The organism is Sphaerochaeta pleomorpha str. Grapes (genome assembly GCF_000236685.1).
GTDB classification, from domain to species: domain Bacteria; phylum Spirochaetota; class Spirochaetia; order Sphaerochaetales; family Sphaerochaetaceae; genus Sphaerochaeta; species Sphaerochaeta pleomorpha.
Genome location: NC_016633.1, coordinates 2,409,655 through 2,871,027 on the forward strand (window position 1 = coordinate 2,409,655; position 461,373 = coordinate 2,871,027).

Here is a 461,373-nt window from a genome sequence, read left to right on the forward strand (position 1 = left end):
TTTGGGAGGCTATTATGTTATTAGATGTTACTACCGTTGAACCGATTGAAGCCCTTTCTTGGCATTCGCTTCCTGATATCCAGGATGGCGTAATGAAAGATGAAATATGGAAGTGTGGGGATTTGGTTTGTTCCCTGTTGGATAATCCCCGATGCAAGAGTGGGGAGGATTTGGTTTCGATTCCCTATGCAATGAGCGTGAAGCGAGGGAAAGATCTTGTTTTGGTGATTTCACTTGAGCAGGATGACCTCAGGGCTCTTTCCTTGAAACTAGGTTGTTCCTTAAAGGAATTGCAGGAAGATTATCAGACAAAATCGAACTTTGGTCCTTTGCATGGGTTTGTGTATTCCCAGGAAAGGGAGGACTTGGGTGTCTATGACTACCCGATGGACCTACAGAGCCTCAGGGTTTTCTTTTTGGACACCATCTGCGATACCTTCGATATCGTAGAACCGCCTGTACAAATTAAGCTTTGAAGCTACAAGTACTATTTGTTTTCCCTCAGAATATGTAGGATACTTTTCTTGGAGGTACAGTATGATTCCAAACCAATGGTATGCAATATTACCCTCAAGGGAAGTAAAGAGAGGGGCTTTATATGCAGTTAAGCGTGTAAATCTGGACCTTGTCCTATTCAGGGATGCAGAGGGAAAACTTGGGTGTGTCGTTGACCAGTGCCCCCACCGGGGAGCTGCCCTCAGTGCGGGGAAACTGGCCGGGTCCCATGTTCGATGTCCATTTCATGGTCTTGAATTCGATACAGAAGGAAACTGCAGACGTATCCCAGCAAATGGGAATGCATCGAAGGAAGATATTTCCCGATATAATGTCAAACAGTATCCTGTGCAAGAATTGATGGGAATTATCTATCTCTGGTTCGGTGAAAGCGAAAAAGCGACTGCTTCGGTACCTTTCTTCCATGACCAGATTGACAATTCTTTTTCCTACAGTGAATTCCCTGATCACTGGAATGCCCATTACTCCCGATGTATCGAAAACCAGCTTGACGTCGTTCATGTCCCTATTGTCCATTACAACACAATAGGGAAAGGCAACAAAACCCTTGTGAACGGCCCTAAGGTTCTCTACGAGAATGGAATGTTGAAGACCAGTGCAAACAACGAGGTCGATACCGGGCAAACACCAAAAAAACCTGATGACTGTGAAATCCGGTCCTTATATCTGGGATTTCTGTTTCCCAATATCTGGATCAACCATATATCGGACAAGCTGATGGTCTTGATTTACTTTGCCCCTGTCGATGAGGAGAATACCATTCTCTATGTGCGTTTTTATTGCAAACTCACTCCATTCAGGTCTTTGAATGCTCTCATCGCTTTCTTTGGCAAATTTGCAAATAAAAGAATAGAGCGTCAGGACAAACGGGTTGTCGTCACCCAGAAACCAGCTGCCTCCACGCTGAAGTCGGGTGAAAAGCTTTTGACAGGCGATGGCCCGATTATCAAGTACCGGAAAATCAGGCAAGAATTGAAAGAATCTACATAATAAGAAAAAAACAGCTGGCCCTGGAAAGAGCCAGCCATATTTTTTCCTTGAGAGAAAAGAAGCCCTAGAATATGAAAGTGATCGAACCTTCCAGCTTCACTGATTTGTCAGAGAGATTGTCTTTAATGGCTTTTATCTGGTCACTGGAGAGGCCAACGGTCTTTATCAGATAGTTTTCCGAAACCTTTTTGAGTGTCTTGTCTGTAACTGCCTTTCCTCCGTTCAATTCGGCGAATATGTTTGTGATGATCTTGCTGATAACTGCATACCGTTCAGTACCTTTTTCTACCCCATAATAGTTCTGGTAGCTTGTCATATAGTCTGTGACTATTTCGTCAACCGAAGCCCCCATCAAACCTGAAAGCAATGCACTGACAAATCCTGCCCTGTCTTTCCCTTCGTTGCAGTGAATGAGGTACGGCCCTTTGTGTTCTGCCATAAAAGTCAGTCCAGTCTTGAGTTTTGCAATAAATTCAGGATCGGTGAAGGTGACGCCCATATCCAATGCGATTACCGAACCAGATTCGACCAGTCCCTTGTAGAAAGGGGCCTCGTCAAGATGGGCATAGAGACTTTGCTGGTCATCTGCCAGATTGATTACTGTCTTGATCCCTACCAGTTTTGCCAAAGCCTCCACATAGGGAGCCCTCGCATCCCCTAAAATGGGATTTGCCGAGCGGTAGAGCCTGTTGGGGGCAATGGTTCCGAACTGCACGCTGCGGAAATTTGCAAAAATGGCGTCTGATGCATAATCTTTTCGTTCCTCAGTCCTTACCAAATGCCTAAGCTCAAATTCCTGGAGATAGCCGCCTTTTTCGAGCAAATCAATGGAAACAGGCTCACCTTCCTCTGCTCCGCTTGTCTTGGTAAGATTTCCATAGTTGATTGCGAGGATTACCGAACCCTTGTTCAGGCGAATAAGGTAATTCCCCTTGTCGACATCGCTATAGGCCGTTCCAATGGGAGCCTCATAGGTGAAATCGCCAATGGAAATGGTTGTCCAGTCACCGACTGCATACCCGGCATCGATGAGTTCCTGCTCACTGAGGGCAAGGGTACAGTTTCCGTATTTATCAATGACAGCTACTGAAGACTGTAGGGTTGGAAGTGTAATGGTTTCTTTTATAGCTTCCTGTTGCGAGGTTACGCAGGATACGAACACCATGCTGATAGCTAACAAAACAATAAGGAAAGGTCGTCTGATTGATTTCATGATTCCTCCAAAATGCGGATGTACAGAACAAAAGACCTGCTGGTATACAAATCAGCCTAAAGAATTTCTCCTTAGTCCAAAGGATGACGGTTTTTCAGGGTGAATTCATTTTTTTTATAGTCTAGGAGACCTTCAGAACGCATTTTGCTCAATTCATTGGCCATGGCACTCCGTTCGACACAAAGGTAGTCCGCCAACTGCTGTCGGTCGAAAGGTATGCGAAATGAACGCGAATTGGCTTTAAGCGATTCCTCCGAAAGATACGAAAGCAGTTTTTCCCTTGTACTTCTTTTGGTTATATGACTCATTTTTTTCATGAGCCCTTGGTTTTTCCTTGCTAATATTGCAACCATATTCTCGATAATGGCGTTATGGAATACACAATTTTTGCTGCAGGAAGTAATGATCTTCCGTATGGCCAGAAACATTACCGTAGTCTCAGTCTCCGCGACAACACTGACCTGACTTTTTTCCCCTGTGCAAGCGATGGTTTCCGCAAACAAATCCCCTTCGGTAAACCGTGAGACAAGTGTCCTGTTTCCCCAGAAATCATTACGGACTATCTGTATGGCTCCACTGAGCAGTATTCCTAATTCTTTTGAGGTATCACCTTCATGAAGGATAACGGCATCCTTTGCGTACACCACGGTGCGGGGTTGCAGGCAGGTGAGGAGCAAGGGAAGATCCCGGAGCTCGATATCCTTGAACAATTGGCAAGAGGCAAGTATCTGAGAACTATCCATATATGCTTCTTTGTTGTAAAAACAACATAAATAAAATCGTCTTTATAATAGCATATGCATATATAACAGACAATGGAGGCTTATGTATGATTAGGCAGATGATAAAGATAGATACAATAAAGTGTAATGGATGCGGGCTGTGTGCTTCTGCTTGCGCCGAAGGTGCCATAGGCATGGTAAACGGAAAGGCAGTCCTTCTCCGTGAAGACTATTGTGACGGGCTTGGCAACTGTCTTCCCGTATGTCCCACAAGAGCCATTACGTTTGAAGACCGTGACGCTCCTGCTTTTGACCATGAAGCAGTTGCAGATAATGGACCTATCGGCTTCAGTTGCCCTGGTTCCCAGATGAAGGTGATGAAGGACAATGTGCGGAAAACCGAAGAAACCGTAGGACACCCGGTTTCCAGCCAGCTCGCCCAATGGCCTGTACAGATCAAATTGGTTTCCCCAAATGCCTCGTATCTGCGTGGATGCGATTTGCTCATAGCCGCAGACTGTACTGCCTATGCCTATGGCGATTTCCACAACAAATTTATCAAGAATCGAGTCACTCTCATCGGATGCCCGAAACTGGACAGTCCTTCCTATATTGAAAAATTTTCCGAGATATTCCAGCACAACGATATTCGAAGCGTCACCGTAGTTAAGATGGAAGTTCCGTGTTGCGGTGGTCTTGATTATGCAGTGAAGGAAGCCCTTGCATCCTGTGACAAGATCATCCCCTTGGCAGTCGTTACTATCTCTACCGAGGGAGAAATTCTCAAATAATTTTTACTATGACATTCTGTGTCATAGCTAAGGTGTTACAGTAAACTATACCCCAAGAAAAGCTGCCGTTGGCAGTGTACCTTGAAAACTGTTTTCTTTGATTTCCATTTTTTTATCTCCTTATGCAGAATCCCTAGGCCTCCAAAGCCTAGGGATTCTTGTCTCAAGAAGCAATAAAAATAAGTAGTGTTGCAAGAGTCAAGGAGAGGATGCAGCCTACACTGATTCGTTTTAGAAAATCCAGGAAGCCCCCGCTGCGATTGCTAGAGAAGAATGGAAGAGCTCTGTTGATTTCCAGCTGAACAAATCTCCTGCATCGCCTGTCTTTGCACTCACGTATCCTATAAGGGAGAACCCTTCGAACACATTCCAGCTTGTTGCAAAGGTGGTCATCGCCGATAAGTCAAATGGGGAGATGATTGATCGCAGGGAGAAAGCCAGGTTTGATCTGGGTGCATAGGTTATTTCAGGATAGATGAGCAACGGGCAGGAGGCATCGTTTGCTACCGGTCCCCAGTTCCACGTACCTAAGGGCCTTGCAAGGAACTCAAGCCTAAGCGTCAGGACTTTGTCATTTTCCAGATATTTGAGGTAGAACAGGCCACCGGTAATATTCCAATCAATATCCTCAGCCCCCTTGATTCCTACAGAGCTGGAAAGATTCCAGTCGGCCCCTACATTTCCCTGGAGACTGATATAGCCCTTGTGTATATTGGTTGCACTTTCTCGTACCCTGGCATACCCGCTTTCCAGTTTCAGCGAACCAAAAGTGGTATATATCCGGCCTCCCAGAGAAATATCAGATACGTTTTCCCCAGTTGAGGGCATTGTTACCACTTCTACAAACGAAAAGGAGTCGAGGGGGATGTTTGCAGAAACAAGCCATTTGGTATCACTTCTGAGTTCCGATTGCGTTAAGTCAACGGTTGTGCTGCTGCTCCCAAAAAGGATATCTGCGGCATTGAAGAGCGCCCCGTCCCCCCAGGACAGTCTGGTTTTTCCCATGGTTAAACGGAAGGAAGGGAACTTTGCTTTGAGATAGGCCTTCTTGATGTATGCATCGGCAACCTTTGTGGTTGGTGGGTACGTAAGGGCAATCTCACCCCGTACATTCCCTGCATTCTTGGATTTGAACGAAAGGGTGCCGGAAGAAACCAGAGCCTGGGTCCATGCTTCCGTTTGGGCATTATAGGAGACTGCAGGAAGGATATCGAGGCTGATAACCGGGTTTTCTGCAGAATGGAGGTTGGTAAGTACCATTGCAAAAAGAGAGAGTGTGATGATCAGTATCCGGTCAGTTCTCTTTACCATGTGAGATTCTCCAAAGAGAAAAGGTTTTTGTCCAAGGGAATGTCTACTTCAAGGGTATCAATTTTCATGATAGTCTCTGAGTCTTTCTTCATCTTGTCCGATATCCTCGATTCCGAGGCAAATACTTTTTCCCCCACCTGCATTGTATTGAGGGTCTCCATTTCCTTGAGCAACCTGCCATCTTTGGTGGAATACTCACCTTTCCAAACAAGGAAGGTCTCAGTGTCTACCCAGATTTTTTCGATCGGATATGCTACCGTACGCGTTTTTGCAGTAAGGGTAATCACGTAACAAGGTCTTCCTTTGAAAGTTTCTGTGCCATCGAGTGAAGCAGAGTATTGTTTCAGGGTATTTTTTTCTTCAGTCATATCCTCATAGGAGAGGTCTGAACCAAGCAAGGATTGCCTTAATGCTGAGCCTTGCATCCTGATCAATTGTTCTGCATCGGGATAGAACAGATAGAGACTGCCGCTGGTCCTCAAGATTTTCTGGCCTTGTTCCGCAACGCTGGTAAATTCTATCAGGGAATTGTCTTTTCCCTGGGACCAAGCCTTGAACGTGCTGGTTTTCAGCCCGAACCGGTCTTTGGTTTGAATGGATCCGACTGCATAGCTTGTAGAGAAAAGTTCGTTTGTATCCATATTCTGGATGATTTCATCTGCTGTCAGGGCAAAAAGTGAAACAGGCAGACAAAAAAACAGGATGACACCAATCAGTATAAGGGTTTTTGCTTGTTTGTATATCCTAGACATATCTGAGAGCCTCCACGGGTTGAATTTTCGAAGCACGGCGAGAAGGAATGAATGTTGCAGCCGAAGAGATGGCAACCGAATAGACATAAATCAGCAGGGCTTTTGGAATGCTGAGCGAAGGATAGAGAATCGAAGAGATTTCCATATCGATACCACTCATTGCATCAGTAAAATTCAGCCCAGTGATCCCTAGGTACTGTGTAATGGCCATTCCGAGGATAACCCCGACTCCCGCCCCGATGATGCTGATAAACAAGCCTTCCAGGAAAAAGAGTCTGGTAAGTTCTCTCCCTCTCATACCCAACGCAGAAAGGGTACCGATTTCGCGCATCCTCTCGAATATGACCATCATAGTCGTATTGATGATTACCGTGCTTCCCAAAAACAGGAAAAAGGCGCCAATGAAATAGTAAACTATGCTGGCTAATTCTATCATTCCATACAAAGTGTTCAAGTCTTTCCAGGCTTTGACCTCCAGCTCTTGACCTGTAGCAGATGCAATCTCATCCTTGATCTGGATAGCCGTTTCCTTTTCGTTGGTACCTTCAGAAACCCTGAGGATGATTTCCTGGGAAGTTCCGTCCATCCTAAGGAAATGCTGGACACGGTCGAGAGGAGCCCAGAGACTGCTTGCGTTCAAGGGTGCGACAGGAAATGACACAATTCCGACCAGTTGCAAGGTAATGGCATTGCTGCCTCTTACTGCCGTTGTCGAGAGCAGGGTGATCTTGTCCCCGAGTGAGAGCTTCAGCTCCTTTGCCAAGGCTGAGCCCATCAGCATCTCATTTTTACCGGGTTGTGGAAGCTTTCCTTCCTTTATAATGGAGGGAAAGTCTATAAATTCGGCTTCTTTGGAGAAGTCCACGCCAACTCCCATGACTGCATGGTTGTTTTCCCCTAGATACATGCTTGCAGGGAAATTAATCCGTGGGGCATAGGTTACTATTGAGGGGTTCCTCTTAAGAATAGGGGTAACGGTGGCAAGATCAACACTCAGATGCAGGGGATTGTATCGCTCAAATTTTTCAAAATCTGCATTGCGTATCCTGATTTCTCCCGTGTAGTAGGTCTTAAGGTTGTTTGCCATATCTTTTTCCATTCCCCCGATCAAGGCGAAGAGCAGTACGATGCTCATAGCCGAGACTGCTATGGCAGAGCCTGAGAGAATGGAGCGCCGAATATTCCTTGCTATATTCCTGTAGGCAATTCTTGTGAGTTTCATGGCCATTGGGGAACCTCCTATTGGTGTCTCAGGCATGAGGGAATATCCATTTTCAGGGCTCTTCTGGTGGGTAGCAGGGCTACCAGCATGGAGAGTATGATTCCCGAGAGAAATGCAACGATGATGGATTTGAAACTCCAGGTACCCCGAAGAATATTCTGGATCCTATAGCCGATATCGATATCCCTGAGCAACATACCGTAGTTTATTCCCACATTGACCAGATAGATATTGAACAAGATACCCAGTACTACCCCTATGATCGAACCTATGAGCCCGATGCCTCCCGCCTCGATGATAAACGACCAGCGTATTTGCCTGTCAGGCATGCCAAGGGCACGCATCATCCCCAATTCACGGGTTCTCTCATACATAGCCATGAGCATTGTATTGGATATGCCCACAGCTGCGATAATGAATACCAAAAACAGGATAGTGGAAGAACCACCGCGTTTAGCCTCTGCTATTGCAAGGTAGTCTTTGGCAAGGTCTTCCCAGCTGTAGACTTGCAAATCGTCGGAAATGGAAGCCAGGGTTTTCCCTATAGCCAGAACCTCTTTGTCCGTATTTTTGTCATCGGGAATGAACACATCGATTTCTGTGGCAGAGCCATCCATTGCCAGGTGCTCGGAGGCGGTGTCAAGATCCATCATGAGCAGTGTCCTGTTCACATTTGGGTTCGGGCAGTTGAGAATCCCAACAACCTGCATATCCATTGCCTCGTAGAAGCCTCCGTTTCCCCTGGTTACGAGCGTAACCCAATAGCCCACCTTGGCTCCGATGTCCTCTGCAAGCCAAGAACCCAAGAGAATTCCGTTTTCTTCGCCTTTTTCAAGGAACCTACCATCTTCAAGGGTGTCAGAATAGTGAAAGACTGCATTGTCTCTTTCCGGATCGATAGCCGTAACAAGGACCGGAAGATTCCCATCTTCGCCGAAATCATCACTATAGAGTATCATATCGGCAGAAAACATGGTTCTAGGTGTTCCTGTCCATCCATTGTCTTGCAGAAGGGAGAGTACTTTCTCAGTGTCCTGAATGGATCTGTCCAGAGGCAACTGCAGGCGTTCGTCCCAGTAGTCTTTCTGGTAAATCCTGGCTGAGGAGGTTTCATACCACTTGAGATTCCGTATCGACTCCTGCTCTGCTCCCATCAACACGGAGTCAACGATGATATACATCATCAGTCCCAAGGCGATGGCGCTGGCTGTGATGATGGTTCTCCGTTTGTACCTTGTCAGATTTTTCATTGCAAGTGAGAACAGGAATTTCATGCATGTTTCCTTTCATCGCTGATGATCTTTCCGTCGTGAAGCGAGACAAGGCGGTCTGCATAGTCCATAACCATCTTGTCATGGGTAGAGAAAATGAAGGTCGTATGGTACTTCTTATTCATTTCCTTCATGAGCTTGAGGATGTCTTCCCCTGTCTTCGAGTCAAGGTTTGCCGTGGGTTCATCTGCCAGGATAATCTGGGGATGTTTTACCAAAGCCCGAGCAATGGCAATCCTTTGCTGCTGGCCCCCTGAAAGCCGGCTAGGGCGTCTATCTTCCATGCCTTCCAGTCCGACTTCTTTGAGAATTGCATAGGTTCTTTCCCGTATTTCTGCTTCCGGGGTATTGAGAATGGACAGTACAAAGGCAACATTCTCATATGCGGAAAGGACAGGTATAAGGTTGTAGGTCTGGAAGATGAAGCCGAGATTGTTTCTCCTGAAGGCTGTTTTCTCGTCCTTTCCCATAGTAGTAACCTTTTGTCCGTTAATGATTATTTCCCCGTCGTCGATTGCGTCGATGCAACCGATCAGGTTGAGCAGCGTTGTTTTTCCGGAACCCGAGGGACCTGCAATCGAAAGGAATTCCCCATCCTCGACCTGTAGGGAGACCTGTTTCAATGCTTTTACAATAGTCTCTCCTGCTTTGTAATTTCTGGATACTTTTTCAACAGTAATCATGGGTTACTCCTTGGTTTTTTCAGCTTGTTTCGAGAGGGAGTCTTGTGTTTTCTGCAGTGCTGCAGTTCCGAGAACAGACCCGAGATCCATGTGGTCGAGAATCGAGGCAGGCATCAACATCATGGAATTGTTTTGCCTGATACCTTCATACACCATGTTCATTGCTCTCAGTTGCAAGGCTACAGGGTCATTTGCATATTCAGCAGAGGCTTCAGTGAATTTTTTGGCAATCTCTACCTCAGCCGCCCCCAGGATAATCCTTGACTGCTTTTCTCTCTCTGCCTGGGCTTGTTTGCTCATGGCATCTTCAAGTTCCTTGGGAATGATGATATCGGTGATTTCCACAGAAAGTATGGAAACCCCCCATGGGTTTATCTTTGCATCCAGGGCTGATTGGATTTCTTTGCCCAGTTCTTCCCTCTCGGAAAGCAAAGCAGATAATGGGTGTTTCCCGATAGAATCACGCAAAGCTGTCTGGGCTGAGAGAATTACCGCCTCGGTGTAGTCCTCTACCTCCAGAACTGCTTTCTTTGCATCCCAGATCATCCAAAAGGCAAGGGCATCGACATGAACAGGGACCGTATCCTTGGTAAGGGTTTTCTCGGCACTGAAGTCGGTAGCCCTGATACGCATATCGATGGACTCTGCGATCTTATCGGCAATCGGTACCAGGAAAAATAACCCCGACCCATGGACCTTACAGAATTTTCCCAAGCGAAGGACGATTACTTTGTCCCATTGGTACACCATCTGTAGGGAGGCCGAGAGAATCAGAGCCAGACTTGAGCAGAGTGCCAGAGGGTAGAGGGAAAGGCCAAGTACCCCGAACGTGTACAGCCAGAGGCAGACAATCATAAAAATGATAGTTGGCCACATTGGAAAGAGCGCAACTACCAAAGAGGCAGAGAGCAATCCGATTGCAAATTGGAGTATCGCTTGGATTGTAACATACGGGTTGACAAGAAATTGCAGCCAAACCCCCAAAGCGATAAAGACTGCGAGAGCCAGAAAGGATACAGCTCCAAATTTGAAATCTGTTTTTAGGGTAAACGCCTGCGAATTCTTGATACGGTCGATTTTTTTATGGTACAGGTTCATGGCATTCCTTCTTATATCTGTAAATCAGATCCAATTTCTTGGATATTTTTTAAAATTTCCTCAAGGGAAAACCCATAGGAAGCAGTTTTCGTGATATAGGCTTTCGTAAGCTGAGTAAGTATTTTTTCCCTTTCAATGGCATCCAGGCTGACTTCCCTTTCACTGATAAAAGTCCCTGAACCCTGTTGGGTTATCACGATATTCCTGATTTCCATCTCATTGTAGGCCCTTGCAACCGTATTGGGGTTGATGCTCAGATCGACGGCAAGGCTCCTTACGGTGGGGAGTTGTTCTCCTTTCTGCAACCTTCCATCGGCAATTGCCATCTCTACTTGAAAGATGATTTGCTTATAGAAAGGGACTCCGCTTTTAAAATCGAGACTGAATTCCAGTTTTTGTACAACTGCAGGTTTCACAGGCAATGTTCCTTTTGTACTATTGTATTATTGCATTAATACAAATGTCAAGATTTCTTTTTACTGATGATGCAGGCAAGAGGGTATATCCATGCGAAGAGCCCTTCTTACAGGTATCAAGGCAACAAGCATGGAAAGGACGATTCCCGAGAGAAAGGCAATACCCATCGATTTGATACTCCAGGCCCCGCGTAAAACACTTTGGATTCTGTAGCCGATATCTATATCCCGCATAACCCAGCTAAAATCTATTCCAGTATGTACCAGATAAAAGTTGCCTAGGATTCCAAGCAGTACACCGAGGACAGACCCGATCAAGCCGATACCTCCAGCCTCAAAGAGAAACAGGGCACGTATTTTCCGGTCACTCAGGCCGAGCGCGCGCATAGTCCCCAGTTCCCGTATCCTTTCTTGAATGGCCATCAGCATCGTATTTGAAACACCGACGGCAGCGATGATAAAAACCAAAAAAAGGATCAGGTTGGAGCTACCCTGGTCTGCAGCCAATGCTGCCAGGTAATCCTTTGCCATTTCTTTCCAGCTATAGAGTTCCAACTGTTCATATGCAGGGGCGAGTAAAGTACGTATTTTCTGCATTTCTTTATCTGTATTTGCGTTATCGCTCAACTTGACATCAATTTCTGTTGCCGAGCCTTCCATGTACAGATTCTGGGAAGCCGTGGAAAAGTCCATCATAAGCAGTGTACGGTTCACATTAGGGTTGGGGCAGTTGAGAATACCCACGATTTGCATGTCCATGGTTTCATAGAATCCGCCGTTTCCCCTTGTCACCAAGGTTACCCAATAACCGACCTTCGCCCCGATATCCTGGGCAAACCACGATCCTATCAAAATCCCGTTTTCCTCTCCCTTTTTTAGAAACCTTCCTTCGGCAAGTGTATCGGAAAAGTGGAAGACCCTATTGTCTCTTTCTGGGTCGATGGCCGTTACCTGAACAGGGAGGTTTCCATCTTCGCCAAAATCATCGCTGTAGAGTATCATCTCTGCAGAGAACATGATTCTTGCTGTACTTGTCCAACCCTTGCTTTCAAGGAGGGACAGTACTTGTCCCGGGTTTTTGATTGACTTGTCGAGGGGGAGTTGGAGCCGCTCAGCCCAATATCCTTGCTGATAAATTCTTGTCGAGGAAGTCTCATACCACTTCAGGTTGCGTACCGATTCCTCTTTTGTCCCGATGAACAAGGAGTCTACAAGTACATAGGACATTAAACCGAGCGCAATCGCCGCCGCAGTGATGAACGTGCGTCGTTTGTATCGCATTAGATTTTTCAAAGCAAGGATGAGGAGAAATTTCATCGGCTGTTTCCTTTTGACCATTGTACTATTGCATTAGTACAATGGTCAAGGAAATGTAGGTTGCTTATAACTTATCTGGCATGTTTGATAAATGTTCCCCGCTGTAATTCCTGTTGGGCAAGATCCAATTCCTCTTGGGTATTCATGACTATAGGGCCGCTCCAGGCAATAGGTTCGTGGAGGGGCTGTCCCCCGATGAGCAAAAACCGTACCCCTTGATCGCCCGATGTTGCCTGGATGGTATCGCCCTCACCGAAGAGAACGGCTCGATGGGAACCGATTTCCTCCCTGGGGCTTTCCCCAAACAGGGCAGAACCTTCTAGGATATAGCAGAATACTGTATTTGCGGGTGCAACGTTACACGACCAGAGCTTGTTTGCCTCAAGTCTTACATCCAGATAGGTTGTTTTTACATAATCACCCTGCAATGGTCCTGAAATTCCCTTATAGGTTCCAGAGAGTATTTTTACTTCGGCAATTTCATCCAAATGCACAGGAATTTGTTCCGAGCGGATATCACGGTAGGCCGGTTCTGTCATTTTGTCTTTTTGGGCAATATTTATCCAGAGTTGGGTCCCTAGCATTCTGGGGCAAGGTTTGGGCATCTCCTGATGAATAATGCCATTGCCTGCAGTCATCCATTGGCAACACCCGTCATTGATAGTCCCGGAGTTTTTCAGGCTGTCACCGTGCTCGATTTTCCCTGAAATGAGATAGGTTACCGTTTCAATGCCTCTGTGGGGATGCCAAGGAAATCCCTTTATATAATCGGCACTGTCGGTAGAATCAAAGGCATCCAACAGAAGGAAAGGGTCGAAGTCGGTAACGTCGTTATAGCCGAAGATCCTGACTAGTTTGACACCAGCCCCATCGTAACTTACTGAACCCCCTGTGATACGTTTTATTGGCCTTACCGTCATGGATACCTTCCTTTTTAATGGTTTTTTAAAAAATAAGAACCCGCTCCAGATGGCTGAAAGCGGGTTTTATCTTTAGTTACCTATATTACCAGTGATGGTGGAGTATACATTCTCGCCTTGAGTTCCTGGTCGAGCATGTACAATGACTTTGCATCCGAACCGTAGAGGTCAAACTTTAGGATGTTATCCTCGGAGTTTTTCTCCTCTTCTCCCTGTTCTTTTACAAACCAATCGAGGAATTGCAGGGTTCTGTAGTCTTTGACCTGCATTGCCGCATCATAGATTGTATTGATCGAGGCAGTGACAAACTGTTCGTGTTTCAACGATTCTACCAAGGGGTCTTTAAAATTTCCATATTTTTTGGTTGGGTCTGCAATGGCTCCCAATTCTACGGCATACCCGTTGTTCAGCAAATAGGTCTTGAACAAAAGTGCATGATCCATTTCTTCCTGCGCTTGAACTTTGAACCAGTTTTCATAACCTGATAATCCCTTGATTGCATAAAAGTTTGCAATGTCAAGATATAGATAGGAAGAAAATAACTCTTTGTTAATCTGTTCGTTAATTAGTTTCACTACGGCTTTGTCCAACATGGGATAGCCTCCTTGTATAGATTGTTATAGTTATCAATATACTACCGGATTCATATTCCGGCAAACAGTTGCGGATGAGGTTGCCAAAAAAGGGTGAGAGTTGCTGAAGTCAATCCCGTATGATAGAATCGGTGCCATCATGAAAATGGAACCAAAGAAATCAATATTACCGAACCAATACCTTATAATCGGTTTCTGTTCAATTATAACATTGGGTTCTTTCCTGCTCTTTCTTCCTATTTCCCAGCGATCGGGAATTCACATCCATTATCTGGATGCTCTGTTCACCTCTGCCAGTGCAGTATGTGTTACGGGGCTGGTAACCCTTGATGTCGCAGCTACTTTTAACTTGTTTGGTAGAACTGTAATAGCTCTGTTGATTCTCCTTGGAGGCCTGGGGTTTGCCTCGTTTGTCATGTCTTTCTCCATGTTGTTAGGATGGAATATCGGAATATCAAAGAGAAGTGTTGTCCGTGAGGCTTATAACCTAGGGTCGTTGAAGGGGACCCTTCAGGTCGTAAAGACTGTCACCTATGCCTCGCTTATCTTCGAGGTTGGGGGAACCCTTATCGAGTTTTTTATTTTCAGGAAAACCTATCCGCCCCTGCAGGCTCTGGGCCATGCAGCATTCAATGCCATTTCTGCATTTAATAATGCCGGATTCGACTTGATGGGAGGGTATAGGAGTTTGACTGGTTTCCGGGGGAATATCCTCATGAACCTTACGACAGCTCTGCTGATTATCATTGGCGGTACAGGTTTTTTTGTTCTTTCCGATATCGCAAGGAATCGCAGGTGGAAGAAACTCTCTATGCATAGCAGGATTGTCATACTTATGAATCTTGCCCTCATTGTAACTGGGACCCTTGGTATTATAATCCTTGAACATACTGATCTGCTTTCTTCTTTTTTCCAGAGTGTTACGGCACGTACCGCAGGGTTCAACACTATCGACATCGGCAAAATGTCTGAGCCGGGGCAGTTTTTGATGATGGTGCTCATGTTTATCGGGGCTTCTCCCGGTTCGACCGGTGGTGGTATCAAGACAACAACGACCTTTGCTATGATAATCAGTCTTGGCAGTATGATTTTCCGCAGGGAACCGGCTGTGTTTCAGCGGAGGATTTCCAACGAGAGTATTCTCAAGGCTTTCCAGGTCTTCTTGCTTGCCTTGCTTGTCGTCATTCTCGGAGTCTTTCTTATTGCAGTTTCCGAAGCTGGACGATTCTCTTTTTTGCAGATATCCTTTGAAGGGGTTTCTGCCTTTGCAACGGTAGGGTTGTCTACCGGGATTACTCCCTTTTTGGGTTCTTTTTCAAAAGTAGTTCTGATGATTATTATGTTTATTGGAAGGCTTGGTCCCTTTACGATTGCATCAAGCCTCCGTGCACGGGAATCTGTGTTGAAATATGTTGAAGAACAGGTGTTTATCGGCTGATTGAGGAGATGTGAAGATGAAATCCGGGTATAATTCAGATTCCTATGGAATTATCGGGTTGGGAAGGTTTGGTACCGCCCTTGCACTTGAACTTACCAAAGCGGGTAAAGAAGTTGTGGTGTTGGAAATTGAGACAGAAAAGCTCGATGCTATCAAAGACCAGATTGCAAATATTTATCCTGTAAAAAGCATTACCCGTGATGTCCTGAGGGAGTCGGGGATTTCCCACTGTGGTACGGTAATTGTATGTATAGGCAAAGATGTAGAGTCAAATATCCTGGTAACGATGGGAGTCCTCGAAATGGGGGTACCCCGGGTAATTGCAAAGGCTACCAGTATCGACCATGGCAAAGTCCTTGAAAAAATCGGTGCAGAGGCAGTATTCCCAGAAATCGAAATGGGGACACGGCTTGCCCACTCGCTGATATCGACAGGAACCTTGGACTTTTTGGAATTGTGTGAGGATTTTTCTATCGCAAACATCTCGCTTGCCGATAAATTCAATGCGCAGACTATTGCGGAATTGAATTTCCGAAAAAAATATCGCTTGAATATTATCGTTATCATTAGGGATGAGAAAGCAATATCCGATATAACCCCCGATATGACCTTGAGATCTGGTGATATTGCCGTAGTTGCCGGGTCAAACGAAGCTATCAAAGCATTCGAGAAAGCAAACCAAAACTAAAAAACGGTCACCTAGTATTCCTGTGCCATTGCATGCGCCATTTCTTGGTAATGGCGTGTGTTTTCATGCATATCTTCTATTTCTTTTTCAGTTAGGTCCCTTATTACTCTTGCAGGGTTTCCCAGTAGCAGTGTCTTTGGAGGAAAGGTTTTCCCTGGGGGCACCAAAGCTCCTGCCCCAACCATGGTATCTTCTTGCAGTACCGCTTCGTCAAGGATAATTGCTCCCATGCCAATGAGGCACCCTTCGCCGATGGTGCACGAATGGATGATCGCCCCATGTCCTATTGTTACATTTTTCCCTATACGGGTAGGGATTCCGTTTGAGACATGGACTACCACATTATCTTGGATATTTGTGCCTTCCCCGATGACAATGGGGGCTACATCGCCACGTAGCGTTGCATGAAACCAAACTGAGCTTTTCTTCCCCAGTGTCACATCCCCGATGATATCGGCTGATGGGGCGAGATATGTATTTTCTTCGATGGTAGCTTTTTTCCCCAGCAATGAGAGAACCATAGGTGAAGACCTCCTTGTCCAGTGACAGATAAATTCAACCATATGCAGACAAAGATGTAAATCGGGAAACACTTCCGGCCCTTCGATTCTTGTGTAAAAAAACAACTCGATTTGTTGTACTAGCGGCAATAAATGGGCAAAATAATAAAAATCTACTAAAATAATCAAAACCATTACGTTGCGATTTGTTGTATTTGCCCATACCATCAACAATGTTGCATATTGTTGCATCGAATAATCGGTCTGAAGGCCATGAGAAAAGAGGGTAGAGACATATGAATGACAAAACCGCAGATATCAGTATTGATAATATTTTTTGCCTGGATGGCCGTGTGCCGTTGGGGAAAGCAATCCCTTTTGGGCTTCAACATGTGCTTGCAATGTTTGTGGCAAACCTGGTCCCCATCATCATTGTAGCAGGAGCGGCCAATCTATCGGTTGAACAGCGGAGTATGTTGATTCAGAATGCAATGTTCATTGCCGGAATAGGAACCATGGTCCAGTTATACCCTGTATGGCGTATCGGATCGCGCCTTCCTATGGTCATGGGAGTAAGTTTCACTTTCGTCTCCATCCTTTGCTATGTAGGTGCTACCTATGGGTATGGTGCAGTAGTCGGATCTGTTATCGTTGGCGGCCTGTTTGAAGGAACCCTCGGGCTGTTTGCAAAATATTGGAGAAAAATCATTTCCCCTATCGTTGCTGCCAGTGTAGTGACTGCCATCGGGTTCTCTTTGTTTGTAGTTGGTGCAAATTCCTTTGGAGGCGGGGTCGGCAGTGCAGATTTTGGCTCCTCGCAAAACCTTATGGTCGCGACTGTTTCCTTGGTCAGTTGTCTGGCTTTCGGTTCCCTGGCAAAGGGGTTCTATAAGCAATTGTCCGTTCTTTTCGGTCTAGTGGTAGGATATGTACTTGCCATCATTCTGGGAATGGTAGACTTTTCACCCGTTTCCTCCAGCACCTTATTCTCTTTGCCCCATTTATTGCCCTTTAAGCCGGTTTTTAATATAAGTGCTATTCTCACGACAGGAGTAATTTTTTTGGTTTCAGCCACTGAAACTATCGGTGACACTACTGCTATGGTTGCAATGGGCCTCGACCGCGATCCCAATGACCGTGAGATTTCCGGTTCCTTGGCCTGTGACGGTTTCTGCAGCACGGTTTCAGGTCTTTTTGGTTGTACCCCGATTACTTCCTTCAGTCAGAACGTCGGGCTGGTAGCCATGACTAAGGTCGTCAACCGCTTTACGTTGGGCACTGGTGCCCTCTGCATGATTATCGCAGGTTTGTTTCCGCCCATAGGGGCCTTCTTTGCAACGCTTCCCGATGCTGTTCTCGGTGGATGTACCATTATGCTATTCGGGCAGATTGTAGTCAGTGGTATTCGAATGATCAGCAAATGCGGTTTTACCCAGCGAAATAATACCATTGTTGCCCTTTCTCTCTGCATCGGGCTTGGGTTTACCTCAGTTCCTGCTATTTTCTCGGTATTCCCGAAAATGGTGAGTGAAGTGTTGGCCAATAACAGTGTTGCCTTGGTCTTCGTCGTTTCCATTTTCCTCAATCTTGTATTGCCAAAGGACATGGAACAGGGCAACTAGCAGTTATCGTCACAATGACAGGTATCAAGGGACTCCCGGCAACTTACTGCTTGGGGTCCTTTGTCTTTGTATCCAACGGTCTTTTTCTGGTTTTTTGCAAACCACTTGCAAAAATTGGATTGCAATTGTATATTCAACTGCACCTTCCGTTTTCCCTGAGGAGGAACCATGAAAACCAAAACCCGTGTGGCCGTTACCTGTACCTTGGTACTTTTACTAACCCCACTTCTTTTTGCTTCTGGAAAAAATGAATCGAAATCGACTCTTAATAAACCTATCATAGCAGTCAGTATTCTCCCGCAGTCCTATTTTGTGCAGAGAATCGCAGGCCCTCTGGTTGATGTCGTCACGCTTGTTGGCCCAGGTCAGAGCCCCCATTCCTATGAACCAGCCCCCTTGCAGATGGCCCAACTTGCCCAGGCCAGTTGCTGGATTCTTTCAAAGACTGACTTCGAGGTTTCCTTGCAGCCAAAGATTGCTTCCCTGTATCCGAATCTGAAAATGGTCGATGGGACTTTGGGGGTGGTTTTCCGGTTCCTTGAGAACCATGAGGAAGAAGGAGACGTCCATGTTTCGGCTACAGGGCTTGAAATTGACCGTCATTCCTGGCTTGGCCATCAGAATGCCCTCATTCTTTGCAGGCAAATCCTGGATACCCTTTTGGTTTTGCTCCCTGATGAGCAGGCTACCCTTGAAAAGAACTATGAGGCGTTTGTCGACGAAATCAATACAACCTTTGCAGAACTGAAAATATCCCTTGCTCCTTTGCGGGGAAGTACCGTTTTCGTGTATCATCCTTCCTTCGGGTATTTCTTCGATGAGTTCGGCATTACGCAGGAAGCGGTGGAAACCGGAGGCAAAGAGCCTACAGCCAAGGCGTTGAGTGAACTTATCGCAAAGGCCAAGGCCGAACAGGTGACATCAATCTTCGTACAGGCCCAATTTCCTGTACGTGCCGCAGATACCGTTGCAAAAGCTGTCGGGGCACAGGTTCTGGCTCTCGACCCGCTTAGTGAAGACTGGTTGGCCAATATTCGCAGTATGGGTGATGCCTTGTTGACCGCTTCTCAGCTCAAGAGGTAAGGTATTCCTATGAGTGAAAACAATCCAATGCCTGATGTTTCTTTGCCTGGGAAACCCCCTGTAGTGCTTCGGTTCTCGCAGGTAGGGTTTTCCTATGGAAATCTTGCTGTGCTTGCAGGGGTCAATTTTCATATCCACGAAGGTGAGTTTATCGCCATGGTCGGTCCCAATGGTTCCGGTAAAACAACCCTGTTGAAATTACTTTTAGGCCTGGAGCAACCTGACAGTGGCAGTATCAAGCTACTGGACGAAAGTCCGAAACATGCCAGGAACCAAATAGGGTATGTTCCCCAGCATGTAACGTATGACCCTACCTTTCCGATTACCGTGCGAGAGGTAGTGTGCATGGGAAGGGTGCTCGCTACCTCCTATAAAAAGACAAAAGGTGATGATGAGGCAACGATGCAGGCCCTGGCCCAGGTAGATCTCGCAGATGTGGCTGATAGACCCTATAGCGAGCTTTCGGGAGGCCAGCGCAGAAGGGTTTTGGTTGCCCGCGCCCTTGTGGCAAAACCTAGGATGTTGATCCTTGATGAACCTACGGCAAATATGGACAGCGAGAGTGAGATTCGTCTGTTCAAAACCTTGGGGAAACTCAAAGGGAAAACCACTATTCTCATTGTTACCCATGATATGAGTATGGTCTCTTCGCTTACCGACAGGGTTTTTTGTATCGGGGGCCATCATCCTTCAGGTAAAGGCAGAACTGTGGTCCAACATGTATTGGAACCGGTTTCCCATACTCCTGAAGATATATACGGGGGGAAGGTGATGAGGGTACTGCATGATGTCGAGATTCCTTCCGACACCTGCGAAAATCCGATACAAGGAGCAGGTGATGAATAGTTTTCTCGGTTTCTTTTCTGCCTTGGTGAATCCTGATTTCCCGTTTTTGCGCAATGCCTTGGTTGCCGGGTTCTTGTCCTCAGTGCTTTTTGGGGTCTTGGGGTCCATTGTTACGGTCAAACGTATTGCCGGTCTTGCAGGTGCTATCTCGCATGCGGTACTCGGCGGCATCGGCATTGCACTCTATCTTTCGGCCACCGGTAAGGTTCCTGGTTTGCAGCCTATGGTGGGGGCAATTGTCTTTGCCGTTCTTGCCGCTGGGATTATCGGATTTGTTTCTTTGAAGGCAAAACAGCGTGAAGATACCGTTATCAATGCGATTTGGGCAATAGGAATGAGTATTGGGGTATTGTTTATGGCAAAAACTCCTGGATATACCGACCCTTCCAGTTATCTCTTTGGTAATATCCTCTTGATTTCCGAGCAAAATCTCATCATGTTGGCAGTTCTCGACTGCATTGTGGTCTTCCTCTCCTGGCGGTTTTACCCCCAGATAGAGGCCTCCTCTTTCGATGAGGAGTTTGCCCAGGTAAGGGGAATTCCTACCCAGGCAGTGTTTTTGCTCATCTTGAGCACAACGGCCATTGCCGTCGTCCTTTTACAGACCTTCGTTGGGATTGTCATGGTCATTGCCATGCTTACCCTGCCTGCAGGGACTGCAGGATATTCGGCACGGGATCTTTCAGGGATGATGATATTGGGGACCATTTATGCGAGTTTGTTCTCGCTGGGAGGGCTTGCAACCGGATGGGCCCTCGATTTGCCGGTAGGTGCAATGGTCGTTGTTATTGCAGGGGCAGTCTTTTTAGGGACTGCAGTGGGAAAGATGCTGGTACAGCACAGGAGAAAATCCTGAAGGGGGTCCTATGACCAAAGCAAGAATGGCTGTACTTGCCTTGCTTAGTGAGGCAACGAGACCGCTCTGTGCCTCAGAGATAGCAGGTCTGGTAGATAGCCAGTATGACTTGGCAACCATCTACCGCACGCTCCATTATCTGGAGGACCATGACTTTGCAGACTCCTTTATTCTCCATTGCAGTGTCCATGGTACCGAACGGTATTATTCATCGATAGAGAAGGCTGGTGCTTGCCATCACCATTGGTTTCACTGTGAGCAGTGCCACAGGTTTATTGACCTGGGAGGGTGCAACCTTGAAAACCTGCTACGAACCTACGAAAAGGAAAACGGAATTGTCATAACCGACCATACATTCTTTCTTACCGGGATATGCCCTGAGTGTAATGCATCGAAATTGGAAAGGATCACAGACATCTAAATCAATCGGCGTTCGACATAAAAAGAGGGTTGCATTCCACCATACGTGGAAGCAACCCTTTTTGGCAATCAACAACAAAAGGACGGGGAGACCCCGCCTTTTGCCTTTACCTTAGAGAGAGAATTTGCCGGGTTCAATTTCGTCGCCGAACTTTGCCTTGGCTTTCTCGATTGTTGCAATTTCTTTTTCCCAAGCTTCAAAGATCGTGGAAGGACAATTGGCGTCCATTTTCTTGAAGTAAGCAATTGACCTCTGGAGTTTCTCGATCCACTTGGTACAGCGGAACGTAAACTGGTAGGTGTATTCGCTAAGGGTATAATCCAAATCAAGGTACTTTTTGAACAGGACCTTCAAATCCTCATAGAGAGGGATTTTTCCGGTAGGTGTATCGAGAGCCTCATATTCACCGTGGATTCTTCCTTCAGCCCAGTGCAACCATACCTTCTTGGCAAGCTTGTCAGTGCAGAATTTACCTTCTTTGGTTCTCAAGAAGTAGTTGGTCGAGAAAACCTTGGGAGGATTTGCAACACTCTTTCCGAAGGCGATGTTGTTCATCGTATATTCGCCAAGAGGGTAGGATACGAAATCCATGTTTGCCATCGGGCTAGGATTCCTTACACCTTCCTTACCAAGGGTTGCAGAAGTGGTTTCTGATTCCAAGGTACAGGCCTTGATGAGGATACCGGCTTCCCAGGATGCTGACTCTTCAACAGGGACACAGGTGTCGCTATCGCGTCCGCCATAGAGGATACCGTCAACCTTAACACCCTTTTTAGCCTCGAAGCCTTCTTTGTCATAGTTTTCAAGGTAGTCGAGTCTCATGGTGTAACGGGAGTTTCCGTGTGCAACGGGAATCTTGTTCCCGGCAGCATCGGTCTTGCCCTCAAACCAGTCTGGACCGGAGTGGTTGTCACCCTTTTTGGGAGTGTCGAGTCCTGAGCCGAGCCAGTAGGGCTGGTTGTCCGGTCCACGAAGGACGTTGGAGAAGATCAGTTCCTGCTCGCGCATGAGGTTTGCAAAAATTACGGGGTCATCTTCAGCATTGACGTCTTTGATGATACCGAAAATACCCTGTTCAACATTAACACCACGGAATTCACCGTCGATGTTCCTGAAATAGGCAATGTCGTCACCGACAATCTGTTCGCCGGGGATCATGGCTGTGGAGGTTTTTCCACAGGCTGAGGGATAGGCACCTGCAAAGTAGGTCTTCCTTCCGGCTTCTTCATTCAGACAAGCCATGAGGAACATATGTTCGCAGAGCCAGCCTTCCTGTCCTGCCTTGTTGATAGCAAGACGCATGGAGTGCTTCTTCAGACCGACGGAGTTACCGGCATACTGGGCATTCATTGAATACACGATGTTATTCTGCTTGTCCATGTAGATCCTGCGCTTGTCAAGGTTCTTAGTACAACCGCGTTCATCGAGTTCCCCTGCGGAGTGGATGAACTTGAAGAAATTCTCGTCGTTGTCTTTCATTGACTTGAAATGTTCATAGGCAGGTCTGTAAAGAATAGCCTCAGAATGGGCAACATACCACGAATCGGTAAACTGAACGCACGGGATGGTGAATTCGGAGAAAGCAGGACCTTCGCAGAAGAATTTCACAACGGCAGGTTTGCCAGCCATGATATTCTTGGAGATTCCCATGATTTCTTCTTTTCCAGCTTCATATTCAACAGAATTGAGACTTTTCATCTTCTCGAGATTCTCTTTGTATACCATGTATTTCGTGTTTACTTTGTCACGAGCCTGGTCCCCGTAGCCATCCCAGTGGATAGTCTGTCCGTTCTTGGCAAGCTTGAACTCTTCACCGAGTTCCAGGGCCTGTGCCTTGATATACTCTTCATCTTCTTTACTGTCGTCACAGACATAGATACTGGCGGGATTGCAGTGCTCAGCAAAAAGACCAACAAAATCAACAATCTTGTCGTTCCTGAGTGCCGTAAGTTTTTCATAACTTTTAGCATTCATTTTGCTTTTGAGTAACTCTGAATACTTGGAATCCATATTTATCTCCTTTGATAAAAATCAAGTTTGTGCCAAAGTATACCCCCATTCAAAAGGTGTCGCAAGGGGGGTTGAATTCTTGGAAATCCCTATGCCGTAAAGGAAAGTATTTTTATCGGGCATCTGTTTTGCCCTTCTTGGCACAGCGAAGCCTGTAGGGAAAATCAGGAAGGGACGCTTGTCTTACCAGATGGGTATTTTTCAAAAAGTATAAAAAACATTCGATTTCTTAATCTCTGGCAAGGTTTTATGGAAAGAGGCTTTACCGGCCAATGTCTAAAATTGGGTAAAAAGGGAACCCTTCTTGCCGGTTGTTTTATGCATTTCCCTTAACAGTTGACCTCCCACTGTTTTGCAAATATAGTAAATCTCATCATCTCTGAGCGTAGCAAAAAGCTTCTTTTAATCTAAAAAAAATAGATAAAAAAGTAGCGATTTTGGTTTGGGTTGAACAATTTCCCCCTATAAACCCTGCATTTGCAGTAGAAAAATATGGCAACGTGCTTTTCCTATAACCGGGTACACCTACCTTACCTCCATAAAAGGAACGGAAAATTATAGAAATGGAATACATTAATCCCATCGGAGTAGAGAAAGTATCGAAATTGCTGGTAAAATTCTCCGTCCCCGCAATCGTGGGGATGATGGTGAATGCATTATACAATGTCGTTGACCGGATCTTCATCGGTAACAGCCCCGATCTGGGTTCATATGGTATAGCCGGAATTACCATAGGATTTCCCATCATGATCATCCTGCTCTCCATCGGGTTGCTTTTTGGAGTCGGCGGAGCGACACTCTTTTCTATCAGGCTGGGGCAAAAGAAATACGAAGAAGCCGAACAGGCTTTGGGCAATGCTTTTTCCCTGCTGGTGATCGCAGGTCTGTTTTTCATGGTCCTGGGGGAATTTTTTCTGGTTCCCATACTCTCCCTTTTCGGCGCAAGCGAACAGGTTCTGCCTTTTGCCCTCGAATATATGCGCTACATTTTTCTGGGTGCTGTTTTCCAGGTGGTAAGTATCGGCATGAACAATTTCATCAGGGCAGATGGGAATCCCAAAATTGCAATGTGCAGCATGTTTCTTGGCGCAGGGGTAAACACTCTGCTCGATCCCCTGTTCATCTTTGGCTTTAACATGGGAATGGGAGGGGCTGCCCTTGCTACGGTCCTTGCCCAGGCTATTTCCTCTATATGGGTTATTTCCTATTTTCTAGGGAAACGAAGCAGGCATAAACTGCGTTTGGTCAATATGAAGCCAAAGAAGATGGTTGTCAGTACCATTGTCAATCTGGGTATGCCTGGGTTTTTGATGCAGCTTGCAAACAGCCTGCTCAATGTTGTCCTCAATAAGTCCTTGCTATTCTATGGTGGTGATATGGCTATTTCTGCAATGGGAATTGTAAACAGTCTCCAGACCATTCTGGTTATGCCTGTAGTAGGGATCAACCAAGGGGTGCAGCCAATTATTAGCTATAATTTCGGGGCAAAGAAATTTTCCCGGGTCAAAGAGGCTGTGAAGCTTGCAATTCTGGCAGCAACGGCTATCGTCTTGACCGGATATCTGGGAACACGTTTAATTCCGCAACAACTGGTATCCCTTTTCAACCGCAATCCTGAACTATTGAGATTCGGAAGCTTTGCCTTAAGCCGCTGGCTGCTCCTTATGCCTCTGATCGGATTCCAGATCATCGGGGCACACTTTTTCCAGGCAATCGGACGCCCCCATTCAGCTATGCTTTTAACCCTGTCAAGACAGGTTATTTTCCTTATTCCTGCCTTGTTGGTTTTCCCCCGGCTATGGGGGCTGGAAGGTCTATTGTATGCAGCTCCGTTTGCAGATTTTCTCTCGACACTCCTTACTGCCTTGATGTTTGCTTTCGGGATTAAAAGTCTGGAAACGAAAAACCCGAAATTATAAGTAAGTTGCTTTTTCAACCATCTATTGCACTCCGTAAACGATAAAACCAAAAAAAAATATAAAATTAACACTGTGAGATGTGGCGGCAAAGTTGAGAAAAATGACAAAAAGCGGGAAAATAGATAAGTCATTTAGTACAAACTCCTTGTTACTTCTCACCATTTGCTTTGTTTTACCATCCCATTCAAGTTTTTAATTTTGACATAAGGCGCATAGTTTCAGAGAAACACCTTTTCGTCGCTGCCTTGTTGTTACCTACGACATACCTTAAAGAAAATGTACCGAAAGCTAGTTCCTGTATAGGATTGGCAGGTTTCTTGTAGCCAGTTGTGTCTTTTATCTGCTGGATTCTCTCCAAAAAACCTATAAAAACAAGGATGCTATGTCACAATCGAAAGGGCAAAAGTCATTTGAAATATGACATAAATGTATATATAATAAAAATTTAAAAAAAATTTGAGTTGACAGCTGATACGCTCCGTGTGAGAATCACCCTAGAGTTTTTTCTGGAGACAAAAATAAACGAAGGGGTGGAAAATGAAAACTATGGAGAAATATTATGGATAAAAACAATCTATCTGTTGGTATTGATCTCGGGACGTCGAACTTGCTTATCTATGTCGAAGGTCAAGGCACTCTCTTTAATGAGCCTTCGATTATTGCCATCGACAGGGCAACAAAGAAAGTCATCTGTGTAGGCAATGATGCTGCCAAGCTTGTGGGAAAAACCCATGATAAATTTGATGTAATCAGACCTCTCCAGGGGGGCGTGATTTCCGATATCAACCTGATTCAGGAAATACTTCTCTTTACACTCAACAGGATTTTTTCATCTGAAATCGGTGTAATAAAAAAACTCGTCATTTGTATCCCTTCAGAAATTACAAACACGGAAAAAGAAGCAATTGTCGAACTCGGGCATAACCTGGGAATTGAGAATACGATCATCGAGCAAGAGATCAAGGCCGCCGCCTTGGGTTCCGGGATCGATATTTTTGCCCCGAAGGGCTATATGATTGTGGATATCGGGGGTGGTACCACCGATTTCGGCATTCTTTCGCTAGGTGATGTGGTTTTATCCAAATCGATCAAAATTGCCGGCGATTATTTCGACAAACAGATTATAGACCATGTCAAACTGATCCATAAGCTGGAAATCGGTTTGCAGACCGCAGAAGAAACAAAAATCCTGCTTGCTTCCCTTACAGGTCCCTATCCTACAACCGAGGAGGGGGAAACCCTTTCCTATGAAGCAATGGGCCGGGATTTGATCACAGGGTTGCCCCGCAGTACGATCATCGGAGCAAAGGAAATCAGGGAAGTCTTGCTCAACTGTTTTGACCCCATCAAATCCGTGTTGCTTTCGACCCTCGAGGAAACTCCTCCTGAGCTTTCCGGAGATTTGGTAGATTCAGGGATTCTTCTTTCGGGAGGATGTTCCCAGATTCCTGGCTTGACAACGTATATCGAAGAAATTGCAAAAGTACCGGTTCGCCTCTCAGAGGTTCCTCTTACTGCAGTAGTCGATGGATGTAAGAAGTTGCTGAAAATGACAAGCAAATACTTCTATAGCGAAGTATAGGTCTAAGGAGATCGCAATGAAAACAAATACTTCCAATACTAAAGAGCGAATCGGACTTGGCATAGATCTGGGAACCGCAAATCTTTTGGTCTATCAAGAAAAGAAAGGAATCATATTCAACGAACCCTCTGTAATTGCTTTCGACCGAGAATCAGGGCAAGTTGTCGCCGCAGGAAACGATGCACATCGTATGTTAGGCAAGGTGCACTCAAAGATCGCCGTGATCAAACCGCTTCGAAACGGGGTTATCTCGGATATGAGGGCAGCCAAAGCCTTGCTCACCTATGTCCTTTCGAAAATCGACAATCTGACAGACAAGGATATGGAACGCACGACCTGTGTTATCTGTTGTCCTTCAGAGGTAACGAAGATTGAACGGGACGTCATGGTTGATCTTGCTGCAAAAATGAAGATTGAAGATGTTTTCATAGAAGAGGAGATCAAATCCGGTTTGCTCGGTGCCGGGATTGATATATTCATGTCCAAGGGGACTATGATTGTTGATATCGGAGGAGGAACCACTGATGTGGGAATACTTTCCTTTGGTGATATCGTTATCTCAAGGACGGTCAGGAAGGCAGGCAATTTCATGGATGATGAGATTACCAAGTATGTCAAGAAGACCAGGAACGTTGAAATAGGTGAGCTTACCGCTGAGCGGATCAAGCTGGAATTGGCTGATTTACACGAGAATGCCAAGTCAAATACGTTCAAATATGCTGGGCGTGACATGGTAAAGGGTATTCCCAAGTGGTTTGAACTCACTACCAGTGAAATGCAGGAGATCCTTTTCCCCATTTTTGACGAAATCGTAAAATTGGTTTCTGCCGTGTTGAAGGATACTCCTCCCGAGCTTTCCGCAGATATTTTCCGCAATGGTATTTTGCTCAGTGGTGGTTGTTCGCTCATCAAGGGAATCGAACAATATGTTGGAAAGCGAATTCAGGTGCCTGTTCATGTTGTCTCGAATCCCCTGACTTGTGTGGCTGAGGGAACAAAGTATCTCATAAAGAACCGGGGAGATTATCTCGTGAACCCGCTTCAAATGTAGGAGTAAGCAATCATGGCATTTTTGAAAAGTAAACAAGAGAAGAATACTGAATCCGAAAAACAGGAAAAGAAAGTAGTAAAGGCAAAGAGCATCGGGATTGACTTGGGGACAGCCAACCTATTGGTCTATGTAGAGGGAGAAGGGGTTGTTATCAATGAACCCTCGGTCATCGCCTTTGATTATGAAACCAATGAAGTAATCGCAGTCGGGCAGATGGCTGCCGATATGGTAGGCAAAGGTCACCAGGGAATCAGGATTGTAAGTCCTCTTACCCAAGGGGTGATCTCTGATATGGAAGCTACCAAGAAAATGATTGAGATTTCCCTGCATAAATCGGAAAATCTATCCCTGAATCTTTCGGAATCCACCCTGTTGCTCTGCTGTCCCTCGGAAGTGACTCAGCTTGAAAGGGATTCCTTCAAGGATTTGGGAAATCGGCTCAAAGTAAAGGATATTTTCATTGAACAGGAAGTGAAGGCAGGGGCTATAGGTTCCGGATTGGACATTTTCAGTAGCAATGGAAGTATGATTATCGATATTGGGGGAGGTTCTACCGATATTGGGGTCCTGTCTTTAGGTGATATTGTCGTTTCCGAATCCAACCGTGTCGCAGGGAATTATTTCGATAGCGAAATAATGAACTACATGCAATATACCCATGGGCTTCTTATCGGTAAAAGAACTGCCGAGCGGGTGAAGATGGAGATCGGTTCATTACGGGAAGTAATCGAGACCCCTCGGTTGACACATGTAAACGGAAGGGATGTTATGACAGGGCTTCCCAAGAAAATCACTATCGATGAGACTGAGATACGTGATGTACTTACAAAGCCTTTCGAGAGCATTTCCAATCTTATTCTGAAAGTCTTGCAGAATACCCCTGCAGAGCTTTCTGCCGATATCATTGTCAATGGGATTGTCGTCAGTGGTGGTGGAGCCCTAATCGATGGTATCGATGAATTTTTCCATAATCGTATCGGAATGGATTTCTATATTTCCAAACGCCCCCTGACCGCAGTCGTAGAAGGGACTAAACTCTTGCTCAAGAACAGGGGAAGCTATTTTGTGAAACCGGTTGAATGATAGGGGTCCAAGTACTTTGTTTTGCAATATAACAAGGGACACTTTCTTCAAAGCGTGTTTGCGGATAGTTCCCTTGTTTCCTTTACTTCTTAGAGCCGTTGTTTGCTTCTTTTGCAACCCAAGTAGCGGTAATCAAATTCTCGGTGGGGAATGGTTTTATGAATGAAAAGAAGCGTATATTTTTTGGGGGCACGGGTTTTTTTTCCTTTGGGCTCATACTGGGCGGATACTTGTTGGAAATTCCCCTGATTGCCATCGGCAGTTTGTTTCTTGCCGTAAGCCTTATAGGCCTTGTTGCTTGCCGGAAGACCAGAAAGCAATTCTTCCAAAACAATTCTTTTTCCAATCTATCGAAGCTTTGTGAAGAGCAGGTCAGTGGAATGTACTGTCTTTTCATTGAGACAATGCCCCTGCACTATTACCAGGAAGTTCTGCAATGCTCTGTCATGGAAAAATACCTGCATGCTGCCCATAAGAAATTATGTTCCTATTTTGGAGAAGAGAACGTCAGAAGATTGTCAGTGAACCAGTTCGTGGTCCTGAAGGACTTCAACTTTGATAAAATTACGGACTATGCATACCGAGACCGGTTTTTGGAAAAGATTACCAATTCCATATCATTGGAACTTTCCGTTCTCATCCCAAGCTCTGAAAGGGAACGAATGATGGTAAACAACCTGGTTGTCGGTGCTGCTGCCTCCGGCCTGCGATATCAGGTACGCAATGCCGATGAGTTGATAGAACTCGCATTCTTTACCATGAAATGCGCCCAGAAACAAAACAGGCGCTATCTCGTCTCGGACGAGAAAATCAGGGCAACCAAGTTGAACAATGACGAATGCAGGGAAGGTTTCCTCCAAAAAGACTGGATCCAGGAATTCAATCCCTTTTTCCAGCCGATTATCGACAGCGAGACTTTTCGGGTTGTGGGTTTTGAGAGCATGGCCCGCTGGCAATTAGGGGGGATGAGAATCCTCGAGGCAAAGGTCTTCAAAGATTTGGCGGAGGATATGGATTATATGCATATCATCGACCTAGCCATTATCAAAAAGAGTTTTCAGATGGCAGAAAAGCTCCATCTGGAGAATGTTGTTCCCCAGCGATTCCTTATTGTCATAAATATAAGTGAATCCTCTATACATACCCTTCCGGCCTCACAGTTGAAGTCGCTTGCAAAGGAATATGGCTTGGATCCCTCGGATATCGAGCTCGATATCAAGGACAGTGCCCTGTCCAACCCGATGCTTGCCATCAATATCCAGGAATTCCGCAAGCAGGGATTCCGCATAGCCTTGGATGTCTTCGACAAAGAAGCCTTTGATTTGAATGCCATGTTCCTCAACCATTTTGATACGATGAAACTGAATTATTCGCTCTATTCAGATACGTATACCGAACAGGGCTTTTTTGGGAGCAAGATATATTCTGCGCTTGTGGCCCTATCCTCATCACTTTCCATTAAGCCCCTTGCGAAGGGAATCGAGAATAAGGTTCAGATGCATGCGGCCAAGAACCATGGGGTCAGCTACCTGCAGGGGAATTATTTTTCCTCTCCTGTTTCACAATATTACTTTGAAATATTCGTTAAGAAATATCAGGATGGCCTGTTTTTGGAAGCATATTCCCTGGCCTAAGGGGTAGGATTTTCTTTTAGCAGGGAAAAAAGCTGGACCCTGTTTGATACGTTCAGTTTCCCATAGATATTCTTTACATGAGTCTTGACCGTGTTAGTGGAAATAAACAGCTTCTCGGCAATTTCCCTGTTTGTCTTTCCCTGGACCAAGAGTCTGATAATCTCTTCTTCCCTGATGGAAATCCCATGTGCTCTGAGGATATCTGCCTGGACAGTGAGTTGCTGGTAGGATACCTCATATTTCTGGAAGTATCTTCGACTGATAAAAAAATACAGATAGACCACGAAAATGGAAAAACTCAGGTAAGCCAGTTTAAATGCATGGTGTCTGAAAAAGATCAGATCAAGGGGAAAGGTAATCACCAAAGGCAGGAACGTAATGCTTATTCCCCGTAACAACTGCTCTTCTTCCCAGAGGGTGGCTTTTTTGCGGTAGATGAGAGAGGTGATGCCGAGGACTACCATGAGCATACTTCCGCTGAAGAAATGGTAGCGGAAAGTATAATCCATTGCGCTAGTCCAGTTTCCTTCACTCCGCAAAATGATAAAATAGAGGCTCAGCACCAGGTATAGCGTGATGATTGCAAGGACAAGACGATTTCCCAGATGCTTTTGCTTCTCTGTGGCTGGCAATAAATCGATAAGGTACCTGCTCATTACCAATAAAAGCGTAGTAGTCAGAAATATAGAGACTACAGTTAAGACAAGGCAGAAAGCCTCATAGGTTTCTCCGCTCAACTGGCTTGGGTCATAGACCCTGGGAATGTAGGTCATCAGTAACGTCAGGTTCATCTGTAGGCAGAGTGGAATCAAAACGGTCAGAAAACCTTTGGTATATGCATCCCGTGCCCGAACATGTAGCAGAATGCACAGGCATGTGATGGACAGAACCAAAGCGGTGGTAATGAATAACAGGATGTCCCCGATAATGAACACAGTGTGGCCCCTTTTTCTAGATTCTACCACACGCATTGAAGCTAGAACAGAAAGGAAATGCCTATACTCACCGAATCATTTTCATCCCAGGTTTTAAATATGTTTCCCTCATCCCCTGAAACATTGCCGAACAATCTTCCTTTTGCTGTGAAAACCAGACTGTCACTTATTTCCCATTGCAATGAAGGGAGGAAGGCATAACCTTTGGTTTCTATTTGGTATGTCCCTGCGAGTCTCAAGGATAGAGTGTCCCTGGCAAAAGGTATTTCAAGTGCTGCAGTGAGGGTATTCCCATATGCTTTCCCCCCATAGGCCTGATAGGCATCTACATCTCCCGCAAGCACATCGACCTGGTCAAAATGGTCGGTTCTGTGCCCGTTGTACATAAGCGAGCCATAGGTAGACGTCCCAAAGAGGAACATGCCTATTCCGGCTTCGTATACCCATTTGCTATTGTAAAGGGTGGGGTCTGTTCCTTCCTTGTCTTCACTTAGGTAGTAGCCCCCTTCGAACATAAGGGTATAGGGTCCAGCTACCACTGTCAGGGCAGTACCGAAAAGTTGGGCCTTGGTGTACTGTACCTCGACACTGGTTACATAGGGATGCAGGGGATCCGAAAAGTCAAAAACAAGATTCTTGTATCCAGGCTGGCTGTAATAACCGTTGAAATATATGAAAGAGATATCACTGGGGCCCCATACCGTAGAAAGTCTGGATCCGAATTGGGAGTAGGAAAGTTTTGAAGTCTGGCTGTCGGTTATGGTGGCCTTCGTCCCGTCCGGAGCGAAAAAGGTTGCAGGCAAAAGGGACCAGCGCCCTTCCATCGAGGTTTTCATCGGGGTGAAAATCGGTTTGTACAGTAGCTCCAAGGCAGTGTTTCCCCAGGAAGATGAAACGATGACCATTGGTTCCGGGACCTTCATGGCAAGTAAATCATCAGTTATACCATTGGTATAATCCAGTGCGTTGGGAACGTCGACCACATGGACCCCATCGCCCGATCCCCATTCCTTAGTCAAGAACCCAGCTTCGATGCGAACATTCTTTACAAAGGTGGTGAGAGAAAGGTCGGTAAGCAATTCATCCCATTGCAACGTATTTGAGAAAGAGAGCGATGCCGAGGTCTGTACCCTGCTGGTATTCCACTCCAGATCGAAGGAAATTGATTCTGCCGGGTCAAGCATTCCCCCCTTTGGAAACCCTTCCAAGGAGACTTCTGCTTTTCCTTTCCAGGAAAAATCTTTTGCACTGCTGTCTGTTTCCTCTGTTGCATCAGAGAAAATTGCATCAAAACCCGAAAAAGCTGCTGCCGAAGCAAGCGAATAGAATAACAAAAGACAAACTACAATGATTTTTTTCATAACAACCTCCCCGTTTCCATAAAGGGAATTGTAAAGAATCGGCTATCGATGGGAATATCGAATTTTGCCTGGAGAATCTCGATGCGGGTACTATGGTTTGTTGCCGCTGTGGTCATAGTCAGGGTTTTTGTAACCCACTTGGTTCCAATTTTTGTACTATCCTCACCGATGAGTGTTTTCACTACCGAAACGGAATCTTTTTCGTAGAACACTACTTTCAGTGGCAAATAGGTGACTTTGTCGACCCAGGTAACGGTTTTTCCATATTCTGAGGAAACCGTTGGTTTTGATTCCACGATAAAACAATTATTTCCATCAAGCATTTCCTCTCCGATAAGGATGTGTTCTGCCTGGTCATCGTCATACGTGGTGGAACCCATATCGGCATAGGTAAAGTCACTTCCCATGAAGGAGCCGCCTTCTTCCTGTGCTGCAATGCGCTTGACCCTGCCAAGGGAAGGCAGATATATCCATTGGTCGTTGCTCCCCTCTTGTTTTTCAATGGTAAGGAACCTCGTGTTTTTTACGCTGGATGGCGAGAGAAAAACCGTGAGGGTTTTTGTCAGACCGTTTTCCGTTAGGGTCAGGGTCTGTAACCGGCGTTCCCTCTCTGATCCGTTTGGGTCGATCAAGGTGAGTTTGATGTCTAGCGCAGAACTATCGGAAACCTGGACCTCCATCACCTCATGCATGATTGAGGCCCCTGTCTGCTGGGAAAAAGCGAAAGTCAGGGCCAGGCAGGAAAGTGCAAAGACCAAGGTAAATGACCTGACAACAGATATTTTTCTCATAATAGACTCCTTTTTTTGGGATTTGGCTCTCTGTTGGGGGTAGAGAGAAACTTTGGTTTCCATCGGTTGAGGATAGCGGGCAGCACTGTCAGGCTTGCAAGACTGGCAAATACCATGGAAATGCAGAACAGGATACCCATCTGTCTGATAGGGACAAAACGGCTGAACAGCAAACCGCAGAAGCCCAAGGTAACGGATGCCGCATTGATGAGGATGGCTCTGCCTGTAGTTCCCAGAACCAGCTGCAAGGTTTGCCCAGAGTCGTACGATCCGTTGAGCCGTTTGTAGGCGGATAGGAAATGGATTGCATAGTCCACCCCGATTCCGATGGCCAAGGCTGCCAGCAGGCTGGTTACAATATCCAGGTGTATGGAAAGAAGTGCCATGGATGCAAAGATTCCCATGAGGGCATAGGCTACAGGGATAAGGCCAAGTAATCCTGCAAGAGGGGACCTGAACATAAGGCTAACCAGTAAATAGACGATGATTATAGCACCCAGCAGAGAATATATCTGCGATCGGGTAACCAGTTCGGTCAAGGCAAGGCTCACGGCTTCCCCTCCCCCGGTTTCTACTTTCCAGCCATCTTTGAGGCGTCCTTCCCAGAAGGTCTGTATCTCTGAGAAAATATCTTTCAAAGTCTGTGTTTCACTCGGGTGGAGTTGGATTATGACCAAGGTGGCATCGGGTTCCAATGCATCATTGATGAACATTGAAAGATTTCCCGAATACAGCATCAGATACTGGGAGAGCAACGCCTTTAAGTCAGCATCGGTCTGGAGCCCATATTTCTCTGGGTCGACCGGAATTTCGTAGAAGGTGCCCTGAGTAGCTATCTGTTCGCTTTCCTTGGTTAGGGAAGGCAAGGGAGGGCCTTGGTTTTCCATCTCTCCAAAGAAATCAAAGGTCCCTTGGTCCAAGATTTCCCTTTGATACGGTACTGTATCTTGGTTCAAAAGTGCATTGATTCGTTTGAGGTAGGGGAGAATGGTCTGTACGTTCCCTACTTCAGGGTGTCTCTCAAGGGTGTTCTTGAATTCTTCCAGGGAGGTTAGAAACTGGGGGTCAAGGACTGAGGAAGGTGCATCGCCACTGATCATGACTGTAAGCACACCGCTACCGTTCATCTTTTCGTTGAAGAGTCTTGTATCCCGGACCAGTTTGCTATTGGGTTTGAAAAACCCGAGCATATCGGTACCTGTCTTGATGCGGGGGATAAGGAGTATGGTTGCGAACAGAAGAACGAAAAATCCAAAAAAGAGCAACTTCGTACCCTTGAAGGCTATTGTTTTGAAAAACCTGAAAAAGGAGAGGGAAGCCCTGGGATATCGTACTTTTCCGACACGTATGCCCCTATGGTAGGAGAGTCTCAATAGAGATGGGAGCAGATAGAGGGTAGACAGTTGTGATAGCAAGACACCGATAGCGCTCAGCAGCCCGAAGGTCCTGAAAGGAGCAAGGGGGCTTGTGAATTGTGCAATGAATCCTGCTGCAGTGGTTGCCCCGGCCATAATGATCGGGAGGCGGTTTCTCTGCAGTACTTCCTTGACAACCCCATTGGTTTCACTTGGCGTGAGTGTGTCGGAAAAGAGGGATACCTCTTCATAGAAATGGCTCATTACATGAATGGTGTAGGCAGACCCGACGATAAGCAACAGAACCGGAACAAGCATGGTCGCCATCGTGAAGGTTATCTGCAGCAGGGCCATAATCCCTATCACCAGACAAGCAGAGAGGAAAAGGCTCAAGAGGGGAAGGACGATTCCGACAATCCTGCGGAAAGACACAAATAAGACTATTATGATCAGAAGTCCCACAACTGGGGCAAGGATTGCCAGATCGCTTACCAGGCTCTTGTTGATCTGATTCTTGACCACGGGAAGGCCTACCGTAGAAAAGGTAAGTCCTGTAAAGGAACCGGAGGCGAGGGTTTCTCCAATTTCCTGCAACATTGTATCTTCAACAGATTCTGGTAGTCCCACCTTTGGCTGAATGATGATGGCTGCCAGGGTTTTGTCCTTGGATAGCAGATTTCCCTCGTACACTTCTTTCCATTCATCTAAGCGCAAGGCCAATTCTTTCAAACCTTCGGGTGATGTTCCCTGGAGCAAAGGAACTACTTCCAGTCCGTCACTTCCTGCTGTCAAATGTTCTGTATTGGTAAGCGATGTGACAGAATCGACACCATCCAAGGAAGAGAAAGCGAGCGTAAGGTCTTTTACTACCTGTAAGGAGTCAGGATTGAGAATCGATTTCCCGTCAGCCTGGGAGACACCGACTACTATTGCATCCATGGAAGAAAAAGTACCCTCAATCCTTTGGTTGATAGCGATAACCTCTGACTTTTGCGGAAGAAATACATCAGTAGAACTATCAATATGAAGATTCCTCGCTAAAAAAAGTGAGGCTACGGCTAAAAGGACTGCCCCGAGGGTTATTGCAATATCCAATTGAAAGCGTCGGTTCATAATCTTTCCCCTGTGCTTTCATCATAGGGGCATTTTTTCTGGTTCTCTATCGCTACAAGGGGCTATTTCTCTACCCAAAATGGAGTATTTTCTTTGTCACCTTAGTGGGTGAGCGCGGTCAGCAGGCCAGTATGAGCGTCTGGAAGGGTCCAAGCGTAATTTCAAGAAGCTGTCCTTTTTTCTGGAAGGAACAATCGAGGCCATAGAGATACCGATAGTCCTTCTCCGCCGAAAGAGTAAAGACCGACTGCTTATTCTCGGCATTGGTACATACAAGGATGCTTTCCTTCTCTGTTTCCCGCTTGAAAGCAAACTGATTGCTTGTAAGATATAGCTGTTCGTACTTGCCAAAGACCAGTGCTGCATGGGTCTTTCTTAGGGTAATCAAACCATGGATATGGCTCAACAGGTCCTGGTTTCCTTTTGCAATATCTTCGATCTGGACAGCAGGCCTTAGTTTGCTGTCATCAGGGCCTTCCTTTTTTCCCTCGATTCCCCACTCCGAGCCGTAATACACGCTGGGTATACCCCTGAGTGTAAAGAGCAAGGTGTATATATTGAACAGATGCCGTTTGTCCTCGAGTTTGCTTGCAAGCCGATCGACATCATGGTTATCCACGAAAGTATAGAGCGACAAGTCTCTGTAAAGCCCCTCAGGTCCGAATTCGCGGTTTGCACAGAATGCTAGCTCAAACAGGTTATGGTCGTTGTGGGAGGAGTAAAGCGCTTTGTGCAACTCGTAATTGGTAACGCTGTCGAGCATGGTTTTGTTATTTTGCCTGCGGTAATCTCCGTGGATCACTTCCCCGAGCAGAAAGAAATCGTTGTCCAGGGTTTTCATCCTTGTATGCAGTTCTTTTAGGAAACCCAAATCAAGGCTGTCGGCACAATCGAGCCGAATACCGTCAATATGGAAGGTTTCTTTCCAGAACTGGGCTACATCCAGCAAATAATCCCTGACTTCCTGTTTTGTCAGGTCAAGGACTGCCAGTTCCTCGCATCCCCTCCAGTTTTCGTAGGTAAATCCATTGCCGTTGACCTTGACGTTTCGGTACCAATGAAGGTAGGCAGATGCTTCCCCTTGTTTCTGGATGTCCTTAAACGCGAAGAACTCTCGTCCTGTATGGTTGAAGACCCCGTCCAAAATAACCTTGATGTCTTTTTGATGGCAGGCATGGACTAGGTTGACAAGTGATTGGTTGTCTCCAAGCCTTGAATCGACCCTATAGTAGTCTGAGGTGTCGTACCCATGGCTGAGACTGTCAAAGACCGGTCCAAGGTAGAGGGCTGTAAAGCCCATACCCTTGAGATGGTCCAGCCACAATTCAATATTCTGCAAACGGTAGGCCTGAAAATTGTCCTGCCGAAGCGGGGCGTTGCAGAAGGTGAGGGGGTTTATGTGATAGAAGCAGGCGTTTTCGTACCAAGTGGGTTTCATGTTTGACTTCCTTATACCAACCGGTCGGTATATAACCGGGGCGTTTATTGTTTTTTTTATTGCTATATCATTATTGGTTGATGTTTATGAATAGATACCGTGCATGAACTGATGAACTAGAAGGTTGCTATCCTTTTGCTCAAGGGTTTTTCCTTCCTGGAGGTTCGAAAAAACAAACTCAAATAGCATTCCAAGGTAGCTGCGAGCAAATTGTCGTTGCCTTCCGTGCATATTTCCCAGTTGCCATGCAGCAGATTCGAAAATACCGAAAATCAGGGCCTCCAGTCTGTCGAGGTAGGGTTTTGCTACCAGGTAGGCTTCGTCGCCTCTTCCGGAATAGAAGAGATGTATCATCAGACAATAGAACTTCGGGTTCTTCATGGCTAACTCGCAGAAAGAAATAGCCATGGTATTGAGCGTGAGGGGAATATCATCCTTTCTTTCGGTGGCTCTTACAAGCTGGGGAAGATCTGCGATCAGGTAGGTGTCGAACAACGCACTGAGTAAGCCGGCCTTGTTCTTGAAATAGTGGTAGAGAGTGGGTTTCCCTACCCCTACCTGGTCGGCGATTTGCTGGACTCCGACGGCATTGTAGCCTTTTTGGGAAAAACTGCTTAAAGCTGCTTCAAGCAGCGCGGTACGATTGGTTTCCATGGCTCGATACTATACCGAACGGTATAGTATGTCAAGGCTTTCCTTCCATTCCTTTGCAAGTGAACTTTACAACCCCTAGGTAAAGGTGGATGATAAAGGAAGTAAGGAGAAAACCTATGAGTGAACAAGGAACCTATACTAAGATCGTTGCAACTGTTGGTCCCGCCTCCAATACCTTCGAAATTATCAAAGCCATTATTGAGGAGGGTGCACGGGTAATCAGGTTGAATTTCAGCCATGGGTCGGCAGAAGAACAACAACTTCGTTATGATCTGGCTCGAAAAGCATCTGTTGAACTGGGCATTCCCATCGCCATCGTCCAGGATCTGCAGGGACCGAAAATTCGTGTCGGCACCTTGGAGGAACCTTCCTTTGAAATCAAGAAAGGGGAGAAACTCACCATCACTACAGACCAGTGTTCGGGAACCAAGGATAGGATTTCCATCGATTATCCCTATCTTCATGAGGAAGTACACAAGGGTTCCCAGATTCTTATCAATGATGGCCTTATTTCGCTTGTTGTTGAAAAAGTTGAAGGCAGGGACATACTCTGCACCATTGCGGAGGACGGTACCCTATTCCCAAGGAAAGGAGTAAACCTGCCTGGGATTCCGTTGCATCATCTCAGTTCCTTTACGGAGAAAGACGAGAAAGACCTCGCTTTTGCCTTTGCAAACAACATCGACTATGTCGCCTTGTCATTTGTACGAACAGGCGAGGATGTAGCCTCCTTGAGGGCATATATGCTCAAGACGTTTGGAAGGGAAATCCCTATAATTTCCAAAATTGAAAAACCCGAGGCTGTCTCTGATATCGATCGTATCATCAAGCAATCGAGCGCAATAATGATTGCCCGGGGTGATTTGGGTGTTGAGGTATTACCGGAAGAAGTCCCCCTGATCCAAAAATCGATAATTCGGAAATGCCTTTCAGCCGGAGTGCCTGTCATTACCGCTACCCAGATGCTGGAATCGATGATGCATAATCCCAGGCCTACCAGGGCAGAGACCAATGATGTGGCAAATGCAGTGCTCGACGGGACGAGCGCCGTGATGCTTTCAGGCGAGACTGCCGCAGGGGAATATCCTTTGCAGGCAGTGCGGACCATGAAGCGGATAGCCTCTTTGAGTGAGAGGAGTGTCGAGTTCAAACGATTGGTCTTGAACCAGATACATGCTCTGGAACAGGGGACACAACGCAAGAAACAGACGAAGACCGAAGCAGTGGGGCTTGCGACGAGAGAACTGGCATTGTCAATCCATGCCTCCTACATTGCATGCTTTACGCATTCTGGCAGCACTGCCCGCCTCATTGCAAAATTCCGCCCCAGTGTTCCGATTATTGCTTTTTCGCCAAAATTGGAGACCGTGCAACGATTGGCTCTTTCCTGGGGGGTGAACCCAATCCTGATTCAAGACTTGAATTCCGTAGATGAACTACTTGATTACGCTCCCCATTATTTGCAGGAAAAAGGTTTCGTGCAACCTGGGGATACCGTGGTGGTAACTGCCGGGGTCCCTGTGGGGAGTTCCGGACAAACCAACATGATCAAGGTCGTGGAAATAGAATAGGGACTGCAAGGTTTCTTATGCTTCCCTATGGATTTCCATGAAAATGCTATCCTTTGTTGAACGGATGGCGAAATCATGGTTTTCGCCGATTTTCAGGGTATCCAAGGGAAGCATCTGTTTCAATTGGCCTGCATAGCTTTGGACCTCGATCTCTCCTTGGATGACTACCAGCACAGTTTCGGAACCCTCATGGGAGGAAAATTCCCTGAAACTGTTCGCTGTCATTGCTACCCTTTTTGTACAGGTTTTAGGGCCATCGGCAACTTCTGTTGCATCGATTACTGTATATTCACCCCATAGTAGTTCTTCATGGCGAATTCGTAATTTCATAGGGTCGACATATTTCTTGAGTACCGGGCTTTTTGAGGGGGAGGAAACCAAGATGCCGTCAGGGCTTGCTGCAATGACAAGATTTCCTGTTCCCAGCGCTACGATTGGGATATCCAGTTCATTGATGATGAAGGTGTCACCTGAGGGTTCTGCTATCAGGCATTTTCCGATACAACCGGGGCCCAATTCCTTTGCCAGAATATCCCAAGTGCCTAAATCCTTCCATTTTCCTTTATAGGGTACCATGCTGATGGATGTGGCGTTTTCTACCACTTCATAGTCAAAACTGATTTTTTTTAAGGTTGTATAGGTTTCGTACAGCTGTTGGTACGTCGACACATCGGTATGTTTCTTGAGAATCTGCATCAGGTACCCAAGGCGAAAAGCAAATACACCACCATTCCAGCAGGCACCTTCTGCAATCAGGGTTTCAGCCTTTTCTTTTTCGGGTTTTTCAACAAAGCTCTTTACAATCTGGTTCCCCTCTATCTCTTCTCCCCTGATAATGTATCCATATTTTTCAGACGGATGGTCCGGAGTGATTCCCATCAGCACAAGGTCGGAAACATTTTTTTTGACAAGTTCTTCCATTTTCCCAAGGGTTTTGAAATATCCCAGATCTGCATATACATCGACAGGAAGTACTACCACTACCTCATCAGAGGGAACGTGCTTTTCCCAGGATAGGTAAGCCGAGGATAGGGCGATTGCCGGAAAGGTATCCCTTCGTTCTGGTTCCAAAACTATGGTAACGGCATCTCCGAGTTGACTTTTAAGGGCATCATGTTGGGCTTTTCCTGCTGCTATTGTGACATTGGACCCTAATCCGGCTTCTTGTATCTGCCGATAAACACGCTGCACCATCGATTCCTGTCTTCCCTCTTTCCCTTGCAGGATGGGGAGGAACTGTTTGGAGCGAACTTCATTGGATAGTGGCCATAATCGTTTTCCTGATCCGCCTGATAATAAAATGATATGCATGTTCTAGGCTACCTCTTTCTGTAAATTGAGACCTACACAGTATCATATGGAACGGGAATTATCACAACAAGAAAGGAAATACAATGTCCCTGCAAAAGGTTCTACCGTCTGGCAAGTATTGTGTGTTATGATTCGCAATGATATGAAATATGTGATTTTCACCCTGGCCCTTGTGCTTGGGGTTCCCGTAATTGCAGGGGCAACAGCATTTTCGAAACAACTCAAGAGACTTGCCTTCTCTGTTATGGTAGTCTCTTTTCTCTTTGGGTCTAAATTCAGTATCAATATTATGTCCATGGAGTTTTATCGAGGTCCGGTAAGGGGCTTTGAGGTGACTTTTGCTGATATCATTGCAATGGGGCTTGTTATTGGTATGTTGCTCAGGACAGGGAGCAAGATTATCTGGCACCCAAGGTTCCTCTTTCCGTTACTTGCTTTCTTTGTGTTTGCCATCATAAATGTACAGAAGTCCATGTATCAGGTTTACGGCTGGTTTGTTGTCTGGCAATTGTTCAGGATGGGGTTCATGTATTGGTGTGTACTCAATTTTTTTGCAACGGAAGACTTTGACCATGATGCAATTCTGGCTCTGATGCAGGGGTATATTGCTACAGGGTGGATTCTCGGGGCAATTTCTTTCAAACAAAAATATCTCGATGGTATATATCGGACGAATGCGTTTTTCGACCACTCCAATACCGTCCCCTCTTTTTGTCTCATCATTTTATGCGTTTTGCTCACTTGGGTTATCTTTGACAGCAATCTGTCAAAAGTTCGGTTTGTTTTGGGTTTTTTTGCATCACTGGGCCTTGTCTTTGCCATTTTCTCTACCGGTTCAAGGACAGGGATGGTTACTGCAGCAGGTTCTATGGTATGTGCAATAGTGATTGCAATCCATAAGACCCAGCGAACGGGACGCATGCGTTTTACCATTGCTTTTTTGATTGCCTGTATGGTGCTTGGTGGCCTTATGGTCATGGATACGGTCATCGACCGGTTTCTCAATGCACCTGAGTCGAGTGGGGAAGCGCGAAATGAATTTGAGATAGCTGCAATCATGATGGCCGATGACTTTGAAATCGGGGTTGGGTTGAACCAATACTCGCAAATATTGACTGACCTGAAAAAATATAGGGAACATTTCGAGGTAATGAAAAATGAAGAGGAAGGCGGGGTTGCCCACCATATCTATCTGCTAACCGCTGCGGAGATGGGCTATGGAGGTATGTACGCTTTTATTTCAATTGTTGTACTATTCGGCTTATCAATGGTAATCTATGGAATCTCATGGAAAAGCCTGGAGCAACGGTTGCTATTGGCTTTGGCCGTTGGTTTCTTTGTGTTGTTTCTGATAGGTTTCTATGAGTGGGTAATTCGGCAATCTACAGTTCTCTACCAGCTGGTTGTTGCGGTGGGTTTTGGACAGGCGCTTATCTATAGTGTGAAGTTGCAGAAAAGGAAACAATCACGCAGCCTTGGGGGAGACCAATAATGGAGAAGATGTCCCGGACCAGACAAGTTACTATCAATGCAGCAACCAACTATATTAGGTTCTTTTTTTCTATGATTGTCTCCTTTTGGCTCATTCCTTTTATTATCAGGAGCCTGGGACAGGATATGTACGGTCTCTGGACGCTTTCCTTTTCCCTGATAGGCTTCTTTTCCCTGCTCGATTTTGGGTTTGGCCTGGGTGTCGTCAAATGGACAGGGGAATCGAGGGTTACCGGCGAATATGAATACCGCAACCATATGCTCAGTACGGTTTTCTTTGTCTATGTCCTTGTTGCCCTGGTGGGAATGGTGCTGCTCGGTGGGTTCTCGTTTTTCTATGCAAAGATATTCTCCATTCCCAAACCTTTGCAGAGTACTGCGGTGGCTGTCCTTCTGATACTAGGTTTGCGTTCCCTTCTGATTCAGATTCCTCTCAGTCTTTTTAAAGGTATTTTGTTCGGGGAACAACGGATTTACCAGATAAATATTATCCAGACCATTGGAACCTTGCTGTATGCCGGTTCTGCCTTTGTTGTTCTCAGTCAAGGCAAAGGTGTGGTCTATCTTGCAATCGTCAACTGTGTTTCCTTTCTGCTGGAAAATCTCTTATACTTTCTATTTGCCTATAAAAAAGTTGCAATGCTCTCTATTTCTCCCAGGAAAATACAGAAAAAATATTTTCGAGAGGCCGTTTCCTTCAGCTTCTATTCATTTTTGACAACCATTGCTGGCTTGGTGTTGTTCCAAACAGATGTCATTATAATCCAGATAACCTTGAACCTTTCCCTGGTTGGCCTCTATTCTGTTGCAATCAAGATTTCCGAGTATGCCTTCCTTCTGACCAAGCAGCTGGTTAATGTCCTTACCCCGCTTATTTCCGAGCTCAAGGAAAAAAAGGAATACGATTCTATCCGTTTCCTCTTGCTTGATCTTTCGAAATACATAATGGCTACCGGGGTAATCCTTACTGCGACTATCTATGTCTTTGGCAAGGACCTTCTCCTGTTCTGGGTAGGTTCAGAATTTGCAGATGCAACCATCCCCCTGTTGCTGTTGATGACCTCGTTCATGATTTCCATACCGGAACTCGTAGCCTCGAATGTATTGACAATGACCGGTAACCAAAAATTCACGGCAAAGGTTTCCATTCTTTCCATTATTGTGAACATTGGGTCAAGTCTTTTGCTGGTAAGGCCCCTTGGCCTTGTAGGCATTGCCTTGGGGACGGTTATCTCCAGTTTTGTAAACAATGTACTTTTGACTCTGTCGAGAGCTGCAAAAGAGTATGAATTTCCAGCCCATTGGTACCTTACCAAGGTATTTTTGCCTACCTGTCTCCCTGGAATCGTACTGGTAGGTATCGGATTTGCAATTACGTATTTCTATCCGGTTAATTCTGTGTGGGATTTGATAATCAAAGCTATACCTGGTGGACTTGCCTATCTTATCATCTTCTGGTTTTTCTATACTGACAAGAAAATGAAAATGACGATTATCGGAAAATTCACGCACAAGCCCCCCGTAAAGGAGATGTAGTGTATGGCAGAGGAAATGGCTTTGAAACAAGAAGAGTTCAGGTTACCGTTGGAACTTAAAACGGTACTTAAGACGCTTCGCCAGAAATGGGTATGGATTCTCATCATCTGTATTCTCGCCCTTCCTGTGGGAGCCATCTCCGCCCTGCTTTTGGGGACCCAGAAATACGAAGCTACTACCGTGTTGTTTTATCAACCTATAGAATCCTATGTACCTGATACTTTCAAGATTTACCAGAGTGTAGGCGAGGGGACTGAGCTTTCCTACGAGCAGGGGGCAGGCTTGGTCAAGCAAGATGCTTCTGATACTTCGTTGTGGAACAAAGTCAACATGGTGAAGACGCTTCCCAATCTTGAGGAGCTACGGCGTGAGCTTTCTGTAGCAAAAACCCTTGACCAGCTAGGCTCCTCGATTAGTGTCGATGTTGCACGCGATACCAACCTGATGTTTATCTCTGCAACGTCCGAGGACCCTGAGCAGGCGAAACTTCTTGCAAATACCATCCGGGATATTTTTCTTTCCAACAACAATAGTATGATCAGCAATGAAATCCAAGACCGGCTGGTGACGTTGAAAATGCAATTTGCATCTGCCACCAACGAATTGGCAACGGCAAAGTCTGAATTCAAAAAATTCATCGAATTGCATAATATCAGGGATATAGCCACGGAATCCCCCAAGTATGCTTCGGAATTGGTGGACCTTGAGCTTTCCCTGGAGAAAAACAAGCAACAGGTCGAAATCTATAGGCAAAGGGTGGAAAAAATCCAGGAAGCTATCAAGACCGCCAATATGAGTGACATTGAAGAGCAAAAACGTCAGACCGAGGCAAAGTCCGTAGGTCTTACCTCTGATGAGGCAAATAACAAAATCCAGCAGATTTCCCAGAAAATCGATGAGATTAAGGCAAATAGCACCAATCCAATCGAAGAGGAACGATTACAAACACTCTATGAGATTGCCGAGAACGATTATGTACGTGGTTTGATTACCCGCTCGGAATATGAAACAGCTAAATATAACTATGAGTCATTCATGGCAAGCCATCAGTATTCGGCAGAAATTGAAACGTTGAAAGCTGAAACCGAGAAAGTCAGGTCCATGACTATCGTAGGCGGTGGCGATAGTGTCGCCTCATCCGAATATCTAAAACTTGTGCGGGTTATGCTGCTGGATAACCAACTCGAACTTATCAAGCTGGAAATGCAATATGAGGTTGACCAGAAACGCTATGACTTCTTGAGTAAGAACTATATCAACCTTCCGGAACTCAATCAAAATTATATTGTACTTACAGGAAGGGTAGCCTCCTTGGAAGCAGAGACCCGTGGGCTGGAAAAAGTACTCACCCAGTTCAAGATTGTAGCAGAGAAAGATCACTCTGATTTCTATGTCATCTCTAATGCCGAGGTACCTTTGTTGCCTCAGGATTCCAATCGGAAACTTATTGCAGTAGTCGCCGCATTTATGGTGTTTTTAATTGGCTTTTCAGCTTTGCTCATTCTCGTAATTACCGACCAGCGAATCAAATCGGCAGGGGATGCAAAGCAAAAACTGCAAAAACCGGTTATTGCCGTCTTCCCCTTTGAAAAGCACACTGAATTGCTGCTTCCCGATAAGACCAAAGAATCTGAACACATTGAACGGTATAGGATTCTTGCCAGGCCTCTTCGCTTGAAATATCCGAAGAGTGGTGCAACGTTCCTTATTACCAGTACTGCTGACGGGGAAGGGAAGAGTACCCTTGCAATCAACCTTGCAATGGTCTTTGGCCGTCAGGATGAACATGTCCTGGTTATCGATGCCCAGATACGAAAGACCGATTATGAATCTCCCTTCAAACCCTACAACCTGAATCTTGGCTCTGATTCTGTCGAAAAAAAGGCCGGGTTGGGGGAATATCTTTCTTTCAAGGTTGCAGATAGTGCCGACCTTATAACCCAGACAAGCCTTTCCGGGGTCGATATGATTATCCGTGAAGGGGAGGCCGTAGTACCTGATCTTTTGCAATCATCAAGAATGAGGGAACTCATGGAGGAGTTGAAACAACAGTATTCAATAATCATTATTGAGGGTCCTCCTGTAGGGGATACTGTTGATTCTGAGATTCTTGCCAATTATGCAGATGCGATACTCTATGTTACTGCCTGTGATATGTTGAAACCGAATCAGATTACCCAGTCGCTTTCTCGTCTGGGATCTACCCGAATTCCCTTGGAGGGAATTGTCCTTACAAAAGTAATGCCCGTATATGTAGATTGACGTTAGGGAGATAAGTGCATGACAAGAGAGGAAATTGACGGTATCAGTTATCGTATTCTGCTTTCCATCGGGGATTCCCTGGATTTGCGGAAGATGCTTGGAAAAAGCCTTGCTACCTATATGGAGGAACTTTGCTGCACCAGGGGGGCGGTAATCCTGATCGACAAGAAAGAAAGTCCCATGTCGCCTTTGTCCATCGCTTATTCGATTCCCCGGAACATTGAAAAGAATGCCTCCTTTATGCAACTCATGCAGAATCTTTTGCATTATACCATTGCAGATGATTCGATAACCCTCTCCATTGATGGGGACACAGGAACCTACCATCTCATGAGCATCTCTAGTGTGGGTATTCTCATACTCTATACCCGTTACCTACCCTTGGACCAAAAGATCCTACAGGCCCTACGTCAGCTTAACCATAAGTTGGGAACGGCGTGTGAAGCTTGTCTGCAAAACACGAAGTTGCAAAAGAGCAGCCAACAGTTTATGGAAATGGCAAACATGCTGCCCGGTTTGATTATTGAGCTGGACCAGGATTATAAGGTAACTTTTTTTAACCAGCGAACCCAGGAGATTTTCAAACAAATTGATTCCGATGATTTCCATCCCCAGAAAATATTCGATTTTTTCCCCAAAAATGAGATTGAGCATGTACGGCAACTTCTCAAGTTTGTTGAATCCGGGGAGCCGCTGACTTCAGCTGACATCTGGATGAAGAACAGCAGGGGACAGCTCTTTATGGTCAACCTGATCATTTCAGCTATACAGTATATGGGCAAGGTCACTGGGTTTCGCGGGATTGCCGTTGATATATCCAGCAGGGTAAAACTGGAACAGGACCTTACCTTACGAGATAAATTACTCAATTCGCTTGCACTTTCAACACAGGAATTACTGAAATCAAAAGACTTTAAACAAGCGATTTACCATACCTTTGAATTGTTTGGGAATGCAACGAATGTCGATAGGATTTGTTGCTATATAAATTGTCCTGATCAAGAACATAACGTTAAACATGTCAACAGGTATTCTGGGTGGGTTTCTGACAGATATCTGGGCGAGAGCGATATCTCGGCCCCTTTTACAATTCTTGGCAGTGCTATAAGTAATTTTATGGATATTCTTGGGTCTAAAAAAGCAGTCACTGCAATCATAAGTGCCCTAAAGCCTGGAATTACCAGGACTTTGTTGGAAAAAGAACAGATAAAATCAATTTTAATGCTTCCCCTTTTTGTAAAAGATACGTTTTATGGTTTCCTTTCCATCAGTGACTGTACCAGCGAACGGGTTTGGTCGGATATAGAGAAAGACATGTATGGCCTGTTTTCCATATCCATCTCGGAGGCTTTTGAAAGACACCAGGCTGAAAATGAGCTTCAGTTACTGTATCAGGATATCATGGAGGATCTCGATACCGCACAATCAATCCAGAATTACATCCTCCCCCCGTGGTTCAGACTTCAAAAAGACCTGTTGTTTTCTTCAAATTACCAACCTTGGGCAAAAATCGGCGGAGACCTTTTCGATTGTATCCAATTACAGGAGAACCGGTATGTAATCTACATTGCCGATATCTCGGGTCATGGGGTGCAGGCAGCCTTGACAATGACTGCAGTGAAATCAATTTTCAATATGGTAATCAGAAGTGAGCAGGATTTGAATTCTCCCTCTGCCGTAGTTACCCAGTTGAATGGTATTTTGAGCAAGCGCCTTTTTAACAATAACTATATGACTATGTGTTATTGCCTTGTTGACCTCAATGCAATGACCATTACCAGCCTGAATGCCGGTCATCCTCCCCTTATGGTTCTGAACCAAAAGACTTCATCGATTACCCTTCTTGATAAAAAGGGTGATATCCCGTTGGGTTGGATTGAGGACCATGTCTACGATGAGTCTTCAGTGCAGATTCTTCCTTTCTCCTATGATGATACTGTATGCCTTATCACCGACGGGGTGTTTGAGTGTTTCAATGCGAGAAACGAACAATTGGGTCTCAGCCGGTTCAATGAAATCCTCAAAGAGGAAATCCAGGTTTCCAATTGTATAATGGTTCCCCATGATTGTTTCAGAATAATCGATGAGGAAGGGTATACGACCCGCAATGATGATTTTACCTTTGTTTCCTTTCAGGCGTTACCCCAAAAAGAAGAGCAGAAACCTTTCTATTATGAACTTGTATCAAATTTACATGCGGTTGATGAGGCTTCTGCAGCTTGCGAGACGTATGTGTTGCATTCCGGGGGGAATGAGTTGCAGGCATTCAAGGTACGCTTGATTGTGAGTGAGTTCTTGAGCAATATTGTTCAGCATGGTTTGGAGGGGAAGTCAAACGAGATTATTTGCCTTGAAATTTCCTATGGTCAGGAAATAATCATTATCTTCAGGGATAATGCCATTGAATGGCCCCTTCCCCTGCAAGAGGATTCCATGGACAGCTTCTTCGACTTGCTGAATAATGATTCCAATACACATGGCAGGGGCATGCAGATTATCCATTCCTATACCAAAGAAGCGGTTAGACGACGGGCCCATTCCATCAACGAGACAAAGTTCGTCCTGAATTATGAGTAGGGGCAATTCATTATCTGGATGTCTCTTGTCTTGATTTTGTGAGCAGGGTCTCCAGTTCATCTACATAACGGTCGAAGGAGAATTGCGCAATCGCAGTCTCTTGGCCGGCTTTTGCAATGTTGCCAGACAAAACAGGGTCTGAAAGCAATCTTTTGATTTGTCTGGCAAGATCCTCTTCATTGCCCGGAAGAAAAGTCAGGGCATTGTTTTCATCAACAAGGAATTCCCCTTGACCACCGTTTGCGGTGCTTATAACAGGGAGTCCGCTTGCCATTGCCTCAAGATGGGTGAGCCCGAAGGGCTCTTCCCAGATGGAGGGAAATACAAAAAGGTCATGGTCTCGGTATACACAAGCCATCTGGTCATGGGGGACAAGTCCCTTGAAATCGACAGTGAGGGAATGTCCCTGTGCTGCCTTTTTCAGTTGCTCGGTATATTCCTCTGGGCCTTTCCCTACAATCGTGAGTGAGAAGGGAGGTAGCGATTTGTCTTTCTGGAGGATGGACAAGGCTGAGATTAGCGTATGGACCCCCTTGTAGGCATGCAGTTGTCCAGCATAGAGGATTTTCACCGGGGTATGTCTCTCGGAATCCTGTTTTGAAGGGAATTGCTCGAGAGGGATTCCTTGGTAGATGATTTGGGAATTCCGGATAGAAACCCCTTTTTTGATGAGGTTGCGTTTTACCACGTTGCTGATACAGGTTGTATTTCTGAATAGGAGGCCTTTGAGGGTAATCTCGGGGTTTATGAAGGTGTCGAGAAGCCAATGGGCGAACTGTTTTGGTAAAAGACCGAAACGGTGGTCCAAAAAACTGGAAATATTCTCATCGTTGAAGGTATAGACAACCGGGATACCCGATTTTTCGCTAACCTTAGCAGTCGAAGGGGTGAGACGAAGCAAACTCCAGATAAATATGACATCAGGTTTTACTGCTTCGATACACTGGGAGGTCACCAGTTTGTTATATCTGGCAGTCTTGATCCTGTCCTTTCGCTGATAGCCAGCTTGCTGGGCGAAGGGTTGGAAAAGATGAAGGCTTCTCTCAATGGTTCCTTCACGGCGGTTGCTCTGATGGTCGGAAGTTAAAATATGTATCTCATGGCCACGGTTCTTGAGGTATTCAACCACTTGGCCGCAAAGAATTTCATATCCGCCAAGAACATAAGGTGGATATAAATTCGTTATCACCAGTATTTTCATGTAAAGAGTGTAATCTATGTTATGATAAATACCAATAAATATTGTATAAAGGATTTCTCATAGAAACATATCCTCACAGGGAGGCGATAGAGAATGGAGTGTTTAGATTCTGACGACCTTGGTATCCAACTGAAAGGTGAGTTGGCTCCTTGGCCACTGCAAGACGATTTTCGTAAGGATTGGTCACTATTGTTGTCTGAGTTGCCTTATAAAACCCCTTTTTGTCGGCTGGAGTGGATTGAAATCGGCCTTTCTGTCTATGGTGAGGGAAATCACATGGTTCCTTGCCGATTTTACGACTCAGACGGGGTCCTCCAGGCAATAGGGTTGTTCAATAAATTGAGCGAGCCCGGAAGGATACTGCCACATTCTGTAGTTCGGACTGTTGAGTACAATTCCCAGCGAATCTATCCTCTCATTGCCAAAAATGCCTCCATCATGGCAGAGGCTATGAAAACATTTCGTGATTTTTTTGACTCTACTGTAGATTATTATGATTTCTATAAATTAGATCCAATGGGAAATGGTCTGGAAGAACTGACAAGCGAACTGGACCGTGCAGGTCTTTCCTATGATATCGAGACGTTTAATGAGCAACCCCATTTTGATTTGACCTTATCGTGGGATGATTATTTGAAGGAACGGACTCAGGGCCATCGGAAAAAAATCCGTCGCTATACCCGGTTGATTCAGGAAAAGTACCCCGATTACCAATTCATCCGCCTTAGGACACCAGAAGAGTTTGCAGCCTATGGGCTTGATACTGTCCTTGAAGAAATATTGGTTCTATTCCAAAAAAGCTGGCAGGCCGAATATCTATTGGAGCATGGTAATCTTGCGATGAAGCTCTGGGAGTTTTATTGCCAGGTTTCAAAGGTTTTTGCTCCACTTGGATTGCTGGATATCTGTTTACTGAAGGCTGACAATACCCTGCTTGCCTATGAGTTGAACTTGTATGAGGAAGGTAGCCTGTATATGCTTTTCGGAACGTATAACCAAGAATTTTCGCAGTGGTCTCCCGGAAATGCAATTCTTTCAGAAATTATTCAGGACAGTATTAAACGGGAATATTGCCGACTTGAATTTGGAGGAGAATACCTCGAATACAAGAAACTCTGGACAAAGCAATCTACCAATTCCTATCATCTCAGGTTATATGGGAAGACGCTTCGGTCAAATTTGAAATGCCTTGTTATGAAAAAAAAGAAGGTAAAAGCAAGAAATGATAACCAAGAAAGCTGAATTCGCGCCCAGATTGTCTTTGGTGGCTTTACGGAAATTGACAAGGCGCTTACATGTAGGAAATGGGCTGTTTGATTATTCGCAGACAGGACTTTTCCAGGTTCCTGTACAAGTTGCAGAAGTTTCTGTCAATGAATTCTATTCCGTTGTCCCCGGTACAATCGAAAACATCAAGGCAATGGCTAAATGTCGGAAAATGGAAGATGAGGCCCAGGGGGAAAAGCTCTTTGCCGGTCGGTTACAGAAAGGCGCATTATGTTTCGTGTTGCTTGATGTGTCAGGAAACCTTGTAGGCTATGGTTGGGTTATGACCTCGGTCAATCTCTTTGAGGATGATGAGAGATATACTTTGTGCTGTTCCCGTCAACAAGCATACATTTTCGATACTTTCATTCAGGCTGAAGAACGGGGAAAGCAGCTCTATAGGTTTTTGATCAGCGGAATCCAAGAGGCCCTCCAAAAGGAAGGAAGAACAGAATTCTTCGTTCTTATTGACAAGGCCAATACGATAAGTATTCGTGCCCATCGGAAATTAGGGGTCTTAGAATTGGAATGGTATCGGTATTTCTGTTTGTTTGGGGTGACTTTCCAGTCCTTGCATGCCAAACAAAGGACAAGAAGAAGGTTGGGGGTTTTTCACGGACCAAGGTTGTTTGAATCCTTTTCGCTTCCTTCTGCTGATATTTCGGATTTTTCCCTCTCCGTTACTGCTTTGGAAAGCGAAACTGATTGGGTTCCCCATTGTGATGCTATTTCCCAGCTTGAACTGGATTTGCATGGTACCCTTTCTCCTTTTCATTTGTTCTCTGCTGCCCATATCTGGTGGAAATCTGATATTCTTGGTCGTTATCCCCTTTTCCTGATAGAGATTGCGAAAGGTCCTGACCGAAAGCTTGTAGGATATGGGCTGTTTCGCTTAGTTACCGATACTACAAGATTTGGAAAACCAAAGGAACTGATTGCTTTTGATGACCTGTACTTCATGGATAACTGTTTTTTCGTTCATTCTTTGGATCTGTGCCACTATACCTTGCAGAAAATCCTGGAAGAACGCAGGAACTCTCAAAACATCCGGAAGATCACCGGGGCTGACCTGATATCTTGGCATCGTATGCCTCCTTCTGAATTGGTTTTGGAGACCTCTGCCATCTTTTCCCGATGGGCTGTTAAGAAAGAGGCAGATTACCCAATCGTGGAAATCCATGATGCTCAGGCATTCTTTTCTGGGGCAATTGCCATACATAACCTCCATGATATCAAGAAACAGGAAAAAAGAATACGTAACGCTTTTTCAGAGGTTCCAAAGTTGAATAGTATTGACCTTGGACTTCTTGATGAGGCTTCCTTTACAAGGGAATCGACCGAGTTTTTAGAGTTGCTTAGGAAGACCTGGCAATATAAATGGATGGAAGAAAGTCCAAAAGTAGATGTTGCTGTATATGAATCAAAATTAATTGACTATACGAAAGTATGGGCAGGCTCGCTCTTTCCAGTTTTATATTTTCTTGACCTAGGCGAGAAACACATTGCCTTTCTGTATGCCTTGCGGGCAAAAGATCGTTGTTGGTGCCTGATGATAGGCTATGACCCTGACTTCAAGACGTATAGTCCTGGGAAAACAGTGTTTCTGGGAATGCTTCGGAATATGAGCGAATCAGGAGTGAAACAGTTCCATCTTGGCGGTAATGTCGTGGGATGGAAGAACGATTGGCAATCGTATTGCTCGCAAGTCTATGTACAAGAGTATTTTTTCAATCCTAAAGGAATCCTTTTTAACGGCTTGAAAATATTACTGGGTAGATGACTTTCCTTCGGTTGGGGTGTTCAGAACCCCATACAGGCATATATTCCAGACCATGGTTTCCCATACCGTAAATTCGTTATTGTTGACCAGCGACCAGCCATCAGCCCAGCGTCTCTGCAATGGTAGCTTGTCCCAGCTGGGAAACAGTGTATTTGATACAATCATCTGGTATTCTGCTTTACTACGTTCCTCTGAAGGCCCATAGACTAAGATTCCTGGGACATTTCCAAGACCTTGCTCGTTTCTGGTGAACCAGGAGTCGAGATGAAGGGGGCTTTGCACTTGGTCTACGCCAAGCCCAGTGACAAAGCTTTTTCCCAGTGGATTGAGACCTAAATCATAATCGCCGAATTGACAGAGGATGTCGAATAGGCTTTGTTTTTTCTTTGCATCGGTTTCCATTCTATAGGCAAAGGCATATACATCTGCGTATCGCCCTTGGGCAGTGGCAGCTCCCCATCCGTAGGTTTTCGTGGCTCCTTGGGGATAGAAGGCTTTCTCCATATCGAAACCCATGTAGCCTCCCTTGTCCGCTTGGTCGAACACAAGCTTTTTCAGTGTCTCGGCTAGCATAAGGTCATGGGGTTTCTGTGTTAACAGATAACTGCTGAAATGCACCGTCTGAATCTGCGCATAGGCGTTTCCCGGCCTATATTGCTGGGGCCAATACCCATCTTCAACCAAGAGTTTTGTTGCCAGCGTTTCAAATAAAATTTGAAGCTTCTCTTGCAGGTGTTCCAGTTGGGGCTCAAAGAGAGGAAGGGCAAGGGAAAGTTGCAGTGAGGCATAGAGCATGGCCGATGTCTCGGTATTTTCTGTATAGAAGCCTTTGTCTGTCATTTTTGTGTCCAGGTAATTCCAGGCAAGCATTGCTCGGTCAAAGAGCTCCTGTGCCTTGGTCCTCCAAAGAGGGAAGGCGTAAAGCAACCTGGCAGCCTGGGCCATCATCCCCGCCCCGTAGGCGGTAACCTCTTCTGATACTGCCCATGTCCCATACACGAGTGAATCGGTAGCTGCATTGGTTTTCCCATATTCCGGGTGGCCGCTGGTTTCTGTCCCTGCCATAATCCCACCCCTCTGATGGTCCCTCTCATCCAGTATCTGGAGTTGTTCCCAGCTTGCTATTCCCCACAGTGCCTCATCAAGGAAGTCGGGTAAACCATTTCCCGATTCCGGGAGATTGTATTGGCTGTCTATGAAATGATCGGGGAAGGCCTCATAATAGCCTAACAGTAGGATTGGAATGATGGTATGGTAGGGGCGCCGGTCGAAATCCCCTGCGTCGTGGTAGCCCCCGTATATTGCCAGCATTGGACTGCGGGAATCTACTTCGATTTTACCGGAAGCAGACCAGGTATTGCGGGTAAGGCCGACTTCTGTATGGCAGGCATCCCTGGTGAATTCCGTATAAGGTTTTTGCAGGGCAATTCCACAGCGTTGGTGGTATAAGCCCCTGGTATAGGTGTAGGCAATATGTTCCACTGCTGTATAGGAAATTTCAAAGGGATAGGAAACCCCACATCCTTCAATCTGGATTACATAGGGGCCTCCCTCAGGGACAGCGGAAAGATCGAGCCTATACACATATTCACCTGAACTGACCAGATTCTTCTCTACTTTTGTATCATCTCCTCGAAACTCAGCCTTTCCCATAACTAGTACGTTCTGAGTTTTTGCATCGAGTACTTTGTATGCGGGGGTGGAGGGAAACAGGAGTGATCCCCCGTTTCCCAGGAAAATACCAAGGTTTGCATATCGGACGCTACTTTGGGGGTGGTAGCCTTCCTGATTTACTTTAATCGATTCACAGAACATGGTTTTATCGTCGAACAGGAAGGAAGTCGACCCAAAAGGGCCGGAGACCATATAGGATTCACCATTTTGAAATGATTCATCCAGAACCAGATATATTTTATATTCGGTCTCGATTGGATAGTCTCCCTTTTGGGTTTTTGGAAGTTCATCCCTGCTTCTGGCTGCTACATACACTGTCTGGGGATGCCTAGCATTGACCACCCAATCGGAAGAGGTGCTCTTTAGAGGATTCGAGACCAGGTTGTCCGGATTGAAAGAATCGGTAAAGGAAACAACCAGTACCTTTGGAGCTGCCATTGACACAGTGAGGCTAGGTTGCTCCACTTTTCCCCCGTTACAGGAAAGCAATACCACAGAGAGGTATGACAAGAGGAGGAAAAGTGTTCTTGTTTTTTTCAGTGTACCGACATTATGCATGCCTTACTATAAAACCGGTTGTCCCCCGATGCAATGCCTAAAATAGGGCAACTGCAAAGTGCCTGATGATTATTTCTCCAAAATTTGCTATAGGTATGGTATAAATATGAATATATGAAACATCTGTTTCGGAGGATTACCCATGATTGCAACGAAAGAAGCTGAAGCTATGGTCATCGAAGTCGAGTCTACAACTTTAACGGCAGCGAATGCCAAGGAGTTCAAGGCTGCTCTCGAACCGTATCTCGACGCTGAGATGAACATAGTCATCAACCTTAATAGAGTAACCTTTCTCGATAGTTCCGGGCTTGGTATTTTCCTTTTCTGCCTGAAAAAACTGAATCAGAAGGGTGGCGATGTGAAGCTTTGCAACGTTACCAAACCTGTTCGGGTTTTGTTTGAACTGGTCCGTCTCCACCAGATTATCGAGGTGTTCAACACGAAGGAAGAAGCTTTAGCCTCGTTCTCCCATACCTAGACAATCTGACGCTAGCATAAAAATAAAAGGAACTCAAAGATGCCTAAGGAAAAGAAGAAAAAGAATTCCCTGAGTCTTTGTATTTTCATCGATGCACTGGGCTGGGAAATTCTCAAGAACCATTCGTTTCTCGATGATGAACTTGTGCACAAGCAATCATTACAGACCATCTTTGGCTATAGCGCTACCTGCGATCCAACAATCCTGACTGGTTTGCTTCCCCGTTCCCACGGGCATTTTTCCTTTTATGCCTACGATCCTGTCGGATCGCCTTTCAAGGGATCTCCCTTTATCCAGATGATGCGCCTGGTTCCCAAGGCGTTGTCCAGTCGGAACAGGGTACGTTCCGTTGCAGGAAAAATCATCAGGAGACGGTTACAGTACACCGGCTATTTCAACATATATAACATGCCTTTTCGGATGTTGCACTATTTTGACTATACCGAAAAAAAAGACCTGTATCAGAAGGGTGGGATTAATAGTGGGAGTCCAACTATTATGGACTATGCCCGCGACAATAACATCGATTTCTTCCTTGCCGACTGGAAGGCTTGTGAGATGGAGAATCTGGAAAACCTTTCATCAGTAATTAAGGATGAGGCAAGAAACTGTTCCTTCGCCTATCTGTATATGGCTTCCATGGATGCAATCCTGCATCAATATGGAAAAGACCATACAGAAGTAGATAGAAAAATAGATTGGTATGAAGGGAAGATCCGGACACTCCTTGCAGATGCCCGCTCAAACTATGAGGAAGTAAGGCTTTTTATTTTCTCAGACCATGGAATGACGGACGTGCATACTGATTTTGACCTCAGGCAGGTTATTGACCGCATTGGTTTGCAGTTTGGCAAGGACTATGCAGTTGTCTATGATTCAACGATGGCTCGGTTCTGGTTCCTTACAGAAGGTGCCGAACAGAAAATAAGGGATGCTTTGCAAACCGTATCCCAAGGGACAATACTAACTGATTCTGTTCTGCATGAATGGGGTGTAGACTTCCCGGATAAACGGTACGGGGATCTTTTTTTCCTGATGAATGCCGGGGTCCTGATAGTTCCCAGCCATATGGGTGAACGTACTATTGCCGGCATGCATGGTTATTCCCCTGAGGATGCCGATTCGACTGCCTCTTTTTCTTCCAATGTGGAATTGGCTACCAATCCTGTCCGTCTGGATGATCTCTATAGGCTGATGAAGCAGGAAATAGACCGATGTCTGGAACAGCCAAGAAGGGAAACGTAAGCATGACACTTCCCATTCCTGTAGTAGTCAGGTCGCATAATGACAAGCAGCTTATAGAGCCTACCCTGCAAATGTTAGAAAAGCAGACCTTTGCGTGTGAGATACATGTTTTCGACAACGATTCTACCGATGGCACACTGGATATTCTTCCTTTGTACCCTGTATGTGTCCATAGAGTCCCTGAGGGGACTTATGTTCCAGGTTCTGTCCTCAATGAGGCGATGCAATCTATCCAGTCTTCCTATCCGTATGTAGTCTTTTTGAATTCCGACTGCACCCCTGTCGATGCCTATTGGCTGGAAAACTTGATTGCGGGCTTCAGTGATGATTCCGTTGCCGCAGTGTTTTCAAGGCAGATGCCCCGACCCGATTGCTTTCCCTTGTTTGCCAAGGACACCGAGGATACCTTTGGAGACGGGTCAAGGCAGAAATATTGGAAACATTGTTTTTCCATGGCTTCTTCTGCGATACGCAGAGAATGCTGGGAAACAATGCAGTTTAGTATAGATATACAGTATTCTGAAGACATCGACTGGACTTGGAGAGCTCGCCAGAAGGGATGGACCATAGCATATGCAGCGGAGTCGAAAGTATATCATTCCCATAACTATACATTTGCACAATTCAAGAAACGCCAAAAAGGCGAAGGGAAAGCCGATGCCCAGATTTTCAACTGGACTAGGTGGGAACGGTCGTTTCTCCGTTATTCCCTCCTTCCATATCTCCGTCAGGTAAAAAGTGATGCATCATATGTATGGAAACAGAAGAAGGCCGGGCTATTGCCCTATTCCCTTGCTTTGCGATTCTCCCAAATGGTTGGGCGAAGACAAGGCTTTACGGAAGGTCTGAGAAAGAAGGATACAAGCAATGGGTAAACTGCCAATGGTATATGCACGGGAAGGGTCGGTAGGATTCAATGAGTTTATAGGGAAAACCCTTAAGTCCCTTGCAAAGGACGTTCGCAATGCGATGCCTGCTGATTTTGTCGCTCTGGTTCTCGGGGGCGGATATGGCAGGGGGGATGGGGCCTGTGTCCTTCGTGAAGGAAAAGAGTCTCTCTACAATGATTTCGATTTGTTCCTGATTGTAGAAAAGAACATGGCTGTCCCCCCTGATGTGATTGCCGTTACCAAAAAATACGAACATATGCTCAACATCGAAGTCGATATTGGAAAGCCCCTCACCGTCAACGATATCAAGCATCTTCCCCTCCAGTTGATGTATCAGGACCTTCTGCAGGCCCACGTGGTCCTGCTCGGGGATGAGAAAATCCTTACGGAAAATGCCCCTTCCTATTTGCTTGAACCTATACCCCAGGTCGATGCCCTTCGCCTCCTTTTAAACAGGGGGTCGGGTCTTCTGCAGGCTATCAGAGAAGCCCAGGCGTTAACCCTTGACCCTGCCCACCAAATGCCTGATCCTGATTTCATTCGCAGAAACAGGGAAAAATGTACGCTTTCCTTTGGAGACAGCCTCTTGATACAGGCAGGAAATTATGTACCACCCTTGCATGAACGACTTAAAAGGGTAAAAGGAATCAAACCAACAATAGGTTTTCAAAACCTTGGAGAATTGAAAGGCCTGTATGAAGAGGCTGTGACTTTCAAGCTTCGGCCGGACAGCCTTCCTTTCCAGCAGAATACCCTTGAAGACCTTCGCTTGATTGCCGGTTATTGGGTTTCTGTACTCCTCTATGTGGAATCAAAACGAACTGGGAAATCATGGGCGTCGGCGAGTGCCTATGCTGATGATTCCTTCATTCGGGAAAACGAGCAGCATACGCATAAGAAAATCCCTAGGAACCTGGTGAAGAATTTCAAACGTGGAAAGGTATCCCTTCGCTATCCGCGCGAACAATTATACCGGCAACTGGCCGGGTTATTGGATAACGTGCAAGTGTCGAACCCCAAGTGGAACCGGGAAGCAGAGGCTTTCCTTTCTCTGTGGAAAATATACAACTAAGCTTGGTCATTTCTTCTGGAGAACAACAGCCTAAAATACCTTACAAGCAGCTTGGCATTGTAACCGGGGGTATCCATAACCCTATAATACATCTCTGAGGCAAAGAGCATTTCTTCGTTCGGATACCGAGAATAGAGAATATCGGCCTCTGCAATAATTCCCGGTTTCGACTGCAGGTACAGACCTTGCCAGTCCTTGGTGAGGTGTTCGTATTCCTCCGTAGTTTTCAACGGGGTGCCAAAAAACCTGGATTTTCCCCAGGCAATTGTCCAGAAACCCGGTATGAGATGCCAGAGCAAATGCTTAAACAGGATTCCTTGGGTTTCTGACCGATCTCTTAGGATTCTGATTTTCTTTGCATACGGTTTGAACAGATTTTCGGAACTCGTTTTCTGGGGAATGGGTATTATGGTTACCGAATGCAAGGGTTTCTTTCCTTCCACGGCTTGAATCACTATAAGTAGGGCGTATATTGGGCAGGTTGCAAGACCGAGTACCAATGCCAGCAACCTGGAAAGCAAGGGAGATTTGAAGGTGTTTTCCTTTGGAATACTTTTTTCTACCGAGGAAAACAATACGTCATCGGTAGCGGTATACACTGTGTCTAGCTCGGCTTTGAGAATTCTGTTTTGATTGACCAGACAGCCTTGGATGTAAAGATTCTTCCCTATGTAGCTTCCTGCAAGTACCGAGGAGTTGATCACACTGCTTTCTGTGTCAATGATGCAGCCGTTGCCTATTTCCGAATCCGGACCGACAATTGCCTGGGACCCAATATTTACCTGGGACCCAAGATAGACAGGGGCTACGATGGTTGCCGTGGGGGAAATCTTGGTACCGGGACCAGCCCAAACCCCTTCGCGGATTTCTTTTCCCATCATGATGAGGCCTTCACCCTTTCTTGCAAGGATTTTATGGAGGGAGTCAAGGTAGGCGTTTGCAGAGCGGACATCCAGCGAGAAGACCTTGGTTTCTTGCAGTTCTTGTTTTGCCCCTTCTGTGAGGTCGTTCTTGGTGCAAACTTTCCACAGGAGATCCCTTCCTGTTTTCTCATCGCTGAAACGCATCGGTTTAAGCAGGTGTTCTTTTAAAAAGAAGGGGAGCTGGAGGCTGTTGCAAAACAGAAACAATTCGTTTTCACCGATGGCCTCACTGGAAGCTACCCGGTCTGATACCTTGGCGCTTTTTTTAAGTAAGGAATAGGTTATTGTGATTCCCCATCGTTCCCCGTCTCCAATAAGCTGCTCTAATTCATCGGCATGCTGGGAGAGGAAAATCATTACTTCGTGAATACCTGACCGTTCGACATATTCAACGATATGCTGAACAAAGGCTTTCCCCAGCATTGGCAGAAAGCATGCAGGATACTCGAAGGATTGCCCATTGGTCTGAAATAATGGAATTTTGGTAAAGTCACAGATCGCTTTCATTGATTGTTAGCCTTCTTTCTGTTGCGTTTGATTTTGTTTATTCTGAGAAGGAATTCGGCATTACCGATAATATAGCGTTTCCACATACGTTTTGGTTCCATAAGTAAGCGCCAGACCCATTCTATCCCTGTCTTTCTCATCCAGGAAGGAGCCCTGGATATGGAACCGGAATAGAAATCGAACAACCCCCCGACTCCCATTGCCACCGGTACGGTAAGAAGGTTTTTCTGGGCATGGATCCAAAGCTCTTGACGGGGTACTCCCATGGCTAAGAGCAGGATATCGGCTTTCGAGGCATTGATGGCCTCTACTATTCCTTTTTCTTCATCCTTAGAGAAAAAACCGTCATGAAAACCTGCAATGATGTCTTTTTTTGCATGAGCGTTTGCCCAATGGGCGGCTTTTTCGGCTATTGAAGGTCCTGCCCCGAGCAGATAGATTGTTTTACCTTCCTGTGCACAACGTTCGCAGAGCAGAGGAAACATATCCGTTCCATTGACGTTGTCAATGATGGGATTTTTCAGTGCTTCGCCTGCTTTTCTGATTCCTGTACCGTCAGGAAAAATTGCCTCTGCGTTTTTTAGGATTGCAAGGTAGTCGTTCTGTTTTGCTGCCACGTTGATACAATGGGCATTTACAAAATGGATTTCCTTGGTTTCCTTTTGGTCGGTAAGGGACGAGAATAGTAAATCCAGTGCCTCAGCCATAGTGATGTTGAGAATAGGGATGCCTAAAAGAAAGAATATACCAGGATTGGTTTTATCCATATCAATACGCTCCCTTGCCTGTCAGAACAGCCGGGATGGTCTTGAATATGAGCTTCAGGTCGAGCCAGAAACCATGGCTTTCAATATACAGGACATCAAGTTCTACCTGTTGCTTGAATCCTATATCAGATCTTCCGCTTACCTGCCAGATTCCGGTAAGCCCAGGAGTAACTTCCAGGCGACGCCGATCTTCCTGGGTATAGAGGGCCACCTCCCTCGGTACTGGAGGCCGGGGCCCGACTATGGACATGTCTCCCTTGAGAACACACCAGATTTGAGGTAGCTCATCAATACTGAAACGCCTGATAAAGCGTCCTATCCAGGTAACCCGGGGATCTTTTTTCATTTTGAAAGTGACATCGCCTTTGCGTTCCGCTTGGTCGAGCAGGTTGTCTTTCATTTTGTCAGCGTTCATCACCATGGAGCGGAATTTAGGAAATGGGAAAGGTTTTCCTTGTTTTCCAATTCGCGTCTGGACATAAATAACCGATCCCCCATCAGTTAGTTTGATGCACAGCGATACTACAGCAAAGAGGGGAGAAAGAAGCAAGAGTGCAGAAAGGGAAACCACGATATCCACAGTCCGCTTGAAAACCAAGGTAGCCTTGATTACGTAGGTCCAGAGCCTCCTTTTAAGCTTTGCCTTTCTGGATTTGAAAATGGAGCCTTCCAGTTGCTTCTCCATTTGTTCAATCCTTTTTTTTCGCTCACTTTCGGAAAGTCGTTTCTGTACTTCTTTAGGGTCTGTCCTTTGGATATATCTCACGATACTGATAACGGCCTCTTCGGCCTCTTCGTCCGGTGCAATGACAATATCTGCATAGTGTTTAGAAGAGGCTACTTCGAATTCGATACGTTCCTGCTCGCTTTTCAGGATTTTCTCGATATCGGCAGAGAGCCCGGATTTCTTTTTTACACCCTTGGTTGCCTGGTTGGTTACTTTTTTGGAGTCCTGGAAATGTTGGAGAGCATCAGAGGTAAGGGCAAGGTCATCCACTTCAACGTACAATTTCAGGTTTGCAATCTGGCGGAAGGGTGCCCGAGAGAGGATATTGTCGCTATAGATAATCAAAAAGGGCTCGTTATGGCGTTGTGCTATCGTCTGCCTGAGGTATTCTTCCGAAAAGAGAAGGGATGCTTCTTCAGGGGTTTTCCCTAAAGGGAGGAAGGTATGGCAGTCTATTACAGCTGATTGGGGAAGCCTCTGTGACAATATCTTTGAGAATTCTTGTGCCCGGGGAATCGAAGGCCCCGCAACAATAATCACATATGCATCCATACTATTTGCCCTTTTTGTTCTGTTTTAGCGCATTATCAAAAATAACCATGGTTTGTTCAACCGTTTTCTCCCAGGAATATAAACCAGCCCAGGCAAGGCTTTGCGCAGAGAGCCATTCCCTGGTTTCTGTGTTTTCCAATACCTGCATCATTGCTTTTTTTATCTGCTCACAACTCGAAGGATCGAAATGGGGAGTATGGGGACCGCTTACTTCGGGAAGCGAGGCAGCATCAGAGGTAATAACAGGCGTGCCACAGGCCATGGCTTCCAGCACAGGCAACCCAAATCCTTCAAAGAAAGAGGGTAGGACAAACAATTCTGCACCCCTATACAGGTCGGCTACATCTGCATTGTCAATAAAACCCAAAAATTTGATATCCTGGGAAAAAGGGGAGGTTTGTGCGACAGCATGGATCTCGTCTGAGCGCTCACGGTCGGGGCCGGGGAGAACCAGTTGGTATGCAGTGGAAGTCTCTTCACGGAACAGATTAAAGGCCTTGATAAGGTTTACATGGTTTTTTCCTGGATGTTCAAGCCGGGAAATATAGAGGATGTAGGGTTTTGAGATAGAGAATTTTTCACGCATCCTGTCTTTGATAACCTTGCGGTCTTTTCCTGGAAAAAATCGATTGCTATCTGCTGCAAGGGGAATAACAGTTACCCGCTCTGGGGGAACCTGGGCAAATTTAATGATATCATCTTTGGAAAACTGGCTTACCGTTATGATGCTGTCCAGCCTTCTGGTAAGAAAGGGCAGCATATTTCTATTAAAGACTGCATGGGAAAAATCATATTTGTTCTTGAGGTGCAGGGTTGCAAGGTCGTGAACAGTCCCGATACTGGGGCAGGGCGCCCAGCCACAGATTCTTCTGTTTGCAGCAGGTAGGAACAAGAGGTCATAGCCCCTTTCCCTACAGATTTTTGGAAGCTTGAATTGATTCCAGAAGAAATTCTGCATGGGGGAATTGTCCGCATTTTCTACCTGGTACCAGGAAATGTTTTTCTTTCCCTCAAGATAATAGTCCCTGTCTTTTTTCGGTCCTATCAGCTCGAAGGAGTAGTTTTCTGCATAGGGTGTTTTTTCGAACCGATCAAGGAGTTCCCTGAAATAGCTTCCGATACCTGAACGTCCGCAATCAGTTCCGAAACTGGGACAGCCGATTTTAATCATAGGTTTCCCCCCATCAGTATAGTTTCAAGTCTCTCGCAATAGGTAGCAAAGGAGAAAGCTGTTTCAGCTTTCCTAAAACCCGCCATCCCAAATTCTCGGGCAAGTTTTTTGTCTTGGAGTAAAATCAACATCTTGTCGGCAAAGGCCTGGGCCTCTGTCGAGGGAGCCAGAAATCCTGTTTTACCATCTTCAAGCCAGTCGGGGATTCCCCCTACCTTACTCGCTACAACGGGGCGCTGGCGTAACATCGCCTCGACCCCGACCATGCCAAACGGTTCCGGCCAACGCGAAGGAACGACAACAATCGATGCATTGTCATAGAAAGAAACCAATTTATCGTGGGAAACCCAACCGATAAATTTCACAACCTCTGTCAGCCCCTCTTCCTGTACAAGTGTCTGGAGATTTTCCAAATCGTTGCCAGTCCCGAGAATTTCGAGGGTAACTGGAAAGGGATATCTGTTTTTCAAGAGAGCAAAGGCCTTGATGAGGGTGTCTACTCCTTTTCCCCTGATTAACTGCCCTACAAACAGTATCGTATTTTCTTTTGGAAATTCTTTTGGGGGCTCTGCAAAAGGAGCGATGCACGGTGGGAGCAGGGCAATCTGGCCATCGGAGAATCCATTGCGGAGCAACTCACCTTTCATGTAGTTGCTTCCTACGATCAACGTATGCAGTTTACGGTTTTCATTCAAGTCATTGAGTTTGTTCCTGATAGAAGTAAACGCAATTCCTTTAGGGCCTCTCTCGAGAAAAGCCAAATCGAGATAACACCCAATTCCAGCTTTCTTGGTACATATTTTATGGGATAGGGCATAATATTTGTGCCTGCGGGGGCAATAAAGGTCATGGTCATGGATCATTCGGACAATGGGGATGTTTTTAGATACTCGCCTTACACTTTCTATATCGTCGAATTTATGTACATAGATTACCTCAGGTTTCGTCTGTGCCAGTATCGAATCCAAGGGAACTGTGCCCAGGTTCCACGTCGATGTAAACAATGCATCGAAGCTTTGTTGTTCAACTGCTGAATTTTTCTGGCATGCAAAAAAGCAGATATGACCCCTTTCTGTGAGCCCCTTGGTTGCCAATGCAATGTTTTGTTCGACTCCCCCGAAGTAACCCCCTGTCGTATTAAGAAACAGAATTTTCATTGATACTCCTATAGATTGTCTCAAGACGACTCGTGATGCTATCCCAGCTATAGGATTCCTTTGCAGTCTTTAGACCCTCTTCCCCAAGTTTCTTTCTTAGTTCAGGGTTTGCTGCGAGATTGCCTAGCACGGATGAAATACTTGATGCATTGTCCTCTGGTGCCTCAGGGTCAAAGAACATTCCATCCTTGCCCTCCGAGACCAAGGAGGTCAAACCTCCCCGCTGGGAAACTGCAACGGGTTTTTCACTGGCCCAGGCTTCAAGGACTACCATTCCGAACGGTTCATGCAGGGAGGGTAATACGAAACAGTCAGCACTGTGGTAGGCATCGACTAATTCGGTGCTACTGTAAGGAATTCCCCCGATAAGGGTGATTCTATCCTCTACGCCCAAGGCTTTTGCCTCAGAAGTAAGGGTAGCGACATATTCCTTGCTGGTTATATGGCCGAGAAAAACCAGATGTGCATTGGGAATTTTTTTTACCATGGAGGGGAGTTGCCTGACCAAACCCAGCTGGTTCTTCTGCACATCCAGTCTTGCAACTGTCAAAAACACGAACCTATCTTTGCCGATACCATGGAGAGATCGAAAAGAAGGTCCATTGCCGTATGCAAATCGGTCGATATCGACACCGTTGGGCAGATACTCGACTTGTTTGTCAGGGAATTTCTTTGACATAGCCTCGTATTCATCTTTTCCGACACAGATGATGGCCGCAGCATCATTCAGAACGCGCCGGGACCCTACCCATAAACCAAGGAGTTTTCCCCATTCCAAGGTCCCTTTGGTAGGTTCGGTCCAGGTTTCCTGTTCTTCCTTGGGGACGGCAAGGTTTCCCCCGTGCAGGGAAATGACATACGGGATATGCTTTTTCAGTGCGCAATACCTTACAATTCCGCCAAGGCGTTTGCCTGTGTCCAGATGGATTACATCGACATCCTTGGTTTTCTGCAGGGCGTGCATCAGTGAAAAAGAAAAAAGGTTCCCGGCTTTTTTATCAAGCATTGCCCTTGATTTCTTTGATAGCCCAATATACGGGTAGCTATACGAAAACCGTCTTATTGGAATGCCCCTATATAACTCAAACCCTGTAGTATCGAGTGCCTTGGATGTAAAGATTTCCATCTGGTAGCCTTTTTTTTCAAGGCGATAGGAGGTTTCGGCTATGAAAGTCTCAGAGCCTCCCCATTCATCGGTTACGAAACGGCGTGGAACATGGATAATACGCATTTTTTTGTCCATTTGAGTCGATTATATATGATGTATACAGCATTTGCTAGAAATGTATTCCCAATGATACCTAAAAAAGTACGTATATTTAGAAGTGAATTCCCTATTCTCTTACATATTTAATTGACAGACCTACCTTTGAACAGGAATAATAAACCCTGAAAAGGTGAGTATATACATGATTGATTCTATGCGTATTATAGTGATAGCGGAAAAAACTGGGGTAAAACAATCGGTTGTTGAAATCCTTGGGCAAACAGTCAGTACGATTACCTGCGTTGATGCCATGGCTGATGGTTTATTGGCTGTCAAGCGTAACCATTATGATGCAGCTATCTTATCCAATGATATGAAGGATTACTATTCAACAGAGAGTATGGTTAAAAGCCTGCAGGAAGTAGGTTCAATACAATATATTGTTTTGATTTCAGAATTGGAGAAACCTGTTATCGCTGGTGATAATAAACACCTTCAGTCTATGCTGATAGAATCACCCAACGCTGCAGCTACAGAGATTACCCAGGTCCTTGAGGCATTGAGTACCGTAATGGAGCGGGGTGTACCCTTGCAGAAGGATTCTTTCCCCACCGGATCCGAGGAACAGGGAGAGGTTGCCCTTTTTGATAGCGTTCCCACCGGTTTGTATCGTATTGACCTTGAAGGGAATTTCATAGATCTGAATAAAACCTTTGTGGCCATGTTCAGGGCTTTGAACCCTGATGTCCTTCTTTCCGATAATTATTTCTCTATGTTCAACGATCCGGATGAAAAACATACCTGGCTGGATATTATCAAGAGAGATAATATTATCCATGGTTTGATTTATGAAATCGAACGATATGATGGACAGGTAATCTGGGTTAGGGATACGGTACGTGCTGTGCTTGATTCCAGCGGGAAGCAGAAGTATTACGATGGTTCCGTAGAAGACATCACCTTCCAGAAAAAGCTTGATGATAAGCTCTCATTTCTAGCAACCCAGGATATTTTGACTGGTTTGCCCAACAGGAACTTCTTCCAGGACCAGGCAAAACTTACCATCTCCCAAGCTCGGTACAACGAAGACTTGGTAGCGTTCTTGGTTTTGGATCTGGATCATTTTTCCGTAATCAACGAGACCTATGGATATAAAACCGGTGACCGGATTCTTCAGATTGTGGCAAGCCGAACAAAAATCCAACTGAGAAAGAGTGATTTGGTTTCACGTCTTGGTAGTGATAAATTCATTGCCTTGCTCAGCGGCATACGAAACAGAAGAGATGTGCTGGCAATTGCCAAAAAGATAAACCAAGTATTTTCCATGCCTTTTTCTGTGCTTGACAATGAGATTTCGATTTCGGCAAGTATCGGAATTTCCTTGTTCCCTGAACATGGTGATGATATAAACACCTTGATCAAGCGTGCTGAGATTGCAACCTTTGCAGTCAAAGAACGGGAACGTGGTGGATATATGATTTATACTGATGTCATCCATACCTCATATGACGATGAGAAATAGGAGGAAGGCAATTGATTGATTCCAGAACTGGAAAATATAGTATTCTTCTCATGGTTCTGGTCTTTCTTTGCAGCGGTGTCGTCTTTTCACAGTCTGCTGAGTATCTTGTCGGGCAACCTGGACCTTCCGGTGGATTGGTGTTTTATGATAAAGGAGAGAAGACAGATGGATGGCGCTATCTGGAAGTTTCTCCTTTTTCCGTGCAGGTAATGCTCCCCTGGGGGGTAGTACCGCTAGATACCCCCACCAATTCGAACATTGGCTCAGGAAAGTCCAATACAGAGCATATAGCGGCTATGCAAGCGAACAGCCAGGAACCTCCTACCGCAGCCGGTTATTGTGCAAACTTGGTTTTCAATGGCTATTCGGATTGGTTTCTTCCTTCAAAAGAGGAACTACAGCTATTGTACCTGCAATATTCCACCAATCAACTTGGGGAATTCATGGCTCTAGGCTATGGGTATTGGACCTCTACCCAATATGATCAAAAGAAGGCTTGGGCCCAGGGGTTCTATGCAGGGGTGCAAGGAAGGATAGGGAAAACCGAATTGTTTCTCGTACGACCCATTCGCTCTTTCTAGAGTGAAGTTGGGAGAATCTTCTTATGGAAATACCGGTTTTGGATTGTGATTCTAGCAATTGCCAGGTAAAGAATCTTTTTGATATAGATGTAGAGGATGGCTGGAAGGGTTTCTCTAATGTCGGGATTTTATCAAAGATTTCCTACACCTAGCATTCTATTTCAATGCCTGAGAAAGACAAAGGTGCTTTTAGATGAAACAGAGGCAAGAAACCTCGATAGAAATGACTTCCCTGGAAGTCTGTGATACTGTTGGGACGTGCTTACAAGAGAGCCGAGAAGGTGACCTTACCGTTTCTTTCAAACATTTTTATCAGGCTTGTTTCAGTGATGCCGATTTATCGGGACTTTCTTTTTCCCAGGTAGTATTCCAAAACTGCACGTTTGAGCAAACCCAGTTTGAAAATGCTTCCTTTATCGATGTACGGTTCGATACCTGTGATTTCTCAAACAGGAATTTCTCAGACAGCCTGTTCCGTCGTTGTGAATGGATTGATTCAAAGGGAGTAGGTGCCAATTTCACCGATTGCAGGTTTCTGCAGGTTTCCCTTTGTGGATGTAATTTACGGCTTTCAAATTTCTCCTCTGCCAGACTCGAACAGTGTTCGATGGATTCCTGTGACTTCACCGAGTCTTTTTTCAATGCTTGCCAATGCAAGAACCTTGCTCTTGAAGCATCAAATTTCACTGGGTCGGACTTTTCTTATGCTGCACTGAAAGGTCTGGACTTTTCCAATTGTGAATTCTCTGCTATCCATGTCTCGCAACATGCCACAGAATTAAAGGGTGTCATCGTAAACACCTACCAGGCTGCCGATCTTGCAAGGTTGTTGGGGATAGTCATAAAAGATGCCAGTTTGCTATAGTTTTAAGCGATAATAAGATCAGGCTACGCATCGTTTTGATACATAGCCCGATACTCTTGCTAGGTGATGGAAGCCTCATAGATTGATTGCACAGAGGCCTGGAGTATTTCATTGAAGTCTTTCTCTGATTGCAACGAAGTCAAGCCTTGGGCCAAGGCACGGGAGAAGCTTGCAATAAGGCCTTGGTTTTTTGCCAATAGTCTGTTTGCTTCTGCCTGGCTATAGCCTCCCGATAATGCAACCACCCGAATGACATGTGGGTCTTTCATTAAATCCGAGTAGAATCCTTCAACGGTGGGTATGGAAAGTTTGCACATGATCAAGGTATCTAGGGGAAGTGTCGAAAGGTGCCTGATTATTTCCGCTTTCAGTATTTTCTCTGAGGCTTCTTTGTCTTTGCTGGTTATATCTACTTCCGGCTCAATAATGGGGACAAGGCCTTTTTCGGCAATCTGTTTTGCAAGGGTGAATTGTTGGTCGACGATTGCTTTTATTCCCTTTTCATTGGCTTCTTTGATCATGGAGCGCATTTTGGTTCCGAAAATATGTTTTTCAACTGCTTTATCTAAAAGCCTGTCCAGTTTTGGAATCGGATTCATCAATTGCACCCCGTCTTTCAACTCGGCCAATCCCTTGTCGATCTTCAAGAAAGGGACGATTCCTTTTTTGTCCCAGAGATAATCTGCAGTGAAAAGACCATCGATGGTACGATCCATCGTATTCTCGAAGAGTATCGCCCCTAAGATGTATTTGGAGGAAAATGCAGGGCTTGTGATGATTCTTGTCCGCATCTTATGCACGAGGGTAAACATTTGTTCATCATTTGCATAGGAATCCTCGGGAATGCCGTACTGGAGCAAGGCTTTTGGTGTACTTCCTCCGCTCTGGTCCAATGCTGCGATAAATCCCTTGCCGGTCTGCATACGACTCAACTGTTCTTTGTTCACATGGTCCTCCCTTCTGGTTCTGATATAAATGTACTCGCGTCTTTGGTATAAATCCAGTAGATACCTGATGTTCTTATTTATATAACAGTAAGGGATGGGAAAAAGAGGTACATCCTTGTAGCAAATTATCTTTGCACAATGGCAATTGCACTGGCTTGTTTCATTCTGTTTTTACAGATATACATCGAAGAATCTGCCTTGTGGATGATGTTTGAGAATTTTTCCTTCTTCTTTGGAATGAAAATCGAATAGCCGACAGCTACACTGGAGCCATTTGCAAACTTTGTATTCTCTATCTCATTTGCAAGTTTTTGCAAATGGTCTTCAGTTGTTTTGGTAATGAGACATACGAATTCATCGCCCCCGATTCTATAGATTTCTGATCTGCTCGGGGCTAATTTTTCTATTTTATGGGAGAAGTCCTTGAGAATTCTATCACCTTCCAAATGTCCGAGGGTGTCATTGATTTCCTTGAGGTTGTTGATATCCATTAATAATACACCAATTACCTCTGCATTTGTTTTAGTATCCATGATGGTCTGTATTCGTTTTTCATATGCACTACGATTGTTCAGACCGGTAAGGGAATCGGTATAGGCCATTTCAAGGAGCATTTGCTCTTTGAATTTACTGAGGCTCCCTTCTTTGATTATGCGAGCGCTATGCCAGAAGAGAATGACTCCACTGAGGGTCATGCCAAAATGGAGTATCACTGCATTGCGCAAAATGATTCCCAGAAACAGCAATAATTCCTCGGCGCCAACAGAGATAATCAAGATAAGTATAGCAACCAGAAATGAGCCCAATGCTTTGTTGCCTTTGCAATAATCGATAAAGGAAACCATAAAAAAGGCTAAAAGATAAAGTCCTAAAGCCAACCCGGCATAGAGAAGCATATCTGTATACTGTACCAGTCCCAATATCTGGAGGATTCCACCCACTACATACCCAATGGGGAAAATAATGGATACGTTGCACAGCTTCTTTTCCCAAGGTCCTACAAAATAGGAGATGCATACGAATTTCGATAAGAAAAAGGGGAGCAGATATAGTGCGGCCATACTGAGATTCATAGGAACTGCAGGGTTTCTTATAATGAACAGTTTACTACAACTTTGGGTAAACACCCAGGAACCCAGGGCAATTTCAATCCATCCGAAATAGAAAAGGTTGTCCCGTTCCTTGCCTTTTTTAAGACCGAGGGAAACCAGGAAACAGATTAGCCCTAACAGGATAAAGGAATACCCGAAAACAAGTGAAGGCCATTCCTTTTGTTGTTCCAGGAGGACAGATGCTTTGCTTCCCAGTTCTGGAATCCGTATATTTCCTGCAAACGAATTGTTGGAAGAAAATTCCATCTTAAGGGTAATTTCTTTTCCCCTTGTCCAGTTGGGTAAACGAACGAAATGGGAAAAGCCCCCCCCGTAAACAGGTACTTTCCAGGGAGATCCAGTGGCATCGAAACGATAGAGACTTTGGCCCTCTACCAGTAATTCAAGGGAACACATTCCTGTCTCGATTGCAAAGCAGGTGTTGTTGTTGGGATATTCCAAAGGCAGCGTACGTGTTGCCAGGGAGGTTTTCCCTTTTACATCCTCCTTGATCGAGTATGGCAAGGTAATGTTTTCGGCAACTATGGTTCCATCGACAGAAATTGTCCAGCCTGAATCAATTGCAATATTTTTTTCATTTTGCAATGGTTCTGTCTGGAGAAAAGAGTCAAATAGTATGCAAATCGAAAAAACAATAATTACCAATCCGATAATCACCATTTGAAAAGAACGTTGGGTAGGTTCTGGCTTTTTAATTGGCACTGATACTAATCTCCCCATATAAAACACCAATAGCATAGCATATAATTACTTAATTAAAAACATTAAAAAAATTGGGCAACTTCTAAGTGGATATGGACTGCTGTATTACCAGTGTATAAATTGGGAGAATCGGTTGTTTTAGCTCTTTTTTAAGCTATCAGAAGATTTTCCTGTTACGCTGGAATAGGGCCCTAAGATCTTTGGCTGCAGAAAAAACATCTGATTCCGATACAAGGGCAGAGACCACGGCAACCCCTGCAATGCCTATACTGGCGCAAGAAGGAATCATTCTGCGATGCAGCTTCCTGGATTGTGGTAAGTGTATTACAGGAAATCTTTTCAGAACTCAGGCAAGCTTTCGAAAGACATTGGTTCTTGGGTGACCGGGTGGATAAAGGAAATCCTATATGCATGGAGCAGCATGCGCTGTCCCTGTTCCCGTTTCCCATAGAGACGATCTCCGATAATGGGATGAGCCAGTCCCTTCTCATGGGCACTGTGGACCCTTAGCTGGTGGGTCCTTCCTGTCTTAGGTGAAAAGAGGATTCTGGTTGCCAAGCGTTTTTCCTGAAAATACTCAACGCCCAGTTTTTCCCATTGGGTTATTCCCCATTTTCCTCGGTTTTCGTCATAGATCTGGCGGGGTCTGTTTTCTGTATCAAGGCGGAAAGGTAGCTCGATTAGTCCCGATTGTGAACGTATGAGTCCTTCAAGCAGGGCAATGTACTGCTTTTCGACCTTCCCATCCATGAATTGGATAGAAAGATTCCTGTGGGCCCTCGCTTCCAGGCAAAGTACGAGTAACCCAGAGGTGTCCATGTCGAGGCGATGGACTGCCGGTTGGTTGATGCAGTCAGGAAAAAGCCTTTTTATTCGGGTCTCCACGCAATCCTGCATATCTTCTCCCCGGCCAGGGACAGAAAGCATGCCTTCTTTTTTATTCACGACAAGAAGATTTTCATCGCAGTAGACAATATCGAGTCCCAGCATATGTTTTAACAAGGGTTTGCATTTGTCGTCGCAAGGTCCGTAGAACTGTTTGTGCTCCTTGGTAAGCGAACGATTGGCCTTTCCATAATAGAACTCAGCCATACTTACAGGTTGGAGATGATGCGAAAAAGCATAATGCAGGAGTTTGGGGGCACAGCAATCCCCTGTACCTGTCGGAGGCAGTTTTTCCCCGAATACTTCTTCAAGGGTAAGGATACTCTTGTCTATGCAACAGAATCTGTAGGAATCATAGATTTCTTGAAGGCAGGCTTGGGAAAGACCCTTACGCTTTTCTTGCAGGGAAAAAGCCTCTTTTCCTGTTTCAGCTAATAGTTTTTGGGATAATGCATGAATCTGGCTATCATATTTTGAGACAATGGCTGTGAACTGAGAAACCTCGCAGACAGGTGGAACCCATCCGGGGATAACCCACTTGCCATCATATTGACCTGAAAACGCCTTGAGAATGACCTCGTTCCCCTGGTTGTCCTGACAGACAAGAACCCCAAACATTTGGCCTCTTGCAGGGCCGAAGAGGTATTGTGTAGATATAAGTCTTTCGCTTTCGAAGTCAAGGCAACCAAAGGTGTCAAGGTTGTCTTGCAGGGCCTTGCAGAATTTTTCGGCTTGCTTGGCTGGAAATGGGTTGTTCATGAATATTCTATCCTTGCCTGTAATTAAAGCAGACCTAGTGCTCCGAGTCTGGTTTCCAATGATTCGAGCGTTTTGGCCAATAATTCCTGCCCAAAGCCCGGACTACTATCTCGGGGATCTTCCCCCCTTACCCCGAGCGGCCATTCGGTTTTTTCCTGTGGCAAGCGGTCAAGGTCTACCAGGTCGGGGCGAAGGGCAAGCATAAGGGAGGTTTCGTTCTTTCCTGCATGGTCTGCCTGGGTTAGCCAGGTTCCAGCTTCGAAATCACGTAAGGGGGAAACGAGAAGCAAATCAAATTGTTTCTCCCAGGTATCAGCCATCTCACTCCAAACCTTGCGTGAAGGTCCATGGCCATCTGCAACGATACAACGGAAACCGGCACGCTTTGCCATTTTCAGTATCGATTCCACAACCAAGATAAACAGTCCCTTCGAGACATAGTAACAACTTCCGCTCAGCTGTCGGTTGGGTTGGGTTTCCTTTGCTTTATCCATTCCCATCAAAGGATAGGCTGTACCGTCACCGGTTATGCTGTCGGGACCTATGAAGAGCGGGGGGAATACGATTCCCCCGCATTCCCTGGCAGCAATTTGGAAGAGGCCCTTAGCCTGTATGAGATCAGCTCCCAGGGCATTGTGTGGCCCATGCCATTCCAGAGTCCCAAGGGGAAGGTATCCTATGGGATGTTCTTTTAGCCTTTCAGCAAATTCATGGGGAAGCAATTCCTCGTACATTACCGAATTATTCATGGTACTGTATAGTTTCTCATTCAACGGGGAAATCTGCAAGAGGGTGTCAGGCTCTCGCCTCGGCTTCCTTTACAACTACTTCTCTCATAGGGGTTTTGATGGTGAGGGCAAACAGCGTATTTATCAGTCCCAGAATTCCCGAAAGGGTAAAAAGCATCTCGATTCCTACTTGCTGCCAGATATAGCCTCCCAGCAAAGCGACCATGACACTGATTAGGTGGTTTACCGAGATTCCCGTGGTGATGGTTGCCGTCATTTCTTCCTGGGTTGCTGCGATATCCTGGACATAGACTTTGGAAGCCATACTTGCCATCGAGATGATGGAATCGAGGACAAAGTTAACACAGACAACGATAAAGGCAACGTCTGGACTGAATAATCTGTGGGCATACCCATAGAAGAAACAGACTACCATGAGTAAAAGCGTATCGGTTACCATGATGAACTTATACCCGAGACGGTCGATCAGTTTTCCGATGACCGGGGCCAAAAGCATCCCAAACCCTGCACAGATTGCAAGCAAGAGGGCAACGAGAGATGTATCGGCACCATAGAAAAGAATGAGTACATAGGGAGCGAATGTAAGGAATATTTGTTTTCTTGCCCCATAGAAGATTTCCAACATATAGTATTTGGAGAATTTTTTGCTGAAATAAATCTTACTCCGCTTTACCGGTTTTCCCTGGTCTTTGATGGCAAGGGCTATGATGGCTGAGCAGACGAGCAATAACGTAGCAATAAAAAATACTGTCTTGAAGCCAACGATTGAGTCGTCTGGGATTCCCATCTTGCCAAGGACAGCAAAAATTACCGTTACTACCAAAAAACCGATAATATTCCCACCATTGCTGATACTGGACATGAGGCCGAGCGAAGCCCCTCCCTTTCCTTGCTTTGCCATATCGAGCGACATGGAACTCTTGATGGGCATGGTAATATGTTCGCCGGTGCTGAAAATGACCATGAACAGAATGACAACGGCTTTGGATGTACCGATCAAGAGTAATCCCAAGGTTCCCAGGAGCATGATTGCCGTGCCGATCTTAAATACCTTTGACTCAGAAAAACGATACATGGCAGCGAGTATGAAAACAAGGAACAATCCTGGGAGTTCCCTGAAGAATTCTACGATTCCCCGTTCGAATTTGGAAATCTGGATTATCTGGGCAAGATAGTTGTCTTGAACGCCCCGATAGAAGCCATAGGCAAGTCCTGAGAAAAGAATGACCAAGAGAAATTTATTTCGCCTGGAATCGCTTTTGTAAATGGAGTTCAATCTTTCACGTATAATCATACGAATGAATATGGTTCAATAGGTGTTATATTGTCAATTGAACGGAGCGCCTATAGTGGATATTTGGCCAATTCTAAGAAAAAAGTAGGATACCAGACAAATTGAAAAACGCTCAAGCCCTAGTTCGGCACGTATCCTGTTTGTGCAGGAACCACTTTCTGGGAAAACCCAAAGATAGGCAACATCGTTCGAAAAATAAGATGTTGCCTGGGCAATCAGATGTTCAGAGTATCTCAAACGAAATTCTCCAAGGACCTTCAGGCCCTTTGTAGAGATACTTGTCATGCACCGGGGCTCCCCAGGAGTCATCACCCCCGACGCCTGTCTGGCCGTCAAGGATCCTGACATAGAAACAGTCATTGGTGGGCAGCTCACTCTTCTTTGTTGCATTTTCCAATTCATGGCAGCTATAGGGAAGAACGGAACCCTCGAAGGGTTTTTCTCCCCGTATTCTCATTCCGTGTCCCTGGTCATCGGTCAATTCCAGATATCTCAAATCGGTAAGGTTTCCGCATTCCTGTGGGTCATTATGATTTGTATAGAAGGAGGAAGCATCCTCCTGTGCAATTCCCAGCAGATTGCCGCACAGGCGGTCCTGATACGTATCGATTACAGTATTTCCGAACCATTTTACATTGTGATAGCGCTTGTCTATGGCAAAGCTTATCCCAAAGCAGGGCAATGAGGTGGGGAAGCTTGGGGCAAGTACGGTAAGTGTTGTGGTATTGCCATGGCAGGTATACCTGCATTCCGCCTCGAAGGATGGGGTGGCGATAACCGTAGACAATACGTTTTCAGCAAGATGATACTTTGTACACCTCTGGTACAGGCTGGCCAGTTTGTAAGGTGCCCATAGCAATGTGTTTCCGTTTCCCTTGTCATTGTTGGTTGGTGCTCTCCAGGTTTCAAGCTTGACCGGACGGGAAAGCAGGTTACCCTGATTGGTGAGCATTGCTTCCCATTGGCCAAGGAAGAGGGAATACAGGAATACACCCTTTTCACAACGATAGCCAATATTGCAGCTTCCCTTTATGAAAGGTTCGATTTCTTGAGGTAAGGAGACTTCACCTACTGTATTTGCGAGGAAGGAATGCTTTGCAATAACAAATCCTTTCTCAGCCCATTTGGTTGCAACATCCAATCTGATTTCACCTGTTACGGAATAAGTCTCAGTAGTATCTGGGAGGGGATCGAAAAGCGTAAAGGTTTTTGTTTCACCGGCTCCCAGATCGGTTTTGAAGGAACCGCTTGAAACCGCAACGCCTTCTTTGAGTAATGTCCAGGCAATCAGGAAAGACGAGGCATCGATAAAAAGGTTCCTGTTGGTTATGGTAAGCTTGTTTCCTTCCCCTGCCATCGGGAAAGGGGAGTAGGCATACTTTACTTCCTTCATCTTTGCAGTTGTTTTCCTGTCTCCGGTCAGCAACCCGTTGGTACAGAAATATCCATCGGTCGGCATATCGAATCCGAATCCTCCGCTAAGGTTGTCAGGGTTTTTATCATCGAGTTGGAAAGCCTGGTCGACGAAGTCCCAGATGAAACCGCCATGGTAGACTGGGTGGCTTTGTTCGAGCGCAACATATTCTTCCAGGTTCCCCGTTGAATTACCCATGGAATGGCTGTATTCACACAGGATGAACGGTTTGGTTGCATGTTTGGAATATTCCTGTATTTCGGGAATCTTAGCATACATACGGCTTTCCACATCACTCGTCCTTGGATACCTGCGGTCATGGAAAATTCCTTCATAGTGAATCAAGCGGTTGTCGTTAAGTGACCTGAAGTAATCGGATTCGCTATCGAGGACTGACCCTCCATAGCTTTCATTGCCGCAGGACCAGAAAATGATGGAGGGGTGGTTCTTGTCCCGCATGGCCATGGAGGAAGCCCTGTCCAATACAGCCTCTTTCCATTCTTCCTTGCAATTGGGAATGGTATGTTCATCCGGAACAACCCGGCCGAATACCATCCAGGTACCGTGGGTTTCCAAATTTGTCTCATCGACAACATATAGCCCCAATACATCACAGAAATCATAGAAGCAACTCTGGTTCGGATAATGGGAGGTCCTTACCGCATTGATATTGTTTCGTTTCATTTCCACCAGGTCCGCATAAATATCTTCTTTGGAAATCGCCCTCCCTTTTTTGCAATGGAACTCATGGCGGTTTACCCCGTGGATCAACAGCCTTTTTCCATTGAGAAGTATAGTAGTCCCCTCAATATGGATATCCCTAAATCCGAACGGGATAGTGGTTTTGTCCAGAATGGTTTTTTCATCCTTCAGGACAATCGTGGCATGGTAGAGAAAGGGATTCTCTGCACTCCACAGCAAAGGATTCTCCAAGGTACAGGAAAGGGAGTCTCCTGCTTTGCATTCTGCAAGCAATTTGTCCCCTACAAAAAGGGAAACCGTTTGATCGGCTGTGGCCTCTGCAACCTGTACTTTTGCAAGCAAAGCCCCCAGGGAGAAATCCTGGTTCAAAATCGGTTTGAGGAAAACATCCTCGATATGGGTTTTTTCCAGAATGAGGAGGTGTACACTCCTGAAAATACCAGACAGTCGCCAGAAATCCTGGTCTTCCAGCCAGCTACCGCTGCAAAAGCGGGTAACCATGACCGAAATCAGATTATCTCCCTCTTTGAGTTGGTTGGTGATGCAGAATTCGCTTGGAGTGAAACTATCTTCGCTATAGCCGACAAATATACCGTTGACATACAGAATTACATTGCTTTCGGACCCCTCGAAACGTATCCTGATTTCCTTTTCAAGCTGGGAACGGGAAATCTGTATTGTTCTCGCATAACAACCGGTGAGATTCTGGTGAGTGGGAATCTGCGGAGGGACAATATTCTCTTTTCCGTCCCAGGAGTACATGGTATTCGTGTATTGAAGCAATCCATGCCCCTGAAGCTGAAGATGTCCGGGAACTTCAATGGTTCCCATCGTATCGAGTTTTGCAGGGTCGAGGAATGTGGTATCTGCCTCTTCCGGACGGAAAAAGGAAAGGAAATGCCAGGTCCCGTCCAAAGATATTGATTTGCAAGCTTCACTTACAAAATCGGCATGGGCGGGTACCCTGTTGATTTGAAACACTTCTGGGTCGCTGAGATAGGAAAGGTTGAACATCGAAGAATCCTCACTGTTTTACTGATCCGACCATCCCCTGGACGAATTGTTTCTGGAAGGCAAAGAATACGATAATTACCGGAAGGGTAGCCACTGCGATACCTGTCATGATAACCCCGTAGTCAGGGTTGTAGGCCGAAGAGAGAGAAGAGATAAGCAGGGTTGCTGTTCGCTTATCATTTGTCTGCAGGACGATCAAAGGCCAAATGTAGGCATTCCAGCTGTTCATAAACGAATAGATGGCTGCCGCTGCATAGGTTGACTTCATCGAAGGTATGAAAATGGTCACAAAGATCCTGAATTCATTCGCCCCATCGACCCTTGCAGCCTGTAGTATTTCGGTCGGGTAGTTCATGAAGCTCTGACGGAAGAAGAAAATCATGAATACGGAAGCTGAGGTTACCAAAATGATTGCACTCAGAGAATTGAGCATCCTCAGCAGTACGATAATCTGGAAGAGTGGAATCATAAGCGAGGCAAAGGGAACCATCATAGTCAGAAGGAAGAACGAATAGGTATTCTCCTTGTGTCTTGTCTTGTACATCTGAAACCCATAGGCAGCCATGGAAGTTGTCGTCAACGTGAGCAATACGGTAAAGAAGGCAATCCTGGCAGAGTTCCCAAGGGCTATTCCCATATTTACAGAACCGAAAAGGTTTTTGAAATTGGTTGCCAGCTGATTGCCGAAGGTCAGCTTGCCGGTAACGATTGCATGTGCATCATTGGTGCTGCCGATAATAATCCACAGGAAGGGAGAAATCGAGAATATTGCAGAAATGGTTAGAAAGATATACACAAAAATCATGGTAAACGAAGTTTTCTTTGTTTTTTTCATTTGTTCTCCCCCTGTGACAAAATTGCATTCCTTGTTCTCACTTTGCGCAAGAGAGTGGTATTGGTGTCGGAACTTACCCTGAACTGAATGTAGGTTAGGATAGCAATGATGATAAGGATTGCATAGGAAACAGTAGCCGCATATCCAAAGTTCGGGGTGTATTTAAAGCATATATTATAGATATAGACACTCAAGGTTAGAAAACAGTTGTTTGGTCCGACCGTCGAAGCGGTAACGCCTCCTTGTGCAAGATTCATCGGTTCATCAAACAATTGCAAGGTTCCAATCGTGGACATTACGGTGGTGAACAATATCATCGGTTTGAGAAGCGGTAAGGTAATCGTAAAGAAACTCATGGTAGGGGATGCCCCGTCGATCGAAGCTGCCTCATACAAGTCCCCGGATATATTCTGCATGGCTGAGAGATAGAAAATCATATTGTAGCCGGTCCATCGCCAGATCATGGCGACAATGAGTACAAACAGGGCAAGGGAAGGGGTACCCAGCCAATCGAGGGGTTTTTGGACTAGGTTGAGAAACATGAGCAGATGGTTTACCAGCCCATCATAGGCAAAGAGCATCTTGAACAGGATGGTATAGGCAATAAGGGAGGTTACCGAGGGGAGAAACAGGGCTGTTCTGAAAAAACCTTTGAACTTGAGTTTCCTGTTATTCAACAACGAGGCAAAAACCAGTGCAAGGCAGAGCATGATAGGCACCTGCAAGAGAAGAATCTTGAAGGTGTTTTTCAAAGCAAGGTAGAACATGGGGTCACCAAAGAGCCTGGTATAATTTTTGAACCCAACAAAATTGGAGACGATACCCTTAGTTGACGTAAAGGAAAGATAGAAAGAATAGAAAATAGGATATACGAGAAAAACTGCTAGCAGCAGTCCCACAGGGAGGATGAAAAACCACCCGATTTTGTTGAGTCTTCGTTCCGTAGCCATGATGACCTCCGATTAAAACAACGGCAGAGGTATTTGACCCCTGCCGTTGTCTGTTGTGTAGAAATTACTGAATGGAATTCTTCAGCTGGGCCTCCGCTGCCTGCAAGGTCTGGTCAAGGGTTGCTTTTCCAGCATAGTAGGCTTCCATATTGGCCATGATAGCTGCATCGGCTTCGTAGGTATACTGGCCAATGTTTACCATCGGGATCATCTCTGCCCATTTGCTGAGGTCTGCATAAATGGGGTAGTTGCCGAAGAAGGCATCCTTTTTGGCGAAAGCATCGCCTTCGAAAGCAGGGGTATAGGACCCGATGGCTCCGTTGTTGAGGAGGATGGTCTGGTAGAATTCCTTGTCAGCGCCGTAGATTTCATTCATGAAGGCAATGGCTGCAGCTCTTTTAGGTCCGTTCTGGAGAATATACCAGGAAGAACCGCCGAGGTTCGAGGCATTGACCGAGGAAGTACCGGAGAGACGGGGAATGGGAGCAACTGCCCAAAGCCCACTTTGGTCTTTTCCTGCTTTGATCGAACCGACGATCCATACGCCGGAGGAAATGGAAGCAGCGTCACTGGTGTACAGGGCGCCAACCCAGTCATTCCATCCATTGGTAGGATAGGCAAGGTCTTCGTCAATGAATCTCTTGTAAAGCTGTACAGCCTCACGGATAGCTGCATTGTTGACAAGGTTCGGCTTTCCGTCTTTGTCGAAGTACCACTGGCCGGCACTCTGGAGCATGACTCTCATCAGGCCTCCGTCACTCTTTCCGTTTGCAAAGAGATACCTGCCGGTTTTCTTGTGGTAGTCGGCTGCGATTTCACAGAAACGGCTCCAGGTGATGTTAGTCAGGTCGGCTGCACTGTATCCTGCTTTGGATAAAAGGTCGGTTCTATAGAAAAAGCCGGTTACACCAGAGTCAAAGGGGACACTATAATTCTTGCCGCCGACAACACCAATATCTGTCTTGGACTTGATGAACTTGGAATAATCGAAGCTTTTGGTCAGGTCTGCGAACTGCCCGGGGTAGGAGGTAAGGTATTTCTGTGCATTGTAATCTTCAATAAGGACAATGTCAGGAAGACCTGTTTTTGTTTTTGCTGCAAGTGTGGTATGCAGTTTCTGCTCAAGGTCTGCCTTGGCAATTTCGACAATCTGGAATTTTGCATCCGGATGTGTAGCCTGATAGCGGCTGATTGCTTCCTGCATAATGGAAATGTTGAAATTTGGGTCCCAAGCCCAGATGGTAATTGGGGTTTCATCGCTGGTTGCTGTTTCAGTTGCCCCACCGGCAAACAGACAGGTCGCCATAACAAGGACCAGAAGCAGAGACAGTGCCTTTTTTTTCATAGAAAGCTCCTTTTTTGCTCATAGTGAATAACATGTGTAAATAGTTTCCACATGAAAGTAATTATAGCGTAAAGCCGAAAAGGGTATCTGTCAATGACTAATTTACTAAAATTTACTACATGTTATTTACAAATACATTACTAAATATAGTAAACTATGGGTAAAGAAAGAGAAATAGACTGTTTGTTATGGGTTTTCTTGCATTCACTATTTCATTTCACTATACTGGTAGGTAAAAATTGGTAAAAGTTAGGTTTGAGAAATGGCAACAATAAAAGATATCTCCAAACTTTCTGGGGTTTCTCCCTCCGCGGTCTCCCGAATTCTTAATCATGATTCTTCATTGAGCGTAAGCAATGAAACCAAAATAAAGGTCTTGGCTGCTGCCGAGGAACTGGAATATGTCACGATCAAAGAAAGGAAGAGGAATTCAGTCAAGGAAAAGCGTCTGACTATTGCCATTGTCGAGTGGTATTCGGAATCTGCTTTGATCGAAGACCCCTACTACCTGTACCTGGAGAAAATGGTAGAAAAGAAACTTGCCCAGGAGGATATCGATACCTTCAAGATTGTAAACATTGATGGAACCTATACTTCGGCAGTAAATGCCCAGGTAGACGGTCTGATTGCAATTGGCAGGTTCTCCCCGTCCCAGGTAACCCAGCTGACCTCGTTCTCTCCCTACATTGTATTCTTGGATTCCTCTCCTGACCCATCTCTGTATGATTCCTTGCTGATCAATACCGAACAGGGGATCACGTTGGCCATGAAACATCTTTTTGAGCTGGGCCACACAAAGATAGGTTTTGTCTGTGGACATGTAATCGATGATAACGGAGGGGAAGGCTTTGACCTGAGAAAGAAAGCCTACTATGCTTTCATGAAGGAGAACAACCTCTTTTCCCCCTCCCTCATTTTTGAAGGTGATCGGCTTTCCTATGAACAGGGTAGAATCCTTACAAAAAGGATTCTGGATGAGAAGGAAAGACCAACTGCTCTAGTTGTTGCCAATGATACGATGGCAACCGGAGTATTGTCCCTCCTGCAGGAATCGGGACTTTCCGTTCCTTCAGATATGAGCCTGGTTGGGTTCAATGATTTGCCATCGGTAAAATTCCTTGACCCACCCCTGACCAGTGTCCAGATTCCCATGCAACTGCTGGCTATGACTGCCGTAGACCTCCTTCGCCAGAGAATTACCGGTGATTATCCAGTCCCCCTGAAGATTTTCCTTCCGACGATGTTGAAGGTGAGAAAAAGCACTGCGATACCCCATAAATGACTTTTGATATATATTATTATAGGTAATTGTGAGAAAAGAGCTATCAAACAGCCTTGTATTGGCTTTTTGGATAGCTCTTTTTATTTTTCGCTGAATGTATTGATTATCATCCCGATATTGCCGTTGGCAATCTGGTCTTCGAGCGAATTGGAATTATTGAATTTGCCAATCCCCATACAATATTACTTGGCAATCATTGGCCCAGATTATGTAGAATGAACTTGGGTTTTCTTTTCCGAATGACGGCACATTGAAAGTTTTTTGCAACAGAGGAAAAAGATCCTTTTCTTTTCATTTGTAAGCATTGACAGCACATATGGGACTAATATTTTCCATTCGAGTGAAGACCTAACTTTGCAGAAGGGCTACCTGCAAAGTCTTGGATGGGTACCTCAGTGAAACCCAGGGAGAAAAGGAATATTTTTTAAAGTGTGTCAAATTGTACTTTACTGCCACAAGAATGTCCTCGTTGCAAAAAAAGGAGCGGACTTCACTTTTTGAAAGTTGAAATGGTCGAGAGTAACCGATTTTCCTAGTTGGTTGCCTGGTGCTTTTCATCCTTGTAATATTTCTGATAATCAGTGGGGGTGATTTTCACCTGATCCTTAAACAATCTGCAAAAATGATTGTAATCCTTGAACCCCAGTTTAAGCGCCACCTCTTTGGGGTGCTGCCCAGTTTCCAAGAGTAACTTTTCACTCTGCTCTATCCTGATTACGTTTACATACTCCCTGAAATTCTTTGCATTGGTTGCTTCAATTAGATTATACAGGCTTGTTTTTGAAATATTGCAGGAGGTAAGCACTTGTTCAACCAAAATCTTTTCGTTTGCATTTTCTGCAATGAAGGTCCTGATTTTGGCCTCTTCCTCAATACCGGCTTTTAGGTCTTTTACCGGGTTTTTTGCATTTTTTACTATCTCGGCAATATATTCTGCAAGTAATTCAAGTGAATACTGCACCTCGGGCACTTCGATTGTCGCTGGCCTGACAAATTGCTCATATAAGAACTTCGCCGTGAGTTTTCTCTGTTCTGGGGCCCCTTGCAACCAACTTTCCCGTTTCTCAATCCCTTTGTTGCCCCCAAGCGCAAAATGGGAGACGTTGATGGATCCGAAAACCTGGGCTTTGTTTGCAATCGGAATGACCAGTTCACATATCCCTGCGGGGCAATATCCCACAAAGGGTTTTCTGGCCTTACATCGTTCATAGAGCGGTTTGTTTTGGGCTAGGCAACGCTGATAGCCTTCACGGGTTTCTTTAATGAACATGCAGTATGGACTGGAGTGGGCGAGATAGGGCCGGAGAACTCTCTCGAGATTTTCATCAGTATAGATGAACCCTGAATAGTCCTTGATAGTAACATCAAGTGAATAGGTTGTCTTGAGGTGTTCGATGTAGGAGGTTATTTTTCTGTAACTTGACATGCTGTTTCCTTTAGGAGAATCGTCGTCGAAATTCAGCTGGAGGTATCCCGAGCAGGGAGGAAAATACCCTGCTATAATAGGATAAATCCTCAAAACCTACAATTTCTGAAATCTCGGCAATGGTCTTGTCCGAGGTAAGCAAATACGTTTTTGATACCTCGATTCTCAATTTGTTTATATAAGTGCTGATATTCATTCCCACTGCCTTGTTGAAATTCCTAGAGACGTAGGAAGTGCTGAAATTACAATACTGGGCAATATCCTCAATTCGAATTTTTTCGGTAAGGTGCATCTTGATATACGCCAAGGCATTCTGGAGGAATTGGTCTTCAATCTTGCTTTTGGGTTGGGAAATCAATTTTGCAGTATTTTCGGTTACGGTATATTGATTGCCAAGGTTTGCGAGGTAACAGGCAATGAATTCAAGGGAAAGCAAAATAGGTTCCATCTCAATATCTAATGGGATCTGCGGTTCGTTTTTGTATAAAACGGCAAGTTTCTCAAAATCCAATTCATTATATTTTTTACAAATCGCATGGAAATTTTTATTCCCGGGTGTGGATTCTGATGCATAGCAACCAAAGGTAATTGCACCGAGGACATTGTCTTTATCAATAATCGGAACGATATATTCAAACATTCCTGCATGGCAGAATCCCGAGAAAGTCTGCCGGGTCTCAGTACATTTTGCAAGCATTTTTGGTATCATATCTAGGCAGTCCCTCTGGCATTGTCTATTGCTTTTTACGTAGACGCAGTAGGGGGCATTGTGATTGGAAAAGAGACTGAGTGCGTTGAAGACTTCTTTGTTTTGACGAAAGAATCCTGTAAAGTCTTTTATGCAAATTGTTGCACTGTATCTATTAGACAATTCTGTGAGATAACATTGCAGGCTTTGCAGGGTAGTCAATTATTCAGCCTCCTCTTTATTTGGGAGCCTACCATGGCTTTCTTTGATTGTCAAACAAGATCTACTGGTAAAGAGGCAGAATGGTTATGTACTTCCAATAGACTGGTTAGCTGATTGCAATGAAAAACTGAACATATCTACAATTATATTTTTTTTCGCAATCTTCTTGTGCAATTGAATTATGAGCATTTATTTTAAAATAGTCTGCAAAATTTTCCATTGTTTTCTGCTGATTCCTACCGTACAGTTTCCACATAATGAAAAAAGAAACGGATTACGAGAAACATATCGTTGCAGATATAACCATAGTCGGGGGTGGACTATCAGGGGTTTGTGCCGCAATAGCGGCCGCCCGGAAGGGATGTACAGTCTCACTGGTCCATTCCCGTTCGGTTTTAGGTGGAAACAGCTCTAGCGAGATACGGGTATGGACCAGAGGGGCCACCGGGGGAGGAAACCTTTTTGCCGAGGAAATGGGCATACTGGGGGAACTTAAGCTTACCAACCAATATAGAAACCCCGAGGGAAACCCTATCCTTTGGGATGATATTCTTCTGGACGCAGTACTTACTGAAAAAAATATTTCACTGTTCCTCAACTCTTTTGTTTTCCAGGTAGAAAGCAAGGAAGGTCATGTTGCGTCGGTACATGCCCTCGAAATAAACTCGGAACGAGCATTTTGTTTCACGTCAGATTTTTTTATTGATGCTACTGGGGATGGTTTTATAGCTGCCTCGGCCGGCATGCCTTTCGTTGTTGGAAAAGAAAGCAAGGAAACCTATAATGAGGGTAAGGCCCCCGAAAAATTTGATCCAACAACCCAAGGCTGTACGATACTGATGAACATCCTTAAAAGAGATCACCCAGTTCCCTTTGTCGCACCGTCGTTTGCTTATTCTCTTTCAAAAATCGAACAGCTTCTCAATAATGGTGGACGTATCATATCTGAGAAATCAAACGGTTGTGATTTTTGGTGGGTCGAGTTCGGAGGCCAGCTCGATACAATCCAGGATATCGCTACAATTTCCCTTGAGTTGAAAAGGCTTTCCTATGGAATCTACAACTATATAAAGAATTCTGGGAAGTATGAGGCAGAAAATCTTGATTTAATTTGGATGGGTAACCTGCCGGGGAAACGGGAATCAAGAAGGTTTGTTACCGATTATGTGCTTACGGGTAACGATATCCTTGCAGGGACAAAATTTGAAGATGTTGCTTTCTATGGTGGGTGGTATATGGATTTCCATCCCTCCGAGGGTATCTACAGCAAGTCAGATTTCTGCACCCAGATACCGGTTCCTTTGTATGGCATACCTTTGCGTGTATTGTACGCTTCCTCTTTTGATAATCTCATGCTCTGCGGCCGAATCATCGGAGCTTCCCATACAGCTTTTTCGAGTACTCGCATCATGGATACCTGCGCCTTGTCAGGGCAATCTGCTGGGACGGCAGCTTCCGTACTTGTTTCCCGAAAGCTGAAAACCTGTAATCTGAGGAATTCCTCGGTGTATGGTGAGGTACAGGCTATCCTGGATGCCAATGATCTGTTGTTGCCAGGATATACCTCAAAGCCAATCGGCAATATTGCAGAATGCATACCTAGCAGTGTTGTTTCCTCTTGTCAGGGAAAAGAAAAGAATAAATTGGAACTTGCCGATGATTTTTTTCTGGCAATTCCCGTTACCCTGGCGAAGGAATCTTCAATTTTCGTCGAAGCCAGTGAGAGTGCAAAACTTTCTGTCGAAATCAGCTTCTCAATGCTTCCGAGCAGGAATTGCCAACCAGGGAGAATAACAATCGGGCAGCTATCCCTCAATTCTGGTAGGAACAAGGTTTCTCTGAAACCCTTTAGTGACGGTGAAGGATATCTGTTGTTGGTTATCCGCAGAACCTTGGGTGTTTCGGTTGTTACCTGTGACCAGGAGTTGCCTGGGGTACTCTGTGGCTATACCCAGCTGGCAACATATCAATTCCCTTTGCTAGAGATTGCTTCGTTTGAGACCTATGGAGCTTTAAACCTTTCCAATGGATATACCAGACCCTATGGGGGAGCAAATATCTGGCTGTCCGACCAAGAGGAAAAACCAAGTGTCAAACTGATTCTCACCTCAATGCAAACCGTATCTGCAGTGGAATTCTTTTTCGATTGTTCGCTAAGCCAGGAAATGGTAAGCAGCAGGGTTATGGATGTTGATGCACATCATAATATTCATCTCCGCAATGGGGTTAGTCCCTCTCTAGTCAGGGATTTTGAAATCTTTGCTGTGATTGGTGAATGCAATGTACTGCTTGGCCAAGTGCATGATAATTTTCAGCGTCATATTAAAGTGTCATTTGATCCAGTGATTACCCAATGTGTTTTCGTTCGGTTCTTGAGGACTTTCGGTGCTAAAAACACTGGTGTCTATGAAATACGAGTTCATTAAAAAGGAGTAGGACAATGAAAAAGTTTGTTGTCGTGTTGTCAATTTTGGCAATGGTGGTTTCTTCGGCCTTTGCAGCTGGTTCTTCAGAGAAAACAGTTGAGCAGGACGGAATGGTTTTTTCCAACTGGTCAGGTTCGGAAAAAGCATCTTCAGAGATTTTTACCTGGATGATAGATTCTTTCAATCAGAAAAGTGCACCAGAAAATAAAATCGAACAAATTAACTGGCCTTGGGGCGAGACAGAGTCTCAGCTTGCTATTCGTGCACAGGGAAATGAACCCTATGATGTTGCCCAGATAGATATCAGGATGCTTCCCGCTTTGGCTGAAGCCGGCGTGCTTGCCGACCTTACCAAGGTGTTCGGATCTTCATATTTTACGGACAATTTCTCAGAAGGTTCGATTTCTGTCGGAAATTACAAAGGAACCCAGTACGGAGTACCTTGGACTGTTGCACCTATGGCGTTGATTTCCAATCCCAAGATTCTTTCAGATTCCGGGGTTGATTTCGAAATTGTTACGATTGCTGATTTCGAGAAAGCTTGTGCCATGGTAAAGGAAAACCATCCTGCAAACAAAGATGCCGATTTGTCGAATGATATTATTCCTTATGCCGCAATGACAAAGGATTCTGGAACTGCTGCCCCTGATTTGATGGTCTGGCTTTGGACCTTTGGTGCCAATGTTTATGACAGTGATGGAAATTGTACCCTAAATAGTGAAAAAGCAGTTTCTGCACTCACTTGGTTCGAGAATCTGATGGAAAAAGGGTATATTCAGAAAGCCGTTTCCCGCGGCGATGCCAGGACTCTTTTTAAGGAAGGCCGTGTAGCGTTCTATGATGATGCCTTGATGAGCAAAGGTGCCATTACCAATGATGCTTTTGGTGATATCTCAACCTATGCCTTTCCAAAGGTCCATCCGGTCCTGAACAAAGGGGACAAGCCACAGGCCAGTGGGTGGGGCCATTTGCTGGTCATTATCGACCGCAGTCCAAAAAAGGCTGAGGCCAAGGCTTTCATTGAACACCTGATAAGCGAAGAAGTTGCACTCAAGTATTTTAAGGAGAATGGGATGCTTCCTTCCAGAAAAGCAGTCCTTTCCAATACTGCGGTTACTTCAGACTACTGGTCAAATGCCTGGACACCTGTCCTTGCAGGTGGAAGACTGGCAGAGACTGCAGGTCCCCAGTATGCAGCGGCTAATGGAGTAATATTGGAGGAACTGCAATCAATGCTTTCCGGGACAAAGACTCCGAAACAGGCTGCCGATGCTATGTGTTCCAGAATTACCAGTCTATAATATGTAGGAAGTCCTGCCTTCTACGAGAAGGCAGGGCCCCTTTCAGAATAAAGGAAATACCATGAACCGATCGTCAAGAGACCAAGCATTAATGGGATGGGTGTTAATTCTCCCTGCTTTGGCTATCTTTCTGCTTATGATTTTCTATCCCTTCGTAAATTCGATCCTCATTAGTTTTACCAATAGGAACCTCATCTACCCGAACTATAAGTTCATTGGACTTGAAAATTATCGGAAACTATTTTCCGATCCAAATACCCTGCAGTTGATTCTGACTACTGTCACGTTTGTCTTCTTCTCGACCCTTGCTCCTTTTTGCATTGGTCTGGTCTGGGCTTTGCTGATGAACCAGAAATTCAAAGGCTCTGAGTTTCTTCGCGGTTTTGCATTAGTCAACTGGATTATCCCCGGAATTGCCATCGGTTTCTTATGGAGCTGGATATTCAATGGGGATTATGGAATATTGAATGCCTTGTTGGCAAAGCTTGGCATAATTGAAAAAAATGTAATCTGGCTAGGGGGGAAGCAAACCTCCATGCTTGCCGTTGTGCTGGCTAGGACCTGGCAGATGTTTCCCTGGTACATGGCCTTTATTATGGGAGGCTTGCAGGGGGTTTCAAAAGAACAATGTGAAGCTTCCCGGATAGATGGTGCCAATAATCTCCAGATGTTCGTACACGTAATCATCCCTGCGATTAAACCGGTACTGACCCTCATTCTTATTTTGGGAACTATCGGCAATCTGCAGCACTTTGATTTGATCAATGTCATGACAGGTGGCGGCCCGGAACGGGCAACCTCAACGTTTGCAACCGAGGTGTACAAGAAAGCGTTCAAGGAGTACAGCCTAGGGCGTGCGGCATCTCTCGGGGTTGTCTGGGCTGTGGCTTTGAGTATATTCAGCGGTTTTTATCTTAAACGCATCAAGGAGGACTAGGATGTTTCAGAAAACAGTTGGTTTTAAAATATTTTTCTGGGTCTTTCTTGTGATGATTGGATTTTTTGCCTTTTTCCCTCAATTGTGGATGATATCGACATCACTTAAACCAGAGAGCGAAATGTTTACCTTTTCTTTTTTCAGATACTTTGATACTGGCAATATCCTCAGGGTTTTATCTGATACTACTTTTCTGCGGTATCTGAGAAACGGCATCGTGGTTGCCGTAGCTTCCTCGTTCTGTTCTACCGTAGTGTCTGTTTTTGCAGGGTATAGCTTCTCCAAGTTTAGGTACAAGGGGCGAAAATCAGTCATGGCCTTGATTATGATAAGCCAGGCTTTTCCCCAGGGATTGTTATTGCTCAGCCTATATCCAATGATGCAGAAAATCGGAATGTTGGATAAACTCCCTGCGATCATCTTAGCCTATGTAGCATTGACTCTCCCTGTTGGAACCTGGACGCTGAAAGCCTATTTCGACCAAGTGCCTGCCTCGCTTTTGGAGGCTGCCCGGGTAGATGGGTCCTCAGAGTGGAGGACAATGTTTCAGATAATCATTCCATTAGCAATCCCAGGTATGATGACTATTGCCATTTATAGTTTTGTCTGGGCTTGGAATGACTTGCTCTATGCGCTCACCCTAATTTCCTCCACCGCAAACCGTACATTGGCCAGTGGAATGATTTTTACCTTCACAGGTGAAGGAGGGAACGATTGGATAGGTATGATGGCAGCTTCGGTTGTAGCCTCGATTCCCGTTGCGGTTATGTTCGTGTTTCTTCAGCGATATTTTATCGCCGGTCTGACAGCAGGGGCTGTAAAAGGTTGATATGAAAAACAATTCTGTGCTTGTTCCCGTTGGAAGTTTTGAAGAATATGGGGGCTGGGTTCTCGATACACAGTTTGTTCAGATCATGGGGTGTCCCTATCTGTTGGCACATGGTCTGGGAAAACCTGTTGAGGATGCCCGTACAATTGTGCATTTTCCCCAAAACGGGACATTCTACTTGAAGGTCTATACATCGAATTGGGTATCCCCTTGGAAAAAGGAACATCATCCCGGAACTTTTTGTGTCGGGATTGGCAATAGGGTAGTCCCAAGGGAATTCGGGACACATGAGGGGCTTTGGGACTGGGAAGACGGGGGAAGCATCGCGATTAACCATAATACTGTCGAGATATCCCTGCATGACCTTACAGGATTTGAAGGTCGGTGTGGCTTCCTGTTCTTCTCAACTGATTCTGAATTCGTTCCTCCTAGGGAACCAAAGGAATTGTTTGCATTCTATCAAGATATGATGGGACTCAAACAGGAATCTGTCATTGCGAACTATGATATGGTTGTTGTCGGTGGCGGTATCGCGGGTATGTGTGCCGCACTTTCCTCTGCCCGCCAAGGCTTGAAGACTGCCCTTGTACAGGACCGGAAGGTGTATGGGGGGAACAATAGCTCCGAGGTTAGGGTCTGGCTCGGAGGTCTGACCAATCTGGAACCATTTTTCGGGGTGGGTAATATAGTTGGTGAGTTCGAACAGGAACGAATTGGCCATTATGGGGATGAAAACCAACCGGAGCTATATGAAGATGAAAAAAAACGGGCAATTTTGGAACGGGAGGAAAACCTTTCCCTCTTCTCCGCTACGATTCTGATGGACAGCCTGGTCAAAGAACATTGTATCAAGTCGATTGTCCTTTGGGATTATACAATAGATAGTGTATTTGTCTTGGAATCTAAGCTTTTCTGCGATTGTACAGGCGACGGAAATCTTGGGGCTGGGAGCGGAGCCGACTTTGAGGTGAGCACCAACGGCCATATGGGCATGACCAATATCTGGTATGTTGAGAAAACACAGAGCGAAGAAGCCTTTCCTCCCTGTCCCTGGGCAGTCGACCTTTCCAAGGTGGATTTCCCTGGTCGATCTGATGTCAAAGATGTCTATGACAATACTCGGGAAATGTCTCTCGGCTGTTGGTTCTGGGAGAGCGGATGCGAACATGACCCTATAGCATATGCAGAATATGCCAGGGACATGAATTTTAGGGCGATGTATGGGGCTTGGGATTGTTTGAGAAACCATGACCGGGATTATGGTGGTTACAGGTTGGGTTTTTCTGCCTATATCGGGGGCAAACGGGAATCGAGGCGATTGCTCGGCGATGTTATCCTTACGAAAGCAGAAGTCATTGCCCAGAGGGGCTATGATGATGGCTGTGTTCCGTCTACCTGGAATTTTGATGTCCATTATCCAGATCGTAGGTTTTATGCAGCATTCCATGAAGGCGATGGGTTCCTGACAAAAGATTATCGGGATCGGTATAAAATCCCCTTTTTCATTCCCTACCGATGCCTGTATTCCAGGAATATTGAGAACCTTTTCATGGCAGGGCGAAATATTTCGGTTACCCACGATGCCTTGGGTGCTGCAAGGGTGATGAGAACCTGCGGTATGATGGGCGAAGTAGTTGGGTTTGCTGCCAAAATCTGTAAAGAACAGGAAACTGTACCGCGTGGTGTCTATGAAAGGTATCTTAACATATTGCTTTCCCGTTTACAGTCATTGGAAAATCATGAGACACCCAAACCTAGCCTTGAGAAGCAAATGCATAACGACCAGTGAAAGTTGGTGTTGAAACAGAATCAATTTTTTCCCGGGTACATGAAATTACCTTACCTATAGTATAGGATACTATCGTTTAGGGAATTTCTAGATGTATGCAATCGATAGGGGGCTAATCTGGTAATTTGTTGCTAAAGAAGAAGTCTTAACGCAATACTTCTTCGGGAAGCGGACAAAAAGAACTTTCTTATGAATAATTATCTTCGCCGCAGATTCTTGTTTCTCCCTGTATTCATTCGCTTTTTCTGCTATTTAATAAATACGGCCTCATTCCCAAAAGAAAAGTTTCCTTCTGCTGCCAGCGCAAAGTGCAATTTGGCAATCCCCAGATCGATAGGATCAGTAGTCCTAGTTCCTGGAACCGAGGCTGTTACCCCGGTCTCGGAGTAATGGAAACGGACACGCTGGCTATTTATTGCCGAGGGGGCTTTCTGTACAGCCTTCATCCCTGAAATGAACCATTGAGGCACCTCACTCTCGGCTGTATATAGCTTTTCCAGGGGAATGGATTTTCTTCTTATGGTACGGTACACGAATTTTTCCTTCAGGGTCTGTTCTGGCGGAACATTGCCTATGGAAAGTATAGAAACTAGCTCTTCATCGTTTTCAAGGGGGAAAAGGTCGCTTTTCTTATCGTAGGTTCCTGCAATCCAGCAGGACCCCAATTCCAAGGCAGTTGCTTCCAGTACCAAAAGCTCCCCATAATACCCGATACGCTCGAACAAATCAGAAGTTGAGCGTGAGCCTTTCAATATAATTATCGATTCGACATTTTTAAACATACCGTAGCTTTTCAAAGCAGTAAAGGCCTTGCCTCCATTCTCGAGCCAGGCCAACGACAAACCACCTTCCATGTTGAATTTCTGGATTTTTTTCTGAAGATATGCAATTTTTGCGGGAGCGATCGGTTCTGTCGTGTAGGAGCGTCTCGATTTACGGGTTTCGATTGCAGAAAGAAAGTCTGTTTGGTTGTTCATGAAATTCCTTTGTGCCCGGTGTTCGAAAAAAACCGGAATATCACTTTGTTACACTTGCTTATTCTTTGCTGTCTAAAGCAATAGAATGTATATTTTCTTCTGGACCCTTACAGTTATTGTACGGTAGTTCCAGATTCTGTCAATCTAGAGACCGGTAGTTTCTCTTCCTTGGCTCTGGGACTTCCTTCCTTGAGCAATCTAGGTCCGAAAAAACGTATGCCAAAAAGACCCAAAGGGGCTGTCATTAGGATGGAGACCACTGCAATTGCCAGAATTTGTTGTCCCTCTGCTAGACCATAGCTGAGGGCAACCCCTCCAAGGGCTGCCTGTACCGTTGCTTTGGGGATATAGGCTATCATGCAGAAGAGCCGTTGTTTCCAATTCAAGGTGGAAAAGCTTGTAGCGAGCAGTACCCCAAGGGACCTGAAAACCAATCCCAATAAAATGACAGCGGCACTTTTCAACCCCGCCTGAGACACCGTGGTGATATCAACAGAATATCCGATAATGACAAAGAGCGTGATTTCTGCAAAGATCCATATCTTTGAAAGCTTTGCTGACAATTCATGGGCAGCCGGCTCAAATTTCTCAAGCAAGATAAAACCTATGGTCATCAAACCCACTAAGGCTGCAAAGTGGAAGGTGTCGCCAACCTGTACGAGAAAAGATCCGCAAACCAACAAGATAAGGGTTTTTTCAGTTGCCCTGATATCCGTATAGTGTTTTTTGAACAACAGTGTCAAAAGCAAACCAATGGCTATCCCGGCAGTAATCCCTATGGCTATGGAAATGGGTATGGAGAGAATCGATTTGATAATATGTACACTGCCACTACGTGCAAGTCCGAGAAACACCGAAAACAGCGTAATGGCGAAAACATCATCAACCGAAGCTCCTGCGAGGATAATGGTTGGGACTATCTGTTGCTCTTCCGATATTTTGCTTTGTATATCAAGCATGGAGGGAACCACCACTGCAGGGGAAACCGCGGCAAGCATAAAACCTGTCAGGCCAGAGACTTGCCAGGAAAAACCAAAAAAGAAATGGAATAGGAAAAGCAAGGATGCCCCTTCGGTAAGGCAGGGGATGAAAGACATGGCGATCGCGGTCTTTCCCACCTTTTTAAGCGTGCTTTTTTTTAGACCGAGACCTGCACGGAGCAGTATGACAATGAGGGCAAAGGATTTTAGGAAAGGGGTAATGTCCCAGAGGACAGACGGAGTATAGGGGGTAAGGAAGAAAGAACAGGCAATCCCGAAAAGGACCATGCCCAGGATGGAAGGGAATTTCATTTTGGAAAACAATTTTCCCGATAGATACCCACCGGCGATAATGATGATAAATAGCTGGGAAAGTTGCAACATGCTATGGCTCCTTGCTTCAAACAGGGACACCTCGCCTGTATGAAGATTAGCAATCTTATACAGGAGTCATTGGCTGTGACAACAGCGGTTAACGGCGAACTCCACCACCAGTGACTATGATGTACTTGAAATTGCAATATTAGTCAATTCACAGCGCTGCTTGTTTTCTTTTAACTGCTTTGGTAAAAAGAATACAAAGATTCCACTTCCCTGGCTTTTTCTTCATCAACAAAGGTTCCAGGGTATTGTACCAGAATGTTCCGATAGGATGCTTTATTGGGATTTCCTGCGAGGTAATAGAGCATCGGAAAACAGGGGCTATTTTTCTAGGTCTCTTGTATGGGGAAGAAGAACTCCAGGGCTTTTTCCAAAGCTTGGTTGAAAAAGATCCAGTTATGTTCCCCTGTTCTTTCTTCGAAAGTACAGGGAGATCCCATTGTATGTAGAACATTGTTGAATCGTCTGTTTTCTTCCAGAAAAGAATCTTCAGTTCCACAAGATAGATAGAGGGAAGGGCTTTCCCCTTTTAGAAATGCCCTTTGTGCAAGCTCTGTGAGCTCGAATTCTGGTTTAGAGCAAAAATCCTGGCCAAAGATTGCCTGGAAATCTTGTACCAACTGTTTCCCGAACAATTGGTTGTTTTGTTCGGAAGTATTGTTTTCCATAATTCCAAGCCCTTCCTTGAGAAATAGGCATGCAGGGGAAAAAGCTGCACAGCCGCCATACTCGCCAGGATTCGAAAAGGCTAATTTCAAGGCTCCGTAACCTCCCATTGAGGCTCCAATTGCAAAAGTGTCTTCACGTTTTGCGCTTATATTGAAAACATTCTTTACTACTTGAGGGAGTTCCTTTGCATAATAGGAAAAATACTTTTGTCCATACTGCATATCAGTATAAAAACTTCTGCCTACTTCGCCCATGATGAATATTGCATCATAGCGCTCAGCGAATACAGGAAGCATGGTATAGTTCAGCCAGTCTGCATTATTGCCACATAATCCATGCAGTAGATATATTACTTTATGCGCCTGGGAACCAAGGGCTTTGTTGGGTAAATAGATTGAAAGCCCTGTTTCCATTTCAAGATAGGTTGAAAAAAAAGAACCCTGCAAAATCATTCTCAAGCACTCCTCGAAAAGTATTCTAGGATTTGAGAGAATCCAAGTCAAGGCAGGAGAATTCCCTGCCTTGACTTGGATATCAGAAATTGCAGGGTTGCCGGGCTTTTGTTTTCTCTGGCAATTTTTCAATATCGAAAGGGGTTTCCTGATACACGAAATAGTTCAACCAGTTACTGAACAAGAGATTGGCATGTGATCGCCAACAAACCGTAGGGGCTCGGGAACTATCATTGTCTGGATAATAGTTACGGGGCAGGGAAGGGTTTTTCCCCGCTTCAAGATCCCTGCGGTACTCATTGTCCAAAGTCAGGTCATCATATTCGCTATGACCGGTTACAAATACCTTCCGACCATCCTTGCTTGCTGCCAGATATAACCCAGCCTCTTTTGAAACGCTCAACACCTCAAGGTCTTCGATGGCATGGACATCTTCGGTGAAGACAGTGGTATGCCTGCTATGGGGTGCAAAGAAAGTGTCATCGAATCCCCGCACCAGTTTATTCTTTGGTTGGAGAACCGAATGGGGGAATATGCCGAAGAGTTTCTTTTTCAAAGGATGTTTTTCCAATCCATAGTATGTATGGAGGGCTGCCTGGGCCCCCCAGCAGATAAAAAGAGAGGCATAGACATTGGTTTCCGCCCACGCAAGGATTTTAGTAAGTTCCTCCCAATACTGGACCTCGGCAAATTCTTTGGTCTCTACCGGGGCACCGGTTACTAGCAACCCATCGAACTGCTGGGATTGTACATCGGCAAAGGTCTGGTAGAACGTTTTGAGGTAGGAAAGCTGCGTGTTTTGGCTCTGGTAGGTTGCTGTGCAGAGGAACGTTGTCTCTACCTGCAAAGGGGTGTTCCCAATCAGTCGGAGGAGCTGGGTCTCTGTTGCAACCTTGGTGGGCATGAGATTCAAGATGGCAATTCTCAGCGGTCGGATGTCCTGGGAAACAGCCCGTTCACTGGTCATGACAAAGATATTTTCCTCAGTTAATGTTTGGACGGCAGGAAGGCCTCCGCATGTTTTTACTGGCATAGCTGACTCCTTGTTAGATTGCCGCGAAAGCCTGGTCAAGATCAGAAATGATATCATCAACATGTTCAATCCCGATTGAGAACCTGATCGTATTGCCTTGGATTCCCTGTTGTTGCAATTCTTCCTGGTTTAATTGAGCATGCGTGGTACTGGCCGGATGGATTACCAATGATTTTGCATCTGCAACATTCGCCAGAAGCGAAAATATCTGAAGGTGGTCTATAAATGCCTTGGCTTCTTTCTCCCCTCCTTTCACCGTGAAGGTGAAAATTGAAATTCCCCCCTTGGGAAAGTACTCGTTATAAAGTTTGTGGTGCCTGTTTCCGGGTAAACAAGGATGTTTAACTGACTCAACTTTTGGATGCTCGCAGAGGTAGGCAACCACCTTGAGTGCATTCTCTACATGTCTTTCCACCCGTAGGGAAAGGGTTTCCAGACCTTGGAGGAACAAAAAAGCATGCAACGGGGCAATGGTTGCTCCGGTGTCTCTGAGCAATACCGCCCTTGCTTTCGTAATCCAGGCAGCTGCGCCGGCAGTCTTGGTGAAACAGAACCCATGGTAGCTGGGATTTGGTTTCGTAAGGGACTCGAATTTGCCACTCGACTCCCAGTCGAATTTCCCGCTGTCGATGATGACACCCCCGATTGCAGTCCCATGCCCCCCGATGAATTTTGTTGCCGAGTGGACTACGATATCTGCACCGAATGCAATAGGTCGAACAAGGTACGGTGTGGCAAAGGTATTATCGACTACCAAGGGAATATTGTGCCGGTGGGCAACAGCTGCAACTGCTGCTATATCGATGAGGGTGGCATTTGGATTTCCGATGGTCTCGATGAAGAGAGCTTTTGTGTTTGGCCTGATTGCCCTCTCAAAACTGCCTTGTTCATCTGCATCGACGAAGGTCGTGGTTATGCCGAATTCGGGAAGAGTATGGGCTAAAAGGTTGTACGTTCCGCCGTAAATGGTTTTTGCTGAAACAAAATGATCACCGTTTTGGGCAAGATTGAGAAATGTATAATAAACAGCAGCTGCCCCAGAAGCCACAGCAAGCGCTGCAATCCCTCCTTCGAGGGCGGCGATACGTTTCTCGAAAACTTCCTGGGTGCTGTTTGTCAATCTCCCATAGATGTTTCCCGAATCGGAGAGGTTGAATCGCGCCTCGGCGTGTGCGCAGTCTCTGAACACATAGGAAGTGGTCTGGTAAATGGGTACGGCACGGGAATCGGTGGCACTATCGGCCTGTTCCTGTCCGACGTGGACCTGAAGTGTCTCGAAATGGAGATTTTTACTATTGCTCATGGTAGGGTTCCTTGTTTTTCAATCATGGAGATACAGCTATTGCTCTGCTGTAACGGCTCTGAAGGGAAAATTATAGGTTGCCTGCCATACGGTCTTTGACCGAACCGCATCTTGGAAAGATTGCTTGTTTCATAAAACACCTTGTGTAGGAATAGGAACCCCGGTCATTGCTAGGGTCACGATTCTCAGTTCATTGATTTGATTGCTTGCAAAGGTTGTTGTATGTTATGCGCAGCGGCACATCATACCATCTGGTGAATCAGTCATAGACATTGACTTCATGGTGCCGCCTCCAAGAAAAGGATATCCTACCAAAATGGTTGGAATTTCGGATAGCATACAGAACTTGCTTCCTTTTAGTCAAGTAGGGATTGCCTATTTTCTATAATTGAAACAGGGCAAAAGAATTGTTTTTATACGGTTGTTTTTCGAGTTTCAAGACAACCGAAAAGTTAGGGTAATCTGCAGGGTCTGTTTTCTATAGATGTCTAGAATTGTAAACCAGAAACAATCCTATAGATTGAGGTCAAGCTTGACAGTTTCTTATAACCTATGGTAAAAGTAACATATGTTATAAATATAAGGAGTATCAGATGGTTCCAATAGGAAATGCAATCCTGGGGGTTTTGAGCTGGAAACCTTGTACAGGTTATGAACTGAAAAAGCTATTTGAAACCTCGTCATTCATGTATTGGTCTGGAAATAATAACCAGATCTATAAGACTTTGTTATTGCTCAAGAAAGAAGGACTTGTAGAGAATGAGGTAATCCACCAGGAAAGCTCACCCTTGAAAAAACGATATTTTATTACAGGGGCCGGTACAGATGCCTTGAGAAAATGGTTGAAATCTTCTCCTCAGGCTCCTGAATATCGAAAATCCTTCCTTGTGCAGGTAGCCTGGTCTGATTCTTTGTCTGACCAAGAGTTGGACCTGATGCTGTCAGCCTATGAAGAGGAATTGACCTTGCATTCAGTCATGGAACAGGAAAAAATGAAACGTGGCCTAAACAATCCCCGAAGAAATTCCCGTGAAGAGTATATCTGGGAAGCTATAGCCCAGAATATCCTCGATTCTTACAAGAAGGATTTGGATTGGGTGAGAGAGGTGAGGCAACAACTTCGTGAAATTCCTCCCGCTGTCGAGGAATCCCTTATTCACTATGTCTTCGGGGAAGCCGATGCAAAGCCGTATCTGGAAGTCTTTTCGGCTTCTCCCCCGATGGGGACAACAGAAGATATCATTAGGTTGCTTGGTCTCTGCAGCGAACGTAAAACCCATCTGCTTTTGTTGCATGAATCAGCGTTGGCAGAGACGTTTTTCCATCTCTCTTCCAAGGTAGCTGGCAATATGCTACAGAAACTTGCCAACTATACTATGAAAACGGCATTGATTGTTTCTTCTTCAGACCGTTACCAAGGCAAGTTCTGGGAAATGGCGTTAGAGGCAAACCGTAGCGGTCAATTCAGGATTTTTGAGCAGAAAGAAGATGCCATAACCTGGCTTACTTCTCCTAGATGAGTTCTTTCTTCATGCAGATACTGCTCTCTATTTGCCTATAGGGGCCATAATTGGGTATTACCCTGTAGTTCCTATGGGCATAGAGACCTCTGGCTGAGTGCAAGTGTTTTCCCGTCTCCAAGACGGCGAAAGAATATCCCTCTTCTTTTCCAATCCGTTCGAGTTCTGCAAGCAGGAGCTTGGACAGCCCTAGGCCTCGATATTCCTCTTTTACGAAAACCCGTTTGATTTCCACAGTATTGGAATCGAATTGCTTGAAAGCTCCACAGGCAACAGGGATTTTCTCCTGATAGATAAGTACCACTACCAGAATTGCATCCAATTGGTTGTATTGCTCGCAAAGTTGATGGGCTTGCTGGCAGGACTTATCAAGTTCCCTATCCAAAAGGGTGACCAGATACAGGAAATCAGGATCTGCTGTATCGACAATCTTACTATGAAATTCTTTTTCCATCGGGTTTCCTCATCTGCCTTACTCCAAGGCAATCCCTTGTTTCTGTATGGTATAGGGCTTGAAGGCCCACAGGTAGGCGACACAGAGAAGTGTTGCAAGAATTGCCATGAGCAGGAAAGCAAGCTGCAGGGACCAATGGTCACCGATAGCCCCTGCAATGGGAAATATAAGGATCATAAAAAAACTGAAAGCCATACTCTGCAGTGACAATATCGTTGCCCTCTGGGCACTGGGGATAAGCCGATTCAGATAGGTCCCGATGGAGGCAATGAGAATTCCCTCGATACAGCCGGTAAGGACATAAAAGAATTCCTGGTAGGTACCTAGCGCGACCCCCCAGAGGCATATGATCAGAAGCAGAGGCATGGAGGTCAGAACGCCCCTTTCTCCTATCTTCCGCTCAATTTTACCCGCAAAGAGGGCCGTAAGGCCTGCTACGAGTGCGTTGGCAGCAAACACGATTCCTATCTGGAATTCTGTTTTCCCGCCGGACACCCAGAAATTCTGCAGATAAAAGAACAAGACAGTAAGGAAACAGAATAACGATTCGGAAAACACAATAAAAAAAGCAATCCGTTTACGGCTTTTGAGAAGCAGGAAACTTTCTTTCATTTGGCTCTGCATCGACAACCCGATTTTTTTCGAAAGGCTTGCTTCGAGATTTTTTGTCGTAACCCTTTCAATTTCCGGTTCGATGAACAACAGGGCAAGGCAGGCTCCAAGGACATAGAAACCCATGGTCAGGGAGAAAACCCACTTGTAGGAGTGGACGGCAAGGTATCCTCCCAGAAGAAAACTGGCAATAGCGGCTATCTGGTAGCATAATTCCTGCTTACCGGCTACCTGGATATAGATATCCTGCTTCTCATCGAGTAGCAAGGAATCATAGACCAGGGCGTCTCCTGCTCCCGACTCCAGGTTGTTGCCTAGGGCTGTCAGGATGAAACCCAAGGCTTGCAAGAGAAAACCAGAAGAGAAAAACATGATAGCGACACTCAGTACTGCTGCAATCCTTCCCAGTATCCGACTTAGTTTTCTTCCCCAGAGGTCTGCAATGACTCCTGTTGGGACTTCCATAAGAAAGCTGGTAACATGGTAAATTCCTTCCAGTATTCCGAGCTCGACCAAAGAGAAACCTTTGAGTGCAAGGTAAATCATCCATATCCCATGGGTCAGGTTCAAGGTAGACAATGCGGTAAACAGATAATTCAATCCAATGTTTCGCCCATAGCGGTTCATGTATGACTCCCCTTCCAAACCCATAGATTGTACCCATAGTGGAACTTGTTTGTCCAGCTAATTATAAAGAAGGGAGGAAAAGGAGACATAAGGCTTTAAGCAAGAGAAATATTTTCTTACAGAATAATTCTCATGCCTCTTTGTTATATTCTTTGATTGCCTGCAAAAAGTATGAACCGTAGGCTTCCAGTTTCTTCTCCCCGACACCAGAGACGGAGAGGAACTGGGAAGAGGTTTCTGGCTTGAGGCCTGCCATTTCAGTCAGGGTTTTGTCCGAGAAAATGATATACGGCGGTACCTTATGCTCCTGGGCCAGTTCAGAGCGAACGTGCTTCAACTTTTTTAACAGGACTTCGTCAGTAAAACCAAGGAAGTCGCTGCCATGGTTTTTCCCAGGTATTTCTTTCTTGGTTGCTACCGTTGCCTCGCTGACGTAGAAAAGCTCTTGACCCAACAACACTTTTCTGCCTGAGGCAGTCATGCGAAGTATATTGAAGCGTTCGCTGTCCTGATACACTATCTGCTGTCCGATCATTTCCTCTACGATACCCCGCCACCACTTCTTTGGTTTGTCCTTTCCTACAGAAAAGGTCTTGAGTGCCTGATGGTTATTGCTTCGAACCTTTTCCGTGTCTGCACCCCAGACGATATCAATGATGTGTCCTGCCCCGAATCCTTCATTGGTTCTTGCCATTGCCGAAAGTATCATGCGGGCATCCTGGGTAGCCTCGACTTTTTTCGATACATTGTTGCAGACATCACAGCTTTTACAGTTTCCCTCATGGGCCTCCCCGAAATACTCAAGAATTTGTTTTCGTCGACAGACCTGCACGGTTGCAAACCGAACAATACGATTGAGGCTTGCTTTTGCTTTTTCCTGTTCTGCAGGGTCCTCGATCTGCTCAATGAAGTATTGTTGTCTGGCAACATCCCCTGCTCCGAAGAACATAATGCAATCGGAGGCAAGCCCATCACGGCCGGCCCTGCCAGTTTCCTGATAATACCCCTCCATGTTTTTCGAAAGATCACCATGGATGACATAGCGGATATTGCTTTTGTCTATACCCATGCCAAAGGCTATCGTGGCTACGATGACATCGGCTTTGTCATTGTTGAACAAGTCTTGGTTCTTTGCCCGTTCTTCCCTGCTAAGGCCTGCATGGTAGTAGAGCGCCTTTATCCCTTGGGTTTTTAGATATGCTGCGGTTTTCTCTACATCTTTTCTGCTGATTCTGTACACGATGCCCGATTCTTCACTATGGAGTTTGATGAAATCTGCTATCTGTGACAATATTTCGGTTTTCTGGCGAACTTCGTAATACAACTCCTTACGGTTGAAAGAAGCCCTGACTGTCAAAGGGTCCCGCATCTTGAGGATACGGATGATATCATCCTGTACCTGCTGGGTGGCGGTTGCCGTAAAACCTGCCAGCGGAACCGTTGGGAAGGCATCACGAATTTGAGCCAAAGATAAATAGTCAGGCCGGAAATCGTGTCCCCATTCACTGAGGCAATGGGCTTCGTCGATGGCAAAGAAGGAGATATTGAGCGTTTGCAGCCATTGCAGGTATCCATCGATTGCCAATCGCTCGGGGGAGATGTATAGCAGTTTGATTTCATTTCGGTGGAGCCGGGCATAAATCTCAGTTATCTCTTTGCTTTCAAGACTGCTGTTCAAGAAAGATGCGGCAATGCCCTTGGAGACGGCATCATCGACCTGGTCCTTCATTAAGGCAATCAATGGGCTGATGACGACTGTCAGCCCCTCGAACATCACAGCGGGTATCTGGTAGCACAGGCTTTTTCCACCCCCTGTGGGCATGGACGTAAACACATCACGCCCTGAAAGGATGGCAGATATGACCTCTTTTTGGTTATCCCGAAAAGAATCATAGCCAAAGACTGTCTTGAGAATCTTCTTGGCCCGAACGATAGAAAGAGAATTTCCTGGCAATTGAATGCACCCCCGCAAACGGAATGGCCATACCATCCCAGAACTGTTGCACCAGTATACCCTAGAGCAAAAGGGACAGGGAAGGATAAAGCCAAAGGTTTGTAAAAGCACAGCCCAATGTTTGCTCCTTCAGGTAGACTATAATTTGTTCTTCATCCAGCCGGAGGTGAAATAATAGGTGAGGAAGAGTATCGAACTCAAAGTCCAGGTGATTGGGTAGGCCCAGAAGACAATTCTGATGTCCATCAGGATTGTAAGCCCAATCTTGATGTATAGCATCCGTATAATGCACCAGCAGGATAACATGACAGACATGGGAACGATGGATTTTCCTGCGCCTCGAAACAGACCCGCCATGGTATGGGAAAGGGCAACTGCGAAGAGGAACGTGGAAGCAATCCGTGCCTTTTGTATCCCTATGGCGATGACTTCACTGTCCCTGCTGAAAAGGGAAAGCAGGGGTCCTGCATAGAGATAGAGCAGTAGGCCGATACTTTCGGCAAGGATCATGGAGAAAATGATACCAAACCTTGCCCCTTTTTTTACCCTGTCCAATTCCCCCGCTCCCAGATTCTGGCTGGTGTACGTCGTTAAGGCAAGGGCAAAACTGGTTACAGGGATCAAGGCAAAACCCTGAATCCTGAGAAAGGCCCCGTTGCCAGCCATTGCCGTAGCGCCGAATAGGTTGATACTTGCCTGAACGAAAACGTTAGCCAAGGAAGTCACAGAGTTCTGAATCCCCGAAGGAATCCCTATTTTCAAGATTTTGGGCAACATCGAGTCATGGAATCGAATCTGCCGTAATTCTATTTTATAGATTTCTTTTGAGGTGAAGAGCAGACGGAAAGAGAAAAAGACACTGACCGTCTGGCTGATAATCGTTGCATAGGCTGTGCCTGCGATGCCCAAATGGAACACAGCAACAAAGAGAATGTCCAGCACGATATTCAGTATCGAGGCTATGATCAAAAAATACAGCGGATGCCGGCTATCTCCTACGGCCCGTAGGATACCTGCCGCCGTGTTGTATAAAATAAGGGAACCGATTCCTAGAAAATATATCTGGATGTACGTATTTGCATCCTGGAATACTGAGTCAGGGGTTCCCATCCAGCGGAGGAGGTGTGGGGACCCTAAATATCCGAGAAGTGTGAGCACAAGGCTGCTGGCAAGGCCAAACGCTACGGCAGTATGGATGGCTTTGCGAACCGATGGTAAATTCCCTGAACCGAAAAAATTGGATATTACCACTCCGGCACCAACGAAAATACCCTGGAATAGACCGACCAGAAGGAAGATCATAGGTGCGCAGGAGGTAATGGCTGCAAGGGCTTCCTTGCCTACATAATTGCCGACTACCAATGAGTCAGTCGTGTTGTACAGCTGTTGAAACAAGCTTCCGATGAATATCGGCAGGGCAAAGGAGATGATATTTTTCTGAATCGATCCTGTTGTCATCAACCTTGTATTTGTTTTCATACTATTGAGCAATGTACCCCAGTTGGAAAGGGCTTTGCAAGCAAATAAGCAAAGAAATAATCTCTGGGTAAAACATAAAATTCTTGCCCATTGGTATGATTCCTTTCCTTCTTTTTCCTAGCAGGTAACAAAAAAAAGCTGTCCCACATTTCTTGTTTGGGACAGCCCTTTTAGTAAGTGTAAAAAACTAGAGGGAGATTTCGCAATCGCAGCAACTGGTTCTGATGAACTGGGAGAGACTGCTCAGCCCACAGGCTACCATGTCATCTACTGCCTGGTCGGTGTAGAAAGCCATATGTCCCGTTGCCACTACATTGTCAAGCGACTTGAGAATGGCTATGTGGTCATTGGCGATGCCACAAAGACGATTGTCGGTATGATAGATCCCAAGCTCGCCTTCCAGGACATCAAGGCCAGCGCCGGCAACATGTTTGGCTTTCAGACTGTCGATCAAAGCCTGAGTGTCTACCAGTTCCCCCCGTGCGGTGTTGATAATCTTTACGCCCTGCTTTGTCTTTGCAAGCGTTTCCTTGTTGATTATATGGTAGGTCTCATCGTTCAAGGGCATATGCAGGCTTATGATGTCAGATTCACTTAGTAAAGTATCGAGGTCGACATAGGTGGCACGCTCCTTGACAGCATCATTTTGGTAAGTGTCGTAGGCCAGGATCTTGCAGCCGAACCCGCTATAATTGTCTATGACGGTTTTCCCGATTCTTCCGGTACCCATGACCCCGATGGTCATATTTTTCATTTCCTGCCCCTGTATGCCAGGCAGGGAATAGTCATTACCGACATTTCGCTTGAGGGCTACCATGACCCTGCGGTTGACCATCAGTGCAAGCATGAGGGCAAAATCGGCAACACAATTCGGCGAGTACCGTGCATTGCTGACCCTGATTCCCAGGCGTTTGGCTGCAACCAGGTCAATATTATTGAACCCGGCACTCCTACTGGCAACGAATTTCACACCCATTGCGGCAAGAGCTTCCAAAACTGGTTCTGATGCATCGCAATTGCCCAGGATGGTTACCCCTTGGCTCCCGCTAGCTTCTTCTGCGGTTTCAAAAGAAAGGTTTCCCTTGACATATTTTATATCTAGGTCCAATTGTTTGCCAAGTCGGATGAAACTTGCTTGTTCGTCCGGCCTGCTCGCATATGCTGTTACTTTGACTGTATCCATTTTATTAATCCTTACTTAGATTTCGATAGCGTAGTCTTCGGCCTTTACGATTTTCAAACCTTTGAAGAAGAGTACTTTGAAAACAAACCCCAGGACAATGGGGAGAATCAGAAAGACCAAAAGGGTGATCATCCAGTTGGTAAACGAATAGCCGACGATTCCCAGGTGGTTTAAAGGTCCGATCAGACCGCTGATACCGAATCCTGCACTCATGGGGGTTCCTACAATTCCCAATATTCCTGCAAGGATACCCAGTACCAAAGCGTTGCAGAGCAAGGGGAGGCTCATTTTCGGATTTTTCAAGAAATTTGCCATATGCAGTTTTGGTGATCCAAGGACTGATGCTAAGGAAGTTCCCCATCCGTTTTTCTCAAAGCCTGCAATGGCAAGGCCGAACCCTGCTGCACAGATTCCGAGGTTTGCTGCTCCAGAGCTAATCCCTGAAAGGGAGACTGCCAAGGCAATTGCAACAGTGGAAATGGGTGAGATGATGATAATGCAGAAACTCATTGAAATGAGTGCACCCATCAATATTGGCTGCAAGGTTGTGCACCAAGCGATGAAATGTCCGACTTCCCCGGTGATCATGGAGACATAGGGCAAGGTAAACAGGCCGATGATCCCACTGATGGCTATGGTCAAGGTCGGTACCAGGATCATGGTGTAACTCTTGAAACGGTCACCGAACCACAGCAATAGCAAAGTAGCAATGATTGCGGTGATACCTGCATTGATGATGTCGCCCATCCCAGCAAGTACCAAGGCACCGTTTATCTGCTTGATCGCCCCACTTCCGAGCAGAGTGGAGATGGCGAGAGCCACTGAATGGATTGGTTTCATTTTGAATTGGCCGGCAATACACAACCCCATGGCTACGACTGCAAGCCGTGCAGCTATAGTGGTTAAGAGCACGAGAGTGGTCAAACCCAATGCCTTGCTGAGTTCGCCGAGGATGGCACTGGGAACCAGAGCAGCAACGATGCCGATGCTCATGCCATTGAGAATTTTGTTCATGAATTCTTTAGAGGACATAGTACTTTTTTCTCCCTTGAGGATAAATTTTTATCTAAAAGGATAATAAAATATACTATACAAATAAGTCAAGTAAATCATAAAAATTTATGATAATTCATGAAAATATTGTGTAAAAATGCTAAATAAAATGCACGAAAGAATATTAATAATATAAATATGGTGTTAGATGCTATATATATAATTTTATTATTATTTTAATTAATTAAATAATAATAATGGATTATGAACATAGAGGGGGTAAAAAGCGAAAAATTAGGAAAATGAAGGCTCGCTATGGATGACTACTCTTCTTGTCGCCCTAGCTGCTTCAGGTATTTGTATAGTGTAGGCGGAGCGATATCCAGAAGTTCACATACCTTGGGAATAGCTTGCTTTACTTTGAAAACACCCCTGTTATCCAAACGGGAAATGACATCCAGTTTGGCTTGTTTTCCCTCGAACTGGTACACATCCAGGTGTTTGACTTCCTCAAGGATGATATTGGTCATGATATCCTCGATATCAGTGCCTTCCTCGCGTTCTGTTTTAACCGGAGTTGACGAAGTGGAAAGCATATGGTCAAGGATTCCCTGGATATTGGAAAATCCCGTGATATCCTGATTTACACAGATAACATACCGCAGTTTGTCATTTTCCCTGATCATCAGGTTGCTGGTTCGCAGCAAGGTGTCTGCCTCTGATCGATTCAAGTTGCCTACCAGACGGTCGGTATGCTCTTTTTTGCACCGTGAGTCCAAGAGGGTCAATATGGAGGTAGTTGTAACGTCCCCCTCGCGCCTTTTTGAAATGGCTTTATCATTGATCCAGAGAATGGAACCCGATTGGGCATCATGAAGCAGTACCTCGGAGCTAGGCCCAAGGATTTCGCTGATGAATCTGCAGATGGAAATGAGAAGGTCCTGTGAAATCATGCTAGCTATTATAGGGCGCAAAAGAAGCAAAGGCAAGCGAGCTGTATTTAGGGAGCAGAGCTTACCATTGGTATCGCCAAGGCCGAATGCGGAGGAACTCGAGAAAAGGACAATGGTGGAAATGCAATCAAGGGGCTATACTACAGATTCAGGAGAAACGCATGAAATTATTCGATTCCTTTTTCCTTAAGCACCTTGAACTTCGCAATCGCCTGGTCATGCCCCCTATGTGCACCTATCAGGCACAAGCCTGTGATGGGAAGGTGACGCCATTTCATCAGGCCCATTACCTTGCTCCTGCCATTGGAGGAGTAGGCCTTGTCATTGTAGAGGCAACCGCGGTAGCACCTGAAGGCCGCATATCGGACTATGACCTCGGGCTTTGGTGCGATGGCCAAATTTCCGGCCTTCGGTCACTTGTCGAGGGTGTCCATGCAACGGGGGCAAAGATTGCTATCCAGCTGGGACATGCTGGACGCAAATGCGAGGCAACCAATGGGGTCTCTTCCATTTTGGGCCCTTCCCCTTTGGCTTATGACGATTCATATCGTATACCGGAAGAAATGGACGAAAAAACTATCAATCGAGTCATTGATGAGTTCAAACAAGCTGCCCGGCGTGCAGAGGAGGCTGGTTTTGACGCGATAGAAATCCATGCGGCCCATGGATATCTCATCAACCAGTTTATCAGTCCTGCGACAAACAAGCGTTCCGACCAGTATAAGGAACCCTCTTTGTTCCTTTCCCAGGTTCTGCAAGCCGTGCATGCAACCTGGCCTGTGGAAAAGCCTCTCTGGGTACGGGTCAGTGCTACCGATTACAGCCCAGACGGGTATGATGTCACCTATTGTAGCAAGGTACTTGCAGCAATAAAGCCGATGATCGATGCCGTACATGTGTCTTCCGGTGGGGTTGTCCCCATCGTTCCCCCTGTGTATCCAGGGTATCAAATCGCATTTGCCCGGACGATTGGTGAGGCTGTAGACCTCCCTGTCATTGCCGTCGGGATGCTTTCCAGCCCTGATTTGGCAGAATATGCATTGCAGAGCGGTTTTGCAGATCTTGTGGCTGTAGGCCGCGGTTTGCTTCGTAATCCGAATTGGCTTTTGGAAATTGCGTGTCAGCATCAGAAAGACTTTCTGTTGCAGCAGCCCATGTACTTGCAACGGGGATTTCCTCTTCACTAGGGTTTGTGGGGATACTTCTCTTCTTTTCTTCTCTCTGGCCAAAGAGCTTTTCTTTGACTTGAAAGCAATGGTCCCCTACCGATAGGTGGAAGGGTTTTGGTTTCTTTGCTTTTTTTTTGCGAATGCGGTTGTACCTTATTGGCAATACACATATATTACCGAATATACGGTAACATAATGGCAAAAAATACGAAACAGCAGATAATCGACGCAACATTGGGTTTGCTTGCAGTTCACCCGCTCGAACCCCTCACCATGGATGAGATAGCCAGGAAAGTAGGGATTTGCAAACCGGCCATTTACCGGCATTTTGCCAGTAAGCAGGAATTGTTGGAAACCATAGACAAAACTGTCACCAATGACTTTGGCGCTTTGTTTGCTCATATCGACCCTGCAAAGGCAAATGACATACGGTATCTTCTGACAACCTTTACCGAGTCCTTTTTACTGCAAAGGAATCATTTTGCCTTCATCGTTCACCTGATGATTGCCAGACATATTGATGTTTCTCATTTCTTGAAACGGTTGTTTGTCTATCCGGGATGTGACGATTCCGATTTTGGATTGCTCTATCGCTCCTCTTTGTATTCATATATTGCATCAAGTGATATCCGCAACGACAAGTTGTTTGCAAAGGATGTCCAGCTGTTCGTCGAAAAAATCCTTGGCTGGTATTCCCACGGTCTGGGAATTTTTTCGGAGATTGAGGACCCTGTCTGGCAAGAGGCATTGGTAGGAAAAGAAGAAATCGAAGAAGACAGGTTTTTGGTTTCCATGGACAAGGTAGCCAATACATATGGGTTGGATGGGTTGACCATGCAGAGAATTGCAAAGGAACTGCATCTTGCAAGCAGTTCAATCTATTACAGTTTTCCGACAAAGGAAGCCTTGGTCAGTGAGACTGCCTGCAAAGAACAGCTCCAGTTTTTGACTATTCTCGATCGCAAACTCTTAAATGCAAAGGATATAAGACAGGCTCTACAGATTCTGTTCAGCGCCTCGGGTTCCTATATATCCAAGCGTCCGCGCCTGGCAGTTCAGTTTATTGTGCTGTCCTGTTTTCATGACAAAGGTATTCCCTCCCAATTCCTACAGCTTCGTTATTGGAGCGATCAACTTTCCCTTCTGCAGGAGAATGCCGGAAATCTGTGTCTGTTTATGGCAATAGCCCCCCAGTTCAAATATTTCTGCAAGTCAGCCGATCCTCTCGATTGGATGAATGATACTAAAAAAATGTACCGCTATTTTACGAGCGGATGTGTAACGGAGGAATCATGAGAAAATTTTCGATGGCCTTGACCCTTGTTTTATGCATGTGCCTGGGATCAGTCTATTCCCTCGATATGACAGTCGATGAAGCTGTCAACAGGGCTTTGGCAAGCAATCAGAGCTTGCAAAGTTCTGCTTTGGATGTACAGATGGCCAAGGATGCCAGCGAAGTGAGCTGGAATGGGTTTTTACCGACTGTCCAGGCTTCGAGCACCTTGTCTAGAAGCAATGAGGTATCGAGCATTGCAAAAATGTTTGACCCAACCGCATCTGTAACCACCGCCTTTGTTGGAAACCTTTCCTTTTCCTTCAATTTCAACCCTGCTTTGATAACCAATATGGAACTTTCCAGGCAAAAATACCTTGCCGGCCAGATAACGTACGAGCAGGCAAAGGCAGAGACGGTGCTTAATGTGAAAAAACTGTTCTATGCCATTTTGCTCCAGCAGCAGAGCTTGGCCCTGCAACAGGAAACACTGGCGAATACGGAAGCCCGGATGGAGCAAGCCCAGAATTTGTATGCACAGGGCTATGCCACTGAACTTACGGTTTTGCAGGCTCAGGTTGGGTACGAGAACCTAAAGGCAATGACTCTCAAAAGCGAGCAGGCTGTGGCCCAACAACTTGCCAATTTTGCCTTTCTTTTACATCTTGATGGAGAGGAACCCTTGCATCTGGTGGGTGAAATCGAACCGGAATTCAAGACTGTTGACCTGCAACAGTGCCTTGCCAGAATCGGGGCACGGTATGACATTGCAGGCTTACTCAAACAGAAAGACATTCTCTTGGTACAAAGGGAAGCAATCGACCGGCAAATCTGGATTCCTTCGGTTTCCATCGGGTTTTCTCTGCAACCTGTTCATTCCAATATTACTGATTCCTGGTTCGACAGTAACAATTGGTCAGACAGTGGCTCTTCCAGCATGACCGTAGCTTGGAATCTCACCAATCTGCTTCCTTGGTCCGCGGGAAGGCAAAATGCAAAGGTACTTGAGAATAACGTCAAGAAAATGGATCTCCAGCTCTCGATGCTCAAGGAAAGTGCCCAGTTGCAGATTAAGAACCTCATAATCTCCCTTGCCCAGGCAGAACAAGCAATTGAAAGCAGCGAACGGTCTATTTCGCTTGCAAAGAAATCCTATGAGATGACCGTTAGTGCCTATGGCTCTGGTGTCAGGGAACTCTTGGATGTGCGCGACAGTGAGAGTCAGCTCAATCAGGCGCGGCTGGGCAAACTCAGTGAGCAGTACAATTACCTCACAGCCTTGTTGGATTTGGAATATGCTACACAAATTATATTCTAGTAGAAAGGAACCAAACATGAAAAAATACATTCTGGCAGTGACCTGCCTGTTTCTCTTGCTCTCGCTTAGCGGCTGTTCGAAAATCAAAAGTATCATTTCCCCTGCACAGGAGCCTGTAGCAACAGAGGTAAAGGTCGAAGAGCCCAAGGCAACTGCTGTACAGACCTATATAGTGGGGACCTCTGCTTTGGTCTCTTCACATAATTTCGGGGGGGATGTCTATCCTGTCGAATCTTTGGATGTCTATAGTGAAACGACCGGTAAGATTGTCAGCGTTTCCGTAAGTGAAGGGGACTTTGTCGAGAAAGACCAGGTAATTGCTGAAATTGACCAGTCGAAACCGGGGTTGAATTACAACATCAGTACCGTTAAGGCACCGATGTCCGGGGTCCTTGTCTCCTTATCCGCACAGAAAGGTGGCATTGCCACTCCCAATATTCCGGTTGGCAAGGTTATCTCAGCTGATAATCTCGAAATTCGATTCTCAGTCGTGGAACGGTATCTGTCCTTGGTGAATCTTGGACAGAAGGCCTTGGTTACTTTTGATGCATATCCTACCTTGGTGTTCCCTGCTACCATTACCAGGCTCAGTCCTGTACTGGACAGGGCAAGCCGGACGAGGACTATTTATTGCACCTTGAATGAAAAGGATAGCCGTGTCATTGCCGGTATGTATGCCAAGATCAAGGTTATTACCGAAGAGAAAGACAACTGTATTGTCGTTCCCCGGGCAACTGTCCTTACGGAAAACGAGCAATCCTATGTCTATGTCGTCGAGAATTCTATTGCCCGTAAGGTGAAGGTCACCATCGGCATTGAGAGTGAAGGGCTTCTTGAGATTACCAGCGGGTTGAAAGCGGGTATGCAAATCGTTGATAAAGGACAGAATCTTATCAGTGATGGAACAAAGGTTCTCATTTCTTCCACAGTGGAGGGTTCGAACTGATGTCCCCATCGAAAAGCGCAGTAAAACATCCAACGACGGTCTTGATTATTTTTGTGCTCTTGACCGCCTTGGGAATTTATTCCATTCAGAAATTACCGATTGACTTGTTTCCAGATATGGATATTCCCTACATTCTGGTCCAGACTACGTACACGAATGCTTCACCCTCAGAAGTGGAGGATAAGCTTACCCGTACCCTGGAGAACGCCCTTTCTGGCGTTTCGGGGCTGAAGAAACTCAGCAGTACTTCTTCAGAGGGGTCGAGTACCATTATTTTGGAATTCAATATGGGAACGGATCTGAGTGAAGCGGCCAATACGATCCGAGACCGCTTTGATCTGGTACGAAACTATCTTCCCAGCGAGGCTTTCTCACCGATGATTCTCAAGCTTGACCCTACCATGATGCCTATCATGACTTTGGCCTTGACGAGTGATTCGCTTTCACCCGAGGAGCTGCGAAAGATTGCCGATTCTACGGTGCAACCTCGATTGGAGCAGATTGATGGCGTAGCCTCAACTACGTTGTCCGGCGGCAGGGAAAGGGCCATCAGGGTAGAAATCCAGAAAGACAAACTAAAATCGTATAACCTGACCATAAGCCAGGTCAGCCAGATGATCGCCATACAGAATCTCCAGACCTCAGTCGGACAGATTGATGAGGATGGACTTGACTGGTCCATAGCTGCAAATGGCGAGTATACCTCCCTTGATGATCTGCGCAATACGGTCATTTCCTACAAAGTTGGCAGTGATGCCGAAGCCAAGCGTATTCTTCTTGGAGACATTGCCTTGGTATCTGATAGCTATAAGGACGTAGCTAGCTATGCCTATTTTGATGGGGTTCCAAGTGTAACCATTTCCATCCAGAAGCAGACAGGAAAGAATACGGTTACTACTGCCAATGCCGTGCGCAAACAGATGGCAACGATTCAGAATGTGCTGCCAGCGCATACAAAGCTTTCCGAAGCTTTCAATACCAGTGATGTTGTCGAGCAGGCGGTCGACCAGGTCGTAAACAGTGCTTTGCAAGGGGCGCTTTTGGCAGTGCTGGTTCTTTTAATCTTCTTGAGAAGTTTCAAGAGTACCTTGATTGTCGGGCTATCCATTCCCATTTCTTTGGCCATTACCTTGGGAGTGATGTATTTCTCTGGTTTTTCCCTTAACCTGATGACGCTTGCGGGGTTGGCTCTGGGGGTAGGGATGCTGGTGGATAATTCCATTGTTATTCTTGAAAATATATATAGTTACCGAGAAAATGGTACGAAGCCGACCGTCGCTGCTATTTTGGGTTCCCAGGAAATGCTTACCGCTATTGTCAGCAGTACGCTGACTACCATCTGTGTTTTCCTCCCTATGATTATGTACAAGAAGCAATTGGGCATGGCTGGGCAGGTATTCAACAGTTTGGCTTTTACCGTAGTTATTTCCTTGCTTTGTTCGCTTTTTGTAGCAGTTACGCTGGTTCCTGTCCTTGCTTCCAAGTATCTCAAGCTCGGGAACATCCAGAAGCGAAATTCCAAAGGAATTCAGAAAAAGATTTCAAGTGTGTTCGAGGCCCTGGACAATAGCTATGCCAAAATGGTGCGCTTCGTTCTCCACCACAAGGTCTTTACCTTGCTTTTCATCGTGGCTTTGCTTGGCGTGTCAATTATGCAGATTACCCGAGTCGGATTCATTTATATGCCTGAAAATGAACAGAATAGCGTTTCGGTGAACATAGAGTTGCCCCAAGGTACCAATCTGGATGTCACAAACGATGTTTTGCAGCAATTCAATGCATTGGCTCTCGAGAGTCTTGAAGGTGTAAAAATGAGCGTTAGCTCCAGTGGCGGGGGAAGTAATCCTATGGCTTCCTCTGGCGGTGCCAACACAGCATCAGCCCGTTATACGCTCTACTCGAGCAATGAACGACAGGAAGGGTGGGATAATGATGCGTCTGCACGAAAGAAGCTTGAACAGTTGTTCAATCTCTTTCCCGAGGCGAAATTTACCATTGAAAGTAGTTCCCTTACCAGTAGCCTTGGAGGCGGTGGCCTCGATATCTCAATCAAGAGCAATGACTTGGAACTCTGTAGGGAAACTTCACTTGCAATCAAGCAGTTGCTTACCAATGAGGCAGGCTCCTTGGTAAAGGATGTGGAAAGTTCACTCAACGATGGCCTTCCGCAGTTGACCATAGTGTATGACAGGGAAAGGATGTATGCCCTGGGGCTTAATATTGCATCGGTCAATAGCGAATTGCAATCTGCAATTAAGGGGGCAACGGTCACCCGGTATCGTGAGAACGGTGATGAGGTCGACGTAATTGTAGGTTTGCGGGCAGAGGATAAGAGCCAGATAGCAGATCTGGATGAGATTACTGTGTCAAATTCCAGCGGGATGAAGATTTCGCTTTCCAATTTTGCACACTATGAGCGGAGTAAGGCCCCTGTTTCCATAACAAGGGAGGACCAGAGCCGTATCGTCCATGTAACGGCGAAACTCCAGGAAGGGCAGACCGTCGACAAGGTACAGAAGGAAGTCGAAAAGATGGTAGCTGCCAATATTCCTTCTGACAATGATTTGATACTTAGCTATGGTGGTGATTACCAGCAATTAATGGAAGGCCTGCGCACGTTTGCGGAGATTATCATCATTGCAATACTTTTGGTATTTGCAGTCATGGCAAGTCAATTCGAATCGTTCCTCAAGCCTTTTATCATTATCTTCTCCATACCGCTCTCGATTATCGGTATCGTTGCAATCTACATGATTACCGGCCAGACCTTCAGTTTGATCACTGCTGTCGGGTTGTTGATACTGGTAGGCATCATCGTTAACAATGGCATTGTGTTGGTCAGTTATACGGATTTGCTGCAGAAACGGGGATTCTCGTTGGAAGAAGCCTGCGTACAGGCTGCAAAGAGCAGACTTCGCCCGATTCTGATGACTACGCTTACCACTATTCTTGCCCTGGTTCCCATGGCCTTTTTCCCTGGCGAAGGTTCGGAGATGGTCCAGCCTATAGGCCAGACTGTTCTTGGAGGCCTGGGGTTCGGAACCTTGATGACTCTCTTCCTTATGCCGACTCTCTACTATGTGTTCAACAGGGGTAGTGAAAAGAGAATGCACAAGAAGATGGAGAAAGAAGTTGAGCGATTGTCTGATTCGCAACAGTTATAAGAAGGAAAAGAGATGAAAAAACTTGAGATTATCGTTAGTCAGGCGATCGACGAGGACTTTCTGCATGATTGCAAGGTTCTGAGGGTAGCCCAGCATTATACCAAGGCTGTAGGCGTGCTTGGCTCAGGCCATAGTGTACCCAAGATGGGGGATGAGATTTGGCCACAGCTGAACAACCATTACATGATTGTCGTTGAGGATGAGGAAATGGAGGCGATTAAACGAATCGTAGACAATCTGAGAAAGACCTATCCCAACGAAGGTATTGCGTGTTTTGTTTCCAGCGTGGAGGCCTTATAATCGTTGGGTTTCCCAGATAGTGCAAACTCAAAAGAGAAAAGCCGGGGCATGGAAGTGTATGTACTGCATGCCCCGATTAAAAAAGAACAATCCCCTGCAAGACTTTACAATCTGCAGGGGTTCTTTATTTTTCTCACTCCCAAGGCTCTGAGCCAAGATGCAAAGCTCTTGCCGTTATCGCAATACTCTGCGTATACTCAAAGCTAGATTGTCCTGATAGAAAATAGCTTCTAACCTATGCTTCGATCGAAGCTTGGAAGGTTGGAGTGATTGCTGGGTTTGTCTTGGTAGTATTCTTGAAAAAAGGTGTACTGTATAGGAATCAATACAATACAAATAGATTCAGTTTCAGGGAGAAAGGCTTTTGGGTAAAACGGGGGTTTACCCTGACCAAGGAGAGCCTGGAAAGAACCGAAAATAGGCTAGTTTTTATACTACGTATTGGATAATGCAATTTCTGATGAGAAGGAATGTACTATGTTGCTGGTATCGCCTCCCTTGCTTGGAGTCTATATTTCACCAAATACCCCTGGGTCAAAAGTTCCGAGTCACGGAACATCCTGCTTTGGCGAAGAGTATGCAATAGATTTTGTGATGATCCCGGAGTCTGGTAAAAGCAAAAAACCCTATAGAAAAAGTTTTTTTAGCTATGTATGCAAAGGGCTTCCCCTGGATGATTTTTATGGATGGGGCCAAAGAGTATATTCTCCGGTAAACGGCAGAGTCATTGAAGTTGAAAACACCATACGCGAGCGTAATCCAGTCAATATTTTTAAAGACTATAAAAATACAATTACTGTAACCCATGAATTTATGAAGAATTATGCGTCTTCAAAGATGATCACGGGTAACTATGTAATGATTGAAATGGCAAAGGATGCATATGCATTGCTAGTACACTTGAAGCAAGGGTCTGTATGTGTACAAGTAGGCCAAGAAATAACTACACATGACGTCCTGGGGGAATTAGGGCATTCGGGAAATTCAACAATGCCTCATCTGCATATGCAATTTATGGATAGCAGGGATTTTTCAATTGCCAAAGGACTTCCGTTTATATTTGATACGTACAAAATCAAAAATACTACAAACTGGGTTACGATAAGAAATGCAGTACCCAAAGTGGAAGATATCATAAAATTTGAAATGGAATAGGGGAAGGGCGACGGCAACTGATGCAAACCAATTCGTTTGTTGGCAACAAATCAAAGGGAACCCCTGCACAAAAAGGTTGAAACGGGAATAAATTTCGGGTTTTTCAGCGAACATTCCCTCGTATACCCCCAGTTTCTTCCAGAATTCCTGCATCAGGGAAAACACTCTTTTTACAGCTTAGCATTGCCTCTTTCCCTTCGCCTCGTAACAAGGTTTCAGTTTGGCAATAGCATTGGGGAGAAGCCCTATGTTTTCGTAGCTCTTATCCATGTAATACCTTAGGTTTCTTCTTCTGGCAGTGTTATACTGATTGAGTCAGCAGGTTTACACTGAACGATGACCTGGTGAGATCGAGCTTTTATAGGGGGTCTTTACAATGAAACTGGTATTGTTACGACACGGGCAGAGCCTGTGGAATTTGGAAAACCGCTTTACGGGTTGGACAGATGTTCCCCTGAGTGAAGCCGGTAGGCTGGAAGCATCTGAAGCTGGACGACTCCTGAAAGAAGAGGGTTTTGACTTTGACTGTTGCTATACTTCGTATCTGAAGAGGGCAATCCAAACCCTCGACCTTGTCTTGGAGCAAATGGACCGGCAGTGGTTGCCTGTCGTGAAAAGCTGGAAACTCAATGAACGGCACTATGGGGCCCTGCAGGGGTTGAACAAGGCTGAAACGGCTGTGAAATATGGTAATGAGCAGGTTCTGCTCTGGAGACGGTCCTTTTCGGTGCAGCCCCCATCGCTTTCAATAAACGATGAGAGAAATCCTGCCTTACAGAACCAATACCGAGGCATCGATAAGAATGTACTACCTTTTACCGAAAGCCTGAAAGATACCATAGCGCGAACCATCCCCTATTTTGAAGAGGAAATCAAACCCCGTATGCTTAAGGGAGAACGGATTTTGATTGTTGCCCATGGCAATTCATTGCGTGCGCTGGTGATGTATTTTGAACATCTCAGCGAAGATGAGATTATGCAGGTAAATATCCCTACAGGAATTCCTCTTATCTATACGTTCTCCAAGGATTTTTCAGTGAAGAAAAAATACTATCTGGGGGACAGTGGGGAGATTGCCGAGAAGATGCGGCAAGTGAGTGACCAAGGGAAGGCGACCAAAGCCTAGGCAGAGGGTAGGGGGTATCCCAATAAAATCACTGATAAGCAAGTTCTTCTGGCCAAAAAGCCGGGATGTCGATTCTGCAGGCTGCCATTGGGATTATGTACATCCATTGGTCTGTGAAGGTGGTTGGAATGAATGTTTCTGATGATAGGAAGGACCGAATCCTCTTGGAAAAAATTGCACATCAGGCAATGCTTGACCGTGGGCTTGCCCCAGATTTCTCCAAATCGGTTCTTGCCGAACTTGAGGCGATCAAGGGTCCTGCAACATATGATTCTGTACCGGAAATGATTGATTTACGTGACAGGCTCTGGTGCTCCCTCGATAATGATGATTCTAAAGACCTTGATCAGTTGACTGCGGTTGAAACCTCTGACAAGGGGTTTGCCAAGATTTTGATAGCGATAGCAGATGTCGATGCGGTGGTAAAAAAACAGTCAGCTATCGATTTGCATGCACAGCAGAATACTACCTCAGTCTATACGGTACCACAGGTATTCCCTATGCTACCCGAGAAGTTATCTACAGATATTACCTCACTCAATTTTGACAGAGACCGTCTTTCGCTTGTCGTTGAAATAGACCTTGCCGATGATGGCACTGTGCTCAGTTCTTCAATCTATAGGGCTATGGTACGCAACAAGGCAAGGCTTTCTTATACTAGTGTCGCAGCCTGGCTGGATGGGACAGGAGCTATGCCAGTAGAAATTGCCTCAGTCAAAGGGATGGAGGAGAGTCTGCGTTTGCAGGATAGTATTGCCCAGAAAATGAAATTGCTCCGTCATCAACACGGGGCCCTCGTCCTTGAGACGATCGAGGCCAAACCGGTTTTCTCTGGTGATACCCTGATGAATCTGGTACCTGATACACGGAATCGTGCAAAAGAAATTGTCGAGGATTTTATGATTGCGGCAAACGGGGTTACTTCACGATTCCTTACCGCTAAAAAGTTCCCTTCGATCAGGCGGATAGTTACAGAACCCAAAAGATGGGACAGGATTGTAAAAATTGCCGCTGACAAAGGTACTGTCCTGCCTAAGAAACCAGATTCTTTGGCTCTGGAGAATTTCCTCATTGCATCCCAGAGGGCGGAACCCCTACGGTTTCCTGATTTGTCTCTCAGTGTAATAAAGTTACTGGGTTCCGGAGAGTATATCGTCCAGATGCCTGATCAAACGGGAAAGGGGCATTTTGGACTGGCAGTAAAGAATTATACCCATTCGACTGCACCCAATCGTCGTTTTCCTGACTTGATCACCCAGCGTCTGTTAAAATCTGCAATTGCTGGCATTCCCTCTCCCTATTCGGTTGAAGAGCTTACTTCTCTTGCCCAACATTGTAACGAGGCCGAGAATGCCGCAAATAAAGTAGAGCGGCAGGTTGTAAAATCTGCTGCGGCAATTCTCCTTGAATCAAGGATAGGAGAGCAGTTCGATGCTATCGTAACAGGAGCGGCCGCCAAGGGTACGTGGGTGCGTATTTTTGATCCTCCGCTGGAAGGACGCCTCGAAAGTGGTTTTGAAGGCTTGGATATTGGTGACAGACTTCGTGTTCAGCTGGTGAGTACCGATGTGAACCGGGGATTTATCGATTTCAAGCGGGTGAGATAAAGCCCGGCATTATTGAAAACACCTTCCAGATACTAATTTTGGAAGGTGTTTTCCGGTCTTATGCGTGTGACTCATTTTGTAATACAGCAAACATATGTTGCAAGTCTGGTTGTAAGGATTCTGTCCTACTTGCTCCAACCTGAAGCTTGGTCAAATGACATCGAAACAGGAAGCACCATAAGATTGAGGATATCTTCTTTTTTCAGGGGAATCCCACCTGCTTCCAGGTTCTGGAGCAACTCCTTGGCATCATCTGGGGAATCGATGGGCGCCATGATAATCAATCTCTCTCCCTCTTTGTCGGTCCTACTTTGTAAAAAACCCGTAAAGAGACTGAATTCGCTCTCTAGGCTGCTGTTTAGGTTCTTTGCATCAAAAGCAGAGGCTTTTGTTATTCCTATACTCTGGAGAGCCAGAAATACGTCTTCTTTATAGTCTAATTGTGATAATTCAATAACCAGTAAATTCATGGCGTTCTCCTTTTATTGGGAATCCGAACTCTTGTTCGTTTCTCCTGCTTTCTTCAATGCAAAGCGGGTTAATAATGGTCCTATGATTTCAGTGATAATAGTGGTAAACAGCAGTACGTTGATGATGGTACTCGCAAGGTTTATCCCATTTTCCCCAAATTGAGGCATTGTGAATTTCTTATTTATGGCCAAAGCCAAGGCCAAAGCGACACCGACTTGGGGCAGGAGTGCGAAACCGACAAGGTTCCTTGTCTGTTTGGGAGCCTTTCCGATGATAGCCCCGAGTGTTGCCCCACCCATTTTGCCAATGCCTCTTGCAAAGAAGTAAAAGAGACCGAGAATCCCAATTTTCCCAATCAAGGAAACATCCAAATGGGCTCCTCCGAGAATAAAGAAAGCGACCAGAAAGATTGGTGAGAAGTTCGCAACAATGTTCTCGCTTTTTTTGCTCAACGTAGGTGAACTGTTTACGATTACCATGCCGAAAGCCATGATTGAGAGCAGTTCCGAAATTCCGAGCAATTCGCAGATCCCGAGGAGGGCAAAAAGGAAGGTTGCCAGCAAAAGGGCAATCCAATCGTTGTTTTTGACCTTTCGTAGAATAAGGCTATACATGATAGCTGCTACGACGCCGATACCCAAGGCCATGAGGATGGAAAGCAGTGCAGAAGCAAACATGGAAGAAATGGCCACTGAGTCCCCTAGGAGACTGGAACTGACAAAACCTTCTACGAATACATAGATAATAAGTGCAAAAGCATCATCCAAGCCTACAACTGCAAGGATTGTAGAAGTCAGAGGTCCCTTCGCCTTATATTGCTTGATTACCGCTACGGTGGCTGCAGGGGCAGTAGCTGAAGCAACGGCTCCCAATAGCAGGGATGTATTCAGGTCTGCCTTGTAAATATATTGAAGAACAAGAAATACAACGGTAAAGGCACCGAGGCTTTCAAACGTTACAATTGCCAGGATACTTTTTCCCAGGCGTCTGATTACGTCCAGTTTCAATTCAATACCGATGGTGAAAGCAATCATACCCAAGGCTATGGTGGATAGGGGGCTGAGCGCATTCAAGACCTCGGTGGTCAAAAGTTTGACAAGTGAGGTTCCCAAAATTACACCGAGTAATACATACCCGGTGACCTCGGGAATCTTAATTGCATTGGTTATCAATTTAATACAGTATCCTGCACCAAAGATGGCGGCAAGATATAAAAACAAATGAAATTCCATGTATTCTGTTTCCTTGACCCTAGAGCTCTGCGAATGCAGCCAGAACAGCTTTTGCATCTTTAGCGGCCATCAGGGCTTTTCTCCTGGCAGGGTTCTTGATGACAAGCGTGATTTTTGAGAGGATTTTGAGGTAATCGGTTTGACTATCGCTAGGACCGCCAATCATAAAGACAAGGCGAACAGGCCGTTTGTCGATGGCATCCCAGTTGGAATCCTGAGACAAAATAGCAGGAATAACAAAGAATTCCTGAATTTCCGGTAATTTTGCGTGGGGAATAGCTACCTGCAAGCCCATACCGGTACTCATGATGGCTTCTCTTTCAAAGATTGCATGTTTGAATGAATTTTCATCTGGTATTAGACCAGATGAGGCCGCATGTGCCACCATTGCAGCTAGCACTTCATTTTTGTCACTGTTGTTCAAAAACAATACTGATGATTCCGAAAGATAATCGAGTATCCGCATGAGCTTCTCCCTTCCAGCGCAAAGCATAGAATTTTGGCCTTGCTTTGTAAAGGTTGTAGGAGAATATATTCGCTTCGATGCTATTTCTCTTTCAGGAATATAAAAACCTTTCTATTGACTAAGAAGGAATGGTCGGTTCTTCAGAAAAAGAGAGGAGAGAGGTTTTATAGCCTCTCTCCCTGAAAACAGTATGTCCTTGTATGAAAATCCTAAAGACTGCCGCCTACAGCCACATCTTGGGTGGTGGTTGATTCAGATTCCACCACTATATCGCGATAGGTAGTTGAATCTATTACTGTATACGAACCGTCATCCGCAACTCCGGCAATTATCAAATCATAGGTGCCTGCTGATAGGAATGGAAGTACATACCCGTTTGAGATAGGGTCAGCTACAGCACTGCTGATAGCATTTTCAAAGGGTATGAAGGTATCATCCGGGTCTTCGGTTCCTGAAGGGGCCTCAGTGTCTGTATAGCTACCGTTGGCATAGGCAAAGATGGTGTATGCATTGTAGGTGGACAGGTTTGTCGTGAAATTGCCAGCTATAGTTCCTGCTTGGTGGTTTACAACCAGACGGAGGGTAGGCTTGAGGATGTACTCGTCAAGTCCACCTCTTTTTACAACTGACTTCCGTACATCAAAGTCTGCGGTGATTTCAACTTCTCCGTTTCTTGGAATGGTGAAATTACCCACTGCCTTGTATCCTGTTTGGCTCCCGCTTGGTACAAAAAGCTCGTGTTTTACATCATCATCGTAATTGCCGTCAGCCTCGCTGTTGGGGTCAATCAAGATATAGTTGTTTGGATTTGCTTTTTGTGCAGCTCCCTTTTCTTGCACATCCAGCATGAATCGAATCTGGGTAACCTCTCCTGCACGTATGACGGTGTTGGACAGAGGTGCTACAGTACCCCCGGTGAGTTCCAGCAGGTTGAATACTTGTGGACCTATAAAATCAGGATCTTTAATCCATGCCCCATTCAAGTTGTATTCAACTGATTGGATGGTAATGAATACCCCTTCGACATTCTGTGCATCGACAATCGGTGCATCGGTAAGACTTAACTTGATTGTCCCCGATCCATCTGCTGCAAATGAACAGCCCAGTAGCAAAAAGGTGACCAGAAAAGCTCCCAAAAAAACTTTGACAAAGCGATGCAATTTCTTTTGCATACGTTTACGACCTCCCGTGAGATTATGCTCTCATGTATAGCTTCGAAATCTGTAGCAACATGTGTTTCCCTCACATCTTCCTAACAGATTGCCCTAAGAATGAACCTCTGGCTGGAATGGAAATTCCCACACACCAAACGTACAAGCTTCTATGTAAACAACAATAAAGTACCATGATAGTTACATCGTTGGAGGGTATTGCCTTTGTGGATGTCTTTTTGCTTTCGTTGGCTGTCTAGGTATTTTCAGCAGTAGGGTTTGTGATGCCATGGGTTTGCAGCTGCTTTTCTATTCGCTCAATGTAATCCTGCATCGTGAACTTCCGTTCCAGTCCCTTGTCATTCATATAGCGTACATTGCCGAAAATGGCACGTTCTGCCCAAGGACGGTCATGCTTGCCGAAACACCATGCGATCCCGGCAAACCCATTGGGGTCTCGTCCATCCATTTGGTACTTGTTGTTCAGGTAGAGTGCGGTAGCGAATGCTTCTTGTGGCGTTTCGCTCCATTCAAGGATTTTTTTCCCCCAATACATGCGCATATACCCATGCATGGTCCCTAACCCGACAAGTTCTCTTTGGGCGGTATTCCAATACCTATCATGGGTCTCTGCCCTTTCGAGCTGTTCTTTGGTGTAGATGCTAGTTCGTTTGTCTGCCTGATGCTTTTGCATTGAGGCACGGGCCCATGCAGGCAGACCCTCATATGCATCATAGAGAGGGTTGTAATAGACAAAATTCATTGCCAGTTCCCTTCGGATTACCAATTCTTCCAAGAATGGTGCAACGTCAGGAAGACCTGTCTTCATTACCTCTTGATAGATGGTCACGGGACTGATCATGCCGAAATGCAAATAAGGGCTGAGATGGGATACATGGGGAATTGCAGGGTCATTACTCTTACTGCCATAACCCTCTAGATTTTCCTGGATAAAGGTCTTTAGGATTGCTGAGGCATTTGCTTGCCCTCCATGCATCCAAGGGCACTGGCTTGCCTCCTCGGCAATACCCAGGTGTTCCATCAAAGCTGGGATTTGGGAAAGGTCGGCAGAGGCATACGGGGTATCTAGATTGAGGGAGGGAACCGAAAGCGCAAGGACAGGAAGCTCTTGGATGCATTCGCCAATCATTGGGGTAATCTTGCGGCGTAAGGTTGCAGCTGAATATTCCTCCTTGGTGGAAGCACATTCGACGGGAACTATTACGTTTGATTCGACCATTATCATTGCACAGGGCGTTTCTTGGGCAACCTGTGCACGCCAGGCGCGTTCATGGCGAGTATAGCCACGGTCTACCACCAAATATGCCATATGACTGTAAAGCGGTTTCAGCCCTTCGATGATGCCATAGGGATGGACAAGCAAAGGAATGCCCAGCTCTTTCAAATCCTTTTCTGTTTCTTCCATGCCTTCCAGCATAAACCGGTAATGGCGTCTATTTGCTTGTGGGAAATTCGCAGTTATCCCAAAGTAGACAAGCAACGGCTTATGCATAGCATTTGCCGTTTGGATGGCATACGACAACGCGTCATTCTGGATGGTTCTTTGTGAGGCTTGCATCCAATAGACTACATAGTCTCCGTTGGTATTGGGTGCTTTGTCATTGAGAATCTTGAGGCGGTAATCGCTATTCATATAAGAAAGCTTAACACACAAAAGCGGACATCGGTTGGAATTATCGGTCTGCGTTAGCATCTCTTTGTAGTGTATATGATAGCCTATCAAAGTCCTCTGATGGGTGAGGCGGTGCCAACAGAGGCTTTCCATGCTTTTCCCAAGAGCAAAAAAAAAGCCGCTGATTACCAGCGACTTGCTAAGTGGAGGTAAGGGGAATCGAACCCCTGACCTTTTGAATGCCATTCAAACGCTCTAGCCAACTGAGCTACACCCCCGAAGCGACAACAGAGTGAATAATAAAGATTGGAATAATTAAAGTCAAGTAGGTTCAAGGCTTTGTCCCGTAAATATCCTTTATGATTCCTCTTGTGGAAAACCCCGGTTTTATTGTCCGTTTATCTCTTGTCTGATATACTAACGGTCTCGCAACTATTTTCCCGAAAAATAATGGTATCAGGAGGGAATGCATGGAGCTGCTCCGTAAGCTGAAGGAAGTTTCCATTTCCATTATCCCCATATGTATATTGGTCACTCTTTTACACTTTACGATATCCCCTCTAGTAGAGTCCCAGCTTGTTTCTTTTTATCTGGGATCTGTTTTTGTCATTGTGGGGCTCGCCTTGTTCTTGGTAGGCACTGAGATAGGGCTTCTTCCCATCGGAGAAAAGATAGGCTCCGTGGTGACAGGTAAAAGGAACCTTCCCTTACTGATCTTCGTAGGCGTCATTATTGGATTTGTCATCACCTTTGCAGAACCGGATATTTCTGTGCTTGCCAGCCAAGTGCAGAAGGTAAATCCATCCCTATCTCCCATATTGCTCATCACACTTATAGCCTTGGGGGTAGGGTTGTTCGTAACATTGGGTATGCTGCGGGTTCTTTTTGCCCTTTCCCTCAAAAAACTTTTGGTCTTGTTTTATGTCCTTATCTTTATCCTTGCCTTTTTTTCCGACCCTTCTCTGGTCGCCGTTGCCTTTGACAGCGGGGGAGCGACAACCGGACCCATGGCTGTTCCCTTTATCATGGCGCTTGGATTGGGCATTGCCCGCATCCAGAAACGCCAGAATGAAGCAGACACCTTTGGGTTCATTGCCCTCGCTTCCATTGGCCCCATCCTTGGGGTCTTGGTGCTGGGACTCTTGAAAACCAATGCAGATATGGTTTCGGTATCACAAAGCATGCCCGCTTATGAAACCAACGGTTTTCTCCACCTGTTTCCCGAGATGGCCAGAGACGTTGCCAAGGCTCTGGCTCCCTTGGTATCAATCTGTGCACTCTTTCAAATTACCCTGATCAAGATGCCTGTGAGGCAAGTATTCAAGATGATCATGGGCATCCTGTATTCCTATATTGGCTTGGTTGTCTTTTTTGTCGGTGCCCAGGGAGGGTTCATGCCGGTAGGCTATACCATGGGCAGTACACTTTCTGCAATATCGCCTTCCTTGCTTATAGGTATGGGTTTTATCCTGGGGGCAATAACTGTCATTGCCGAACCTGCCGTATGGGTGTTGGTGGATCAGGTAGAAACCATTAGCAATGGACATATACGAAAGAAAGTAATGCTCGTTGCCATGGCAGTAGGGGTATCGCTGGCAATCGGTCTATCCCTATTGCGTATAGTTACAGGCCTTTCCCTCTGGTATTTCTTGCTTCCCGGGTATGGCCTTGCCCTGCTTTTGATGGCCTGGTGTCCCCCCTTGTTCTCGGCAATGGCCTTTGATAGCGGAGGAGTGGCCTCAGGTCCTTTGAGCTCCACCTTCATCCTTTCCTTTGCCATTGGTGCCTCAACGGGTTTGGGTGGCAATCCTGCTACCGATGCCTTCGGGGTGATAGCCTTCGTTGCCATGACTCCCCTAGTGACCATCCAGCTATTGGGCTTGCTCTATAAACGAAAACAAGCAAAAATGAAGAGCAAAGGAGAAATCAGAACATGATATATCACCGACTGGTATGCATTGTAGAGAAAAATGAAGCAGAAAATCTGATGACTCTTGCAAAAGCTGCAGGAAGTACCGGGGGAACAATTTTTTCGGCCCGGGGAACTGCCAGTAGCAATTTCCTTTCTTTTCTCTGCCTTGGCGACTCACGTAAGGAAATGTTGATAACTGTAGTGGATGACCAGCATTTTTCCTCAGTTTTCAAAGCCCTCACGGAAGGCAGATACACAAAGAAGGGGCTCTGTCTTTCCCTTCCCTGTATTAGGGCCTATATAAACCAAACGACCAATCCTTTACAAGGAGCTAAAAACATGCAGAATAAATGGGAAATGATTCAAGTAATCTGTAGTAGTGGCTATGCAGACGATATAATGGCTACGGCTCGCAAGGCCGGTGCCGGTGGAGGTACCATCGTAGATGGTCGAGGAACGAGCAAACCCGACGATGTGACTTTTTTCGGAGCCAGTCTGGTACCTGAAAAAGAGATGCTGATGATTTTGGTCGAACAAGAAAAGGCCGAGGATGTATTTTCTGCCATAGTCAGTCTTCCCTGCTTGCAGCAACCAGGAAGTGGTATTGCCTATTCCTTGCCAGTGGAGAAATTTGCAAACCTCGGGCACAGTCAAGAGTGATATACAACTATCAAAAAAGAGGATATGCTTTGTATCAAATTGACCCAGTCTACAGAAAATCGTTCACTATGATGAATTTATGTGTTAATATAATAACAATTTGTTAAAATAAATCATATTTTGTTAGAAGTGCCTTGAAAAAGTTTTCCAAACAAGGTAACGTACTATCACTTTAGGTATTTGAACGGTGTAACCTAACCGTTCGGGAGAAACTCAAATGGATAAGAAATTCAAAGTTGCCGTAATGGGCGCAACTGGCGCTGTTGGCCAGGTATTTATGTGGATGCTCGCCGATCACCCTTGGTTTGAGGTCAGTTATGCCACAGCTTCAGCTTCCCGTGTTGGACTTCAATACGCATCGACCGTCCACTGGGTTCTCCCCATGGAAATGCCAGAACAGATAAAAACCATTGAAATACAGGAATTCAACTTTGAGGCAATGAAGGAAGCCGGTGTACAGATTGTATTCTCTGCCCTTCCTGCAGAAGTTGCCCGTGAGGCAGAGCCTCAGCTGAGAGCCAATGGATTCTATGTTTTCTCCAATGCCGCAGCAATGCGTTATGACAGTAACGTACCAATCCTCATTCCAGAGACAAACCTTGAAAAACTGGATTTGATCAAGGATCAAGGTTATCCTGAAAGCGGGTTTGTCGTTACCAATGCAAACTGTGTTACGACCGGTCTTGCAATGGCACTTGCCCCGCTTCGTAAATTCGGTATCAAGACCATCATGATGAACAGTTATCAGAGTGTAAGCGGTGCCGGTTACCCAGGACTCTCTTCTTTCGATATTACAGACAACTGTATTCCTTTCATCAAGGGCGAAGAAGAGAAGATTGAAAAAGAAGTAAAGAAGATTCTCTCCATTTCCCCTGAAGTCTATGCCTATACTGTTCGTGTTCCCGTCATGTTCGGCCACCTCGAGTCAGTATGGCTCGACCTTGAGCAGGACGTGGAAATTGAGGACGTTATCAAGGCCTGGGCTGACTTCAAGGAAGTTGCAGAGCTTCCCTCTACCCCTAAACAGCCTGTAGAATACGGTTCAGACAACACCTTCCCCCAGCCAAAGTATGCTTTCTGGGGAAACCCGAAGGGCATGGTCGTCTATACCGGGCGCCTGAAAAAGAAGAACGGGAAGATTGGATTCCTGTTGCTGGTTAACAATATCGTCAAGGGTGCTGCCGGTGGTTCAATCCAGAATGCAGAAGCCTTTGTCGAAAGGTTTGGCCTCCGTAAGTAAGTCTTGTCTTCTCTATGCAGTTTGCTACAGATGGGCTTTTGCAGATAGTATTTGCAAGAGCCCATTTTTGCGTTTATTGGCGATGGCTCTCCACGATATGCTTGTGTTGGAGAATGTACATCTCGGGAATTTTCTTATGCGCTTCACGCCGAAAGAACTTGAAAGAGAAGGGAATTCCCATAAGGATATTGAACATCTGGTTTCCTACCTTGCGCTGGGGAAAGTCATAGAGCTTGTTTTTCCTATAGAATCGATGGTCATCTTTGGCAAATCCACGCATCCCATAGATTAAGTCACGAAAGATTTTCTGCCCGCCAAGACCGAGAAAGGTTTTGCTTTTTTGGTAATTTTCCAGGATTGAAAGGTCGAGTCGTCTGGCCAAGTCAGTGATGAGTGATTCCAGATAGGCTGAGTCTTCATATTCATCACTGACAATCCCCACTGAATTTTCCTTTCCCACTTGGTCTTTACCCTCAAGGAATTCCCTCACATTGGGAAGATTTCTCAGCTGACCTGAAATCAAGTAGCCGGTATGTTTGCCCATCATGCTTGTCCTATGTCCATTGGCGAACGTCCGATCCAGAAAAAGCTTCCATATTGGCTTGAGATACCTTTTTTCAAGATTCATGGCATACACGATGGCATCGCAACTGTTGACCAGATCGATATAGAAGCTCTGGAATCCGTCCTTTCGTGCACAATCACCTACAAATTCGCATTGCAGACATCCCTTACACCCTGATTCAAAGGGGAACTCATTGATATCGATAACCTGTACCTGATAGGGATATGCTTCCAGGAAGACTTCGATCATCCCTGAGAGGTTACCCTTTTTCTGATATTCGTCGGTCAATAGGACCGTCTTGAAAGAATCGTCTTTCTTTGTTTTCCCTTGTCTGGGAGAAGGGGAGAATCGTGGGATTGGTGTGTCAGGCAGGGGCGCGAATTTTCGTTCTACCGGTGCTTTGTTTCTACAGGAGTCAAGGAAACTGTGCATAAAGAAACGCATGTCCTTCCTTTCCCTCGATTTCAGCATATCTGCATTGTCGGCAGTCCTCCCTTCGATGTAGTGCATCCCAAGGTCTTCGCAGGTTGCCCTGATCCAAGCTTCTGCAAGGTGATCGTAATAATGGAAACAGGTGAGCATCCCCGTTGCCCATTTGTCCTTGAAGATTTTATCTTCCCCCATAGCATTGATAAGGGAGAAAAGGCGCATCAGTTGCCAGGGTACGAGCATCGTATAAACAGGGGTTGTAAAAACAATAGCATCACACCAACGGATATCTGCCATGGTCTTTTGTAACCATTCCTTATCGAATTCTCTATCGGAAAGTACTTCGCCCACCTGGGCTACTCGATAGTCGATGGATGGTTCCTGGCCAAGCATATATAACGAATGTTGGAGCGAAAGGCTCAAATCTCCCTTGGGGCTCCCGTTAACTATGAGTACCTTGCTATTCTCTTCCATAGTTGACTCCTTTTGAACTTGTATTCTAAGTCCATATTCCTGTAAAAAAAATAGGGAAAGATGATTGTCTTGGCAAAATTTTTATCGGGAAAGGTATTCTAGGAATGGGAATACAATGCTATGCTAGCTGCATATCCAAAAAGGTGAAGGTGTGGAAACTGATGGAATACTGGGACCTTTATGATGCAGACAGAAAGAGCCTTGGACGCGTGCATCAGCGTGGATTTGCCCTTCCGCAAGGGACCTACCACCTCGTAGTATCAATCTGGACGGTGAATGCAAACAATGAAATCCTGCTGACTCTCCGTTCTCCTGCCAAGGATTTGTTTCCCAATTACTGGGAGACTACTGCAGGGGCAGTCCTTGCCGGAGAAACAAGCAAACAGGGCGCTGCTAGGGAATTGTTTGAGGAAACGGGGATTGTTGTTAGCGAAGACGAATTGGTTTTTTTGGAAACCAATGAAAAGAAAAATGCATTTGTCGATTTGTTCATAGCGCAGAAAGATATCAAATGTACTGATATTGTATTGCAGGAAGGTGAAACCGTTGATGCCAAATGGGTCTCGGTTCATGAATTGGAGAGAATAATCAAACGTGGGGAATTGGCCTTCCCCGTTGCGCAAAGGTTTGAACAGGTAAGGATCCAATTCGAAGCGTTCCTGAAAAATAGGTCTCAGCATAATTCGTAGGATTCAACGTCCGGAAAGTTTCAACATATTCTGAGTGAATACATCGGTACTATAGTTCTCAACATTGAAACCACCGATTTGCATCAGGTCCAGGGAACTGAGTAGGGTTGCGACAGGCCGGGAAGTCCTGATTACTGTAAAACCGACTTTTTTTGCAATATCGATTATTTCCTTATCCCCCGCACCGCTTCCGAACGGCAAAGCCAGGGCCTCTGTCGGATACCCCGTTTCCTGTTCGATAATTCGTTTTGACTCGGACAGTTCCCTCTGGATCTCTGAGGAGGTCAGGTCGCCCAAAGGCCTGTGGGTAAGCGAATGGGAACCGAAGAAAAACAAGCGTTTCCCGTTCACATCTCGGTAATTGGCCATCTCGCGGATTTGTTCCCAACTCATATAGCCAACCGTCCCAATAAAGTTGGGCACGAGGAAAAAGGTTGCCTTGGTTTTGTATTCCTTGAGCAGGGGGAACACGATGCCATACATGGAAAGATCCCCGTCATCGAAGGTAATGACAGCCTGGTCGGTCTTCAATGTCCCTTTGCCCATATTGTCGATCAATTCTGAAAAATCGGTAACCGAATAGTTTCTCTTCAGGACAATAAGGTCATGTTCGAAATTATAGAGGTCCCTATTGTAGATATTCCCTGTTCGCCCATACACGATATTATGGTACATGACGACAAGCAGTTTAGGATTTGCCCGGACAGGAGCTGTTGTCTGTAACTGGTTTGGGTCTATCGTACGCACCGAGATTTCGGAGTTGGTTGTGGGTTTCCAGTATCGGATACTGGAAATGGTTACAGGATTCAGCGCTGCAGGCTTTTCCTCTGCATAGGTGGAATTGGTTGCAAATGCTTTGAATGCTATCAATAAGCCTATAATTAAAAGAATACCTATCTTGTTTCTATGGCTGTGTATATAGGTCATTGTTTCATTTCCTTACGTATCTGATAGTAATAAATACTGTGCTTGATGGCAATGTTATACGTCTGTTTATTCGTATTGAAGGTAAGGGGCTATGGCTACAGACAAAAAAACAGCCACACCCGATTGTTTTTGCAACGAATGTGGCTGTCTTTTCCTAGGCTTTTACCACGGTGGTAATGCAATCATTTACCATGACATGATATCGGTGGTTCTGCTGTTTTACATACCAGGAACCCTTGTGTGGGCATTGGTCGCATTTGAGCATCAAGGAATCATGGCGGAAACAGCTCCTGCTTATAAACAGGGGAGGTGCATACAACGTTCCTACTCTGGAGGGCTCAAACGGCCATCGCTCAGATGCAAAGGAATCATTTTCCATCCAGAGATATCCTCCTGCCAGACTTGGATAAATCTGTAAAGCCATCTTGGCAGCCTCGCTGTTTGCAAGATAGAGGTAGGTGTCGAAAAAGCAGTGTACGTCCGGGTTTCTCTTTGCCCAGCGAATCTGGGCGATATTATTCAACCCGATAAGCGTTCTTTCCAGATAGTTTCCTTCTTTGAGCATACGTACGATTGTATCGAGGCTTTTGTAATACCGTTCTTCTTCGAACATCACAGGAGAGAGGGGCAGGTAGAAAAGATCATTTTCGAAAAACAGCAATCCTTCTATCTTTTTCCCGCTTTCCAGCATTGATGCAACCTGATAGATGTCGAGGTACGGCAACCCTTCCTTTGTACAGAGCTTTTCCCTGCTTGGTAGGGTTACCATATCGGCTTTTCTTTCAGATGCAGGGAAAACAACTTCACTTTCCAACCAATTGGCAAGTTTCTTGTCAAGGATTCCGTACCAGTCACGTCTGATCGATTTCAGAACGGAAAGGGGCAGAAATACCTCTTCGTCCTTCAATCCGGTCTCATTCGTATAGGATAGTGAACCCAAGGTACAGTAGGACGTATCACTCTGGGAAAAAATAGTCTCAAGGTGATGGGTCAAGTCCTGGCTTTTTTTGGCCACCGAAATATCGGCCGGGTAGTTCTGATTAATCTTTTCGCCCATGAAACTGGTTTGGAGGGAGATCCCTTCTTTTCCTATTCTTACTTCCAGGTCCAAGGGATATTTCACCGTCTGCACACTCTCATTGAGCAAGGCAGGGTTCTGGTCGTGGGCACTGATCAGATACAGGGTTTCCCCTGCATGGGGGATCGGACCGGAACGGGGTATTTCGATCTCTACTGTTTCGCCTTTGTATGCATAGGTGATACTATTTCCCTTGTTGTCATAGATTCCACTGAGGCTGAATTTGACCGTATCGATTGGCTGGTTGATGCCTTTTGTAAAAAACATGATGCCATCGCGGATAGCAAGGTTGCATTTGGTTGTCACCACTGCATAGTCGCCTTTGACAACGAGAACCTGTGCAGCCGGGATACCCCTGTGCCCAGGATAGCTCGTGCTGCCCAAGGTAGGTTTCTTTCTTGGTACGAACGATTGGCTGGTCCTTCCGTAGCCAGTGAGCCAGCCTCCGGTCTGTCTTCGGGCAAATACGACTGAAAGGCTCTCTTCGAGCGCTTGTTTTTCTTCTTCCGTTGCTGTTCCGTCGAGGACAGAACGATAATATTTGCTGGCAGCCTCGCTGTAGGCGGGTCCCTTCATGCGGCCTTCAACCTTCAGGCTTTCGATACCCATCTCATCAAGGGCCTTTGCTGCCTCGCCTCCCTTGAGGTCACTCATGGAAAAATACCATCCGGTTGTTTTTCCTTCGGGTACAGGGGAGAGAGCTTCAGAAACTTCCTTGTCCCCTTCGAGGGAGAACCAGGAACGGCAGATCTGTGCACAGGCCCCGCAGTTGGCGCTGCGGCCGCAAAGTTGCTGGCTTGCCGTACAGAGACCGGAAAATCCATAGCAAAGGGCCCCATGGATAAATACTTTCAACTCGATATCGGGACAGGCTTCCCGTATTACCTGGATTTCTTCAAGTGTCAATTCCCTAGAAAGGACGACACGTTCGAATCCCATATCCTGCATTTGTCTCACGCCTTCAATAGTATGGACAGCAAGCTGTGTGCTTCCATGCAGGCTCAGCGAGGGGAACTGGGTTTTGATGAGGTGGGCGATACCCAGGTCCTGGACAATGACTCCATCGCAACCGATGAAGGAAATCTGGCGTAGAAGTTTTACCGCATCACTAAGTTGTTCATCGGTAATGATTGTATTTACCGTTACATAGATTTTTTTCTGTTGCTCATTTGCTACCTGCTTGAGTTTTGCCAGGTCTTCAAAGTTGAAATTGGTAGCTTCTTTTCTTGCAGAGAACCTGTGCATGCCAAGATAAACGGCATCGGCACCTTCTTTGAAGGCTACCAGGGCTGCCTGGAGAGATCCTGCGGGCAGTGCTAATTCAGTCATGATACATCCTTTGGCCCATTCCGGTAGGAATGTCCATCATGACGATAGCCTCCCACCTCTTTTCTGTCAATCTGATAGCGGGACGGCAACTACACCCCGTTTATGCAATTCCACAACAATCTGGGCGTGCCGTTTCTCATTGAGAGGGTAAAAGGCTATGGGAATAATTCCCAGAATGCTTGAGAAAAATGGGATAAAAGCAGTGAGGGAATGTATGCCTGACAGAACCTGCTGGGATTGGGGTGCATTGGGAATGTACCCTAAAGCGGACAGTGAGGCGGCTATCATAACTGAGGTAACTGCTGCAGTGAGTTTTGCAAGGAAGGTTTGGCTTGAAAAAATAGTTCCCTCGGTCCTTTTCCCGGTTTGTAATTCCCCATACTCGATGGTGTCTGCAATCATGGCAGTCTGGATGACTTGCGGACTTGCCATCCCAAGGCTGCTGATGCAGTTGAATGCCAGCAAGAGGCCGAAGTTGTTCCATCCGACAAAATAAAATCCCAACGAGCCAAGGGCGTAGATTGCATAGTATCCTATGCAGGCAGCCTTTTTCCCAAAACGCCTGCAAAAGTAGGGAACAGTCGCGATACCGATGAGAATGAAAGGAATGTTTGCCCCTGCGAAAAGGGTGAACATCATTTCGTTGCCCAGATTGTATTTCGCATAGTAGATAAGCATTGAGAGTTTTGCTGTCTGGCCTATGCCTGTAAAAAACCCGCTGACAATTACCAGCATCAGGGGCTTGTTACTGGTGAATGTTTTGATAATATCCTTGAAAGACGCTTTTTCCTTGTTGCTTGGCTGGACCCGTTCTCTCACAAAGAAGAATGTCAGGGCAAAGCAGGCAACGGTAAGGATGCTGTAACAGAGGGCAGTCAACTGATAACCCCTTGCCGGGCTCTTTGGGGAAGAAAAGAGCTTGATAAGGGGCTGGGTGCACAAGGTGGCAATGGCAATGGCAATTGTCGCAATGAAACGTGGATAGACTACAACGCTGTTTCTCTCGTTTGTATCCTCGGTGATGGCACTGCTTAAGGCCCAGAAAGGAACATCGCTTGCGGTGTAGATCATACCAAAGCAAATATAGGTAACGGCAGCCCAGGCTATTTTCCCCGTCATTGACAAAGAGGGGGTGCTGAAGGAGGCGACAGCAAAGGGGACAAAGAGAATCGGGGTAAAGATAAGGTAGGGTCTGAATTTTCCCCAGCGGGTGCGTGTTTTATCGGCAAACATACCCATCATCGGATCGTTGATTGCATCCCAGAGCTTTGCCAATAGGAGGATTGTTCCTGCAACGGAGGGGAGTATCCCAAAGATATCCGTATAGAAAAAAAGCAAGAAGTTTGCCATGAGGCTGTAAATCATATTTTGGCCGAAACAACCAAAACCATAGGCAAGTTTCTCAGTTGTCTTGATAGGGTTTGTATTATTCATAATATAAGGAAAAGTGTATCACATTGGCTCCGGCTTGCAAGATGAAAGAACCGTATCTTGAATTATATGACTTCTGCGGAGTATAATTACGTACAAATACGGATAAGGAGGTTACCTATGCAGAAAAAAACAGATGCTGGAAACTTGATAGTCGAGGTAGTCAAGGATACGGTCATTTACGAGCAGGGTGCCCCCTGTTCTACTATGTTCCTGCTTCGAAGCGGTACTGTTGGGTTGTTTCTCAACTACAGGACACCCGAGCAATTTGAGCTGGTAGAGATTTCCCTTTCCGGTTCCAGCCTCGGAGAAATGGGATTGTTTACAAAAGAGCCCAGGAATGCAACAGCGGTTGCCATGACCGATTGTGTGTTGGTAGAGATTTCCAAGGAAAAGTTCCCGGCCTTTATTGAAGCCCATCCCCAAGAGACCCAACAGATTATCCTTGATTTGAGCCAACGATTCAAAATGGCAGTAGAGGAAGTCAAGAATGAGCAGCTTATCATACAGGAGTGCTTCGAGGCACTCAAAGAGGCCCAGCTTACCAAGAAAGACACCTTAAAGGAGAGGATAAAAAGGATTTCTGATTTCCTTCTGGATATCCCCAAGGATGTTCCTCCCGATTTGTATCTGAGTTTCAATTCCCGGTTTCATGGTTCCATGTTATAGAGTTTCTATTATACGAAGTTAATTTCAGGTTTCTTTTCCCCCTGTATACAATTTCTATTGATAAACAATTCAAAAAATTGTAAATTCAGTAAACAATTCTAAACTTTGTTTAGAGTTGCGTTAAGAAAATGAAATACTAATTGAAGGAGTAGTCCATGAACGTAAATGAAATCAAGCATGATGGGCTAAAAAAATGGCTTGCGGATTTTATATCCCTTACCACCCCCGATGCAGTTATCGTAGCAGACGGTAGTTCAGCCCAATATGATGAACTTATCGATGCTCAGGTCGCAAGCGGTCTTGCTACAAGACTTAACCCCGAAAAAAAACCAGGTAGTGTTCTGTATCTCTCAGATCCTTCCGACGTAGCCCGTGTTGAAAAACGTACCTACATCTCTTCTATCACCGAAGAGGCAGCAGGCCCTACCAACAACTGGATGGATCCCGCTGTTTTGAAGAAGGAAATGACTGAACTGTATCGTGGATGCATGAAAGGCCGCACGATGTACGTGATTCCTTTCTCCATGGGTCCCATTGGCTCTCCTATTTCCAAAATCGGCGTTGAACTCACTGACAGTGCCTATGTTGTCTGCAATATGATGATCATGACCCGTGTAGGTGAAAAAGTTCTCGAGCAGCTTGGTACCGACGGATATTTTGTTCCTTGTTACCACTCTGTCGGCAAACCCCTCGCTGAAGGTGAGTCTGACAATGGCATCTGGCCTTGTGCCCCGATGGACAAGAAGTATATCTCACACTTCCCTGAGACCCGTGAGATCTGGTCCTATGGTTCAGGCTACGGCGGGAACGCTTTGCTTGGCAAGAAGTGTCTTGCCCTTCGCATCGCTTCTGTCCTCGCCCGTGATGAAGGCTGGCTCGCAGAGCACATGTTGATCCTCAAGATTACCAGCCCTGAAGGAAAGAGCCGTTTTGTAACCGGTGCATTCCCCTCAGCCTGCGGAAAGACCAACCTCGCTATGTTGGTTCCGACCATTCCCGGCTGGAAAGTCGAGACTGTCGGTGACGACATTGCCTGGATGAAATACGGTTCTGACGGACAGCTCTATGCTATCAACCCAGAAGCCGGTTTCTTCGGTGTAGCCCCTGGTACCTCTGACGAATCCAACCACAATGCACTCGTTGCAGCTTCTTCCAATACCATCTTCACCAACGTCGCCTTGACCGAGGACAATGATGTATGGTGGGAAGGGATCGGCTACGATGCTCCTGGCAAGTTGATCGACTGGAACGGTAACGAATGGATACAGAACAAGGCTGACAAGAGCCAGAAACCTGCTGCCCACCCGAATGCCCGTTTTACAGCACCTGCAAAACAATGCCCGAGCATTGCCTCCGAATGGGAAGACCCAAGGGGTGTTCCTATCAGTGCAATCCTCTTTGGCGGACGCCGCCCGAAGACCATTCCTTTGGTACACAGAAGCCATGACTGGAACCACGGTGTCTTCCTTGGTTCAATCGTCGGTTCCGAAGTTACCGCAGCTGCCCTCGACGTCAAGGCCGGAACCATCCGCCGCGACCCGTTTGCCATGCTGCCGTTCTGCGGATACAACATGGGCGATTACTTCCAGCATTGGTTGGATGTAGGCCATGCTGCCCCTGACCAGGACAAGCTTCCCAAGATTTTCTACGTCAACTGGTTCCGCAAAACTGCCGAAGGCAAGTGGTTGTGGCCTGGTTACGGCGAGAACAGCCGTGTCCTCAAGTGGGTATTCGAGAGCTGCGAAGGCACTGCAAAGTCTGTTGATACCCCCATTGGTATCATGCCGACCATCGATGCCATTGATCGCCCTGAAGGGGTAACCGAAGAAGATATGAAAGAGCTTTTGGCTGTTGATATCGACGGTTGGCTCAATGAAGTCGCAGATATCCGTGCGAACCACTACCCGAAGTTTGGCAAGCACCTCCCCGGCGAGCTTGCAACCTTCCTTGACACCCTTGAGTCAAACCTCAAAGCTGCCAAGTAACTGTTTCGCTTTCCTTTGATTTAGCTAATCAAGACGGTCTTTCCTGAGGGAGAGGCCGTCTTTTACATGAGGGCCATCTCCTTCTGTTGGTTTTCTCTGGATTGTTTTCAGAAATTCACCCTTTCAATATTTTTTTTTTTGATGTTCTCAGCTATAATGCGTTTTATACTCTTGCTATGAGCAAAATCGAACGAGTCTTTTACATCAACAAAAAAATCCTTGAAGAAGGAAAAGTAACGACCCAGCAGGTAGCAGAAAAATATGAGATTTCCACCCGGCAGGTAATGAGGGATTTCGATTACCTGCGTGATAATTTGAAAGCACCCATCGCCTATGACCATAATCAGAAAGGGTATATCTATACCGAGCATTTTTCCCTGCTTTCCAACACAAACGAACGTATGCTGGTGCTCAATGCAATATTTAGGAGTCTGGCAGAGTCCCAAGGGGTCATGTCAGTCGTTACCGAGATGATAACCCAGGGCATTGATAGTGGGGTAGACCAGGATTACAAGGCCCTTACCGATAAAATTGTTTTCATTACCCCCATCCAGGATTGGCCTGACTATTCGATTTTCAACAAAGTATGTTCCGCAATGAAAAGCAGCGAACGCATGACCATGCATTACCACAATGGACAGGGAGAAGCTACCGTACGGCATATCGAACCCTTGCGGTTGGTCAACTATAGTGGTCGATGGTATTTGCTTGCCTTTGATTTGAAGCACCGCGAGTTGAGAATTTTCCACCTTTCGAGGATTGAGGATATCAATGCCATCGTCGGGGATTTTTTTCATTCCTCCTTCACCGAGGATCAGCTCAATACCTTTATTCATGGTGGATACGGAATTTTTATGGGGAGTGAGAGTATCAACGTTACCTTCCGGATCTTCGGGAGTGCCGTACATACTGTCGCTACCCAGACCTGGCATAAAGAGCAGAAAGTCAAACACCTGCAGGTAGAGGGGAAAGAAGTTCTGGAAGTAACCCTCCCTGTTGCGAATATGCAGGAAATCTTGTCGAAAGTGCTTTCCTTTGGTTCTGCTGCAAGGCCTGTATCGCCTCCCTCCTTTGTTGATGCATGGAAAGCGACAGTGCTCAAGATGCAGAGTCTGGCAGAAGAACTGTAAAAATTGGGAAAATAGCATTTTTTTATTGTCTATGACATTCTATGTCATACCTAAAGGATTATCCTTTGACCATACAGCAAAGGAGAATCTATGAGCCTACAATCAAACAATTCTACCGGTTTTTCTACCAAGGAGCAGGAACAGTATCCCCACTGGCTTGATACTCTGACCAATTCGGGATTAGATCTGGTTGCCTTGGTAATCCTTGCTACGGTTTTTTCACCGGTTCTTGTTGTGTTCGGAGCTTTTTCTCCTATTTTTCGGAGGTAGCACGATGGGAAAAAAGGAATTGGAAAAAACGCGTCCCGGAAGAAAACTGGGAGCAGAGAAACGTCGTTTGGCACGGACCTATCTTCGTGAGTTCTATGAAACAGAATCGTTTTTGCAGATACCGCAGAAATATCGACTTGCTATCCTGGAACTTTGCCCGGTCAAAGAAAGCCACACAACACTATTGCATGCAGAAGTCAATTGCTGGGAAAATCCAGCAAGGCCCAATCGTGAAAAACAGAATTCACTGCTCTTAGCCTAATTCAGAGGGGATAAAATTGATGTTTAGCAAAATTATTGAATATTTATGCAATGACACTCTTCCCCTCCTGTAAGGTTTCTGGGTAGGATGGAGAGACTTCCTAGAAAGTCTACATCTTACCCCCAGTCTGCACGTAATTTTTTTGTGCGGTTCTTTTTTTGTGCAGGCCGAAGGAGCTATTCTATGGGCAATAAGCCATCATCCAAAAAGTTGTATGGACCAGCGGATAAACCGCCACTTGGTCAGTGGATACCTTTGAGTATCCAGCATGTGTTTGCAATGTTCGGTGCAACGATTCTGGTTCCGATTCTTACCGGCCTTAGCCCTAGTACGGCCCTCTTTACCGCAGGAACAGGTACTTTACTGTATATCCTTATTACCCAGGCAAAAGTCCCGGCGTTCCTGGGATCTTCCTTTGCCTTTATCCCGGCCTTGATAGGCGTTTCCAGCGTGTATGGCCTTCCCTATGCAATGGGCGGTGCTTTTGCCAGTGGTGTTTTCTACTGCATCGTAGCTTGGATTATCAAAAAATCCGGTTACAACTGGTTGGGAAAAGTACTTCCCCCTGTGGTCATCGGCTCAGTCATTGTGGTAATCGGGTTGAATCTGGCTCCCACTGCGATGGGTATGGCAATGAATGATTCCAATGGTAATTACAGCCTGTTCTGCCTGATGATTGCGGTTGTCACCTTGGCTGTCACCATAATAGCCAATATCTTCTCGAAAGGATTTTTCAGTATTATCCCGCTGCTTATCGGATTGTTCTCCGGTTATCTCTTTGCTTTGGTGATGGGTATGGCATTCCCTGCCTATGCACTCATTGATTTCCAAGGGGTCAAAGAGGCACTCTGGTTCGGACTCCCCACCTTTGCCTTCCCGAAATTCAATATTGTACCAATGCTGACCTTTATCATTGTTTCCCTGGCGACTATCTGCGAGCACCTTGGAGATACTTTGACAATTTCAAAAGTCGTCGGAAAGAATTTCTATGAGGAACCAGGCTTGCACAGGACGCTTGCCGGTGACGGTATCGCAACCCTTTGGGCTTCATTCTGGGGTGGCCCACCCAATACCACCTATGGTGAAAACATTGGTGTATTGGCCCTTACCCGGGTCTATAGTGTCTGGGTCACCGGTGGAGCTGCCGTGTTCGCCGTTTTCCTTTCTTTCTTCCCCAAATTCGGTGCTTTGATCCAGACCATTCCAGGACCTGTCCTTGGAGGCATTTCCATGTTGCTGTTCGGGACTATTGCCTCGAGCGGTCTTCGTACCCTTGTAGATAGTGGCGTTGACTACGAGGACAAGAGAAACCTTACCATAAGTAGTGTTATCCTTGTCATCGGTATCGGTGGTGGGGTCATTACCTTTGCAATGGGTGATAGCATGCAGTTCTCCCTTGGTGGTGTTGCCCTTGCAACGCTGGTAGGTATTCTGCTCAATCTGGTTCTTCCTGTCGAAGAAGCAACAAACTAGCAAACGTTCTGATTTCTTACTGGTAAGCTTAAAAATAGCAACTAAAGGCCCCTTTTTAGGGGCCTTTAGCTTGTCTGACTAGAGAAATTCAATCCATTTTACGGGTTTGGAACCATTCACCTACCTGTATATCCTAAAATCACCAATCTGATGAAAGAATTACTGCCTTTTTGGTTTCTATGGTATATTTTATATGCCCTTCGATTGTCCGGGGTTGAAACAGCGCTGTGCAAAGCTATAGATACTACATGGTAACTCCTCCAACAATCTGGGAATTAGCAATTGATAAGGATGTGATGGATGTCAATTTCTTGCAGTCTATACCGGCTTACTATCGACCCTATCCTCAAATCCCTGCGAAAAGAAGTAGCCGCTCTTCTGAGTGAAAACTGCACTGTTATTGAACTGGGGTCAGGTACTGGTGCACAAGCTTGTGCCTTGGCTGACCGGTGCAGCAGATATCTGGGCATAGATTTGAATCCTGGATCTGTTGCATGCGCCCAGGCAAGATGTAAGGAAAAAGGGTTCGAGCAATGCGAATTCAAGGTAGTCGATGGGAGCTCTTTACCTTTTCTCAAGGATAAGGAATTTGATGTAGGTACTTGCACCCTTGCCTTGCACGAAATGCAGGCAGACATGCGCCTGATGGTTCTCAAAGAGTTGCAGAGGGTGTCCAAAAAGCTCATTGTTATTGACTATGCTTCTCCTCTCCCGCATTCTTTTGCGGGAAAAGGAGCCTGGTTCATTGAAAAACTGGCAGGTGGCGACCATTACGCCGGATTTATGGAGTATCAACACCTTGGCGGTGTGCTTCCCCTGCTCAAAATAGCAGGATGTAGCATACTTTCACAGCAAAAATCCCTCTGGGGAATTGTTTCAATTGTAATCAGCCAGGACTGAGGGGTTATTCCCTTTATCAGGCTGGAGCGCTTATTGCAGAATACATCCCCCGCAGATCCATGGAATGGCTCATTTACTACACGGGCCTTCTGTTTGCAAACAGAGTGAATTCTGCTACGATGACAACATGTACACCTATTTGGTAATTGAATCGGATTTGCAACTTGATGAAATGGTTGCGCAATGGAAGGCACAGGGGACCAACGTCCTTGCCATGGACTTTGAAGGAGAATTCAACCTTCATATATATGGGGAACATCTTTGCCTTATCCAACTGTATGACGGTACTTCATTTTACCTCATTGACCCATTTAAAGTTCAGCCCTCTTCTCTGAAGGCGTTTCTACAAGATGCAGAGATAGAGAAAATTATGTTTGACTGTGCCAGTGACTCTGCCCTAGTCCGTAAGGAATTCGGGATCCTTATGCAAAACATCTACGATATCAGGGTTCCTGCCCTTGCCTTGGGCTATACGGGAAATCTTTCAGGGTTGGTGAGCCTCTACCTTGGAGAACAAGAAGAAAAGACAAACGGGAGCAAAAAGAAAAACCAGATGACAAACTGGTTGGCAAGGCCTCTGAAGAATGATCAGGTCCAATATGCTTTATCGGATGTAGCCCATTTGTTTTCCCTCAAGGATATTCTCCAGGCGAAAATTGCCGAGAAAGGTCTTTCTGCCCAGGTCAATGCAACCATGCTGAATATTGCCAAGCCGAAAGGCCCGGACAAACCGGGGTGGACCAAATTTGCCTGTTGGAAATTTCTCAACCGGGAAGAGAAAGCTTATCTCAAGCATTTCTTCATTGCCCGAGATACGTTGGCGAAAAAATATAATGTCCCTGCAGTAAGAATCCTCGATAAACATGTCCTGGTAGATATGGCCAAGAACCTACCTGCCGACGCCAATTCCTTTCACTCTTTTTGTTATCGGTGCGGTATGCACTGTGAACAGGAATTGGTCGAATTGCTTCTTGTGGGGAAATCTGCGGCCCTTGCAGAGATCAAAGGTGCCTGAACCGGGCTTGTTCGCAGCCTTCTACCAATAGGGAGAGGGTTTCACAGACAGGGGTAGGGATGTTGTGTCTCTGCCCTAGGTCTACTACCGTACCGCAGAACCATTGGTTTTCTGTTTTTCTCCCGGCTTCCATATCCTGGAACATCGAGGTTTTTCCTTCTGTTCCAAGGGAAGTGATCGTCTTGTAGTTAGCCTCGATCATTGCATCGGTAAGGATGATTCCCTCGGCCTTTGCTACCGCTTGTACTTCCTTGCTGGCTTTCCAGGCCAAGGTTCTCAGGCTTTCTGCCTTGAAATCGCCATAGGTGGCCAAACAGATTGAGGAAAGCGTATTGAAAGCAGTGTTGAGCATGAATTTTTTCCAGAGTTCAAGACGTATATCCTCAGGTACCAGATACTTGATATGTGATTGTTCAAACAGATTGACAATCGATCGGATACGTTCGCTTTTGCTGTTATCTTTTTCTCCAAAGACAATCTTGCCTTCCTCGGTAAAGTCTATGTGGTTCCTCTCGTGCCTTGAACTGAGACCTACGGCAAAGGCATAGAGAACAGGTTTTGGCCCATAAGCATGTTCGAGCAAGGTTTCGCTTTCGGTACCATTCAAAAGACTCATGATAGCTGTGTCTTTTCCGACTGCGTTTTCAATAGCCTTGATGGCCTCTTTCAATTGGTGGTTCTTGGTAGCGATAATGACAAGGTCGGTCGGCTTTGCTTGGCCAGGGGTTACTATCGGGAAGAAAACCTGCTCCCCGTTGAGAAAGAATCCTTCTTGCTCATAGCGCTTTTTCCGTTCACCCTCTGCAAGGACTTGTATCTGATCCATTCCCAAGCCCTGGGCAAGACGCCATCCGTATAAAGCTCCAACCGCTCCCGTTCCGATAAGTGTTACTGTTTTCATGTCCTCACCTTGTTGCTAATGCAAAGACAAGCTTTTCAAGCCTGTCTATCTGTTCAATGGAAATTTCCTCATGTACCGTATGGGCGTGCTCATAGCCACAACAACAGACAACGGTGGTCAGTCCCTTCGTGTTGAAGACATTGGCATCGCTGCCACCGAGAGTTGGCTGTTCATGGTAGGGTAGAGCCAGTGCTTCGCAGGTTTCCCTCAAATAGCGGAAAGCCGGACATGCGGTATCGAGTGTATAGCTGCCGTACATGTGGTCAACGGTGATTTCTACTGTACCTCCCCGTTTTCTGGCTGCTTCTTGTAGGCAGGAAACCATATGACCTGTCTGCTTTTCAAGCTTTTGCTTGTCTAAACTTCGTGATTCAAAAGTCAGAATAGCTTTGGGGTTGACTATATTGTTGTTCCCGGGGGCCAGAAACGAGCCTACGTTGGCCGTCGTTTCCTCGTCGATTTTAAGCAGTTGCATGGAAGCGATTGCCTCAGATCCCATTTGGATTGCACTGATGCCCGTCTCGGGGGAAAAACCAGCATGGGAGGCTCTGCCGTGAAAAGTTGCCTCGATTCGGTCGTAGCCTGGAGCTGCGGTGATGCAGGTTCCTACGGGGCCGGAAGCATCAAAGGTGTAGCCATAGGAAACGGAAGCCAGTTTTTCCCTAGCAACCAGAGAAGCTCCCTGAAGCCCGATTTCTTCACTGGTAGTGAAGAGAATCATGAGGCTGTGGTGTTCGACCTTTTGGGTAATCAATCTCTCCAGGACAGAAAGAATGGCGGCAAGGGCAGCTTTATCGTCTGCTCCCAAAGCTGTTGTGTGGTCAGTTTTGATTATTCCGTTTTCGATTACAACCTTTGCATTCTCGGCCGGGGGGACTGTATCCATGTGGGCATTGAACAGGATTGTCTCTTTCTGGCCTTTTACAAAGGCAAACAGGTTTCCTGCCTCGTCCTTTTCCGTTTCGATGCCAAGCCTCTGCAGACGCCTTGCGAGGTCTTCTCCGATTGTTTTCTCGTTTCTCGAGACAGAATTGATAGCTACCAAATCAAGGAATGTGTTCACTGTAGAATTCATTGTAGGAGTATAGCATGAAGAAACCCTGACGGAAAAGCTTTGAAGTTGTACTCTTATCGTTGTATTATCACTGTATGAGCTATACACCAGAAAATAACAGATATGAAGAGATGAAGTACCGGTATGCTGGACATAGCGGTTTGCAGTTGCCTGAGCTCTCCCTGGGGCTTTGGCATAATTTCGGAACGGATGCTGATGATAAAGTGACGTCTGACATAATCTGCAAAGCCTTTGACAAGGGTATTACCCATTTTGACCTTGCAAACAATTATGGTCCTGAACCGGGAAGTGCAGAAAAAAGATTCGGGAAAATAGTGAAACACCTGCTTTCTTCCTATCGGGACGAGATGCTGGTCTCTACCAAAGCCGGCTATCTGATGTGGCCGGGTCCTTATGGTGATTTTGGTTCGCGCAAATATATTATTTCCAGTTGCGACCAGAGTTTGAAACGTTTGGGCCTTGATTATGTGGATATTTTCTACCATCACCGACCCGACCCAAAGACTCCCCTTGAGGAGACAATGGGAGCCTTGGCCCAGTTGGTAAGGCAGGGAAAAGCTTTATATGTGGGGATCAGCAACTACCATGCAGCGGATGCACTCAGGGCAAAAAAAATCCTTGATGAACTTGGTTGCCCCTGTATCCTTAACCAGGTTCGGTATTCGATACTCGACCGGTGGACAGAGGATGACCACCTGCTCGATGCAATGGATAACCAGATTGGCATGATTTGCTTTTCCCCGCTTGCCCAGGGTCTCTTGACCAGCCGGTATCTCGATGGCACGATTCCCTCTGGATCCCGCGCCAGCCAGAACCGTTTTCTCAAATCGGACAAGATTACCCCTGAAATGGTCGTGATGTTGAACCAACTGAACGCTATTGCCAGAAAACGGGGGCAGACTCTTTCGGAGATGGCCATATCTTGGTTGCTCAAGGATGCAAGGGTTACCTCAGTCTTGATCGGGGCGAGCTCAGTCGCACAGCTTGAAGATAATTTGCAGGCTGTGGGCAATTCCCGTCCGTTTACCAAAGACGAGCTGGCAGAGATCGATAGATTGACAAAATAAAGCAGTCCTGTAGGGAGAGAAGGGATATTGGCTGGAGAGTCGGTATCCCTTTCCTGTTCCTACCAAGATTACTTTGGCAGGCAATCAAACAGCGATTAGTAAAGGAGGGAACATGGAAAGATTCGATACCAGGGTGGATGCGTACATCTCTACATTCCCTCCGGCTGTACAATTACTGTTACTGCAATTGCGTGCAATAATCCACGAAGAGGCTCCCGATGTTGTGGAGACCATCAGTTGGGGCATGCCGACCTTCAAATATAAAGGAACGCTTGTATTTTTTGCTGGCTTTAAGAAGCATATCGGATTCTATCCGCTTCCTAGCGGCATAGAGGCTTTCGCGCATGAGCTTGCGGGATATCATACTTCAAAGGGGACCATTCAGTTTCCCCTGGGTGCAAAACTCCCCGAGGATCTCATACGGAAACTATTGCGGTATAGGATTGCCGAGAATGAGGAAAAAGCCAAGGAAAGCAGGCACTAACCAAGGATTACTCTGTTTCGTCCGGAACCCTTGGCCTCGTAGAGTGCGGTATCGGCACGGGAAATCAAATCTGAACTTAATTCACCCTCCCGGTACTGGGCAATCCCTATGCTTATCGTGCTCATTATATCGGGTGAGAACGGATTATCCCTGATATGAACCAATAGGTCTTTTGCGATGTCCAAAGCTTGCTGTGCACTATGGGAAGGAAGCAAAACCAGAAGTTCATCTCCCCCCCACCTGGAGAGCGTCCCAAGGGGTCCCAGGCTTTGCTGCAGTACCCTGACAATATGAATTAACACCTCATCACCCGTCTGGTGACCAAAATTGTCATTTACCAACTTAAAATGGTCAATATCAATAATCATGATACAGCAAAAGGTAGGCTCTTTGCTTCGGTTGTCAATTTGCTCAGCTAGCAAGGAATTGATTTTTCTCCGGTTTATCAAACCGGTAAGGCTATCCAGGGTACTTAGTTTCTCCAGTTCCGCTGTCCGGCTTTTAACTTTTTCAGAAAGCTCATCCATCATGACCTGCTGTACCTGTTCCTGTTCGATTACCTGCTTTCCCAGGAGGGTGATGACCGTCAAAGAAATAATGATGAACAGGAAAAGAACGGACATGCTGATAACCAATGCATTGTCATATGAAGCCATTGCCTTGTCTATAAATGTTTCCATACCTAGGCTTAAGGGAAAATTTCCCAGTTTGACCGTGGTCAACAGGGAATTTTCGAAACGTACGGTTTTGATTCCGGCATTGATTGTTTGATCTTGGGTATTCAGTATGTTTGAATCGGAGAACGAAGGAATCAGGTGAATGTTTTCCTCTAGGTGTATTGTCTCTTTACCCAAGGCATCCTTTTGGTTCCAGGTTGCGATGGTCTTTCCTGCAGTATCGAAAAGGATGGCTCTTTCGAGTCCTGGGATTTCCGTTACGGAAAGTAGATCAAAAAACGAATGGGTTTCTATGAGAAGACCAACTATTGCAACAAGGTCTCCACTCTGGTCAAAGAGACTCCGGCTTAGGACAAGATGCCAGGCTTTATTGTCAATGAAGGAAAACAGGGAGAACGAGATGTCTTGCCTCGTATGGGTCGTTATCATTCTTTGCTGGTTTTCAAGCAGGTTTTCTGTAATTATGTGGAAGCTTGAATAGATTTTTGAACCATCAGGGGAGAGGATGCACAGCCCCTCAAGGTCATCTTGCAAATACAATTGGGATTTTACCAGGGAAATAAGTCTCTCGCGGTCTGTCTCATTATCCAGATCCATGGAGCGGGCGCTTTGGTTAATCATGGAAAGAACCAATTCCAGGGAATTCAACTTACCCGCAATTTTCTCCGAGAGGAGACTGGTCTGGAGCTGGGAGCGGTTTTCAAGGTCTACAAGCTCCCCTTTGCGTTGGTTGAGCAAGACAAATACAACCGAAATAGCCAAAATGAGACAGAGAATAGTAGGGATTAGAAAGAAGCGTATATATTGTTTGTTTTTAATGGTCATAAGGTATTTATTCATGGTGCCTTTCTGATCTAGAGAGTCTCTTGTTCAAGAAAGAATTGCTTGAGGAGGGCATATGTTTCAGTAGGAATACCCAGTTTGGTGGCAGTTTCCTTCTCTGTCAATAATAATCGGTCCCTTGTTTCCTGTATTTCTTTTTCTGGGGGAACCTTGATTGCAATATTCTTTGCACGGATTTTTTCTTTTGCAATTGCCTGGGCGTACTTGGCATCAAACCGTTCCTGATCGACAATTGAATCCCAGGTAGTAAGAAGTGTTTGCTGTACCTCTTTGGGTAAACGAGACCAAAAAGGCGCCGAGATAATTGGGACATACTGGGCAAAATACTGGTTGTCTTCATATACCTGTTTTATCCCGTATTCCCATAGACGGGCACTTGCAACCGATTCGTAGGAAGTGAGGATACCGTCAACCTTTGAGCGGGAAAGCGCAAGAGGTAAATCTGTCCAGGCGATTGATACTGCTTTTGCCCCAAGGGTTTCCAGCCTGAAAACATTCCCTTTTCCCCCGGCAACCCTGATGAGCTTTCCTATATAGTCTTTCTGGTTGCGTATTGGCTTTTCAGTGCTAAATACCTGGATGTAGCCGAGGTCAATCCATCTTCCGAGGATTTTTACGTCCATCGAGTTCTCAATTGCGGTAATGATCTTTTCTCCCAAGGGACTTTGCATAAGGTTGTAGGTGGTTATAGCTTTTTTCCCATAGAGCGAAGGGAGCAGAAACAAACCGACCTCTGGGATATAGCGGTCAAACTGCCAGGTTCCCGGGACTGCTATCTCGACTTTTCCCTGGCTGAGTGCTCCGAATATATCTGAGTCTTTGAAGAGTGAAGCTGCAGGAAAGAACTGGATCTCATATGTTCCTGCAAGGTTTTGCTGCAAAGCCTTTGCAAATTTTTCAACAGCCTGGGTCTGTACATGGGATGCTGTGTTTTCTACCGAAATCCTAATAATTGGTAATTCTGCAGAAAAGAGGCTTGTTAGGGGTAGCAAAAGACATGTCGCTACAAGAAAGCTGTATTTGAAGAGAGTCTTTCGAATATGGGGGGAACTAGACTTTTGAGAACAGCTACTTTTAAGCATGACAAAACTATACCATAGGTGTTATAGATTTTCCTAGGTCAAATAGTTTTCCCTAGCAATTAATTGCTTCTCCGTTTGGCCTTGAGTAACTGTAATCTTTGATAATTCGCTTAAAACAGAGTGGTTCGTGTAGTGAAATCCTTCTTGCTTTTTTGTAGTATGCAATAGCTTTCTTTTTGATTTAAAATGCAGAAGCGCATAGTTTGCAGGGATATATACAGGGAAATGCGTGCCTGGTTTTTCAAATCCTCCCCCTCTATTTTCGCCTATAATAGATAGGCAACCATTTCTGATACTGCCTATTTCTTTCTGGACAATACAAATTTGCCACCGTATAGTAATTTAAAGACCCTTTGCATGCATACCATGAGGAGAATTGATGAAAAGTGAAAGAACTATAGCAAAAAGGGTTATTCCTTGGCTGAAACTACAGCTCGGATTGATACCTGTTGATAAAAGGGTCCTGATTACCATCAATGATTCCAATTTCAACAGGTTGCCTGTCATTACCCTTATGGGAAGCCTGATAACGTTCTCCCATGTCTTGTTATTCCATTTTTTTACAGAAACCGCATCAGCTGGGGAGGAGTACTGGAGAAGGGGAATTGAAATGACCCATATCACCTTGACTTCGATCATGCTCGTAATAGCCCTACTCAGTTGGTTGCAGAAAAAGAGAAGAACCGGTGAGCGAACTATCTATGAAATGGTTCTCCAATTCATTGTAATTGGGGCGACCTTTATCGGATGTATTTACCTGGTGACGTTGGATCAGATTGTGACGGCAAGTATAACCCCCTTTCTGGTTGCCTGCATCATCATTTCGCTTATGTTCCAGTTGCGGCCTATCCTGGCAATTGCCATTTTTTCGTTTGGCTATTTACTTTTTTCCTCACTGATAGGAATTTACCAACTAAATCCTTCAGTGGTCCTTTCTAATCGGGTCAACGCGCTAACGGCAGTCGGTATTGGAAGTCTGCTTTCCTTTATGGTTTGGAAGAATGCCGTGAGAAACAATACCCAAATGAACTATATTTTCCAGCAACAGGAAGAGCTCGGGCGAATCAACAAGAGACTGGCAATTCTTGCTTCCTCCGATGGCCTGACAGGATTGCAGAACAGACGGATGCTCGATAATCGTCTGGGTGAGGTGCTTTTATCGTGTGCGGAATCAAAAACCCCTTTTTCCATCGTTATTTTTGATTTGGATAGATTCAAGGAATATAACGATCTCTACGGCCATGTCCAGGGTGATGATTGTCTTAAAATGGTGGCCTCGATGCTATTGGGATCGATGAACTTCGATGCAGATACCGTATTTCGGTATGGTGGGGAAGAGTTTGTCCTATTGCTTCCAAACTATAACGCAGCAGAGGCTTTCTATACTGCCGAGATGGTGAGAACCGGAATCGTTGACTTGCATATCGTCCATGCGGGAAACCCTTCGGTTCCGTTTGTCAGTGCAAGCTTTGGCGTCTTGACCCTTGATACTGTTACCGGATTTACCGATGCAGATATCCTTGGCCGGGTCGATTCCCTCCTCTATCAGGCAAAGAGTCAAGGTAGAAACTGTTCAGTACAGGGCATCGAATAACACAAAAAAGCAGCTTTACAGCAAGGTTTCGTTTGCCTCGGCAATTTTTTTATTTGGTTGCACCTCATTGTAGAGCGTGAATCCCAAAATGAGTAATCCTCCCATAACCTGGAAAGTGGTAATGCCTTCTTTCAGGATTAACACTGATGTCAGAATTGCGACCAGAGGGTCCGTATAGCTAAGGATGGCCACTTGTTGGCCGGAAACCTCCGTGAGGGAAGAAAAAAAGAGGCAATAGCAGATTGCCGTATGGAAGATTCCCAGAATAAGCAGGTTAGCCAATCCTGTCATGCCCAGTTGTCCCAGATGGAACCCCCTGCTTACGGCAATGTAGGGAATAAGTGTCATGATGGCAGAAAGGAACTGCATGAGGGTTCTGTCTATACCGCTGACATTTTTGATTCCTTTGTTAAGCAGTATTACCGTTGCATAGAGCACTGCGGCTCCAAGGCCCAGTCCTGCTCCGAGCAGATGATTGGCGGACGCCTCAGTCCCCTTTGTCCCGAGTATGAGGATGAGTCCCGCAGTCGACATGAAAAAACAGAAAACCTGTTTTTTGGTAAGCCTTTCTTTGAAGAGAAACGTTGAAACAATCATGACAATGACCGGTGCAAAGTAATAGGCAAGGGTAGCTATTGCAATAGTAGTGTGCCGGTAAGCCTCAAAGAGAAAAATCCAGTTGAATCCCATGGCACAGCCGGAGAGTAACAGAAGGAGACTGTCTTTTTTTGCCTTGGCAAGATTAAGGCGATTTCCCCTGAAAGACTGGTAGAGGAAAATGGAAACGGCAGCGATGACAGCACGGTACAAGGCTATCTCAGCAGAAGGGAGAGGAATGTTTTTTACAAATAGGGCAATGGTACCAAAAGCGGTCATGGCGATTAAAAGTCGGGTTTTTGCATGCATTATCTTGAATTTTCTCCGTAGGTTGTACTGTCTTGTCCGTAATGGCAAGGATTGGAAAGGGGATGGGTTATTCGAATTCGGTAATTTTCGAGACAGCTATATGGGTTCTGAACCAAGTTTGCAAATCCACTTCCTCTTGTTTTAGGTTTTGGTCGAAGAAGGTGAGTGCATAGCTTTGCTGGATCTCTGCGTTTTTTAAAGGATCCAGACTGCCGGTCGCTCCCAAAATTCTGGTTATCGGTAAGTACATGTACAACATGGAAAAATCCTGATGGTTGCCACCTTGGACCTGGTAGATGCTTGGTTTAACTGTTGTGTTTTCAAAGAGCTGCTTGAGAAATGCATTGTTTGGTCCTGTTTCCCATTGCTCACTTCTAAGAAAAGCATTGGGAATTTGCAGTCCTTTTTCCAAGATATTTGTATCGATTGGTTCAACCCACGCATCGAAACCCAGCACAGCCTTGATCCTAGAGTCGGTTATTGCAAAGCTGACAGCTCCTCCACCACCGGTGGAATGACCCATTGCCCCGATTCTTTGTTTGTCTATCCTGTCGGAAAAAAAAGGATTGGTTTCCATAAAATCGAGTACGGCACGATCATCGTTGGCGAACGTACTGACCAAGGCGTGGGAATAGACATCGAAGTTACTAACCGATGCTCTGTCAGGAAGCGCTTTTGGATCTACATATACCACTTCTCCGTTTTCGAAAACACTTACAGCGGCCCCATAGGTATGATTGATACTTACCGCTATGTAACCATGGCTTGCAAACATCTCGCCGAGATCGGAATGGAGGCTGGAAAAACCTGTCCATCCGTGAGAGATGATTACAAGAGGGTAGGTCTGTTCCTTGTTGCTTATCGGAAGTCCTTTATAACTATGGGATTTTACCAGCGCTGTGTGGTCGAGAAGGAAATCGGGAAGCTTGTACATCACAGGGATCCCTGAGGCAACTTTTCTGCCATCAACGAGCCACTTAGTCAGCTTTCCTCCCTTTTTTGTGTCTGCTGGGTACCAGACCTGGAATCTGATATGCCTGTCCAGATGGGGTTCTTGGCCATAGAGCTCTTTTCTTCCCGATTCTGTCAACTCATAGCTATCAGTTCCCACCGTGTAGGGTCCAGTGGGTTTTGGCATCGTGTTAACCGGGAATAGATACAGGGAAAGAAGGGTCCCCAGCAGACAGAGCAACGAGAGGGAAATAACGCTTATTTGTTTTTTCCTGCTTATCTTTTTCTTGCTAAATAGAAATATAAGCCAAAGGATTGGCAGGGCAAGGTAGACACAACCCATTTGGAGACGCAAACCTTCAACAACCCCATGGGCAAAAAAAACAATGCTGGAAAGAACGAGCAGGAAGGCCTGCCTCCTTTTGTTTTTCTTATTGAAGGCAAAGGATCCGATAACTGAACCAAATACCAGGGCGAGTAATGTGAATTCAATGGTTCTCATATTCTGTCATCCCTTGGAAGAAATAAAATGGTTGTCTTGGTTTACTATATTGGAATTTCGCTGACAATCCAAACCAAAGTAGCGGGTTTTTTCACTACTTATAGGGTATTCCCTGTAATTTTTAATAATGCTTTATCTTTTTCACATTACGAGAATCCCGATAGTCTTGCAAAAAGCCTGAAATATACAGTGGATTGATTTTTTTTTGCATCTGCTTGGTTTTAGGTATATTGTCAAGGTAGGTTGCATGAAAAGGAGAATGACATGAAACTCGATACACGAAAGGGCCAGGTCGTATATTTTTCCCATGGGGGAGGGCCTTTGCCTTTGCTTGGCGATAAAAGTCACCAAGCTATGGTTGCGTTTCTGAAAGATCTGCCTGCCCATTTGCACAGGCCAGAGGCAATCGTAGTAGTCAGTGCCCACTGGGAGGAAGCAGAAGCAACCGTTATCTCCAGCAAGAAAGCTCCCCTGCTCTATGATTATTACGGTTTTCCCAAGGAGGCTTACAACATTACGTATCCAGCCTTGGGAAATCCTGTTTTGGCAGAGAAGCTGGTTGTCTTACTCGAGCAGGCAGGCATTCATGCCCAGCTTGACCAAAAAAGAGGGTATGACCACGGGGTTTTTGTTCCCTTGAAACTGATGTATCCCCAAGCCGATATCCCGGTAATTCAGCTGTCTCTTCTCCATAGCCTGGATAGCAAACAACACCTTGTGTTAGGTAAAGCGCTTTCTCCCTTGCTCGAAGAAAACATCCTATGGATCGGTTCGGGCTTCTCTTTCCATAATATGCATGCATTCTCCTGGGAAGGTGGCCAGAAGAACGATAGCCAAAATGATGCATTCCAGAACTATCTTATCGATGCCTGCTCAGAAAAGCACACCCAATTTGAGCGGGAAGAATTGCTTTTGAACTGGGAGTAAGCACCGTTTGCCAGGTATTGCCATCCACGGGAAGAGCACCTTCTGCCCCTGCATGTTTGTCTTTCTTTGGCACAGAGTCCTGCAAGGGTTGTTTTCGACGATTATATACTGGGAAAACGAGCCTTGGGTTTCCTATGGCGTAACTAGAGCGAAGTTCCCTGCCTGGTGGTTACAAGGGCAAGCAGGTTGTCTGTTGCCCTGAGTCTCCTGCTTATTTCCCTGGCAAGGTTCAAGATAATCATGGTATAGGTCATGAGATGACCTTTTGAAAGCGTGTACAGGTCTTTGTTGCTCAGGGTAATTACCGTGGTGTCTGTAAGGCATACGACTGAGGCGGCGCAACTTTGGATGTCAATCAATTCCATCTCTCCAAATGAGTCGCCTGTATGGAGAACAGTAATCTCACGGTCATTTTTGTCATCTGAAAGGCAATGTTTTCGAATTGAAACAGATCCTTCCAAGATGAAGTAGACACTATTGTTTGGCTCCCCTTGCCGTAGGATGAGTGAACCTTTTGCATAGTGTTTTTCGTCAAGAAGTTTGTGGATAACCTCCAGCTCTTCCTCGGTTAAACCTCCAAACATACTGTGCTTCGAAAGAAATGCATTGGTAGCGGTACATTCAGTCATACTATATGGTACGGTAGGAAATTCCAAAACGCAAGTGTCTCAGCTGATGATAAAGACTTCAGAGTACTGGACAGTCTTTGCAATAATGCAAATACTTGGGGTATCGAGTGGAAAAAGGTGCAAAAGGAAAATGGAAATATCACAGAGAGACGCAGATGAGATTGTCAAGGAATTGTCCAACCTTACCAAGCTTAAGCTAAATATTGTGAATAGCGATGCAATCATCATTGCGAATTCCGATCCCCAGAGGGTCGGCGATTTCCATGAGGCAACTAAGAAGATCATCGATGAGAAGCTTGATGAGCTGGTTGTCATGGATACTGCCCAGTATAAAGGCACTTGTGCAGGAACCAACCTTCCTATTGTCATCGACCACCAGATAGTAGGGGTCGTGGGTATCACGGGTCCATATAAAGAAGCTGTTTCCTACGGCAAGATCATCAAGAAAATGACTGAGATTCTCATTCAGGGTAAAGAACGGGAGAATGAGAAGACCAGAAACAAGATTGCCCGGACTCGATTCCAGATTGAATGGATATGCAATGCACAGACTGAGGTTTCAGAGGCCTTGAAGGAACGTGGGAGGGATTTTGGCATCGATATAACAGTGCATCGTAGGATTATGGTCATATCTTTGAACGAGATCAAGGGAGAATCTTCACCGTATTCAAAACTGATCAATCTTGACAGTATTGAGGATTCCATAGAACGTGAGATTCTTCTGCTGCATGCTTCCAACACTGCTTTCAAAACCTCCAATGTCCTGGTGGCTACCCTCATTGCCCCTTCCGATGCAAAACTACTCTCTGTTGCCGAAAATCTCCTGAAAAAATTCTCCAACCCCCATATTGCGATATCTATCGGTATCGATGAGGCCTGTGAAGATTATTTGAAAATCCACGAACAGTATTCCAAGGCCCTCAAAGCCCAGATTTCCGCCAGACAACGGGGAAGCAACGCTATTACCTTCTATTCGGACCTTGACCTGGAACTCCTGCTTTCTGATATTTCCGAGAAAACCAGGCAGTCATTCATGAACAAGGTGTTCTCAGGATTTTCAGAGGAGGAAATACTCCAGTCGATGAAGACCATCCAGGTTCTATATGAAGAGAACGGGTCAATTTATAGGGCTGCCGATAGGTTGAATGAACATCCCAATACGCTTCAATATAAATTACGGAAGATTGAGAGAGATACCGGCTATGACCCGCGAAAGCTGGGCGATGCAGCTGTTTTCAACCTTGCCTTGTTGTTCCGGGGTGAGTATACCAGTACAAAGGACAAGCGGAATTAAGCTTTGTCTTTGGTGCAATTTTCTGTGCGGCATTCCCTTGTAGCATTAAAATCCAAGTGTTTTGTTTTGTAAAACAGAGAAATGTACATATATTTGTTTCCAATGATAATTTTAAACTGATTGTATCTTTGCTATACTATGGCAAAATACAGGTAGTTCCATAAGAAATAAATGCCGAGACAAGGAAAAAATCCTGGGTATTTCGGAAAGAGAGTAGAACTATTTTTATTGGCATTGTATACAATATACCATAATGGAATTTTCTGGGTAGGACGTAGAAATTTTTAATTTTTAGAAATAGAGGAGTGATAGGTATGGATTATAAGAAAAAAGCGTATGAGTTGTTGAAATCCTGGAAAGGTGACAACTATGTGTTTGGCATGGGAGTCCTCGACCAAGTTGGCAAGCTTGCAGCCGGATACGGAAAAACTGCTTTGGTTGTCAGCAACCAGACCTATATGAAGCCGGTCTGTGACAAGGTTGTAGGGTATTTGCAAGCTGAGGGGGTTACCTTGGCTGGAGGTTCCGTCGCCCCTGATGCAAAACCGAATGCACCCCGTGAAGACGTCTATCGTTTGGTAACCTATATTCTGCAGTTCAAGCCCGATTGCATAGTTGCTATCGGGGGTGGTTCCACCATCGATGCTTGTAAATGTGCCAGTGCCTTGGCTGCCCTTGGTTCTGAGGTTACCCCAGAGGTTGACCACTATTTCGGGACTGGTGTTGTTACCGAGGATTTGAAAAGGACCAAAAAGAAACTGGTTCCCCAGATTGCCGTACAGACTTCTGCCTCCAGCGGGGCACACCTTACCAAATACTCAAACATCACCGACCCTGTAGTAGGGCAGAAGAAACTCATCGTCGATGAGGCTGTCATTCCCGCTACCAGTGTATTCGACTATGAGGTAACGGTTTCGATGCCCATCAGTGTTACGATTGACGGAGCCCTCGATGCCATTGCCCATACCTTTGAGGTCTATTGTGGGGCAAAGGGCGAGAAACAGGCTCTTTGTGGAGAACTGGCCGCAACGGCTATCAGCCTCTGCGCTGAAAATGCAAAGATCCTTGTCAAGGATCCCAAGAACCTTGAAGCAAGGGAAGCTATCGGCCTGGCAACGGACCTTGGCGGGTATGCCATCATGGTCGGAGGGACCAGTGGTGCCCACCTTACCAGCTTCTCTTTGGTCGACCTTGTGGGCCATGGCACTGCTTGCGGTATCATGAACCCGTACTATGCGGTATTCTATTCCAAGGCGATCCAGCCCCAGCTTAAGGTTGTCGGAAAGATTTTCAAGGATTTCGGATATACCGATGCCGATATCGAGAATCTGAACGGGAGGCCTTTGGCTTTGGCGGTAGCTGAGGCTATGGTTGCCTATGGCAAGAGCATCAATGCCCCGACTACCCTCGGGGAACTCAAGGGCTTTGGCGATACGTATATCGAAAGGGCTCTGAATGCGGCCAAAGATCCCCAGTTGAAGATGAAACTCCAGAATATGCCTGTTCCCATGACTATTGACGATGTCGATACCTACATGGAACCGATTCTCCGCGCAGCTGTTTCAGGTGATTTCTCCTTGATCAAGGAAATGTAATACATTTCAGTCCAATTTCTGGGCAATGTAGAGAGTCCTGCTTTTCCTTGCGGAGGGTAGGACTCTTTTATTTTCCTTCCCTGCATAGAGAGCAGTCAATTGCCAGGGAACCCTGTAGCCAAGTATCTTTTACCGCCATATAGTTAAGGGGAAGTACCATAGTAAAGGAGTTTACCATGTCTGAAGTACATACCTATCATACTGCAGTCCAATGGAGTGAAGAGAGGAAAGGAATGCTTTCTTCGGAAGGCCTTTCTTCAATTGAGGTAGCTACCCCTCCCCAGTTTCCTGGCGGCCATGCAGGGATCTGGTCTCCTGAACATCTGTTTGTCGCCTCTGCTGAAGTTTGCCTGATGACCACGTTCCTATCCCTTGCCGAGAAAGCAAGACTGGAATTCCAAGGCTATCATTCAGAGGCCAGGGGGACCCTTGAAAAAACGGAGGCAGGTTTCTGGATGACTCAGATTGTCATTACCCCGACACTGGTCATTGCCGATGAAGAACTAAGAGAGAAAGCCCTCAACCTTTTTTCGAAGGCTGAAAAATACTGCTTGATCTCCAATTCAATGAAGACGGAAGTCAGAATCGAGCCGATTGTTGAAGTCATCTGAAATGCAATACAGTTAAGAACCAAAGTTGAGGGTGTGCCGATTCTTCCGTAGCGATGACAAGGTAGAGGGTTGGGTCAGAAATCCTTGGCCAAAACGTATCTTAAAGCAACGATTCCACACGGAAAGGATGTTGCCTTTTTAATCCAGAGTGTCTGGTTTGCTTCCAGCTCAAGACAAATTGACTGTCCCCTGCCGATTAAGGTGGGATTGATGAACAAGTTGAACTCATCTATGAGAGAGTGCCTTACCAATGCTGAGACAAAGGATACTCCCCCATAGGCAATGAGGTCCCTTCCTGTTTGATTTTTCAGCCTGGTTATTTCCTCTTCCAGATCACCGGTTGCCAAAATGGTATTGGCCCATTCTGATGCTACCAGAGTCTTGGTAAAGACGACTTTCTGCGTCTCGTTCATTTTCTTGATGCCCAAGGCATCTTCTCCCTTTGGGGAGGATGCCCAGTAGGGGATGAACTTTTCGGCAAGTTTTCGCCCCAAGACTATGCAGTCAACAGAATCGGTGATTTTTTGAACATAGCTCTTCAATTGGTCGTCCCAGGGCAGTGTCATCCAATCCATTTCGCCATAGAGTCCACACATAAAGCCATCGAGGGTCAGTTGTACCTGTAATTTGAGTTTTCTCATAGCGGTATATCCTTTCCTGTCAACGAGGAGTGTCCCCCTATGTACCAGTATCGGGGATTTTTTTGGAAAGTAAATATGCCGATTGGATTCCCCCCCCTAGGCAAAGGGGCCTAGAGTCTCCCGAAAAGAAATAAAGAAAGAAGAAAACAAAGGGAAGAAGAAACATACGGGGTGAAATGAAGAAAGAATACCCAATTCTTCGCTGTTGCTGATAGCGAGCTATCGCATACCGGGCTATTACCCGCTTGCAGCTCAAAGGAAACGTATACTGGCAGTTATTCGACCTGTGTGGAGTACTTGAGCAGCTTCATGCCCTCTCAGGCGGTAGGTCTGTCTCTCCCGAGGCAGAACCGTACGGCTTTTTCTATTATGGCTTCAGCAAAAGGGGAGATTTTTTGCCTTGGCTCTGCAAAGACCGTGGAGGAATCGGGAGTCGAATGGTTCAAGTGAGAAGCGTATACGTTATGGTGCGGGAGTATTGTTGGCAAGGATAGGTAGGCTCTTGGTTTATGACTTGTTGCGGTTCCAATGCAAAGGCACAGCTGGGGTGGGCAAAAGACCCGTTTGCCAATTGGGTTTCTTTTCCCAGGAACCCCCCGCTATAGAACCAGAGGTCAGGGGCATCGGATTCAACGACAAGTGAAGCGGTATTTCCAGATACCTCTGCCCTGTCTGTGCAGAATCCATGGTTTATACCTTTTGCATTTGCAATCTGTTCTTTGGGAGAGCAAAAAGCGAGGGAATCCAAAAAACTTCTAGGTTCAGTGAAATCAAAGGATGTCCCCTTCACCGGGGCTTTTTCCAGGGGAAGGAAATCGCCGTCATTCAGGAAATAGTGGGAAGCAGGAAAATGAAATACATGGGCATGTATGTCCGTGGAGAAATCTGAATTCAGGTTCCAATAGGCATGATTGGTAATATTGAAGAAAGTGGGTTTGTCCGTAAAAGCGCGAAGGGTAATGACAATTGAATGGTCACAGAGGGTGTACATACAGTGAACTCTCCTGTTCCCTGGGTATCCATCGGTACCGTCAGGAAGGAAAACCTGCATCTGAACTGAAGCTCCTGACTGATTTTCTATCTCCCAATGAAAATGGGAAAGAGAATGGGTCCCCCCATGCAGGTGATTGCCCTTTTCATTCTGGGTAAGTTGATATACCTTTTTCCCAATCGTTATGGTTCCTTGTCTTGTACGACCGCACAAAGGGCCTATGGTGTACCCACTGTAAGACTTTGGGAGGTTGCCCTCAGAAAGTGGCAAGAGGCTCATCAATGGCGAAGCTAGGCCCTTTACGCTGAGTTGTTGCATTGAACACCCTTGTTTTGAGAGAACCAAGGATAGTTGCTTGTTTTTTATTTCAATTTGCTCCTGCATTAAAAACCACCTTTGATGGATATAGTATGACCTAAAATCTGATATAATTTAGAGCAATTTTTTATAATATTATCGCAATATTAGCTAATTCGTTATAAAAAAAGTCATGGTAGAGTTTATGAGAAAAGTAGAGAACGATAGAGAATGAGGAGATAGAAAAGTGGAATATTCTGTTGAATTCCAGCATATAACAAAATACTTCCCAGGGGTCAGGGCTCTTGATGATGTAAGCTTCACCGCAAAAGGAGGGGAAGTTGTTGCCTTTCTGGGAGAGAATGGTGCTGGCAAATCGACTTTACTTAAAATCTTGAATGGTGATTACCAGCCAAGCGAAGGCAATTATCTGCTAAATGGCAACCATGTCCATTTCAGCAATCCTCACCAGGCAATAGAATCAGGGGTAAGTATCATCTACCAGGAACGGCAGATCCTGCCGGAATTGACAGTCACTGAAAATGTTTTTCTCGGAAACATGCCGGTCAACAGATTTGGTGTTATCGATATTGCAAAAGGGAATGCGCTGGCTGCAAAAATAATACATGATTTCGGCCTCCAGCAAATCAAACCTACTGATAAAGTCAAGGATTTATCAATTGCCTACCAGCAGATGATTGAAATCATGAAGGCCTACAGCAGGAAAAACCTTACCTGTATCTGTTTCGATGAACCAACCGCTTCACTCAGTGATTCAGAGATAGATATTCTCTTCAATATCATCGAGAAATTGAAAAGTGAAGGGAAAGTAATCATTTACGTTTCCCATAGAATGAGCGAGATAAAGCGGATAGCTGACCGGGTTGTCATATTCAAAGACGGAAAATTCGTAACACTCCTGGATGCCAAGACCACAGACGAGAAAACAATGATAAAACTGATGGTTGGTCGGGATTTGCGTGACGGTTTTTCAAAACTTGCCCGCAATGAGAATGTCGGGGAAGTCTATTTTGAAGTGAAAGACATAACAAGTGAATATGTTGAACCGGTTTCCTTTTCTCTTCGGCGAGGGGAAGTTTTAGGGTTTTCCGGACTTGTCGGGGCTGGCCGTACGGAAGTGATGAGGGCCATTATCGGTGCTGATACCCTCAAAGGGGGGAAAATCATCCTGGATGGGAAAGAGATTCAAAATAGGAATCCCCATGAAGCGATCCTGAACGGGATAGTCTTGGTTCCAGAAGACAGGAAGTATCAGGGAATACTGGAAAATCTTAATGTCGCGGAGAACATCGCAATCGGTGCCATGGACCAGAATTCAAATAAACTAGGGGTTCTCGACAGGGAAGCAGAGGCTAAACTGGTTAGTGATGGGATAGAGGCCTTTAAAATAAAGACCCCGAATGCCAAAAAGATGATTTCTGAACTGTCTGGCGGAAACCAACAGAAATGTATCGTTGCAAGATGGATGGCTACAAAACCGAAAGTCTTGATCCTGGATGAACCTACCAAAGGTATCGATGTGGGAGCAAAGAACGAATTCTACAATCTGATCGGTGAGTTTGCCCGCCAAGGCCTTGGGGTGATTTTGATTTCGAGTGAATTGCCCGAGGTCATTGGCTTGTCAGATAGAATCATAGTAATGAAAAACAAAAGAATCAGTGGCGTTGTCGAGAGAAAAGATGCAACTGAAAGCAGTTTGCTGGCCTTGGCTATGACTGAGAAAATTCATTGATCCAGAGGGGAGATGTGTATACATGCTGAATAAGAAGTTTAAATTCGAGAAAATGGATGGGGGAAAAATTATCCTCATCATTGCAATCGTGGGTGTGACGGTTCTTTTTACGATTCTGAATCCGAATTATCTGTCTTCGACAAATATGGTTAATATATTGGTTGCAGCTTCTCTTGCAGGGTTGATAGCGATTGGTGAAACCTATTTGATCATTGCAGCACAGGTAGACCTGTCACCTGGTTCCGTGGTTGCTTTTTCCGGGGTTTTCGCGGCGTTGCTGGTATCACACGGGGTGAACTTCTATATTGTGGTTCCCCTTACCTTGCTTTCCGGTGCCCTGATCGGGCTGTTCAATGCTTTCATGGTCAATGAAATTAATTTGCAGCCCTTTATCGCAACCTTGGTTTCCCAGTCCATTATCAGGGGGGCCGCCTATATTATCTGCGGTGGAAAACCGGTGGCAATCAATAATCCTTCTTATATCGCATTGGGGAAAATCCGTTTCCTTGGCATTCCCGCCTCCGTCTGGATCATGCTTGTGATGATGATAATCTTTGGATTCATACTTGCCAGGACCCGTTTCGGCAGAAGCATCTATGCAATAGGTGGAAATAAATCTGCCGCACGGCTTGCTGGGCTCAATCCAAAACGGATTGTCATCTGGATGTTCTTGATCATGGGTGTCCTCAGTGCAGTTGGTGGCATTGTATTCTCTGCAAGAATGCATTCAGGGCAACCTGCGGCAAATATCAACTTGGAATTCGATGCCATTACCGGAGCTGTCCTGGGCGGTATCTCCTTTGCCGGTGGTGTCGGGGATATGGGAGGAGCTTTCTTGGGCATCCTGCTCATCCAGGCTTTCAATACTGGCCTCACCATGGTAAACGTTCCGTCCTTCTGGCAATACGTAGCACGTGGCGCTTTGCTTCTGATTGCGCTAAGCAGTGACTTTATCAGAAAACAGAACAGGGAGAAGGCGCTTCTTGAGGCAAGTAAAAAAGCCGCCGCGAATGCATAGCAGCCTGATTGGAATAATCAGCTCAGGGTGTTGCCAAGGCTGTTTTTCCTGGCATTGAACTATTGAAAACGATGGAGCTTGGCTCCATAAAAATAAGGAGTGGACCATGAAGAGAAAAATGGGTGTGCTGTTGCTATTAGTGCTTTGTAGTGTTGGCATGTTGTTTGCCAATGGATCGAAGGAAGCTACTGCTAAATCAGGAAAACCGGTTATCTATGGCATCTATAAAGCTGGGGATCAGACTTGGTTTATAGACGAAGGTGCTTCAGCAAAGGTTGCCGCAGAGGCTGCCGGGTATGACTTTATCTATGTTGATGCAAAAATGAGTCCTGAAGAATATCTGCGGGCTCTTGATAATGCAATTGCAAACAAGGCTGCAGGTATCGTAACCTGTACCCCTGACCAGACCATGAGCAGTGCTATCATGGATAAGATGAACGACGCAGGAATTCCTGTTGTTGCCGCTGATGATGCCCTCGAAACAGATGGCAAGAAGATTGCACCCTGGGTAGGTATCAATGCCTATGTTATCGGTGAAGCAAACGGTGCATGGCTTGCAAACTATGCAAAGGAAAACAATCTTGTTACCAATCCTGAGGTAGGTCTTCTGCTCATGACCATGGATACCGTATCCTCTTGCGTCCCAAGGGCAAAAGGCGAATATGCAAAGTTCGTTGCAGCCAGTCCCGAGTTCCCCAAAGACCGTATCTTCTATGCCGACTACGATGGCACCACGGATAAGGGAAACCAAGTTTCCTCAGCAGTGTTTACTGCACACCCCGAGATTAAGACTTGGCTGGTTACCGGAGCAAATGAGGAAGGTACCATTGGAGCAGTCCGTGCTCTTGAAAGTGCAGGACTGGACAAGACAAGCTGCGTAGTCGGTCTTGGTGCCTATATGGCCAAAGACGAATTCAAGGCACCAGGTGGATCAGCGATGAAGGCAGCCGCATACTTCTCATCCGAAAGTGTAGGGGCAGGGTCTGTAAAGGTACTTCTTGATGTAATCAATGGTAAAACCGTTCCCATGGAAACTGCAGTCGATGCAGTAGTTGTCACTCCCCAGAATTATCGGGAAGTAATGGGCAAGTATGCCGACTAATTTGTCTTGAAGAAGTGAATTGTGATTGAGGGCAGGGTAACCTGCCCTTTTTCACAATGTATTAGATAGTTTCAGTTTCCCTGTATTGTAGCGGGGTGAACCCAGTCAACCTCTTGAACGTATTGGAAAACGAACTCTCATTGGAGAAACCGCAAGAATAGACAATATCTTTCAGGGAAGCCTTGGTGGTTTTTAAATAGAATTTAGCGGCGTTTACCCTTGTGTTGATGATGTACTCATGGGGAGTATAGCCAATTTTAGTCTTGAAAGTCCTGATAAAGTAATAGGGGGAAAGACAAGCTTTCCTGGCGAGGGTGTCAACGTCTATTTTCTCAAATAGGTGCTCATTGATATATCCGAGGATATCGTCCAGAGATCCCTTTTCCCCAGGTTCTTCTTCATTTGGAATCAAAAATTCACTCAACAGGTTTATGATTAGCTTATTGGTGAAGGCTTCGTTTGCCCCTCCGTTTCTCTGGAACATGCCGATCAGTTTTTCGAGATTAAGCACGAAAGGGTTAGGGTTGAGTAATTGAATTACGCAAGAAGATGTTTCTTTGATTGTATGGAACCAATCGTTAGCCTGTGCACTGTTGAAATGGCACCAGAGAATCTTCCAGCCTGTGTCTGTCCCATATTCATGGGGGTTGTAGCAATCGACAAGGGCTAGGGACCCTGTCTGCAGGGGTTCCTTTTTTCCATCCCTGAGCAGATACCCAGAACCTTTTACTACGAGTATCAAAAGGTAGCTGTGGTAGCTGGTTCGTTTCACCTTGTAGTGAAGGTCGCAATCATAATTCCCGCAACACAGTATATGGAAGAAAATTGTCTGGGCAGTCTTACTTGCCGTGTGGAAGTAGACCTCTGATGCAGGTAGCACCCCTTTTTCCTGGACTTTCAATGCAGTTTCCTCCCTTTCGGGTTTTTGATGTTTGGTTCGTTGGTTTCTGACAGTATTGCATCATGCAGGGGGGAAAAGCAATAAATTGAATTTGTGATATGGCAATTTTTTATAACAACAGAGCAAATATAGTTAATTACACAGCCATTTTGCCATGATAGATTTATGCATGAGTCAAAGGAGTGGTTTCGATGGAAAAAGCAAGAGTGTGGCAAGAGACTGTTACAATTCCGACCTATGGAATTGGCAAACCAAACAAGAATCCTATGTTTCTGGAAAAAAGAGTTTACCAGGGATCTAGCGGAAAGGTGTATCCATACCCAGTCATTGATTCCCTGGTTGATGAGAAGAAAGATATGCCCTATATCGGCTTGTACCTTGAAAATGCATATATCAAAGTCCTTGTCCTGCCTGAAATAGGTGGGAAGATACACCGTGCGGTCGATAAGACGAACGGGTATGATTTTGTCTACCATAACGAGGTTATAAAACCCGCTTTGGTAGGGCTCCTTGGCCCTTGGGTATCTGGTGGTATTGAATTCAACTGGCCTCAGCACCACAGGCCGACAACCTTCATGCATACTGATTTCATGTACGGGAATAAGGATGGGGATGCCTTTATAAGAATCTTTGACCATGACAGGATACATGGAACAAATGTCGTTACGACATTCACGTTGCATGAGGATACAAGCTACATCGAAATCGGGGCAAGTCTTTTCAATCCTACCAGCCAGGCACAGACGTTTCTCTGGTGGGCCAATCCGGCGGTAGCAGTAAATGACAACACCCAGTCAATTTTCCCTCCCGATGTCAATGCGGTTTTTGATCACGGGAAGAGAGCTGTCTCGAAATTCCCCATAGCGACTGGGGAATACTATAAGCATGATTACAGTATGGGCGTCGATATTTCCCGGTATAAGAACCTTCCAGTCCCTACTTCCTATATGGCTTATAAAAGCAAATATGATTTTGTCGGGGGGTACGACTATGCCCAGCAGGCAGGAATCCTCCATGTGGCCGACCATCATATTTCCCCTGGCAAAAAACAATGGACCTGGGGTTGCGGGGATTTTGGGCAGGCCTGGGACCGAAACCTTACCGATGAAAACGGTCCGTATATTGAGTTGATGACTGGTGTCTTTACCGATAACCAACCAGACTTTTCCTGGCTCCAGAGTCATGAGGAAAAGCATTTTACGCAGTATTTCATGCCATATAAACAGCTTGGGGCAGTAAAGAATGCCAGCATAGATGTGTTGCTGAATTGCGAGGTTGCTAACGGAATTGCCGTTGTGTCGGTCTATACTACAAGCAAGAGAGAAGTAAGGATAACACTTTCGGGTGACAAGACCTACCTTGATGAAATCGCAGAAGTATCACCCTGTGAAGTGTTTTCCAGGGAAATTAATACTATAGCCTGCCCTGACACGGCTTTGGTCCTTTCGGTCTTCGATCAAGGGGGCATACTTCTTTTGCGGTATCAGAAGGAAGAGGAGACTATCAAACCGATGCCTGAACCGGCTAGCGCTGCAAAGGATCCCAAGGATATTTTGACCTGTGAGGAACTGTATCTAACAGCCCAGCATATCGAGCAATACCGCCACGCTACCTATCTGCCTGAACCCTATTATCTGGAAGGTTTGAAAAGGGATGAGGGGGATATTCGCCTGAACAATTCCTATGGTGTGCTACTTATGCGCAAAGGGCTTTTCAAAGAGGCTGAAAGTCATTTTGCCAAAGCGTTGGAGAGGCTGACCAGTATGCATCCCAATCCCTACGATAGCGAAGCCTATACGAATCTCGGATTTGTCTTGGAATACCAAGGATGTGATGAGGCTGCGTTCGATGCCTTCTATAAGGCTACCTGGGCACAGTCGCAGGCAGGGGTTGCAAATTACAAACTTGCCTCTCTGGCCTGCAAAGCTGGCAGATATGTACAGGCACTCGATTTTGTAGAGCGTGCCCTGCAATATAACAGCAGAAATATCAGTGCACTGGATTTGAAGGTCCTGCTCTTGTTGATGCTCAACAGAAAAGAAGAAGGGTTTGCCTGTGCAAGACAAAATATAGAACTGGATCCCTTCGATTATATTGCTGCATTCCTGCTTGCCAGAGAAGGGCAAAGCCTTTCTTTCGATTTTTGCCAACGGATGGGCGAAAGGGAAGAGACCTATCTGGAGGGTGGTTTCCTGCTTTCTTCTTTCGGACAATACCAGATGGCCCTCGATTTTTGCAATCTCTATCAAGGGACTCACGTACTGGTTGAGTACCATAAGGCATTCTATGCAGGCAAACTTGGCCTTGGGGACAATAAATATCTGCAAAAGGCTAAATGTGCAGACCTAGCCTGTAGGTTTGCAAATACGCTTTTTGACCAGATTGTCTTGGAGTATGCGATAGGGAGGGATTCCAAAGACTGGGTGGCCCTCTATCTGCTCGGGAATCTTTTCTATGACAAGAGAAGGTACGATGAGGCCCTCAGCTGTTGGCTCAGGAGCAGAGACTGCAATACTTTGTTTCCGACTGTGCATAGGAATCTGGCAATTGCTTTCTTTAATAAGCGTAATGATAAAAAGGCTGCCCAGACAGAGCTTGAACAGGCTTTCCGTCTCGACCCCACAGACGCCCGGGTGTTTCTGGAACTTGACCAGTTATACCGGAAACTTGGATTTTCCAATGAACAGCGTCTGCAAAACTATGAAAGATATTCAGATCTGTTTATTGTGCGTGATGACCTGAAGACAGAGTATGTTACCCTGCTCAATCTTACCGGCGAATATCACAGAGCCTATGACTTCTTGAAGGCGAACACCTTCCACCCTTGGGAAGGTGGGGAAGGTAGGGTATCCTCACAATATGTCTTTGCTTTGCGGGAGCTTGCAAGAGGTTGTATGGGAACTGGCGACTATGCAGGGGCCGTCAAGTTGCTCAATGCTTCCTTGTCCTATCCCCATAATCTTGGAGAGGGGAAGCTTGAGGGTAGAAAAGACAATGATATCCATTACTATCTAGGGCTTTGCTATGAAGAACTAGGGGATAAGGATGCCTCTATACTGCATTTCAAACAAGCGAGCGTGGGTTCCTTGGAGCCTGCAGGCATGATGTTCTACAATGACCAGCCTGCAGATATGATTCTCTACCAAGCCCTTGCCTGCAGGAAACTGGGAGATGACCATGGGGCCCAGGTCAGGTTGAACAAATTGGTTGACTACGGCGAGCAGCATTTCTTTGATGCGGTCAAGATAGATTATTTTGCTGTCTCCCTCCCAGACCTGCAACTTTTCAATGAGGATCTGGACCAGAAGAACAAGATTCATTGCAATTACCTTATGGCACTTGGCTGCTATGGAAAAGGTGAGAAGGAGAAGGCAACGCATCTGCTAGAAGAGATTCTCGCTGTTGATTGCACCCATATGGGGGCAAGACTGTTGCTGGGAATGAAATAAAAATTGGTTTCAATTATTCTGGGGGAGGGTGTTATCTACTTTGAGTCTATTGGTGTTCATAGTGCATGGATTTTCCGTACCTAAAATCTATTAGCTATGCTATGCTGGAGCATGAAAAGAATGATATTTGGAGGAACTTGTTGTGAAGAACACTTTATTGCGTAGATCTGTTGCTATTCTTGTCATGATCACCATTGTTACCATAGGGCTATTTGCAGAAACAACCTCTGCGGGGAATGTGAAGTTTATTACCGCTGGACCGAACGTTGAAGCCAAGCTCGAAGCCGGCTATAGCCTGAAGATTCCCATGATGCAGGGCGACGGACCCCTATTCAGTGGAAACAACCTGAAGGTCAAGGGTCTGGTGGGAGTATCTCCCGTTGCAGCTACCGTTTCATTAGATGCTATCCTTACCCCGATTGCGGTCATTGAATTGAACCTTGGGGCTAGTTTCGGTACCGGCTGGGATTTTGGTTTGCTCGACCTTGAGGGTCTGAGACTTTCAACGGGAGGAATCGGTACTGCGCTCTCTTCCGATCAACTGGGTGGTATGTATTATAAGGTGAAGGCTGGAGCTGCTTTCCAGTTCGATACTGCAGCTATCTTTCCTGGGGATTGGACGAGCGTGGTTCTGAGAACCTATCATGAGCTGAACTATCAGGGATATACCAATGCTGACAAAAACATTGCCTGGGAATATGAGACAAGTGGGGCAATGGAAAATGGTTTCAATTATAAGGGCGAATATCTGGTAGGGTATCAGATGCCTATCAAGCTCAATATGGTAGCCGTGCTTTTAGAGACCTATGCCTTTGATATGTTCCCTGTCACTGCCCATCCGTTCCTCTATGACCTTGGTTTGGTAATGAACTATGCCTTTACCGATTCTCTGAACCTGACGGTCATCCCACAGGTTACCACGGTACAAAAAGATGCCGTTACTCGAGAGATTAGTTACAAAGACCTATCTTTCAAGCGTGTAGCCCTTATGTTGAACTACTCGTTCTAATAGCTTTTTTAGTAAAAGAGGCATCCTTACTTAATCGGGGGGGATGCCTTTTCTCATCTCTTTGGTACTTATGGGTTTGGTGACATTAGTATAAAAGCTGTTACTTGGCTACCCGGGAAAGTGACAATCGATTAAGACCTGTCAAATCTTTCTGATGGCCTTTGCAGAGGTTGAAGGAGGTGGCAGAGGCCACCCCTCCCTATGATGTCTTCGTACCGATTGAAATACAATTTTTCTCAATCGAGGACTGTTTTCCACAGGGTCCTGGCAGAGATGGTGACCTCAGGTCCACTCAATTCTCCTTTGCCAATACCGAGCGTGTACTCGTTTTCTACGAAACGCCAACCGCCGCGAAGGGCAATCCGTACATGTTTTGAAAAGTTCATCTCCACACCGGTCGATAAGCTTGCATAGAAATACCGGTTGTCATTTGCCCGGTCATATCCTTCTTCACCATCCAAGTCCTCGAGGTATCCTACATTGACTCCCCCCAGGGCTATTCGTACGATTGAGTGAAGCCATCTTTCTGACCGGGGGGTAAAGAGGATTTCTGTACCACTCATCAGAGCATAGGAAGCTTCCCTGTTGGCAAGGTCTAGGTCAAAGTTGGCATCTGCAAAATTGGAGAGGGGATTCCCTGCACAGAAAACCCCTGCTGCAATCCAAGGTGCAATCTGGAATCCTGAGGAAATTTCAGCCATGGGTGGCTTTTTGCCGCCAATAAAGGAATTTCCACCGCCCAAAGAACCATAGGACACAAAGGAGAAATACGGTTTTTCACTATTGCTGGTTACACCTGTTTCCGTATACTTGGTTTTTACTTCGTCGGCAAACCCTGTCGTCGTAATGAACAGTATTGCAACGGCCAAAAGAAGAAAACGATTCATTTTTTTCATAGCATCAAACTCCTTGAAAATCAATTGATACTATCGAGGGCAAGAAACAGTGTTCCTTGCTGACTTAACATTACCGATTATTCTCGAGGCACACTATCAAACGTATCTATGAAAAAGGGATAATGGTACTACGAACAATGTATTAGTTTTCCTATTTGTAAGAGAGATGCAGGGGAAAAAGTGCACTCTTGGTTCCTTGCCTTCACTGTAAGGACCTAAGCATGGCAGCGAATATGACCTCTTTGGGGGGGACGGTAATTTCTACTGGAAATATTGCGTCTTTCTCAGCAATGTCCAAGATATACTTGATAAGTGCCTGAAAGCAGTAGTCATTACCTGGAAATCCCATTCCCTCTTTGCAGTTACTAAAACAAGGTTCAAGAGGAATGATAAAAATGAACAGGACAATTGAAGACCGGGGCCAAGGTTGCTTTGTTGCGCAACTTACCGATGACTCCCAGATGTCTTGGCCTTGGCAAGATTTTTACTCCAGGCGCATACAGGAAAGAACGAAGTGCAAGCATATTGTTTGCGTAATTGATGCGCAAGGGGACATCGGCTTTTGGGAGCTGCCAGAGGGCAGGATTTCCTTGAACGGATTGCATTGTTTAGAGCAGGCAAACAGTGTTACACTCCCACTAGGAAAGGATACATGAGCAATTGTAATTTTTGTGCCATAGATTTCGAAACAGCGTGTTACCAACGGGCAAGTGCCTGTGCCGTAGGATTAGTCAAAGTACGGGAAGGGCAGATTAGCGAAACCTTCTATACATTGATCAAGCCACCTGAGGGAATGGATATCATTCCCTCCTTCACCCGGATTCACGGGATTAGAAACAAGGATGTAACAAATGCACCCAGTTTCGAACAGGTCTGGCCTAAGATGAAAGAATTCATCGGCGATGATTTTCTGGTTGCCCATAATAGCAGCTTTGATCGAAGCGTGCTGCGATATTGCCTTGGTTATTATGGAATTGACTGTACTGTTCCTGATTTTGTCTGTACAGTCCAATGTGCGCGGCGCAAATGGCCACAGCTCTGTAACCATAAACTCGATACCGTCAGTGAATATCTACATATTGAACTGACACACCACGAAGCACTCAGTGACTCGATTGCCTGTGCGAAGATTTACCTGGAAGCACTGGCGTAACCTTCCTTGAGTCTTCCAGGTTTTATCTCTTTTATACCTACGCCAGCACATACAGATAGAGCGGCAATACGGCAAGGAATACGAGATTGCTCAAGGCTACGGCTCGGGTTGCAAATATACCATCACCTTTGCATTCGATAGTCAGAATCGAACTTTGTGTCATTACGCATGCGGCAATCTGGATGATCAAGACATCAGCTGTTACATCCGAGATAACACCTCCGGATTTGCGCATCAAACCAATGGAAACATACATCAATACGGGAGCTAGCAGAAATCGGATGAAAAAGACTGCGATGGTATCTTTGTCAGGTACCATCTCCTTCCAATGCATAGTTGCAAGGAACATCCCGGTATAGATCATAGAAAGCGGGGTGACCATGCTTCCTATATACGCTAGGGTGTTTCCGATTGAAGAAGGAAGCTCGATATCCAGCAAGGATAAGGTGACTCCGACTAGCAGGCCAAGGATCGGAGGATTGAGCAGGAAATTTTTGCTGCGTTTCCAAAAACCTGGTTTCTCTAGGGAAATTCCGGAAAAGATTTTCCCGTCTTTCATCAAGCCTGAAATCCCCAATGTCCAGCAGACAAGTGTCGATGATAAAAAAGTAAGCATTACAGCTGGAAGGCTTGCTTCCCCAAACAATATCATGCTGATCGGCAGTCCGATGAACAGCGTGTTGCTGATAGCCCCCATCATGGCAAAAGTCCATCTCCTTCCTTTGCGCACTTTCAGCAACAGAGCTATGAGATAGGACAGATAGTAAAGGCATACTTGCATGATGAGAGGCATAGGTAACAAAGGAATCAAGTCCAATAGCTGCTCATGGGTAAACATGGACGTCAGACTGGTTACCAACATGGCCGGAACGGAAACGAACACAATGAATTTACTCAAGAAGGCCATTGTCTCGTTGGTAACCCATTTCTTCTTGTAGAGAACGAATCCACAAAGAAACAAAAGCATGATGGTCATAATAGCTTCAAAGGCTTTGCCCATAGGTCTCTCCCCAACACAAAAAAGCTTGCACCAGCATACATGATTGGCAAGTGTTTTTAAACTACCAGATATAGGGGGAACGGTTGCCAGCATCCTACTGGTTTCCCTGGGAAGACGATTCTACAATGCAAATTGTTCTATCAAGAGCAATCCATAAAGCAAGGGACGTAACCTGTGGCATTGTGCTTTTCCTTAGTATAGAATGGGGGTATGGAAAACCTTTATATTGGATCCTGTTCCTGGAAATACCCTTCCTGGGAAAAGCTTGTCTACTCAAGCAGGGAGCCAACTGATTTTCTCGCAGAATATGCACAGAAATACCGTAGTGTTGAGATTGACCAATGGTTCTGGTCTTTGGGTAAGTCTAGCTATGGTCTTCCCGACCGTGCTACGGTCGCCCAATACAATGCTTCAACCCCCTCTGATTTCCGATTTACCATTAAATGTCCAAATACGCTCACTGTCCCGTATGCTTATAAATCTGGGACCGAACCCAATCCTTGGTTTCTTGACCGTGAAGTGTTTTCCCGCTTTCTGGACACCTTGGAAGGGCTACTTCCAAAGATAGGGCTATTTATATTCCAGTTCGAATACTTGAACAAGGAGAAGATGGAGTCAAGGGAAAAATTCCTTGCCGAGTTGGATGCTTTTTTTAACTCGTTGCCCCCCTCTCTTCCCTATGGCTGTGAAATCCGTAATCCCCGCTGGTTGGATGCTTTTTGGTTTGATTTCCTCCGTTCGCACCACATAGGGCCGGTATTGCTCCAAGGCTACTGGATGGATGATATTTCCCAAGTGCTGCAAAGGTATGCAAACCGAATCGGGCCGGTAGCCTGTATTCGATTGCATGGTGATGATCGAAAGGGAATCGAACAGGAGACAGGAGGGGATTGGAGCAAAATTGTCACTCCCCGGGATGAAGAACTTGAGAGGATAGCTGCTTATGTGTCAAAACTTGCAGAGACCGCGACCGCTTTGTATATCAACGTAAACAGCCATTATGAGGGCTCTGCACCCCTTACCATTGCAAAGCTTCAATTACTTCTGGAACAGCAGCAATAGGTGTATCTATGTAGATTTGGGCCCTGAGGGTAATCTATCCATGTAGTAGATGTCGGAGGCCTTTTCCCTCTTGAAAATACTCAGCGATTTGTCAAAAGAAACGTATCCATATTCTTTCAAACAAGGTCCAATTTATTTTTCTTGAGAATTTTTCCAACCGTGGTATGGGATATAGCATCGATATAACCCAATTCGACGGCTTTGTCTGCAATAAGCCTAAGTGACCATCTCCTGCATCCGGCAGGAGGATCATCAATACAGATTGAAACTATATGTGATTCGATTTCACTGGTTATCCTGGCAGGGACAGGTGGGGTCTTTCGTTTTTTCCTTCGGATTGCAGACTCGCCTTCGGGGGCGTTGAGAAAATCTTTCTTTACCCGACAGACTGTCTGGACCGTAGTCTTTTCCCTGTTTGCCACGATGGTATCTTTGACTCGTATCCGATTTTCTGATTCATCGACTGCAAGCAGGATGGAAGCCCTCTTCTTTTCATTTTCGTTCCTGTCTTTTTTAACAATATCTTCAAAAAATTTACGTTCAGCTTTGGTCAGTGTGATGGATAATGACTGGTATTTCATGACATATTCCAAAATACCACTATTTTTGAAACACTGCAAATGAATAAAAAAAATTAACAAATTAATGTTTACAGATTGCAGGTAGTGTAACGATTAAATGTATAGGTTAATCGTTTAAATGAGCTTTTATTTTATACTAAAAAACGCAATAAAATTGATCGAAAAAGTTCTTGTAAAAATCACCTAATTTCTTTCCCTGTCTTTTTTTGTTGACAATTCACTAGCCTAGGTTTATGCTATTTTCAATAGAGTAAACCCTTTAATAATTTTCAGTTTTTATGGAGGGGAAGTTGTCAGTCTCAATCAAAGAAGTAGCCAAACTAGCGGGTGTGTCAGTTGCCACGGTATCCAATGTTCTTAACAATACCAAGAATGTTCGACCTGAAACAAAAGCAAAAGTCGAGACAGCAGTAAGTCAGCTGAATTACCAGATCAACCCCTTGGCTAGAAATTTCAGGAAAGGTCAGAGCAAGGTTATTGGTTTTGTGGTTTCGGACCTCTCAAACTACTTTTTCCAAAATGTTGCAATCGGCCTTGAGCGGAGTCTGTCAGAGTACGGTTATCATGTTGCACTCATGGATTGCAAAGAATCCAAGGCCCTTGAGATTGAAAATGTCAGGAACCTTCTAGCTTCTTCTGTCGACGGACTGGTTATCGCAACAACCGGAGAGGACTGTTGTTATCTGCAGCTTATTTTAGAGAACCATGATGTTCCTGTTGTCTTTGTTGACCGTAAACCCTTTGGCTTTACCAGTGACATGGTACTCTCCACAAATAATGAAGGGGCATACCTCGGAATCAAATACCTGATTAGCAAAGGTCATGAGAAAATCGGGTTTATTACCAGTCGTAATGACTCGACAATGAAAGAACGTATTGAAGGCTATCGCCAAGCTTACCAGGAGGCTGGGCTGAAAGTGAATGAGAATTACATCATGACCGGTAACAATGATATATCGATATCGCAGAATCAACTTCTCCATGGTATTGCCTACACCCAAGCAAAACAATTGATTGAAGCAGGTGAGGTTACCGCTCTGTTCACGGGAAACAACCTTTCATCGATTGGCGCCTATAATTATCTTCGGGAAGTGAATATCCCGGTGCCTGATAAGATGGCCTTCATGACCTTTGATGATTCCTTCTGGCTTTCGATGACCACGCCAAGCATTTCGGCGGTAAGACAGGATCCTGACATGATAGGTTCTGTTTCGGGACAGTTAATATATGAACGTATATCAAATAAGGTTTCTGAACAACCAAACAGGATTGTGCGTATCCCTACACGTTTGGTCTTACGTTATAGCGTGTAAGAAGAGTGTACAGTCGACTAACATTTTACCTAACTATTTTTCTTTAATTTTCAAAAGGAGGAAATTATGAAAAAGTTTGTGAAATTGGTGACAGTGCTTTCTCTGGTATTGTTGATTGGAACATCAGCAATTTTCGCCCAAGGGGGAACAGAAGGAACGAAGGCAGCTTCTGGTCCTGTTACCGTTAATGTTGCTTTGGCTAATAACCCCTTATCTCAGGCACTGGCAAAGTATGCCCAGCAGTCATACAAAGCTGATGGTGTAAACGTCAATATCTCGGTTCTTCCCGAGAATGATTTGCGTCAGAAATTGACGACAGGAGCTGCAACAAAGGACAGTACCTACGATATCATTTATATCGGACCGTACGAGGCTCAGACTTGGGCAAAGAACGGATGGTTAGAGAATCTGAAACCATATTTTGACAAGATGACCCCAGAGCAGAAACAGTGGTACGATTACGATGATCTTATCAAAGGCATGCTGGATTCTGTTTCCCTTGATGGTATTCCCTATGGTATCCCGTTCTATGGAGAGACTTCCTTTCTTATGTACAACAAGGATTTGTTTGCAAAAGCGGGACTAACAATGCCTGAAGAACCGACTTGGGACCAGGTATATGCTTTTGCCAAGAAAATCAATGATCCTGCCAATGGGATTGTAGGAATGACCATGCGTGGAGCTCCTGGTTGGGGAATGAGCGGAGCACCGTTCACTACGATGATCAATGCATTTGGAGCCCAGTTTTATGATATGAATTGGAATGCTACCATTGATACCCCCGCGATGCGTAATGCGTGGATGATGTATAAGAAAATTCTTACCGAAGCTGGCCAGAAAGACATCCTTAGTTACACCTACAATGAGTGTATAGCCCTCATGTCGAGTGGTAAGTGCGGTATGTATTATGATGCCACATCTCTTGCTCCTCCTTTGGAAGCTTCTGATAGTGCTGTAAGAGGTCATATCGGGTATGTGATGGCACCCCATGATCAGCTGAAGAAGAACACTGCCTGGTTGTGGAACTGGACCATGTGCATAAACCCGAATATTACCGCTGAAAGAAAACAGGCAGCCTTCGATTTTATACTGTGGGCAACCAGCAAGGATTATGTAGCTTTGACACTTAAAGAGGATCCTTCCTGTGGAACGACTCCCAGTGCAAACCGTTACAGCACGTACAAATTGAGTGCCTATGCAAAGGCTCCGTATGCTGCAATCACATTGAAGACGCTCCAGAATCTTGATTTTACAAAACCGACACTCAATCCAGCTCCTTATGTTGGTTTACAGTACATGGCTATTCCTGAATTTGCAGATATCGGTACAGCCATGACTGAATATCTGGCTGACTATGTGGTTAACAAAACCAGCCTTGATGAGGCTATCAGAAAAACTCAGGCTGTATTCGAACAGGCTGCAAAGGATGGAAATTATAAAAAATGATAGGTTTTAACCTTTGATAAAGTTCAATCAGTTTTCTGTCCGGTGGGTTTCTCCACCGGACGTATTTGTTCTTTCTTGTCGAGCTAGGGGCTCTATCGAGGGGGATCTAATCAATCATAGGGATGCATATGGAAAAGCAAAATTCGATCCAGGCGAAACAGAAAAAAATCCTAGCGACCAATTTATTCACAAAAAAACGGTCTCGAGAACAAACGGATTACCGTTATTTAATTCCTGGTATAGTGGTTGTTGCTGTGATGACCCAAGTTCCCTTTCTCATCACCATAATTTTTTCGTTTATTAAATGGAATCTCTCCCGCCCTGATATTCCGAAAGTGTTTGCAGGATTTTCGAATTACTGGTTTTTTATAAAAAGTAGCGAGTTTTGGCAAATACTGTGGCAGACCATTGAGATTACCGGGGTTTCATTGGGGCTCTGCACGGTTTTTGGCTTTTTGATGGCTCTTTTACTTGATAATGAGGTTCCTTTTATCAACATTGCAAGGACCCTGATACTTGGTCCGTTTTTTGTAATGTCAACTGCCAGTGGCGTTATCTGGAAGACTACAATTTTCAATACAATTTTCGGTTGGTATGGAATTCTTGCTCAGAAACTCAATTTTACACCGGTTGACTGGATAAGCTACCATCCTGTCGGTGTAATCATTTTATTATTCGTCTGGCAATGGATGCCCTTTTTTGTCTTGATTCTTTTGGCTGGACTTCAGGGGATTTCGAAAGATTTGATAGATTGTATGCACCTGGATGGGGTCAACTGGCTTCAAGGGACCTTTTTGATTAAGTTGCCTTTGATTTCGAATCAGGTCCGGGTGGCTATCATGCTTGGGTTAGTCTTCCTGATAAAGGAATTTGGCTTAATCTTAGTCACTACTAACGGAGGCCCAGGGAAAAGCAGTTATACCTTGCCTTTCTACGTTTACTACCAGACAGTGTATTCAAATCAGGTTGGCCGGGCAGGTGCTCTTGCGGTGATTACTGTTGCCCTAACTTTGGTTTTGATCAGGATCCTGTACAAACAGATTAAAAAAAGGAGTGTCTGATGATGAATGAAGCAAGGACTATTACACAGATTCAGCGCTCCATGCGCCTTAAGAAAATTATCAAGAAAATATTCTTGGCCCTCATAATCTATAGTATCGCGCTTACGTACTTTTTTCCGATTCTCTACATGTTTCTCTCTGGTTTTAAGACAGAACAACAGGCAGTAAATCCTTCACTCAGGTTCAGCCCGACGCTTGAAACCTATAGGAAAGTGTTGTCAGACCCAACGATGATCCAATATCTGAAGAACTCAGTGTTTCAAGTATTTCTTGGTACCGGAATCAGTCTTCTGTTGGGGATTCCGGTGGCTTTTGCCTTGGTGTTTGGCAAACTGAAGACAAAGGATAGCGCAGGAAAAATCTACCTCTGGTTTATTACCACCATTTTATTGCCACCTGTAGCTGTGTTGATTCCCCTGTTCATCAGTTACCAGAGAATCAACCTGAAAAACAATCCACTGGGCTTGCTGCTTGCTTATGTTGGATTCAATATCCCTTTGGCTGTTTGGTTGGTTCATTCGTTTTTCAGTGATTTGCCAAAAGATATTTTCGAGGCGGCCCGCATCGACGGATGTACCCGCTGGCAACAGATGGTTTTGATGGCGATTCCTTTGGCTCGTACCGGTATCATCAGTGCGGGACTGATTATCGCCGTACAGATTTGGAATGAATTCTTTCTTTCCTTCAATCTGACAGGGAATCCCTCAGCTACGTTACCTGTATATATGTCCAGGTTCCGTGAACAGCAAGGATTATTTGTTGCCCAGCTGTCCGCGTCCTCGACCATTTCCATTCTTCCTGCGTTGATTCTCGGTTGGATGAGTCAGAAGGCTCTGGTAAAAGGTTTGACGATGGGAGCTGTAAAGGAATGACTGGTCAGATTCTGGTGTACGACATTGGAACCACCAGCGTTAAGACAATCTTATTTGGTACCGATGGAAGGGAAACGGAAAGCATTTCCATTCCATATAAGACTTCCTATCGCCAGCAATGTGTCGAACAGGATCCCGAGGATTTTTGGAAGGCTGCAATTATTGGAACTCAGAATTTATCGGAAATAAGTAAGTCCATGGTCTTGGGAATCGGAATCAGTGGCCATATGAATGGAGCACTCTGCATTGGTAAACAAGGACAGAGCATTAGGCCTGAACTCATTCATAGCGATACCCGGAGTACCGAGGAATGTAATCTTCTCAGAAAAATCCAGCCTAAAATATACCAGATCAATGGAAATCGAGTGGATGAACACTTGTCTTTGCCGAAGATCTATTGGATTTACCGCCATGAAAAAGAGACCTATGAAAGAACGGCCTTTTTTGTTAATGCGAAAGATTATGTGAGGACTCAGTTAACTGGAATTGTCGGGGAAACTGATTTCAGCGATGCTTCCCTTTCTTGTTGTTTGGACATGCATACAAGAGAGTGGGATAGTGATCTGCTGACAAGCTTAGGGCTCGATCCAAACCGTTTCCCAACGCTGAAAAAAAGTACTGAACTTGGTGGTTACCTTACAAAAGAAGCTTCAGCCTTACTGGGGTTGCAACAGGGTATTCCTGTAGCAATGGGTGCTGGGGATGCTGCCTGTGCAACTAGAGGTGCAGGGATAAAGGATACCGATCGAGCCTATGCCTGCATTGGCAGCAGTGCCTGGATCAGTACCCTTGGTACACAGATACTTGCTGACAAAGAAATGCGGTTGCAGCATTTTTTTGACCTTGATGGTTTGCATATCAATGTCTGTGGGACAGTTCAGTGTACAGGTATCGCATTCGACTGGATACTGAAAACCCTTGGGTTGGAACGACAGAAGGTTGAAAGGCATCTTAGCAATGCAAGGCCTGGAAGCGAGGGTATTCTATTTGCCCCGTATTTGCTTGGAGATCGATCTCCGTTTTGGGACAGCAAAGCCCGAGGTTCCTTCGTTGGTCTCTCACTATCCCAGAGTCCCCTGGATATTGCCCAAAGCGTATATGAGGGTGTGTCTTTTGCTTTGAAAAATGTGTTGGATGTCTATGCAGAATTGGGTTTTACCTATGAATCCCTAACAGTAACAGGAGGTGTGGCCCGTAGTCTTTCTTATGTGCAAATGCTAGCCAATGTCTTGGGAAAAACTTTGAAAACCCAACAACATCCAACCCAAGGTTCAGGTTTTGGTGCGGCAATCGCTGCAATGGTAGCTGTAGGTTTTTACCATGACCTGGATGAAGCTATCGACCAAATGATCGTAAAAGAAAATTGTATTACTCCTGAAAGCTTGAAAGCCAGCCAATATGATGAGCTATATCCAATTTTTAGAAAATTATACAAGAGCGAAAAACCGATTAACGATGCACTGTATCGGATTTGGAACAAGGACGGTGACAGATGAGAGCAATAGTGATTGAAAAACCCGGTATGATTTCTGTAAGGGAGGTACCTATTCCTGTTGTCAACGAAGATGAGGTACTTATAAAAGTAATGTCCAGTGGGATATGCGGAACAGATGTGCATATTTTCCATGGGGAATATCTTGGCTCTTACCCGATCATCCCAGGTCATGAGTTTAGTGGAATCGTGGAAAAAGTCGGCAAACAGGTAAAACGGATAAAAGTAGGTGACCATGTGGCTGTAGAACCAAATATCGCCTGCGATAATTGTGAAAACTGCCTTGAAAACCGACAGAATTTTTGTGCTAACTGGCAAGGGGTAGGGGTTTCGATGCCAGGAGGAATGGCTGAATATGTTAAAGCTCCTGAAAAAGCAGTGTTTTCGATTGGAAAACTGCCCTTTGACGAGGGGGCATTCTGTGAACCCTTGTCCTGTGTTTTGCATGGGATAGAGCAAGTTCCCCTAAAACTGGGTGATAGGGTTTTGGTACTTGGAGCTGGACCTATAGGGATGTTGCTTGCTCAAACAGCCAAAATTCGTGGAGCTTGCACAATTACCCAAGTGGATAAAAATGAAAGCAGACTTGAAATGGCAAAGGCGTATGCAGCTGATGTGGTCTGTAATGATCTCGAATCCCTTAAAGGTCAGGTATTTGACGTTGTAATTGAAGCTTCTGGGTCGAAGTATTTGTTGGAAAATAGTGTGCACTATGCCCGGGGTGGTGGCTCAGTTTTGTTTTTTGGCGTACCGAAGAACGACCTTATGATCCTTCTGAGCCCTTTTGAAATTTTTTCAAAGAGCCTGAGAATTATGGGGACCTATACGTCTGTAAGAAACTCAATGCAAGCGATTCGTCTTATGGAAAGTCATCAGATTGATGTTAGGCCTCTTATTAATCCTGTGTTGCCTCTTACCTCTTTTAATCAGGGGGTGCAGTCCTTGGTTGAGGGAAAGGCAGGGGTTATGAAAGTGATGATCAAACCTCAGCAATAATTTGTAACATAATACAGGGTATACTAATGAAGGGAATTGGAGGTTCGTTATGGTTGATAAGATTCTGGATAGGTTCAGTTTAAAAGGGAAAACCGCATTGGTGACAGGTGGTGGTCAGGGTATTGGACGCGGATATGCTTTTGCGCTGGGAGAAGCCGGGGCCAAGGTAGCCATTGTTGATATCAATGGAGAAACTGCTGAAGCGACAGCCAAGGACCTGCAAGCAGCGGGGATTGCATCAATGTCCTATGTCTGTGATGTAACTAATCCCGATCAGGTGATGGCAATGGTGAAACATATTGTCAAAGAATGGGGGACTTTGACTATAGGGGTTAACAACGCTGGCATGGGAATCTGGAGCGATGCAGTAACCATGCCCTATGAGATGTGGAGAAAGACCATGGCTTTAAACATGGATGGGATTTTTCTTTGTGCCAGGGAGGAGGCAAAGTATATGATACGCGAGGGGTATGGGAAAATTATCAATACTGCTTCGATGAGCGCCCATATATCGAATACCCCACAGAATCAAGTAGCTTACAATGCATCCAAGGCGGGGGTTCTCCACATGACCAGATCTTTGGCCGCAGAATGGGCTCCCTATGGCGTGAGGGTGAACTCCATCAGTCCCGGATATACAAGGACAGAGCTGGTCGAAAAGCTGCTTGCAACTCCAGAGGGGAAAAAAATGGAATCAGACTGGTTGCAACTGATTCCCCAAAAAAAGATGGCTACCGTCGAGGATTTGCAAGGCGCTTGCTTGTACCTTGCCTGCAGGGCTTCGGATTACACAACAGGTAGCGATATTCTCATAGATGGTGGGTATTGCTGTTGGTAGGGTAGTTTTTAAAATAGAGCTTTGCACGTATGACATGGGTAATCTGCTCTATTAGCCTATATAGGTGCAACAAGGAGCTAGGTAATGAAAGCATTGGTGTTGGAGAAAAAGCAAAGCTTGAGTTTGCGTGATTTTCCCATTGAAGAAACTGTCGGTCCTGATGAGGTAAGAATTCAGATAAAAGCTTGTGGTATCTGCGGTTCGGATATTCACTATTATACGCATGGGGCTATAGGTGACTTTGTAGTGCGCGAACCCATGATTTTAGGCCATGAGGCAGCTGGAGTAATTACTGAGCTCGGCTCAAATGTCGAAGGTTTCAAACTTGGCGACCGGGTCTGCATGGAACCAGGGATTCCTGATCTTAAAAGCAAGGAAACGTTACGTGGAAACTATAATATTGATCCAAAAGTAAGATTTTGGGCAACCCCCCCAATCCAGGGTTGTCTGCGTGAGAGTGTGGTCCATCCTGCAATGTTTTGTATTAAACTGTTAGATAATATGAGTTTTGCTGAAGGGGCCATGATGGAACCTTTGGCAATTGGCATGGAAGCTGCCAAGAAGGCTCGAATCGAGCCAGGAGACACTGCACTGGTTGTAGGCTGTGGGACTATTGGAATCATGGTAGCCCTCAGTGCTTTGGCTGCCGGTTGTTCTACAGTGTTCATCAGTGATGTGAAACAGCCAAAATTAGACATTGCAGCAGGCTATCCGAATCTTATTCCTATTAATACTATACAAGAGAATCTGGTAAAGGCCATTTCTCAGTATACCGGGGGATATGGGGTCGATCGTATTTTTGAGGCCAGTGGGTATGCTCCTGTCTATCCGGATTTCTTGCGATGTGCTCGTCCAGGCTGCAAGGTTGTGCTGGTGGGAATTCCAGGAGAGCCTGTATTGATCGATGTGTCTTTCCTGCAAGGCAGAGGAATCAGTATTGAGACAATATTCCGCTATGTGAATGAATTCGATAAAGCGGTTGCATTGGTAAGTGCAGGAAAGATCGATGTGAAACGACTGATCAGCAAGTCATTTCCATTCGATAAATCAATTGAAGCATATCAATTTGCAGCCGCAAACCATCCAGATGTGGTGAAAGTGATGATTGAACTGTAAAAGAATTTCCTTTAGAGGGGCTTTTAGCTGCCAGCAAGAGCCCTTCTTTTTTGATACATTTATACCTATATATCACTAAAAGGTATCTTTAGTGAAAGAAAATGCTTGTTTTCTACTGGTGCATCACATTATCATGGGCAAGTTAGCTCATATGTCACAGCATGTTGGGTGAGTATCGTTTTTTCCCAACGCTTATGAATCTTCCAGTAGTGTAATTTCTCAGGGGACTCAAGGGAATTGAAAAATTCCTTTGCCCAATAGCATGGTATCTAACTGTGCCTGTTTTAATGAGTAAAGGGGTAACTCATAAGCATCATATAGCTTTTTATAGCATACCTATCACACAAAAAAGAGGGTTTAGACACTATGCAAACTGAGGAATTTGATGAAGGAATCAGTATCCAAGAATTATTCCAAAGTATTTTTAGCAGGTTGTATATACTCCTTTTGATTGTTTTTATTTCTGTTATGGGAGCTTTTGTATATCTGCATTATGCAGTGAAGGAATATCAGACTACCGTAACAATGATAGTCGAGCCGATTGCAAGGTCTTCTACTATAGGAAAGATACTTTCTTCGGATTTCTTCAATTCTGACAAGGACATTTCTACCGAAATCCATTTGATTACCAATATTATCGATTTGGAGGCTGCTGTCCGCAGACTGGACCTTTCAACCTAAAAGAACAGTAAGGGTATCTCCTATGCAAACCCCTCGGCCCTCGGGAGTCTGCAGAGCAAAGCGTCCATACATACTTTCAAGGACACAAACATCGTTGAGCTGACCATAACGGATGAAAATCCTCAATTTGCAGCTGATTTTGCAAATGCTTTAGCCAGTAATTTCAATGAAATGCTTTCTATGTATGGGAAAGAGTCAAAGATAGCACAAATCCAGTTCTTGCAGGAGCAAATACCAGCTACCGAAAAGCAACTGGATGAAGCTAACGACAGGCTGTTTGATTACAAGGCACATACAGGAATCGATTTCCTCTCAAATAATACAGCCTCACTGGTGAATCACATCTCCTACCTACAAATGAGGAAAAAGCCCTTACAGCTTCAAATCGTCAAGAGCGAGGCTCTTTTGAAGGGTTTCCAGGAGGCTTACCTCTATCAGTTGCCATTCCTCGAAGTCTATGGGAAAGATGATGCCATACAAGAGATTGTCAAAATTTATGGGATGGCGTTCGATGAATTGATTCAATATGATGTTGTTTCAAACAATGATTATCGTAACACCACCTCCCTTTCGGTTATAAACAGCAATATCAATGAAAGTGTCAATGATCGAATTACGACGCTGAATCGCCAGATGTCTGAGTCGAGAAAACAACTTACAAAAAGGGTGAATACGCTTGTTCTGGACACAGGGATAATCGGTACTGATAGGTATACTGATTATTATCATACCCTTGATAACTATTGTTTTACGGTAGTTGATACAATCTGCAATGACGTGGATATAGTCAACATCACAAAAACCATTGAAGTATTTCAAGAGGAATTCAATAAACTGCCGATATTGGAAAAAGAGCTATCAAAACTGCAAAGTGATGTTGATTCCTTTGAATCCATCAGAAAAGAATTGAATTCCCTCTTGCAGCAGATAACCCTTTCTGCAGCTGCACAGAACAACAATGTTAAACTTGTGACCCCTGCTAAGATTCCTCTCCATCCGGTAAGTCCCAATTCGCTTTTAATTGTGGCAGTAAGTATCTTGCTCGGAGGGGCACTAGGGGTATTGCTCTGTCTGTTCCTCGAGATGAAAGACGATTGCCTGCATTCGCTTGAAGAGATTAGAAAAATAGCGGGCCCTAGCATCCCTCTGCTTGGATGGACCCCCCTGATCGAAATCAAAAAGAATTCAGCCAATAAAATCTCTATGAATACACACTATAAGAACCAAGGGAGCTATATTGCAGAACGCTATAAAACGATTACCTCTAATTTGCTCTACGGAAAAAATAGTGATAAAAAAGTGTTCTTGATAACAAGCAGTACTATTAACGAAGGGAAAAGCAATCTTACCTGCAATGTCTCCCTCTATCTTGCTCATTTGGGGTATCGGGTTTTACTAGTCGATGGAGATTTAAAGACTCATTCGATTGGTAAATTCTTTGGTTTGGAAAAAGATACGATAGGGTATGTCGAGCAAATCCAGAAAGGAGGGTCCTTGGAGGCTATCTGTATCAGTCCAGTGAAGGAACTGGATTCGCTTCATGTCTTGATTCCTGGAAAGACTCCTTTGATTCCTTCAGTATTTTATTCGCAGACCAACTATGCGACAATTTTCGAAGCCTTGGATACGAGCTACGATTATATCTTTATTGACGCTCCTCCCCTAGCATATGCTTCAGGCCTCATGGGGCTGCTCGAACAAGTTGATGGAATTCTACTGTGTGTAAGGCTGAGCATCTGTTCGAAAGCAAATCTAACCTTTCTCATTCAGCAATTGGAAGAGAAAACGACTAAAATCGCGGGAATCATTGCCACTGGCTGTGCCCTTGCAAAAATAGAGTCCTATACCAATACCTATGATTATTATCACCAGGGGAAACATGATAAAGATTCCCCGGATTTTGAGTATATAAAATCAGAGAGAAAAGCAATCAAGATGTTTAAAAAAGATTTGAAGGAAAAGCGCTATGCTGGCGAATGAGGGCTCAAAAACCCCCAAAAAGAAAAACAATCATCTTGATAAAAAAAGAGTGGGCCATATCCAATAGCCCACATTTCCTTCATTGAAGCAGTTTCCTGCCCGATCAAAGCAGGAAAATTTCTTTGTCTATGAAAAGGTTTACCAAGTCAGGGTCGAACTGGCTACCCGAGCAGAGCTTAAGCTCCTCTAGGGCAATTTCCGTAGGCAAGGCTGAGCGGTAGGCCCTGCTGCTGGTCATTGCATCATAGGCATCAGCTAAAGTGACTATACGTACCTCAAGGGGAATCTGGTCTCCTTTGAGTCCGTCAGGGTAGCCCTTCCCGTCGATTCTCTCATGGTGGCTTCTGATAATCGGTCTGTATGGCTGGAAGAGTTCTATATGGTTGATAATCCGATCGCCGAAAACAGGGTGCATCTTGATGATTTCATACTCTTCCTTTGTGAGGGACGTGGTTTTATTTAGGATTTCCTCTGATATGCCTATCTTACCAATGTCATGAAGCAGTGAACCGCCTTCGAGGGTCAAGATATTCTCATGAGAAAAATTAAGAGCTTTGCCCATCGCCACGGAAATATTCCTAACCCGGTTGCAATGACCTTTGGTATATGCATCTTTCTGCTCAATGGTCTCGGAAAAGGCTTCCAAGGTTGCCAATGTTGTGTTTTTCAAAGTAAGCAGGGCTGATCTCAATTGCTCCTGGAGATCTCTCTGGTTGGCCAGGGAATTGTTTTTCTGGTCAAACTCCAGTTTTTGCACGGTAGACTTATCGATTACCCGTTCTACACAGGAAATCAAAGCTTCCCGCAGAACCGGCTTGGCTAGGTAGTCGGAAGCGCCTAGACGCATTGCTTTCATACCGGTATCGAGGTCGCTGAAAGCTGTAAGCATAACGACCGGTATGCTTGGATACCGGTGGCGAATGGATTCCAGTACCTCGAATCCGGATGGCCCGGGCATTTTTATATCCAGGAGAATGAGGTCAATACTCTCTGATTCGGTTTTGAGCAAGTCAAGCAACTCATTCCCATTCGTACAGAGGGTGACTTGGTACCCTTCTTTCTTTAAGAGTATTTGCAGGATTTTTCGGATTGCAGGATCATCATCAGTTGTTACAATATGTTTAGCCATTTCTCGCTTCTCCGGTAGTGTACCTAGTACAGTTATATAAAAAAGTGTGTTTCTTTCTTGTATTCTTCATATTCAGAGAACATTCTTGGGAAAAAAATCAAATCCTCTATCAGTATCAGTAGCAGATTGCAGGCCGTGAAACCGATACAGAGCAAGGTTATCTTAAAATTCCAGAAATATACACCTATCAATAAATTAATCATTGTAAACCAAATAAAACCCGGGTGTCTAGAAATACTATAGGTTCCACCTCGATAGAGTTTTCCTGTTTTTTCTGCTTTTAGGGGAATTTCGAGAAGAACAGAATAGACTAATAGTATTGAAAAAACACCTATAAGAATGATTGTTGCCCAGATGGCAATCAATGAGAGCGGTGATTCGTGGGTAAAGAATAGTATCGGGTAGGGGATGGGGGTGATGAAAAAACCTAGATAAAAGACCCTTTTCAATACAGGTTTTTTATATACGATTGCCAAATCGTAAAGCCCTGCGAGGAAATATCCTATAGCACCTAGAAAAAATAGTTTGATTAATTCCATGATTTGTCCAATAATAATACAGATAGCTATCATTTGAAAGTAAAAAAGGATTTTCCATGATCATTGATATCTCTACCATTATTCCTGCAGTCGCTTTCATCTTATATGTTTCTTTTTTTATCTTTGGATTTTTACAGTATAAGAAAGATAGATTTTATTGGTCGTTCCAGCTCTACATGCTTTTTGTATCCATCTGGAGTTTTGGTTCCATGATGATGCATCTCAACAGTGTATATATGACACCGTTGTTCTGGAACAAGGTTATGCTCGTCGGTTTACTTTCGGTTCCGTTTGGATTGGTCAACTTTATCGTCGACATCCTTGAATTGCATAAAAAGCCAATCAGGATATTCACTACTGCAAGTTATCTTTTCCTCATTCCCCTCATGATCTTCAACTTTTCCGGAAATATCGTCAATGATGCCGGCTTCACTTCCGACGGCGCTTTCTTTTACCAGCTTGCCCCTGGCGCTGCGTATGCCTATTCCATAAGTTATGTCTATCTGATTCTCACTCTAGTAATCCTGTTGCTTGGTTCAAAATCCAGTTCCCCGGAAAAATATAAAAACAATGTGATCTTGCCGCTTATCGGAATGGTCATTATGCTCATCGGTATTTTTATGAATATCTACCCGAGACTCGGGAAATACCCTATCGATATATTTTCGGCCACCATCAATGCGATGTTGCTTTTCTATACCATCTAGAAATACAGGCTTATCAACTACTCTCGTATTGGTCTGAGCATAATCTTTTCTACTATCCTTGCAATCGTTGCCTCCTTCTCTTATTACGTTATCATTACGTTTATCCAGAGCTTTAACAGTGATTTTGCACCGGGCAATGTGTCCCAGCTGGCAACGATTCTGGGAATCGTAACTGTCATCATTATCCATCCCATGAGAAATATGCTTGCCTTCTTCGTTGATACTATCATTATACCCAAGAGGCATCCTTATCAGGCAACTATCAAGAATCTCAGCCAAAAGCTGACAACTATCGTAGACCTCAAGGAACTTGGCGAAGAAGTCGTCAAAAACCTTAGCTCTGGGCTTAAAACCGAATGGGTAGTTTTTGCTGTCAAGCAAATTAATGATAATGACCGGTTTTTGATGATCGCAAACAGTAAATGCCCTACAAAACTCAAAGTAGATGATCCGATAACTTTTTCATTCCCCCAATATGTGGACGAGAAGTTGCAGCGACTTAGAAGGGAAAACGTTTCCTCTATTCTCAATGTCAGTCCTGACGAGCAAAAGATGCAGGTGAGTGCCCAACTTCCCCCCGCCGATGTGCTCATCCCGCTTGTTTTCAGGAAACAGATTGCCGGCTATATCCTGATCGGATATGACTACACCAAATCCCTGATAACAGAGATTGAAGTGGAAGCTTTAGAGATTTTGGCTGCGCAGAGTTCGCTTTCCCTTGAAAACGCCCTTTCGTTCGAGAAGTTGAGAATCCAGGGTAACGAACTGACGATGAGCAAGAATAAACTGGAGGCAATCTTCAACGGCATTGCTTCTCCCGTTTGCCTAATCGATATTGATTATACGATACAAGAGGCAAATTCGGCAGCCGTAACGTTCTTTGGCAATAACAAAAAGGATTTGATCGGCAATAAGTGCTATAGGGCTTTCTTCCACCGTACCAGACCCTGTCCTTTCTGTAAGGCCCTTGACTGCCATCACAGTGGAGTAGTCCAAGAGACAGAAGCCGATGTTTCAGACAAAATCTATTCTTTTCAATATCATAACGTACTGGTTCCCGAGAATTCCAAGAGTGTTTTCATTGAAATCATCAACGATATTACTGAACAGAAACACCTCCAGGAAGAACTTGTGCGCACCGAGAAGATGGCAGGCATCGGGACTTTGGCTGCCGGTATCGCCCATGAACTTAACAACCCCCTTGCCGGGATCTCGGGTACGGCAGAGATAATGCTGTCAGAGGTTCCCCAAGACAGTGAACATCATGAATACCTTGAGGATATCCTTTCCTATTCGAAGACGGCTGCCGATGTAATCAAGGAGCTTTCAATATATTCGCGTAAAGAGGTCAGAGAAATCCAGGAAGTTGAAATTGTCAAAATCCTGGAGTTCTCCCTTCGCCTTGCAACCAGGGGCATCGATTCCCAGAATATTACTATCAAGCGGAATTACCATGCCCTCCCGTTCATCGAGGCAAACGAAGGGGAAATGCAACAACTTTTCCTTAATCTTATTGTAAATGCTATTCAAGCAATGGAAGGAAATGGGACTCTGACCCTTACTTGCATGGAGAAAGATGGTTTTGTATTTATAAAGGTGGCTGACACAGGGTGTGGTATCGCGGAAGAGAATCTCAACCAAATATTTACGCCTTTTTTCACCACGAAAGCCCCAGGTACCGGTACAGGTCTTGGACTTTCTAACTGTTACGGTATAGTAGAAAAAATGGGGGGTAGAATCAGAGTGAAAAGCGAAGAACACGTTGGATCAGAATTTACGACAATTTTCCCACTGAGTGAAGCGGGAAGAGATGCTATTCATTTCTCCTTGGTCACGGACCAAGCAGGATTGAATGATGTTTTCTTTATCCAGAGGAAAGTCTTGGTTGGGGAAAAAGGCTATATGGAAGAGACTATCCATAGGCCTGAAGACGAGAAAGCCACGCACATCCTTGCCTTCAAGGGATTGCAGCCGGTAGGGACTGTTTCTTTGATGACCTCAGAAGTTTTTTGGCCATTGCCAATATCCAAATACTTTGATATTGAGTCATGTCTGCATTCGCGCAACTGCTCGGAGATTATCCGTCTGGCTGTTTTGCCTGAGATGCGCAACACGACAGCCTCCATTGGTCTTTTGATCCTGATCTTTTTGCTGGCCCGCAGCAAAGGGGTGGAGAATTTGATCATCGATGTGTTTGCCGACGATGAAAAGACAATCAAGCTCTATAAGAAATTTGGCTTTATCGAGGTGGGAACCTACAATTCACCGGATGCTGTCACTGTCTTGGCTCTGCAGAACAAGTCCACCCTGGAAACCGACCAGAGTCAGCTCAGACATTTTGTAAAGCCGCTTTTCAAGAGACTGCGTACGATGTTCGACTTTGGCGATTACACTCAGCTTGTACTTGAGGAAATGGACAGAATCCTCAGTGAAGATGTTGAAATCGAGAAAGACGAGATGTCTGTGTAATATGTCCTGACAGGTTTTGCCATGGTCACTTCAGGATACCACTACCTGGAGGTTTCTCATATTTGAAAAAAGCTCCCCCCTTCCTATCCAAGGAAGGGGAGGTTCCTAGCCACTCTATTGGTATTGCAGGACAGCCCTGTTCAGGGCAGATTGTTTTACAGAACTGCCACAGACATAATAACCTTGGCGTGCACGATACGTTATTAGATTTTGTCCACGCCTGGCTTTTTATAGGTTTGTATAACCTTAATAATCTTCCCGTACTCCGAATTCTGCATTTTCTACCCAGGACTCAGGACGACTGAGCATTTTGATGAGTTCCTCCAGCATCGAATAATGGCGTTTTTCTTCGTTTAGGATTTCTTCTACATTCTTGCGCATTTCTTCGGTTTCAAGATTCCCCATCTGGGCTTCATAGAATTCAATGCTCATTTTTTCAACATTCAAAGCCCGCTCATATACTTGCATCTGGGCTTTTTCCTTTTCGAAGTCTTCTTTTTTGAAGCCTCTGATTATGGACATAGCTTTATCTGCGACCTTGGTTGGTACCATCACTGATTCTGACTTGTTTTTGAGTTTCGTGAACACTTCCTGGTGTTTTTCCTCGTCTTCTGCCAACATCTTGAAGATGGTTTTGAAGCCCTTGGTAGGGGCTTTATCAGCGAGGTCATAATAAAACACAGCACCTTCTTTCTCCATCTGGATTGCAATTTCAAATATATCCATGCTGATTCCTCCTGTTAAGGTTTCTAGGCTTTTATAGTATACCCTTTCTATTGTCGTACTGGCAAGGAAATATGGGTTTGTATGCTTGAGCCATAGGAATAGGGTTTTCGGATAAATCCCCCCCCTCATCCTCAACTGGTGAAAATCTGCATTAAAAATAAGCTCAAGTGAGTAGGCCCAGAAGCAGTAGTTGTGCTTAAGGTTCCATCCGAAACAGGAACCCAAAAGGTGAGGATTGTAATATTTCACCAGATATCTGCTACCATCGATTATACTAGTGACGCAAAAAAAGCCCAGTGGATCTGCTATGTCCCTTTTGTTGATTCTGGTAGGAACTTTGCTTACCGGGATCCCTGTACATTTCTGGATAGCCTTTTACATCCAGAGATTCTTAGCTTCTGAGAGTTCAATGCCAGAATGGGTCCCGGTTTCCTGGAATACAAGGGTGTGGTCCTTGTCTCTGACACTGACCGTTATCGTGCCCAGGATACTTTCCAAAATGGTTCTTTCCATTTTTCCCTGCCGGGGTGCTGCAAGTTTCGAGGTAGGACCAAGCTCTGCAATGAATTCAATGTACTGTTGCTTCGTCTGAATCTGTATGCGGGCATGGGTTTCGTCACTTTCGAGTTTGGTGATTTTTGCACCTGTGTAGGTCCCGAACCTGATCAATTCTCCCCCGATTTGTACAAATCCCAAAAATCCTGGGAATATCTTTCCCAAAAAAGGTATTTTTGCCACTGAAAGCATACAGGAAACGTTTTTTGAGGGAAAACAATTCGATTGCAGCCACACCCAGGCTTCGGGAAAAGAAGTTCCCCAGTCTTTCTCTATATATCCCGAGCCTCCTGTGAAGTCTGTTTCAACACCGTTTAAAGAAAGCGAGCCTGAAAGCGTATGTTGGGTCGAAACCACGCCATGGAAGCACTCCATGAATGGTATATAGGCATACCATCCCATGATTCCTGGCGATTTGAACGTTACGGGGAAGGGGTGCAACCCAAGGTTTCTTGCAGTTCCATTTAATTGCAGGCCATCAGAGGCAAGATCCAAGGTTATTTCTTCGGGGGTAAAACGGTTACCTTCAATTTCGACTAACAATCTTTTTTTATCGGCTTTGAAGGAATCAAAGGGGAATTGTATATTCCAGCTTCGATGCTCAGCGCTGCTTATGACCTGGATGAAAGCATGTCGATCTTCTTTGTTTTTTCCAAAAGCTACACCTGGAATGACTGCGAGTACCTCAGAAGGTTTTGCCATTTTAAAATACCATCCTTCGAAGTAGTCATTTTCTTTATGTCTGCCTTGAAAGGTTTCAGGATGGAACAGAGAATGTATGCTCATGGATATAACCTCAATGAGAATGGATGCGTTTTTTGATTCTACCCTATAGGTGATTGATTTCAAAATAAAATAACCATGAAGCGATGGAGCATCGTAATAACCCCGCTTTTGAGGGAGTACTGTTTGGTATCTCCCACAAGGTTGTATGCCCTGCATTGCAGGGATTTGAACCAAAACCAATGAAACCCTTTACAATGCTCTAGGCAATGATAGACTACGGTAAGATCCTTGGCAGAAAAAAGAGTAGCAGACGCCGCTAGAGCAAGTCTAACATGAGGGTGAAACAGAAGGGATCGAAGCGTATCACCCTTTGATTGCCTTGTCCGTGGATGAACTGTTTTCCGGAAAAATGGAAATCTTCACACATATTTGCAGGGGGAGAAAACCTATGAGAACCTTGGGCATTTATTATGGTTTCTGGACGCATGACTGGGATGTTGATTTCTTACCGTTTGTTTCCAAAGTAAAAGAACTCGGATTTGATCAATTGGAGGTAAACGGAGGTACCTTGGTCTCATGGAAAGAGGCTGACCGTTTGACCCTGGTCGAAGAGGCCCGTAAGGAAGGGATTCTCCTGTCCTACGGTTTGGGAATGACAGCTGAGCATGATGTATCCTCTCCCTGTGAAGAGATTCGTCAGAATGGTATCCGGTTTATGAAAGACATGATCAAGATGGTAGGGAGAATGGGCGGAGGCATGATCGGTGGATCGACCTATTGCTCCTGGCCTAAACAGCTTCCCAAGGGGGACAGCAAGAAGGAATATCAAGACCAGAGCCTGAAGAGTATGAAGGAGCTGGTAAAGGTGGCGGAGGACAACGAGGTCATCCTCAACCTCGAGGTTCTCAATCGCTTCGAACAGTTTCTCTTCAATACCTGTGAGGAAATCCTTCCTTTCGTTGAAGAGATTGGAAGCCCGAACTGTGGTATCCTGCTCGACACTTTCCACATGAACATCGAGGAAGATTCCTTACCTGTTGCCATACAGCTTGCAGGTTCCCATCTCAAGGCCTTGCATATCGGTGAAACAAACCGCAAACCGGTCGGACTGGGACGTCAGCCCTGGAAAGAGATCAGATCTGCCCTGGATGCTATCGGCTTTGACGGTCCTTTGGTGGAGGAACCTTTCGTTCTTCCCGGGGGACAGGTTGGTCAAGATATATCTGTGTGGCGCAATTTGTTTGATAATCCCGACTTGGATAAGCTTGCAGCTGATTCCGCGGCCTTTGCACGTCGCACCTTGATACTCTGATGACCGCTCTCTTGGGTATCGATCTGGGGACTTCAAGCGTAAGATCCCTGGTGATGGACGAAGAAGGCCATCTTTTGGCGCTGGCCAGTCAAGAGTATCAATTCGATATGCCCCATCTCAATTGGGCAGAGCAAGATCCTGAGACTTGGTGGAATGCCACAGTCAAGACCTTGAAAGAGGTTTTGTCCAAGGTTGATCCCTCACAAGTAAAAGGTATCGGATTCTCTGGCCAGATGCATGGGCTCGTCCCGCTGGACAAACAGGGGAGACCGGTGCGCAAGGCCATCATATGGTGTGACAAGAGGACTAGCCTGCAGGTAGCTGAGGCGAAAGCCTTGGTGGAAAAGCAACACCTAGCCTCGCTTGTCCATAATCCGATTGGGACCGGCTTTTTGGTTCCTTCTTTGCTGTGGTTGAAAGAACATGAGCCAAAGTCCTATGAAAATACTGCCTACCTCATTCTACCCAAGGATTACATTAGGTGTAGGCTCACCGGGAATATCGGAACCGATAGTACCGATGCTTCAGCCACTTTGGCTTTCGATATGCCAAAAGGCTGCTGGTCAGACGAACTTATTGGCTGCTTTGGTTTTTCACGCTCCCTTTTTCCCGACCCGATCGGATACCCTTCGGATATTGCCGGGGAAGTTACAAAAAAGGCTGCAAGCGAGACTGGGTTGAAAGCTGGCACCAAGGTTGTATTTGGCGGTGCTGACCAAGTGATGCAGGCTATTGGAAACGGATTGCTTTGCCCAGGTGAAGTGTCAGTTACTATCGGCACCGGAGGACAGGTGCTTTCCCCGCTGGACAGGCCGCTGAGTGACCCTGCCCAGGTTTCCCATGTGTTCTCCTTTTACAAACCGAGGTCTTGGTATTATCTCGGTGCAACGTTGAGCGGAGGTCTCTCTCTTCGTTGGTTGCGTTCCCTGATCAATACCGATGAGAGCTATAAGGCGATTGATGCTGCTACCTCAAAACTCCCGATCGGGTCTGAAAACCTACTCTTTCTTCCTTACCTCTCCGGTGAGCGAACTCCCTATATGGACAGTAATGCCTGCGGAATGTTCTTTGGGCTGGCGTTGCATCACACGCCTTACCATTTGTTTCGTGCGGTAATGGAAGGGGTGACTTTCTCCATGAAGGATTGCCTCTCTGTCTATGAGCAGAACTTCGGCGGAACATATGCAAGTGTAATTGCTTCAGGCGGAGCTTCCCAGAGCCCTTTGTGGCTTCAGATGCAAGCTGATGTCTTTAATGTCCCTGTCTATAAAGTGGAGATGAAAGAACAGGCAAGCACAGGTGCCGCAATAACAGCCGGGGTAGGGGTCGGAATATATTCTTCTTATCAAGAAGCTTGCTCACGCATTGTAAAGCGGAGCAAAGAGCCGGTGGTACCCAATGGTGAAGCGAATAAAAGGTATGCTGAGCATTACGAGATATATCGCGATCTCTATCAGGCTAACAAAGCTATAATGGCTAGGTTGTCGAATCTTGCCCTGTGAGACATCCCGATGGTAAGCAGGTACTGATTTGTTGGGCTTTTCTTGTCTTTTCGGTCCAGCTTTGTTTTTCTGTTTCAATACTTTTCTTTTCGTTGCAATTTCTTTTGGTGCACTGTGCCAGATAGGCCTCCTGCAAAGCCTCGGCACAGGAATAGCTATTGTTTTGTCCTGCTGCTTCCAGACTGAGAGCTACTGCAATTTCGTCATCGTTGAACGATAGAGGCTGAAGTGGCTGTTTCTGACACAGCGATGGGATCGTACATCGGAAAAATCAAAATATTCCCTAGAGAAGAAATGATGTAAGTTGCAAGTCAGTCCCCTGGAGTCTCTGCAGACTTGCCGCCCATTTTAGGCGATAAACAGCTTGCTCTGTGAACTCTTATATCTTTCACGGAGCTCCTTCAGGGGTTTCAAGAGAAAGGCCGCAATGCTACCTCTGGTAGTTTTTATAAGATACTCTACATGGCAATACCCTGCAAATGTAAAAAATACTATACAATATGTAATACATATATTACAATATGTCTATAAAAACATATACTAATATGCAAGAATCGAGGAGAAAACTGTATGTCATACCAAGAAAAAAGAACCCTTACGAACATGTTTTCGGGGATTGCCGTTCTCGTAGCCTATTATCTATACGCATTTGGGAAATACCAGAGGGGCTTGGTTGAGGCAAGTGATTTGAAATTCTGGGCGGGGACCATGTTGATTTTCATAGGAATCGGGGTTGTCGCTTCCATCCTCATCATGATTCTCTTTCATATACTGTATGCCATCGCACTTGCAGTGAAACAAGGCAATTGTGACGAAAAAAAAATAAACCAGACGCTCGAATCTTCAATGGTCGAAGACGAGATGGATAAACTGATTGAGTTGAAATCATTGCGGATTGGGTTCTTGTTTGCAGGGATTGGATTTGTTGGAGCGTTGGTTTCCCTTATGTTTGAACAACCTCCTATGGTCATGCTTAATCTCCTTTTCTTCTCCTTCAGCGTTGGATCACTATTCGAAGGAGGCCTAAGCCTCTACTACTATAGGAAGGGGCTCTGAAATGGCGAAGAAAATCGAAATCACCAACAATATCAGGACTTTGCGTTTCTTTGCCAAAGAAATGACTCAACAGGAACTGGCAGAGAAAGCTGGAGTCTCCCGGCAGACCATCATAGCGGTAGAGGCAGGGAAATACTCACCTTCCTTGGAGTTGGCTTTTCGCATTGCAAAGGTATTCGGCGTTCAAATCAGTGAGGTTTTCAGCTATGAAGCCAAAGGGGATAGCCAATGAAAGCGGTCATATTCGAGAAATCCAGATCGGCGGCGGCGCTTGTTCTCCGTGATATTGAAAAACCTATCCCCCGCAACCGGGAAGTATTGGTGCGCATCCACGCCTCATCCCTTAATGCACTTGATTATCGAAGCATGCAAATGGGTATCGGTAGCCCGAAAAGCGGAATTTTCGGGGCCGACATTGTGGGCTTGGTGGAGGCGGTAGGACTGGGAGTCACACGGTTCAAACCAGGCGATAGTGTACTTGGTGACATCTCGGATTGTGGGAGCGGCGGTTTTTCCGAATACGTCTCAGTGGTAGAGGATGTGTTGGTCCTGAAACCGGCAGGAGTTCCAGATGAGATTGCTGCTGCGGTTCCGGTAGCTGCCGTAACGGCCTTGCAGGCGGTGCGTGACAAGGGGGCTATGCAACCGGGGTTAAGGGTGCTCATCTATGGGACAAGCGGTGGTGTAGGCACGTATGCTGTCCAATTGGCTGCTTTTTTTGGAGCGCAGGTGACTGCTGTGTGCAGTGCGCGGAACGTAGCTCAGGCCCATAGCCTTGGTGCAAGTGAAGTCATTGATTATGCCCTTGAGGATGTAACTGCGAGCGATAGAAGCTTTGACAGGATAATCGTAATCAACGGCAACCATCTTTTGTCAGCTTACAAGCGAATACTTGCTCCCCACGGAATCTGTGTCATGGTGGGTGGCTCCCTGCGTCAGATTTTTAAAACAATGCTATTTGGGCCTTTTCTGTCAATTGGCAGCAGAAAAATACGGATGTTAGCTGCAAAGTCGAATGTGAAGGATTTGGAATTCGTAATTGGACTGGTTGCAGCCGGCAAGGTCAGACCTGTCATCGATCGGCAATATTCGTTGGAACAGACCTCAGAAGCAATGCAGTACGTGAGTGAAGGGCATGCTCAAGGCAAAGTGATCATCACTATTTGATCGGTGCCTCTGAGAATTCGAGGGGTTTGCCTCGATATTGCTGAAATGTACAAACAGGGCTGGATGGAACCTACCCCAGATTTTGCTTGAAGCGGGTGTATTGGTAACAGGTACCGCTGAAAGGAAAGGATGGACACAATCTCCCTGAGGTCATTCCAGCTGGGAATAAAAAATTGGGACCAGTACAGACTGATCCCAATAAAAATACCGTCAGGGAATTCCCTCTGGTAACGAACGTTTAGAGCAATCCGATTTCCCTGTAGTAGCGAGCCGCTCCCTCGTGGATAGGCAGACCAGCAAGGTCTTTGACTGCGTCTTTCGGGTTTACTTTCTTCAAAGGTGCCTGGGTGGCTTTCAGTTCCTCGAAATTCTCCCAGAAGGACTTGGTCAGCTCATAGATGACATCATCATCAACCCTGGCATCGGTGCAGATGGTGAGTTTGATAGCAGAGGTAAGCACATCGCTGTCCTGTCCGGGATAGGTTCCGGCAGGAATCGTATAGGCACCATACCAAGGATATTTTTCCTGTAGTTTCCCAATGAGGCTTTCATCGAGATTGAGCAGTTTGCCACCTGCAGTGGAGAGCATCTCGGTTACTGCGGCATTCGGAATTCCTGCCATAATCCAGGCTCCGTCGAGTTGTTTGTTACGCATGAGGTCGATGGCTTCCGTGAAGCCGACATACTGCACTCTCAAATCATCTGGATAGCGTATGCCACTGGTATTGAGATGGATGCTGGTTTCAACTTCGGTAGTCGATCCCGGGGCTCCCGAGGCAAAGCGTTTGCCTGCCAGGTCTGCAAGCGAATCGATACCGCTGTTGTCGGTTACCACCACCTGGTTGGGATTGGAGTAGAGGCCGATCATAACGCGCAGGTTGGGGTTTGGCCTTCCCTCAAAGGATCCTATTCCATTGAAGGATTCATACATGATGGAGGTAACCGCCACACCCAGCTGGGCTTCGCCATCAGCGAGCATGTTGAGGTTTGCAATTCCCCCGGCGCTGGCCTGTGCACTTGCACGTACATTGGGAAGCTTGGTGTTCCACAGGTTGCACATGGCTGCACCGAGAGGGTACACAGCCCCCGTGGTAGCCGCGGTCGGGAAGTTGATAACCGTTTTCTGTGCCTTTGCCCCGGTTTCCTGCGCCCCGGCTGCAAACACCATTGAGCTGGCCAAGAGAGCGACGACTGCGAGCATTACCAGTACTCTGGATTTCTTCATGTTAATTCTCCTTATTGCGTGATTTTTTCTGTATGTATTGGATGACAATGATAGTTCCCAAAAGCAGCAAAGCAATGATATCGGTGAAGAGGTTTGTCTCGATGAACAACAAGCCCGCAATAACAAGCAAGGCTCTTTCGATGATGTTGAGTCTCGAGAATAGATACCCTTGTAATCCTGCCGATAAGACAATGACCCCGATTGATGACGTTAGGATTGCCCTGATAGTGAGTAAGAGCGGGGTGTTTGCAACGGTACCTAGCAAAAGGATGGGGTTGTTAAGGAAAAAGAAGGGCAGGATGAACCCAGTCAATCCAAGTTTGACAGCTATGAGGCTTGTCTTTGTCTGGTCCGAGTCAGCTATCCCGCTGGCAACGTAGCTGCTCATCGCTACCGGGGGAGTGATGTTTGAAAGGCAGGCATAGATCAGGCAGAACATGTGGGCCGCCATGGGAATTGCCCCGGCCTGTATCAAGACGGGTACAGATACGGTGGACACGATGACATACGCAGCCACCCCGGGAACACCCATGCCCAAAACGATGCTCATGAGCATGACCATGAAGCCCCCGAGATAGAGTTGTCCCTCCCCGACCACTCGCAAAATGATATAGCCGAAATTCAAGCCCAGACCTGTGAGGGAAACCGTACCGATTATTACTCCGATGATCGCACAACTCATCCCTACGGAAATGGCTGACCGGGAACCTTCGACAGTAGCCTGGACAATGATTGACCAGGTCATTCTCGTTTCTTTGCGAAGCCAGGAGGCAAGTATCGTGGCAAAGATGGAGACAACTGCGGCAAAGAGGGGGGTAAAGCCAAAGCTGAGCAGGGCGATGAGGACGACCAAAGGAAGGACCAGATGCCCTTGTTTCTTGATTACTTCCAACGCTACGGGGATGTTTTCCTTGCTCAGTCCTGAAAGGCCCAGGCGTTTGGCCTCGAAATGTACTGCAAAGAGGAGCGTAAGGTAGTAGAGGAAAGCAGGGATACAGGCTGCAAGCAACACCGTTGTGTAGCTCACCCCCATGAACTCGGCCATTACAAAGCCCACAGCCCCCATGATCGGAGGTGCAAATTGCCCGCCTGTTGAGGCAACTGCCTCTACTGCCGCGGCGAATTCTTTCTTGTACCCGGTTTTCTTCATCATCGGAATCGTGATAGTCCCTGTCGTCGCGACATTGGCAATTGCCGACCCGTTGATCATACCCAGCAGGGCACTGGCAAGAACGGCAACCTTTGCCGGTCCACCTGCAGTTCTTCCCACCAGGGTAAGAGCGATATCATTGATGAATTGACTGAATCCACTGTATTTAAGATAGGAACCGAAGAGGACAAAGAGGAAGATATAGGTTGCACTGACCCCGATACCTACCCCGAATATTCCTTGGCTGCCCCAGATCATATGGTTGAGGACCCGTTTGAGGCTGAACCCGACATGGCCCAGCTCGCCTGGGATGAACCTTCCTAAAAAGTTATAGAGGAAGAATACCAGACCAAGTATGGCCAGGTTCTTGCAGGCACGCCGGCCGCCCTCAAAGATGAGGAGAAGCGCGATTGCTGCAATTACCAAATCGAGTGTCAGCATATAGCCGCCGCGTTTGGCTATGACCGTGTAGTTTTTCAACAAATAGGCAAAGGTAAAGATGGTCAATGCCAGAAGAGCCAAGTCCCAGACAGGGGGCAGGGCTCGCGAGCGGTTTTCCTTTGCATAGGTTGGGAATAACAGGAAAGTAAACCCTAAAAGGAAGAAAAGATGCCAGGTGCGTAAGGCCATCACATCAATGGTTCCAAGGGTGTTTGCATAGACTTGAAAAACTGCCCATACCAAAAAGAGGATGGTGGTAATCTGTCCAAGCGGACCTGTATAGGTACGTAATTTGCTATCGGGTTCTTTTTCCCCTAAGAGTTCTTGAGCCTTGACCTCTTCTTTGGTCAGCGAGGCTTGCGTATGTTGTTCCATGAATACTACCCCAAAAGTATTCTTCAATCTATTGGGTGTTAAGCCTTTTGTCAATTTGGATATACAGTATTTTGTATATTTATGTGATTATTATGCTAGGTAAGCTGTTGAGGTCCTATACTTCACTACAAGATGAGCATTCTTGCCTAAGAGAGCCCAGCTGACATTCCTACCGGTTTATACAGGGGAAAGAAAAATCCATGGTATTTTATTGGTTATACTCTTTACGTTCGATACTCTATGCTCCCTCTTTGCCAAATAGGGCCCTGGCTTGGGTAAGGTATGAAAACCAAGCAGATTACCAAGGCTATAGGACTTGGGGTTTTTCTGTTTGTCCGGATAACGAACCTCTTGGTTTTTCTGCTCCCCAAAGAGACGGAAGCTTGGTAGTGATGCCATAAGAGCTTCTTCGACTTCAAGGTTCCCTGCGATAAGCAGGCGAGTAAACAGATTGAGGCATGGACGTATACACCTTTACACTTACTGTATCCATTACTTTTCTTAGGTATTCGCTACTACTGGGTTGTTTTTGCTATATATGATATACTAAGTAATTAGAAAATCTTTTTAGCGCTTTTCAAAGGAAAAATATGAAAAAAACTCTCGTAGTCGTTATTCTCATCATGGCTAGTCTCTTCAGTATATCAGCAGCAAAATATGATAGAGCTGATGGTTTTGGAATTGGGCTTAGCGCAGGATACCCAGTAGCCGGGGCAGCCTTCAAATATGGTATGGGTGATTTTCGAATCGTGGGAACCCTCGGTTACAGTTTTAATGACAATGTTGCCCTTGAAGCCGGAGTCCAATATGACTGGGATCGTTTCACTATCGATAGGCTTCCCTTTTACCTGAATATCGGAATCACGGGAGCAGCCAATTTTAATCCCGCTTTCGATGGTTTTTCCATCAATTTCCCTGTTGGCATCTCCTATTTCTTGATTGAAGTCCCTGTTGAATTCTTTTTCAAACTTACACCTGGTCTCAGGGTTCGCTCGAATGCAGTAGTCCCTGATCTCGGGGCTGCACTTGGGGTGTTGTTCTACGTCAACAGATAGGAAACTGGCACCTTCCAGAAGGCAATGCCGATTCTATATGCATCAGATACAGAGGCTTTCACCTGTTGCTATCCTCTGGATCTGATCACCGAGCCGATTCTATATGCATCAGATACAGAGGCTTTCACCTGTTGCTATCCTCTGGATCTGATCACCGAGCTTGCTTTGCAGGTACCTGATATTTTCAATTCCGGTGCAATGTCCGGTATAGAGATTGATCCCTGATTCTTGTATATACCGGACGAATGCATCGAGGTTTTCTTTGCTTTCATTAGCATTTCTCAAGGGATCATGAAAATGGAAGCCTCCGACATATGCTCGGATTTTCTGGTTCTTGTATTGTTGCCTTACGCTTTCTATCGAATTGCAAACACCAGTATGGGAACAGGAATTGAATAGTACCAGTTCTCCCTCGTCTTCGATTACCAAAATTCCTTCATGACTGAAATTATCTGAAACAAGCCCGTCTTTTTCCTTTTTATACAAATTTACATTGAGCTGGGGCTTACTATAGGCAGTGCAGGTATTTTTTATAAAACAGGCATTTGCATGTATGGAATGATTGTCGTGTAAGGTAGTTATTCTTTTTGCTACTGCCCTGGGGGCTTTTAAACTTACATTGAAAGGTAGAAAGCCAAGTACTTTTACATAATACCTGCTGTCAGGATTATCAAACAGGAATATATCTGCTGTAGGATTGATCTGAGCAAAGGTAGATAGACCCCCTGTATGATCGACATGGGAGTGGGAGAGTACCAGTGTGTCAATTTTTCTGAGGTCATACTGCATCTGTAGTGCATTTTTTGCAAACAAGGCATTAGGGCCTACATCGAGCAAGATATGGCTATCTTTGGCATCAATAGCAATTGACAGCCCATGCTTTGCTTTTGTCGAGACAAGTTTCGTCGTATTTTCAAGCAGTACGGAAATGGTAATCATCGGTAGGTTCCTCTTTTCCCAAAGGCGTTTCGCCTCTACTCTTTTTTATCTGGTTTTCCATCAGGGAGAATCACATTCGTTTTTAACTATACCACAGTTTCTATTGCCCAACAGAGCAACGTAGCTCTTGTTCTCCTGCTCATAAAAGGGCAAGGATGCTTCTTCGATGCGGTACGCAGAACCCCATACTCCCCATCGGGACGAACGTACGCTGCGTTGGATAATCCTTGTCTTTCCACGCTTTATAGGGAGAAACACATACTAAAGACCTTGGGTTTTACTTTCACTGCAATCAATTGTGGCAAGCAGAAGCACTTTTTTGCGGACAGCTGATAGCTACCCTTTCTGACAGGAAAAGGGTGTCCCGGAATCCAGGAGACCCTTTTTCAGTACGTACGGAGGGTTCAGGTAAAAAATAGCTCTATTTTTAAAATATGCTTTCAATCTACGCTTATAAACAAGTATGTAATACTATAAGCCATGATATAATGCTGTTGGCTTTGGGAAAGGTTTGCAATTAAGAGAAACCTAGATTGCTCTGCAATATTGGAGTCTGAAGGTGTGGTCCTAACCTAAGAAGTGTATCGTGCAGTACTTTTATGGAGACGAAAAACCCTATGAAGCTGAAGAGTTGCTTGCCCTCAATGACGGGTGCCTGTGTGCAATGATTGCAGCAAAAAAAGGCAGGTGGGGTATGTTTCCGTTGACTTCAGTGCAAGGAATGGGGAGCGGAACATATGGGGGATCGACAGAATATCCGTTTGTCTATGATGAGTATGAGTACCTTTCCCAATGGAATGCAAATGTGGGGTATCTGTTGCTTCGAAGCGATAAGATCTGGTTGGTTGTAAGGATCAAAGAGGGGAATAAAAAACCTTATTCCTATAAGACCCTTGGGGAAAAGCTGAAAAGCAGGCAGCAGGCCTTGGAACTGGCGCTCAAAGACGCTATGGAAATCCTTATGGCGTTTGCAAAGGATGATTTTGAAAAATCCTTGGCGATTATCGGAAAATTCGATGACTGAGAGGTCTAGCCTCCTGGCAGGATAACCAGGAATGATCGAATCTCTACAGGAGCATTGCAATGGCGACGAGAAATGAGTGGCGCAAAGACCAAAATGCATTGACCAGGGATATATTGGAACGGGTAGATAGTATTGCCTTCTCGTTTGATCTGTCTGGACGAAACAAGGGGTGTACGCTCAACCATCTTGACGGGAGCTATGGGTACATTACCCTCCAGGATGCCCTTAGCGGGGACTGGAGAGTGTTCGACTATACAACTGATGAGGTGCTTGCTACTTACAATTCAATCTCTGCTGTCATCAAGGGTGGATGGAAGGTAAGCACGTGAGCACAGCATCAGACTTCAAAGATGCATACAGGAGGTTAGCTATTGAAAATTCCTTACCATGGAGCCGGGGTGCTTCTCTGGGCTAAAGATGAAGACGATAAGATGGTAATACTTCTCGGCAAGCGTTCGATTAATCCCGAAAAGGGCAAATGGTCTATTCCGGGAGGGGGGTGGGACCTGAGGAAAGATTCGTTTGACGACAAAGGCCATCCAAATTACCTCAAAACAGCTATTAAGGAAACCAACGAGGAACTGCATTTCCTCATAGAAGACGTTACCTCAATTGTCCCTATCTGGAGAATCCATATACCTGCCTTTCACTTTGCAGTGTATTCCTTTCAATTGCCCAGCCAACGTATATTTCATCATAATTATGAGTTTTTCGAGACAAAGTGGTTCCCTGCAGAAGCTTTGCCTCCATCCTGCGTGATGTTTGTGGAATCCCAGGTTGCAGCTGCAATGAGAAAGAAGTCCAAATAAGCATAGCGGAGAATGGGGCTGTAATTCCCCTAAACCGGTAAATTCCCTTGAAAACCAAAGGAAAGGCACTTTTACCTGTACGCAGGACGAAGCTACCAGAAAATGACCAAGTTACTATAATGCCTTTGCTATCGCTTGGGCCAACCCTTGGGGATTCTCCCAAGCCATTGAATGCCCTGCATCCCTGACAACCTGAATTTCTATTCCCTGGGAAGAAAGTTCTTGGTACTCAGGCGTAGGGAGGGTTCTTTCACCAAAGATGAAGGTTTTTTTACAAGGAAGGGTATACAATATTTCTCTCCAAGAAGGAGTGACTCCTTCTGCTGCAGATTTTGCAATGAGATAGGTTGCTTTTGGTGACCAGTGTGATAGAGTCGCTGCCCACATGGTATTTCCCGTACTCCTGCTCTCTTCGATCAACTGGAGGAATCCTTTTGCAAGGAAGGATTCCTGCGATTGGTCCGCGATGAATTTGCTGGTAGAACCTTCTGGGCTTGCATCGAGATTTGCTTCACTCAGGATAATGGAAGAAACCTTTTTCCTATCCAGATTGGCAAGCGACAGGGCAATTGCGCCTCCCAGGCTATGTCCAAAAACAGTATAGGTATCCCAGTGGAGATGCGAAACCAATTGTTGGAGACTGCTGGCATGTTCTTCGACTGAATAGCCAAAATTTTCAGGTTGATCACTATATCCTGATCCGAATATATCCACGGCAACACAATGGGCATGTTTCAATTCGGATTGTGCCAGTACCTGTGGATAATCAAAGGATCCGGCGCATCCAAGACCATGGATGAAAAGGATGGGAACTCCCTCTCCGGGGAAATCATTATAGCGAAGTATGCCAGGTACGGTAGGAACAAGAAATTCTTTCATTGTTGGCAATCCTCTATTTATGCAAAAGGGCCTCAGGTTGAACACTTTATAATGAATCGTATATTGAAGTTTTCTGTATGTCAAACACTAGTGTCCGTACTAACGGTTCTGTCGGTACAGGGAAAAACTTCCACATTTTCAAAATCTACAGCAATCATGATGCCCCTAGGGAAAACCGATGGTTGCCAATGCACAACTACACCCAAGGTTGTGGATTCTATGGGTTTCAAGTATGGATATTGGCTCCTTCTTTTCCTATAAAATCCTGTTAGCAATGCTCTGTTTCAACGATTTCTGTGAAAATATGGATGTTATAACTGGTACTGGCATGCGATTTGATTATGAATCCTGTCCGTATCGTTGCATGGATAGTGAAACACAAAAGGTTGCATTAGGGGTCTATGTATTGGATACGTGTCACTGATTTCTTTAAGAATCAATAACACACCCTTACATAACGGACTAACGCCCCTTTGCTGACTGTGCATCGATCTACAATGGTAAAGCCTGCAGCAGTTATATCGTCGTCCATATCTGAGCAGGTAATTATTACTAGTTTTTTGGTTATGCCCCTGGAAGAATTAATGATATCCTTCTGTTGTATATAAGTAACATGGGAGAATAATCCATAGGGTAAATCAATAATTGAAACATCATACCTTTCGGTTATCTCATTCATATCAGCTTTTACAATACAATTATCATATCCAAAGTAAGAAACATTCTGCTTGGCTTGTTCTGAAATGATCCAGCTAATCTCATACCCGACCACAGGAATTGCCAAGGACAAAGCTTCAAGCACTACCGTTCCAATTCCGCAACAAGGATCCACTAATCTAGCTTGTAGCTGCTGTCCAATAGCAATATTGACAATAGTCCGAGCTATACGTGTTTCTAAGGAATTACTATTTGTGTAAGGTTTCAGATTGTGCTTTTCCCAAGGATTCTCATTCTTTTCGTATATACCAAAAATCCAAAAGCCATCAATGAGTGTAGTACCAAATTGTGTAGAAGGGTTTTTCATATCCACTTCACCCTGAATAACTTTCCCTAAAGCTGTAACACTTTGTATCCAGGTTGCATAACCGAGCTCTCCTTCCTCAATTCTAAATCTTGCAAATTTAAAATTGTTACAGGTCAGTTTCTCATCAATTAGAAGCTGTACTAATTCTTCCAAGGTGGAAGCCGTAAAAAGAATAGAAACTCTTAATTTTATAAAGGGACTACGCGATGGGTCGATGTTTTGAGAAGAAAAAAAATATTTTTTGGTTGGGGCCTTTCCAAAAAGGCTTTTCATTTCCAAAAGACATAAATCCTTCTCAATTAAGGGATAATTAATAACATAAAAATAGTTTTGCTCACTAGGGTTGCTCAATAGTATACCTTTCTTTCCTTATGAAAACTTCTCGTCTATGGTAAGCCCATGAGCCACAGGACAGGTTCAAGGCAACAAATCCGCTCACTTTTCTACACGTTCGACAAATCGAAACTCTTGCAAGCCCTTCTTGGAACTCTTTACTTCATCTTCCTTTCAATCACCTTGAAATGAGTCTTCATGGAAAAGTTGCCAAAAGCAATAGCTTCGCCACTATTTTCTGTACGGCCTGTTCTTCCTATCCTGTGGATAAAAAAGTTAGGAGAACGAGGCAGTTCATAGTTTATTACAGAAGGAAGGATATCGATAGCAATGCCTCTGTAGAGAGGATTGGTAGGAACCAACCCTCTCAATGTTCCCTCCTGAAAGATTGTAAGGAGATCTGCCTTGGCCTCGATATCATTTTTTTGTAATGTTTCTACAACCTTTCTACCTTTGCTTTACGGGCTCCCTTGGATCTGCTTTTTCATCTATCCCAATACCTAGGATATCCCTGTTTCCCAGGATTGCTTCTGTTTGAATAGGAGAGGGGGTTGTTAGGTTTGCCTGCCCTAACGTAGTTGCAAGAGACGGCGAGATTCCCAAAGAACTAAATGAACTATGGACTTAATCCTTTTTCACTACTTATTTAACTTTATCTATCCATTGGGAATCATACGCTATTGCCTCTTGCTAGTACATAGGTGTTTTGATCATTGCAAGGTATGGGAAAAATCTTCTTGTAACTACCAGGGAAGTTTTATCCCGGCTGAGTCAAGTCTTTGGAATCTGGAATTCCTGAACAAAAACAAATAAACAAGGCCATAGACTGTGGACTCTGCGAGTTTCAAAATTGGCACCCAATTTCTTCAAATGCTGTCAGTAATGCCCTTTTTTCACTGGTATTTCATACTAATATACAAGGCCTTCTCTCCATCGATATTCTGATAATAGGTAGCATATAAGAGCATAAATATTACTATAAAAAGAATTAGGAAAGGAAAAGATTCTTGTTGACAAATGAAAAAATGGTGATACTATGAATTAAAAATTGTATCCAATGTCCAGTATCCACTGGATAAAAATTGGGGAAAAAAGGAGAACACATGAAAAAGAAGGGTTTTGCTGTTCTGGTTCTTTTGCTTTGTGCGCTAGCACTATTTGCAAATGGATCATCTGAAACCGGTGGAGAGGGAAAGAAGAAGATTACCTTGAGAATAGGTTCTGGTCACTCAACTTCAAATCCTTGGATCACTGCCTTGGAAGATTACTTCGTGAAAAATGTTTCTGAACGTGTTAAAAACGAAACAAACTATGAAATCAACTGGGTAAAGAACTATGGTGGTTCTGTAATAACCCTTGGAAATGAATTGCAAGGCGTGCAAGATGGACTGGTTGACATCGGATGCACAATCCTCGTCTTTGAAGCCTCGCGGTTGCCTTTGGTTGACATGGTATATAGTATGCCGTTCTCATGTTCCGATCCTCTTATCGTTGCTGACGTAGTAAAGGCTATGTATAAAGAATACCCTGAGTTCACCACCGTATATGAAGAGAAGTTCAATCAGCATTATCTTGGTATTGGTGTATCTGATCCGTATGGATTCTTTTCCACCAAAGAAGTCAAATCTCTTGATGATGTTGCAGGAATGAAGATTGGTGCCGCAGGCATAAATCTTGCCTGGATTGAAGGTTCCGGTGCTGCAGGAGTTCAGACTTCATTAAATGATACGTACCAGAATTTGCAGACGAACGTTTGTCAGGCAACAATCCAGCCCACCCATTCTTGTATCAATTTGAAGGTTCCTGAAGTTGCTCCTTATTATTTGGATGCCAATTTCAATGTTGTTCCGTTCAACTCCGTTACCGTAAATAAGCAAACGTGGGATTCCCTTCCAAAGGAAGTTCAAACAATCTTGACCGAAGTTGGTGATGGATATCTTGATTATGAAGCAAAGTATATTAATTCAGTTCATGAAAAAGATCTGAGTGATGTCGTAAAGATGGGTGGGAAAGTAATTACTCTTTCAAGAGCAGAGCAAGTGAGATGGGCAGCATCTCTTCCCGATATTGTAAATGACTTGGTAAAGCGGTTGAATAATGCCGGATTCAGAGGTTCTGAGATAGTTGAACGCTATTATCAGCTACTTGAAGAAAGAGGTGTTGAGCGTATCCGCAACTGGAACACTGCAAATACAAAATAAAGATGTGAAGTGGCTTTGTTCACTAAGGATGAAGCCACTTCTATATCCTTTGACTGAAGGAATGCAAGGTGTTTACTCATTGATTGGAGGGCAGTGTATGGATGTGATACGGAAAATAAGTAAGGGATTTGAAAAGTTTCTATCATGGATGGATGGTATTGCATCAATCTCGATTGCTGTAATTATGGTGTTGATCACTGCTGATGTGCTTAGCAGATTGCTGTTTAACAAACCTTTTGTTGGAACTGCCGAGATAGTGAGTAGCATTATCATCATTGTCTGTTTTTTGGAGATTCCCTACGTCTCGATGAGAAAAGGGCATGTCAGGACAACTGTCCTGTATGACATGGTAGGAAGAAAAGGGAAGGATATTATCGATATTGTTGCTTGTCTTCTTGGGATAGTTGCTTATGGATTAATAATTAAAGCAAGCTTTCCCGGTTTCTTGAATGCAATTGATATCAATGAGGCTGAAATTGCAGGATCTTTCCGAATTACAACGGTTCCAGGGAGATTTGCCATCATTTTCGGATCCGTATTGATGATATTGGAATTCCTGAATCAGATAATCAAGTACTCCTATGACCTTGTTACGGGAAAATCCAGTGAAGGTGAAGGAGGATCTAAATGAGTCCAATTGTTATTGCGGTTTTCTCGTTGGCTTTGCTGTTGATCCTAATTTTCAGCGGAGTACATTTGAATATCTCCTTGATGATTACCAGCTTTGCAACTGTTCTACTGTTTACCGGCAGGATTAATGTTGCAATGAATGTATTGTCCCAGTCTGCATGGGGTTCCGTTCGACAATACATGTTTGGAGTAATCCCTCTGTTCGTTTTGATGGGGATGCTTGCAAATCTGTCAGGGGCCAGTAGTGATTTGTATGATGCAGCAGCGCTTATGCTGAAAAAAGTACGTGGCGGTGTAGGTATTGCTACCGTCATTGCGAATGCTATCTTTGCAGCCATTACCGGGGTTACCGTTGCTTCTGCTGCAATCTTTACAAAAATTGCACTTCCTCAAATGAATAGATTGAAATATGAAAAGAAGTTCTCTTTGGGAACGATTGCAGGTTCTGCAATTTTGGGAATGTTGATTCCTCCCAGCTTGTTGATGATTGTATATGGATCTCAAGCTGATGTTTCCATTGGAAAGCTCTTCGTTGCGGCTATTGTTCCTGGGCTTATTATGACCTTTGCATTTATTTTGGTTATAGCGGTCGTAGGAAAAGTAAAGCCTGAATATATTCCTGTGGTAGAAGAACTCTCTGAGTTTGAAAAAGAAAATTATTGGAAAATTGTACTGAAACCTTGGCCGATTATTATGTTGATTCTTGTTACCCTGGGAGGTATTTGGGGAGGCTTTTTTACTCCGACGGAGGCTGGCGGTATTGGTGCATTTGGTGCTTTTGTTTTGGTACTCTTTAAGAAGGGATTCAATAGAGAAGAGATTTGGGAGACTCTCTTATCAGCAGGAGCTACCTCAGGGAGTGTTTTAATCCTTCTCATTTCGGCTTCCACCTACTCAAAAACACTTTCAATGTGCGGAATTATTAATTCGATAAGCTTCTTTGTTGAAGGTCTTACCATTCCTCCTCTTGGTATCATCCTGATTTTCATGTTCATACTCATGGTTCTTGGATGTATTCTTGACTCCACTTCAATCCTATTACTGACCACGCCACTGATGTGTCCCATCGTTCAGGATTTGGGCTATGACATGGTTTGGTTTGGAATCATCATGATTATTGCAATTGAGACTGGAATGGTTACTCCGCCGTTTGGCATGAATGTATTTACGGTTAAGTCCTCACTACAGGGAATTGAAGGGTATGAGGGTACTACGGTGAATGATATCTTCAAAGGATCGACATGGTATCTGATTGCAATTATTGCTGTTGATTTACTGCTGGTTCTTGTGCCAGTTCTTGTTACCTATTTGCCAAACAATATGTAAATAAAATTAATTCGTGAAAGGAGAAAAGTAAAATGAGCGAAATTAGGATCCCGATGGAAAAAACTGCAATTGTGTTGATTGAACCCCAGAATGATTTTTTGTCACACGGTGGAACGATGTTTGCACACATAAAAGAACAACTGGAGGAGAGAAACGTGATCGCCAATCTTCAGGATTTGCTTGCAAGTGCAAGAGGGAAGGTGGCAAAGATTTTCTACTGTCCGTTTCATCCGTTTGATGCTGGGTTCCCAGAGTTGAAGAAAGGTGGCCCTGCTTATGAAGGCCTTCGTGGAATAGAGATCGACATGGAAGCTGACTGGGGTACGGGTGCTTGGCTTCGGGGAACACCTGGTCCGGAAATCATCAAGGAGTTGACCCCACAGCAAGGCGATGTTGTGGTGGAAGGAAAGAAAACACTAGATGCATTCCATTCAACCGGCTTGGACTACTATCTGAGAGCCAATGAGATCGAGTATGTGGCGTTCACTGGTTTTCACACAGATTGGTGTGTTGAATCAACGGCAAGATCGGCCTATGACAAAGGATATCGGGTTATCGTTATTGGCGATTGTACTGCCACTGATACACAAGAGGAACAGGATTTCTGTGAGAAATGGATATTCCCTAAGATTGGTAAAGTCATGAATTACAAGGAATTTTTAAAGGCCTTGGTATAATTTTCATGCTCTGCTCGTAAATTTCTCGTATTGGTAGATCAAGGGTTAGGTCAATGGAACATTTTATACGGATGCTATCGTACCAACCCTTGATTTACATACATAGTTTACAGGTAACTATGGTTCCAAAAAACTGAGATCACACAAATATATTGGGACAACTTGGGAGAAGGTAAGTGAATAATGTAAGAATTAGGCCGATGAACACAGGCTTTGTAACAATGATTCCTAGCTTGTATCTGTATCATCATTCCGCCATCAAGTATTATCCGAATGCATCAAATAAAGAGGAAGATTTTCCAGTTTTCACCTATCTGATTGAGGGTGGCGAAAAGTTGGTCCTTGTTGACACCGGTATGGCTGACACAAAACGAGCAGATACATACCATCATCCAGGCTCATATCAACCAAAAGGAATGTCCATCGTAGAGCAGCTCGATACAATTGGATATAAACCCACTGATATTGATATAGTTGTATTTACGCATCTTCATTGGGATCATTGCTTCTATATGGAAAAATTTACCAATGCACAATTTATCGTGCATAAAAAAGAATATGAATTTGCCATGAACCCAATTCCTCTCTATTACAAATCATATGAGGCACCTGAATTGGGAATCGTCAGACCTTTTGAAGGTATTCAGATGACTTTGGTAGAAGGTGAGACAGAGATAATCCCGAACGTTCGGGTTTTTGAAACCCCAGGTCATTCAGTTGGCCATCAAGCAGTTGAGGTAGATACCAATACGGGTACCTATATCATCTGTGGTGATGCCATCTTTATCCTGGATAACCTGAAACCGATTCCGCAGATTCATTACAACATTACGCCTCCTAATAGATATGCAGATATCGTTGAAACCTGGCATAGCATTGAGAAGATCAAAAATCGGGCACAGAGTGAAGATAGAATCTTGACGTGTCATGACAGATCAATGCTGGAACGTGTGAAAGATACACCTGTGCTTGGTTGATTGCATAATAAGGAGGTTGTTTGTGACCATTATTGCTGTCATTGCTAGTTTTGATACAAAATATCATGAAGTAGCATATGTCCAACAACAAATTGAAGAACTTGGATGTACACCATTCCTAATAGACATTAGTACTGGGCCGAACCCTCCGTTGATTGCGATTACCGCAGATATCCCGAGAGATGATGTTCTCAGGATGGGAGGATCTTCTTGGGAGACCATCAAAAAATTGGATAAAGGCAATGCAATCAAATCTATGTCTGATTGTGTTTCCAAAGTGATATATACCTTGCATAGCGAGCGAAAGATTGATGGTGTCTTGGGTATGGGCGGATTGCAGAACACTATTATATGTTCAGCGGCTTTACGCCAGCTTCCCCTTGGGTTTCCAAAATTCATTTGTTCGACTATTGCTAGTGGTAACCGATATTTTGATACTGTTGTTGGAGATAAGGATATTACGGTAATGCCTTCCATTGTCGATTTCGCCGGCATTAATCCGATCAGTGAAGTCGTCTTGGCAAATTCTGTGGCAAGTGTAGTAGGAATGGTAAAATATGGAAAGCACGAAATTGATACGCATGGAAAGCACTATATAGGTGCAACTTTGATGGGCATCACAAATGATACAGTTATGCGTGCAATAAACAATTTGACTGTAAAAGGGGAAAATGTTATCAGCTTCCATTCCACCGGTATAGGGGGAAGGGTACTTGATTCACAGATTCGAGATGGCAACATTGCGGCAGTAATGGATCTATGCTTGCATGAAATGACAGCGGAATATTTTGGAGGCCTTGGATACAGCAAAGGAGCTAACAATCGTTTGCTTGCTGCTGCAGAGATGGGAATCCCCAGTCTCATTTGCCCAGGGGGAATAGACTTTGCCTGTCTGAGCAAAGAAGATTTTTTTGACGATGAAGACAAACGGGGTTTTGTATGGCATTCCAAGGATTATCTAACGCATACAAGGCTTTGGGAAAGTGAAATCCTCGATATCACAAGAACAATTATTCAAAGAGTCAATTGCGCAAAAGGGATAACAGAGATTGTGTTGCCTCTTGGTGGACTGAGAACGATGAGCAGACCAGGGGAGTTTTTCTTCAAACCAGATACTATCAAGAAAATGAAAGTGATTTTCGATGAAGAATTAAAACCTGAAATAGTGTGTAAAGCTTTTGATTTGAATTTTGATGATCCGGATTTTGCAGATATTTGTGCTAACGAAATGCTGGCTCTTCTAGAAAAGGGGGGACTACGATGATGGAAATCATCTCTCAGTATGCCGACCTTGTTGATTCTCTTATCCTTGCGGCAAGAAAAATGTATTCGTTCCGTTATGAAATGAGTGATGGCGGTAATCTGAGTATGCGAGTACCTGGGAAAGATTGGATGATCGTGAAAGGTACAAATGTTGCTTTCGATGAAATAGCCATTTCATCATTGGTAGTCACCGATTTTGAAGGGAATGTCATTGAAGGTAGCTGCAAGCCATCAAAAGAGTCTTTGCTTCATGGGGTACTATACAGTGCTTTGCCGCATGTCAATGCAATTATGCATTGTCACTCACCCTATGCCACAGCATGGGCATCTGATCATGATTCCCTTGCATTTTCAACGCATCATGCGCGGGAGAAATTGAACTTTTGCCCTGTGGTCGATACCCACTCATATGTTGTTCCCCGAGAATATTTCACGACGATTGTAAATCTGTTTCAAGAGAACGAAAACCTGAAATCTTTTATTCTGAGGGGTCATGGCCAAGTGACGGTAGGAAAGACGATGAGAGAGGCAGTGTATCTTGCAGAATTAGTAGAAGAGACGGCACAGATATCGGTGCTCTCCCAAGCTATGAAATATCACGATGAGAAAGGTTTTTAGTAATTTATAAAGATGCGTCCTTTGTGGTTGTTTTGCTGAAACTTCTTTACATATTTAAAGTTATGCAGATTTACAGTATGTAAGTGACTTGTTATAATACCTCTATGTTTCTGATGGCTTTTTATCAGTAGTGAATGTATTCTCTGCAGGTTATTCTGAGGAATTAAGACATTGATTATTTGGAGAAAACTATATTGGATACGAGATGTAGAAAATTGTTTTCTGATTGTTAGAGCTGAAGAGATATATCTTTCATGAAATACGGAGTATGAATATTGAGTATGAACCATCAAAAGATCCAACCCACGACAGTTGCTGATTCTGTCTACCTTCGGATAAAAAATGCAATCATAATTGGTGAATTGAAAGCAGGAGAACATCTTGTCCAGGAGGAGTTCACGAAGGATCTTGGCGTGAGCCGTACTCCCGTAAGGGATGCTTTCAGAAGACTCGAGTCAGAGGGGCTTGTGGTAAATAGACCATATTATGGTGCTACGGTATTTATGCCATCAAAAGAACAAGTCCTTGAGATATATGAAATCAGAATACTCATTGAACAATATTGTGCTTCGAGAACCAGTAAAGTAGCTACTGATGACGAACTGAAAACTCTAAAAAGTATTAACGACAGGATGGCGGAGGTTTCCCCTTCATCAAAAGAGTACATGCAACTTGATTTTGAGTTTCACAAGCATATCGGTGAGCTTTCCGGTTGTACAAAATCGACATTGGAAATTCTGGAAGGCCTCCTGAATAAAAGTAGCAGTTTCAAATCAATATACTATTCTATGGTCGGTGGATCGCAAGCAACCATCGCCATGCATTCTGATATCGTTGAGGCTTTATTCAATCGGGATGAAGAAGCAGTGAAAAAGGCCATAGCCGATCATCTAAACCATGTTCTCAATAGGGTCATTTCATCAAATATTCTCGTGTGAATTTGAATAGTCAATAGCATTGTTTTTTGGGGTTGGCAATTAGATATTATACTTTGCTAACCCCAATTCTATTTTTAAGCGTCCAATGGTCATTTTTACTAACGAACGCCTCTAACGATACAGGGTTCGATTCTTGCTGTCTCTGCCCTTCACTCAGCTCATTTTCCCCGAGGGGTTTGCTTTCCAGAAGAAGTGCAACCTCTTCTGGATACAGCTGGGATACCATCGATTCCCTTGAAACCTGTTAGGTGCTTTTATCTCTGCGCTGCAGTAGTTTCCGAACAAAGAATCCTCTTGAAGAGTTTAAGTTCGACTCAACTGGTTTTGCAACAGATGTCTATGCTGGGGTTGAGCAATGCGAGGGAGAATTACCTGGAAGCATTACGCTTCGTACTGGATACCCCGGAATACGAGGAAGTGAAGAGCAATCCGGAGATCTTGGCGATGTTGCCGGAAGCTCTGGGGGAGTAAATCCCGAGAATGTTCTTTTCCAGAAAGCCTCTGACCTAGATTCAGAGCATTCGCTTTATCAATATCTTTAATTAGGATGTATCAATAAAAGCTAAAGCGCTTTTTCTCCACCGTCCGCATGCAGTTCATGCCATTGGTCTGGGGAAACACGGCTTTCACAGCATCAAGAAACCAGTCAGACTGTCAATGCTTGCTATACATAGGTCCTTGACGCTGCGGTTTTAAAATATTCCAATTAATAACCATATTTCGAACAGAAATATAACCAAGTCTACGCTATCTGAGCATATTGAATAGCCATTAATACTTGGAATATGTCCTTCTCATCCTTGAGGAATAAAGTATACTTGTTATCATTATTTGTGAGGAATGCATGACAATGTTATTTGTCTCGGGCCTACGGGAGATTCCTGAATAAAGCAGACTACTCAGGACCAAGTATTGCAAGAAAGTTGCCAGGTTTTCCTACTGCTTTATAAATCTGAGGAGTTTTTCATGAATTATTTTGAAGCCACTTTACTTTCTATGGTGCTTATGTTGGCCATTCTAGTCGATGTTTTACGATTCCCGTTACTTAAAAAAGATCGGGGAAGTCTTTTTTTCGCCGAGTTGGCGATTGCCTACTCGATATTCCTTGTCATCACAATCCTAATTTGCCTTGGTAGAGAAAATATCATTTCGTATCCAATAGGAATAGGTAGAATTCTTTGGGCATTGCATTTTCTTTCTTTCCCTGTTTTATTGGGAATGTGGATGCATTTCAATGCAATAAATGTAATTGACAATGAAAAGCTTGTTAATTTGCTTTCTCTCGTCCATGCTATTCCTCTCGTGGTGCTTATTATAATTACTCTCATCGATATACCACAACAACGCTTTTACCCGTTCAATCCTGGATATGAGCATATGGCTCCGGTCATCGGCACCTACTACATGGTATCTCTATGCTTTTTTTTCTGTCTGGCAATGTTCCTTTCAACATTGGGGCATCGGAAAGAACTGCAAGGTTCCTTTCTGTTTATCTCAATGCTTTTGCCAATTGCTTTTACCATATCGTTCATGACCTTCTATGCCACACATATTCATGTCATGTTTGTCATGGTGAACTCCTTCATGATGGTGCTCTACTATCTTATTGGGCAGCGGGATTCAATTAGAGTTGATTCTTTGACAGGATTGCCTTCCTATACGCTCTTGAAGCGTAAACTTATCAGAATTTTTCGATTAAGATCTTCCTATGCAGTAATTTTCCTTGACATTGAAAATTTCAGATATTTTAACTCCCGATATGGCCAATTCCTTGGAGACCAAATGCTTGCGAAACTAGCAGAGTTTCTTAAGACTATAGGGAGGGCTAATGAGGTTTATAGGGTTTCTGACGATCAATTTTGCATTTGTCTTCCATCCGGTGCAGACGAAACTGCAAAAATTGTAACCGACCAAATAAAAGAAAGAATGAATCAACCCTGGGACCTTAACGGGAGGACTGTTTTCATTCAAGTCAACATGGCTGTAATCAACATACCTCAGCAAGCAGAAACTATGGAAGAGTTCAAACAGGCCACTAGCCGATTACTGCTTGAGATAAAAATGCTACGCAATAAATCGCTCATTATTTATACCCGTGAAAGTACAGTTGACCATGAACGGAAAATGAATATCATATCTGCACTACGTGAGTCCATCAAATTTACCGAACAGATATTGGTATATTATCAACCAATCTATGATGCAAAGACTGAACAACTCGTATCTGCCGAAGCTTTGATAAGAATAGATGATTTACACCTAGGATTCCTTAAGCCAGACGAGTTTATAACTCTTGCAGAGCAGACCGGATTGATTATGCAACTCACACAAATCATGCTTGCCAAGGTTTGTAGATTCATCAAACAAATTCCTGAAGAAAATTCCCCATTGAGCCATATCGCCATGAATCTCTCTAGCGAGGACTTCGAATCGAAGGTCATTGGAAAAACTTTGCTAGATATTATTGAACAGGAAGGTGTCAAACCAAAACGGATTGGGTTTGAAATTACTGAATCGGTGGTGTTGCAATCGTATGAAACGGTATCTGAAGTCATGGTCGAATTATCACTGAAAAAAATTGCCTTTGCTTTGGACGATTTCGGGACAGGTTATTCAAATCTTCGAGCTTTGATAGATCTACCCTATGATTATGTAAAGTTGGATAAAAGCGTAATTCATGCAGCCATGGCAAAGCCTTCCATGCTCTTACTATTGACAGAGATGCTTCAAAAAATGGGTAAATGTGTGATAGCAGAAGGCGTAGAAACCAAAGAACAGCTATCCATGGTAAGAAGTGCTGGTATTGAGAGGGTGCAAGGGTATTATTTTTCGAAGCCATTGGAAGAGGAAGTCTTCCGTGATTTGATTTTGCAAGCGAAATAATACTGATTGTATTACTATATTTTGATATTTCTCAGACCGTTTAGCATTGACTTTTTCCCCTTGTGCGATTGATTCGTACGAGTTAATGGGTGCGTTTCAATTCCTTCATTTTTCAGACTGCTGGCCAATATTTCAACTAGACACATGGTTATGGTGGGCTTTGTGAGCAAAACAGTTTCCCAAGGCGGATACGGTAGACTTACCTACAAGGAGCGGGAGTTTACATCAGAGGTGCCCCTTGCGCATGCCGGGGTGATGGTAATTCTTTCCGGACTTCCTGTTTGGACGGACTTTATCGACTTTGAAAGCATCACAAGTGATGCAAGGCTTCTGGAAACCTATGGGGAGGTACTGGTAACCGGGCAGGGAATATGGTTTTTCCCTCGGATATGACAAAATAAGTGGTTGATCCATTCTGAACACTTCATCCTTTCTAACGCAGATGATCAAATCGACTGCTGAGAAAGGGGGTAAAGTGTCTATACTCTGGGAGGTTCTGCGGATATCGAGGGGCAGGATAGGGGAAGTGAAATAATTCTTTTCCCTCAACCTATACAACATGCCAAGAAGAAGTGGTTTTGTTTTGTATTGAAAGGAACAATGTAACAATGAAGGTTTTTGGAAAATGTTCCCAATTCTCTGGGCCATCCAGTATCAAGTACTTTATTGTGTTGACTTTACCCTTAGGGCAAGGTGTACGTTAAGGATAGGTGCCAGAGGATTGGCCAAGAGGAGTATAATCCATGTTGTCTATCGGAGAATTTTCAAATATCTGTAGGGTTTCCACAAAGACGCTTCGCTATTATGCGGAGATAGGGCTGATTCTGCCTGATAAAGTCAACCCTGAAAATGGTTATAGATATTACTCTATTGGGCAATTGGAAACGATGCTATATATCAATCGGCTGAAAACGTACAATTTTTCTTTGGAAGAAATCAAGACCATACTTGAATCAGAAGAACTCCAGGACGAAAAACTCTGCTTGGCACTTACCAGAAAGAAAAATGAAATTGAGAAAAAAGAACAAGAAATTTCAAGAACGTTAGACCAATTGAGTAATGATATTTCAAGTTTGAAACAAGGCAAATCAATTATGTCCTATCTAAAAGGCATTGATATCCAACTTGTGGAAGTCTCAAGGATGTACCTTCTCTCTATGCGAAAAATGATTCAGGAATATGGTTTTTCTGAAGAATACAGCAATTGTTTTGGTGCCTTATTCAGAAAAATTGCAGATGACAATCTAACTGTAGCCGCTCCTCCAATGGTGCTTTTTCACAGTGCGGAATTTAGTCCACTTGGTTTGGATACTGAATTTGCCATTCCCGTAAAAGAGTATGTTACCGGTACAAGGGATTTTTCTCCGGGGCTATGCTTGAAGACAGTTCTCGTTGGTTCTTATTCTGGCCTCTCTTCCGTATACACCAAACAACGCGAATGGGCAGAAGGGGAAGGCTATGAATCCAGCAATGCCCTGTATGAAGTGTACGTAACTGACCCTTCCCAAGTTACCAAGGAAAGTGAGCTTATAACAGAGATTTATTATCCAGTCAAAAAGAAAGCATCAAATAGTTAGGCCAGAAAATATGATCACACAACTTTTATATAGTCATAGGAACCAAGAAAAAATGCTTGGGTGGAAAGGCATTCTGTGATAAAGGGAAAAGCATATGAATCAAGAACAATTTGTAGCGTTGGAAAAGGTAATAAACAAGGATTATAGCAATATTGCAGGCATAGTTGTGCTGAAAGACGGCCAGACGCTCTATGAGCATTACTTTAATGGATGCTCAGATACTAGCCGGATCCATGTCTATTCAGTGACAAAAAGTATTGTTTCCCTATTGATCGGGATTGCCCTGGATAAGGGATGTATCAAAAGTCTCGACCAGAAAGTATTGTCTTTTTTCCCGGATTACCTAGTTAAAAAGGGAGAAAGAACAATACAGAAGATTACTCTTGAGAATCTGATGACAATGACAGCTCCGTATAAATATAAACACGTTGTTCCTTACGTAAAGTATTTCACAAGTGATGACTCGGTAACGTTTACGCTTGATTTACTGGGAGGTAGGGGACAGATAGGGAAATTTAGATACACCCCCCTCATAGGGCCTGATATTTTGTCAGGTATTCTTGTAAAGAGTACCGGGCAATCCGTATTTGATTTCGCGACAGAAAATGTCTTCTCGCCACTGGGAATTACTGTTAAGAGTAATGTGACTTTTCATAGTAAAGAGGAACAATTTGCATTCAATAAAGCCAAGGATATCAGCGGTTGGGTTGCTGACTCGACTGGCGTGAATACAGGAGGATGGGGGCTTACTCTCTCTGCTATGGATATGGCAAAGATAGGCCAGTTATACTTGGATGGCGGAATGTGGAATGGAAAACAAATTGTTTCAGTGAAATGGATCAACGAGAGTATAAAAGAACATAGCCGATGGGAAAAACTCAATCTGTCCTATGGTTACTTGTGGTGGCTTATCGATGAGAAAGAGCATGCTTGTGCAGCTATGGGAGATGGAGGGAATGTGATTTATTTCAATACACAGAAAAAAATAATAATTTCCATTGCTTCTACGTTTGTAAAAAATGCAAAAGATAGATTGGAACTTATAAAGGAACATATTGAACCAATATTTGAGGATTGAAGAGTATGGCAAGCTCCCAAAGCCAAGGCAATTCTTGACAGTAGGTGAGAGGGTGGGACTTCTTTCTGTTCCCTTCGGTTTTTCCCTTGTCCCAACGGTGAGGCCGAACTCGTTTGGTATGGGCAGGCTGACCTTTAGATATCTTGAAGGGATGGCATTTCCCAAAAGTTTTTGAGGGTAGGTAAAATGTGAAGGATTAAAGTGTTGCGTGTGAGAGGCTGTCGTTAATCTTCCTGTTTTTACCTTTTTGGAGAAAAGAACTGCATAAATCCAAGTAACCTAGAGGGTTTTCTTACAATATATGCTTGGTCTTTTTTCTGGTGGTTTCCCCTTCTTCGGTGTATCATCTTCCCTTGAGGAGCTGTTCTCTACATGAATGCAATCAAGGATACTCCGCCCTTTTTGGAACTCAGGGATGTCAGCAAAACCTATTATCTTACGAAAAGCCATACAGTGCAGGCTGTAGACTCTGTCTCTTTCTGTATAGGACAGGGTGAATTCGTTACCCTCATAGGACCCTCGGGGTGTGGCAAAAGTACGACGCTGCGCATGATCGCAGGATTTCTCAAACCCACCCAAGGGGATATTCTGCTTGAGGGAAAATCTATCACTTCCCTTGGCCCTGAGCAACGAAACATCCCCATGGTCTTTCAAAACTATGCACTTTTCCCCCATCTGAACGTTTTTGAGAACATAGCGTATGGTTTGAAGGCGAGAAAGTACTCAGAAGATGCCATCGTTCACGATGTAGCCATGATGTGCCAGATGCTGAATCTTGTGGGTATGGAGACTCGGTTTCCTGATGAGCTATCCGATGGGCAACAACAACGAGTGTCCCTTGCCAGGGCTTTGGTCATAAAACCCAAGATACTTCTTTTTGATGAACCTCTGTCCAACCTTGACGCACGGCTAAGAATCCAGACGCGGGCGGAAATCAAACGCATGCAACAGATTCTTAAGATTACCGTGCTGTATGTAACACACGACCAACAGGAAGCCCTCAGCATTCCCGATAGGGTAGTGGTCATGCACAAAGGAAAAATCATCCAGCAAGGAAGACCGAGAGAAATCTACAACAACCCCAAAACCCCCTTTGTTGCTGATTTTATCGGAAATGCCAACTTTTACGAGGCTTGTGTCGTTTCCGTTGAACCATCCTCCGTCTTGGTTGCCCTGTATGATGAAACTTTCAGTGTTCCCCTGACGCAATGTGACCACCTGCCCATCAAGGGCGAAAGGATACTGCTTTCCATCAACCCAATCACCATTGCACTTTCCGACTCTCGTGAGGCCTTAGGGGAAAATGGGTATACCGCCATTGTTGAACAGTGCCTGTTCAACGGCCAATCCTTCGAGTATACAACTACGTTTGGCGATACCAGTCTCAGGGTCCTGCACCCGAATATTCGAGGTGATGCCCTGGAATATGCTACCGGTACCCCAGTGATACTGACCTTTCATCCCGAGACGTTCCATGTATATAAAATCAAGGAGTAGTCTATGAATAATCGAAAATCCTTGGTTTCCGGCCTTTTGATGCTTGAGTTGGTAGGTGAGCATGTTGTAGTCATTTTGCTAACCCAAATCGTTTCCGACGCAACGTTCGCTTTGTCTTTCCAACTCATTTATATGACTGTACGCTATACGTACAGCAATCGACCCCTTTTGTTTAATCTGACAACCTGGTTGGCCGGCCCTTTTCTGTTTGCCTTGTTTTCATCACTGCCCTTGCCAGGGGCACTGCCGATTCTCTTGCTTGGCTCAAGTACGGCCTTTTTGGCAAGATATCGCTATCCTGTCGCCCGGTTCTTTCATTTGCTTCCTAAAAAGAAAACTCTGCCCACCAAGGAAGCCCATGAACTGATGCTTGCCACACTTGCCCATGAGATACGTACCCCCCTTACCATTATGCAGACGACTGAAAATGTGCTTCTTGAGGAAATCCCAGGGCCCTTGAATGCACGGCAGAAGAAATTCATGGATTCAATCTTTATCAATACCCAGCGTCTGATTGCCTTCTCTGAGAACATGTTGACCCTTCTTAAACTGGAGCGTGATTGGCAACCGGATCTGTCAAAGACCATCGATTTGAGAAACCTGATCAGGCAAGTTGTTGAGATCATGGAGCCAATGCTTGCAAGTAAGACCCAATATATCAAGTGCTCCTTTCCTTCGCTGCTTTCCCATCCGAAAGCAGATGAGGCCTGGATTCGACAAGTGCTGATCAATCTTGTGCACAATGCTTCCAAACATACCGATGGGCAAGGATCTATACTCATATCGGTAACACAGGATGAATCACAGGTTGTTGTAACGGTAACCGATAACGGTCATGGTCTGCTTGGCAGACAACGGGAAACCTTATTTAAGGAATTCTATCAGGAAAAACAGGATATGAAGGAGTATCAGGATGGTTTTGGCCTTGGTCTTACCATCGTGAGGATGATTATTGAACGCCATCATGGGCAGGTGTATATAACCAGTTCAAGGCAGCAGGGGACCATGGTCTCATTCAGCCTACCGGCAAAGGAGATGCAGTGAAAGGAAGAATTCTGATTGTAGACGATGAACGTGACATTCTGGATGTCCTTGGTTTTGTGCTGGAGGATGCTGGATACGAAACAAGAACTACTGATCGGGGGGATGAGGTGCTTGGTCTGGTTACGCAATGGAGACCTGATCTTGTAATCCTCGATATCGGACTACCTGGCCTAAGTGGTTTGGAAGTATGTCCTTGTCTGGTGTCCATGGACATTCCAGTCTTGGTACTCAGCTCCCATGACAGGGATGACCAGATTGTGGAAGGGCTGGAGGTCGGAGCCGAAGACTATGTGTCCAAGCCTTTCAATCTGAAAGAGCTCTTACTCCGCATCGAAAAAATCCTCAGAAGAACCAAACTGAACGAATGTACAGAGCATGCGATTGCAATAGGTTCTTTGGCTATCGATTTTCGCACCCAGACAGTATGGGTTGAGGGGGAGATAGTAAACCTCACCCCCACCGAATACAAAATTGTGGAACTGCTTGCAAAGCATGCCCATACCCCGGTGACAAGCGAGGTTTTGCTCAAGCAGGTATGGAACAGCGAAGACTGGATCCAAGGCGCAGAGATGGTAAAAGTGAACATCAGCCGGGTTCGCAAGAAACTTGAGAAGGACCCGACAAACCCTAGATATCTGCTAAACCGTTGGGGGTATGGGTATCTGTTGACAGACATTGCAGCCACCGGCAAGTGAGATTGTTACGGTTTTGTAACTTGCACATATCCTAATAATAGCGTGAAACTGAATGCGTACGCTGGGAAAAACCAATTTCCCAGTCTGTCGTTACGGTTCTTAAAAGGGAGGAACGTTATGAAGAAACTGCAAAAGATTGTGTCTGTGCTTGTCCTGATTGCGCTCTGTGTGGTACCTCTGTTTGCCGCTGGTGTACAAGAACAAGCGAAAGCAGGTGGAACGCTGAATGTGTATTCCATCATGCCTGAAAAGTATGCCACCAAGGTTTTCGACGAATTCACCAAGGATACAGGTATTAGTGTGAATTTCGTACGACTGTCTTCAGGTGAAGCTCTTGCCAGAATCATCGCCGAGAAGGCAAACCCCCAAGTCGATGCACTGTGGGGAGGTCCGGCTGATACCTATGAAGCTGGTGTACTTGAGGGTGTCTTCGATACCTATGTGCCTGCTGAAGCCGGCAAGATTCCAACTCAGTTCAAGTCCGCGAAAGGCTATTGGACTGGTATCGGGGTAATTCCCCTTGCCTTCATGAGTAATGTAACCTTCCTTAAGGACAAGGGTCTCGAGGCACCGACCAGCTGGAATGATCTGTTGAATCCAGCTTATAAAAATAGTCTGCAGATGGCCGATGCCCGTACCAGCGGAACGGCAACCGAACGCATCTATTCCTTAGTCAAGGTAATGGGTGAGGACGAAGCTTTTGCTTACCAGAAGAAGTTGCATCAGAACATCCAGCTGTACACCAAAGGTGGTGCCGGCGGAGCAATGCCAGTGGCAACAGGTCAGGCAGGGGCCGGAATCTTTTACATCGTCGATGCCCTGGATATTCAGCAGCAGGGGTATGACTTGGTGCTTTCTTATCCGAAGGAAGGCGTGACCTATGGCGTAGAAGCCTCAGGCATAATCAAGGGTGCAAAAAACCTCGACTCAGCAAAAGCCCTCATGGATTGGGCTTCCTCAAAGAGATTGGGCGAGGTTATGGTTGCCAACCAGATCAACTACATTCCCACTCGTCCCGATGTAACGGTTACCAATCCTGCATTGGATATGTCTCAGGTAAAATTGATCGAAGCGGATATTGCCTGGAAAGGTGAGAACCGGACTCGGCTTGTCGAACGTTGGGTAGCTGACGTTATCCAACAGTAAAACCTGCAATGGATGGATCGCCACCGGCTTCGGCTCTCTGGCGATCCTTTTCCAAACGCTACGGTACAAAGGAACTTGTCATGTTTGATACGAATGGCTACAAGTCAAAACGGGCATCCTTGATGAAAACAGACCCGGCACTTTTTTCTGCTTTGGTGGCGGTTTGGCTTTCGTTCGCAATTTTTATCTTTCTGCCTCTGCTGCGACTTCTTGCAACTACCTTTATGGTGAATGGATCCTTCTCTCTTGCCAATCTGCAGAAGGTGTTTTCCACCAGCTACAATATGAAGGCTTTGTATGGAAGTCTGATTCTTGCCACCTCGGTGAGTATTTCCGGCACTTTTCTAGGATATTTGTTTGCGCTTGCGGTAACACGCACCTCGCTTCCCAAGCCCTTGAAGGTCTTGCTTGGGGGGATTACCATGCTGCCGTTGATCTCGCCGCCTTTTACCAGCAGTATTTCCCTGACGTTGGTGCTTGGTCCGAACGGTATGCTGCTCAAAGCACTGGGAATAGGTGATTTTTCCATCTATGGGTTCCTTGGGACCTGGATATCGGAGACTCTGACATACTTTCCGGTGGCTTTCATGGTTATAAGCGCAATTCTTAATACGATGAGTGCAACCTTGGATGATGCCGCACTCTCGTTAGGTGCCTCGCGTTGGAGAATGTTTGGTACGATTACCATCCCTCTCTCGCTGCCCGGTATCGGGAATTCAATCCTGCTGCTCTTCGGTGCGAGCCTAGCCGACTTTGCCACCCCTTTGATTCTAGGCGGTCATTCGTTCCCGGTATTGCCTACCGAGGCCTATCTCTTGATTACCGGTATGTTCGATTTGAAGGGAGGTGCAACCCTGTCCTTTTTGCTGCTTGCCCCTGCTTTGCTCGTATTCTTTTTGCAGAGAATGTTACTAGGTAAGAAAAGCTATGTGTCGGTGACCGGAAAGAACGGCGCAAGAACGGAGTTTGCAAAGCTTCCTCAGGGTTTGAGCATCTTTATTACAGCGGTTTGCACCCTACTGGTGGTCTTTATTCTCTATTTATATGCAATTATCCTCTGGGGTTCCTTTGTGAAAGTCTGGAGTGTCAATAATACCTTTACGCTCGAACATTATGTGTATGTGTTCAAACATGGGAAGAAAGCAATCACCGATACCCTCTTGATCGCTGTGCTTTCTACGGTCATTGGTTCCACACTTGCGGTCATCATCGGGTATGTGGTCCAACGCAAGCAATTCTTTGGCAAACGGTTCTTTGAGTTCAGCAGTATGCTTAACTATGCACTGCCCGGAACGGTGGTAGGTATTGCATATATCATTGCCTTCAACCAAAAACCGATTCTGTTGACAGGAACCTTGTCCATTCTTGTTGCTGCCTATGTCTTTCGGTACTATGCGACAGGAATTCGTTCAGTCATCGCTTCCTTGGAACAGATTGACCCTGCCCTGGAGGAAGCTTCGCTCAGTCTGGGGGCTGGTTCGGTGCATACATTTACTCATGTTACCATTCCTTTGATCATCCCGGCTGTTCTGGCAGGGATGCGCTATTTGTTCATTCACTGTATGACGGCCATAAGTGCAACCATCTTTCTGGTTTCCGTCCATTGGATGTTACTTACGACCAGGATTCTGGAAAGTATGACTGAGCTACAGTTTTCCCAGGCTTCTGCCTTCTCCATTGTTTTGATCGTCATCGTCTTTCTGGTAGATGCCTTGATGATTTTCCTGCTTCGTCTTTCCACCTCCAAATTCCATAGAACCCAGGAGATTTCCTATGATAAAATCGGCGCTTGAACTTCGTGATGTAACAAAGATATTCCAGAAGGGACGTGAACCTGTCAAAGCGGTGGATTCGGTGAATCTCACGGTCGAAGAGGGTGAGCTGGTTACGTTTCTCGGGCCCTCTGGCTGTGGTAAGACTACTACGCTGCGCATGGTGGCCGGGTTTGAGCTTCCCAGTTCCGGATCGATAACCATCAAGGGCAAAGATATTACCAACACCCCGGTAAATAAGCGTGAAATCGGGTTTGTTTTCCAGAACTATGCCTTGTTTCCCCATATGAGCGTCTACAATAATGTGGCCTACGGCTTGAAAGCCCGGGGTGAGAAGGACGACGAAATCCGGCCAAAGGTTGTCTCTGCCCTTCAACTGGTCGGGCTGGAGAATACTGAGAACCGTTACCCGAGCCAGCTGTCCGGTGGAGAGCAGCAACGTGTGGCCTTAGCCAGGGTCATCGTAATGGAACCGACTCTTTTGTTGATGGACGAGCCGCTTTCGAACCTTGATGCCAAGTTGCGCTTGCATATGCGAACCGAGATTCGCAAACTGCAGAAGAAGCTGGGAATTACCTGTCTCTATGTTACCCATGACCAGAGTGAGGCCCTTACCATGGCCGATCGGATCGTGGTCATGCATAAGGGAAAGGTGGAACAGATTGGTACGCCGTTCGAAATCTATAGCAACCCACAATCGTTGTTTGTGGCCGATTTCATTGGACAGGCGAATATCATCACCTTGGAAGTGACAGCCATCGGGGATGAGAATCTAACGGCAGCTATTCCTGGGGGAGGTTCCTTTACAGCCAGAGCCTTGCGCCCGGATAAGTATAGCCCAATTGATGTGCTCTACAAGGTAGGCAAACCTGCTTCTTTGATTGTCAGGCCGGAAAGCATTGTCGTGACCAATTTGAGTAACGAGGATGGTCAATTCCCTGCCCAGGTAGTATCGTCCATATTCGTAGGTAGTCATATTGAATATGAATTGCTCCTGCAGAACGACGCAATCGTCAAAGCCTCGATTCCCTTTACCACCGGTATGCAGATGTTTAGTGAAGGATCATCAGTATCTCTTGTCTGTGATGTGTCGAATTCAGCTTTCCTGCCTGCTTGAGAGATAAAAAAAGGGTAGCAAACGAAAGCTTAAGGACTCACAGAATAGTTACATATACCAAGAACTCCTTGCGCGATTGCAGGGAGTTCTTGGTGCTATTGGGTAATCAGTATTAGAAAAAATTGCTACACTGAAAACGCAACAAGGTAAAGAGGTAAATTTGTTCAATGTGACAACAAGTCTACAACAGTTTGATTCAGAAATCACCAGAATCAATATTGACGCCGTGGCTACTAAAAGGATTATCGACAAATTAGAAAAAGAAAGAAAGTTGCTAGAACAGCAAGTTATAGAAAGCGTAAAGCTGGATAATCCACTTATTGAGGAGCTTCATCAATTGATATCGTCATATTCCGTAAGGCTTGGATTGGATGAAAAACATGTAAGTGCAGGGAAACATTACATTTTTACCAACGACTTAAAGTCATTGTCAGGAGCAATACTCCATAAAGTCGTTTTTGTGTTCAAGATTTCATATGTTAAGCTGATTCAGCATCATACAGGCATTTATTTGCCGATAATTCTGGGCTCTCCAAGTGGACGTGAAGTGAGTATGGAAAATATAGACGAAATGATGGATATTCTTGCAAAGGATTTTAAAGATTATCAAATTATCATCGCTTCCATTTATAAAAGCTACGTTTTTCCAAACAAGAACATTATTGAGTTGACTGACAGACTTCTTCCATTCTAAAACATGAATTTATAGGGGATTGTATGGACTATACATTCATGGTTTCTATAAGACAACTAATTTGTTTAGAGTAGAAAATAAATTCATTTATGGTTTAAGGTTGGTATTAATTTATATATAAAAGGATTAACATGATATCTTAATCAAATATTTACAATGCTAGGTAATGAATGTATGTTTAACGACGAAGAAGTTGCAAAAGCAATGCTCTGAAGAGCGAGAGATGATTAAGGCTTTCGGCCAGAAAATGAGTGCTAAAATACAGCGACGTCTCATGGAATTGCGTGCAGCTGATTCCCTTGCTGATGTTTCTCATGTACCCCTGTTCGTTGTCATGAATTGGAAAATCGGAGGGGCGTTTTTTCGGTTGATTTAGAATACCCCAACCGTCTGCTCTTCATTAGTGCAAATGAACCTATCTATGAATATTCTCCTGACTACGCAGTTGCCCCAGGCGAGACCTTAGGTGAGGTGATAGAAAGCCTTTCTATGACGCAAAAGGAACTTGCCAAGAGAACTGGTCTGACAGAGCAAACGATAATTCGTATCCTCAAAGGTATTCAGCCGATAACTTTTGAAACTGCGAACAAGCTGGAGATGGTAACGGGTGTCCCTGCCCGGATGTGGAATAATCTGGAGATGCAGTATAGGGAGCAATTGAGTAAAATCAAGCAAATCAAGGAGCTTGAACAGGGGATTGATTGGTTGCATGGAATTCCGACCAATGAACTGATATCACGGGGAAAAATACCAAGTGAAAACAGCAAAGCAAGCTTGGTTCAAGAAACCCTTAAATTCTATGGAGTTTCGAGTGTAGAGGCTTGGAATGACATTTGGTGTGACCCGAAAGTAGCAGCCCGACGCTCTGATTGTTTTGAGACCCAAAGTGGTCCGGCCTCTGCATGGATTCGCCTGGGAGAGTTGCAATCCCAGCAAATTGAGTGTTTGCCGTTCAGCGAAGAACATTTTAAAAAGGCATTACAGGTAATCCGCACTTTGACAGCAAAGGATCCTGAGGTCTTTATCGGTGAGATGCGCAAAATATGTGCTGAATCTGGGGTTGCCCTGGCATTGGTCCGTGAGCTCAAGAAGGTTCCCTGGAATGGAGCTTCCAAGTGGCTTTCTTTGAATAAGGCAATGATTTTGCTGAACTTGAGAGGGAAAGGCGAGGATATATTCTGGTTCTCGTTTTTCCATGAGGCCTATCATATACTCCATGGAGAGAAAAAAAGGCTGTATATAGCCGAGAAGAATGGTATTGATGAGGAAGAGCAGAAAGCCGACCGTTTTGCTGCGGATATCTTGATTCCTGAGAAATACAATACCCAGATTGTTGGTTTTACTACAAAGAAAGAAATACTTGCTTTGGCAAAGAGTCTTGATATCAGCCCCGGTATCGTAGCAGGTAGATATCGGCATTTGACAGGAAAGTGGACGTTTTTTAAAGATGTAACGAGAACCTTTGACTGGGCTGAAGATAAATAAAGCTCTAAATGACCCCTTTAACGGTTCTCTTGGAATATAGGGAAGTCCTTCCTGGAATCGATGATACTCACCTATGAACTATATTACTGAAACGCATAGAAAACCTTGTTATCTCCTGGCTTTTGAGAACTGAAGGGCTGATATTAAGAGCATTCACTGTATTGCTGTGCGGTTCAATGCAGATGAAACCATCTCCATTGAAAAGAACCCAGTCAGAGAAATTGTCAGAGACAGAAAAAAGGAAGTCATCAATCCTGCACTCAGTACCGTTGCTTTCATATGCCCCTGAAATGATTAAGGATTTAGGATTGCAACCATAGGCAAAGGACTTCTCTGTTTCCGTAAGCGCCATCATTCTTCCAGTTGGCAGGTACCTGTCATTCCTTTCATAGGAACGGCCTAACTGCACCGAGAAGAAGTCTGGATTGTCAAAGGTCGTATGGAAGGCCAAGGCGAACGGCATGGGATGGTCCGAAGTGTTCTTGAGCAGGATTGTATCAGTCAATCCGTTTTCATCCAGTGAAAACAACCGCTCAATCCTGAAGTCGAAAGGGTAAGGGCCCCCCTCGTTTTCGAAGGCAAGTCTTGCAGACCTGTCCGTAACCTCAACAACTGAGAAGGGAACATCATAGAGAACCCCATGAAGATTCACATTGAATCGTTTTTCATTCACAGGAAGATGGTATTCTCTCCCTTCAAAGGCGAAGACACCATCCTCTGTCCTGTTCGGAGGAAAGAGAATAGGGCTTCCATTGATGAAAGGACTATTTTCAAGGGCATGCCTGTTCTCCGGTTCCAAAAGTATTCTGTGACCATCATACCTCAAGGATACCAGGTCTGCCCCGAAGGTCTCATCTATTTTTGCACTCCACTTTGAACATTTCAACTCCAACATGCAAGGGCCTCTTTCTCTGTTGTTACCCTTGTGCATGCATCCTTGCCTAATGCAAGGTATCTCCCAACTCCCCGGATTGCAGCATCACTTATATTTGCAGCCCTTGATACTGGGATCTCCAGCCCAATGTAGGGAGCCATCAGGTCAAATGCCTTGGATATCTGACCACCCATTACAAGGAAGTCGTAGGCCTTTTTCGGTATGTAGCTGCTTATTACCTCTCCGATGGATTCTCCCACATCCCTGAATACGGCAAGGGCATTCTTGTCCCCTCCGGTCGCCAGAGCTGCTATTTCCCTTACATCGGGCATTGAAAAATCCCCTGAAAGCTTTGCATAGCGTTCACGTATAGCCTTTCTTGAAATAGTATCCTCAACTATCCCGTCTCTGAATTTCTTGTTCCAAAGGCTGAAGCAGGGTCTCTGCTCCTGATTGATGAGAATCCTCCCGCCGTGTGACATGGTAAAACCGAAACCAGTGCCGAGCATTATTCCACAGGGTCTGTCAAATCCCCTAGCTGCACCTTCTGCTATCTCTCCGAGAAGAAACGCGGTGGAATCATGGAGATATTTGACCTCAAGGCCTTCTGCGCTGAAGACAGGACTAAGGCTCATTCCCCTGACCGAGGTGAATTTCTGGGTCATATTGAAGATTCCGTTCTCGTAGTCGAACGGACCGGGAATACAGATTCCCACTTCCGTAAATGATGCCAGTGAACGGTTCCTTTCAAGTATTGACTTGAAAGAATCGAGGATCTCCTCTGGTTTGCCGTTACTATTTGTCGGGCTTTCCCCCAAGGTGCTCTCAATTATCATCCCTTCTGTATCAACAAGTGCGGATTTGATGAAAGTTCCTCCGACATCAAGGGCTAGTTTGTATTGCATCGTTTTCCCTCCAAGGGTAAAACTATTTTCTTAAGGGGTATTATACAATAAAACTAGTATTGTACAATCATAATGATGCATGGTATCTTTTGGTTATTGCCAATATCGATTGGGGGTGCCCATGGGTCTTGTATCACGTCTTGAAAATGTTTTTCCATCTCTGTCTCCGATTGAAAAGCGGATCACTAGTTATTTTATGAGCCATGAAGCAGAACTCGTAGGAAAGCCAATCCTGGATATTGCTCAGGCCTGTGATACCAGTAAAAGTGCGGTCGTGAGGCTGTGCAAACGCATCGGATACAATGGTTACAAAGAACTGCAGACTGACCTGAGTGCAGAGAGGGCTTTAAGACAGAGGGACAAAGTCTACGAAAGAAGTGACATTTATCCTCAGAGCAGTACAGCCAGTATCTGTACCCTTATCACCCATAACAGCATCAGGGTTCTTGAAAGCACGCTTCAAAATCTAGATTTATCCAGTATGGACAAAGCTGTGGATGCCCTATGTTCTGCTAGGAGAGTTGACCTTTATGGTGTTGGTAACAGTGGAATAGTCGCTGAGGATGCAAATATTAAGCTTAGAAGACTGGATTTTTTTACCACCTGTTGTACCGATATCCATATGGCGTTGGTCTCTTCATCGACTCTTAATGCGGATGATGTAGCGGTATTCTTTTCCCACTCTGGCACTACAAGTGATATTCTGCATATCCTTGAAGTCGTCAAAGCACAGGGAGCCCTCACGGTTGCGGTGACCTGCAGAGGAGGAAATACTCTTAGCAAGAATGCAGACATTGTTCTTGAGACAGCCAGTTCCGAGAATCTCTCACGTTCAGGTGCCATGGCGAGCAGGATTGCTATGCTTGAGATTGTGGATATGCTCTTCTCCATTATTGCAAGCCGGAACTACAAGGATGTGAAGGATATTCTGGACCATACAGCAGACCTGTTCCAGAAAGAGCATGTATAGGGCTTTTTGATTTCAAACTAGTTTTAAATTTTTTTTAAAAATTTAAAATTAGTATTTGACTTATGTGAACCATCAACCTAAACTGAACACAGGATTTTGCAATCCAATTCATTTAGGAAGGTATCTAGAAAATGAGTTTCATGTTTCACCCGTATCCGTATGCTGATCCAAATGCTGTGAACCCCATTGATGCGGATTCTGGGATCAAGGATTCCCTTGTTATCGGTTCGCTCAATTGTGGGAAGAGCCTTAAGAAATTACTTGCAGGCAAGAAGCATATCGTTGCAATAGATGGATATTCTGGCGTTCAATTTGATGTGATAAAAAGGACTTTCGAACAGTTCCTTGATGCTGTCTGGATAGATGTTTCTTGCGTGTATAGGGACGACTATCATGACCTTATCGCCCCTAGTCTGCCTATTGACAGGGAAATGGACCCAGCCCTCCTCTATGGAGTACGTTTCACTGATGGGTATGAGGCACTTCAGGACAATGTGAAGTGCGATGCCCTTAGGGATTTGTGCAGAAAAGAATCCAAGACAGTAATAGTCTATGGAAGAGGCTGCCTTTCCTCCTTATTAAGAGGTGTCTTTGATGTAAAGATTTGGGTAGACACCACTCCGCGTCAGACTGCATTGAATTTTAAGTATGGAAAAGTCCTCAACGTCAACAGTACCTCAGCTAAGCCTTTTGGCGAAACAATGAGAAGGAACTATTATGTTGACTTCGAGAATGCATTGGCCTTGCGCTGGGACCTCATACGGAGGGATGCCATTGACTTCTATATCAGTGCAGACAATCCCGACAATATGCAGATGATTCCCTATTCTGAATTGAAAAAAGTGTTTCACCTTGCAGGGCAGAAACCCCTTCACTGTCGTCCTGTCTATCTTGAGGGGGTCTGGGGTGGTTTCTATTTTAAGAACCTGAGAAACCTTCCAAAGGAAATGAAGAACTGCGCCTGGGTGTTTGATATGATTCCGATGGAGGTATCCCTTGCACTTATCATAGAGGGAAGGGAGCTTGAGGTTCCGTTTTTTACATATGTCCAACAACAGGGAGAAAATCTTCTTGGAGCTGAGGCCTTTGCACGCTTCGGAGGGTACTTCCCGGTCAGATTCAACTATGATGACACCTATCATTCCAATGGCAATATGTCCATCCAGTGTCATCCAGATGCCGAGTATGTGGTAAACAACCATGGTGAGCTTGGACGCCAAGATGAAAGCTACTACGTGTGTGTAACAGGGCAACAAGCCTGTACCTACCTTGGTTTCAGGGATGAGGATAGCTGTAGTGCGTTCTTCAAAGCTGCACGGCAGGCTGAGAAGACACACGAGCTCATCGATTACCAGAAGTATGTAAACCCTGTACAATCCGTTCCAGGCTGTCAGGTGATGATTCCCGCTGGGACTATCCATGCCTCTGGAAGAAACCAGGTCGTACTGGAGATAGGGTCGCTTACGGTTGGCTCGTATACGTATAAGCTTTATGACTATCAGCGAATCGATCCTCAGAGTGGACTACCCAGACCCATCCACCTCAATGCAGGGGAGAAGGTCATACATGGGGAAAGGACTGCAGACTGGGTCAAAAAGAACATTGTTGACCATGGTTATGTCGTGAGACAGGGCGATACCTGGATGGAAAAGGTAGTTGGCGAACACGACCTTCTCTATTTCTCCCTGAGAAATCTTATATTCGAAGACGAAATCGAGGATGATACCAAAGGCACATTCCATGTCCTTGCCCTTGTGGATGGGGATAGGGTACGTGTCCAGTCACTGGCAGACCCTTCGAAGTACTTTGTTGCCAATAACTTGGATATCCTTGTGGTCCCCGCTTCGTTCGGAAAATACAGGATCATAAATGAGGGGATTGGAGTTGTCACCGTGCACAAGACAATACTCAAAGAAAACTGAAGATGTATACGCTTGAAGGAAGAAATATCCTCTATAGGATAAACGAAAAAGGCAACGTGACCTCCTTCCTCTACAAGAAGACAGGAAATGATTACGTGAAATCGGAAGGCCGGTTATGGAAGATGATTCTTGCAGGCAAGGGCAGGGAAGTTGAGATCCCCGTATCCTCTATCGATCAGGAATTTACTGCGTCCTGCAATGATAAGAATCTGACACTTGTATACGGTTCGATTAAGGTTAGGGGAATTCCTCGTCCAATTTCCGTAATCATTCACATTCAATTGGAGAACGACAGTCTAAAAGTCTGGAGTTCGATTGAAAATAATGATGAAGAGCTTTCCGTCATGGAAATCTTTATCAGTGCTGCAAGCGGTGTGCGTAGCATCGCAGGCAACTCAGCTGATGATGCTCTTGCTTGGCCGTATCTTATGGGAATGAAAATCAAAAACCCTGCTTTCAGTGATCTTTCCGTGTACAGCGGGTTCAGGAAATATGAACGTCATGATCAGTTCCATACTGACCTTGACAGTACCTATCCATCCCGGTTAAGCATGAAGTGGTTTGACCTGTATTGTCCGACTGAGGGGCTCTATATAGCCTCGCATGGACTTACCGCAAATACTATATGCATGCACGTTGAGAGGGATGTAAAGGCTAATCTTCTTTCTCTGGGGGTCTGCAGATATCCGTTCCTTGGTTATGGGGAACGTCAGGAAAGTGAAGTAACAGTCTACCAGCCTCATGAAGGTGACTGGCATGCAGGGGCAAGGATGTACAGAAAATTCATGACATCCACTGGCCAGTGGAAGAAGGATGAAAGTCCTTCCTGGGCCAGGGATTTCACTGGGTGGCTCAGGATTATCTTCCAGCCCCAGCATTGTGAGCCGAACTTTACTTTCCATGATATTCCACGCCTTTACGACCAGGCTGAAAGCTGTGGGATCAAGACCCTGTTCATAATGGGATGGGAACAGGAGGGGTTTGCCAGACAATGGCCTGATTATGTCGTGAGCAGTGACCTTGGGGGTGAGGATTATTTAAGAAAGGGCATTGAGTACATCCATTCCAAGGGCGGAAAGGTCATCATGTTTTTAAGCTATTCGCTCATTGACCACAAGAGTGATTTTTATATCAACGGTCCGGGAAAGACCTGTACCATAAAGAATGCTTGGGGAGAGGAGATTCCCTTTGCCGAGACCTATTGCGGGGAGGGAACCTATCGTAAGATTACGAACCCTCCTATGCCCATGTACCTTGCCTGTCCTGGAAGCGATGAATGGCAAAGGAAAATGCTTGCCAGTGCCGATGCATGTCTCAAATTCGGATGTGACGGAGTCCTTTATGACCTTGGAGGACTTCCTGCCTATTTCTGTTTTGACAAACATCACGATCATAGAATTCCCAGTGAAGCCTATGAGTCCAAGGCAGATAGGTATAGGGAACTGCATGCCCATATCCATGACAGTGGACCAGACAGGATAATTCTGATGGAACATTGCGTTGATATCTTCAATCAGCATATGGATGTTGTGCACGGGACGAACCACCTGAAGTCAGAAAATGAGTTCATTGAACTCTACAGGTACACATTCCCGGAAGTCGTTATGACCAACAGAGAAAGCGGAGAGGACGATTCGGATTACAGGAATAACTGTAACAAGACGTTCCTGTATGGACTCAGGTTCGATATGACAATCTTCCGTTGTTGTGGGACTTTTGATGATATCCCCCTTTACCGTGCCTACCTGAAGCAACTGAATGAAATAAGGCTTGCCCATAGGGATACTCTGCTCGATGGTTGCTTTGTAGACGAATTTGGCTTTGAGATTAATGATGTAATGGCAGATGGTGCACCTGTATCCTATGATGAAGGGAAACTGAAGGCCAAGTCCTATATGTCGACCTCTGGAAAGCTCACTGTTGTCCTCTGGAACAGGACAGACCTTGCCATGGATATTTCCTTGACATTCATTGGAAGTGGATGCAGAGCATCTGTTCATATTTCTGCACAGAGTATAGCAGTCTGTGAGAATTAGGGAGTTTATATGTTGAATCTATATGAAAAACAGAAAATGGGGCTACTTTTAATTGGTGCTGAACGCTTCAGGCCGCTCGGAAGCAATACCAAACGGGGTTCGTATCTTGAAAGAAAGACAGCAGAAGCAGATTCTATGGTATCCGATTGCGGGAAATTTGCTGAAGTTGTATTCCCTGGGATAGTCTTTACACGCGAGGATGCCGTAAGCGCGATCAAGACCTTTACAAAAGAAGATGTCGACTATGTTCTCTGTGTTTTTCTGTCTTGGGCAGAGGATTTCGCATGGAACCGTTTCTTGCGGGACATGCCCCCTATCCCGATTCTGTATGCCCACAATGTCAAAGATCAGGTCAATCTTGGAAATACGAGCGATGACGACGAGTTTACCGAATACCTGTGCTATGGCGGTCTGGTCGGATCCTTGGAGGCTAGTGGAGACAATATCAGATACAACCGTCCGATGTTTGAGACTGTTTTGGGAACTTGGAGTGAGGTTCTCAAGAGGTCTTATGTTTTTGGAAAAGCTGCCCATGCGAGGGCACTGCTTAGAAAGAGCAGTATGGGACTTCTTGCCTGTTTTAATGAAGCCATGTGGTCAACCTATGTAGACCCCTATGATATTTTCATGAAAGTAGGGCCTGAACTCCATTTCCTGTCCGTTGCAGAACTCAGGGATACGATTGAGGCAATTCCTGATGGAGAGGTTGCCTCAGTGATGGAAGACCTGAAGCGAACCTATGTGATGGAGGAGGATGTTGACTTGCACAAGTTCTTTGCGTCTGTCAGAGCCTCAATGGGAATGGAACGCTTGGCTACCCATTATGATCTTGACCTTTTGGTCTTGAATGACATAGACACGGTGCTCTTTCAGCAGGTTGGACTCCGCCCGGGGTTCTGGCCTACAGCCAATGAAGTAAAGACCCTTGTCGTCCCGGAGGGGGATATTGGCGGAGGCCTTGCGGCATACCTGCTGAAACTTGTTTCCCAAAAGCGTGTGAATTTCATAGAGCCTTTCCATCTGGATCTTCCAAACGACAACTTTGCAGCGGGCCATGCGGGCCCTAATGACTACAGGGAGGAAGGAGGTAAGACGCTTATTGCGAGGGATGTACGTTTTGCAAAGACAAAATGGAAATATGCAGGGGCCCCTTTTGCCTGGCATACCTTCAGTCCCGGAATAAAGACCATGGTGCACTGTTCAGAAAGAAATGGGTCTTTCATTCTTGTTGCTACGAAGGTTGAATGCCTTCCTACGGAGCATTTTCTAGCAACCTATTCCCATGGTCTTTTCAGGGCCATAGGGCAAACAAATGAGCAGCTGTTTGAAAAACTCCTCAAAATAGGGGTGACCCAGCATTACTCAATTGTGAGTGGAGACTATGTTGAGATTCTCAAAGATCTCGCCTCCCTCCTGGGCTTTGAGTTCTTCAGTCTATGACCTGTATCCTGCAGTTCATCGCTTCAATGGAGGTTTGTTTTGGATACCTATATATCTGAATCACTTGAGACAGTACAGAAATCCTATCACGATGTCGTAATCGTAGGTGCCGGTGTCTCAGGAATCGCAGCAGCTGTAGCAGCAAGAAGACAGGGCTTATCTGTATTGCTCGTCGAGAAGTCAATAACCTTTGGGGGTCTTGCGACAGCGGGTCTCATCGGATGGTATGAGCCACTGTGTGACGGAAAGGGTAACAGGCTCTCCAGTTCGCTTTCTCGGGATTTGTTTGAACTTGCCATTTCCCATAGCTACAGTTGTCTTCCGAAGGAATGGGAAGGCTTTCCCGTCCAGGTCGATACAAGCCGGCGCTGTGCCACTTTCTTCTCTCCCTCAATTTTCTCAATGGAACTTGATGACTATCTTCAGAAAGAAGGTGTTGAGGTTCTCCTTGACACTCTGTTTGTAAGGCCTATTATTTCTGATGGGACGGTCTCAGCGATAATCGTTGAAGGAAAGAGTGGACGTAGCGCGCTCGCAGCGAGGGTTTTTGTCGATTGTTCAGGAGATGCGGATCTCATGGATAGAAGCGGTGTCCCTTGTGAACTGGGTAGAAACTGGTTGACGTATATTGCTTATTTGTCCGACCTGTCAAACGCCCAGAAGGCAATAGAAAACAAATCCATGCTCTATGCGAGATCTTGGAGGAACAGCGGAGCCGACCTTCTTGGAAATAACCATCCCAAGGACTTTCCGAAGTATAGCGGAACTACAGAGGAAGAGGTAACAGCCTTTGTCCGCAACGGTCGCCAGAATCTTTTCAATGAGATAAAGGATATGCAAGCAAATAAGCGTGATATTGTATCTACACCTTCAATGGCGCAGTTCAGGACTACAAGAAGAATCATCGGGGCAAGGACCCTTACAGAATCGGATGAAGGAACGTTCCAGCCTGATTCAATAGCGGCTTGTGCAGACTTCATGCATGTGGGTAAGCGGTATGAGGTTCCCTATGGGACACTATACAATCGCGATTTTGGAAACCTGCTTTGTGCCGGTAGGATAATATCCTCAACCGGCTGGGGCTGGGAAGTGACCCGGGTCATACCGGTGGCAGTAGCGACTGGGCAGGCAGCAGGGACCGCCGCATCCTTGGCAGTTCGTAAAGACTGCAGGGTTTCGGAAGTACCGATAGCTGCACTGCAGGCAAATCTAGAGAATCAAGGAGTACATCTTCATATATGAGGAACAGATTGCAGAAGAAGGTACCGCTAGTTGCAAGCTTGGTGATGCCAATAAGACTAAAAGTCACCTTGACCTCAGTGCTCATCGCCACCGTAGTCGCAGTTGTAGCTTCTATTACCTTCTTCTATGCAATAAAGAATATAACACAAAAGACCTTTACGACGAATCTTGAAGCTCTGCAGACCGAGATTGAACAGATTTTGGTCTCTGATATGGTGTCTATAGACAATACCGCGAGGCATATAATCCAGAGTGCGAGTGTATTTAACTATCTTTCTAACGGTTCTCTACCGTCAGAGTATGACGAGTATGAGCTCTTCTCACTCAAAAGTGCCATGGGAAAGGATATATCGCGTCAGCTTTTCTTTAACCCTGCGTTTGAAAGTGGTCTTATACAGATTGTCAGGCTGTTCTTGGAAAAAGACATAATAATCACCCAGACAAAGAAAGCGACTGAGCAGAATCTGAATGTTTCAAGCGATATCAGCACTTATCAGTATCTACAAGAATCCGGGAATACCGGCAGGCAGGTCTTTGTGAACGAAGGGAGACTTTCCTTTGCCTATCCAATATCCAGTCTTTCAGGTGTTCGCAAGCCCACGGCATTGATAATAGGATGCAATGTGGATCAGTTCAAACACCGATATGACGCCCTGGTCGAAAGTTTTTCTTCTGCCGTATATGCAGTCTATGACCAGAACGGTCTCATGCTGTTCTCCTACGGTGACTTGGGAAGCATCTCCCAGAACTATAAGGTTAAGACAAACAAGCTTTCAAACGGGTTCATTTCAACTATTGCTGTCAGCAATAAGGAACTCACCGGAAAAGTCTCGGATATTACCTTCAAGTATCTCTTATTCTTCTTGGCTTTGATGCCTATACCTCTGCTTGCGGCTTTCTTTATGACAAGGCGGATGCGTTTCTTTGCAGAAAATTTTATCAAGCACATCAAAAGGGTAGGAGAGGGGGATTTCGCTGTTACTCTTCCCGTGTATGGGGATGATGAACTAGATGAAATCGGTAAGGCTTTCAACACCATGACCGGCAAGATTAACAGTCTGGTAGAAGAAGTCTACAAGAAACAATTTCTCATCCAGCAGATGAAAATCCAGCTTCTTCAGAATCAAATGAATCCTCATTTTCTGTTCAACGTGCTTTTCTCCATGAGTACCAGAGCGAAAATGAACAGGGATGAGACGCTATATCAGATGACTGTACTCTTGTCGAAATTTCTAAGGACAAATATTGCATCCAATGATTCCATGATGGTTCCGATCAAAAGTGAGATGGATTATGTGGATACCTATTTGAATATCCAGGCCATGCGCTTCGGGGATAGGCTTGCCTATGAATGGCAGATTCCACGCGAACTCATGGATTGCTATTGCCCAAGGCTTTCCATTCAGCCGCTTGTCGAAAATTCTGTCATGCATGGAATCGAACCGCTGACTAGGACTGGACACATCGTGATATCTGTTTCTGATGAAAAGGATTTCATCATTGTCACTGTTGAGGATGATGGGGTGGGGTTTGATATGTCGCTATCTGAAGATAGAAAAGATGGCAGGGGAAATCATATCGCACTGGATAATCTGCGTCAGAGGTTGAGGCTTCTCTATGGGGATGAGTGCACCCTCAGAATGGAAAGTGCGGTGGGTATGGGATGTACTGCAAGTTTTAGGATTCCCAAACAGAGGGAGGAGCAAAAAGATGTCATACCGAATATTATTGGCTGAAGACGAACAGATTGTCAGGGAAGGATTTGATTTTCTCCTGGACTGGGATAGACTCGGATGCAAGATTGTGAAGAAGGTAAAGGATGGTAATGAGGCAATAGAATTCCTTCGCAGTAATCCTGACAAGATTGATATTGTGATAACCGATATCAATATGCCCATTCTCCTTGATGGCAATGACCTCCCGGGAGGACTGGCAGTAGCCAAGTATATCAAAGATACTCTTCCGCGGGTCCAGACAGTGATTCTCACCGCTTATGACAATTTTTCTTTCGCCCAGAATGCGATTCGGTTTGACGTAGTGGATTTTGTTCTGAAAAGCGATATTGATATATTTCTTCCAAAAGCCATTGAGAAGGCAATTAGTGAAATCGAAAGCAGGAACAAGGATGTTTTGGAGCTTGAGAAAGCCGCAATGGCAGTCAAAAAGAAAAAGCAAGAAAACCAGTATCTTTTGTGCATGCGTTCAGAAGCGCTTGGGGTTGTATCCGATAGCATCACATCCGAGGATGGCCGGTTTCTTGTCCTCGCTCTTGAGGTCAATGACAGCGAATCCGGATCCGGGGACTGTAATTGTATACGCGGTGATGTCCAGGAAACATTCAGGTCAGATACGACAATAATAACCTTTCTCAGCCCAAGATCCTGCTGTATTCTTTTCTTTGGCAGTTTCAAATTCGCTGATATTCGAAAACAGGTCATAGCTCTGAGAGAGAATCTTTTTTCAAAGGCAATGTTGCTTTTATGCGCTTCAAGTCATGAGGTGAAGAATTCCGATAAGATTTCTGAGGCCACAAGGAGCGCGCTGGATAGGCTTCACACTATCAGGCAGGATGCAAATTGGTTTTTGACCAATCCCCTGCCTCTGCTGAAGGCTCGTACAAAGACCATTGCGGAACTGACCAAAGCAAGGGACTATATAGAGTTCAAGGACCTGATTGATGAATACCTGGCCTACGATATAGGCTTTCCAACCCTGCGTCTTGATATGGTGAAGCTTGTCAGTGCACTTTCAGACCGATACCCTTCTGTGCAAGGAAAGACAGATGACCAGTTCATCAGCGATATTCAGTATTCCCAGACGCGCTATCGTCTCAGGCACATTGTCTGCGAATATGCCTACAACCATTTCCGGATAGCAGCACCTGTAGTGAGTACCGACAACCTTTTGGTAAAGGAGGCTTTGGCTTATATAAAGCATAACTATACAAAGCCTATCAATCTCAGTATGGTGGCAAACCAACTGAATGTAAGTGATTCCTATCTCGGAAGAACCTTCAAGAATGAAATTGGAGAGTCCCTTCTTCATGTCCTTAACGAGCTTCGTATACAGTTTGCCTTGCTGTTGTTGAAAAACCCTAGCGTCAAGATATTTGAAGTTTCTTCAAAAAGCGGTTTTAGTGACCCAAATTATTTTGCACACGTGTTTTACAGACATACAGGTATGAGCCCGAAGGAATACCAAAAGAAGAACACTTTGTAGAAAACACGACAGTTTTTCACCCGAAAAGACAAATAATTCGTCTATTTTTCCATTTTTTCAGTCCCTATACTGAACATACAAAAGGTATATTTTCAGTGCCAAGGAGGATGTATGAAAAAATTTTTGACGATTCTAGCTATCTTCGCTCTAGCCATGTGTACGGTATTTGCACAAGGAAGTCGTGATTCTGCCAGTGCAGTTGATGACGGTACAATTGTAATCAACTATCCGACCTACAGGGTAGGGACAAACGTGACTGCCGGCTATACGAAGGTTCTTATCGACAGTTTCAATGAGCATTTCGAAGGCAAGTACAAGGTTGTCATTGAGGAATTGCCAAGTGACGTTGCCTATCAGGAAAAGATGGCAATTCTTGCAACAACCAATGATCTTCCGGATATTGTCGAAGGAAAAGGACCAGTCATTGACTTAGCAATCAGGAATGGCCAGGCAGTGGACCTCACCCCATTCTTCGAGAAAGACCCTGGATTCCGTGCAGAAGTTGGTATGCCTGCAATTGAAAGTAATACCATCAATGGAAAGATTTACGGAGTACCTCCTGAGAATCAGGCTTTCGGATACTTCTACAACAAGGAGATGTTCAAGAAGGCTGGTATCAAACCTGCTGAGACCTGGGGGGAATGGATGGACAACCTGGAGAAACTGAAGCGGGCTGGCTACATCCCTCTTACATTCTTCACAGGTGAGAACTCATGGACTACCCAGAATGTCCTCGTTTCGATTGTCGGAACTCAGAATGCAGAGTCCAATGCCATGATGAATTCCCAGGTAAAGATTGTTGAATGGGATACTCCTGAGATGGTCTATGGTCTTTCGCTTATCCAGAAGATGTTCCAGAACTACTGTTCTGAAGATGCTGTCGGTGGTGTCTATGCAAACGTAGCCAACTACTTCCTTCAGGAAAAGGCTGCAATCATGCCTAACGGTTCGTGGATGATTCCTGACTTTTCAAATCCTGACAAGGCTACACAAGCTTTCTTTGACAAGGTTGGTGTTTCAATGTTCCCGAACAGCGGAATGATTGCAAACTACGATTACGGCTACATGATCTGTACAAAGGATCCTAAGAAGCTTGAAGCCTGCTGGGAATTCATAAAGTGGTTCAACAATGCTGAAGCCCAGAGAATCAAGCTTGAAGTCGGTGGGTCATTTCCAATCGGACCTAAGGTAGAGATTACCGACGATTTTAAGGCAAAGAATCCTCTTCTTGCAGATCTTGTTGCGCTCATGGGACAGGTGAAATACACCTATAAAACGATGAACAAGCTTGCCTATCCAAACCTCGTATATGATGGATTCCAGACAATCTATCCAGAACTCATCTACAACAAGATTACTCCGCAAGAGATGGTCTTGAAGATGACAGAGATCTCTAAGAAGAACTAAGTCTGCATAAGGAGTCCTTGTCGTGAAGAGAAATGTCAATTTTGCACTGTATATTCTGCCGACCTTGATTCTGTTTCTCATCGTCTATGCTGTTCCCCTTGTTGTGCTTTTTGGGACTTCGTTCGGCGATTGGAGGACAGGTGGATCGATCAGCTTTGCAGGAATAAAGAATTATGTACAGTTGATACTGCACGATGAGACCTTTCAGGAAGGGTTCAAGAACAACGTGTTGTGGATTCTTTTGCAAGGGACGGTCAATGTGGCAATCGGTACGGTATTTGCCCTTATCCTTGCCCGTCGTCCCTTCTTCTGGAAGTTTGCAAGAACTGTCTATATGCTTCCGTCCATTATTTCAAGCGCTGCAATGGGAATGCTTTTTGTATGCGTTTTCAATCCACAGTTCGGTATGGTCAATAGCATAATTAGACTTTTCAATCCAAGCTTCAGCCACAACTGGTTCATGGCATACGACACTGCCTTTGCTACGGTAACCTTCACCTGGTTGCCGTATGCAGGCATGGTCATGCTGCTTATACTCACTGAGGTTTCATCAATGGATCACTCCATAATTGAGGCGGCAATAGTTGATGGTGCTGACCAGCTACAAATGGATCTTAGGATAATACTTCCTAATCTTAAGAACATAATTGGAACTTGTGTGATCCTTGAGACAACCCAGATGCTCAAGAAACTTGATATTATCATGCTTACCACCAGAGGAGGTCCTGGGTCAACAACCATGAACCTGCCTATGTTCATATACAAGACATCCATGGTTGAGAACAATTTTGGTCTGGCCAACGCAGCGGGTGTACTGTTGACGTTACTGGGATGCCTTACTGTGTTGATCATTAACAATCTGTTCAGGATCGGGGAGGAGAAATGAACTATATAGCCGATGACAGAAAAGATCCTGCCTACACAATGCTGCTTGTAGTGCTCAAGATCCTTGAAATACTCTTTGTTCTTTTCATCTTCGTGGTAGCTTTGGGGCCGCTTCTCTGGGTGTTTCTGTCTTCTTTCAAGTCAAATACCCAAATTCTTTCAAATGCGCTGTCATTGCCTGAGAGTCTCTCGTTTAAAAACTATAGCATGGCATTCAAGCTGGCTCCCATCACAAAGTTCTATGGAAACAGTGTGATTGTTGCAGTCTGTGCGACATTGCTCAATGTCGTTGCAGTATCTATGAGCTCGTATGTCCTTGCACGGTTCAAGTTCAGGATGAGAAACTTCTTGAAAATCCTTTTCGGTCTGGCGTTGCTCATCCCTGCTGCAGCCATAATGCAGCCGCTTTATCTTAATATGAAGGCATTAGGATTCTATGATACGCTTACCGGGCTTATCATCTGTTATGCTGCATTCAGTATACCTGTTTCCATGTATGTCATGATGAGTTACTACCTTACGATACCCCGCGAACTTGAGGAGGCTGCGGTCATCGATGGGGCAGGTTTCAACACAACCTTCTGGAAGATAATCTTTCCGCTTGCCAATCCTGCGATGGCCACCTGTGGAGTGCTTGCATTCATTGGTGCCTGGAATGAGTTCCAGATTGCAATGATTCTTACATCCAGAACAAGTAAAAGAACGCTTCCGATTGCTCTTTTGTATTTCAAGAGCCAGTTTGCAAGTGACTACGGCGCAATGTTTGCAGCCACGATGGTTGTCGTAATTCCATCGATAGTCGTATTTATCCTACTTCAGAAGCAAGTTGTCTCCGGCCTCGTAGCTGGAGCAGTAAAGGGCTGATTATGAAACACACGATCGATTTTTGCTTTGCTCCGGACATCAACCAGACCTGTATAGGCCTTGTTGATGACAAATATAAGACAATCGTCCGTGAGGACGGAAGTCTGAATTATTTGTGGGAAAGCGATAAGAACGAAATTGTAGACGGTACCATACCGCCTTTCAGAAAGCGGATCTTGGATAACCAGGAAGGGAATATGGCCTTTAAGTACCGCTTTCTTCCACGTTTTTCGCATAGGGATTCCTTTGTGGAGAGAACACAGGACTTCGGAGATCCTTCCATGGCCATTGTTACCACTGTGGAACGTTTTACGGATACTGTTTTCTCTTGGAAGACCTTCGCCTATGAGAATTCCGATGGTCTTAGGATGGATATTATCCTTTATCGTCTGGAGACCAGCGTTGATTTCGGACATGCTTTGACGACTGTCTATCTCCAGGAACTTGGAGACCATTGTGACAGTCCCTCAGCCCAACGCTTTCAAAGCGGTGCCTATACACTACCTGTCGGTGTTGCCAGGATTCCTGCCCCGATTGCATATGCTACAGAAGGTGGAAGTGGAATTATAGCTGCCTCAGAGGTGTGGGAGGGTGCTTTTGGGATACTGTATGCAGGTAATCTCAAAGAGGATGAGTTTACACTGGAGTTCGCTAAGAATGCACTAGCCTGGTGCAAGGGGTATTGGAATAGTGTGAAGCCCTTTCTCAAGGCTTTCAGGGTTCCTGATCAGAGTGTCCAGAATATGCTTCTATCCTGTGGGCGGAATATTCTTCAGGCACAGGAGCTTGTCGATACGGTCAAAGAGTTTCATGTTGGTCCTACAATCTACAGGGGTCTTTGGGTTGTGGATGGATATTACTTTGCGGAATGTGCATATATGATGGGAAGGGAAGACGAGGCATTCTCGCTTCTTCTAGGGATTCTGAGAAACCAGAAGCCTGATGGTTCGATCCGGATTCTTCCAGACCATCATAAGGAGACGGCAGTTGCAATATCCAATATCGTGCGCCAGTGTGAACTGCACAATGACGATGAGAGGCTTCGCGAGCTCTGGCCAACGATTATGCGGGGAATGCTTCATCTGAGATCAATGAGAGACGATTCTCTGAAACTTGGGTCCGATTACCCGGCTTGCGGTATGTTCCCTCCTTCATTCGGTGATGGGGGAATATATGGCCCGGAACCAGAGTATACGACTCCGATGAATGTCATTCTAGGGATGCAGGATGCCTATCGTGCTGGTTTCAGGCTAGGCCTTGAGGGTGCTCAAGAAATCAAGGACTTCTCGGACGAATTGATGGATGTCATGATGAAGGCAATTTCCCGCGATACAACAAAGACTGCAGAAGGAATACCTTATCTGCCTTTAAGTATGGATAAGACTAGGGATTATAAGCCACAAGCGGGAATCCAGACCATCGCCAGGGTCGCATTCCATGAGGAATTCGCTACTGACAGTGAAATTGTACGGAATCTTTTCACCCTTATAGACAGCATAGATGATGAGGAAGGTATTCCGTATGGTACGGGTTGGCGCCCTGACCAGAGCTTATACACGTATAGCAGTGTGCGTTTCGCACAGTTAATGGTTGCCTGCGGGATGCCGGATAAAGCTGTGGACTATCTGTATGCTTTTGCCAACCATGCTTCTGCCAGTAGGGTATGGAGGGAGGAGCAGCCGCTTAAGAGCAAACACTCCTCGGAGGTCTGTGGTGATATGCCTCACAACTGGGCATCCGTTGAGTTCATTAGACTTGTGAGGAATATGGTGCTCCTAGAAAGGAATGAGGGAATACATCTGCTTCCTGTACTTCCCGATGAATGGCTTCCCACCTATGAACATGACCTGATGTTTGAGAAGACTCCTACGAAATTCGGTGAGATTGACCTGCATCTTGAGTACGAAGGTCCTGGTTCCTACCTGCTTGAATTCCGACGTGGTAAGGGTAATCAGAAACCATCATTTGTGAATCTTACCTGGAAGGGTGAAATCGGAAATATGCCTGAAGGGTTTGAGAAGATAGGTGATCATGCTTGGGCAATAGATCCTGAATTGTATAGTTTCTCTTGTATCCTTTACATGCCTGGATGTTGAGTCAACAAAAGTACAGAGCTGCTTGCTTATCCCGGCAATTTACGATAAGGATGTAAGCAATGGGGGATTTCTTGTGTGATACAAGTAATCCCCCTTGCTGTTATGTTCCATAAGCTGGTCCTAGGTTTGTTTGGGTCAGCAAAGTAATGCAATATCTTTGCTGCACAGTCATGATAGCAATTCAATTTCTGAAGACGAAGGGAAATTCTTAAAAGACATTGTAGAAGCGATGGGTATGGTGGTTGCGAAGCTGCAATGTAAAAAGCGCCCTTCCATTGGATACCAATGCAGCTACAATGGAATGCAGTGCTACAAAGATTGCCAGGAAAGAATACGGACTATTTGTTTTACAGATACTAATGCCCGATTTCACCATTTTCTGTGGAAAATGTGGAAGTCCTTCCCAGAACCGATGATATGGTAGCAATTTTCTGAAATGTGTCTCCATAAGGAGACTGAGATACTAAGAAAGTGTCTCAAAATGGCTGCTTGTCATGTGAAAGTGTAAACTTAGATGACATTGTATTGTATATTTTGCTTGTTCTGAATAATAATATATGCATATTTAAATCACTATATGGCAAAGAATAATTCATATTCTGCAATTCTGCTTTTTCTGATTGCAAGGAAAATATGAAGCGAATATAATGGAAGGGAAAAAAGGCAATGCAACAAAGCTGGGCATTTTTGGGTCTCTACATGAAAGAAGGATCGCATGAGGAAGAAGATAATCAAGACAGTCATGGCCTTAATGACCATGTGTGTGTTGGTACTTACAGGTGGGTGTTACTTGGGTGGATACGATCAGGGCATGGGGGCTTCGTCGATCACCCGGGCTGAACTGAATCAGATGATTGAGAACGGTGACGATGTGACGGGCGTGAACACTTCCCAGATTACGGACATGTCCTATCTGTTCTACTGCAAATCCAAGTTCAATCAAGATATCTCCGGCTGGGATGTGCACAACGTAACGAACATGTCCGGTATGTTCTTTCATGCATCGGCCTTCAATCAGGATCTCTCAGATTGGGATGTGGGCAACGTCGCGTACATGTCCGAGATGTTCAATGGTGCAGTATCCTTCAATCAGGATATCTCAAGTTGGGACGTGGGCAACGTCACGACCATGTCCGATATGTTCTGGAATGCATCGGCCTTCAGTCAAGAGCTTACAGGCTGGGATGTGCACAACGTAACGAACATGTCCGGTATGTTCTTTCATGCATCGGCCTTCAATCAGGATATCTCAGATTGGAACGTGGGCAACGTCACGGACATGTCCTATATGTTCTATAGTGCAGTAGCCTTCGATCAGGATATCTCAGGCTGGGACGTAGGCAACGTCACGGACATGACAGCTATGTTCAACGGTGCAGCAGCCTTCAATCAGGAGACCTCAGGTTGGGATGTAGGCAACGTTACGAATATGACTGTTATGTTCGAGAATGCATCTGCTTTCAACCAAGATATCTCAGGTTGGGACGTGAGCAACGTCACGAACATGTCCGGCATGTTTGAAAATGCAGTAGCCTTCAACCATGATATCTCTCTCTGGGATGTGGGTAATGTAACGGACATGACCGGTATGTTCTACGATGCATCAACCTTCTGCAAGAACCTCTCGGGGTGGAATGTCAGTAATGTCACCAAACATAGTAACTTCACAGGTGGAGGATGTCCACTCAGTTCAGATTTACTTCCTGTCTGGATCTATTGATTGGTATTTCCATCAAAAAAGGATGTTCACAGAGCATGGTGAATATGGCAATGGAGTCGAGCTGTGCGAATCTGAATCCCCTTCGAATTCGAGGACAATTGGTCCAGGTAAGTCGTCTTTGCTACACCTTTTGGTACAGCTGCGATGTGAAATATCAACGGAATTAGAAATCATATTAGGTTGATTCCCCAATTATGAGCTCAAAGTTTGAGAGTATCTGGCTTGGGGGCTTAGATGGATTTTTTAAGCGGTCAAACATATCTATGACTGCAAGGGCAGCTAATTCCTCACATGGCTGGTTAATTGTTGTAAGCCTAGGAGTATGTTCTGATGCAATGTAAGATCCATCGAACCCAGCAATTCTAAAATCTTCTGGAAAAGAAAATGATTTGCCTTGTATGATTTTCATAATCTTTACTGCGAGAAAATCATTGGATGTGATGATATTTTTCGATCCCATGGATTTCAGTTTTACTTCCAAATTATCTTCTTCGGTTATCAAGTGTACCCAATCTTTTTGCGGATATATTCCTGCATCGATAAGTGCACTCTGTACGCCCATAAGTCGCATACGTACTGTACGTCCTACATTCGGCATAGTAAAAAAGTCAATTCTATTTGATCCATTTGATAACATATGCTGGGCTAATGTGTATCCTGCCCTATAATTATCAATAGATATTATATCATGTCCAATGTTTTCAGGAAATTCAGTGACTCCTGCATCAATTAATATCGTTTGTATACCTGCTCTCTCAAGCTTGTTCAGTAGAAATGTATTAATATCATACCGATCATTTGTTAATTCAACTGGGGACATAAATATTCCATCAACTTTCTGTTCAATATATAAATCGGTTAGTTTGGATAAACTATTGAAATCAATAGAACCCTGGAAGAAACTACCTCCCCAAAGGATATTGTAATTATACTTTTCTGATAAACTTGCAATAGAAACTGCTAATCGGCTAAAGAAGCCCTCCATTCGCAGTAGAGGGAATATCAAACCGAATATTTTGTTTTCTGAGGCTTCTTTTTTTGGTTTTTTAATTAACCGGCTACCCTGTCCCGCTCTACTTTTTATTAGACCATCGTCTTGAAGTTGTTTAAGAGCTTTGTGAATTGTGGGGCGAGAAACTGAGTAAAGGCTTGCAAGTTCTACAGCTGTAGGAATTTCATCTCCGACCTTATAGATTGGACTTTTTAATTGCTCCAAAAGGTCTAGATAGATATTCAAGTAAAGATTTGTTTTCGACAAAGGCTCCCCCCTTAATTACTACGCGCAATCTGCATTATATGTTATTGCAAATGATATCGCTACAAGTATACAAATAAAATGTAAAACAATATATACTAAATGTAAAGTTAAAGGTTTCTTATAAAGTAAAATGACCACTTAATTGCTCCTTGGCTTTCTTCATCAGCAGGCCTCCAGCAGTTTGACGGTGACATTCCCCAACCCGAATTCTTTCTTCAAACATTGGAACGGTGTAAAGCTGTTGAGGATTTTTCTCAGGTAGGTATTCATCCAGTGCTGGATTTCCTTTATCTACTTGTCCTTTCTAGGCGAAACAAAGGTTCCCTTGGGGAGGAATCTCCTGTTGAATATCTCATGAAGTTTTGCCCTCCTAGTGGTGAAAACTATCATGACAGCTAGTGTCCCCCTCTCCGAGGAACAGTAGGGATGGGTGAAATGCAACGCTGTCCTTTTCCCTTTTGTCAGATCGAGTTCTCCAAGCCTAACACATCGGCGAATTCAACTCCGTTGTCGAGAGGCATCGAGAGAAGTAGCATGTGGAAAAGACGGTTCCCCAGCTGATGCTCTGTGCCTGCTTCACGGATTTTACGGTCCTGTCCAGTATAATGACCATCAGCTCTATCCTTATTTTCCGTTCCGCAAGCGTCAGCAGGTATTCGCGTGGACCGTCCTTGGTGTTGTAGAACGTGTTCCCCCCATCTCGTGACCGGACTTTAGGCACTTGAGTACTGCATTGGGACAGTTGCCTATGGGCCGGGCCGCAAATTCCCCGTTCGAATGCTTTCTCTTGTTCCCGTTGCCTTTTTTCCTCTTCATAAGGCCTTTCCTCGACTGGTTCCCGATGGTTACGCCGGGCATGTCCCCGGCTTCTATCCCGTTGTACAGGGTTTTCTCACAGATTGTTAGCTCCTGTGTCCATGATGCCTCCTGCCCATCCAGCTTCTTTAAAATAGCATAGGAACTGTACTTGTGCTCCAAAATCAGATCGGATATTTTTTGCATCAATACATAAGGTCTCCCTGACTTGGGCAACGGTCCCTTGTACTTCATTTTCTCCTCTGCATCAATCTGGTGATGGCCTGTATTGTATTCCGTCCTGGAAAACGGGATTCTCAGAGCGCATGCTCTTCCGTTCCTCTCTGCAGTTTCCTGCTGATCGTTTTGGCACTCTTCCAGAAGATTTTTCCCTGTATGATAGCGCTTCGCTTTTTCCTGTACCCGTTGCTTCCTGCCCATTAATATTACAATTTCAGCCTCTCAGCCAAAGTAAGATGTCTTCCCCTGTGGTACTTTTCCAGTGTAAACTGCCTGCGTCCAATGGTATCTTCGTGTTTGTTTTGATTTATTGCTAAACCAATGATAACACGGTTTCCATGGGACTCTTTTTTGTCTTGGTTCTTTCCTTTTTAAATGGATATTTCATATTGCTATTTACGTAAATGTAAAGTTAAAAATCATAAATGTAAAATATATGTTGACATATAGATTTTCTGATGTAAAAATAGGCTTACAGTTAGTGTTCTTCTAATTGTTTCAAAATTAATCTTATCTTGATGTTTACTTAAAACTTGAAGATAAGAAATAAAAGGAGCTTCTATGAAAAAGGTAAAAGGGGTTATGTTGTTTCTCGTTTTAATGACGATGAGTGTTGGTATGCTTTTTGCCAACGGACAGTCAGATAAAAATGATGCAGCAAATGCAATGTCTGTAAATGGTATTTCAATCGGTGTGTCTATTGCTGATCAGTCCAATGTCTTCTACATAGATATTTTGGATGGTATGCAGGGAGCTATGAAGGATGGCGATCGGCTTATTGCAATGGATGCTGGCTTTGATGTTGCAAAACAGATTTCAGATATCGAAGATATGATTCAGCAAGGTGTGAAAGTAATGCTTGTCGACCCGGTCGATTCAAAGGCTATTAAGGCATCTCTTGATGCATGTGCTAAAGCTGGAATTCCTGTTATTGCATATAATTCTCCTGTTGATGATGCGAGTGCTGTTACGTCCACTGTAGCCTCAGATAACTATATGGCTGGTCAGCTGATCGGTGAAGAACTTGCTTCTGTACTTGGCAATCAAGGAGAGATTGCAATGTTGACATACAATGTTGCTACAGTATGTCTTGATCGTGCAAATGGTTTTATTGATGCTATTTCAAAATACAATAAAATGAAAATTGTTGAATCGCAAGAAATTCAACCTGGGGTAGATACAGCTTTACCTGTAATGGAAAATATTCTTCAAGCATATCCAAATCTGACCGGAGTTTTTGCATTGAATGATCCTTCTGCTATTGGAAGTGCTGCGGCTGTCCAGAGTGCTGGATTACTTGATCAGATCAAGATTGTTGGCGTTGATGGATCCGCTGATGGAAAAGCCGCTATTCGTGACGGTAAGATGTTGGCTTCTGCTGCTCAGCACCCAGTAGATATTGGGAAAATCAGTGTTGAGACGGCCTATAAAATTATTGCAGGCGAGAATGTACAAGCAAATATTAAAGTGCCTGTTGAGCTGGTTACCAAAGCGAATGCACAGTAAAATTAACTAGAGCGAGAATTTGTACTAACACAATATTGGCACGACCTCTCTATAAAACTCGAGTGTGTCGTGCTATTTAAGAACATTAATAAATCAAAGTTTTGATTTTTATGGATGCAGTCAATGGAAAGTGAAATAGTAAATACATATTTTCTGGAAATGATAAATATCAACAAAACATTTCCTGGTGCAAGGGTTCTTAAAGACGTCAATCTGAAAATAAGAAGTGGTGAAGTCAGGGCGTTGATTGGCGAGAATGGAGCCGGGAAATCAACTTTAATAAAAATTCTTGGTGGAATCTATTCTAAAGACGAAGGCGGAGAAATTAGAATAAATGGAAACGTCGTAGAAATTAACAATGTTCATGATGCAAAGAATTATGGAATAAGCATTATTCACCAGGAAATTTGTTTAGCTGATAATATGACAGTTGCAGATAATTTATTCATGGGAGATGAAATATCTGGGAAAATTGCATGCTTTCTTGATGATAATGAAATGATCAGGCAAGCTCAAGAAATACTGGATGAGTTAGGCCTTGATATCGATGCTCGATCAAAGGTTGGCAAACTTAGTCTAGCAAAGCAACAGCTTGTTGAAATATGTCGTGCAATACATACTGATAAGAAGCTTGTTGTTATGGATGAGCCGACATCATCTCTGACCAAAACAGAAATTGATCAGCTTTTTTTACAGTTAGAGAAAATGAAAAAAGCGAATATTGCAATTATTTATATCTCACACAGGATGGAAGAAATTTTCAAAGTTTCTGATTCGATTACTGTTTTAAGAGATGGTAACCTGGTACATACAGATGTTGCTGAGAATCTTGATCAGGATAAAATAATTGCAATGATGGTAGGGCGAGAGCTTACCGAAATATATAATCCAATAACAAACCAGGCTCGGGATGAAGAGTGTCTTGTTGTAAAGAACTTTAAAAATAAAAAGCTTAAGGACGTAAGTTTTTCTTTGAGAAAAGGAGAAATACTAGGTTTTTCCGGTCTTGTTGGTGCAGGACGTACAGAGTTGGCGCGTGCAATATTTGGTATAGATAAAGTTGATTCGGGTGATATTTTTCTGAATGGTGAAAAAATTCAGATTACCAACGTATGGCAGGCAATTGGCTATGGCTTGGCTTATGTCCCGGAAAGTCGCAGAACAGAAGGATTGTTTCTGATGCATTCCATTAAATTTAATGCGACTATTTCAATTTTAGAAAAGTTTATCAATTTCATAGGGCTAAGTAAGAAGAAAGAAAACATGATTGTTGATGACTATATAAACACATTGGCAATTAAAATGACATCAAGCGATCAACAAGTGAAATTTCTATCAGGTGGGAATCAGCAGAAGGTTGTCATCACTAAATGGTTGGCTACCAAACCCAGCATCCTGATACTTGATGAGCCAACACGTGGGATAGATATAGGGGCAAAGGTTGAAATATATCAATTGATAAATAGGCTTGCCCAGGAGGGTGTATCCATAATCCTCATTTCTTCTGAAATAGAGGAAGTTATCAATTTGTGTAATCGAATAATAGTAATGTATGAAGGTAGAATTTCAGGTCAATTATATAACGAAGATTCACATAGAATTTCCCAAGAACAAGTGATGAGGTATGCATCTGGAGGTAATAACAATGCGCATAAATAGAGGTGTGAAATCGGTTGAAGAAAATAGACTTTATGGATATCTTAGGAAGAATACCCTAACACAGTTTATTAGAAATAATATGGGTATCTTGATAGGATTGTTTGTTTTATCAGTTATCTTAACAATCTTTACGGAAACCTTTCTGAACAGTAAAAACCTCCTAACCGTCTTGAGACAGATATGCACGAATTCATTGTTGGCATTCGGTATGACATTCGTTCTCATTATAGGTGAGATTGATCTTACCGTAGGGTCTGTAGTTGGGGCGAGCGGCGTTGCTGTGGTTATGCTGATAGAGTCAGGGGTTCCCCTTGTTCTCGCATTTCTTATAGCACTTTTGCTAGGGGCTCTTGTTGGACTCATAAATGGCTTAATAATTGCATTTATAGGGATGCCTTCCTTTATCGTCACTCTGTCAATGATGGGAACGATTCGAGGTGTAGCTTATTACATCACTGATGGAAGATCAGTCGCCTGCACAAATTCAGTATTTAATTCAATTGGAAACGGCTATATTTTGGGTGTCCCTATTCCTATTTACGTAGTTGCCCTCGTAATGATTATTATATCAGTCATACTGTATAGAACTAAATTTGGAAGAAGGATGTATGCGGTAGGAGGTAATGTTACAGCTGCTAAGTATACAGGTATTAGGATTAAGAGCATGAAGATTAAAGTATATATGATATCTTCGACACTAGCTGCTCTAGCTGGAATTATGCTGGCTTCGCGTATGTATTCAGGGCAACCGACAGCTGGTCAAAACTATGAAGCAGATGCAATTGCGGCAGCGGTTTTGGGAGGTACTAGTTTTACGGGTGGTATTGGCACAATAGGAGGAACCCTTATTGGTGCTTTGGTCATAGGCATCCTGAGCAATGGACTTAATCTACTGCATATATCATCCTATATTCAAATGGTTATTAAGGGGATCGTAATCATACTTGCTGTGGCTTTTGACTTCTTAAAAAACCGCAAAGGAAATGTGTAATCATCGGGAAATTGTACTGAAAAAATAAAGAGGGATCTATTATTTTAACTACGTTAGTGATTCACATATTTTGGTTCATTAAAAAAATGCAATTCCACACTTATGTGATTCACTTAATTGAAATTGGATAATCAAGGAGAAATTAATGAGTATTTTTGACAAATTTTCACTGAAAGGAAAGGTTGCAGTTATCACAGGTGGCAACAGAGGTATTGGGCGTGCCATTGCCAATGGTTTTGCTGATGCTGGAGCTACAGTTGTTATTGCAGCGAGGAATGAGGCAAAAAGTGCTGAAGCTGTTGCTGAAATCAATGCAACCGGAGGACATGCAATCGCGATGAAGATCAATGTTTCGGATCGTGCGCAGATAGAGGAAATGGTACAGACTGTTGAAACTGAGATAGGTCCTATTGATGTGCTTGTCAATAACGCCGGTATTGGGTTTCATGCTGATGCTCTCAAGTTGGAGGATTCAGAATGGAAACGCTTGTTTGATATTAATCTTGAAGGTGTGTGGAAGATGTGCCAGATTGTGGGCCGGGGAATGACAGAAAGGAAAAGTGGTTCGATAATAAACATTGGGTCTATGTCCGGTTTGATTGTTAATCGACCACAATGGCATTCTCCATATGGTATTTCGAAGGCAGCTGTACATCATTTAACTCGGTCTCTTGCTGCGGAGTGGTCACAGTATGGAGTACGAGTAAACGCAATAGCCCCTGGTTATATCAAGACTGAAATTGCCTCCACAGAATATGAAGATTATCGGCATTATTGGAAGGATGAAGTTCCGATGAAACGATATGGGTCTACTGATGAGATCGCCCCTGCGGCACTATATCTCGCAAGTGATGCTTCTTCGTTTATGACCGGCGAAGTTATGGTTATTGATGGTGGATATACGTTGTACTAAATCGTACTGTCTCGTAGTTAGGAAGTCAGGTTACCTGCCAGTATCAATAATTGCAATTGGTAAAGTTGTGGATTGGATATCAACGTTTACGCCTGATGAGATTTTCATTAAATATAGGTAAATTAACCTTTGAGCTTGTAGTTAAAATTATAGTTAAATTACAAGCCAGCTTTGAATTAAAAGGAGTTATCCATGGATAAGCGAAACCTCCAGAAAGCAGCCCTTGCTTCAAGACTATTATCTATAGATGCAATACAAAAAGCTAATTCTGGGCATCCTGGACTGCCACTTGGCGCAGCAGAATTAGGTGCGTATTTATATGGACACGCGATGAATTATTATCCTGATGATCCTAAATGGATTAATCGTGATAGATTCGTTCTTTCTGCCGGGCATGGCTCAATGTTCTTATATTCTTATTTGCACCTTGCTGGGTATGATATCAGTTTGGATGATATTAAGCACTTTCGTAAGTATGGTAGTAAGTGCCCTGGCCACCCAGAATATGGAGTAACTCCAGGGGTTGAAGCAACAACCGGCCCACTTGGGCAAGGGGTAGCAATGGCTGTCGGGATGGCGATTGCGGAGACTATGGCTGGAGAAAAGTATAACACCCGAGAACATAGTATTATTGATCATTATACTTATGTTTTAGCTGGGGATGGAGATCTTTCTGAAGGCGTGTCAGCAGAAGCTTCCTCTCTTGCCGGACATTTAAAGCTCGGTAAGTTGATATTATTCTATGATTCAAACAACATCACCATTGATGGAAACACTGATCTTAGTTTTACTGAGGATGTCGAGGCACGATATGTTTCGTATGGCTGGCAGGTTCTGAAAGGCTCTATGTATGATTTGGACGAACTTGATAACCTGACCAGGCAGGCTAAGAACAACACCGATAAGCCAACAATGATTATTCTGAAAAGTATAATAGGAAAAGGATCTCCTAATAAACAAGGGACTTCTGGAGTTCATGGAGCAGCTCTCGGTGAGGAGGAGGTAGCAGAGACGAAGTTGTTTCTTAATGCCAATCCTTTAGAAAAGTTTGTCGTAGATTCTGATGTGTATACGTTCTTTGAAGGACGAAAATCTGACCTTTATTCAGGTTACTCTAAATGGCAGAAGACTTATCTGAAATTGAAAGAGGAGAATCCCAATCTTGCTGTAGATTTCTCTGCAGAAAATAATTCTGAAGATTTGAATACTGTTCTTACTTCAATCGGATATAAAATTGGAGATGCTCCGGCAACAAGAGAGGCTTCTTCAAAAGCAATTAACTATTATGCAGAAAAATACGGAAATCTAGTCGGTGGGTCTGCTGATCTTAGTGGTCCAAACCGGACGGGAATGGCCCATGCTAGTATTTATTCCTCTATGAATAGAAATGGTCGATATATCCATTACGGAGTGCGAGAATTCGCCATGGCTGCTATAGCAAATGGAATGGCTCTGTATGGTGGTTTCAAACCTTTTGTTGGTACATTCTTGGTCTTTTCCGATTATTTAAGGCCTGCATTACGTCTATCAGCACTTATGAAACTTGGGGTTATTTATGTTTTATCCCATGATTCAATTTACGTTGGTGAAGACGGTCCTACACATCAACCGATAGAACAGCTTGCAGCGTTGCGTGCAATTCCAAATGTATCGGTTCAGAGGCCTGCTGATGCTGAGGAGACCATAGCTGTATGGGATATTGCTTTAAAAAATTCCGAGACTCCTACTGTAATTGCGCTTACAAGACAAGGCTTACCTGTCTTTGAAAAGGACGATAAAGACTGGATGAATAATATAAGGAAAGGTGCTTATATTGCTCGAGAAGCTAAAGGAGAGATAAAACGAGTTGTTGTAGCGACTGGATCTGAAGTAACATTGGTATTGCGTGCAATTTCGGAGTGTGAAGACAACGCGTTGTCTTTCGATGACGTACGTGTTATCTCCATGCCAGATAGAGAAAAGTTCTATACACAGCCATTGGAATATATATCGCATTTAATCCCTGATGATGCCTCTGTAATGGTTGTTGAGGCAGGCATTGCAATGGGATGGGACCGTATAGCAGCTCGGAAGAATATCCTATCTATTGAAGACTTTGGGGAGTCAGCTCCGGCAGAAGATGTTGCGAGTGCTTTTGGCTTCACAGAAGCAAAAATTATTCAGATGTTGGGTCGTCTCTGATTTTGTAGGAATTGTCAATTTTTTATAGATTGAGGCAATCTCTGGTTGCTAAAACGTTAGTCGAATTTGTATTGAACCTTCGCCATTTTAGAAAAAAAATCAGGTGATTACTGAGACCATGTAAGGGGTTTGTCTAATGCATACGTGAAGCAATGGATCAATGCTATGTAGGGGATGTCAAGAAACATCATGTGTTATGCAAATTCAAGTGCGGCTGGATAATGGGATATTATTAAATGAGAGTAAATTATGATTGAGAAAATATTAGCTGGTATTGACTTTGGCACTGACTCTGTTCGTGTACTTTTGTGTGATGCTGTGAGTGGTAAAGAACTGTCTCACGGTGTTGCTGAATATGCGCGATGGAAAATAAAAGAGTTCTGCAATCTAAATGAAAACCAATACAGACAGCATGCTTTGGATTACTTGGAAGGTATCGTGGAGGCATTTCAGAAGGCATTGTCCAAATTACCAGGTAATACAGGGAAAAAAATTGTTGCTTTATCTGTAGATACTACTGGCTCTACTCCATGTCCAGTTGATATGCATGGAAGGCCGCTGTGCCTTTTACCTGGGTTTGAGAACAATCCTGATGCAATGTTCCATTTATGGAAGGATCATACTGCTGCTAAAGAAGCCATTGAGATAAATGACATACTATGTAATGGTGATATAGATTATACTAAGTTTCAGGGGGTTTATTCTTCAGAATGGTTCTGGGCAAAAATTTTACATACTGTTCGAAAATCGCAAGAAGTGAAAAAGAATGCATATACTTGGATTGAACATTCGGATTGGATGTTAGGAATTTTAACTGGGATCCCCTTGGTGGATGATTTTCCTCGTGGATCTTGTGCTGCTGGCCACAAAGCCCTCTGGAATAGTGAATTCCATGGTCTTCCTTCCAGGGCTGTTTTTTCATCTCTTGATCCTTACTTGGGGTTGATTTACGATAGATATCCTTTAAAAACATATCCAGCAGGAACACCCATTGGTAGAATTTCCGCCTATTGGGCGGATACCTTAGGAATTAATCCTATGGCCATGATTGTTGTAGGCTCGTTAGATGCTCATGCAGGAGGAGTAGGGGCTGGAATTGCAAAGAAGACAATGGTGAAGGTTATTGGTACCTCAACAGTCGATTTGGTAATTGAAAATGCTGACGTCTTGAAGAATAAGGATTTACGAGAAATATGTGGTCAAGCAGAGGACTCAATAGTTCCTGGGTATACGGGCATAGAAATGGGTCAACCTTCATTTGGAGACTCTTATTTATGGGTTAAGAATTTATCATTATGGCCTTTGTTGAATTTGAAAGCCTTTCCTGAATTTATGTCAGAAGAATATATGCAAAAACTTATAGACCATATAGATAAGAATTTTTTAAGAGAACTCGAGATGAAAGCCGGGGAGCATATCTATGATCAGGAAGTGAGTCTCGATTGGTTTAATGGTCGCAGGTATCCATCGTTAAATGAACATGTGAAATCGATGATTTCACAGATATCGCTTGGTACAGATTTACCGGCTCTTTTCTGTGCAGTGGCAAAAGGAACAGTTTTTGGAAGCAGAAGAATATTTGATTCGTTAAAGGAGAAGGGTATTCTGATTGATAAGGTTGTTGCTGTGGGCGGAATAGCTGAGAAATCTGAGTTCATCATGCAAATGCTTGCTGATGTTATGAATATACCGATTGCCATATGTAGCGATTTCCAAGTATGTGCAAAAGGTTCTGTTATTTACGCAAGCGTAGGAGCTGGGATATTTTCTTCTATTCCAGAAGCTCAAAAAAGATATTGTACGTTTGACTCTAAATTATATAAACCTAATGCATCACTAAAAGATTTGTATGAATCACAATATAGGCAGTATCTCGAGATGGGAAAATTGAGTGAGACTTTTGCAAATATCAATATCGGTTAGTCTTAATTAGTTGATTAGAATTTTAAAATTTCTATTTTTAAAAACCAGGCGTTAGCGTTCTGGTCTTGGAGACGAGTACATGAGACTAGTGTTAAGGTTAGCTATAAAATTAATATTTCCTTAGAAGAGACACAGATATGATGTGACCAGTGTCAATAAAAAAACAAAAAACTGATGGGAGGAAAGACTAGCAGTTATTCGGCATTTGACCACTCATAAAGTAGCAGTTTCAAATCAATATACTATTCTATGGTAGGTGGATCGCAAGCAACCATCTCCATACATTCTGATATCACTGAGGCTTTGTTAAATCGGGATGAAGTAGCAGTGAAAAAGGCAATAGCCGATTATTTATACCATGTTCTTAATAGAGTCATTTCATCAGTTATTCTCGTGTGAATAGGGATGGTCAATAGCACTGTATTTTGGGTTGGTATATATATGATATACGTTGCTGACCCCAGTTCGGTAATAGTTTTATTGATTGGGGTAGCTTTGCATGCAAGGATACTGACAGTGTTGTAGTAGGTGGTTAATTTGCTGAATACGGTATTAAGTTCAGGTTATTATGTATTCGCACTTATTATTGCCGTCTTGTGGTTTTCCTGTCTCAGTATGAGTGCCATCCCCTTTTAGGGATTGCAAAATATACTCATTTTGTGGATTGCCTCGTCAGAGAATGCTTCTGTAATAGAAATACTTGCTGAAATAAAAGGTCACTACAAACAAGTAAGCCTTCTCCCTTTCATTGGCTAGAGGCTTGTACAGGAATAGGCTCTTGCTCCAGCGGTCCAGTTCAATGGCTTTCCTGGACCGAAAATGCCATAAGACCATTTTGCCAAGGAAAAATGAATTGGCTGTTTTCTGTCTCGATTAAAGGGAGGCTTCCTTCCTCTATTACAGTCTCATAGAGACGGCAAAGGCGAACGGCATCTCGGTTATCAGGAATGGATGATCGATCTTTCTAATTACTCTCGTAAAGGGGGGCATTATAAAATATCAAAAGTATTCTGGATTCAACAGTAGAGCAAAGGACTGAAAATCCTTATATACTCGGTTCAATTCCGAGAGATGTCAGGCTTTTTTTTACAGCAGTGTAATAGGTTTTTTATTTTGGTTTGATGACCAAAATGGATATAAAAAAAGGAGTATCCCTTTTTGAAATACTCCCGTTATTTTTAGGAAATTTGTTATTTTAAATTTAATAAATTGGAATTTTACAGTTTTAATCTGTGCTGATAATATCCCGATGCATTAAGCTTTTCTAATCGGGTGACGTATGACCGTTTTCCATTTTGAAGGCTCGATCCTTCGGGGATCAGAAAGATAGATTTCGTGGTGCAGACGGGTATCAGTTATATCATTCACATATCCTTTTTCTTTCAAATATTTATCCATGATGGCAACGGTGGCAGGCTCATCATCAAACGGACCTGTATGCATGATTTGTACACATAAGCCCTCAACGACTGTTAGAAACTCAGCTGAAGAACAATCCAGCTTTTTCTTTCTAGTCGCTTCAATTACTGCCCAATCAAAATCACTTTTTACCACAAAGTCCGGCAGGCGGATAACTGAAATCCAGTTAAACAAGTCCTTATTCCCATAGTCTACACCCTCAACGCCATGCTGCCACCAGAAGCCTTCCAGCGGAGGTACTACATAGTCAAAAAAGTCTTCGATCTTATGCGAACCTTTATAGCTCATTTTGATTGTATACGCAATCGCATAAAGAATTCCGACAGCTTGCTGATATGTACCGCCTTCCTTGTTTGGGTTTCCTTTTCCCCTTACAGCGATATAATTTACAGCCGGAATTTGTACTATCTCTGGTATATTCTTAGGCATATAAAACTCTTTGTATTCTTTTTTAAAATCAAAAGCCATAGGTTTACCTCCATGGTACATGTATCATCAGTGAGATTTTTTAAGGAAATGTTATCTTCCCAAAAGAACAAACCCATCCGTCAAGATGTCCATTACTTCTGTGAACATACCAGGCAGTTCGTCCGTCTTGTCGTTTTCCCCAGTGAGATAGGTCACAATGATATTCGTGATTTTAGATATGATAATGGCTCCTTCTTCAAAGCGACAGGAGGCTTCAAGCCACGCCTCATTCTCATATTCTCTCCCGGTATCATTTAGAATACGGCTCATTTTATCAAAGCCACCGCAAAAACTCACTTCGTCCAGTTCTTTGCTTCCCTTCAAAGCGTTCGGGACAGTTGGCACTGTACCGAAAAACGTCACCATGTTGGCAAGTATCTTATCGTAATCATCTTTAGTGAGTTCGCTTTTTAGTTTGGGCAACTCATGTATAAATTTCTGAAATCCCTTTCTGCCCAAAAAGCTTACCGGTGAATTCAGAAACAGCTCACTTTTTTTCGCCAGTGCTTCCTTTGCAATCTGGTATTTATTCTTTGTTGCCTTCATTCTGACTGCGCAGATAGTGTTTGGCTTTGACAAGCCCGGATAGCTGCAATTCCATGCGTGATGCAGTTCCTCGTAGGTAAGTGTTTGCACTTCTTTGCGTCCGCAGTCAAGAATATAGATACACTGTACATTGTCGTCGTAGCCAACCATCAAAACATAGTGAAACGGGATATGTTCGCGATGATATAACTTTGAAAAGTACGGCAGATAGTACATATCCAGAGCGCCTAAAACAGGCGGATACCCGGCATCAATTTCCGCCTTAGCCTTTTTGATTGCCTGTTCAAATGTTTTATACTCGTAATGCTTATACTCAAATCCTGCAATGGGAGAAAGAAATTCATACATCTGTTTTGTTCGCCCGTCCCCTATTGCAACCGTTCGTTTCAAGTCTGACTTCGGTGTTTTCATGTAGCAAAACGAGCCGAATGAGGAAAGGCTGAAAAAGAAGCTCGGCGGAAGGTTCTCTCCGGTATCTTGTATATACAAATCTTCTATTCCGTTCCACATGCACTCGTAGTCATCTACATGGTGCTTTAACTTAATTATTTCCTTACACATAAATTAAGATCTCCTGTCAAATAATACATTTCTTATAGCAGGAGCATAAACCCTCGCATTGTGCGAGGGTCAAGAATTGTTTTTAATTGGGTAACAGATTTCGGTGACAAAGTTCTCCGGGTTTTGTTCATTTTCAGGAGATATATAATATATATTGAACGCCTTGCCTGATATCCTGTAACCATTTTCAATAATCCAATGATACATATATCTATTGATATCACCTAACCGGCTGTATTTACCCTGAAACGCAACGACGGCTGCTTCAGTTTCAGGCATTTTTGAAAATCTCAGTCCTACAATGTCAGGCCCTACTTGATCGACGACTCTGAAGACCTCAGTGTCAATTGCTTTATTTTTATAATCCACACTGTGCGTCATTGCCATACAATATTGCACATCCGCAAGCCTGATTCCATTTGCCCTGCATGACATGTCAAGGCGTTCCCACAACAGTCCTTCTTCGGTAAACTCCCTTATGATGTCACGCAGGCTGACAACACTGTGTGAGGAAAGCTGCTTAACGCTGACAGACAAAGTGTATTCATTCTGCATATCGAGTTCATTAAGCGCCTGATGCATTTGTGCAATTTGTCTTTCTGTTATGGAAAAGCTTTCTTCTTTTTCTTTTATTTTGGTTTCCAAAAAAGTTTTGATTCTGTCGTTCGTCGTGCCATCCTTCAGGATTTCGGATATTTCAGTTAGACCAAAGCCAAGGCTTTTTAATACCTGAATATGATTTGCACGGACAATCTGCTTTTCACCGTAAAACCGGTAATTATTCATACAGTCTATTTGTTCAGGCTTGAGCAGTCCTATCTTGTCATAATTTCGCAGCATATGGATGCTTATTCCAGTCAGAGTTGAGAACTCTCCGATTTTTAGCATGGTTTACCTCTTACTCTTTTCCTGTATTATATAAACCTACCAGAAATTCAATCAACTTAATAGTTTATAAGATTCACAGGCTGTGCCTGTGGTTTGGCAGAGGGTCTGTCAAAGAATTGGCAGCGGATTATCGAACAGGAACTTGACCAACAGGATGAGGATTTGTAAGCGGTATGATGATTTTACTCAATTTTCCTCAAATACAGTCAACAATGCCCTATTCCATCGGTTTCTGTGGAAAATTGGGAAGTCCTTATTGGAGTCGATAACATGTCCGATGCATCATGGCAATCGAGGCAGGACTGAGCATCCACCGGACTTCCCTAAAGTTCCACTATCACTCAGCGGAGAAAATCCTACCAGGTTGTGAATACTGTGTATCTCCTACCTGATACCTCAAACCTTCAAATAAAGCTCTGAATGACCCCTTTTAGCGGTTTTCTTGGTAAATGTGGGAGTTCTTCCCGGAACCGATAATATGGAAAGGGAATCCCTTTGTCATACATCCGTGACTTTCTGGGTCATTCCAGCATAGACGACTTCCGTGTATGTAGATGCAAACTCGGAGATGATAACAAAAGCTCTGAAGATAAGCGCCAAGCCAATTGCAGCAATCTTAAAAGCGAAAGCAAGACGAGAATGGAAGGAGGATGATAAGACCTTGGCAAAACTCTGTGGCCTGCGATGAAAGTATTATCCTCAAATTTATACCTGTAATTTTTTATCAGTCACAAATTACTCATGTAGTTATGGATATGAACAAATGAGGATAATCTTGAAGGAGCCTAACTACTTCATTTGCTTTATTCCTCCTTCGTGCGTAACGTAACATCGTAACCTGGTCGATCCGGTACTTGGAAAACATCAGTTCAATTGCAAAGGGATAATCAGCTTTGGAAAGCATCAGATTTTTGTTGGCAAACAGATCTACAATCAGCTTTTCCAAGGGAACCTGATATTTCGCACTATCCGATCGGGGAGCCTCTGTCACCAAACGGGTGATGATGATTCCATCATCAGTACCATATAGCATCATCTCCTTGACGGTTGCTTTCAGCAGCACCTTGCCTGGGAATTTCTCTGTAAGAGCGGAGAATACAAAATCACAACCATCTTTCTCAACTTCCAGGAAGATGTGATTGTGTGCTATGAGGTGATTGAAGAATTCATTGAGCCATGAGAGTTCCCAAACCCTGTAGGAAAGCAAAGGAAAATGCTCTTTCATGTACCCAATCACATGGAGAGCTGTATCTGAATATGCCCCGGTAAAAATGCTTTTATTTGGCTCCTTCTCTGCTTTCTTATATTGGTTTCGCCCAATCCTTACTATCAATTTTGAATTACGAAGGGTCCCAATCAAGTACCTGAGTTGGGTATCCTTGAAGGAGGGCTCGACAGACTGTGCCGCATGGAGGATCTGTTGCCTTGAAAAAATGCCATCAGGCAGTTTCTGGATGATTTCCTGTTTTTTCATATCTGCTACCTTATTCAGCCGTTTTGGCAATATTCTGATTATTTGCCGTTTTGGCTGTTTTTAGTATAGCAACCATCACCTTCAAAGTCATTAGCCACATCGACAAATTAAAATATTTTGTCGATATGGCTTTTATGTGTAACTGAAATAGGGATTACCATGGCCATTTGGGAGATAGTACACATTTCCTTATCTGATTTCATATCAGAGAAGATTTCTTTTAGATTCTTTCTTTCGCGATACCTTATTTATTTGCATTCGACCTGTTGGACTAGAATAGTCTGTGTTTTACAGCAAATGTCTGATATGATTTGTATTCAGGAAGGGTGGTAATTCCTGATGAAGAAACGTTGAGGCTTGAAAAATGCGGGTTTCGACTAAACCGCAACGGGGGTCACTCAGCTCGAACAATAATGGTTGAGGAGTTGGAGCTCCTTTTTACATATCGGTAATCCCAATGCTTCGAAACAATCATGCTTGGATGCAATTGTTACGGAGAATTGCTTGGGAATGTGACCGTTACGTGCGGGGAAAGAGGCCTTCTGATAATGAGTTGAGGGTTAAGAAACATAGGGATATCGCAACTGCGTTATGCGGGCGCAACTATGAGGCACTCGTCAAGAGTCTTGTATTCCCTTTTACCTATACGTACAAACCCGATTCTCTTGATATGGAGCAGTAGCAGATGGTTCATTATGAGAGTAACTATGCAATAACCCATGCCTTGGCCTATACGGATGAGGTCCTGCTACCTGATGTCACCATAGCGGTGGAGCAGGGGATCATCACGTATGTTGGCAAGCATGATCAAAAGAGGGTGCAGCATCTCGATCAGTATGATGCCAAGGGCAACCTTGTGGGCCCTGGTCTGGTCGATATGCACATCCATGGCTGTGGTGGCTTTGATTCAACCAGAGGCAATGTACAGGAAAACCTTGAAGGTATGGCCCTGTTTCTTGCAGGGAAGGGTATCACTAGTTTCCAACTTGCAGTTGTCATGGATTTGGATCTCTTGGGTCAGATCAAAAAAGCAATGGATACGAGTGCTTTTCTCTCATCCTATCTGCTTGGGGTCTATGTGGAAGGCCCCTTTATCGCACCTGAAAAAAGGGTGGCATTCTATCTTCAGGTATTAGGGCCTTTGATAGGGGGTATCTGGAAAGCATTCTTTCTATCAAGTGTGGAAAGAAGCCACTTGTCACCTCTATGACCATAGCTCCTGAACTGCAAGGCAGTGAAGAGCTCTCGAGTGTCTTGGAACAGAACAACATTGTTGTGGCCTATGGCCATAGTGATTGTCCCTTGGAGGCATTGAAACCTAGGGATAAGAATCATCTTACCCATCTTTTCAATGCGATGAGCGGCATAGATCACAAACGCCCAGGCTTGGCAGCCATGCCATTTGTCCGTGACTACAGTCATGCAACGTATGAACTCATTTGTGATGGAGTGCATGTGCATCCGTCAGTGATAGACTTGACGATCAATTCACTTGGTACTGAAAGGCTTTGTCTGATTTCTGATGCTATGAGTTTGGCGGGCATGGGTACCGGTGAAGGCCTCTATTTGGGCAAGCAAATCTATTCGAATGGAAAGGCCTGCTATTACAGTGATAGTGACATACTGATAGGTTCTGCTATGCTGATCAGCGAATCAGCAAAGAACCTTGTTCACAAAAGCTTATTGGACAAGCGATCCTTCTTTCAGGTTGCGTGCGAGAACCCCTTACGGGTGCTTTCGCAAACAGATCGAGGCAGGATCAAACCCGGATACAAGGCTGACTTGGTGATGCTTTCCTCTGACACGGAAATCCAAGAGGTTTTCAAGGCAGAATAAGAAAGCACTGCTATATCTAATTAATGGTTTGTATAGAATGATGTGAGATAGGTGATGATTTATAGTCAAAGTAATTGAATGCAATGAAATATATTAGTGTATCTTTGGCGATGACTAGTAATTCTGTTGGTGTCCACTAGAATTGTCTAATTGGCCAAATCGTTGGTTCAGCCCGAGTTTATCAAATTTTCCATGCAACATTTACCCTAACGGTTCTTGCAAACTTCACCTTAGGATAAAGTGCGGTTCAACAATCAACCAATTTAACAGACAGTTGCTGCTTTCATTAGAAGAGGGTAAGGCCTTTACTGTTCTGATTCACATCCCTTTGTAGAGGTGAATAAGTAGGTGGTATGGATAGGAAAAATGAATGGGAAAGCGAAAGACGATGTTGGTGTCGATGGTTGCAAACCACAACGAAGGCAGTCGAGGATAACGTGTTTCCAGAGTGCACGTTGTCACTGCAAAAAGAGTACCCTGATCAGTGAGTGATGGTTATCATAGGATTACAGATAACAACAATTGTTGGACTAGCTACCCCTTATGTAATCACCACCCCTATCTTGGTCGTTCTTTATCATTGAGATAGTGGTTGTAGATGGTGCCCTCAGTCTCATAGTCGTGTTCTGCATCCATTGTAAGATCTGATTGAGTAGTACATCACTCTCCTTAAATGGGCCTTGGAAGAGAGCAGAGACTACTTTTTGAGTAGGTATCGAATGACAGGTTACCTGTGTATGCTCAAGCGATATCTTCTTGGCAACTGGGAACCCCATCTCAACATCCCACTGCTCTATATCAGTATTGTAGTAACAGACAAAAGGATGAGAAGCGGGGGAGTACCTGCTTCTCTTTCATAACTCTCTTGAGTCATGGCGGGAAAATCCTCAAACCGTAACACCGTACGGATATTTGCCACCTGCTGTTCACGCACCTCATAAAACCCAATCCCTGACACTACACTCATCGTACTCTTACCCGCTTGATCGGTCGTCTCAGGGCAACCAGCTGTTTCACATCCTCAAGCACCTCTGGGCTCCCAACTTCAATCATCAACCACTTTTGCTGCAGCCCTGTCTTTGCATCGGCAAATACCTGCTGTACATACTCAGTAAGGAAAGATAGGAGTATCTCAGCCTCAGCCATCTCCCGATATCCAATGACAATAAGAGCGAGGAATGAACCCTCCTGAGGATAGAGCGTGCAGAGGCTTCTTCCCCCCTTCTTGTATTTTACATTCCAGCCATACTGCATTGTGCATTTACTGAACTCAACCACCGGTTTAACCTGATAGGTCTCCTCCAGATAAGAGCACAAGCTGTCAAACAGCGGGTTCTGGACCTGCTTCGCAATAGCGTTGAAGGACATACCCACATCTTCTGTCCTGATCGGGAGCCAGAGTTCCATTGAGTTTGTGCTGTGGTACAACTCAGCTGAGAACGTCCCGCATTTTACCTTATGCTGCTTCATCCATCTCCTCATGTAGGTCATTGCTTTGTGGATTGCGCTGCCGATAAGCAGGTCAAAACTCTCAGCTTCTATACTGCATACCGCATAGTCACCCTTGAGAAGGGTGAAGTGAGCAAGACCTTCTTGATCAACTCCCTCTGCTCCTACAAAGTAAGTGGCTAAAGCATCACCTTTCCGCTTTGTGTACAGTACCCCTATGCTTACAGTGTCTACTGGCTGTGTTTGATGAAACGTATCCCATAGGCTGGCTGCAGCAGACACTCCGGTTTCTCTCCCACCAGAGAGGTCAGTATCGGGGAGGAGCCTCTCAATACCTGAGAAGAAACGAGGGGCTTCCAGCTTCCTTCGGGTTACTTCAACTACCATATCATCGGTAATGAGTGGAACACCTTCTTCGATATCTGCATACAGAATGGAAACATCGGCTTTGAGACAATGGTTGAGATGCACAGGATGCTGGCGGTACTCATCCGGAGTGAGGCCGTAGGCATCACGGAAGGCCCGGGTGTAATTGGCATGGTCGGAGAAACCAAACTCCAAGGCAATATCAAGAATACGCTTCTGAGTATTGGTAAGTGCTTCACATGACCTTGCCAACCTTCTCAGTCTTACATACTCTCCCACAGGCATCCCTACCAAACGGTTAAAAAGCCGCTGAAAGTAGAACGGTGACAAGGAGGCTACTGTAGCCAGCTCTCCAATAGATAAATCTTTTGTCTCAATGACATCCACCACACGTTGGATCGATTCCCATGCTTGCATGTAAATACGATAGCACAACAACAGCTCCTGCGCTTGTCAGAGAATGCCCTCTTTGGGGAAAATAGTATCGGAACTAGGAAGAACAATCACAAAATCCACAGCATCGAGAGTCATCACTGGATGGCATTCTAAGCAAATCTTGTCTCCCAACACAACAAAACCTCCCTGTATTGCCAGGAGGTTTTATATTGTTTGCCAAGCATGGGCAATAACTAAGTGCTAGCTTCCTGTTTCAACATACTGTTGAAAATGTTGTACAGTTTGGCAGGGTTGAGGACAGTCACCTCCGCCTCTGTGTTCTCGACTAGGAACCTTGCCAAGGAGAAGGAGGAAGTCCCCGCTTCCATAAGAACCAGATCCCCCTTGCAAAGCCTGCCTGCAAGCTTGGCCTTGCCCTTGGGGCCCATCTTCCCGGTAAAAAAATGACGGTTTCCCAGATCAGGCCCGTCTAGGATGCACCCGTGGAATGTCTTTTTTGACAAATCCAACCCATAGGCCCGTTCGTACTGCATGTTCATTGCCATGGCAGCACCCCCTAAGAAGAGTTTTGGAGCTGGAAGGCTGTATGGACACGGATTGTAATCCACCATTTTTATTTACAGGGTCATATCGGGAGGCAAAAGCCTCCACGACATGACCGACGATAGACTTCGATGACCGGCTTGAAGTATTTTTTTAAGCCAAGGTATCGGATTACTCCAATCCTTACAACCAGGGACACTCGGCCACCGGCTTCCTAACTCCGTCAGTTAAGAATATCATCGAAACTCCAGCTGTAAAGACTAGATCTACTTTCTTGTCCTTACAGCAGTCATTCTATTTTTTAACACTCAGACCAGAAAATGGGGTTTCAAGCACATCAAAGGTTGATCAGCCTCAGCACATCACCAAAGGATTTGCCTTTCCTGTCCATGGCCTCCAGGAGCTTCTGGGCTTGCAGAAGCCTTTGCTACTCGCGGAGGTTCTTCAATTCCGAAAGAGCCTCGTCATATTCTTCCTTCAGCCTTGCGACGCGGGTCTCGACGTCTATTACCTTCTTCTCGATTGTCTCGCTCTTCCTTGGCCTGCCCATGTCATGCCTCCTTGGTCTCGGCAGTGGAGTCATCCCGTACATCGGGATCCGGCTTGCCCCCGCCTTTCGCATTCCTGTTGTCTATCACCGACAGGATGTCCTTCTGCCTTGCCGTGATTGCATGGTCGAGATGGTAGGCACCGTCGCCGATCCGTATCGGCTCTATCTTCTCCAGCTCGCCCAGAGCGGATACGACATTCATGTAGTTGGGCCTTCTCCCCGTCGCCAGGATATGGCTGTTGATGGCGAAATACAGGCGGCTTCGCAGGATCAGGGCGATGAACTCGATGAATATCTTCGACCTCAGGGCCTCTACGCTCAGGATCCTCTCGGCGTTGCTTCCCGTGAATGTCTTGTCGGCGCTGAACAGCTTATCGGAGCAATCGCTAGACTTGTAGAGCAGGAGGGCTTCTCTTGCTGTCATCTTCTCGGAGCTGATCAGGCAGTAGTAACCGCAGTATCTTATGTATTCGTCGATCGCCCCGTAGTTCTTGGAATACATCAGCAGGACCATGTCCTTGTCGTCGGAAAGCGTGAGGTCGAAGAACCTGCTGTTAGCCTTGAGGTTGAGCCTGTCGCATTTCCTGCCCAGCATCCTGTCCAGCGTCCCCTCCATCTTCTTGCCGCAGGTCTCGAGGGAGCTCCTCTTGGCAACATATTTCCCCGCCGAATAGTAGATTTGGAAGTACCGCTTCTTCTTGTCCTCGCCGTATAGCTTCGCCTCGACCGTTGTGCCATTGGCGGCATACTCCCAGATTGTGTTTGCGCTTTTGTCCTCGAAGGTGCCCTTGACACCCAGCACCAGTGACGAGACAAGGCTCTTGCGACCCTTGACCATGATCAGGAAACTATATTTCCTACCTGGTATCTCAAACCTTCAAATAAAGCTTTGAATGCCTCATTTAAGCGATTTTCTTGGAAAATGATGTAATCTTGGTTTTCTCAATCGAGTAGGCTTGGCAGCCAACTACATCCATACTGTGGGAAAAAAGCTGGATGAGTAAGATGCTCAGAATAACCAACACGCCATCCGGTAAAAAGGGAGGGGTGTGGGTTTTCTCTTCCTTAACCACAAAGCAAAGAAAGAATAAACGCTCAATTGAAATTGGTCCTATTGGATCTTGGTTGCGGGTTTTAGCTTATCTACATTTAGCAAAATCTCTCCAGCTGGAATAACCTGACCTTTTAATTAGATTAGTGCACTACCGGTTTACACATCATGATGCGACAATGGACGGGAAAAGCAAATCCAAGGCATATGCATGTTTCGACAGTTCCCTGTTCAATACAATCGAATTGGGGACGCTAAAGGGATGCAGCTAATTCATGGGTATTAGTTCTGTGGCTTGTATGATTTTTCAGGACTCATCAGAACACATACTATTGAAATGATGGTTTTCAATTCGCAGTGGCAATGGTTTTGTCGGAAACATTGTATAGGATCGACACAATGCCTGAACGTACTTTTAAAGAAATTGAACACGAACATGCGTAAATGAAAAGTGCCACAGCCTCCCAGCCCAAGTCCGGGGTGGCGGTGCTTCTCCCTTTATGATTGTGATCATCCTCGGGAATCTTCATTCCCGAGGTATGTGCTATTGCTTGGCATCCTTCCCGGAAAGAGCGAGCGCAATCACCGAGGTTCTTCCTCCGGCGTAGACAGGATGGCATCTACATGCTTCTCTCTACAGACATCCTGCATTGCATATCACGGATATATGCCCTGCCCGATGAGGGTAGCAGTTCGATTTGAATATCGACTATTTCTCATGGTCAGCGAGCAATTGGGTCTTGAGATCGCGCAAACTGCCGTCCACCTGGTATTGATAGATATCAACCGCAGTGGAAGAAGGCCCGGTGGTCACTACTGCGAACGTCCTGCTGAGGAGGCTGCCATCCTTCTCCTTGTAATTGGTGTTGTGGTCAATCCACGTACCGGTATTCACATAATAGTGGCCATTGTCATAGTCGTAGAAAACTGGGACGTGGGTGTGTCCGAAGAGCACGACGCTGGTATCGCTTTGGGGGTTGTCAACATCAAACTGCGCTCGTGCCTGGCTTTCGAAATAGGTGCTGTCAAGTGCCCCCAAGGATGCAACCGCGAAGCTGGAATGCACGTTCACCCCATTGGCCTTCTGACGTTCTTTCCAAGTCCGTTGATAGTTCGGAAAGAGCACGGGAGCAGAAATTTCTCCCTGTTCGTTGCGTACCGGATACAAATCCTGGATCGAATAGGTATCGTTGTAACCATCGATGCGCATATCCAAAAGCTTGTTCCCAAATCCATCGGTCGGGGTAATGTTTTTGAACACTTTTTCCATGGTCCGATAGTAAGCATAGGCTCCGAATTGGTCAGGGTCGTTTACATGGTCTGGAACAGTCTTGATCACCGGGAGATCGGCCTTGTATTCAGGTTTTCCCTTAAGTACCCAGTCTGCCGCGAAACGAGCATAGAAGTATCCTGGAGGAAACATGGTAGGGCTGTTGGTGAGATGTGCATTGGATATGGTGTCCGGAGCTGAAAATACATCATACCGGTGTCCATGCTCGATAACAATCTCGTTGCAATCTCCGGTTCGGTACAATCCGACTCCGAGGTGTTGCGAACAGACTTTCATGCCAGGGATCGCCTCTTCGATGTATTGTACATTGACTGACATGTCATGGTTACCCACGACATATACCAGTTCGATGCCTGCATCCATAACTTCATTGAATGCGTCGACCAAATCCTTGTTGTTTTCGATGTTCTTCCGGTAGAATTCGCCTCTGTCGGTTTCGACAAACGAGAGCGGTAGGAACCATTCATCAAAGATGTCACCGTTGAGTACAACTTCCCGGACATCCGAAGTCATAGCGACGCGTTGCATGAATTCGATGAGATATGGTCGATTCTCCAGAATCTCAGCATAGGTATCTTCAAAGCCAGTGTGAAGGTCGCTGAGCACGATGATTTTGTCTCGAGTGTCTCCCGCAACCCAGAGCGGTTGTACACCATCCGATGCTACAGTCTCCTGTTTTGACAAGGACGTGCATCCAACGAAGGTCATGACCAATAAAGCTACGGCAAAGTAAGAAAGTATACGTTTTACCATGGATTTCCTCCTACAGACTGATGGTGTGGTACCCATCAATCTTTTATGTGACTCAGCCTCAGTGAGAAGTATCATGGATATCCTTGTACTCCTCTGTGAATCCCCGTAATTTTATTTGCATTATATCCTGTATTTCCCTGGGCATTGATTTTTTTCTTATTAGTGTCGTTTTTCTACTTTCTTGGGTGTGAAGTCCCTGTTCAGGGCCATCTGAACATCCTGTGGCAAATGTGATATTTGTACTTGATACCGATGATTTGTTGATGCAAAAGAACATAGGATAAAGAAAGACTGGGCCCGCAAGATCAAGAGGCTTGTTAATGAGTATTATCCCGACGAGGTTGTCCGTTTGGTAATGGGCTATCTCAACACGCATGAGATTGGACTACTGTACAATGCATTCCCTCCAGAGGAGGCTTTTCGTATTGCATCCAAATTACAAAGACAAACAGGGCGAAAATGGTTATGGGTTCTATGGATTTCCTACTCGGTACCTCACTCCTTCAGATAAGGCCCTGAATGCACTATTTCAGCAGTTTCTCTGGAAAATGTGGAAGTCCTTCCCGGAACCGATAATACATCTTTCACCTCCATGAATGAGGTTAGATGTTTTTGTTATGAAATCAAATGGCGATTTATAGTCCGCTTACAAATGTGGAAGTTCTCCCAGAATCGATAACAATGGCAAGGAAAGATGAACTTGTTGCCAAGGATTTATTGGACGCTTTCTAAAAAAGTGTCCTATGATGCTGTCATAAGGTTCTTGAAAGAAGGCTCAATAAAGTGAAAAACTGCTCTCTTTTTAAATTGAGTGGGAAAACCTTGGGAAGTTAAGATACATAATTACCACCTAATCTAATTGAATGGCCCTTCATTTCGAGGCAAGGAAACCCTCGTGAAGGTCATAGCTTGAACCTGATTTTCTTCATTCTAGCGACAGACAGATGTCTTCTGTTGTGATATAGTTTCTCATTGGATAAGTATTGTCCGTTTGTTTCAAGAACATTGTCCTCGATTTCCAGTATTCCCTGTCCTCATCAGCGAGAATAAGCATGAGTACAGGAAATTGATTATCTTAAATGAAATTGTAGATTGGGTTTATAGTCATACGCATTGAATTGAAGAGAGTAACATTATATGAGTAAGAAGTCTCTTTTGTTAGGTTTAATAACTTTTTGGTTTGCATCACCTATTTTGATAATTGCATTTATATTTCTAATATTACCACTTTTTATTATTACCGGCAGTCTAAAGCTTGCTATATTCATATATGTCGGATTAATAGCGATCATCCTAATCGGATACATATATAAAAGTGAAATAAAATTATGCTTTATAAGTTTGTGCCAAAGAGGAATCATTAACTTTTTTTCTTTCATCCTGATACCTTTAATTGCTATTGTTCTGATTATCTGCATTATAGGACAAAATAAAATGGATTATTATGGATTGCATGGCCAGTTACACATCGTAAAAGAGATCAACTCTTATAAAGGTTTTAATTTGTTTAAAGATCCATATACTGAAAGCAAGATGGAAGTATCGCACTACTTTGTTTATATTTATGATTCAGATTGGAATTTACTCAGAAGAATACAATATGATAGAAATAATAAAAAAGTTGCTTCAATAGAATTTAGCTTTAATGGAGATGAACCACAGCTAACTACAACAAAGTATGTTGATAATGTTCCCTTTAGATATAGCCCTCTGAGTTACAGAAGAAATCCTATCGAAAATGACATATTTGTTTTTGACAAAAGCCATATATCCTCTGCAGGAACAATTGAAAATCAATCATATCAGACTTACAATGAAGTCCCGTTCAGAGTTATGACAATTTCTAATAATTCAGATGGAAGTCCAGACAAAATAACTATAAGTGATGCAAAGTCTATATACGCTGGCATAGCAAGAGTTGATGAGGAAATTTATTATAAATACAGTGGGGAGTCTTTCTCCATATCCTATTATGACAATCATCTTATGCAAAACAGATTTGAACTGATTGAAAAGACCAATATTGAAATATCCCATGTGACTGTAAAGTGATTTCAAATTATCAACTTATTAGAAGGTTTTTTTGGTTGAATATATTATCCTGAACTTCCTGAAAAAATATGACTCAAACTGGAAAATATCATGAAATCTCTCTTGCAGAGCTTGATCAAGTGCATGATTTTGTCAAATGATTTTCCGCTTTTATCTATATCCTGAAGCAATTGTTCCACATTGAGACTTTTCTTTTCTTCAAGTAGACCTCTTGAGGTTCTGGGTTCGGTTGCTTCCTCATACTCGGCTTTTACATCAAAAATACATTTTGTGAATATCAAGGGAATTTTTTAATTTCAGCCTTAGAAATCTTTGCATCCAGGCAACCCATCTTCTTCATTCTTGCCATGGTTCACTCAGCTACCATTCCTACATAAAGAAGGCCATGGAAGACAACGACCTGTTCAGGAATTACACGATGCAGGGGTTGCTGGACGAGCTCGATATCATCGAACGTTTCCAGTACCCTGGTGCTTTTAATCAAGTAGAATTCCCCACTTGGAGGTGAAGACATTTTCTTGGACTCTTTAAGGAGAAGGGAATGTATTCATATGAAGAGAGGAAGAAAGCCGTTGAACTTTACATAAAGTTTGATAAGAGTGCTTGTGCCGTTGTAAGGGAGCTAGGGTATCCAGATACCAAGATGCTCAAGGCATGGCACCGGGAGTATCTTGAGAAAGGAGATCTGCACAAAAAGAATCGATTGGGATATACATCGGAGCAAAGAGCTGCAGCCGTGCAATACTATCTGGAACATGGTAGAAGCCTTGCTCGTACGGTTAGGGCTCTTGGGTATCCTTGCCGCCCGCTTCTTGGGGAATGGGTCCATGAGGACCTTCCCTCTGACTGCCATCCTTTGAAAAGGGGTAAGTCTGTTGTAGAATACACGGACAAGCAAAAGATGGACGCTGTCGTATCCGTGGCATCAGGAGAAAAAACTGCAAAACAGCTCCAAGAAGAGATTGGGGTAACCCGTAGCGCGGTCTATCAGTGGAAACGTCAATTGCTTGGGGAGGTAAGCAACCCCGAGATGAGAAAAAAATCCCAGAAAGAATCCGAGAAGGCTTCATCAGAACAGGAGATTCAGCTGAGGGCTGAATGCGACGAGCTGAAAGATGAACGGGACAGACTGCAGGAACAGGTACAGAAGCTCCAGATGGAGAAGGAAATACTTGAGAAGGCGGCGGAAATACTAAAAAAAGATGAGGGCATCGGTATCGATACACTCTCCAACAGGGAGAAAGCCATGATTATCGATGCCCTTACAGGCAGGTACACCATAAGTCAGCTGCTGCCCTCCCTGCATATGGCGAAAAGCAGTTACTTCTACCAAATCCAAGCCATGAAGAAAGATAAGTATGAGCTTGTCAGGAAAGACCTGAGGAATGTGTTCTCTGAGAATCGGCAGTGTTACGGCTATCGCCGGCTGCATGCAGTCATGACATCCAATGGAAGCACCATTTCAGAGAAGGTGATTCTTCGTCTCATGCATGAGGAAAACCTTGTCGTTCCTTCCGTGAAGAGGAAGAGGTACAGCTCATACAAGGGTGAGCTCAGCCCTGAGGTCGAGAACATCATCAAGCGTGACTTCCATGCCGAGAACCCCAATGAGAAATGGCTGAGCGACATCACGGAATTCAGCATTCCCGCCGGCAAAGTATATCTTTCTCCAATGGTTGATTGTTTTGATGGCTACGTCACCTCCTGGACCCGTGGCACGAGCCCCAATGCTGAGATGGTGAACTCGATGCTGGATGAGGCTGTGGGCACACTGAAAGCTGGAGAGCACCCATTGGTCCATACCGATCGGGGGAGTCATTACCGTTGGCCCGGCTGGATTGAGAGAATGAATCGTGCCGGGTTGGTTCGGTCGATGTCGAAGAAAGGCTGCTCACCCGACAATTCGGCATGCGAGGGCTTTTTCGGCCGATTGAAGAATGAGATGTTCCATTCCCGCTCATGGTTTGGGGAATCAATCGAAGAGTTTTGTGCACTGCTTGATGATTACATCTATTGGTACAACGAGAAACGAATCAAAATGTCTTTGGGAGCGAGGAGCCCCCTTGAGTATCGCAGGAGTCTTGGATTAGCATCATAGAAAAGTCCAACTTTTTGTCCGCACCCCCCTTTACGCTGAGGAATTCCCCAGTTTGATCAAATTCCCCAGAATCCGTATCCAGGGTATTCTCTAATTTGTCCTTCTTACCTCCGTTACCTGATCTTTCATCAAGGAATGCTCCAACCTCCAATCCTTCGTCCCTGTATCTATCAAGTGGCCATAATGAACCACCCGGTCAATGATTGCTGCTGCAAGCTGTTCATCAGTGACTACCTGCCCCCAATCCTTGAAAGGCAGGTTTGTTGTGATGATGAGGCTTTTATGCTCATAGGAATCGGCAATCACCTGAAACAGCATCCTGGAGCCTTCCAGGTCGATGGGAACATAGCCCCATTCATCCAGGATGAGGCAGTCCAGTTTCTTCAAATCGTTCAGGTACCGTTCCAGCCGGTCCTCCTGCTTGGCTTCAACCAGCCTCAGCACCATTTGGGAAACTGTTGTAAACTTCACCTTATAGCCTTGCATGCATGCATCAATGCCCAGGCAGGTTGCAAGCATAGTTTTGCCGGTTCCGCAGGCACCAAAGAAAACCAAGGTCTTCTTTTCTGGTATGAACCTCAGGGAGAGCAAATCCTCCCTAGGTAGTAATTTGGGGAACCTTACATGGGTGAAATCATAGTCTCGGATGTCTTTGGGGATGGGGAAACCCGCCTGTTTCACCAGCCTTGCCTTGCTTACATCCTGCCTATGGTAAAGCTCCTCGGATAACGTCTCCTCCAACCATTTCAACTGTCCTTTTGTCCCGGTATCCAGAATACGGTTAACCCCCTCTTTGGATACATAAAACTTACGGAGGTGAGAGCTCAGCAACAATTCAATCTGTGCTTTCCACGCTGCCTGGGAGGGTTTGGAGCTGTCTTTTGGAGGTCTGCTCATCTGTTGCCTCCTTGGGCCATCAATGCATTGAAGGGCTCAAGGCTTACACCGGTAGTATTGGAGGACATACCGATCGGGAACGAGACAAGCCTCCTTGCATAGGTTTTTACATCAGCCGCTGAGTTTTCCCTTTCACCATGCCAGGTGTTGTCCATTGCAAGGGCGGCGACATTGAAACCGAATTCCTGTGCCGTCTCGTTCAAAAGGTACAACCCGCGTTTCCTTGCATTTGCATCTGCATGGTCCATATAGTTCCTGAAGGCCCCAGGTTCCATTGCTTCCCGGACTTGACTGTTCATCCAGGCATTGGGCTTGTATTTCAATGCGTCAAGACTGATGAGCATGTCAACGCTTTCTGTGGTGGAACCGCCGAACTGCCTTGGGTATTCATGGATGAATCCACCCTCGGGAGTGTAGAACTTGATGTCCCAGGCCCCAAAGCCACAAAGTATCGTGCGGTTTGCATATCTGGGTCCCAAGAGATAGCTGTGTGTCGCCGAATTGGTTTTCACCATTCCGTAGCTGTCGGTGGTAAAGGTGTCATACCTGACCACCACGAAGGGGGTGTGGGGCAATGGCAGCAAGGCCTTCCTGTCCGTCTCGAAAAGATTCTTGACCAGTTCCCCCTTCTGGTAGTGTTCCACCTCCATCCTCAGGTTTCCGCTCTTTTCCATCAATGGGTAGGCATTGAAACGGACAATTCCGCCAGCCGGGATGCATACAGTAGGGACGAACAGGTGGGAACGAACGTATTTCACGGCGGCTTCCACGTTTCCCTTCTCATTTCCGCTCTGTGGATTGCAAAACCTGACCTGGAAGCGATGATGGAGCTGGAACCTGGCAAACATTTGGCATTGCCGTACCTTATCCCCGATCCTCCGGCCTACGCCGGTGGCGTTATCGAAGATAATGAGAACAGGGATTCCCCCTATGTAATTGAAGATTGCCAGCAGACCCTCGCAGACACATTCTGCAGTTTCCCCTTTGAAAAGCTGGCAGAAGACCCTGTTGCTGAAGGGGAAGGAGAGCACCAGGAAGTAGAGTTTTTCCAGCTTTCCCTCGATTAAGAAATGGGCTTCCCCGAAGTCACACTGGGCCTCCCCAGGATGCCAGACAAGCTTGAGCGCGCCTTTCTCATGGTTGCTTCGCAACTCTTGCTGGTGCTTGGCTTTCATGTATCTTCTGATGGTATGGTAGGCATGCTCCAATTCCACATGGCAGCAGTCCACGAAAAGGAATTCCCACATGCGCGTAGCCGTGAAACGCTGCTTGCGGTTGAGTTTCTTTTGTTCGTCAATCAACTCGTCAATCTGTTGGATGTAAGGCTCCAGCAAACCTCCAGGACATCCCTTCTTTGTTGGCATTTCCTGATTGAAATCCGTTTTGTCCAGGATTTTCCTGACCGTCTTCCGATCGTGTCCTGTAGCTTCCGCTATGGCACTGATGGTATTCCCCTGACGGTCCATGTCCTGTATCATCTGTATCTGGGACATTTTTAACATAACTCCTATGAATCCTCCCTAAGCCTTTTGGTCGAGACTTGGGAAGATTAGATTCTGGGACTTCTTGTTGCAAGTGTCCCTTTTTCCGTTTGATCAAACTGGGGAATTCCTATGATCAAACGGGGGTGCGGACAAAAAGTTGGACTTTTCTATGATGCTAATCCAAGACTCCTGCGATACTCAAGGGGGCTCCTCGCTCCCAAAGACATTTTGATTCGTTTCTCGTTGTACCAATAGATGTAATCATCAAGCAGTGCACAAAACTCTTCGATTGATTCCCCAAACCATGAGCGGGAATGGAACATCTCATTCTTCAATCGGCCGAAAAAGCCCTCGCATGCCGAATTGTCGGGTGAGCAGCCTTTCTTCGACATCGACCGAACCAACCCGGCACGATTCATTCTCTCAATCCAGCCGGGCCAACGGTAATGACTCCCCCGATCGGTATGGACCAATGGGTGCTCTCCAGCTTTCAGTGTGCCCACAGCCTCATCCAGCATCGAGTTCACCATCTCAGCATTGGGGCTCGTGCCACGGGTCCAGGAGGTGACGTAGCCATCAAAACAATCAACCATTGGAGAAAGATATACTTTGCCGGCGGGAATGCTGAATTCCGTGATGTCGCTCAGCCATTTCTCATTGGGGTTCTCGGCATGGAAGTCACGCTTGATGATGTTCTCGACCTCAGGGCTGAGCTCACCCTTGTATGAGCTGTACCTCTTCCTCTTCACGGAAGGAACGACAAGGTTTTCCTCATGCATGAGACGAAGAATCACCTTCTCTGAAATGGTGCTTCCATTGGATGTCATGACTGCATGCAGCCGGCGATAGCCGTAACACTGCCGATTCTCAGAGAACACATTCCTCAGGTCTTTCCTGACAAGCTCATACTTATCTTTCTTCATGGCTTGGATTTGGTAGAAGTAACTGCTTTTCGCCATATGCAGGGAGGGCAGCAGCTGACTTATGGTGTACCTGCCTGTAAGGGCATCGATAATCATGGCTTTCTCCCTGTTGGAGAGTGTATCGATACCGATGCCCTCATCTTTTTTTAGTATTTCCGCCGCCTTCTCAAGTATTTCCTTCTCCATCTGGAGCTTCTGTACCTGTTCCTGCAGTCTGTCCCGTTCATCTTTCAGCTCGTCGCATTCAGCCCTCAGCTGAATCTCCTGTTCTGATGAAGCCTTCTCGGATTCTTTCTGGGATTTTTTTCTCATCTCGGGGTTGCTTACCTCCCCAAGCAATTGACGTTTCCACTGATAGACCGCGCTACGGGTTACCCCAATCTCTTCTTGGAGCTGTTTTGCAGTTTTTTCTCCTGATGCCACGGATACGACAGCGTCCATCTTTTGCTTGTCCGTGTATTCTACAACAGACTTACCCCTTTTCAAAGGATGGCAGTCAGAGGGAAGGTCCTCATGGACCCATTCCCCAAGAAGCGGGCGGCAAGGATACCCAAGAGCCCTAACCGTACGAGCAAGGCTTCTACCATGTTCCAGATAGTATTGCACGGCTGCAGCTCTTTGCTCCGATGTATATCCCAATCGATTCTTTTTGTGCAGATCTCCTTTCTCAAGATACTCCCGGTGCCATGCCTTGAGCATCTTGGTATCTGGATACCCTAGCTCCCTTACAACGGCACAAGCACTCTTATCAAACTTTATGTAAAGTTCAACGGCTTTCTTCCTCTCTTCATATGAATACATTCCCTTCTCCTTAAAGAGTCCAAGAAAATGTCTTCACCTCCAACGGGGGAGTTCTAGAATATCAAAAGCAACCCTGGAAAGAGGGCGACGACAGGCGAGATGACAACCAAGCAGAAGAAGCTTTATGAAGCCTTCGGTTTCCCAATGCCTTCCTAGATATAAAAAGGAGGGACTTCAGGCTATAAGACCTCAGTGAATGTCAGGGAAGTTTTTCATTTCGAGAAAATTATCATACTGCGCACATGCCTATGTTGGTCGGCGGATCTCTAGGTGAGGGAAATAATCGATGGATTCAAGGAAGGTCATGCTGTTTAATCATAATTCAAAGTCCCTCACCTCAAGGGTCTTCCCGAGACCGCATCAAATAACAATATTTTCGTATGCTTGGTCGGGAATTATATCAACTATAAATAAAGGGTCAATTCGGCAGTGTATATTATCTCAAAGATAATGACCGGTTTAGTTTAAGAGTACGACACATGGAATTAAAATGTAATATTTGATGATTTATATTAGTTGCGGTATTAATAAACTCTCCAATACTAATATTATAAGCTTTGCAGTAGTTTTCAAGCGTTGAAAGAGTAGGAAGATTACAATAACGATTGCTTTCTCGAAAACTTATTGAGCTAATTTGAAAACCAGTAATTTGTGCTAATTGATTCTCTGATAATTCTTTTTTAAATCTATAATACCTTAGCGTATCAGAAATATCTTCAGGATAAATTGTATGATTTCCAATTGCCCCTTGAAAAGTGTCTCCAGCATATCTAAGGAATATTGCGGTATCGGTTGCTGTTAAATCTGAAATTTTGAGGATTGTTTTCAAACAAGGATTCCATTCGTCATTTTTTAGGATTATTTCTATCCACCTTTTGTTTACTTCAAGTTGTTTTGCAAGAACAGAAATAGAAATTTGCTTTTCATTGATAATAAAATCAAGTGCTTTTCGATAGTTCATAGACATCTCCAAAATTGTTTATTTTAAGAGATGCAAAAGTCATCAAGTTGCTTCAATTCTAAGATTTTGCAATTTATACGCGGAGTCGCGATACTATACAGAACTGATGCTTAATTGGAAGCCTTGCTTTTCTACAAAAGCAACCTCAAAACTAAAAATAATCTGCAGTAGGCTTTTTTTATCAAGCCCGACAGGAGAAGATAACCCACCGATTTCATCGGTTCCACTGGACTGAGCCATCGGTCAATATTCCCTTGAGAGAAGTCCAAAGGGTCGGGTTTTAAACTCATTTCGACTCTTGGTCCAAAAGTAACGATAATCTTATTAATAATATATTATTCTTGAAAAACTGTATAATTAATAGCGTAAAAGCTTGTGGGAATATGATTTCATAGAGATAGGTAATAGCAAAATTTCACTTTTTCCAGAGATGAATTTTAGAAGTTAGGTTTTGTTTATGATTTTATTTATCAATATTTTTATAGTTTGCTGCAATAATTCGCTAATGCAAATAAAATCCTAGCCATTGGTGATAAAATTGTGATATATTACTTAAATAAGGGAATATATTGATTTATGCGAATTGGAATTGTTGACGCAGACCTTGTTGGAAGGAAAAAACACAGGTTTCCAAACCTTGCCTGCGAGAAGATATCAGCTTATTGGAAAGAAAAGGGCGCTGAGGTTTCCTTATTATTGAACTATAACGATGTGAATGAATTTGAAGAAGTGTTTATATCAAAGGTTTTCACTGATACAATTGTTCCTGATAGTATATGTGATTCTCAGGTAGTGCATATTGGGGGGACAGGATTCTATTTTGATAGAGCACCGAACCTTCCTGAGGAGATTGAGCATCATATGCCTGATTATCATTTATATGATGATTGGATTAACAATGAAATTAACAATGTAAAGTTGGAATATGAGCAACTTGGTAAAAGTCTAAGCATGTCATCGTACATGCAACAGTTTAAAGAATATCAAGGTTATGCAATAGGGTTTCTTACCAGAGGATGTTTTAGAAAATGCAAGTTTTGTGTTAATCAGAAGTATGACCATGTATTTGCTCATAGCCCTTTGTCTGAATTTTATTCAGGAGAGGAAAAGAAAATCTGTCTTCTTGACGACAATTTTTTAGGATGTCCTAGTTGGCGGCCAATGCTTGAAGAACTAACGGACACTGGAAAACCTTTTAAGTTTAAGCAGGGTCTTGATGAAAGACTACTTACCGAAGAAAAATGTAAATTACTCTTTTCTGCAAACTACGACGGTGACTATACATTTGCTTTTGATAACATTGCAGACTATGAATTAATCCATTCAAAGTTACAACTAATCAGAAAATACGCCAGAGAGAAAGAAAGTATAAAATTTTATGTTCTAGTTGGTTTTGAGAGTACCGATGGTCAAGATATAGAAAATGCGTTCAAACGCATTTCTTTGTTAATGAAGTATAAATGTTTGCCTTACATAATGCGCTACCAAGATAAAAATTATTCTCCTTGGAAACAATCAAGGTTTAGAGGAATGTATATTGCTATTGCTAGATGGGCAAACCAGCCAAGTATTATAAAAAAAATGAGTTTCCGGCAGTTTTGTGACGCAAATCAAGCTTTGTGTAAAACACCTGGAAAAGTTTGCGCTACCATGATGTCAATGATTGAGTTTGAGAAGGAATATCCAGCAATAGCAAAACAGTATTTCAATCAACGTTTTGAAGACTAGAGGAATAGAAAATGGCTAAATCAAATTACATGGAACTTAGTATCAATGAAGTAGAGTTGGATATTACAAACCCACGTATCAAGATGTATTTGGAAAACTATTCTGAGATTACTTCAGAAGGGATTGCACTAGCTTTAAATGGTGCTGCGAGTGATGGGGCTTTTCTGGCTCTTCGCGAGTCAATTAGAGCAAACGGAGGAGTCATCAATCCCATCCTTGTGAATCATAACGAAGATGATAAATATATTGTTATAGAAGGAAACACAAGGCTTCAGATTTATAAGGATTTTCTTGTCACTAACCCAAGTGGGCCATGGAGAACTATTCGCGCTATTGTTTATGAAAACATGACCGAGGAAGAAATACACTCAATCCGATTACAAACTCATCTAGTGGGGCCGAGAGATTGGGATCCATATTCAAAAGCTAAGTATTTGGATTATCTTATGAATGATAAGCGTTTGCCTCTCAATGCAATAATTTCCTATTGTGGGGGGAAAAAGACAGAAATTCTCAAGTTGGTTGCTGCATATCAAGATATGCAACGATATTATGTAACAAAAACAAAGGAGCTGGAATTTGACCTTGATTACAAAGACTTTTCAAAATTTTCTGAACTTCAAAACAAAGGAATAATAGATGCTTTAAGGCTAAATAACTTTACAAAGATAGATTTTTCAACCTGGGTCTTAAATAGAAATATTGATACTGCTCAAAATGTAAGACTGCTCCCAACTATCCTTAAGGATAAAGATGCTAAAGCTGAGTTTTTACGAACAAATATCTCTGAGGCGTATAAAAGAGTAAATCTTCCGATTACAGCGATTGACCTTTCAAGTATTGATTATTTTAGTCTCTGTCAAGCTTTGACTGCAAAATTGGATAAGATTTGTTACAAGGAAGCAAAATATCTTCAATCAGATAAAGGAGAAGAAAAACGTGCTGCACTTTTGCTATTGAGTCAAAGTATTGAATTTATCCTTGATGAGGGATCAGAGGAAGAATAATGGCTGAATCTTCAGAACATATGAAGTATGTTGATATATTATTTTCCTTTGTGGAAACCCTGATTCCAAAAGAAATGGGTTCGTTAATATTAGTGGATAAACCAAGTTGCAGAGAAAAGCCACCACGTACATCCGGAAATTTTACTCCAGACATAATCTATAAGAATCAAGAAGTACTGATTATTGGCGAAGCAAAAACAGAAGATGATGTAGAGAGGCGACACAGTCTATCCCAATACGAGAATTACTATTTAGATGCCATAAATTTTGAAGGGAAATCGATTGTTATTCTTTCAGTTCCATGGTTTATGAAGAATACTATTAAAAATGTTATGCGTCGAATTAAGCAAAGGTATATAAGAAAAATTCCTGTTTTTGTTATTACCGAGCTTGGTGGAGCGGAAGAAATATGAGTAATATTAATTTTTCCCATTCGATCAACTTTGAAACCAAAAGAAAGGCTTTTCCTTACCAAAAAGAAGCATTTGATGCAATAAAAGACTTAGATTATTCTGCAATATTTCACGAGCAGGGACTAGGGAAAACCAAGATAGCAATTGATTTGATACTGTATTGGCTAGAAAAGCGTTCAATCGATACAGTTCTTATTGTAACAAAAAAACAACTTGTGTCTAATTGGCAAAAAGAATTCCATAGTCATACTTTTATTTCTGCAAAAGTCTTGGATTCTGATAAAAGAAATAATTATTTTATTTTGAATAGTACTGCAAGGGTAGTTTTGACAAACTTCGAGACTATTTCTTCTGAAAAGGAACGGCTTCGTCTTTATCTAAAAACAAGGAGTGTCGCTTTGGTTATTGATGAATCTACAAAAATTAAGAATCCAGATTCAAAGCTAACTAAAGATTTTTTTGCGTTATCAAATCTTTTCACGATCAGAACTATTATGACAGGAACCCCTGTCGCAAATAGACCATACGATATATGGTCTCAGATTTTCTTTCTGGATTCAGGAAAAAGCTTAGGTAACAATTTTCCAGAATTTAAACAACATACTAATCTAAGAAACGATTTCATTGAGAATATTGAGAAACGAGAAGAATTTGAACAGTGTGTTTCTGAAATCTATTCGAAAATCTCATCGTTTACTGTTCGTGAAACAAAGAGTAGTGGAATAATTCAATTACCTAAAAAGATATATCATGATATCTACTGCAATTTTGAACCTACTCAATTGCATATGTATAAGGAAATTCAGAATGAACTTTCTATTCTGGTTCAAAAAGAAAACGAGACGTTGCTAGATGACAATGAAGCGTCTCTTAAAAGACTAATACGACTTCTTCAAGTATCATCAAATCCTAGGTTGATAGATGATTATTATGGTTATGATTCTGCTAAAGAAGTTGAACTTAAAAAGATTCTTGGAGAAATATTAAATCGGTCAGAAAAAGCAATAGTGTGGAGTTGTTATATAGAGAATATAAATTACTTTTGGCAATTTTTTAATGAATATCAACCTGCCAGGATTCATGGAAAATTGTCTATCGAAGACAGAAACAAGTCTGTAGAAAGATTTTTAGAAGACCCAAAATGTAAGATTTTATTTGCTACGCCACAATCAGCGAAAGAAGGACTAACATTAACTGTAGCTAACAATGTAATATTTTATGATCGAGGGTTTAATTTGGATGATTATCTTCAAGCTCAAGACCGTATTCATCGCATTTCACAAGTTAAAGACTGCAACATTTACAATCTAATGGTAAGAAACAGTATTGATGAATGGGTTTCTGTTTTATTACAGGCCAAACAGAATGCGGCGTTTTTGGCTCAAGGTGATTATCAATTAGTAAAATATTGTGAGGCTATGGATTATTCTTATGGGGATTTAATCAAAGAAATATTAAGCCAGGAGGTGGAGTAAATGGATATTGATGATTTTTTATTGGGGAAAATGATGATTGGGAAAAGAGAATATGAAGTAAAAAACTGTGACCTTAGGCAATCTGACCTAGCTTTCTATGTTGATAACCCAAGAGTATATAGTTCTCTCCGAAATATTGATGATTCTGTGCCTACTCAAGAAGAAATAGAAAAACATATGTGTGATATGGAGAGTGTGAAACAATTGCGTTTGTCGATTAAAGAAAACGGAGGACTAATTGACCCACTTATAGTACGGGAGAGAGACTTTGTCGTATTGGAAGGAAATAGTCGTCTAGCTGCTTATCGCCTTCTATGCAAGACAGACCCAGTGAAGTGGGGAAAAGTAAAATGTACAGTTCTTCCCGCTGATATTGATGAAGCTGCAATCTTTACTTTGCTTGGACAATACCACATTGTTGGTAGAAAAGATTGGAGTCCCTATGAACAAGCAGGATATTTATATAGGAGAAAAAAAAATACAAAGATTCCTATCTCAGATATTGCGAGAGAATTGGGTATTGCAGAATCACAAGCAAAGAACTATATTCGAGTTTTTGAATATATGATTACTATAGATGACCTTGTGCAATCAAGATGGAGCTATTACGAAGAACTTTTAAAGAACAAAAGTATTCAAAAAGCAATAGATATTAATCCAACTTATGAAAAAGTTATTGTGGCTCAGATTAAGACTGGGCAAATTGAAGCTGCTGCTGATATAAGAAAAATAGGAAAGATAGCGTCATTAAAGACTAAAAAAGGAAAAAAAATTTTTCAGGAGGTAGCTAATGGTGATAAAGATGTATATTTAGCTTACTCTGAACTACAAAACGCTGGAAGTTTCGATAAAGTATTTGAAAAGGTCACATCTTTTAGGAATTATATCATTGAACCGTCGTTGAAGCAGAGTATTGTTTCTAGTGCAAAGAAGGATGACATTGTGTTTTGCATCAAAAAAATTATTAGTCGACTTAAAGATGTACAGAAAGAGATAGAAAATGAGTAATTCTGAACTATTGCTTTTTTTTAGTGGTACATACGAGAAAAGTTTAAATGGTAAAATGTTATATAGAAACTACAAGTTACCAGAAGATGAAGTGATCTCTTACATAGACAGAATCTCGAATTATCCATTCTTAGACTTTCTTGATATCATTAATGGCTATAATGATGTTTCATATTTGACTTATGATGATGTTTTTCAGTTTAGTAGTTTTGAAGATGCTACTTGTAATATCTGTAAAGTAATTAAAAACGCTGGAGATGAAGGATATTCATGTATTGAGATCGGGAAGATGCTTGAAAATGATGGCAAACAAAGAAAGGATGGTGCCTACACAAAATACGGTGAAAATCATGCAAAAACAGCATGTCAGTTAGGGCTTCTTCATTCTATGAGCAATGTATATTTTTTGACTTGTATTGGTGCTTGTGTCAATGATTTACCCATAGATATAAGTGAAAAGTTCATCTCTAGAATTTGCCTTAGAAACAACCTAATAAAAAAAATTATTCGAAGGATTCATACTGCCGGACAAGCAAGCTATTTTTCAGAAGTGGATTTTCTTTGTCAGTCGACGGCTGAAAGGAGATCTAGTAATGTAAAAACTGTAATTAGATATATTGCAACTCATGCTGATACTGAAGGATTCTTTGAAGCATTATCATTCCAAAAATGATGATTTAAAAACTAACAGATTAGAAAACAATCATTTGATGTGATGACGTTTTTGCTTAGGCTATTTAAAGAACAGGTAGTCATTTGGGGAATTTTTTAAAAATCATCCACATAGGATTGTTGGCAGAATTCACACTAAGACTTCACTTGGTTGAACAAGAGATTTGTTTACTAACCCGATTTGGCATACATTGACCAAAAGAACTTCCTATGTTCCATCTCGTGCCACACTGAGAAAGAGGTGAGTCTATAAAACAAGAAGAACTCCCCGCATCTAGCAAGGAGTTCTGATTTTTGGGCCCAGAAGGACTTGAACCTTCGACCCACGGATTATGAGTCCGATGCTCTAACCAACTGAGCTATAGGCCCGAGAAAACCGTACTTAATCTAAAAGATTTTGCCAAGAATGTAAAGCGGATAGGGCCCTGTTGATGAAAAAACCTCTTAGGTGTTTTCTGATTGCATTGTCCTGCATGTTTTGGCATGGTATTATTCTATCCATACTGTAGGAGATTTTCCATGCGAAAGAAACTGACTATCTTTCTAGTCCTCTTGCTTGGCATCTCAAGCTTGTCCTTTGCTTCCGATTGGAGGTATGTCTTTGGCGATGTGTCCCAACACCCTGAAATTCTGGGAGGGTTACTGCCTACCTACACAATAATGGGAGCTGGCTATGATGGCATCTCGCTTATCGAGGGCAACCGGACAGAATTGCAATTGCTTGTAGGGGTAGGCTACAGCCAGCGGAAAATCTGGCAAAACCCTGTCGATGGCTCATTCATAACCGAAAACCCCTTGATTTACGATTTGTTCCATACCAATTCGCTTGTCCGATTTTCCCAAGGCTTCCTGCAATCTTCAGTACCAGATAAAGACCTTTGGACCGCCTATGCAGGATTTGAAGGGAGCTTTGAAATCTACAAAGACTCCATGGTAGTCGGAAAAGACCGCCAGAATGGAACTACTACCTACACCGTTTCCTCGATTGCCGATTGGTTTACCTCCTACGGGGTTTCTCCTTCCGACAATGCCTATTATCCGGATTTTGGAGCCAACGGTGATGCAATGCTCAGCACAACCCTCTTTGCCGGTATCAAACTGGACATGATGGACGACCAGATGGTCGCCCAAGACGGCTTTGAAAGTGACTTCTCCTTAAGGATAGGTCCCTCCTTTTTGAATAGCCTCCTTGCAGGGACAGCTTCCTTTTATAGTTTTACATCCAATACAATAGCGGCAATAACCCTTTATAGCCTTAAAGATGAGAAAGACATCAACATGTTCTCCCTTGTAGCCTTGGACCGATTCAATATCAACTGGACCAATGGGAATGCAGTTCCCCTGTATGAGCAGGAAACCGTTTCCCTTGGCCGCAAAGTAAGAGGCTACTCCAATTGGACGTTCAACACCCAGTTTTCCGTCGTCAACAATTTCGATCTTCGCATCAGCGGGCCTGAACCCATTTCCGATGGACTCTTTCCCCGGGTAACCCTATTTTTCGACGTTGGTTTTGGTGCAGGCAACTACTTCAATACCTCCCTTTTTGAAACCAACTTCTTGGCTAGCACAGGGGTGCAAGGCACTGTCTCCCTCTTTGATTTTATGGACCTCGGGTACCAGGTTGCCTATCTTTTTACCAACAACAACTATATGTGGTATGGAAACCGCGTAGTCGGCTCTGTAACCTTCTTTTTGGATTTCTGATAAGTAGGTCTCTAAAAAATGAGGAGGTAGCCGTTTGTTTAGGCAACCTCCTCTTTCTTGATATAGTTTTAGTTCTTTGCGCCGTTTCCTTTTTATCTGGCTTCTTCACGCCATTCTTTCTTTGCCTTGATCTCACCAAGCAGGAAACGAGCCCCCAGATTGTCCATCGGACAAACACTGAGTAGTTTTTCGCAGACCTTTTCGGCATCTTTGAAATTACCCATTTTCCAATAGACAAGGCATAATCCATGCAAAGCGCGCAGATACGGACGGTTATTCAGATAGAGCCAAGGGAAGACCATTTTGCTGTCTTTTGGTAGCGCCTGTTCGGCTATGAACACGGCTGCCTCATAGCAGTTTCGTGCATTCCAGAACATTTTTCGATTTCCCAGGTACAGGGAACCGATATGATTCAAGGCATCGATGCACTGGGGGTAATCCTCCCACAGCTTCGTCAAAAGTGCATACCGTTCAGCAAAGGTATCCAACTCAGTTGACTCAAATACCGGGTCGGAATTTTCGCCATAGAAACCAAACCCCGTATAATCCTTGAACTCGCATTCGTTGCCGGGCAAAATCTCGAATTCCAAAGGAGGCACTGCCAGATTTTCCGTACGGAAAACATGGTTGACAATTTCCCCTGATACGTACTTGGTTATACCGAATTTCCATTCTTTGGCGACTTCCACCGTAATGGTGTCAAGTTCGACAACTGCCCAGGTCTCTCGTTCCAAATCCCAGCGTACCTTGGTTTTTATAGACACAACCTGTCCGCTATCAAGTTCCCTTGAGCGAAAGCCGGAGTCCAGCAACTTGATGACAAGATAGTCTTTTTGCATGGTAAGCCCTTCATTCCTTTTCTTTTCGTGTTCCGATTACCTGGAATTCTCTTAAAAGCTCTTAATCCTTGCCTCTGGCTTAGAGCTTCACAGCTTTGAAACTGTCAGTCAGTTGATACGATTCCTTAACCAGCTTAGACCTTTCTTCCCCTACAGGGGTGGTCTTCAGTTGAGTCTCAATTTCAATATATCTTTGCAACACTTTTTGAAATGGTTCTGATTTGTATTTCTCGCCAATCCACAGACGGTCTTCCTCGGTAATCGCAGCAATGACTTCCTCAGGGGCGGAATCGAGATATTCGCTTTCCTCAAAGGTAATCGCATGCCATTCATCACGGGCAGTGGACGTTGGTTGCCCTAAAAGCCGGGGGATCAGATGTATATTGGAAAGCATGGTCCTTGCTAAAAGCCTGTCCGGTTCCAATCCCATCCTATGGACTATCAATGTCCAGCAAAGCAACTGAAAGGGTTCCCCCATATCATTGGGAAATTTCTTTTCATACCATCGTATATATTCGGCGGAACTCTGGTTGTCATTCAGGATAAAATACAAATAGAAGAGATAATAGCGGTCGCCGCTGCTGTCATCGATCGACCCATGTTCCATCTCAAAGTCACTGAGCTTGGCCCTGATCCTGTTAATCTGGTTTTTCAAACCTCTGGGAGTCTTTGGAATCTTCATCGCATTGCTCTCCTTTTACGTGGTCCGTTGTACCTATATTGTCGTCCATGCTGTCGCTGTTTGCAAGTAACTGGCAGACCCCCTTTTTTTAGATTATGCTACGGCAACAAATGCTTTTTTCTCCTTGGATTTTCGGTTGCAGAATCCTCGGTAGTCACCTTTTTCATAACCTAGCCAAAGTGGAAGAAGGGGAGCTCGCTGACAAAGACTTTGATGCAGCATTGCTTGCTGCCTTCAAAACCAAATTCCCTACTTGCAAGATGCAATGCAAGACCTGCATCGGGCCCCCTAAACCTCTTTTCGCGGAAAACAGAACGCAAAAATCCAGATCCCTGTCCCTGTGGAAACGGAAAGAAATATAAGGAATGCTGTATGGGGAACGCATGATCTCTCTTATTTATAGGGGTTCGCTTCGCTCTTTTTAAGGATATCCTTTTCCTCGAAACCCAAAGCAGAGAGGGCCAACACCGTCTTGTTCAACTGGTAGGCAGGAATCCATCGCACGGTAAGCCGTACGGTATTGGTCTCCGTAATCTCGGCAAAGGGCCTGAGCCCAGCATTGAGCAATCTGTCATACTGGCTGTAGGCAGTGAGTACCGAGCTGTAGGAACCGACCTGTATCTGGTACCAGCCGGTGTCACCGGCACGGTTGTATTTCGATTCCGGGACCTCGGGTTCGAAGATCAGGGTAAGGGAAACCTTTGCAATTCCACTTTTTACCATATCGATCTGTTTGGCAGCCTCAGGGGTAAGGTCAATGATCCTTCCGTCCACAAATGGGCCGCGGTCATTCACCCGTACATCGACACTCTTGCCATTGTCCAGGTTCGTTACTCGCACAACCGTTCCGAATTTAAGGCTCTTGTGGGCAGCCGATAGCGAATCGGAATTGAAGATATCCCCGTTTGCCGTAAGGCTTTCTGACTTGTCGCTTGTGTACCAGGAAGCTATCCCTGTCTCGATGACGGTTCCCGGTTCTGTCTTGGCAACCTTGGCTTCCTCTGCAAAAAGGGGAAGCAGTAACAAAAGGCTAATGGCAAAGATGATGGCTCTTTTCATGCTATGAGTATACGCTCTCTCCTTTTGTTTTGGCAATATGGAGTTGTGGGCAGTTGAACTCATGGGTAAGTTTCACTATAATCTCGGGCTATGAGCGAACAGAACGTATCTACACATTGGGCGGATATATACGCCGACAAGATCATTCGGGAGAAGGGCGAAAAGGAGTGCTACACATGCGCTTCCGGCATCACCCCTTCTGGCACTGTACATATCGGGAACTTCAGGGAAATCATCTCCGTCGACCTGGTGGTGAAAGCCTTGCGGGCCAAAGGCAAAAACGTACGGTTCATCTACAGCTGGGATGATTATGACGTTTTCAGGAAAGTACCCAAGAACATGCCCCAGCCTGAATTGCTGGCAACCTATCTGCGCAAGCCCATTACCTTGGTCCCTGACACCACCGGCCGTGCAGAGAATTACGCCCGGGCTAATGAACTTGATGTAGAGAAAATTCTCCCGACTGTCGGGGTCGAGCCAGAGTTCCTCTACCAAGCCGAGCGTTACCGCAGCAGCCTCTATGCAGAAGGTATGCGCACTGCCCTTGAGAAAAAGGACGAGATCAAGGCAATCCTTGACGAATACCGCACAGAGCCCCTTGGTTCTGACTGGTGGCCTATCTCCGTGTTCTCCTCGTTCACGGACAAAGACAACACCACGATCCTCGGCTGGGACGGAGAGTGGGGGGTAACCTACCGCGATGACGAGAACGGCAAGACCGAAACCCTCGATCTGAGGACAACCAGCTATGCAAAACTCCCTTGGAGAATTGACTGGCCGATGCGTTGGGCCCGTGAAGGCGTTGACTTCGAACCCGCTGGCAAAGACCACCACAGTGAAGGCGGTTCGTTTGACACCTCCAAGAAGATTGTCACCGTATTCGGTGCTGAACCACCGGTTTCCTTCCAGTATGACTTTATCAGCATCAAGGGAAGGGGAGGGAAGATTTCCTCTTCCAGCGGAGAGGTTGTCTCTCTCTATGATGTACTGGAAGTCTATACCCCGGAAATTACACGGTACATGTTTGCAGGGACCAGACCCAATACTGAGTTCTCCATTTCCTTCGATCTCGATGTCTTGAAAATCTATGAGGACTATGACAACTGCGAACGAATCTATTTCGGTCTGCTTCCTGTAAACGAGAAGCGCAAGGCCAAGGAACAGAGAGTCTATGAACTGAGCCAGGTCGGGGAAATTCCCACTGAGGCCTGTTACCAGATTCCTTTCCGCCATCTGTGCAACCTGCTTCAGATTCATGGTGGCAATATCGACGAAGTACTGTCCACCCTCGATTCCATGACCAAGAGCCAGGAAGAGAGACTTCGTACCCGTTGTGCCTGTGCCTGGAACTGGATCACACAGTTCGCTCCCGAGGAATTCAAGTTCAAGCTGGCCTCTTTGGAAGATGAGAAAGTATCCCTTAGCGGTAATCTGCTGAAGGCTGTCCAGGCTCTGTCCACCGTGGTTTCCCAGATGGACACGCTCGACGAGAAGGCTTTTGTGACCATGCTTTACGCTGCTGCCACAGACAATGGGGTGGAAACCTCAGACTTCTTCACTGCTGTCTACCAGGTGCTTATCGGCAAAGAAAAAGGACCAAAGCTGGCTCCTTTTATCCAAGCTTGCGGGAAAGACAAGGTCTTGCCCATTCTTGCAAGATACTAGACTATCGGGTTTCGTTGAAAAGGGGGAGGGCATTTGCCCTCCCTGATTTTTAGGTGTATCCTAAAGCCTGCAAGGAGAATTACATGAAAGTATTGATGATTAACGGAAGTCCCCATAAAAAAGGATGTACCTATACTGCCTTGAACGAAGTAGCCTTGGCCTTGGAGAAAGAAGGGGTGGAATATGAAATCCTGCATATTGGCACCAGCACAACCCGTGGATGTATTGCCTGTGGAAAATGCAGGGAAACCGGGGAGTGTACCTTCAATGATGATTTGGTAAATACCGCAATCGAAAAGGCAAAAGCCTGTGACGCCCTGGTCCTTGGGTCGCCTGTTCACTATGCTTCTGCTGCAGGGGCTTTCACGGCTTTCCTTGATAGGATGTTTTACGCCGGTAGCAGCAACTTTGCCCTCAAGCCGGGCTGTGCCGTAGTTTCCTGCAGAAGGGGCGGCTCAAGTGCTACCTTCGACCAGCTGAATAAATATTTTACTATCAGCCAGATGCCGATTGTTTCCTCCACCTACTGGAACAGTGTGCACGGGCAGACCCCTGAGCAAGTCAAACAGGACCTGGAAGGCCTGCAGGTTATGAGAAACCTCGGTGCAAACCTAGCCTGGTTGCTGAAATGCATCGAGGCAGGCAAAGATACAGTTGCCAAACCGGTGGCTGAGAAACAGGCACGGACTAATTTCATCCGCTGATAGTGGCATGGGAATCTTGAGTCGCAAACATATTTTAGGATACCTTGCCAAAACGAAAGCAATTTACAGTCTTTGTATATTCCTCATACAAATTGATTGTTTGGTTGGAATCGAATTCGATTCGTGAAAGAACCTGCCAGCAATGAAAAACGGACAATCTTGGTTGTCCGTTTTTAGTATACGTATGAATTTGGAAATCCTTGCAAGCCTTCTTGGCTCAGAGTTATCTCAATATCTTGTCTAGTACAATGCCGTTGTTACGCCATTTGTCCTTGGCCTTTACCTGCAGGTCGAGACGGAGTTTCTTACCTGGGAAGATCAACCGAATTTCCTTTTCGGAGCCTTGGCGGATCTTCTTGATATTCTCTCCGCCCTTTCCCACGACAATGCCTTTTTGGCTGTCGCGCTCTACATTGATGAAGGCACGGATCCAGACAGTGTTTTCTGCTTCCTTGTATTCGATATCGGGGATTTCGACGAAAATGGAATGGGGAAGCTCATCGGTAACCAGGTTGATGGCTTTTTCCCTGATGATTTCACTTACCCTGAATTCAACCGGCTGGTCGGTATAGGAATCGACCGGGTAGAGCAATTCGCCCTCGGGGGCAAGCTTGAACAGCTCAATGAGAATCTCGTCCACGCCTTCGTCCTTTTTTGCAGAGGCGATGAGGACGGTCGAATCGGGAAGATGGTCGTGCAGGAACTGCTTCCCTTCTTCTATTTCGTTTTCTTTGAGAATATCACTCTTGTTCAGGCAACAAACCACCGGGGTCTTTGTTTTCGAAAGAATTGCTGCAATGGCAAGTTCTTCTTCCCCTGCGGGGCGTTTTGCATCGAGCATATAGAGGATGACATCGCATTCCTCCAAGCTTTTGACTGCCGTCTCCTGCAGGCGTTTGTTCATCTCCTTGTCACTGAGGTGGTAGCCCGGGGTGTCGGTAAAGATTAATTGGCCGCGCTCGTCGGTATAGATGCCCCTGATAGCGTTTCGCGTAGTCTGCGGGGTCCTTGCCGTAATCGAGACTTTCATTTCACAGATTGTATTGAGAAGGGTACTTTTGCCGGATGACGGCCTCCCTATAATTGCAACCGTAGCACATTTCATGGATGATTCCTCCGTTTGTGAGTATAGCCTATCGGCAAGGCAATGCCTACAGTCCCGTAGTAGGCTGCCTTGAGGCTTTGTTTCTTTTGTTGAATCCCTTTTCAATTGAACAGTAATCCCGTATACTCAACAAGAGCATTTATTTGCTCAAATCCATTAGGTAAGTGAGGCTTTCCATGCCACAGGAAGAAGAAAAGAAACCTGCAATCCAAGATCCGCAGATAACCGATAAATTGCTCAAAACCCGTTCCATTATGTTGAGCGGTGAAATTAACAAAGAGAGTGCAGAACAGGTAATCAAGCAATTGTTGGTTCTGGAAGGCGAGAGCCATGACCCCGTACGCATTTTTATCAACAGCCCCGGCGGCGACGTCGATGCCGGCTATGCGATCTTTGATATGGTCAGGTTCGTGACCTGCCCTGTATTTATGATCGGTATGGGCCTGGTTGCAAGTGCCGCTGCTCTGGTTTTGCTTGCAGTCCCCAAGGAATGCAGGGTAGCCCTTCCCAATTCCACCTATCTCATCCACCAGCCCATGAGCGGGATGAAGGGTGTCGCCACCGATATCGAGATCCATGCAAGGCAGATTGAAAAACTGAGAAGCAAGCTCGATGGCCTCATTGCCCAAGAGACCGGAAACACCCTCGAGAGGGTTAATGCAGATACCGAGCGCGACCACTGGCTTTCCAGTGAGGAAGCCATGGCCTATGGTTTGGTAAGCAAGATTGTAACTACTCGGAGTGAACTCTAGGAAATCTGATGCCTAAGACAAAATATTTGAGCGAAGCTGAGAAACAGTTTGGCAGACATTGTATGTACGTTGAAGAGATGTACAACGGGATGGGCTACAGCCTTCTTGCTGACACCATTGTCTACCTGCTGGCGCTCAGCTTCGGAGCAAACAACCTTGCCTTGGGTTACATAGCCTCTGCAAGCTATATCGCGGGGGTCGTCCTCCCGTTTGTCCCCCGCCTGTTCCAAGGGAAAAACCAGATAAAAGTACAGTCGACCGTCTGGTATCTGCGAGGCTTCGTATGCCTTGGATACCTTGGTCTTTTCTTTTTGGATGGCAGCGGGGCAGTTTTGCTTCTATTGGGCATCTATACCGTCTTTTGCATCTTCCGCATGATCGGGATTGCCCTCAATGATTTCACCATTAAAAGTATTAGCAGCGTAGCGAACCGGGGAAAAATCGTAGCTAACGTCAATGTTGCCTATCAGGGTTCCTCGATGGTTGTGCGGTGCCTTATGGCACTGGTGCTCGGGTTTCAACAATTCTCTGGGCTTTTCGGTATGGTCTTGTTACAGATGCTAGGGGTTGTCGGCAACACTCTTGCTTCGGCAAAGATTCGTCAGATTCCCTGTCGAAGCGTAGTAACGTACAAAAAGGGCCGCAACGTCGTTGTTTTGTTCAAGGAAGCGATGGCCCAGCATTCCTTCCGTCGCCGTCTTTTCTTGCGGTGGCTGTCCACGTGCGTAACCGTCATCTTTGGGATGACCGTGCCCTTTTTGCGTGTTGAGTTGCACCTGTCCGGCAGCGTAGTTGTCTTGTATTCGGTAATCCTTGGACTGGCTGTCGTCTTTGCCAGTTTTTTCAGCAAACAGTTTGCAGACCGGCTTGGGTCGAGGCCTTTGGTAGTGTTTTCCTCCCTGTTCTCCCTTTTCTTTCTGGTCGTTTGGACCCTGTTGCGGTCGACAACCTCCCCCTTATGGTTCTTTGTCCTGGGCTTCTTTACCAATTTCTTCATTTCCATGATTAACATCCTGGTAGTAAGGCTGGTTGCCCAGGTAATGCCTGATGACGAGGCAATCTCATTCAATTCCATGGTTAATTTTGTCATTGCAATCATTGCCTTGGCAGTTGGTCTTGTCAGTGGCTATCTTGCCGATAAAGGGGAGCTTGCCAGCACTCTCTTTACCTTGGAAGGGAGCGCTGCAGGCAATGGGTATAGCCTGGTTTTCCTCTTTGCCATTGCCCTTACGGTGGTGGAGACCTTGGTGGCTACCCGTCTACTGGAGGTAGGTTCCTATTCTTCCCAGGCCGCGGCAGCGGTCATATTCTCCGTACACGGGCTGCAGGCGGTGTCGATGATCGAGAGACTTGAACATACCACCGACCCGAGTAAACGCCGTGCCTTGATGTTGGCTCTGGGGAACAACCTCAACAACGTGGCTACCAGCGAAATGCGCAGCATCCTGGCCTCCCCGTTTTCAACGGACAAACTTGAGGCTATCAGGGCATTGGGTGACCGGCCCCGGCCTTCTCTGCTTGACGATCTGATACGGGTTGCCCAGGACAACGATTCCTACCTCCAGCTCGATGCCATTGCGGCGTTGGGCTCCTATAGCAAAGATGCCAGGGCAAAGGCCGCCTTGGCCGAACTTTTGCATGAAGGCCGTTGGTCTTCTGTACGGTCGATGGCCAGCAAATCACTTGCAAGGATAACCGAGAGTACCGAGTATCTTCCCATCGTCAATGACCTTTCGCTCAAGGCGAAGCATATAGATGAGGAAATAGACTTTCTCATTGCAAAGCGTTTCATGGACAAGCAAGGTTCGTTTTACCAGGATTTCTTCCTGTCCGTGGAACAAAGGCGGTCGGCTACTTATCGCCAGACTAGGTATGCGGTCCTTGCTTCCTTTTTGAAATTCGGTTCTCCCCGGCTTGCCCATCTGTTTGAGCTTATGAACAACGGTGATGTCAAGGATTTCCTGTCAGGCTTCCTTACCGAAGCCAGGGACCTTCCGCAGATTGACGAACGCTACGATGAAATCCTTCAGGCCTTCGAGAAACAGGACTGGGAATTTGTCAGTACCTTCTGCATGGGGGTTCTCGATACGTGTGATGTATCCCAGGATTCCTGTTTCGAAAACCTGCGGCTGGGGATGCTCAAGGCAAAGGATATGGATATCAGGCAATTCGATATCCAGGACTTCCTTGCAGAACTGTATTTCAGCTATTCCTTGGGGAAAAACTCAAGGGTTTGAAGCAGTATTACCGATTTTTTACCTCCCTTATAGGAGGTAGCCATGAAAATCCCTGTCATCCTGCTTGTTATACTGACTTTCTGTGGTTGTTCGTTGGATGCAAACGCCAAGGAAGATACCACCTTCAAGATCCTGACCTACAATGTCCAGAATTTGATGGATGATAAGCTGGATGGCACCGAATATGAGGAATATAAACCTTCTGCAAGCTGGAATACCGATGCCTATTACCAACGTTTGAAAAAGGTAGCGCAGGTTTTGTCCTATAGGGATATCGGCCTTTGTGATGTTTTGGTATTGCAGGAAGTGGAGAATGCAACAGTTGTTGAAGATTTGTTGCGAAGGCACCTTGCCAGAAAAGGCTACATCTGGTTTGCCACGGCCAGGGAAAAGGGCGGTGCGATCAGCACTGCCCTGATAAGCAGGCAAAAGCCTGAGCGTGTCCTTGTCCATCAAGTTCCCTCTGCTCGTCCCGTTATCGAGGCAGTCTTTGCCACCGAGGAAGGATATGTTTCCGTGTTTGCAGTCCATGCAAAAAGCCAGATTGGGGATCCTGGGGAAACCGAGGCGTTACGCCTGGAAATGGCCCGTACGGTTACCGGGGCAGCTGGCAAGGACAATGATCATCTTATTGTAGTCTGTGGGGATTTCAATGAAGACCCTGATGCCTTCACCCAGGGGTCGGGAAACCAGACGGCCCTTATCCAGACAACTTCCAGTGAGGCCCGCCCTTTTATGGCTACCGGTTCGTTTGGCATAACGGGAATGCAAGAAGAGGTGTTTGCCGATGCCTGGTACAGCCCTTTTTTGGATGAGGAAAATCATTTTACCCTAGCAGGAAGTTGTTATTTTTCCGGCCAGTGGCATAGGTATGACCAGTTTTTGGGAAATGGGATGCTATTTGACAGGAAGGGCTGGGAATATGGATCTTGCAAAGTCATTGCCCCCTCCTTCTGCTCGAACGCAGACCAGACGCCCCTTGGATGGAGAGTGGAAAGTAAAAGTGGGGTCAGCGACCATTATCCTGTGTTGCTGACCCTTGTGAAAACATTATGACTTTGCGGTTTTTGAATCGGTCTTGGGGAATTTCAATTCATAGAAAATCTGCTCAAGTTCGAGTGCAATGTTGATGTTATGGATAACAGGCATGACGCCGTCGCTCTGGAGCTGTGGCTTGAGTGTTATGGGGCTGAAGTTCAGAATGCCCATGACTCCTGCTTTTACAAGCCGTTCGTAGCTGTCAGCAGCTGCCTGTTCCGGAACCGTAATGATTCCTGCAGTAACCTCGAGAGCCTCAACCACTTCATCGATTCTGCTGATAGGATAGATGGGGACCGGGTGGGATGCATCGCTGTATACCAAGGGGTCGCTGTCGAATCCTGCAACAATTCTAATACCATCGGGTTCAAATCCGTTGTAATGCATCAACGCACGGCCAATTCTTCCGCAACCAATGATAATACAGTTCTGCGGATCGCCTTTGCCAAGGATGGTTCCGAGCGAAGAAAGCAGGTCATAGATCTCATATCCGCCTCTTTTTTGCCCGTGTATGCCCAATTGCGAAAAATCTTTCCGTACAATCGCAGCGGAAACACCAGCAGCGTCAGCTAAGTTATGTGCAAACACTTTCTCGAGTCCGATAGTCTTGAGACGATTAAGTGATCTGTAGTACCGTGTGATTCGTATAAGTTGGTCGTTGTTCATATTCGGCTCTCCTGTTAATGTGATTTAGTGTAGATTAAAAACAAAAATTGGTCAATATAAAAAAACGTAAAGCAATTCCGAGACACAAAATACAACATAAACTGTGCTCTAATAATATACATGTCCAGTATAAAAATGCTATTATACCCCAAAACATTATTCTGGGTATTGGAGGTTACATGTCGGTAAATAGCGAATTCAAGTTCTCTCCCGAATTGATAGCATTCATCAAGGAGTGGAAGGGCAAACCGGGGAACCTTATCATGGTTCTCCATAAAGTGCAGGAAGAACAGAGCTATATCTCACGTGAGGCAGCAGACCAGGTTTCCAACCTTCTCGACGTTCCCCTTGCAACAATTTGGGGTGTTGTTTCTTTCTATCATTTTTTCAAGCTTACCAAACCTGGCAAGCATAACATCCAGGTCTGTCTGGGTACCGCCTGTTATCTGAAAGGTGGCCAGATACTGGTCGATGAATTGGGGAAACAACTCAACCTTGAGCTCGGCGGAGTTTCAACGGATGGCGAATTCTCCCTTGAGGCTGTCCGTTGTGTCGGTTGCTGTGGGCTTGCCCCGGTCATGACCGTTGGCGGTGAGGTTTTCGGAAAAGTCACAAAAGACCAGATTTCCGGAATTATCGAGAAATTCAAATAAGGAAAGCGATACAGGGCAATGCATATCTTTATCTGTGATTTTTTGCTGGATATTGTCCAGAACTCGTATGAAGCAGGAAGTACCCAGGTAATTCTTGACATACAGGAGACCGGTACCAGAATGCAGTTTCTGGTTCACGATAACGGCAAGGGAATGGATAAGGCTTTGCAGGAAAAGGTGTTGGACCCTTTTTATACGAATGGGGTCAAACATATAAAACGGAAGGTCGGATTGGGATTGCCGTTTCTTGTCCAGGCGGTTGAAGCCGGTGGTGGAAACTTTTCCCTTAGTTCCGAACCAGGTGTAGGGACGGATGTTGGTTTTGGTTTCGACCTTGGCAATATCGACACCCCGCCATTGGGCGATCTCCCTTCAACACTGATGCTTCTGATGAGTCATCCGCTTGCGGTTGAATTTATTGTCAGACGATCGCTCTCGACCGAGAAAGGCCGAGGAGACTATGCGGTTTCAAAATCGGAGTTGGAGGATGTTCTGGGACCCTTGACACAGTGCGGTGCAATGACCTTGCTGTTGGAGTTTCTCCAGTCCCAGGAAGATGACCTGAAGCAGTTTTATGTGGAGCACACACCTTCTGTAGTGTAGCTCTGTTTCGCAGAATATTGAGGAGACGTGAACAATGGGTAAAATGACTCTTGAGGAATTGAGAAAACTGAGGGAAACCAAGCAGAGTGCCTTGCAGAAGCGCGATATCGAAGGCAAGGATTGTCAGGTTGTCGTCGGAATGGGTACTTGTGGTATCGCCGCAGGGGCCAAGGTCGTGCTGGATGCTTTCCTGCAGATTCTTGATGAACACAAAATCACTAACGTATCCGTCACCCAGACCGGATGCATGGGCCTTTGCTATGTGGAACCGACCATTGAGGTTTTGGTCCCCGGTATGCCCGATGTTATTTATGGTAAGGTAGATGCCGCAACGGTCAAAAAGATTGTTGAGCAGCACATCATCGCTAAGCAACTGGTTACTGATCATCTCTTTGATCGTCCGGCTGCCGATATCATGAAGAAGGACGGGGGTAGATAATGGCTTTCAGAAACTACATCTTGGTCTGTGGAGGTACGGCCTGTGAATCAAGCCGTTCAGACCAGATTTACCAGAACCTTGTGGAAGAATGTAAGGCACAGGGCTTGGCAGAAGAGGTTCAGGTTGTAAAAACCGGATGTTTCGGTTTTTGTGAACAGGGACCAATCGTAAAGATCCTTCCCGAGGATTCCTTTTATGTAAAGGTAAAACCCGAGGATGCCAAGGAAATTGTCGCAGAACATATCGTAAAGGGCCGTGTAGTTACCCGTCTTCTCTATAATAAGGAAGCGAGCCAGAAACATGCGAAGGTCGAGGATATCCAGTTCTACCAGAAACAGTTCCGTATCGTTTTGAGAAACTGTGGTTTTATCGATCCCGAGAACATTGACGAATATATTGCCCGTGAAGGGTATGCAGCCCTCGAGAAGGCTCTTTTCGAAATGACCAGCGATGATATCATTGACGAATTGAAGACATCTGGTTTGCGTGGTCGCGGTGGTGCCGGATTCCCTACCTGGATGAAGTGGAACTTCTCCAAGCAGGCCGAGAACGAAGTAAAGTATGTTGTCTGTAATGCCGATGAAGGCGACCCGGGTGCATACATGGACCGTTCTACCCTTGAAGGGGACCCGCATTCAGTCCTTGAGGCAATGACCATCTGTGGTAAGGCAATCGGGGCTAAACAGGGCTTTATCTACATCCGCGCAGAATATCCCTTGGCTATCCATCGTCTGGAAGTAGCCATGAAGCAGTCACGTGAATATGGCTTGCTCGGAGAGAATATCCTTGGCAGCGGTTTTGATTTCGATATTGAGATCAGGCTCGGTGCAGGCGCATTCGTCTGTGGTGAGGAAACCGCTTTGTTGCAGTCGATCGAAGGACACCGTGGTATGCCACAGCCTCGTCCACCGTTCCCTGCCGTCAAGGGCCTCTGGGGAAAACCGACTGTAATCAACAACGTTGAGACCTGGGCAAATATTCCTGTCATCATTACCAAGGGTGGAAACTGGTTCAATAAAATCGGTACTGCCGACAGTAAGGGAACCAAAGTCTTTGCCTTGACCGGTAAGATCAGCAACTCAGGCCTTGTCGAGGTTCCGATGGGCACTACCTTGAGGGAAATCGTATTTGATATCGGCGGCGGTATTGCCCATGGAAAGAAATTCAAGGCAGTACAGACCGGTGGTCCCAGCGGTGGCGTTATTACCGAGGCAAACCTCGATACCCCGATTGACTTCGGTTCTTTGGTACGCATCGGTTCCATGATGGGAAGCGGTGGAATGATTGTAATGGATGAAGACGATTGTATCGTCGACGTTGCAAAATTCTATCTGAACTTCACCGTTGATGAATCCTGTGGAAAATGTGCTCCCTGCCGTATCGGTGGAAGATCTCTTTGCAATATCCTTGAAAAGATAACCGCGGGGAACGGGACGCTCCAGGACCTGGAGACCTTGAAGACCATCGGCGCAGCTATGAAGAAAGGTTCACTCTGTGCCCTTGGACAGACGGCTCCAAACCCGGTTCTTTCTTCCATGAAATTCTTCCCAGAGGAATACATGGCGCATATCATCGATAAGAAATGTCCAAGCGGTACTTGTAAGAAGTTGGTTACCTATTCCATTAATCCGGAAAAGTGTATTGGCTGTACGGCTTGCGCCCGCAAGTGCCCAGTCGGTGCCATTACCGGGGAAAGGAAGCAGGTCCACTCCATCAACTCCAGCATTTGTATCAAGTGCGGTGTGTGTAAGGAGACTTGCAAATTTGGAGCAGTCGAGGTCCATTAGGACCCCCAAGAGGAGGAATCAATTGAGTATCGTACATGTAAAGATAAATGGTATCCCCGTTGAAGTCGCAGAGGGTACCAGCGTATTGAATGCAGCAAAGGCTGCCGGGGTCCGTATTCCGACCCTTTGTTATCACGAAGACCTTAAGCCCTTCGGTTCCTGTGGCCTGTGCATTGTAAAGCAGGAAGGAAACGCAAAGATCCTTCGTGCCTGTGCTTCCCCCGTCAACGAGGGTTTGAGTGTCATTACCAACGACCCGGAGTTGTTCTCCGTTCGTAAGACCATCCTTGAATTGATGCTGAGCACTCATCCGTCTTCCTGTTTGACCTGTATTCGCAATGGCGAATGCGAGTTGCAGGACCTTGCCGCCGAGTTCGGTATCAGGGAACAGCCGTTTGAAGTCAGGCTCAATGAAAAACCGATCGACAAGTCCACCGCTTCCATCGTCCTTGATCCTGTTAAGTGTATCAAGTGCGGTCGTTGCGTACAGGTCTGCCAGGACCTCCAGGGTGTATTCGCCCTTGAGTTCATCGGCCGTGGTGATGGTACCTGCATGGCTCCTGCTGCAATGCTCTCCCTTGATGACAGCCCGTGTGTAAAGTGTGGCCAGTGTGCTGCCCATTGCCCCGTCGGTGCCATCTACGAAAGGGATGAGACTGATATTTTCCGTTCTGCAGTCGCGGATCCGGAAAAGAAGGTTGTCGTACAGATTGCCCCGTCGATTCGTGTCGGCCTGAGCGAATCCTTCGGGCTTCCCTCCGGTACCGTTACGACCAAGAAAATTTACACTGCCCTGCGCAAAATCGGTGCAGATGTAATCCACGATACCAACTTCAGTGCTGACTTGACCATCATGGAAGAAGGTAGTGAGCTGGTGAACCGTTTGACCACCGGAGGCGTCTTGCCTCAGCTGACAAGCTGTTGCCCGGCTTGGATCGACTATGTCGAGAAGTATTATCCAGACTTGTTGGATAATGTTTCCAGTGCCAAAAGCCCTATGATGATGCAGGGAGCCATTACCAAGACCTACTATGCCCAGAAGGCTGGCATAGATCCTGCAAAGATTTTCTCTGTCGCCATCATGCCCTGTACTGCCAAAAAGTACGAGATTATCCGTGATGACAACATGCAGGCCTCAGGGTATCCTGATGTTGATTTGGTACTGACAACACGTGAACTTGCCCGCCTTATCAAGAGCTCTGGCATGGACTTCCTCAAGCTTGAGGAAGAGGAAGCTGATAGCCCGATCGGTGAGTATTCCGGTGCAGGTACCATCTTCGGTGCCACCGGTGGTGTCATGGAAGCAGCAGTAAGGACCGCTTACCATCTCGTTACCAAGAAGGAAATGGAGAAGGTAGAGGTTGAAGCTGTCCGTGGTCTGGACAATATCAAGAAGGGAACCGTTGATTTTGATGGTACCCCTGTAAGGGTAGCTGTTGTCCATGGTCTTTCAAACGTCAAAGTCTTGATGGATGAGATTCGAGCGGCCAAAGCCGAAGGCAGAACTGCCCCGTACGAGTTCATCGAAATCATGGCTTGCCGTGGCGGTTGTATTGCAGGCGGTGGCCAGCCTTACGGTGCCGACGACGAGTTGCGCAAGGAAAGAAGTGAAGGTCTGTACCAGGATGACAAGGACAGCAAGGTCAGGTGCTCGCACCAGAACCCGTCCATCCTCAAGATCTACGAGGATTTCCTTACCGAGCCAATGAGCCATGAGGCCCATCACTTGTTGCACACCAAGTATCACGAGATTCCTGTCTACAAGGCGTAATCTTGCATACAGTTAGTTGATTTGCTGCCCGGCTTCGAAAAGAGGTCGGGCTTACTTTTGCCGGTATGCAAGGGCCTTTTTGCATGGAGGTACTCTACAATCTCCTGTCAGTTACAAAGGAAAAGTGGTTCGGTTAAACTGCAAACCCTAGGGTTTTCGTTTGAGCTCCCGGTTTTTCGAGAAATGTATCTGGATTGAATTGGAAAAATGTGGTATATTCATTTGGCTTAATGATATAAAAGGGAATGGTTGTGAACTCATCAAAAAGGATTGAGCCTTACATCCTTCAATGGTTCTTTGTAAACCCTTTGTTATGGGAGAAGCGGGTCCTGCATGATTTTATCTCAAACTCCGCCTGGTTTGTTACACCTCCTGCCTGGTTTTCTCATAACCGGGAGATGTTTTATCGTATATTTTCTAGCCTGGACCTACGGTGCAATTGTGTTAATTGTAAATTTGGGTTATTTACGAAAGAGGAAAGGACGTATGTATGTATTTTATTGATAAAAAAATACCTAGGGAAAAGAATATAACCAAGAGACAGGAATGGCTTTGTCACCTGATCGTACTTTCAGGTTATTTTTGCATACTGATAAATTTTGTTACACTGGTGGGGGTCTGGATTTGGATAGTCCGTCCTGCACATCTGCCCTATTCGACGTATTACTATTGGGTCCACTATATACTATCCCCCTCCCTCATATTACTGGCTGTGGTGGGTGCGGTCGATCTGTTTGTGAAAAACAAAAAGGTGACTCTTACGGTAAAACAATACAGTGTCATTTTGCTTTTGGTGTTCTGCCTTGCATTCACGATTGTGGTGCACAAGATTGCTTTGGTGCTGTTAGCTTCTTTTGCCATTCCTGTTTTTGTTTCATCTATTTTTTCAAAACCCAAAATGACAAGGAATATATATCTCATCTGTTTTGTAATGACCATCGCGTGTACCTTATGCATTATTCCTGATATTCCCCAGCGTATCGAGGCTGGATATATCTGGGTCGAACTGGTTTCGGCGTTGGCAATTCTGAGCATCTCCTTTGTATTCTCGAAAATACTGATACGCAATACCATGGAAAATCTGGCAGAATTGAAAATTTCCTATGAAACACAGTCAAAAATGCATTCTCTCATGCAGTTCGATCGCTTCACTGGACTGAACAATCGCTCTACTTTTGATGAAGTCTTTGTCACTTGTATCAATGAGAGTTCCCGGACCAAAGAACCGTTATCGCTTGTACTCATCGATCTGGATCACTTCAAATCTGTAAACGATTCATTCGGGCATGCAAAAGGTGACGAGGTCTTGCTGTATTTCTCGCAACTTTTAAAGGGTCTGGAAGGCCAGGACGTATATGCTTTCCGTTTTGGAGGAGATGAGTTTGCCTTGCTTTGCAAGTATAGGGACTCTTTTTCATTACTGACAGAATGTGAAAAACTGCGCCTGAAATATTTTCAGGAATCTCCTAAGGCCTTGGGGCTTTCCATTACCTTCAGTTGCGGCATAGCTTCTTTCAATGAACGTTTCAAAGATGCAAGCTCTCTCTTTAATGCAGCAGACCAGGCCCTTTATATGGCCAAACAACAGGGTAGAAACCAGACTGTGCTTGCAGAAAATGTCTTGCATGGCAACTAAATGAGATAGCTGATTGTTATAAGGCCTTCTGAGCAGATTCTTTTGCTTCAGGCAAATCGCCTGAGTTGATACGCTTGTTTCTCTGGTTTCTATTCCTCTTTCTGTTTATTGCAAGGCGTGAGTCTTTGCACTGTCCCCCTGTCTTGAATTGTTGTATATTTTTTCTATGGAAACATTATACTTGGAGCGGCTTGAGGATCTTTCCCTTCTCGTACATGACGACCTGATTGAGTATGCACTGATAAGTGATGGTTTGCTACATGTTGGGATTCCCGGAGGCAGGAGTGCAAAGCCCTTGGTTCAGGGAATACTTTCCTGTCCACCAGAAATCCTTTCACGATTGTGCATCTATCTGGTTGATGAACGTCTCAGCGGCGAGACCAATTTTAGTACTTTGCTCGATGTCGGCCTAAAAGAGGCCTTTGCAAGCGGGCTTCTCAAACCTGAACAACTGGTAGTCCCCCAAAGGGAAAAGCCTCTTATGGGGAATGACGGCAAATTGTCTTTGCTTTATCTGGGCGTCGGGGAAGATGGCCATATAGCCTCGTTGTTTCCCTCTTCATATCCTCTTTTGGATGAGCAGGGCAAAGAGGGGATTGCCCTTGTGGACAATAGCCCCAAACCCCCTGCCCAGCGGATTACCGTAACCTATCGTGGTTTTCGAACCTGGGCAAAGCAAGCAAAAATCCGGTTGTTGTTTCTTGGTGAGAGCAAAAGGGAAGCCTTGCTCCGTTTTCTTTTGGGCAAGGAAGGGGCATCTTCACTCCCTTGCAGGTTTTTCGTTCTTGAGGGTTTTACCGTGACCGTTGTTACCGATTTGAAAGGAATACCGAAATGAAAAGAATAATTATCCAATTTGGGGGAACAGGCGATCTGGTACGTACTAAATTATACCCGGCATATGACAACCTCATTCGCAAAGGGTTCGATTTTACTACGCTTGCCTTGGGAAGAAGGTTTTCTGACCGTGGCGATTTTTTGGCCTCCATGGTAGATTCCAGCGTATCAGATGCTTTTCTCGAACGACTCGATTACCTTTCCTATGATATGGCCGATCCGAATGCAACGGATTTATTGCATGACCGCCTGCAACAGATAATCGCTGATAATACGGAGATTGAGCTCATCTATTACCTTGCCTTGCAGCCTTCCTTGTATGAAGAGGTAATCAACCAGATACAGAAAGTAGATTCCCAGGTTTCCTGCGCCTGCCGGATTTCAAAGAAAATCGTGGTGGAAAAACCTTTCGGGTTCGATTTGGAGAGTGCCGAACGATATAATGAAATCCTGCTGAAGGGCTTTTCCGACAAAGAGATATACCGGGTAGACCACTATCTTGGCAAGGAATTCATGCAGAATCTTTTGATCCTTCGGTTCCATAATGATATTATCCGGAAAATCTGGGATAACAATTCTATTGAGAACATCCAGATTATCTTTGACGAAACCCATGGGGTTGACCAGAGGTTGGGTTTCTATGAGAAAATCGGGGTGGTAAGGGATACCATCCAGAATCATATCATGCAGATTGTCACCTACCTTACCATGAATGAACCTGTAGCACTTACCCCTGAAGATATCTCGATGGAAAAAGTGAAAGTCCTGCGGTCGATTGCCCCTATCACAGACTTTCATATGGGGAAATACGATACCTTGGGCGCGAGTAGCAACCATGAGGTCAACACCCCCACCTATGCAGCCTTCAAACTCTCTGTGAATACCTATGATTTTACAGGCATCCCCATCTATGTACGAACAGGTAAAATGCAGAAAGAGCCTAAATCACTCATCTATATAAAGTTCAGGAACACCACGAAAAAAGCGATGCACGATGAGACAATTGCAGAGAACGGTGTAATCATAACCATTCACCCGGAACTATCCATCGATATCTGCATGAATCTCAAGCAACCGAACACTTCCTGGAAATCGAAACCGGTGAGGTTTCGGTTCAATCAAGCAGAGACCTTCGGTGCAAATACCCCAGAGGCCTATGAACAGATTGTACGGAAGATACTTGAAGGCGATAAGAGCCTTTTTCCCACAATGCAGGAAATCAAGGAGTCCTGGAGGATCGTCGTCCCTATGCTGGAGGAAGACATTCCCTTGGAGGTATATCCTTCCAGAGCGCTTCCCTCCTTTGTTGCCGGGCTTTCCGAGCATGATGGTTTTACCTGGTTTGCCTAGGCAAGGTGAAGCCAAAGGCAAAAAAAAGGACGCAGGTTGTGAGCCTGTGTCCAGATAGGGGTTATTTGCATAACGCTGTCTTTTTGACCTCAGTCCTCCTACTGGGGAATCCTGAAAAGTAGGATTTTATTTGCGGTTTTTGAAAACACAATCAGAAATTCCCTGTCAGGGGAAAGTGCTGCCCCCGAGGGCTGGAAGATTCCCAGGCTTGCCGCCCCAAGATAGGAGAGCTCACTTGTGGAGCTATCTACTGCGAAACAGTGTATGTTTTTACTGTCTTGGCAGATGGCATAGAGCACAGTCCTGGATGGATTGACTATGAGTTGCTCTATTCCCAGCATACTGTCTATCCCGTTCTGTCCGGAAAGCCAGATATCGGCTTGTTCCCAGTTCAGTGCCGATGTGTTTGTAAACCTGTTCAATGCATTCCCAGTCCCGCAGACTACGTTCGAATCATTGAGGAATGCAACTGAACGAATCCCGCTCAGATAGGGAGTTCCATTTGTTTCTGAACTGAAATTCTTGTCATTCGCGATCAGTTTGTTTGAGTTGTCCCTTGTACAAAGCTTAAGTAACCCATCAGGTTCGCTGAACAGTGCAGCCTTGTTGTTTCCCGGCGCAATTGCCATGCCTGAGAATTCCTGTAATGAGGAGAATAGGAAATAGGTATAGGAATTCGTCTGGAAATCTTCGGCATTCGACGCATACATATTGCTCATAGGTAGGTCGGTAGAGCCTGGAACCGTACAGTAGAGCGTTCCGTTTGACCCATCAAGAGAAAGCATATCGATATCAGAAAAAGTCAGGGTAGAACCATCGGATTTTGTATATTTGACGTTGTTCCGGTAAAAAAGCTTTGTCAATGTTGCATCTGAGGCATCGTACTGGTAAAGCGCAATCCCAGGCGTTGTTGCATCGGCAATGGCAACCCGGTAGGAATTCGGGTCGACAAGCATATCGGTAATGCCAACGGTGTTGAAATCGTCAGAGGTCGAATAGGACCGGATGACTTCCATAGTATCTCGGACGATCCTGCATACTTGCAGGGAATTGTGGGTTGCACTAGCCAGTAATACTTTTCCGTCGGGAAGGAATGCTACTTTCGTATCCCCAGCGACATACAGGCCCTCGGTACCGTCCGCTACCTCGGTCATGAGAACTGGAATATCCGGTGTCCCCCCGACCGTTGCCTGAAAAGTAAAACTGGCTGACCCGGAACTGGCCAGTAAGGCTCCCGTTGCTATGACATCAAGGCGATGGGTCCCGCTGGAAGGAACAAACGTACAATCAAGCCCAGTTGCAATCTGTTGTCCATCAAGGAACCAGGAAATCTCCAAACTCCCATTGTCAGAGATATTCATAGTTGCTATCTCAGCAGTTACGTTTTGCATTGCAATCATAGTTGAAGACAACCCGCTGATTGAACATTCAATCGGGGTTCCGGCCTTGTTTATCAAGGTTAGCGAGCTGGGGATTTCTGCAAATTTATCCAGATCCAGGGTAATGGTTCCCTCTGTAATCTTGTTTCCTACAACCCGGACAGCCTCTGCGCAACCGGCAACGGCGATGCTGCCGCTATACAGTCGTGCTTGGACCGTATAGGAACCGGCAGGGTAAAACGCGCTATAGGTCACTGAACCGTTGGCATAATTGTTAATCGTCGGTGCTACCGCAGTCTTTACCCCCTCTTGATTGGTTACCGATAGTTCGATGGACGCATTGGAAATCTTTTCCATATCCCATTGGAAATTGATGGTCATGGTTCCCGTTCCCTTGAGGGTGTTTAGCTGCACGGTTACATTCTTGGGTTCCGTGGTCAAAAGGAAAGAATTGGAGCCCTCGACAAGGTCGACGTCGGAACTGTTTTGCCCGATTGCATATAAATCCCAGTTTCCGATGAGCAAACCCTCGATTTCCAGGCTGGAGTTCGAAGATTCCATGGAGAACGTGTTTCCCTGGGGGCCCGTGCCCTGGACCACATATTTTGTTACTTCAAGTGGAATCCCTGTAGGGACCAAGGATCTTTCCGTGGGATTCTGTACATTTTGCAAAGTCAGGCGCAAGGTAGACCTTGCAGGGTCTTCTTTGCAGCCTGCCAGATTGAGTGATGCCATGACCAGAAGGAGAATTGCAAACCAACTGGGGATGGATACGTGTTTTTTCATAAGTGCCTCCAAACGGAAAGGAGGTTTTCTTAGGGTATTGCTTCACGAATATTGCTTTTTCTCTGGAAAACATAATACTGGAGGCATCATGAAACTGAAAAACATTTTATCAGAGAAACTTGTACGGTACCCTCTCAAAGCCAACTCAAAACGAGAGGTGATTTCTGAACTGTTAGGAATCCTTGTAGCTGAGGGAAAAGTCATTGACCCTGCTCAGGCTCTCTCTGATATCCTGGAAAGGGAGAAAAAAATGACGACGGGGATACAGAATGGCGTTGCCATTCCCCATGCCAAGACCAGGGCTGTTGAAAAACTCACTGCTTGCATTGGCATTAAACCTGAAGGCCTGGATTTCCAATCCTTGGACGGAAAGCCCTCCCAGATTTTCATCCTTACCCTGTCACCTTACGATGAAATGAGCGTGCATGTGCAGTTTATGGCGGAAATAAGCATGGTTATTAAATCAGAAGCAATCCGCAATACGATGATCAAGGCCACGAGCAAAGGTGAAATTCTCTCTGTCTTTGGACTATAGTACTTTATTTTTGTCTTGTATGAGATTACATTCAGAGTATGAAAACAATCATCAAAGCCTGCTTGTTGGCATTAACTCTTGTTATTGTCTTTTTTTCACCGGCAAAGATCGGTGTCGTCCTGTATTATTCCCTGTTTCCCCTCTTATTTGTACTGGTTTACCTTTTTTACCTCATCTCCTATGGGGTATCGGAAAAAGACGTACAAAAGGTTAGGAACGAACCCTATACCCTTTCTTTCTTCTGTGGAATGGTACCGCCTTTAGGTGAAGGGGATTTGATCAGGGGGAGACTGGTCATAGATCACAAGCAATTGGTGCTTTACAAACGCTCTGACACTGCCTGGTCAAAAGATGTTCCTTGCAAGCCTGTATGGAATCTGGATGTCTCTGAATTGAGTAGTATAGGGGTAGGTCCCGTTTTGTCTGTGCGTAAGGGGCTTGTTTTCTATGTAGGGGAAAATTCTTTCCGCTTTGTCTATGCCAAAGCCAAGAAACAGAAGAGTAAGATTGTAGAGGCTCTGGGATGGAGTGAAAATCCGCAGGTCCCCCAAGGGGTTGAGGTTTTCTCAGAGGCGGCCAATGCCCCCTCTTTTCCAAAGGCTGTCGAGACCAAGGAACCGGAAAAGGAAAAAGACTAGAATCTGAACCCGACTCCCAGTTGCAAAGGCTGTATGACCCAATGATTTTCAAAGGAAGGAATTTCCAATTGGTAGGTAATCCCTGTCGAGGCAAAAAGACTGAAAGAATCAGTAAGCATGTAACGGATCCCTGCCATTGCCTCTGCTGTAATTCCCCAGGTAAACGAGCTGTTTTGGTCGTAGAAAAGCGTCGGCCCTAGGGCAATGGAGAGAGGGAAGGTCACATTTCCCTTTCCTAGTGTCCAAATTGCCTTGCCGAGCAAGCTTGCATATATCCTGTTCGGAGTCTCATAGATCATTCCCAATTCGAGGGATCCTCCCCATACGAAGGAATCGACAGTCCCTGTCAAATCAAGGCTTGCCTTTATCCCATTGGAAAAGGGGTCAAGCTGTTTATCGAAGAAAGAAATCGAAAGCACCATCTCAGGACTGTTTTCTTTTGCTATCTCTGGGATATCAGCATCAGGAGCAGGTTGGACAGCTTCTGTTACCGCTACCTTTGGGTTCTGTGGGTTTCCCGCAACTAGGGGTTCTACGGTAACCTCGGCAACCATGGGGGTTTCTGAATTCTTATTTTGCAGTACTTCCTCGCTCGTTTCAGGGAGTATTGTTTTTTCCGGGATATCTGCCGTTATCAATTGTCCACGGATTCCCAGGGCACTTGAAGGCATGGTCAAGGGAGCTGCAGTTGCCAGGGTTTTTCCATCCCTGACTTTTAAAAGATTTGCCAGTATCGGGTCTTCCGGCCTCGGCATTTCTTCAATCTCTGGCACAGAGGCTAGGGGTACAGGCTCTTCTAACATGGTAGAAATAGCAATGGGCTCCTGTAAGGAAACCACTGGTTCAGCCTCTGTTACTTCTTGTTTGGTTTCTGGTATTTCTTTGATTGCTACAGGTTGGGTTATCGCTTTTTCTTTTGCAACCTGAGGTTCCTGCCTAAGGGGCTCTGCACTTTGTACTGTCGCGGTCTCTACTTCTGCCTTCCCTGGTCTGAAAAGCCAGTATGTAACACCAAGGACTGAGAGACTGGAGATTATGAGTAACAGTATTACAAGGTTTCTTCTCACGACAGGGCTCCTTATGCATAAGTATACTGAATATTTTAAGACTTTCCCTGGGTTTCTGCTACTATTTTTTATGAAACTCTATGTTTCTCCCAAATAGTTCCTTGCTAACTGCTAAAAAATACACATAACAGCGCATGCACAATTGAAAAGAAGCCCTATTGGTTCTTTTTATAGTTTTGAATACTAAATCCTATGTAGTTAATATGAAGGATATTTTCCTTTTGTTCCCCATGCTAGGGTGATTCACGCAGGGGAAATACAATGAAAAAAGCAATTGTTACGGTACTGTTGGTGCTCATCCTTTCTTGTCTGTATGCTGAAAAGAGTGCTGTACCGTATGTCTCTCTGGATGGTTCCTCCATCGATTTCCTCTGGAATGATTGTCTGCAAACCAGAATTGATCTGGGAGTCAATTTCTCTTCAGGTTTTGGGATCAGCTTTCCATTGACGCTTCTATCAGATACTACCTATAGCGACGTAACGTTGCTTGACTTTGGTCTCTTCTTGAATTATCGCCCCTTCTCTGATGGTTTCTTTGTTTCTGTTTCCCTTTTCCAGATGGGAATGTATTTCGGATTGGATAAACCTGCACAGGGAAACCCCTATCTCAATGAGGTTGCCTTTGGATACACCTGGCATGTCTCGTCGCACCTTTTCTTGGAGCCCAAATTACTAATCAGGGACCCCAGTGGTGTATTCCAAAACGAATATGACATCATTTCGGGAGTATTTCCCGATTATGCCCCGGTTCGTTTCTCTGTCTCTCTGGGTTGGGATTTTCTTGCCGCTCCTGTGCCCGAGACAGGAGGCGAAGAATCTATGCGGCAGGAAGGAGAGACTGTACAGTGAACAAATCTTTGCAGAAGATTGTAACGTGGGTTGTCGTGGGGGTGCTGGTCCTTCAGTTTTCAGGGTGCTCCCTCGGTTGGGAGGCCAGTTCGAGGGCTAAAGTGACCGACGAGCAATTGTTTCCTACGGTAGCAAGGTTGATCGAGGAACAAAAGGATGTGGTTTGGGCTTATCTGGATGAAGATGTGGCCAAGACCCTCAAGGGGGAACTTCCCCAAGGGCTTGAGATTGTCGAGAATACCCTAGCTGAAGACCATGGCCGTGACTACCTTGAGTTTTGCTATGCTGTGAGCCAAGGCAATGATGAGAATCAGGTTGAAACCGTCGTAGAATTTGCCAAAGACCTTATCAGTGCCGAGGAAATGGTAAACCTGGAGAGTAAACTGCAGGAAACCAGATCCATCATGATGCAAAACGGAGAGAACCTTGCCAAAGGTCTGGCTCCCTCCCAGCGGGCGGCTTTCTGGAAAGACATGCAGAAAATGGTCACAAGGACCCTGGTCCTGTTTGCTGCCGGTATTGTCTATGCCTTTATCCCGAATGTTGTATTCTGGGGAAAGGTTACCGCAGCCTCTGCCGTTGCCCTCGCAGCAGGTGTAGTTGCAAGCTCAATCATGTCGCTCTGGCGATATTACCAGTTCGGGGGAAACCTTGACGAGTCATTCAATGAATGGCTCATGACCGTTACAACCGAACCCGAGGTTTCGTTCGCAATGGCTTCAAGTATGCTTGCGGTGGGAAAAACACTCAAGAGAGGCCCTGTGGTAACCGGAATAGTCATTTGCGTGTTTGCCCTTTACAATATTATAGACATGGTGAAGCCTATGCTGAAGGAGTATAATTTCACCGTTTAGAAATGTTTTTGCCGGAGTACTTCATCGGTACCCGGCATATTTGCAGGTTGCTCTCCCCCTTGGTTTGTGAAATAATGATTCCATTGGAAATAAAGGTTTCTAAGGAGATACTTCAATGGAAAACATGTTATCTAAAGACATTCTTGAAAGGTTTTTGCGATACGCAGTAATTGATACAATGAGCAATGAGAGTCTTGCATCCGAGAGACATCCTTCTACCGATATTCAGTGGGATCTTCTGCATTTGATCGAATCGGAATTGGCGGGGTTTGGCATCAAGGACATTGTGGAGGATGAGAACGGGGTGGTTGTCGCCCATATACCTTCAAATCTCGACCATGTTGTCCCCACCATAGGATTTATGGCCCATGTAGATACTGCCGACGATGTCATGGGAAATGGGGTTAAGCCCCGGGTCATCGAATCGTATGCGGGTGGTGACATCAAACTCAATGATGAATTCTCAATCCTTGCCGAAGAGAATAAGGAATTGGCAAACTATGTCGGGGAAAAGCTTATCGTAACCGATGGCACCACGTTGCTTGGTAGTGATGACAAAGCTGGAGTCGCCGAGATAATGGCAGTTGCCAACATTCTCTGTTCCGATCCGACAATCAAGCATGGTGAAATCGAGTTGATTTTTACCAGTGACGAGGAAACCGGTGCTGGCATGGATCATTTTCCCTATGACAAGATCCGCTGTGAATATTGCTATACCATCGATGGGGGCAAGCGCTACGAGATTGAGGCAGAATGTTTCAATGCCGCCACAGTCAAGGTGCATTTCTCGGGGGTCAGCTATCATCTTGGAGCTGCAAGGGGTCGGTTGGTAAACGCCCTTACCATGGCTTCTTTTTTTGTGAATGCCCTTCCCCAGGCAGAAAGTCCTGAAGCCACCGATGGTCGATATGGCTATTACTGTGCCCAGACAATAAACGGCAATGCCACCGAGATTGACCTCACCCTCTATCTCAGGGATTTTGAACTTCCTGTCCTGGACCGGAGAATCGATGCTTTAAAAGATTTGGCAAAAGCTACCGAGGCCCTGTATCCGAACGGGAAAGTAACCGTAAACGCAAAGCATATCTATTACAATATGATTTTCGCTGCCAAGGAAAAGCCCTTTGCCATGGAAGCACTCTATAAGGCCGGGGAACGACTGGGGATGAAGCTTGACGAACAGTTGATCCGCGGAGGCACGGATGGGGCAAGAATGGCAAACGAGAGGAAAATACCTTGCCCGAATATTTTCACCGGTGGCCATAACCTGCACTCAAGGTTTGAGTGGGCAGCTCTCCCTGCCATGACCGATAGTGCTTTGTTGGTATTGGAACTGGTAAAAATCGGTGCCGAGGCATGAAAAAATTCTCTTCCTTGTTGCTAGTCTTCGTTGCCTGCCTCCCGCTCTTCAGTGCCGAGGCAAGGATTTTTACACGGCTTTCACCGGCAGATTCCCAGACAACAATCGGGGTTCTCGTGGGAGAAGCAGTGCAACTAGCAACAGAAGAGAGTTTTTTGCCACGTCTTCCCTATCCTCTGGAGGACGACCTTGTCGTTACAATCGGTCCGCTCTCGGTAACCGAGAGCTTTGAAGTCAGCTGTTCCTTGGAATTCTCGTTTCAGGGAAAAATCCTGGAACAAAGGCTTCATGGGCTGGGTAAGGATGCGGCTTCTTTGAAAAAGAATCTGCAACAAGCCCTGTTTGAACAGCTTCGTTATGATGCGTTGACCCTCCTTCCCCCCCCTGATGGTTTGAAACTGGATTATTGCTATCGGTCAAGCTACTCTTCCTTTCTTCCCTCTTCACAGGATTTGCACAGGGGGGATTATGTTGCCGTAGTCGATACGCACGGGACAAAAACAGGGGTTCTGGTAGCTGACAATCTCATCGAAGGGGAGAAACCTTTAGTAAGGTTTCTTCCTTTGTATGGGAAAACCCTGCTCCCTGGGATGAAGCTGGAGAAACTGGCAGGAAAGACTCTTGCCTTGGCTTTGCCGGTTTCCTATCGTGACAATCTGTTTGGTCTTGGAATCGAGGGGGTCTATTCCCAGGATGTTGGGCTCCATCCTTTTCTCTTTTCCCTGAAAGGCTCTGCTTTTTATCGGTTCGATGATTCTTTGGCCTTTATGGCTCTCGCTGGTTTTGAAGTCCACCTGCCTTTGTCCCTGGTATTCGGGGCAACGGGTAGAATGCTCTCTGGCAGTGCCCTGGTGGCCTCTTGTAGGGTAGGGTTGGGTTTTTCCACTACCGAGGCGGATCTATTGTTCGGGAGTGAAGCCGAATTGGCGTACCGCTATCACCTAAGCTCGGCTTGGGCCTTGCAACTGGGAATCTTGAGTAAAAACTGGTCATTATCGGAAGCGAAATATGATGCGGGACTTTCCCTAATTCTCACAACGGCGTACACTTGGTGATACCTATGAAACAGACACATGCTGAAAAGAAAGCAAAGGGAAGAAACGTATTTCTGGCACTTGCCATGGTTTTCCTCCTCTTGGTGCTCGCTTCCTGCTCCTCAATCTCAAACCTCGTACGCTCTTCTGTCGAAGGGGTCCCCTCCTGGGTGTACCAGCCGGAGGCGAAAGTAAACCAGATTGTTTTTGTCGGAAAGGGAAATGCGAATGTTATGTTCAACGCGCGGCTCATTGCCTACGAAGACATACTCAACCAGCTTTCCACGTTTGTAGGGGAAGATGTACTTGAAGCCTATTACCGTGAATTGACTACCACCGATTCTATTGTCGACCTTGGCTTGAAAATTACACATGAATATGAAAAAGTAGACCAGAATGGGTCAAATGCCTATCTCATGGCTACCGCCGAAACAGCTAAAATCGTTTCGAAACGAACAGATGTTTTCAATGCAATGTTGGAACGCGATTCTGCCATAGCCGGTTTTATTGCGGATGCCGAGACTGCCTATCGATCAAACAAAGACGTCGAAGCTGTCAGACTCTATCTCCAGGCAGCTGCAGAATCTTCTACGGGCTTGGTCTCTGACAAGAAATACGAAGTGGATGCGTTGCTTGAGAAAGCGGAGTCGATTATTGCCTCGATGCGGTTTTCCATCGCAAAATCGGACAGTAGCAAGGCAACCTGTACTGTCTATCTGAGAAGAAAAAGCAGGTTGCTATCCCCCAAGGTGTCGAATGCCCCCATCAAGGCAAGCTTTTCGGCACGCAATAGCCTGGGGCGCAATTATACCGACAGTCTTTTATTCAATACTGCAGCCAACGGATATATTACCTTTCTTCCCTACAACAAAGGGATAGCAGGAAGTGGTACCATCATTTTCGGTATTGACCTTGATGACTCTCTCTCATTTCTGCAAGAGGTGCTGACTTCTGAACAGATGCAGAGACTCAAGGATGTGATTTTGGAGAATCGTGTCAGTTTTGCCTATTCCCTTGTTTCCCCGTTGCAGGCATCCGGAATCTTTGCCGATATCCATGAATACTCATCCCAGGGAGAGCTTCTCCCTTCCCATGTTGCAACTGAAGCAATGTGCAATGAATTTTCCATTGACTCAATCTATGTAGAACCTACCTATGTTGTTTCATCTGAGGGTAAAGAGTTGATTTCCGAGATTGGGAAACTTGGCAAGGATGCCAAATTTTTCATGTTGGGAAGGGTAGGGGTAGTCGACGAGCAGCTATTTGGCCAGAAAAACACCGTGGTTGTTTCTGGCACCGTGCAGCTATGGAATCTTGAATCGGGAAAAATCCTTGGGGATACCTTGGATATTGAGGCAGTGGCCTTCGATAATGATCTCTCAAAGGCCCGCGACGAGGCTTTTCGAAAATTCGGAATGATCTCCTCGTATCTTCTCTCCCAGTATCTTTTCTGAATCAACCTCTTTTATATTGTTTGACCAGATTAAGCAGGTCGCCAGGATTGTTGCTTATGATTCCCTCGACTCCGAGTTCCAATAGGGCTTTTGCCTCATCTTTTGAATTTATTGTCCAAGTACAAATCGGGTAGCCTTTCTTTTCGTGGAATTTATGCATGGTTTCTTTTGAAACCTGTTGTTTGTCTGGCTTAAGGTATGAGCAGCGGGCGATATGCCGTCCCCACCCATGGCGGAATACCTTGGGAACTCCTTTCCCCTCATCATAAATTACTGCAGAAGGCAAGGCATGGTGGGTCAATCGGTTGAACCTCAAAATTGAAAAAGGGTTGAACGAACTGATCATGCAATGCTTTTCCAGATTGTAGGCACAGATGGTGTCCCAGGTCTTCTGTTCAAGCCCGATATTCTTTGTATTGGAGGCCTTCAGTTCGATATCATAGTAGAGTTTGTCACCACAAATCTGGAACACCTCGGAAAGCAACGGTATTTGCTCACCTGCATACTCCATTCCTTTATGACTTCCCACATCGAGCTTACGCAATTCCTCAAAGGTCAGTTCCTCGACAATGACATCCTTTCCACTTACTCGTTTGAGGTTTGAGTCATGCACCACAACCAATTCTCCTGTTTTGCAGAGATGTACATCAAGCTCGACACCAGGAATGCCTTTCTCTACACACAGCGAAAATGCAGGCAACGTATTTTCCGGGGCAATCTCGGAATATCCTCGGTGACCGAATAACATCGGCTTGTTAGTTTTTTCAAAAAAAGGTCTCATGCAGGACTCCTTTAGGAATATGACTTCAATAACGCTATTTCACTCGCATAGCAGCTGCTATCGGGCGTTTCCAGAATAAGGGGGATGCCAGAAAAACGCGGGTCCTTGCAGATGAAGGAAAAACAATCCAATCCGATAGAGCCTTTTCCAAGGCTTGCATGCCTGTCCACATGGCTGCCGAGTGCTGATTTTGCATCGTTTAGATGCATCCCCATGAGCTTTTCGAAACCGATGGTTTTCGAAAAATTGTCCATCGTAGCCGAGAAGGTATCCAGTGTCCTGATATCATACCCTGCAGCAAAGATATGGCAGGTGTCGATGCACACCCCCAGCCGGTCCCTGTATTTGCAAAGATGCAGGATTTCTTCGATTTCCTCAAACGTTGAACCAACGCTGGTTCCTTGGCCTGCCGTTGTCTCAAGGACTGCGAATACCGAATCCACTTGCTGGAGGGCTTCGTCCAAGGACTTTGCAACAAGGCGAAGGCAAGTCTGGCGGTCACTTTTGTCTACTGCAGAGCCTGGATGGAAATTGAGTTTGTCCAGACCAAGCAGGACAACACGGTTCAACTCGTCAATAAAAGCATCGAGGCTTTGCTCTCGTTTGTACTGATCGGGGTTTCCCAGATTGATAAGGTAACTGTCATGCGGGAGAATCTGGTGTTTTGTATAGCCGAGTGAGGAGCAGGTTTCTTTGAATAGGGAAGCCTGTTCTTCTTCGATGGGCTTCGAGACCCATTGTCGTTGGTTCTTTGTAAACATCGCGAAAGCTGTCGCGTCAAGCTCTTTGGCCTGGAGTGCAGCCTGTTCCAACCCTCCGGCAATACTGGTGTGGGCACCTACATACAACATGCAAAAAAGGTAGCCTTTCAGACGAGGGTTGTCAATCACCGTAAGTCATGATACTGTTGCTTCTTACAATAGGAGCAACAGTAACATGGGTGCAACACAGTGGTCTTTGGGAAGCATAGTATCTGGGTTTGAACTGGTGGAAATTACTACACTGGAAGATTATAAGGCAACAGGATATCTTTTTCGGCATATTGCGACCAAAATGGAAGTATATCAAGTCGTAAACGATGATACCGAGTTGTTTTTTGGATATGTTTTCAGAACGACCCCCAGCAACGATTACGGGATTGCCCATATTCTTGAACACAGTGTTTTGGCCGGATCAAAAAAATATCCGGTACGCGATCCTTTCATGACCCTTTTGAAGGGAAGTACCAACACATACATGAATGCGATGACCTATCCTGACAAGACACTCTATCCTGCTGCAAGTCCCTTGCGTGAAGATTTCGAGAACCTCTTCAGTGTCTATTCAGATGCAGTGTTTGCCCCCTTGCTTCGTGAGGAAACCTTCCAGCAGGAAGGGGTTCGACTTGTCTGCGACGAGGATAGCTGTCATTTTGAAGGAGTGGTCTACAATGAAATGCTTGGAGACGGCGGAGACCATGACAGCATTGTCGGAAGACAGAGTGTCAGGGCTCTTTTCCCCGATACGCTCTATAGCTATGAATCGGGAGGAATTCCTGAGGAAATCATCAAGCTCGACTACCAGCAATTCCTTTCATTCTACGGAAAATTCTATCATCCCTCCAATTGCAGGCTCTTTCTTTACGGGAAACTTGAAGTTGGGGAAAAGCTGGAGTATCTGGATAATGAATACCTGAGAACATCAGGAATGATAAAAGTCGATGAGATCCCTCCCTGTGCACAGAGTTGGTCTGCTCCAAGGAAATCTACGTTTACCAGTCCCGTTGAAGAAGGGGAAGGTGAGGAAAACTCCTCGGTTGTGCTTTCCTGGGCAACGTCCGAAATCAGCGACCCCTTGGAAATCGTTACCTTGTCAACGCTGGTTGATATCCTGCTTGGCAACCCAGGATCTCCCCTTTACAAAGCTTTGCTTGATACCAAGCTTGGCCTCGATGTCTCCCCCGAGAGCGGTATGAGTGCCGATTTTAGGCAAATGCCTTTTGTCGTCGGGTTCAAGGGGATCAAGCAGGAAAAGGCTGATGAAGCCGAAGCCTGTATCCTTGCCGAAATCAAGAAACTCGTAACTAAGGGCATCGACCGTGAGGTTATAGACGCCTGTATGAAACGAGCACGGTTCAAACTGCAGGAAATACCTGGCGGAGTCCCTTTGGGAATCCGTGCCCTATTACGTTCCCTCCGTGGTTGGATGATGGGCTTGAGCCCCTCTTCTTCAATCGGTATCTCAAAACCCCTCGAGGCTTTGGAGAACGCACTCAAAGAAGACAGCAGGTATTTCGAAAATTGGATGCAAATCCATTTGTTGGACAACCCTCACCGTTGTCTGGTCACCGTTGTCCCTGACAAGGAGCACCAGAAAAGGCAGTTGAGTGCCATTGCCAAATATGCCAAACAGCAGTATGACGCACTTGGCAAAAAAGGATTGAAAACCCTAGCCGAACAAAATGCACATTTTTTGCAATTCGAACAGGATGGTGATACGCCGGAAACGCTTGCAACCGTTCCCCGTCTGCATCTGGAAGACCTTCCCAAGGAAATCAAGACCAATACCTATGAGCATCTTATGCTATCTGGCAGGGATCTCTTTTTCCGTCCCCTGTTCTGCAACGGGATTGTCTATATCGATCTTGCAATCCAGCTTGAGGATTTGAGTGAGCGCGAGCTTATGCTTATGCCTCTGTATCTCAGGTTGGTCCAGATGACAGGCCTTGGAGACCTTACCTATCCGCAGGTAGCCAATATCCTGCGCCACCTTACCGGTGACTTTAGCATGTACCTTGAAAGCGGATCGTCCCTAGACGGTTCTTTTGACCGTATCATGGTACTTTCCCGTACCAAAACCTTGGTTGAGGATTTTCCCGAGGCGATGAAGTTTATCGGGAACTTGCTCCAGAATGCCAACGTCGGTGACCAGGAGCGTATCACGGCAGCCCTTTCTGATTTGAAAACAGATTATGTGGACAATGTCACCTACAATGCACATAGTTTTGCCGCTTTGGCTGCTGCCTCGGTAATGAATACCGTACAGCATGAAGGTGAAGTGCTTTCAGGACTTCACCAGTGGTTCTTCCTGCGGACTATTACCGACGACCAGATTCCCTCGCTCGCTGAGGAATTGCTCTCCTTGCAGAAAGTGCTTTCGAACCGGAATAGATATTCACTTCACTTGACCTGTGATGAGCAATATTATAAGAAGTTGACCAAAACCCTTGAAAAATTCCTGGAGAAATTCCCGGAAGGCGAAGTTCCTGTCCCACGCAAACGCACGTATGGGGATGTAGTAGAGAGCGAACCCCATTCGGTTGCCTTGTACCGGTTACCTTCCACGGTCAGTTATTGTGCCTATGTCATGAAAAGCAGTCCCTGTGGTTCTGCCCTTCAGGCAGCCCAGGTACTGCTAGGTCAGATTCTGAGCGGAAATGAATTATGGGAAGTTGTCCGCGGACAAGGTGGTGCCTACGGGGTGTCTGCCCATGCCGATGTAACAGAACAGTTGTTCCTGTTCACTTCCTACCGGGACCCCCGCATCGCTGGGACTTTGTCTGATTTCAAGAAAGTGCTGGAAACCTATACTGATAAGGAAATTGACTGGAAACATATTGAAAACGCCCTGATCTCTACCGTTGGTGAGGATTTGAAGCCGCTTTCTCCTTCCCAGGAAGCCATCCTGTCCTTTAGAAGGATTCTTTACAATATAACGGATGAGTTCCGGTCCAAGAGACGAACCCAGCTTCTTTCAATCACGGCACAGGATCTCAATGAAGGGGCAAAGGCCTTGATTGAAAATGCAGGGGAAAAGGATTCGTTTGTGGCTTTGGCAGGTGGGCAGCTTATTTCGACCGAGAAGGATAAAAACCCTATTCTCGATCGCCCTTCTGTACGGTTGCCCCTGTAGGGCGTTCACCCCAGATTTTGGCAAGCGAGTTCAGTTCCTTGGGGTCTTTGAGTTTGAGTACTACGCATTGGCGGATGCTTGCCTCGCTCTTTGCGATATCCTCGGCTAAAGCCTTGCAGGTCGGGGCCCCGCAGAGACCGCAGTCGATTCCAGGGAGAACTGCAAGGATTTGGCGAGCCTTTTCCATTTTATGGAGGGCTTTTGCCATATCCTTGTCGAGCTTCATTGTTGTCTTTGGTTTTGGCTGTTCCAGGTACAAATGAGGGCTTAAGCGTTCTGCTTGTCTCAAAATCCTCAACTCGAGTTCCTTCGGAAGTTTTTCCGGGAGACTCAGCGACCAATGCCGCAACCGCTCGATGGCAAGAAAACGATTCCTCACCGTTAAAATTCCCCCGGCACACCCCTGTGCACAGGCTTCGAGCTCGAGAAAGTCAAGGTTGTTGTCTTCTTCCTCCTCCAGTAATTCAAGGAACTCTATGACATTGTGCATCTCATCCACGGCAAGGGATCTGCCTTTGATCGAACTGCATTGCCCCTTTACCAGACACCAGATGGCGGCTTCTGCGCTGCAAAGCGGAAAGGAGAAGGTGGTTTCCGTATCCTGTGCATAGAGCTTCCTGTTTTTGGTCAGGAGGCTGCGTATCATATTATAGGCGGTATCGAAATTGATGACACCCTGGAATAGGGTGTTGTCTTCAGAGCCCAACGTTTTGATCTGTGCTATTTTTGCAGCACAGGGGGTTATATAGAAAATACCGTTTTTTTCGCCCGGCGATTCTGATTCAATTTCGGCTCTGGCAAACAATGCCACTATCTGGGCAGGGGTCCTTTTCCGGCTGAGGTTTTCCAATAGCAGCGGGTAACGAATCTGGATCAAGCGTTGCACTGAAGGGCAATAGTTGCTGATCAGCGGAAGTTCCTGGTTATTTTCCGTTGCCTCCATTAATTTTAGGATATCGACGCCTGTTTCGGCCAGATAGAGGTGAGTAAATCCACAGTCGTAGAAAGCACGGCAAATCTGTTGCTGCGAATAGATTTCAGGAAACTGGGCAAAGAACACCGCTGGGATGATTGCAACCCTGTTGGTATATTCCAGCAATTGCCCGAAAAGACTCTGTTCTATGGCCATCGCATTGTTTGGGCAGACAGCCATACACTGGCCGCAGTCGATGCAACGTTCACTGATTATCTGGGCTTTTCCCCCGGAGATTCTGATTGCACCTGTGGGACAACGCTTCATGCAATGGGTGCACCCCTTACAGAGATCTTCCCTGACATACAGACTGTGGTGGAAGGGCTTTTCGCTCACGAATTTTCTCCCAGTTTGAAATACATGGATATTTTAGTATGGTCGCCTGCTTTCGTGTAGATATCGAGGCAATCACAGTTCTTTTTGATGTTCGACATCCCCATCCCTGCACCGTATCCCATTTCCCGAACTTCGGCACTGGCTGTCGACCATCCATCGGTCATCGCCAGCTCTAGGTCCTCTATTCCTGGACCCGTATCTATGGCCTCGATCGATACCCCTTCTTCCTCGATATTGCAAATAATTTTGCCACCATAGGAATGGGCAATTATATTTACCTCTGCTTCAAAGGTTGCAACGATAATCTGCTTGATTTTTTGCGGAGAAATATCGAGTTGCTTCAACAGACGTTTAATTTCGCTGGAAGCAACCCCTGCAACAGAAAAATCCTTCGAGGGGACGGTAAATTCTTCATGCATCTCAATATACCGGTTCTAACCCTTTTGCATACAGCAGCCCGCTAGCCTTGAAGAGAGAGAAAGGTGTGTATGCCAATGCGATATCCAGTTCCTTTGCCATATCTATCATGCTTTGGCTTGGCCTTTTATTTCTGACAAGCAAAATATTACTGATATCACTCATTTCAGCGGTTCTGATTGACTGGTTGTTTGACAAACCGGTAATCAAGAGGATGTCGTCTTCCAGTAAGGTAAGTACATCGCTCATTAAATCGCTGGCAAAGCCACTTTTTACTTCCTGTTCGAGGTGAGATTCCCCGCAAACCAGAACTCCCTCTACGCTTGCAATGATGTCTTTCAATTTCATGGGGTCAAGTATACCATGTCATGATTCAATGCGGTAGCAAAATACTATTTTTGGCTACTGTTCTTTGCGTCTGTGTTGCTCTTAAGGGGTTTCAACAGGGCAAGCTTCAGTTTTTCCATGAATTCAGATTCGCTTTCCCCATTGGATTGTACCCTCTGCCCCTCAAATAGAGCTTCCAGTGAAATGACTGATTGAAACATATGCAAGGCTTCCCTTTCGCCTTGATCAATATGGCCTTGAATGGCTTTCTGGTCGAAATTCAACGTACCGTTAAAAAAATTGCCCAGAGACTGCTGGGGAATAATCTCCAGGAATCTGGCCTCTGGGAAATGGGTTCTATCGACAAGCCCCTTTTGCGATAGGTGGACGACGATGAACGTGCGTATACCTAATTCGTAGAGGTGACCGACCGGCACATTGTCTGTTACCCCTCCGTCCAAAAACCGCTCAGTACCTATGGTTTCAACGGGGAAAACGAGCGGTAGCGCAGAACTGGCGAGCAAGATCGACTCGGCCAACTTTTTAGGGCAATCATTGAGCAAAAATGACTTGCTTTTCATTTCCGTGCAAGAAAAACAGGTTGCATAGGTTTGGACCCGGCAGTTTGGCAACACAGGATCGGTGGTATGGTTTTCGATAATCTCCCTCATTTTCTCCCTAGAGAAAACCCCTGAGGAAAGCTTGTTTGAGAGAGCGCGCAGGACCTTTTCCTTGCTAAGGTTTGGAAAATCGGAAAAGAGTTTTTTGAACAGCCTTTCACCCTCTTCTTTCTCAAAGGTAAGGATATCCCTCTTTTTTAAGGAATCCCAGACAGCATGGCCGTTTCCGATATCTCCCATGGCGAACATACAGGCATTTACCGCCCCTACCGAGGTTCCCGCAACATGGGTTATCCTGTTTTCCAGGTTGGCTTTTCTCAAAGCTTGCCAGACTCCCAGCTGATAAGCTCCTTTTGCACCACCCCCTGCCAAAACCAAACCGATTCCTTTTGTCTCGTCCATTTGATGAAATTATACGTCCTGATATAAGAAAAACACAAGGAATCCTTTTCCTGCTTGTTCTTTCCTTTCAAAGGCTTTAATCTGGAGAAAGAGGCAGACAATGACAAAAAGTGATAAAACTAAGGCGCTGGGTTGGGCTCTGAACCAAGCAGTGAACCAAGAAGATGTCAAAAAGGTAAAAGCCCTGGTATTCGAGGGAGCCGATGCGAACTTTGTCCCCGATACAACTATTCTGATGCATTGTGCTGCCACTACCTTCAACCTTGAACTGTTCAAGGCAATGATTACCGATATAAAGGTTCTGGAGACAAGAGACTCACGCGGCTGGAATGCCATGATGTATGCCTTGGAGGCAGGGAACCTTGCTGTCGTACGCTTTTGTGTCCAACAGGGAATCCCGGTCAATAATGATACAGACTATGATCAGCCTCTTTCCCTGGCAATTCAAGCCGGGCGGGTAGGCATTGTAAAATTCCTGCTAAAATCGGGAGCGCAGGTCAATGCCGAGGACCTTCTGGGGAGAACCCCTATCATGCATGCACTTGCCAAGGGAAATACCGAGGTTGCCATGATGCTCGTGTCGCATGGATCTGATCTGTATCATACAGACGCCCAGGGGAAAACAGTGCTTTCCTATGCATTGGAAAGTAACAGCCTGTCAGTGATAAAATATTCTTTGGAACTGGCGAAAATCCAATTGCCGTCCAATGTCCTTTTATTGGCAGTCAGGGCAAAGTCAGACCTTGACGTACTCAAATATCTGGTAAGCAAGGGAGCCGATATCCTTTTTGAGAGCAAGGAAGATCTCCCGGGCACCTTGCTCAGGGAAGCTGTGCTTTCCGGCAAGGAAGAAATTGTAAAATATCTTTTGAAACAGGGGGCCCCGATGGGAGAGAATATCCTTGAGATAGCCGCACGCAAAGGCAATCTGGATATTATCAAGCTCATCTACAAATACGAACCTCCCATGGGGAACAGGAAACGGGTTATCGATGCCGTTGTGCAGAGCGGAAGTGTCAAGTTGCTGATTTCCTTACTACCGGAGATCAAGACTATGGGCAGGGATGATCAGTATCATCTGCTTTTCGTTGCCGTTCGTTCGGGAAGCCTGAACATGTTTGAAATGCTCAGGGATGAACTTGACCTTGATGTGGATTGCCAGGACAGCAAGGGTTCCTCCTTGTTATTTGAAGCGGTAATCCTTGAAAAGGAAATACTCCCTCCTGGCAAGACTTTCCTTTCCAACGATGATTTCTCAAGGATTCGCCGCAATGTATCGGACCGTTTTGGACGCTATGAACTCTTGAAAACCTTGGTTGAAAAAGAAAACCTTGAGGTTAACCACACCGATTGCGACGGTGTCTCTGCAATTATGGTTGCAGCGCGATATCTGAATTTCCCTGCTATCAGGTTTTTGGAGAAACACGGGGCAAGCCTCTACCAGAAGGATTCTCGCGATGTGAGTGCAGAAACCATTCTTATGGAAACCAAAATCAGCAAAATCGACCAGCGTAAGCTGGAGAAAGTCATGGCCGAAGGTACGTGTTTAGGAAAAAGACCCTCAATTAGGCGCCACAAATAGGGCGGACGTCGCCTTAACCCATTTTTTACCTTTGAAAAACGGTTTCAAGAAGCTATACTATCCCAAACAAATGGAGGTCTCTCATGAAATATATTGGAGCGTTGGATCAGGGAACTACAAGTACCCGTTTTATACTTTTTGATACAAAGGGGTCGATTGTCGCATCAAACCAGCAGGAACACCAGCAGATATTCCCAGAACCGGGATGGGTGGAACATGATCCGTGGGAAATCTGGGACAATGCCAGCGAATGTATCACCAAGACCTTGAGAAAAGTAGAAGCATCCGGCTCTGATATTTCCTGTGTCGGTATCACAAATCAGCGTGAAACGATTGTTGCCTGGAATCCAAAAACGGGGAAAGTCTGGCATAATGCAATCGTATGGCAGGATCTTCGGGGATCAGAGCTGATCAATAAGCTGAAGGAAACGGTTGACTTGCCTTGGCTTACGGAAAAAAGCGGTTTGATTTTCAGCCCCTACTTTGCAGCCTCCAAGATTGCCTGGTTGCTTGATAATGTGTCTGGTTTGCGCCCGGAAGCGGAGAAAGGGAATGTTGTCTTCGGTACCATCGATACCTGGTTGACCTGGAATCTGACAGGGGGGAAAGCCCTTGTCACCGATGTGACAAACGCCTCACGGTACATGCTTATGAATATCAAGACCTGCCAATGGGATGATGAATTGCTAGCCTTGTTCAGGGTGCCAAAATGTTCATTGCCTACCATCGTTCCCTCTTCTGGCGTAGTCTATGCCAATACCTCTACAAATGGACCTTTCCGTACTGAAGTCCCTGTCTGCGGAATTCTTGGGGACCAGCAGGCTGCCTTGTTTGGTCAGGCTTGTTTTACCGAAGGCCTGGGCAAGAGCACCTATGGAACCGGTTGCTTTTTATTGGTGAACACAGGGACTAAACTCTGCACTTCCAAATTAGGGCTTCTCACCACGGTAGCCTACCAGATAGGGGATGCTAAACCTGTCTATGCCCTGGAAGGGTCTGTGGCTGTCGCCGGGTCGCTGGTCCAGTGGGCCCGGGATAACCTAAAAATTGTAAGTTCCCCACAGGAACTGGACAAACTGGCCACCTCTGTGCCAGACTGCGGAGGTGTCTATATCGTTCCGGCGTTCAGCGGATTGTTTGCACCCTACTGGAGGTCTGAAGCCCGTGGGGTAATCGCAGGTCTTACCGGTTTTGCAACGAGGGCTCATCTATGCCGGGCAATATTGGAGTCCACCGCGTTTCAGGCAAACGATATATTTGAGTCTATGGAGGTTGATAGCGGAATCCATATGACCACCTTGAAAGTTGACGGTGGTCTCACCAACAGTGAGCCACTTATGGAATTCCAGTCAGATTTGCTTGGTATCCCGGTAATCCGGCCCTTGGTTGTAGAGACTACTGCCTTAGGTGCGGCCTACGCTGCAGGGCTGTCTGTAGGTATCTGGAAAGATATGGATGAGTTGGCTTCCTATTGGAAAGAAGATAGGCGCTGGAAACCAACCATGGAGAAAAGTGTCAGGGATAAGAAAATACGATTATGGAGAAAAGCCGTAAGCCGTACCCTCAATTGGATTTCTGTCGATAGCGAAGAACTGGAGTCATAGAATGTGGACTGATGCCCTGCAAAATTTCTTTTCGTTTATTCGTCCTGTCCTGGAAATAGGCGTGCTTGCCTGGTTCTTCTACCGGTTCTACGAAGCGATTGCCCAGACCAAGGCACAGCAGATCATACGGGTGTTTGTCACCCTTTTTTCTGCCTATGCCTTGAGCTATATCCTCAAATTAGAGGTATTGCTCTGGTTCTTCAAGAATATAACGATTCCTACTGCGATTTTTATCTGCATTGTCTACCAGCCTGAGCTGAGGAGATCCTTTACCCAGCTTTGGAGTGGAAGGAGCAGGATATTCCGCATTGGGACGCAGACAACCAGTGGAGACCAGATTGATAGCATTCTCAATGCATGCAATGTGCTGGTAAATAAAAGAAGGGGAGCGCTCATCGTGTTCCCCCGGCGGCTGGGCATCAAAAACATCATAGACAGCGGGACCAGGGTCAACGCAGATCTCTCCACTTCGCTTATCCTGACAGTGTTCGACCATGATACCCCGCTCCATGACGGGGCGATGGTCATTCAGAACGGAAGGATTGTCGCTGCGGGGTGTTACCTTCCTTTGAGTGAACAGACGGATATCAAGAAGAGCTTTGGAACCCGGCACCGGGCTGCTTTGGGCATGGCCGAGGAATCGGATGCAGTCGTGTTGGTAGTCTCTGAGGAGACAGGGGCCATCAGCATGACGTATAATGCCAATCTGTACTACGACCTTGACCCTTTGACTATCAAGCGTATGCTCTTGGCGTTGTTCAGTTATCATGATATAACCCCTGAAGAATTACAGCAGGAGGCATCCTCCGATGAAGCGGAATAAATATTTCCAGAATCTGATCTATGACTGGCCGGCGAAAATCCTCTCGCTTGTCTTTGCCATAGGTATCTACCTGTTTATCCAGTATTCGACAATCGGGGCCAGGGTGGTAACCATTCCCTTGAATGTGACCCTTCCTTCTTCCTATGTTGCAGAAAGCCTGGTTCCCAATTCGGTGGACATCAGTATCAAAGGAAATGATGATATCATCTATCTTATTGATCCTGACTACATTACAGCCTCTATCGATTTTTCGTTTGTAGGGGAAATCGGGATTGCCACCGCCCCGATTGTTCTTGATTATGAGGAGAATGTATTCAATAACGGGGGTATTTTCATCTCTGCGGAACCCTCTCAGGTCCGCATCCTTTTTGGTTTGAAACGGAGTGAAGGTAATGATTGACGGAATCGGTATTGATGTTGTAAACATCGAACGAATGGCTTCCCTTTCCAGTACCGCACTGCATAGGCTTTTCCATGAGGCAGAGGTTGCCAATGCCTTGCTTTTGTCCTCTGCTCCCAGTGCTGTACGAAACGAATACCTGGCAGGCCGCTTTGCCGCCAAAGAAGCTTTGGGCAAGGCCCTGGGGACGGGAATGGCAGGTTTTTCCCCTTCTGAGGTTTGTGTTGATTCTTTGGAAAACGGAAAACCTGTGATGAGACTTTTTGGTAAAGCAAAGGAATTGGTCAAAGATCGTATGGTATTACTTTCTATTTCACATGATAATCCGGTGGCTACAGCCATTGTCCTGTTACAGGAGAATCCCTGATGCCTCGTTCGAATTGGAACCGTCCGCCTCTAGAACCCCTTGCAGAGGGGAAACGCAGGATAATGTTGAAGGTAGCTTACAATGGTTCCCACTACAACGGCTGGCAGAAACAGACCAATGCACATGCCGTGGTAGAGGAACTGGAACTTGCTGTCGAGAAGATGATACAGGAAAAGGTGCTCATCATAGGCAGTGGAAGAACTGACAGCGGGGTACATGCCGTCGGCCAGGTTTGTCATTTCGATGTCGAAAACAAGCGGATTGCAGGCACTTCCTTTGCCCCGGCTCTCAACAGGCTTCTCAACCGGGATATCCGTATTTTGGAAAGTGCAGAAGTGGGGGGTGATTTTCATGCCCGTTACACTTCCATGGGCCGCATGTATCGCTATTATTTCAAGGAAGAAAAGGATATTACCCCGTTTGATGACCATCAAGTGGGCAAAATCCGTGCATTCCCGGATTTCTCGCTATTACAGGAATATGCTAAGGCGATTCAAGGTACCCATGATTTCACTACCTTTACGGCAAGCGGGGATCTTTGTCCCAGCAAGTGGAGGGATATCTATGAGTCCTATTGGTCGTATGAGAATGACCGGTGGGGATCCAAGGTCCTGGTCTATACAATCTGTGGGAATGCTTTCCTCTACAAAATGGTCAGGTCGCTTGTAGGGTCGATGGTAGAGTATGCAGAGAAAAAGAGAAGTGCAAGCGAATTTTCCCAGGCACTGGCAGACAAGGACCGCTTCAAGGCAGGGCGGACCGCAAGTCCCTGGGGGCTCTATCTATTCAGGATTTCCTATGATGAAAACGAATACGCATGGTTTGAGGAGAATAACGATGAATGAAGTGGAAATGAAACGTGAGGCTCTCGCCTCCAGTCTGCAGGAATTCCTCGTTCTTTGTGACCAGTGTGAAGAAATTATTACAGGCAGGCAGAAAGAGAGGACCCCTTTGATGGATTTCTCATCTGTAGTCGATTCCCTCCTTCCTCTACCCATAGACAAGAATTCTACCCAAGGTTGTACTTTGAAGCAGCTGCAACAGATGGTTGACGGGTGTACGCTGTGCAAACTCTGTGAGAAACGAAACCATACGGTGTTCGGCGAAGGGGTTCTTCCTCCCCGCCTCATGGTAGTGGGTGAAGGCCCCGGGGCCGAAGAGGATGCCTCCGGACGTGCGTTTGTCGGACGCGGCGGGGTCTATCTCGATTCCTGGCTTTCCTCGATAGGGCTCTCCAGGACCAAAAACGTATATATTGCCAATATTGTAAAGTGCAGGCCCCCTGAAAACAGAAACCCGGAACCGGATGAGATAGCAGCCTGCCTTCCTTTTATAAAGCGACAGATCCAGCTGGCAAAGCCTGAATTGCTGTTGCTCAGTGGAGCTGTGGCCAGCAAAGCCCTTCTCGAAACTAGTGAGGGGGTAGGCAAGTTGAGGGGGCGGTTTTTCCGTTATGAGGGGATTCCGACGCTGGTAACCTACCATCCTGCAGGAGTTTTGAGAAACCCTGATCTCCGTCGCCCCGTCTGGGAGGATATGAAAAAAATTGCAGCTTTCCTTGAAATCCCCATACCGGGGAGGTCTTGATGCCTAAATTTCTCTCGCTGGTACTCGATATTCCTTTGAAACAGAGTTTTACCTACAGTGTTCCCCCTGACCTGGAGGACCTTGTGCGCGTAGGGCTTCGGGTTATAGTGCCGTTCGGAAAAAGGGAAATCACGGGATATATTGTTGATGTTCTGGAAACCTTCGAGGCAGATTACCAACTCAAGCCAATAAAGCGAATCGTCGATAAAGAACCGCTCTATGGGAAACATGAAGTGGACCTTGCCCAGTGGATGTCCCGTTTTTATCTGTGCAGCCAAGGTGAGGCGTTAAGCATGATGATCCCTGGGGGCAGGCGTGACAGTGGAACCCCAGCTCTTGAGAGTGAGGATGATTTGACTATCGGCTCTGTGAAGGATCTTTCAGCGGAGCAGGCTGCTGCTATAGAGGCTATTCTCTCAGGATCCCATCCTATGTTTTATCTGTATGGCATAACGGGAAGCGGGAAGAGCGAGGTATTCCTGCGCTGTGCAGAGGCAATGATAGAGAAAGGGAAGCAGGTCATCTACCTGGTTCCCGAAATAACGTTGACCCACCAACTTGCACGGCAGGTAGTTAACCGGTTCGCAGGCAAAGTGGCTATTCTCCATTCTGCCTTGACCCCAAGCCAGCGCCTTGCCCAGTGGAAAAAAATCAAGAGCGGCGAGGTAATGCTGGCCATTGGAGCCAGGAGTGCGGTCTTTGCTCCCTTTGAGAACCTGGGACTGGTCATCATCGATGAAGAACACGAGAACAGCTACAAAAGTGGCAATACTCCCCGCTACCATGCACGGCAGGTGGCCCAGAGGCGATGTGTTGAAATGAAAGCCACGTTGGTTATGGGAAGTGCAACCCCTTCGCTTGAGGCTTGGAGCCTGATGAAAGAGGGGAAGCAGATGCGCTGTCTCCGCCTCGATAACCGGGTAGGGGGGGGAGTCCCCCCTCAAGTTGACGTGGTGGATATGAAATTCGAGAAAAGGACGATAAGCCGCTCGCTGCAGGAACAGATGAAATTGGTTCTGGCAAAAAAGAAACAGGTTATCCTTTTCTTGAACCGGCGAGGGTATTCCTATTTTTTCCATTGCAAGAGCTGTGGGTATGAAATGGTTTGCCCCAACTGTACGGTATCCTTGACCTACCACCGGGAACACAACGAGATGGTCTGCCATTATTGCGGGTACCGGCGCAAACCAATTGATGTGTGCCCCGAATGTCATTCCCTTGATGTCGGGTATAGCGGGTTCGGGACCGAGATGGTCCAGCAGGAAGTACAGCTTCTTTTTCCCAATGCCTCTATCGCCCGGCTCGATACCGACAGTGCGAAGGACAAAAAGCACATGGTTTCGGTACTTGATGATTTTCGCAACGGGAAGATAGATATTCTGCTCGGTACCCAGATGGTGGCAAAAGGGTTGAATTTCCCTTCTGTCGAGCTGGTAGGGATTGTCCTGGCAGACAGCGGCATGAATATCCCCGATTTTCGTTCCCAGGAGAGGACTTTTTCGTTATTGATGCAGGTTTCTGGCAGGGCAGGCAGATACAATGACCAGGGCAAAGTCATCATCCAGACCTTCCACCCGGAAAATGCCGCGGTTGCCTATGCAAAGGTCGGTGACGTGGATGGGTTTTTCGACCAGGAACTGCTTATGCGCAAGGAAACCGGGTTTCCACCGTATAGCCGGTTGATCAATCTGGTAGTCAGGGGACGCAACCAGGAAAAAGTCATCGCCCAGGCAGCTTGCCTTGAAGCCCTTTTGGAAGGGCTGGCTTCACAGATTACTGTAGAGGGAGCCCCAACAGTCCTTTGTAACTGTGAGTGCCCCTTGGAAAAGATTGCCTCAAACTGGCGTCACCATATCCTGGTAATGGGTACTGAGGCCTCTCTGGCACATCGTCTGGTTGCAAGTGCGCTCCATCAATACACTGCCCCCTCGGGCATCTATATTGAAGTAGATATGGACCCCCTGCAACTGTTGTAGCGTTGACGCTTTGACCTTTGTCTTGGTATCATAGACTAACTATGTTAGATATATATACACTCGGAGAAGAGGTACTTGAGCAGAAGTGCCAGCCGGTAACCAAATTTGACAGTGGACTGCGCGTCCTCGTCAATGCAATGTTTGAAACGTTGGATGAAGCCGATGGAGTGGGCCTTGCAGCCCCCCAGATCGGGGTGTCCAGTCGTTTGTTTGTTATCAATATCCGCAACGTTGAGAAACGTGCGTTTGTAAACCCACAGATAATCGAGACCTCTATAGAAACCAGTTCCGCCGAAGAGGGTTGCCTCTCCATCCCCGGTGTCTGGCATGATGTAGAGCGCCCCGCGCAGGTTACGGTCCAAGCCCAGGACATTGAAGGAAAAGCCTTCGTTATCAAGGCTGAAGGACTCCTTGCCCGCGCTATCCAACACGAGAACGACCACCTTAATGGGATACTGTTCATCAATAGGTTGCCCGAAGTTGAGAAAGAGAAAGTCGTAAGGGCCTATGAGCGGAAGACTCGCTCGAAAAGGAGAGTCAAACCGTGAGGATCCTGTTTGCAGGTACTCCCGAGATAGCAGTCCCGACTCTTCGTGCCCTCCACCAAGCCTTTGGTGTTTGTGCAGTCCTTACCAATCCCGACAGGCCTGGGACCAGGGGAAATGCCTTGGTCCCTTCCCCTGTAAAGGTAGCAGCTTTGGAACTTGGTCTTCCGGTATTGCAACCGGAGCATCTGAAGTCCGAAGCGCGAGACCTTATTTCTTCCTATGGGTGCGATACGCTCGTCTGTTTTGCCTATGGAAAGCTGTTTGGACCTAAATTTCTTTCCCTTTTCAGTGGAGAGACTTTAAATATTCATCCTTCGCTCTTGCCCTTGCTCCGTGGTTCGTCCCCCATTCAGGGAGCTATCCTGAATCAATTTTTCAAGACCGGGATTAGCATTCAGCGCATTGCCTCCCAGATGGATTGCGGGGATATTGCAGCTACTGAGGCATTTGACTTAGTCGGTAATGAAACGACCCAGTCCTTGACCGATATCGTCAAAAAAAAGGCTGCCCCTTTGGCAGTGGAAACCTTGCAGAAAGTGAAGGACGGGACAGTATCCTTCACCCCGCAGAATGGCGAGAGTTCGTATACCCAGATGGTAACCAAAGAAATGGCGGTTATCGACTGGTCCCTCCCTGCCAAAGAAATACATGCCTTGATTCGTGCCATGCTCCCATGGCCAAAGGCGACAACCCGGTTCAAAGGGCAGTCCTTGCTGATTACCTCAGTACAAGGCATCCTTTCTGATGCAGGTTTAGAGGAGGTTCCCTCTTCTGTTGTTGCCGGAACGGTCGTGAAAAGCCAAAAAGGCAAAGGTATTGCCATTGCAACAGGGTCGGGCCTGCTTTGGGTGGACCGTATGCAATTGGAGAAACGCAAAGAGATGGACTGGCAGTCTTTTCTCAATGGCAATAGGGATTTCATAGCATCAAAATTAGGATAACAGGATGAAGAGAAGATTTCTTACGATGGTAATGGTTTTATGTTCTCTGTCCTTGTTTTCAGCAACCCCGAAGGTAGCTGTGGTATTAAGTGGCGGCGGGGCTCGGGGGTTTGCTCATATTGCGGTTCTTGAAGCGCTTGAAAAACAGGGGATTCCCATAGATACGGTCTTCGGTACCAGTATGGGAGCCTTGATTGGTGGGTTGTATTGTGCCGGCTATAGCCCTTCGGATATTCGCAATATGGTTGCAAATATTGACATGATGGCTCTATTCACAGAAAGCCCTTCGGGCAAATCCTATTCTGTTTCGGAAGCTTTCAACGAGATTCCCGAAAATGTATTTTCACTTGGTTTCGACTCCTCCGGGATCGGGAATGCCCCAGGGTTGATCGGGGACCAGAAAATCCTTGCGCTTTTGAATTCCTTGCTTTCGAAGATACCCGAGAATACCAATTTTGATGATCTTACAGTCCCTTTCCGCTGTGTTTCCACCGATGCGTTCAGTGGAAGGCGGATTGTCTACAGGGACGGATCGCTGGTCACTGCCATCCGGAGCAGCATATCACTTCCCATTATTTTCACTCCGTATCCCCAAAAGGACGGTAAGTATGCTATGGATGGAGGGTTGGTTGACAACATGCCTGTCCAGTTGGCAAAGGATTTTGGTTTTGACATAGTCATTGCCTGCGATGTGAACGCGAAGCAGCGGACCAGTTCCGAATCGTTGGACTCTCTTTCTGCCGTTATTACCCAGACCCTCTTATTGGTCACCCAAGCGGGTGTAACCATACAATATCCCCTGGCCGATATCCTGCTGTTCCCGGAGCTCGGGGATATAAAGACCCTGGATTTTTTCAAGGCCGAGGAAATAATCAAGATCGGGGAAGAAGCCTGTGTGGACAAGGAGCTTGAATTAAGTGACCTGGCCAAACGTATCGAACAGGACAGGCCGCTTGCCTACCTTCCCCCTGGAAGGAAAGGGATGTATTTTCAACTTCCTGATCCGCTTATCAGGGAAGTCAAGATTATCGATACCTCCTCATTCAAGGCTCTCCGGATTCCCCAGGCAGAGATTTTCGATTCCTTCATAGGCCGTAGCCTGGATGAATCGACAAAATATAATCTTTCGTTGGCACTTGATCGCATAAAGAGAAATTATGGGTTGTCCTCTGCAAGTTATGATATGACCGAGGTAAATGAGAGCGGAGGCATCCTGCTGATAAATGTCAGGTCCTTCCAGGAACCCTCCTCAAAGGTCAGCCTGGGGGTTAACGGAACCCTTGGCTTTTCTTCAAATACCCCGAATGCCGTTGGCTGGGCGCTTCCCGAAGTCCATTTGAATGCTTTGTTTTCCCATGTTTTCCTTACTGATTTCTCTTTCGATACAACTATCTCGGTAGGGCAAACCCTACGATTGGATTTTGCGACAAAATATCCCTTTATAGCGACTCCTTCCTCTTCCTTGGACTTCGTGGTCAACACGGCAGTCCAACAAGGAAGCCTGACGCCTCTTGACAGCAAAGTCAATGGGAACCGTGAAGCTGACCTTGACCATGGGTTTCTATTCGATCTTGGGCTAGACCTTCATTTCAAGGATTACGGCAGAGCTGATGCTGGCTCCCTGTTTACCTTTGTGTATATCGATTCAGATGCCTGGGATGATGCACACTTCCTTGTTATTCCCACACTCTATGGGTCGATGGTATGGAATTCGCAGAAAGGGATTTTTTCCCCTGATGGCTTGAAGGCTGAATTTTCGGCCGCCGTAGGCAGTACCGATGTCCTTTTATATTCAGTACGAGCCTCTATCTGTGAGAGATATGTGGTCAGGAAAGTCGATAGTGTCAGATGGGATTTGCAATACGCGACCATACGGTTTCCCCACCAATTGCTTTCTTCCTATGTAGATTTCGGAGGGCTTTGCGGTATGCCCGGTTACAGTGTGGGGACTCTCAAGCGCGATATGATCATTGGAGGTTTTACCTGGCAGCATGACCTTGGGGAAATGAATGGTTTCCCCCTGCATGTCATGGCAGTTTGCAGAATTGGGACGGCAGATGGCTATGACCCTTATTCAGCCTCTATCGAACCTGATCCGGCATTCTTTGCCGACTGTATCGGGCTGGAAGCCGGATTTGGCCTAATGATAGGGGCTGAGACCCCTGTCGGGAATATCATAGCCGGTCTTGGTGCCAGCATGCAGGGAAATCTTTCCTTCATTATAGGGATTCTTTGATGAGTGAACGTTGGAATTCGTATGGACCCTATCTGGAAAAAATCTATGGAAGCCGTGTATACCGCATCGGCATAGACGGGGGCTTTTCCTGCCCTAACCGTGATCGCAAGAGAAGTGGCGGCTGCATTTATTGTGACGGTACCGGGGCTTCCGCCATCTACCAGCGTACAAAGGAGAGGGGCTTTACCCATAAAAGTTCCTTTAATGAGACGGTAAGCAATTCCGATCCTCTCGATGTCCCTTCCCTGGAGCAACGGTGCCTTTCAGTCAAGAACCAGATTGAACGGGGGAGGCAATTCTTACGGCAACGATATAAAGCGGATATGTTCAGTGCCTATTTTCAGGCCTGGACCAATACATATGCAGATATTGCTACCTTGAAATCCTTGTATGACTGTGCACTGGATGAGGGACCTTTTACTGAATTTATCATTTCGACCCGACCGGATTGCCTTGGCCCAGAGATTCTTGATTTACTGGAGAGCTATAAGGGTCGGGTTGAAAAAGTGTGGGTAGAATTAGGATTGCAGAGTGCTGATAATGCCACTTTGGAATTGATTGAACGGAATCATACAAAAAATTGTTACATTCAGGCAGTAAAAGCGTTACATGAGAGAGGCATCGGTGTTTGTACACATGTTATTACCGGGTTGCCTGGAGAATCCCTGCAGGGTTATATTGAAACTGCACGCCTTATCAACCAAGTGGGGAGTGAAGCGGTGAAGATTCACAATCTCGATGTGTGTGGAGGAACCAAGCTCAATGACTGGTATGCAGAGGGTGAGGTGAGCGTGGCCTCGAGCCGAAGACATATCGAGAATTGCATAGGGGTGTTACGGCACCTGAATAAGGAAATTGTCATTGAAAGAATTATCTGTGAGACTCCCCAGCACCGTTTGGTAGCCCCCAGAAATTTTCCCGACAAAAGTGCCTTTCTCTCTTCACTGAAGAAGGCAATGGAGCACCTAGATTATACGCAAGGGGATTTGGCATGAAAAAAAGACTACCGTTACAGTCAATTATCAGAATAGTTGGAATTGTCTCTACCTTACTTACAGTCCTTGCAATATTCTATTTCTCACTGATCCCGACACAGGCTTATCCTCGGTTTTCTTGGATTCCCTTCGCGGACAAAGGCGACCATATGCTCGCTTATACTGCCTTGGGTTTTTCACTTTTCCTTGCAACGCTGCAAATTCCAGGATCAGGCAAGCCTCGTAGGGACCAGAATGCCCATTCAACGCTGCATCTGACCTCCTGGTCGGGACGTTCCATTTTGATTTCCCTCATTGTAGGGGCTTTGCTCGGGTCCTTTGTCGAAGTAATACAACCGTTCTTCGGGCGTTCCCGTGAATGGCTGGATTTCTTTGCAGATGTTATGGGCTTGGTGGTTGGTGTTGCAATCGCTTTGATGATTCTCAAGGTAGTCGGAGGGTTTTTCGTAACCCGTCCCTGGCTATATGACCCGAATTGGGAGGCTGAGGTACATGACTCTTTCTGAAAAAATAACCGAGGCCTTGCGGCAGGCTGTAGTCAGTCTTTCCCCCGATGTCCTTGCCTGTCTGGACAGGGCCATTGAAGAAGAATCGAAGGGAATGGGGGAGGTCCATAGTGATGCAAGCCTCATGGTTTTGCAGGCAATCAAGGATAATTTGGAGATTGCAAGTCAAAAAGGGCTTCCCATGTGTCAGGATACTGGGATGTTTGTCGTATTTGTAGACTTGGGGCGAGATTGTCCCCTGTCTCCTACCCTGATTGAAAAAGCCATCAAATGTGGTTGCCTTGAAGCTGTACAACAGGCCTCCTTTCGGCGTTCGGTAGTGGCTGAGCCTGTTTTTGAGCGAAAGAATACCACTGACAATCTTCCCCCTGTCATTTCTTGGAAATTGGTCGATGGATCGTCTGTGGCTATCCACTTTTTGCTCAAGGGGTTTGGAAGTGAGAATTGCAGTTCTGTGAGGATGCTCAACCCGACAGGAGGCAGTGCTGCGGTAGTTGACGCAGTAGAAGAAATCGTCCGCCTTGCCGGTGGAAAACCCTGTCCCCCGATTTTCCTTGGGGTCGGCCTTGGCGGTACCATGGAACGTGCAGCACTGTTGTCAAAACGAGCTCTTCTGCGAGACAGCGGGAAGCAGAATGCAAATCCAAAGTATGCAAGCCTGGAACAGGAGATTCTGGACAGGGTCCAGAACCTGCATATAGGAAGCGGTGGTTTTGGAGGACGTGTCACCGCCCTCAATGTCGCCGTTGAATATGAACCTACCCACATTGCCGCTCTTCCTCTGGCTGTTTCCATCAATTGCTGGGCAGACCGGAAGGCTACCGTGATATGGGAGGGTGAAGATGCGTAAGGTTACTCTTCCTCTCTCTTCCCAAGATGTGCAGTCCTTGCGGGCTTTTGACCAGGTACTGCTTAGCGGTGAACTCTATGTAGGCAGAGATCAAGTTCATAGTCGTTTGGTTACCCTGTTGGATAACAACGAGCCATTGCCTTTTTCCCTTTCGGGCCAGACCATGTACTACATGGGTCCTTCGCCTGCCCCTAATGGGCATCTGATAGGATCTTGTGGGCCGACCACCAGTGCAAGGATGGATGCGTTCTCCCCGAGGCTTTTGGACCTTGGGCTCAAGGCCATGGTGGGAAAGGGTCCACGGAGCAAAGCCGTGGTAGATTCCATTGTGAAAAACCAGGCAGTCTACCTGCAAGCCTTTGGTGGATGCGGGGCGCTCTATGCCTCAACGGTTACAAAAGTCGAGACAATAGCCTTTTCAGACCTTGGGCCTGAGGCCCTATTGCGACTTACCGTGGAAAATTTTCCGGTTATCGTAGCCATAGACTGTTTTGGAGGGAGTGTCTATTCACTGTAGGTTGTAATTGCATACCCCCAAGAAACCGCGCATTTGCATGAAGCATCTTGCTGGGTATGGTTTTATTGCCACTTTTATTCTTTTTGCTGGACGTTTTTCAGTTTGTGCTATACAGTTTTCTGTATGCAAGCCTCCGGCCAGGGGTTGTTGTCATCTCGGGGTGAATGGCAATGCTATCTGGTTTTGGTACTTGATTTGTGCTTGGAGGCAAAACCCCTGCAACGGAAGGATACGACCGTGAAGAATTTCCCTATTTTTTGTATTACCTCATGTATGGTTTTTCTTTTTTTGACCGGATGTAAGACTTCACAGGAAGAATTGCCCGTGGTAGCTGTTGATAAGCAACCTTCAACTGAGCAAGTGGCCTCTTCCCCCATTCTTGAACCCGATTCAATCAAAGATCTTGCGATTCCTACCACTATGGAAGACCGTTTTAGCTATACCTATGGGTATATGCTGTTTTCTACAATGAAACAGCAGGGTTTCGAAACCATGGATAGTGAGTATTTTGCCAAAGGCGTCTGGGATGCCGGAAACGGTGAACGTTATTTCACCCAAGAACAGATGTCCCAGATTTTGCATGAGGTCCAGTCAAAAATGCTTGAGCAAGCACAGGCAGAACTAGAAACCTTGGCTGCACACAATCTTGCAGCGGCAGAGGAATTCCTGAAAGTCAACAAGACCAGGGAGAATGTCATCACGACTGATTCGGGTCTTCAGTACCAAATCCTTCGCGAGGGTAAGGGAGTGTCTCCCACTCAGGACGATATAGTGGACATCGACTACCGGATCCTCCTATTGGACGGAACCGTTCTTGACAGTTCCTATGATCGAGGCTATTCCTCCTCTTTTCAGTTGAAGGAGATCAAGGTCCCCGGTTTTATCGAAGGTGTCAAACATATGAGCCCTGGTGCAAGTTATAGGTTTTGGATTCATCCCGACCTAGGCTATGGGACAGAGGGAAACCAGACAATTGAACCCAACTCCCTGCTGATTGTCGAAGTTGAGCTCAAGTCAGTAAAAAATGCTACTGTTTAATACGTAGTGTAGGTCTTCTGGGTATCGGCGACGACTCTGTTTCTCAATAGATCGGCAAAAATATTTCCAGAAGGTCACCTAAATGACTGCATTCATACGTGGGTAGCAGCGAAAGGTCTGAAGGCTTGCTTTCAAAGTTTACCCAGAGGGTGTCGATGTTGCTGTCGATGCCCCCTTTTATATCACTGGACAGGCTATCGCCGATCATGATGCATTCTTCTTTCCTGTTTGTAAGGTTTGCCTTCTCGAGCATGTATTCAAAGAACCGGGTATCGGGTTTCTGGAAACCGAGTTCCTCGCTGATGAAAATCCCTTCGAAATATTTTTCGATAGCTGAAGCGGCAATCCTTCCCCTCTGGACATGGGAAATGCCGTTGGAAGCAAGAAAAAGGTGGTATCCGCGTTTGGAAAGGGCTTCCAAAAGGGGAATACTGTCTTGGAACAGGATGCCCTGCCTGGATAGATGGTCTTCAAAGGCTGTGCTGGCTTCTTTACAGTCAAGATCGAGTCCTGCCAGGCTCGAAAAATCTCTGAAACGCTTTGTTTTCAATTCTGTAAGGGTGAGGGTCCCTTGCTCGAATTCCCTCCAGCATTGTGCATTAGCCCCCATATAGAGACTCATGTATGCTTTCGTATCGGGAAAAGCCAACTGTGCCGATAGAAGGGAAAATGCTTTTTTCTCTGCAAGGGAGAAATCGAACAGAGTGCCGTCGGCATCAAAAAAAAGATTTCGATACATTGTTATTCTTGTCCTTTACTTGTAGGGGTCTCACGAGTACCATATAGAAAAAGGCTTCTGCTGTACAGCAGACACCGATAATGGAGACTGTTACCATGGAAAAATCCTTTCTGAAACGTCATCTGAATATTGCCCTGTTCACTGGCGTTGTTATTGCCGCCCTGGGTCTCTACATGTTGTTCCAGAGTGAGTCGTTCGTCGAGGTACTCGTCACCATCTTGGGCATCTCGATGGTTCTTTCCGGTATCTATGCAGTCTTTTCCATGCGTTCCTATGCATGGGGTAAAAAGAGCAAAATCCTGTACCTGCTCAAGAGCCTTGGAAGCATTCTCATTGGAGCCTTGGCGGTAATCCTGCCATTCACTGTAGCAAATATCAGTTGGAATGTTTTGATTTATCTGCTGGCAGCACAGCTGGCAATCTCGGCAGTGGTTTCCCTGTTCAATGCAGTCATCCTGCGCAAGGGTGAGAAAAGTGTTTCCCCTATCTTCGCCGAGGCATTGTTTTCCCTTGTCTTTGCAATCCTTCTTTTTGCGTTTCCCCGCCAGATAGGTTCAATGATTTTGAAAATAATCGGCTTTGTCATTTTTGCCTCAGGCCTTGGCATTGTAGTCTGGTCTTCCTGGATAAAAAGGATTTCAAGACAGTTCAAGGATTCTTCGGCAATCGAGTCAACTGCGGAATTGATCGAGGAAAAGGACAGCAATCCAAGGGACTAGGGGATCAGATAGCTCCCGTAAAGGGCAAAACGTGCTATCCCCTCTGAGTCCGGGATAGACTCAGGCCCTGCTGAGATGACGGAAACTTGCAAGGGTAATGCCTTTCTTGAGAAGAGATAGTCTATCCTCTCCTCCAATTCTTTGGTTTTTATTGTATTGCCGGCATCAGTAGCCTCGCTATAATGGGTTAAGCGGTAGCCATCAAAAAAAGCTTCCTGTTCGAACGTATCACATAGGGGCCACAAGTATTCCATCTGCCGGTAGGGTATGGGGCTGAAGGTGTTCCAATCCTGGTATGAAGGTTCATACAGGGAGGCTCCTATGATCGTAGGCATCGTATTGGTGCCTTCATTGATAATTGCCTGGACCTTTTCGATTCTCGAGGGAGCTTCCTTTTTTTGGAGGGCTTTCCAATCCTTTCCCTGTAAAAATGCCTGAATAACCGAGTATTGGGGAAGGTTGGCCAGCGAGAGCCGGATGGTTGTATTTTCATTGTATTGGATTACCATTCCACTATCTGTAGTATCGACAACCTTGAAATCCGAAAGGATTGCCCCTCCTTCGAATAGCACCGCATTGTACCCCAGAAGCCTGACCAAGGATATGACATTCTCCAAGGATCCGGTGAGGAATATGACAGGTGCTTGCAAATCGCTGATACTTTTGGCCACTTCAGCGGCCTTTTCTTCGTCTTCCCAGGGTCTGTCGCTAAGGGGAATCATCAGGACGTTGAGTTTTTCTCCCTGCTTTGCAAGGATGAATGGTCTTTTCGTAGCATAGGGTCTGGGGAAGGTAATCTGGTCCAAGGGTGGAATCTGCATGATCTCAGCTTCATGCTCTTTGCGCAACTGTTCTATTTCTGCAAGACGTTTTTCTTGTGCATCAGCAAGGTCCTGCGCTTTTTTTTGGGCTTCCAGCAACCTGGCCTCTTCTGTCTGCCTCATTTGTGTCTCTTTTTCTTGTTCGAGGCGTATGTTTTTCTCTATGGTCAGCTGCAAGGATTCCAGCTGGTCTCTCAATGATAGGTTTTCCTTTGACAGCGAAGCGATAGTAGCCTGGGCTTCCTCCCAGGCTTGCTTTTGCTCAGCTTCGGTTTTCTGTATGGCCAAAGCTTCCGCTTCTGCTTTCTGCTGTGCCTCCAGAAGGGCTTGCTGTTTTAAAAGCTCCTCCCTCTTGGCATCTTCTTGTGCCTGCAAAAGGGCTTGCTGTTGTGCCAAGGCATCTTCTTTTTTCTGTTTTTCAGCCGCTATCTGGGAATATCGGGTCTCCAGAACGGGGGTTTGTGAGAAAGAAGTGTTGGATTCGATACTAGATTGGGCATCTCTTTGGGTATACGTCTGGCAACCCGAGAACGACAACAGTATACCTACGATAAGAAATGCAAACAGGTAATATCGTTTTGTCATTGTGTATTCCTTAGAAGTTAAAAAATGCTTCCGCTCTGGCCTTGGCGTCGGTTTTCTTTTTCTGCTCTTCTTTGCTGTATTCACCAAGCATAAAGGCGTCGCAATAGTTTGGCTCTGTCTTTTCCTCGATATATTCTTCAATACCCTCAAGACAGTCGTGGTACGATCCAGGGCTGTAAAACCTGCAGTTGAAGCAACTATGGAGAGGTTTTCCGCAGGATGGACAAAGCGTCGTCGTTCCTATGATGAGCGTAGATTCGATTGTGACATGGCAATGGTGGCATGCTTTCATGGCTAAAATTCCAGTCTTTCCCCGTACTGGGCTAATTCGCCTTCAGCATAGGTCGTTTTGATAAAGCCTAATTTTTGGTTATCATCCTCAAACCTGGGGATGACATGGATATGAAGGTGGGGGACCTCTTGTCCGCTGGCTTTGCCGTTGTTGATCATGATGTTCGTCCCGTCACAGTGAAGGACGGCCCGTAGCTTCTTGTCTGCTTCCTTTGCAAGGTGCATCATGTGCCCCAGCGTTTCATCAGGACATTCGCTGATTGTCGGGTAGGGGTCCCTTGCGATGATCAAGAGATGGCCTTTGCAGACAGGATTGATATCGAGGATTGAGATGCATAAATCATCTTCATGTAGTTTTACAGAAGGGATAGTCCCTTTAATGATTTTTGAAAAAATGGTTTCCATATGATACCTCGACGCCATTGTAGCACACAAGTGTCGATTCGGAAAAGGATTGTAAGAACAAAAGGGATTGCACAAAAATACCTAATGTACTATTATCTGCGGAGGTACGCTAGCTTTACAGTGTGCTAGGTAGTTATGTGCCTTAACCCTTTGGTTCTAATTCTAATACTGAGGGAAAAAAGGTTTCTACATTCGGGAAATTTAAGCTGTGGTTACTTACTGCAGCATCGCTTATATTCTATATTATAGAGGTTTAACAGTATGGCTGACTTGCAACAAATGAGGAATATCGGAATTAGTGCCCACATTGACTCGGGTAAAACAACTCTTACCGAAAGGATCCTCTACTACTGCAATAGGATCCACGAAATTCATGAAGTTCGTGGCAAGGATGGCGTTGGTGCTACCATGGATAGCATGGAACTTGAACGCGAACGTGGAATCACGATTGCTTCAGCTGCGACAAACGTTACGTGGAAAGACACGGAAATCAATATTATCGACACCCCGGGACACGTTGACTTCACCATCGAGGTTGAACGTTCTTTGCGTGTTCTTGACGGTGCAATCATGGTATTGTGCTCAGTAGCAGGTGTGCAGAGCCAGTCGATTACTGTTGACCGTCAGATGAAACGCTACCATGTTCCCCGAATTGCATTTATCAACAAGTGCGACAGAACCGGTGCAAACCCCTACAGGGTCCAGAAGCAGCTGGGTGAGAAACTCGGCTTGAATGCCGTATTGATCCAGATTCCCATTGGTCTTGAAGACAAGCTTGAGGGTGTCGTTGACCTTATCAGCATGAAGGCACTCTATTTTGATGGTGGTGAGAATGCGGATTCAATGCGTGAAGCAGAAATCCCAGCAGAATTGCTTGAAGAAGCAAAAGCCAAGAGAGAAGAGATGCTTGACGGTGTTTCCATGTGTTCCGATGAACTGATGGAAGCCATGCTCGAGGACAACGTAACTGAAGAAATCATCCGCAACGCAATCCGCAAGGCAACCATTGCCCTGCAACTCTGCCCTGTCATGATGGGTTCTGCTTACAAGAACAAGGGTATCCAGGCTTTGCTCGATGGTGTCATAAGCTATCTCCCAAACCCCACTGAAGTTACCAACAGGGCTCACGACCTCGACGATAACGAGAAAGAGATTATTCTTCCTTCCGATGAAAACCTTCCTCCCGTTGTCCTCGCCTTTAAACTTGAAGATGGTCAGTATGGTCAGTTGACATACATCCGTGTCTATCAGGGTAAGGTCAAGAAGGGTGATGAACTGTACAATACCCGTAGCCATAAAAAGTTCAGGGTTGGCCGTTTGATCAAGATGCACGCTGCAACGATGGAAGATCTCAGCGAAGCAGGCTGTGGTGAGATTGCTGCCTTGTTTGGCATTGACTGCGCATCCGGCGATACATTCTGTGATCCTAAGCTGAACTATTCCATGAGTTCCATGTTTGTTCCCAACCCCGTTATTTCCCTGTCTATCAAACCGGTAGACAAGAAATCTGCGGACAATATGGGTAAGGCACTCAACAGGTTCACCAAGGAAGATCCTACCTTCCATTGTTATGTTGACCCAGAGTCCAACCAGACTATCATCCAGGGCATGGGCGAATTGCACCTTGAAGTATATGTTGAACGCATGAAGCGCGAATACAAGGCTGAGGTAGAAATCGGCGCACCTGAGGTCTCCTATCGTGAGGCTATCACCCAGCGTGCCGACTTCAACTATACGCACAAGAAGCAGACTGGTGGATCCGGGCAGTATGCCCGTGTTGCCGGTTATATGGAACCGATTCCCGATCCTGTAGAAGGTGAGGAAGTCAAGGAATATGAGTTCTCCGACGAAATCAAGGGTGGATCTATTCCCAATGAATATATCCCTTCCTGTGACAAGGGCTTCCAGGCTGCAATGAAAAAAGGCACTCAGGTCGGCTTCCCAGTCAGAGGTGTCCGTTGTGTTGTCAATGATGGTGCCTGGCACCCGGTCGACTCTTCCGACATGGCATTCCAGTCTGCAGCCCTCGGTGCATTCAGGGACGCTTATGAGAAAGCCAAGCCGGTTATCCTTGAACCCATCATGAAAGTCGAGGTTGTTGCCCCGACCGAGTTCCAGGGAAGTCTGTTTGCTTCGATTAACCAGAGACGCGGTATCATCATCAGTTCCACTGAAGATCATGCTATGTGTACTGTATATGCCGAAGTTCCTCTTTCCGAGATGTTTGGGTATTCCACGGCACTCCGCTCCCTTACCCAGGGTAAAGGTGAGTTTGCCATGGAAGTCTATAAGTACGGCCGCGTACCGATGGGCGTTTCCGAGCAGCTCAAGAAAGATTATCAAGAGAAAAGAAAGAACGAACAGAAATAGTTGTTTGTTCCTTCCACAAAAAAACCGGGCAGTATTTTCTGCCTGGTTTTTTTATGGGTTTGCCCTTTCATTTTTTTGTCTTGGCCTCTGCCAGAAAATTCTTACAAACGGAGCAAGATGTTCTTCTGGCAAAAAGTTCCCACGATGGGGAAAAACCATAGTATACTTTACATGAACCAAAAATCTTCTCGGAGGTGAGCATATGGAAATCGAAGAGTTGAACGACTTGAGTCCGCTTAGGGTGTTTGAGAAATCGCTGGACGGTGGGCTCGGTCGTGGAAATCTAGGTGTACTTGTTTCTCGTCATGGGGTAGGAAAAACAGCCTGCCTGGTCCATCTGGCTACTGACAAGCTTCTAAGGGGTGAACATGTCATCCACGTTTCGTTTTCTGGGAATGTTGAACATGTAATCAATTGGTACAAAGAAGTTTTCAGGGAAGTGTCGGAAGGAAAGAGTCTGGATGACGCGGCTGTTGTCTATAACAACATCCTTTCCAACCGTGTTGTAATGAATTTCAGTCAGGAGAACGTAACCATCGACAAGGTTCTTTCCAGTTTGGAAACCCTTATCAAACATGGTTCTTTCAAGGCTGATGCTATCTTGTTTGATGGCTACAAACTTACTGTGGCAACACCCGAGGATGTTGCAAAAATCAAGAAATTTGCGCAGGATATGAATCTTGAAGTATGGTTTAGTGTTTCCCCGGTCCGTGCCGACGTTGCATATGATGAATATGGCGTACCCAGTACTATGGGAAAATACGCGGAAATGATCGATGTCCTCATTGGCTTGATCTATAATGAGACAAGGGACAAGGTTGTTATGACTGTGGTAAAATCGCATGGCAGCATGCATAAGGAACCTATGGGGGTCAACTTGGATCCAAAAACAATGCTCATCTCCAATTAATATGTAGCAAAGGCCGCGAAAGCGGCCTTTGTCGTATTATGGCGACGCATAAGAAAACCGGCTTGTCCTAAGCCGGTTTCCTTTTAATGTGTGTATCCTTGTCTTTTTCGTTATTCTGGGATGATTCTCCGGTTCTCGCCAACCAGACCGATATGGACTCCCTGGGAAACAAGTTGTTGACGCTCAGGGTGGGCTATCATCCATTTGTTTTTCTTGAAAAGAAGGCGTCCTTCGGGGTCAGGGCAGGTCTTGAGCAGTTCTTTTCCTTCTTCATCCAAAGGTTCGTTTGTATGAAGGGGGAGTACGATGATTGATTTGAAACCTTTTCCCCTGACCGTACAGGGTGCCAGATGCATGACATTTGCATAGATGAGGGACACCGATCCCTTGGGAAAGAAAAACACCTCGGCATCCTGGGTCCGTACGGTATTGAATTCATTCAAGTTCTCAAACGAGCAGAGAAACTGGACGCAGTCGGTTACTGCGACGAAGAGTTCGGGGCTTTTATGGTATTCCATACCATTGATAGTCTGGTTCGTCCCGTTGCAGTACCCTACCTGGATAGGCATATTGCCGAAATAGGTACCAAACTGCCTGGACACTGTACAGTCCTCCAGTCCTTTCAGGCCAGGTTCGTAGATATTGCCTTCTTCTGGAATCGCCGTCAGATTGTCTGCCGTTTCAACCAATTCCGATACGTCCATACCTTTGAGTATTCTTCCGTATTTTCTGAACCGGGAAGAATCCAACGTGAGAATCATGGTTTCTTTGTTTGCAGAAGCCAGTTTTTCCGGAATACTGAAATATCTATCTTTCATTTCACACCTCTAAAAAATGAGCATAAAAAGACCGGTGAGCAAGAGCATGGAAAAAACGATGAGGGAAAACGTACGTGCGTTGACCTTGTCATGGATTTTTTCGCCTGCAAAGATGCCCACAAGCACAAAAGGTACAAGATAAGCCGTTGTTTTTGCAACCGGGGCCGTAAAAGACCCTTCTTTCAAATATACTGCAATGAGAATTGTATTGAGCGTCGTCCAGAGCAGACACAGGGTTGCCCTGAATTTTCCCTTGTCAGGGATATTCCTTGATGCATACAGCACAACCAGAGGCCCTCCTGAAGAAAATATGCCATGGATTACCCCTCCTGCGATAAGCAAAAGGTAGTAGGGTAGGGCTTTCTTTCCGACAAGGGGTTTCTGAATTGAGTTTGTCCTGGATAATCTGATCAGCTGCCAGACAGAGACAATACAGATGAATATTGCCAGAATCAACTTCAATCCACCGCTGTCTATCGACCGGAAAAGATACATGCCGATGGGTAACCCGATAAGCATGAATCCTGCGATGATTGCAAATTGTTTCCAGTCAATGTACTTCCGCTTGGTAATAGCAAAGTAGGCAGCAAGTATCCAAGCCAAGACAGTGATGACCATAACCCCGGTTCTCATACCCAAAAGACCTGTTACGAAGGGCATCGCCAGCACTGAGCAGCCGAACCCGGTAACAGCCTCGAGGGTATGGGTAATGAATACTACGATACCTGAGAGAATGATTGGACTCATAGTTTCTTACCGAGCATTTCGTACAAGGGTTTTTCCCTCATAGGAGGAAGCTGGTTAAGCATCTTCGGGTCGGTGAAAGATCTTTCGAACGTAGCCTCGATTTCCTGTTTCTCTAGAGAGACCCCCAAGTCCGTGAAAGTCTGGGGTACTTTCATTTCCGCTATCAAAGAAGCAATGGTAGAACGGAGGGTTTCAATCAGTTTCGTCTCGTCTGAAATTTCCGGATTGAAATGTGAGGAAATCCTGGCAAGGGAAGAACGGTTCTGTTTTTCTTGGCAGGCCCAGTCGAATACCTCCAAAAGCGTGAATGCACAGGCAGCGCCATGGGGTACATGCCATTCCTCTGAGAGGATGAATGAAATAGCGTGGCCACTTGCAGTACCGGTAATGTTGAACGAGATACCTGCAAGGCAAGAAGCATTGAGCATTTGTTTCTGGAGTTCTTTTCTGTCTTCCTTCTTCTCTACAATAGCACGATAGAGTTTAGGCAGGGTGGTCAATACTTCGATGGCAGCCTGTTCTGCAGCCAATCTCGTTATCGCCGTTGCATTCTTGTTCCAGATAGATTCCAAGGCATGGTCAAGGGCATCAAGGCCTGTGGAGGCACACAGGGAAGCAGGGATCGAGTCAAGGAAAGAACCGACCAGCAATGCCGTGTGAGCATGCATAAGAGGAGAGCCCAGAGTGTATTTTCTTCCCTTGGGGTCGGTATAGACACCGACTTTTGTAACCTCGGACCCGGTACCTGCTGTTGTGGGTATAAGCACAAGAGGAAGGTTCTTTTCGGTAATCTTCCTGCTTGGGGTATTCCCGAGGTAATCTTCCAGGCTTCCTTTGTTGGTTGTAAGCATTGCCAGGGCTTTTGCAGAGTCAAGGACACTGCCACCCCCGATTGAAAGGATGATATCGGCAGTCTCGAATTTCCCGGTAGCATACATTTCCATGATGTCGGTACACAGGGGGTTGGGACGCACAGTATCAAAAATCGAAACAGAACAGCTTTCCTTGAGTTCGTTGATAAGCTCATCCCTTCTCGGGATAGGTGCTTTGTCGCAGACTATTGCAACGTTTAAATCCTCTCGTTTGCCAGCGGCAAACGAAAGGATATGTAAAAGTTGGTCTTTTGAGAGGTCCTCAAAGGAAAGGATATGCACATTGCTGAGCAAACTTCCTATCATTTGAAATTCTCCTCTTCAAGTGCCTTGACCTGGTTGAACGCATTGGTAAGGAATTCTTTTTTGAACTCCATCTTCTGGGTAAATTCCATTCCCAGCCAAGCTTCTACGATCTGGCAACCCAAGAAGGGGGCAGTGATCCAGCCGCCGAGGGTGATGACATTGGAGTTGTTTACGATCTTGGCACGTTCGCCAGAGAAGATATCATCGACTACACAGGCATAGACACCCTTGAACTTGTTGGCAACGATGGCCATTCCCTGTCCTGTCCCGCAGATAAGGATTCCTTTTTCTGCTTTCTTCTCCTGGATAGCCTTTGCTACCTTGGGAGCCTGGATAAAATAGGGCTGGGGTTTGTCTGCGGATTCAATGCCGAAATCAATGATGTCCATTCCTTTTTCTTTGAGAAACGCGACAATTTCCTGCTTGAGGGGAAAACCTGAGAGATCAGATGCAATCGCTATTGTCATGGTACGTACTCCTTTAGTTGGTTTCTTTGACCAGTCGGGCAGCCTGGAGGGCAATTTCCTCTGCTGTCATTTTATAATACTGTTGCAACCAGGCCTGGGTTCCGACCTGTCCGAATTCATCTTGGACACCAACCATTGCCATGCGGGTAGGATGGTTCTTTGCAAGGAAATTGGCAACTGAATCGCCGAGTCCCCCACTTACCTGGTGGTCTTCTGCCGTTACGATCCTGCCGGTTTTCTGTGCATAGGCAAGGACCAGTTCCTCGTCAAGGGGTTTTACGGTGTGCATGTCGATGACTGCTGCCGAGATACCGCTTTCCTTCAGGATTCCTGCAGCCTTGAGAGCCTCAGGGACGAGTATTGCCCCAAGTGCAATGATGGTTACATCGGGTCCGTCCAGCAATACCTTTCCCTTTCCCAGTTCAAAGGTTTCCCCTTCTGCATAGATAGGTTTGACAGCCTTGCGGTGAAGACGCATATAGGTGCATCCCTCATGCTTGGCACATGCACGTACCAAAGCTTCCAGAGAGACAGGGTCGGAAGGTTCGAGGATGGTAAGGTTTGGAATGAGCTTCATCATGCCGATATCTTCAAACGGCATGTGGGTCCCGCCGTTGAAACCTGCCGAAATTCCAGGGTCGGTCCCTACAAGCTTTACATTCAGCCCGGCGTAGTTGGCCGAAATGAAGAACTGGTCGAATACCCTGCGGGAAGCAAAGCAGCCGAAGGTGGCGGCAAAGGGAATTTTTCCGTCGGCACTCAATCCAGCGCTGACACCGACCATGTTTGCCTCGGCCACCCCGACATCGACACTACGCTGCGGATAGACATCCTTGAACTTCATGGTGCCGGTAGCCTTCATGAGGTCAGCTTCTACTACTACTATTGCAGGATTCTCACTGGCCAGGTCAATGAGGGTATCACAGTATACTGCACGCATTTCTTTAGTTTCCATACCTTTCTCCCTTAACCGAGCTCGGCGATCGCCTTGTTGGCTACCGTCAGATCAAAATTCATATTGTGGTTTGATACCAAACCTTCGCAGAAGGCCGCACCCTTGCCCTTGATGGTATCAAGGATGATCATTGAAGGTTTCCCTTCCTGTTGTTTGGCATTCTCGATAGCCTGATGCATCGCCGAATAATCATGACCGTTGACACGCTGTACATACCAGCCGAAGGTTTTCCACTTGCCTTCAATATCTCCAAGACTCATGATATCGTCGGTGGTCCCGTCGATCTGGAGCTTGTTGTAATCGGTAAAGGCGATGAGGTGGTCAAGTTTATATTGGGAGGCAAACATCCCGGCTTCCCAGTTTTGTCCTTCCTGTGACTCACCGTCTCCGATGATTGCATAGGTATAGCAGGGATTCTTGTCCATTCTTCTGGAAAGGGCAAGGCCACAGGCTGCCGAAAGGCCTTGGCCGAGAGATCCTGTGGACATATCGATGCCTGGTGTCTTTAACCGGTCACAATGGCTGGGAAGGTTTGTTCCACCCTGGTTGAGTGTATCGAGTTCCTTTAGGGGGAAGAATCCAAGGAGGGCGAGGGTTGCATATAAAGCAGGACCGCTGTGTCCTTTGGACAGGACAAGAAGGTCTCTGTTCTTCCATAGTGGGTTTTTGGGATCCACTTGCATTTCCTGCGCATAGAGGAGGGCAAGGATGTCGACAACCGACAGTGCTCCTCCGATGTGCCCGACTCCTAGATTACCAATGGTATACAGGGTTTTCTTGCGGATTTCTTTTGCAAAATCCTGAACTTGTTCAAGTGCCTGAGATGAAAGCATCGTGTAGCCTCTCTTTAGTTACTTAGTGAAAGTAAATATATTCCATAATATATGGGTTGTCAAGTTCGACTTTTAGGGTTTTATAGGATATGCGGGTAAAATGGATATCCCTCATGTATGTATATATGCAAATCAGAAAAGGGCCTATTGCCAAGAAAGAGCTCTGCGTTGGCAGTGCGCTGAACGCTTCCAGTCATTTGCTTTTGCAAAGGTATCGAAGGCATCGTATTTTGAAGAATTTGGGACATATGCCCGGTAGACAAATAACTAGGTTGTACCCATGCAGCAAATATTTGGGTTTTTACAGAATTGTTTCTTCCTTATTATATGATAAGCTTGGCAACTGGAGGTTCTTATGATTGTTTTGCATACCAAAGATAGTCGTCTGGTTGTGGATGAGGAATGCGGATTCACCATCACCAGCTGGGAATATAAAGGAATTGAGAGGTTGGTGTTTGACAGAGCACGTATAGCAATGGGTAAAACTAGCGGTATCCCGATTCTTTTTCCGACTCCCAACAGGATAAAAGAAGGTACCTTTGTTTTTGAAGGGCAGCGTTATCAGGGTTTTATGCATGGTAGGGTACGTTTTGAAAGATTTACAGTTCTGCAACAAACTGCAACAACCTGCAAAGGTGCTTTCTGCTGCAGGGAGGGAAATCGAGTGTACGAGACGTTTCCGTTTCTTTTCACCCTGACTATTGAAATTGTACTTGGGGAAAAGGGAATATCCTGGCACTTCGAAATTGAAAACCAGGATGATAAACATCTTCCCTTTGGAATCGCAATCCATCCCTATCTGAAAAAACTGGGGCCTTCACAGATCAAATGCAGTGCTGAATATGTTATGGAAAATGACAACGATCTCTGTCCTTTGGGTTCCTTAGGCGATTCTGCTCTTCTTCAGGCGATAGACGTAGAGGAAACGGATCTGGATTTGGTCTTCTATGCAAAAGAGCATGCCGTTGTTACCGAGTTTTTTACAGGGGGAGCCTGCTATCGCCTTTTTGGGTCCGAGGACTTCCATCATACGGTAATCTATACCCCAAGGCAGGAACCCTTTGTCTGTATTGAACCTCAATCCTGCAGTACCGATTCAATCAATCTGTATTCCCATGGTTTTTCAAAACTGTCAGGGTTGCAGATTCTTTCACCTGGAGAAAAGAAAAAAGAGCTGATAGCTATTGAGCTTGGGGAGTAGATAAAAAAAAATGAAAAAAGTTGACAGAATGACAGAACGCGTGGTTTACTTACTTTATGAAAAAAATTAAAGGAGTTTGTAAATGAGAAACCGTTTTGCGCTTGTTCTGCTATTGCTCTTATTGGTTCCTGTGTTTGTCTTTGCACAGGGTGGTACTGAAAAATCTACGTCTGCAAGTGGTAATTATTTTGATTCTACCGTCAAGATTATCATACCTTATGGGGCTGGTGGTACCCATGATGTAGTGTCCAGAAAGTTTGCTGAAGTAGGCTCAAAATATACCAAAGCCCCGATTGTCTGTGAGAATGTCACCGGTGGAGATGGTATTGTTGCCGCAACCCTGTACACAAAGAAAGATAGGAACGTGAAAGAATTGCTTACCACTTCCTATGGTTTGTGGTATCAGAAGATTGTAAAAGGCGATGCGATCAAGCTTGACCTGGACGAACTGCATCCGATCGGGACCTTTGATGACAGGAGTTACCTCCTCTATGTCAGAGCCAATTCATCCTACCAGACACTTGAAGACCTGATTGCCGAATCAAAAACCAGAGAGATCGTATGTTCTGCCGGCGCTGTCGGTTCAGACGCTCACCTCTGTTTTGGTGGTCTTATCAACCAGGCCGGTGGCAAAAGCCGCATTGCTTCCTATGAAGGCGGAGCAGAGCAGATTAATGCATTGATCAACGGAGAAGTTGACTGTTTCGTGGGAACCCCCCAGGTTGGCCAGCAGTACTTGGAGACCGGCAAGGTCCGTGCCCTTACCTGTTTCAAAGACTTTGACTACGAAGGATTCAAGGATAGCCTTGGTATCGTTGTTCCCAACTGTAGCGATGCCGGTTACCCCAGTTCTGCTATCACAGGCGGCGGTTTCCTCAGTGTCAGAACCGGTGCTGACCCTCAGATTGTTGCCGATGTCGAGGAATTGATGAAAAAAGTATGGGCCGATCCTGATTTCAGAAACTATACCGTTGAAATCGGTTTGAATGTCTACGAAATCTATGGTGAACAACTCCAGGCTCACATCAAGGAAGCTGGAGTAAATGCTACTGCTGCTGCTAAGTCCTTGGGATTGCTTAAATAATCAGAATTTTGACGTAAGGGAGGGGTTCTGTCCAGAACCCCTTACTATTTTGCTAAAAAGGAGGGGACGCATATGAAAGTAAGATCTAACTTAGTGAGTGGTATTATTTTTATGGTTCTCGGTGCCGCACTTTTATTATTAATGAAGAGCCAGGTTATTGTGTATGGGGATGTCCCGTTCATCGAAAGTGCTAAGGTTATCCCATTTTTTGTTGAAGTTATCATGCTTGTTTGTGGTGCTATCCTTGTTATACAGAGCTTGTTCTTGAAAAAAGAAACATATGTGGATATTTGTTGGGCAGAACAAAAATATGCTTTGATGATCATTGGAATCTTTGCGGTCTTTGCGACTCTGATCTATTTTGCAGGGTTCATTGTCGGTGCAATTGGATTCATCGTGATGATGGCTTTCTTTTTCAGAGATAAAAATATTGTGCATATACTAATCCTCGCTGTATTGGCAATTCTCATTTATCTATTGTTTACGAGGGTTTTTAATATAAGCTTGCCTGGTTTTGGTGAGGTGAGGTAGAAAATGGTAGATATATTTGGACAAGTTGCAGTGCAACTATTTACTTTGCAAAATTTGTTTTTTGCCGTTGCCAGCGTATTTTTAGGCATAATCATCGGTGCAATTCCGGGATTGACGGTTACATTGGGAATAATCCTATTGCTTCCAATGACTTACGGGATGACTCCGATCACGGCAATCGTTGCCCTTTTGGGTATTTATGTCGGAGGATGTTATGGTGGTTCTATCAGTGCAATCCTGATAAATATCCCGGGCACAAACTCAGCCCTTGCGACCACTCTCGACGGCTATCCCCTGGCAGTCCAGGGTAAAGCCAACAAAGCCTTGAGCACCTCTCTTTTTGCTTCTTGTGTTGGTGGTTTCCTTGGTTCCCTGATTCTTCTTTTTGCCGCCCAGCCAATTGCAACCCTTGCAATGAAATGTCGTTCGCCGGAGTATTTTTCCCTGGCTCTTTTCGGTTTGACAGTCATAGCAGGGGTAAGTGGCGATAGTATCGTCAAAGGCCTGATTTCTGCCTGTGTAGGGATTTTTATTTCCTGCATAGGTCTTGAAAGCCTTACCGGTACGCTGCGGTATACCTTCGATTCGATGTTGCTGTTTTCCGGGGTAAGTCTACTCCCTGCATTGATCGGTCTGATTGCCCTGACGCAGGTCCTGATAAAATCAGTGGAAGAAAAGAGGGCTGTTGCACAAGCCTCAAACGTCAATTTCGTTGAGAAACTGAATGACCCACCGATTAACGGAGCTGAACGCCGTTCCATTATGAAAACCATTTTGAAATCGACCGGTATTGCAACCATCATCGGGGCGATGCCTGGTGCAGGTGGTGGAGTAGCCTCCTTCCTCAGCTATAATGAAGCCAGAAGAAGCAGCAAGCATCCGGAAGAATTCGGAAAAGGCTCTCTGGAAGGCATTGCTGCTGCCGAGTCAAGCAATAATACTGTGGTAGGTTCTGCCATGATTCCTTTGCTTACCTTGGGTATCCCAGGCGATGGCGTTACCGCTATCTTGCTCGGCGCTTTCATTTTGCATGGGATGCAGCCGGGACCCAAACTCTTTACTGACCAGGCAGTCGAGACATACTCTATTATAGTGGGATTGGTAATTTGTAATATTATCCTCTATGTACTCGGTAGGCTCTGCACGAAGCAAATTTCAAGAATCATCAATATTTCCTATAAGATTCTTGGTAGTGCCATTGCCCTTTTCTGCTTTGCCGGTGCGTTTGCGAATAGCGGGAGTATCTATGAGATGATTCTCATTGTGCCTCTCGCAATTGTCGGTTACTACCTTGGTTTATTGGGCTTCTCTGTAATCCCGATGATGCTTGGGTTGATCCTTGGTCCAATTGTTGAAGTAAACTTTACAAGGAGCATGATTGTTTCCTTCGGTGATCCCCTGATATTCTTCAAGGAACCTGTAAGCTGTATTATCTTGGTTTTTGCCTTGATCTTTACTATTTTGGTAATGAAGATGAACAAGAAAATGGAACTTGACAATCCTGAAACGGAAGGACTCAGCGAGTAATTGCCTGCGTTCGGTTTGCTTGCAAAAAAAAATAATGGGAAGTTATGAATATGTCGAATTCAATGAATGTCTTATATGTGCCTGTTGGTGTCGGTACTTTCGATTTGGTCTGTGCTCAGGATCAATTTGAAAAGTCTATTGCCCTGCTAAGAAACCTCTATCCGGAGGTAATTGTCCCTGAAGAGCCTTTGTTGACCCTTGCAAAACTGAATGCTTTTTTGGATGCCAATAATCCGGATTTTGTTATCGTACAGAATATTACGTTCGCAAATTCGGCTTATGTAAGTGAAGTACTTGCTCGTTTTACCTGTCCTCTGTTGCTTTGGACTTTAACCGAACCTATCGTTGATGGGGCTCGCTTGCGACTCAATTCCTTGACAGGGGCCTATTCTGCAGCAAATACCATGATGCTTTTGGGCAGGAATGACTTCTTGTATGTGCTTGGAGGCCCAGAGGATACAAGTGTAATTGCAAAGGTTGGCCAGGCCTTGGCCGCTGTCGGTCTTAGGTACGATCTCAAGGGAATGAAAATGTCTGCTATCGGCCATACCCCCCAGGGGTTTGGCTTTGGTAGGGCCCTGGACAGCGAACTGCTGAAGACCTTCTCTGTCCGGCTTGAAAGTATCGAAGTCAGGGAATTGATGGAGAAGGCCCGTTCCTTCAAGCAGGGGGAGAGCGACCAGTACAAAACGCTTATGGAAGAGAGTACCTGCAACTGTGTGGAATGCCCCCGTGAAAGAATGGAAGATTCTGCCCATCTCATGCATGCCTATATGGATTATGTACAAGAGAATAACATCAAAGCACTGGCTTCCCGATGCTGGCCTGATTTTTTCACTTCCTACGGGACTCCTGTCTGCTCGGTACTTTCTTTGCTCAATGACCAGGGGGTTGCCTCTGTGTGCGAATCAGATATGTATGGAGCCCTATCCCAGTTCGTTGCAAGGAATCTGACAAAGAAAAGCTCTTTCTTCGGGGATCCTGTCTATATGGATGAAGAAGCCGGGACCATAACCTATTGGCATTGTGGCATGGCAGCACCTTCTTTGGCACAAAACAAGTGTGCTTGCATCGGGGTTCATCCCAATCGGAAGATTGGACCGGTCATGGACTTTGCCTGTGCCCCCGAGGAACACGTTACCATCTTCCGTATCGGAAGAAAGATGGATGGTACCTTCAGGCTTTTCTCTACAAAGGGGAGTGCTTTGGATGTCCCCAAGCAATTTTCGGGAACTTCGGTTGTGGTAAAGACTGACCATGATGCAAGGGCCGTTGTGGAAAAAAGTGTAGTCGATGGCTGGGAGCCTCATTTTGTTGTTGCCTATGGCGATATCCAAGAGACCCTCGCTATGTTTGCAAAAATCATGCATATCGAGTTCTGCGCCTATTAATCAGTACTCTCCCTTTCCCCGATTTCTTGTGGTTGAGGAATTGATTGACTGTTCACCACGTTCTATGTTTTTATATGTAGGGGGTGGTGAATCTTTATCTGATCCTTTTGCGGGGGTCTGGCTACTTGATAGATAGGATTTCTGTATCTGATACATCCCAACCGAGACAACGGCAGGAAAGCGAGGGGGTGACAAAGGTCCTTGCAATTCAATAAAGGCAAAGATTCTGCTTTATGAATAATAGCGGATAGTAAACTCACTTCTTGTGGATTTTTTCATAGGAAGGGGGTAGACTGATTTAGTATGGAGGATGTAATGCAAGGAAATCCGCTGAGAGCTTCTGATTTACGAGTGCACAACCAGAATATTGTCTTATCCCGGATTCATGCTTCCCAGACAGTAGGGACATCCCAATCTGAAATAGTCCAGGCTACTGGTTTGAAGGCCCCTACGATTTTCAGGATTTTTTCTTCCTTGGAAGAAGAGGGTCTGATCAGATCGATTTCCAATGACCTCGAAGAGGGGGCCTTGGCTAAAAAGGGAAGGCGCCCAGTCAATTTTATCGTATGTAAGGATGCCCGGTATTCGATCGGGATTGAATTCTGGACCGCCTATCTTTCCATCGGGGTTTTTAATTTTCTGGGAGAACGAATTTACTCGAGCATGCATCCGCTTGCAGATAGGGTAACTGCCGATGAGGTTGTTTCGCTCATCGTCAAGCAAGTCAAGGAAATAATTGAAGAACTGAACATTCCCATGGAGAAAATGCTTGGCCTTGGGGTGGCAGCCCCCGGGCAGGTTGACCTGGCACAAAACCGGGTTGCCTATTATCCTCGTATTGTAGGTATGAAAAATTACCCTATCGTGGAGGTCCTTCAACAACAGCTCTCCCTTCCGGTAATCCTTCACAACAATTGCTCGGCCCTGGCTTTCAGTGAATATCGCTATGGTGGTTTTGACCATGATGGTTCCATGTTTACCTTCCTGTTGAGAACTGGGGTGAACGGGGCCTTTGTCCATGATGATGTTATTTATACCAATAGCAAATCCCTTACCATTGAGACAGGGCATATCCCTATCAATTTTGATGGTCCCCGTTGCAGTTGTGGTTCCCGCGGCTGTCTTCAGGCCTTCCTGCAGGACCTCGATCCAGATTCTGTGGACAACCGCCTGGCTTTGTTCGAAGGGCTGGATGCAAAACTGAAGGATAATGATTTGCAGGCGCTGAGGACTATTGAACGGGCTGCAGGATATCTTGTAATTGCCATGAAAGTAATCATGCGGTTCCTTGCTCCGAAATCATTCCTTTTTGTTGGTTGCTCAGCTACGGTTTCGGAAGCGATCTGTAATCAGGTGCGACGTTTGATTTCTGAACCGGACGCTTTTGAAACTGCCCCCCCTAAAATATTTGCTACCTCATACGATCCTTTGCTCGCACAAAAAGGCGCCTCTGATTTGGTTTTGGTAGATTTCTTCAGGTAGCAGCGTCTTCTTTCTCAAAGGGGAAGGCGCTTTCCCCAAACTCTTTTTTGCGGATACCCCTGGTCACCTTACACCTCATGTATAAGCCTGCAGCTAACGCGTACAGTACGCGGTCGACCAGGTTCACAATCTTTCTATAAAATCTTTGAACCCAATTACGTTACAGATGGTTGGTTCGGCTTTTTCCATTGATTTCAATCGATGTCTTGGATGTAGCTTCTTGGGAGGTTTTTGAATGGTTTCCCTTTGGGGAAAGGCAGGCAGGAATATTCCAATCTACATTTGCGTGTTGTACCATTCAGATAGTGATTTTAAGTAAGATTTTTACAACATTCGTAATGAATTCTGGTAAATATTTAGTGAATATTAGAGTGCCACTGTTGATTTCTTAATGTATTTGGTCGTAATTGAATGTTTATGAATATTTGTATTTAGAAAAAAACATTGACAGTCAGTAAAAACCATGGTTACACTGATATAGTGAAATTACTTTCTATAAGAAACTAAATACAAAAGGAGATTCTTATGTTGCGTAAATCAAAGACACTGGCAGTGTTGCTCGTAGTTCTTTCGTTGGTTTTCCCTCTGTTCGCACAGGGGCAAACCGAAGCATCAACCCCGAAGGAAGTTGAACTTCGATGGGCAAGCATCTGGGTAGGCAATGATAGCAAGGCCCCTGCAGTAGAGGCATTGGTGAATGAATTCAACGCCGCAAATGCAGGAAAAATCAAAGTTGTCATCGAGCCTCAGCCCGATTACAATGCGTATGAACAGAAAGTCCGTACTTCCCTGGCAGCCGGCCAGGCCCCTGCGGATATCTTCACGATCAAATTCAATCCTACAACTGCTACGTTCTACCAGTCAAAATTGCTAATGGACTTCGCAAAAGTAATGGATTCCGAGTGGAAGTCAACCTTTGACGCAGGCTCTTTGGCCCAGTCAACCGTAGATGGTGTTCTCAGATCCCTCCCGATGGAAGTTGCCATTCTGCCCATCTGGTACAACATGGACGCTTTCAAGTCAGTCGGTGTTACCTCAGTACCAAAGACCATGGATGAGTTGATGAGCGCATTCGACAAGCTGAAGGCTGCAGGAATTGCCCCTTCGAGTCAGATGACTGGCGATACAAACGCTTGGACTTCCATGATTTGGTTCTCCCACCTTGCAGTCTCCCTCGGCGGAGTCAATGTCTGGGACAAACCCTTTACTGATCCTGCTTTCGTCCAGGCAGCTACCATCTTGAAGAAGGTAATTACCGATTATTCTACCGCTGATGCAGTAGGCCTCGGTGCAGGTGGAAGCGGCGGGCATTTCCTTGCCGGACGCACTGCCGTGTTCTCCAACGGACCTTGGTATGCCGGTCGTGCAGACCTTGCGGCTACCCCGTTCTTCAATTCGATCAAGATTGACAAGCTTGCCCCTGCCGGGTCAACCTCTGATTTCATGATCAGCCGCCTGCAGGCAAATATCTGTGCAGCCTCAACGAATGACAAGGCTAAAGAAGCAGCTATCCTTGAGTTCATGAAGTATTTGACCAGCAAGGCAAGTATCGCCCGCATTGCAGAATCCTCTGGTGCAATGTTTGCAATCAAGTCCGGTTACATGCCCGTCAAACCGCTCCAGAAGCAGTTCTATGAACTGGCCAATTCTGTTTCTGCAACCTCTTTCGACCTTGAGGCAGCCCTTGGTGCCGAAGTTACCCTTGAGTTTGCCCAGCAGCTTGGTGCCCTTGCCCTGGGGAATATCACCCCTGAAGAATTCTGTGCCCTGGTTGACAGGAAGATTGAACGCTAAAAGTCTTTATAGCCACCATCAAGCAATGATGGTGGCTTCAATTCCCCCTTTTTCTGAGGAGTCCAAACATGCAGGCAAACAGCAAACGAGGTAGAACAATTTGGGGTGGAAGGATACTTTTCCTCCTTCCTGTTTTCCTGTTCTTCTTTTTCTTTTATCTTTACCCGTTCGTTTTCACCATTTTTACCAGTTTCACTTCTTGGCGTGGCATTGGTTCCATGAAATTCAACGGATTACACAACTATGTGAAATTACTCTCAGACCCTACTTTCAGAAAAGCCCTTGGAAACAACATCATCTGGGCTCTCTGCCAAGGTTTCATACAGGTTCCCCTTGCCTGTCTCGTTGCCATGATTCTTGTTCGTAAGCCGAAAGGCTGGAAATTCCTGAGGACGGTGTATTACCTTCCCAATGTAATCTCGACAGTAGCCTTGGCGATGGTCTGGGTTGCCATTTACAATGTCACAGGACCCTTGAATTTTATTTTGGAAAAACTGTTCGGCATGGAAAGCAAAAACTGGCTCGGGAATCCCGATACTGCCTTGTTTTCTGTTATTTTCCAGACCGTTATCTATATTGGTTACTTTATGATAGTTCTCCTTGCCTCTGCGATGAATATTTCCCGTTCCCTCTACGAAGCAGCAGAGATTGATGGGGCGAATACCCTGCAACAGGAGATTCATATCACCCTCCCCATGTTACGCGGAAGCCTGATCACTACCATGACGTTGGCAATGGCTTATGGAATGAGGCATTTTGAGTCCACCTTCCTGATGACAGGGGGAGGCCCTGCCTATTCGACAACCACCATGGGTATTGACCTGTACCTGAAGATGGATGCCCTGCGTTACAGCGAAGCTAGTACTGCCGGCGTATTCCTCATCTTGTTGGGTACGGTGGTCATTACGCTTCTCAGAAAGCTCTTCGGGAAATCTGACCCGATGAGCGATATGGCACAGTAGGAGGCTTGGTATGAAAGTAAAACATAGTACCCTATGGGTTTTTGGCAATACGCTCAAATGGATTCTGTTGCTTGTGCTGCTGGCCCTTGCACTGCTTCCTCTTATCTGGCTCTTTATCAGTTCGCTCAGGACAAACCTCGAATTACAGGTTTCCCCTTTTGGACTGCCTGAGAAATTGCAGTGGTCGAACTATAAAAATGCCTTGGCCATGGCGAGTCTTCCCCGATTGTTGTTCAATTCGGTTTTTGTCGCTGCCTGTGCGGTAATCCTGAATATGCTGGTTACGGCTATGGCCGGTTTCATCCTTTCCAGGGAACACTTCAAGGGTAGGGATATAATCTATACTGTTTTGACTGCAGGGGTTTTGGTACCAGTTATTTCATTTATGGTTCCCTACTTTTCCCTGATAACCCATACCGGTCTTTACAACACCCTTTTTGCGTTGATCCTTGTCTATACTGCGGTCAATATCCCCGTTTCCATCTTTTTGGTTACTGCTTTCATGAAAAGCATTCCCAAGGAACTTGAAGAGGCGGCGATTATCGATGGCTGTGGTTTTCTCAAGCGTTTCACCAAGATTATTCTTCCTTTGTCACGTTCGGGGCTAGTCACTGCAGGGACTTTTTGTTTCATCTATTCCTGGAATGAATTCCTCATGGCCATGTTGTTGACATCCAGTATTGAGGCAAGGACTATCCAGCTTGGGATCAAGTTCTTCTCAAGCCAGTTCATTACCGATTACAGCAGTATGTATGCTGCAGTTATCATTACCATTATCCCGAGTGTTGTCGGATATGTGATGCTGCATGACAAGATTATCGGCGGACTTACCGCCGGAGGGGTTAAAGGCTAAATATGATTAGTTGTACGATGGAGCAGGATCGTTTGGTTGTTTCCTACGGTAAGTTGGTTTTGATAAACCATAGCCCGCAAACACCATTTGTTACGCTCTATAAGGGAGCTGAATCCATAGATATGTATCGCGGCAACTTCTTTATCGAGGATAGCCTGAACGAGACGCTCCCTTTGAAAGAGTATTCCCTTTCCGAGGTTTTGGAGGAAGGCCGGGTTTACTATAAGATTGTCTTCAGCAATGGGGAAAACAGGCTCACCTGTATTCTCATTGAGAAAGCAGGGAGAATCGAGATTTCCTTTTCTGCGATTCCAGAATCCTACAACAGGATTGAACTGTGCCTGGTAGCCAATGATGATGAGCATATCTATGGTTGTGGCGAGCAGTTTTCGTTTCTCGACCTGAGGGGTAAGCAATTTCCCCTTTGGACAGGGGAGCAGGGAGTAGGGAGAAACAAGAATACGAATATCACCCAGATTGCCGACCGTGAAGACAGGGCAGGTGGTGATTACCATACCACGTTCTATCCGCAACCCACCTTTGTTTCGAGTAGATCCTATTTTTTGCATGCTGAAACCTATGGGTACGCTTTGTTTGATTTCTCCCGACCCCTATGCCACCGCCTTAGGTTCTGGGATGTGCCGTCTTCTTTGACTATCAGTACAAAACCAACTCTTCTGGAGGTAGTCCAGGATGTTTCGGCTTTGCTTGGGCGTCAAGGAGAACTTCCCTCCTGGGTGTATGACGGGGTTATATTGGGAATCCAGGGAGGAACGGGTACCTGTCTTGCAAAGCTTGACGCCATGCAGAAAGCCAATGTTCCTGTCACCGGTATCTGGGCTCAGGACTGGGAAGGTGAAAATTATACCAGTTTCGGGAAAAGACTCCGTTGGAACTGGCAATGGGATAAAAACCTATATCCCGGCCTTGATACAGTCATTCCAGAGCTGATGAAGCAACAGATTCGATTCCTAGGCTATATTAATCCCTATGTTGTCGTAGATGGGCCTTTGTTCAACGAAGCCAAGAAAAAAGGTTTTCTTGCCCTTACCAAGGAAGGCAACGTCTTTCTCGTAGACTTCGGTGAATTCGATGCAGCCATTGTAGATTTTACCAACCGGGAAGCTGCAATCTGGTATAGGGACGTTATCGAGAAGGAACTCATTGGATTCGGATTGTCCGGGTGGATGGCTGATTTCGGGGAATATCTTCCTACTGACGTTGTCCTTTATGATAAAAGCTCTGCTTTGGTAGCCCATAATGCATGGCCTGGTTTCTGGGCGCAAGTCAACAAAGAGGCTATCGAGCACAGTGGCAAAAGTGACGAGTGTTTCTTTTTCATGCGCGCAGGGAATGCGAGAAGCCTTGCTTCCTGTCCGATGATGTGGGCCGGGGATCAGAATGTCGATTGGTCAGAAGATGACGGGCTTCCTTCTGTCCTTACCAGCGCCCTTTCGCTGGCTATGAGCGGAATGGGGTTGCAGCACAGCGATATCGGTGGTTATACAACCCTGTATGGCATGAAGAGGACCAAGGAGTTGTTGCTTCGTTGGACTGAGTTTGCCGCCTTCACCCCGCTGATGAGAACCCATGAAGGGAATCGGCCTAAGGATAACTGGCAGTTCGATAGCGATGCAGAGACCATTGGGCTTTTTGCCAGGATGGCAAGCCTGCATAAAGACCTCAAACCGTATCTGCAGCATGGCGTGAAAGAAAACGCTGAGCAGGGTATTCCCCTGATGAGGCCAGTGTTTCTCCATTACCCAAAAGAGCCTTTTTTTGAGTGCAAGGATTCGTATCTTCTGGGAAGGGACCTTTTTGTTGCCCCTGTGATGAAAAATGGCGAGGTTCAGCGGAAGGTATTCCTGCCAGATGAAAGCTGGGTTCACCTGTTTTCCTCTAAGCGATACACAGCGGGGAACCATCTCATTGAGACCCCGATTGGGAGTCCTGCCGTCTTCTATCGGGAAGATTCCCCCTTTGCAGAATTGTTTTCCGGTATTTCAATCAAATACAGGACCTAAATCTTTCTGTCAGTCAAATGCTTTTGTAACGTTCCCGAGGATATTTTCGGGAACGATTGATTTTATTAGGCTCAAGGATTCTTTCTTGACCAGTACAAGGATGCCGGTAAGCGTATTTTTCGCCAGTGTGTAGACAGGGCTTGCTTTTTTCATGACTTTCTTTTCCACAGAGGCATATTGGCTTTTGGTCTTGGCATCAGATCGGAAGTTCCCGAAATCCCAGTCCTGTACATCGTAGGACCCTTCAAGCATTGATTCTTGCGTATCGGGAAGCTTTGGAAAAAAATCCAACTTGGTCAGTTCTTCCACCTGGTCTATGGTGGTAGCAAACGATTCCAAAGGTTCTGAGGATCCTTTGTTGGGAAGTAAAAAGGCTATGGCCTTGATAGTGGGTTCGGTATAATCCAGCAGGACCTTATAATATTGCTTGGGTACTGCCACTTTGTTTTTCCCGATAGTTTCGTAGGGCCCATCGGTTAATACCGGTCCGGTAACAATATAGAGTGCACCGTCTGTATCGACAAAATTTCGCACCGCAGATTCCAGATTGCTCCATATCCCACGGTTGAACTGCGGATCCTGGGGACTCATGTTAGTCAGATAAAAAGAATCGTCCATGGCCTCAGCCGACCAGTTTGAGTCAGCTGCGGGGATAAGGTGCCCTCGGTCATATCCGCTGCCTTTGTAATCATTCAGGGACGCCGAACCGTATTGGGCTTTGAAGTCGGGTCGGAAATTGTCAGTTCGTTCAAACGAACCGTAAAGCTCCTCACGGGTCAATTCATACGCAACCCAACGGGCTTGCTCATACTTGTCATCGTAACAGAGTGTATATCCGGTATGGGAAATTATTTCGTCATTGTCTTTGCTGGCAGGAAGCTCAAGGTCTTGGATTGTGGAAATGGCAGAATCTTCGAATTTTGCTTCTGACGGTGCGAAGATTAGGGTAAGGATCCAAAGGATAAGTAAAATGACTAAAAGCCGGGCAATCCGTTTCCCGCGTTTCTTAGCCTTACTGACCTTGGCATCCAGACTCTTCTTGATTTTACTTTTTCCCATGGTAGCAATCTCCCTATATGGTAGGGAGTATATAGGGCATACGGGGAAAGGAAAACCTAGGGATTGACTATGGCTTGAAAAAAGCTGCAAATCCGTTTGACAGAATATCATTGCAATGGTAGCATACTAGTATGTAAGTCAGATTTGCTTGTTTTAGTCTTTTAGGAGGACTGTATGAAAAAGAATGTTATCGGAATCCTGGCAATTGTTGCTTTGCTTGCCACGAGTATTCCCTCTGTCTTTGCACAGGGTGGATCAGAGAAGGCTGATAAGGTCTATACCTTGAAACTTTCGACACAGCTCAATGAAACAACCCCGATGGTTGAAGGCTTCAAGGAATTGGCAGAGTCGGTCAAGGCCAAATCCAATGGTCGCTTGGTCATTGAGGTATACCCTTCTGCCCAGCTTGGTTCTGACGAAGATGTAATTGAACAGGCCTTGCAGGGTGTCAACGTTGCCGTTCTTACTGACGGTGGCAGAATGGGCAACTATGTAAATGATATCGCAATCATCGGAATGGCCTATTTTGCAAACAACTATGATGACGTATTGAAAGTCACCCAGAGTGAAATCTTTGCTGGATGGGAGAAAGAACTTGCACAGGAGAATGGTATCCGTATCCTGTCTTTTAACTGGTATGACGGTGCAAGAAGTTTCTTTACCAATAAAATCGTAGAGACCCCTGCCGATTTGAAGGGTTTGAGAATTCGCACCCCCGGTGCACCTGCCTGGGCACAGAGTATTGCCGCCCTTGGTGGTACCCCCGTTGCCATGCCTTGGGGCGAAACCTATTCCGCGGTTCAGTCAAAAGCTGTTGATGGCTGTGAAGTTCAGTTGACTTCTGCCCTTGGTTCAAGGATCTACGAAGTCCTCAAATATATGGACAAGACCGAACACTTCCAGCTGATTAATGGCTTGATTGTCGGCGAGAAATGGTTCAATACGCTTCCTGCAGACTTGCAGAGCCTTTTGCTTGAGGAAACAAAGAAAGCCGGCGAGAAGAATGCCCGGTATGTTGAATCAAAAATTGCAGATATCGAGAAACAATTGGTCGGGTATGGCGTAACCGTTATTGAACCGGATGTAGCGGCCTTCAGGGAAGCCTCTGATGCAGCCTACGAAAAGCTTGGTTTTACGGATCTCAGAAAACAGATTTACACACAGATCGGTAAATAATCTACAACATACTAGCTGGGGGCACCGTAGTTTTTTGCCCCCGGCTCTTTTTTCGGTTTCCTTCGGGAAACCGAATTATCTACGAATGATTATCTTGGATTTTCTGGTTTTTCCAGGGGGATTCAGGAAAAGGGAGCTTTTGGCTTTGAACAAAATTCAGAACATATACGAAAGATTCTGCAAGGCAGAAGAATTTCTGGCTAGCATGCTCCTTGTGGCAATTACTGTTTTGGTATTTACCTCTGCAATTGCCAGGACCTTGCATATGCCATTGAATTGGGCTGTCGATATATCCTTGCTGCTATTTGCCTGGCAGGTTTTCATCGGTGGGGATATTGCCATACGGAATACCAATTTGATTGGTGTTGAGATATTGGTCAATTATTTTCCAGGGAAAACCCAGAAGATGATTAAAATTGTGTTTTTTTCAATGATCATCATGTTTTTGGGAGTGTTGGTATATTTCGGTATTCCCCTTTGTCTGCAGAATACCAAACGATTGTTCCAAGTTCTTCCGTTAAGTTATTCATGGTGTACGCTCAGCGTTCCTGTCGGAGCTTTCTTGATGATTATCTCCTCGAGTATCCGATTGGTTGAAATTGTAAAAAAACCTGTCTCATTCTGGGAACAGGGAAGGGGAAACAACTAGTATGGGTGTAGCAACAATTGTCTTTATCCTTCTTCTGTTGTTCGGGATGCCGGTAGCTTTTGCCATTGGTATTTCCGGTCTCGCGTTTTTCATGGTAACCCAAGGTCTCCCTTTTACCATCGTCGTTCAGAAAGTATTGGCAACCACCCAGTCGTTCACTATGCTTGCAATCCCTCTTTTTATTTTTGCAGGTAACCTCATGAACAATACAGGGATTACCAAACGCCTGATGAAACTCGCTGATGTAGTAACCGGGCATATGTACGGGAATGTCGGCCAGATTTCCTGTGTGCTATCTACCCTTATGGGGGGTGTTTCAGGGTCAGCAAATGCCGATGCGGCAATGGAATCGAGGATCCTTGGCCCTGAGATGGTAAAACGCGGGTATTCCAGGGGTTGGTCTGCAGCGGTAAATGGGCTGTCTTCTTTGATAGTCGCCACAATTCCCCCTTCCATGGGTCTGATCATCTACGGATCTGTAGGTGAGGTTTCCATTGGCAGATTGTTCGCCGCAGGAATTATCCCTGGTTTTATCATGATGATTGCCTTGATGTTGGCAACCTCTATTACTGCAAGGAAACGGGGCTATAAACCGGACCACGAGAAAATATCTTCACCCAAAGAGATTTTTATGGCCATGGTCGACGGAATCTGGGCTCTGCTTTTTCCTGTTTTGTTGATTGTTTTTATCCGGTTCGGGATTATGACCCCTTCGGAATCGGGAGCCTTTGCAGCAATCTATGCTATCTTTGTAGGTTCTGTAATTTACAAAGAACTCACGTTGAAAATATTTCTCCAGACCTTGAAGGACAGTACCAAGGATATCGCGGTAGTTACCCTTATCCTGGCCCTTAGCGGGGTGTTTGGGTATGGGATTGTGTATGACAGGGTACCTCAGGTAATTGCTTCGGCGTTGATAGGGATTACCAGTAACCCTACGCTCATGCTCTTTCTGATAGTTTTATTGCTTACCATTTCCGGTATGTTTGTTGAAACAACGGTTGTAGCGCTGCTTTTGACTCCGATTTTGCTTCCGGTCGTTACTTCGTTGGGAATCGACCCTGTACATTTCGGCATTGTCATGATGACTGTTACGACTATGGGGATCATGACCCCGCCGGTAGGGATTGCCCTCTATACGACCTCCTCCATCATGGAATGTTCACCTGAGGAAACAGCAAAAGCCTCACTTCCTTTCTTTGTGGCAATCCTGGCGGTTGTGCTGGTCATTATGTTGTTTCCCCAAGTATCCTTGTTTATTCCTAACTTGGTATTCGGTGTGGCAATGTAGTTTTTTCTCCCTAGGGATTCGTTCGGCTTCGGTTGCTGCCAACAGGTACCTGGTCTTCCAGGTCCGTTGGTATTTCCCGTGAAGAGAGAATCCCTAGAGCGTAGTCTTGATATAAGAAGAACCCCAGGAGGGATACGAAAATATGAAGATGGTACTCCGTTGGTTTCCCCATGGGGATGACAGCGTAACATTACAGCAGATACGACAAATCCCAGGGGTTAGCGGGGTTGCTACCTGTTTGCCCAAAATTCCCGTAGGGGAAATCTGGCATTCAGTGGAAATTGAGAGAGTAAAGCAGGAAGTTACTGAAGCAGGTCTTGAGATGGAGGTTATTGAAAGTGTGAATATCCATGAGGATATCAAAAAAGGCTTTCCCTCCCGAGACCGGTATATTAACAATTATATTGAGACGATACAGAATCTTGGGAAAGCTGGGGTTCGCTGTCTGTGTTATAATTTTATGCCGGTTTTGGACTGGGCCAGAAGCGATCTCGCTTTCTCCCTTGCTGATGGTTCTACTGTCTTGTCGTACCGGCATGAGCAGGTTCTGAAAATGAATCCTGATCGTATGGCCCAGGAAATGAAGAAAAAGGCATTGGGTTTTTCCCTTCCCGGATGGGAAAGCGAACGGTTGTCTGCGATGGCTGCGGATATTGAGTTTTACCAGCAGTTTACAGAAGATGACTATTGGAAAAACATGAAATATTTTCTGGATGCAGTGATTCCTGTTGCCGAAGCTTCTGGGATAAAGCTGGCAATTCATCCGGATGACCCACCCTGGCCCTTGTATGGTTTGCCCAAGGTAATCATCGATGCTGAGCATATCCGTACTTTTTTGAATCTCAACTCCAGTGAAAACAATGGATTGACCTTCTGTACGGGTAGTTTGGGAAGCAATATGGACAATGATCTTCCTTCAATGATAACTGAGTTTGGGAAAACCAATCGAATTCATTTTGCCCATCTCCGCAACATAAAGCATCTTGATAAAAAGGATTTCGATGAGAGCGCCCATCTTTCCTCCTGTGGGGATTTGGATATGTTTGAGATATGCAAGGCACTTTTGGATACTGGCTTTGACGGGTATATTCGACCTGATCACGGAAGGATGATCTGGGGTGAAAAAGCCCGTCCCGGGTATGGTCTCTATGACAGGGCTTTGGGAGCGTCCTATCTTCTCGGACTATGGGAAGCAATAGGAAAAATGGCAAAATAGAAGATCCGAAATGAAATACATGGAAATCAGGACAGATAAGCTGTATTTTTAACAGAGAATGTTTTCAAAAGGGATAGGAAAAAAAGGGTAATGATAGTAACAGAGAGAACCGCAAGGGAAACAGCAAGGGAATTTGCTTCTCGCACCATAAAGAAAAATATAATCAATCTTGAACTTGCTCCGGGATCTCTGGTCAGCGAGAGCGAAATCGCTGCAATTCTTGGACTTTCGCGAACACCGGTTCGAGAGGCTCTGATGGAATTGGGAAAAACCAATCTGGTAGAGATCCTGCCACAGAAGGGTAGTCGTATTTCTCTTATCGACTATAGCATGGTAGAGGAATCACGATTCATTCGGTTGGTCCTTGAGTGTGCAATCGTTAAGTTGTTATGCGGGGGAATTTCAAAGGAAGCATATGCTTGCTTGCAGGAAAAAATCAGGCTGCAGGAATTTTATGTGGAGCATAATGAGCCCTTTAAGTTGCTTGAACTGGATAATGACTTTCATAGGGAATTGTTTTCACTGGCAAACAGAATGCAGACCTACCAACTTATGAACAGTATGACTTCGCATTTTGACAGGGTCAGGAGTATGAGCTTATCGACTATCAAGGATATAAAGATTGTTGAAGACCATATAGAAATACTCCAGGCAATCTATGAGAAGGATCCAGAGAAAGCTGAAGCTCTGATGACCAAGCATTTGTCCCGATATAAAATCGATGAGAATTTCATCAGGACAAAATACCCGGCCTATTTTAAAGCCTAGAAACTAAGCGGACGGTTACCTTACATAGGAAATCGTCCCTTCCTTAGGCTTTCTTGCTTCACTCTCGCTTCCCTGTGCATAGCCTAAGGCAAGAGTGGCAGTGACCTGGAAGCCTTCGGGGACCCCGTATTCGCTGAGTTTCGTGTCCAATTCACTGTTTCCGTTGATACGGTTGCACCACACGGAACCTAGACCAAGGGAATGGGCAGCTTGCATCATGTTTGTCATGGCACAGGCAGTGTCTGCCTGGGCGAAACGATTGCCTTGTTCGATGGAGACAATAACCAGGGTTGGGGCATGGTAGAAGAACGATTTGCCTTCCCCTGCCACTAGGGTATCCAGTTTTCTCAGAAGTCCAGGGCTTTGCAGGACGGTAAAATGCCAGGGTTCCTGGTGCATCCCGTTGGGAGCATTGATTGCAGCTTGGAGAACCAGGTCCAGTTTTTCGTTCTCGACCTGCTTCTCTTGGAATGAGCGGATGCTCCTTCGGGAAAGTATGGATTTCATAACTTCATTCATTTTTTAATTCTCCAGTAATAGGAATTATACCTCTTCACATTTTCCATTCCAATAGGGTATGTTACAACCAATGAAAATACTATCGCAAATTGGAATCCTCTTTGGAGTGTGCTTGTTGGGGGAGTGGCTATCGTCTCTCCTTCCTTTTGCGCTCCCCGGTAGCATCGTCAGTATGATCTTGGTTTTCTTTTTCCTGCTCACAGGAATTTTGAAAGAACGGCATATCGACAAACCTGCAGATTTCCTTCTGACAAACATGACTTTCTTTTTTATTCCCTCGGGAGTCAGGATCATAGAACACTTCGATTTGCTCAAAAGTGTATGGTGGCAGTTGCTGGTAATCTCGATTGTTTCGCTGCTGGCTTGTTTTGTGGTAAGTAGCTGGACCGTAGTTTTGGTTAGCAAACTCCTAAACCATTGGAGGAACCCGACCCATGACTGAATTGTTTTCCAACCCGCTCTTTGGTATTGCCCTCTCCATTGCAACCTACGCCATAGGGATGTTTCTCTTCAGAATCACCAGGCATCCTTTGGTAAACCCCCTTGCCATTGCCATGTTCCTGTCAGGCGCTTTTCTGGTTGTCTTTGACATTCCCCTTTCCTCTTATGATGAGGGAGGAACTATTATTGCCATGTTTTTGGGACCTGCGACTGCAGTCCTTGCCATGGCTATCTACAGACAGAGAGCAATCGTTGCAGAGAACTTGCTACCAATTCTACTGGGCACATTCACCGGAAGCATCGCTTCCATGGGCACCATTGCTTTGATGAGCAGGTGGTTAGGTCTTGATGAAGTCGTTTTGGCCTCCATGCTTCCAAAATCCGTGACAACCCCCATAGCGTTGGCTGTGTCACAACAGCTGGGAGGGGTACAGGCCCTGACTATAGCTATGGTTATCATAACTGGAATATCCGGAAATATCTTTGCCCCGGTCCTCGTAAAACTGTTCAGGGTAAAAGACCCTGTCGCACAAGGTGTGGCTATTGGCTCCTGCAGCCATGCAGTCGGTACGAGCAAAGCTTTGGAAATGGGGAAGGTACAAGGTGCGATGAGCAGTATCGCAATAAGTTTCTCAGGCCTTTGTACTGTTTTGCTTGCGCCGCTTTTTCTCTGACAGTGCGATTCTTTCCATCGGGACGAAGCCTTGCCCGAGGGCTTGGTACGTCTCGTGTACGAACATAAAGGCGTTGGGATCTTCCTCATGCACAATCTGGGTCAATAGATTGATTTCCTGGTTGTGTACGACAGCTAAAAGCATGGTCCTGGTTTTTCCGGTAAAAATTCCGACCCCGTTGAGAATCGTACCCCCATGGTTGAGTTCCTTGATAATCCTCTGACCTATCGCCTCATGTTTTTCACTGACAATATAAGCTGTCTTTGCATATTTTGTTCCAAGGCTCATCACGACGAAATTGATCATCTGGCCGGAGAGGTAGAGGGTGATAACGGCAAATAATGCCCGTTCAAAACCGAAGACAAAGGCTCCGATTATTATGACCAAGGCATCGGTGAGGAACAGGGCAGTGCCGAGCGGGATAGGGGTGAAACGGTTGACTATCTGGGCAATGATATCGGTACCCCCGGTATTTGCCCCGGCGCGCATGACAATCCCGATGCCGCTTCCAAGCAATACTCCCCCGAAAATCGCAGAGAGCAGGGTATCCATCCTATCGCTATAGGGGAGGAATCCCTTATACTCGGTCAGCCGGCCGAACAGGCTGACCCAAAAAGAAAGCAGCAGGGTCCCGGCAAGACTGGACAGGCCGTATAACTTGCCGAAAACCCTGAGCCCTATGGCAAACAGCGGTATAGAGATACATAATATGGTGATTCCAGGGTCCCACCCCATGACGTGAAACAGAATAATGGAAATACCATTGACTCCACCGCTTGCAATCTTGGCAGGGGTGATGAACGTGGCAATGGAAAACCCGGCAACGCAGGTTCCCAAGGCTATATAAAAAGCTTTCGAGAACGTTCGTACAGAAGGTACATGCATAGCTTTAAAATCCTCTCAATGCCCACAGGATACTTGGTATTGTTCCTGTGGACAACAGAGGCGATTGCACTACTTTACATATTTTTCCAAAGTTGAACGAATAGCTCCTTTTGCTGCTACCATTTCGGTAAAATAGCTTTCTACAAGCTTTCCCATACCAATTGCATAGAGGTCGACACCGAAGATCGATTCATCACTGAGTATCGGCTTGAGCGATTCCGTGAAAGGTCCCTTGTCGCCTAGCTTGATATCCTTGACGTACGCCATCTCCTGCTCGAGTCTCGGGTCGGAGCTTGGGGTGAACGTTTGCCCTTCATCATCGACGCCCATCAGGTAACGGAGATACCCGGCGAATACCAGAGGGATCATGTTCAAGTCTTCAAGGTTAAGCTTGTCATTTGCCATATAGGCCTTGATGGTTTCCCCGAATCTGATTCCCAGCTTCTGGGAAGTATCGGTGGCGATGCGCTGGGGGGTGTCAGGCATAAACGGGTTGGGGATACGCTTTTCCAGAACTTCACCGATAAATTGCCTGGGGTCGAGGATCTTGGGATCGACAACCACCGGCATACCCTCGACGTATCCGATAATATGGACAAGTTTGTTGAGGATCGGGTCTTTCATTTCATCTGCGATCAAGGTGTATCCAAGCAGGCAGCCATAGATTGCCAGGGCTGTATGCAATGGGTTGAGACAGGTGCAGACCTTCATCTTCTCAACCTTGTTGACTGTATCGCGGTCGGTAAAATATACCCCGGTATCTTCGAGGTGTGGCCGGCCATTGGGGAAGGTGTCCTCGACTACCAGATATTGGCATTCCTCGGCATTCACGAACGGGGCAATATAGGTGTGCTTGTCGGTAATGACGAGCTCGGTATCCTCGAAACCGTCTTTCTCGAGCATGGCCTTGACATTTGCGTCAGGGCGCGGGGTGATTTTATCTATCATCGACCAAGGGAAGGTTACGCTAGTTTTGAGATAGTGTTCGAATCCACTTTCTGCCAATCCGTTTGCAATCCATTGCCCTGCTATGGTCATAACCGCATTCTGGAGTTTTTCACCGTTATGCGAGCAGTTGTCCATGCTTAACAGCGTAAGGGGTGCTTTGTTTGCCAGATAGCGTTCATAGACAAGGGCAGTGAGTTTTGAAAGGAACATGGAAGGAGCTTTCGGGCCATTGGCAAAGTCGGCAAGCATGGCAGGGTAGTATTCACCGTTCCCACCTTTCAAACCATAGCCTTTCTCGGTGATAGTAAAGGTAGCCATCTGGAGTGAGGGATTGCAAAAGGCTTTCTTGAAGGCTTCCCATTCGGTTGTAAACTGGGGGTCGCATTTATAGGCAGCTGCCACTGAGGCAATGACCTGTTTGTCAATGGAACCGTCGCTCTTGAGGGTTACCATCAGGGTGAGGTTGTCATTCTTCTGGTAGATCTTATCAATTATCTCATAGTCGAACCCTTCGCCTACGATGATACCGGTTTTGCTTTTCCCTGTTTCAAGCAGACTCTGCTGCAAGGCTGCCGGAAAACCACGGAAGATATTGCCGGCTCCGAAATGAATCCAGGTCGGGTTTTCCAGAGTCTGCTCAATCATTGCTTCCCGATTGAATTTTGGGATACCGAAGCCTTTTGCTTCCCAGGCCGCACTATCGGCCAAACTCTTTGCATTCAATTTCATATGGGTCTTCTCCTAAACATGTATATCAGTTCTTTGGGATAAGGAATGCCGAGGGCATTTCTTTCTTGAAATAATTGGGATGCCTTAGCATCATGAGCTCTGTTTCTTTCAATAATTTCTCGAGATGGTTGTTCTCAATGGCAAGCACCTTCTCCAGGTCTTTTTGTCTGATTGCTTCCAGCATGGCTTTATGCTGGTCGATAATATTGCCCAGGACATCTTTCTCCGCGAACGAGAGCAACCTGATCCTGTGATGGTTGCCTCCTTGGTTTTTGGTGATATCCCAGAGCCTTTCCATATAGATTCCTGCAAAAATTATGGAATGGAACGTATCGTCAAATTCCAGAAACTGGATGAAATCTTTGGCTTCCATTGCTTTCTTCTGCATTTCAATGGCATTTTCCATCAAAGCAATATCCTTGCCTTGGGCAATTGGGACAAATTTTCGAACAGCACTTTCTTCCAGGCTTTTACGAAGAAAGCGCTCTTCCTCAACCTGCTTTAAATCTATGCAGGAGACTCTCGTGCCTTTTTGGGGGAAAATATCCACCAGGTTGTCCCCGCTGAGTTTCATGAGGGCATCGCGCACCGGAGACCGGCTGACTTGCAATTGTGAACATAACAATTGCAGGTCCAGCTCTTGCCCCGGTTCAAACCGGAGCGAAAGGATCTCGTTGCGTAATTTCTGGTAGATTTCCTCAGAAGCTGTAATTCTCATTACCTGTGCCATTTCAGTTCCGCTCTGAATTCTTTTCAATTGCCTCGAAAAGACCCAGGATATATTCAGCCCCGAGGGCACGGTCATACAGGCCATAGCCGGGCATTGCAACCTCACCCCAGATCATGCGGCCATGGTCGGGTCTGACAGGACCATCGAATCCGATGTCATGCAGTGCCTTGCAGATTTCATAGAGGTCAAAGGAACCGTCGCGGGAAAGGTGTGCAGCTTCCTCGAAAACCCCCGGGGCATAATGGTGGAGGTTTCGTACATGGGCAAAATGGATTCTCCCGGGCAGAGCGCGAATGATTCCGGGCAAGTCGTTGTTGGGGTTGGTACCAAAAGATCCTGCACAGAAGGTAAGGCCGTTGAAGGGTGCATCGACTGCATGCATCACTTTGAGGATTTTTTCCTTGCTGGTGATAATGCGGGGGAGATTGAAAACAGGCCAAGCCGGGTCATCGGGATGGATGGCCATTTTGATACCATAGGTTTCACAAATAGGCTGGATGGCCTTTAAAAAATAGACAAGATTGTCGAAGAGATCATCTTCGGAGACGTCCTTGTAGGCATCGAACAGGTCCTTGACCTTTGCAAGTCTCTCGGGTTCCCAGCCTGGCATACTGAATCCGTTGGAATTGTCATTTGTCTGATTGAAGAACGTCTGAGGGTCGATAGTGTCGACAACCTTCTGGTCGTAGGCAAGGACGGTAGTCCCGTCTTCCCGCATTTTTGCGAGGTCTGTACGGGTCCAGTCAAAAACCGGCATGAAGTTATAGCATACCATCTTGATGTCCTCTTTCCCGAGGTTTTCAAGGGACTTGATATATGCTTCGATATACTTGTCACGGTCAGGGGTGCCGATTTTGATCGCATCGTGTACGTTGACACTTTCTATTCCCAAAAGTTTGAGACCCGAGGCCTCTATTTCTTCTTTCAATGCATGGATTTTATCCTGTGGCCAGACTTGCCCCGCAGGGATGTCGTAGAGCGTGGAGATAACCCCTTCAACACCGGGAATCTGCCGGATTTGCTTGAGCGTTACCGTATCGAATTTGGAACCGTACCAACGAAGAGTCATTTTCATATGAGTGCCTCCAGAGTTAATTGCAACTACAATCTAACATACTAATATATTAGTTGCAAGATACAAAGCGCCTATCCTTTGTACGCTTCTTTGAGGTTTTTATTAGCGTCTGTCGCCGAGTATCAGCATGGAGGAGGGTTTGTCGAGAAATAAATTGCATGCAACCTTCGTCCTGAGTACCGTGCAGGGAGCGTAGGGGGACACTTGGTCATACAGGCACATTGCCACCGCCCTTGCCTTCCTCTGGTCCGGAACAGAACAGATAACATTGTTTGCTTTCAGGATTTGCCGTATAGACATGGAAATCGCCTGTGTCGGTACTTCTTCCAAGGACGCAAACCATTTCTCGCTTACTTGCTGGCGCCTGCACCGTTCCTCAAGGCTTACCAGGATGAAGGGGTCATTGGTTTCGAGGTTTGCCGGTGGATCATTGAAAGCTATATATCCGTTTTCGCCTATTCCGAGAAACAGTACATCAATCTCTTTGTCCTGTATGAGGTGATTCAATCTTTTAAGCTCTTCGTTGAGGTCGGGGGCGTTGGCCTCAATTTCATGAAAGGCCTTGAGATTCTTTGCTTTCCCGATAAAATGAGACTCCAGGTAACTGCGAAAGCTTGCTGGATTCGATGAAGGAAGCCCGACATATTCATGGAGGTGGAAAGCCTCTACTTTTTCCCAAGGAATGGACTCTTTGACCAGGGTGTCATACATTTCTGTTTGGCTCAGGCCAGTTGGGAGGACAATGGTTGCACTCCCTTTCTTTGAGATTGCTTCCCTAATCAGATTTGCCCCTAGGTTTGCGGCTTGCATGCCCAGGTCGTGTTTGTCATCGCAGATAGTAATTCGCATAGGTTCCTCTTGCAGGTATATAGATTCAAAATCCAAAAGTTTATATTTTTTTACGTAGGTGGTTCAGATTATGGCGACAGTTGTCACAGATAGGCAAGGTCGCTTGAAGTCTGGGAGGAATTCCAGTTTTCGGTGCTGATGAGCACTTGCTTGGTAATGATAGTTCCTTCCATCTGGGAAAACAGTTTATCCAAGGTTATCGCTTCCCCAGCTAGGTTTACAACAAGGAACAGGATTCCTTTTCGGGAGACCTTTCTGGTGAATGCATCAAATAGATGTCTGAAAAGGCCTAATCCCCTGAAATCCGGTCTGTTGCCGAAAAAAAGAATCTCGGCAGTGTCTACAGAGAGCAGTCTGTAGGCAATAAACCCTGCAAGTTCCCCGCCTTGGGTACGTGCATAGACAAATTCGAGGTCTGCTGCAGACTCCAGCCGGGAACGAATAAGATGGGAGCTTTTTTTCTGGGTAATGCCGCTTCCCTGCATTTCCTCCAGCAAGGATTGTTTGAGCTCTTCCAATTCCTGCCTTGATTCCCCGGTGGTTTCCGTATAGAGGACGAAATCTTCCTGGAGAATATCATCAGTCAATTCTTCCGGTTCGGGTTCGAGTCCTTTGAGTTGGATCGCACCGTTGTTGCTTTTATACCATGTGAGGACCTTGCGCTCCATTTCCAGGTCCTTGAATGCAAACCACTGTCGTTCCAAGGCCGGTTGTTCGCAAAGGATATCCTTGAAACGCCTGAATACCCCTTTGCCTGCCTGTAATGCATTCTGGAGTTTTTCCCTATAGAGCGGGTTGCGCACCAAATTCGAAAACTTATCCATCATCCTGAAGCCGTCGGCCGGTTCCCAGTCGGGGACAGGGAGAAAACGGTCGGAGAAATCCTCTTGTTCTTCTTCGTCAATTTCATCAGATTGGACAAGTCTTCCGGTTTTTAAATCCAAAAAATACAGGCTTTCCTGGTCTTCCATGGCAAAAATGATTTCATCGCGCAAAAAAGGCGTTAGCAGTGGAAGAGTATAGGTTTCGTTCTGGGTTTCCATACCTTGTATTGTAGTATGCATTTGAATGCTTGGCTAGGGGTTTGAAATTTCTTGTTGCCTTGACATTAGTGATAAAAGATAGGATATTATGAAGGTAATTCCAATTATAAATTAGGAGTATATTCATGAGCATTATTGAATTTATCGAAGCCAGGGAAATCCTTGACTCACGTGGTAACCCCACCGTTGAAGTAGACGTTATTCTCGAAGATGGCTCGATGGGCCGTGCAGCAGTTCCCTCCGGTGCTTCCACCGGTGTTCACGAGGCTGTTGAACTCCGTGATGGTGACAAGAACCGCTATATGGGAAAAGGTGTTCTCAAGGCTGTTGACAATGTCAACGATATCATCGCTCCTGAACTTGAAGGTATGGACGCCCTCGACCAGGTCGCCATTGACCGTGCAATGATTGCCCTCGATGGTACCCCGAACAAAGCAAAGCTTGGCGCTAATGCCATTCTGGGTGTTTCCATGGCTGTAGCACGTGCGGCTGCCGATTTCCTTGGCTTGCCCTTGTACAAGTACCTCGGTTCCTACCATGCCTGTGTCCTCCCTGTTCCGATGGCTAACATCCTGAACGGCGGTGCCCATAGCGATAACAAGGTAGACTTCCAGGAATTCATGGTTATGCCTATCGGTGCTCCTTCCCTCCGCGAAGGTATCCGTTGGACAGCCGAAGTTTTCCACAACCTCAAGAAAGTTCTGAAAGGAAAAGGCTATAACACCGGTGTTGGTGATGAAGGTGGTTTTGCCCCTGACTTGCAGTCCAATGAAGAGGCCCTCGAGGTCATCATGGAAGCAATCAAGAACGCTGGTTACACCACTGGCCGTGATGGCGATTTCATGATTGCCCTCGACCCGGCTGCTTCCGAATTGTACAATGAGGAAACCAAGCTCTATACTCTCAGATGGACCACCGGCGAGAAGCTGACCAGCAAGCAGATGGTAGACATGTGGGAAGATTGGTGCAACCGTTACCCCATCATCTCAATCGAAGATGGTATGGCTGAAGACGACTGGGAAGGCTGGAAGCTTCTGACCGACCGCGTTGGCGACCGTATCCAGCTTGTCGGTGACGACTTGTTCGTAACCAACGTAGAGAGACTGAAGATGGGCCTCGAGAAGGGTGTTGGTAACTCTATCCTTATCAAGGTAAACCAGATCGGTACCCTCACCGAGACCTACGAAGCCATTGACCTTGCAAAGCGCAATGGTTACACCGCTGTAGTTTCCCACCGCTCAGGCGAGACTGAAGACAACTTCATCGCTGACCTGGTAGTAGGACTCGAGACCGGAGAGATCAAGACCGGTTCCATGAGCCGCAGTGACCGTCTTGCAAAGTACAACCAGCTGATGCGCATCGAGGATTACCTCGGAGATACCGCAAAATATGCTGGACGCGATGCTTTCCGTGTTCTGTAGTAAATAGTCTGTATTGTAGGGGCCATCGCATTGCGATGGCCCTTTTTTGGCTGCTGGCAGTTTTCCCCGGCCTAGCCCTATTTCTTGACAACTGACTCTCAATGCAATAGGTTAATGAGCAGGATTCCTTGAAATTCAAGAAAAGGGATGGACCCAGTATGACAATTCAGACGGCACAGCCAATGAAAGGAACCCTATTGGGGGAAGTAAAGACATTTCTGTCCGCAAATTCCCTCTCGTATGAAGGGGATCCCTCGTTTACCTGTCTTCTCAGAGATGACAGTGACAGGATAATCGGTACCGGTTCGCTTGAAGGAAATGTGCTCAAATATATTGCCATTGAGAAGAATCACCAGGGGGAGGGCTTGCTTTCCCAACTTATGACCTCACTGGTAACCCAGGCTTTTTTTGAGGGATATACGCATCTTTTTATTTTTACAAAACCCAAAAACAAGGCGTTGTTCAGCCCCTTTGGCTTTTTCCCGATTGAGGAAACCGAGCAGGTGCTCTTGATGGAAAACAGGAAGGATGGAATCCTCCAATATATCAACTCCCTCGAGAGGGAAACCGAAGAGCTGGTCAGGGGTAGAGGTCTCTCCAAAATCGGTGATATAGGGGTAATCGTAGTAAATTGTAATCCCTTTACCAAAGGCCATCGTTATTTGATTGCGTATGCGGCGCAAAAGTGTGCGTTGCTCCATGTCTTTGTGGTATCCAGCGACAAAAGCGTCTTTCCTTCTTCCGTTCGCTTTGACCTGGTCAAAAAAGGGACAGAGGATCTTTCGAATGTACTTGTGCATGAAGCGAGTGATTACCTGGTATCCTCAGCAACTTTTCCTTCCTATTTTCTCAAAGAGACAAACAAGGCAGGTTTCGTAAATTGCCAGTTGGATATTGGTATCTTTCTGCATTATATCGTTCCAGCCCTGGGGATTACACGCCGTTTTGTCGGTACGGAACCGCTGTGCAGGACAACGGAAGCCTACAATCGCCAGATGGAATTGATGCTCGGTGCAAAAGGGGTAGGATTCGAGGAAGTTGCCCGAAAACAAGAAAGCGAGGTCCCTATCAGTGCCTCGTTGGTTCGCCGTCTGATGGCACAAAAAAGATTTGAGGATATCAAACCCTTGGTTCCCGAGACAACCTATGATTTTATTATGTCCCAACAGGGCCAGGCTATCGCGGATCAGTTGAAAATGGAAAGGGTATAGCCTTTTCCCCAGATGGTTTGGATGTATTTTGGGGTCTTGGGGTTTTCCTCGATCTTGTTTCTCAGCCTGTTGATGTAGACCATGATGGCATTGTCGTCTACTACGGAATCTCCCCAGATTTGTTCATAGAGTGCCTCCTTGGAAAAAACCTGGTTCGGATGTTCCAAAAAAAGTTTCATGAGGATAAGTTCTTTTGCCGATAGGAAAATTTCCTCATCCCCTTTATAAAAACGCATGGATTTATTGTCGAGGGTGAATGGTCCCAACGTGGTGTTTTCCCCTTGGGTGTTCTGTCCCTGCTTATCCCTTCTGATCAGGGCTTTGATCTTTGCTCCAAGGACAACCGGATTGAATGGCTTGTAAATGTAATTGTCTGCACCCAAATCGAGCCCATAGAGGGTTTCATAGTCCTCGGTTTTCCCACTGATAATGATTACCGGTGTTGTGATTCCTATATATCTGATCTGTTTCAAAACCTGGAAACCATCAATGCCTGGGAGCATGATGTCGAGTAGGATTAATTGGAAAGTGGTATTTTTCAATAACTTGATAGCCTCTTCCCCATTGCTTACGGCAACAGGGGTGAGGTCATTGCAGGTAATTACCTTTGACATCAACTTGCGGATTGACGTATCATCGTCGACAATAAGTACCTTATCAGGCATTGGTATGAAGCCCCTTCTATTTTTTCTTTGTTTCCCAGTATACGTGATATAATCGCCGGTAACAATAATTTTCAGGAGAAAGCAGTGTCCTTAGATGATACGATCAAAAAAGAAGCCAGAACCTGGGTGCCTCTGCTGTTTGTTGCTTTTGGTATCATCCTGACAGTTTTCATTCTCTTGGTGAGTATTTTTCACCAGTATTCGACAATTATCACCGAAAACAGCAAAACCAAACAAATGACCATTGCAAAGAATATTGCAGAAGCAATGAGTGGGGAAATAAACCAGACCAAGCAGGGCCTGTATTTTTTTGTTGAATCGGAAGATTTGAAACATGCACTGCATTCTTTTACCGAAGATAGCATCAAATGGCCGCTTGATCAGCTGGTCCTTTCCTATAGTGTCTATAATTCTCAGATTATTGGCAATATGCTAATTTCCAATGATTCACTCGAAAACCCTTTTTGGAGCCTGAAACAGAAAGATTATACGTTTTTGAGCACCGTAAGCAAGGATGATCTTGCCGAGATAGGGTTGTGGTTGAGCGGACCGGACAATCATGACTGCTTTTTGTCTATTACCGTGCATAATGAGCAAGGCGTTGCGGTTACTGCTATGCTTGACCTGCAGCTCATGTACGAGCGGATGCTTTCCCATGTCAAACTTGGGGAAAAGGGTTACGCCTTGGTGAAGAATAGTGATGGAGTCGTTATTATGTATCACCTTCGGGAACAAATCGGGGTTAATGCAGTTACCGAACGCCAGGCTTTATATCCTGATATACAACTGGATTTGGCCAGTCTCGAGAAAATGATTGACAAACAGAAACAAGGCAAAGAGGGTATTGATGTCTACCAATCCTATTGGTGGAATGAGGAAAATCCGAAAAAGATAACAAAGATAGCCGCCTATTGCCCAGTTGTCATAGACAATGGATTCTTGATCGTAAGCGCGGTCCTTGATTATAAGGAAATTACCGACCAGGCAACCGGGGGCATGATTAAGGTAATTCTCCTTACCTTGTTGATTTGTGTGATTCTGTTCGGGGTTGTTGTTTTGTTGATATCTTCGATTCTGGAGAAGAATGAGATTGAGAGGCGTAATACCTATTTGAACCAGTTGAACAAGACTTTGCTTACCCTTCATGATAATGAACAGATGATTCTCCATCAGCAAAGACTGCAAAATATCGGCACCATGACCAGTGGCATCGCCCATGAGTTCAACAACCTACTTACCCCTATTATGGGCTACTCAACTTTGATGGTTGAGCAGATGGACACAGACAATCCCTATTATGATGATGTTCAGGAGATTCTCAAATCCTCGGAGAAAGCCAAGGATATCATCCAACAAATTCTTTCACTCGGTAAGCGAACGACTGAAACTGTCTTTGAATACAGGAATGTTGCCACCCTTCTCAAAAAGACAGAGAAAATGATAGTGGGGATACTCTCTCCCAATGTCAGCTTCGATTTACGTATTCTTGACGATGCAAGCGGCTTCTTTTGTAATGAGACCCAGCTAAGTCAGATTATCCTGAACATTGTATTGAATGCAGAGGCGGCAATCGGGGATGGGCAGGGAACCATACAGGTTGTGTACAGAAAAGTCCGTAAAGCTGAATATAAAGGAACGTTTCTTCAAAATCAGAAGGAAGGGCAGGATGAGCAATTTGGAATGTTTGGCCAAATTACCGTCACCGATGATGGAAGTGGAATGGATGAGGAAACCTGCAGTAAGATTTTCGATCCCTTTTTTACGACAAAAAGTGCTACAGGTGGGACAGGCTTGGGGTTATCAATCGTCCAGAACATTGTAGCTGCCCACAAGGGAACAATTACCGTTACCTCAAAAATTGGTGTCGGGTCGTGTTTTTCGCTTACATTCCCCTTGGCTGAGGCTCTTTTCTCTGAACCCGGGCAGATGAAAGGGAAGGTGTCGGTTGTCTCCTCGGTGCAAAAACCAGTCAGGATTTTGTTGGTTGACGACAATATTGCAGTGCTGAAAGTCCTGCAAAAGAATTTGGGTGCCGAAGGTTTTATCGTAGTCACCACCCTTGATCCTTTCGAGGCGCTGTCACTTTTAAAAAAGGACCGGTATACCATCCTTGTAACGGATGACTACATGCAAGGGATGAATGGTCTGGATCTAGCCTTGAAAGCCAAGCTGAGCAACCCCCAGATGCCGGTCCTCATCCTCACTGGTTTGCTCCGGAAGGAAATTGTTGAAGCCCAGCAATCGAAGATTATAGCTTCTTATCTGATCAAGCCTGTCTCTCCCTTTGAATTGGTTGATTCCATCTCAAAGGCTATCGGTTAAAACCTTAATAAAAATTAAGAATTGATTAATTTTATAGTAAGAATTGCCTCCTATACTAAGATATAGGCGTTGACATGTGCCTCGCCAAAGTATTTTTTAGGAGGCCTATTTTGAAAAAAGGATCTATTATTCTGCTTTGCCTACTAATGGCAGTGCCCTTTGCCCTGTTCGCAAACGGTACCAGTGAATCGGCAACATCCGATAAACAAGTTGTCTACCCAAAGGGTAATTTTGATTTTGTAGCCCCGGCAGGAGCTGGTGGCGGCTGGGATTTGACCATCAGGACCGTTGCCAAGGTTCTTGGTGATACAAAATTGGTCTCAGTACCGATGCCTGTACGCAATGCTCCCGGTGCCGGTGGTGCAGTCCATCTTGGAACCTTGCAGACCAAGAAAGGCGATGACAAGACTATCACGGTATATTCCCCTCCAATCATTTTCTTCAATCTGAATGGAACCTCAAAGTATGGTTTTCGCAATGCCACTCCCTTGGCTCGCCTGATTGCAGACTATGCTGCCTTCGTCGTTAAGGCTGACTCCCCCTATAAGTCCATCATGGATGTCATGGATGCCTTGAAGAAAGACCCCAAGTCGGTAAAGATCGGCGGTACTTCAGCAGCCGGTTCCATGGACCATATCCAGTTCTTGATTATGGCACGCGCAGCAGGAGTGAAGAACCTCAACATGATCGACTACATCGCGTTTGATAGCGATGGGGCAACCCAGGTTCTTGGCGGACATATAGATTTGTTCTCCACAAGCCTCGCTGACGTCATGGGATTGGTAAACAGTGGGGACCTTCGTGTCCTTGCCCAGACAGCAGACAAGAGAATCGGCACTGGAAAGGCAGCCGAGATTCCAACCTGTATCGAAGAAGGAATCAATGAGACCTTCCAGAACTGGAGAGGTTTGTTCGGAAGCCCTGATATGCCCGAGTATGCCGTGACCTATTGGAGAGATACTCTTTCCAAATTGGCAAAGACTCCTGAATGGGCAGCCGCACTTACCAAATACGGTTGGGACAATGTGTACCTCGACAGCCCTGATTTCGTGAAGTTCCTGGAAAAGACTGAGAGTGACTATCAAGTAATCCTGAAAGAAATTGGAATGATCTAAAAACTGTCTTTTATCGCTCTGGCCTACATTAGGCCAGGGCGTATTTTGCTTCGGAGGAACCGATGAATGTTTCAATGATTATGTCAATTGTCGTAACGATGATTGGCTTTGTGTATACCCTATCTACCTTTTTGCTACCGAATGCAAAGATAGGCCTCAAATATGAACCGAAGATATTCCCCGCAATACTGGGAATCAGCCTGCTCGTCATGGGGACCTTGCTGATCATCCAGGAAATTAGGGAGAATGCGAAAACCACAGAAAAGAAACCAACTGTTACCTTTCTTGGACAAGAGCAGAAAAACATCCTGTTGACCGTGGCAAACGGTTTTCTCTATGCGTTGCTCTTCGAGCGGATTGGCTATGTATTTTCCACCATCCTTTTTTTGAACATCCAGTTGTATGTATTTAGGGGGAGAAAACCTTGGAAGAGTTCCCTGGTTATCTCTGTAATTTTCTCTGTTGTGGCTTTCGTCCTCTTTTTTGTATTGATGGGCGTATATCTGCCAAAGTCTCCCTTAGGGTTTGTATAAGGAAATAGAATATGAATAGTTTTCAATTATTACTACAAGGCTTTGGCGTAGCCTCTCAACCGTTCTACATCCTTTGCGTAACCATAGGGGGTGTCCTTGGTACCATTGTTGGGATGCTTCCAGGCCTTGGACCTGCGACTGGGGTAGCCATACTTTTACCCCTGACTTTCTCCATGGGACCCGTGGCAGCGTTGATCATGATGTGCGGGGTCTATTACGGTGCGATGTATGGAGGGTCTAGGGCCTCTATCCTCATCAACACCCCTGGAGACGGGGCCGCCATTGCGGCAACCTTTGATGGCTATCCTATGAGTCTGCAGGGAAGAGCGGAAGCTGCTTTGGCAATCTCCGCAATTGCATCCTTCATCGGTGGTACGATTTCGACTATCCTTATAGCTTTCATGGCTCTCCCTGTCTCCCGGTTTGCCTTGCAGTTCGGGTCAGCTGAATATTTTCTTCTCTATGTATTTGCCTTGAGTGCAACTGCATCGATGTCAGACGGTAAAAAACTCAAAGGGTTTATATCCATGGTAATCGGACTGATGGTTTCAACTGTTGGGATCGACCCTCAGTCGGGAGTCAACCGATTCAGTTTTGGGCTTCTTGAGTTGCAGGGTGGTATCGATTTCCTCATTGTCATTATTGCAGTCTTTGCCTTCGGGGAGGTGCTCAAGAGTTTCAAGAATATCTCCGACGGAAAGAAAAAAATGCAGACGAAATTCGGAAAAATCTGGATTACGAAAGACGACTGGAAACGTTCCGTCTGGCCTATTCTCCGTAGTTCCCCCTTGGGATTCTTCGTCGGTGTTCTCCCTGGTGCGGGTGCTACCATCGCTTCTTTGATGGCCTATAGCAATGAAAAACGCTTTTCAAAACACCCGGAAGAATTTGGACATGGAGCTATCGAAGGGGTAGCTGCCCCTGAGTCGGCAAATAACTCGGCTTCCGTCGGCGCCTTGATCCCCATGCTTGCCCTTGGTGTACCAGGTTCTGGGACTACCGCTGTTATGATGGGTGCCATGCTTATGTTAGGGCTTCAGCCCGGCCCAGCCCTGTTCCAGCAGCAGAGCCATATCGTCTGGGCGATTATCGCCAGCATGTTCATTGGAAACATCATTCTGGCTGTAATAAACATACCCTTGGCTGGTTTGCTGGTCCGTGTCCTTGCCGTTCCCCCACGGGTTCTGTATCCGATTGTTCTTGGTTTGACCTTTGTAGGTACCTATGCGATTGCCTCGTCCACAGCAAGTTTTTATATGTTGCTTGTGTTCGGAATCTTTGGCTACTTGATGGCGAAAGCAGATTTCCCTACCAGCCCCTTTGTCCTGGCAGTAATTGTAGGGACAAATATGGAGCAGTACTTCAGACGTGCTTACAAAATTGCAGATGGAAGTTTTAAGATTTTTGTCAGCACACCTATTTGTATCATTCTTCTTGTTCTCATAGTAGGTTCCTTCCTTCTGCCTCTTTTCCAATCGTATAGGAAGGCGAGGAAGTTGAAATCCCAACACTAGACATTGTGGGAGCCTGCAGATTTGCAGGCAATCTTTACGCATAGTATTTGTTTTGAGGAGTTGTTGTAATGAAAGTAGTTAGCACTGGCTTAGCCGGAACTATGGAATCGAGCGATATCATGGTTACCGTGTGCAAGGGGTCGAATGAGGGGATTACCATTCATTTGACGAGCTCGGTTTCTAAACAGTTTGGCAAGCAGATAAAAAATGTGATTCGTGAATGTGTTATGAAACTCGGAGTCACTGATGCCGATATAACAGCCGTTGACCAAGGGGCCCTTGACTGCGTCATCAAAGCCAGGGTCGAAACAGCTCTGTATCGTTCCTGTGAAAGTACTGATTACCGGTGGGAGGTCTGACTATGGAAGACAAGCTCAGACGTACGATGATGTTTGTTCCCGGGAACAATCCCGGAATGATAAAAGATGCCTACATATATAACTGTGACAGTATTATGTTCGACCTTGAAGACAGTGTTTCCTATGCAGAGAAAGATGCAGCCCGGAGCCTGGTATTCCATGCGTTGACTACTATCGATTACGGGGACAAAGAACTTGTGGTAAGAGTCAACGCACTCAATACTTTCATCGGTATCGCGGACCTGGAAGCAATGGTCAGGGCAAAAGTCGATGTAATCAGGCTGCCAAAGACAGAAACCGCCGAGGATATCGTGTTCTGCGAGCAACAAGTCGAACGAATCGAGAAAAGCATTGGGATGCAAATCGGTACGACAAAGTTAATGGCAGCGATCGAGAGTGCAGAAGGAGTGTTGAACGCTCCTCTTATCGCCAAGGCAAGCAAGCGCCTTATTGGAATTGCCTTAGGTGCTGAAGACTATGTTACGGATTTGAAGACAAACCGTTCTCCCGAAGGAACCGAATTGCTGTTTGCCCGGTGCATGATATTGCAGGCTGCAAGGGCAGCGGGCATCTGTGCCCTCGATACCGTTTATTCGGATGTAAATAACGAAGAAGGCTTGATTGCAGAGGTGAAGCATATCAAGCAACTCGGTTTCGATGGTAAATCGGTAATCAATCCACGGCAGATTCAACCGGTTATCGATGTGTTCACTCCTACCGAGAAGGAAATTCAGAAAGCCTTGGCTGTAATGGAAGCCATTGAGGAAGCGAATAGGCGTGGTTCAGGGGTAATTGCACTCAACGGCAAGATGATCGACCGACCTATCGTACTGCGGGCAGAACGGGTGATCAACCTGGCAAAAGCTGCAAAGATTCTTAAATAGGAGAGAGCAGATGCAGAAAATCGACATGACTGCAATACAACATATCAAAGATCTGAAAGACGTGCAGGTACCGTTTACCCTTGACCATGCACACAAGGAACTCAAGACCTGCCATGAGAGGGAGCTGAGTGAAAACAAGATTGTCCCTTCGCTTGAGGAAGCGATAAGGCAAGCAGGTTTGCAAGACGGGATGACCATCTCATTCCACCACCATTTTCGTAATGGCGACTATGTGGTCAACATGGTGATGGATACTATTGCAAAGATGGGCTTCAAGGATTTGGTCCTGGCTCCTAGTTCGTTGATCGATATCCATAAGCCATTGATTGAACATATCAGAAATGGGGTCATCCGTAGAATTGAAACAAGTGGTATCCGAGGTGATCTTGCTGAGGCGATTTCCCGGGGTCTGATGGATATCCCTGTTGTCTTCCGTTCCCACGGAGGACGGGCTGCAGTTATAGAGTCAGGGCAACTTCCCATCGACATAGCTTTCCTCGGGGCGCCCTCCTGTGACCCGTTTGGAAATGCAAATGGTTATTCCAGGGATAATGACAAAGGTGTTATCTGTGGGTCGATGGGGTATGCGAAACTTGACGCCCAGTATGCTAAAAAGGTTATCATCCTAACCGACAATATTGTTCCCTTTCCCAATGTTCCCTTTGGAATACCGGAATCAGATGTCGATTTTGTCGTAGAGGTCGATGCCATCGGGGATCCGAATGGAATAATGGGGGGCTCAACTCGTTTTACCACAAACCCGAAGGAGCTGATGATAGCCCAGAAAGTTTCGGAGGTTATCGAGGCCACTGACTTCTTCCGCAATGGGTTTTCAATTCAGATGGGATCCGGTGGAGCAAGCCTGGCTACAGTTCGCTTCTTGAAAGACAAAATGATCCAGCACAACATTAAAGCCAGCTTTGCCCTTGGTGGTATAACCGGCCAGATTGTCCAACTTCATGAAGAAGGGTTGATCAAGAAAATTCTGGACGTACAGTCTTTTGACCTCGTTGCGGCCAGATCCCTGAAAGATAACCGGTTTCACCAGCAGATTTCTGCTTCCTATTATGCAAGCCCCCACAATACGGGCTCTGCAGTGAACCAGCTGGATTTCGTTATTCTCTCTGCACTTGAGGTCGATACTAAATTCAACATCAATGTACTTACCGGTAGTGATGGGGTTATCCGTGGAGCAATCGGCGGACATTGTGATACGGCCGCAGGAGCGTCTGTTTCCATCATCACCTGTCCTCTGACCCGAGGAAGGATTGCCACCATCGTAGACAAGGTCAATACCGTAGTCACGCCAGGGAAGACAATCGATATTGTCGTCACTGACCAAGGCGTGGCGGTCAATCCCCTCCGTAATGACTTGATTACGATGCTCACGAATGCTGGTATTGACCTGTGCACTATCGAACAGCTCCGGGAAAAGGCCGCTAGGATTGTCGGGGATTCGACTCCCATTACCTATACAGACAAGGTTGTCGGGGTGGTTACCTACCGCGATGGTTCGGTTATCGACTTGATTTATCAAGTGAAGGACGAGGAAGAGGTATAATTCTATGGCTACGCTTGAGGAAATTCTCAAAGAAAGGGATTGCCGCTCAGCTTTGCAGGCATCCCTTATCGAAAAATACGGATACCCTCTGGTTGTCTGTACTATGAATATCCCAGGACCGGATAAAAACAACGCCAGGATTCAAGCTGGTTTCGACAAGAGTATGGAAGCTTTTTCAATAAAGAATGAAGCGAACCTGGAAAAAGTGCTTGAACGTCGTTTAGAAACTGGTCCTGAGGCTTATTTCATCGTAACGGGAGGGACGAACCTGCTTTCCCTCAAGCGTAGACTTGCTTTTTTCGAACAAACCTATCCGATAGGTCGTTTGCTAGACCTGGATGTAAAGAGACTCGACGGTTCCCCGGTTTCCCGCAAGGATATCAACCTGGGGAGTAGAAAATGCCTTTTATGCCACAGGCCGGCCAAAGAATGTGCAAGGAGCCAACGACATAGCATCGAGGAACTCTCAGCTTATATGAATGAGGTCTTGGATAGGTTCTTGTGTAAAAACCACCCATGGAAGTAGAAGAATTTCTCTGCGCGAAAGCCTTACTTGAAGAAGTCGGAACCACTAGGAAACCTGGACTGGTTGACCGGATTCATAGTGGTGGGCATACGGATATGGACTACCAGACTTTTGTTGCAAGTACCAGAGCCCTGAAACCCTTCTTTGGGGAAATGGCAGAAACAGGTAAAAACTGGGAAGGCTCGCTTCCAGCTCTGTTCAAGAAGATCAGATTGATCGGGCAGGTAGCTGAATTGGCGATGTTTCAAGCTACCGGTGGGGTGAATACCCATAAAGGGCTTCTTTTTTCTGCTGGCATCCTTTGCAGTATTTCCGGCTATTCCAGAATGAAGTATGGTAGCACTAATACAGACTTACTGTGTTCCCTGGTACAAGAAATGACGTTTGAAGTGCTGGAGGAGGAATTTTTTCAGATACTGGAAAAGCCCCAGAAAACCCATGGTGAGCAGTTGTTTACAACCAAGGGCATCCGCGGTATACGCGGAGAGGTGCAGCAAGGATTTCCTTCTGTCCTCACCGTTTCACTTCCCGTCTATACTCGCTTGCTCAAGGAGGGAAGGGATTCCAACCTTGCCAGAATCCAGACATTGTTGCATCTGATGGCCAACGTATGTGACACCAATATCTTATATCGACATAGCCAGGAAACTTTGGATTATGTACAGCAAACTGCCCATTACATCCTGCAAAGGGGAGGGGCGTTTAGTGAAGAAGGTCTATCTCTCATTGTTGATTTTGACCGGATATGTACGGAAAAGAAAATCAGTGCAGGGGGATGTGCCGACTTGCTCGGTGTCACCATCCTTTTACATGATCTCAATCTCCTCGATGCCTATGGCTCTACCCCCTCTGCGCTTCTGCAGTTCTTCAGGATTTTAACCAGTACCAGTAATAAAGAATGTTCCTTACATGAGTCTCCGGTATTTTTTTGAATATTGGTATAACCGGTAAGTTGTGGTAGATTGAAAGCAACTATTGTTTCAAGGAATATGCTTTGCTGAATGTAATAAAACCCCATTGTTTAAAACCAGGTGATACCATAGCTACTGTCAGTCTTTCCTGGGGAGGCGCTGGCGATGAAGAGCTCCGTTGGCGTTATGACCTGGGGAAACAGAGGTTGACCGAACAATTTGGCCTAAAGGTCATTGAAATGGAACATACCCTCAAAGGAACGAAATACCTTAGCGAGCATCCGGAGAAACGTGCATCGGATTTGATGCAGGCGTTCTCTGATCCTGCGGTGAAAGGTATTTTTTCCTGCATCGGGGGAAATGACAGTATCAGGCTGCTTCCCTTTGTCGATGTTGCTGTCATTGCCAACAATCCAAAGGTTTTTCTTGGCTATTCAGATTCAACCATAACCCATCTTATGTGCCTCAAGGCAGGGCTCTCGAGTTTTTACGGGCCATCTATCTTGGCCGAATTTGCCGAGAATAACGGCATTTTCAGCTACACCGTCAATCATCTGCAGAAAATACTTTTTGAAACGAACCCAGTGGGGCAAATCAAAGCATCTGAAGAATGGACTGGGCACTATCTTGCATGGACAAAGGAAAATGCCAAGGTTTCCAAGAAAATGGAAAAAAATGGCCCGTACCGTTTCCTGCAAGGTAAGGGAACCGTACAAGGGCACCTAATCGGGGGGTGTCTGGATGTCCTGGAAATGGCCAAGGGTACTTCCCTCTGGATTGATGACTCCCTGTTCGACGGCGCGATTTTGTTTTTTGAAACTTCAGAGGAAATGGTAAGACCAGCACTATTTGAATCATGGTTGCGAGACTACGCTATGCAAGGAATTCTCCAAAAGGCGAAGGGCATGGTTTTCGGCAAACCCTACCAAGGTATATTCCAGCAAGAATATGAACAGGCGATACGGAACGTATTGCAGGAATTTTCCCTTTTCTCCCTTCCTGTGGTTTGCAACCTGTCTTTTGGCCATAACGAACCTATGTGCATCCTCCCTTACGGGGCAAAAGCCGAACTTGATTGTGACCACCAAACGTTCAGTATTCTGGAATCGGGAGTAGTCTAGGGCCACTAGAGTTCAGCCCATACCAAAGTCCATACAGGAAGGGCATCGATGGTTATCTCCCATGCCATGCCCCTCAGCCCCTCTGCTTGCCTGCCTAAAAGTTTGTGTGCTCTTCCGTTATCAATTTGCGGGGAGGCCATGAAGAAGTGCATAGATGGTGAATAGGGGGGAATCTGGATAGTAATACCCGCTTCTTTATCCAAAGGTTCTTTTTCCAAGTTCCAAAGCGAATCTTTTTGGCCGATCAGATTTATCAAATTGATGACAATCAACTTCTTGTCCATATGGACGATTGGCCAGAGAGTATCCGGTAACCCCTCAAAGGAAATTCCAATCTCCGATAGGTCAGTATTTTCTTGGGGAGGGATTGAGAATTCAAATTCCCTGTTCTCTCCGAATGCGAAGCTCTCGGTTACATCAACAAGGTCATTGCCAAAGAGCAATTGGCAATATTGGATGGAAAAATCCGTATAGGAGGTAAGCAGGTTTCTTTCTTCTTGTCTGAGAGGAGTATAGTCAACGTAATAGGGTTGGGTAAGGATCCCCCCATTTTCCCCGAAGAGCAACGGGGTTGCGCCCTGTGCATAGGTGCTTGCCATAAGCAGACAGGTGGAAGCAAGGGCCTTTTTCCGGTCCAAGGTCCCGCTTTCTTTAAAGGAACGGGAATAGGCTGCAAGTACTACCGGTTTGCCGAACCCGCGATGATTCTGTATTAGCTGGCGAAGATGCCTGTACTGGGTATGGGGATCCCATACCTCTATATACACGGCTTTTTGGTTTGCCTTTGCCGTCAGGTCTGCTGGCCAGCCCCCTACGTTATTGAATATATTTTCGTTGCCGTGCTTTGCCCATGCATTTATGAGGGAAACGAATTCCCTGTCAAGGTAGACAGGCTTCTGTTCATTGTCAAAGGCAATCTTGGGATATCCGTAGGTATCCATGTGGATTCCGTCAAACCCAAGGGTATCGGTGGCATAGCAGTATTGGTCTAGGATTCTCTTTCTCCACTGATTCCCCTCTGCAATATTCATGATGAAAAACTTGTCGATCAAATCTATTGGTTTTCCCCCGAACGCATACAAACCTTGCTCTGGATGGTCCTGAAGATATTCCTTTGATGCGGCATATACTGCACCATAGGCAAGTGCTTTCATACCATGGTGTTGTAATCCTTCCACTGATTGTTTGACAACAGATAGATCAACACTTTTCCCCATCAAGTCCCGGTATTTTTTCCCTTGGTCAAACTGGATAGGTTCGATTTCATACTGATGGGGTCTGTAGGACCAGTCATAGAACTGAACATGGGTGCAATGTTGTTGCAAGAGAAAGTCGAGAGCAGAATTCCTGGAAACCGAATCCTCGGTCTTGAATCCGGTGAGAAAACCATAGCGTACCTGGTTCGGTTCCACGTCTATTGCGCTCTTTGCCTCTGTGTTGCTGCCATCAGGGAACGTTATTGTGAGATATAGGCCATAGCCAGAACCGGTTTTCAACGGTTTTGTCAGGGTGATTTCCTGTTCAAAGCGTAGGAACCCTGTGGTTTGGGAAAGGGAACGTATAGGTTCCCCCTCCAGGCAATCTATGACCCGACCCAGATTTTCGATTTGCAGCGTGAAGGAAAAAGCTGAAAATGAATCTTCCCCAACCGGCATTTCAATGGCAAGGGGAATCCTGTCAGCCCCTTCTTGTAGGCAAGGAACCAAGGGCCAGAAACGAATCTCAAGAGAATTGTCCATAACGCTATCCTTTGATGGCACCGGTAGTGATGCCTGAGATGAAGTATTTTTGGAAAACCAGGAACATGAGAACGGCAGGAAGCAGGCCCAAAAAAGCTGCTGCAGCCATCAAGGGCCAGTTTGCCCCGTATTGCTGGAAAAAAAGTGAAATCGCAAGGGGAATGTTGCGGTGTGCCTGGTCCTGCAGGAAAAAGACTGCCTGTGCATAGTTATTCCACATGCCTACCCCCTGTAGGATTACAACAGAGGACGTTACCGGTCCGAGCAGGGGCATGGTAATTTTCCAGAAGGCATCGAACCAGGAACATCCGTCGATGATGGCTGATTCTTCAAGTGAAATGGGGATTGACCGAATGAAAGAGGCATAGAGAAAGACAGAGAAGGGGAGTGAATTCGTGGCCATTACGCATATCATTGCCCAATACGTGTTGATTCCTTTCATACGAATCAAAAGGGTATAGAGCGGCACTGTATTGATGATTCCTGGAATCATCATGCAACCTAAGAGAATTGCAAATATCACCTTGTTCAGCAAAGAGGGGAAACGGGCTATGGTATAACCAGCCATTGAAGAAAGAACTATCAGAAGGATTACCCCACCACTGGTCATGATGAAACTGTTAGCCATGGCTTTTCCCATTTTGCCGGCCTTCCAGGCATTTGGGAAATTACCCCAATTGAAATCAGGGATCAACCGGATTGAGGAAAGCCCTCCTTCCGGGCTTTTCAGTGATAGAAGAATAAGCAAGAGGAAAGGAACCAAAGCGACGAGGGCGATTAGGAAGACGACCGGGTATAAAGGGTGCTCTAGGGTGTCTCTGTTTTTTCTTTGTGTATGATTCATTACCTGTCCTCCCTCGCATTGAAAAACCGAAGGGAAAGAAGGACTGGGATGAGTATGATGACAAAGAGAATCAAGGCAACTGCCGTAGAGTATCCTGTCTTGTTTCCATAACACATGCGCATGATATAGATGCTTAACGATTCTGTGTCATAGCCAGGTCCCCCGTCGGTCAAAGATAGTATTGCATCGAAAACGGAAAGTGATCCGATGATATTGGTTATTACATTGATTTTCAGTGCAGGAATGAGCTGAGGCAAGACAATATATCTGAATATATGCTGTCTAGAGGCTCCTTCGAGTTCAGCAGCCTCATAGTGCTCGACAGGGATGGCCTGCAAACCTGCAAGGTAGATGATCATGGTCATGCCTGCGTATTGCCAGACATTGACCAATACGATAACAAGCATTGCGCTTCCGCCTGAAAGCATCCAGTTGGTGTTGGATATATAGCCAACCCGTTGTAGTAGAATTGCCAGAAGACCCCGTTTGGGTTGTAGCAAAAGGTACCAGATTGAACCCATGATCATGGGGCTTATGACTGCCGGAAGGTAGAGCAGGGAACGTACGGCGGCTCTAGCCTTGAATGTCCTATTCATCAGAAGGGCAAGAAGCAGGCCCAAAATGTTGAGCAACGGGGCGCTTCCCAAGGCAAAGAGCACCGTGTTTTGGATGTCTCTCAAGGCCCGGTCATCATGGAAAAAATCCCGGTAATTCTTTACACCGATGAAGGTCGGGGTGGAAAAACCATCCCAAGCGGTAAAACTGGTCCATACCCCCCTGCAAAGGGGGTACAGAAAGAAAACGGAAAAGAGCAGGAGGGCGGGCACCGCCATAAAGCGGTGCCAGGAAGCTGAATTCAAATGCAAGGTTCTCTTTTCTCTAGTGACTGGCAGCATATGCATCATTCCATAGGTTTTGGTATTCCTTTGCGAACTGCACAGGTGAGGCAAAGTCGCCGTGGAGCAATTTCTGTATGAGCCTACCGGTATCGTCTACAGAGAGACCGGAAGGGGCTTCTGTTGAGAAGTTGATATTCACGTAGGTTTTTACCAGCCTGCTTGCATCGTCTTTTATCGGGCTCCAGTTGGCATCGACATCGACAAATGCAGAGGGAATGCCACGGGTTTCACTGAATGATTTCTGGGTTGCAGGGTCAAACAGATAGTTTAGGAAAGCAAATACAGCCTCGGGTGATTTTGTAGTTGCCGATACGGCGTACACGGAATCCTCAGCGCAGAGAACCATCGGTTGCAAACCTTTTACAACAGAGGGGAAGGGACCGAAACCAATATTGCTTTTCATTTCGGGATTCAGTTTGACAATATCCCCAACGACCCACATGCCTTGATTGATGATGACAGCTTCTCCGCTTGCAAAAGCCTCTTTCTGGTTATCATAGGTTGCAGTAATGGCATCATCGTTGATAAGATGTTTATCCTTCAACTCAAGCAGGGCTTTTGCAAAGTTTTCCATGATTCCGTTCGGTGCATCCCATTGCACGGAATTATCCAGGAATGCTTTGCGTGAACCAGGAATCCCGAGCTGTTGTTTCACAACCCCATGGGCCCAGAATTCAATCAGATGCCCTAGTGTCCAGGAATCCTTTCCTCCAAGAAACAAAGGGGTCTTGTCAGGGTAGGCTTTCTTGATGGTCTCCAGGTTTTGTACGAACTCTTCCCAGCTCTGGGCGTCCTTGAGCCCAAGTTCAGCAAAAATATGCTTGTTGTAAAAAAGACCTCCCATGGTGATGTTCGTGGCAACCTTGTACTGCTTGCCTGTTTTGAGGTCAGTGCACAAATCCTTTACGGAAGGAAGTATTCTGTCCCAGAATCTTTGGTCGGAAAGATCCATATACAGACCTTTGTCGATGTAATCCTGGGTAACTACCGTAGAAAGGTCTGGCATCTGGTTCGAGGCAATCTTGACCTTGATGACATTTGAAGCATCCTTTTGGAATTCATATTCCACATTGACCATCGGATTCAATTTCTCAAACTGGGCAACCTGTTGGGTATCCCAGTCGACGGTTTCAACCCTACCTGAGAAATAGCTGATGCTTTTCTTTGTTTCCTTGGTTCCCTGGGCTCCCAAGGGAAGCAAGCAAAGGGCCAATAACGCAACGGTGAGCGACAACCTACTTACATACGATTTCCTTCTCATAACTACCATTCTCCTTTTTCATTGTATTGCATAATCTCGAAATCGAGGATCAAAAACATAGCATGTGACCATAAAAGAGGGCTTGCAATGGTTCCCCATCGCCTTTCCCATACATCAATCATCGAGGGGTCATTGGTAAATGCAGTGACTTGTTCCGGAAATGAACCTTGCTCCGTTCGTTGGGCAACCATCCAGGCAAGCAATTTCCTTGCCTCCCCAACCCGGCCTGATCTGAGGTAATGCCACCCGAGGAATCCTGAGAGGGGAATCCAAAGGCCTCCCCCATAATAGGTGTCTTCTGCATACCGCTGCGTTCCCCCCTGGTGCAGCAACTGCTCTTCGATGAGTCGAATTGTTTTTTTCATCGAAGGGTCGTCCTGATTGAAAACTCCATAGGGGGTAGAAAGCCAGATGAGGCTGGCATCGACTAACGACGTACCAATGAATTTGGGGAAGAATCCCAATGGATTTTTTTGTTCCTCGATAAACAACCGGATTGCTTGAGCCAATATAATGGCGCGTTGCTTGTCTGAAGGTTTGAGATACAAAAAGATGCTTTGCAATCCCCCCGCAAGACAGGCAAGGGTTGAAAGATGCTGTTTGTCGTGAAATTCTTCCCAGCAGTCACTTGATGGCAGTTTCCAGACAGTTTCGATATACTTGATTGCCAAAGAAACTGGCTTTTCCCATGCTTGGGGAAGTTTTGTTTCCTGTTTCTGTTCCAGATATTTGGCGGCAAGCCAAAGTAACGTCCCGTATCCATCCGGCTGAAAGTTTGGCCAGTCGCTCGTATCCTCTTCTCCTGCAAGGGTAAACCGAGCCCCGAGAAACCGATGGTTGTCCAATTTTGGGTTCTGTTCCAGCAATTCGGGGAGGGCAAGGATTTTTTCTTCGTTACGGAGCAGTACTGCCATTGCCCAATTGATGAATCGGTGCGTCGCCTCTTGTTGTCCGTACAGCAAAAGGCTATAGGCAATATAACTACTGTCACGCATCCAGCAATAATTATATTGGCTGAATTGGGGACCCGCTACGAAGGCACCGCTCGGACTCTGGTATGTGAGTAAAAGATCTAGGCTTTCTTGTTGCAACAGACTAAGGTTAGTAGAGACGAGTGTTTTCATGAACCCTCCGAAGAATAATATAGTAAGCGTTTACGGTAAACGTTTACGTAAATAACTAAAAAAATTTCACTCTCGTATATCCTGCACGGAATCACGTTCCTTCACGAAATGGGGCAATATAATTTGCTGGATGCTTTGTTCCTCGGTCAGCAGTCTCATGGCTGTCTCACCCAGTTCTTCGATTCCCTGGTGGATGGTTGTCAACGAAGGGAAGGCAATCTGGGCATCGAGCGTGTCGTCGTACCCGATGACAGAAACCTGCTGGGGAATTCTGATGTTGTTTTTATGTAGCCAGGCAATTGCCCCGAGGGCCATCTCGTCGCTGGTAGCAAAGACTGCTGTCAATTCGGGATGGGTATCGTACAGCTTTTCCATGGCAGTGATTCCGCTGAAGAAATGAAAGTCTCCATAGGCAATGAGACTGTCGTCGATCTCGATCGATGCTTCCTTGAGGGCCTTGAGATATCCGTCAATCCTCGGTTTTCCTGCAATACGGTCAGAAGCGGAACCGGTAATCAGCCCAATATGCGCGTGTCCTTTTGCAATGAGATATCGGGTAGCGCTTTCCGCTGCTGCTGCATCATCAATCTTGACCGAGGAAAATGGAAAGGAATTCCTATGGGTAGCTACCAAGACAACGGGGATTCCCAAGTCCTTGAGGTAGGATCCATACTCATCGGTAAGCCATTCACTGATATAGAGGATTCCGTCAACCCGTTTTTCACTGAGTGTTTTCAGGTAAGCCATGGTCCGTTCCCCGTTATGGTCTGTATTGCAGACAATGACGCTTTTCCCCTGGCTATGGGCGATTCGCTCGATGCCCCGAAGAAGTTCATTGGAGAATCTTCCGGTAACACAGGGTAGCAGAACTCCTATGACATTGGTTTTTTTGTTTACGAGACCCCGTGCTATTGCATTGGGGGTATAGCCCAGTTCTGCGATGGTCTTTTCGACCTTCAGCCGGGTTTTTTCGGAATACCCAGGAAGATTGTTGAGTATCCTAGATACCGTGGCAATCGAGACTCCTGCTTGCTTTGCCACTTCCTGGATATTTACAGACATTCCGTGGGTACTCCTTTTTAGGTTACGTAAACGTTTACGTATATTGTAGCGAAGTTTGGTTGGTTGTCAAGGAAAAGTTTTCGAATAATAAAAATCCTGCCCTGCACGGGAGGCCTAAATACAAATGCTTCCGATTCATGCCGCTGGGGAATTGTTTTGGGCAATCGTGGGGTTGCCTAGATGCAATGTCCCTTGGCTACCGATCGGTTTTGGTCAGCTTTCCTTTCCATTTCAGAAAAAGAAAGATACAGGCCATTGCCACGGCAAGCTGTACAACTTCAAACCAAGTACCTATCGGGCCGGAGGATCTGACCAAGGGCAGGGAAGGCAGTGAGGAATGCTCATAGTTGCAGATCAAGGCGATGAATAGGTTGTTCGCGGCATGGATTCCCATCGATACCTCAAAGCCACCGGTACGCATGCTCAGATACGTTCCTGCAAACCCAAACAACAGGTAATAGGAAAGTACGGCAACCGTGTTGCTGCCGAATGAGAGTTCCTGGTTGGAGAGATGGGGAAGACAAAAAAACAAGGCACTGAGTCCGCTGATGATCAGAATTTGTTTTCGGTTCCGTGAAAAGGTCCCCCTGGAGAAAACCCTTACCGGAAGGCAACGGAGCAAAAACTCCTCACTTGTGGTTTGCAAAGGGGTTATGAACAAAACAAAAGGAAGCAAAAGGAGCTTCTGGGGAAAATCCTGCACAATGAAGCGGTAATCCCCGGGTTTTGCCATGATACTGGCAAGCAGGAATATAATGCATACTGAGGTATAGAGAGCAGCACAGAGAAGTGCAAGGGGAAAGTCGAACCGTTGTTTGTCTGTGGCGATGGTTTTCAATTTGGTTTTCATCAAGAGACGGGCCGAGACAACCAAACCCAGGGCCATTGCAAAGAAAGGGGCATTGGCACCAAGATATTCTTTAAGCGGCTGAAAGAGGCGAAGGTTGGAGATGAAACGAACGAATACTGGTCCAAGGTTGAGCCAGAAAATAACCACGAGCACAAAGGAAAGACTTCCTTCGATTGCAGAAAAGGCGTAGCTACTACCAATAGGCCCTTCGTTTTTAGAAAAATTCCCCAGATTTTTGCCTAGCATGCCTAATGGTACACACAATCGTGATATACTGCAATCAATGGAACAAATCAAACGTACATATGTAAGTAAAGCGTTCGATGAAGGCTATACCTGTGTCTTCCCCAATGAAGTGGTTGCCCGCTCCTACTTGGTCGATTATGCCCTTCATTCACCGAAAAAAGCCATATTGCATGAACGGGCCCTCTCTTTTGACACGTTCAGGGCAATGTTTCTCCCCCACCATAAAAAGGAAGAGCCTTCAAATTCTATAATCAGGGAATTGTTTGTTTCCCGCCTGCTAAAGGATACTAGGTACCTCTCGTATTTCATCAGCCAGGAGTATCCTGAGGCAAACAGCAGGTTTTCCCGTTATGTAGCGTCCTTGTTGCCGATGCTTAGTGACGCAATTGAAGAAGAGTCTCTTTCCTTGATGCCCTATGCGATGCAACAGGATGTGAAGGGGCTCTATCACGATTATGTTCAATTCCTCAGGACCCATGATTTTTTTGAACCAAACTTTGAGAAACCTTCGCTCTTAAACGCTCCCTCTTTGCAAGGGGAGACAAAATATTGCATCTTGTTCGCGGATACCATTTCAGATGCACCCTCGCTTTGGAGAAACCTCGGTTCCCCTTCATGGATTACCTTGTCAAAAACCCCCGTCTTGGAGTCTGGAAGTGTAAAACTCGAGGTGTTCGGCAATTTCATGCAGGAGTTGCATACCACTCTTCGCAGGATGAAAAAACTACTTGAAGAGGGCGTTCCTGCACGGGATATCGTCATAGGATGTGCCAGTCCTTCTACAATGATTCCCGCTTTGGAACAGGAAGCCTGGCTCTATGATGTTCCTTTGGCAGTCAGCCAAGGAAAATCCCCGCTGCTCTATCCCAGTGGAAGGTTTCTTTCCTGCCTGAAAGCCGTATATGACGAAACATTCAGCCTTGAGAGTATGAAGTCGCTGCTCCTTGATACTGGTTTCCCCTGGAAAACCCAGGAAAAACAGCGTCGCCTTATTGCCTCGGCTGTCAAATATGCCGTAGTCCAGGGAGCATTGCAGGGGCCTGACCAGTGGCAGGAGCAAATAAAGGATACTGGTTTGGTCTCCTGGTACAAGGAATTCAAGAACAGTGTGCGGGATATCTGCACCTCTTCTGATATTGCTGGATTGCGAAGGAAACTCAATCATTTTCAAGACACCTATTTCATGGAGACCCAATGGAAGGGGACAGAGGGAGAAGACGTCTATTCGTTCTGCCTTGATGCAATGGAAAGTATCAAAAGCGCAATGAAAAGTTGTGAGATTATATCCTATCCGGGGGTTTTCTCGTTTTTACTTGATTATTTGGATAGTAAACTCTATGTTCCCCAGCAACAGAATGAGGGGATCAAGGTGTATGCCTGGCCAATGACTGCTACCTTGGGTGCTCCCTACCATTTTGTACTTTCTTTGGACCATGACAGCAGCCAATGCATTGATAAGCCCCTTGCACTCCTTCCCCAGACCGTGGAGGGAGACAGCCGCAGGGAAATAGATACCACCGAAGCTAATCTCCGCTCTGCCATGCTCGGCGGTAGCAGGGTTTTCCTATCCTGCCATACAAGCCGGTATGAAGGGGAGATGTTGCCCCCTTCTTTCTTTGTGGAGCAAGATTTGCTGTGCACGGGAAGGGAAGGCCTTGATGAGATTTCCGATCCGTTCGAGGGGGAAAACCTCCTGTGGGCTGGGCTGAGAAAAACTGCTAAGGCAACCGGGAGGCAGCAACACTGGTTTGACAGTGCACTCAAGACCGTACTAAGGCCAAGGGTGGATGATTTTACCCGAAAACCGATTCCTCTTTCTTTTATCCCTTCCCTTAAAAAAGAGGTCGACGGGGTAACCGTATTACCGGTTTCTTCCACAAGTTTGGATCTCTTTCTCAAATGTCCCTATGCCTGGGCTTGTAAATATCTGTACAAGGCAATCCAGATGGATTTTCAAGTCCCTTCTATTGACCACAGGATTATAGGCTCCTTTTTACATAGCATCTATGAGGTCTTCTTTTCAAAGATCAAATATTTCGATCCTCTGAAGAAGGATGCATACCATCAGTTGCTTCTGGAGATATTCGACGCTCAGATGGAAGCCTATTTTGGCAAACATGGTCCGAATCCTCCGACGAGATCTTGGCTGGAGAGCGAATATAGGGCAACCTGTACGTTGATAATCGATGAAGAAGAAGCTTTGTTTTCTGATTGCCTTTCTTTGCATTTTGAGAAAAGCCTCAGTTATACGAGTGATACTTATTTTTTGTATGGCCGTATCGACAGGATAGTCCATCTGGATTTTCCCCATGGAAAACGGTATGCCGTTATCGATTATAAGAAAGGCGATGCTCCCTATACGAAGATAGGCGACCCGCTTCCCTCCTATCAGCTTCCTGTCTACCGGATGCTGGTTGGAAAGGAACTGGGAGGAGACGTGGTAAACGCATCTTATTACAGTGTGAAGAAAGGAAAATATTCCGTCATCTGGGATGAAAAAGACACTACGATTATGCAATTCTGTGATGAGGAACTGGAAAAACGATTGTTTGAAATTGTGCACCTGATAAATGAAGGTCATCTCGAGGCCACACCTTCGAAGGAACACTGCAAAGAATGCATCTATCGGCAGGTATGCCGCAGGAGGTATGCAACCCGATGATTACCTTTGAAGAAGTGCTGGCAAAGACCAAGAGAAAACTGGACGAGAACCAATTGCAGGCTGTCAACTGCGATACCAATTGTGTGGTATCTGCTGGTGCCGGTTCGGGTAAAACCACGGTGTTGTCATACCGTTTCCTTCGTCTGGTGCTCGAAAAAAAAGCTGATTGTGACCAAATCCTAACCTTGACCTTTACCCGCAAGGCAGCAAAGGAAATGCATGAACGTATCCATGCCCAGTTGCTCCAATTCAAGTCCGACCCCTATGTTGCAACCCAGTTATCCAAGTTCCCTGATGCCGAGATAGCAACTCTGGACAGTTTCTGCTCGAAAATCGTGAGGTGTGACTGTACCCGCTATGGTATAGCCTCTGATTTCTCTATCGATGACGAAGCCAATAAAAAGAATGCGCAACTTTGTGCCCAAGCCCTCATGGAAGAGAATACCTTCGGTGAAGGGGCAAGAATCCTGGCGCAGATTTATAATCCAGAACAGTTGATCGATGAGGTTTTGGTGCCACTTGCCACGCAGCACTATTACCTTCCGAAGATTCTTGACCCAGGTATTGTCCAGCCGATTCTCGATGCCGTAAAAACAAAGTACAAAGAGATCCTGGATTCCTTTTATCAGCTTTTACTGAGTTATGAGGGATTCACCGCCTCATCAAAAGCTGTTCAAAGTGCCCGAGAAGCAGCTTCAATCCTACTTCCTGCCTTCGATGCTAGTGATGACTATGGGGTAATGCTTTCCTTGCTTGGCAGTAGTAACTATTTTTGGACAAAGCCAGGCAAAGGAAGCGGGGATGATATTGACCTGCTTCGGGAAACCTCTGATTCCTATAAAGCGATGAGGAAACAGCTTTGCCTTGCCCTTAGCATCCTGACCCATGGGCAATCGCTTGCCTCTGTCCTTGCGTTTCTCTGTGAATATCAGAAAGCGTACCAGCGAGAAAAGAGAAAAACCGGAATATTGACTTTCAGTGATGTCTCTTCCCTGGCTGTAGATATCCTCAAGGTTAATCCTTCCCTGCGCTCTTATTTTAAGAATAAATTCCGCTATATCATGATTGATGAGTTCCAGGACAACAATCAGCTACAGAAGGACTTGCTCTATCTTCTTTCCGAGAAGGAAGAACTGTGCAATGGGGGTATACCCTCCTACCAAGACCTACAAAAAGACAAGCTCTTTTTCGTCGGCGACGAAAAACAGTCCATCTATCGATTCAGGGGTTCCGATGTCAGTGTATTCAAGCAGTTGAGCAGTGAATTGAAACAGAATGGGGGCGTTGCCCTTTCCCTTTCAACCAATTACCGCAGCGAACCTGAACTCATCGCTTTGTTCAATTCATTGTTCCCGGTCGTTATGGAGAACCATGGGGAAAGCTATGAGGCAGACTTCGCTGAATTGGGAAGCCGAGCAAAGAAAGACGCTATCGAAGCTTCCTGTACCCTTTGTATCAAGCCGTTTGATTCGGCAGACCAGGATGAAGGGGAAGATGAGCTTGCTGTCGGGGTTGATTCGGAGGCCAGTGCAGTAGCTCTCCTGATGGAAAAAATGTTGCATACGGACGAGTACCTTATCCCCTCGGAAACCGGACCTAGAAGACCGGAGCCAAAGGACATTGCTTTATTGATGCGTTCCACTTCGAGCCAGTTGAGTTTTGAAAAAGCCTTGCGCAGGTATGGCATTCCCTATACCCTGCAGACCGCCCGTTCACTGATGCTTGAAGCCCCTTCCAATGATTTATATAACCTTTTGCAACTGACCATCTATCCAGAGGACCGCCTTGCCTATCTGGGTACCCTTCGGTCGCCTTTTTGCAATATCTCTGATGCCGGGATTGTCTCGATCCTGGAAAGCTACGAGGAAAATCCCCTACCCTTCGGAACGAATCCGGTCTTATCGGATGATGATGCCTCCCGTTTCGAACACGCAAGCCATTTCTTTTCACAACTGAAAGACTATGTAAAAACCAAGACCCTAAGTGAGTTGGTCATGCATCTGTGGTACGAGAGCGGATATCGGCTTTCTTTGGTAACCCATGCAGAGACTCAGGTATACCTTGAGCACTACTCGTTTCTACACCGCCTTGCGCAGATCAAGGAAAAACAAGGGTTTGGGCTTTCTCAGTTTCTTGACTTTATCCGGGAAAACCTTGGGCAGAATGAGCGGCTGGATGATCTGGACGTTATAAAGGAACAGTCCGACGGGGTGCAGATCATGTCTATCCATAAGTCCAAGGGGCTTGAGTTTCCTATCGTATTCGTTGCAAGCGCAGGGACCAAGCTGATGAACAAGGGCTCAAGTCTCTTTGCCATACAGGATACGGTAATTCCCTATTTTATGAAAAATTCGTTTCATGAGACAGAGAAGAAAATCTGTGTTACCCGTGGCTTGAAGGATTTTTTCGATTCGGGAGAAGAGAAACTGAGGGAAAAAGCAGAGCTGAAACGGCTTCTATACGTTGCTTTTACCCGGGCGGAAACCCATTTGGTAGTAAGCGGGTGCTTTAACCGGATGAACCGAAATAAAAATGGTGATGACTCGGCTGATAACCTTTTATTGCTAGCCTGCAATGGCTTGGGCCTCGATATTGATAGCCTTGCAGGAAAGAATACCTTCGTGCAGGTCAAACGTATCGAGGATGTTTCGGAAAAATCCTTGTATGCCAGGAAAAGTGAAAGCCCTGCATCGGAAGACGAAGGGTTCGAACAGAAGAGCGACTGGTACCGACAACCCCTTGAAGAAGTAGATCTTTTACCCTCGCGTTATGGGGTTACCACGATTTTTGGCGTATCTGAGGAAGCTGGCAATGAGGCTTTGAGACTTCCCCTTCTCGATTGCGATGCTCTTTTTTTGAAAATTGTAGAACAGGAAAAGAAAAAAAATCCCATGCAAAAGGATCCCTATTCCCCAGCCGCAGATTTCGGGACTTTGGTCCATGCACTCTGTGAATCACGACTGCTTGGAGAGAACCTTCCTGATGAAAGGCAATTGATCCCTATTCCCTTGGCCCGCAGGCTCGATGAAAGGGAAAAGAAACAGGTGCTTGCAGATGCATCTTCCTTATGTGATAATTTTTTTGCCTGTGACCTATACAGACGCTTTGTACAGGATACATCGTTCAAGTGTGAAGTCAAATTCTTTTCGGTAGTGGAATATCAAGGTAGGGAAGTGGTCGCAGAAGGGGCGATCGACCTATTGGTGGAAACACCAAATGAAATGTTGGTCATCGATTTCAAGACTGATCTCTACAAGAAAGCAGAAGTACATGCGCGCCAAGTACTGACGTATCTGCAGGCTGTAGAGCGTCTGTATGGGAAACCGGCACGAGGATGCGTTACTTTTCTGAGGCAATGTGGCAATGAAGTCTGGTGGAAAACGAATATCGATGAAAAATAAGATTCTTTGAACGGATAAGAGAAAACCTGCCAAGGAGTCTTCAAATAAAAAGGCAAGTAAGCCCTGCATTTGAAATGGTTCCCTTGCCTGTGAAAGACAGGGTGGGGATTTTCTGGCAGACTGTCATACCCATGGCCAGCAAAGACAAGATTTCCCTTTCTGCAATGGTACTCTCCAAAAAAATAGAATGGCAGTCACACTGAGAGGCTGCAAGGGTTTTGTCCCATACTATGGAATATATGTAGGTAGTAGTTGGGCAACTATGCTAGTATATACCCAAGGTAAATTGGGTTTAATGAAAATGATTGGGGTGATTGGGGTTTTTTGATGGATACTGCGTTGTGAAAGAGTTGTCAGAAACACTGGTCAGCGGAAAAACTGACGTATAAAGCCGATTTTTTGGGTTTTTTTCGGACAACCATTCCAAGCGGACAATAGATTAGCAATATGCCTCCAAATCGATCAGGCCATAGACCATGAGAGGTTCAATTTGATGAAAGCCAAAAAGTTGGATTATCTTGATTTTGAGAAAGTAAATATCTTGCTTGAAGGATTCAACCAAGCGACAGGTTTTGTAACTGCAATCCTAGATCTCGAGGGCAATATTCTGTCAAATTCAGGGTGGAGAGAGATTTGCACGTTCTATCACCGCGAACATCCAGAAACGGCAAAGAAATGTACTATCAGCGACACCTTGCTGGCAAATAGATTGGGTGAGGGAAGTGATTACCATTTCTATAAATGCATGAATGGGTTGGTTGATGTGGCTGTTCCCATAGTCATAAAAGGTGATCATGTTGCCAATCTCTTCTCCGGTCAATTCTTTTTTGAAAAACCAGACAGTTCCTTTTTTGAGAAACAAGCCGATACCTATGGATTCGAAAAAAGCGCTTATCTTGAATCCCTTGCAAAAGTACCGGTTGTTTCCCAGGAAAAAGTAAAAATCGTAATGGATTTCTTGTTGAACATGACGCAGATGATTAGTGAAATGGCCTTGCAGAGACTTGAGCAAATGGAATTGAATGAAGTTAGAATCAAGAGCGAGAGTGCACTCCGTGAGAGTGAGGAAAAATATCGCGTCTTTTTCAACACCTTCCCCCTTGGCATTACCATACTGGACCACTCTGGTAAGCTAGTAGAATATAATGCCAGGGCAGCCGAATTATTAAGTATTTCCACTATACATAATGAAGTACCCACTTTGGATGAGAGCAATTGGCATGCCATCCGGCCCGATGGAACGACAATGACGAGTGAAGAATTTCCCAGGGCGCTGGCTTGTAAAGAAAATCGTATTGTCGGAAATATCGAGATGGGACTAATAAAACCAAATGATGATATTACCTGGCTTAATGTGACAGCTGCCCCGCTTTACCTTGAAAACTACAGCATGGTAGTTTCCTATAACGATATCACGTTGCGACGTAAGGCCGAGTTTGACTACCAGACATTATTCAGGGAGATGCTGGATGGCTATGTTCTCTATGAAATTTGCTTTGATGCATCACAAAAACCTGTGGATTACCGGTTTTTGGATGTGAATCCAGCTTTCGAGCTTTTGAGTGGGCTGAAAGCACTGCAAGTGCTTGGAACCTCCGCGAAGGAAATACTTCCTGGAAGTAAGCGAAACCTTATTGAAGAATATAACAAGGTGGTTATCTCAAGTATCCCTGCAACGTTTGAAGATTACTCGGATTTCTTGAAGAAATACTTTGAGATCAAGGTCTTTTTGTCCTCACCCAACCAATTATCCTGCATATTCGTTGATATTACTGAACGCAAACAGGTTGAAATGCATATGGAATATCAACATAATCATGATTTTCTCACGAAATTGTATACGAGGGGCTTTTGGGAGAAAGAATATAAGCGGTTGGAAGACAAGCGATTTCTGCCAATCTCGATCATTCTCGCAGATACCAATGGTTTAAAATTTATCAATGATTCTTTTGGTCATGCAATGGGAGATGAGGTACTGAGAAAAACCGCAGAGTTGCTGAGAGCATCTTGTAGGCCTGATGATGTCGTTGCCAGGTATGGAGGAGATGAATTTATCATACTTCTTCCCAATACCGACCATGTCGAAGCTGAATTACGCATAAAAGAAATCGAAGCAAAGGCGAAATCGATAATGATATCGTCAATCCAATTAACCTTGGCTTTCGGATACCAAACACGATACACCGTTGAAGAGGACTTCATGTCCTTGTTTAGGATTGCTGAGGATATGATGTATCGTAACAAACTCTATGAAAGTGCAAGTGATAAGTATAAGAAGATTGGATTGGTGATCAATTCGTTGTTTGCTAAAAGTGTCAGGGAGTCCAAACATTCAAAACGCGTGAGTGAGCTATGCGAATTTATTGCCGAGAAATTGAAGATGTCCTCAAAAGAAATCAACCGCATGCGAATCGCTGGCCTCATGCATGATATCGGGAAAATTGGGATTTCTGAAAACATTTTGAACAATCCGGGCAAACTCAACCCAAAGGAATGGGAAGAGATGAAAAGGCACCCGGAGACTGGCTATCGTATCCTCTCTGCCTCGAATGATTTTAGCGATATTGCGACTGCAATACTCGAACACCATGAGCGATGGGATGGAAAGGGATATCCAAGAGGCCTGTCTGGGGAGGCGATTTCTATTCAAGCCAGGGTGATTACCATTGCTGATGCCTATGATGCCATGACCAGTGAAAGGGCATATAGGAAACCGATGGATATAGAGGATGCCATCAAGGAAATCAGCAGATGTTCGGGTACCCAATTTGACCCGATGGTAGCAACCGTCTTTCTGGAGTATTACCATGAGTTCGCCAGCAGGGAATGATAGCCAAGCTTTTTCTTTTTTAAGTACCTATGGATTCAAGATATAAAAGGATTGCTAGTCTAAGACGGTTTGGGATAAATGGTAGGGATTGCATGCGAGGATTCTGCGCGCTTTTCTTTCCTTCCTCTCGTATAAGTCTGGTAGTAATCGGGATAAGGAGCAAGTATGCGAGTTGACTATGAGGTACTGGAAACGGAATTTGAACGGATTTTGGAAAAACATGCCATGGAAAGAGAGGATTCCAAACTCTGTGCAACACTCTTTGCACAAGCCAGTCTCGATGGGGTCTCTAGCCATGGGCTCAACCGTTTTCCGGTGTTTATCGATTATATAGAGAAAGGGCTTGTCGATGTCCATGCAAAGGCAACGTTGTTAGGGCGGTTTGGCTGTCTTGAGCGTTGGGATGGAAATGCCGGGCCCGGGAATCTGAATGCCTATGCTTCCATGACAAGGGCGATTGCCTTGGCCAAGGAAAACACCATCGGATGTGTTGCCCTTGCAAACACAAACCATTGGATGCGGGCTGGTTCCTATGGATTGCTTGCAGCCCAACAGGATTGTATTGGGATTTTGTGGACCAATACGATTCCAAACATGCCCCCTTGGGGAGGATTGGAGGCAAAACTGGGTAATAATCCTGTGGTCTTTGCAATTCCCCATGCCGATAGTCCCATCCTTGTAGATATTGCCATGTCCCTGTTTTCCTATGGGAAAATGGAGAACTATGCAAGGGAGAAGAAGGACCTTCCCTTTGACGGTGGGTTCGATACGAAGGGAGGTATTTCCAAAGATCCTGCAGAGATCCTGCAGACCCAGAGGACCCTTCCTATCGGGTTCTGGAAAGGTTCCGGTCTCTCCCTTGCCCTTGATCTGATTGCTGCTTCGCTTTCCGGTGGCTTGACTACCTATGAAGTGGGGAAAGCCCCTGCAGAGGCCAGTGTGTCTCAGCTATTTGTGGCAATCAGTCTGGCCAACCTTCCTGACCGGGAAGCAATCGAGGCGAAGATAACCGCGACCTTGGATGATTTGCATGCTACCAGGCCTATTGATGCACAGCATCCTGTTCACTTTCCGGGCGAAGGTATGAAAAAGATACGAGAAGAGAACCTGGAGAAAGGGATTCCTGTCGATGAGGTAATCTGGAAGCGGGTTTGTGCAATGTAGGGATAGTATAAGAAAACAGCATAGGGAAGTAGCTAGCAAAAAGGAGTTGCCAAAACAGGCAACTCCTTTCTTAAATCAGAAAACGCAGAACGTTTCCTTCGTTTAATATTTACCGTATAGAGGGCCAAAAGTCTCGCAAGCCCGGAAATCGGCGCTTTCCTTCTCCATGCCCATCATCGTCCAGGCACTCGGGCGGAAGATATCTGCATCCGGGACATTGTGCATGCATACAGGAATGCGAAGCATCGAGCAGAGGGTAATCATATCGGCACCGATATGCCCATAACTGATCGCCCCGTGGTTGGCTCCCCAGTTTGCCATGACAGAATAGACATCCTTGAACGGACCGTCTTTCCCGTCGATGCGGGGGACGAACCAAGTAGTCGGCCAGGTCTGGTCGGTTCTCTTGTTGATGGTGTCGAATACGTTCTCGGGAACTTCGCAGGTCCAGCCTTCAGCTATCTGCAATACAGGACCCAAGCCCTTTACCGTATTCATGCGGACCATGGTCACCGGCATTCCCCCTTCACTGAGGAAGGTGGAACTGAACCCGCCGCCACGGAAGTATCCACAGTTTGCTGCGCTGAAGCGGGAGTTGTCCAAGGTGTTTGCAACATCTTCGCTGGTAATTTCCCAGAAATGCTTCATTTCGCTTTCGCCTTTGGCATTCTTCATTTTTCCCGCTGCATCGAGGGTTGTAGCCCCGCTGTTGATAAGATGGATGAATCCATCCTTTGCAAGTCCGGTCGGTTTCCAGCCAGTGACCCGTTCGATGGCACTGGGACTCCAATAGGTGCGAACATCGCTGAAGATGGTTGCCCTGTTGGTAAGGAGTTTGCCGAAAAGCATTCCGATACCATTGAGAAAGTCATTCTCGGTAGCCATGACGAAAGGCTCTCTGATTCCATTCCAGTCAAATGAGGTACACAGCATGGTTTCCATGAAATCGCCATTTGGCCAATGGTCTGTCCATTGCCTTTGGCCTTGGAATCCTGCAAACAGGGCATTGTGGCCAAGGCTCTCCTCACCGAAACCGATTTTCTTGAGTTCTTTATTCCCGATCATCAGGTCACGGCCGATCATGGTCATCTTTGTGCAGTATTCCCAGTCTTTCTCCAACTGTTCTTCACTGCGCCGGTATTTCTCTTCGTTGACAGTATCTTTGGGTTGGATACAGTTTTCCTTGACCCATTTGATAGCCTTTTTGAACTCTTCGTGGTCGTAGATTTCCTCGACTATCCTGCGTTCGATCTCACACATGTCAATGGCTTCAGTTCTCATTCCCAGGTAAGACTGCAACAGGTCCTGGTCGACGATGGAGCCAGCAATACCCATGGCACAGCCGCCAATGGACAAGTAACTTTTATCTCTCATTGTGGCAACTGCCAGAGCCGCACGTGCAAAGCGAAGGATTTTCTCAGATACATCTTCAGGAATCGTTGTGTCGCTGTTGTCTTGGACATCGCGGCCATAGATCCCAAAGGCAGGGAGCCCCTTCTGGGTATGGGCAGCCAATACGGCAGCCAGATAGACAGCACCCGGTCGTTCAGTGCCATTAAAACCCCAGACAGCCTTGACGGTCATCGGATTCATGTCAAAGGTTTCTGTTCCGTAGCACCAGCAGGGTGTAACGGTAAGGGTAATGGCAACCCCTTCCTTTTCGAATTTTGCAGCACAGTCGGCACTTTCCCTGACCCCGCCAATGGTGGTGTCGGCGAGTACGCACTCGACTTTGTTGCCATTGGAATAGCGAACATTGTCACTGATGAGTTTTGCTGCTGACTTTGCCATATTCATGGTCTGGACTTCGAGTGATTCCCGAACTCCCCGTTGTCTTCCATCGATTACCGGTCTTATTCCGATTTTAGGAAAGGAGCCTGCATATCGAATTTCTGGTCCGATGGATTTAATATCAGAAACATTTGCCATACTGAACCTCCTTGGTATATCATGTTCTATGTAATCGTTTACATCATTGCCAGTATTACATGTTATCTGTTGATTTGCAACTTGTTTTTTGTAACTGGAAAACTACAAAGGAGAAAAAAATGCTAAAAAACATCCCTTCGATTATCAGTCCTGAACTACTTAAAGTACTTATGGAAATGGGTCATGGTGACGAATTGGTCATCGGTGACGGTAATTTCCCGGCAGCCTCGATGAATGATCGGGTTATCCGGCTGGACGGTCATGGGGTTCCTGAGATTTTTGAGGCTATACTCAAACTATTTCCCCTGGATATCTATTCTGATAATGCTTTTTTGATGGAAAAGGTTCCCGGAGACAAAGTTGAGACCCCTATCTGGAAAGAATACGAAACGTTGGGAAAACAAGGAGACCCGAATTTCAAGGGCTTCCATTTTATCGAACGGTATGCTTTTTACGAGAGGGCAAAGAAAGCCTATGCAATAGTTGCAACAGGCGAAACGGCCTTGTATGCCAATATACTGATCAAGAAAGGCGTTGTAGTTTAAGTGCTTGGTTGATTAGTCCAAATCCTCTTGTATTGCCGCGGGCTCAATTCCATTATGTTGCGAAACTGTCGTGCAAAATAGTTCCCATCGGAAAAACCCGTGGCTTCAGAGATGCCTTCCATGGTCAGGTTGCTGGTCTGGATCAGGGAGCAGGCATATTTTATCCTTCTGCGGATGTGGAACTCTACCGGGGAAAACCCGGTATACAACCGGAAATACCGGTTGAGGGTGCTTGCACTCATATGTGCCTGGTCAGAAAGTTCAGTCAGAGAAAGCGATTTGTTTAGGTTTTTTTCCATGAAAGCAATACAGGTCGCGATTCTCTGGTTGCCATAGGCTTCTGTATAGAGCGGCTTTTCCTTTGACCGTGAGAGCATAACGAGCAACTGCAATAGGTACGCGTAGACCAAAGCAGCTGTACCTTTTCCATATACCATACCTGCATTCTCCAGCTTGATTTTCTCAACCAAAACCAAAGCCTTCTCCAATTGCAAGGGTGAAAGGCAAGGGATGGTTGACGTGTGGGAAGCATCGATAACCAGAGATTTGAACCCAGCGATTTCCGCAAGGTCTACCATGCTAGCCGAGAGAATATTTTTTCCTATCAAAATATTATACAGCACGAGATTATCAACTTCTTCGTACCCATGGAGCACTTTCGGAGGGATCAGGAAGGCGGAACCGCAGCAAACTTTCAGTCTTTCATTTTCTGTGATATTGATTCCCGTACCGGAAATGACAATGACCAGTTCGAAAAACTCATGGCTGTGTAAGGAATAGGGTATTTCAGGTTCCCGTTTTATTACCTTTACATGAATACTCTGACCATGGAAAAAGGTATGTTCCCGTAAAATTCTGTATGACATGATAAAATAGTGCTAGTAAATGATTATTCTGTCAAGGCAGGATTTGTAAACAATGTCAAAATAGAAGTAAATACTATAAATATGAGGGGATGCTCGATGACAGAATATGAAATTGCGAAAAAGGCATATGCCCAATACGGTGTAGACACTGACTCTGTTCTTCAAGAACTTTCCTCAGTCCCAATTTCCATACATTGCTGGCAGGGGGATGATGTCGGGGGTTTTGAAAAACCTGAATCCGTACTTACCGGGGGCGGAATCCAAACAACAGGGAACTATCCAGGTAAGGCAAAAACCATTTCCCAGTTGCGACAGGACCTGGAAAAAGTGTTGACTCTGGTTCCTGGTACCCACCGGCTCAATCTACATGCAAGCTATGGCGAATTTGGAGATGTGTTTATAGACCGGGACCAGATTGAAGAAAAATATTACCAAGGCTGGGTAGACTGGGCTCTGGCAAACGATTTGAAAATTGACTTTAATGGTACGTTTTTCAGTCATCCGCTTGCAGAGGATGGTTTTACCTTGGCAAGCAAGGACGAAACAATTCGCCGGTTCTGGATTGAGCACGAAAAACGTTGCAGGAAGATTGCTGCCTGGATAGGGCGGATACAAAAAAGCCCTTGTATTCTCGACACTTGGATTCCCGATGGAATGAAAAACCTTGCAGTAGATAAATTGGGCTATCGAGCAATCCTCAAGGAATCGCTCGATGAGATTTTTGCAATTGAATATAGCGAAGACGAGATGAGGGATGCGCTGGAAACGAAACTCTTTGGTCTAGGAAGCGAGGCCTTTGTAGTAGGTTCCCATGAGTTCTATATGAACTATGCAGCGCGTAATAAAAAAATGCTCTGCCTTGATATGGGTCATTTTCACACAGAAGAAGATATCTCGGACAAATTATCAGCGATTCTCCTCTTTGATGACGAAATCCTGCTACATGTAAGTCGTCCCATGCATTGGGACAGCGACCATGTCGTACTGTTCAACGATAAGGTAAAGATGGTCAGCGAGGAATTGGTACGCAGCGGTAAGCTTTCCACTTGCCATATAGGGATGGATTTCTTTGATTCCTCGATCAATAGGATCGGAGCCTGGGTAACCGGGGTACGTGCTATGAGGAAAGCCTTGCTGTTTGCCATGCTGGAGCCAATCAACCAGCTTATCCGCTACGAAGAGACCGGAAACGGGTATGCCCAGATGGCATTGCTTGAGCAACAGTCCCTGATGCCCTTTGGGTTTGTCTGGGATGAATTCTGCAAGAGAAACGGGGTACCTGTGGAAAGTGACCTTGTCAAAATTATCACCGAGTATGAAAAAACAGTTTTGGGGGAACGGGAATGAGTCTGGAAACGTTGATAGAAGCTTCCCATTACTACGGTAATGATTCTTCCATGGTACTTCTTGGCGGTGGCAATACCTCCTATAAGGAAGGCAATACCCTGTATGTGAAAGCCTCGGGGTATTCTCTCGGTACGATTGGTCCCCAGGGGTTTGTCAGAATGGACCTTGCAAAAATGCAGGGTATTTGGTCTAAAAGCTACGCCCTAGACGATGCTGAACGGGAAGACCAAGTGCTCAAGGATATGATGGGATGTCGTCTTCCTGGTGAGACAGCCCGTCCCTCGGTCGAGGCCCTTTTACACGCTTTGCTTCCTTTTACCTACGTGGTACACCTCCATCCGGCCCTGGTCAACGGGGTTACCTGTTCGCTCAAGGGTGAGCAGACAATTACAAGGATGTTTCCCTCTTCCCTCTGGCTTGGTTTGATAAAACCAGGATATATCCTTGCCGAAACCGTGAAAAAGGCAATGGCCAGCAGATTGGCCGATAGGGGAGAAACCCCACAGGTTATCTTTTTGCAGAACCATGGGGTTTTTGTAGGGGCCGATAGCCTGGCAGAAGTCCAACGATTGTATGAAGGCATTATCGGGTGTATACAGAAAGAGATAACGCGTTGTCCGGATTTCACTCCGCTTCAAATGGACGGGTTGAAAGTTGAGAAAGTCATAGCTTCCTTGAAGGAGGTCTATCAGGGGACCGTATCGGTTGCCTTGAATAAGGAATTTCAAAAAATCCTTCGTGATGAAAAATCATTTTATCCTGTTTCTTCTGCTTTTACCCCCGATCATATTGTCTATAGCGGATTCAAACCCCTATGGGTCGAGATTCCCAATGAAGAAGCGAACGTTGGCTCAGCTGTCCTGCAGGCCTACGAGCTCTATGGTAGCCAGTATGGATCTGTCCCAAAGATTATCTGCGTCCAGAACCTGGCTGTGTTTGCCTTTGGGGAGAATGCTTTGAAATTGTTTACCGATACGGTAGCGGTCAGTGTCTATAGTGAAAGCTTTGGAGGTCCCTTGTTCATGGATGAGGCAATGATCGATTTCATCAGAACCTGGGAGGTTGAGAAGTATAGAAGCTCAATCGGCTCAAAGTAGGAAGGGTAACGGAGGTTTGCCCTTTTATGATTGCTGTTTAGCCCGGTTATCCCGGGATGTACAGATTATTCCGGAATATCCGGAAAACAGACAAAAGGAGTTTGTAATGAAAAAGACGTTGTTGGTAATGCTCATCGTTGTGATGTCCATGGGAATGATGTTTGCCCAAGGTACAAAAGACCAGGCAGCAGTGAAAGGCGAGAAAGAAATCGTCATCCTTTGCAAAAGCATGGGAAACGGGTTCTTTGATGCAGTTTTCAAGGGTAGTGAAGAAGCTGTAGCCGAGCTTGGTGGAATTAAGACCACCTATATGGCCCCTTCCCAGGCGACTGCTGAAGGCCAGATTGAGATTATCGAATCCTTGATCGCCCAGAGGGTTGACGGTATCGCAATTTCTGCAAACGATGCTGACGCTCTTATCCCTGTAGCCAAGAAAGCCATGGCAGCCGGAATCAAAGTCATTTCCTTCGATTCAGGTATCAATGTAGGTGGACGTATCGTTGACTTGCTGCCTAGCAATGCCGAACTGATCGGACGCCAGCAGATTCAGCTTGCAGCTGACCTTACCGGTATGAAGGGTGATATCGCAGTTCTTTCCGCCTCTGCCCAGGCTACAAACCAGAATCTCTGGATTGACTGGATGAAGGAAGAGATCAAAGATGCCAAGTATTCGAACATGAAGCTTGTCGAAGTTGTCTATGGCGACGATGCCCCGGACAAGAGCTATCGTGAAGCTACTTCCCTCATGAAGAAGTATCCTAATCTCAAAGCAATCATTTGCCCGACCACCGTTGGTCTTCTTGCCACAGCACAGGCTGTCAAGGATGCCGGGATGACCGGTAAGGTTGAAGTTACCGGACTTGGCCTTCCTTCTGAAATGAAAGGCTACATTCTGGATGGTACCTGCCGCAAGATGGCTCTCTGGAATCCCATCGACCTCGGCTATACTTCCACATACATTCTTGCTGCCCTCATGGATGGAACCTCCAAGGGTAGTGTCGGCGAAGTAATTCCTGCCGGCCGCATGAAATCTGTGAAAGTTGAGAAAGACGGACTCATCTACATGAGCACCCCGTATGTATTCAACAAAGACAATATCGAACAGTACGCAGCAATTTTCTAGGTTAAGCCAACTCCCCCCCCTATCACAATGGGGGGGAGTTTTCTGTTTCATGATGCATTTACGGTTGCTAAGGAGGCACAATGCAACAGGCATTGCTTGAGGTTTATAACCTTACTAAGATTTTCCCTGGAATCAGGGCCTTGGACGACGTTCACCTTACCGTACGCAGCGGTGAAGTACATGCCCTTATCGGAGAAAACGGGGCAGGGAAATCTACCCTGGTAAAGATTTTAACCGGAGTGTATACCCCTACGGCCGGAAAACTTGTGTTCGATGGCAAGGAAATTGCTTTCAAAAATGCAATAGAAGCTCAGGAAGCCGGTATCGTAGCAATCCATCAGGAAGCCTCGATGTTCCCGGAGCTCAGTGTTACCGAAAATATTTACATGGGTCACCATCTGAGAAATCCCAAAAACCATAAGCTCGACTGGAAGGCAATGACGGAGAATACACGACAGTTGCTTGCGCAGATGCAATTGGACATAGATCCCGATACTCTGGTGAAAAACCTTAGTGTTGCGAAACGGCATATGGTTGAGATTTCCAAGGCACTTTCACTCGACGCAAAACTGGTAATCATGGATGAACCCACTTCAGCGCTGACAGAGCGTGAGGTTGAGGATTTGTTCAGGATTGTCAGGGATTTGAAAAAGAAGGGTAAAGCGATTCTTTTCATTTCCCATAAATTTGAAGAGATTTTCGAAATCTGTGATTATTTCACGGTTTTACGAGATGGACAATATATCAAGGAAGGTCTCGTTAAAGACAGTAACGAAGACGAAATCATCAACATGATGATTGGTCGCAGCATTGACCAGATGTATCCGCAACATAATCCAAATATCGGGGAAGTGGTACTGAAAGTCTCGAACCTTTCCCAGTTGGGAGCGTTTAAAAATATTAGCTTTGAGTTGCACCGTGGGGAGATCCTTGGCTTTTTTGGCCTGGTAGGGGCTGGCCGCACGGAAGTGGTACGTACGATTTTCGGTATCGACGGGGCAATGGGGGGCACGATGGAAATCGATGGGAAACCCTATGCTCCGCGCAGTCCCCGCGACGCGATGCATTATGGCTTGGCCCTTGTCCCTGAAGACCGTCAGAAGCAGGGACTGGTATTGAAAATGTCCCTTACCCAGAATATATCGCTTCCTGTACTTGATACACTCAGCTGGCGAAAACTGATTACCCGCAAAAAATGTGAAAAAACCTATGTTTTGGAACATGGGAACCAGATGGAGATCAAATCAGCAGGCTATCATGTCGATGCAGATACGCTTTCGGGCGGAAACCAGCAGAAAGTGGTGCTCGCAAAATGGATTGGTACCGATCCCAAAATCCTCATCCTTGATGAACCGACGAAAGGTATCGATGTCGCAACCAAAGCAGCAGTCCATGAATTCGTCTGTGAGATGGCCAGTCGGGGAGTTGCTGTTATTTTGATTTCCTCAGAATTGCCTGAGGTTATAGGTATGGCTGACCGTATACTCGTTATGCATGAAGGTTGCCAGACGGCAATTCTCGCCAATAAAGAAATTACGGCAGAGAACGTTATGCGTTGTGCTATAGGAAATGTCCAAACGGAGGGGTCAAATGCCTAATAGAAGTTTTCAATCAGTTATGAAACAGGCGTTTGCAAGAAGGGAAGCTACCCTGATTGTTCTCTTGGTATTGTTGCTGGTTCCCATCACGATTCGCTCGCCGCATTTTCTATCAGTGAAAAACATCAGTACGATTCTCAATGATATGGCAATTTTGGTAATTGTCTCGATCGGTGAGTTTTATGTAATCCTGTCCAATGGCATTGACCTGTCCGTAGGGTCAGTCATTGCCTTTGCCGGGATGGCCTGTGGCATGCTCAATGAATCGCATCCCGAAATCCCTGCGCCGCTGCTTCTGCTTGTAGGTATGGGAATAGGTGCCATCCTTGGTCTTGTCAATGGGGTTCTTGTTGCCTATGGGAAGATTCCCCCGATAATTACAACGCTGGGAACGGTAAGTATTTACCGTGGGATGACCTTTCTTTTGAGTAAGGGGACATGGGTTACTGCCCATGAAATGTCGAAGTCCTATATTGCTCTTCCCCGCAATACGTTTCTTGGGATATCGGTTTTGCTCTGGATTGCTTTTGCGGTCATAGCCCTTTTCTATTATTTCAGCCGCTATACCCGTACCGGCCGCGAAGTCTATGCAATTGGGGGAAACGCAAACGCTGCAAAGTTTGTCGGAGTAAGTGAAAGCCGCATCCGGTTGGTTGTGTTCTTGGTCAGCGGTACCCTCAGTGGGCTTGCCGGGGCTCTCTGGACTGCCCGCTATGCTTCTGCCGTCAACGAGATGGCAACCGGTTTTGAAATGCAGGCAGTAGCTGCCTGTGTTCTTGGCGGTGTCAATTTCGCAGGTGGAGCTGGTGGAATCATCGGTGTAGCTATGGGAACTTTGTTTCTGGGGGTTGTTACCAATGCCCTTCCGGTCATCTATCTATCAGTGTTCTGGCAGACGTTTGTCCAAGGCTTTATTGTCTTGATTGCCCTTGCCTTGAATACGATGTCCGACCAAAGAAAAACCAGGAAACTGCTTGCGCAGAGAAGAGGGTAACAGAATGAGTGAAGGTAAACAACTTGTAGCAAAAGGACGTTTGATCCAGGAAATGTCCCTCAAAAACCGCTTGATTGAACTGATAACGAAGTGGGAAGTAATCTTGTGCATTCTTCTCGTGGTGGTGGTCGTTTTCTTTTCAAATATGACCCCCTATTTCTGGGATTGGTTCAATTTGATGAACGCTACGTTCCAATTCTCTGAGAAGGCAATCCTGGCATTGCCCATGATATTCATCATAATGTGCGGCGATATCGATATCTCCATTGCTTCCATTGTTGCCCTCAGTGGCTTTGTAGTCGGTACTGCTGCGGAAAAAGGTGTGGGAATTCCATCCTTGCTCCTGCTTTCCCTTCTTGTCGGGACTGTTGCAGGACTGATAAACGGCTTGCTTATTACCGGGCTGGAAATGCCAGCCATCGCAGTGACCCTTGCAACCCAGAGTATCTACAGAGGCATACCTACCGGGGTTTTGGGCGAACATGCCTGTACCCAATATCCCCAGGGCTTTGGTTTTTTCGGTCAGGAATTCATTCCAGGTACTGTCATTCCCTTTGAACTTGTCCTCTATCTGTTTATTGCCGCAATTTTTGCCTTTGTTCTCCATAAGACAACCTATGGACGCAGACTGTATGCTATCGGAAACAGTGCGGAGACAGCCAAATTTTCGGGAATCAATGTAAAACGAATGAGGATTATCAACTTTACCCTGACAGGTTTTTTCTGTGGTCTCGGAGGTTTCCTGCTTGCATCGCGTATCCTTTCGGTCAGATCAAATATTGCAACGGGGTGGGATATGGAAATCATTACCCTTGTTGTCCTTGGCGGGGTTTCGATAACCGGGGGAAGAGGGACTGTCATTGGGGTAATACTCGGTTCTCTTTTAGTCGGTTATCTTAAATTTGGCATGGGCTTATTGAAATTCTCAGGCACCGTGATGACCATCGTCGTAGGATCGTTGCTGATAATCGCTGTATTGCTTCCCAGGCTTTTGGATTTGTATAAGGCCAACAGGAAACTGAGGATGCAGCAGCGCTCATAGCGAAAGGGGTTTGAGATGGACCAAAGACTTGCGTTCGTAATGCACGTAAAACCGGGATTCGAGGAAGAATATCAAAGAAGGCATGCCGCTATCTGGCCTGAGTTGAAAAAATTGCTTTCAAATAGCGGTGTCTTCGACTACTCGATTTTTCTGGATAGAAAGACCTCTCTTCTCTTTGCCTTTCAACAGGTAAAGGGAGATCAGGGGTCCCAGAATCTGGGGTCTGATCCCATTGTCCAGAAATGGTGGGCCTATATGGCAGATATCATGGAGACAAATCCAGATAATTCCCCAGTTACTACGAACTTGGAAGAAGTTTTCCACATGGATTGAACTGCAAACTTCTTTCATTTCTACTTGATTTATCATAGATTTCATAATAGAATCGAAAGGGTTATGAAAGTAAAGTGAAAGTAGGAGTGGTAGAATGGTTGGAATTTCTTCTCGAGAGGAACAGATTCTCGAATTGCTCAGAAGTGGCGAAGAATACCCCGTAAACCGTTTAAGTCAGGTTCTCGGGGTTTCTGCTGTTACTATTCGGGGTGATTTGAGGGACCTTGATGCAAAGGGTCTGGTCGTGCGTTCCCATGGCAGCGTAGTAGCAGCCTCTTGTCCCCAGTCTTCCCGTCGCGACAGCTCAAACACCCAGGAAAAAGAACTCATTGCAAAGGCAGCCGCCTCTTTGGTCCATGACGGCGACTGCATCATGGTTACCAACGGGTCGACCTGCTCCCTTATTGCCCGATATCTTTTTGGGCGCAAGAATGTAAAAATAGTTACCAATTCAACGTTGTTGCTTCCCTATGGCCGTGCAAATACCGGTTTGGATATTACCATTGTCGGCGGAGAGTACCGGCCCCAGGCAGAAGCTTTGGTAGGTCCTGCAGCCATAGCCCAGATCGAAGCCTACCATGTATCGATTACTTTTTTCGGTACTGACGGGATTACCCTTGAGCATGGTTTGACAACAGCACTCATTGAGAATGCACAGGTAGTACAGAGAATGTGCTCACAAGCCACACGACGCGTGCTCTGTGTCGATTCCTCAAAGGTTGGTAACAGGGGTTTTGTAAGAATAATGCCGGTGACCGAGATAGATACCATTGTTACGGACAGCGGTTTTCCAAAAGACCTCGCTTCTCAGCTCGAGGAGCTCGGGGTAGAAGTCATCCTAGCGCAATAGAGAAAAAGGAGATCAACATGGCGCAGCAGATAGTAATGCCAAAGCAAGGAAACTCTGTGGAGTCCTGCATTTTGGTTGAATGGAAAAAGAAAGTAGGGGAAGAGATATCCATCGGGGATATCCTTTGTTCTGCAGAAACTGATAAATCGACCATTGATGTAGAATCTACGGCTGAAGGTACCGTCCTTACCTTGCTGTTTGCAGAAGGTGACGAGATTCCTGTCATGGTTCCCATTGCCGTTGTGGGTGAAAAGGGGGAGCAGGTCGATGCCGCTCTGCTTGAGGCTGCACCATCGATTACAGATGAAAATAAAGAGAGTGTGGCCTCTGTTTCCCTCCCTGCAGAGCCCCAGCCGACCATCCAGCAGGCCGCTACCGTTTCCTTTATCGGGGCAAAGATAAGTCCAAGGGCAAAAAAACTTGCAGCTGAGCAAGGAATTCCTGTACAAGCCTTACAGCCTACAGGGCCAAAGAACCGGATAATCGAACGCGATGTACGCAATGCGATGGGACAGCCGCTCAGTCCTGCGGCAAAGGATGCTGCCCTTGCGGGGAATATCCTTCCTCCGTTGGTGGGAAGCGGTATAGGCGGAAGGGTTCTTTCTTCTGACCTCAATTTTACGAAAGCGGATGTACCAGCCTCAGTTGCCACAACCGCTGTTCCCCAGGAAACGACAAATGCTCCTTTCCCCGGTCCAATAACCACTATTCCGGTCAAAGGAATCAGGAAGGTTACGGCGAAACGGATGATGGAGTCTATGCACGGTACCTGCCAGTTGACCCTCAATGCCTTTGCCGATGCCAGGGCGATGAAGAAACTTCGTTCCGCTTTCAAGGCAAGCAGCGAGGATCTCAATCTGAACGGAATTACCCTCAATGACCTGGTACTCTTTGCCCTTTCGCGGACCCTTCCCCAATTCCCTGCTTTCAATGCACATTTTATGGGAGATTCGATTCTACGGTTCGAGCAAGTACATATCGGTATGGCAACCGATACCCCCCGGGGTCTTTTGGTTCCCGTTATCCGTAATGCCGATAAACTGACACTCAGCGGGATCTCAGACGAAGCAAAGAGACTTGCCTTGAAATGCAAGGACGGTAGTGCAACAACTGACGATCTTACGGGAAGTACCATTACCGTAAGCAATGTAGGTTCTTTTGGCATCGAATCCTTCACCCCGGTACTCAACAAACCTGAGGTAGCAATATTGGGGGTCGGGTGCATTTCGCTCAAAGCAGTGGAAGGAAAAAGCGGTGAGGTGGAATTCATCCCCCATATCGGGCTTTCCCTGACGATGGACCACCAGGCCGTCGACGGGGCCGATGCTGCACGGTTCTTGAAGAAACTGATGGATAATATTGCCTCGATAGACATCTTGTTGGCAAAGTAGGAGGAAGGATACATGGCTCAGTATGATTTGATTGTTGTCGGGAGTGGTCCTGGAGGATATGTAGCAGCAGAACGTGCCGGTTCTCTCGGCAAGAAAGTTTTGCTGATTGAGAGAGACCTTATTGGCGGAGTATGTACCAATTGGGGGTGCATACCGACCAAGAGTCTGCTCAACACCGCAAAACATTATCACCATGCCAAGGACAGTACCTCCTTGGGTGTTCATGCCCAAGAGGTTACCTATTCAATTGAAGAGGCTATGGCGTGGAAGGACGAAACGGTAAAGACGCTTCGCAGCGGTATTGAGTTCCTGATGAAATCGAACAAAGTCGAGGTGGTTATCGGCGAGGCAACTTTTATTGATGAACACCATGTGTCGGTCAACGATACGGTATACGAGGGTGCTTATCTTATTCTTGCCACTGGTTCTTCTCCGTTTGTTCCCCCGATTCCAGGAAGCAAACTCAGCCATGTCGTTACCAGCAATGAAATCTTGAGTGTCTCTGAGATTCCCTCCTCTTTGGTAATCATTGGTGGCGGGGTCATCGGGGTTGAGTTTGCATCCTATTTCTCGATGATCGGCACGAAGGTCACCGTAGTTGAGATGATGGATGAAATCCTTCCTATGATGGATGGGGAATTTGCCAAGTTGATGAGAAGGGAAATGAAAGGTGTCGATTTTCACCTTGGTTGCAAGGTAGGTGAAATTACCGAGAAAGAAGTACGTTATACCGACGCCAAAGGCAACGCGAAGGCTGTCGAAGCCTCCCTTGTCCTTATGAGTGTAGGCAGACGCCCCAACACCGCAGGTTTTGAAAACCTGAAAATCGAGATCGACCGTAAGGGTATTGTGGTAGACGACCGGATGCAGACAAATATTCCCAACATTTACGCGATCGGGGATGTCAACGGACGTTCACTCCTTGCCCATAGTGCCTCAAGGATGGCAGAGGTTGCTGTTTCCAATATGTTTGGAACCACTAAACAGAGGATGCGCTATAACGCAATTCCCTGGGCTGTCTATGGGTACCCGGAAGCTGCCGGCTGCGGGCTTACCGAGGGTGAGGCTGCACGGCAGGGCAAAAAGGTCAAATGTGCAACGGTACAGATGCGTTCCAATGGAAGGTTTCTGGCAGAAATGGGAAAACGAGCCGGGGGCTTGGTAAAGGTTGTCTCCGATGCCCAGACTGGTTGCATCCTTGGCATCCATATACTTGGTCCCTATAGCAGTGAGATTATCTGCTTTGCCTCTGAGGCCGTTGAAGGGGAGATGAGAATCAAAGATGTCAAAGAAATTGTCTTCCCCCATCCCAGCGTATCCGAACTTATCAAGGATGCCTGCTTCGCTATCGACCATACCCTATAAGTAATTGAAACATAAGGAGTTTACTATATGTCCAAAACGATTTCTTTCGACCCGGCAACATTGCGTGAAAAACAAATGGTTTCCACCCCCTCGATACCTGTTAACCAGTATCAGGGAGATATCAAAAAAGAATTGAAGCTGTATGGCAAGGACCGCTTGGTCCGTGTCTATTACGATATGCTCTTGATCAGGAAATTCGAAACCATGCTCGATACCATCAAGAAAGAGGGTGTCTACCAGGGAATCCAGTACAACCATAAGGGGCCGGCCCACCTCTCAGCCGGCCAAGAATCGGCAGCGGTAGGGCAGGCTATGGTTCTGAATCCGGAAGACCAGATTTTCGGTTCGCATCGCAGCCATGGTGAAATCCTGGCAAAATGCCTCTCGGCCATCTGGAAGATGGAAGATGGTGACCTGGTTTCCGTCATGGAAAATTTCATGGGTGGTGAAACCTACAAGGTTGTCGAGAAACATTTTACCGGCAATTCTGTAAGGGATCTCGCAGAGAATTTCGTACTCTACGGTGCCCTTGCCGAAATCTATGCAAAGAAAACAGGGTTCTCCTGTGGCCTTGGCGGTTCCATGCATACCTTTTTCGAGCCGTTCGGGAGTATGCCGAACAATGCAATCGTCGGCGGTTCGTGTACCATTGCCGTAGGTGCTGCGCTCTATAAGAAAATCAACAGGAAAAAAGGTATCGTAATTGCCAACATCGGCGACGGGTCCCTTGCCCGCGGCCCTGTATGGGAAGGTTTGGTGCTTTCCTCCATGGACCAGTACAAGACACTGTGGGAAGAGAACAAGGGCAACCCCCCGTTCATGCTCAATTGCTTTGATAATTTCTATGCGATGGGTGGCCAGCCCGTTGGGGAAACCATGGGCTTCGGCCTTGCGGCCCGCGTTGCCTGCGGTATCAATGCCGAATCGATGCATACCGAACGGGTGGATGGTTTCAACCCGTTGGCTGTTGCCGATGCAACGGGCAGGAAGAAAGCTTTGCTTGAAAAGGGTGAAGGCCCTGCCTTTTTGGATACCATTACCTATCGTTTCAGCGGACACAGTCCTTCCGATGCCATGACCTATCGCAGTAAGGAAGAACTTGAGGCTTTCAAGGCCCAGGACCCGATCGATTCCTATGCAATGTACCTGCTCGATAATAAACTGGTTACCAAAGCAGATCTTGAGGGTTTTGACTCAGTTCTTGAAGAGAAGATGCGAAAGACCCTGGCTATTACCGTAGACCCTGTTCTCAGCCCGATGGTAGGCCCCTCCTTCGTAGAATCAGTCATGTTTTCAAACCAGAGCGTCGAGAAGCTTGACGACAGGGAACCGGAGCTTTTGCAGAAACTTGAGGATAATCCCCGTGTCCAGCAGATTGCCAAGCGTAACCGTTATGCCTATGACGAGAGCGGGAAACCTTTCCCCTCTGCCCGTCTGTATCAGTATCGTGACGCGATATTCGAGGCAATGGTCCATCGGTTTGTCATTGATCCGACCATGATTGCCTACGGAGAGGATCATCGTGACTGGGGTGGGGCATTTGCCTGTTACCGTGGTCTTACCGAATTGCTTCCTCCCTCAAGGTTTTTCAATTCACCGATAGCCGAATCGTCCATCGTCGGAAGCGGGGTAGGCTATGCACTCAGCGGTGGGCGTGCAGTTGTCGAATTGATGTATTGTGATTTCCTTGGTTGTGCAGGTGATGAGGTTTTCAACCAGATGCCCAAGTGGCAGGCCATGAGTGCAGGGGTATTGAAGATGCCGTTGGTCCTCAGGGTGTCGGTTGGAAACAAATACGGTGCCCAGCATTCCCAGGAATGGACAAGTATGGTAGCCTCGGTCCCCGGACTCAAGGCAATGTATCCCTCCACTCCGTATGACGCGAAGGGTATGCTCAACTATGCACTGCGCGGTACCGACCCAGTCGTATTCTTCGAGAGCCAGAAACTCTATGGAATCGGGGAGCAGTTTGTCAAGGAAGGAGTCCCGCAAGGGTATTACGAAATACCGGAAGGAGAACCGTGTATCAAGAGGGAAGGCGATGATGTTACCCTCATTTCCCTCGGACCTTCTCTGTACACTGCAATTGCAGCAGCCGACCGGCTTGAGAAAGATTTTGGCATGAAGGCTGAGGTAATTGACCTGAGATGGATCAACCCACTCAAATATGAGTTGCTGGTTGCCTCCGTTGTAAAGACCGGAAGGGTGGTCTTGGTAACCGATAGCGCCGAACGGGGAAGTTATCTCCATACCGTCGCCTCTAACCTGAATCGCCTTGCCTTCGAATATCTCGATGCCCCGCCGGTTGTCGTCGGCAGTAAAAACTGGATTACCCCGCCTGCCGAGATGGAGGAATATTACTTCGCCCAAGCTGATTCTGTTCTCGATGCCATTCATGAGCAAATCATTCCTCTCAAAGGATATGTTCCTGTACATGCCTATACTGACGGTGAATTTTTCCGAACAAGCCGAGAGGGTGTATAATCTAGCGACAAGGGGTACCTATGGAAATGCAGGACTTGGAACGGGATATCAATAACCCAGATAAAACGATTCGTATGGAAGCGAGTGTAAAGCTTGGTTCCTTGATAGAGAGCAATGATCTCAGACGAACTGCACTGCAAGAAGTGAACAACCATGTGCACACCACGTGGTCGTTCAGCCCTTATGAGCCGGCAGCGGCTGCCTTCAAGGCCTGGAAGGCAGGCCTGGGTATTGTCGGGAGTATTGACCACGACAGTATCGGGGCGGCAACAGAGATGCTTGACAGTGCCCAGAATATCGGGATTGCAAGTACCGTCGGGTTTGAGATCCGGGTGAGCTTCAAGGATACGGTTTTCGCTGACAGGAAAATCAACAACCCGGACTCCGAGGGCTTGGTCTATATGTGTGTCCATGGGGTGCCCCGCCAGAAAATTGGGGAAGTCGAGGCATTTTTGAAACCTGTCCACGCAATCCGCAACAAGCGGAACGAGGCTCAGATTGCAGCTTTGCAGGCGTTGGTAGGGCCCTACGGGTATGACCTTGATTTCAAGCGTGATATCGTACCCCTTTCCAGGTCTGCAGAGGGTGGTTCGATTACCGAGCGGCATATTCTCTATGCAATGGCCCTGCAGACCATAGCTATGTTCAAGAAAGGGGAAAAGCTTGTCAGTTTTGTGAAAAATGACTTGCAGGTTCCTTTGTCACAGAATATCGAAAGCCTGTTGCTGGATACCGATAACCCCCACTATGCCTATGACCTGCTTGGGGTTCTCAAAGGTAATTTTCTCCCGAGATTCTTTATCCAGCCAGAAAAGGCAGAATGTCCCGATGTCAGGCAAGTTGTCTCGTTCGGTACACAAATCGGTGCAATCCCGGCCTATGCATATCTGGGAGATATAGAAAAAAGCGTAACAGGGGACAAGAAGAGCGAGCGGTTCGAGGATGCGTATCTTGTTGAACTCATGGACTTGCTTTCAGATATTGGATTCCCTGCCATAACCTATATGCCTCCCCGAAATACTGTTCAGCAGATGAAGCGGCTGCAAGGATTGGCAAGGGAGAGAGGGATGATGGAGATCAGCGGGGTTGATATCAATAGTTCCCGGCAGAGTTTCAATTGTCCTGAGCTGTTGGGGGAATGCTGCAACCACCTTGTCGATTCTGCCTGGGCCCTTGTTGCCCATGAGAAGCTTTCGACCTGTAACCAAAGTCTGGGATTGTTTTCTGCGGATAACCCACTCTCCTCTCTGTCCCTTGCAGACCGCGTCAAACGGTATGCAGCCATTGGAAGAAGGATGGATGTTCGTCAGCCCCTGGAAATTATACATTTATTCGAATAGGAGAACGTACATGCTTTGTTTTTCAGAAAATATTGCCAGTGAGATCTCTGCGGTAATCCGGGGATTGACCTTTGATGGTGAAAAAGGGCTTTTTGTCCATACCCTTAGCTCTAATAGTGCAGATCTTGTATTAGCACCGGCTAGCTGTGGCACTGAGGTTTCAAAGGTGTCAAAAATATGGCAGGGGCAGTTGCAGGAGTATTGCGACAAGCATAGAGTCTATCCTTCGGTTCTCTCTGTGGAGGGACTGGAGGTCTTTTTGGGGCTTGGGACCAATTATGATGAGGCTGTGCGTGCTGAGGGTGTCTCAGCCATCCCTGCCTTGCCCCCTACCTTTGAGAGAAACGATGTGGTAAGGGATAAGATCGCTTTGGTAACCGGGGGCGCCCAGGGGTTCGGGGAAGGGATCGTGCGTTCCCTTTCCGAGCTGGGTGCATTTGTCTATATCGCCGACATGAACAGTGAAGGCGCAAATCGTTTGGCTGACAGGTTGAATTACGAGGCTTGCATAACGGTGGCAAAGGCTTTGACCGTCAACGTCACCGATGAGGAGTCTGTAAAGGCCATGATGGAGAACGTTGCAAAAGAGACCGGCGGCCTCGATCTTTTTGTCAGTAACGCAGGGGTCTTGAGGGCGGGGTCGGTGAAGACGATGCCCCTGAAGGATTTTCAGTTTGTCACAAGTGTAGACTATACAGGGTTTTTCATCTGCAGCAAATTCGCTTCCAACCTTCTTGCGTTGCAAAACATCCCTTCAGGCAAGTATTTTACAGACCTGGTAGCGATAAGTAGCAAGTCAGGGCTGCAGGGTTCAAATAAAAACGGGGCATACGCCGGGGCAAAATTCGGTACGATTGGATTGACCCAAAGCTTTGCCCTGGAACTGGTTGAGGATAATATCAAGGTGAATGCGGTTTGTCCTGGAAATTTCCTTGATGGGCCTCTCTGGTCAGATCCTGACAAAGGCTTGTTCGTCCAATACCTTGCTACAGGCAAGGTCCCCGGGGCGAAGACTGTTGAAGATGTGAGAAGGTTCTATGAGTCGAAGGTCCCGATGAACCGGGGTTGTAGGACCGAGGATGTTATACGCGCTATCTGCTATATCGTCGAACAGAAATATGAGACAGGCCAGGCTATCCCCGTTACCGGTGGACAGGTCATGCTCAATTAGGAGGAACCGATGAAGACACGTGCCGTACGCTTATATGGGGTCAATGACCTTAGGGTGGAAGAATTTGAGTTGCCACCGATCAAAGAAGATGAAATCCTTGCAAAGGTAATTACCAATAGTATTTGTATGAGTGACCACAAGGCTGCCGAGCAAGGGGCCTCCCATAAACGTGTTCCAGATGATGTAGCGACAAACCCGATTATCCTCGGGCATGAATTCTGTGGAGAAATCGTAGAGGTCGGAAAAAAATGGGCTGGGAAATTCAAGAGCGGAAGCCGTTTTTCCATTCAGCCGGCATTGAACTACCAGGGAACCTTGGATGCCCCAGGCTATTCGTTTAGGTATATCGGGGGTGATGCCACCTACATTGTCATTCCTCACCAGGTGATGGAACTCGATTGCCTGTTACCCTATGAAGGCGATGCCTTCTTTTTGGGGAGCCTTGCCGAACCAGTTTCCTGCATTGTGGGCACATTCCATGCAATGTATCACACGAATGCAGGTTCCTATGTCCATGAGATGGGTATCGTAGAAGGAGGGAACCTTGCTATCATCGCGGGGGTTGGCCCCATGGGTCTTGGTTCGATTGACTACGCCCTGCATGCGGAACGAAAACCAGGTCTTCTGGTCGTAACCGATATTGATGATGCCCGCCTGGCAAGGGCTTCACAACTCTATAGCCCTCAGGAAGCTGCAAAGAACGGGGTGAAACTCGTATATCTCAATACGAAAAACATTGCAGATCCTGTTTCAGCATTGAAGGATCTTACCGGAGGCAAAGGGTATGATGATGTTATGGTAATGGCACCTGTCAGGCCTCTTGTTGAACAGGCTGATGCAATCCTTGCCCAGGATGGATGTCTCAATTTCTTTGCCGGTCCGAACAAGAGCGACTTCAAAGCAGAGCTCAATTTCTATGATGTCCACTATTCCTCTCACCATATTGTCGGAACGAGCGGGGGCAATACTGATGATATGCGGGAATCACTTGCAAAGATGGAGAAGGGGATTTTGAACCCAGCGGTGATGGTTACCCATATCGGGGGGCTTGATGCCGTTCCCCAGTCGGTAATCAATCTTCCTTCCATTCCAGGCGGTAAGAAACTGATGTATACCCACCTGCATCTTCCCTTGGTTGCTATCGCTGATTTTGCAGAGGTCGGAAAGACAGATCCCCTGTATGCAGAGCTTGACCGATTGGTGAAAAAGCATAATGGACTCTGGTCCACGGAAGCTGAAAAATATCTGCTTTCCCAATGTAAGGAAGATTAGGAGAAACGATGAAGAAGCATATCGCAATTGACCTGGGGGCTTCCAATGGACGGGTTATCGTCGGGGACCTGAAAGAATGTACGGTAGTGCATCGGTTCATCACCAACAATGAGTTAGTCCTGGGAGAGCTCCATTGGAATCTCCTTGGACTGTTTTCGGAAATCAAGGTGGGGCTGAAGAAAGCTTTTTCGCTGTATGGTGAAGAAATAGGTTCGATCGGCATCGACACCTGGGGTGTCGATTACGGTCTTCTGGACGCCAGCGGGGCCTTGGTCTCGCTCTGTTACCATTACCGTGATAGCAGGACAGATGGTCTCATCGAAGAAGTGTCAGAAAAGCTGGGAGGCAAGCAGAGGGTGTTCGCTGAAACCGGCATTGCTTTCCAACCTTTCAACACGCTGTATCAACTGGCAGCAATGCAGAGAGACCGCCCAGATGTGTTCAGGGCAGCACGCCATTATCTCTCGGTTCCTGATTTGCTGGCTTACTGGTTGACCGGAGTAATGAAAAACGAGAGGACACACGCCTCTACCACGCAACTCTACAATCCGTTTACCAGGGACTGGGCCTGGGATCTTATTGATGACATGCAGTTTGACCGTACCCTGTTTTGTGAGATTGTAGACAGTGGGACTGTTATTGCTCCCCTGATCGATTCTGTATGCCATGAGGTGGGTTGTGTTTCCACTGTCGTTGTAATCGCTTCTGCGGCCCATGATACGGCCTCTGCGGTCGCGGCAGTGCCTGCAGCCGAGAATGAAGTGCCTCTCTATATCTCAAGTGGTACTTGGTCTCTGTTAGGTGTGGAACTGGACCAGCCGATTGTCAGTGCCAAGGCTATGGAAAGTGGCTTTACCAATGAGATAGCCGCAAATGGGAAAATCCGCTTTTTGAAAAACATCATGGGGATGTGGATTCAACAGGAATGTGTACGGCATTGGGAAAGCGAGGGGGAGTGTATTTCCTGGAAAGAACTGGATGGGCAGACGCTCGATTGCCAGTCCTATGAAGGGTATATAGACCCCAGTGACAATCGGTTTCTCAAACCAAACAGTTTCGGCAATCTGATGGTGGATCGCATCGATGCATGGTGTGTTGAACAGGGGATGCCAAAGCCTGCGAAAAAGGGTGAATACATGGTTGCTATTTACCGTGGCCTTGCCAAAGCCTATGCTCTGTCGATAGGACAACTTGAAGCCATAACCGGTTCTCACTTCACTTCTCTGTACATTATCGGGGGTGGGTGCAAGAACGAGATCCTCGACCAATGGACTGCAAATGAGACAGGATTGACGGTCTATGCAGGTCCTGTGGAAGCAACTGCACTTGGTAATATCGTGGTCCAGATGTTGGCAACCGGAGAGATTGAATCCTTGCAGGAAGGTCGGAAAACAATCCGTGTTACACAGAGCGTTACGTGTTTCAAGCCTTGAGAAACGTATTTTCAAGGGGAAACCTAATTGCTGGGAAAAGGTATGCCTTTTGTAGTATATGAGAGTAATTTACCTGGTTGTTCGTAATGACTCTTTGAATAATGATAGTCTGTAATCTGAATTACATATCTATTAATGCTCTAATATGCTCATATTAGAGCATTGTTTTTAGGTGAGCTTACAAATTCAATTTTCAGTATTTTTTACCGGACTCAGGGGATTTTACTTTGTTGTGTTGTTTTGTAAACGTTTACATTTTTTTGTTGACAAATCAAATTTGGGATGCAAAGATACAACAGTAAGCCAATTTACACAAAGGTTTTTCGTTCCGGGAGGGGAGAGGGAAGCCGGATTCTTCAGTTTGAATTTGCCCGCCAGGGGGCATAACCCTGGAATAACAAAAGGAGTTTTTAGTATGAAAAAGATGGTGGCTATCTTACTGGTGCTCGCTCTTGCCTGCACAGGTGTATTTGCCCAGGGTTCATCGGAATCAGCAAAAGGCAATACCGTAAAAATGGGTGCTTTGATCCGTAACCTGAATGAACAGTTTGTAAAAGACTATGCTGATAACTTGAAAAAGCTCGCAGCAGAGAAAGGCATTGAGTTGAATCTTCAGGATGGACAGGGTGATGTAGCCCGTCAGCTCGACCAGCTTAATACCCTCATTACCCAGGGATATAAGTATTTTGTAATCATCCCCCAGGACACCAGCGTGACTGAGCAGATGGCACAGCAGATCAAGGCTGCCGGCGGTGGCGCTGCATTCTCAAACATTCAGCCGTCCGTCCAGGCCCTGAAAGTCGGAAAGGATTTCTATCTTGCTTCTTCCCCAGAGTTGGTAGCAGGTCAGTATCAGGCACAGATTGTTGATGAATATTTCACCAAATATCCTGCCAAGGCTCCTGGTAAAGTACTCAACACTCTGTATCTCGAAGGTCAGCTCGGACACCCAGCTCAGATCAGCAGGGAAGCCGGATTTGTCGACGAACTCACCAAGCTCGGTTATACCGTAAATTTTGTTGCCAAAGATACAGCTGACTGGTCCCCTGACAAGGCACAGGAAAAGATGGATACCTGGCTTGCAGCCCATAGCGGTAAGTTCAACCTCGTTGTTGCACAGAATGACGGTATGGCACTGGGTGCCGTTGAATCCTTGATCACCAATGGCCTCACCAAGAAAGATGCTTCTGACGGGACTATCCTTACTGTTCCTGTACTTGGTATCGATGCTACCGCAGATGCTCTCAATTCAATGGATCAGAATAAATTGTATGCAACTGTCCTGCAGGATTCCGTTGGTCAGTCAACCACTGCATTCGACCTTGTCTACATCATGGCTACCAAGGGAACCGCCTTTGGTTCGACTGCTTGGGGTTTGAAGCCTGCTTCTGTAGTAATTTCTGAAGCTCCAGCCAATGACGCTGCAGTTATCGGTCAGTGCTACCTTGTACCTTTCAAGCCTATCACCAAAGCCAATTACAAAGACCTGATGTAGTTTCTATTCAATCTCCTGTTGGTGTTCTGCCAACGGGAGATTACCCTTCATGAACGCCGATTTGGCGACAATGCAATTACAGTTTGGAAAGAGGAAAAGAGATGGACAATACATTTGCCCTGGAAATGAGAGAAATTACCAAAGTCTTTCCCGGTGTACGTGCCCTTGATGAGGTTACTTTTAAGGTAAAACCCGGAACGGTACATGCTCTGATGGGCGAGAATGGTGCAGGCAAATCAACGTTGATGAAGTGTTTGTTCGGCATTTACAAAGAAGACCACGGAAATATAATCCTGAACGGAAAAGAATGTCATTTCCAAGGGTCTCACGATGCTTTAAAAAATGGAGTCTCGATGATTCACCAGGAATTATCGAATGTTCCTGAGCGCTCGGTTGCTGAGAATCTCTGGTTGGGCAGAGAACCCTTAAAGAAGAACCATCTCATCGACCACAAGAAAATGAATGCGGATACCGAGGCTTTGTTGCAGCGCCTTGAGATACAGATAAATCCGGCCCAACGGATTGGATCTCTTTCGATATCGATGCAACAGACCTGTGAAATTGCCAAAGCAGTCTCGTATAACGCGTCCATTGTCGTGATGGACGAGCCTACGAGTTCTCTTACCGATAATGAGGTTGAAAGGCTATTCAAGATTATTCGGCAACTTCGATCGCAAGGCGTTTCCATAATTTATATTTCCCATAAGATGGATGAGATTTTTGCCATAGCGGACGAAGTGAGTGTAATGCGTGATGGTAAAATGATCGGTACCTATGACGTTGGGGATATCGATGAATCAAAACTTATCTCTTTGATGGTTGGTCGTGATGCTACGTTGCGATTCCCTGAGAGAAAGGGATCGGTTGGGGAAGTCTGCCTAAAAGTTGAGAATTTAACAGCACTTAACCCCCGTTCTTTCAAAAACATTTCTTTTGAGCTGCATAAAGGCGAGATTCTCGGGATCGGGGGACTTGTCGGGGCTCAGAGAACCGAATTGATGGAAGCTATTTTTGGAGTCAGGGGAATTGCCGAGGGTACGGTCTCCATCCATGGCAATGAGCTTACCCACATGAAACCGAAGACAGCGATCGAGAATGGGATTGGAATGATAACCGAAGACCGGCGAGGAAGTGGAATTTTCCCGCTCATGAATATTTCGACAAATACTTCGATTGCATCCCTTGGTTCTTTTTTGAATAAAGTCCATTTGCTCAGACACAAGGAAATGAATAAGGCTGCCGTTGAATACAATGAAGCACTCAGAACAAAAACCCCGACTATGGAGACGTTGATCCAGAACCTGTCAGGGGGTAATCAGCAGAAGGTGATTATCAGCCGGTGGCTCATGACCTTGCCAGATATCCTCATTATGGATGAACCGACAAGAGGTATCGATGTCGGTGCAAAGTATGAAATCTATACGATAATGAGCCAGCTCGTTGAGCAAGGGAAATCTATTATCATGGTTTCCTCTGAGATGCCTGAGTTGATAGGGATGTCAGACAGGATCATGGTCCTTTGTGCCGGACGGCACACTGGGACGTTGAATAAATGCGACAGTTCGCAAGAAAGTATCATGCGGCTGGCAACTCAGTTCATGTAAGAAAGAAGGGAGATACAGATAACATGGAAGCAAAGAAAGCACTGGGTACTACAAAGAAAGTAGTTAGCCAATATACGACCTGGTTTACGTTTGTCGCACTGCTCTTGGTGCTGTCGATCCTTACCAAGGGTTCTGCCTTGAAATGGAACAGTGTCAGGAATCTCCTGATTGCTGAATCCGTCCGATCGTTTGCCGCCCTTGGTGTCGGTATGATCATTATCACCAAAGGTATAGACCTTTCCATAGGATATGTGGTCTGCCTTACTGCCTCTGTGGCAGCTTCGTTTGCCCAGAATCCGGATTACGCCTCGGCAATCTATGCCGGGCATACCTTCCCGCTTTTTGTCCCGATTCTCGCTGCCTTGGTAGCAGGTGGCTTGTTTGGGCTTTTTAACGGTTGGCTGGTTGCCTATGGTAAACTTCCTCCCTTCATTGCAACCCTGGGTTCAATGTCCATAGCAAAAGGCCTGCAGCTCATTTACACGAGAGCAGCGGTTGTCGGCTCATTGAACCAGAATTTCAAGAGCATCAGCCAGGGCAATATCGGTCCTGTTCCCAATCTCATCCTCTATGTAATCGTTGCAGCGTTCATCGTCTGGGTTTTGCTCAAACATACGCGCCAAGGTACGCATTTCTATGCAATTGGTGGAAATTCCCAGGCAGCTAGGGTTAGTGGTATCAATGTTGAACGCAACTTGATGATGGTATATTTCTATGCAGGCATTCTCTACGGGATGGCAGGAACTTTACTTGCCTCAAGGCTTGGGCTTGCAAATTCACTGACCGCAAACGGGATGGAACTGGATGCAATCGCTGCCGTTACTGTCGGAGGTGTTTCCCAGAACGGTGGGGTCGGCTCCGTGGGTGGTATGATGATCGGTGTCTTTACCATGGGATTGATCAACTATGGGATGTCCTTTCTGGGTGTTGACAGCTATTACCAGCAATTGGTGAAAGGGTTTATCATCATTGCCGCAGTGTATTTTGATATGAAGAAATATGCCAGACGTGGCTAGTTGACGAAACGCAATAGGAGCAGTATATAAGCTAGTGATCCTGAACGTTGCCAAAAGGTTGTAGTACATGGAAAAGAAAGAACAAGCGACGATCAAGGATGTTGCAAAGCTAGCTGGAGTTTCGATTGCCACTGTCAGTAGGGTCCTGAATAAACTAGGGGTAGTTAATCTTGAGACTGAACAACGGGTTACTTCAGCAGTAAAAAGTTTGCATTATCAGCGAAACGCGGTTGCAAGGTCTTTGAAAATGAAGAGAACCAAGAGTATCGGGATTATAGCCCCTGAATTGTCAAATACGTTCTTTTCGGAGATAGTCGAGCAACTGGAAAAATTGCTTGCCCCGATGGGGTATGCCTTATTGTTCTGTTCTTCGCAGAACTCTATCGAGGAGGAAAAGCGAAAGCTTTCCCTCCTTCTTGAACGAAATGTGGATGCTTTGGTAGTAATTCCCACCAGTGATGTAGGGGACCATTTTACAAGTCCTGCACTAGGTTCAACCCCTATGGTGATGGTAGACCGGCAGATTCCCAATCTTGATTGTGATGTTGTGCTTACCGACAACCGCCTGGGCGCCTATGATATAACCTGTTCGCTTATCAGGGAAGGGTTTACTTCTATCGGGTTTCTGGGAGGGGATAGGCATGTCCATACTTCGGTGGAACGCTTGCATGGATATTATGATGCAATGCAGGAGTTCGGTCTTCCTGTTGACCCGGAATTTATTATGCTTGGGGGAATGACCCAACAGGCAGGTTATCAGCTCATGGGGCAAGCCCTTGCAAAAGAGCATTGTCCCAAGGTTTTTTTTATGGTCAACGATATGGTTCATATTGGAGCGAGCAGTTATCTGCTTTCCGAATGCAGCCAAACAGTCCAGGATTCAATGGCCTTCTCTACATTCGATTATCTGTATTATGCCCCATTATTGAAATTCTGCCATTATGCCGTTGCCCAGCCTCTGGAAGAGATTGGCGAGGTTACTGCAAAACTTCTACTCAAGCGTATCGGTGGAGATTATTCTGACTTTCCCTGCAAGGTTGTCATCGAACCCTCAATCAGGGTCCTTACAAACAATGGTGGTATCGTAACCGATGGTAAAGCAAGGACCACCAGCCACGGTACCACTCCCAGAATCGATAAAATCTTCAGCTAGTACCTATTTCAGTTCTTCATCGAAACACACCCCGACCTTACCGCAGGCACCGCTCGCCATAAGGGCATAGGCTTCGTCCGCTTTGGTTAGGGGGAACCGATGGGTAATGAGATCTTCAGGATGGATATTCCATCTTACCAGCCGCTCTACCAAGTCTTCCATTTTCCAGATGCTGGTTACCCAGCTGCCATAGATTGTTTTCTGGTCATGGAGCATATCGGGGCTTGGATTGAAGTGAACCGTACCACCCTCTCCCACGAATGCAATTTTGCCCCATTTCCTGGTTGCCCTGATTGCCGTTGCCCGGCCATTGTCGCTTGCACTGCAGTCGAAAGCCCTCTCTACCCCATGGCCACCGGTAATTTCCTGTACCTGTCTTACATTGTCTTCCCCAGGGGTGAATACATAGTCTGCAAGGCCAAGTTTTTTAGCGAGCTCTATTCTGGTCGGCTGGCTCTCAATACCGATGAGTTTGTTTGCTCCCATTGCTTTGCAGAGCATAAGGCAGGCAAGTCCGACAGGACCAAGGCCGACAACCAGGACCTCATCGTTTCCGCTGACCCCGACTTTCTCGATTGCTTCATATACGGTTCCAAAACCGCAGGCTACCTGTGCGCCATCTGCATAGGAGAGCTCTTCAGGGAGTTCTACAAGGTCCTTTTCATCACAAATCATATACTCTGCCATACCACCGTCTCGCTGCCAGCCATAAGCGGCCCGTTTGGGTGACGTACAGCTGATCATGAAACCTTGACGGCATTCATGGCAAACACCACAGCCGCTGATATGGTACACGATAACCCGGTCGCCTTTCTTGAATCGCTTCAATCCTGGGCCTTCTCCGATAATCTGACCGCAGGGTTCATGTCCGGCGATGACATCCTGGTACCCTTCAGGACCTTTCCCGACATGCTCGCGATAGATACAGCGAATGTCACTGCCACAGATAGTGGTGCACTTGGTCTTAACCAGCACCTGACCGTAGCCGGGTGTTGGAATATCATATTCCTGGAGGGAAACGGTACTGTTTCCGGGAAGCGTGGCCCCTAGCATTTTTTTCTTATCCATCGAAATCCTCCTTTGATGGTTATTGCTTGTATGACTCTGGGCAAGGAATTGTCCCATCCAGATCCCATAGATCCGTCCAGTCTTTTGCTTCTTTCCACAAAAAGACCTGGCCCTTGACCAACCGGCTGTTGCAATCGGCACCCTTGAGACGTTCCACCTCCTCATTACTAAGAGGGTCTGAACAGATGCTTTCGAGGTTGCTTAACAGATTTTTTTCCTTTGTTGACTGCGGTATGGGGATTATGCCATTGGCCTGAGCCCATTTTAAGCAAATGTTTGCAGGATGACAGTGGTGAGCCTTGGCAATCTCTACAACGATTGGGTGTTCCATATCGACGGCATCGCCTTCTGTCATGTCGCGTTCCGGCCGGTTGGGGGAACCTAGCGGACAGAATCCAATAGGGATGATTCCCTCTCCTTTGACATACGAGAGGAACTCTTGTTGCTGGAAACAGGGGTGGAGTTCCATTTCCTGGAAGGAGGGCCTAATCCTACAATCTTGTAAAAGTAGGGTGAGCTTTGCCTTGGTCATATTGCTTGTACCAATGTGCCTCACCAGCCCTAAGTCAACCAATTCTTCCATTTCTCTCCAGGTTTCCATGAATTCTTCATGGATATAGGGTCTTGCATTCTCACTTCTGCTTGTTACGTCACATTTGGGTGGATGAAAATTGGGAAAGGGCCAATGGACCAGGTAGAGGTCAAGGTACTCGAGGCCGAGGTCTTTAAGGCTTTGTCTGCATGAGGCAAGGACTTTGCCTTTCCCATGCATGTCATTCCAGAGTTTGCTGGTAATCCAGAGTTCTTCCCTGTTAACCGGAAAATCATTCAGGACTTTCCCAATCTCCTTTTCATTGCCGTACACACTTGCACAGTCAATATTCCTATATCCCAGGCGCAATGCCGTATGTACCGACTGTGCCATTTCTTCATTGCTGACGTGGTCGCTTCCGAAGGTGCCGACCCCTATTGCGGGAATCTTAGCCCCGGTGGCTTTAATACTCATCGTTGGAACGTCCATGGCGATTCTCCTTATAAAACAAGGATACAACCTAGAGTTTCAGACTACAATGCTTGATGTGCGTATCATTACTACTGTTTTGCGCAAAACGCAAAGGTGTGCTATGCTGATCCCATGATTCAAATAGGTTTGAGACTACGGTTCCAAGATGGTTACGATATGGGTGTTGCCAATGGTGTGGTGCGATATGCAAAGAGTAAGTTCTCTTGGCAGCTCCGTGGGCAAGGCCAGTGGTTTTTCCCGCTTGATGTAGACGGGCTGAAACGATGCGATGCACTTATCGCAAGGATTGAGAACGAGGATGAGGCGCTTTTCTGTGCCAACCTGGGAATACCGATTGTTGATATCGCAGGGGCGTGTTCCTCCAAGATTTTCAGCACGGTGAGAAATGATGATTACGCCACGGGCATAACGGCTGGAAAATATCTGACTGCATTGGGATCTTCAAGATATGCCTGGTGCGGAGTGGACAATGTGCATTGGTCACGGGAACGGATGCTCGGGTTTTGTGCTTCCATCGGCTGGAAAGTCCAGGACCTGCCCTTGTTTTCGCGCTCTTTGGACTGGTGGCGGAAAATATATGAATCATCCACCGAATTGGATATCTGGCTGTCTTCCCTGGAGAAACCGGTATCATTGTTTTGTAGCAATGACCTGGCTGCAATGAAGGTAGAGATTGCCTGTCAGCATCTGGGCCTTCAAATTCCCTCAGAGGTGACAGTACTCGGCGTCGATGATGAAAAACTACTGTGTGAATTGGCAAGTCCCTCGATTTCCAGCATTCCTCCCAATTGCGAGATGATCGGGTTCAAGGCAGCACAAATGATCGACACCCTCCTTGAAAACAAGAATAACGAAATTCGTATCCAGCGAATTGCCTGTGGTCCAGTATCGGAAAGGGAGAGTACCTCCCTGGTTCTCGAAACAGATGAGGTGGTCGCAGAGGCCCTTAGGATGATTCGTTCGAAAGTATCCTCGGGAATCTGTGCGTCTGATGTCATAAACCATAGCAACGCCTGTCGGAGAACCTTGGAAACACGCTTCAAGAAAGCCCGGGGAAGGACAATCTGGGAGGAAATCACGGTACAACGGTTGGAGTTGGCCTGCAAGGTATTGCGTACAAGCAACACCCCCATTCAGCAAATCAGTGAGGAATGTGGTTTTGGTTCACCCCAGCGCTTTTTTACCTTGTTTCGCAGGCAATATGGTACAACACCGCAGGTTTGGAGAAGCGCTCAGAAACTTTGACCCTGCAATAGACTGGCTTTGCTTGAGGAAAGCTCTTGTTTGTGACATGATAGGGTCCAAGGAGTCAATGCCATGGAACTGATGCTTGATACTGCAAATCTCAAGGATATTGCAAAGGGAATAACCACGTATCCTGTAACCGGAGTGACTACCAATCCTTCAATTATCAAGGCTGAAGGTGCCGTAGATTTTTTTGACCACCTGAAAAAGATCAGAGGGATTATCGGACGCGAACGGAGTCTCCATGTACAGGTGGTGAGCCAGCAATGTGATACCATTATTTTGGAAGCAGAGAAAATTAGGTCGATACTCGGAGAAGAAACCTTTATCAAGATTCCTGTAACAGAAGAAGGGCTCAAGGCTATCAAGATTCTTTCCAAGCAAGGGGTGAACATTACAGCGACTGCCGTATATACCACGTTGCAGGGAATCCTGGCAATGCTGAGCGGAGCCAGATATCTTGCGGTCTACTATAACCGCATGCTCAATCTTGATATCGATGCAGCCAGGGTTATCAAGGAATTGAGTAGCCTGCTCTGGGCAAATGCAGGAAACTGCCAAGTCCTTGCTGCAAGTTTCAAAAATATCAGCGAGATAACCACTGCCTATGCAAATGGGGCTTCCTGCTGTACCGTTCCCCTCGAATTACTGACAACCGGGTTGCAGATGCCTTCCATTACCAAGGCTGTCGATGATTTCCATGCCAACTGGCAGTTGATATATGGGGATAAGACAATTTTGGATATGTGATGAATATCCCTTACCAGAGGTTCCTCAGGAACACGGTCAATAGTTTCACCGATGAAGAAGGGTTCCTTTTGCCTAGGAGGTTTTCCGACAGGCAATTGGATTCTCTCGGTACTACCCAGCTGTTTTCTTGGATGGCTAATTCCCCTGCCGGTTGTTGCCTTGTCTTTTCCACCACCAGTGAAAATCTCACGTTCCAGTGTAAACGCTTTGTACCCACTAGTAAGAAAGCCTCCGTTCCCCTTGGCCAGAATGATGCATTGAAAGCGTATGGCAGGCCTTTTGATATGACGGACTGTTTCGATGTCTCGGTAAACGGAACGTTCCTGGCCCCAATTCCCATTCGAAAGGGATGTATCTCTGTTTGTCTGGAAAACCCAAACCATGACCAAATCATGGTGAAACTATATTTCCCCCTGTGCCATCCTGTGCTTATAAAAGATCTTTCCTCTGACAGGGAACTTGTCTACGTTCCAGAAAATAAGAAACGATTCTTGGCCATCGGCGATTCCATACTGCAGGGGTTCATGGCACAAAGGCCTGCCTTTGGCCTGATTCCCCTACTTGAATCACGATTGAAACTGCAAGGGATTAACCAAGGAATCTGTGGCTTTCAATACAATGAATCGATATTGGAAGGAATACAGGATTTGGGGGATTTTTCGTACATTTTGGTGGCCTTGGGTACCAATGACTGGAATTTCGATCCTGACCTCCAGTCAATCAAAGACCGGGTCTCCTCGTTTTATTCCCGACTTAGCAAGTTGTTTCCCCTCACTCCGATTGTTGTTCTTACGCCTATCTGGCGAGCTGACCTTACTGAAGCGAAAAGCTGTGGGACTTTTTCCCAGCTTTGTGAGGCAATCGCTACCGAAGCCCAACGCTATGCTGGTGTACACGTCATTGATGGGCTTGCTGTTTCCCCCCATGACAGCACCTATTATGCAGATGGGTTTCTGCATCCAAATGCTAAGGGGTTTTCCTCTATTGCAGATTACCTTGCCCCCCAGCTGGAGCGATTCTGCAGGGACAGCAAATAAAAAAGGCAAGGCAGGTTTTGCCCTGACTTGCCTTGTTCCTATCTGGTATACGTTGTCTGCAGAAAAGCTATGGCTTGTTCAATCCGGTTGAAGGCTTTCTCGATGGAAGATCGCTGCGTCCCGTAGTTGAACCGTACAAACCCCCTATAGTCTTCTCCCCCGAACCAAGTGCCATCATTGACAGCAACCTTTGCCCTTATTCCAAAGAAACGGGAAAGGAGGCCGCCACCTGGGCTAAGCTCACTGTTGTACAGGTCAGGATTTGCTTTTGCATCGGCTTCGACCAAGGGAAGGATTTCACTACAGTCGAGCAATGCGATAAACGAGGCTTTGGGTTTGATCAGGTGCAGTTGCGGAATCTTCTCGTTGCAGAATCCATCGATGAATGCAATATTCTTTTGCAGGTAGGGAATCAACTGCAAAAGCCAATCGTAGCCGTAGCGGTAAGCACTCATAGCGGTAGTCGTTGAAAAGAAAGAGGTTTCGGAAATGAAGAGTTGACTCATTCTTTTCTTCAAGGCTTTCCTGATTCCCTCATCCTCTATGATTGCCACTGAATAATGTTCACCTGCAATATTGAAGGTTTTCGAAGGAGCCATGCAGGTGATTGCCTTGCACCCGACATTCTGGGCGATGGGAAGCAGTGGTTGGTGTTTCCCAAAAGAAAGGTCAGCGTGAATCTCATCACAGATAATCGTTACGTTATTGTCAGCCGCTATTCGGCAAAGTCTTTCCAGCTCCCCAGGGGAAAATTCCAGGCCTGAAGGATTATGGGGAGAGCAGAAAATCAGGAGCTTGGCTTGTTTGCAGAGTTGTTCGTATTTTTCCCAGTCGAGTGAGAACTTGTGTGCTTCTTTGTCATAGGAAAGAGGCCACCTAAGCAAAGTCCTGTCAAGGTTGTTCACTATCCGAACAAACGGTTGATAGGCGGGCATTGGCACTATGATGCCGTCTTTTTCGTCAGTGAGGATATCGGTGAGCAAGGCTATGCTGTTGAGCATTCCCATACAGATAACGACATCCTTCTCCTCGACTTCCCAGTTATGACGCTTTTTTGCCCATTCGCAGAACAATTTATTGGTTCCGCTGAAATGAGGGTATCCGTAAACTCCGCTCTTTGCAGTCTGGACGACCTGGTCCATTATCTCAGGGGCTGCTGTAAAATCCATATCGGCAACCCAGAAAGGTTCGGCATCGCTTACCCCACAGATGCTCTTTATAGCATGTGCATCCCATTTTACAGAAAGGCTGCCTTTACGGTTCACTTCTTTATCGAAATCATATTGCATTAGTTTCTATACTCCACACTGTAGCCAGACCGTTGGTTGGGGTAACGGCCGGCATGTACTTTTTTCTTGAATTGAATGGCTTTTGTCGGACAGCGGTGATAGCATCCAAGACAGCCGAGGCAATTGTCCCCAAAGGAGGGTTGTCCTTCTTCCATTACGATATTGCCTGTTGGGCACATCCTGTAGCAGAGCGCACAGTCGGTACAATCTTCCGTTACCTGGAACTTCTCGGAAAAATCCTTTGAAGCAAGATGGGAAACAGGCATAAAGCGATACAGGGCAAGTTTTGTAAAGGGAGGTTTTGCAGAGAGCTTCAGTTTTTCGTCGTCCAGGTCTGCTGCAATCTTGGAAATCTTTTCATTTGCCTTGGCGTATAGGTCTTCGATCTTTTGTTCATCCTGCACGTCCATCAGCGGGACATACCCATCAGGCATCACCACATGGGTTGAATAACTTGAAAGGCAACCTGCCTTTTGGAGCATCAATTCGGTAGCAACGAGGCTATAGCCGGCGAATTTATATCTGGTCGTGATAAGGAAAGAATATTTGATGGGAAGCAGATCCTGCTTCGCAAACACGTTCTCGATGAATTGTTTGACTATGAGGGGTGGAAACCCTTTATACGTCGGAAAGACAAAGCCGACGCGTTCAGTCATTTCAAGTACCTCTGAATGCATGGCAGAAGCTATCATAACGACAGTGGTATCACCGAGTTCCTTCGCTAGCCTGTTTGCAACATAATAGCTGTTGCCTGTTCCAGAAAAACAGAAAATGGTCGTTTTCATTAATTATTCCCCAAAGTGAAGGTTTCAAGGCGCTTGCAAAGTGCATCTGTATCCTCATCCGAAAGGTCAAGGTTTGTAACCAGACGAACCATTGGTCCCTCATTATTTGCAAGGATGCCGATTGCTGCCAGCTGTTTGACTATATCCGTAGCTTCATAGCCCTGCACGGTAAAGAATATGATATTGGTCTGCACACCCAGTTTGTCTACCTGGGCCCATCCTGCCTTCTCGAGTGCAGAGGCTATTGCCTGGGCATGTAGGTGGTCATCCTGGAGTCTTTCGACGTGGTTTTCCAAGGCATAGAGTCCAGCTGCAGCAAGGATCCCGCTTTGCCTGATCCCACCTCCAAGCATTTTCCTGATGGTAAGGGCTTTATTGATAAACGCTTCATCCCCGCAGAGCAGGCTTCCTACAGGGGCTCCCAGGCCTTTTGAAAGGCAAAAGGTAAGGGTGTCGGCATATTTTGCATAGGTTTTGACAGGAATCCCGGTAGCAACCTGTGCGTTGAATATCCTGGCTCCGTCCATGTGGACCAGAAGCTGGTGGCTGTCGGCAAAATCCCTGATCTCCTCAAGGTTTTCCAAGGGATAACAAAATCCGCCGATGGTATTCTCCACTTCAACCAGGGTAGTGGTTGCCATGTCATAGCAGCCTCTTTTTACTTTTCCTGCAAGGTCGGAGGCTGTCAGTATTCCCCTGGGGACGTCAATCCCGATAGGCAGGACCCCTGCGATTGCAGCAACAGAACCAATTTCATGTTGGATGATATGGGAATTGGAGGCAGTGAGGACTTCATTGCTTCTTCCTCCGTTTATATACAGGCTGATGAGATTTCCCATGGAGCCGGAAGAGACAAAAAGTGAACGTTCTTTTCCTGAAAGCTGGGCTCCAAGCAACTCAAGCCTGTTAGTCGTAGGGTCCTCACGATAGACATCATCACCGACTTCTGCTTCATACATTGCCTTTCTCATTGCCTCGGTGGGTTTCGTAATCGTGTCGCTTCTTAAGTCAAAACATTTCATATTGTATCTCCTGTGATGGAATCAAAAAGATCGAAAAAAGTAGGGAAGGTGATCGCTGCTGCATCAACACCGAGAAGATTGATGGTCCCCGATGCTGCAATGCTGGCTACGGCCAAGGCCATTATTACCCTATGGTCATCATGGCCGCTTACAGTTCCTCCCGTTAGGGGATGTCCTGCACGGATAGTCATGCCATCAACCTGTTCGTCAATGACGGCACCGATTTTTTCAAGCTCTTCATGCATAACCGCTATCCGGTCGGTTTCTTTGATACGAGCCTGGGGGACATTCACCAACGAGACGTCTTCTTCTGCAAAACAGGCAGTAACAGATAATATGGGAAGCGTGTCTGGCATGGCATTCAGGTCAAAGGTGCCACCTTTGAGAACCTCTGGTCCTGTTACGGTTACTTGCTTTCCTTCCCAGACCACCTTGCATCCCATGGCTTCGAGAATCTCCAGGATTTTCTTGTCTCCCTGGACATCATCCTGGTTGAGCCCTCGCACAGAGATACTGGTTTTCCCGATTGCAGCCATGCAGAAAAAGAACGAGGCTGAACTGAAATCACCGGTAACCATGGTTGTGAAGCCCTTGAAGTGTTGGTTGCCGTATACTCTGGCTTTCTGGAAATCCTCAGAAATCTCATAGCGTATGTTCTGTTCGTCAAGCCATTGCAAGGTCAACGAAACATAGGGTTTTTCATATAGTAGGGGTACCGTAATCTCACAGTCCCCTTTTGCAAGGCTGCAGGCTAAAAGCAGTCCCGACAGGTATTGGCTGGTCGGGCATTCAATGGAACAGGCTCCTCCGGTAAGAGGCCCTTGTATGGAGAAAGGAGGGTAGATTCCGTTCATTCTCTCTACCTTTGCCCCAAGGGTTTCCAAAGCATCGAGCAGTGGCCCGATCGGACGTTTCTGCAACTGCTCATCACCTGAGAACGTGAACTTTCTGGGCAATGAGGCAAGCATACCAGTTGCCAGATAGAGGGTAGTCCCGCTATTTCCACAGTCCAAGGTGATAGCTTCCTGGACATTCTGTACGTGTGAGGCATCACAAAAAAGGCAGGTGTGGTTTGCATCCCAGGTAATTTTTGCCCCTATCTGGGTGCAGAGGTTCATGCAGCTTTGTGTGTCATGGCTATCCAATGCATTGATGATGGTACTCTGCTCTCCACTTAAAGAGGCAATGAGCAAGGCCCTGATTGTCTGGCTTTTTGATCCCGGGATAGTAACAGTCCCCTTGGCATGGGTAGGTGAAAAGGTTTTGTCCATAGGCAAAACTATACCGAAGTTATCCATCTGAGTCCAGCAAAAAAAAGTCCCCGGGAAAACCCAGGGACTGATAATACTGGAAACAAACTACTTGAGATAGATGTCCTTGACCGGATGGTAATCCATGGTGTTTCCACTCCAGCCGCCCCACTTGTTTGTATCGATCATGTTGATCGTTACATAGTAGTAGAAAGGCATGATGGACTGGTCTTCATTGATCATGATGTCTTCAGCGGTCTTCAAAACGCCCATGCGGTCTTCACCTGCTGGCATTCTTGCTGCTTCATTGATCAAGAGGTCATATGTCTCGTTGGCATACTTTCCGCCGTTCATACCGGCACCGGTGATGAACATGTCGAGGAATGTATTAGGATCCTGGTAGTCGCCTACCCAACCGGCACGTGCAATCGTGAAATTGCCCTGGTTCCTGTTGGCCAAATAGGTCTGCCATTCCTGGTTCTCGAGCTGTACGTTGATTCCGAGGTTGGTCTTCCATTCCTGCTGTACGAACTCTGCGATCTGCTTGTGGCCTTCGCTGGTGTTGTACAGGATGGTGAGGGTCGGGAAACCGGCACCGTTGGGGTAGCCAGCTTCTGCGAGCAACTTCTGAGCTGCTGCAATTGCATCAGCCTGATCTTCGTACGGGAAAGCAAGAGCATCGTAACCGGCCATCGGGGGAACAATGCCCCAAGCAGGAATCTGTCCAGCCTTGGTAACACCGTCTACGAGAGCCTGGCGATCGACTGCGAGAGACAAAGCCTTTCTTACACGAACGTCCTTAACAGGAGCAATTTCGTTCTGGAAGACATAGTAGTACGTGGAGAGCTGGGGAGAGGACTGGAAATCGTCACGCATTGTGGCGGCCTTGATCTGGTCGTTAGGTACATTGGTCAACCAGTCGATTTCACCATTGAGGTACATATTGTAGTTGGTGCTATCGCTATCTGAGGCATAGAAGATAACCTTATCGAGCTTTACGTTGTCCTTGTCCCAGTAATTCTGGTTCTTGACAGCAGCGAGGTAGCTCTGAGGTACTTTCTCTGACAATACAAAAGGACCGTTCCCTACGAAATTCTCAGGATTTGTCCAAGCCTTGCCATATTTCTCGATGGTGTGCTTCGGAACGATTGCGAAAGAATAGTGGGTAAGGGCGTCGACGGCATACGGCAGAGGTCCGATAAGGTCCATCTGGAAGGTATAGTCATCGAGTGCACGGATCTGCACAGCTTCTGGACCAGCTTCACCGGCATTATATTCACTTGCACCCTTGATGAACATGCAGGGGAACCAAGCATAGGGACCTGCTGTTTCAGGAGCAAGGAGGCGGAGCCATGAGTAGACTACGTCATTTGCTGTGATTGCTACACCATCAGACCATTTTGCATCCTTGCGAAGCTTGAAAGTGTACTGGGTGCCTTCTTCGTTTGAAGTCCAGCTTTCAGCAACGCCAGGTACTGCATTTGCAGTTTCAGGGTCGTTGGCTACGAGACCTTCGAAAAGGGCTTCGAAAATCCTGTGCTCAGGGACACCCTGAATGAGAGCCGGGTCAAGGGATTCTGGTTCTGCAGCATTCGAGATGCGGAACACAACTTCATCCTTTGCGCTCTGGGCAGGGGCGGCAGGAGCGACCGGTGCAGCTGGTGCCGGTGTGGCAGCAGGAGCTGGGGTTGCGGCTGGAGCAGCAGCTTTAGCAGGGGTAGCAGCAGGAGCTGCAGTAGCAGCGGGTGTGGTGGTTGCGGCAGTCTTGGGCTCTTCCTTCTTTCCACAGGAAATAAAGAGGGAGCTGACAAGAAGAACGCAAAGCACGATAGTCAGAAATTTCTTCATAGACATATCTCCTTGTGAATGTAAATGTAAACGTTCAACCTAGCATATTCTACATTTAACCACGAATCAAGAGAAAACGCAAATGGGTTAAGTGTGAAAAGTAACTGCAATTGCCTTGTAACCTTACACAACTGTAGATATTGTAAGATTACATTCTGTTTTACCGCTGATTTCATGATGACCTTTGTCTCATATCTTATTATAATTTGATAAAAGGATGAGCATAAAATGATCAGACATGTCACGCGAAAGCGAAAGAATGGTATTTCTTTCACCATCAGTCCCTTTTTTACCATCATCTGTGCCTCGTTTTTTCTCTACCTTGTGTGGGGGTTAACCTATTCTGTCCAGGATGGCATTCCCCTCTCTTCAATGTGGCATCTGTTGGTTATGGCTTTTCTTGCCCTGATAGGGGCTTTGTACCGGGACTCCTGGTATTTTGATACTGAAGAGAAAACGGTCACTTCTTTCTTTGGGTTTGGGCTTATCGGTAAAAGGGTTGCCTACCCCTTCGATTCCATCGAAAGGATCGAACTGACTCATTTTGTCCGGGGCGCCGTAGACAAGGAAGCGAAACCTACGAGACGAAGGCTCAAGGCTATGGTTGTCCTTTCCCTACGGTTTGACGAAGACACGGTAAAGGATATGGAGATAATCCAGGAAAAAAGTTCCGGGGGTAGGACAGAGTCGGCTGCACAATCGATCAGTGCTGTGACCGGCCTAGGGCTGTTCGTTGACAGGCCAAGGGATTTGGACCTCAATGTAGGCTTCAAGGAACTCTGACAATAGCCTTACGATATAAAAAAGACATCCAAGGAACCTGAGGGGTTCAAGGATGTCTTTTTTGTCGGTACCTGATCCTAGTTTATCTGGCTCTGCTTCTTGGCATCTGCAAAAGCGTCTTTCTCGCTTACCTTTGCATAATCCTTTTGGTCATACAGCCAGCATGCTACCTGATGTTTCTCGTCAATCTTGAACATCGGGGGAATATGGCATTCACACCAAGGCATTTTTTTCGGGCAGCGATCATAGAAGTAACACCCGATACGTTCCTTGTCAGGGGATGGGACGTCACCGGTGAGGATAATTCGTTGTCTGTTCCTTTCCACTTTTGGGTCTGGAATCGGGGCAGCGGAAAGCAAGGCTACGGTATAGGGATGCTTCGGATTGTCATACAACTGCACAGCCTCGGAGAGCTCTACGATCTTTCCAAGGTACATGACGGCGACCCTGGTACTGATGTGCTGGATAACTGCCAAGTCATGCGCTATGAAAATGTAGGTCAGCCCGAATTCTTTCTGCAGGTCTCCAAGCAGATTGAGAATCTGTGCCTGGATCGATACATCAAGTGCAGATACCGGTTCGTCGGCAAGTATGATCTTGGGATGCAGGGCAAGTGCCCTTGCGATTCCGATCCTCTGGCGCTGGCCGCCACTGAATTCATGGGGATACCTGTTTTTGAAAGCTTTGTTGAGCCCGACACGTTCCATGAGATCTTCGACCTGTTTCTCGATCTCCAATGAGGTCAAGGGTTTTTCCAGCAAGCCCCTCTTGTTATAGATTACCAAAGGTTCTGCAATGATGGAACGAACGGTCATTCTCGGGTCAAGCGAAGCATACGGGTCTTGGAAAATCATCTGCATCTCGCGTCTGGCGATGAGCATTTCCCGTTCACCAGCCCTGACTAAGTCAGTACCATTGAAAAAAACGCTTCCGCTGGTAGGCTTGTGAAGCTGGGAGATGGAGCGTACGGTTGTGGACTTCCCACAACCTGATTCTCCTACGATACCTAAAGTTTCCCCTGGGTATACATCGAACGAGACTCCATCTACAGCCCTGATTGCCCCGACTTGTTTCTTGAAGACAATTCCTGTATTGATAGGGAAGTGCTGTTTAAGGTCCTTCACTTCCAAAAGGGGTTTGATTTTTTCACTCATAGGGCCTTCTCCTTCTCGGCGGCCTCTTTCAAGGCTTTTGCAATGGCTTCCTCTCCGCTGTAGAGCCAGCAGGAAACCTCATGGTTGTTCCCAAGGTCAACGGTTGGAGGATATGCCTGGTGGCAGACTTCCATATCGCGATGGCATCTGGGGTGGAACGGGCAACAAGGGGGAAGGTCTATGACATTGGGTGGTTGTCCCTCAATTGAGAACAACCTGTCATTCTTGTTTTTCGTATCCATCCGGGGGACACTCATGATCAAGCCCTCGGTATAGGGATGGGCGGGTTTTGCATAGAGGTCATCAGTAACTGATTTTTCAACAATCCGTCCCGCATACATAACGCAAACCTTGTCACACATACCAGCCACGACTCCAAGGTCATGGGTAACGATAATCACGGCAGTTCCAAATTCTTTGCTCAAGGTCCCGATCAATTCAAGAATCTGTGCCTGGATGGTAACATCAAGGGCTGTTGTCGGTTCATCGGCAATCAAAACCTGAGCATTACATGACAGGGCCATGGCTATCATAACACGCTGGCGCATTCCCCCCGAGAATTGGTGGGGGTAGCTTTGGATACGTTTCTCAGGGGAAGGAATACCGACTTTGCCGAGCATCTCGATGGAACGCTCAAGTGCTTCCTTTTTAGAGATATTTTTATTGTGCAACCTGATTGTCTCGATCATCTGGGTGGAAATCTTGAGGAACGGGTTGAGGCTGGTCATAGGGTCTTGGAAAATCATCGAGATTTTGTCACCCCTGACCGTTCTCATCTCCGCTTCGGAGATTTTAAGGATATCCTCTCCTTCGAAAAGGACTTCACCCCCAACGATTTTTCCCGGAGGGGAAGGGATGAGGCGCATAACCGAAAGGTTTGTAACGCTCTTGCCGCAACCAGACTCGCCTACGATGCCTAGGGTTTCCCCTTGGTGAACAGAGAAAGATACCCCGTCTACTGCTTTTACAACGCCGGCATCAGTCTTGAAATATGTTTTAAGGTCCTTTACGTCGAGGACTGTTTTTTTCTTATCTATCATCTTCGTCCTCCTAGAGTTGGTTTTTGCTTTGTGGGTCGAACGCATCTCTCAGCCCATCACCAAAGAAGTTCATGGCAAACAGGAATATTGTCATGGCAAGTGCTGGGAAAATCAACTTCCACGGATACAGGGTCATCCCTGTCACTGCATCACCGACCAATGATCCCCACGAGGCATATGGAGCCTGGACTCCAAGACCAAGGAAGGACAAAAAGGATTCCTGCATGATAAAGGCAGGTATGCGCAGTGTGGAATAAACGATGATGATCGAGAGTGAATTTGGTACCATATGGCGGAATATGATTCTCCATGTGGAGGCACCCATACTTCTTGCAGCTTCTACGAACTCACTGTTTTTCAAACTCATGACCTGTCCTCGGACCATTCGGGCAATGGTAAGCCAACTTACCAAGGCAAGGGCAATGAATAGATTGAGAATGTTTCTTCCAAAGATTGCCATGCTGATAATAACCAGCAACATATACGGCAATCCATACATGATATCTACAAGTCTCATAAGGAAGAAATCTACTTTTCCCCCGAGGTATCCGGCAAGGGCGCCCAGCAGGATTCCAAGCAGTACGCTGGTAAGCGTTCCGATGAATCCGATTGCAATGGATACCTGTCCACCGTAGATTATGCGGCTTAGCATATCCCTTCCGCTATAATCGGTACCGAGCAGATAATGCCGGGAATGCTTTTTGGATGCTTCGATCTGGGCTGTCAGATTCTCCGAGACCTGGATAGTTTTCTTCATCGGGAAGACAGCCGTCCCATCTTTGATTTCCTGGGCAAGGGTTTTCTCGGTGCTTCTGGTTATCTGGGTGGTAATCTTTCCAAGCAGGTTGGTCTTTGCAATTGTATCAAAACCCTTGGAGCCCATGGTTTTCAGCTCAATTTCAAGGTTTGCCGCATAGTCTTCATCACTGAGTCCTGGTGTTTTGCTCTTAAGGTCGTTAAGTACCTGGGAACGGACTTCCTGGTTACTCTGCTCCCTGAGGCTTTCGACTGTTACATTGTTACTGGCGGCATATATCGGGAGAATCTCATCATAGGACATTTTTCCCAGCTGTGAGATTTTTCCGGTTTCCGAATCTTTCCAGAACACTTTCTTCACAGAAACCAGCAACTCAGTGTCGATACGCTTCTGCAGGCGATCGATTGATTTCTGGTCTGAAGAGCTGAAGGTGAAGGTGCCGGCAGCAAGCTGTCTTTGCCCTTCTTTATAGCTGAAATCCCAAACCTGGGTAATCTGGTTGTCGGCAATCCATTGTTTGATCTGGGCTGACTGTTCGTCAGTCACTTTCAAAGATCCTGATTTCCAGGCTTTGAAATATACTTCCTCAAGCTTGGTTTTCATCATCAACTCCCCTGCTGTCGTGTTCAAAGTAGGGGGGAGATGCTGGTGGTCGAGGATTATTTCATCATAAGGGTAGATAGGAAGAAATGTAGCAAAGGTAGCCAACAGGGTGTAGATAATAACAATTATCATTCCCAAGACTGCCATCTTATTCTTTTTTAACCTTTTCCAAGCATCCTTGCCAAGGCTGTTACCTACGATTGTCTGTTCAAATTCGTTGAGGGACTCTACTTTGGAATCCTTTTTCTTAAGGTTCATCGGGTCCTCTCCTATTTATATGTGATTCTTGGGTCGAGCTGTGCATACACGATATCAACGATGAAGTTCATAGCCACGAGGATAACCGAATATACAATGACAACACCAACGATCAAGGTATAATCCCTGTTGAAGGAACTCTGGACGAAAAATTTGCCCAACCCTGGAACACGGAAAATCTGTTCGATGACGATAGACCCCGTGATGATACCCGCGAAGGCAGGTCCGAGGTAACTTACGATAGGAAGCATGGCCCCCTTCATGGCATGTTTGAAGATGATGGTTGAGTTTTTCATGCCTTTTGCTTTTGCCGTCCTGATGTAGTCGCTTCTCAGTGTTTCAAGCATTGAGGATCGGGTAAGTCGCGCTATATCTGCAAAATAAGCAAATGAAAGGGAGAGGGCTGGGAGTATAATAGTCCTGTACCCTTCAC

The 461,373-nt window shown here is 45.7% G+C and carries 401 protein-coding genes, 2 tRNA genes and 1 riboswitch (1 of these 404 only partly in view); of the genes, 245 read left to right on the forward strand and 158 right to left on the reverse strand.

The genetic code is table 11. The annotated features are described in order from the left end of the window. The first annotated feature begins 14 nt into the window (after nucleotides 1–14). Nucleotides 15–476: a hypothetical protein gene (locus SPIGRAPES_RS11000; RefSeq protein WP_014270825.1), complete on the forward strand. Its 462-nt coding sequence runs from the start codon at nucleotides 15–17 to the stop codon at nucleotides 474–476. Between the two features lie 61 nt (nucleotides 477–537). Beyond that, nucleotides 538–1,506, forward strand: a complete 969-nt coding sequence (locus SPIGRAPES_RS11005; RefSeq protein WP_014270826.1) for an aromatic ring-hydroxylating oxygenase subunit alpha — start codon at nucleotides 538–540, stop codon at nucleotides 1,504–1,506. 64 nt (nucleotides 1,507–1,570) lie between these two features. On the opposite strand, the gene SPIGRAPES_RS11010 is transcribed toward SPIGRAPES_RS11005, so the two are convergent. Both SPIGRAPES_RS11010 and SPIGRAPES_RS11015 read right to left on the reverse strand, forming a co-directional pair. Next, on the reverse strand, nucleotides 1,571–2,719 hold the full coding sequence (locus SPIGRAPES_RS11010) for a tyrosine-protein phosphatase (RefSeq protein WP_014270827.1): 1,149 nt from the start codon (nucleotides 2,717–2,719) through the stop codon (nucleotides 1,571–1,573). Between the two features lie 71 nt (nucleotides 2,720–2,790). Further along, nucleotides 2,791–3,462 (reverse strand): Crp/Fnr family transcriptional regulator, encoded by a 672-nt coding sequence (locus tag SPIGRAPES_RS11015; protein WP_014270828.1) that lies wholly within the window; start codon nucleotides 3,460–3,462, stop codon nucleotides 2,791–2,793. 86 nt (nucleotides 3,463–3,548) lie between these two features. Between SPIGRAPES_RS11015 and SPIGRAPES_RS11020 the strand changes: the two genes are divergently transcribed. After that, entirely contained in the window at nucleotides 3,549–4,232 is a 684-nt protein-coding gene (locus SPIGRAPES_RS11020) for an ATP-binding protein (protein WP_014270829.1), read from the forward strand. A gap of 231 nt (nucleotides 4,233–4,463) precedes the next feature. Here the strand turns inward: SPIGRAPES_RS11020 and SPIGRAPES_RS11025 are convergent, their stop codons facing one another. The 10 genes from SPIGRAPES_RS11025 to SPIGRAPES_RS11070 all read right to left on the reverse strand — a co-directional run bounded on the left by SPIGRAPES_RS11025 (nucleotide 4,464) and on the right by SPIGRAPES_RS11070 (nucleotide 13,815). Then, nucleotides 4,464–5,543, reverse strand: a complete 1,080-nt coding sequence (locus SPIGRAPES_RS11025) for a hypothetical protein (protein ID WP_014270830.1) — start codon at nucleotides 5,541–5,543, stop codon at nucleotides 4,464–4,466. Further along, nucleotides 5,537–6,295, reverse strand: coding sequence for an outer membrane lipoprotein-sorting protein (locus SPIGRAPES_RS11030; protein WP_014270831.1), 759 nt, complete (start codon nucleotides 6,293–6,295; stop codon nucleotides 5,537–5,539). Before SPIGRAPES_RS11030 ends, SPIGRAPES_RS11025 begins: the two co-directional genes overlap by 7 nt. Beyond that, nucleotides 6,288–7,517 (reverse strand): ABC transporter permease, encoded by a 1,230-nt coding sequence (locus SPIGRAPES_RS11035; RefSeq protein WP_041385295.1) that lies wholly within the window; start codon nucleotides 7,515–7,517, stop codon nucleotides 6,288–6,290. The genes SPIGRAPES_RS11030 and SPIGRAPES_RS11035 overlap by 8 nt, the downstream gene beginning before the upstream one ends. Before the next feature lie 17 nt (nucleotides 7,518–7,534). Further along, the gene (locus SPIGRAPES_RS11040; protein ID WP_014270833.1) at nucleotides 7,535–8,791 is read right to left on the reverse strand and encodes an ABC transporter permease; all 1,257 of its coding nucleotides are present in this window, start codon (nucleotides 8,789–8,791) and stop codon (nucleotides 7,535–7,537) included. Then, nucleotides 8,788–9,471 carry an ABC transporter ATP-binding protein gene (locus SPIGRAPES_RS11045; RefSeq protein WP_014270834.1) on the reverse strand — a complete coding sequence of 228 codons (684 nt, stop codon included), beginning with the start codon at nucleotides 9,469–9,471 and terminating at the stop codon, nucleotides 8,788–8,790. The genes SPIGRAPES_RS11040 and SPIGRAPES_RS11045 overlap by 4 nt, the downstream gene beginning before the upstream one ends. A 3-nt stretch (nucleotides 9,472–9,474) precedes the next feature. Then, the gene (locus tag SPIGRAPES_RS11050; protein ID WP_014270835.1) at nucleotides 9,475–10,569 is read right to left on the reverse strand and encodes a slipin family protein; all 1,095 of its coding nucleotides are present in this window, start codon (nucleotides 10,567–10,569) and stop codon (nucleotides 9,475–9,477) included. Between the two features lie 11 nt (nucleotides 10,570–10,580). Then, nucleotides 10,581–10,985 (reverse strand): GntR family transcriptional regulator, encoded by a 405-nt coding sequence (locus tag SPIGRAPES_RS11055; protein ID WP_014270836.1) that lies wholly within the window; start codon nucleotides 10,983–10,985, stop codon nucleotides 10,581–10,583. Between the two features lie 60 nt (nucleotides 10,986–11,045). Beyond that, nucleotides 11,046–12,302 (reverse strand): ABC transporter permease, encoded by a 1,257-nt coding sequence (locus tag SPIGRAPES_RS11060; RefSeq protein WP_014270837.1) that lies wholly within the window; start codon nucleotides 12,300–12,302, stop codon nucleotides 11,046–11,048. A gap of 71 nt (nucleotides 12,303–12,373) precedes the next feature. Beyond that, the gene (locus tag SPIGRAPES_RS11065; RefSeq protein ID WP_014270838.1) at nucleotides 12,374–13,222 is read right to left on the reverse strand and encodes a pirin family protein; all 849 of its coding nucleotides are present in this window, start codon (nucleotides 13,220–13,222) and stop codon (nucleotides 12,374–12,376) included. An 80-nt stretch (nucleotides 13,223–13,302) separates the two neighbouring features. Further along, the gene (locus SPIGRAPES_RS11070) at nucleotides 13,303–13,815 is read right to left on the reverse strand and encodes a ferritin (RefSeq protein ID WP_014270839.1); all 513 of its coding nucleotides are present in this window, start codon (nucleotides 13,813–13,815) and stop codon (nucleotides 13,303–13,305) included. 100 nt (nucleotides 13,816–13,915) lie between these two features. Here SPIGRAPES_RS11070 and SPIGRAPES_RS11075 point away from each other — a divergent pair, with 100 nt between their 5' ends. Continuing rightward, entirely contained in the window at nucleotides 13,916–15,253 is a 1,338-nt protein-coding gene (locus SPIGRAPES_RS11075) for a TrkH family potassium uptake protein (RefSeq protein WP_245535429.1), read from the forward strand. Between the two features lie 16 nt (nucleotides 15,254–15,269). Next, nucleotides 15,270–15,941 carry a potassium channel family protein gene (locus SPIGRAPES_RS11080; protein ID WP_014270841.1) on the forward strand — a complete coding sequence of 224 codons (672 nt, stop codon included), beginning with the start codon at nucleotides 15,270–15,272 and terminating at the stop codon, nucleotides 15,939–15,941. An 11-nt stretch (nucleotides 15,942–15,952) separates the two neighbouring features. Here SPIGRAPES_RS11080 and SPIGRAPES_RS11085 read toward each other — a convergent pair whose 3' ends face one another. Next, a complete protein-coding gene (locus SPIGRAPES_RS11085) occupies nucleotides 15,953–16,462 on the reverse strand; it encodes a gamma carbonic anhydrase family protein (RefSeq protein WP_014270842.1) in 510 nt (169 codons plus the stop codon). A 275-nt stretch (nucleotides 16,463–16,737) separates the two neighbouring features. Between SPIGRAPES_RS11085 and SPIGRAPES_RS11090 the strand changes: the two genes are divergently transcribed. The 5 genes from SPIGRAPES_RS11090 to SPIGRAPES_RS11110 all read left to right on the forward strand — a co-directional run bounded on the left by SPIGRAPES_RS11090 (nucleotide 16,738) and on the right by SPIGRAPES_RS11110 (nucleotide 21,269). Continuing rightward, on the forward strand, nucleotides 16,738–18,063 hold the full coding sequence (locus tag SPIGRAPES_RS11090; protein ID WP_014270843.1) for a uracil-xanthine permease family protein: 1,326 nt from the start codon (nucleotides 16,738–16,740) through the stop codon (nucleotides 18,061–18,063). A 168-nt stretch (nucleotides 18,064–18,231) separates the two neighbouring features. After that, on the forward strand, nucleotides 18,232–19,146 hold the full coding sequence (locus SPIGRAPES_RS11095; protein WP_014270844.1) for a metal ABC transporter solute-binding protein, Zn/Mn family: 915 nt from the start codon (nucleotides 18,232–18,234) through the stop codon (nucleotides 19,144–19,146). A 9-nt stretch (nucleotides 19,147–19,155) separates the two neighbouring features. After that, entirely contained in the window at nucleotides 19,156–19,992 is an 837-nt protein-coding gene (locus SPIGRAPES_RS11100) for a metal ABC transporter ATP-binding protein (RefSeq protein WP_014270845.1), read from the forward strand. Next, nucleotides 19,985–20,848 (forward strand): metal ABC transporter permease, encoded by an 864-nt coding sequence (locus SPIGRAPES_RS11105; RefSeq protein WP_014270846.1) that lies wholly within the window; start codon nucleotides 19,985–19,987, stop codon nucleotides 20,846–20,848. Before SPIGRAPES_RS11100 ends, SPIGRAPES_RS11105 begins: the two co-directional genes overlap by 8 nt. A gap of 10 nt (nucleotides 20,849–20,858) precedes the next feature. Further along, complete coding sequence (locus SPIGRAPES_RS11110) at nucleotides 20,859–21,269, forward strand: Fur family transcriptional regulator (protein ID WP_014270847.1); 411 nt, start codon at nucleotides 20,859–20,861, stop codon at nucleotides 21,267–21,269. 111 nt (nucleotides 21,270–21,380) lie between these two features. On the opposite strand, the gene SPIGRAPES_RS11115 is transcribed toward SPIGRAPES_RS11110, so the two are convergent. Continuing rightward, complete coding sequence (locus SPIGRAPES_RS11115; RefSeq protein WP_014270848.1) at nucleotides 21,381–23,279, reverse strand: phosphoenolpyruvate carboxykinase (GTP); 1,899 nt, start codon at nucleotides 23,277–23,279, stop codon at nucleotides 21,381–21,383. Between the two features lie 563 nt (nucleotides 23,280–23,842). Between SPIGRAPES_RS11115 and SPIGRAPES_RS11120 the strand changes: the two genes are divergently transcribed. The 5 genes from SPIGRAPES_RS11120 (at nucleotide 23,843) to SPIGRAPES_RS11140 (ending at nucleotide 30,548) form a co-directional block, all read left to right on the forward strand. Further along, nucleotides 23,843–25,198 carry an MATE family efflux transporter gene (locus SPIGRAPES_RS11120; RefSeq protein WP_014270849.1) on the forward strand — a complete coding sequence of 452 codons (1,356 nt, stop codon included), beginning with the start codon at nucleotides 23,843–23,845 and terminating at the stop codon, nucleotides 25,196–25,198. Nucleotides 25,199–25,757: 559 nt separating this feature from the next. Further along, the gene (gene mreB / locus SPIGRAPES_RS11125) at nucleotides 25,758–26,780 is read left to right on the forward strand and encodes a rod shape-determining protein (RefSeq protein WP_014270850.1); all 1,023 of its coding nucleotides are present in this window, start codon (nucleotides 25,758–25,760) and stop codon (nucleotides 26,778–26,780) included. Between the two features lie 16 nt (nucleotides 26,781–26,796). Beyond that, nucleotides 26,797–27,831, forward strand: coding sequence for a rod shape-determining protein (locus SPIGRAPES_RS11130; protein WP_014270851.1), 1,035 nt, complete (start codon nucleotides 26,797–26,799; stop codon nucleotides 27,829–27,831). A gap of 12 nt (nucleotides 27,832–27,843) precedes the next feature. Continuing rightward, the gene (gene mreB / locus SPIGRAPES_RS11135; RefSeq protein ID WP_014270852.1) at nucleotides 27,844–28,914 is read left to right on the forward strand and encodes a rod shape-determining protein; all 1,071 of its coding nucleotides are present in this window, start codon (nucleotides 27,844–27,846) and stop codon (nucleotides 28,912–28,914) included. 158 nt (nucleotides 28,915–29,072) lie between these two features. Next, nucleotides 29,073–30,548 carry an EAL domain-containing protein gene (locus SPIGRAPES_RS11140; RefSeq protein WP_014270853.1) on the forward strand — a complete coding sequence of 492 codons (1,476 nt, stop codon included), beginning with the start codon at nucleotides 29,073–29,075 and terminating at the stop codon, nucleotides 30,546–30,548. Here SPIGRAPES_RS11140 and SPIGRAPES_RS11145 read toward each other — a convergent pair. The 6 genes from SPIGRAPES_RS11145 to SPIGRAPES_RS11170 form a co-directional block, all read right to left on the reverse strand. Next, nucleotides 30,545–31,483, reverse strand: a complete 939-nt coding sequence (locus SPIGRAPES_RS11145) for a response regulator transcription factor (protein WP_041384629.1) — start codon at nucleotides 31,481–31,483, stop codon at nucleotides 30,545–30,547. The two genes, SPIGRAPES_RS11140 and SPIGRAPES_RS11145, sit on opposite strands and share 4 nt — an antisense overlap. A 41-nt stretch (nucleotides 31,484–31,524) precedes the next feature. After that, nucleotides 31,525–32,844: a hypothetical protein gene (locus SPIGRAPES_RS11150; RefSeq protein ID WP_014270855.1), complete on the reverse strand. Its 1,320-nt coding sequence runs from the start codon at nucleotides 32,842–32,844 to the stop codon at nucleotides 31,525–31,527. Next, nucleotides 32,841–33,635 (reverse strand): outer membrane lipoprotein-sorting protein, encoded by a 795-nt coding sequence (locus SPIGRAPES_RS11155; protein WP_014270856.1) that lies wholly within the window; start codon nucleotides 33,633–33,635, stop codon nucleotides 32,841–32,843. Before SPIGRAPES_RS11155 ends, SPIGRAPES_RS11150 begins: the two co-directional genes overlap by 4 nt. After that, the gene (locus tag SPIGRAPES_RS11160) at nucleotides 33,632–36,103 is read right to left on the reverse strand and encodes an efflux RND transporter permease subunit (protein WP_014270857.1); all 2,472 of its coding nucleotides are present in this window, start codon (nucleotides 36,101–36,103) and stop codon (nucleotides 33,632–33,634) included. The genes SPIGRAPES_RS11155 and SPIGRAPES_RS11160 overlap by 4 nt, the downstream gene beginning before the upstream one ends. A gap of 118 nt (nucleotides 36,104–36,221) precedes the next feature. After that, nucleotides 36,222–37,541: an alpha-amylase family glycosyl hydrolase gene (locus SPIGRAPES_RS11165; protein WP_014270858.1), complete on the reverse strand. Its 1,320-nt coding sequence runs from the start codon at nucleotides 37,539–37,541 to the stop codon at nucleotides 36,222–36,224. An 84-nt stretch (nucleotides 37,542–37,625) separates the two neighbouring features. Next, the gene (locus tag SPIGRAPES_RS11170; protein ID WP_014270859.1) at nucleotides 37,626–38,195 is read right to left on the reverse strand and encodes a TetR/AcrR family transcriptional regulator; all 570 of its coding nucleotides are present in this window, start codon (nucleotides 38,193–38,195) and stop codon (nucleotides 37,626–37,628) included. Between the two features lie 116 nt (nucleotides 38,196–38,311). Here SPIGRAPES_RS11170 and pyk point away from each other — a divergent pair, with 116 nt between their 5' ends. After that, entirely contained in the window at nucleotides 38,312–39,766 is a 1,455-nt protein-coding gene (pyk, locus tag SPIGRAPES_RS11175; RefSeq protein WP_014270860.1) for a pyruvate kinase, read from the forward strand. A gap of 15 nt (nucleotides 39,767–39,781) precedes the next feature. Here the strand turns inward: pyk and SPIGRAPES_RS11180 are convergent, their stop codons facing one another. Continuing rightward, complete coding sequence (locus SPIGRAPES_RS11180; protein WP_014270861.1) at nucleotides 39,782–41,077, reverse strand: sugar phosphate nucleotidyltransferase; 1,296 nt, start codon at nucleotides 41,075–41,077, stop codon at nucleotides 39,782–39,784. A gap of 127 nt (nucleotides 41,078–41,204) precedes the next feature. Here SPIGRAPES_RS11180 and SPIGRAPES_RS11185 point away from each other — a divergent pair, with 127 nt between their 5' ends. Genes SPIGRAPES_RS11185 through SPIGRAPES_RS11200 form a run of 4 tightly spaced genes read left to right on the forward strand, consistent with a single transcriptional unit; the run spans nucleotide 41,205 to nucleotide 48,943 of the window. Further along, on the forward strand, nucleotides 41,205–42,569 hold the full coding sequence (locus tag SPIGRAPES_RS11185) for an O-antigen ligase family protein (RefSeq protein WP_172635093.1): 1,365 nt from the start codon (nucleotides 41,205–41,207) through the stop codon (nucleotides 42,567–42,569). Then, nucleotides 42,569–44,104, forward strand: a complete 1,536-nt coding sequence (locus tag SPIGRAPES_RS11190; RefSeq protein WP_014270863.1) for a flippase — start codon at nucleotides 42,569–42,571, stop codon at nucleotides 44,102–44,104. The genes SPIGRAPES_RS11185 and SPIGRAPES_RS11190 overlap by 1 nt, the downstream gene beginning before the upstream one ends. 3 nt (nucleotides 44,105–44,107) lie before the next feature. After that, the gene (locus SPIGRAPES_RS11195; RefSeq protein WP_014270864.1) at nucleotides 44,108–46,366 is read left to right on the forward strand and encodes an exopolysaccharide transport family protein; all 2,259 of its coding nucleotides are present in this window, start codon (nucleotides 44,108–44,110) and stop codon (nucleotides 46,364–46,366) included. A gap of 18 nt (nucleotides 46,367–46,384) precedes the next feature. Further along, complete coding sequence (locus SPIGRAPES_RS11200) at nucleotides 46,385–48,943, forward strand: ATP-binding SpoIIE family protein phosphatase (RefSeq protein WP_014270865.1); 2,559 nt, start codon at nucleotides 46,385–46,387, stop codon at nucleotides 48,941–48,943. A 10-nt stretch (nucleotides 48,944–48,953) separates the two neighbouring features. On the opposite strand, the gene SPIGRAPES_RS11205 is transcribed toward SPIGRAPES_RS11200, so the two are convergent. Next, entirely contained in the window at nucleotides 48,954–50,132 is a 1,179-nt protein-coding gene (locus tag SPIGRAPES_RS11205; RefSeq protein ID WP_172635094.1) for a glycosyltransferase family 4 protein, read from the reverse strand. A gap of 105 nt (nucleotides 50,133–50,237) precedes the next feature. On the opposite strand from SPIGRAPES_RS11205, the gene SPIGRAPES_RS11210 reads away from it, so the two are divergent. Both SPIGRAPES_RS11210 and SPIGRAPES_RS11215 read left to right on the forward strand, forming a co-directional pair. Continuing rightward, nucleotides 50,238–51,386, forward strand: a complete 1,149-nt coding sequence (locus tag SPIGRAPES_RS11210; RefSeq protein ID WP_014270867.1) for a GNAT family N-acetyltransferase — start codon at nucleotides 50,238–50,240, stop codon at nucleotides 51,384–51,386. After that, nucleotides 51,367–53,190: a GNAT family N-acetyltransferase gene (locus SPIGRAPES_RS11215; protein WP_014270868.1), complete on the forward strand. Its 1,824-nt coding sequence runs from the start codon at nucleotides 51,367–51,369 to the stop codon at nucleotides 53,188–53,190. The genes SPIGRAPES_RS11210 and SPIGRAPES_RS11215 overlap by 20 nt, the downstream gene beginning before the upstream one ends. Here the strand turns inward: SPIGRAPES_RS11215 and SPIGRAPES_RS11220 are convergent. Beyond that, nucleotides 53,176–55,422, reverse strand: a complete 2,247-nt coding sequence (locus SPIGRAPES_RS11220; RefSeq protein WP_014270869.1) for a glycoside hydrolase family 9 protein — start codon at nucleotides 55,420–55,422, stop codon at nucleotides 53,176–53,178. The two genes, SPIGRAPES_RS11215 and SPIGRAPES_RS11220, sit on opposite strands and share 15 nt — an antisense overlap. A gap of 142 nt (nucleotides 55,423–55,564) precedes the next feature. On the opposite strand from SPIGRAPES_RS11220, the gene SPIGRAPES_RS11225 reads away from it, so the two are divergent. The 4 genes from SPIGRAPES_RS11225 to SPIGRAPES_RS11240 are packed head-to-tail and all read left to right on the forward strand — an operon-like array spanning nucleotide 55,565 to nucleotide 59,107. Next, the gene (locus tag SPIGRAPES_RS11225; RefSeq protein WP_014270870.1) at nucleotides 55,565–55,900 is read left to right on the forward strand and encodes an STAS domain-containing protein; all 336 of its coding nucleotides are present in this window, start codon (nucleotides 55,565–55,567) and stop codon (nucleotides 55,898–55,900) included. A 39-nt stretch (nucleotides 55,901–55,939) separates the two neighbouring features. Further along, nucleotides 55,940–57,145 carry an alkaline phosphatase family protein gene (locus tag SPIGRAPES_RS11230; protein WP_014270871.1) on the forward strand — a complete coding sequence of 402 codons (1,206 nt, stop codon included), beginning with the start codon at nucleotides 55,940–55,942 and terminating at the stop codon, nucleotides 57,143–57,145. After that, the gene (locus tag SPIGRAPES_RS11235) at nucleotides 57,115–58,020 is read left to right on the forward strand and encodes a glycosyltransferase family 2 protein (RefSeq protein WP_014270872.1); all 906 of its coding nucleotides are present in this window, start codon (nucleotides 57,115–57,117) and stop codon (nucleotides 58,018–58,020) included. Before SPIGRAPES_RS11230 ends, SPIGRAPES_RS11235 begins: the two co-directional genes overlap by 31 nt. Beyond that, the gene (locus tag SPIGRAPES_RS11240) at nucleotides 58,013–59,107 is read left to right on the forward strand and encodes a hypothetical protein (protein ID WP_014270873.1); all 1,095 of its coding nucleotides are present in this window, start codon (nucleotides 58,013–58,015) and stop codon (nucleotides 59,105–59,107) included. Before SPIGRAPES_RS11235 ends, SPIGRAPES_RS11240 begins: the two co-directional genes overlap by 8 nt. Here SPIGRAPES_RS11240 and SPIGRAPES_RS11245 read toward each other — a convergent pair. Genes SPIGRAPES_RS11245 through SPIGRAPES_RS11270 form a run of 6 tightly spaced genes read right to left on the reverse strand, consistent with a single transcriptional unit; the run spans nucleotide 59,104 to nucleotide 66,154 of the window. Then, entirely contained in the window at nucleotides 59,104–60,537 is a 1,434-nt protein-coding gene (locus SPIGRAPES_RS11245) for a sugar phosphate nucleotidyltransferase (RefSeq protein ID WP_014270874.1), read from the reverse strand. The genes SPIGRAPES_RS11240 and SPIGRAPES_RS11245 overlap by 4 nt on opposite strands. Next, entirely contained in the window at nucleotides 60,534–61,304 is a 771-nt protein-coding gene (locus SPIGRAPES_RS11250) for a WecB/TagA/CpsF family glycosyltransferase (RefSeq protein WP_014270875.1), read from the reverse strand. Before SPIGRAPES_RS11250 ends, SPIGRAPES_RS11245 begins: the two co-directional genes overlap by 4 nt. 1 nt (nucleotide 61,305) lies before the next feature. Further along, nucleotides 61,306–62,583, reverse strand: a complete 1,278-nt coding sequence (locus SPIGRAPES_RS17255) for a sugar transferase (RefSeq protein WP_014270876.1) — start codon at nucleotides 62,581–62,583, stop codon at nucleotides 61,306–61,308. A 1-nt stretch (nucleotide 62,584) separates the two neighbouring features. Beyond that, nucleotides 62,585–63,754 (reverse strand): glycosyltransferase family 4 protein, encoded by a 1,170-nt coding sequence (locus tag SPIGRAPES_RS11260; RefSeq protein WP_014270877.1) that lies wholly within the window; start codon nucleotides 63,752–63,754, stop codon nucleotides 62,585–62,587. Then, on the reverse strand, nucleotides 63,751–64,911 hold the full coding sequence (locus tag SPIGRAPES_RS11265; RefSeq protein WP_014270878.1) for a glycosyltransferase family 4 protein: 1,161 nt from the start codon (nucleotides 64,909–64,911) through the stop codon (nucleotides 63,751–63,753). The genes SPIGRAPES_RS11260 and SPIGRAPES_RS11265 overlap by 4 nt, the downstream gene beginning before the upstream one ends. Further along, entirely contained in the window at nucleotides 64,892–66,154 is a 1,263-nt protein-coding gene (locus SPIGRAPES_RS11270; RefSeq protein ID WP_041384633.1) for a glycosyltransferase family 4 protein, read from the reverse strand. The genes SPIGRAPES_RS11265 and SPIGRAPES_RS11270 overlap by 20 nt, the downstream gene beginning before the upstream one ends. Before the next feature lie 166 nt (nucleotides 66,155–66,320). On the opposite strand from SPIGRAPES_RS11270, the gene SPIGRAPES_RS11275 reads away from it, so the two are divergent. From SPIGRAPES_RS11275 to SPIGRAPES_RS11285, 3 genes are all read left to right on the forward strand, one after another. After that, on the forward strand, nucleotides 66,321–67,640 hold the full coding sequence (locus SPIGRAPES_RS11275) for a sensor domain-containing diguanylate cyclase (protein WP_014270880.1): 1,320 nt from the start codon (nucleotides 66,321–66,323) through the stop codon (nucleotides 67,638–67,640). An 11-nt stretch (nucleotides 67,641–67,651) separates the two neighbouring features. Next, nucleotides 67,652–68,221 (forward strand): Lcl domain-containing protein, encoded by a 570-nt coding sequence (locus SPIGRAPES_RS11280; RefSeq protein WP_014270881.1) that lies wholly within the window; start codon nucleotides 67,652–67,654, stop codon nucleotides 68,219–68,221. A gap of 193 nt (nucleotides 68,222–68,414) precedes the next feature. Further along, nucleotides 68,415–69,086: a pentapeptide repeat-containing protein gene (locus SPIGRAPES_RS11285; RefSeq protein WP_014270883.1), complete on the forward strand. Its 672-nt coding sequence runs from the start codon at nucleotides 68,415–68,417 to the stop codon at nucleotides 69,084–69,086. A 59-nt stretch (nucleotides 69,087–69,145) separates the two neighbouring features. Here SPIGRAPES_RS11285 and SPIGRAPES_RS11290 read toward each other — a convergent pair whose 3' ends face one another. From SPIGRAPES_RS11290 to SPIGRAPES_RS11335, 10 genes are all read right to left on the reverse strand, one after another. Next, the gene (locus SPIGRAPES_RS11290; protein WP_014270884.1) at nucleotides 69,146–70,033 is read right to left on the reverse strand and encodes a fructose bisphosphate aldolase; all 888 of its coding nucleotides are present in this window, start codon (nucleotides 70,031–70,033) and stop codon (nucleotides 69,146–69,148) included. A 125-nt stretch (nucleotides 70,034–70,158) separates the two neighbouring features. Next, nucleotides 70,159–71,847: a GGDEF domain-containing protein gene (locus tag SPIGRAPES_RS11295; RefSeq protein WP_014270885.1), complete on the reverse strand. Its 1,689-nt coding sequence runs from the start codon at nucleotides 71,845–71,847 to the stop codon at nucleotides 70,159–70,161. Between the two features lie 157 nt (nucleotides 71,848–72,004). Beyond that, nucleotides 72,005–72,136: a hypothetical protein gene (locus SPIGRAPES_RS17470; RefSeq protein ID WP_281047883.1), complete on the reverse strand. Its 132-nt coding sequence runs from the start codon at nucleotides 72,134–72,136 to the stop codon at nucleotides 72,005–72,007. 50 nt (nucleotides 72,137–72,186) lie between these two features. Continuing rightward, nucleotides 72,187–73,491, reverse strand: coding sequence for an RluA family pseudouridine synthase (locus tag SPIGRAPES_RS11300; protein ID WP_014270886.1), 1,305 nt, complete (start codon nucleotides 73,489–73,491; stop codon nucleotides 72,187–72,189). A 23-nt stretch (nucleotides 73,492–73,514) separates the two neighbouring features. Further along, nucleotides 73,515–74,240, reverse strand: coding sequence for a creatininase family protein (locus tag SPIGRAPES_RS11305; protein WP_014270887.1), 726 nt, complete (start codon nucleotides 74,238–74,240; stop codon nucleotides 73,515–73,517). A 46-nt stretch (nucleotides 74,241–74,286) separates the two neighbouring features. Beyond that, a complete protein-coding gene (locus SPIGRAPES_RS11310) occupies nucleotides 74,287–75,534 on the reverse strand; it encodes an MFS transporter (RefSeq protein ID WP_014270888.1) in 1,248 nt (415 codons plus the stop codon). Between the two features lie 223 nt (nucleotides 75,535–75,757). Continuing rightward, entirely contained in the window at nucleotides 75,758–78,664 is a 2,907-nt protein-coding gene (lacZ, locus tag SPIGRAPES_RS11320) for a beta-galactosidase, LacZ type (RefSeq protein WP_014270890.1), read from the reverse strand. A 10-nt stretch (nucleotides 78,665–78,674) separates the two neighbouring features. Beyond that, complete coding sequence (locus tag SPIGRAPES_RS11325) at nucleotides 78,675–79,499, reverse strand: carbohydrate ABC transporter permease (protein WP_014270891.1); 825 nt, start codon at nucleotides 79,497–79,499, stop codon at nucleotides 78,675–78,677. Next, nucleotides 79,496–80,449 (reverse strand): carbohydrate ABC transporter permease, encoded by a 954-nt coding sequence (locus SPIGRAPES_RS11330; RefSeq protein WP_014270892.1) that lies wholly within the window; start codon nucleotides 80,447–80,449, stop codon nucleotides 79,496–79,498. The genes SPIGRAPES_RS11325 and SPIGRAPES_RS11330 overlap by 4 nt, the downstream gene beginning before the upstream one ends. A 64-nt stretch (nucleotides 80,450–80,513) precedes the next feature. Continuing rightward, entirely contained in the window at nucleotides 80,514–81,794 is a 1,281-nt protein-coding gene (locus SPIGRAPES_RS11335; protein ID WP_014270893.1) for an ABC transporter substrate-binding protein, read from the reverse strand. Between the two features lie 262 nt (nucleotides 81,795–82,056). Between SPIGRAPES_RS11335 and SPIGRAPES_RS11340 the strand changes: the two genes are divergently transcribed. After that, the gene (locus SPIGRAPES_RS11340) at nucleotides 82,057–83,076 is read left to right on the forward strand and encodes a LacI family DNA-binding transcriptional regulator (RefSeq protein ID WP_014270894.1); all 1,020 of its coding nucleotides are present in this window, start codon (nucleotides 82,057–82,059) and stop codon (nucleotides 83,074–83,076) included. Nucleotides 83,077–83,608: 532 nt separating this feature from the next. On the opposite strand, the gene SPIGRAPES_RS11345 is transcribed toward SPIGRAPES_RS11340, so the two are convergent. Further along, nucleotides 83,609–84,502: a helix-turn-helix domain-containing protein gene (locus SPIGRAPES_RS11345; protein ID WP_014270895.1), complete on the reverse strand. Its 894-nt coding sequence runs from the start codon at nucleotides 84,500–84,502 to the stop codon at nucleotides 83,609–83,611. A gap of 10 nt (nucleotides 84,503–84,512) precedes the next feature. Beyond that, nucleotides 84,513–85,412 (reverse strand): helix-turn-helix domain-containing protein, encoded by a 900-nt coding sequence (locus SPIGRAPES_RS11350; RefSeq protein ID WP_014270896.1) that lies wholly within the window; start codon nucleotides 85,410–85,412, stop codon nucleotides 84,513–84,515. 257 nt (nucleotides 85,413–85,669) lie between these two features. Here SPIGRAPES_RS11350 and SPIGRAPES_RS11355 point away from each other — a divergent pair, with 257 nt between their 5' ends. The 5 genes from SPIGRAPES_RS11355 (at nucleotide 85,670) to SPIGRAPES_RS11375 (ending at nucleotide 92,694) form a co-directional block, all read left to right on the forward strand. Next, complete coding sequence (locus tag SPIGRAPES_RS11355) at nucleotides 85,670–87,838, forward strand: FAD-dependent oxidoreductase (protein ID WP_014270897.1); 2,169 nt, start codon at nucleotides 85,670–85,672, stop codon at nucleotides 87,836–87,838. A gap of 14 nt (nucleotides 87,839–87,852) precedes the next feature. Beyond that, nucleotides 87,853–89,139, forward strand: a complete 1,287-nt coding sequence (locus tag SPIGRAPES_RS11360; protein ID WP_014270898.1) for an ABC transporter substrate-binding protein — start codon at nucleotides 87,853–87,855, stop codon at nucleotides 89,137–89,139. Nucleotides 89,140–89,200: 61 nt separating this feature from the next. Then, complete coding sequence (locus tag SPIGRAPES_RS11365) at nucleotides 89,201–90,076, forward strand: carbohydrate ABC transporter permease (RefSeq protein WP_014270899.1); 876 nt, start codon at nucleotides 89,201–89,203, stop codon at nucleotides 90,074–90,076. 1 nt (nucleotide 90,077) lies between these two features. Beyond that, complete coding sequence (locus tag SPIGRAPES_RS11370) at nucleotides 90,078–90,905, forward strand: carbohydrate ABC transporter permease (RefSeq protein ID WP_014270900.1); 828 nt, start codon at nucleotides 90,078–90,080, stop codon at nucleotides 90,903–90,905. Nucleotide 90,906: 1 nt separating this feature from the next. After that, on the forward strand, nucleotides 90,907–92,694 hold the full coding sequence (locus SPIGRAPES_RS11375) for an FAD-dependent oxidoreductase (protein WP_014270901.1): 1,788 nt from the start codon (nucleotides 90,907–90,909) through the stop codon (nucleotides 92,692–92,694). A gap of 248 nt (nucleotides 92,695–92,942) precedes the next feature. Here SPIGRAPES_RS11375 and SPIGRAPES_RS11380 read toward each other — a convergent pair whose 3' ends face one another. The 5 genes from SPIGRAPES_RS11380 to SPIGRAPES_RS11400 form a co-directional block, all read right to left on the reverse strand. Then, nucleotides 92,943–93,671 (reverse strand): nitroreductase family protein, encoded by a 729-nt coding sequence (locus tag SPIGRAPES_RS11380; RefSeq protein WP_014270902.1) that lies wholly within the window; start codon nucleotides 93,669–93,671, stop codon nucleotides 92,943–92,945. A gap of 113 nt (nucleotides 93,672–93,784) precedes the next feature. Further along, complete coding sequence (locus tag SPIGRAPES_RS11385) at nucleotides 93,785–95,035, reverse strand: cation:proton antiporter (protein ID WP_014270903.1); 1,251 nt, start codon at nucleotides 95,033–95,035, stop codon at nucleotides 93,785–93,787. 53 nt (nucleotides 95,036–95,088) lie between these two features. Next, nucleotides 95,089–95,153, reverse strand: a riboswitch (Fluoride riboswitch). Between the two features lie 208 nt (nucleotides 95,154–95,361). Further along, complete coding sequence (locus tag SPIGRAPES_RS11390; protein ID WP_014270904.1) at nucleotides 95,362–96,153, reverse strand: alpha/beta hydrolase; 792 nt, start codon at nucleotides 96,151–96,153, stop codon at nucleotides 95,362–95,364. 82 nt (nucleotides 96,154–96,235) lie between these two features. Beyond that, on the reverse strand, nucleotides 96,236–97,186 hold the full coding sequence (locus SPIGRAPES_RS11395; protein ID WP_014270905.1) for a homoserine O-succinyltransferase: 951 nt from the start codon (nucleotides 97,184–97,186) through the stop codon (nucleotides 96,236–96,238). 13 nt (nucleotides 97,187–97,199) lie between these two features. Then, entirely contained in the window at nucleotides 97,200–98,489 is a 1,290-nt protein-coding gene (locus SPIGRAPES_RS11400; protein ID WP_014270906.1) for an O-acetylhomoserine aminocarboxypropyltransferase/cysteine synthase family protein, read from the reverse strand. 593 nt (nucleotides 98,490–99,082) lie between these two features. Between SPIGRAPES_RS11400 and SPIGRAPES_RS11405 the strand changes: the two genes are divergently transcribed. Beyond that, on the forward strand, nucleotides 99,083–100,009 hold the full coding sequence (locus tag SPIGRAPES_RS11405; RefSeq protein ID WP_014270907.1) for a PadR family transcriptional regulator: 927 nt from the start codon (nucleotides 99,083–99,085) through the stop codon (nucleotides 100,007–100,009). Here the strand turns inward: SPIGRAPES_RS11405 and SPIGRAPES_RS11410 are convergent. From SPIGRAPES_RS11410 to SPIGRAPES_RS11440, 7 genes are all read right to left on the reverse strand, one after another. Further along, the gene (locus SPIGRAPES_RS11410; protein ID WP_014270908.1) at nucleotides 100,002–100,463 is read right to left on the reverse strand and encodes a GNAT family N-acetyltransferase; all 462 of its coding nucleotides are present in this window, start codon (nucleotides 100,461–100,463) and stop codon (nucleotides 100,002–100,004) included. The two genes, SPIGRAPES_RS11405 and SPIGRAPES_RS11410, sit on opposite strands and share 8 nt — an antisense overlap. Nucleotides 100,464–100,481: 18 nt before the next feature. Further along, nucleotides 100,482–101,702 carry an MFS transporter gene (locus tag SPIGRAPES_RS11415; protein ID WP_014270909.1) on the reverse strand — a complete coding sequence of 407 codons (1,221 nt, stop codon included), beginning with the start codon at nucleotides 101,700–101,702 and terminating at the stop codon, nucleotides 100,482–100,484. A gap of 130 nt (nucleotides 101,703–101,832) precedes the next feature. Then, nucleotides 101,833–103,656: a DNA helicase RecQ gene (recQ, locus tag SPIGRAPES_RS11420; RefSeq protein WP_245535430.1), complete on the reverse strand. Its 1,824-nt coding sequence runs from the start codon at nucleotides 103,654–103,656 to the stop codon at nucleotides 101,833–101,835. A 138-nt stretch (nucleotides 103,657–103,794) separates the two neighbouring features. Then, complete coding sequence (locus tag SPIGRAPES_RS11425; protein WP_014270911.1) at nucleotides 103,795–105,135, reverse strand: MATE family efflux transporter; 1,341 nt, start codon at nucleotides 105,133–105,135, stop codon at nucleotides 103,795–103,797. A gap of 187 nt (nucleotides 105,136–105,322) precedes the next feature. Then, complete coding sequence (locus SPIGRAPES_RS11430) at nucleotides 105,323–106,318, reverse strand: D-isomer specific 2-hydroxyacid dehydrogenase family protein (RefSeq protein ID WP_014270912.1); 996 nt, start codon at nucleotides 106,316–106,318, stop codon at nucleotides 105,323–105,325. Nucleotides 106,319–106,333: 15 nt separating this feature from the next. Continuing rightward, a complete protein-coding gene (locus SPIGRAPES_RS11435) occupies nucleotides 106,334–107,350 on the reverse strand; it encodes a PTS sugar transporter subunit IIC (protein WP_014270913.1) in 1,017 nt (338 codons plus the stop codon). A gap of 284 nt (nucleotides 107,351–107,634) precedes the next feature. Continuing rightward, nucleotides 107,635–108,264 (reverse strand): helix-turn-helix transcriptional regulator, encoded by a 630-nt coding sequence (locus SPIGRAPES_RS11440; RefSeq protein WP_014270914.1) that lies wholly within the window; start codon nucleotides 108,262–108,264, stop codon nucleotides 107,635–107,637. A 161-nt stretch (nucleotides 108,265–108,425) separates the two neighbouring features. On the opposite strand from SPIGRAPES_RS11440, the gene SPIGRAPES_RS11450 reads away from it, so the two are divergent. The 9 genes from SPIGRAPES_RS11450 (at nucleotide 108,426) to SPIGRAPES_RS11500 (ending at nucleotide 120,322) form a co-directional block, all read left to right on the forward strand. Continuing rightward, nucleotides 108,426–109,451 carry an oxidoreductase gene (locus SPIGRAPES_RS11450; protein WP_014270915.1) on the forward strand — a complete coding sequence of 342 codons (1,026 nt, stop codon included), beginning with the start codon at nucleotides 108,426–108,428 and terminating at the stop codon, nucleotides 109,449–109,451. 177 nt (nucleotides 109,452–109,628) lie between these two features. Continuing rightward, nucleotides 109,629–110,729: a TetR/AcrR family transcriptional regulator gene (locus SPIGRAPES_RS16620; protein WP_014270916.1), complete on the forward strand. Its 1,101-nt coding sequence runs from the start codon at nucleotides 109,629–109,631 to the stop codon at nucleotides 110,727–110,729. Next, nucleotides 110,726–112,024: a TolC family protein gene (locus tag SPIGRAPES_RS11460; RefSeq protein ID WP_014270917.1), complete on the forward strand. Its 1,299-nt coding sequence runs from the start codon at nucleotides 110,726–110,728 to the stop codon at nucleotides 112,022–112,024. The genes SPIGRAPES_RS16620 and SPIGRAPES_RS11460 overlap by 4 nt, the downstream gene beginning before the upstream one ends. A gap of 16 nt (nucleotides 112,025–112,040) precedes the next feature. Then, the gene (locus SPIGRAPES_RS11465; protein ID WP_014270918.1) at nucleotides 112,041–112,970 is read left to right on the forward strand and encodes an efflux RND transporter periplasmic adaptor subunit; all 930 of its coding nucleotides are present in this window, start codon (nucleotides 112,041–112,043) and stop codon (nucleotides 112,968–112,970) included. Further along, the gene (locus SPIGRAPES_RS11470; RefSeq protein WP_014270919.1) at nucleotides 112,970–116,134 is read left to right on the forward strand and encodes an efflux RND transporter permease subunit; all 3,165 of its coding nucleotides are present in this window, start codon (nucleotides 112,970–112,972) and stop codon (nucleotides 116,132–116,134) included. The genes SPIGRAPES_RS11465 and SPIGRAPES_RS11470 overlap by 1 nt, the downstream gene beginning before the upstream one ends. A 12-nt stretch (nucleotides 116,135–116,146) precedes the next feature. Further along, on the forward strand, nucleotides 116,147–116,434 hold the full coding sequence (locus tag SPIGRAPES_RS11475; RefSeq protein WP_014270920.1) for a PG0541 family transporter-associated protein: 288 nt from the start codon (nucleotides 116,147–116,149) through the stop codon (nucleotides 116,432–116,434). A 441-nt stretch (nucleotides 116,435–116,875) separates the two neighbouring features. Beyond that, nucleotides 116,876–117,589 (forward strand): M23 family metallopeptidase, encoded by a 714-nt coding sequence (locus SPIGRAPES_RS11485; protein ID WP_155816715.1) that lies wholly within the window; start codon nucleotides 116,876–116,878, stop codon nucleotides 117,587–117,589. Between the two features lie 376 nt (nucleotides 117,590–117,965). Continuing rightward, on the forward strand, nucleotides 117,966–118,715 hold the full coding sequence (gene gpmA / locus SPIGRAPES_RS11495; protein ID WP_014270922.1) for a 2,3-diphosphoglycerate-dependent phosphoglycerate mutase: 750 nt from the start codon (nucleotides 117,966–117,968) through the stop codon (nucleotides 118,713–118,715). Nucleotides 118,716–118,780: 65 nt separating this feature from the next. Continuing rightward, the gene (locus SPIGRAPES_RS11500; RefSeq protein WP_215904747.1) at nucleotides 118,781–120,322 is read left to right on the forward strand and encodes an RNB domain-containing ribonuclease; all 1,542 of its coding nucleotides are present in this window, start codon (nucleotides 118,781–118,783) and stop codon (nucleotides 120,320–120,322) included. Nucleotides 120,323–120,447: 125 nt separating this feature from the next. On the opposite strand, the gene SPIGRAPES_RS11505 is transcribed toward SPIGRAPES_RS11500, so the two are convergent. The 6 genes from SPIGRAPES_RS11505 to SPIGRAPES_RS11530 form a co-directional block, all read right to left on the reverse strand. Further along, the gene (locus SPIGRAPES_RS11505) at nucleotides 120,448–120,792 is read right to left on the reverse strand and encodes a hypothetical protein (protein WP_014270924.1); all 345 of its coding nucleotides are present in this window, start codon (nucleotides 120,790–120,792) and stop codon (nucleotides 120,448–120,450) included. A 12-nt stretch (nucleotides 120,793–120,804) separates the two neighbouring features. Then, nucleotides 120,805–122,025, reverse strand: a complete 1,221-nt coding sequence (locus SPIGRAPES_RS11510) for a cation:proton antiporter (RefSeq protein WP_014270925.1) — start codon at nucleotides 122,023–122,025, stop codon at nucleotides 120,805–120,807. 19 nt (nucleotides 122,026–122,044) lie between these two features. Further along, nucleotides 122,045–122,491, reverse strand: coding sequence for a PTS sugar transporter subunit IIA (locus tag SPIGRAPES_RS11515; RefSeq protein ID WP_014270926.1), 447 nt, complete (start codon nucleotides 122,489–122,491; stop codon nucleotides 122,045–122,047). 209 nt (nucleotides 122,492–122,700) lie between these two features. Next, a complete protein-coding gene (locus tag SPIGRAPES_RS11520) occupies nucleotides 122,701–123,663 on the reverse strand; it encodes a DUF4382 domain-containing protein (protein WP_014270927.1) in 963 nt (320 codons plus the stop codon). A 235-nt stretch (nucleotides 123,664–123,898) separates the two neighbouring features. Continuing rightward, nucleotides 123,899–125,428: a deoxyribodipyrimidine photo-lyase gene (locus tag SPIGRAPES_RS11525; RefSeq protein WP_014270928.1), complete on the reverse strand. Its 1,530-nt coding sequence runs from the start codon at nucleotides 125,426–125,428 to the stop codon at nucleotides 123,899–123,901. Between the two features lie 51 nt (nucleotides 125,429–125,479). Further along, nucleotides 125,480–125,553, reverse strand: a tRNA-Ala gene (locus SPIGRAPES_RS11530). Nucleotides 125,554–125,745: 192 nt separating this feature from the next. Between SPIGRAPES_RS11530 and SPIGRAPES_RS11535 the strand changes: the two genes are divergently transcribed. The 3 genes from SPIGRAPES_RS11535 (at nucleotide 125,746) to asd (ending at nucleotide 129,087) form a co-directional block, all read left to right on the forward strand. Continuing rightward, nucleotides 125,746–127,212, forward strand: coding sequence for a DUF1538 domain-containing protein (locus SPIGRAPES_RS11535; RefSeq protein ID WP_014270929.1), 1,467 nt, complete (start codon nucleotides 125,746–125,748; stop codon nucleotides 127,210–127,212). Further along, nucleotides 127,209–127,847 (forward strand): P-II family nitrogen regulator, encoded by a 639-nt coding sequence (locus SPIGRAPES_RS17360; protein WP_014270930.1) that lies wholly within the window; start codon nucleotides 127,209–127,211, stop codon nucleotides 127,845–127,847. Before SPIGRAPES_RS11535 ends, SPIGRAPES_RS17360 begins: the two co-directional genes overlap by 4 nt. A 217-nt stretch (nucleotides 127,848–128,064) precedes the next feature. Then, on the forward strand, nucleotides 128,065–129,087 hold the full coding sequence (asd, locus tag SPIGRAPES_RS11545; protein WP_014270931.1) for an aspartate-semialdehyde dehydrogenase: 1,023 nt from the start codon (nucleotides 128,065–128,067) through the stop codon (nucleotides 129,085–129,087). Nucleotides 129,088–129,160: 73 nt separating this feature from the next. On the opposite strand, the gene SPIGRAPES_RS11550 is transcribed toward asd, so the two are convergent. Next, nucleotides 129,161–130,555 (reverse strand): NAD(P)H-dependent oxidoreductase, encoded by a 1,395-nt coding sequence (locus tag SPIGRAPES_RS11550; RefSeq protein WP_014270932.1) that lies wholly within the window; start codon nucleotides 130,553–130,555, stop codon nucleotides 129,161–129,163. 104 nt (nucleotides 130,556–130,659) lie between these two features. Here SPIGRAPES_RS11550 and SPIGRAPES_RS11555 point away from each other — a divergent pair, with 104 nt between their 5' ends. Further along, nucleotides 130,660–131,244 carry an NUDIX hydrolase gene (locus tag SPIGRAPES_RS11555; protein ID WP_014270933.1) on the forward strand — a complete coding sequence of 195 codons (585 nt, stop codon included), beginning with the start codon at nucleotides 130,660–130,662 and terminating at the stop codon, nucleotides 131,242–131,244. A 3-nt stretch (nucleotides 131,245–131,247) separates the two neighbouring features. Here SPIGRAPES_RS11555 and SPIGRAPES_RS11560 read toward each other — a convergent pair whose 3' ends face one another. The 3 genes from SPIGRAPES_RS11560 to SPIGRAPES_RS11570 form a co-directional block, all read right to left on the reverse strand. Continuing rightward, on the reverse strand, nucleotides 131,248–132,171 hold the full coding sequence (locus SPIGRAPES_RS11560) for a polysaccharide deacetylase family protein (RefSeq protein ID WP_014270934.1): 924 nt from the start codon (nucleotides 132,169–132,171) through the stop codon (nucleotides 131,248–131,250). A 154-nt stretch (nucleotides 132,172–132,325) separates the two neighbouring features. Next, a complete protein-coding gene (locus SPIGRAPES_RS11565; protein WP_014270935.1) occupies nucleotides 132,326–134,578 on the reverse strand; it encodes a U32 family peptidase in 2,253 nt (750 codons plus the stop codon). A 66-nt stretch (nucleotides 134,579–134,644) separates the two neighbouring features. After that, on the reverse strand, nucleotides 134,645–136,012 hold the full coding sequence (locus SPIGRAPES_RS11570; RefSeq protein WP_014270936.1) for an MFS transporter: 1,368 nt from the start codon (nucleotides 136,010–136,012) through the stop codon (nucleotides 134,645–134,647). A gap of 117 nt (nucleotides 136,013–136,129) precedes the next feature. Between SPIGRAPES_RS11570 and SPIGRAPES_RS11575 the strand changes: the two genes are divergently transcribed. The 8 genes from SPIGRAPES_RS11575 to SPIGRAPES_RS11610 all read left to right on the forward strand — a co-directional run bounded on the left by SPIGRAPES_RS11575 (nucleotide 136,130) and on the right by SPIGRAPES_RS11610 (nucleotide 143,713). Then, nucleotides 136,130–136,678 carry a cyclic nucleotide-binding domain-containing protein gene (locus SPIGRAPES_RS11575; protein ID WP_014270937.1) on the forward strand — a complete coding sequence of 183 codons (549 nt, stop codon included), beginning with the start codon at nucleotides 136,130–136,132 and terminating at the stop codon, nucleotides 136,676–136,678. Between the two features lie 155 nt (nucleotides 136,679–136,833). Beyond that, nucleotides 136,834–138,663 (forward strand): phosphoenolpyruvate carboxykinase (GTP), encoded by a 1,830-nt coding sequence (locus SPIGRAPES_RS11580; protein ID WP_014270938.1) that lies wholly within the window; start codon nucleotides 136,834–136,836, stop codon nucleotides 138,661–138,663. A 176-nt stretch (nucleotides 138,664–138,839) separates the two neighbouring features. Continuing rightward, the gene (locus SPIGRAPES_RS11585) at nucleotides 138,840–139,793 is read left to right on the forward strand and encodes a helix-turn-helix transcriptional regulator (RefSeq protein WP_014270939.1); all 954 of its coding nucleotides are present in this window, start codon (nucleotides 138,840–138,842) and stop codon (nucleotides 139,791–139,793) included. A gap of 90 nt (nucleotides 139,794–139,883) precedes the next feature. Beyond that, the gene (locus tag SPIGRAPES_RS11590; protein ID WP_014270940.1) at nucleotides 139,884–140,063 is read left to right on the forward strand and encodes a hypothetical protein; all 180 of its coding nucleotides are present in this window, start codon (nucleotides 139,884–139,886) and stop codon (nucleotides 140,061–140,063) included. Nucleotides 140,064–140,067: 4 nt separating this feature from the next. Then, nucleotides 140,068–140,325: a hypothetical protein gene (locus SPIGRAPES_RS11595; RefSeq protein WP_014270941.1), complete on the forward strand. Its 258-nt coding sequence runs from the start codon at nucleotides 140,068–140,070 to the stop codon at nucleotides 140,323–140,325. A gap of 183 nt (nucleotides 140,326–140,508) precedes the next feature. Continuing rightward, complete coding sequence (locus SPIGRAPES_RS11600; RefSeq protein ID WP_014270942.1) at nucleotides 140,509–141,798, forward strand: uracil-xanthine permease family protein; 1,290 nt, start codon at nucleotides 140,509–140,511, stop codon at nucleotides 141,796–141,798. Between the two features lie 300 nt (nucleotides 141,799–142,098). After that, on the forward strand, nucleotides 142,099–142,698 hold the full coding sequence (locus tag SPIGRAPES_RS11605) for a class I SAM-dependent methyltransferase (protein WP_014270943.1): 600 nt from the start codon (nucleotides 142,099–142,101) through the stop codon (nucleotides 142,696–142,698). 127 nt (nucleotides 142,699–142,825) lie between these two features. Continuing rightward, nucleotides 142,826–143,713, forward strand: a complete 888-nt coding sequence (locus SPIGRAPES_RS11610; protein ID WP_014270944.1) for an HRDC domain-containing protein — start codon at nucleotides 142,826–142,828, stop codon at nucleotides 143,711–143,713. Here the strand turns inward: SPIGRAPES_RS11610 and SPIGRAPES_RS11615 are convergent. Then, entirely contained in the window at nucleotides 143,700–144,614 is a 915-nt protein-coding gene (locus SPIGRAPES_RS11615) for a ketopantoate reductase family protein (protein WP_014270945.1), read from the reverse strand. The two genes, SPIGRAPES_RS11610 and SPIGRAPES_RS11615, sit on opposite strands and share 14 nt — an antisense overlap. Nucleotides 144,615–144,618: 4 nt before the next feature. Next, nucleotides 144,619–145,689, reverse strand: coding sequence for a M20/M25/M40 family metallo-hydrolase (locus SPIGRAPES_RS11620; RefSeq protein ID WP_014270946.1), 1,071 nt, complete (start codon nucleotides 145,687–145,689; stop codon nucleotides 144,619–144,621). 74 nt (nucleotides 145,690–145,763) lie between these two features. On the opposite strand from SPIGRAPES_RS11620, the gene SPIGRAPES_RS11625 reads away from it, so the two are divergent. After that, nucleotides 145,764–146,756, forward strand: a complete 993-nt coding sequence (locus tag SPIGRAPES_RS11625; protein WP_014270947.1) for an aldo/keto reductase — start codon at nucleotides 145,764–145,766, stop codon at nucleotides 146,754–146,756. Nucleotides 146,757–146,868: 112 nt separating this feature from the next. Beyond that, nucleotides 146,869–147,240 carry an iron chaperone gene (locus SPIGRAPES_RS11630; RefSeq protein WP_014270948.1) on the forward strand — a complete coding sequence of 124 codons (372 nt, stop codon included), beginning with the start codon at nucleotides 146,869–146,871 and terminating at the stop codon, nucleotides 147,238–147,240. On the opposite strand, the gene SPIGRAPES_RS16625 is transcribed toward SPIGRAPES_RS11630, so the two are convergent. Then, nucleotides 147,237–148,757, reverse strand: a complete 1,521-nt coding sequence (locus SPIGRAPES_RS16625; protein ID WP_014270949.1) for a sensor domain-containing diguanylate cyclase — start codon at nucleotides 148,755–148,757, stop codon at nucleotides 147,237–147,239. The genes SPIGRAPES_RS11630 and SPIGRAPES_RS16625 overlap by 4 nt on opposite strands. Before the next feature lie 14 nt (nucleotides 148,758–148,771). Further along, complete coding sequence (gene dctP, locus SPIGRAPES_RS11640; RefSeq protein ID WP_014270950.1) at nucleotides 148,772–149,842, reverse strand: TRAP transporter substrate-binding protein DctP; 1,071 nt, start codon at nucleotides 149,840–149,842, stop codon at nucleotides 148,772–148,774. A 379-nt stretch (nucleotides 149,843–150,221) separates the two neighbouring features. On the opposite strand from dctP, the gene SPIGRAPES_RS16630 reads away from it, so the two are divergent. Next, on the forward strand, nucleotides 150,222–151,436 hold the full coding sequence (locus SPIGRAPES_RS16630) for a GGDEF domain-containing protein (protein WP_014270951.1): 1,215 nt from the start codon (nucleotides 150,222–150,224) through the stop codon (nucleotides 151,434–151,436). 15 nt (nucleotides 151,437–151,451) lie between these two features. Here SPIGRAPES_RS16630 and SPIGRAPES_RS11650 read toward each other — a convergent pair whose 3' ends face one another. After that, entirely contained in the window at nucleotides 151,452–152,342 is an 891-nt protein-coding gene (locus SPIGRAPES_RS11650) for a DMT family transporter (protein ID WP_014270952.1), read from the reverse strand. 67 nt (nucleotides 152,343–152,409) lie between these two features. After that, nucleotides 152,410–153,795 carry an alpha/beta hydrolase family protein gene (locus tag SPIGRAPES_RS11655; RefSeq protein WP_014270953.1) on the reverse strand — a complete coding sequence of 462 codons (1,386 nt, stop codon included), beginning with the start codon at nucleotides 153,793–153,795 and terminating at the stop codon, nucleotides 152,410–152,412. A 264-nt stretch (nucleotides 153,796–154,059) separates the two neighbouring features. Between SPIGRAPES_RS11655 and SPIGRAPES_RS11660 the strand changes: the two genes are divergently transcribed. Further along, a complete protein-coding gene (locus SPIGRAPES_RS11660) occupies nucleotides 154,060–154,722 on the forward strand; it encodes a DODA-type extradiol aromatic ring-opening family dioxygenase (RefSeq protein ID WP_245535431.1) in 663 nt (220 codons plus the stop codon). 143 nt (nucleotides 154,723–154,865) lie between these two features. On the opposite strand, the gene SPIGRAPES_RS11665 is transcribed toward SPIGRAPES_RS11660, so the two are convergent. Beyond that, on the reverse strand, nucleotides 154,866–155,351 hold the full coding sequence (locus SPIGRAPES_RS11665) for a Crp/Fnr family transcriptional regulator (RefSeq protein ID WP_014270955.1): 486 nt from the start codon (nucleotides 155,349–155,351) through the stop codon (nucleotides 154,866–154,868). Between the two features lie 130 nt (nucleotides 155,352–155,481). Here SPIGRAPES_RS11665 and SPIGRAPES_RS11670 point away from each other — a divergent pair, with 130 nt between their 5' ends. From SPIGRAPES_RS11670 to SPIGRAPES_RS11680, 3 genes are all read left to right on the forward strand, one after another. Beyond that, complete coding sequence (locus SPIGRAPES_RS11670; protein WP_014270956.1) at nucleotides 155,482–156,645, forward strand: CdaR family transcriptional regulator; 1,164 nt, start codon at nucleotides 155,482–155,484, stop codon at nucleotides 156,643–156,645. Between the two features lie 314 nt (nucleotides 156,646–156,959). Next, a complete protein-coding gene (locus SPIGRAPES_RS11675; protein WP_014270957.1) occupies nucleotides 156,960–158,240 on the forward strand; it encodes an iron-containing alcohol dehydrogenase in 1,281 nt (426 codons plus the stop codon). A 176-nt stretch (nucleotides 158,241–158,416) separates the two neighbouring features. Continuing rightward, nucleotides 158,417–158,851 carry an OsmC family protein gene (locus SPIGRAPES_RS11680; RefSeq protein ID WP_014270958.1) on the forward strand — a complete coding sequence of 145 codons (435 nt, stop codon included), beginning with the start codon at nucleotides 158,417–158,419 and terminating at the stop codon, nucleotides 158,849–158,851. 74 nt (nucleotides 158,852–158,925) lie between these two features. On the opposite strand, the gene SPIGRAPES_RS11685 is transcribed toward SPIGRAPES_RS11680, so the two are convergent. Continuing rightward, on the reverse strand, nucleotides 158,926–159,492 hold the full coding sequence (locus SPIGRAPES_RS11685; protein WP_014270959.1) for a dihydrofolate reductase family protein: 567 nt from the start codon (nucleotides 159,490–159,492) through the stop codon (nucleotides 158,926–158,928). A 442-nt stretch (nucleotides 159,493–159,934) separates the two neighbouring features. Next, nucleotides 159,935–160,867 (reverse strand): aldose epimerase family protein, encoded by a 933-nt coding sequence (locus tag SPIGRAPES_RS16635; protein ID WP_014270960.1) that lies wholly within the window; start codon nucleotides 160,865–160,867, stop codon nucleotides 159,935–159,937. A 160-nt stretch (nucleotides 160,868–161,027) separates the two neighbouring features. Here SPIGRAPES_RS16635 and SPIGRAPES_RS11695 point away from each other — a divergent pair, with 160 nt between their 5' ends. From SPIGRAPES_RS11695 to SPIGRAPES_RS11705, 3 genes are all read left to right on the forward strand, one after another. After that, nucleotides 161,028–162,533: a sugar ABC transporter ATP-binding protein gene (locus tag SPIGRAPES_RS11695; RefSeq protein WP_014270961.1), complete on the forward strand. Its 1,506-nt coding sequence runs from the start codon at nucleotides 161,028–161,030 to the stop codon at nucleotides 162,531–162,533. Between the two features lie 22 nt (nucleotides 162,534–162,555). Then, nucleotides 162,556–163,551 (forward strand): ABC transporter permease, encoded by a 996-nt coding sequence (locus tag SPIGRAPES_RS11700; RefSeq protein WP_014270962.1) that lies wholly within the window; start codon nucleotides 162,556–162,558, stop codon nucleotides 163,549–163,551. Between the two features lie 106 nt (nucleotides 163,552–163,657). Continuing rightward, nucleotides 163,658–164,653: an arabinose ABC transporter substrate-binding protein gene (locus tag SPIGRAPES_RS11705; protein WP_014270963.1), complete on the forward strand. Its 996-nt coding sequence runs from the start codon at nucleotides 163,658–163,660 to the stop codon at nucleotides 164,651–164,653. 61 nt (nucleotides 164,654–164,714) lie between these two features. Here the strand turns inward: SPIGRAPES_RS11705 and SPIGRAPES_RS11710 are convergent, their stop codons facing one another. Continuing rightward, nucleotides 164,715–165,554, reverse strand: coding sequence for an AraC family transcriptional regulator (locus SPIGRAPES_RS11710; RefSeq protein WP_014270964.1), 840 nt, complete (start codon nucleotides 165,552–165,554; stop codon nucleotides 164,715–164,717). A gap of 191 nt (nucleotides 165,555–165,745) precedes the next feature. On the opposite strand from SPIGRAPES_RS11710, the gene SPIGRAPES_RS11715 reads away from it, so the two are divergent. Both SPIGRAPES_RS11715 and SPIGRAPES_RS11720 read left to right on the forward strand, forming a co-directional pair. Next, nucleotides 165,746–169,003 carry a DUF5107 domain-containing protein gene (locus SPIGRAPES_RS11715; RefSeq protein ID WP_014270965.1) on the forward strand — a complete coding sequence of 1,086 codons (3,258 nt, stop codon included), beginning with the start codon at nucleotides 165,746–165,748 and terminating at the stop codon, nucleotides 169,001–169,003. Between the two features lie 142 nt (nucleotides 169,004–169,145). Next, nucleotides 169,146–170,012: a hypothetical protein gene (locus SPIGRAPES_RS11720; RefSeq protein ID WP_014270966.1), complete on the forward strand. Its 867-nt coding sequence runs from the start codon at nucleotides 169,146–169,148 to the stop codon at nucleotides 170,010–170,012. 236 nt (nucleotides 170,013–170,248) lie between these two features. On the opposite strand, the gene SPIGRAPES_RS11725 is transcribed toward SPIGRAPES_RS11720, so the two are convergent. After that, nucleotides 170,249–170,908: a hypothetical protein gene (locus SPIGRAPES_RS11725; protein ID WP_014270967.1), complete on the reverse strand. Its 660-nt coding sequence runs from the start codon at nucleotides 170,906–170,908 to the stop codon at nucleotides 170,249–170,251. A 652-nt stretch (nucleotides 170,909–171,560) separates the two neighbouring features. Between SPIGRAPES_RS11725 and SPIGRAPES_RS11735 the strand changes: the two genes are divergently transcribed. Beyond that, nucleotides 171,561–172,061 carry a 3'-5' exonuclease gene (locus SPIGRAPES_RS11735; RefSeq protein WP_014270969.1) on the forward strand — a complete coding sequence of 167 codons (501 nt, stop codon included), beginning with the start codon at nucleotides 171,561–171,563 and terminating at the stop codon, nucleotides 172,059–172,061. A 37-nt stretch (nucleotides 172,062–172,098) separates the two neighbouring features. On the opposite strand, the gene SPIGRAPES_RS11740 is transcribed toward SPIGRAPES_RS11735, so the two are convergent. Further along, complete coding sequence (locus SPIGRAPES_RS11740) at nucleotides 172,099–173,061, reverse strand: AEC family transporter (protein ID WP_014270970.1); 963 nt, start codon at nucleotides 173,059–173,061, stop codon at nucleotides 172,099–172,101. A 210-nt stretch (nucleotides 173,062–173,271) separates the two neighbouring features. Here SPIGRAPES_RS11740 and SPIGRAPES_RS11745 point away from each other — a divergent pair, with 210 nt between their 5' ends. Next, nucleotides 173,272–174,123, forward strand: a complete 852-nt coding sequence (locus SPIGRAPES_RS11745) for a DUF72 domain-containing protein (RefSeq protein WP_014270971.1) — start codon at nucleotides 173,272–173,274, stop codon at nucleotides 174,121–174,123. A gap of 116 nt (nucleotides 174,124–174,239) precedes the next feature. Here SPIGRAPES_RS11745 and SPIGRAPES_RS11750 read toward each other — a convergent pair whose 3' ends face one another. After that, entirely contained in the window at nucleotides 174,240–174,704 is a 465-nt protein-coding gene (locus SPIGRAPES_RS11750; protein WP_014270972.1) for a helix-turn-helix domain-containing protein, read from the reverse strand. Between the two features lie 290 nt (nucleotides 174,705–174,994). Here SPIGRAPES_RS11750 and SPIGRAPES_RS11755 point away from each other — a divergent pair, with 290 nt between their 5' ends. The 10 genes from SPIGRAPES_RS11755 (at nucleotide 174,995) to SPIGRAPES_RS11800 (ending at nucleotide 186,499) form a co-directional block, all read left to right on the forward strand. After that, on the forward strand, nucleotides 174,995–176,017 hold the full coding sequence (locus tag SPIGRAPES_RS11755) for a LacI family DNA-binding transcriptional regulator (RefSeq protein WP_014270973.1): 1,023 nt from the start codon (nucleotides 174,995–174,997) through the stop codon (nucleotides 176,015–176,017). 66 nt (nucleotides 176,018–176,083) lie between these two features. After that, nucleotides 176,084–177,463 (forward strand): ABC transporter substrate-binding protein, encoded by a 1,380-nt coding sequence (locus SPIGRAPES_RS11760; protein ID WP_014270974.1) that lies wholly within the window; start codon nucleotides 176,084–176,086, stop codon nucleotides 177,461–177,463. A 128-nt stretch (nucleotides 177,464–177,591) separates the two neighbouring features. After that, nucleotides 177,592–178,524: a carbohydrate ABC transporter permease gene (locus SPIGRAPES_RS11765; RefSeq protein WP_014270975.1), complete on the forward strand. Its 933-nt coding sequence runs from the start codon at nucleotides 177,592–177,594 to the stop codon at nucleotides 178,522–178,524. Continuing rightward, nucleotides 178,524–179,396, forward strand: coding sequence for a carbohydrate ABC transporter permease (locus SPIGRAPES_RS11770; RefSeq protein ID WP_014270976.1), 873 nt, complete (start codon nucleotides 178,524–178,526; stop codon nucleotides 179,394–179,396). Before SPIGRAPES_RS11765 ends, SPIGRAPES_RS11770 begins: the two co-directional genes overlap by 1 nt. Continuing rightward, nucleotides 179,393–180,892: a xylulokinase gene (locus SPIGRAPES_RS11775; RefSeq protein ID WP_014270977.1), complete on the forward strand. Its 1,500-nt coding sequence runs from the start codon at nucleotides 179,393–179,395 to the stop codon at nucleotides 180,890–180,892. Before SPIGRAPES_RS11770 ends, SPIGRAPES_RS11775 begins: the two co-directional genes overlap by 4 nt. Continuing rightward, nucleotides 180,889–181,884: a zinc-dependent alcohol dehydrogenase family protein gene (locus tag SPIGRAPES_RS11780; protein WP_014270978.1), complete on the forward strand. Its 996-nt coding sequence runs from the start codon at nucleotides 180,889–180,891 to the stop codon at nucleotides 181,882–181,884. Before SPIGRAPES_RS11775 ends, SPIGRAPES_RS11780 begins: the two co-directional genes overlap by 4 nt. Nucleotides 181,885–181,933: 49 nt before the next feature. Further along, nucleotides 181,934–182,722, forward strand: coding sequence for a glucose 1-dehydrogenase (locus tag SPIGRAPES_RS11785; protein ID WP_014270979.1), 789 nt, complete (start codon nucleotides 181,934–181,936; stop codon nucleotides 182,720–182,722). A gap of 84 nt (nucleotides 182,723–182,806) precedes the next feature. Next, nucleotides 182,807–183,838 carry an NAD(P)-dependent alcohol dehydrogenase gene (locus SPIGRAPES_RS11790; protein ID WP_014270980.1) on the forward strand — a complete coding sequence of 344 codons (1,032 nt, stop codon included), beginning with the start codon at nucleotides 182,807–182,809 and terminating at the stop codon, nucleotides 183,836–183,838. Between the two features lie 366 nt (nucleotides 183,839–184,204). Next, nucleotides 184,205–184,519: a Wzz/FepE/Etk N-terminal domain-containing protein gene (locus SPIGRAPES_RS11795; RefSeq protein ID WP_041384648.1), complete on the forward strand. Its 315-nt coding sequence runs from the start codon at nucleotides 184,205–184,207 to the stop codon at nucleotides 184,517–184,519. A gap of 171 nt (nucleotides 184,520–184,690) precedes the next feature. Next, nucleotides 184,691–186,499, forward strand: a complete 1,809-nt coding sequence (locus SPIGRAPES_RS11800) for a tyrosine-protein kinase domain-containing protein (protein ID WP_081468794.1) — start codon at nucleotides 184,691–184,693, stop codon at nucleotides 186,497–186,499. A gap of 103 nt (nucleotides 186,500–186,602) precedes the next feature. On the opposite strand, the gene SPIGRAPES_RS11805 is transcribed toward SPIGRAPES_RS11800, so the two are convergent. Continuing rightward, nucleotides 186,603–187,628, reverse strand: coding sequence for a response regulator (locus tag SPIGRAPES_RS11805; RefSeq protein WP_014270981.1), 1,026 nt, complete (start codon nucleotides 187,626–187,628; stop codon nucleotides 186,603–186,605). Nucleotides 187,629–187,660: 32 nt separating this feature from the next. Further along, nucleotides 187,661–188,167, reverse strand: coding sequence for a putative protein-S-isoprenylcysteine methyltransferase (locus tag SPIGRAPES_RS11810; RefSeq protein ID WP_014270982.1), 507 nt, complete (start codon nucleotides 188,165–188,167; stop codon nucleotides 187,661–187,663). A gap of 56 nt (nucleotides 188,168–188,223) precedes the next feature. Here SPIGRAPES_RS11810 and SPIGRAPES_RS11815 point away from each other — a divergent pair, with 56 nt between their 5' ends. After that, complete coding sequence (locus SPIGRAPES_RS11815; RefSeq protein ID WP_041384653.1) at nucleotides 188,224–188,874, forward strand: histidine kinase N-terminal 7TM domain-containing protein; 651 nt, start codon at nucleotides 188,224–188,226, stop codon at nucleotides 188,872–188,874. 138 nt (nucleotides 188,875–189,012) lie between these two features. Next, nucleotides 189,013–191,343: a GNAT family N-acetyltransferase gene (locus SPIGRAPES_RS11820; RefSeq protein WP_014270983.1), complete on the forward strand. Its 2,331-nt coding sequence runs from the start codon at nucleotides 189,013–189,015 to the stop codon at nucleotides 191,341–191,343. A gap of 246 nt (nucleotides 191,344–191,589) precedes the next feature. On the opposite strand, the gene SPIGRAPES_RS11825 is transcribed toward SPIGRAPES_RS11820, so the two are convergent. Continuing rightward, entirely contained in the window at nucleotides 191,590–192,069 is a 480-nt protein-coding gene (locus tag SPIGRAPES_RS11825; RefSeq protein WP_014270984.1) for a ferritin family protein, read from the reverse strand. A gap of 375 nt (nucleotides 192,070–192,444) precedes the next feature. Beyond that, nucleotides 192,445–193,326 (reverse strand): tocopherol cyclase family protein, encoded by an 882-nt coding sequence (locus tag SPIGRAPES_RS11830; protein WP_172635095.1) that lies wholly within the window; start codon nucleotides 193,324–193,326, stop codon nucleotides 192,445–192,447. Nucleotides 193,327–193,798: 472 nt separating this feature from the next. On the opposite strand from SPIGRAPES_RS11830, the gene SPIGRAPES_RS11835 reads away from it, so the two are divergent. From SPIGRAPES_RS11835 to SPIGRAPES_RS11860, 5 genes are all read left to right on the forward strand, one after another. After that, complete coding sequence (locus SPIGRAPES_RS11835; RefSeq protein ID WP_014270986.1) at nucleotides 193,799–194,662, forward strand: D-psicose 3-epimerase; 864 nt, start codon at nucleotides 193,799–193,801, stop codon at nucleotides 194,660–194,662. After that, nucleotides 194,662–196,164, forward strand: a complete 1,503-nt coding sequence (xylB, locus tag SPIGRAPES_RS11840) for a xylulokinase (RefSeq protein WP_014270987.1) — start codon at nucleotides 194,662–194,664, stop codon at nucleotides 196,162–196,164. Before SPIGRAPES_RS11835 ends, xylB begins: the two co-directional genes overlap by 1 nt. A gap of 570 nt (nucleotides 196,165–196,734) precedes the next feature. Further along, nucleotides 196,735–197,220 carry a hypothetical protein gene (locus SPIGRAPES_RS11850; RefSeq protein WP_014270988.1) on the forward strand — a complete coding sequence of 162 codons (486 nt, stop codon included), beginning with the start codon at nucleotides 196,735–196,737 and terminating at the stop codon, nucleotides 197,218–197,220. A 1-nt stretch (nucleotide 197,221) separates the two neighbouring features. Continuing rightward, nucleotides 197,222–197,452 carry a helix-turn-helix transcriptional regulator gene (locus SPIGRAPES_RS11855; protein WP_014270989.1) on the forward strand — a complete coding sequence of 77 codons (231 nt, stop codon included), beginning with the start codon at nucleotides 197,222–197,224 and terminating at the stop codon, nucleotides 197,450–197,452. Then, nucleotides 197,449–198,387 carry an NAD(P)-dependent alcohol dehydrogenase gene (locus SPIGRAPES_RS11860; protein ID WP_014270990.1) on the forward strand — a complete coding sequence of 313 codons (939 nt, stop codon included), beginning with the start codon at nucleotides 197,449–197,451 and terminating at the stop codon, nucleotides 198,385–198,387. The genes SPIGRAPES_RS11855 and SPIGRAPES_RS11860 overlap by 4 nt, the downstream gene beginning before the upstream one ends. Before the next feature lie 238 nt (nucleotides 198,388–198,625). On the opposite strand, the gene SPIGRAPES_RS11865 is transcribed toward SPIGRAPES_RS11860, so the two are convergent. Together SPIGRAPES_RS11865 and SPIGRAPES_RS11870 are read right to left on the reverse strand one after the other, a co-directional pair. Continuing rightward, a complete protein-coding gene (locus tag SPIGRAPES_RS11865; RefSeq protein ID WP_014270991.1) occupies nucleotides 198,626–199,612 on the reverse strand; it encodes a TAXI family TRAP transporter solute-binding subunit in 987 nt (328 codons plus the stop codon). 1 nt (nucleotide 199,613) lies between these two features. Further along, nucleotides 199,614–201,578, reverse strand: coding sequence for a TRAP transporter permease (locus SPIGRAPES_RS11870; protein WP_014270992.1), 1,965 nt, complete (start codon nucleotides 201,576–201,578; stop codon nucleotides 199,614–199,616). Between the two features lie 590 nt (nucleotides 201,579–202,168). Between SPIGRAPES_RS11870 and SPIGRAPES_RS11875 the strand changes: the two genes are divergently transcribed. Beyond that, nucleotides 202,169–202,633 (forward strand): porin family protein, encoded by a 465-nt coding sequence (locus SPIGRAPES_RS11875; RefSeq protein ID WP_014270993.1) that lies wholly within the window; start codon nucleotides 202,169–202,171, stop codon nucleotides 202,631–202,633. A gap of 108 nt (nucleotides 202,634–202,741) precedes the next feature. On the opposite strand, the gene SPIGRAPES_RS11880 is transcribed toward SPIGRAPES_RS11875, so the two are convergent. Then, a complete protein-coding gene (locus tag SPIGRAPES_RS11880) occupies nucleotides 202,742–203,572 on the reverse strand; it encodes an MBL fold metallo-hydrolase (RefSeq protein ID WP_014270994.1) in 831 nt (276 codons plus the stop codon). A 586-nt stretch (nucleotides 203,573–204,158) separates the two neighbouring features. Here SPIGRAPES_RS11880 and SPIGRAPES_RS11885 point away from each other — a divergent pair. From SPIGRAPES_RS11885 to SPIGRAPES_RS11895, 3 genes are read left to right on the forward strand one after another with little or no spacing between them, the layout of a single operon-like run. Next, nucleotides 204,159–204,596 carry a hypothetical protein gene (locus tag SPIGRAPES_RS11885; protein ID WP_014270995.1) on the forward strand — a complete coding sequence of 146 codons (438 nt, stop codon included), beginning with the start codon at nucleotides 204,159–204,161 and terminating at the stop codon, nucleotides 204,594–204,596. 59 nt (nucleotides 204,597–204,655) lie between these two features. Then, nucleotides 204,656–204,925 carry a hypothetical protein gene (locus tag SPIGRAPES_RS11890; protein ID WP_014270996.1) on the forward strand — a complete coding sequence of 90 codons (270 nt, stop codon included), beginning with the start codon at nucleotides 204,656–204,658 and terminating at the stop codon, nucleotides 204,923–204,925. Nucleotides 204,926–204,967: 42 nt separating this feature from the next. Beyond that, nucleotides 204,968–205,405 carry an NUDIX hydrolase gene (locus SPIGRAPES_RS11895; protein ID WP_014270997.1) on the forward strand — a complete coding sequence of 146 codons (438 nt, stop codon included), beginning with the start codon at nucleotides 204,968–204,970 and terminating at the stop codon, nucleotides 205,403–205,405. Between the two features lie 114 nt (nucleotides 205,406–205,519). Here SPIGRAPES_RS11895 and SPIGRAPES_RS11900 read toward each other — a convergent pair whose 3' ends face one another. Next, nucleotides 205,520–206,284, reverse strand: coding sequence for an alpha/beta fold hydrolase (locus SPIGRAPES_RS11900; RefSeq protein WP_014270998.1), 765 nt, complete (start codon nucleotides 206,282–206,284; stop codon nucleotides 205,520–205,522). A 232-nt stretch (nucleotides 206,285–206,516) separates the two neighbouring features. Here SPIGRAPES_RS11900 and SPIGRAPES_RS17170 point away from each other — a divergent pair, with 232 nt between their 5' ends. Further along, on the forward strand, nucleotides 206,517–206,708 hold the full coding sequence (locus SPIGRAPES_RS17170) for a hypothetical protein (protein ID WP_172635096.1): 192 nt from the start codon (nucleotides 206,517–206,519) through the stop codon (nucleotides 206,706–206,708). A 12-nt stretch (nucleotides 206,709–206,720) separates the two neighbouring features. Here the strand turns inward: SPIGRAPES_RS17170 and SPIGRAPES_RS11910 are convergent, their stop codons facing one another. Together SPIGRAPES_RS11910 and SPIGRAPES_RS11915 are read right to left on the reverse strand one after the other, a co-directional pair. Further along, entirely contained in the window at nucleotides 206,721–207,659 is a 939-nt protein-coding gene (locus tag SPIGRAPES_RS11910) for a TRM11 family SAM-dependent methyltransferase (RefSeq protein ID WP_014271000.1), read from the reverse strand. 140 nt (nucleotides 207,660–207,799) lie between these two features. After that, nucleotides 207,800–208,057, reverse strand: a complete 258-nt coding sequence (locus SPIGRAPES_RS11915) for a helicase-related protein (RefSeq protein ID WP_081468796.1) — start codon at nucleotides 208,055–208,057, stop codon at nucleotides 207,800–207,802. A gap of 687 nt (nucleotides 208,058–208,744) precedes the next feature. Between SPIGRAPES_RS11915 and SPIGRAPES_RS11920 the strand changes: the two genes are divergently transcribed. From SPIGRAPES_RS11920 to SPIGRAPES_RS12025, 22 genes are all read left to right on the forward strand, one after another. Then, entirely contained in the window at nucleotides 208,745–209,842 is a 1,098-nt protein-coding gene (locus SPIGRAPES_RS11920) for a C4-dicarboxylate TRAP transporter substrate-binding protein (RefSeq protein WP_014271001.1), read from the forward strand. Nucleotides 209,843–209,939: 97 nt separating this feature from the next. Beyond that, nucleotides 209,940–210,473 carry a TRAP transporter small permease subunit gene (locus tag SPIGRAPES_RS11925; RefSeq protein ID WP_014271002.1) on the forward strand — a complete coding sequence of 178 codons (534 nt, stop codon included), beginning with the start codon at nucleotides 209,940–209,942 and terminating at the stop codon, nucleotides 210,471–210,473. Next, nucleotides 210,470–211,798 carry a TRAP transporter large permease gene (locus SPIGRAPES_RS11930; RefSeq protein WP_014271003.1) on the forward strand — a complete coding sequence of 443 codons (1,329 nt, stop codon included), beginning with the start codon at nucleotides 210,470–210,472 and terminating at the stop codon, nucleotides 211,796–211,798. Before SPIGRAPES_RS11925 ends, SPIGRAPES_RS11930 begins: the two co-directional genes overlap by 4 nt. A 32-nt stretch (nucleotides 211,799–211,830) precedes the next feature. After that, nucleotides 211,831–212,475, forward strand: coding sequence for a cysteine hydrolase family protein (locus SPIGRAPES_RS11935; protein ID WP_014271004.1), 645 nt, complete (start codon nucleotides 211,831–211,833; stop codon nucleotides 212,473–212,475). 176 nt (nucleotides 212,476–212,651) lie between these two features. Continuing rightward, nucleotides 212,652–213,452, forward strand: a complete 801-nt coding sequence (locus tag SPIGRAPES_RS11940) for an N-acyl homoserine lactonase family protein (protein ID WP_014271005.1) — start codon at nucleotides 212,652–212,654, stop codon at nucleotides 213,450–213,452. Nucleotides 213,453–213,474: 22 nt separating this feature from the next. Continuing rightward, nucleotides 213,475–214,716 (forward strand): Tm-1-like ATP-binding domain-containing protein, encoded by a 1,242-nt coding sequence (locus SPIGRAPES_RS11945; protein WP_014271006.1) that lies wholly within the window; start codon nucleotides 213,475–213,477, stop codon nucleotides 214,714–214,716. Next, nucleotides 214,713–215,333: a class II aldolase/adducin family protein gene (locus SPIGRAPES_RS11950; protein WP_014271007.1), complete on the forward strand. Its 621-nt coding sequence runs from the start codon at nucleotides 214,713–214,715 to the stop codon at nucleotides 215,331–215,333. Before SPIGRAPES_RS11945 ends, SPIGRAPES_RS11950 begins: the two co-directional genes overlap by 4 nt. A 281-nt stretch (nucleotides 215,334–215,614) precedes the next feature. Beyond that, nucleotides 215,615–216,271, forward strand: coding sequence for a GntR family transcriptional regulator (locus SPIGRAPES_RS11955; RefSeq protein ID WP_014271008.1), 657 nt, complete (start codon nucleotides 215,615–215,617; stop codon nucleotides 216,269–216,271). A 324-nt stretch (nucleotides 216,272–216,595) separates the two neighbouring features. Then, nucleotides 216,596–216,742 (forward strand): hypothetical protein, encoded by a 147-nt coding sequence (locus tag SPIGRAPES_RS17040; RefSeq protein WP_155816727.1) that lies wholly within the window; start codon nucleotides 216,596–216,598, stop codon nucleotides 216,740–216,742. Nucleotides 216,743–217,237: 495 nt separating this feature from the next. Beyond that, on the forward strand, nucleotides 217,238–219,154 hold the full coding sequence (locus tag SPIGRAPES_RS11965) for a GGDEF domain-containing phosphodiesterase (protein ID WP_014271010.1): 1,917 nt from the start codon (nucleotides 217,238–217,240) through the stop codon (nucleotides 219,152–219,154). Between the two features lie 162 nt (nucleotides 219,155–219,316). After that, on the forward strand, nucleotides 219,317–219,547 hold the full coding sequence (locus SPIGRAPES_RS11970) for a hypothetical protein (RefSeq protein WP_041384660.1): 231 nt from the start codon (nucleotides 219,317–219,319) through the stop codon (nucleotides 219,545–219,547). A 350-nt stretch (nucleotides 219,548–219,897) separates the two neighbouring features. Then, nucleotides 219,898–220,731 (forward strand): MerR family transcriptional regulator, encoded by an 834-nt coding sequence (locus SPIGRAPES_RS11975; protein WP_014271012.1) that lies wholly within the window; start codon nucleotides 219,898–219,900, stop codon nucleotides 220,729–220,731. Between the two features lie 94 nt (nucleotides 220,732–220,825). Beyond that, nucleotides 220,826–221,809, forward strand: a complete 984-nt coding sequence (locus SPIGRAPES_RS11980; protein ID WP_014271013.1) for a serine hydrolase domain-containing protein — start codon at nucleotides 220,826–220,828, stop codon at nucleotides 221,807–221,809. A 372-nt stretch (nucleotides 221,810–222,181) separates the two neighbouring features. Next, nucleotides 222,182–223,306, forward strand: a complete 1,125-nt coding sequence (locus SPIGRAPES_RS11990) for an ABC transporter ATP-binding protein (protein ID WP_014271014.1) — start codon at nucleotides 222,182–222,184, stop codon at nucleotides 223,304–223,306. 3 nt (nucleotides 223,307–223,309) lie between these two features. Further along, entirely contained in the window at nucleotides 223,310–224,350 is a 1,041-nt protein-coding gene (locus SPIGRAPES_RS11995; RefSeq protein ID WP_014271015.1) for a sensor histidine kinase, read from the forward strand. Continuing rightward, nucleotides 224,347–225,045 carry a response regulator transcription factor gene (locus tag SPIGRAPES_RS12000; RefSeq protein ID WP_014271016.1) on the forward strand — a complete coding sequence of 233 codons (699 nt, stop codon included), beginning with the start codon at nucleotides 224,347–224,349 and terminating at the stop codon, nucleotides 225,043–225,045. Before SPIGRAPES_RS11995 ends, SPIGRAPES_RS12000 begins: the two co-directional genes overlap by 4 nt. Before the next feature lie 117 nt (nucleotides 225,046–225,162). Beyond that, the gene (locus tag SPIGRAPES_RS12005; protein WP_014271017.1) at nucleotides 225,163–226,191 is read left to right on the forward strand and encodes an ABC transporter substrate-binding protein; all 1,029 of its coding nucleotides are present in this window, start codon (nucleotides 225,163–225,165) and stop codon (nucleotides 226,189–226,191) included. Between the two features lie 80 nt (nucleotides 226,192–226,271). Then, nucleotides 226,272–227,984, forward strand: a complete 1,713-nt coding sequence (locus SPIGRAPES_RS12010) for an ABC transporter permease (protein WP_014271018.1) — start codon at nucleotides 226,272–226,274, stop codon at nucleotides 227,982–227,984. After that, the gene (locus tag SPIGRAPES_RS12015; RefSeq protein ID WP_014271019.1) at nucleotides 227,965–229,080 is read left to right on the forward strand and encodes an ABC transporter ATP-binding protein; all 1,116 of its coding nucleotides are present in this window, start codon (nucleotides 227,965–227,967) and stop codon (nucleotides 229,078–229,080) included. The genes SPIGRAPES_RS12010 and SPIGRAPES_RS12015 overlap by 20 nt, the downstream gene beginning before the upstream one ends. Before the next feature lie 169 nt (nucleotides 229,081–229,249). Then, nucleotides 229,250–229,774, forward strand: coding sequence for a hypothetical protein (locus tag SPIGRAPES_RS12020; protein WP_155816729.1), 525 nt, complete (start codon nucleotides 229,250–229,252; stop codon nucleotides 229,772–229,774). A 166-nt stretch (nucleotides 229,775–229,940) separates the two neighbouring features. Continuing rightward, a complete protein-coding gene (locus SPIGRAPES_RS17045; protein ID WP_155816731.1) occupies nucleotides 229,941–230,150 on the forward strand; it encodes a hypothetical protein in 210 nt (69 codons plus the stop codon). Next, nucleotides 230,114–231,259, forward strand: a complete 1,146-nt coding sequence (locus SPIGRAPES_RS12025) for a helix-turn-helix domain-containing protein (protein ID WP_014271021.1) — start codon at nucleotides 230,114–230,116, stop codon at nucleotides 231,257–231,259. The genes SPIGRAPES_RS17045 and SPIGRAPES_RS12025 overlap by 37 nt, the downstream gene beginning before the upstream one ends. A 67-nt stretch (nucleotides 231,260–231,326) precedes the next feature. Here the strand turns inward: SPIGRAPES_RS12025 and SPIGRAPES_RS12030 are convergent, their stop codons facing one another. Further along, nucleotides 231,327–232,154: an aldose 1-epimerase gene (locus SPIGRAPES_RS12030; protein WP_041384662.1), complete on the reverse strand. Its 828-nt coding sequence runs from the start codon at nucleotides 232,152–232,154 to the stop codon at nucleotides 231,327–231,329. Beyond that, a complete protein-coding gene (locus SPIGRAPES_RS12035) occupies nucleotides 232,142–233,038 on the reverse strand; it encodes an ROK family protein (protein ID WP_014271023.1) in 897 nt (298 codons plus the stop codon). The genes SPIGRAPES_RS12030 and SPIGRAPES_RS12035 overlap by 13 nt, the downstream gene beginning before the upstream one ends. Nucleotides 233,039–233,159: 121 nt before the next feature. Between SPIGRAPES_RS12035 and SPIGRAPES_RS12040 the strand changes: the two genes are divergently transcribed. The 12 genes from SPIGRAPES_RS12040 to SPIGRAPES_RS12095 all read left to right on the forward strand — a co-directional run bounded on the left by SPIGRAPES_RS12040 (nucleotide 233,160) and on the right by SPIGRAPES_RS12095 (nucleotide 250,839). Then, a complete protein-coding gene (locus SPIGRAPES_RS12040) occupies nucleotides 233,160–234,008 on the forward strand; it encodes a MurR/RpiR family transcriptional regulator (RefSeq protein WP_014271024.1) in 849 nt (282 codons plus the stop codon). Nucleotides 234,009–234,139: 131 nt separating this feature from the next. Then, a complete protein-coding gene (locus SPIGRAPES_RS12045; protein WP_014271025.1) occupies nucleotides 234,140–235,930 on the forward strand; it encodes a class I mannose-6-phosphate isomerase in 1,791 nt (596 codons plus the stop codon). A gap of 2 nt (nucleotides 235,931–235,932) precedes the next feature. Then, on the forward strand, nucleotides 235,933–237,966 hold the full coding sequence (locus tag SPIGRAPES_RS12050; protein WP_014271026.1) for a DUF6259 domain-containing protein: 2,034 nt from the start codon (nucleotides 235,933–235,935) through the stop codon (nucleotides 237,964–237,966). A gap of 9 nt (nucleotides 237,967–237,975) precedes the next feature. Next, entirely contained in the window at nucleotides 237,976–239,406 is a 1,431-nt protein-coding gene (locus tag SPIGRAPES_RS12055) for a hypothetical protein (RefSeq protein ID WP_014271027.1), read from the forward strand. Between the two features lie 39 nt (nucleotides 239,407–239,445). Continuing rightward, nucleotides 239,446–240,648, forward strand: a complete 1,203-nt coding sequence (locus tag SPIGRAPES_RS12060; RefSeq protein WP_014271028.1) for an FAD-dependent oxidoreductase — start codon at nucleotides 239,446–239,448, stop codon at nucleotides 240,646–240,648. A 44-nt stretch (nucleotides 240,649–240,692) separates the two neighbouring features. Beyond that, nucleotides 240,693–242,384 (forward strand): sensor histidine kinase, encoded by a 1,692-nt coding sequence (locus SPIGRAPES_RS12065; protein WP_172635097.1) that lies wholly within the window; start codon nucleotides 240,693–240,695, stop codon nucleotides 242,382–242,384. Then, nucleotides 242,359–243,867: a response regulator transcription factor gene (locus tag SPIGRAPES_RS12070; RefSeq protein ID WP_014271030.1), complete on the forward strand. Its 1,509-nt coding sequence runs from the start codon at nucleotides 242,359–242,361 to the stop codon at nucleotides 243,865–243,867. Before SPIGRAPES_RS12065 ends, SPIGRAPES_RS12070 begins: the two co-directional genes overlap by 26 nt. 111 nt (nucleotides 243,868–243,978) lie before the next feature. Beyond that, on the forward strand, nucleotides 243,979–245,274 hold the full coding sequence (locus SPIGRAPES_RS12075; RefSeq protein WP_014271031.1) for an ABC transporter substrate-binding protein: 1,296 nt from the start codon (nucleotides 243,979–243,981) through the stop codon (nucleotides 245,272–245,274). A gap of 22 nt (nucleotides 245,275–245,296) precedes the next feature. Beyond that, nucleotides 245,297–246,160 (forward strand): carbohydrate ABC transporter permease, encoded by an 864-nt coding sequence (locus tag SPIGRAPES_RS12080; protein WP_014271032.1) that lies wholly within the window; start codon nucleotides 245,297–245,299, stop codon nucleotides 246,158–246,160. Further along, nucleotides 246,157–247,023, forward strand: a complete 867-nt coding sequence (locus SPIGRAPES_RS12085) for a carbohydrate ABC transporter permease (protein WP_014271033.1) — start codon at nucleotides 246,157–246,159, stop codon at nucleotides 247,021–247,023. Before SPIGRAPES_RS12080 ends, SPIGRAPES_RS12085 begins: the two co-directional genes overlap by 4 nt. A 2-nt stretch (nucleotides 247,024–247,025) precedes the next feature. Then, the gene (locus SPIGRAPES_RS12090; protein ID WP_014271034.1) at nucleotides 247,026–249,119 is read left to right on the forward strand and encodes a hypothetical protein; all 2,094 of its coding nucleotides are present in this window, start codon (nucleotides 247,026–247,028) and stop codon (nucleotides 249,117–249,119) included. Nucleotides 249,120–249,834: 715 nt separating this feature from the next. Then, entirely contained in the window at nucleotides 249,835–250,839 is a 1,005-nt protein-coding gene (locus SPIGRAPES_RS12095) for a BspA family leucine-rich repeat surface protein (RefSeq protein ID WP_014271035.1), read from the forward strand. Between the two features lie 175 nt (nucleotides 250,840–251,014). Here the strand turns inward: SPIGRAPES_RS12095 and SPIGRAPES_RS12100 are convergent, their stop codons facing one another. Together SPIGRAPES_RS12100 and SPIGRAPES_RS12105 are read right to left on the reverse strand one after the other, a co-directional pair. After that, on the reverse strand, nucleotides 251,015–252,097 hold the full coding sequence (locus SPIGRAPES_RS12100) for a substrate-binding domain-containing protein (RefSeq protein WP_014271036.1): 1,083 nt from the start codon (nucleotides 252,095–252,097) through the stop codon (nucleotides 251,015–251,017). 645 nt (nucleotides 252,098–252,742) lie between these two features. Next, nucleotides 252,743–253,333, reverse strand: coding sequence for a hypothetical protein (locus tag SPIGRAPES_RS12105; RefSeq protein ID WP_041384665.1), 591 nt, complete (start codon nucleotides 253,331–253,333; stop codon nucleotides 252,743–252,745). Nucleotides 253,334–253,693: 360 nt separating this feature from the next. Between SPIGRAPES_RS12105 and SPIGRAPES_RS12110 the strand changes: the two genes are divergently transcribed. The 6 genes from SPIGRAPES_RS12110 to SPIGRAPES_RS12135 all read left to right on the forward strand — a co-directional run bounded on the left by SPIGRAPES_RS12110 (nucleotide 253,694) and on the right by SPIGRAPES_RS12135 (nucleotide 262,305). Beyond that, complete coding sequence (locus SPIGRAPES_RS12110; RefSeq protein ID WP_014271037.1) at nucleotides 253,694–254,638, forward strand: sugar ABC transporter substrate-binding protein; 945 nt, start codon at nucleotides 253,694–253,696, stop codon at nucleotides 254,636–254,638. 123 nt (nucleotides 254,639–254,761) lie between these two features. Next, nucleotides 254,762–256,297 carry a sugar ABC transporter ATP-binding protein gene (locus tag SPIGRAPES_RS12115; RefSeq protein ID WP_014271038.1) on the forward strand — a complete coding sequence of 512 codons (1,536 nt, stop codon included), beginning with the start codon at nucleotides 254,762–254,764 and terminating at the stop codon, nucleotides 256,295–256,297. Further along, entirely contained in the window at nucleotides 256,263–257,288 is a 1,026-nt protein-coding gene (locus tag SPIGRAPES_RS12120; protein WP_215904748.1) for an ABC transporter permease, read from the forward strand. The genes SPIGRAPES_RS12115 and SPIGRAPES_RS12120 overlap by 35 nt, the downstream gene beginning before the upstream one ends. Before the next feature lie 145 nt (nucleotides 257,289–257,433). Next, entirely contained in the window at nucleotides 257,434–258,201 is a 768-nt protein-coding gene (locus SPIGRAPES_RS12125) for an SDR family NAD(P)-dependent oxidoreductase (protein WP_014271040.1), read from the forward strand. 192 nt (nucleotides 258,202–258,393) lie between these two features. Continuing rightward, nucleotides 258,394–260,382 carry a transketolase gene (gene tkt / locus SPIGRAPES_RS12130; RefSeq protein ID WP_014271041.1) on the forward strand — a complete coding sequence of 663 codons (1,989 nt, stop codon included), beginning with the start codon at nucleotides 258,394–258,396 and terminating at the stop codon, nucleotides 260,380–260,382. 249 nt (nucleotides 260,383–260,631) lie between these two features. Further along, nucleotides 260,632–262,305: a ribulokinase gene (locus SPIGRAPES_RS12135; RefSeq protein WP_014271042.1), complete on the forward strand. Its 1,674-nt coding sequence runs from the start codon at nucleotides 260,632–260,634 to the stop codon at nucleotides 262,303–262,305. A gap of 1,254 nt (nucleotides 262,306–263,559) precedes the next feature. Here the strand turns inward: SPIGRAPES_RS12135 and SPIGRAPES_RS12140 are convergent. From SPIGRAPES_RS12140 to SPIGRAPES_RS12155, 4 genes are all read right to left on the reverse strand, one after another. Continuing rightward, entirely contained in the window at nucleotides 263,560–264,192 is a 633-nt protein-coding gene (locus SPIGRAPES_RS12140) for a GyrI-like domain-containing protein (protein WP_014271043.1), read from the reverse strand. A gap of 51 nt (nucleotides 264,193–264,243) precedes the next feature. Then, nucleotides 264,244–265,299, reverse strand: coding sequence for a BtrH N-terminal domain-containing protein (locus SPIGRAPES_RS12145; RefSeq protein WP_014271044.1), 1,056 nt, complete (start codon nucleotides 265,297–265,299; stop codon nucleotides 264,244–264,246). 69 nt (nucleotides 265,300–265,368) lie between these two features. Then, the gene (locus SPIGRAPES_RS12150) at nucleotides 265,369–266,187 is read right to left on the reverse strand and encodes a MerR family transcriptional regulator (RefSeq protein ID WP_014271045.1); all 819 of its coding nucleotides are present in this window, start codon (nucleotides 266,185–266,187) and stop codon (nucleotides 265,369–265,371) included. Between the two features lie 739 nt (nucleotides 266,188–266,926). Beyond that, the gene (locus SPIGRAPES_RS12155) at nucleotides 266,927–267,661 is read right to left on the reverse strand and encodes a DUF6577 family protein (RefSeq protein WP_014271046.1); all 735 of its coding nucleotides are present in this window, start codon (nucleotides 267,659–267,661) and stop codon (nucleotides 266,927–266,929) included. Between the two features lie 457 nt (nucleotides 267,662–268,118). Between SPIGRAPES_RS12155 and SPIGRAPES_RS12160 the strand changes: the two genes are divergently transcribed. The 4 genes from SPIGRAPES_RS12160 (at nucleotide 268,119) to SPIGRAPES_RS17475 (ending at nucleotide 269,989) form a co-directional block, all read left to right on the forward strand. Next, nucleotides 268,119–268,343 carry a hypothetical protein gene (locus tag SPIGRAPES_RS12160; protein WP_041384666.1) on the forward strand — a complete coding sequence of 75 codons (225 nt, stop codon included), beginning with the start codon at nucleotides 268,119–268,121 and terminating at the stop codon, nucleotides 268,341–268,343. Nucleotides 268,344–268,346: 3 nt separating this feature from the next. Next, nucleotides 268,347–268,871, forward strand: a complete 525-nt coding sequence (locus tag SPIGRAPES_RS12165; RefSeq protein ID WP_041384667.1) for a hypothetical protein — start codon at nucleotides 268,347–268,349, stop codon at nucleotides 268,869–268,871. Continuing rightward, nucleotides 268,868–269,497 carry an amidohydrolase family protein gene (locus tag SPIGRAPES_RS12170; protein WP_041384669.1) on the forward strand — a complete coding sequence of 210 codons (630 nt, stop codon included), beginning with the start codon at nucleotides 268,868–268,870 and terminating at the stop codon, nucleotides 269,495–269,497. Before SPIGRAPES_RS12165 ends, SPIGRAPES_RS12170 begins: the two co-directional genes overlap by 4 nt. 366 nt (nucleotides 269,498–269,863) lie before the next feature. Then, nucleotides 269,864–269,989, forward strand: a complete 126-nt coding sequence (locus tag SPIGRAPES_RS17475; RefSeq protein WP_281047885.1) for a hypothetical protein — start codon at nucleotides 269,864–269,866, stop codon at nucleotides 269,987–269,989. Nucleotides 269,990–270,290: 301 nt separating this feature from the next. On the opposite strand, the gene SPIGRAPES_RS17050 is transcribed toward SPIGRAPES_RS17475, so the two are convergent. The 6 genes from SPIGRAPES_RS17050 to SPIGRAPES_RS12195 all read right to left on the reverse strand — a co-directional run bounded on the left by SPIGRAPES_RS17050 (nucleotide 270,291) and on the right by SPIGRAPES_RS12195 (nucleotide 275,896). Further along, nucleotides 270,291–270,464, reverse strand: coding sequence for a hypothetical protein (locus tag SPIGRAPES_RS17050; RefSeq protein WP_155816735.1), 174 nt, complete (start codon nucleotides 270,462–270,464; stop codon nucleotides 270,291–270,293). Next, entirely contained in the window at nucleotides 270,461–271,729 is a 1,269-nt protein-coding gene (locus SPIGRAPES_RS12180; protein WP_041384672.1) for a DUF3788 family protein, read from the reverse strand. Before SPIGRAPES_RS12180 ends, SPIGRAPES_RS17050 begins: the two co-directional genes overlap by 4 nt. Nucleotides 271,730–271,941: 212 nt before the next feature. Beyond that, a complete protein-coding gene (locus SPIGRAPES_RS12185; RefSeq protein WP_014271049.1) occupies nucleotides 271,942–272,253 on the reverse strand; it encodes a hypothetical protein in 312 nt (103 codons plus the stop codon). A gap of 425 nt (nucleotides 272,254–272,678) precedes the next feature. After that, the gene (locus SPIGRAPES_RS17480; RefSeq protein WP_014271050.1) at nucleotides 272,679–272,801 is read right to left on the reverse strand and encodes a hypothetical protein; all 123 of its coding nucleotides are present in this window, start codon (nucleotides 272,799–272,801) and stop codon (nucleotides 272,679–272,681) included. A 1-nt stretch (nucleotide 272,802) separates the two neighbouring features. Further along, nucleotides 272,803–273,639: a hypothetical protein gene (locus tag SPIGRAPES_RS12190; RefSeq protein ID WP_050805775.1), complete on the reverse strand. Its 837-nt coding sequence runs from the start codon at nucleotides 273,637–273,639 to the stop codon at nucleotides 272,803–272,805. A gap of 922 nt (nucleotides 273,640–274,561) precedes the next feature. Then, the gene (locus SPIGRAPES_RS12195) at nucleotides 274,562–275,896 is read right to left on the reverse strand and encodes a metallophosphoesterase (RefSeq protein WP_014271051.1); all 1,335 of its coding nucleotides are present in this window, start codon (nucleotides 275,894–275,896) and stop codon (nucleotides 274,562–274,564) included. 1,434 nt (nucleotides 275,897–277,330) lie between these two features. On the opposite strand from SPIGRAPES_RS12195, the gene SPIGRAPES_RS12205 reads away from it, so the two are divergent. After that, the gene (locus tag SPIGRAPES_RS12205) at nucleotides 277,331–277,948 is read left to right on the forward strand and encodes a hypothetical protein (protein ID WP_155816737.1); all 618 of its coding nucleotides are present in this window, start codon (nucleotides 277,331–277,333) and stop codon (nucleotides 277,946–277,948) included. 352 nt (nucleotides 277,949–278,300) lie between these two features. Here SPIGRAPES_RS12205 and SPIGRAPES_RS17055 read toward each other — a convergent pair whose 3' ends face one another. Further along, a complete protein-coding gene (locus tag SPIGRAPES_RS17055; RefSeq protein WP_014271053.1) occupies nucleotides 278,301–278,462 on the reverse strand; it encodes a hypothetical protein in 162 nt (53 codons plus the stop codon). Nucleotides 278,463–278,489: 27 nt separating this feature from the next. Between SPIGRAPES_RS17055 and SPIGRAPES_RS12215 the strand changes: the two genes are divergently transcribed. After that, nucleotides 278,490–280,046 (forward strand): IS3 family transposase, encoded by a 1,557-nt coding sequence (locus SPIGRAPES_RS12215; RefSeq protein ID WP_014271054.1) that lies wholly within the window; start codon nucleotides 278,490–278,492, stop codon nucleotides 280,044–280,046. 90 nt (nucleotides 280,047–280,136) lie between these two features. On the opposite strand, the gene istB is transcribed toward SPIGRAPES_RS12215, so the two are convergent. The 4 genes from istB to SPIGRAPES_RS12235 form a co-directional block, all read right to left on the reverse strand. Then, nucleotides 280,137–280,943: an IS21-like element helper ATPase IstB gene (gene istB, locus SPIGRAPES_RS12220; protein ID WP_014271055.1), complete on the reverse strand. Its 807-nt coding sequence runs from the start codon at nucleotides 280,941–280,943 to the stop codon at nucleotides 280,137–280,139. Next, nucleotides 280,940–282,436 carry an IS21 family transposase gene (gene istA / locus SPIGRAPES_RS12225; RefSeq protein ID WP_014271056.1) on the reverse strand — a complete coding sequence of 499 codons (1,497 nt, stop codon included), beginning with the start codon at nucleotides 282,434–282,436 and terminating at the stop codon, nucleotides 280,940–280,942. The genes istB and istA overlap by 4 nt, the downstream gene beginning before the upstream one ends. Before the next feature lie 158 nt (nucleotides 282,437–282,594). Next, the gene (locus SPIGRAPES_RS12230) at nucleotides 282,595–284,151 is read right to left on the reverse strand and encodes an IS3 family transposase (protein ID WP_014271054.1); all 1,557 of its coding nucleotides are present in this window, start codon (nucleotides 284,149–284,151) and stop codon (nucleotides 282,595–282,597) included. Nucleotides 284,152–284,587: 436 nt separating this feature from the next. Continuing rightward, nucleotides 284,588–285,112 (reverse strand): helix-turn-helix domain-containing protein, encoded by a 525-nt coding sequence (locus SPIGRAPES_RS12235; protein WP_014271057.1) that lies wholly within the window; start codon nucleotides 285,110–285,112, stop codon nucleotides 284,588–284,590. Between the two features lie 576 nt (nucleotides 285,113–285,688). On the opposite strand from SPIGRAPES_RS12235, the gene SPIGRAPES_RS12240 reads away from it, so the two are divergent. From SPIGRAPES_RS12240 to SPIGRAPES_RS12265, 6 genes are read left to right on the forward strand one after another with little or no spacing between them, the layout of a single operon-like run. Then, nucleotides 285,689–286,840, forward strand: coding sequence for a radical SAM protein (locus SPIGRAPES_RS12240; RefSeq protein WP_014271059.1), 1,152 nt, complete (start codon nucleotides 285,689–285,691; stop codon nucleotides 286,838–286,840). Nucleotides 286,841–286,851: 11 nt separating this feature from the next. Then, nucleotides 286,852–287,847 (forward strand): ParB/RepB/Spo0J family partition protein, encoded by a 996-nt coding sequence (locus SPIGRAPES_RS12245; RefSeq protein WP_014271060.1) that lies wholly within the window; start codon nucleotides 286,852–286,854, stop codon nucleotides 287,845–287,847. Next, nucleotides 287,847–288,260, forward strand: coding sequence for a hypothetical protein (locus tag SPIGRAPES_RS12250; RefSeq protein ID WP_014271061.1), 414 nt, complete (start codon nucleotides 287,847–287,849; stop codon nucleotides 288,258–288,260). Before SPIGRAPES_RS12245 ends, SPIGRAPES_RS12250 begins: the two co-directional genes overlap by 1 nt. After that, nucleotides 288,257–289,735: a DEAD/DEAH box helicase gene (locus SPIGRAPES_RS12255; RefSeq protein WP_014271062.1), complete on the forward strand. Its 1,479-nt coding sequence runs from the start codon at nucleotides 288,257–288,259 to the stop codon at nucleotides 289,733–289,735. Before SPIGRAPES_RS12250 ends, SPIGRAPES_RS12255 begins: the two co-directional genes overlap by 4 nt. After that, nucleotides 289,736–290,743, forward strand: a complete 1,008-nt coding sequence (locus SPIGRAPES_RS12260) for a ParB/RepB/Spo0J family partition protein (RefSeq protein WP_014271063.1) — start codon at nucleotides 289,736–289,738, stop codon at nucleotides 290,741–290,743. Next, a complete protein-coding gene (locus tag SPIGRAPES_RS12265) occupies nucleotides 290,736–291,416 on the forward strand; it encodes a hypothetical protein (RefSeq protein WP_014271064.1) in 681 nt (226 codons plus the stop codon). Before SPIGRAPES_RS12260 ends, SPIGRAPES_RS12265 begins: the two co-directional genes overlap by 8 nt. Before the next feature lie 294 nt (nucleotides 291,417–291,710). Here the strand turns inward: SPIGRAPES_RS12265 and SPIGRAPES_RS12270 are convergent. Beyond that, nucleotides 291,711–291,784 (reverse strand) — tRNA-Ile (locus tag SPIGRAPES_RS12270). Nucleotides 291,785–291,934: 150 nt separating this feature from the next. Between SPIGRAPES_RS12270 and SPIGRAPES_RS12275 the strand changes: the two genes are divergently transcribed. Next, nucleotides 291,935–293,119: a BamA/TamA family outer membrane protein gene (locus SPIGRAPES_RS12275; protein ID WP_014271065.1), complete on the forward strand. Its 1,185-nt coding sequence runs from the start codon at nucleotides 291,935–291,937 to the stop codon at nucleotides 293,117–293,119. Between the two features lie 92 nt (nucleotides 293,120–293,211). Here SPIGRAPES_RS12275 and SPIGRAPES_RS12280 read toward each other — a convergent pair whose 3' ends face one another. After that, complete coding sequence (locus tag SPIGRAPES_RS12280) at nucleotides 293,212–293,958, reverse strand: tetratricopeptide repeat protein (protein WP_014271066.1); 747 nt, start codon at nucleotides 293,956–293,958, stop codon at nucleotides 293,212–293,214. 79 nt (nucleotides 293,959–294,037) lie between these two features. Continuing rightward, nucleotides 294,038–294,640 carry a hypothetical protein gene (locus SPIGRAPES_RS12285; RefSeq protein ID WP_014271067.1) on the reverse strand — a complete coding sequence of 201 codons (603 nt, stop codon included), beginning with the start codon at nucleotides 294,638–294,640 and terminating at the stop codon, nucleotides 294,038–294,040. A gap of 213 nt (nucleotides 294,641–294,853) precedes the next feature. Between SPIGRAPES_RS12285 and SPIGRAPES_RS17600 the strand changes: the two genes are divergently transcribed. Continuing rightward, nucleotides 294,854–295,027 (forward strand): SEC-C metal-binding domain-containing protein, encoded by a 174-nt coding sequence (locus SPIGRAPES_RS17600; protein ID WP_081468801.1) that lies wholly within the window; start codon nucleotides 294,854–294,856, stop codon nucleotides 295,025–295,027. A gap of 6 nt (nucleotides 295,028–295,033) precedes the next feature. Here the strand turns inward: SPIGRAPES_RS17600 and SPIGRAPES_RS12295 are convergent, their stop codons facing one another. Continuing rightward, the gene (locus SPIGRAPES_RS12295) at nucleotides 295,034–295,699 is read right to left on the reverse strand and encodes a septal ring lytic transglycosylase RlpA family protein (RefSeq protein ID WP_014271068.1); all 666 of its coding nucleotides are present in this window, start codon (nucleotides 295,697–295,699) and stop codon (nucleotides 295,034–295,036) included. Between the two features lie 90 nt (nucleotides 295,700–295,789). Here SPIGRAPES_RS12295 and lysS point away from each other — a divergent pair, with 90 nt between their 5' ends. Continuing rightward, nucleotides 295,790–297,364: a lysine--tRNA ligase gene (gene lysS, locus SPIGRAPES_RS12300; RefSeq protein ID WP_014271069.1), complete on the forward strand. Its 1,575-nt coding sequence runs from the start codon at nucleotides 295,790–295,792 to the stop codon at nucleotides 297,362–297,364. Nucleotides 297,365–297,447: 83 nt separating this feature from the next. Next, nucleotides 297,448–298,068, forward strand: coding sequence for a flavodoxin family protein (locus SPIGRAPES_RS12305; RefSeq protein ID WP_014271070.1), 621 nt, complete (start codon nucleotides 297,448–297,450; stop codon nucleotides 298,066–298,068). Between the two features lie 223 nt (nucleotides 298,069–298,291). Here SPIGRAPES_RS12305 and era read toward each other — a convergent pair whose 3' ends face one another. Then, a complete protein-coding gene (gene era, locus SPIGRAPES_RS12310) occupies nucleotides 298,292–299,173 on the reverse strand; it encodes a GTPase Era (protein WP_014271071.1) in 882 nt (293 codons plus the stop codon). A gap of 176 nt (nucleotides 299,174–299,349) precedes the next feature. On the opposite strand from era, the gene SPIGRAPES_RS12315 reads away from it, so the two are divergent. From SPIGRAPES_RS12315 to SPIGRAPES_RS12325, 3 genes are read left to right on the forward strand one after another with little or no spacing between them, the layout of a single operon-like run. Then, a complete protein-coding gene (locus SPIGRAPES_RS12315) occupies nucleotides 299,350–299,925 on the forward strand; it encodes an ATP-dependent Clp protease proteolytic subunit (RefSeq protein WP_014271072.1) in 576 nt (191 codons plus the stop codon). Nucleotides 299,926–299,933: 8 nt separating this feature from the next. Next, nucleotides 299,934–302,162: an MFS transporter gene (locus SPIGRAPES_RS12320; RefSeq protein WP_014271073.1), complete on the forward strand. Its 2,229-nt coding sequence runs from the start codon at nucleotides 299,934–299,936 to the stop codon at nucleotides 302,160–302,162. A 42-nt stretch (nucleotides 302,163–302,204) separates the two neighbouring features. Beyond that, on the forward strand, nucleotides 302,205–303,218 hold the full coding sequence (locus SPIGRAPES_RS12325; protein WP_014271074.1) for an endonuclease/exonuclease/phosphatase family protein: 1,014 nt from the start codon (nucleotides 302,205–302,207) through the stop codon (nucleotides 303,216–303,218). Here the strand turns inward: SPIGRAPES_RS12325 and SPIGRAPES_RS12330 are convergent. Further along, a complete protein-coding gene (locus tag SPIGRAPES_RS12330) occupies nucleotides 303,213–303,866 on the reverse strand; it encodes a redox-sensing transcriptional repressor Rex (RefSeq protein ID WP_014271075.1) in 654 nt (217 codons plus the stop codon). The genes SPIGRAPES_RS12325 and SPIGRAPES_RS12330 overlap by 6 nt on opposite strands. Before the next feature lie 179 nt (nucleotides 303,867–304,045). On the opposite strand from SPIGRAPES_RS12330, the gene SPIGRAPES_RS12335 reads away from it, so the two are divergent. The 8 genes from SPIGRAPES_RS12335 (at nucleotide 304,046) to SPIGRAPES_RS12370 (ending at nucleotide 312,942) form a co-directional block, all read left to right on the forward strand. Next, nucleotides 304,046–304,519 carry an NADH-quinone oxidoreductase subunit NuoE family protein gene (locus tag SPIGRAPES_RS12335; protein WP_014271076.1) on the forward strand — a complete coding sequence of 158 codons (474 nt, stop codon included), beginning with the start codon at nucleotides 304,046–304,048 and terminating at the stop codon, nucleotides 304,517–304,519. Nucleotides 304,520–304,537: 18 nt separating this feature from the next. Further along, entirely contained in the window at nucleotides 304,538–305,122 is a 585-nt protein-coding gene (locus tag SPIGRAPES_RS12340) for an ATP-binding protein (protein ID WP_014271077.1), read from the forward strand. A 34-nt stretch (nucleotides 305,123–305,156) separates the two neighbouring features. Next, nucleotides 305,157–305,561, forward strand: coding sequence for a (2Fe-2S) ferredoxin domain-containing protein (locus SPIGRAPES_RS12345; RefSeq protein ID WP_014271078.1), 405 nt, complete (start codon nucleotides 305,157–305,159; stop codon nucleotides 305,559–305,561). Beyond that, nucleotides 305,561–307,348 carry an NADH-quinone oxidoreductase subunit NuoF gene (locus SPIGRAPES_RS12350; RefSeq protein ID WP_014271079.1) on the forward strand — a complete coding sequence of 596 codons (1,788 nt, stop codon included), beginning with the start codon at nucleotides 305,561–305,563 and terminating at the stop codon, nucleotides 307,346–307,348. Before SPIGRAPES_RS12345 ends, SPIGRAPES_RS12350 begins: the two co-directional genes overlap by 1 nt. Nucleotides 307,349–307,370: 22 nt before the next feature. Beyond that, complete coding sequence (locus tag SPIGRAPES_RS12355; RefSeq protein WP_014271080.1) at nucleotides 307,371–309,119, forward strand: NADH-dependent [FeFe] hydrogenase, group A6; 1,749 nt, start codon at nucleotides 307,371–307,373, stop codon at nucleotides 309,117–309,119. A gap of 490 nt (nucleotides 309,120–309,609) precedes the next feature. Then, the gene (locus SPIGRAPES_RS16640; protein WP_014271081.1) at nucleotides 309,610–310,755 is read left to right on the forward strand and encodes a GGDEF domain-containing protein; all 1,146 of its coding nucleotides are present in this window, start codon (nucleotides 309,610–309,612) and stop codon (nucleotides 310,753–310,755) included. A gap of 166 nt (nucleotides 310,756–310,921) precedes the next feature. After that, complete coding sequence (locus SPIGRAPES_RS16645; protein WP_014271082.1) at nucleotides 310,922–311,593, forward strand: 6-phosphogluconolactonase; 672 nt, start codon at nucleotides 310,922–310,924, stop codon at nucleotides 311,591–311,593. Further along, nucleotides 311,590–312,942 carry a glucose-6-phosphate dehydrogenase gene (locus tag SPIGRAPES_RS12370; protein WP_014271083.1) on the forward strand — a complete coding sequence of 451 codons (1,353 nt, stop codon included), beginning with the start codon at nucleotides 311,590–311,592 and terminating at the stop codon, nucleotides 312,940–312,942. Before SPIGRAPES_RS16645 ends, SPIGRAPES_RS12370 begins: the two co-directional genes overlap by 4 nt. A 98-nt stretch (nucleotides 312,943–313,040) precedes the next feature. Here SPIGRAPES_RS12370 and SPIGRAPES_RS12375 read toward each other — a convergent pair whose 3' ends face one another. Further along, nucleotides 313,041–315,107 (reverse strand): lactonase family protein, encoded by a 2,067-nt coding sequence (locus SPIGRAPES_RS12375; RefSeq protein WP_014271084.1) that lies wholly within the window; start codon nucleotides 315,105–315,107, stop codon nucleotides 313,041–313,043. Nucleotides 315,108–315,195: 88 nt separating this feature from the next. On the opposite strand from SPIGRAPES_RS12375, the gene SPIGRAPES_RS12380 reads away from it, so the two are divergent. Continuing rightward, complete coding sequence (locus SPIGRAPES_RS12380) at nucleotides 315,196–315,642, forward strand: PTS sugar transporter subunit IIA (RefSeq protein ID WP_014271085.1); 447 nt, start codon at nucleotides 315,196–315,198, stop codon at nucleotides 315,640–315,642. A gap of 38 nt (nucleotides 315,643–315,680) precedes the next feature. Beyond that, nucleotides 315,681–316,280: a hypothetical protein gene (locus SPIGRAPES_RS12385; protein WP_014271086.1), complete on the forward strand. Its 600-nt coding sequence runs from the start codon at nucleotides 315,681–315,683 to the stop codon at nucleotides 316,278–316,280. Here SPIGRAPES_RS12385 and SPIGRAPES_RS12390 read toward each other — a convergent pair. Continuing rightward, nucleotides 316,277–317,347 carry a hypothetical protein gene (locus tag SPIGRAPES_RS12390; protein ID WP_014271087.1) on the reverse strand — a complete coding sequence of 357 codons (1,071 nt, stop codon included), beginning with the start codon at nucleotides 317,345–317,347 and terminating at the stop codon, nucleotides 316,277–316,279. The genes SPIGRAPES_RS12385 and SPIGRAPES_RS12390 overlap by 4 nt on opposite strands. 261 nt (nucleotides 317,348–317,608) lie before the next feature. On the opposite strand from SPIGRAPES_RS12390, the gene SPIGRAPES_RS12395 reads away from it, so the two are divergent. From SPIGRAPES_RS12395 to SPIGRAPES_RS12415, 5 genes are all read left to right on the forward strand, one after another. Next, complete coding sequence (locus SPIGRAPES_RS12395) at nucleotides 317,609–318,196, forward strand: hypothetical protein (RefSeq protein ID WP_014271088.1); 588 nt, start codon at nucleotides 317,609–317,611, stop codon at nucleotides 318,194–318,196. Continuing rightward, nucleotides 318,193–319,050 carry a hypothetical protein gene (locus tag SPIGRAPES_RS12400; RefSeq protein ID WP_014271089.1) on the forward strand — a complete coding sequence of 286 codons (858 nt, stop codon included), beginning with the start codon at nucleotides 318,193–318,195 and terminating at the stop codon, nucleotides 319,048–319,050. Before SPIGRAPES_RS12395 ends, SPIGRAPES_RS12400 begins: the two co-directional genes overlap by 4 nt. 124 nt (nucleotides 319,051–319,174) lie before the next feature. Continuing rightward, the gene (gene pepT / locus SPIGRAPES_RS12405; RefSeq protein WP_245535502.1) at nucleotides 319,175–320,410 is read left to right on the forward strand and encodes a peptidase T; all 1,236 of its coding nucleotides are present in this window, start codon (nucleotides 319,175–319,177) and stop codon (nucleotides 320,408–320,410) included. Continuing rightward, entirely contained in the window at nucleotides 320,407–321,465 is a 1,059-nt protein-coding gene (locus SPIGRAPES_RS12410; protein ID WP_014271091.1) for a hypothetical protein, read from the forward strand. The genes pepT and SPIGRAPES_RS12410 overlap by 4 nt, the downstream gene beginning before the upstream one ends. 5 nt (nucleotides 321,466–321,470) lie before the next feature. Then, a complete protein-coding gene (locus SPIGRAPES_RS12415) occupies nucleotides 321,471–322,898 on the forward strand; it encodes a hypothetical protein (RefSeq protein WP_014271092.1) in 1,428 nt (475 codons plus the stop codon). 1 nt (nucleotide 322,899) lies between these two features. Here the strand turns inward: SPIGRAPES_RS12415 and SPIGRAPES_RS12420 are convergent, their stop codons facing one another. Then, complete coding sequence (locus SPIGRAPES_RS12420) at nucleotides 322,900–323,679, reverse strand: glycerophosphodiester phosphodiesterase (RefSeq protein ID WP_014271093.1); 780 nt, start codon at nucleotides 323,677–323,679, stop codon at nucleotides 322,900–322,902. A gap of 11 nt (nucleotides 323,680–323,690) precedes the next feature. Continuing rightward, entirely contained in the window at nucleotides 323,691–324,530 is an 840-nt protein-coding gene (gene nfo, locus SPIGRAPES_RS12425; RefSeq protein ID WP_014271094.1) for a deoxyribonuclease IV, read from the reverse strand. A gap of 85 nt (nucleotides 324,531–324,615) precedes the next feature. Here nfo and SPIGRAPES_RS12430 point away from each other — a divergent pair, with 85 nt between their 5' ends. After that, complete coding sequence (locus tag SPIGRAPES_RS12430) at nucleotides 324,616–327,570, forward strand: insulinase family protein (RefSeq protein ID WP_014271095.1); 2,955 nt, start codon at nucleotides 324,616–324,618, stop codon at nucleotides 327,568–327,570. Here the strand turns inward: SPIGRAPES_RS12430 and SPIGRAPES_RS12435 are convergent. From SPIGRAPES_RS12435 to SPIGRAPES_RS12450, 4 genes are read right to left on the reverse strand one after another with little or no spacing between them, the layout of a single operon-like run. Further along, nucleotides 327,533–328,879: a [Fe-Fe] hydrogenase large subunit C-terminal domain-containing protein gene (locus SPIGRAPES_RS12435; protein WP_014271096.1), complete on the reverse strand. Its 1,347-nt coding sequence runs from the start codon at nucleotides 328,877–328,879 to the stop codon at nucleotides 327,533–327,535. The genes SPIGRAPES_RS12430 and SPIGRAPES_RS12435 overlap by 38 nt on opposite strands. Then, complete coding sequence (locus tag SPIGRAPES_RS12440) at nucleotides 328,876–329,298, reverse strand: ATP-binding protein (protein ID WP_014271097.1); 423 nt, start codon at nucleotides 329,296–329,298, stop codon at nucleotides 328,876–328,878. The genes SPIGRAPES_RS12435 and SPIGRAPES_RS12440 overlap by 4 nt, the downstream gene beginning before the upstream one ends. A gap of 1 nt (nucleotide 329,299) precedes the next feature. Beyond that, nucleotides 329,300–329,644: a DRTGG domain-containing protein gene (locus SPIGRAPES_RS12445; RefSeq protein ID WP_014271098.1), complete on the reverse strand. Its 345-nt coding sequence runs from the start codon at nucleotides 329,642–329,644 to the stop codon at nucleotides 329,300–329,302. Nucleotides 329,645–329,688: 44 nt separating this feature from the next. Further along, the gene (locus SPIGRAPES_RS12450) at nucleotides 329,689–330,645 is read right to left on the reverse strand and encodes a patatin-like phospholipase family protein (protein ID WP_014271099.1); all 957 of its coding nucleotides are present in this window, start codon (nucleotides 330,643–330,645) and stop codon (nucleotides 329,689–329,691) included. Between the two features lie 100 nt (nucleotides 330,646–330,745). Here SPIGRAPES_RS12450 and SPIGRAPES_RS12455 point away from each other — a divergent pair, with 100 nt between their 5' ends. The 16 genes from SPIGRAPES_RS12455 (at nucleotide 330,746) to SPIGRAPES_RS12530 (ending at nucleotide 346,615) form a co-directional block, all read left to right on the forward strand. Continuing rightward, on the forward strand, nucleotides 330,746–332,227 hold the full coding sequence (locus SPIGRAPES_RS12455; RefSeq protein WP_014271100.1) for an ankyrin repeat domain-containing protein: 1,482 nt from the start codon (nucleotides 330,746–330,748) through the stop codon (nucleotides 332,225–332,227). Nucleotides 332,228–332,310: 83 nt separating this feature from the next. Continuing rightward, entirely contained in the window at nucleotides 332,311–333,831 is a 1,521-nt protein-coding gene (glpK, locus tag SPIGRAPES_RS12460) for a glycerol kinase GlpK (protein ID WP_014271101.1), read from the forward strand. A 1-nt stretch (nucleotide 333,832) separates the two neighbouring features. Next, nucleotides 333,833–334,654: a diadenylate cyclase CdaA gene (cdaA, locus tag SPIGRAPES_RS12465; protein WP_014271102.1), complete on the forward strand. Its 822-nt coding sequence runs from the start codon at nucleotides 333,833–333,835 to the stop codon at nucleotides 334,652–334,654. Further along, complete coding sequence (locus SPIGRAPES_RS12470; protein WP_014271103.1) at nucleotides 334,641–335,054, forward strand: YbbR-like domain-containing protein; 414 nt, start codon at nucleotides 334,641–334,643, stop codon at nucleotides 335,052–335,054. The genes cdaA and SPIGRAPES_RS12470 overlap by 14 nt, the downstream gene beginning before the upstream one ends. Then, complete coding sequence (gene acpS / locus SPIGRAPES_RS12475; RefSeq protein WP_014271104.1) at nucleotides 335,047–335,421, forward strand: holo-ACP synthase; 375 nt, start codon at nucleotides 335,047–335,049, stop codon at nucleotides 335,419–335,421. The genes SPIGRAPES_RS12470 and acpS overlap by 8 nt, the downstream gene beginning before the upstream one ends. Continuing rightward, the gene (gene truA / locus SPIGRAPES_RS12480) at nucleotides 335,421–336,266 is read left to right on the forward strand and encodes a tRNA pseudouridine(38-40) synthase TruA (protein WP_014271105.1); all 846 of its coding nucleotides are present in this window, start codon (nucleotides 335,421–335,423) and stop codon (nucleotides 336,264–336,266) included. The genes acpS and truA overlap by 1 nt, the downstream gene beginning before the upstream one ends. Next, the gene (locus SPIGRAPES_RS12485; protein WP_014271106.1) at nucleotides 336,259–337,008 is read left to right on the forward strand and encodes a uracil-DNA glycosylase; all 750 of its coding nucleotides are present in this window, start codon (nucleotides 336,259–336,261) and stop codon (nucleotides 337,006–337,008) included. Before truA ends, SPIGRAPES_RS12485 begins: the two co-directional genes overlap by 8 nt. Then, nucleotides 337,008–338,984 (forward strand): replication restart helicase PriA, encoded by a 1,977-nt coding sequence (gene priA / locus SPIGRAPES_RS12490; protein WP_014271107.1) that lies wholly within the window; start codon nucleotides 337,008–337,010, stop codon nucleotides 338,982–338,984. The genes SPIGRAPES_RS12485 and priA overlap by 1 nt, the downstream gene beginning before the upstream one ends. A 41-nt stretch (nucleotides 338,985–339,025) precedes the next feature. Then, complete coding sequence (gene def / locus SPIGRAPES_RS12495; RefSeq protein WP_014271108.1) at nucleotides 339,026–339,532, forward strand: peptide deformylase; 507 nt, start codon at nucleotides 339,026–339,028, stop codon at nucleotides 339,530–339,532. Continuing rightward, nucleotides 339,529–340,473, forward strand: coding sequence for a methionyl-tRNA formyltransferase (gene fmt / locus SPIGRAPES_RS12500; RefSeq protein WP_014271109.1), 945 nt, complete (start codon nucleotides 339,529–339,531; stop codon nucleotides 340,471–340,473). The genes def and fmt overlap by 4 nt, the downstream gene beginning before the upstream one ends. Before the next feature lie 4 nt (nucleotides 340,474–340,477). Then, on the forward strand, nucleotides 340,478–342,709 hold the full coding sequence (locus SPIGRAPES_RS12505) for a patatin-like phospholipase family protein (RefSeq protein ID WP_014271110.1): 2,232 nt from the start codon (nucleotides 340,478–340,480) through the stop codon (nucleotides 342,707–342,709). Further along, a complete protein-coding gene (gene mnmL, locus SPIGRAPES_RS12510; protein WP_014271111.1) occupies nucleotides 342,709–343,704 on the forward strand; it encodes a tRNA modification radical SAM protein MnmL/YtqA in 996 nt (331 codons plus the stop codon). Before SPIGRAPES_RS12505 ends, mnmL begins: the two co-directional genes overlap by 1 nt. Beyond that, nucleotides 343,701–344,210, forward strand: coding sequence for a VanZ family protein (locus SPIGRAPES_RS12515; RefSeq protein ID WP_014271112.1), 510 nt, complete (start codon nucleotides 343,701–343,703; stop codon nucleotides 344,208–344,210). Before mnmL ends, SPIGRAPES_RS12515 begins: the two co-directional genes overlap by 4 nt. Further along, entirely contained in the window at nucleotides 344,197–345,060 is an 864-nt protein-coding gene (locus SPIGRAPES_RS12520) for a fumarate hydratase (RefSeq protein WP_014271113.1), read from the forward strand. The genes SPIGRAPES_RS12515 and SPIGRAPES_RS12520 overlap by 14 nt, the downstream gene beginning before the upstream one ends. Then, nucleotides 345,053–345,577, forward strand: a complete 525-nt coding sequence (locus SPIGRAPES_RS12525) for a FumA C-terminus/TtdB family hydratase beta subunit (RefSeq protein ID WP_014271114.1) — start codon at nucleotides 345,053–345,055, stop codon at nucleotides 345,575–345,577. The genes SPIGRAPES_RS12520 and SPIGRAPES_RS12525 overlap by 8 nt, the downstream gene beginning before the upstream one ends. A 273-nt stretch (nucleotides 345,578–345,850) precedes the next feature. Next, on the forward strand, nucleotides 345,851–346,615 hold the full coding sequence (locus tag SPIGRAPES_RS12530) for an FKBP-type peptidyl-prolyl cis-trans isomerase N-terminal domain-containing protein (protein ID WP_155816741.1): 765 nt from the start codon (nucleotides 345,851–345,853) through the stop codon (nucleotides 346,613–346,615). Nucleotides 346,616–346,658: 43 nt separating this feature from the next. On the opposite strand, the gene SPIGRAPES_RS12535 is transcribed toward SPIGRAPES_RS12530, so the two are convergent. After that, nucleotides 346,659–347,354 carry a YjjG family noncanonical pyrimidine nucleotidase gene (locus SPIGRAPES_RS12535; protein ID WP_014271116.1) on the reverse strand — a complete coding sequence of 232 codons (696 nt, stop codon included), beginning with the start codon at nucleotides 347,352–347,354 and terminating at the stop codon, nucleotides 346,659–346,661. Nucleotides 347,355–347,449: 95 nt separating this feature from the next. On the opposite strand from SPIGRAPES_RS12535, the gene SPIGRAPES_RS12540 reads away from it, so the two are divergent. Next, nucleotides 347,450–348,073, forward strand: a complete 624-nt coding sequence (locus SPIGRAPES_RS12540; protein WP_014271117.1) for an HdeD family acid-resistance protein — start codon at nucleotides 347,450–347,452, stop codon at nucleotides 348,071–348,073. Here SPIGRAPES_RS12540 and SPIGRAPES_RS12545 read toward each other — a convergent pair. Genes SPIGRAPES_RS12545 through SPIGRAPES_RS12555 form a run of 3 tightly spaced genes read right to left on the reverse strand, consistent with a single transcriptional unit; the run spans nucleotide 348,070 to nucleotide 350,175 of the window. After that, nucleotides 348,070–349,479, reverse strand: a complete 1,410-nt coding sequence (locus tag SPIGRAPES_RS12545; protein WP_014271118.1) for a hypothetical protein — start codon at nucleotides 349,477–349,479, stop codon at nucleotides 348,070–348,072. The genes SPIGRAPES_RS12540 and SPIGRAPES_RS12545 overlap by 4 nt on opposite strands. Nucleotides 349,480–349,489: 10 nt before the next feature. Then, entirely contained in the window at nucleotides 349,490–349,771 is a 282-nt protein-coding gene (locus SPIGRAPES_RS12550) for a hypothetical protein (protein ID WP_014271119.1), read from the reverse strand. A 2-nt stretch (nucleotides 349,772–349,773) separates the two neighbouring features. Further along, a complete protein-coding gene (locus tag SPIGRAPES_RS12555; protein WP_014271120.1) occupies nucleotides 349,774–350,175 on the reverse strand; it encodes an HIT family protein in 402 nt (133 codons plus the stop codon). Between the two features lie 261 nt (nucleotides 350,176–350,436). On the opposite strand from SPIGRAPES_RS12555, the gene fusA reads away from it, so the two are divergent. Together fusA and SPIGRAPES_RS12565 are read left to right on the forward strand one after the other, a co-directional pair. Continuing rightward, the gene (gene fusA, locus SPIGRAPES_RS12560; protein WP_014271121.1) at nucleotides 350,437–352,545 is read left to right on the forward strand and encodes an elongation factor G; all 2,109 of its coding nucleotides are present in this window, start codon (nucleotides 350,437–350,439) and stop codon (nucleotides 352,543–352,545) included. A 202-nt stretch (nucleotides 352,546–352,747) separates the two neighbouring features. Then, nucleotides 352,748–353,455 carry a hypothetical protein gene (locus tag SPIGRAPES_RS12565; protein ID WP_014271122.1) on the forward strand — a complete coding sequence of 236 codons (708 nt, stop codon included), beginning with the start codon at nucleotides 352,748–352,750 and terminating at the stop codon, nucleotides 353,453–353,455. Between the two features lie 110 nt (nucleotides 353,456–353,565). On the opposite strand, the gene SPIGRAPES_RS12570 is transcribed toward SPIGRAPES_RS12565, so the two are convergent. From SPIGRAPES_RS12570 to SPIGRAPES_RS12595, 6 genes are read right to left on the reverse strand one after another with little or no spacing between them, the layout of a single operon-like run. Then, nucleotides 353,566–354,273: a DUF4867 family protein gene (locus tag SPIGRAPES_RS12570; RefSeq protein WP_014271123.1), complete on the reverse strand. Its 708-nt coding sequence runs from the start codon at nucleotides 354,271–354,273 to the stop codon at nucleotides 353,566–353,568. Nucleotides 354,274–354,282: 9 nt separating this feature from the next. Next, the gene (locus SPIGRAPES_RS12575; protein ID WP_014271124.1) at nucleotides 354,283–355,020 is read right to left on the reverse strand and encodes a sulfite exporter TauE/SafE family protein; all 738 of its coding nucleotides are present in this window, start codon (nucleotides 355,018–355,020) and stop codon (nucleotides 354,283–354,285) included. Further along, nucleotides 355,017–356,198, reverse strand: coding sequence for an iron-containing alcohol dehydrogenase (locus tag SPIGRAPES_RS12580; protein ID WP_014271125.1), 1,182 nt, complete (start codon nucleotides 356,196–356,198; stop codon nucleotides 355,017–355,019). Before SPIGRAPES_RS12580 ends, SPIGRAPES_RS12575 begins: the two co-directional genes overlap by 4 nt. After that, nucleotides 356,195–356,665, reverse strand: a complete 471-nt coding sequence (locus SPIGRAPES_RS12585; RefSeq protein WP_014271126.1) for an RpiB/LacA/LacB family sugar-phosphate isomerase — start codon at nucleotides 356,663–356,665, stop codon at nucleotides 356,195–356,197. The genes SPIGRAPES_RS12580 and SPIGRAPES_RS12585 overlap by 4 nt, the downstream gene beginning before the upstream one ends. A gap of 13 nt (nucleotides 356,666–356,678) precedes the next feature. Then, nucleotides 356,679–357,620 carry a transketolase family protein gene (locus SPIGRAPES_RS12590; protein WP_014271127.1) on the reverse strand — a complete coding sequence of 314 codons (942 nt, stop codon included), beginning with the start codon at nucleotides 357,618–357,620 and terminating at the stop codon, nucleotides 356,679–356,681. Between the two features lie 11 nt (nucleotides 357,621–357,631). Beyond that, entirely contained in the window at nucleotides 357,632–358,453 is an 822-nt protein-coding gene (locus tag SPIGRAPES_RS12595; protein ID WP_014271128.1) for a transketolase, read from the reverse strand. A 355-nt stretch (nucleotides 358,454–358,808) separates the two neighbouring features. On the opposite strand from SPIGRAPES_RS12595, the gene SPIGRAPES_RS12600 reads away from it, so the two are divergent. The 10 genes from SPIGRAPES_RS12600 to SPIGRAPES_RS12645 all read left to right on the forward strand — a co-directional run bounded on the left by SPIGRAPES_RS12600 (nucleotide 358,809) and on the right by SPIGRAPES_RS12645 (nucleotide 371,302). Then, on the forward strand, nucleotides 358,809–359,654 hold the full coding sequence (locus SPIGRAPES_RS12600; RefSeq protein ID WP_014271129.1) for an aldose 1-epimerase: 846 nt from the start codon (nucleotides 358,809–358,811) through the stop codon (nucleotides 359,652–359,654). A gap of 82 nt (nucleotides 359,655–359,736) precedes the next feature. After that, nucleotides 359,737–360,738: a tripartite tricarboxylate transporter substrate-binding protein gene (locus tag SPIGRAPES_RS12605; RefSeq protein ID WP_014271130.1), complete on the forward strand. Its 1,002-nt coding sequence runs from the start codon at nucleotides 359,737–359,739 to the stop codon at nucleotides 360,736–360,738. Between the two features lie 72 nt (nucleotides 360,739–360,810). Continuing rightward, complete coding sequence (locus SPIGRAPES_RS16650) at nucleotides 360,811–361,269, forward strand: tripartite tricarboxylate transporter TctB family protein (RefSeq protein WP_014271131.1); 459 nt, start codon at nucleotides 360,811–360,813, stop codon at nucleotides 361,267–361,269. Between the two features lie 3 nt (nucleotides 361,270–361,272). Beyond that, complete coding sequence (locus SPIGRAPES_RS12615; RefSeq protein ID WP_014271132.1) at nucleotides 361,273–362,796, forward strand: tripartite tricarboxylate transporter permease; 1,524 nt, start codon at nucleotides 361,273–361,275, stop codon at nucleotides 362,794–362,796. Nucleotides 362,797–362,846: 50 nt separating this feature from the next. After that, the gene (locus SPIGRAPES_RS12620; protein WP_014271133.1) at nucleotides 362,847–364,187 is read left to right on the forward strand and encodes a fucose isomerase; all 1,341 of its coding nucleotides are present in this window, start codon (nucleotides 362,847–362,849) and stop codon (nucleotides 364,185–364,187) included. A gap of 315 nt (nucleotides 364,188–364,502) precedes the next feature. Beyond that, nucleotides 364,503–365,669: an ROK family transcriptional regulator gene (locus SPIGRAPES_RS12625; protein ID WP_014271134.1), complete on the forward strand. Its 1,167-nt coding sequence runs from the start codon at nucleotides 364,503–364,505 to the stop codon at nucleotides 365,667–365,669. 525 nt (nucleotides 365,670–366,194) lie between these two features. Continuing rightward, nucleotides 366,195–367,463 carry an ABC transporter substrate-binding protein gene (locus SPIGRAPES_RS12630; protein WP_014271135.1) on the forward strand — a complete coding sequence of 423 codons (1,269 nt, stop codon included), beginning with the start codon at nucleotides 366,195–366,197 and terminating at the stop codon, nucleotides 367,461–367,463. Between the two features lie 218 nt (nucleotides 367,464–367,681). Next, nucleotides 367,682–368,425, forward strand: a complete 744-nt coding sequence (locus tag SPIGRAPES_RS12635) for a carbohydrate ABC transporter permease (RefSeq protein ID WP_245535434.1) — start codon at nucleotides 367,682–367,684, stop codon at nucleotides 368,423–368,425. Between the two features lie 10 nt (nucleotides 368,426–368,435). Beyond that, entirely contained in the window at nucleotides 368,436–369,278 is an 843-nt protein-coding gene (locus SPIGRAPES_RS12640) for a carbohydrate ABC transporter permease (protein WP_014271137.1), read from the forward strand. Nucleotides 369,279–369,280: 2 nt separating this feature from the next. Beyond that, nucleotides 369,281–371,302, forward strand: coding sequence for an alpha-glucosidase (locus tag SPIGRAPES_RS12645; protein ID WP_014271138.1), 2,022 nt, complete (start codon nucleotides 369,281–369,283; stop codon nucleotides 371,300–371,302). A 9-nt stretch (nucleotides 371,303–371,311) separates the two neighbouring features. Here SPIGRAPES_RS12645 and SPIGRAPES_RS12650 read toward each other — a convergent pair whose 3' ends face one another. Beyond that, nucleotides 371,312–372,361: a DNA/RNA non-specific endonuclease gene (locus SPIGRAPES_RS12650; RefSeq protein WP_014271139.1), complete on the reverse strand. Its 1,050-nt coding sequence runs from the start codon at nucleotides 372,359–372,361 to the stop codon at nucleotides 371,312–371,314. 174 nt (nucleotides 372,362–372,535) lie between these two features. Here SPIGRAPES_RS12650 and SPIGRAPES_RS12655 point away from each other — a divergent pair, with 174 nt between their 5' ends. The 5 genes from SPIGRAPES_RS12655 (at nucleotide 372,536) to SPIGRAPES_RS12675 (ending at nucleotide 377,461) form a co-directional block, all read left to right on the forward strand. Then, nucleotides 372,536–373,537 (forward strand): C4-dicarboxylate TRAP transporter substrate-binding protein, encoded by a 1,002-nt coding sequence (locus SPIGRAPES_RS12655; protein WP_014271140.1) that lies wholly within the window; start codon nucleotides 372,536–372,538, stop codon nucleotides 373,535–373,537. Between the two features lie 145 nt (nucleotides 373,538–373,682). Beyond that, nucleotides 373,683–374,186, forward strand: a complete 504-nt coding sequence (locus SPIGRAPES_RS12660; RefSeq protein WP_155816743.1) for a TRAP transporter small permease — start codon at nucleotides 373,683–373,685, stop codon at nucleotides 374,184–374,186. A 1-nt stretch (nucleotide 374,187) separates the two neighbouring features. Then, entirely contained in the window at nucleotides 374,188–375,477 is a 1,290-nt protein-coding gene (locus SPIGRAPES_RS12665; protein ID WP_014271142.1) for a TRAP transporter large permease, read from the forward strand. Between the two features lie 142 nt (nucleotides 375,478–375,619). After that, nucleotides 375,620–376,693: a mannonate dehydratase gene (gene uxuA, locus SPIGRAPES_RS12670; protein WP_014271143.1), complete on the forward strand. Its 1,074-nt coding sequence runs from the start codon at nucleotides 375,620–375,622 to the stop codon at nucleotides 376,691–376,693. 90 nt (nucleotides 376,694–376,783) lie between these two features. Continuing rightward, nucleotides 376,784–377,461, forward strand: coding sequence for a GntR family transcriptional regulator (locus SPIGRAPES_RS12675; RefSeq protein ID WP_014271144.1), 678 nt, complete (start codon nucleotides 376,784–376,786; stop codon nucleotides 377,459–377,461). 15 nt (nucleotides 377,462–377,476) lie between these two features. On the opposite strand, the gene SPIGRAPES_RS12680 is transcribed toward SPIGRAPES_RS12675, so the two are convergent. Then, nucleotides 377,477–377,980 (reverse strand): nitroreductase family protein, encoded by a 504-nt coding sequence (locus SPIGRAPES_RS12680; RefSeq protein WP_014271145.1) that lies wholly within the window; start codon nucleotides 377,978–377,980, stop codon nucleotides 377,477–377,479. Nucleotides 377,981–378,050: 70 nt separating this feature from the next. Between SPIGRAPES_RS12680 and SPIGRAPES_RS12685 the strand changes: the two genes are divergently transcribed. Together SPIGRAPES_RS12685 and SPIGRAPES_RS12690 are read left to right on the forward strand one after the other, a co-directional pair. After that, nucleotides 378,051–378,422: a CidA/LrgA family protein gene (locus SPIGRAPES_RS12685; RefSeq protein ID WP_014271146.1), complete on the forward strand. Its 372-nt coding sequence runs from the start codon at nucleotides 378,051–378,053 to the stop codon at nucleotides 378,420–378,422. Next, entirely contained in the window at nucleotides 378,415–379,095 is a 681-nt protein-coding gene (locus SPIGRAPES_RS12690) for an LrgB family protein (RefSeq protein WP_014271147.1), read from the forward strand. Before SPIGRAPES_RS12685 ends, SPIGRAPES_RS12690 begins: the two co-directional genes overlap by 8 nt. Here SPIGRAPES_RS12690 and SPIGRAPES_RS12695 read toward each other — a convergent pair. From SPIGRAPES_RS12695 to SPIGRAPES_RS16655, 6 genes are all read right to left on the reverse strand, one after another. Continuing rightward, nucleotides 379,054–379,980, reverse strand: a complete 927-nt coding sequence (locus tag SPIGRAPES_RS12695) for a YitT family protein (protein WP_014271148.1) — start codon at nucleotides 379,978–379,980, stop codon at nucleotides 379,054–379,056. The genes SPIGRAPES_RS12690 and SPIGRAPES_RS12695 overlap by 42 nt on opposite strands. A gap of 69 nt (nucleotides 379,981–380,049) precedes the next feature. Further along, the gene (locus SPIGRAPES_RS12700; RefSeq protein ID WP_014271149.1) at nucleotides 380,050–381,657 is read right to left on the reverse strand and encodes a mannitol dehydrogenase family protein; all 1,608 of its coding nucleotides are present in this window, start codon (nucleotides 381,655–381,657) and stop codon (nucleotides 380,050–380,052) included. 25 nt (nucleotides 381,658–381,682) lie between these two features. Then, nucleotides 381,683–382,375: a GntR family transcriptional regulator gene (locus SPIGRAPES_RS12705; protein ID WP_245535435.1), complete on the reverse strand. Its 693-nt coding sequence runs from the start codon at nucleotides 382,373–382,375 to the stop codon at nucleotides 381,683–381,685. A gap of 13 nt (nucleotides 382,376–382,388) precedes the next feature. Then, nucleotides 382,389–383,462 carry a mannonate dehydratase gene (gene uxuA, locus SPIGRAPES_RS12710; protein WP_014271151.1) on the reverse strand — a complete coding sequence of 358 codons (1,074 nt, stop codon included), beginning with the start codon at nucleotides 383,460–383,462 and terminating at the stop codon, nucleotides 382,389–382,391. A gap of 102 nt (nucleotides 383,463–383,564) precedes the next feature. After that, a complete protein-coding gene (locus SPIGRAPES_RS12715; protein ID WP_014271152.1) occupies nucleotides 383,565–384,311 on the reverse strand; it encodes a 6-phosphogluconolactonase in 747 nt (248 codons plus the stop codon). Nucleotides 384,312–384,394: 83 nt separating this feature from the next. Beyond that, on the reverse strand, nucleotides 384,395–385,354 hold the full coding sequence (locus SPIGRAPES_RS16655; RefSeq protein WP_172635098.1) for a GNAT family N-acetyltransferase: 960 nt from the start codon (nucleotides 385,352–385,354) through the stop codon (nucleotides 384,395–384,397). 125 nt (nucleotides 385,355–385,479) lie between these two features. Here SPIGRAPES_RS16655 and eno point away from each other — a divergent pair, with 125 nt between their 5' ends. Both eno and citC read left to right on the forward strand, forming a co-directional pair. Further along, on the forward strand, nucleotides 385,480–386,775 hold the full coding sequence (gene eno / locus SPIGRAPES_RS12725) for a phosphopyruvate hydratase (protein ID WP_014271154.1): 1,296 nt from the start codon (nucleotides 385,480–385,482) through the stop codon (nucleotides 386,773–386,775). A gap of 158 nt (nucleotides 386,776–386,933) precedes the next feature. Continuing rightward, nucleotides 386,934–387,986 (forward strand): [citrate (pro-3S)-lyase] ligase, encoded by a 1,053-nt coding sequence (gene citC / locus SPIGRAPES_RS12730; RefSeq protein WP_014271155.1) that lies wholly within the window; start codon nucleotides 386,934–386,936, stop codon nucleotides 387,984–387,986. On the opposite strand, the gene SPIGRAPES_RS12735 is transcribed toward citC, so the two are convergent. After that, nucleotides 387,962–388,651 carry a response regulator transcription factor gene (locus tag SPIGRAPES_RS12735; RefSeq protein ID WP_014271156.1) on the reverse strand — a complete coding sequence of 230 codons (690 nt, stop codon included), beginning with the start codon at nucleotides 388,649–388,651 and terminating at the stop codon, nucleotides 387,962–387,964. The two genes, citC and SPIGRAPES_RS12735, sit on opposite strands and share 25 nt — an antisense overlap. 84 nt (nucleotides 388,652–388,735) lie before the next feature. Between SPIGRAPES_RS12735 and SPIGRAPES_RS12740 the strand changes: the two genes are divergently transcribed. From SPIGRAPES_RS12740 to SPIGRAPES_RS12785, 10 genes are all read left to right on the forward strand, one after another. Then, nucleotides 388,736–390,973, forward strand: coding sequence for an ATP-binding protein (locus SPIGRAPES_RS12740; protein WP_014271157.1), 2,238 nt, complete (start codon nucleotides 388,736–388,738; stop codon nucleotides 390,971–390,973). Nucleotides 390,974–391,083: 110 nt separating this feature from the next. Then, the gene (locus SPIGRAPES_RS12745; protein ID WP_041384682.1) at nucleotides 391,084–392,088 is read left to right on the forward strand and encodes a tripartite tricarboxylate transporter substrate binding protein; all 1,005 of its coding nucleotides are present in this window, start codon (nucleotides 391,084–391,086) and stop codon (nucleotides 392,086–392,088) included. 62 nt (nucleotides 392,089–392,150) lie between these two features. Further along, the gene (locus SPIGRAPES_RS12750) at nucleotides 392,151–392,621 is read left to right on the forward strand and encodes a tripartite tricarboxylate transporter TctB family protein (protein ID WP_014271159.1); all 471 of its coding nucleotides are present in this window, start codon (nucleotides 392,151–392,153) and stop codon (nucleotides 392,619–392,621) included. Between the two features lie 11 nt (nucleotides 392,622–392,632). Further along, on the forward strand, nucleotides 392,633–394,135 hold the full coding sequence (locus tag SPIGRAPES_RS12755; RefSeq protein WP_014271160.1) for a tripartite tricarboxylate transporter permease: 1,503 nt from the start codon (nucleotides 392,633–392,635) through the stop codon (nucleotides 394,133–394,135). Nucleotides 394,136–394,203: 68 nt separating this feature from the next. Next, on the forward strand, nucleotides 394,204–394,494 hold the full coding sequence (gene citD, locus SPIGRAPES_RS12760) for a citrate lyase acyl carrier protein (protein ID WP_014271161.1): 291 nt from the start codon (nucleotides 394,204–394,206) through the stop codon (nucleotides 394,492–394,494). Between the two features lie 2 nt (nucleotides 394,495–394,496). Continuing rightward, the gene (citE, locus tag SPIGRAPES_RS12765) at nucleotides 394,497–395,378 is read left to right on the forward strand and encodes a citrate (pro-3S)-lyase subunit beta (RefSeq protein ID WP_014271162.1); all 882 of its coding nucleotides are present in this window, start codon (nucleotides 394,497–394,499) and stop codon (nucleotides 395,376–395,378) included. A 10-nt stretch (nucleotides 395,379–395,388) separates the two neighbouring features. Next, nucleotides 395,389–396,939, forward strand: a complete 1,551-nt coding sequence (gene citF / locus SPIGRAPES_RS12770) for a citrate lyase subunit alpha (RefSeq protein ID WP_014271163.1) — start codon at nucleotides 395,389–395,391, stop codon at nucleotides 396,937–396,939. Nucleotides 396,940–396,943: 4 nt separating this feature from the next. Continuing rightward, complete coding sequence (citX, locus tag SPIGRAPES_RS12775; RefSeq protein WP_014271164.1) at nucleotides 396,944–397,465, forward strand: citrate lyase holo-[acyl-carrier protein] synthase; 522 nt, start codon at nucleotides 396,944–396,946, stop codon at nucleotides 397,463–397,465. Then, entirely contained in the window at nucleotides 397,456–398,397 is a 942-nt protein-coding gene (citG, locus tag SPIGRAPES_RS12780) for a triphosphoribosyl-dephospho-CoA synthase CitG (RefSeq protein WP_014271165.1), read from the forward strand. The genes citX and citG overlap by 10 nt, the downstream gene beginning before the upstream one ends. Before the next feature lie 62 nt (nucleotides 398,398–398,459). Further along, entirely contained in the window at nucleotides 398,460–399,497 is a 1,038-nt protein-coding gene (locus SPIGRAPES_RS12785; RefSeq protein WP_014271166.1) for a S66 family peptidase, read from the forward strand. Nucleotides 399,498–399,502: 5 nt separating this feature from the next. On the opposite strand, the gene SPIGRAPES_RS12790 is transcribed toward SPIGRAPES_RS12785, so the two are convergent. The 7 genes from SPIGRAPES_RS12790 to SPIGRAPES_RS12820 form a co-directional block, all read right to left on the reverse strand. Further along, on the reverse strand, nucleotides 399,503–401,236 hold the full coding sequence (locus SPIGRAPES_RS12790; RefSeq protein ID WP_014271167.1) for a glycoside hydrolase family 66 protein: 1,734 nt from the start codon (nucleotides 401,234–401,236) through the stop codon (nucleotides 399,503–399,505). A gap of 4 nt (nucleotides 401,237–401,240) precedes the next feature. Continuing rightward, nucleotides 401,241–402,080 (reverse strand): carbohydrate ABC transporter permease, encoded by an 840-nt coding sequence (locus SPIGRAPES_RS12795; RefSeq protein WP_014271168.1) that lies wholly within the window; start codon nucleotides 402,078–402,080, stop codon nucleotides 401,241–401,243. Further along, nucleotides 402,080–402,913, reverse strand: coding sequence for a carbohydrate ABC transporter permease (locus tag SPIGRAPES_RS12800; protein WP_215904749.1), 834 nt, complete (start codon nucleotides 402,911–402,913; stop codon nucleotides 402,080–402,082). Before SPIGRAPES_RS12800 ends, SPIGRAPES_RS12795 begins: the two co-directional genes overlap by 1 nt. 46 nt (nucleotides 402,914–402,959) lie before the next feature. After that, nucleotides 402,960–404,240, reverse strand: coding sequence for an ABC transporter substrate-binding protein (locus SPIGRAPES_RS12805; protein ID WP_014271170.1), 1,281 nt, complete (start codon nucleotides 404,238–404,240; stop codon nucleotides 402,960–402,962). Between the two features lie 2 nt (nucleotides 404,241–404,242). Then, nucleotides 404,243–405,364, reverse strand: a complete 1,122-nt coding sequence (locus tag SPIGRAPES_RS12810) for a glycoside hydrolase family 15 protein (RefSeq protein WP_014271171.1) — start codon at nucleotides 405,362–405,364, stop codon at nucleotides 404,243–404,245. A 66-nt stretch (nucleotides 405,365–405,430) separates the two neighbouring features. After that, on the reverse strand, nucleotides 405,431–406,426 hold the full coding sequence (locus SPIGRAPES_RS12815; RefSeq protein ID WP_014271172.1) for a LacI family DNA-binding transcriptional regulator: 996 nt from the start codon (nucleotides 406,424–406,426) through the stop codon (nucleotides 405,431–405,433). Between the two features lie 196 nt (nucleotides 406,427–406,622). Continuing rightward, complete coding sequence (locus SPIGRAPES_RS12820) at nucleotides 406,623–407,522, reverse strand: CPBP family intramembrane glutamic endopeptidase (RefSeq protein ID WP_014271173.1); 900 nt, start codon at nucleotides 407,520–407,522, stop codon at nucleotides 406,623–406,625. A gap of 37 nt (nucleotides 407,523–407,559) precedes the next feature. Between SPIGRAPES_RS12820 and SPIGRAPES_RS12825 the strand changes: the two genes are divergently transcribed. The 5 genes from SPIGRAPES_RS12825 to yiaK all read left to right on the forward strand — a co-directional run bounded on the left by SPIGRAPES_RS12825 (nucleotide 407,560) and on the right by yiaK (nucleotide 417,579). After that, nucleotides 407,560–410,184 carry a PD-(D/E)XK nuclease family protein gene (locus SPIGRAPES_RS12825; protein WP_014271174.1) on the forward strand — a complete coding sequence of 875 codons (2,625 nt, stop codon included), beginning with the start codon at nucleotides 407,560–407,562 and terminating at the stop codon, nucleotides 410,182–410,184. Then, nucleotides 410,181–413,585, forward strand: coding sequence for a UvrD-helicase domain-containing protein (locus SPIGRAPES_RS12830; protein WP_014271175.1), 3,405 nt, complete (start codon nucleotides 410,181–410,183; stop codon nucleotides 413,583–413,585). Before SPIGRAPES_RS12825 ends, SPIGRAPES_RS12830 begins: the two co-directional genes overlap by 4 nt. Nucleotides 413,586–413,659: 74 nt before the next feature. Continuing rightward, the gene (locus SPIGRAPES_RS17485) at nucleotides 413,660–413,788 is read left to right on the forward strand and encodes a hypothetical protein (protein WP_281047886.1); all 129 of its coding nucleotides are present in this window, start codon (nucleotides 413,660–413,662) and stop codon (nucleotides 413,786–413,788) included. A gap of 290 nt (nucleotides 413,789–414,078) precedes the next feature. Beyond that, nucleotides 414,079–416,415 (forward strand): PocR ligand-binding domain-containing protein, encoded by a 2,337-nt coding sequence (locus SPIGRAPES_RS16660; protein ID WP_014271176.1) that lies wholly within the window; start codon nucleotides 414,079–414,081, stop codon nucleotides 416,413–416,415. A gap of 165 nt (nucleotides 416,416–416,580) precedes the next feature. Next, nucleotides 416,581–417,579: a 3-dehydro-L-gulonate 2-dehydrogenase gene (gene yiaK, locus SPIGRAPES_RS12840; protein WP_014271177.1), complete on the forward strand. Its 999-nt coding sequence runs from the start codon at nucleotides 416,581–416,583 to the stop codon at nucleotides 417,577–417,579. 102 nt (nucleotides 417,580–417,681) lie between these two features. Here yiaK and SPIGRAPES_RS12845 read toward each other — a convergent pair whose 3' ends face one another. Beyond that, nucleotides 417,682–419,508 carry an L-fucose isomerase gene (locus tag SPIGRAPES_RS12845; protein ID WP_014271178.1) on the reverse strand — a complete coding sequence of 609 codons (1,827 nt, stop codon included), beginning with the start codon at nucleotides 419,506–419,508 and terminating at the stop codon, nucleotides 417,682–417,684. Nucleotides 419,509–419,627: 119 nt separating this feature from the next. Here SPIGRAPES_RS12845 and fucU point away from each other — a divergent pair, with 119 nt between their 5' ends. Continuing rightward, nucleotides 419,628–420,053, forward strand: coding sequence for an L-fucose mutarotase (fucU, locus tag SPIGRAPES_RS12850; protein ID WP_014271179.1), 426 nt, complete (start codon nucleotides 419,628–419,630; stop codon nucleotides 420,051–420,053). Here fucU and SPIGRAPES_RS12855 read toward each other — a convergent pair. Next, a complete protein-coding gene (locus SPIGRAPES_RS12855; RefSeq protein ID WP_014271180.1) occupies nucleotides 420,050–420,919 on the reverse strand; it encodes a helix-turn-helix domain-containing protein in 870 nt (289 codons plus the stop codon). The genes fucU and SPIGRAPES_RS12855 overlap by 4 nt on opposite strands. Nucleotides 420,920–421,015: 96 nt before the next feature. Between SPIGRAPES_RS12855 and SPIGRAPES_RS12860 the strand changes: the two genes are divergently transcribed. The 19 genes from SPIGRAPES_RS12860 to SPIGRAPES_RS12950 all read left to right on the forward strand — a co-directional run bounded on the left by SPIGRAPES_RS12860 (nucleotide 421,016) and on the right by SPIGRAPES_RS12950 (nucleotide 445,027). Continuing rightward, nucleotides 421,016–422,266, forward strand: coding sequence for an L-rhamnose isomerase (locus SPIGRAPES_RS12860; protein ID WP_014271181.1), 1,251 nt, complete (start codon nucleotides 421,016–421,018; stop codon nucleotides 422,264–422,266). After that, on the forward strand, nucleotides 422,263–423,363 hold the full coding sequence (locus SPIGRAPES_RS12865) for a class II aldolase/adducin family protein (RefSeq protein ID WP_014271182.1): 1,101 nt from the start codon (nucleotides 422,263–422,265) through the stop codon (nucleotides 423,361–423,363). Before SPIGRAPES_RS12860 ends, SPIGRAPES_RS12865 begins: the two co-directional genes overlap by 4 nt. Before the next feature lie 106 nt (nucleotides 423,364–423,469). Beyond that, entirely contained in the window at nucleotides 423,470–424,486 is a 1,017-nt protein-coding gene (rhaS, locus tag SPIGRAPES_RS12870) for a rhamnose ABC transporter substrate-binding protein (RefSeq protein WP_014271183.1), read from the forward strand. 80 nt (nucleotides 424,487–424,566) lie between these two features. Beyond that, nucleotides 424,567–426,084, forward strand: coding sequence for a sugar ABC transporter ATP-binding protein (locus tag SPIGRAPES_RS12875; RefSeq protein ID WP_014271184.1), 1,518 nt, complete (start codon nucleotides 424,567–424,569; stop codon nucleotides 426,082–426,084). Further along, nucleotides 426,077–427,078 (forward strand): ABC transporter permease, encoded by a 1,002-nt coding sequence (locus SPIGRAPES_RS12880; RefSeq protein WP_014271185.1) that lies wholly within the window; start codon nucleotides 426,077–426,079, stop codon nucleotides 427,076–427,078. Before SPIGRAPES_RS12875 ends, SPIGRAPES_RS12880 begins: the two co-directional genes overlap by 8 nt. A gap of 4 nt (nucleotides 427,079–427,082) precedes the next feature. Then, complete coding sequence (locus SPIGRAPES_RS12885) at nucleotides 427,083–428,120, forward strand: ABC transporter permease (protein WP_014271186.1); 1,038 nt, start codon at nucleotides 427,083–427,085, stop codon at nucleotides 428,118–428,120. A 15-nt stretch (nucleotides 428,121–428,135) separates the two neighbouring features. Then, a complete protein-coding gene (gene rhaM / locus SPIGRAPES_RS12890) occupies nucleotides 428,136–428,453 on the forward strand; it encodes an L-rhamnose mutarotase (RefSeq protein ID WP_014271187.1) in 318 nt (105 codons plus the stop codon). 94 nt (nucleotides 428,454–428,547) lie between these two features. After that, entirely contained in the window at nucleotides 428,548–429,303 is a 756-nt protein-coding gene (locus SPIGRAPES_RS12895; protein ID WP_014271188.1) for a DeoR/GlpR family DNA-binding transcription regulator, read from the forward strand. Between the two features lie 17 nt (nucleotides 429,304–429,320). After that, entirely contained in the window at nucleotides 429,321–430,694 is a 1,374-nt protein-coding gene (locus tag SPIGRAPES_RS12900; protein ID WP_014271189.1) for a dihydrolipoamide acetyltransferase family protein, read from the forward strand. A 12-nt stretch (nucleotides 430,695–430,706) separates the two neighbouring features. Beyond that, nucleotides 430,707–432,059, forward strand: a complete 1,353-nt coding sequence (gene lpdA / locus SPIGRAPES_RS12905; protein WP_014271190.1) for a dihydrolipoyl dehydrogenase — start codon at nucleotides 430,707–430,709, stop codon at nucleotides 432,057–432,059. Nucleotides 432,060–432,086: 27 nt separating this feature from the next. Continuing rightward, a complete protein-coding gene (locus SPIGRAPES_RS12910; protein WP_014271191.1) occupies nucleotides 432,087–434,543 on the forward strand; it encodes an alpha-ketoacid dehydrogenase subunit alpha/beta in 2,457 nt (818 codons plus the stop codon). Between the two features lie 20 nt (nucleotides 434,544–434,563). Beyond that, nucleotides 434,564–435,883, forward strand: coding sequence for a hypothetical protein (locus tag SPIGRAPES_RS12915; protein WP_014271192.1), 1,320 nt, complete (start codon nucleotides 434,564–434,566; stop codon nucleotides 435,881–435,883). 10 nt (nucleotides 435,884–435,893) lie between these two features. Beyond that, complete coding sequence (locus tag SPIGRAPES_RS12920) at nucleotides 435,894–437,054, forward strand: SDR family NAD(P)-dependent oxidoreductase (RefSeq protein ID WP_014271193.1); 1,161 nt, start codon at nucleotides 435,894–435,896, stop codon at nucleotides 437,052–437,054. Between the two features lie 9 nt (nucleotides 437,055–437,063). Continuing rightward, complete coding sequence (locus SPIGRAPES_RS12925) at nucleotides 437,064–438,326, forward strand: zinc-binding dehydrogenase (RefSeq protein ID WP_014271194.1); 1,263 nt, start codon at nucleotides 437,064–437,066, stop codon at nucleotides 438,324–438,326. Between the two features lie 8 nt (nucleotides 438,327–438,334). After that, on the forward strand, nucleotides 438,335–439,759 hold the full coding sequence (locus SPIGRAPES_RS12930; RefSeq protein ID WP_014271195.1) for a rhamnulokinase: 1,425 nt from the start codon (nucleotides 438,335–438,337) through the stop codon (nucleotides 439,757–439,759). A 415-nt stretch (nucleotides 439,760–440,174) separates the two neighbouring features. Continuing rightward, nucleotides 440,175–441,254: a substrate-binding domain-containing protein gene (locus SPIGRAPES_RS12935; RefSeq protein ID WP_014271196.1), complete on the forward strand. Its 1,080-nt coding sequence runs from the start codon at nucleotides 440,175–440,177 to the stop codon at nucleotides 441,252–441,254. 101 nt (nucleotides 441,255–441,355) lie between these two features. Beyond that, entirely contained in the window at nucleotides 441,356–442,858 is a 1,503-nt protein-coding gene (locus tag SPIGRAPES_RS12940; RefSeq protein WP_014271197.1) for a sugar ABC transporter ATP-binding protein, read from the forward strand. 23 nt (nucleotides 442,859–442,881) lie between these two features. Beyond that, nucleotides 442,882–443,874: an ABC transporter permease gene (locus SPIGRAPES_RS12945; RefSeq protein WP_014271198.1), complete on the forward strand. Its 993-nt coding sequence runs from the start codon at nucleotides 442,882–442,884 to the stop codon at nucleotides 443,872–443,874. A gap of 67 nt (nucleotides 443,875–443,941) precedes the next feature. Then, nucleotides 443,942–445,027, forward strand: coding sequence for a LacI family DNA-binding transcriptional regulator (locus SPIGRAPES_RS12950; protein ID WP_014271199.1), 1,086 nt, complete (start codon nucleotides 443,942–443,944; stop codon nucleotides 445,025–445,027). 3 nt (nucleotides 445,028–445,030) lie between these two features. On the opposite strand, the gene SPIGRAPES_RS12955 is transcribed toward SPIGRAPES_RS12950, so the two are convergent. Both SPIGRAPES_RS12955 and SPIGRAPES_RS12960 read right to left on the reverse strand, forming a co-directional pair. Continuing rightward, a complete protein-coding gene (locus tag SPIGRAPES_RS12955) occupies nucleotides 445,031–446,095 on the reverse strand; it encodes a zinc-dependent alcohol dehydrogenase family protein (protein WP_014271200.1) in 1,065 nt (354 codons plus the stop codon). Between the two features lie 19 nt (nucleotides 446,096–446,114). Beyond that, on the reverse strand, nucleotides 446,115–447,116 hold the full coding sequence (locus SPIGRAPES_RS12960; RefSeq protein ID WP_014271201.1) for an aldo/keto reductase: 1,002 nt from the start codon (nucleotides 447,114–447,116) through the stop codon (nucleotides 446,115–446,117). Nucleotides 447,117–447,230: 114 nt separating this feature from the next. Here SPIGRAPES_RS12960 and SPIGRAPES_RS12965 point away from each other — a divergent pair, with 114 nt between their 5' ends. The 3 genes from SPIGRAPES_RS12965 (at nucleotide 447,231) to SPIGRAPES_RS12975 (ending at nucleotide 450,151) form a co-directional block, all read left to right on the forward strand. After that, entirely contained in the window at nucleotides 447,231–448,364 is a 1,134-nt protein-coding gene (locus SPIGRAPES_RS12965) for an AraC family transcriptional regulator (protein ID WP_014271202.1), read from the forward strand. A gap of 72 nt (nucleotides 448,365–448,436) precedes the next feature. Further along, nucleotides 448,437–449,114, forward strand: coding sequence for a fructose-6-phosphate aldolase (locus SPIGRAPES_RS12970; RefSeq protein WP_014271203.1), 678 nt, complete (start codon nucleotides 448,437–448,439; stop codon nucleotides 449,112–449,114). Further along, complete coding sequence (locus tag SPIGRAPES_RS12975) at nucleotides 449,114–450,151, forward strand: SGNH/GDSL hydrolase family protein (protein WP_014271204.1); 1,038 nt, start codon at nucleotides 449,114–449,116, stop codon at nucleotides 450,149–450,151. Before SPIGRAPES_RS12970 ends, SPIGRAPES_RS12975 begins: the two co-directional genes overlap by 1 nt. A gap of 38 nt (nucleotides 450,152–450,189) precedes the next feature. Here the strand turns inward: SPIGRAPES_RS12975 and SPIGRAPES_RS12980 are convergent, their stop codons facing one another. The 5 genes from SPIGRAPES_RS12980 to SPIGRAPES_RS13000 all read right to left on the reverse strand — a co-directional run bounded on the left by SPIGRAPES_RS12980 (nucleotide 450,190) and on the right by SPIGRAPES_RS13000 (nucleotide 456,345). After that, nucleotides 450,190–451,440, reverse strand: a complete 1,251-nt coding sequence (locus tag SPIGRAPES_RS12980; RefSeq protein WP_014271205.1) for a MalY/PatB family protein — start codon at nucleotides 451,438–451,440, stop codon at nucleotides 450,190–450,192. Continuing rightward, a complete protein-coding gene (locus tag SPIGRAPES_RS12985; RefSeq protein WP_014271206.1) occupies nucleotides 451,440–452,225 on the reverse strand; it encodes an EFR1 family ferrodoxin in 786 nt (261 codons plus the stop codon). The genes SPIGRAPES_RS12980 and SPIGRAPES_RS12985 overlap by 1 nt, the downstream gene beginning before the upstream one ends. Continuing rightward, nucleotides 452,225–453,247 carry a threonine aldolase family protein gene (locus tag SPIGRAPES_RS12990; RefSeq protein ID WP_014271207.1) on the reverse strand — a complete coding sequence of 341 codons (1,023 nt, stop codon included), beginning with the start codon at nucleotides 453,245–453,247 and terminating at the stop codon, nucleotides 452,225–452,227. Before SPIGRAPES_RS12990 ends, SPIGRAPES_RS12985 begins: the two co-directional genes overlap by 1 nt. Continuing rightward, the gene (gene aroA / locus SPIGRAPES_RS12995) at nucleotides 453,244–454,518 is read right to left on the reverse strand and encodes a 3-phosphoshikimate 1-carboxyvinyltransferase (RefSeq protein WP_041384687.1); all 1,275 of its coding nucleotides are present in this window, start codon (nucleotides 454,516–454,518) and stop codon (nucleotides 453,244–453,246) included. The genes SPIGRAPES_RS12990 and aroA overlap by 4 nt, the downstream gene beginning before the upstream one ends. Nucleotides 454,519–454,605: 87 nt before the next feature. After that, nucleotides 454,606–456,345, reverse strand: coding sequence for a peptide ABC transporter substrate-binding protein (locus SPIGRAPES_RS13000; RefSeq protein WP_014271209.1), 1,740 nt, complete (start codon nucleotides 456,343–456,345; stop codon nucleotides 454,606–454,608). Nucleotides 456,346–456,573: 228 nt separating this feature from the next. Between SPIGRAPES_RS13000 and SPIGRAPES_RS13005 the strand changes: the two genes are divergently transcribed. Continuing rightward, the gene (locus SPIGRAPES_RS13005) at nucleotides 456,574–457,128 is read left to right on the forward strand and encodes a hypothetical protein (RefSeq protein ID WP_014271210.1); all 555 of its coding nucleotides are present in this window, start codon (nucleotides 456,574–456,576) and stop codon (nucleotides 457,126–457,128) included. 77 nt (nucleotides 457,129–457,205) lie between these two features. On the opposite strand, the gene SPIGRAPES_RS13010 is transcribed toward SPIGRAPES_RS13005, so the two are convergent. The 4 genes in view from SPIGRAPES_RS13010 to oppB are tightly spaced (at most 11 nt apart) and all read right to left on the reverse strand, a layout consistent with a single transcriptional unit that may run on beyond the window. After that, a complete protein-coding gene (locus tag SPIGRAPES_RS13010; RefSeq protein ID WP_014271211.1) occupies nucleotides 457,206–458,282 on the reverse strand; it encodes an ABC transporter ATP-binding protein in 1,077 nt (358 codons plus the stop codon). Beyond that, nucleotides 458,279–459,322: an ABC transporter ATP-binding protein gene (locus tag SPIGRAPES_RS13015; RefSeq protein WP_014271212.1), complete on the reverse strand. Its 1,044-nt coding sequence runs from the start codon at nucleotides 459,320–459,322 to the stop codon at nucleotides 458,279–458,281. Before SPIGRAPES_RS13015 ends, SPIGRAPES_RS13010 begins: the two co-directional genes overlap by 4 nt. 10 nt (nucleotides 459,323–459,332) lie before the next feature. Beyond that, a complete protein-coding gene (locus SPIGRAPES_RS17640; RefSeq protein WP_014271213.1) occupies nucleotides 459,333–460,940 on the reverse strand; it encodes an ABC transporter permease in 1,608 nt (535 codons plus the stop codon). Nucleotides 460,941–460,951: 11 nt separating this feature from the next. After that, nucleotides 460,952–461,373: the 3' end of an oligopeptide ABC transporter permease OppB gene (gene oppB, locus SPIGRAPES_RS13025; RefSeq protein ID WP_014271214.1), read on the reverse strand. The gene runs 508 nt beyond the window's last position; only the last 422 of its 930 coding nucleotides appear in the window; the start codon falls outside the window, past its right edge; its stop codon occupies nucleotides 460,952–460,954.

Bases quoted from the DNA above. Each gene is read 5' to 3' on its own strand.
- SPIGRAPES_RS11000 (WP_014270825.1), top strand. From the start codon at position 15: ATGTTATTAGATGTTACTACCGTTGAACCGATTGAAGCCCTTTCTTGG.
- SPIGRAPES_RS11005 (WP_014270826.1), top strand. From the start codon at position 538: ATGATTCCAAACCAATGGTATGCAATATTACCCTCAAGGGAAGTAAAG.
- SPIGRAPES_RS11010 (WP_014270827.1), bottom strand. From the start codon at position 2,719: ATGAAATCAATCAGACGACCTTTCCTTATTGTTTTGTTAGCTATCAGC.
- SPIGRAPES_RS11015 (WP_014270828.1), bottom strand. From the start codon at position 3,462: ATGGATAGTTCTCAGATACTTGCCTCTTGCCAATTGTTCAAGGATATC.
- SPIGRAPES_RS11020 (WP_014270829.1), top strand. From the start codon at position 3,549: ATGATTAGGCAGATGATAAAGATAGATACAATAAAGTGTAATGGATGC.
- SPIGRAPES_RS11025 (WP_014270830.1), bottom strand. From the start codon at position 5,543: ATGGTAAAGAGAACTGACCGGATACTGATCATCACACTCTCTCTTTTT.
- SPIGRAPES_RS11030 (WP_014270831.1), bottom strand. From the start codon at position 6,295: ATGTCTAGGATATACAAACAAGCAAAAACCCTTATACTGATTGGTGTC.
- SPIGRAPES_RS11035 (WP_041385295.1), bottom strand. From the start codon at position 7,517: ATGAAACTCACAAGAATTGCCTACAGGAATATAGCAAGGAATATTCGG.
- SPIGRAPES_RS11040 (WP_014270833.1), bottom strand. From the start codon at position 8,791: ATGAAATTCCTGTTCTCACTTGCAATGAAAAATCTGACAAGGTACAAA.
- SPIGRAPES_RS11045 (WP_014270834.1), bottom strand. From the start codon at position 9,471: ATGATTACTGTTGAAAAAGTATCCAGAAATTACAAAGCAGGAGAGACT.
- SPIGRAPES_RS11050 (WP_014270835.1), bottom strand. From the start codon at position 10,569: ATGAACCTGTACCATAAAAAAATCGACCGTATCAAGAATTCGCAGGCG.
- SPIGRAPES_RS11060 (WP_014270837.1), bottom strand. From the start codon at position 12,302: ATGAAATTTCTCCTCATCCTTGCTTTGAAAAATCTAATGCGATACAAA.
- SPIGRAPES_RS11065 (WP_014270838.1), bottom strand. From the start codon at position 13,222: ATGACGGTAAGGCCAATAAAACGTATCACAGGGGGTTCAGTAAGTTAC.
- SPIGRAPES_RS11070 (WP_014270839.1), bottom strand. From the start codon at position 13,815: ATGTTGGACAAAGCCGTAGTGAAACTAATTAACGAACAGATTAACAAA.
- SPIGRAPES_RS11080 (WP_014270841.1), top strand. From the start codon at position 15,270: ATGAAATCCGGGTATAATTCAGATTCCTATGGAATTATCGGGTTGGGA.
- SPIGRAPES_RS11085 (WP_014270842.1), bottom strand. From the start codon at position 16,462: ATGGTTCTCTCATTGCTGGGGAAAAAAGCTACCATCGAAGAAAATACA.
- SPIGRAPES_RS11090 (WP_014270843.1), top strand. From the start codon at position 16,738: ATGAATGACAAAACCGCAGATATCAGTATTGATAATATTTTTTGCCTG.
- SPIGRAPES_RS11095 (WP_014270844.1), top strand. From the start codon at position 18,232: ATGAAAACCAAAACCCGTGTGGCCGTTACCTGTACCTTGGTACTTTTA.
- SPIGRAPES_RS11100 (WP_014270845.1), top strand. From the start codon at position 19,156: ATGAGTGAAAACAATCCAATGCCTGATGTTTCTTTGCCTGGGAAACCC.
- SPIGRAPES_RS11105 (WP_014270846.1), top strand. From the start codon at position 19,985: ATGAATAGTTTTCTCGGTTTCTTTTCTGCCTTGGTGAATCCTGATTTC.
- SPIGRAPES_RS11110 (WP_014270847.1), top strand. From the start codon at position 20,859: ATGACCAAAGCAAGAATGGCTGTACTTGCCTTGCTTAGTGAGGCAACG.
- SPIGRAPES_RS11115 (WP_014270848.1), bottom strand. From the start codon at position 23,279: ATGGATTCCAAGTATTCAGAGTTACTCAAAAGCAAAATGAATGCTAAA.
- SPIGRAPES_RS11120 (WP_014270849.1), top strand. From the start codon at position 23,843: ATGGAATACATTAATCCCATCGGAGTAGAGAAAGTATCGAAATTGCTG.
- mreB (WP_014270850.1), top strand. From the start codon at position 25,758: ATGGATAAAAACAATCTATCTGTTGGTATTGATCTCGGGACGTCGAAC.
- SPIGRAPES_RS11130 (WP_014270851.1), top strand. From the start codon at position 26,797: ATGAAAACAAATACTTCCAATACTAAAGAGCGAATCGGACTTGGCATA.
- mreB (WP_014270852.1), top strand. From the start codon at position 27,844: ATGGCATTTTTGAAAAGTAAACAAGAGAAGAATACTGAATCCGAAAAA.
- SPIGRAPES_RS11140 (WP_014270853.1), top strand. From the start codon at position 29,073: ATGAATGAAAAGAAGCGTATATTTTTTGGGGGCACGGGTTTTTTTTCC.
- SPIGRAPES_RS11150 (WP_014270855.1), bottom strand. From the start codon at position 32,844: ATGAAAAAAATCATTGTAGTTTGTCTTTTGTTATTCTATTCGCTTGCT.
- SPIGRAPES_RS11155 (WP_014270856.1), bottom strand. From the start codon at position 33,635: ATGAGAAAAATATCTGTTGTCAGGTCATTTACCTTGGTCTTTGCACTT.
- SPIGRAPES_RS11160 (WP_014270857.1), bottom strand. From the start codon at position 36,103: ATGAACCGACGCTTTCAATTGGATATTGCAATAACCCTCGGGGCAGTC.
- SPIGRAPES_RS11165 (WP_014270858.1), bottom strand. From the start codon at position 37,541: ATGAAACCCACTTGGTACGAAAACGCCTGCTTCTATCACATAAACCCC.
- SPIGRAPES_RS11170 (WP_014270859.1), bottom strand. From the start codon at position 38,195: ATGGAAACCAATCGTACCGCGCTGCTTGAAGCAGCTTTAAGCAGTTTT.
- pyk (WP_014270860.1), top strand. From the start codon at position 38,312: ATGAGTGAACAAGGAACCTATACTAAGATCGTTGCAACTGTTGGTCCC.
- SPIGRAPES_RS11180 (WP_014270861.1), bottom strand. From the start codon at position 41,077: ATGCATATCATTTTATTATCAGGCGGATCAGGAAAACGATTATGGCCA.
- SPIGRAPES_RS11185 (WP_172635093.1), top strand. From the start codon at position 41,205: ATGATTCGCAATGATATGAAATATGTGATTTTCACCCTGGCCCTTGTG.
- SPIGRAPES_RS11190 (WP_014270863.1), top strand. From the start codon at position 42,569: ATGGAGAAGATGTCCCGGACCAGACAAGTTACTATCAATGCAGCAACC.
- SPIGRAPES_RS11195 (WP_014270864.1), top strand. From the start codon at position 44,108: ATGGCAGAGGAAATGGCTTTGAAACAAGAAGAGTTCAGGTTACCGTTG.
- SPIGRAPES_RS11200 (WP_014270865.1), top strand. From the start codon at position 46,385: ATGACAAGAGAGGAAATTGACGGTATCAGTTATCGTATTCTGCTTTCC.
- SPIGRAPES_RS11210 (WP_014270867.1), top strand. From the start codon at position 50,238: ATGGAGTGTTTAGATTCTGACGACCTTGGTATCCAACTGAAAGGTGAG.
- SPIGRAPES_RS11215 (WP_014270868.1), top strand. From the start codon at position 51,367: ATGATAACCAAGAAAGCTGAATTCGCGCCCAGATTGTCTTTGGTGGCT.
- SPIGRAPES_RS11220 (WP_014270869.1), bottom strand. From the start codon at position 55,422: ATGCATAATGTCGGTACACTGAAAAAAACAAGAACACTTTTCCTCCTC.
- SPIGRAPES_RS11225 (WP_014270870.1), top strand. From the start codon at position 55,565: ATGATTGCAACGAAAGAAGCTGAAGCTATGGTCATCGAAGTCGAGTCT.
- SPIGRAPES_RS11230 (WP_014270871.1), top strand. From the start codon at position 55,940: ATGCCTAAGGAAAAGAAGAAAAAGAATTCCCTGAGTCTTTGTATTTTC.
- SPIGRAPES_RS11235 (WP_014270872.1), top strand. From the start codon at position 57,115: ATGTCTGGAACAGCCAAGAAGGGAAACGTAAGCATGACACTTCCCATT.
- SPIGRAPES_RS11240 (WP_014270873.1), top strand. From the start codon at position 58,013: ATGGGTAAACTGCCAATGGTATATGCACGGGAAGGGTCGGTAGGATTC.
- SPIGRAPES_RS11245 (WP_014270874.1), bottom strand. From the start codon at position 60,537: ATGAAAGCGATCTGTGACTTTACCAAAATTCCATTATTTCAGACCAAT.
- SPIGRAPES_RS11250 (WP_014270875.1), bottom strand. From the start codon at position 61,304: ATGGATAAAACCAATCCTGGTATATTCTTTCTTTTAGGCATCCCTATT.
- SPIGRAPES_RS17255 (WP_014270876.1), bottom strand. From the start codon at position 62,583: ATGGATGCATATGTGATTATTGTTGCGGGGCCTTCGATTCCCCGGGCA.
- SPIGRAPES_RS11260 (WP_014270877.1), bottom strand. From the start codon at position 63,754: ATGATTAAAATCGGCTGTCCCAGTTTCGGAACTGATTGCGGACGTTCA.
- SPIGRAPES_RS11265 (WP_014270878.1), bottom strand. From the start codon at position 64,911: ATGAAAATTCTGTTTCTTAATACGACAGGGGGTTACTTCGGGGGAGTC.
- SPIGRAPES_RS11270 (WP_041384633.1), bottom strand. From the start codon at position 66,154: ATGGACAAAAAAATGCGTATTATCCATGTTCCACGCCGTTTCGTAACC.
- SPIGRAPES_RS11275 (WP_014270880.1), top strand. From the start codon at position 66,321: ATGATTGATTCTATGCGTATTATAGTGATAGCGGAAAAAACTGGGGTA.
- SPIGRAPES_RS11285 (WP_014270883.1), top strand. From the start codon at position 68,415: ATGAAACAGAGGCAAGAAACCTCGATAGAAATGACTTCCCTGGAAGTC.
- SPIGRAPES_RS17470 (WP_281047883.1), bottom strand. From the start codon at position 72,136: ATGATTCCTTCTTGCGCCAGTATAGGCATTGCAGGGGTTGCCGTGGTC.
- SPIGRAPES_RS11300 (WP_014270886.1), bottom strand. From the start codon at position 73,491: ATGAACAACCCATTTCCAGCCAAGCAAGCCGAAAAATTCTGCAAGGCC.
- SPIGRAPES_RS11305 (WP_014270887.1), bottom strand. From the start codon at position 74,240: ATGAATAATTCGGTAATGTACGAGGAATTGCTTCCCCATGAATTTGCT.
- SPIGRAPES_RS11310 (WP_014270888.1), bottom strand. From the start codon at position 75,534: ATGATTATACGTGAAAGATTGAACTCCATTTACAAAAGCGATTCCAGG.
- lacZ (WP_014270890.1), bottom strand. From the start codon at position 78,664: ATGTTCAACCTTTCCTATCTCAGCGACCCAGAAGTGTTTCAAATCAAC.
- SPIGRAPES_RS11325 (WP_014270891.1), bottom strand. From the start codon at position 79,499: ATGAAAAAAACAAAGAAAACTTCGTTTACCATGATTTTTGTGTATATC.
- SPIGRAPES_RS11330 (WP_014270892.1), bottom strand. From the start codon at position 80,449: ATGGCTACGGAACGAAGACTCAACAAAATCGGGTGGTTTTTCATCCTC.
- SPIGRAPES_RS11335 (WP_014270893.1), bottom strand. From the start codon at position 81,794: ATGAAAAAAAAGGCACTGTCTCTGCTTCTGGTCCTTGTTATGGCGACC.
- SPIGRAPES_RS11340 (WP_014270894.1), top strand. From the start codon at position 82,057: ATGGCAACAATAAAAGATATCTCCAAACTTTCTGGGGTTTCTCCCTCC.
- SPIGRAPES_RS11345 (WP_014270895.1), bottom strand. From the start codon at position 84,502: ATGTCAAGTTACAGAAAAATAACCTCCTACATCGAACACCTCAAGACA.
- SPIGRAPES_RS11355 (WP_014270897.1), top strand. From the start codon at position 85,670: ATGAAAAAAGAAACGGATTACGAGAAACATATCGTTGCAGATATAACC.
- SPIGRAPES_RS11360 (WP_014270898.1), top strand. From the start codon at position 87,853: ATGAAAAAGTTTGTTGTCGTGTTGTCAATTTTGGCAATGGTGGTTTCT.
- SPIGRAPES_RS11365 (WP_014270899.1), top strand. From the start codon at position 89,201: ATGAACCGATCGTCAAGAGACCAAGCATTAATGGGATGGGTGTTAATT.
- SPIGRAPES_RS11370 (WP_014270900.1), top strand. From the start codon at position 90,078: ATGTTTCAGAAAACAGTTGGTTTTAAAATATTTTTCTGGGTCTTTCTT.
- SPIGRAPES_RS11375 (WP_014270901.1), top strand. From the start codon at position 90,907: ATGAAAAACAATTCTGTGCTTGTTCCCGTTGGAAGTTTTGAAGAATAT.
- SPIGRAPES_RS11380 (WP_014270902.1), bottom strand. From the start codon at position 93,671: ATGAACAACCAAACAGACTTTCTTTCTGCAATCGAAACCCGTAAATCG.
- SPIGRAPES_RS11385 (WP_014270903.1), bottom strand. From the start codon at position 95,035: ATGTTGCAACTTTCCCAGCTATTTATCATCATTATCGCCGGTGGGTAT.
- SPIGRAPES_RS11390 (WP_014270904.1), bottom strand. From the start codon at position 96,153: ATGATTTTGCAGGGTTCTTTTTTTTCAACCTATCTTGAAATGGAAACA.
- SPIGRAPES_RS11395 (WP_014270905.1), bottom strand. From the start codon at position 97,186: ATGCCAGTAAAAACATGCGGAGGCCTTCCTGCCGTCCAAACATTAACT.
- SPIGRAPES_RS11400 (WP_014270906.1), bottom strand. From the start codon at position 98,489: ATGAGCAATAGTAAAAATCTCCATTTCGAGACACTTCAGGTCCACGTC.
- SPIGRAPES_RS11405 (WP_014270907.1), top strand. From the start codon at position 99,083: ATGGTTCCAATAGGAAATGCAATCCTGGGGGTTTTGAGCTGGAAACCT.
- SPIGRAPES_RS11410 (WP_014270908.1), bottom strand. From the start codon at position 100,463: ATGGAAAAAGAATTTCATAGTAAGATTGTCGATACAGCAGATCCTGAT.
- SPIGRAPES_RS11415 (WP_014270909.1), bottom strand. From the start codon at position 101,702: ATGAACCGCTATGGGCGAAACATTGGATTGAATTATCTGTTTACCGCA.
- SPIGRAPES_RS11425 (WP_014270911.1), bottom strand. From the start codon at position 105,135: ATGAAAACAAATACAAGGTTGATGACAACAGGATCGATTCAGAAAAAT.
- SPIGRAPES_RS11430 (WP_014270912.1), bottom strand. From the start codon at position 106,318: ATGGATACAGTCAAAGTAACAGCATATGCGAGCAGGCCGGACGAACAA.
- SPIGRAPES_RS11435 (WP_014270913.1), bottom strand. From the start codon at position 107,350: ATGTCCTCTAAAGAATTCATGAACAAAATTCTCAATGGCATGAGCATC.
- SPIGRAPES_RS11440 (WP_014270914.1), bottom strand. From the start codon at position 108,264: ATGATTTCACAGGACCTTCTCATTTCCATCTGCAGATTCATCAGCGAA.
- SPIGRAPES_RS11450 (WP_014270915.1), top strand. From the start codon at position 108,426: ATGAAATTATTCGATTCCTTTTTCCTTAAGCACCTTGAACTTCGCAAT.
- SPIGRAPES_RS16620 (WP_014270916.1), top strand. From the start codon at position 109,629: ATGGCAAAAAATACGAAACAGCAGATAATCGACGCAACATTGGGTTTG.
- SPIGRAPES_RS11460 (WP_014270917.1), top strand. From the start codon at position 110,726: ATGAGAAAATTTTCGATGGCCTTGACCCTTGTTTTATGCATGTGCCTG.
- SPIGRAPES_RS11465 (WP_014270918.1), top strand. From the start codon at position 112,041: ATGAAAAAATACATTCTGGCAGTGACCTGCCTGTTTCTCTTGCTCTCG.
- SPIGRAPES_RS11470 (WP_014270919.1), top strand. From the start codon at position 112,970: ATGTCCCCATCGAAAAGCGCAGTAAAACATCCAACGACGGTCTTGATT.
- SPIGRAPES_RS11475 (WP_014270920.1), top strand. From the start codon at position 116,147: ATGAAAAAACTTGAGATTATCGTTAGTCAGGCGATCGACGAGGACTTT.
- gpmA (WP_014270922.1), top strand. From the start codon at position 117,966: ATGAAACTGGTATTGTTACGACACGGGCAGAGCCTGTGGAATTTGGAA.
- SPIGRAPES_RS11500 (WP_215904747.1), top strand. From the start codon at position 118,781: ATGTCGATTCTGCAGGCTGCCATTGGGATTATGTACATCCATTGGTCT.
- SPIGRAPES_RS11505 (WP_014270924.1), bottom strand. From the start codon at position 120,792: ATGAATTTACTGGTTATTGAATTATCACAATTAGACTATAAAGAAGAC.
- SPIGRAPES_RS11510 (WP_014270925.1), bottom strand. From the start codon at position 122,025: ATGGAATTTCATTTGTTTTTATATCTTGCCGCCATCTTTGGTGCAGGA.
- SPIGRAPES_RS11515 (WP_014270926.1), bottom strand. From the start codon at position 122,491: ATGCGGATACTCGATTATCTTTCGGAATCATCAGTATTGTTTTTGAAC.
- SPIGRAPES_RS11520 (WP_014270927.1), bottom strand. From the start codon at position 123,663: ATGCAAAAGAAATTGCATCGCTTTGTCAAAGTTTTTTTGGGAGCTTTT.
- SPIGRAPES_RS11525 (WP_014270928.1), bottom strand. From the start codon at position 125,428: ATGGAAAGCCTCTGTTGGCACCGCCTCACCCATCAGAGGACTTTGATA.
- SPIGRAPES_RS11535 (WP_014270929.1), top strand. From the start codon at position 125,746: ATGGAGCTGCTCCGTAAGCTGAAGGAAGTTTCCATTTCCATTATCCCC.
- SPIGRAPES_RS17360 (WP_014270930.1), top strand. From the start codon at position 127,209: ATGATATATCACCGACTGGTATGCATTGTAGAGAAAAATGAAGCAGAA.
- asd (WP_014270931.1), top strand. From the start codon at position 128,065: ATGGATAAGAAATTCAAAGTTGCCGTAATGGGCGCAACTGGCGCTGTT.
- SPIGRAPES_RS11550 (WP_014270932.1), bottom strand. From the start codon at position 130,555: ATGGAAGAGAATAGCAAGGTACTCATAGTTAACGGGAGCCCCAAGGGA.
- SPIGRAPES_RS11555 (WP_014270933.1), top strand. From the start codon at position 130,660: ATGGGAATACAATGCTATGCTAGCTGCATATCCAAAAAGGTGAAGGTG.
- SPIGRAPES_RS11560 (WP_014270934.1), bottom strand. From the start codon at position 132,171: ATGACCTATATACACAGCCATAGAAACAAGATAGGTATTCTTTTAATT.
- SPIGRAPES_RS11565 (WP_014270935.1), bottom strand. From the start codon at position 134,578: ATGACTGAATTAGCACTGCCCGCAGGATCTCTCCAGGCAGCCCTGGTA.
- SPIGRAPES_RS11570 (WP_014270936.1), bottom strand. From the start codon at position 136,012: ATGAATAATACAAACCCTATCAAGACAACTGAGAAACTTGCCTATGGT.
- SPIGRAPES_RS11575 (WP_014270937.1), top strand. From the start codon at position 136,130: ATGCAGAAAAAAACAGATGCTGGAAACTTGATAGTCGAGGTAGTCAAG.
- SPIGRAPES_RS11580 (WP_014270938.1), top strand. From the start codon at position 136,834: ATGAACGTAAATGAAATCAAGCATGATGGGCTAAAAAAATGGCTTGCG.
- SPIGRAPES_RS11585 (WP_014270939.1), top strand. From the start codon at position 138,840: ATGAGCAAAATCGAACGAGTCTTTTACATCAACAAAAAAATCCTTGAA.
- SPIGRAPES_RS11590 (WP_014270940.1), top strand. From the start codon at position 139,884: ATGAGCCTACAATCAAACAATTCTACCGGTTTTTCTACCAAGGAGCAG.
- SPIGRAPES_RS11595 (WP_014270941.1), top strand. From the start codon at position 140,068: ATGGGAAAAAAGGAATTGGAAAAAACGCGTCCCGGAAGAAAACTGGGA.
- SPIGRAPES_RS11600 (WP_014270942.1), top strand. From the start codon at position 140,509: ATGGGCAATAAGCCATCATCCAAAAAGTTGTATGGACCAGCGGATAAA.
- SPIGRAPES_RS11605 (WP_014270943.1), top strand. From the start codon at position 142,099: ATGTCAATTTCTTGCAGTCTATACCGGCTTACTATCGACCCTATCCTC.
- SPIGRAPES_RS11610 (WP_014270944.1), top strand. From the start codon at position 142,826: ATGTACACCTATTTGGTAATTGAATCGGATTTGCAACTTGATGAAATG.
- SPIGRAPES_RS11615 (WP_014270945.1), bottom strand. From the start codon at position 144,614: ATGAAAACAGTAACACTTATCGGAACGGGAGCGGTTGGAGCTTTATAC.
- SPIGRAPES_RS11620 (WP_014270946.1), bottom strand. From the start codon at position 145,689: ATGAATTCTACAGTGAACACATTCCTTGATTTGGTAGCTATCAATTCT.
- SPIGRAPES_RS11625 (WP_014270947.1), top strand. From the start codon at position 145,764: ATGAGCTATACACCAGAAAATAACAGATATGAAGAGATGAAGTACCGG.
- SPIGRAPES_RS11630 (WP_014270948.1), top strand. From the start codon at position 146,869: ATGGAAAGATTCGATACCAGGGTGGATGCGTACATCTCTACATTCCCT.
- SPIGRAPES_RS16625 (WP_014270949.1), bottom strand. From the start codon at position 148,757: ATGAATAAATACCTTATGACCATTAAAAACAAACAATATATACGCTTC.
- dctP (WP_014270950.1), bottom strand. From the start codon at position 149,842: ATGCTTAAAAGTAGCTGTTCTCAAAAGTCTAGTTCCCCCCATATTCGA.
- SPIGRAPES_RS16630 (WP_014270951.1), top strand. From the start codon at position 150,222: ATGAAAAGTGAAAGAACTATAGCAAAAAGGGTTATTCCTTGGCTGAAA.
- SPIGRAPES_RS11650 (WP_014270952.1), bottom strand. From the start codon at position 152,342: ATGCATGCAAAAACCCGACTTTTAATCGCCATGACCGCTTTTGGTACC.
- SPIGRAPES_RS11655 (WP_014270953.1), bottom strand. From the start codon at position 153,795: ATGAGAACCATTGAATTCACATTACTCGCCCTGGTATTTGGTTCAGTT.
- SPIGRAPES_RS11660 (WP_245535431.1), top strand. From the start codon at position 154,060: ATGAAACTCGATACACGAAAGGGCCAGGTCGTATATTTTTCCCATGGG.
- SPIGRAPES_RS11665 (WP_014270955.1), bottom strand. From the start codon at position 155,351: ATGACTGAATGTACCGCTACCAATGCATTTCTTTCGAAGCACAGTATG.
- SPIGRAPES_RS11670 (WP_014270956.1), top strand. From the start codon at position 155,482: ATGGAAATATCACAGAGAGACGCAGATGAGATTGTCAAGGAATTGTCC.
- SPIGRAPES_RS11675 (WP_014270957.1), top strand. From the start codon at position 156,960: ATGGATTATAAGAAAAAAGCGTATGAGTTGTTGAAATCCTGGAAAGGT.
- SPIGRAPES_RS11680 (WP_014270958.1), top strand. From the start codon at position 158,417: ATGTCTGAAGTACATACCTATCATACTGCAGTCCAATGGAGTGAAGAG.
- SPIGRAPES_RS11685 (WP_014270959.1), bottom strand. From the start codon at position 159,492: ATGAGAAAACTCAAATTACAGGTACAACTGACCCTCGATGGCTTTATG.
- SPIGRAPES_RS16635 (WP_014270960.1), bottom strand. From the start codon at position 160,867: ATGCAGGAGCAAATTGAAATAAAAAACAAGCAACTATCCTTGGTTCTC.
- SPIGRAPES_RS11700 (WP_014270962.1), top strand. From the start codon at position 162,556: ATGCTGAATAAGAAGTTTAAATTCGAGAAAATGGATGGGGGAAAAATT.
- SPIGRAPES_RS11705 (WP_014270963.1), top strand. From the start codon at position 163,658: ATGAAGAGAAAAATGGGTGTGCTGTTGCTATTAGTGCTTTGTAGTGTT.
- SPIGRAPES_RS11715 (WP_014270965.1), top strand. From the start codon at position 165,746: ATGGAAAAAGCAAGAGTGTGGCAAGAGACTGTTACAATTCCGACCTAT.
- SPIGRAPES_RS11725 (WP_014270967.1), bottom strand. From the start codon at position 170,908: ATGAAAAAAATGAATCGTTTTCTTCTTTTGGCCGTTGCAATACTGTTC.
- SPIGRAPES_RS11735 (WP_014270969.1), top strand. From the start codon at position 171,561: ATGAGCAATTGTAATTTTTGTGCCATAGATTTCGAAACAGCGTGTTAC.
- SPIGRAPES_RS11740 (WP_014270970.1), bottom strand. From the start codon at position 173,061: ATGGGCAAAGCCTTTGAAGCTATTATGACCATCATGCTTTTGTTTCTT.
- SPIGRAPES_RS11745 (WP_014270971.1), top strand. From the start codon at position 173,272: ATGGAAAACCTTTATATTGGATCCTGTTCCTGGAAATACCCTTCCTGG.
- SPIGRAPES_RS11750 (WP_014270972.1), bottom strand. From the start codon at position 174,704: ATGAAATACCAGTCATTATCCATCACACTGACCAAAGCTGAACGTAAA.
- SPIGRAPES_RS11760 (WP_014270974.1), top strand. From the start codon at position 176,084: ATGAAAAAGTTTGTGAAATTGGTGACAGTGCTTTCTCTGGTATTGTTG.
- SPIGRAPES_RS11765 (WP_014270975.1), top strand. From the start codon at position 177,592: ATGGAAAAGCAAAATTCGATCCAGGCGAAACAGAAAAAAATCCTAGCG.
- SPIGRAPES_RS11770 (WP_014270976.1), top strand. From the start codon at position 178,524: ATGATGAATGAAGCAAGGACTATTACACAGATTCAGCGCTCCATGCGC.
- SPIGRAPES_RS11775 (WP_014270977.1), top strand. From the start codon at position 179,393: ATGACTGGTCAGATTCTGGTGTACGACATTGGAACCACCAGCGTTAAG.
- SPIGRAPES_RS11780 (WP_014270978.1), top strand. From the start codon at position 180,889: ATGAGAGCAATAGTGATTGAAAAACCCGGTATGATTTCTGTAAGGGAG.
- SPIGRAPES_RS11785 (WP_014270979.1), top strand. From the start codon at position 181,934: ATGGTTGATAAGATTCTGGATAGGTTCAGTTTAAAAGGGAAAACCGCA.
- SPIGRAPES_RS11790 (WP_014270980.1), top strand. From the start codon at position 182,807: ATGAAAGCATTGGTGTTGGAGAAAAAGCAAAGCTTGAGTTTGCGTGAT.
- SPIGRAPES_RS11795 (WP_041384648.1), top strand. From the start codon at position 184,205: ATGCAAACTGAGGAATTTGATGAAGGAATCAGTATCCAAGAATTATTC.
- SPIGRAPES_RS11800 (WP_081468794.1), top strand. From the start codon at position 184,691: ATGCTTTCTATGTATGGGAAAGAGTCAAAGATAGCACAAATCCAGTTC.
- SPIGRAPES_RS11805 (WP_014270981.1), bottom strand. From the start codon at position 187,628: ATGGCTAAACATATTGTAACAACTGATGATGATCCTGCAATCCGAAAA.
- SPIGRAPES_RS11810 (WP_014270982.1), bottom strand. From the start codon at position 188,167: ATGGAATTAATCAAACTATTTTTTCTAGGTGCTATAGGATATTTCCTC.
- SPIGRAPES_RS11815 (WP_041384653.1), top strand. From the start codon at position 188,224: ATGATCATTGATATCTCTACCATTATTCCTGCAGTCGCTTTCATCTTA.
- SPIGRAPES_RS11825 (WP_014270984.1), bottom strand. From the start codon at position 192,069: ATGGATATATTTGAAATTGCAATCCAGATGGAGAAAGAAGGTGCTGTG.
- SPIGRAPES_RS11830 (WP_172635095.1), bottom strand. From the start codon at position 193,326: ATGGCAAAACCTTCTGAGGTACTCGCAGTCATTCCAGGTGTAGCTTTT.
- SPIGRAPES_RS11835 (WP_014270986.1), top strand. From the start codon at position 193,799: ATGAGAACCTTGGGCATTTATTATGGTTTCTGGACGCATGACTGGGAT.
- xylB (WP_014270987.1), top strand. From the start codon at position 194,662: ATGACCGCTCTCTTGGGTATCGATCTGGGGACTTCAAGCGTAAGATCC.
- SPIGRAPES_RS11850 (WP_014270988.1), top strand. From the start codon at position 196,735: ATGTCATACCAAGAAAAAAGAACCCTTACGAACATGTTTTCGGGGATT.
- SPIGRAPES_RS11855 (WP_014270989.1), top strand. From the start codon at position 197,222: ATGGCGAAGAAAATCGAAATCACCAACAATATCAGGACTTTGCGTTTC.
- SPIGRAPES_RS11860 (WP_014270990.1), top strand. From the start codon at position 197,449: ATGAAAGCGGTCATATTCGAGAAATCCAGATCGGCGGCGGCGCTTGTT.
- SPIGRAPES_RS11865 (WP_014270991.1), bottom strand. From the start codon at position 199,612: ATGAAGAAATCCAGAGTACTGGTAATGCTCGCAGTCGTCGCTCTCTTG.
- SPIGRAPES_RS11870 (WP_014270992.1), bottom strand. From the start codon at position 201,578: ATGGAACAACATACGCAAGCCTCGCTGACCAAAGAAGAGGTCAAGGCT.
- SPIGRAPES_RS11875 (WP_014270993.1), top strand. From the start codon at position 202,169: ATGAAAAAAACTCTCGTAGTCGTTATTCTCATCATGGCTAGTCTCTTC.
- SPIGRAPES_RS11880 (WP_014270994.1), bottom strand. From the start codon at position 203,572: ATGATTACCATTTCCGTACTGCTTGAAAATACGACGAAACTTGTCTCG.
- SPIGRAPES_RS11890 (WP_014270996.1), top strand. From the start codon at position 204,656: ATGGCGACGAGAAATGAGTGGCGCAAAGACCAAAATGCATTGACCAGG.
- SPIGRAPES_RS11900 (WP_014270998.1), bottom strand. From the start codon at position 206,284: ATGAAAGAATTTCTTGTTCCTACCGTACCTGGCATACTTCGCTATAAT.
- SPIGRAPES_RS17170 (WP_172635096.1), top strand. From the start codon at position 206,517: ATGGATATTGGCTCCTTCTTTTCCTATAAAATCCTGTTAGCAATGCTC.
- SPIGRAPES_RS11920 (WP_014271001.1), top strand. From the start codon at position 208,745: ATGAAAAAGAAGGGTTTTGCTGTTCTGGTTCTTTTGCTTTGTGCGCTA.
- SPIGRAPES_RS11925 (WP_014271002.1), top strand. From the start codon at position 209,940: ATGGATGTGATACGGAAAATAAGTAAGGGATTTGAAAAGTTTCTATCA.
- SPIGRAPES_RS11930 (WP_014271003.1), top strand. From the start codon at position 210,470: ATGAGTCCAATTGTTATTGCGGTTTTCTCGTTGGCTTTGCTGTTGATC.
- SPIGRAPES_RS11935 (WP_014271004.1), top strand. From the start codon at position 211,831: ATGAGCGAAATTAGGATCCCGATGGAAAAAACTGCAATTGTGTTGATT.
- SPIGRAPES_RS11950 (WP_014271007.1), top strand. From the start codon at position 214,713: ATGATGGAAATCATCTCTCAGTATGCCGACCTTGTTGATTCTCTTATC.
- SPIGRAPES_RS11955 (WP_014271008.1), top strand. From the start codon at position 215,615: ATGAACCATCAAAAGATCCAACCCACGACAGTTGCTGATTCTGTCTAC.
- SPIGRAPES_RS11965 (WP_014271010.1), top strand. From the start codon at position 217,238: ATGAATTATTTTGAAGCCACTTTACTTTCTATGGTGCTTATGTTGGCC.
- SPIGRAPES_RS11975 (WP_014271012.1), top strand. From the start codon at position 219,898: ATGTTGTCTATCGGAGAATTTTCAAATATCTGTAGGGTTTCCACAAAG.
- SPIGRAPES_RS11980 (WP_014271013.1), top strand. From the start codon at position 220,826: ATGAATCAAGAACAATTTGTAGCGTTGGAAAAGGTAATAAACAAGGAT.
- SPIGRAPES_RS11990 (WP_014271014.1), top strand. From the start codon at position 222,182: ATGAATGCAATCAAGGATACTCCGCCCTTTTTGGAACTCAGGGATGTC.
- SPIGRAPES_RS11995 (WP_014271015.1), top strand. From the start codon at position 223,310: ATGAATAATCGAAAATCCTTGGTTTCCGGCCTTTTGATGCTTGAGTTG.
- SPIGRAPES_RS12005 (WP_014271017.1), top strand. From the start codon at position 225,163: ATGAAGAAACTGCAAAAGATTGTGTCTGTGCTTGTCCTGATTGCGCTC.
- SPIGRAPES_RS12010 (WP_014271018.1), top strand. From the start codon at position 226,272: ATGTTTGATACGAATGGCTACAAGTCAAAACGGGCATCCTTGATGAAA.
- SPIGRAPES_RS12015 (WP_014271019.1), top strand. From the start codon at position 227,965: ATGATAAAATCGGCGCTTGAACTTCGTGATGTAACAAAGATATTCCAG.
- SPIGRAPES_RS17045 (WP_155816731.1), top strand. From the start codon at position 229,941: ATGAATGTATGTTTAACGACGAAGAAGTTGCAAAAGCAATGCTCTGAA.
- SPIGRAPES_RS12030 (WP_041384662.1), bottom strand. From the start codon at position 232,154: ATGTTGGAGTTGAAATGTTCAAAGTGGAGTGCAAAAATAGATGAGACC.
- SPIGRAPES_RS12035 (WP_014271023.1), bottom strand. From the start codon at position 233,038: ATGCAATACAAACTAGCCCTTGATGTCGGAGGAACTTTCATCAAATCC.
- SPIGRAPES_RS12040 (WP_014271024.1), top strand. From the start codon at position 233,160: ATGGGTCTTGTATCACGTCTTGAAAATGTTTTTCCATCTCTGTCTCCG.
- SPIGRAPES_RS12045 (WP_014271025.1), top strand. From the start codon at position 234,140: ATGAGTTTCATGTTTCACCCGTATCCGTATGCTGATCCAAATGCTGTG.
- SPIGRAPES_RS12050 (WP_014271026.1), top strand. From the start codon at position 235,933: ATGTATACGCTTGAAGGAAGAAATATCCTCTATAGGATAAACGAAAAA.
- SPIGRAPES_RS12055 (WP_014271027.1), top strand. From the start codon at position 237,976: ATGTTGAATCTATATGAAAAACAGAAAATGGGGCTACTTTTAATTGGT.
- SPIGRAPES_RS12065 (WP_172635097.1), top strand. From the start codon at position 240,693: ATGCCAATAAGACTAAAAGTCACCTTGACCTCAGTGCTCATCGCCACC.
- SPIGRAPES_RS12070 (WP_014271030.1), top strand. From the start codon at position 242,359: ATGTCATACCGAATATTATTGGCTGAAGACGAACAGATTGTCAGGGAA.
- SPIGRAPES_RS12075 (WP_014271031.1), top strand. From the start codon at position 243,979: ATGAAAAAATTTTTGACGATTCTAGCTATCTTCGCTCTAGCCATGTGT.
- SPIGRAPES_RS12085 (WP_014271033.1), top strand. From the start codon at position 246,157: ATGAACTATATAGCCGATGACAGAAAAGATCCTGCCTACACAATGCTG.
- SPIGRAPES_RS12090 (WP_014271034.1), top strand. From the start codon at position 247,026: ATGAAACACACGATCGATTTTTGCTTTGCTCCGGACATCAACCAGACC.
- SPIGRAPES_RS12095 (WP_014271035.1), top strand. From the start codon at position 249,835: ATGAGGAAGAAGATAATCAAGACAGTCATGGCCTTAATGACCATGTGT.
- SPIGRAPES_RS12105 (WP_041384665.1), bottom strand. From the start codon at position 253,333: ATGGGCAGGAAGCAACGGGTACAGGAAAAAGCGAAGCGCTATCATACA.
- SPIGRAPES_RS12110 (WP_014271037.1), top strand. From the start codon at position 253,694: ATGAAAAAGGTAAAAGGGGTTATGTTGTTTCTCGTTTTAATGACGATG.
- SPIGRAPES_RS12115 (WP_014271038.1), top strand. From the start codon at position 254,762: ATGGAAAGTGAAATAGTAAATACATATTTTCTGGAAATGATAAATATC.
- SPIGRAPES_RS12120 (WP_215904748.1), top strand. From the start codon at position 256,263: ATGCATCTGGAGGTAATAACAATGCGCATAAATAGAGGTGTGAAATCG.
- SPIGRAPES_RS12125 (WP_014271040.1), top strand. From the start codon at position 257,434: ATGAGTATTTTTGACAAATTTTCACTGAAAGGAAAGGTTGCAGTTATC.
- tkt (WP_014271041.1), top strand. From the start codon at position 258,394: ATGGATAAGCGAAACCTCCAGAAAGCAGCCCTTGCTTCAAGACTATTA.
- SPIGRAPES_RS12135 (WP_014271042.1), top strand. From the start codon at position 260,632: ATGATTGAGAAAATATTAGCTGGTATTGACTTTGGCACTGACTCTGTT.
- SPIGRAPES_RS12140 (WP_014271043.1), bottom strand. From the start codon at position 264,192: ATGGCTTTTGATTTTAAAAAAGAATACAAAGAGTTTTATATGCCTAAG.
- SPIGRAPES_RS12145 (WP_014271044.1), bottom strand. From the start codon at position 265,299: ATGTGTAAGGAAATAATTAAGTTAAAGCACCATGTAGATGACTACGAG.
- SPIGRAPES_RS12150 (WP_014271045.1), bottom strand. From the start codon at position 266,187: ATGCTAAAAATCGGAGAGTTCTCAACTCTGACTGGAATAAGCATCCAT.
- SPIGRAPES_RS12155 (WP_014271046.1), bottom strand. From the start codon at position 267,661: ATGAAAAAACAGGAAATCATCCAGAAACTGCCTGATGGCATTTTTTCA.
- SPIGRAPES_RS12160 (WP_041384666.1), top strand. From the start codon at position 268,119: ATGCTTCGAAACAATCATGCTTGGATGCAATTGTTACGGAGAATTGCT.
- SPIGRAPES_RS12165 (WP_041384667.1), top strand. From the start codon at position 268,347: ATGGTTCATTATGAGAGTAACTATGCAATAACCCATGCCTTGGCCTAT.
- SPIGRAPES_RS12170 (WP_041384669.1), top strand. From the start codon at position 268,868: ATGACCATAGCTCCTGAACTGCAAGGCAGTGAAGAGCTCTCGAGTGTC.
- SPIGRAPES_RS17475 (WP_281047885.1), top strand. From the start codon at position 269,864: ATGAATGGGAAAGCGAAAGACGATGTTGGTGTCGATGGTTGCAAACCA.
- SPIGRAPES_RS17050 (WP_155816735.1), bottom strand. From the start codon at position 270,464: ATGAGTGTAGTGTCAGGGATTGGGTTTTATGAGGTGCGTGAACAGCAG.
- SPIGRAPES_RS12180 (WP_041384672.1), bottom strand. From the start codon at position 271,729: ATGCAAGCATGGGAATCGATCCAACGTGTGGTGGATGTCATTGAGACA.
- SPIGRAPES_RS12185 (WP_014271049.1), bottom strand. From the start codon at position 272,253: ATGGCAATGAACATGCAGTACGAACGGGCCTATGGGTTGGATTTGTCA.
- SPIGRAPES_RS17480 (WP_014271050.1), bottom strand. From the start codon at position 272,801: ATGGGCAGGCCAAGGAAGAGCGAGACAATCGAGAAGAAGGTAATAGAC.
- SPIGRAPES_RS12190 (WP_050805775.1), bottom strand. From the start codon at position 273,639: ATGGTCAAGGGTCGCAAGAGCCTTGTCTCGTCACTGGTGCTGGGTGTC.
- SPIGRAPES_RS12195 (WP_014271051.1), bottom strand. From the start codon at position 275,896: ATGGTAAAACGTATACTTTCTTACTTTGCCGTAGCTTTATTGGTCATG.
- SPIGRAPES_RS12205 (WP_155816737.1), top strand. From the start codon at position 277,331: ATGGATTATTATGGATTGCATGGCCAGTTACACATCGTAAAAGAGATC.
- SPIGRAPES_RS17055 (WP_014271053.1), bottom strand. From the start codon at position 278,462: ATGTCTTCACCTCCAAGTGGGGAATTCTACTTGATTAAAAGCACCAGG.
- SPIGRAPES_RS12215 (WP_014271054.1), top strand. From the start codon at position 278,490: ATGTATTCATATGAAGAGAGGAAGAAAGCCGTTGAACTTTACATAAAG.
- istB (WP_014271055.1), bottom strand. From the start codon at position 280,943: ATGAGCAGACCTCCAAAAGACAGCTCCAAACCCTCCCAGGCAGCGTGG.
- istA (WP_014271056.1), bottom strand. From the start codon at position 282,436: ATGTCCCAGATACAGATGATACAGGACATGGACCGTCAGGGGAATACC.
- SPIGRAPES_RS12230 (WP_014271054.1), bottom strand. From the start codon at position 284,151: ATGTATTCATATGAAGAGAGGAAGAAAGCCGTTGAACTTTACATAAAG.
- SPIGRAPES_RS12235 (WP_014271057.1), bottom strand. From the start codon at position 285,112: ATGAACTATCGAAAAGCACTTGATTTTATTATCAATGAAAAGCAAATT.
- SPIGRAPES_RS12240 (WP_014271059.1), top strand. From the start codon at position 285,689: ATGCGAATTGGAATTGTTGACGCAGACCTTGTTGGAAGGAAAAAACAC.
- SPIGRAPES_RS12245 (WP_014271060.1), top strand. From the start codon at position 286,852: ATGGCTAAATCAAATTACATGGAACTTAGTATCAATGAAGTAGAGTTG.
- SPIGRAPES_RS12250 (WP_014271061.1), top strand. From the start codon at position 287,847: ATGGCTGAATCTTCAGAACATATGAAGTATGTTGATATATTATTTTCC.
- SPIGRAPES_RS12255 (WP_014271062.1), top strand. From the start codon at position 288,257: ATGAGTAATATTAATTTTTCCCATTCGATCAACTTTGAAACCAAAAGA.
- SPIGRAPES_RS12260 (WP_014271063.1), top strand. From the start codon at position 289,736: ATGGATATTGATGATTTTTTATTGGGGAAAATGATGATTGGGAAAAGA.
- SPIGRAPES_RS12265 (WP_014271064.1), top strand. From the start codon at position 290,736: ATGAGTAATTCTGAACTATTGCTTTTTTTTAGTGGTACATACGAGAAA.
- SPIGRAPES_RS12275 (WP_014271065.1), top strand. From the start codon at position 291,935: ATGCGAAAGAAACTGACTATCTTTCTAGTCCTCTTGCTTGGCATCTCA.
- SPIGRAPES_RS12280 (WP_014271066.1), bottom strand. From the start codon at position 293,958: ATGCAAAAAGACTATCTTGTCATCAAGTTGCTGGACTCCGGCTTTCGC.
- SPIGRAPES_RS12285 (WP_014271067.1), bottom strand. From the start codon at position 294,640: ATGAAGATTCCAAAGACTCCCAGAGGTTTGAAAAACCAGATTAACAGG.
- SPIGRAPES_RS17600 (WP_081468801.1), top strand. From the start codon at position 294,854: ATGCAGCATTGCTTGCTGCCTTCAAAACCAAATTCCCTACTTGCAAGA.
- SPIGRAPES_RS12295 (WP_014271068.1), bottom strand. From the start codon at position 295,699: ATGAAAAGAGCCATCATCTTTGCCATTAGCCTTTTGTTACTGCTTCCC.
- lysS (WP_014271069.1), top strand. From the start codon at position 295,790: ATGAGCGAACAGAACGTATCTACACATTGGGCGGATATATACGCCGAC.
- SPIGRAPES_RS12305 (WP_014271070.1), top strand. From the start codon at position 297,448: ATGAAAGTATTGATGATTAACGGAAGTCCCCATAAAAAAGGATGTACC.
- era (WP_014271071.1), bottom strand. From the start codon at position 299,173: ATGAAATGTGCTACGGTTGCAATTATAGGGAGGCCGTCATCCGGCAAA.
- SPIGRAPES_RS12315 (WP_014271072.1), top strand. From the start codon at position 299,350: ATGCCACAGGAAGAAGAAAAGAAACCTGCAATCCAAGATCCGCAGATA.
- SPIGRAPES_RS12320 (WP_014271073.1), top strand. From the start codon at position 299,934: ATGCCTAAGACAAAATATTTGAGCGAAGCTGAGAAACAGTTTGGCAGA.
- SPIGRAPES_RS12325 (WP_014271074.1), top strand. From the start codon at position 302,205: ATGAAAATCCCTGTCATCCTGCTTGTTATACTGACTTTCTGTGGTTGT.
- SPIGRAPES_RS12330 (WP_014271075.1), bottom strand. From the start codon at position 303,866: ATGAACAACGACCAACTTATACGAATCACACGGTACTACAGATCACTT.
- SPIGRAPES_RS12335 (WP_014271076.1), top strand. From the start codon at position 304,046: ATGTCGGTAAATAGCGAATTCAAGTTCTCTCCCGAATTGATAGCATTC.
- SPIGRAPES_RS12340 (WP_014271077.1), top strand. From the start codon at position 304,538: ATGCATATCTTTATCTGTGATTTTTTGCTGGATATTGTCCAGAACTCG.
- SPIGRAPES_RS12345 (WP_014271078.1), top strand. From the start codon at position 305,157: ATGGGTAAAATGACTCTTGAGGAATTGAGAAAACTGAGGGAAACCAAG.
- SPIGRAPES_RS12350 (WP_014271079.1), top strand. From the start codon at position 305,561: ATGGCTTTCAGAAACTACATCTTGGTCTGTGGAGGTACGGCCTGTGAA.
- SPIGRAPES_RS16640 (WP_014271081.1), top strand. From the start codon at position 309,610: ATGTATTTTATTGATAAAAAAATACCTAGGGAAAAGAATATAACCAAG.
- SPIGRAPES_RS16645 (WP_014271082.1), top strand. From the start codon at position 310,922: ATGGAAACATTATACTTGGAGCGGCTTGAGGATCTTTCCCTTCTCGTA.
- SPIGRAPES_RS12370 (WP_014271083.1), top strand. From the start codon at position 311,590: ATGAAAAGAATAATTATCCAATTTGGGGGAACAGGCGATCTGGTACGT.
- SPIGRAPES_RS12375 (WP_014271084.1), bottom strand. From the start codon at position 315,107: ATGAAAAAACACGTATCCATCCCCAGTTGGTTTGCAATTCTCCTTCTG.
- SPIGRAPES_RS12380 (WP_014271085.1), top strand. From the start codon at position 315,196: ATGAAACTGAAAAACATTTTATCAGAGAAACTTGTACGGTACCCTCTC.
- SPIGRAPES_RS12385 (WP_014271086.1), top strand. From the start codon at position 315,681: ATGAAAACAATCATCAAAGCCTGCTTGTTGGCATTAACTCTTGTTATT.
- SPIGRAPES_RS12395 (WP_014271088.1), top strand. From the start codon at position 317,609: ATGAAAAAAGCAATTGTTACGGTACTGTTGGTGCTCATCCTTTCTTGT.
- pepT (WP_245535502.1), top strand. From the start codon at position 319,175: ATGTTATCTAAAGACATTCTTGAAAGGTTTTTGCGATACGCAGTAATT.
- SPIGRAPES_RS12410 (WP_014271091.1), top strand. From the start codon at position 320,407: ATGAAAAAATTCTCTTCCTTGTTGCTAGTCTTCGTTGCCTGCCTCCCG.
- SPIGRAPES_RS12415 (WP_014271092.1), top strand. From the start codon at position 321,471: ATGAAACAGACACATGCTGAAAAGAAAGCAAAGGGAAGAAACGTATTT.
- SPIGRAPES_RS12420 (WP_014271093.1), bottom strand. From the start codon at position 323,679: ATGAGACCTTTTTTTGAAAAAACTAACAAGCCGATGTTATTCGGTCAC.
- nfo (WP_014271094.1), bottom strand. From the start codon at position 324,530: ATGTTGTATGTAGGTGCCCACACCAGTATTGCCGGAGGGTTGGAACAG.
- SPIGRAPES_RS12430 (WP_014271095.1), top strand. From the start codon at position 324,616: ATGGGTGCAACACAGTGGTCTTTGGGAAGCATAGTATCTGGGTTTGAA.
- SPIGRAPES_RS12440 (WP_014271097.1), bottom strand. From the start codon at position 329,298: ATGCATGAAGAATTTACCGTCCCCTCGAAGGATTTTTCTGTTGCAGGG.
- SPIGRAPES_RS12445 (WP_014271098.1), bottom strand. From the start codon at position 329,644: ATGAAATTGAAAGACATCATTGCAAGCGTAGAGGGAGTTCTGGTTTGC.
- SPIGRAPES_RS12450 (WP_014271099.1), bottom strand. From the start codon at position 330,645: ATGGACGAGACAAAAGGAATCGGTTTGGTTTTGGCAGGGGGTGGTGCA.
- SPIGRAPES_RS12455 (WP_014271100.1), top strand. From the start codon at position 330,746: ATGACAAAAAGTGATAAAACTAAGGCGCTGGGTTGGGCTCTGAACCAA.
- glpK (WP_014271101.1), top strand. From the start codon at position 332,311: ATGAAATATATTGGAGCGTTGGATCAGGGAACTACAAGTACCCGTTTT.
- cdaA (WP_014271102.1), top strand. From the start codon at position 333,833: ATGTGGACTGATGCCCTGCAAAATTTCTTTTCGTTTATTCGTCCTGTC.
- SPIGRAPES_RS12470 (WP_014271103.1), top strand. From the start codon at position 334,641: ATGAAGCGGAATAAATATTTCCAGAATCTGATCTATGACTGGCCGGCG.
- acpS (WP_014271104.1), top strand. From the start codon at position 335,047: ATGATTGACGGAATCGGTATTGATGTTGTAAACATCGAACGAATGGCT.
- truA (WP_014271105.1), top strand. From the start codon at position 335,421: ATGCCTCGTTCGAATTGGAACCGTCCGCCTCTAGAACCCCTTGCAGAG.
- SPIGRAPES_RS12485 (WP_014271106.1), top strand. From the start codon at position 336,259: ATGAATGAAGTGGAAATGAAACGTGAGGCTCTCGCCTCCAGTCTGCAG.
- priA (WP_014271107.1), top strand. From the start codon at position 337,008: ATGCCTAAATTTCTCTCGCTGGTACTCGATATTCCTTTGAAACAGAGT.
- def (WP_014271108.1), top strand. From the start codon at position 339,026: ATGTTAGATATATATACACTCGGAGAAGAGGTACTTGAGCAGAAGTGC.
- SPIGRAPES_RS12505 (WP_014271110.1), top strand. From the start codon at position 340,478: ATGAAGAGAAGATTTCTTACGATGGTAATGGTTTTATGTTCTCTGTCC.
- mnmL (WP_014271111.1), top strand. From the start codon at position 342,709: ATGAGTGAACGTTGGAATTCGTATGGACCCTATCTGGAAAAAATCTAT.
- SPIGRAPES_RS12515 (WP_014271112.1), top strand. From the start codon at position 343,701: ATGAAAAAAAGACTACCGTTACAGTCAATTATCAGAATAGTTGGAATT.
- SPIGRAPES_RS12520 (WP_014271113.1), top strand. From the start codon at position 344,197: ATGACTCTTTCTGAAAAAATAACCGAGGCCTTGCGGCAGGCTGTAGTC.
- SPIGRAPES_RS12525 (WP_014271114.1), top strand. From the start codon at position 345,053: ATGCGTAAGGTTACTCTTCCTCTCTCTTCCCAAGATGTGCAGTCCTTG.
- SPIGRAPES_RS12530 (WP_155816741.1), top strand. From the start codon at position 345,851: ATGGTTTTTCTTTTTTTGACCGGATGTAAGACTTCACAGGAAGAATTG.
- SPIGRAPES_RS12535 (WP_014271116.1), bottom strand. From the start codon at position 347,354: ATGTATCGAAATCTTTTTTTTGATGCCGACGGCACTCTGTTCGATTTC.
- SPIGRAPES_RS12540 (WP_014271117.1), top strand. From the start codon at position 347,450: ATGGAAAAATCCTTTCTGAAACGTCATCTGAATATTGCCCTGTTCACT.
- SPIGRAPES_RS12545 (WP_014271118.1), bottom strand. From the start codon at position 349,479: ATGACAAAACGATATTACCTGTTTGCATTTCTTATCGTAGGTATACTG.
- SPIGRAPES_RS12550 (WP_014271119.1), bottom strand. From the start codon at position 349,771: ATGAAAGCATGCCACCATTGCCATGTCACAATCGAATCTACGCTCATC.
- SPIGRAPES_RS12555 (WP_014271120.1), bottom strand. From the start codon at position 350,175: ATGGAAACCATTTTTTCAAAAATCATTAAAGGGACTATCCCTTCTGTA.
- fusA (WP_014271121.1), top strand. From the start codon at position 350,437: ATGGCTGACTTGCAACAAATGAGGAATATCGGAATTAGTGCCCACATT.
- SPIGRAPES_RS12565 (WP_014271122.1), top strand. From the start codon at position 352,748: ATGGAAATCGAAGAGTTGAACGACTTGAGTCCGCTTAGGGTGTTTGAG.
- SPIGRAPES_RS12570 (WP_014271123.1), bottom strand. From the start codon at position 354,273: ATGAAAGATAGATATTTCAGTATTCCGGAAAAACTGGCTTCTGCAAAC.
- SPIGRAPES_RS12575 (WP_014271124.1), bottom strand. From the start codon at position 355,020: ATGAGTCCAATCATTCTCTCAGGTATCGTAGTATTCATTACCCATACC.
- SPIGRAPES_RS12580 (WP_014271125.1), bottom strand. From the start codon at position 356,198: ATGATAGGAAGTTTGCTCAGCAATGTGCATATCCTTTCCTTTGAGGAC.
- SPIGRAPES_RS12585 (WP_014271126.1), bottom strand. From the start codon at position 356,665: ATGACAATAGCGATTGCATCTGATCTCTCAGGTTTTCCCCTCAAGCAG.
- SPIGRAPES_RS12590 (WP_014271127.1), bottom strand. From the start codon at position 357,620: ATGGAAACTAAAGAAATGCGTGCAGTATACTGTGATACCCTCATTGAC.
- SPIGRAPES_RS12595 (WP_014271128.1), bottom strand. From the start codon at position 358,453: ATGCTTTCATCTCAGGCACTTGAACAAGTTCAGGATTTTGCAAAAGAA.
- SPIGRAPES_RS12600 (WP_014271129.1), top strand. From the start codon at position 358,809: ATGATTGTTTTGCATACCAAAGATAGTCGTCTGGTTGTGGATGAGGAA.
- SPIGRAPES_RS12605 (WP_014271130.1), top strand. From the start codon at position 359,737: ATGAGAAACCGTTTTGCGCTTGTTCTGCTATTGCTCTTATTGGTTCCT.
- SPIGRAPES_RS16650 (WP_014271131.1), top strand. From the start codon at position 360,811: ATGAAAGTAAGATCTAACTTAGTGAGTGGTATTATTTTTATGGTTCTC.
- SPIGRAPES_RS12615 (WP_014271132.1), top strand. From the start codon at position 361,273: ATGGTAGATATATTTGGACAAGTTGCAGTGCAACTATTTACTTTGCAA.
- SPIGRAPES_RS12620 (WP_014271133.1), top strand. From the start codon at position 362,847: ATGTCGAATTCAATGAATGTCTTATATGTGCCTGTTGGTGTCGGTACT.
- SPIGRAPES_RS12625 (WP_014271134.1), top strand. From the start codon at position 364,503: ATGCAAGGAAATCCGCTGAGAGCTTCTGATTTACGAGTGCACAACCAG.
- SPIGRAPES_RS12630 (WP_014271135.1), top strand. From the start codon at position 366,195: ATGTTGCGTAAATCAAAGACACTGGCAGTGTTGCTCGTAGTTCTTTCG.
- SPIGRAPES_RS12635 (WP_245535434.1), top strand. From the start codon at position 367,682: ATGAAATTCAACGGATTACACAACTATGTGAAATTACTCTCAGACCCT.
- SPIGRAPES_RS12640 (WP_014271137.1), top strand. From the start codon at position 368,436: ATGAAAGTAAAACATAGTACCCTATGGGTTTTTGGCAATACGCTCAAA.
- SPIGRAPES_RS12645 (WP_014271138.1), top strand. From the start codon at position 369,281: ATGATTAGTTGTACGATGGAGCAGGATCGTTTGGTTGTTTCCTACGGT.
- SPIGRAPES_RS12650 (WP_014271139.1), bottom strand. From the start codon at position 372,361: ATGGGAAAAAGTAAAATCAAGAAGAGTCTGGATGCCAAGGTCAGTAAG.
- SPIGRAPES_RS12655 (WP_014271140.1), top strand. From the start codon at position 372,536: ATGAAAAAGAATGTTATCGGAATCCTGGCAATTGTTGCTTTGCTTGCC.
- SPIGRAPES_RS12665 (WP_014271142.1), top strand. From the start codon at position 374,188: ATGGGTGTAGCAACAATTGTCTTTATCCTTCTTCTGTTGTTCGGGATG.
- uxuA (WP_014271143.1), top strand. From the start codon at position 375,620: ATGAAGATGGTACTCCGTTGGTTTCCCCATGGGGATGACAGCGTAACA.
- SPIGRAPES_RS12675 (WP_014271144.1), top strand. From the start codon at position 376,784: ATGATAGTAACAGAGAGAACCGCAAGGGAAACAGCAAGGGAATTTGCT.
- SPIGRAPES_RS12680 (WP_014271145.1), bottom strand. From the start codon at position 377,980: ATGAATGAAGTTATGAAATCCATACTTTCCCGAAGGAGCATCCGCTCA.
- SPIGRAPES_RS12685 (WP_014271146.1), top strand. From the start codon at position 378,051: ATGAAAATACTATCGCAAATTGGAATCCTCTTTGGAGTGTGCTTGTTG.
- SPIGRAPES_RS12690 (WP_014271147.1), top strand. From the start codon at position 378,415: ATGACTGAATTGTTTTCCAACCCGCTCTTTGGTATTGCCCTCTCCATT.
- SPIGRAPES_RS12695 (WP_014271148.1), bottom strand. From the start codon at position 379,980: ATGCATGTACCTTCTGTACGAACGTTCTCGAAAGCTTTTTATATAGCC.
- SPIGRAPES_RS12700 (WP_014271149.1), bottom strand. From the start codon at position 381,657: ATGAAATTGAATGCAAAGAGTTTGGCCGATAGTGCGGCCTGGGAAGCA.
- SPIGRAPES_RS12705 (WP_245535435.1), bottom strand. From the start codon at position 382,375: ATGAGAATTACAGCTTCTGAGGAAATCTACCAGAAATTACGCAACGAG.
- uxuA (WP_014271151.1), bottom strand. From the start codon at position 383,462: ATGAAAATGACTCTTCGTTGGTACGGTTCCAAATTCGATACGGTAACG.
- SPIGRAPES_RS12715 (WP_014271152.1), bottom strand. From the start codon at position 384,311: ATGCGAATTACTATCTGCGATGACAAACACGACCTGGGCATGCAAGCC.
- SPIGRAPES_RS16655 (WP_172635098.1), bottom strand. From the start codon at position 385,354: ATGGAAACCCAGAACGAAACCTATACTCTTCCACTGCTAACGCCTTTT.
- eno (WP_014271154.1), top strand. From the start codon at position 385,480: ATGAGCATTATTGAATTTATCGAAGCCAGGGAAATCCTTGACTCACGT.
- citC (WP_014271155.1), top strand. From the start codon at position 386,934: ATGACAATTCAGACGGCACAGCCAATGAAAGGAACCCTATTGGGGGAA.
- SPIGRAPES_RS12735 (WP_014271156.1), bottom strand. From the start codon at position 388,651: ATGCCTGATAAGGTACTTATTGTCGACGATGATACGTCAATCCGCAAG.
- SPIGRAPES_RS12750 (WP_014271159.1), top strand. From the start codon at position 392,151: ATGAATGTTTCAATGATTATGTCAATTGTCGTAACGATGATTGGCTTT.
- SPIGRAPES_RS12755 (WP_014271160.1), top strand. From the start codon at position 392,633: ATGAATAGTTTTCAATTATTACTACAAGGCTTTGGCGTAGCCTCTCAA.
- citD (WP_014271161.1), top strand. From the start codon at position 394,204: ATGAAAGTAGTTAGCACTGGCTTAGCCGGAACTATGGAATCGAGCGAT.
- citE (WP_014271162.1), top strand. From the start codon at position 394,497: ATGGAAGACAAGCTCAGACGTACGATGATGTTTGTTCCCGGGAACAAT.
- citF (WP_014271163.1), top strand. From the start codon at position 395,389: ATGCAGAAAATCGACATGACTGCAATACAACATATCAAAGATCTGAAA.
- citX (WP_014271164.1), top strand. From the start codon at position 396,944: ATGGCTACGCTTGAGGAAATTCTCAAAGAAAGGGATTGCCGCTCAGCT.
- citG (WP_014271165.1), top strand. From the start codon at position 397,456: ATGGAAGTAGAAGAATTTCTCTGCGCGAAAGCCTTACTTGAAGAAGTC.
- SPIGRAPES_RS12790 (WP_014271167.1), bottom strand. From the start codon at position 401,236: ATGGACAATTCTCTTGAGATTCGTTTCTGGCCCTTGGTTCCTTGCCTA.
- SPIGRAPES_RS12795 (WP_014271168.1), bottom strand. From the start codon at position 402,080: ATGAATCATACACAAAGAAAAAACAGAGACACCCTAGAGCACCCTTTA.
- SPIGRAPES_RS12800 (WP_215904749.1), bottom strand. From the start codon at position 402,913: ATGGCGGTGCCCGCCCTCCTGCTCTTTTCCGTTTTCTTTCTGTACCCC.
- SPIGRAPES_RS12805 (WP_014271170.1), bottom strand. From the start codon at position 404,240: ATGAGAAGGAAATCGTATGTAAGTAGGTTGTCGCTCACCGTTGCGTTA.
- SPIGRAPES_RS12810 (WP_014271171.1), bottom strand. From the start codon at position 405,364: ATGAAAACACTCGTCTCTACTAACCTTAGTCTGTTGCAACAAGAAAGC.
- SPIGRAPES_RS12815 (WP_014271172.1), bottom strand. From the start codon at position 406,426: ATGTCTGTAAATATCCAGGAAGTGGCAAAGCAAGCAGGAGTCTCGATT.
- SPIGRAPES_RS12820 (WP_014271173.1), bottom strand. From the start codon at position 407,522: ATGCTAGGCAAAAATCTGGGGAATTTTTCTAAAAACGAAGGGCCTATT.
- SPIGRAPES_RS12825 (WP_014271174.1), top strand. From the start codon at position 407,560: ATGGAACAAATCAAACGTACATATGTAAGTAAAGCGTTCGATGAAGGC.
- SPIGRAPES_RS12830 (WP_014271175.1), top strand. From the start codon at position 410,181: ATGATTACCTTTGAAGAAGTGCTGGCAAAGACCAAGAGAAAACTGGAC.
- SPIGRAPES_RS17485 (WP_281047886.1), top strand. From the start codon at position 413,660: ATGGTTCCCTTGCCTGTGAAAGACAGGGTGGGGATTTTCTGGCAGACT.
- SPIGRAPES_RS16660 (WP_014271176.1), top strand. From the start codon at position 414,079: ATGAAAGCCAAAAAGTTGGATTATCTTGATTTTGAGAAAGTAAATATC.
- yiaK (WP_014271177.1), top strand. From the start codon at position 416,581: ATGCGAGTTGACTATGAGGTACTGGAAACGGAATTTGAACGGATTTTG.
- SPIGRAPES_RS12845 (WP_014271178.1), bottom strand. From the start codon at position 419,508: ATGGCAAATGTTTCTGATATTAAATCCATCGGACCAGAAATTCGATAT.
- fucU (WP_014271179.1), top strand. From the start codon at position 419,628: ATGCTAAAAAACATCCCTTCGATTATCAGTCCTGAACTACTTAAAGTA.
- SPIGRAPES_RS12855 (WP_014271180.1), bottom strand. From the start codon at position 420,919: ATGTCATACAGAATTTTACGGGAACATACCTTTTTCCATGGTCAGAGT.
- SPIGRAPES_RS12860 (WP_014271181.1), top strand. From the start codon at position 421,016: ATGACAGAATATGAAATTGCGAAAAAGGCATATGCCCAATACGGTGTA.
- SPIGRAPES_RS12865 (WP_014271182.1), top strand. From the start codon at position 422,263: ATGAGTCTGGAAACGTTGATAGAAGCTTCCCATTACTACGGTAATGAT.
- rhaS (WP_014271183.1), top strand. From the start codon at position 423,470: ATGAAAAAGACGTTGTTGGTAATGCTCATCGTTGTGATGTCCATGGGA.
- SPIGRAPES_RS12875 (WP_014271184.1), top strand. From the start codon at position 424,567: ATGCAACAGGCATTGCTTGAGGTTTATAACCTTACTAAGATTTTCCCT.
- SPIGRAPES_RS12880 (WP_014271185.1), top strand. From the start codon at position 426,077: ATGCCTAATAGAAGTTTTCAATCAGTTATGAAACAGGCGTTTGCAAGA.
- SPIGRAPES_RS12885 (WP_014271186.1), top strand. From the start codon at position 427,083: ATGAGTGAAGGTAAACAACTTGTAGCAAAAGGACGTTTGATCCAGGAA.
- rhaM (WP_014271187.1), top strand. From the start codon at position 428,136: ATGGACCAAAGACTTGCGTTCGTAATGCACGTAAAACCGGGATTCGAG.
- SPIGRAPES_RS12895 (WP_014271188.1), top strand. From the start codon at position 428,548: ATGGTTGGAATTTCTTCTCGAGAGGAACAGATTCTCGAATTGCTCAGA.
- SPIGRAPES_RS12900 (WP_014271189.1), top strand. From the start codon at position 429,321: ATGGCGCAGCAGATAGTAATGCCAAAGCAAGGAAACTCTGTGGAGTCC.
- lpdA (WP_014271190.1), top strand. From the start codon at position 430,707: ATGGCTCAGTATGATTTGATTGTTGTCGGGAGTGGTCCTGGAGGATAT.
- SPIGRAPES_RS12910 (WP_014271191.1), top strand. From the start codon at position 432,087: ATGTCCAAAACGATTTCTTTCGACCCGGCAACATTGCGTGAAAAACAA.
- SPIGRAPES_RS12915 (WP_014271192.1), top strand. From the start codon at position 434,564: ATGGAAATGCAGGACTTGGAACGGGATATCAATAACCCAGATAAAACG.
- SPIGRAPES_RS12920 (WP_014271193.1), top strand. From the start codon at position 435,894: ATGCTTTGTTTTTCAGAAAATATTGCCAGTGAGATCTCTGCGGTAATC.
- SPIGRAPES_RS12925 (WP_014271194.1), top strand. From the start codon at position 437,064: ATGAAGACACGTGCCGTACGCTTATATGGGGTCAATGACCTTAGGGTG.
- SPIGRAPES_RS12930 (WP_014271195.1), top strand. From the start codon at position 438,335: ATGAAGAAGCATATCGCAATTGACCTGGGGGCTTCCAATGGACGGGTT.
- SPIGRAPES_RS12935 (WP_014271196.1), top strand. From the start codon at position 440,175: ATGAAAAAGATGGTGGCTATCTTACTGGTGCTCGCTCTTGCCTGCACA.
- SPIGRAPES_RS12940 (WP_014271197.1), top strand. From the start codon at position 441,356: ATGGACAATACATTTGCCCTGGAAATGAGAGAAATTACCAAAGTCTTT.
- SPIGRAPES_RS12945 (WP_014271198.1), top strand. From the start codon at position 442,882: ATGGAAGCAAAGAAAGCACTGGGTACTACAAAGAAAGTAGTTAGCCAA.
- SPIGRAPES_RS12950 (WP_014271199.1), top strand. From the start codon at position 443,942: ATGGAAAAGAAAGAACAAGCGACGATCAAGGATGTTGCAAAGCTAGCT.
- SPIGRAPES_RS12955 (WP_014271200.1), bottom strand. From the start codon at position 446,095: ATGGATAAGAAAAAAATGCTAGGGGCCACGCTTCCCGGAAACAGTACC.
- SPIGRAPES_RS12960 (WP_014271201.1), bottom strand. From the start codon at position 447,116: ATGGACGTTCCAACGATGAGTATTAAAGCCACCGGGGCTAAGATTCCC.
- SPIGRAPES_RS12965 (WP_014271202.1), top strand. From the start codon at position 447,231: ATGATTCAAATAGGTTTGAGACTACGGTTCCAAGATGGTTACGATATG.
- SPIGRAPES_RS12970 (WP_014271203.1), top strand. From the start codon at position 448,437: ATGGAACTGATGCTTGATACTGCAAATCTCAAGGATATTGCAAAGGGA.
- SPIGRAPES_RS12975 (WP_014271204.1), top strand. From the start codon at position 449,114: ATGAATATCCCTTACCAGAGGTTCCTCAGGAACACGGTCAATAGTTTC.
- SPIGRAPES_RS12980 (WP_014271205.1), bottom strand. From the start codon at position 451,440: ATGCAATATGATTTCGATAAAGAAGTGAACCGTAAAGGCAGCCTTTCT.
- SPIGRAPES_RS12985 (WP_014271206.1), bottom strand. From the start codon at position 452,225: ATGAAAACGACCATTTTCTGTTTTTCTGGAACAGGCAACAGCTATTAT.
- SPIGRAPES_RS12990 (WP_014271207.1), bottom strand. From the start codon at position 453,247: ATGAAATGTTTTGACTTAAGAAGCGACACGATTACGAAACCCACCGAG.
- aroA (WP_041384687.1), bottom strand. From the start codon at position 454,518: ATGGACAAAACCTTTTCACCTACCCATGCCAAGGGGACTGTTACTATC.
- SPIGRAPES_RS13000 (WP_014271209.1), bottom strand. From the start codon at position 456,345: ATGAAGAAATTTCTGACTATCGTGCTTTGCGTTCTTCTTGTCAGCTCC.
- SPIGRAPES_RS13005 (WP_014271210.1), top strand. From the start codon at position 456,574: ATGATCAGACATGTCACGCGAAAGCGAAAGAATGGTATTTCTTTCACC.
- SPIGRAPES_RS13010 (WP_014271211.1), bottom strand. From the start codon at position 458,282: ATGAGTGAAAAAATCAAACCCCTTTTGGAAGTGAAGGACCTTAAACAG.
- SPIGRAPES_RS13015 (WP_014271212.1), bottom strand. From the start codon at position 459,322: ATGATAGATAAGAAAAAAACAGTCCTCGACGTAAAGGACCTTAAAACA.
- SPIGRAPES_RS17640 (WP_014271213.1), bottom strand. From the start codon at position 460,940: ATGAACCTTAAGAAAAAGGATTCCAAAGTAGAGTCCCTCAACGAATTT.